This window comes from Arthrobacter sp. 135MFCol5.1, from assembly GCF_000374865.1.
GTDB lineage: Bacteria > Actinomycetota > Actinomycetes > Actinomycetales > Micrococcaceae > Arthrobacter.
In genome coordinates this window covers 57,312-518,684 of the sequence record NZ_KB895452.1, presented here as the reverse complement: position 1 = coordinate 518,684, position 461,373 = coordinate 57,312, and the positions used below count along the sequence as shown (strand labels likewise).

The 461,373-nt window shown below is 66.0% G+C and carries 404 protein-coding genes, 8 tRNA genes, 1 other RNA gene, 2 pseudogenes and 2 riboswitches (2 of these 417 running past the window's edge); of the genes and pseudogenes, 247 read left to right on the top strand and 168 right to left on the bottom strand.

All coding sequences use genetic code 11. The annotated features are described in order from the left end of the window. The 3 genes from C563_RS0102340 to C563_RS0102330 form a co-directional block, all read left to right on the top strand. Window positions 1-312, top strand: the 3' portion of a protein-coding gene (locus tag C563_RS0102340) for a DNA-directed RNA polymerase subunit alpha (RefSeq protein ID WP_013601812.1). Its footprint begins 699 nt before the window's first position; the window shows 312 of its 1,011 coding nt (coding positions 700-1,011); its start codon lies off the left edge, out of view; its stop codon occupies window positions 310-312. 67 nt (window positions 313-379) lie between these two features. Continuing rightward, entirely contained in the window at window positions 380-967 is a 588-nt protein-coding gene (gene rplQ / locus C563_RS0102335) for a 50S ribosomal protein L17 (RefSeq protein WP_026264297.1), read from the top strand. Between the two features lie 32 nt (window positions 968-999). Continuing rightward, the gene (locus C563_RS0102330; protein WP_026264296.1) at window positions 1,000-1,893 is read left to right on the top strand and encodes a tRNA pseudouridine synthase A; all 894 of its coding nucleotides are present in this window, start codon (window positions 1,000-1,002) and stop codon (window positions 1,891-1,893) included. Here the strand turns inward: C563_RS0102330 and C563_RS0102325 are convergent. Then, window positions 1,890-3,557: a sensor histidine kinase gene (locus tag C563_RS0102325; RefSeq protein WP_026264295.1), complete on the bottom strand. Its 1,668-nt coding sequence runs from the start codon at window positions 3,555-3,557 to the stop codon at window positions 1,890-1,892. The two genes, C563_RS0102330 and C563_RS0102325, sit on opposite strands and share 4 nt — an antisense overlap. A gap of 252 nt (window positions 3,558-3,809) precedes the next feature. Here C563_RS0102325 and C563_RS0102320 point away from each other — a divergent pair, with 252 nt between their 5' ends. Continuing rightward, window positions 3,810-4,622, top strand: coding sequence for a response regulator transcription factor (locus C563_RS0102320; RefSeq protein WP_018760431.1), 813 nt, complete (start codon window positions 3,810-3,812; stop codon window positions 4,620-4,622). Between the two features lie 8 nt (window positions 4,623-4,630). Here C563_RS0102320 and C563_RS0102315 read toward each other — a convergent pair whose 3' ends face one another. Beyond that, on the bottom strand, window positions 4,631-4,984 hold the full coding sequence (locus C563_RS0102315) for an Hpt domain-containing protein (protein WP_231369817.1): 354 nt from the start codon (window positions 4,982-4,984) through the stop codon (window positions 4,631-4,633). Between C563_RS0102315 and C563_RS22730 the strand changes: the two genes are divergently transcribed. Further along, window positions 4,974-5,141 (top strand): hypothetical protein, encoded by a 168-nt coding sequence (locus C563_RS22730; protein WP_231369816.1) that lies wholly within the window; start codon window positions 4,974-4,976, stop codon window positions 5,139-5,141. The two genes, C563_RS0102315 and C563_RS22730, sit on opposite strands and share 11 nt — an antisense overlap. Before the next feature lie 59 nt (window positions 5,142-5,200). Here C563_RS22730 and C563_RS0102310 read toward each other — a convergent pair whose 3' ends face one another. The 19 genes from C563_RS0102310 to C563_RS0102220 form a co-directional block, all read right to left on the bottom strand. After that, the gene (locus C563_RS0102310) at window positions 5,201-6,088 is read right to left on the bottom strand and encodes a type II secretion system F family protein (RefSeq protein ID WP_018760429.1); all 888 of its coding nucleotides are present in this window, start codon (window positions 6,086-6,088) and stop codon (window positions 5,201-5,203) included. 7 nt (window positions 6,089-6,095) lie between these two features. Continuing rightward, the gene (locus C563_RS0102305) at window positions 6,096-7,028 is read right to left on the bottom strand and encodes a type II secretion system F family protein (protein ID WP_018760428.1); all 933 of its coding nucleotides are present in this window, start codon (window positions 7,026-7,028) and stop codon (window positions 6,096-6,098) included. After that, window positions 7,025-8,527, bottom strand: a complete 1,503-nt coding sequence (locus C563_RS0102300) for a CpaF family protein (RefSeq protein ID WP_018760427.1) — start codon at window positions 8,525-8,527, stop codon at window positions 7,025-7,027. Before C563_RS0102300 ends, C563_RS0102305 begins: the two co-directional genes overlap by 4 nt. Continuing rightward, window positions 8,527-9,720 (bottom strand): AAA family ATPase, encoded by a 1,194-nt coding sequence (locus C563_RS0102295; RefSeq protein ID WP_018760426.1) that lies wholly within the window; start codon window positions 9,718-9,720, stop codon window positions 8,527-8,529. Before C563_RS0102295 ends, C563_RS0102300 begins: the two co-directional genes overlap by 1 nt. Beyond that, window positions 9,717-10,466 carry a Flp pilus assembly protein CpaB gene (gene cpaB, locus C563_RS0102290; RefSeq protein ID WP_026264294.1) on the bottom strand — a complete coding sequence of 250 codons (750 nt, stop codon included), beginning with the start codon at window positions 10,464-10,466 and terminating at the stop codon, window positions 9,717-9,719. The genes C563_RS0102295 and cpaB overlap by 4 nt, the downstream gene beginning before the upstream one ends. Window positions 10,467-10,508: 42 nt before the next feature. After that, window positions 10,509-11,540: a pilus assembly protein TadG-related protein gene (locus C563_RS0102285; RefSeq protein WP_018760424.1), complete on the bottom strand. Its 1,032-nt coding sequence runs from the start codon at window positions 11,538-11,540 to the stop codon at window positions 10,509-10,511. Next, complete coding sequence (locus C563_RS22015; protein WP_081624098.1) at window positions 11,528-11,917, bottom strand: TadE/TadG family type IV pilus assembly protein; 390 nt, start codon at window positions 11,915-11,917, stop codon at window positions 11,528-11,530. The genes C563_RS0102285 and C563_RS22015 overlap by 13 nt, the downstream gene beginning before the upstream one ends. A 101-nt stretch (window positions 11,918-12,018) precedes the next feature. Next, window positions 12,019-12,258, bottom strand: a complete 240-nt coding sequence (locus C563_RS0102275) for a Flp family type IVb pilin (protein WP_018760422.1) — start codon at window positions 12,256-12,258, stop codon at window positions 12,019-12,021. 260 nt (window positions 12,259-12,518) lie between these two features. After that, complete coding sequence (locus C563_RS22890) at window positions 12,519-12,674, bottom strand: Flp family type IVb pilin (protein WP_269208826.1); 156 nt, start codon at window positions 12,672-12,674, stop codon at window positions 12,519-12,521. A 69-nt stretch (window positions 12,675-12,743) separates the two neighbouring features. Next, window positions 12,744-13,619, bottom strand: coding sequence for a type II secretion system F family protein (locus C563_RS0102265; RefSeq protein WP_018760420.1), 876 nt, complete (start codon window positions 13,617-13,619; stop codon window positions 12,744-12,746). 9 nt (window positions 13,620-13,628) lie between these two features. Next, entirely contained in the window at window positions 13,629-14,579 is a 951-nt protein-coding gene (locus C563_RS0102260; protein ID WP_018760419.1) for a type II secretion system F family protein, read from the bottom strand. A 2-nt stretch (window positions 14,580-14,581) separates the two neighbouring features. Continuing rightward, window positions 14,582-16,063, bottom strand: a complete 1,482-nt coding sequence (locus C563_RS0102255) for a CpaF family protein (protein WP_018760418.1) — start codon at window positions 16,061-16,063, stop codon at window positions 14,582-14,584. Continuing rightward, window positions 16,060-17,265: an AAA family ATPase gene (locus C563_RS0102250; protein ID WP_018760417.1), complete on the bottom strand. Its 1,206-nt coding sequence runs from the start codon at window positions 17,263-17,265 to the stop codon at window positions 16,060-16,062. The genes C563_RS0102255 and C563_RS0102250 overlap by 4 nt, the downstream gene beginning before the upstream one ends. Next, the gene (locus C563_RS0102245) at window positions 17,262-17,813 is read right to left on the bottom strand and encodes an RcpC/CpaB family pilus assembly protein (RefSeq protein ID WP_231369813.1); all 552 of its coding nucleotides are present in this window, start codon (window positions 17,811-17,813) and stop codon (window positions 17,262-17,264) included. Before C563_RS0102245 ends, C563_RS0102250 begins: the two co-directional genes overlap by 4 nt. Window positions 17,814-18,063: 250 nt before the next feature. Next, the gene (locus C563_RS0102240) at window positions 18,064-19,080 is read right to left on the bottom strand and encodes a pilus assembly protein TadG-related protein (RefSeq protein WP_018760415.1); all 1,017 of its coding nucleotides are present in this window, start codon (window positions 19,078-19,080) and stop codon (window positions 18,064-18,066) included. Beyond that, window positions 19,068-19,406 (bottom strand): TadE family protein, encoded by a 339-nt coding sequence (locus tag C563_RS0102235; RefSeq protein WP_255414760.1) that lies wholly within the window; start codon window positions 19,404-19,406, stop codon window positions 19,068-19,070. Before C563_RS0102235 ends, C563_RS0102240 begins: the two co-directional genes overlap by 13 nt. Window positions 19,407-19,533: 127 nt before the next feature. Beyond that, window positions 19,534-19,734 carry a Flp family type IVb pilin gene (locus C563_RS0102230; protein ID WP_018760413.1) on the bottom strand — a complete coding sequence of 67 codons (201 nt, stop codon included), beginning with the start codon at window positions 19,732-19,734 and terminating at the stop codon, window positions 19,534-19,536. Between the two features lie 153 nt (window positions 19,735-19,887). Next, complete coding sequence (locus C563_RS0102225; RefSeq protein WP_026264290.1) at window positions 19,888-20,088, bottom strand: Flp family type IVb pilin; 201 nt, start codon at window positions 20,086-20,088, stop codon at window positions 19,888-19,890. A 278-nt stretch (window positions 20,089-20,366) separates the two neighbouring features. Then, complete coding sequence (locus C563_RS0102220) at window positions 20,367-21,032, bottom strand: prepilin peptidase (RefSeq protein WP_018760411.1); 666 nt, start codon at window positions 21,030-21,032, stop codon at window positions 20,367-20,369. A gap of 293 nt (window positions 21,033-21,325) precedes the next feature. Between C563_RS0102220 and rplM the strand changes: the two genes are divergently transcribed. Together rplM and rpsI are read left to right on the top strand one after the other, a co-directional pair. Next, the gene (gene rplM / locus C563_RS0102215) at window positions 21,326-21,769 is read left to right on the top strand and encodes a 50S ribosomal protein L13 (RefSeq protein ID WP_015937805.1); all 444 of its coding nucleotides are present in this window, start codon (window positions 21,326-21,328) and stop codon (window positions 21,767-21,769) included. Window positions 21,770-21,807: 38 nt separating this feature from the next. Then, window positions 21,808-22,311 (top strand): 30S ribosomal protein S9, encoded by a 504-nt coding sequence (gene rpsI, locus C563_RS0102210; protein WP_018760410.1) that lies wholly within the window; start codon window positions 21,808-21,810, stop codon window positions 22,309-22,311. Window positions 22,312-22,441: 130 nt separating this feature from the next. Here the strand turns inward: rpsI and C563_RS0102205 are convergent, their stop codons facing one another. The 3 genes from C563_RS0102205 to C563_RS0102195 form a co-directional block, all read right to left on the bottom strand. Further along, complete coding sequence (locus C563_RS0102205; protein ID WP_155845071.1) at window positions 22,442-24,367, bottom strand: glycosyltransferase family 39 protein; 1,926 nt, start codon at window positions 24,365-24,367, stop codon at window positions 22,442-22,444. A gap of 152 nt (window positions 24,368-24,519) precedes the next feature. Further along, window positions 24,520-25,758: a bifunctional glycosyltransferase family 2/GtrA family protein gene (locus tag C563_RS20785; protein WP_043423639.1), complete on the bottom strand. Its 1,239-nt coding sequence runs from the start codon at window positions 25,756-25,758 to the stop codon at window positions 24,520-24,522. Window positions 25,759-25,870: 112 nt separating this feature from the next. After that, window positions 25,871-26,974: an acyltransferase family protein gene (locus C563_RS0102195; protein WP_018760407.1), complete on the bottom strand. Its 1,104-nt coding sequence runs from the start codon at window positions 26,972-26,974 to the stop codon at window positions 25,871-25,873. 146 nt (window positions 26,975-27,120) lie between these two features. Between C563_RS0102195 and glmM the strand changes: the two genes are divergently transcribed. Beyond that, window positions 27,121-28,482 carry a phosphoglucosamine mutase gene (glmM, locus tag C563_RS0102190; protein WP_026264289.1) on the top strand — a complete coding sequence of 454 codons (1,362 nt, stop codon included), beginning with the start codon at window positions 27,121-27,123 and terminating at the stop codon, window positions 28,480-28,482. On the opposite strand, the gene C563_RS0102185 is transcribed toward glmM, so the two are convergent. From C563_RS0102185 to coaA, 4 genes are all read right to left on the bottom strand, one after another. Continuing rightward, window positions 28,472-29,641 carry a glycosyltransferase 87 family protein gene (locus C563_RS0102185; RefSeq protein ID WP_018760405.1) on the bottom strand — a complete coding sequence of 390 codons (1,170 nt, stop codon included), beginning with the start codon at window positions 29,639-29,641 and terminating at the stop codon, window positions 28,472-28,474. The genes glmM and C563_RS0102185 overlap by 11 nt on opposite strands. Window positions 29,642-29,750: 109 nt before the next feature. After that, window positions 29,751-30,155, bottom strand: coding sequence for a large conductance mechanosensitive channel protein MscL (mscL, locus tag C563_RS0102180; protein ID WP_018760404.1), 405 nt, complete (start codon window positions 30,153-30,155; stop codon window positions 29,751-29,753). A 93-nt stretch (window positions 30,156-30,248) separates the two neighbouring features. Further along, window positions 30,249-31,064, bottom strand: a complete 816-nt coding sequence (locus tag C563_RS0102175; protein WP_018760403.1) for a M15 family metallopeptidase — start codon at window positions 31,062-31,064, stop codon at window positions 30,249-30,251. 5 nt (window positions 31,065-31,069) lie between these two features. Next, complete coding sequence (coaA, locus tag C563_RS0102170) at window positions 31,070-32,065, bottom strand: type I pantothenate kinase (protein WP_196803302.1); 996 nt, start codon at window positions 32,063-32,065, stop codon at window positions 31,070-31,072. A 105-nt stretch (window positions 32,066-32,170) separates the two neighbouring features. On the opposite strand from coaA, the gene glmS reads away from it, so the two are divergent. The 8 genes from glmS to C563_RS0102130 all read left to right on the top strand — a co-directional run bounded on the left by glmS (window position 32,171) and on the right by C563_RS0102130 (window position 45,048). Next, on the top strand, window positions 32,171-34,063 hold the full coding sequence (gene glmS, locus C563_RS0102165) for a glutamine--fructose-6-phosphate transaminase (isomerizing) (RefSeq protein WP_026264287.1): 1,893 nt from the start codon (window positions 32,171-32,173) through the stop codon (window positions 34,061-34,063). Window positions 34,064-34,218: 155 nt separating this feature from the next. After that, window positions 34,219-34,566: a holo-ACP synthase gene (locus C563_RS0102160; protein WP_018760400.1), complete on the top strand. Its 348-nt coding sequence runs from the start codon at window positions 34,219-34,221 to the stop codon at window positions 34,564-34,566. 15 nt (window positions 34,567-34,581) lie between these two features. Continuing rightward, entirely contained in the window at window positions 34,582-36,177 is a 1,596-nt protein-coding gene (locus tag C563_RS0102155) for a bifunctional ADP-dependent NAD(P)H-hydrate dehydratase/NAD(P)H-hydrate epimerase (RefSeq protein ID WP_018760399.1), read from the top strand. A gap of 69 nt (window positions 36,178-36,246) precedes the next feature. Continuing rightward, window positions 36,247-38,553 (top strand): glycogen debranching protein GlgX, encoded by a 2,307-nt coding sequence (glgX, locus tag C563_RS0102150; RefSeq protein ID WP_018760398.1) that lies wholly within the window; start codon window positions 36,247-36,249, stop codon window positions 38,551-38,553. Then, window positions 38,550-40,877 carry a malto-oligosyltrehalose synthase gene (gene treY, locus C563_RS0102145; RefSeq protein WP_018760397.1) on the top strand — a complete coding sequence of 776 codons (2,328 nt, stop codon included), beginning with the start codon at window positions 38,550-38,552 and terminating at the stop codon, window positions 40,875-40,877. Before glgX ends, treY begins: the two co-directional genes overlap by 4 nt. Next, window positions 40,874-42,640, top strand: a complete 1,767-nt coding sequence (treZ, locus tag C563_RS0102140; RefSeq protein WP_018760396.1) for a malto-oligosyltrehalose trehalohydrolase — start codon at window positions 40,874-40,876, stop codon at window positions 42,638-42,640. Before treY ends, treZ begins: the two co-directional genes overlap by 4 nt. Window positions 42,641-42,737: 97 nt before the next feature. Next, window positions 42,738-43,778 carry an L-glyceraldehyde 3-phosphate reductase gene (mgrA, locus tag C563_RS0102135; protein WP_018760395.1) on the top strand — a complete coding sequence of 347 codons (1,041 nt, stop codon included), beginning with the start codon at window positions 42,738-42,740 and terminating at the stop codon, window positions 43,776-43,778. A 184-nt stretch (window positions 43,779-43,962) separates the two neighbouring features. Beyond that, window positions 43,963-45,048, top strand: a complete 1,086-nt coding sequence (locus C563_RS0102130; protein WP_018760394.1) for an inositol-3-phosphate synthase — start codon at window positions 43,963-43,965, stop codon at window positions 45,046-45,048. Window positions 45,049-45,232: 184 nt separating this feature from the next. Here C563_RS0102130 and C563_RS22950 read toward each other — a convergent pair whose 3' ends face one another. The 4 genes from C563_RS22950 to C563_RS0102110 all read right to left on the bottom strand — a co-directional run bounded on the left by C563_RS22950 (window position 45,233) and on the right by C563_RS0102110 (window position 50,983). Continuing rightward, entirely contained in the window at window positions 45,233-45,556 is a 324-nt protein-coding gene (locus C563_RS22950) for a hypothetical protein (RefSeq protein ID WP_331271246.1), read from the bottom strand. Between the two features lie 845 nt (window positions 45,557-46,401). Beyond that, window positions 46,402-48,078 carry a formate--tetrahydrofolate ligase gene (locus C563_RS0102120; protein WP_018760392.1) on the bottom strand — a complete coding sequence of 559 codons (1,677 nt, stop codon included), beginning with the start codon at window positions 48,076-48,078 and terminating at the stop codon, window positions 46,402-46,404. Window positions 48,079-48,198: 120 nt separating this feature from the next. After that, window positions 48,199-49,464 (bottom strand): D-inositol-3-phosphate glycosyltransferase, encoded by a 1,266-nt coding sequence (gene mshA, locus C563_RS0102115; RefSeq protein WP_018760391.1) that lies wholly within the window; start codon window positions 49,462-49,464, stop codon window positions 48,199-48,201. Window positions 49,465-49,540: 76 nt separating this feature from the next. Beyond that, complete coding sequence (locus C563_RS0102110; protein WP_026264286.1) at window positions 49,541-50,983, bottom strand: 6-phospho-beta-glucosidase; 1,443 nt, start codon at window positions 50,981-50,983, stop codon at window positions 49,541-49,543. 91 nt (window positions 50,984-51,074) lie between these two features. Between C563_RS0102110 and C563_RS0102105 the strand changes: the two genes are divergently transcribed. From C563_RS0102105 to tsaD, 6 genes are read left to right on the top strand one after another with little or no spacing between them, the layout of a single operon-like run. Next, a complete protein-coding gene (locus C563_RS0102105; protein ID WP_026264285.1) occupies window positions 51,075-52,166 on the top strand; it encodes a carbohydrate kinase family protein in 1,092 nt (363 codons plus the stop codon). A gap of 54 nt (window positions 52,167-52,220) precedes the next feature. Next, on the top strand, window positions 52,221-53,459 hold the full coding sequence (alr, locus tag C563_RS0102100) for an alanine racemase (protein WP_018760388.1): 1,239 nt from the start codon (window positions 52,221-52,223) through the stop codon (window positions 53,457-53,459). After that, window positions 53,456-54,064 carry a tRNA (adenosine(37)-N6)-threonylcarbamoyltransferase complex ATPase subunit type 1 TsaE gene (tsaE, locus tag C563_RS0102095; protein WP_018760387.1) on the top strand — a complete coding sequence of 203 codons (609 nt, stop codon included), beginning with the start codon at window positions 53,456-53,458 and terminating at the stop codon, window positions 54,062-54,064. The genes alr and tsaE overlap by 4 nt, the downstream gene beginning before the upstream one ends. After that, window positions 54,061-54,732 carry a tRNA (adenosine(37)-N6)-threonylcarbamoyltransferase complex dimerization subunit type 1 TsaB gene (gene tsaB / locus C563_RS0102090; RefSeq protein WP_018760386.1) on the top strand — a complete coding sequence of 224 codons (672 nt, stop codon included), beginning with the start codon at window positions 54,061-54,063 and terminating at the stop codon, window positions 54,730-54,732. The genes tsaE and tsaB overlap by 4 nt, the downstream gene beginning before the upstream one ends. A 5-nt stretch (window positions 54,733-54,737) precedes the next feature. Next, window positions 54,738-55,244 carry a ribosomal protein S18-alanine N-acetyltransferase gene (gene rimI / locus C563_RS0102085; protein ID WP_043423681.1) on the top strand — a complete coding sequence of 169 codons (507 nt, stop codon included), beginning with the start codon at window positions 54,738-54,740 and terminating at the stop codon, window positions 55,242-55,244. Beyond that, window positions 55,241-56,332 carry a tRNA (adenosine(37)-N6)-threonylcarbamoyltransferase complex transferase subunit TsaD gene (tsaD, locus tag C563_RS0102080; RefSeq protein WP_018760384.1) on the top strand — a complete coding sequence of 364 codons (1,092 nt, stop codon included), beginning with the start codon at window positions 55,241-55,243 and terminating at the stop codon, window positions 56,330-56,332. Before rimI ends, tsaD begins: the two co-directional genes overlap by 4 nt. Before the next feature lie 117 nt (window positions 56,333-56,449). On the opposite strand, the gene C563_RS0102075 is transcribed toward tsaD, so the two are convergent. Then, window positions 56,450-57,601, bottom strand: a complete 1,152-nt coding sequence (locus C563_RS0102075; RefSeq protein ID WP_018760383.1) for a glutamate--cysteine ligase — start codon at window positions 57,599-57,601, stop codon at window positions 56,450-56,452. A 368-nt stretch (window positions 57,602-57,969) separates the two neighbouring features. On the opposite strand from C563_RS0102075, the gene C563_RS0102065 reads away from it, so the two are divergent. Together C563_RS0102065 and C563_RS0102060 are read left to right on the top strand one after the other, a co-directional pair. Next, window positions 57,970-59,421 carry a glycoside hydrolase family 3 N-terminal domain-containing protein gene (locus C563_RS0102065; protein ID WP_018760381.1) on the top strand — a complete coding sequence of 484 codons (1,452 nt, stop codon included), beginning with the start codon at window positions 57,970-57,972 and terminating at the stop codon, window positions 59,419-59,421. Between the two features lie 40 nt (window positions 59,422-59,461). Next, on the top strand, window positions 59,462-60,292 hold the full coding sequence (locus C563_RS0102060) for a shikimate 5-dehydrogenase (protein ID WP_269208823.1): 831 nt from the start codon (window positions 59,462-59,464) through the stop codon (window positions 60,290-60,292). 26 nt (window positions 60,293-60,318) lie between these two features. Here C563_RS0102060 and C563_RS0102055 read toward each other — a convergent pair whose 3' ends face one another. Beyond that, entirely contained in the window at window positions 60,319-61,575 is a 1,257-nt protein-coding gene (locus tag C563_RS0102055) for a class I SAM-dependent methyltransferase (RefSeq protein WP_018760379.1), read from the bottom strand. A 53-nt stretch (window positions 61,576-61,628) separates the two neighbouring features. Between C563_RS0102055 and C563_RS0102050 the strand changes: the two genes are divergently transcribed. The 3 genes from C563_RS0102050 to groL all read left to right on the top strand — a co-directional run bounded on the left by C563_RS0102050 (window position 61,629) and on the right by groL (window position 64,238). Further along, window positions 61,629-62,009 carry a hypothetical protein gene (locus C563_RS0102050; RefSeq protein ID WP_026264283.1) on the top strand — a complete coding sequence of 127 codons (381 nt, stop codon included), beginning with the start codon at window positions 61,629-61,631 and terminating at the stop codon, window positions 62,007-62,009. Window positions 62,010-62,254: 245 nt separating this feature from the next. Continuing rightward, window positions 62,255-62,548 carry a co-chaperone GroES gene (groES, locus tag C563_RS0102045; protein ID WP_003805290.1) on the top strand — a complete coding sequence of 98 codons (294 nt, stop codon included), beginning with the start codon at window positions 62,255-62,257 and terminating at the stop codon, window positions 62,546-62,548. 79 nt (window positions 62,549-62,627) lie between these two features. Beyond that, window positions 62,628-64,238 (top strand): chaperonin GroEL, encoded by a 1,611-nt coding sequence (gene groL / locus C563_RS0102040; protein ID WP_018760377.1) that lies wholly within the window; start codon window positions 62,628-62,630, stop codon window positions 64,236-64,238. A gap of 74 nt (window positions 64,239-64,312) precedes the next feature. On the opposite strand, the gene C563_RS0102035 is transcribed toward groL, so the two are convergent. After that, the gene (locus tag C563_RS0102035; RefSeq protein WP_018760376.1) at window positions 64,313-64,915 is read right to left on the bottom strand and encodes a dihydrofolate reductase family protein; all 603 of its coding nucleotides are present in this window, start codon (window positions 64,913-64,915) and stop codon (window positions 64,313-64,315) included. Between the two features lie 68 nt (window positions 64,916-64,983). On the opposite strand from C563_RS0102035, the gene C563_RS0102030 reads away from it, so the two are divergent. Then, window positions 64,984-66,507 (top strand): ATP-dependent DNA ligase, encoded by a 1,524-nt coding sequence (locus C563_RS0102030; protein ID WP_018760375.1) that lies wholly within the window; start codon window positions 64,984-64,986, stop codon window positions 66,505-66,507. 38 nt (window positions 66,508-66,545) lie between these two features. Here the strand turns inward: C563_RS0102030 and C563_RS0102025 are convergent, their stop codons facing one another. Beyond that, a complete protein-coding gene (locus C563_RS0102025) occupies window positions 66,546-67,469 on the bottom strand; it encodes a DUF389 domain-containing protein (protein WP_018760374.1) in 924 nt (307 codons plus the stop codon). 170 nt (window positions 67,470-67,639) lie between these two features. Here C563_RS0102025 and C563_RS0102020 point away from each other — a divergent pair, with 170 nt between their 5' ends. From C563_RS0102020 to C563_RS0102005, 4 genes are all read left to right on the top strand, one after another. Then, entirely contained in the window at window positions 67,640-69,712 is a 2,073-nt protein-coding gene (locus C563_RS0102020) for an acyltransferase family protein (protein ID WP_026264281.1), read from the top strand. 202 nt (window positions 69,713-69,914) lie between these two features. Continuing rightward, window positions 69,915-71,426 carry an IMP dehydrogenase gene (gene guaB, locus C563_RS0102015; protein ID WP_018760372.1) on the top strand — a complete coding sequence of 504 codons (1,512 nt, stop codon included), beginning with the start codon at window positions 69,915-69,917 and terminating at the stop codon, window positions 71,424-71,426. Between the two features lie 107 nt (window positions 71,427-71,533). After that, the gene (locus tag C563_RS0102010; RefSeq protein WP_081624096.1) at window positions 71,534-73,165 is read left to right on the top strand and encodes an HNH endonuclease signature motif containing protein; all 1,632 of its coding nucleotides are present in this window, start codon (window positions 71,534-71,536) and stop codon (window positions 73,163-73,165) included. Between the two features lie 73 nt (window positions 73,166-73,238). Beyond that, window positions 73,239-75,098 (top strand): ABC transporter ATP-binding protein, encoded by a 1,860-nt coding sequence (locus C563_RS0102005; protein ID WP_018760370.1) that lies wholly within the window; start codon window positions 73,239-73,241, stop codon window positions 75,096-75,098. Here the strand turns inward: C563_RS0102005 and C563_RS0102000 are convergent. Genes C563_RS0102000 through C563_RS0101990 form a run of 3 tightly spaced genes read right to left on the bottom strand, consistent with a single transcriptional unit; the run spans window position 75,095 to window position 76,593 of the window. Continuing rightward, window positions 75,095-75,700 carry a hypothetical protein gene (locus C563_RS0102000; protein WP_018760369.1) on the bottom strand — a complete coding sequence of 202 codons (606 nt, stop codon included), beginning with the start codon at window positions 75,698-75,700 and terminating at the stop codon, window positions 75,095-75,097. The genes C563_RS0102005 and C563_RS0102000 overlap by 4 nt on opposite strands. A 24-nt stretch (window positions 75,701-75,724) precedes the next feature. Further along, complete coding sequence (locus tag C563_RS0101995) at window positions 75,725-76,372, bottom strand: hypothetical protein (protein ID WP_018760368.1); 648 nt, start codon at window positions 76,370-76,372, stop codon at window positions 75,725-75,727. Next, window positions 76,369-76,593, bottom strand: a complete 225-nt coding sequence (locus C563_RS0101990; RefSeq protein ID WP_133831036.1) for a hypothetical protein — start codon at window positions 76,591-76,593, stop codon at window positions 76,369-76,371. Before C563_RS0101990 ends, C563_RS0101995 begins: the two co-directional genes overlap by 4 nt. Window positions 76,594-76,747: 154 nt before the next feature. Between C563_RS0101990 and C563_RS0101985 the strand changes: the two genes are divergently transcribed. The 7 genes from C563_RS0101985 to C563_RS0101955 all read left to right on the top strand — a co-directional run bounded on the left by C563_RS0101985 (window position 76,748) and on the right by C563_RS0101955 (window position 87,824). Next, on the top strand, window positions 76,748-77,884 hold the full coding sequence (locus C563_RS0101985) for a GuaB3 family IMP dehydrogenase-related protein (protein WP_018760366.1): 1,137 nt from the start codon (window positions 76,748-76,750) through the stop codon (window positions 77,882-77,884). Between the two features lie 101 nt (window positions 77,885-77,985). Next, window positions 77,986-79,725 carry a glycerol-3-phosphate dehydrogenase/oxidase gene (locus C563_RS0101980; protein WP_018760365.1) on the top strand — a complete coding sequence of 580 codons (1,740 nt, stop codon included), beginning with the start codon at window positions 77,986-77,988 and terminating at the stop codon, window positions 79,723-79,725. 40 nt (window positions 79,726-79,765) lie between these two features. Next, window positions 79,766-80,254 (top strand): PTS sugar transporter subunit IIA, encoded by a 489-nt coding sequence (locus tag C563_RS0101975; RefSeq protein ID WP_018760364.1) that lies wholly within the window; start codon window positions 79,766-79,768, stop codon window positions 80,252-80,254. A 76-nt stretch (window positions 80,255-80,330) separates the two neighbouring features. Next, a complete protein-coding gene (locus tag C563_RS0101970) occupies window positions 80,331-81,194 on the top strand; it encodes an SURF1 family protein (protein WP_018760363.1) in 864 nt (287 codons plus the stop codon). Continuing rightward, on the top strand, window positions 81,191-81,700 hold the full coding sequence (locus tag C563_RS0101965) for a DUF3817 domain-containing protein (protein ID WP_018760362.1): 510 nt from the start codon (window positions 81,191-81,193) through the stop codon (window positions 81,698-81,700). Before C563_RS0101970 ends, C563_RS0101965 begins: the two co-directional genes overlap by 4 nt. An 86-nt stretch (window positions 81,701-81,786) precedes the next feature. Further along, window positions 81,787-83,376 (top strand): glutamine-hydrolyzing GMP synthase, encoded by a 1,590-nt coding sequence (gene guaA / locus C563_RS0101960; protein ID WP_026264280.1) that lies wholly within the window; start codon window positions 81,787-81,789, stop codon window positions 83,374-83,376. 128 nt (window positions 83,377-83,504) lie between these two features. Next, a complete protein-coding gene (locus tag C563_RS0101955) occupies window positions 83,505-87,824 on the top strand; it encodes a DUF4011 domain-containing protein (RefSeq protein WP_043423637.1) in 4,320 nt (1,439 codons plus the stop codon). Between the two features lie 77 nt (window positions 87,825-87,901). Here the strand turns inward: C563_RS0101955 and C563_RS0101950 are convergent, their stop codons facing one another. From C563_RS0101950 to C563_RS0101940, 3 genes are all read right to left on the bottom strand, one after another. Further along, window positions 87,902-88,633: an RcpC/CpaB family pilus assembly protein gene (locus C563_RS0101950; protein WP_018760359.1), complete on the bottom strand. Its 732-nt coding sequence runs from the start codon at window positions 88,631-88,633 to the stop codon at window positions 87,902-87,904. Between the two features lie 111 nt (window positions 88,634-88,744). Continuing rightward, a complete protein-coding gene (locus C563_RS0101945) occupies window positions 88,745-89,008 on the bottom strand; it encodes an FmdB family zinc ribbon protein (protein ID WP_018760358.1) in 264 nt (87 codons plus the stop codon). Between the two features lie 112 nt (window positions 89,009-89,120). Next, window positions 89,121-89,741 carry a 5-formyltetrahydrofolate cyclo-ligase gene (locus C563_RS0101940; RefSeq protein WP_018760357.1) on the bottom strand — a complete coding sequence of 207 codons (621 nt, stop codon included), beginning with the start codon at window positions 89,739-89,741 and terminating at the stop codon, window positions 89,121-89,123. 103 nt (window positions 89,742-89,844) lie between these two features. Between C563_RS0101940 and galU the strand changes: the two genes are divergently transcribed. The 5 genes from galU to C563_RS22530 all read left to right on the top strand — a co-directional run bounded on the left by galU (window position 89,845) and on the right by C563_RS22530 (window position 92,841). After that, a complete protein-coding gene (gene galU / locus C563_RS0101935) occupies window positions 89,845-90,750 on the top strand; it encodes a UTP--glucose-1-phosphate uridylyltransferase GalU (RefSeq protein ID WP_026264278.1) in 906 nt (301 codons plus the stop codon). A gap of 4 nt (window positions 90,751-90,754) precedes the next feature. Then, window positions 90,755-91,375: a GNAT family N-acetyltransferase gene (locus tag C563_RS0101930; protein ID WP_018760355.1), complete on the top strand. Its 621-nt coding sequence runs from the start codon at window positions 90,755-90,757 to the stop codon at window positions 91,373-91,375. 105 nt (window positions 91,376-91,480) lie between these two features. Continuing rightward, window positions 91,481-92,401 carry a hypothetical protein gene (locus C563_RS0101925; RefSeq protein WP_018760354.1) on the top strand — a complete coding sequence of 307 codons (921 nt, stop codon included), beginning with the start codon at window positions 91,481-91,483 and terminating at the stop codon, window positions 92,399-92,401. A gap of 132 nt (window positions 92,402-92,533) precedes the next feature. Next, window positions 92,534-92,606, top strand: a tRNA-Ala gene (locus C563_RS0101920). Between the two features lie 82 nt (window positions 92,607-92,688). Continuing rightward, complete coding sequence (locus C563_RS22530) at window positions 92,689-92,841, top strand: hypothetical protein (RefSeq protein WP_018760353.1); 153 nt, start codon at window positions 92,689-92,691, stop codon at window positions 92,839-92,841. Window positions 92,842-92,915: 74 nt separating this feature from the next. Here C563_RS22530 and corA read toward each other — a convergent pair whose 3' ends face one another. After that, a complete protein-coding gene (gene corA / locus C563_RS0101910; protein ID WP_018760352.1) occupies window positions 92,916-93,911 on the bottom strand; it encodes a magnesium/cobalt transporter CorA in 996 nt (331 codons plus the stop codon). Then, a complete protein-coding gene (locus tag C563_RS0101905) occupies window positions 93,912-94,406 on the bottom strand; it encodes an Lrp/AsnC family transcriptional regulator (RefSeq protein WP_196803301.1) in 495 nt (164 codons plus the stop codon). It lies immediately after the preceding gene. Window positions 94,407-94,575: 169 nt separating this feature from the next. Between C563_RS0101905 and C563_RS0101900 the strand changes: the two genes are divergently transcribed. Next, entirely contained in the window at window positions 94,576-95,820 is a 1,245-nt protein-coding gene (locus tag C563_RS0101900) for an MFS transporter (RefSeq protein WP_018760350.1), read from the top strand. Window positions 95,821-95,860: 40 nt separating this feature from the next. Here C563_RS0101900 and C563_RS0101895 read toward each other — a convergent pair whose 3' ends face one another. Together C563_RS0101895 and C563_RS0101890 are read right to left on the bottom strand one after the other, a co-directional pair. Continuing rightward, window positions 95,861-96,364, bottom strand: coding sequence for an Lrp/AsnC family transcriptional regulator (locus C563_RS0101895; protein WP_018760349.1), 504 nt, complete (start codon window positions 96,362-96,364; stop codon window positions 95,861-95,863). Between the two features lie 140 nt (window positions 96,365-96,504). After that, window positions 96,505-97,743, bottom strand: coding sequence for an MFS transporter (locus tag C563_RS0101890; RefSeq protein ID WP_018760348.1), 1,239 nt, complete (start codon window positions 97,741-97,743; stop codon window positions 96,505-96,507). 148 nt (window positions 97,744-97,891) lie between these two features. Here C563_RS0101890 and C563_RS0101885 point away from each other — a divergent pair, with 148 nt between their 5' ends. Continuing rightward, window positions 97,892-98,875 carry a LysR family transcriptional regulator gene (locus C563_RS0101885; RefSeq protein ID WP_018760347.1) on the top strand — a complete coding sequence of 328 codons (984 nt, stop codon included), beginning with the start codon at window positions 97,892-97,894 and terminating at the stop codon, window positions 98,873-98,875. Next, the gene (locus tag C563_RS0101880) at window positions 98,872-99,819 is read left to right on the top strand and encodes an N-acetylglucosamine kinase (RefSeq protein ID WP_018760346.1); all 948 of its coding nucleotides are present in this window, start codon (window positions 98,872-98,874) and stop codon (window positions 99,817-99,819) included. Before C563_RS0101885 ends, C563_RS0101880 begins: the two co-directional genes overlap by 4 nt. On the opposite strand, the gene C563_RS0101875 is transcribed toward C563_RS0101880, so the two are convergent. After that, entirely contained in the window at window positions 99,816-100,835 is a 1,020-nt protein-coding gene (locus C563_RS0101875; RefSeq protein ID WP_026264276.1) for a pirin family protein, read from the bottom strand. The two genes, C563_RS0101880 and C563_RS0101875, sit on opposite strands and share 4 nt — an antisense overlap. Window positions 100,836-101,063: 228 nt before the next feature. Here C563_RS0101875 and C563_RS0101870 point away from each other — a divergent pair, with 228 nt between their 5' ends. The 6 genes from C563_RS0101870 to C563_RS0101845 all read left to right on the top strand — a co-directional run bounded on the left by C563_RS0101870 (window position 101,064) and on the right by C563_RS0101845 (window position 106,860). Further along, window positions 101,064-102,164, top strand: coding sequence for an ABC transporter ATP-binding protein (locus C563_RS0101870; protein ID WP_018760344.1), 1,101 nt, complete (start codon window positions 101,064-101,066; stop codon window positions 102,162-102,164). Further along, a complete protein-coding gene (locus C563_RS0101865; protein ID WP_018760343.1) occupies window positions 102,164-102,889 on the top strand; it encodes an ABC transporter permease in 726 nt (241 codons plus the stop codon). The genes C563_RS0101870 and C563_RS0101865 overlap by 1 nt, the downstream gene beginning before the upstream one ends. Then, window positions 102,886-103,632 (top strand): ABC transporter permease, encoded by a 747-nt coding sequence (locus tag C563_RS0101860; RefSeq protein ID WP_018760342.1) that lies wholly within the window; start codon window positions 102,886-102,888, stop codon window positions 103,630-103,632. The genes C563_RS0101865 and C563_RS0101860 overlap by 4 nt, the downstream gene beginning before the upstream one ends. After that, the gene (locus C563_RS0101855) at window positions 103,629-104,591 is read left to right on the top strand and encodes an ABC transporter substrate-binding protein (protein WP_018760341.1); all 963 of its coding nucleotides are present in this window, start codon (window positions 103,629-103,631) and stop codon (window positions 104,589-104,591) included. Before C563_RS0101860 ends, C563_RS0101855 begins: the two co-directional genes overlap by 4 nt. A gap of 142 nt (window positions 104,592-104,733) precedes the next feature. Then, on the top strand, window positions 104,734-105,954 hold the full coding sequence (locus C563_RS0101850) for a pyridoxal phosphate-dependent aminotransferase (RefSeq protein ID WP_018760340.1): 1,221 nt from the start codon (window positions 104,734-104,736) through the stop codon (window positions 105,952-105,954). 51 nt (window positions 105,955-106,005) lie between these two features. After that, window positions 106,006-106,860: a polyphosphate kinase 2 family protein gene (locus C563_RS0101845; protein ID WP_018760339.1), complete on the top strand. Its 855-nt coding sequence runs from the start codon at window positions 106,006-106,008 to the stop codon at window positions 106,858-106,860. Between the two features lie 17 nt (window positions 106,861-106,877). Here the strand turns inward: C563_RS0101845 and C563_RS0101840 are convergent, their stop codons facing one another. Then, complete coding sequence (locus tag C563_RS0101840; protein WP_018760338.1) at window positions 106,878-107,096, bottom strand: exodeoxyribonuclease VII small subunit; 219 nt, start codon at window positions 107,094-107,096, stop codon at window positions 106,878-106,880. After that, window positions 107,093-108,427, bottom strand: coding sequence for an exodeoxyribonuclease VII large subunit (gene xseA, locus C563_RS0101835; protein WP_018760337.1), 1,335 nt, complete (start codon window positions 108,425-108,427; stop codon window positions 107,093-107,095). The genes C563_RS0101840 and xseA overlap by 4 nt, the downstream gene beginning before the upstream one ends. A 160-nt stretch (window positions 108,428-108,587) precedes the next feature. On the opposite strand from xseA, the gene C563_RS0101830 reads away from it, so the two are divergent. Further along, window positions 108,588-109,436 carry a hypothetical protein gene (locus C563_RS0101830; protein ID WP_018760336.1) on the top strand — a complete coding sequence of 283 codons (849 nt, stop codon included), beginning with the start codon at window positions 108,588-108,590 and terminating at the stop codon, window positions 109,434-109,436. 9 nt (window positions 109,437-109,445) lie between these two features. Further along, window positions 109,446-110,525, top strand: a complete 1,080-nt coding sequence (locus C563_RS0101825) for a 4-hydroxy-3-methylbut-2-enyl diphosphate reductase (RefSeq protein WP_026264275.1) — start codon at window positions 109,446-109,448, stop codon at window positions 110,523-110,525. Window positions 110,526-110,642: 117 nt separating this feature from the next. Here the strand turns inward: C563_RS0101825 and C563_RS0101820 are convergent, their stop codons facing one another. After that, window positions 110,643-111,869, bottom strand: coding sequence for a DNA recombination protein RmuC (locus C563_RS0101820; protein ID WP_026264274.1), 1,227 nt, complete (start codon window positions 111,867-111,869; stop codon window positions 110,643-110,645). Window positions 111,870-111,959: 90 nt separating this feature from the next. Between C563_RS0101820 and ychF the strand changes: the two genes are divergently transcribed. Next, a complete protein-coding gene (gene ychF / locus C563_RS0101815; RefSeq protein WP_026264273.1) occupies window positions 111,960-113,045 on the top strand; it encodes a redox-regulated ATPase YchF in 1,086 nt (361 codons plus the stop codon). A 138-nt stretch (window positions 113,046-113,183) separates the two neighbouring features. Here ychF and C563_RS0101810 read toward each other — a convergent pair whose 3' ends face one another. Genes C563_RS0101810 through C563_RS0101800 form a run of 3 tightly spaced genes read right to left on the bottom strand, consistent with a single transcriptional unit; the run spans window position 113,184 to window position 115,216 of the window. Further along, the gene (locus C563_RS0101810; protein ID WP_018760332.1) at window positions 113,184-113,951 is read right to left on the bottom strand and encodes an SCO1664 family protein; all 768 of its coding nucleotides are present in this window, start codon (window positions 113,949-113,951) and stop codon (window positions 113,184-113,186) included. Further along, window positions 113,951-114,499, bottom strand: a complete 549-nt coding sequence (locus tag C563_RS0101805; RefSeq protein ID WP_026264272.1) for a DUF3090 domain-containing protein — start codon at window positions 114,497-114,499, stop codon at window positions 113,951-113,953. Before C563_RS0101805 ends, C563_RS0101810 begins: the two co-directional genes overlap by 1 nt. A gap of 24 nt (window positions 114,500-114,523) precedes the next feature. Further along, window positions 114,524-115,216, bottom strand: coding sequence for a histidine phosphatase family protein (locus C563_RS0101800; protein WP_018760330.1), 693 nt, complete (start codon window positions 115,214-115,216; stop codon window positions 114,524-114,526). A 110-nt stretch (window positions 115,217-115,326) separates the two neighbouring features. On the opposite strand from C563_RS0101800, the gene C563_RS22005 reads away from it, so the two are divergent. Further along, window positions 115,327-115,578 carry a DUF1272 domain-containing protein gene (locus tag C563_RS22005; protein WP_081624095.1) on the top strand — a complete coding sequence of 84 codons (252 nt, stop codon included), beginning with the start codon at window positions 115,327-115,329 and terminating at the stop codon, window positions 115,576-115,578. 37 nt (window positions 115,579-115,615) lie between these two features. Here C563_RS22005 and C563_RS0101795 read toward each other — a convergent pair whose 3' ends face one another. Beyond that, window positions 115,616-116,083: a hypothetical protein gene (locus C563_RS0101795; protein ID WP_018760329.1), complete on the bottom strand. Its 468-nt coding sequence runs from the start codon at window positions 116,081-116,083 to the stop codon at window positions 115,616-115,618. Window positions 116,084-116,167: 84 nt separating this feature from the next. Here C563_RS0101795 and C563_RS0101790 point away from each other — a divergent pair, with 84 nt between their 5' ends. From C563_RS0101790 to C563_RS0101765, 6 genes are all read left to right on the top strand, one after another. Continuing rightward, entirely contained in the window at window positions 116,168-117,799 is a 1,632-nt protein-coding gene (locus C563_RS0101790; RefSeq protein WP_018760328.1) for a cryptochrome/photolyase family protein, read from the top strand. A 91-nt stretch (window positions 117,800-117,890) separates the two neighbouring features. Beyond that, complete coding sequence (locus C563_RS0101785) at window positions 117,891-119,651, top strand: ABC transporter family substrate-binding protein (RefSeq protein WP_018760327.1); 1,761 nt, start codon at window positions 117,891-117,893, stop codon at window positions 119,649-119,651. Between the two features lie 290 nt (window positions 119,652-119,941). Continuing rightward, entirely contained in the window at window positions 119,942-121,624 is a 1,683-nt protein-coding gene (locus C563_RS0101780; protein ID WP_018760326.1) for a peptide ABC transporter substrate-binding protein, read from the top strand. Between the two features lie 124 nt (window positions 121,625-121,748). Beyond that, the gene (locus C563_RS0101775) at window positions 121,749-122,678 is read left to right on the top strand and encodes an ABC transporter permease (RefSeq protein WP_018760325.1); all 930 of its coding nucleotides are present in this window, start codon (window positions 121,749-121,751) and stop codon (window positions 122,676-122,678) included. Then, window positions 122,668-123,612 carry an ABC transporter permease gene (locus C563_RS0101770; RefSeq protein ID WP_018760324.1) on the top strand — a complete coding sequence of 315 codons (945 nt, stop codon included), beginning with the start codon at window positions 122,668-122,670 and terminating at the stop codon, window positions 123,610-123,612. The genes C563_RS0101775 and C563_RS0101770 overlap by 11 nt, the downstream gene beginning before the upstream one ends. Window positions 123,613-123,623: 11 nt before the next feature. Next, a complete protein-coding gene (locus tag C563_RS0101765; RefSeq protein WP_018760323.1) occupies window positions 123,624-125,330 on the top strand; it encodes a dipeptide ABC transporter ATP-binding protein in 1,707 nt (568 codons plus the stop codon). Window positions 125,331-125,388: 58 nt separating this feature from the next. On the opposite strand, the gene C563_RS20780 is transcribed toward C563_RS0101765, so the two are convergent. Further along, a complete protein-coding gene (locus tag C563_RS20780) occupies window positions 125,389-126,270 on the bottom strand; it encodes an SGNH/GDSL hydrolase family protein (protein WP_018760322.1) in 882 nt (293 codons plus the stop codon). A gap of 273 nt (window positions 126,271-126,543) precedes the next feature. Between C563_RS20780 and typA the strand changes: the two genes are divergently transcribed. Continuing rightward, window positions 126,544-128,472, top strand: coding sequence for a translational GTPase TypA (gene typA, locus C563_RS0101755; protein WP_018760321.1), 1,929 nt, complete (start codon window positions 126,544-126,546; stop codon window positions 128,470-128,472). Window positions 128,473-128,607: 135 nt separating this feature from the next. On the opposite strand, the gene C563_RS0101750 is transcribed toward typA, so the two are convergent. Further along, a complete protein-coding gene (locus tag C563_RS0101750) occupies window positions 128,608-128,844 on the bottom strand; it encodes a putative acetyltransferase (protein ID WP_018760320.1) in 237 nt (78 codons plus the stop codon). A gap of 136 nt (window positions 128,845-128,980) precedes the next feature. Here C563_RS0101750 and fdxA point away from each other — a divergent pair, with 136 nt between their 5' ends. The 3 genes from fdxA to C563_RS0101735 all read left to right on the top strand — a co-directional run bounded on the left by fdxA (window position 128,981) and on the right by C563_RS0101735 (window position 131,998). Continuing rightward, window positions 128,981-129,307 (top strand): ferredoxin, encoded by a 327-nt coding sequence (gene fdxA, locus C563_RS0101745; protein WP_009356972.1) that lies wholly within the window; start codon window positions 128,981-128,983, stop codon window positions 129,305-129,307. A 14-nt stretch (window positions 129,308-129,321) separates the two neighbouring features. Continuing rightward, the gene (dapC, locus tag C563_RS0101740; protein WP_018760318.1) at window positions 129,322-130,461 is read left to right on the top strand and encodes a succinyldiaminopimelate transaminase; all 1,140 of its coding nucleotides are present in this window, start codon (window positions 129,322-129,324) and stop codon (window positions 130,459-130,461) included. A gap of 250 nt (window positions 130,462-130,711) precedes the next feature. Continuing rightward, complete coding sequence (locus C563_RS0101735) at window positions 130,712-131,998, top strand: citrate synthase (protein WP_018760317.1); 1,287 nt, start codon at window positions 130,712-130,714, stop codon at window positions 131,996-131,998. Between the two features lie 145 nt (window positions 131,999-132,143). Here C563_RS0101735 and galE read toward each other — a convergent pair whose 3' ends face one another. Next, window positions 132,144-133,157 (bottom strand): UDP-glucose 4-epimerase GalE, encoded by a 1,014-nt coding sequence (gene galE, locus C563_RS0101730; protein ID WP_026264269.1) that lies wholly within the window; start codon window positions 133,155-133,157, stop codon window positions 132,144-132,146. A 100-nt stretch (window positions 133,158-133,257) separates the two neighbouring features. Between galE and C563_RS0101725 the strand changes: the two genes are divergently transcribed. Both C563_RS0101725 and C563_RS0101720 read left to right on the top strand, forming a co-directional pair. Continuing rightward, complete coding sequence (locus C563_RS0101725; protein WP_018760315.1) at window positions 133,258-133,863, top strand: TetR/AcrR family transcriptional regulator; 606 nt, start codon at window positions 133,258-133,260, stop codon at window positions 133,861-133,863. Window positions 133,864-133,979: 116 nt separating this feature from the next. Then, window positions 133,980-134,591, top strand: coding sequence for a hypothetical protein (locus C563_RS0101720; RefSeq protein WP_018760314.1), 612 nt, complete (start codon window positions 133,980-133,982; stop codon window positions 134,589-134,591). Window positions 134,592-134,601: 10 nt separating this feature from the next. Here C563_RS0101720 and C563_RS0101715 read toward each other — a convergent pair whose 3' ends face one another. Beyond that, window positions 134,602-135,459, bottom strand: a complete 858-nt coding sequence (locus C563_RS0101715; RefSeq protein ID WP_018760313.1) for a hypothetical protein — start codon at window positions 135,457-135,459, stop codon at window positions 134,602-134,604. Between the two features lie 7 nt (window positions 135,460-135,466). After that, window positions 135,467-136,489 (bottom strand): 2,3,4,5-tetrahydropyridine-2,6-dicarboxylate N-succinyltransferase, encoded by a 1,023-nt coding sequence (dapD, locus tag C563_RS0101710; RefSeq protein ID WP_018760312.1) that lies wholly within the window; start codon window positions 136,487-136,489, stop codon window positions 135,467-135,469. A 51-nt stretch (window positions 136,490-136,540) separates the two neighbouring features. Between dapD and dapE the strand changes: the two genes are divergently transcribed. Continuing rightward, window positions 136,541-137,677, top strand: a complete 1,137-nt coding sequence (gene dapE, locus C563_RS0101705; RefSeq protein WP_018760311.1) for a succinyl-diaminopimelate desuccinylase — start codon at window positions 136,541-136,543, stop codon at window positions 137,675-137,677. A gap of 72 nt (window positions 137,678-137,749) precedes the next feature. Here dapE and C563_RS0101700 read toward each other — a convergent pair whose 3' ends face one another. From C563_RS0101700 to C563_RS0101685, 4 genes are all read right to left on the bottom strand, one after another. Continuing rightward, window positions 137,750-138,601: an amino acid ABC transporter permease gene (locus C563_RS0101700; RefSeq protein WP_018760310.1), complete on the bottom strand. Its 852-nt coding sequence runs from the start codon at window positions 138,599-138,601 to the stop codon at window positions 137,750-137,752. Next, a complete protein-coding gene (locus tag C563_RS0101695; protein WP_018760309.1) occupies window positions 138,598-139,248 on the bottom strand; it encodes an amino acid ABC transporter permease in 651 nt (216 codons plus the stop codon). The genes C563_RS0101700 and C563_RS0101695 overlap by 4 nt, the downstream gene beginning before the upstream one ends. Before the next feature lie 84 nt (window positions 139,249-139,332). Further along, window positions 139,333-140,220, bottom strand: coding sequence for a glutamate ABC transporter substrate-binding protein (locus C563_RS0101690; RefSeq protein ID WP_018760308.1), 888 nt, complete (start codon window positions 140,218-140,220; stop codon window positions 139,333-139,335). Window positions 140,221-140,288: 68 nt separating this feature from the next. Then, complete coding sequence (locus C563_RS0101685) at window positions 140,289-141,044, bottom strand: amino acid ABC transporter ATP-binding protein (RefSeq protein ID WP_026264268.1); 756 nt, start codon at window positions 141,042-141,044, stop codon at window positions 140,289-140,291. A gap of 104 nt (window positions 141,045-141,148) precedes the next feature. Between C563_RS0101685 and C563_RS0101680 the strand changes: the two genes are divergently transcribed. The 4 genes from C563_RS0101680 (at window position 141,149) to C563_RS22000 (ending at window position 144,118) form a co-directional block, all read left to right on the top strand. After that, the gene (locus tag C563_RS0101680) at window positions 141,149-141,931 is read left to right on the top strand and encodes a TIGR00730 family Rossman fold protein (protein ID WP_018760306.1); all 783 of its coding nucleotides are present in this window, start codon (window positions 141,149-141,151) and stop codon (window positions 141,929-141,931) included. A 75-nt stretch (window positions 141,932-142,006) separates the two neighbouring features. Continuing rightward, window positions 142,007-142,465, top strand: coding sequence for a DivIVA domain-containing protein (locus C563_RS0101675; protein ID WP_018760305.1), 459 nt, complete (start codon window positions 142,007-142,009; stop codon window positions 142,463-142,465). Then, window positions 142,462-143,718, top strand: coding sequence for a hypothetical protein (locus C563_RS0101670; protein ID WP_018760304.1), 1,257 nt, complete (start codon window positions 142,462-142,464; stop codon window positions 143,716-143,718). The genes C563_RS0101675 and C563_RS0101670 overlap by 4 nt, the downstream gene beginning before the upstream one ends. 232 nt (window positions 143,719-143,950) lie before the next feature. Continuing rightward, window positions 143,951-144,118 (top strand): DUF3117 domain-containing protein, encoded by a 168-nt coding sequence (locus C563_RS22000; RefSeq protein ID WP_009357720.1) that lies wholly within the window; start codon window positions 143,951-143,953, stop codon window positions 144,116-144,118. Window positions 144,119-144,172: 54 nt separating this feature from the next. Here C563_RS22000 and C563_RS0101660 read toward each other — a convergent pair whose 3' ends face one another. After that, window positions 144,173-144,805, bottom strand: coding sequence for an O-methyltransferase (locus tag C563_RS0101660; protein WP_018760302.1), 633 nt, complete (start codon window positions 144,803-144,805; stop codon window positions 144,173-144,175). 229 nt (window positions 144,806-145,034) lie between these two features. On the opposite strand from C563_RS0101660, the gene sigE reads away from it, so the two are divergent. The 3 genes from sigE (at window position 145,035) to C563_RS0101645 (ending at window position 146,967) form a co-directional block, all read left to right on the top strand. After that, the gene (gene sigE, locus C563_RS0101655; protein WP_018760301.1) at window positions 145,035-145,649 is read left to right on the top strand and encodes an RNA polymerase sigma factor SigE; all 615 of its coding nucleotides are present in this window, start codon (window positions 145,035-145,037) and stop codon (window positions 145,647-145,649) included. Window positions 145,650-145,656: 7 nt separating this feature from the next. Continuing rightward, complete coding sequence (locus C563_RS0101650; RefSeq protein WP_018760300.1) at window positions 145,657-146,493, top strand: hypothetical protein; 837 nt, start codon at window positions 145,657-145,659, stop codon at window positions 146,491-146,493. A 69-nt stretch (window positions 146,494-146,562) separates the two neighbouring features. Further along, on the top strand, window positions 146,563-146,967 hold the full coding sequence (locus C563_RS0101645; protein ID WP_018760299.1) for a twin-arginine translocation protein subunit TatB: 405 nt from the start codon (window positions 146,563-146,565) through the stop codon (window positions 146,965-146,967). 8 nt (window positions 146,968-146,975) lie between these two features. Here C563_RS0101645 and C563_RS0101640 read toward each other — a convergent pair whose 3' ends face one another. The 3 genes from C563_RS0101640 to C563_RS0101630 form a co-directional block, all read right to left on the bottom strand. Then, window positions 146,976-148,121 carry an Mrp/NBP35 family ATP-binding protein gene (locus C563_RS0101640; protein ID WP_018760298.1) on the bottom strand — a complete coding sequence of 382 codons (1,146 nt, stop codon included), beginning with the start codon at window positions 148,119-148,121 and terminating at the stop codon, window positions 146,976-146,978. A 67-nt stretch (window positions 148,122-148,188) separates the two neighbouring features. Next, window positions 148,189-148,887 (bottom strand): DUF1003 domain-containing protein, encoded by a 699-nt coding sequence (locus C563_RS0101635; RefSeq protein WP_018760297.1) that lies wholly within the window; start codon window positions 148,885-148,887, stop codon window positions 148,189-148,191. Continuing rightward, entirely contained in the window at window positions 148,871-150,154 is a 1,284-nt protein-coding gene (locus C563_RS0101630) for a magnesium transporter MgtE N-terminal domain-containing protein (protein ID WP_026264267.1), read from the bottom strand. Before C563_RS0101630 ends, C563_RS0101635 begins: the two co-directional genes overlap by 17 nt. A 77-nt stretch (window positions 150,155-150,231) precedes the next feature. On the opposite strand from C563_RS0101630, the gene C563_RS0101625 reads away from it, so the two are divergent. Beyond that, complete coding sequence (locus C563_RS0101625) at window positions 150,232-151,200, top strand: general stress protein (RefSeq protein WP_018760295.1); 969 nt, start codon at window positions 150,232-150,234, stop codon at window positions 151,198-151,200. Between the two features lie 121 nt (window positions 151,201-151,321). On the opposite strand, the gene C563_RS0101620 is transcribed toward C563_RS0101625, so the two are convergent. After that, window positions 151,322-152,896 carry an aminopeptidase P family protein gene (locus C563_RS0101620; protein WP_018760294.1) on the bottom strand — a complete coding sequence of 525 codons (1,575 nt, stop codon included), beginning with the start codon at window positions 152,894-152,896 and terminating at the stop codon, window positions 151,322-151,324. Between the two features lie 79 nt (window positions 152,897-152,975). Here C563_RS0101620 and C563_RS0101615 point away from each other — a divergent pair, with 79 nt between their 5' ends. Continuing rightward, entirely contained in the window at window positions 152,976-153,824 is an 849-nt protein-coding gene (locus tag C563_RS0101615; RefSeq protein ID WP_018760293.1) for a PHP domain-containing protein, read from the top strand. Window positions 153,825-153,837: 13 nt separating this feature from the next. Here C563_RS0101615 and C563_RS0101610 read toward each other — a convergent pair whose 3' ends face one another. The 4 genes from C563_RS0101610 to thiE all read right to left on the bottom strand — a co-directional run bounded on the left by C563_RS0101610 (window position 153,838) and on the right by thiE (window position 158,911). Further along, on the bottom strand, window positions 153,838-154,710 hold the full coding sequence (locus C563_RS0101610; protein WP_018760292.1) for a DNA-methyltransferase: 873 nt from the start codon (window positions 154,708-154,710) through the stop codon (window positions 153,838-153,840). A gap of 8 nt (window positions 154,711-154,718) precedes the next feature. Beyond that, window positions 154,719-156,386, bottom strand: a complete 1,668-nt coding sequence (locus C563_RS0101605; RefSeq protein WP_018760291.1) for a DEAD/DEAH box helicase — start codon at window positions 156,384-156,386, stop codon at window positions 154,719-154,721. Between the two features lie 291 nt (window positions 156,387-156,677). After that, on the bottom strand, window positions 156,678-158,189 hold the full coding sequence (locus tag C563_RS0101600) for an RNB domain-containing ribonuclease (protein ID WP_026264266.1): 1,512 nt from the start codon (window positions 158,187-158,189) through the stop codon (window positions 156,678-156,680). 29 nt (window positions 158,190-158,218) lie between these two features. Then, window positions 158,219-158,911 (bottom strand): thiamine phosphate synthase, encoded by a 693-nt coding sequence (gene thiE, locus C563_RS0101595; protein WP_155845070.1) that lies wholly within the window; start codon window positions 158,909-158,911, stop codon window positions 158,219-158,221. A gap of 27 nt (window positions 158,912-158,938) precedes the next feature. Then, window positions 158,939-159,057: riboswitch (TPP riboswitch) on the top strand. On the opposite strand from thiE, the gene thiO reads away from it, so the two are divergent. From thiO to C563_RS0101580, 3 genes are all read left to right on the top strand, one after another. Next, window positions 159,053-160,342, top strand: coding sequence for a glycine oxidase ThiO (gene thiO / locus C563_RS0101590; RefSeq protein WP_018760288.1), 1,290 nt, complete (start codon window positions 159,053-159,055; stop codon window positions 160,340-160,342). It overlaps the preceding riboswitch by 5 nt. Continuing rightward, entirely contained in the window at window positions 160,339-160,575 is a 237-nt protein-coding gene (gene thiS, locus C563_RS0101585) for a sulfur carrier protein ThiS (protein ID WP_018760287.1), read from the top strand. Before thiO ends, thiS begins: the two co-directional genes overlap by 4 nt. Window positions 160,576-160,579: 4 nt before the next feature. After that, window positions 160,580-161,392: a thiazole synthase gene (locus C563_RS0101580; RefSeq protein WP_018760286.1), complete on the top strand. Its 813-nt coding sequence runs from the start codon at window positions 160,580-160,582 to the stop codon at window positions 161,390-161,392. 64 nt (window positions 161,393-161,456) lie between these two features. Here the strand turns inward: C563_RS0101580 and C563_RS0101575 are convergent, their stop codons facing one another. Genes C563_RS0101575 through C563_RS0101565 form a run of 3 tightly spaced genes read right to left on the bottom strand, consistent with a single transcriptional unit; the run spans window position 161,457 to window position 162,720 of the window. Continuing rightward, window positions 161,457-161,759, bottom strand: a complete 303-nt coding sequence (locus C563_RS0101575; protein ID WP_018760285.1) for a hypothetical protein — start codon at window positions 161,757-161,759, stop codon at window positions 161,457-161,459. A 26-nt stretch (window positions 161,760-161,785) separates the two neighbouring features. Next, entirely contained in the window at window positions 161,786-162,010 is a 225-nt protein-coding gene (locus C563_RS0101570; RefSeq protein WP_018760284.1) for a DUF3107 domain-containing protein, read from the bottom strand. A gap of 44 nt (window positions 162,011-162,054) precedes the next feature. Next, the gene (locus C563_RS0101565; RefSeq protein WP_018760283.1) at window positions 162,055-162,720 is read right to left on the bottom strand and encodes a TetR/AcrR family transcriptional regulator; all 666 of its coding nucleotides are present in this window, start codon (window positions 162,718-162,720) and stop codon (window positions 162,055-162,057) included. A gap of 84 nt (window positions 162,721-162,804) precedes the next feature. Between C563_RS0101565 and moeB the strand changes: the two genes are divergently transcribed. Further along, a complete protein-coding gene (moeB, locus tag C563_RS0101560; RefSeq protein ID WP_018760282.1) occupies window positions 162,805-164,004 on the top strand; it encodes a molybdopterin-synthase adenylyltransferase MoeB in 1,200 nt (399 codons plus the stop codon). A gap of 184 nt (window positions 164,005-164,188) precedes the next feature. Here the strand turns inward: moeB and C563_RS0101555 are convergent, their stop codons facing one another. After that, a complete protein-coding gene (locus C563_RS0101555; RefSeq protein WP_018760281.1) occupies window positions 164,189-165,514 on the bottom strand; it encodes a glutamyl-tRNA reductase in 1,326 nt (441 codons plus the stop codon). A 159-nt stretch (window positions 165,515-165,673) separates the two neighbouring features. On the opposite strand from C563_RS0101555, the gene hemE reads away from it, so the two are divergent. The 10 genes from hemE to hemL all read left to right on the top strand — a co-directional run bounded on the left by hemE (window position 165,674) and on the right by hemL (window position 176,594). Then, window positions 165,674-166,768, top strand: a complete 1,095-nt coding sequence (hemE, locus tag C563_RS0101550; RefSeq protein WP_043423634.1) for a uroporphyrinogen decarboxylase — start codon at window positions 165,674-165,676, stop codon at window positions 166,766-166,768. A gap of 3 nt (window positions 166,769-166,771) precedes the next feature. Further along, complete coding sequence (hemG, locus tag C563_RS0101545) at window positions 166,772-168,220, top strand: protoporphyrinogen oxidase (RefSeq protein WP_018760279.1); 1,449 nt, start codon at window positions 166,772-166,774, stop codon at window positions 168,218-168,220. Between the two features lie 138 nt (window positions 168,221-168,358). Continuing rightward, complete coding sequence (locus C563_RS0101540) at window positions 168,359-169,162, top strand: hypothetical protein (RefSeq protein ID WP_026264264.1); 804 nt, start codon at window positions 168,359-168,361, stop codon at window positions 169,160-169,162. A gap of 111 nt (window positions 169,163-169,273) precedes the next feature. Beyond that, window positions 169,274-169,975 (top strand): hydrogen peroxide-dependent heme synthase, encoded by a 702-nt coding sequence (gene hemQ, locus C563_RS0101535; RefSeq protein ID WP_018760278.1) that lies wholly within the window; start codon window positions 169,274-169,276, stop codon window positions 169,973-169,975. Next, entirely contained in the window at window positions 169,972-171,213 is a 1,242-nt protein-coding gene (locus tag C563_RS0101530; protein ID WP_018760277.1) for a ferrochelatase, read from the top strand. Before hemQ ends, C563_RS0101530 begins: the two co-directional genes overlap by 4 nt. Further along, window positions 171,210-172,208 (top strand): hydroxymethylbilane synthase, encoded by a 999-nt coding sequence (gene hemC / locus C563_RS0101525; protein ID WP_018760276.1) that lies wholly within the window; start codon window positions 171,210-171,212, stop codon window positions 172,206-172,208. The genes C563_RS0101530 and hemC overlap by 4 nt, the downstream gene beginning before the upstream one ends. Before the next feature lie 7 nt (window positions 172,209-172,215). Beyond that, window positions 172,216-173,112, top strand: coding sequence for a uroporphyrinogen-III synthase (locus C563_RS0101520; protein WP_018760275.1), 897 nt, complete (start codon window positions 172,216-172,218; stop codon window positions 173,110-173,112). Between the two features lie 60 nt (window positions 173,113-173,172). Further along, on the top strand, window positions 173,173-174,156 hold the full coding sequence (gene hemB / locus C563_RS0101515) for a porphobilinogen synthase (RefSeq protein ID WP_018760274.1): 984 nt from the start codon (window positions 173,173-173,175) through the stop codon (window positions 174,154-174,156). Next, entirely contained in the window at window positions 174,153-175,229 is a 1,077-nt protein-coding gene (locus C563_RS0101510; RefSeq protein ID WP_018760273.1) for an LLM class flavin-dependent oxidoreductase, read from the top strand. The genes hemB and C563_RS0101510 overlap by 4 nt, the downstream gene beginning before the upstream one ends. 33 nt (window positions 175,230-175,262) lie before the next feature. Beyond that, a complete protein-coding gene (gene hemL, locus C563_RS0101505) occupies window positions 175,263-176,594 on the top strand; it encodes a glutamate-1-semialdehyde 2,1-aminomutase (protein WP_018760272.1) in 1,332 nt (443 codons plus the stop codon). 113 nt (window positions 176,595-176,707) lie between these two features. Here hemL and C563_RS0101500 read toward each other — a convergent pair whose 3' ends face one another. From C563_RS0101500 to C563_RS0101485, 4 genes are all read right to left on the bottom strand, one after another. Next, window positions 176,708-177,445 (bottom strand): amino acid ABC transporter ATP-binding protein, encoded by a 738-nt coding sequence (locus tag C563_RS0101500; RefSeq protein WP_018760271.1) that lies wholly within the window; start codon window positions 177,443-177,445, stop codon window positions 176,708-176,710. Beyond that, window positions 177,442-178,206 carry an amino acid ABC transporter permease gene (locus tag C563_RS0101495; protein WP_018760270.1) on the bottom strand — a complete coding sequence of 255 codons (765 nt, stop codon included), beginning with the start codon at window positions 178,204-178,206 and terminating at the stop codon, window positions 177,442-177,444. Before C563_RS0101495 ends, C563_RS0101500 begins: the two co-directional genes overlap by 4 nt. A gap of 12 nt (window positions 178,207-178,218) precedes the next feature. Continuing rightward, window positions 178,219-179,166 carry an ABC transporter substrate-binding protein gene (locus tag C563_RS0101490; RefSeq protein ID WP_018760269.1) on the bottom strand — a complete coding sequence of 316 codons (948 nt, stop codon included), beginning with the start codon at window positions 179,164-179,166 and terminating at the stop codon, window positions 178,219-178,221. A gap of 331 nt (window positions 179,167-179,497) precedes the next feature. Then, on the bottom strand, window positions 179,498-180,208 hold the full coding sequence (locus C563_RS0101485; RefSeq protein ID WP_018760268.1) for a 3'-5' exonuclease: 711 nt from the start codon (window positions 180,206-180,208) through the stop codon (window positions 179,498-179,500). 63 nt (window positions 180,209-180,271) lie between these two features. On the opposite strand from C563_RS0101485, the gene C563_RS0101480 reads away from it, so the two are divergent. The 3 genes from C563_RS0101480 to C563_RS0101470 are packed head-to-tail and all read left to right on the top strand — an operon-like array spanning window position 180,272 to window position 187,532. Next, window positions 180,272-180,688 carry an MGMT family protein gene (locus C563_RS0101480; RefSeq protein ID WP_018760267.1) on the top strand — a complete coding sequence of 139 codons (417 nt, stop codon included), beginning with the start codon at window positions 180,272-180,274 and terminating at the stop codon, window positions 180,686-180,688. A 26-nt stretch (window positions 180,689-180,714) separates the two neighbouring features. After that, window positions 180,715-184,014, top strand: a complete 3,300-nt coding sequence (locus C563_RS0101475; RefSeq protein WP_051083393.1) for an ATP-dependent helicase — start codon at window positions 180,715-180,717, stop codon at window positions 184,012-184,014. Continuing rightward, window positions 184,011-187,532 (top strand): UvrD-helicase domain-containing protein, encoded by a 3,522-nt coding sequence (locus C563_RS0101470; RefSeq protein WP_155845068.1) that lies wholly within the window; start codon window positions 184,011-184,013, stop codon window positions 187,530-187,532. The genes C563_RS0101475 and C563_RS0101470 overlap by 4 nt, the downstream gene beginning before the upstream one ends. A 46-nt stretch (window positions 187,533-187,578) precedes the next feature. On the opposite strand, the gene C563_RS0101465 is transcribed toward C563_RS0101470, so the two are convergent. Further along, window positions 187,579-188,811: a macrolide 2'-phosphotransferase gene (locus C563_RS0101465; RefSeq protein WP_018760264.1), complete on the bottom strand. Its 1,233-nt coding sequence runs from the start codon at window positions 188,809-188,811 to the stop codon at window positions 187,579-187,581. 143 nt (window positions 188,812-188,954) lie between these two features. Between C563_RS0101465 and nudC the strand changes: the two genes are divergently transcribed. The 3 genes from nudC to C563_RS0101450 are packed head-to-tail and all read left to right on the top strand — an operon-like array spanning window position 188,955 to window position 192,815. Beyond that, entirely contained in the window at window positions 188,955-189,977 is a 1,023-nt protein-coding gene (gene nudC / locus C563_RS0101460; RefSeq protein ID WP_018760263.1) for an NAD(+) diphosphatase, read from the top strand. 55 nt (window positions 189,978-190,032) lie between these two features. Continuing rightward, window positions 190,033-192,168 carry an ATP-dependent helicase gene (locus tag C563_RS0101455; protein WP_018760262.1) on the top strand — a complete coding sequence of 712 codons (2,136 nt, stop codon included), beginning with the start codon at window positions 190,033-190,035 and terminating at the stop codon, window positions 192,166-192,168. After that, a complete protein-coding gene (locus C563_RS0101450) occupies window positions 192,165-192,815 on the top strand; it encodes a M48 family metallopeptidase (protein ID WP_018760261.1) in 651 nt (216 codons plus the stop codon). The genes C563_RS0101455 and C563_RS0101450 overlap by 4 nt, the downstream gene beginning before the upstream one ends. A gap of 95 nt (window positions 192,816-192,910) precedes the next feature. On the opposite strand, the gene C563_RS0101445 is transcribed toward C563_RS0101450, so the two are convergent. Continuing rightward, window positions 192,911-194,353 carry a zinc-dependent metalloprotease gene (locus C563_RS0101445; protein WP_018760260.1) on the bottom strand — a complete coding sequence of 481 codons (1,443 nt, stop codon included), beginning with the start codon at window positions 194,351-194,353 and terminating at the stop codon, window positions 192,911-192,913. Window positions 194,354-194,489: 136 nt separating this feature from the next. Here C563_RS0101445 and C563_RS0101440 point away from each other — a divergent pair, with 136 nt between their 5' ends. The 5 genes from C563_RS0101440 (at window position 194,490) to C563_RS0101420 (ending at window position 200,318) form a co-directional block, all read left to right on the top strand. Further along, entirely contained in the window at window positions 194,490-195,692 is a 1,203-nt protein-coding gene (locus tag C563_RS0101440) for a YlbL family protein (protein ID WP_442852921.1), read from the top strand. A 165-nt stretch (window positions 195,693-195,857) separates the two neighbouring features. After that, window positions 195,858-198,836, top strand: a complete 2,979-nt coding sequence (locus tag C563_RS0101435) for a UPF0182 family membrane protein (protein WP_196803300.1) — start codon at window positions 195,858-195,860, stop codon at window positions 198,834-198,836. 120 nt (window positions 198,837-198,956) lie between these two features. Then, window positions 198,957-199,030: transfer RNA gene (locus C563_RS0101430), tRNA-Met, on the top strand. 145 nt (window positions 199,031-199,175) lie between these two features. Continuing rightward, window positions 199,176-199,249 (top strand) — tRNA-Met (locus C563_RS0101425). A gap of 136 nt (window positions 199,250-199,385) precedes the next feature. Continuing rightward, window positions 199,386-200,318, top strand: coding sequence for a cytochrome b/b6 domain-containing protein (locus C563_RS0101420; protein WP_018760257.1), 933 nt, complete (start codon window positions 199,386-199,388; stop codon window positions 200,316-200,318). Here the strand turns inward: C563_RS0101420 and C563_RS0101415 are convergent. The 3 genes from C563_RS0101415 to C563_RS0101405 all read right to left on the bottom strand — a co-directional run bounded on the left by C563_RS0101415 (window position 200,308) and on the right by C563_RS0101405 (window position 204,784). Continuing rightward, window positions 200,308-201,747, bottom strand: coding sequence for a cryptochrome/photolyase family protein (locus C563_RS0101415; protein ID WP_018760256.1), 1,440 nt, complete (start codon window positions 201,745-201,747; stop codon window positions 200,308-200,310). The two genes, C563_RS0101420 and C563_RS0101415, sit on opposite strands and share 11 nt — an antisense overlap. A gap of 88 nt (window positions 201,748-201,835) precedes the next feature. Then, complete coding sequence (locus C563_RS0101410; RefSeq protein WP_018760255.1) at window positions 201,836-202,624, bottom strand: PspA/IM30 family protein; 789 nt, start codon at window positions 202,622-202,624, stop codon at window positions 201,836-201,838. Window positions 202,625-202,732: 108 nt separating this feature from the next. Beyond that, window positions 202,733-204,784, bottom strand: coding sequence for a TPM domain-containing protein (locus C563_RS0101405; protein ID WP_018760254.1), 2,052 nt, complete (start codon window positions 204,782-204,784; stop codon window positions 202,733-202,735). 282 nt (window positions 204,785-205,066) lie between these two features. Between C563_RS0101405 and C563_RS0101400 the strand changes: the two genes are divergently transcribed. From C563_RS0101400 to C563_RS0101385, 4 genes are all read left to right on the top strand, one after another. After that, window positions 205,067-206,668: a S1C family serine protease gene (locus tag C563_RS0101400; protein WP_018760253.1), complete on the top strand. Its 1,602-nt coding sequence runs from the start codon at window positions 205,067-205,069 to the stop codon at window positions 206,666-206,668. A gap of 225 nt (window positions 206,669-206,893) precedes the next feature. Next, the gene (locus C563_RS0101395) at window positions 206,894-207,685 is read left to right on the top strand and encodes an electron transfer flavoprotein subunit beta/FixA family protein (protein WP_018760252.1); all 792 of its coding nucleotides are present in this window, start codon (window positions 206,894-206,896) and stop codon (window positions 207,683-207,685) included. A 12-nt stretch (window positions 207,686-207,697) separates the two neighbouring features. Then, on the top strand, window positions 207,698-208,645 hold the full coding sequence (locus C563_RS0101390) for an electron transfer flavoprotein subunit alpha/FixB family protein (RefSeq protein WP_018760251.1): 948 nt from the start codon (window positions 207,698-207,700) through the stop codon (window positions 208,643-208,645). Window positions 208,646-208,649: 4 nt separating this feature from the next. Beyond that, window positions 208,650-209,429 carry a PIG-L deacetylase family protein gene (locus C563_RS0101385; protein WP_026264262.1) on the top strand — a complete coding sequence of 260 codons (780 nt, stop codon included), beginning with the start codon at window positions 208,650-208,652 and terminating at the stop codon, window positions 209,427-209,429. A 67-nt stretch (window positions 209,430-209,496) separates the two neighbouring features. Here the strand turns inward: C563_RS0101385 and C563_RS0101380 are convergent, their stop codons facing one another. The 4 genes from C563_RS0101380 to C563_RS0101365 all read right to left on the bottom strand — a co-directional run bounded on the left by C563_RS0101380 (window position 209,497) and on the right by C563_RS0101365 (window position 212,590). Next, entirely contained in the window at window positions 209,497-210,336 is an 840-nt protein-coding gene (locus tag C563_RS0101380) for an anti-sigma factor (RefSeq protein WP_018760249.1), read from the bottom strand. 10 nt (window positions 210,337-210,346) lie between these two features. Further along, on the bottom strand, window positions 210,347-210,955 hold the full coding sequence (locus tag C563_RS0101375) for a sigma-70 family RNA polymerase sigma factor (RefSeq protein ID WP_018760248.1): 609 nt from the start codon (window positions 210,953-210,955) through the stop codon (window positions 210,347-210,349). A 208-nt stretch (window positions 210,956-211,163) separates the two neighbouring features. Then, window positions 211,164-211,631, bottom strand: coding sequence for a tRNA (cytidine(34)-2'-O)-methyltransferase (locus tag C563_RS0101370; protein ID WP_018760247.1), 468 nt, complete (start codon window positions 211,629-211,631; stop codon window positions 211,164-211,166). Window positions 211,632-211,654: 23 nt separating this feature from the next. Continuing rightward, window positions 211,655-212,590: a J domain-containing protein gene (locus tag C563_RS0101365; protein ID WP_018760246.1), complete on the bottom strand. Its 936-nt coding sequence runs from the start codon at window positions 212,588-212,590 to the stop codon at window positions 211,655-211,657. A gap of 177 nt (window positions 212,591-212,767) precedes the next feature. Between C563_RS0101365 and C563_RS0101360 the strand changes: the two genes are divergently transcribed. The 9 genes from C563_RS0101360 to C563_RS0101320 all read left to right on the top strand — a co-directional run bounded on the left by C563_RS0101360 (window position 212,768) and on the right by C563_RS0101320 (window position 223,512). Further along, a complete protein-coding gene (locus C563_RS0101360) occupies window positions 212,768-213,463 on the top strand; it encodes a hypothetical protein (RefSeq protein ID WP_018760245.1) in 696 nt (231 codons plus the stop codon). Between the two features lie 117 nt (window positions 213,464-213,580). After that, complete coding sequence (locus C563_RS0101355; RefSeq protein ID WP_018760244.1) at window positions 213,581-214,810, top strand: cysteine desulfurase family protein; 1,230 nt, start codon at window positions 213,581-213,583, stop codon at window positions 214,808-214,810. Between the two features lie 162 nt (window positions 214,811-214,972). Beyond that, a complete protein-coding gene (gene mnmA, locus C563_RS0101350) occupies window positions 214,973-216,106 on the top strand; it encodes a tRNA 2-thiouridine(34) synthase MnmA (RefSeq protein ID WP_051083382.1) in 1,134 nt (377 codons plus the stop codon). Window positions 216,107-216,358: 252 nt separating this feature from the next. Then, on the top strand, window positions 216,359-217,993 hold the full coding sequence (locus C563_RS0101345) for an ABC transporter substrate-binding protein (protein ID WP_018760242.1): 1,635 nt from the start codon (window positions 216,359-216,361) through the stop codon (window positions 217,991-217,993). 127 nt (window positions 217,994-218,120) lie between these two features. Further along, window positions 218,121-219,212, top strand: coding sequence for an ABC transporter permease (locus C563_RS0101340; protein WP_026264261.1), 1,092 nt, complete (start codon window positions 218,121-218,123; stop codon window positions 219,210-219,212). Between the two features lies 1 nt (window position 219,213). Then, window positions 219,214-220,227, top strand: coding sequence for an ABC transporter permease (locus C563_RS0101335; protein WP_018760240.1), 1,014 nt, complete (start codon window positions 219,214-219,216; stop codon window positions 220,225-220,227). Further along, window positions 220,224-221,939 carry an ABC transporter ATP-binding protein gene (locus tag C563_RS0101330; protein ID WP_018760239.1) on the top strand — a complete coding sequence of 572 codons (1,716 nt, stop codon included), beginning with the start codon at window positions 220,224-220,226 and terminating at the stop codon, window positions 221,937-221,939. Before C563_RS0101335 ends, C563_RS0101330 begins: the two co-directional genes overlap by 4 nt. A gap of 110 nt (window positions 221,940-222,049) precedes the next feature. Next, window positions 222,050-222,448 carry a chorismate mutase gene (locus C563_RS0101325; protein ID WP_018760238.1) on the top strand — a complete coding sequence of 133 codons (399 nt, stop codon included), beginning with the start codon at window positions 222,050-222,052 and terminating at the stop codon, window positions 222,446-222,448. Between the two features lie 44 nt (window positions 222,449-222,492). After that, on the top strand, window positions 222,493-223,512 hold the full coding sequence (locus C563_RS0101320; protein WP_043423675.1) for a hypothetical protein: 1,020 nt from the start codon (window positions 222,493-222,495) through the stop codon (window positions 223,510-223,512). A gap of 3 nt (window positions 223,513-223,515) precedes the next feature. On the opposite strand, the gene C563_RS0101315 is transcribed toward C563_RS0101320, so the two are convergent. Genes C563_RS0101315 through C563_RS0101290 form a run of 6 tightly spaced genes read right to left on the bottom strand, consistent with a single transcriptional unit; the run spans window position 223,516 to window position 229,506 of the window. Continuing rightward, window positions 223,516-224,229 (bottom strand): DUF4166 domain-containing protein, encoded by a 714-nt coding sequence (locus C563_RS0101315; RefSeq protein WP_018760236.1) that lies wholly within the window; start codon window positions 224,227-224,229, stop codon window positions 223,516-223,518. A 41-nt stretch (window positions 224,230-224,270) separates the two neighbouring features. Beyond that, window positions 224,271-225,563, bottom strand: a complete 1,293-nt coding sequence (locus tag C563_RS0101310) for a DUF58 domain-containing protein (RefSeq protein WP_018760235.1) — start codon at window positions 225,561-225,563, stop codon at window positions 224,271-224,273. Further along, window positions 225,563-226,576 carry an AAA family ATPase gene (locus C563_RS0101305; protein WP_018760234.1) on the bottom strand — a complete coding sequence of 338 codons (1,014 nt, stop codon included), beginning with the start codon at window positions 226,574-226,576 and terminating at the stop codon, window positions 225,563-225,565. The genes C563_RS0101310 and C563_RS0101305 overlap by 1 nt, the downstream gene beginning before the upstream one ends. Continuing rightward, window positions 226,573-227,784 (bottom strand): DUF4350 domain-containing protein, encoded by a 1,212-nt coding sequence (locus tag C563_RS0101300; protein WP_018760233.1) that lies wholly within the window; start codon window positions 227,782-227,784, stop codon window positions 226,573-226,575. The genes C563_RS0101305 and C563_RS0101300 overlap by 4 nt, the downstream gene beginning before the upstream one ends. Then, a complete protein-coding gene (locus C563_RS0101295) occupies window positions 227,781-228,425 on the bottom strand; it encodes a DUF4129 domain-containing protein (RefSeq protein WP_018760232.1) in 645 nt (214 codons plus the stop codon). The genes C563_RS0101300 and C563_RS0101295 overlap by 4 nt, the downstream gene beginning before the upstream one ends. Continuing rightward, window positions 228,415-229,506 carry a hypothetical protein gene (locus C563_RS0101290; protein WP_018760231.1) on the bottom strand — a complete coding sequence of 364 codons (1,092 nt, stop codon included), beginning with the start codon at window positions 229,504-229,506 and terminating at the stop codon, window positions 228,415-228,417. Before C563_RS0101290 ends, C563_RS0101295 begins: the two co-directional genes overlap by 11 nt. A 528-nt stretch (window positions 229,507-230,034) precedes the next feature. Between C563_RS0101290 and mtrA the strand changes: the two genes are divergently transcribed. The 7 genes from mtrA (at window position 230,035) to secA (ending at window position 240,320) form a co-directional block, all read left to right on the top strand. Then, window positions 230,035-230,709, top strand: coding sequence for an MtrAB system response regulator MtrA (mtrA, locus tag C563_RS0101285; protein ID WP_018760230.1), 675 nt, complete (start codon window positions 230,035-230,037; stop codon window positions 230,707-230,709). A gap of 139 nt (window positions 230,710-230,848) precedes the next feature. Then, entirely contained in the window at window positions 230,849-232,621 is a 1,773-nt protein-coding gene (gene mtrB / locus C563_RS0101280) for an MtrAB system histidine kinase MtrB (protein WP_196803307.1), read from the top strand. Further along, window positions 232,618-234,333: an LpqB family beta-propeller domain-containing protein gene (locus C563_RS0101275; protein WP_018760228.1), complete on the top strand. Its 1,716-nt coding sequence runs from the start codon at window positions 232,618-232,620 to the stop codon at window positions 234,331-234,333. The genes mtrB and C563_RS0101275 overlap by 4 nt, the downstream gene beginning before the upstream one ends. A 210-nt stretch (window positions 234,334-234,543) precedes the next feature. Then, window positions 234,544-235,335, top strand: a complete 792-nt coding sequence (locus tag C563_RS0101270; protein ID WP_018760227.1) for a ComF family protein — start codon at window positions 234,544-234,546, stop codon at window positions 235,333-235,335. 178 nt (window positions 235,336-235,513) lie between these two features. After that, window positions 235,514-236,239 carry a ribosome hibernation-promoting factor, HPF/YfiA family gene (hpf, locus tag C563_RS0101265; RefSeq protein ID WP_026264258.1) on the top strand — a complete coding sequence of 242 codons (726 nt, stop codon included), beginning with the start codon at window positions 235,514-235,516 and terminating at the stop codon, window positions 236,237-236,239. Between the two features lie 31 nt (window positions 236,240-236,270). After that, window positions 236,271-237,512: a winged helix-turn-helix domain-containing protein gene (locus C563_RS0101260; protein WP_018760225.1), complete on the top strand. Its 1,242-nt coding sequence runs from the start codon at window positions 236,271-236,273 to the stop codon at window positions 237,510-237,512. A 69-nt stretch (window positions 237,513-237,581) separates the two neighbouring features. Beyond that, window positions 237,582-240,320: a preprotein translocase subunit SecA gene (gene secA, locus C563_RS0101255; RefSeq protein ID WP_018760224.1), complete on the top strand. Its 2,739-nt coding sequence runs from the start codon at window positions 237,582-237,584 to the stop codon at window positions 240,318-240,320. Window positions 240,321-240,408: 88 nt separating this feature from the next. Here secA and C563_RS0101250 read toward each other — a convergent pair whose 3' ends face one another. Both C563_RS0101250 and C563_RS22335 read right to left on the bottom strand, forming a co-directional pair. After that, window positions 240,409-240,906, bottom strand: a complete 498-nt coding sequence (locus tag C563_RS0101250) for an Rv3235 family protein (RefSeq protein ID WP_018760223.1) — start codon at window positions 240,904-240,906, stop codon at window positions 240,409-240,411. Between the two features lie 54 nt (window positions 240,907-240,960). Further along, window positions 240,961-241,335 (bottom strand): LysM peptidoglycan-binding domain-containing protein, encoded by a 375-nt coding sequence (locus tag C563_RS22335; RefSeq protein ID WP_155845067.1) that lies wholly within the window; start codon window positions 241,333-241,335, stop codon window positions 240,961-240,963. Between the two features lie 598 nt (window positions 241,336-241,933). Here C563_RS22335 and C563_RS0101240 point away from each other — a divergent pair. Continuing rightward, the gene (locus C563_RS0101240; protein ID WP_018760221.1) at window positions 241,934-242,503 is read left to right on the top strand and encodes a hypothetical protein; all 570 of its coding nucleotides are present in this window, start codon (window positions 241,934-241,936) and stop codon (window positions 242,501-242,503) included. A 52-nt stretch (window positions 242,504-242,555) separates the two neighbouring features. Here the strand turns inward: C563_RS0101240 and C563_RS0101235 are convergent, their stop codons facing one another. Next, window positions 242,556-242,771: a helix-turn-helix domain-containing protein gene (locus C563_RS0101235; protein ID WP_018760220.1), complete on the bottom strand. Its 216-nt coding sequence runs from the start codon at window positions 242,769-242,771 to the stop codon at window positions 242,556-242,558. A gap of 153 nt (window positions 242,772-242,924) precedes the next feature. On the opposite strand from C563_RS0101235, the gene C563_RS0101230 reads away from it, so the two are divergent. From C563_RS0101230 to C563_RS0101215, 4 genes are read left to right on the top strand one after another with little or no spacing between them, the layout of a single operon-like run. After that, window positions 242,925-243,566, top strand: coding sequence for a hypothetical protein (locus C563_RS0101230; protein ID WP_026264256.1), 642 nt, complete (start codon window positions 242,925-242,927; stop codon window positions 243,564-243,566). Beyond that, a complete protein-coding gene (locus C563_RS0101225) occupies window positions 243,563-244,867 on the top strand; it encodes an AAA family ATPase (RefSeq protein WP_018760218.1) in 1,305 nt (434 codons plus the stop codon). Before C563_RS0101230 ends, C563_RS0101225 begins: the two co-directional genes overlap by 4 nt. A 55-nt stretch (window positions 244,868-244,922) precedes the next feature. Next, window positions 244,923-249,776: an NAD-glutamate dehydrogenase gene (locus C563_RS0101220; protein WP_026264255.1), complete on the top strand. Its 4,854-nt coding sequence runs from the start codon at window positions 244,923-244,925 to the stop codon at window positions 249,774-249,776. A gap of 27 nt (window positions 249,777-249,803) precedes the next feature. Then, the gene (locus C563_RS0101215) at window positions 249,804-251,270 is read left to right on the top strand and encodes a sensor histidine kinase (protein ID WP_018760216.1); all 1,467 of its coding nucleotides are present in this window, start codon (window positions 249,804-249,806) and stop codon (window positions 251,268-251,270) included. Between the two features lie 136 nt (window positions 251,271-251,406). Here the strand turns inward: C563_RS0101215 and C563_RS0101210 are convergent, their stop codons facing one another. Then, the gene (locus tag C563_RS0101210) at window positions 251,407-251,655 is read right to left on the bottom strand and encodes a WhiB family transcriptional regulator (protein ID WP_003804966.1); all 249 of its coding nucleotides are present in this window, start codon (window positions 251,653-251,655) and stop codon (window positions 251,407-251,409) included. A 230-nt stretch (window positions 251,656-251,885) separates the two neighbouring features. Between C563_RS0101210 and C563_RS0101205 the strand changes: the two genes are divergently transcribed. Then, window positions 251,886-252,374 carry a hypothetical protein gene (locus tag C563_RS0101205; RefSeq protein WP_018760214.1) on the top strand — a complete coding sequence of 163 codons (489 nt, stop codon included), beginning with the start codon at window positions 251,886-251,888 and terminating at the stop codon, window positions 252,372-252,374. A 98-nt stretch (window positions 252,375-252,472) separates the two neighbouring features. Here C563_RS0101205 and C563_RS0101200 read toward each other — a convergent pair whose 3' ends face one another. After that, window positions 252,473-256,540, bottom strand: a complete 4,068-nt coding sequence (locus C563_RS0101200; protein ID WP_026264254.1) for an FtsK/SpoIIIE domain-containing protein — start codon at window positions 256,538-256,540, stop codon at window positions 252,473-252,475. 181 nt (window positions 256,541-256,721) lie between these two features. Here C563_RS0101200 and C563_RS0101195 point away from each other — a divergent pair, with 181 nt between their 5' ends. From C563_RS0101195 to C563_RS21810, 6 genes and pseudogenes are all read left to right on the top strand, one after another. After that, entirely contained in the window at window positions 256,722-257,306 is a 585-nt protein-coding gene (locus C563_RS0101195; RefSeq protein WP_018760212.1) for an acyltransferase, read from the top strand. Window positions 257,307-257,429: 123 nt separating this feature from the next. Further along, complete coding sequence (glf, locus tag C563_RS0101190; protein ID WP_018760211.1) at window positions 257,430-258,617, top strand: UDP-galactopyranose mutase; 1,188 nt, start codon at window positions 257,430-257,432, stop codon at window positions 258,615-258,617. After that, the gene (locus C563_RS0101185) at window positions 258,614-260,635 is read left to right on the top strand and encodes a glycosyltransferase (protein WP_018760210.1); all 2,022 of its coding nucleotides are present in this window, start codon (window positions 258,614-258,616) and stop codon (window positions 260,633-260,635) included. The genes glf and C563_RS0101185 overlap by 4 nt, the downstream gene beginning before the upstream one ends. Continuing rightward, window positions 260,632-261,513 carry an ABC transporter permease gene (locus tag C563_RS0101180; RefSeq protein WP_018760209.1) on the top strand — a complete coding sequence of 294 codons (882 nt, stop codon included), beginning with the start codon at window positions 260,632-260,634 and terminating at the stop codon, window positions 261,511-261,513. The genes C563_RS0101185 and C563_RS0101180 overlap by 4 nt, the downstream gene beginning before the upstream one ends. Continuing rightward, window positions 261,514-262,239, top strand: a complete 726-nt coding sequence (locus C563_RS0101175) for an ABC transporter ATP-binding protein (protein ID WP_018760208.1) — start codon at window positions 261,514-261,516, stop codon at window positions 262,237-262,239. Window positions 262,240-262,569: 330 nt separating this feature from the next. Further along, window positions 262,570-264,402 (top strand): annotated as a pseudogene (locus tag C563_RS21810) (acyltransferase family protein). Window positions 264,403-264,510: 108 nt separating this feature from the next. On the opposite strand, the gene C563_RS0101165 reads toward C563_RS21810, so the two are convergent. The 6 genes from C563_RS0101165 to C563_RS0101140 form a co-directional block, all read right to left on the bottom strand. Continuing rightward, window positions 264,511-266,484: a DUF6541 family protein gene (locus C563_RS0101165; RefSeq protein WP_018760204.1), complete on the bottom strand. Its 1,974-nt coding sequence runs from the start codon at window positions 266,482-266,484 to the stop codon at window positions 264,511-264,513. A 62-nt stretch (window positions 266,485-266,546) separates the two neighbouring features. Further along, entirely contained in the window at window positions 266,547-267,410 is an 864-nt protein-coding gene (gene rfbA, locus C563_RS0101160; protein WP_018760203.1) for a glucose-1-phosphate thymidylyltransferase RfbA, read from the bottom strand. Between the two features lie 43 nt (window positions 267,411-267,453). Next, window positions 267,454-268,377 carry a glycosyltransferase gene (locus C563_RS0101155; RefSeq protein WP_018760202.1) on the bottom strand — a complete coding sequence of 308 codons (924 nt, stop codon included), beginning with the start codon at window positions 268,375-268,377 and terminating at the stop codon, window positions 267,454-267,456. Beyond that, on the bottom strand, window positions 268,377-269,273 hold the full coding sequence (locus tag C563_RS0101150; RefSeq protein ID WP_018760201.1) for a glycosyltransferase family 2 protein: 897 nt from the start codon (window positions 269,271-269,273) through the stop codon (window positions 268,377-268,379). Before C563_RS0101150 ends, C563_RS0101155 begins: the two co-directional genes overlap by 1 nt. Next, on the bottom strand, window positions 269,273-269,662 hold the full coding sequence (locus tag C563_RS0101145; protein WP_018760200.1) for a DUF2304 domain-containing protein: 390 nt from the start codon (window positions 269,660-269,662) through the stop codon (window positions 269,273-269,275). The genes C563_RS0101150 and C563_RS0101145 overlap by 1 nt, the downstream gene beginning before the upstream one ends. Continuing rightward, window positions 269,662-270,414 carry a glycosyltransferase family 2 protein gene (locus tag C563_RS0101140; protein ID WP_026264253.1) on the bottom strand — a complete coding sequence of 251 codons (753 nt, stop codon included), beginning with the start codon at window positions 270,412-270,414 and terminating at the stop codon, window positions 269,662-269,664. The genes C563_RS0101145 and C563_RS0101140 overlap by 1 nt, the downstream gene beginning before the upstream one ends. A gap of 210 nt (window positions 270,415-270,624) precedes the next feature. Here C563_RS0101140 and C563_RS0101135 point away from each other — a divergent pair, with 210 nt between their 5' ends. From C563_RS0101135 to C563_RS21995, 5 genes are read left to right on the top strand one after another with little or no spacing between them, the layout of a single operon-like run. Further along, complete coding sequence (locus C563_RS0101135; protein ID WP_018760198.1) at window positions 270,625-271,377, top strand: glycosyltransferase; 753 nt, start codon at window positions 270,625-270,627, stop codon at window positions 271,375-271,377. Between the two features lie 30 nt (window positions 271,378-271,407). Further along, window positions 271,408-272,406, top strand: coding sequence for a dTDP-glucose 4,6-dehydratase (gene rfbB / locus C563_RS0101130; protein ID WP_018760197.1), 999 nt, complete (start codon window positions 271,408-271,410; stop codon window positions 272,404-272,406). A gap of 3 nt (window positions 272,407-272,409) precedes the next feature. Continuing rightward, window positions 272,410-273,834 carry a sugar nucleotide-binding protein gene (locus C563_RS0101125; protein WP_018760196.1) on the top strand — a complete coding sequence of 475 codons (1,425 nt, stop codon included), beginning with the start codon at window positions 272,410-272,412 and terminating at the stop codon, window positions 273,832-273,834. A gap of 9 nt (window positions 273,835-273,843) precedes the next feature. Further along, window positions 273,844-276,024: a glycosyltransferase gene (locus C563_RS21800; protein ID WP_018760195.1), complete on the top strand. Its 2,181-nt coding sequence runs from the start codon at window positions 273,844-273,846 to the stop codon at window positions 276,022-276,024. Between the two features lie 14 nt (window positions 276,025-276,038). After that, window positions 276,039-277,283: an oligosaccharide flippase family protein gene (locus C563_RS21995; RefSeq protein ID WP_081624094.1), complete on the top strand. Its 1,245-nt coding sequence runs from the start codon at window positions 276,039-276,041 to the stop codon at window positions 277,281-277,283. A gap of 271 nt (window positions 277,284-277,554) precedes the next feature. Here the strand turns inward: C563_RS21995 and C563_RS0101110 are convergent, their stop codons facing one another. After that, window positions 277,555-279,738: a lysozyme gene (locus tag C563_RS0101110; protein ID WP_231369810.1), complete on the bottom strand. Its 2,184-nt coding sequence runs from the start codon at window positions 279,736-279,738 to the stop codon at window positions 277,555-277,557. 588 nt (window positions 279,739-280,326) lie between these two features. Here C563_RS0101110 and C563_RS0101105 point away from each other — a divergent pair. From C563_RS0101105 to ssrA, 15 genes are all read left to right on the top strand, one after another. Next, window positions 280,327-281,628: a hypothetical protein gene (locus C563_RS0101105; RefSeq protein WP_155845065.1), complete on the top strand. Its 1,302-nt coding sequence runs from the start codon at window positions 280,327-280,329 to the stop codon at window positions 281,626-281,628. 41 nt (window positions 281,629-281,669) lie between these two features. Then, the gene (locus C563_RS20760) at window positions 281,670-282,926 is read left to right on the top strand and encodes an acyltransferase family protein (protein ID WP_196803298.1); all 1,257 of its coding nucleotides are present in this window, start codon (window positions 281,670-281,672) and stop codon (window positions 282,924-282,926) included. 144 nt (window positions 282,927-283,070) lie between these two features. Then, window positions 283,071-284,294 carry a CpaF family protein gene (locus C563_RS0101095; RefSeq protein ID WP_018760190.1) on the top strand — a complete coding sequence of 408 codons (1,224 nt, stop codon included), beginning with the start codon at window positions 283,071-283,073 and terminating at the stop codon, window positions 284,292-284,294. Further along, the gene (locus C563_RS0101090; protein ID WP_018760189.1) at window positions 284,291-285,148 is read left to right on the top strand and encodes a type II secretion system F family protein; all 858 of its coding nucleotides are present in this window, start codon (window positions 284,291-284,293) and stop codon (window positions 285,146-285,148) included. Before C563_RS0101095 ends, C563_RS0101090 begins: the two co-directional genes overlap by 4 nt. Continuing rightward, on the top strand, window positions 285,145-286,086 hold the full coding sequence (locus C563_RS0101085; RefSeq protein ID WP_018760188.1) for a type II secretion system F family protein: 942 nt from the start codon (window positions 285,145-285,147) through the stop codon (window positions 286,084-286,086). The genes C563_RS0101090 and C563_RS0101085 overlap by 4 nt, the downstream gene beginning before the upstream one ends. A 70-nt stretch (window positions 286,087-286,156) precedes the next feature. Further along, complete coding sequence (locus C563_RS0101080) at window positions 286,157-286,405, top strand: hypothetical protein (protein ID WP_018760187.1); 249 nt, start codon at window positions 286,157-286,159, stop codon at window positions 286,403-286,405. A 75-nt stretch (window positions 286,406-286,480) separates the two neighbouring features. Then, window positions 286,481-286,825, top strand: a complete 345-nt coding sequence (locus C563_RS0101075) for a TadE family protein (protein ID WP_018760186.1) — start codon at window positions 286,481-286,483, stop codon at window positions 286,823-286,825. Further along, window positions 286,806-287,417, top strand: a complete 612-nt coding sequence (locus C563_RS20755; protein WP_018760185.1) for a hypothetical protein — start codon at window positions 286,806-286,808, stop codon at window positions 287,415-287,417. The genes C563_RS0101075 and C563_RS20755 overlap by 20 nt, the downstream gene beginning before the upstream one ends. A gap of 35 nt (window positions 287,418-287,452) precedes the next feature. Next, entirely contained in the window at window positions 287,453-287,863 is a 411-nt protein-coding gene (locus C563_RS0101065) for a pilus assembly protein TadG-related protein (protein ID WP_018760184.1), read from the top strand. 77 nt (window positions 287,864-287,940) lie between these two features. Then, a complete protein-coding gene (gene prfB / locus C563_RS0101060) occupies window positions 287,941-289,056 on the top strand; it encodes a peptide chain release factor 2 (RefSeq protein WP_018760183.1) in 1,116 nt (371 codons plus the stop codon). Between the two features lie 184 nt (window positions 289,057-289,240). After that, the gene (gene ftsE / locus C563_RS0101055) at window positions 289,241-290,029 is read left to right on the top strand and encodes a cell division ATP-binding protein FtsE (protein ID WP_018760182.1); all 789 of its coding nucleotides are present in this window, start codon (window positions 289,241-289,243) and stop codon (window positions 290,027-290,029) included. Next, window positions 290,026-290,940: a permease-like cell division protein FtsX gene (gene ftsX, locus C563_RS0101050; RefSeq protein ID WP_018760181.1), complete on the top strand. Its 915-nt coding sequence runs from the start codon at window positions 290,026-290,028 to the stop codon at window positions 290,938-290,940. Before ftsE ends, ftsX begins: the two co-directional genes overlap by 4 nt. A gap of 27 nt (window positions 290,941-290,967) precedes the next feature. Continuing rightward, window positions 290,968-292,398, top strand: a complete 1,431-nt coding sequence (locus C563_RS0101045) for a M23 family metallopeptidase (RefSeq protein ID WP_018760180.1) — start codon at window positions 290,968-290,970, stop codon at window positions 292,396-292,398. Window positions 292,399-292,480: 82 nt separating this feature from the next. Continuing rightward, window positions 292,481-292,954 carry an SsrA-binding protein SmpB gene (smpB, locus tag C563_RS0101040; RefSeq protein WP_026264249.1) on the top strand — a complete coding sequence of 158 codons (474 nt, stop codon included), beginning with the start codon at window positions 292,481-292,483 and terminating at the stop codon, window positions 292,952-292,954. Window positions 292,955-293,027: 73 nt separating this feature from the next. Continuing rightward, window positions 293,028-293,396, top strand: a transfer-messenger RNA (tmRNA) gene (gene ssrA / locus C563_RS21990). Between the two features lie 122 nt (window positions 293,397-293,518). On the opposite strand, the gene C563_RS0101035 is transcribed toward ssrA, so the two are convergent. Then, entirely contained in the window at window positions 293,519-295,669 is a 2,151-nt protein-coding gene (locus C563_RS0101035; protein WP_018760178.1) for an acyltransferase family protein, read from the bottom strand. A gap of 408 nt (window positions 295,670-296,077) precedes the next feature. Between C563_RS0101035 and C563_RS0101030 the strand changes: the two genes are divergently transcribed. The 3 genes from C563_RS0101030 to C563_RS0101020 all read left to right on the top strand — a co-directional run bounded on the left by C563_RS0101030 (window position 296,078) and on the right by C563_RS0101020 (window position 300,818). Beyond that, entirely contained in the window at window positions 296,078-296,542 is a 465-nt protein-coding gene (locus C563_RS0101030) for a pyridoxamine 5'-phosphate oxidase family protein (protein WP_043423625.1), read from the top strand. Window positions 296,543-296,610: 68 nt separating this feature from the next. Next, the gene (locus C563_RS0101025; RefSeq protein ID WP_018760176.1) at window positions 296,611-299,796 is read left to right on the top strand and encodes an HAD-IA family hydrolase; all 3,186 of its coding nucleotides are present in this window, start codon (window positions 296,611-296,613) and stop codon (window positions 299,794-299,796) included. Then, window positions 299,793-300,818: an ATP-dependent 6-phosphofructokinase gene (locus C563_RS0101020; RefSeq protein ID WP_018760175.1), complete on the top strand. Its 1,026-nt coding sequence runs from the start codon at window positions 299,793-299,795 to the stop codon at window positions 300,816-300,818. The genes C563_RS0101025 and C563_RS0101020 overlap by 4 nt, the downstream gene beginning before the upstream one ends. A 35-nt stretch (window positions 300,819-300,853) precedes the next feature. Here the strand turns inward: C563_RS0101020 and C563_RS0101015 are convergent, their stop codons facing one another. From C563_RS0101015 to C563_RS0101005, 3 genes are all read right to left on the bottom strand, one after another. Continuing rightward, the gene (locus C563_RS0101015) at window positions 300,854-301,870 is read right to left on the bottom strand and encodes a zinc-dependent alcohol dehydrogenase family protein (RefSeq protein ID WP_026264248.1); all 1,017 of its coding nucleotides are present in this window, start codon (window positions 301,868-301,870) and stop codon (window positions 300,854-300,856) included. A gap of 22 nt (window positions 301,871-301,892) precedes the next feature. Continuing rightward, window positions 301,893-302,363: a pyridoxamine 5'-phosphate oxidase family protein gene (locus C563_RS0101010; RefSeq protein ID WP_026264247.1), complete on the bottom strand. Its 471-nt coding sequence runs from the start codon at window positions 302,361-302,363 to the stop codon at window positions 301,893-301,895. Window positions 302,364-302,440: 77 nt separating this feature from the next. Next, complete coding sequence (locus C563_RS0101005) at window positions 302,441-302,905, bottom strand: pyridoxamine 5'-phosphate oxidase family protein (protein ID WP_018760172.1); 465 nt, start codon at window positions 302,903-302,905, stop codon at window positions 302,441-302,443. A 214-nt stretch (window positions 302,906-303,119) separates the two neighbouring features. Here C563_RS0101005 and C563_RS0101000 point away from each other — a divergent pair, with 214 nt between their 5' ends. Then, complete coding sequence (locus C563_RS0101000; protein WP_018760171.1) at window positions 303,120-304,103, top strand: S1C family serine protease; 984 nt, start codon at window positions 303,120-303,122, stop codon at window positions 304,101-304,103. A gap of 27 nt (window positions 304,104-304,130) precedes the next feature. Here C563_RS0101000 and C563_RS0100995 read toward each other — a convergent pair whose 3' ends face one another. The 8 genes from C563_RS0100995 to C563_RS0100960 form a co-directional block, all read right to left on the bottom strand. Continuing rightward, a complete protein-coding gene (locus tag C563_RS0100995; protein WP_018760170.1) occupies window positions 304,131-304,508 on the bottom strand; it encodes a hypothetical protein in 378 nt (125 codons plus the stop codon). 80 nt (window positions 304,509-304,588) lie between these two features. Further along, window positions 304,589-305,293: a metal-dependent transcriptional regulator gene (locus C563_RS0100990; RefSeq protein WP_018760169.1), complete on the bottom strand. Its 705-nt coding sequence runs from the start codon at window positions 305,291-305,293 to the stop codon at window positions 304,589-304,591. Between the two features lie 72 nt (window positions 305,294-305,365). Next, window positions 305,366-306,124 (bottom strand): class I SAM-dependent methyltransferase, encoded by a 759-nt coding sequence (locus C563_RS0100985; protein ID WP_018760168.1) that lies wholly within the window; start codon window positions 306,122-306,124, stop codon window positions 305,366-305,368. Window positions 306,125-306,216: 92 nt separating this feature from the next. Further along, window positions 306,217-307,635 carry an aminotransferase class V-fold PLP-dependent enzyme gene (locus C563_RS0100980; protein WP_018760167.1) on the bottom strand — a complete coding sequence of 473 codons (1,419 nt, stop codon included), beginning with the start codon at window positions 307,633-307,635 and terminating at the stop codon, window positions 306,217-306,219. Window positions 307,636-307,672: 37 nt separating this feature from the next. Beyond that, a riboswitch (SAM riboswitch) is annotated at window positions 307,673-307,786 on the bottom strand. Between the two features lie 141 nt (window positions 307,787-307,927). Continuing rightward, entirely contained in the window at window positions 307,928-308,752 is an 825-nt protein-coding gene (gene hisN / locus C563_RS0100975) for a histidinol-phosphatase (protein ID WP_018760166.1), read from the bottom strand. Window positions 308,753-308,796: 44 nt separating this feature from the next. Then, complete coding sequence (rsgA, locus tag C563_RS0100970) at window positions 308,797-309,912, bottom strand: ribosome small subunit-dependent GTPase A (RefSeq protein WP_018760165.1); 1,116 nt, start codon at window positions 309,910-309,912, stop codon at window positions 308,797-308,799. After that, the gene (gene aroA, locus C563_RS0100965; protein WP_018760164.1) at window positions 309,896-311,284 is read right to left on the bottom strand and encodes a 3-phosphoshikimate 1-carboxyvinyltransferase; all 1,389 of its coding nucleotides are present in this window, start codon (window positions 311,282-311,284) and stop codon (window positions 309,896-309,898) included. The genes rsgA and aroA overlap by 17 nt, the downstream gene beginning before the upstream one ends. A gap of 6 nt (window positions 311,285-311,290) precedes the next feature. Beyond that, window positions 311,291-311,839, bottom strand: coding sequence for a DoxX family protein (locus C563_RS0100960; RefSeq protein WP_018760163.1), 549 nt, complete (start codon window positions 311,837-311,839; stop codon window positions 311,291-311,293). 276 nt (window positions 311,840-312,115) lie between these two features. Here C563_RS0100960 and C563_RS0100955 point away from each other — a divergent pair, with 276 nt between their 5' ends. Beyond that, complete coding sequence (locus C563_RS0100955; protein ID WP_231369809.1) at window positions 312,116-312,889, top strand: sigma-70 family RNA polymerase sigma factor; 774 nt, start codon at window positions 312,116-312,118, stop codon at window positions 312,887-312,889. Then, window positions 312,886-313,146: a mycothiol system anti-sigma-R factor gene (gene rsrA, locus C563_RS0100950; protein WP_018760161.1), complete on the top strand. Its 261-nt coding sequence runs from the start codon at window positions 312,886-312,888 to the stop codon at window positions 313,144-313,146. The genes C563_RS0100955 and rsrA overlap by 4 nt, the downstream gene beginning before the upstream one ends. A 101-nt stretch (window positions 313,147-313,247) precedes the next feature. Here rsrA and C563_RS22975 read toward each other — a convergent pair whose 3' ends face one another. The 5 genes from C563_RS22975 to C563_RS0100930 form a co-directional block, all read right to left on the bottom strand. Then, a complete protein-coding gene (locus tag C563_RS22975) occupies window positions 313,248-313,322 on the bottom strand; it encodes a 50S ribosomal protein bL37 (RefSeq protein WP_369299106.1) in 75 nt (24 codons plus the stop codon). 118 nt (window positions 313,323-313,440) lie between these two features. Next, window positions 313,441-313,902 (bottom strand): PadR family transcriptional regulator, encoded by a 462-nt coding sequence (locus C563_RS0100945; RefSeq protein WP_018760160.1) that lies wholly within the window; start codon window positions 313,900-313,902, stop codon window positions 313,441-313,443. Next, window positions 313,902-314,729, bottom strand: coding sequence for a hypothetical protein (locus C563_RS0100940; RefSeq protein ID WP_018760159.1), 828 nt, complete (start codon window positions 314,727-314,729; stop codon window positions 313,902-313,904). The genes C563_RS0100945 and C563_RS0100940 overlap by 1 nt, the downstream gene beginning before the upstream one ends. Window positions 314,730-314,811: 82 nt before the next feature. Next, window positions 314,812-315,411, bottom strand: a complete 600-nt coding sequence (locus C563_RS0100935; RefSeq protein ID WP_026264245.1) for a GDSL-type esterase/lipase family protein — start codon at window positions 315,409-315,411, stop codon at window positions 314,812-314,814. Window positions 315,412-315,553: 142 nt separating this feature from the next. Next, window positions 315,554-319,366, bottom strand: a complete 3,813-nt coding sequence (locus tag C563_RS0100930) for a multifunctional oxoglutarate decarboxylase/oxoglutarate dehydrogenase thiamine pyrophosphate-binding subunit/dihydrolipoyllysine-residue succinyltransferase subunit (RefSeq protein ID WP_018760157.1) — start codon at window positions 319,364-319,366, stop codon at window positions 315,554-315,556. A gap of 550 nt (window positions 319,367-319,916) precedes the next feature. On the opposite strand from C563_RS0100930, the gene C563_RS0100925 reads away from it, so the two are divergent. The 5 genes from C563_RS0100925 to C563_RS0100905 all read left to right on the top strand — a co-directional run bounded on the left by C563_RS0100925 (window position 319,917) and on the right by C563_RS0100905 (window position 325,074). Next, window positions 319,917-321,251: a hemolysin family protein gene (locus C563_RS0100925; RefSeq protein WP_026264244.1), complete on the top strand. Its 1,335-nt coding sequence runs from the start codon at window positions 319,917-319,919 to the stop codon at window positions 321,249-321,251. Continuing rightward, a complete protein-coding gene (locus C563_RS0100920) occupies window positions 321,248-322,330 on the top strand; it encodes a hemolysin family protein (protein ID WP_026264243.1) in 1,083 nt (360 codons plus the stop codon). Before C563_RS0100925 ends, C563_RS0100920 begins: the two co-directional genes overlap by 4 nt. A gap of 67 nt (window positions 322,331-322,397) precedes the next feature. Continuing rightward, window positions 322,398-323,375 (top strand): metal ABC transporter solute-binding protein, Zn/Mn family, encoded by a 978-nt coding sequence (locus tag C563_RS0100915; protein WP_018760154.1) that lies wholly within the window; start codon window positions 322,398-322,400, stop codon window positions 323,373-323,375. Continuing rightward, window positions 323,372-324,190 (top strand): metal ABC transporter ATP-binding protein, encoded by an 819-nt coding sequence (locus tag C563_RS0100910; RefSeq protein WP_018760153.1) that lies wholly within the window; start codon window positions 323,372-323,374, stop codon window positions 324,188-324,190. The genes C563_RS0100915 and C563_RS0100910 overlap by 4 nt, the downstream gene beginning before the upstream one ends. Beyond that, on the top strand, window positions 324,190-325,074 hold the full coding sequence (locus C563_RS0100905) for a metal ABC transporter permease (protein WP_018760152.1): 885 nt from the start codon (window positions 324,190-324,192) through the stop codon (window positions 325,072-325,074). The genes C563_RS0100910 and C563_RS0100905 overlap by 1 nt, the downstream gene beginning before the upstream one ends. On the opposite strand, the gene C563_RS0100900 is transcribed toward C563_RS0100905, so the two are convergent. Continuing rightward, entirely contained in the window at window positions 325,052-325,513 is a 462-nt protein-coding gene (locus C563_RS0100900) for a Fur family transcriptional regulator (RefSeq protein ID WP_018760151.1), read from the bottom strand. The genes C563_RS0100905 and C563_RS0100900 overlap by 23 nt on opposite strands. Window positions 325,514-325,603: 90 nt before the next feature. Here C563_RS0100900 and C563_RS0100895 point away from each other — a divergent pair, with 90 nt between their 5' ends. Continuing rightward, window positions 325,604-326,260, top strand: coding sequence for an MBL fold metallo-hydrolase (locus tag C563_RS0100895; protein ID WP_018760150.1), 657 nt, complete (start codon window positions 325,604-325,606; stop codon window positions 326,258-326,260). Here C563_RS0100895 and C563_RS0100890 read toward each other — a convergent pair. Further along, window positions 326,257-327,372, bottom strand: a complete 1,116-nt coding sequence (locus tag C563_RS0100890) for a PLP-dependent cysteine synthase family protein (protein WP_018760149.1) — start codon at window positions 327,370-327,372, stop codon at window positions 326,257-326,259. The two genes, C563_RS0100895 and C563_RS0100890, sit on opposite strands and share 4 nt — an antisense overlap. A gap of 109 nt (window positions 327,373-327,481) precedes the next feature. Here C563_RS0100890 and C563_RS0100885 point away from each other — a divergent pair, with 109 nt between their 5' ends. From C563_RS0100885 to C563_RS0100875, 3 genes are read left to right on the top strand one after another with little or no spacing between them, the layout of a single operon-like run. Continuing rightward, window positions 327,482-328,375 (top strand): sulfurtransferase, encoded by an 894-nt coding sequence (locus C563_RS0100885; protein ID WP_018760148.1) that lies wholly within the window; start codon window positions 327,482-327,484, stop codon window positions 328,373-328,375. Beyond that, a complete protein-coding gene (locus tag C563_RS0100880; protein ID WP_026264242.1) occupies window positions 328,372-329,529 on the top strand; it encodes an NAD(P)-dependent alcohol dehydrogenase in 1,158 nt (385 codons plus the stop codon). The genes C563_RS0100885 and C563_RS0100880 overlap by 4 nt, the downstream gene beginning before the upstream one ends. Further along, window positions 329,526-329,954: an HIT family protein gene (locus tag C563_RS0100875; protein ID WP_018760146.1), complete on the top strand. Its 429-nt coding sequence runs from the start codon at window positions 329,526-329,528 to the stop codon at window positions 329,952-329,954. Before C563_RS0100880 ends, C563_RS0100875 begins: the two co-directional genes overlap by 4 nt. A 2-nt stretch (window positions 329,955-329,956) precedes the next feature. Here the strand turns inward: C563_RS0100875 and C563_RS0100870 are convergent, their stop codons facing one another. From C563_RS0100870 to C563_RS0100855, 4 genes are all read right to left on the bottom strand, one after another. Continuing rightward, window positions 329,957-330,940, bottom strand: a complete 984-nt coding sequence (locus C563_RS0100870) for a beta-ketoacyl-ACP synthase III (protein ID WP_018760145.1) — start codon at window positions 330,938-330,940, stop codon at window positions 329,957-329,959. Between the two features lie 28 nt (window positions 330,941-330,968). Next, window positions 330,969-334,955: an ATP-dependent RNA helicase HrpA gene (gene hrpA / locus C563_RS0100865; protein WP_018760144.1), complete on the bottom strand. Its 3,987-nt coding sequence runs from the start codon at window positions 334,953-334,955 to the stop codon at window positions 330,969-330,971. Between the two features lie 64 nt (window positions 334,956-335,019). After that, the gene (locus C563_RS0100860) at window positions 335,020-335,358 is read right to left on the bottom strand and encodes a protealysin inhibitor emfourin (RefSeq protein ID WP_018760143.1); all 339 of its coding nucleotides are present in this window, start codon (window positions 335,356-335,358) and stop codon (window positions 335,020-335,022) included. A gap of 60 nt (window positions 335,359-335,418) precedes the next feature. Next, window positions 335,419-336,471 (bottom strand): M4 family metallopeptidase, encoded by a 1,053-nt coding sequence (locus tag C563_RS0100855; RefSeq protein ID WP_018760142.1) that lies wholly within the window; start codon window positions 336,469-336,471, stop codon window positions 335,419-335,421. A 127-nt stretch (window positions 336,472-336,598) separates the two neighbouring features. On the opposite strand from C563_RS0100855, the gene C563_RS0100850 reads away from it, so the two are divergent. Continuing rightward, window positions 336,599-337,549 (top strand): cation diffusion facilitator family transporter, encoded by a 951-nt coding sequence (locus tag C563_RS0100850; protein ID WP_018760141.1) that lies wholly within the window; start codon window positions 336,599-336,601, stop codon window positions 337,547-337,549. Between the two features lie 53 nt (window positions 337,550-337,602). Here the strand turns inward: C563_RS0100850 and C563_RS0100845 are convergent. The 4 genes from C563_RS0100845 to C563_RS0100830 all read right to left on the bottom strand — a co-directional run bounded on the left by C563_RS0100845 (window position 337,603) and on the right by C563_RS0100830 (window position 340,770). After that, window positions 337,603-337,678 (bottom strand) — tRNA-Arg (locus tag C563_RS0100845). 111 nt (window positions 337,679-337,789) lie between these two features. Then, window positions 337,790-339,376, bottom strand: coding sequence for a ferredoxin--NADP reductase (locus C563_RS0100840; protein ID WP_018760140.1), 1,587 nt, complete (start codon window positions 339,374-339,376; stop codon window positions 337,790-337,792). Further along, a complete protein-coding gene (locus C563_RS0100835) occupies window positions 339,373-340,245 on the bottom strand; it encodes an FAD:protein FMN transferase (RefSeq protein WP_018760139.1) in 873 nt (290 codons plus the stop codon). Before C563_RS0100835 ends, C563_RS0100840 begins: the two co-directional genes overlap by 4 nt. Window positions 340,246-340,248: 3 nt before the next feature. Then, on the bottom strand, window positions 340,249-340,770 hold the full coding sequence (locus C563_RS0100830; RefSeq protein ID WP_231369808.1) for an FMN-binding protein: 522 nt from the start codon (window positions 340,768-340,770) through the stop codon (window positions 340,249-340,251). A gap of 143 nt (window positions 340,771-340,913) precedes the next feature. On the opposite strand from C563_RS0100830, the gene argS reads away from it, so the two are divergent. The 26 genes from argS (at window position 340,914) to C563_RS0100705 (ending at window position 370,210) form a co-directional block, all read left to right on the top strand. Further along, window positions 340,914-342,578: an arginine--tRNA ligase gene (gene argS / locus C563_RS0100825; protein ID WP_018760137.1), complete on the top strand. Its 1,665-nt coding sequence runs from the start codon at window positions 340,914-340,916 to the stop codon at window positions 342,576-342,578. Continuing rightward, window positions 342,575-344,053, top strand: a complete 1,479-nt coding sequence (gene lysA / locus C563_RS0100820; protein ID WP_018760136.1) for a diaminopimelate decarboxylase — start codon at window positions 342,575-342,577, stop codon at window positions 344,051-344,053. The genes argS and lysA overlap by 4 nt, the downstream gene beginning before the upstream one ends. Further along, window positions 344,054-345,370, top strand: a complete 1,317-nt coding sequence (locus C563_RS0100815) for a homoserine dehydrogenase (RefSeq protein ID WP_018760135.1) — start codon at window positions 344,054-344,056, stop codon at window positions 345,368-345,370. Continuing rightward, window positions 345,371-346,477 carry a threonine synthase gene (thrC, locus tag C563_RS0100810; RefSeq protein WP_018760134.1) on the top strand — a complete coding sequence of 369 codons (1,107 nt, stop codon included), beginning with the start codon at window positions 345,371-345,373 and terminating at the stop codon, window positions 346,475-346,477. A 2-nt stretch (window positions 346,478-346,479) separates the two neighbouring features. Further along, window positions 346,480-347,454, top strand: a complete 975-nt coding sequence (gene thrB, locus C563_RS0100805; RefSeq protein ID WP_018760133.1) for a homoserine kinase — start codon at window positions 346,480-346,482, stop codon at window positions 347,452-347,454. Window positions 347,455-347,751: 297 nt separating this feature from the next. Further along, window positions 347,752-349,890, top strand: a complete 2,139-nt coding sequence (gene rho, locus C563_RS0100800) for a transcription termination factor Rho (RefSeq protein ID WP_018760132.1) — start codon at window positions 347,752-347,754, stop codon at window positions 349,888-349,890. Between the two features lie 301 nt (window positions 349,891-350,191). Next, the gene (prfA, locus tag C563_RS0100795) at window positions 350,192-351,265 is read left to right on the top strand and encodes a peptide chain release factor 1 (protein ID WP_018760131.1); all 1,074 of its coding nucleotides are present in this window, start codon (window positions 350,192-350,194) and stop codon (window positions 351,263-351,265) included. A 13-nt stretch (window positions 351,266-351,278) separates the two neighbouring features. Continuing rightward, window positions 351,279-352,178, top strand: a complete 900-nt coding sequence (gene prmC, locus C563_RS0100790; RefSeq protein ID WP_018760130.1) for a peptide chain release factor N(5)-glutamine methyltransferase — start codon at window positions 351,279-351,281, stop codon at window positions 352,176-352,178. Further along, window positions 352,175-352,927: an L-threonylcarbamoyladenylate synthase gene (locus tag C563_RS0100785; RefSeq protein ID WP_018760129.1), complete on the top strand. Its 753-nt coding sequence runs from the start codon at window positions 352,175-352,177 to the stop codon at window positions 352,925-352,927. Before prmC ends, C563_RS0100785 begins: the two co-directional genes overlap by 4 nt. A 1-nt stretch (window position 352,928) precedes the next feature. Then, window positions 352,929-353,840, top strand: a complete 912-nt coding sequence (locus C563_RS0100780; RefSeq protein WP_018760128.1) for a glycosyltransferase — start codon at window positions 352,929-352,931, stop codon at window positions 353,838-353,840. Between the two features lie 6 nt (window positions 353,841-353,846). Then, window positions 353,847-354,809 (top strand): glycosyltransferase, encoded by a 963-nt coding sequence (locus C563_RS0100775; RefSeq protein WP_018760127.1) that lies wholly within the window; start codon window positions 353,847-353,849, stop codon window positions 354,807-354,809. A gap of 99 nt (window positions 354,810-354,908) precedes the next feature. Beyond that, the gene (locus tag C563_RS0100770; protein ID WP_018760126.1) at window positions 354,909-356,777 is read left to right on the top strand and encodes a nucleoside-diphosphate sugar epimerase/dehydratase; all 1,869 of its coding nucleotides are present in this window, start codon (window positions 354,909-354,911) and stop codon (window positions 356,775-356,777) included. Further along, complete coding sequence (locus C563_RS0100765; RefSeq protein ID WP_018760125.1) at window positions 356,774-357,799, top strand: MraY family glycosyltransferase; 1,026 nt, start codon at window positions 356,774-356,776, stop codon at window positions 357,797-357,799. Before C563_RS0100770 ends, C563_RS0100765 begins: the two co-directional genes overlap by 4 nt. 99 nt (window positions 357,800-357,898) lie before the next feature. After that, window positions 357,899-358,381, top strand: coding sequence for a hypothetical protein (locus tag C563_RS0100760; protein ID WP_018760124.1), 483 nt, complete (start codon window positions 357,899-357,901; stop codon window positions 358,379-358,381). Continuing rightward, a complete protein-coding gene (locus C563_RS21985) occupies window positions 358,374-358,712 on the top strand; it encodes an AtpZ/AtpI family protein (RefSeq protein WP_081624092.1) in 339 nt (112 codons plus the stop codon). Before C563_RS0100760 ends, C563_RS21985 begins: the two co-directional genes overlap by 8 nt. An 81-nt stretch (window positions 358,713-358,793) precedes the next feature. Further along, complete coding sequence (atpB, locus tag C563_RS0100755) at window positions 358,794-359,594, top strand: F0F1 ATP synthase subunit A (protein WP_026264239.1); 801 nt, start codon at window positions 358,794-358,796, stop codon at window positions 359,592-359,594. Between the two features lie 109 nt (window positions 359,595-359,703). After that, window positions 359,704-359,922 (top strand): ATP synthase F0 subunit C, encoded by a 219-nt coding sequence (gene atpE, locus C563_RS0100750; protein WP_003804776.1) that lies wholly within the window; start codon window positions 359,704-359,706, stop codon window positions 359,920-359,922. A 55-nt stretch (window positions 359,923-359,977) separates the two neighbouring features. Continuing rightward, window positions 359,978-360,529 (top strand): F0F1 ATP synthase subunit B, encoded by a 552-nt coding sequence (locus tag C563_RS0100745; RefSeq protein ID WP_018760122.1) that lies wholly within the window; start codon window positions 359,978-359,980, stop codon window positions 360,527-360,529. After that, a complete protein-coding gene (locus C563_RS0100740) occupies window positions 360,529-361,356 on the top strand; it encodes a F0F1 ATP synthase subunit delta (RefSeq protein ID WP_018760121.1) in 828 nt (275 codons plus the stop codon). Before C563_RS0100745 ends, C563_RS0100740 begins: the two co-directional genes overlap by 1 nt. A 78-nt stretch (window positions 361,357-361,434) precedes the next feature. Further along, on the top strand, window positions 361,435-363,072 hold the full coding sequence (gene atpA, locus C563_RS0100735; RefSeq protein WP_018760120.1) for a F0F1 ATP synthase subunit alpha: 1,638 nt from the start codon (window positions 361,435-361,437) through the stop codon (window positions 363,070-363,072). 73 nt (window positions 363,073-363,145) lie between these two features. Continuing rightward, the gene (locus tag C563_RS0100730) at window positions 363,146-364,036 is read left to right on the top strand and encodes a F0F1 ATP synthase subunit gamma (protein WP_018760119.1); all 891 of its coding nucleotides are present in this window, start codon (window positions 363,146-363,148) and stop codon (window positions 364,034-364,036) included. 82 nt (window positions 364,037-364,118) lie between these two features. Further along, window positions 364,119-365,573 (top strand): F0F1 ATP synthase subunit beta, encoded by a 1,455-nt coding sequence (atpD, locus tag C563_RS0100725; RefSeq protein ID WP_018760118.1) that lies wholly within the window; start codon window positions 364,119-364,121, stop codon window positions 365,571-365,573. Window position 365,574: 1 nt separating this feature from the next. Further along, window positions 365,575-365,859 carry a F0F1 ATP synthase subunit epsilon gene (locus tag C563_RS0100720; protein ID WP_018760117.1) on the top strand — a complete coding sequence of 95 codons (285 nt, stop codon included), beginning with the start codon at window positions 365,575-365,577 and terminating at the stop codon, window positions 365,857-365,859. Between the two features lie 10 nt (window positions 365,860-365,869). Continuing rightward, window positions 365,870-366,301, top strand: a complete 432-nt coding sequence (locus C563_RS0100715; RefSeq protein ID WP_018760116.1) for a DUF2550 domain-containing protein — start codon at window positions 365,870-365,872, stop codon at window positions 366,299-366,301. Window positions 366,302-366,305: 4 nt separating this feature from the next. Next, window positions 366,306-367,634: an alpha/beta hydrolase gene (locus tag C563_RS0100710; protein WP_018760115.1), complete on the top strand. Its 1,329-nt coding sequence runs from the start codon at window positions 366,306-366,308 to the stop codon at window positions 367,632-367,634. After that, the gene (locus tag C563_RS0100705) at window positions 367,616-370,210 is read left to right on the top strand and encodes a phosphatidylglycerol lysyltransferase domain-containing protein (protein WP_018760114.1); all 2,595 of its coding nucleotides are present in this window, start codon (window positions 367,616-367,618) and stop codon (window positions 370,208-370,210) included. Before C563_RS0100710 ends, C563_RS0100705 begins: the two co-directional genes overlap by 19 nt. Before the next feature lie 129 nt (window positions 370,211-370,339). On the opposite strand, the gene C563_RS0100700 is transcribed toward C563_RS0100705, so the two are convergent. Together C563_RS0100700 and nucS are read right to left on the bottom strand one after the other, a co-directional pair. Further along, a complete protein-coding gene (locus C563_RS0100700) occupies window positions 370,340-370,543 on the bottom strand; it encodes a cold-shock protein (RefSeq protein WP_011692441.1) in 204 nt (67 codons plus the stop codon). A 306-nt stretch (window positions 370,544-370,849) separates the two neighbouring features. Continuing rightward, window positions 370,850-371,545, bottom strand: a complete 696-nt coding sequence (gene nucS, locus C563_RS0100690; RefSeq protein ID WP_026264238.1) for an endonuclease NucS — start codon at window positions 371,543-371,545, stop codon at window positions 370,850-370,852. 103 nt (window positions 371,546-371,648) lie between these two features. Here nucS and C563_RS0100685 point away from each other — a divergent pair, with 103 nt between their 5' ends. Further along, window positions 371,649-371,996, top strand: coding sequence for a hypothetical protein (locus C563_RS0100685; RefSeq protein WP_018760111.1), 348 nt, complete (start codon window positions 371,649-371,651; stop codon window positions 371,994-371,996). A 73-nt stretch (window positions 371,997-372,069) separates the two neighbouring features. Further along, window positions 372,070-372,867, top strand: a complete 798-nt coding sequence (locus tag C563_RS0100680) for an alpha/beta hydrolase (RefSeq protein WP_018760110.1) — start codon at window positions 372,070-372,072, stop codon at window positions 372,865-372,867. A 44-nt stretch (window positions 372,868-372,911) separates the two neighbouring features. Here the strand turns inward: C563_RS0100680 and C563_RS0100675 are convergent, their stop codons facing one another. Then, window positions 372,912-374,219: an AI-2E family transporter gene (locus C563_RS0100675; RefSeq protein WP_018760109.1), complete on the bottom strand. Its 1,308-nt coding sequence runs from the start codon at window positions 374,217-374,219 to the stop codon at window positions 372,912-372,914. Between the two features lie 234 nt (window positions 374,220-374,453). On the opposite strand from C563_RS0100675, the gene C563_RS0100670 reads away from it, so the two are divergent. From C563_RS0100670 to C563_RS0100655, 4 genes are read left to right on the top strand one after another with little or no spacing between them, the layout of a single operon-like run. After that, window positions 374,454-376,112: a hypothetical protein gene (locus C563_RS0100670; RefSeq protein WP_018760108.1), complete on the top strand. Its 1,659-nt coding sequence runs from the start codon at window positions 374,454-374,456 to the stop codon at window positions 376,110-376,112. Between the two features lie 52 nt (window positions 376,113-376,164). Beyond that, window positions 376,165-377,151 carry a tetratricopeptide repeat protein gene (locus tag C563_RS0100665; RefSeq protein ID WP_026264236.1) on the top strand — a complete coding sequence of 329 codons (987 nt, stop codon included), beginning with the start codon at window positions 376,165-376,167 and terminating at the stop codon, window positions 377,149-377,151. Next, a complete protein-coding gene (locus C563_RS0100660; protein WP_018760106.1) occupies window positions 377,151-378,248 on the top strand; it encodes an NADH:flavin oxidoreductase/NADH oxidase in 1,098 nt (365 codons plus the stop codon). The genes C563_RS0100665 and C563_RS0100660 overlap by 1 nt, the downstream gene beginning before the upstream one ends. Window positions 378,249-378,263: 15 nt before the next feature. Then, entirely contained in the window at window positions 378,264-378,542 is a 279-nt protein-coding gene (locus C563_RS0100655; protein WP_018760105.1) for a DUF3253 domain-containing protein, read from the top strand. A 21-nt stretch (window positions 378,543-378,563) separates the two neighbouring features. Here C563_RS0100655 and C563_RS0100650 read toward each other — a convergent pair whose 3' ends face one another. Beyond that, window positions 378,564-380,441 (bottom strand): Na+/H+ antiporter, encoded by a 1,878-nt coding sequence (locus C563_RS0100650; protein ID WP_018760104.1) that lies wholly within the window; start codon window positions 380,439-380,441, stop codon window positions 378,564-378,566. A 52-nt stretch (window positions 380,442-380,493) separates the two neighbouring features. On the opposite strand from C563_RS0100650, the gene C563_RS0100645 reads away from it, so the two are divergent. From C563_RS0100645 to C563_RS0100625, 5 genes are all read left to right on the top strand, one after another. Continuing rightward, window positions 380,494-381,288, top strand: a complete 795-nt coding sequence (locus C563_RS0100645; RefSeq protein WP_018760103.1) for an ABC transporter ATP-binding protein — start codon at window positions 380,494-380,496, stop codon at window positions 381,286-381,288. Continuing rightward, window positions 381,270-382,841, top strand: coding sequence for a hypothetical protein (locus tag C563_RS0100640; RefSeq protein ID WP_018760102.1), 1,572 nt, complete (start codon window positions 381,270-381,272; stop codon window positions 382,839-382,841). The genes C563_RS0100645 and C563_RS0100640 overlap by 19 nt, the downstream gene beginning before the upstream one ends. Before the next feature lie 19 nt (window positions 382,842-382,860). Beyond that, window positions 382,861-383,640, top strand: a complete 780-nt coding sequence (gene nagB, locus C563_RS0100635; protein WP_018760101.1) for a glucosamine-6-phosphate deaminase — start codon at window positions 382,861-382,863, stop codon at window positions 383,638-383,640. Window positions 383,641-383,748: 108 nt separating this feature from the next. Continuing rightward, window positions 383,749-384,087 (top strand): DUF3039 domain-containing protein, encoded by a 339-nt coding sequence (locus tag C563_RS0100630; RefSeq protein ID WP_018760100.1) that lies wholly within the window; start codon window positions 383,749-383,751, stop codon window positions 384,085-384,087. After that, a complete protein-coding gene (locus C563_RS0100625; RefSeq protein WP_018760099.1) occupies window positions 384,087-385,865 on the top strand; it encodes a DEAD/DEAH box helicase in 1,779 nt (592 codons plus the stop codon). Before C563_RS0100630 ends, C563_RS0100625 begins: the two co-directional genes overlap by 1 nt. A 3-nt stretch (window positions 385,866-385,868) precedes the next feature. Here the strand turns inward: C563_RS0100625 and C563_RS0100620 are convergent, their stop codons facing one another. Together C563_RS0100620 and C563_RS0100615 are read right to left on the bottom strand one after the other, a co-directional pair. Then, window positions 385,869-386,501, bottom strand: coding sequence for an isochorismatase family protein (locus C563_RS0100620; protein WP_018760098.1), 633 nt, complete (start codon window positions 386,499-386,501; stop codon window positions 385,869-385,871). Between the two features lie 9 nt (window positions 386,502-386,510). Then, a complete protein-coding gene (locus tag C563_RS0100615; RefSeq protein WP_026264234.1) occupies window positions 386,511-387,839 on the bottom strand; it encodes a nicotinate phosphoribosyltransferase in 1,329 nt (442 codons plus the stop codon). Between the two features lie 209 nt (window positions 387,840-388,048). Between C563_RS0100615 and clpS the strand changes: the two genes are divergently transcribed. From clpS to rdgB, 6 genes are all read left to right on the top strand, one after another. Further along, a complete protein-coding gene (gene clpS / locus C563_RS0100610; RefSeq protein WP_018760096.1) occupies window positions 388,049-388,432 on the top strand; it encodes an ATP-dependent Clp protease adapter ClpS in 384 nt (127 codons plus the stop codon). Next, window positions 388,425-388,991, top strand: a complete 567-nt coding sequence (locus tag C563_RS0100605; RefSeq protein WP_018760095.1) for a DUF2017 domain-containing protein — start codon at window positions 388,425-388,427, stop codon at window positions 388,989-388,991. Before clpS ends, C563_RS0100605 begins: the two co-directional genes overlap by 8 nt. A 105-nt stretch (window positions 388,992-389,096) precedes the next feature. Continuing rightward, window positions 389,097-390,125 carry a glutamate racemase gene (gene murI / locus C563_RS0100600; RefSeq protein ID WP_442852920.1) on the top strand — a complete coding sequence of 343 codons (1,029 nt, stop codon included), beginning with the start codon at window positions 389,097-389,099 and terminating at the stop codon, window positions 390,123-390,125. Further along, a complete protein-coding gene (locus tag C563_RS0100595) occupies window positions 390,122-390,919 on the top strand; it encodes an MBL fold metallo-hydrolase (protein WP_018760093.1) in 798 nt (265 codons plus the stop codon). The genes murI and C563_RS0100595 overlap by 4 nt, the downstream gene beginning before the upstream one ends. 29 nt (window positions 390,920-390,948) lie before the next feature. Beyond that, complete coding sequence (gene rph / locus C563_RS0100590; protein WP_026264233.1) at window positions 390,949-391,707, top strand: ribonuclease PH; 759 nt, start codon at window positions 390,949-390,951, stop codon at window positions 391,705-391,707. Further along, the gene (gene rdgB, locus C563_RS0100585) at window positions 391,704-392,351 is read left to right on the top strand and encodes an RdgB/HAM1 family non-canonical purine NTP pyrophosphatase (RefSeq protein WP_018760091.1); all 648 of its coding nucleotides are present in this window, start codon (window positions 391,704-391,706) and stop codon (window positions 392,349-392,351) included. The genes rph and rdgB overlap by 4 nt, the downstream gene beginning before the upstream one ends. Before the next feature lie 77 nt (window positions 392,352-392,428). Here rdgB and C563_RS0100580 read toward each other — a convergent pair whose 3' ends face one another. After that, the gene (locus tag C563_RS0100580; RefSeq protein WP_043423662.1) at window positions 392,429-393,223 is read right to left on the bottom strand and encodes a VTT domain-containing protein; all 795 of its coding nucleotides are present in this window, start codon (window positions 393,221-393,223) and stop codon (window positions 392,429-392,431) included. Between the two features lie 98 nt (window positions 393,224-393,321). Between C563_RS0100580 and C563_RS0100575 the strand changes: the two genes are divergently transcribed. Continuing rightward, on the top strand, window positions 393,322-394,389 hold the full coding sequence (locus tag C563_RS0100575) for an exonuclease domain-containing protein (RefSeq protein ID WP_018760089.1): 1,068 nt from the start codon (window positions 393,322-393,324) through the stop codon (window positions 394,387-394,389). 80 nt (window positions 394,390-394,469) lie between these two features. Next, window positions 394,470-394,949, top strand: a complete 480-nt coding sequence (locus C563_RS0100570; protein WP_026264232.1) for a DUF4395 domain-containing protein — start codon at window positions 394,470-394,472, stop codon at window positions 394,947-394,949. Here the strand turns inward: C563_RS0100570 and C563_RS0100565 are convergent. Next, window positions 394,930-396,009 carry an ADP-ribosylglycohydrolase family protein gene (locus tag C563_RS0100565; RefSeq protein WP_018760087.1) on the bottom strand — a complete coding sequence of 360 codons (1,080 nt, stop codon included), beginning with the start codon at window positions 396,007-396,009 and terminating at the stop codon, window positions 394,930-394,932. The two genes, C563_RS0100570 and C563_RS0100565, sit on opposite strands and share 20 nt — an antisense overlap. Before the next feature lie 208 nt (window positions 396,010-396,217). On the opposite strand from C563_RS0100565, the gene C563_RS0100560 reads away from it, so the two are divergent. From C563_RS0100560 to C563_RS0100545, 4 genes are all read left to right on the top strand, one after another. After that, the gene (locus tag C563_RS0100560; protein ID WP_018760086.1) at window positions 396,218-397,237 is read left to right on the top strand and encodes an MIP/aquaporin family protein; all 1,020 of its coding nucleotides are present in this window, start codon (window positions 396,218-396,220) and stop codon (window positions 397,235-397,237) included. Between the two features lie 57 nt (window positions 397,238-397,294). Further along, entirely contained in the window at window positions 397,295-398,473 is a 1,179-nt protein-coding gene (locus C563_RS0100555; protein ID WP_026264231.1) for an exonuclease SbcCD subunit D, read from the top strand. Further along, the gene (locus C563_RS0100550) at window positions 398,470-401,571 is read left to right on the top strand and encodes an AAA family ATPase (protein ID WP_018760084.1); all 3,102 of its coding nucleotides are present in this window, start codon (window positions 398,470-398,472) and stop codon (window positions 401,569-401,571) included. The genes C563_RS0100555 and C563_RS0100550 overlap by 4 nt, the downstream gene beginning before the upstream one ends. Window positions 401,572-401,654: 83 nt before the next feature. Continuing rightward, complete coding sequence (locus C563_RS0100545) at window positions 401,655-402,995, top strand: MFS transporter (protein WP_018760083.1); 1,341 nt, start codon at window positions 401,655-401,657, stop codon at window positions 402,993-402,995. Window positions 402,996-403,026: 31 nt separating this feature from the next. Here C563_RS0100545 and C563_RS0100540 read toward each other — a convergent pair whose 3' ends face one another. Next, window positions 403,027-403,761, bottom strand: coding sequence for an IclR family transcriptional regulator (locus tag C563_RS0100540; RefSeq protein ID WP_018760082.1), 735 nt, complete (start codon window positions 403,759-403,761; stop codon window positions 403,027-403,029). A 250-nt stretch (window positions 403,762-404,011) separates the two neighbouring features. On the opposite strand from C563_RS0100540, the gene C563_RS0100535 reads away from it, so the two are divergent. After that, window positions 404,012-405,346, top strand: a complete 1,335-nt coding sequence (locus tag C563_RS0100535) for an MFS transporter (protein WP_018760081.1) — start codon at window positions 404,012-404,014, stop codon at window positions 405,344-405,346. 28 nt (window positions 405,347-405,374) lie between these two features. On the opposite strand, the gene C563_RS20750 is transcribed toward C563_RS0100535, so the two are convergent. The 3 genes from C563_RS20750 to C563_RS0100520 all read right to left on the bottom strand — a co-directional run bounded on the left by C563_RS20750 (window position 405,375) and on the right by C563_RS0100520 (window position 408,449). Beyond that, on the bottom strand, window positions 405,375-406,076 hold the full coding sequence (locus C563_RS20750; RefSeq protein ID WP_051083380.1) for a phosphoribosyltransferase: 702 nt from the start codon (window positions 406,074-406,076) through the stop codon (window positions 405,375-405,377). Between the two features lie 68 nt (window positions 406,077-406,144). Then, window positions 406,145-406,972 (bottom strand): alpha/beta fold hydrolase, encoded by an 828-nt coding sequence (locus tag C563_RS0100525; RefSeq protein WP_018760079.1) that lies wholly within the window; start codon window positions 406,970-406,972, stop codon window positions 406,145-406,147. A 79-nt stretch (window positions 406,973-407,051) separates the two neighbouring features. Beyond that, window positions 407,052-408,449, bottom strand: a complete 1,398-nt coding sequence (locus tag C563_RS0100520) for an amino acid permease (RefSeq protein ID WP_026264230.1) — start codon at window positions 408,447-408,449, stop codon at window positions 407,052-407,054. A gap of 277 nt (window positions 408,450-408,726) precedes the next feature. Here C563_RS0100520 and C563_RS0100515 point away from each other — a divergent pair, with 277 nt between their 5' ends. The 5 genes from C563_RS0100515 to C563_RS0100495 are packed head-to-tail and all read left to right on the top strand — an operon-like array spanning window position 408,727 to window position 414,596. Next, a complete protein-coding gene (locus C563_RS0100515; protein ID WP_026264229.1) occupies window positions 408,727-409,437 on the top strand; it encodes an NUDIX hydrolase in 711 nt (236 codons plus the stop codon). Continuing rightward, entirely contained in the window at window positions 409,434-410,738 is a 1,305-nt protein-coding gene (gene nadA / locus C563_RS0100510; RefSeq protein WP_018760075.1) for a quinolinate synthase NadA, read from the top strand. The genes C563_RS0100515 and nadA overlap by 4 nt, the downstream gene beginning before the upstream one ends. After that, on the top strand, window positions 410,738-412,519 hold the full coding sequence (gene nadB / locus C563_RS0100505; RefSeq protein WP_018760074.1) for an L-aspartate oxidase: 1,782 nt from the start codon (window positions 410,738-410,740) through the stop codon (window positions 412,517-412,519). The genes nadA and nadB overlap by 1 nt, the downstream gene beginning before the upstream one ends. After that, entirely contained in the window at window positions 412,512-413,426 is a 915-nt protein-coding gene (nadC, locus tag C563_RS0100500; protein ID WP_018760073.1) for a carboxylating nicotinate-nucleotide diphosphorylase, read from the top strand. The genes nadB and nadC overlap by 8 nt, the downstream gene beginning before the upstream one ends. 3 nt (window positions 413,427-413,429) lie before the next feature. Then, a complete protein-coding gene (locus C563_RS0100495) occupies window positions 413,430-414,596 on the top strand; it encodes a cysteine desulfurase family protein (RefSeq protein WP_018760072.1) in 1,167 nt (388 codons plus the stop codon). A gap of 18 nt (window positions 414,597-414,614) precedes the next feature. Here the strand turns inward: C563_RS0100495 and C563_RS0100490 are convergent, their stop codons facing one another. Together C563_RS0100490 and C563_RS0100485 are read right to left on the bottom strand one after the other, a co-directional pair. Next, window positions 414,615-415,103: a GtrA family protein gene (locus C563_RS0100490; RefSeq protein WP_018760071.1), complete on the bottom strand. Its 489-nt coding sequence runs from the start codon at window positions 415,101-415,103 to the stop codon at window positions 414,615-414,617. Window positions 415,104-415,203: 100 nt separating this feature from the next. After that, window positions 415,204-415,866, bottom strand: coding sequence for a DUF1684 domain-containing protein (locus tag C563_RS0100485; RefSeq protein WP_018760070.1), 663 nt, complete (start codon window positions 415,864-415,866; stop codon window positions 415,204-415,206). A gap of 147 nt (window positions 415,867-416,013) precedes the next feature. On the opposite strand from C563_RS0100485, the gene C563_RS0100480 reads away from it, so the two are divergent. Then, entirely contained in the window at window positions 416,014-416,820 is an 807-nt protein-coding gene (locus C563_RS0100480; RefSeq protein WP_026264228.1) for a hypothetical protein, read from the top strand. 72 nt (window positions 416,821-416,892) lie between these two features. After that, complete coding sequence (locus tag C563_RS0100475; RefSeq protein ID WP_018760068.1) at window positions 416,893-417,699, top strand: transglutaminase-like domain-containing protein; 807 nt, start codon at window positions 416,893-416,895, stop codon at window positions 417,697-417,699. Window positions 417,700-417,727: 28 nt separating this feature from the next. On the opposite strand, the gene C563_RS0100470 is transcribed toward C563_RS0100475, so the two are convergent. From C563_RS0100470 to bcp, 8 genes are all read right to left on the bottom strand, one after another. Then, window positions 417,728-418,195 carry a MarR family winged helix-turn-helix transcriptional regulator gene (locus tag C563_RS0100470; protein WP_018760067.1) on the bottom strand — a complete coding sequence of 156 codons (468 nt, stop codon included), beginning with the start codon at window positions 418,193-418,195 and terminating at the stop codon, window positions 417,728-417,730. Then, window positions 418,195-419,304, bottom strand: coding sequence for an LLM class flavin-dependent oxidoreductase (locus tag C563_RS0100465; protein WP_018760066.1), 1,110 nt, complete (start codon window positions 419,302-419,304; stop codon window positions 418,195-418,197). Before C563_RS0100465 ends, C563_RS0100470 begins: the two co-directional genes overlap by 1 nt. A gap of 187 nt (window positions 419,305-419,491) precedes the next feature. After that, window positions 419,492-422,725, bottom strand: coding sequence for an efflux RND transporter permease subunit (locus C563_RS0100460; RefSeq protein ID WP_018760065.1), 3,234 nt, complete (start codon window positions 422,723-422,725; stop codon window positions 419,492-419,494). 67 nt (window positions 422,726-422,792) lie between these two features. Further along, entirely contained in the window at window positions 422,793-424,295 is a 1,503-nt protein-coding gene (locus C563_RS0100455; RefSeq protein ID WP_018760064.1) for a malate:quinone oxidoreductase, read from the bottom strand. 79 nt (window positions 424,296-424,374) lie between these two features. Then, on the bottom strand, window positions 424,375-426,042 hold the full coding sequence (locus C563_RS0100450; RefSeq protein WP_018760063.1) for an ABC transporter substrate-binding protein: 1,668 nt from the start codon (window positions 426,040-426,042) through the stop codon (window positions 424,375-424,377). Between the two features lie 163 nt (window positions 426,043-426,205). After that, entirely contained in the window at window positions 426,206-426,898 is a 693-nt protein-coding gene (locus C563_RS0100445; RefSeq protein WP_018760062.1) for a fasciclin domain-containing protein, read from the bottom strand. Window positions 426,899-427,129: 231 nt separating this feature from the next. After that, window positions 427,130-427,211 (bottom strand) — tRNA-Leu (locus C563_RS0100440). Window positions 427,212-427,307: 96 nt separating this feature from the next. Then, window positions 427,308-427,781, bottom strand: a complete 474-nt coding sequence (gene bcp, locus C563_RS0100435) for a thioredoxin-dependent thiol peroxidase (RefSeq protein WP_018760061.1) — start codon at window positions 427,779-427,781, stop codon at window positions 427,308-427,310. Between the two features lie 96 nt (window positions 427,782-427,877). Here bcp and C563_RS0100430 point away from each other — a divergent pair, with 96 nt between their 5' ends. Next, window positions 427,878-428,333 (top strand): MarR family winged helix-turn-helix transcriptional regulator, encoded by a 456-nt coding sequence (locus C563_RS0100430; protein ID WP_018760060.1) that lies wholly within the window; start codon window positions 427,878-427,880, stop codon window positions 428,331-428,333. Window positions 428,334-428,468: 135 nt separating this feature from the next. Here C563_RS0100430 and C563_RS20745 read toward each other — a convergent pair whose 3' ends face one another. The 4 genes from C563_RS20745 to C563_RS0100410 form a co-directional block, all read right to left on the bottom strand. Beyond that, window positions 428,469-429,113, bottom strand: coding sequence for a hypothetical protein (locus C563_RS20745; RefSeq protein WP_018760059.1), 645 nt, complete (start codon window positions 429,111-429,113; stop codon window positions 428,469-428,471). 237 nt (window positions 429,114-429,350) lie between these two features. Continuing rightward, window positions 429,351-429,426, bottom strand: a tRNA-Lys gene (locus C563_RS0100420). 115 nt (window positions 429,427-429,541) lie between these two features. After that, window positions 429,542-430,615: a PQQ-dependent sugar dehydrogenase gene (locus C563_RS0100415; RefSeq protein ID WP_026264227.1), complete on the bottom strand. Its 1,074-nt coding sequence runs from the start codon at window positions 430,613-430,615 to the stop codon at window positions 429,542-429,544. A gap of 19 nt (window positions 430,616-430,634) precedes the next feature. Next, window positions 430,635-431,624, bottom strand: a complete 990-nt coding sequence (locus C563_RS0100410; RefSeq protein WP_020608496.1) for a sunset domain-containing protein — start codon at window positions 431,622-431,624, stop codon at window positions 430,635-430,637. A gap of 257 nt (window positions 431,625-431,881) precedes the next feature. Here C563_RS0100410 and ilvD point away from each other — a divergent pair, with 257 nt between their 5' ends. The 8 genes from ilvD (at window position 431,882) to metG (ending at window position 444,501) form a co-directional block, all read left to right on the top strand. Continuing rightward, a complete protein-coding gene (gene ilvD / locus C563_RS0100405; protein WP_018760057.1) occupies window positions 431,882-433,600 on the top strand; it encodes a dihydroxy-acid dehydratase in 1,719 nt (572 codons plus the stop codon). A 292-nt stretch (window positions 433,601-433,892) separates the two neighbouring features. Next, window positions 433,893-435,800: an acetolactate synthase large subunit gene (locus C563_RS0100400; RefSeq protein ID WP_018760056.1), complete on the top strand. Its 1,908-nt coding sequence runs from the start codon at window positions 433,893-433,895 to the stop codon at window positions 435,798-435,800. 2 nt (window positions 435,801-435,802) lie between these two features. Continuing rightward, window positions 435,803-436,315, top strand: a complete 513-nt coding sequence (gene ilvN, locus C563_RS0100395; protein WP_018760055.1) for an acetolactate synthase small subunit — start codon at window positions 435,803-435,805, stop codon at window positions 436,313-436,315. Window positions 436,316-436,398: 83 nt separating this feature from the next. Continuing rightward, window positions 436,399-437,424 carry a ketol-acid reductoisomerase gene (gene ilvC, locus C563_RS0100390; RefSeq protein WP_026264226.1) on the top strand — a complete coding sequence of 342 codons (1,026 nt, stop codon included), beginning with the start codon at window positions 436,399-436,401 and terminating at the stop codon, window positions 437,422-437,424. Between the two features lie 125 nt (window positions 437,425-437,549). Further along, window positions 437,550-439,139, top strand: coding sequence for a phosphoglycerate dehydrogenase (serA, locus tag C563_RS0100385; RefSeq protein WP_018760053.1), 1,590 nt, complete (start codon window positions 437,550-437,552; stop codon window positions 439,137-439,139). A gap of 216 nt (window positions 439,140-439,355) precedes the next feature. Next, the gene (locus C563_RS0100380) at window positions 439,356-442,154 is read left to right on the top strand and encodes an ABC transporter permease (RefSeq protein WP_018760052.1); all 2,799 of its coding nucleotides are present in this window, start codon (window positions 439,356-439,358) and stop codon (window positions 442,152-442,154) included. Then, the gene (locus C563_RS0100375) at window positions 442,151-442,906 is read left to right on the top strand and encodes an ABC transporter ATP-binding protein (protein WP_018760051.1); all 756 of its coding nucleotides are present in this window, start codon (window positions 442,151-442,153) and stop codon (window positions 442,904-442,906) included. The genes C563_RS0100380 and C563_RS0100375 overlap by 4 nt, the downstream gene beginning before the upstream one ends. Before the next feature lie 35 nt (window positions 442,907-442,941). Continuing rightward, window positions 442,942-444,501, top strand: coding sequence for a methionine--tRNA ligase (metG, locus tag C563_RS0100370; RefSeq protein ID WP_018760050.1), 1,560 nt, complete (start codon window positions 442,942-442,944; stop codon window positions 444,499-444,501). An 86-nt stretch (window positions 444,502-444,587) separates the two neighbouring features. On the opposite strand, the gene C563_RS0100365 is transcribed toward metG, so the two are convergent. From C563_RS0100365 to C563_RS0100350, 4 genes are all read right to left on the bottom strand, one after another. Further along, on the bottom strand, window positions 444,588-447,116 hold the full coding sequence (locus C563_RS0100365) for an FtsX-like permease family protein (protein WP_018760049.1): 2,529 nt from the start codon (window positions 447,114-447,116) through the stop codon (window positions 444,588-444,590). A 2-nt stretch (window positions 447,117-447,118) separates the two neighbouring features. After that, window positions 447,119-447,895 (bottom strand): ABC transporter ATP-binding protein, encoded by a 777-nt coding sequence (locus C563_RS0100360; protein ID WP_026264225.1) that lies wholly within the window; start codon window positions 447,893-447,895, stop codon window positions 447,119-447,121. A gap of 101 nt (window positions 447,896-447,996) precedes the next feature. Beyond that, window positions 447,997-448,725, bottom strand: a complete 729-nt coding sequence (locus C563_RS0100355) for a response regulator (RefSeq protein ID WP_196803297.1) — start codon at window positions 448,723-448,725, stop codon at window positions 447,997-447,999. 2 nt (window positions 448,726-448,727) lie between these two features. After that, window positions 448,728-449,921: a sensor histidine kinase gene (locus C563_RS0100350; RefSeq protein WP_018760046.1), complete on the bottom strand. Its 1,194-nt coding sequence runs from the start codon at window positions 449,919-449,921 to the stop codon at window positions 448,728-448,730. Between the two features lie 151 nt (window positions 449,922-450,072). On the opposite strand from C563_RS0100350, the gene C563_RS0100345 reads away from it, so the two are divergent. Next, entirely contained in the window at window positions 450,073-451,125 is a 1,053-nt protein-coding gene (locus C563_RS0100345) for a 3-isopropylmalate dehydrogenase (protein WP_018760045.1), read from the top strand. 104 nt (window positions 451,126-451,229) lie between these two features. Then, complete coding sequence (locus tag C563_RS0100340) at window positions 451,230-452,342, top strand: branched-chain amino acid aminotransferase (protein WP_018760044.1); 1,113 nt, start codon at window positions 451,230-451,232, stop codon at window positions 452,340-452,342. Between the two features lie 75 nt (window positions 452,343-452,417). Here the strand turns inward: C563_RS0100340 and C563_RS0100335 are convergent, their stop codons facing one another. Next, entirely contained in the window at window positions 452,418-453,011 is a 594-nt protein-coding gene (locus tag C563_RS0100335) for a hypothetical protein (RefSeq protein ID WP_018760043.1), read from the bottom strand. 138 nt (window positions 453,012-453,149) lie between these two features. Here C563_RS0100335 and C563_RS0100325 point away from each other — a divergent pair, with 138 nt between their 5' ends. Genes C563_RS0100325 through C563_RS0100310 form a run of 4 tightly spaced genes read left to right on the top strand, consistent with a single transcriptional unit; the run spans window position 453,150 to window position 457,077 of the window. Beyond that, window positions 453,150-453,977 carry an MBL fold metallo-hydrolase gene (locus C563_RS0100325; protein ID WP_018760041.1) on the top strand — a complete coding sequence of 276 codons (828 nt, stop codon included), beginning with the start codon at window positions 453,150-453,152 and terminating at the stop codon, window positions 453,975-453,977. A gap of 5 nt (window positions 453,978-453,982) precedes the next feature. Beyond that, on the top strand, window positions 453,983-454,759 hold the full coding sequence (locus C563_RS0100320; RefSeq protein ID WP_018760040.1) for a fumarylacetoacetate hydrolase family protein: 777 nt from the start codon (window positions 453,983-453,985) through the stop codon (window positions 454,757-454,759). Window positions 454,760-454,816: 57 nt separating this feature from the next. After that, window positions 454,817-456,331, top strand: coding sequence for a glutamate--tRNA ligase (gene gltX, locus C563_RS0100315; protein WP_018760039.1), 1,515 nt, complete (start codon window positions 454,817-454,819; stop codon window positions 456,329-456,331). Beyond that, window positions 456,331-457,077, top strand: coding sequence for an HAD family hydrolase (locus tag C563_RS0100310; protein WP_018760038.1), 747 nt, complete (start codon window positions 456,331-456,333; stop codon window positions 457,075-457,077). The genes gltX and C563_RS0100310 overlap by 1 nt, the downstream gene beginning before the upstream one ends. Window positions 457,078-457,099: 22 nt before the next feature. Here C563_RS0100310 and C563_RS0100305 read toward each other — a convergent pair whose 3' ends face one another. Further along, on the bottom strand, window positions 457,100-458,659 hold the full coding sequence (locus C563_RS0100305; protein ID WP_442852919.1) for a hypothetical protein: 1,560 nt from the start codon (window positions 458,657-458,659) through the stop codon (window positions 457,100-457,102). Between the two features lie 299 nt (window positions 458,660-458,958). Between C563_RS0100305 and C563_RS0100300 the strand changes: the two genes are divergently transcribed. Together C563_RS0100300 and C563_RS0100295 are read left to right on the top strand one after the other, a co-directional pair. After that, window positions 458,959-459,030, top strand: a tRNA-Gln gene (locus C563_RS0100300). Window positions 459,031-459,158: 128 nt separating this feature from the next. Beyond that, window positions 459,159-459,234: transfer RNA gene (locus tag C563_RS0100295), tRNA-Glu, on the top strand. Window positions 459,235-459,375: 141 nt separating this feature from the next. Here the strand turns inward: C563_RS0100295 and C563_RS21790 are convergent. Then, a pseudogene (locus tag C563_RS21790) lies at window positions 459,376-459,925 on the bottom strand (DUF1697 domain-containing protein). A gap of 55 nt (window positions 459,926-459,980) precedes the next feature. Then, the gene (locus C563_RS0100285; RefSeq protein WP_009356552.1) at window positions 459,981-460,700 is read right to left on the bottom strand and encodes an IclR family transcriptional regulator; all 720 of its coding nucleotides are present in this window, start codon (window positions 460,698-460,700) and stop codon (window positions 459,981-459,983) included. 113 nt (window positions 460,701-460,813) lie between these two features. Between C563_RS0100285 and leuC the strand changes: the two genes are divergently transcribed. Continuing rightward, window positions 460,814-461,373: the beginning of a 3-isopropylmalate dehydratase large subunit gene (gene leuC, locus C563_RS0100280; RefSeq protein WP_026264223.1), read on the top strand. It continues 913 nt past the right edge of the window; the window shows 560 of its 1,473 coding nt (coding positions 1-560); its start codon is at window positions 460,814-460,816; the stop codon falls past the right edge of the window.

Genomic DNA, 461,373 nt, shown 5'->3' with positions numbered 1-461,373 from the left:
ATCGGCCCGTCGCCCACCGACGCTGCCCTGGCAGCCGACATGGCACTGCCGATCGAGGATCTGGACCTCACCGTCCGTTCCTACAACTGCCTCAAGCGTGAGGGCATCCACACCGTGGGTGAACTCGTTGCCCGCTCCGAGGCCGACCTGATGGACATCCGCAACTTCGGTGCAAAGTCCATTGACGAGGTCAAGGCAAAGCTGGTTGAACTGGGCCTGTCCCTCAAGGACTCGCCTCCCGGTTTTGACCTCGCAGCACGCGCCGCAGCAATCGAAGAGGACGACGCCGCGTTCGGCGACGACGAACTCTAAACCAGACCTTGGCCGCGGGCAGCACCATGGTGTGCCGTCCACGGCTTCCACATGAGGAGAAACAATTATGCCTACCCCCACTAAGGGTCCGCGCCTCGGAGGCGGCCCGGCTCACGAGCGCCTCATGCTCGCGAACCTGGCAGCATCCCTGTTCGAGCACAAGCGGATCACCACCACGGTGACCAAGGCCAAGCGCCTGAAGCCGTACGCAGAGCGCCTGGTGACTTTCGCCAAGCGTGGCGACCTCGCCTCCCGCCGCCGGGTTCTCGGCCTGATCAGCAACAAGGGCGTCGTCCATGAGCTGTTCACCGACATCGCCCAGGCCGTGGAGAACCGCGACGGCGGCTACACCCGCATCACCAAGATCGGCAACCGCAAGGGCGACAACGCTCCCATGGCTGTCATCGAGCTGGTCCTGGAGCCGGTTTCCGCCAAGCAGGCCGTCGTAGCCGAGGCTACCTCTGCCGCCAAGCGCGACGCCGACAAGAAGGAAGCTGCTGCTGCTGCTGCTCCGGCTGCCGAAGAGGCTCCGGCCGCTGAGGAAGCTGCTGCAACCGAAGAGGCACCTGCTGCTGAAGAAGCTGCAACCGAAGAGGCTCCGGCCGCTGAGGAAGCCGCCGAAGCTCCCGCAGCCGAGGAGAAGGACGCGAAGTAATTCGCTGACCTGCTTCGCATAGACTTAGGTCTGTGAACCACCAAAAACCCGCGGCCCCCGTCTTAGGGGGCGGCGGGTTTTTGCGTCTCCGGCTTGATCTTTCGTACGACGGCGGCCCCTTCAGCGGGTGGGCGTTGCAGCCGGGCCTGCGGACCGTCCAGGGAGTCCTTGAGGAAGCGATCGAGCTGGTGGTGCGCCGCGCGGTCCGGGTCACCGTGGCCGGCCGCACCGATGCCGGCGTCCACGCCCGCGGCCAGGTGGTCCACCTGGACCTCACTGAAGCTGAATGGCTGGCATTGCCGCGCGGGCACGAACTTGATCCCGCCGTCGCCCTGCTGCGCCGGCTCCGAGGCGCACTGAACCGTGCCCTGGGCGACCTCCACGGCGCCGTCGAAGTCCATAACATCGCGTTGGCGCCTGTGGGCTTCGACGCCCGTTTTTCGGCCCTCTGGCGCCGCTACAGCTACCGGATCGCGGACGGACCAGCCCTCTGGGACCCGTTGGCACGGTACTTCACGCTGTGGCACAAGAATCCGCTGGATGTCGGCCTGCTCAACCAGGGTGCCTCGCAGCTGCTGGGCCTGCAAAACTTTCTCTCGTTCTGCAAGCCGCGCGAAGGGGCCACCACCATCCGGGAACTGCAGCGCTTTGAGTTCGCGCGCGGTGACGACGGCGTCATCGTGGCTACCGTCCAGGCCGATGCGTTCTGCCACAACATGGTCCGGGCCTTGGTGGGTTCGGCTCTTTACGTGGGGGAGGGCACCGTGGAACCTGGCTGGCTGCACGAGCGGCTGCTCCTGCAGAAACGGGACGCCAAGTCAGTCCTGGCCGCCCCGCACCCGCTGGTGCTGGAGGAAGTGGCTTACCCGTCCGACCACGAACTGCTGGCCCGCGCCGAACAGACACGGGCCCTGCGCCAACATTAGAACGCCGGCGGTGGGCCCTCGGCCGGCAACGTCACCGTGAAGGTGCTGCCTTGGCCCTCGCCGCTCTGGCACGTGATGGTGCCGCCATGCCGCTCCACGATCATCCTGGTGATGGACAGGCCCAGACCGGCGCCGGGTATGGCGGCAAGCCGCGCGGATTCGGCGCGGAAGAATCTGTTGAACACCCTGGTGGCGTCCTCCGCTGACATCCCCATGCCGGTGTCCTTGACGCTGAGTGAGACCCACTGGGCGTCCGCTTCGGCGCTGATGCTCACCGTGCCGCCGTCGGGCGAGTATTTGATGGCGTTGGACACCAGGTTGTCCAGTACCTGGCCGATCCGGAGCGGATCCGCGTAGGCCCAGAGCGGCGAGGGGACGTCGGCGGCGATTTCCACGTGTGACCGCTGCGCCGACGCCTGCGCGGAGCCGAGGCTGGTTTCAACCAGGCTGGCGAGGTCGGTCCGTTTCGGGTGGACGTTCATGGTGGTGGATGCCGAGGCCGTCAGGTCAGCCACGAGGTCGATCATCCGCTCCGCGTTGCGCTGCACCACCAGCAGGCGTTTGGCTGCATGCGGCGGCAGATCGGCGACGTCGTCGAGCACCAGGTCCACGTTGCCGATGATCGAGTTCAGCGGGTTCTTGAATTCATGCGACACGTTGGAGATCAGGTCCTGGTTCGCCGCCAGCGATTCCACCCAGCCCGTCACATCGCTGTACACCACCACGGCGCCGGTGAGCCTGCCGTCCTCGCTCACCAGCGGCCGGGCCGCGGTGGAGACGGCCCGCTGTTCCGGGCCCTCGCCCGCCCACACCAGGTAGTCGGCGAAGGATTCCCCGGCCATCGCCCGGCTGATGGGCCGCCGGTCCGGGGGAAGCAGGGTCCGCCGGTCCTGGCCGTAGATCAGCTGGTGACCCTGGCCGGGGACGTCGTCGTCGGCGCCGGTGACCCGGCGGAAGTTGCGCTGCCGGCTGTTGGAGACCAGGAAGTGGCCTGAGCGGTCGACGGCGGCAATGCCAACGTCGGTGGCGTCCAGCACCGTCTCCAGCAGCTTCTCCCGTTCCCGGCTTGCGGCCAGCAGGTCACGGAGTTCCCGGTCCTTTTCGGCGAGTTCGCGTTGCTGCAGCCGCAGGTTCACGCTTGCGAAGCGGATGGCCAGCGAAACCGCGAGCATCATGAGGGGGAAGAGGACCACGGTGGTGAGGTCCGAGGCCGTGACGGACGGGAGGTGGGCAGCGGTTGGAGGGACCATGACCAGGAAAGGGCCCACAAAGCTGAGCGCCAGGCTGGTCCGGGACAGCATTCCGGAGGCGGACAGCCAGATCACCGGGAAGACCACCAGCACGGCCAGGCCAGGCAGCAGCGGTGCGGCACCGTTGCGAAGGAACCCGATGGCCGCGAAGTCCAGTACCGGGATGATCAGGTAGGCCCGGTGCGCCAGGCGTTCCCAGGGGACCAGGAAACAGGCGAGGAACAGGATTCCGTGCAACGCAATGCCGGCCAGGTACAGGGGGCTGTGCGTGAGCGAGGGCCAGGCGAAGGGTGTGGCTACGGCAATGATGGCCACAATGACCGTGATGGGGAGTTGGCACAACGCCACTTGGGCGCGGGTTCCCAGCCTGCGGAAGATGCGGCCGGGTCCCCGGTGGAACAATGGCTCAGCCATGTTTCTGACTCGTACCCCTTTACCTGTGGAAAGCAAAGTGCCCGGGAGGCCTTCTTTACTGCTCCCATGCCGGGCAGGTACCCCTTTCCGCCCATATTGCACATATCTTGTCATAATAATTGACTTTTCAATTTTTAGGGCCGTTGCGGATGTCATCAGCAGGGCTTACTAGTAGCGTATAAATGGTTGGAGCGGGTATGGCATTGGCGCTGGGCCAATGGGGGGCCATCTCCGCCTGGCGCAGGGATAGCAATGGACGATCTTGGTGTAGCTGTTGTCATCGAAGATGACGCCGATGTGCGGAACCTCCTTGAAGGTGTTTTGACCCAAGCGGGCTTTGAGGTGCATACAGCTGATGATGGGCGGTCCGGGGTAGAGGTGGTCCGCAGCAAGCAGGCCAGTGTTGTGACTCTCGATATCGGCCTGCCGGACATTGACGGGTTCGAGGTCTTGCGGCGGATCCGGACGTTCAGCAACGCCTACGTGGTGATGTTGACGGGGAGGACTGAGGAACCGGACCTCTTGTCAGCCTTGAACACCGGGGCTGATGACTACATCGCCAAGCCGTTCAGGCCCAGGGAGCTCCGTGCCCGGGTGGCGGCGATGATGCGCAGGCCACGCCAGGAGGCCAACGGGCTGCGCCCGTCACCTGCCGCGTGGGGCCAAGCCGCGGCTCCTGCCGCATGGGGCCAAGCAGCGGCTCCTGCCGCCGCGCCCGCCGAGTCCGGAATCCTGCAGCACAACGGGCTTCGCCTGAACCACCGGACGCGCACCGTGGAAGTCAGGGGGGAGCCGCTGGGCCTGACGCGCAGCGAATTCGACCTGCTCCATGTGCTGCTGAAAGGTGGCGGCGCCGTGTGTACCAGGGCTGACCTGGTGCGGGCGGTCCGCGGGGAGTTCTACGACCATGACACCTACATCAGCGAAGCGGACGAGCGGGCCGTCGAAGTCCATGTGGGAAACCTGCGGCGCAAGCTCAAGGAGGACCAGCTCGCGCCCCGCTGGCTGCAGACGGTCCGCGGGGTGGGATACAGGCTTGCGCCCCGGCGGCCCGACGACGCCTGACCGGACAGCTACCCCTGCTCGAGGATGAAGGTTGACTGGAGTTCGGACACCGTCCGCGCGCCGTCGTGGGCAACGCCGGCCATCATGGCCTGCCCCTGGACGAAGTCGCCTTGCCGGATCAGGGCTTCGAGGACCTCGGCGAGCTTGGCCAGCCGAATACCGCCCACCATTGCGGAACTGATTTTGAGGCTGATTACCGCGTCCAGGGCTGAGGCCTCGTCCTGGCTGTCCACGGCTGTTCCCAGCCGGGCCAGGCGTGTGTCCCACATGGCGGCGTAATCCCGGGCGAAGCGCCGGGCCAGCCCGGACCCTGCGAGTTCGTCGTCGAGTTCATCCAGGACGGATGCATCAATGAGAGGCAAGAGAGCGGCCGCCTTCAACGAATGGTCCGCACCTGCGGCTGGAATGGGCGGCGGCGCGATCCCGGCCGGCGGAAAATCCGCAGCGGGGCTGTTTCCGCTGGAGCCGGGATCGGGATTGTGCATTGTCCAAGGCTACTTCCTGGAAATCCTTCGATGACCTGTTTCGGATGATTCTGTGTAAACCTTGAGGCAACCTTGCCGCCATGCTGAGGCACCCTACTGGCCAGTAAAGGTGGCGATGGTGTTAATGACCGCCGGTCCCAGAATGGCAATAAAGAGCACCGGAAATATAAAGAACAACAGCGGGAAAAGGATCATGACGGGCAGTTTCATGGCCTTTTCCTCGGCCCGCTGGCGCCGCTTGACGCGCATGACCTTGGCTTGGACGCGCAATACCCGGCTGATGGCGATTCCATACGTGTCGGCCTGGACCACGGCCTGCACGAAGCTGCGCAGTTCGGGAATGCTGGTCCGCTCCGCCAGGGCGATGTAGGACTCCCGGCGGCTGCGCCCCACCTGCATGTCCTGCAGGGTGCGCACCAGTTCCTCGGCAAGGGGGCCCTTGCCGTTCTCACCGGCCCGTGCCATGGCGCCCTCGAAGCCCAGCCCGGCTTCCACCGAAATGAGCATCTGGTCCAAGGTGTTGGCAAGTTCCAGCTGCATGGCCTTCTGCCGTTCCTGGCCTTTGCTGTACAGCAGGAGGTCCGGGATGAAGTAGCCAAGAACCAGGACGAAAAGGCCGGCAAGCTTCATTATCGGTGAGCTGCCGATCGAGGTCAGGTAAAGGCCAACGGCCGCGCCGGCCACGCCAAGTCCGAGCTTGGACCCCAGCACCTTTCCGAGCGGCATGGAGGCGGGCCGGCCGGCCAGGGCCAGGAGCCGGTCAAGGAAGGCGACGTAGGCGGGGGGAGTCAGGCGCCTGCCCAACGCCTCGAGAAGTCCCGGCCCTGTGCCGGCGGGGGCGGCCGCAGCGGGCGGTGCACCACGCGAGAGCAGTTCGGCGGCGGCGATCCGGCCTTGCTTGTCCACGGTCAGGACGGACCAGGCCAAGGCGGCCAGGGGCAGGCAGACCAACAGGATCGAGAGCACGACGGTCAGGTTCATGGCTTCCTCAGAACTTCAGGTCGATAATCTTGCGCATCCACAGCGCGCCGATGGTCATCAGGACGAACGAGGCACCGATCATCGCCCAGCCCAGGGGGTGGGTGAACATTGAATTCATGTAGTTGGGGCTGACGGCCAGCAGCATGGCCACGATGCCGAACGGCATGGCGATCAGGATGTAGGCCGAAAACTTGCCTTCGGCGGCCAGTGCCTTGATGTGGCCTTTGATCTCCGCGCGCTCGCGGATGGTCTCGTTAACCTGGTCCAGCACTTCGGCCAGGTTGCCGCCTACCTCGCGGTTGATCTGGATGGCTTGCGAGATCCACACGAAGTCCTCGTTCTTCATCCGTTCCGCGGTGTCGTTCAGGGCTGCCAGAAGGTCGCGGCCCAAGCTGGTTTCGGTGATCACGCGGCGCATCTCTTCCGAGGTGGGTTTTTGCGATTCCATGGCCGCGGCGTCGATGGCGCGCAGGATGCTGTGTCCGGCGCGCAGGCCGCCGGAGAGAAGTTGCAGGGTGTCGCCGAGCTGGCCGTCGAACGCGGCGCGGCGCTTTCCGGCCAGGAACCCGAGAACAAGCTTGCCGGCGAACGGTGCCAGGAACGCAAGGAGCAGCCCTGCCAGAGGTCCCACGGTGACAATGCCCACCAGCATTCCCACGCAGGCTCCGATCCCCACCAGCAGGAAGAACTCCGCCTGGCTCAGCCGCAGTCCCGCGTTCTCCAGTTCCGCCCGGGAGAAGAGTTTCACGTGCCGGCCGGCGAGCAGCCGTTCGAAGGACTTGACCCCCGAGAGGGCCAGGCGCGTCAGGGAGGACGGCGGCTGGGGTTCAAAGGGACGACGGCGGTCCAGCGGCACCGAGGGGGCGCCCGGCAGGAGGACTGCGACGCCGAGCAGGCAGATGGCCGCCAGCAGGATGACGGCTCCAATGCCGATGATCATGAGTGTTGCCCCTGCTTCGCGCCCGGTGACAGCGGGCCGGCGAAAACTCCCGGCGAGACATGGATGCCAAGGTCCTCGAACCGGTCGATGAACCGGGGACGGATGCCGGTGGCTACGGGCTTGCCCAGGAAGCGGCCCTGGGCGTCCACGCCTGCAGAGTAGTCGAACACGAACGCGTCCTGGAGGGTGACGATGTCGCCTTCCATCCCCTGCACCTCGGTGACATGGGTAATGCGGCGGGACCCGTCGCGGAGCCTGGAGATCTGCACGATCAGGTTCACCGCGGAGGCGATCTGTTCACGGATGGCGCGCAGCGGAAGGTCCATGCCTGCCATCAGCACCAGGGTTTCGAGGCGGGCCACGGCGTCGCGGGGCGAGTTGGAGTGCACGGTGGACAGGGAGCCGTCGTGACCGGTGTTCATGGCCTGCAGCATGTCCAGCGATTCGCCGCCACGGACCTCGCCCACCACGATCCGGTCCGGACGCATACGGAGGGAGTTGCGGAGGAGCTCACGGATGGTCACCTCGCCTTTGCCTTCGGTGTTGGGCGGCCGGCTTTCCAGCCGGACCACGTGATCCTGCTGGATCTGCAATTCCACCGCGTCTTCGATGGTGACGATCCGTTCATCGTGCGGCAGGAAGGAGGACAGCACGTTGAGGAGGGTGGTTTTGCCCGTACCCGTGCCGCCCGAAACGATGATGTTGAGCTTGGCTTTGACGCAGGCGTTGAGCAGCTCCGCCATTTCCGGGGTGAGCGTGCCGAAGTCAATGAGGTTGCGGACCGTCAACGGGGTCTTGGAGAACTTTCGGATGGTCAGCGAGGAGCCGCCCACGGCCAGCGGGGGGATCACGGCGTTGACACGGGAGCCATCCTCAAGGCGTGCGTCCACAAGGGGGGAAGACTCGTCGATGCGGCGGCCCACCTTGGACACGATCCGTTCGATGACTTTGCGGAGGTGTTCCTCGGAGCTGAAGCGGGACTCGGTGAGCGTCAGCTTGCCCTTCCGCTCGACGTAGATCTGGTCCATCCGGTTGACCATGATTTCGGTGACGGCGGGGTCGTCCAGCAGTCGTTGCAGGGGACCGTAGCCCAGCACGTCGTCGGCCACGTCGCGGACCAGGCGGGCGCGTTCCTCCGCGCTGAGCGGCACCTGCTCCGCATCGATGATCCGGGTGAGCTCATCCTTGGCGGTGCTCCGCAGTTCCTGCTCGGTGACGGCGGCGTCGTTGAAGCGCGTCCCCATGCGCTCGAACAGGGCGGTGGCCGCCCTGTCCTTCATGGCTGCGAAGACGTCAACGCCAGGTGCCTTGGGCACGAAGGAGGTGCCGGCGTCGTGCGTTGAATGCACGACGGCGGCGTGGGCGGGAAGGCGTTTTTCCGTACCGTCGGCGGGGGCCGGGACAGGCGCGGGGGCCGGGTGTGGAGGCTCCAGCAGCGCGGTGCCGGCCGGTGCCGGGGGACGGCCCTGGGCCGCGTTGATGCGTTCGGAGAGTTTCATCAGATAACCACCCTTCGGTGAAGCTTCCGCTGGGCCTGCGTGCGCCAGGCCGGGTTGAAGCGCTGGACCAGTTGGCGGAGGCTCTTGACGGCCGGGTCCTTCTTGGAGTCCTGGAGGACGGGGATGCCGCGGTTGGTGGACAGTGCCACGGCCCGGGAGCGGGGGACGCTGACGTCCACGGGGGCGCCGATGGTGGATTCGACGTCCCGGACGTTCAGGCCCGCTTTGGCGTCGGCCATGTTCAGGACCACGTGGCGGGACTCGGGCATGATGTCCAGTTGGCGGAGGACTTCCAGGCCGGAACGGAGGCCGCGAAGGCTGGGGATGTCCATGGCACTGACCCAGACCACGTCAGTGCATTTTTCCATGGCGGCCAGCCCGATTTCCGGCATGCCGGGGGCAGTGTCAAGCACCACGTACTGGAATTCCTGGGCCAGCTGGTCCAGCAGGTGGCTGACCTGCTCCGGGGTGATGTGGTCCGCATCCACCGGGTTGGGCGGGGCGCACAGCGCGTAGATGCCGGCCGGGTGAACGGTGAGGAAGGCCTTGAGGACCAGGGAGTCCTGGGCGGCGGCCGGGGTGACGGCATCGGTGACGGTGTGTTCGGGGTTGAGGTACAGGCCGGAGGCGACGTCGCCGAACTGCAGGTCAAGGTCCACGATGACTACGCTCATGGGCGCCACCTGGCCCAGGCCGATGGCAATGTTGGTGGCCAGGGTGGTCTTGCCGACTCCGCCCTTGGGGGAGAAGACACCGATGACCAGGCCCTTGCCGTCTCCCGGCTGCTGCGCCTCGGGGCCGCGGTGCCGGGTGGCGAACGACTGGCAGGCGCGTTCCAGCAGTACCCGGATTTCGGCGGCGTCCGCCTGGGGGCTGAGGATGTCGCGGATACCGGCCCGCATGGCGTGCAGCAAGCCGGCGGGGTCAACGTCGCTGACCAGGACCAGGCTGAGGCCGGGCAGCTGGACGTCGAAGACCTTGGCGAACCGGAGCGCTTCCTCGTACGGGACATCCGGGCCGATGATGAGCACCTCGGGCTGCTCCTGGTTCAGGAGGGCGAACAGTTCCGCCGGGCCTGCGGGGAGGATGTCGCTCGAGATGGTCTGGATGGTGCCGCGCAGGCCGTTGGCGACGGCGGCGCGCAGTTTCTGGTCGAAGTCGCCGTTGGGGGAGAGGAGGACGAAGCGGCTCACTTGTACACCGTGTCCTTCCTGGCGATGAAGCCGCCGTTGTCCTGGGCGTCGAGGGGTTCCTTGGTGAGCCAGAGATCGCCGTTGTTTGAGGAATAGATGATCTTGGTGGCGTCGATATCGCTGACGGCAACGGTGACCATGAACGACCCCTGCGGGAGGGTGGTGTCCTGCGGGTTGGTGCCGTCTGTGGGCTTTGCGCTTGGTTGCGGGGCACGCTGGACGGCGGTGACCAGGATTTTTCGGAGGGTGAGCTGGGTGGTGGCCTCTCCGGGCTTCGTCTTGTCCGCTCCTGCGCCGAAGCTGAACCCGATCCCTATGTGATCGCCCGCTTCAATCCTGCCGCCCACCACCCGCTTGGCTTCCAGTTCAAAGGTGACTTCCTGCATGCCCGCGGGCACTTTGACGGACCCGCTGGACTTGGCGTCTTGTGGGTCCACGAGCCGCTCGGCGAGAAGCTGCTCGCCGGGGACGAGGTCCACGGCGGCCACCTTGCCGGCCGAATCGTCGAGGTTCTTGAGGGCAGTCTTCGAAACGGCCGTTGCGGGCACCTGCTGCACCGCAACTGACGCCTTTACGATATCGAGGGAGGAGCCGGCCGGTACGGCCTTGGTCACCACGAGAACCCCGGTGGGATCCATGTCCTTCATGGCGCGGGTATCGGCGCCCTGCGCGTACGTGATCATGAGGACCGCTCCGATGATGGCCAGCACCACTGCTGATAAACCGGCTAACATACGTGACTTCACTGACTGCTCCTGTTGCTTTCACGAACCACTTGATGGTGGGGGCTAGCTGCTGAGGGCGACGATGGTAGCGCCGTCCGGATTCACCGGGCCCAGGGTGTAGCCGTTGGCCAGCGACACGTATTTGACGAACGTGCCGATGATTCCTTTGCATGGTTCGCGGCATTGCAGCGCAGCCGGTACGTCCGGCGTCCTGTTGTGGAAGGTGTAGGGCAGGCCGGTGGGCCCAAACTTCCAGCCCGCAACCTTGAAAGCGGCGAAGGTTGTGAGACCGAAAACGGCATTATTGCCGGTACCGGTGACTGCGTTGAAGATGGGGATCAGCACAATGACGTCCTTTCCAGCCGTTATGTCGGCCGCCCATGAATTCAGAAGACTGTCGCAGTAGGACGGGGGATTGTTGCCGGTGTCACCGCCAGCGGTGCTTTTCGAGATGTCGATGGTGGCGCCACATACAGAGGGGTCCTGCTTGAGACCGCCAAAGCCGCCTTCCACGGCGGCGCCGGACGGCCCATAGTTACACCCGGGGTTGGCTCCGCTTCCGTGCATCTGCAGGAGTTGCATGACCCCGTATTGTCCGCGGACCTGGCAGATTGAAATAGTGATCGGGAAGGCGGCCAAACCCTTGGTTGGACTGCCCCATTGGACGGCAGCCGGGGCATTGACCTCGGCGGTATTTATACCCAGGGCGCGGGCGAAGAAGAGGGACACTTGGTTTGCCGTGTGGCCTGCTTCCTGCGAACCCACAGTAACTGTCACCTTGCGGTTGGTCTTGTCCAGGACTACGGACTTGAGGTTGCTGAGGCTATCGTTGGCGTTGTTGTTCGCCAATGTTTTTGCCAGGGACGACGTGCTGGAACAGTCCGCGTCACTGGGATTTTTGGCGCACTTCTGGGCGATGGCAAGGGCCGCTGCATCCGCTCCGTTGCGAAGTTGGGTTCGTTCCGAGTACATCATCGCCACGTCCACGGCCATGGCGCCAAAGCCAAGAAAGACCACCAGCGTCAGCGCCACGATGACGGTCACGGCGCCGCGCTCGCCGTCGTTCTTTCCCATGGTCGGCTTCAGCCGCCGCATAGCATTGTTCCCTTGCCGGTCATCGTGAATGGTCCCGCTATTCCCGTCAAGGTGGACAAGGAGTAGGTGATCGTGACCGTGGCTTGGGGACTGGTTCCAGCGCTGACCGTTGAAGGGCATGGTGTGCCAAAGCTGATGTTGGTGTCTTTCAAGGCCGGCTTCAAGGAAACCGCGGTGTTCTTCGCTGCGGACCGCGCCGTTGTTTGATTGCCGGTCACTGCCAACACACGCACGCCCTCGCGCGCCGCTGCTGAAAGCTCAGCCTGGGCGTTGTAAACCCGGCTGAACTCCATAATCCCCAGCAGCAACATGACGAGGACAGGCACCACGATCGCGAACTCGACGGCAGCAGCGCCACGCTCGGATTCTCGGGACATGGTGGTGCCTTCCGGTTATTCGGGTGAGGGGAACGAAAGTGGCGGCGGCCCCTTGCCGCCGCCACAAGCACACCTTGGTCGTGAGCCCAGACGGACCCTGCTTATGGGGCGCAGGTTCCGCCAGCGGAAGTAGTTGCCGTCTGCGCAACCGCCGTCCAAGTACCGCCACCGACCTGGCACTTGACCTGTTCAAACATGGTGTTCAGGGACCCGCCAAGAAGTCCGACGGCGGCGATGATGACGACTGCAATAAGGGCGACCATGATGCCATATTCAACTGCGGTGGCGCCCTTCTCTTCGCTGCGAAGGCGGATCATGAGGTTGGTGTAGAGAGAAAGCATTTTGACTCCTGAGCGAGACGGATTGGCTGGCCCTGCACCAGCACTGAATTGAAGTTAGCAACGGGTTTTGCCGTCTTGACCGGATCTTGCAACATCCTGCGCAAAGCCTTTCCCTGTTGCCTGCGTCCTGCGCAAATGCTGGGCTTTTACTCGGTTGGCGGTGGGATTCAGGGACGTCAACACACAAAAACGGACCCCCTCGGTTCTGGGTGCCGAGGGGGTCCGGACTATGGGCGCAAGCTGCGCTGTTGGTGGAGGGATCAGGGGATTCCCAGAGCCGAGCTCAATGTTGTCGCGAGGTTCTGGTAGTGGAGGTTCAGGGCCTGGCCAAAAGCGGTGATGCCGATAACCAGAGCCATTGCAAGGAATGCGACCAATATCCCGTATTCGGTGGCTGTCGCTCCGCGCTGGTCCATCATCAACGTACGCAGAGCTTCGGCGCGTCGGGTTATAAAACCAAGGAACCAATTCAACATGGCTGCCCCCTAAGAGAAAACTGCCATGATCTGAAGGACAGCAGGCCCCAGCAAAATGATGAAGAGCGTCGGCAGGATGAAGAAGATCAGCGGGAAGAGCATCTTGACCGGCATCTTCATGGCGTGTTCTTCGGCCATCTGCCTGCGTTTAATGCGCATGTCTTTCGCCTGTGCCTTCAACACGCCGGCGATGGCAATGCCGTAGGTATCGGCCTGTACCACGGCCCGAACGAACGTCCGCACTGCGGGAACGTCAACTCGTTCCGAGAGAGCCAGGTACGCCTCCTTGCGGGAGCGTCCTACCTGAATGTCTTGAAGAGTCCTGATTAGTTCATCCGCAAGAGGCCCCCTGCCATTCTCACCGGCACGTCCCATGGCGGTTTCGAATCCGAGGCCCGCCTGAACCGAAATCAGCATTTGATCCAAGGCATTCGGGAGCTCCAACCTGATTGCTTCCCGGCGCTTTTGGGCAAAGTTCCGCAAGAGGATGTCTGGAAGGAAATAGGCCAGTGCGACAATCACAAAGGCAATGAAGAACCTCCCGGCCGAGGGTGCGCCCATGAAGACCAGAAGGCCCAGGAGGGCGCCGCCGAAAGCCAGCATTGGCTTGATCATAAGGATCCGGGACAGCGGCCATTGTTTTGGTCGACCCGCGCCCGACAATTGTTTGTCAAGCCAGCCCTCGTAGCCGCGGGGTGTAATCCGCTTGGACAGGCTCGAGAATTGTTGGCTGATGTTGAGTGACTGTGATGCCTGCGCGGAACGGCCGCCCAGGTTGGCCTTGATGCGACGCAGGGCAGCCCGGTCGCCTGTGAACGACAACCAAACCATGCCCGAAATCGGCACGACGATGGCCAATACTGCTGCTAATGCGATGGGTTGCATGTCATCCCCCTAGTACTTCGGTTTGATGATGCGGCTGAGCCAGAGCCCGCCAACGGACAAGAGGATGATCGCCGCACCCAACATCGCGAATCCGACGAATGTCGTGGTAAACACCCGCGAGTAGGTTGGGTTGAACAGCACGAGGCCGATGAACATCAGGATCGGCAGGGCCATGAGGACCAATGCCGAGATACGCCCTTCTGCGCTGAGTGCCCTGACCTGGCCTTTAACTTGGTTTCGGTCGCGGATGGTCTCACCCACGTGGTCCAGGACTTCTGCCAGGTCCCCACCAACTTCGCGGTGGATCTCAATGGCTTGTGCTATCCAGTAAAAGTCCTCGCTTGCTGTCCTCCGGGAGACATCCGCCATCGATTCACCCAAATCGCGCCCGATCCTGGTTTCGTTGACGATTCGGGTGAGCTCCGCCGCCATCGGTCCATCATTTTCCTGCGCTGCTGCGTCGATAGCCCTCAAGAGGCTGTGGCCCGCCCGGAGACCGCCGGAGAACATTTGCAGCGTGTCCGGAACCTGTGCGTCGAAGGCCTTTCTGCGCCGGGAGATAAGGAAGTTTAGGCCCAGATAAAGGAGGAAAGGCGTGACAACCAGGGCCAGGATGCTCATGCCGATGCCGCCGAGGAGGAATGCCGCCACCGTTGACACCAAAGTGACTGTTCCGGCGATCAGGAGGTAATCCCCAGGCTCTTTGTTAAGGCCTGCCTGCTCCAACTTTTCGCGGTTGAAGATCGACGTTGGGCGCTTCTTCAGGCCGCGGTTCAGGGCGCCGACGGCTTGATTGGTCAGGCGTGTCAGGTTGGAGGATTGTTGCGCGATCTCGGGGCGTCGCCTGGAAAGGGGGACGCCTGGGCGTCCCTTCCAAACGAATACGAAAAGCAGGGCGAGCGACGTGTAGACCAGGAACAGGCCCGTCATGAAGAGGGCAACTGGCACAGACGGCGTCATGGCTATCTACCTCGGCCCGTTTCAGCGCCAAAGATGTGCGGCGAAACGTGGATGCCAAGGTCCGCGAACCGGTCCGTGAACCGTGGCCGAACACCAGTTGGCACTGGCTTACCAAGGAACCTTCCGTTCGAGTCGACTCCCGCAGCAAAATCGAAGATAAACGCATCCTGGAGGGTGACGATATCGCCCTCCATGCCCTGAACCTCGGTGATGTGCGTCACGCGTCGGGTGCCGTCCCTCAGCCTGGAGATATGAACAATAAGGTTCACCGCGGAGGCCACCTGCTCGCGTACAGCGCGGAGCGGCAGATCCATCCCGGCCATCAATACCAGGGTCTCAAGGCGGGCTATGGCATCGCGGGGGGAATTGGCGTGGACGGTGGAGAGGGAGCCGTCGTGGCCGGTGTTCATGGCCTGCAACATGTCAAGACATTCGCCGCCGCGGACTTCGCCGACCACTATGCGATCGGGCCGCATGCGGAGCGAGTTTCGTACGAGGTCGCGAATGGCGATCTCGCCTTTTCCTTCAATGTTCGCCGGCCGGCTTTCCAGCCTCACCACATGGTCCTGCTGAAGCTGGAGTTCCACCGCGTCCTCAATCGTGACGATGCGGTCCGATGCGGGAATGAAGGAAGACAACGCATTGAGAAGCGTCGTCTTGCCGGTGCCTGTACCGCCGGAAACGATGATGTTCATCCTGGCCAGGACGCAGGCTTGAAGCAATTCGGCCATCTCCGGGGAGAGGCTGCCGAAGGCAATGAGCTTTTGTACCGTCAGGGCGTCACCGCCGAACTTTCGGATAGTCAGCGCGGGGCCGTTGACAGCAAGCGGCGGGATGATGGCGTTAACGCGCGATCCGTCCGCGAGACGTGCATCCACGAGAGGAGAGGACTCGTCGATGCGGCGTCCAACCTTCGACACAATGCGCTCGATCACCCTCCTCAGTGCGTCGTCGGAGGCGAACTTGGTGTCTGTCAACGTCAACTTGCCGGCCCGTTCCACATAAACCTGGTCGAAACGATTGACCATCACTTCGGTGACGGACGGATCGTCCAGGAACCGCTGGATCGGACCATGGCCAAGGACGTCATCAATGATTTCGCGGATAAGGCGTTGGCGCTCGGACGAAGTCAGCGGAACCTGTTCCTCGTCGACGACGAGCTTCAACTCGTCCTTGACGAATTGGTGGAGCTCGCTCTCTTCGAGGGAAGAGTCAGTGATGCGGGCACCAAGCCGCTCGTAGAGGGCCGTACTGGCGCGCTCTTTGAGTGCGCTCAGCGCGCCACTCGCCGCAGCCGCAGTGGGGCTCAGCTCGATGACTTCGGCCGCTTGCGCTGTTTCGGCGGTCTTGACGTCGTGGATGCGGCCCAACGTGGCTGGTTCAGCAGCGTCCTTGGCCAACACGAACGGATCATGCTTTTCTTCGACGACTGCCAAGCTCGGCTCGGTGCCGCGTGCCTTTTCAAGCCTGCGTGAGAGGTTCACTGGACTACCGCCCTTCTGTGCAACTTCTTGTGGGGTCTTGCTTCCCAGTTGGGTTCGAACCGCTTCACCAGTTGTCGGAGACCTTTTTGCGCGGGATCCCGGCTGCCATCCTGCAGGAGCGGGATCCCCTTATTGGTTGAGAACGGAAGCGTCCGCGAGCGGGGGAGCACCACATCCACCGGGGCCCCGATGGTGGCTTCAACATCCTGGAGCGTCAGCCCGCTGCGGCGGTCCGCCATGTTGAGGACCACGTGGCGGACTTCCGGCAAGAGGTTCAGTTCGGAGAGAATCTGGTTTCCGGAGCGAAGGCCCCGGATGCTCGGAACATCCATGCCGCAGATCCAAACGGCGTCCGAAGCCAGGTCAAGAGTCGCCAGTACATGTTCGCCGAGCCCCGGCGCCGTATCCACGACGACGTACTGGAACTCCTGCCGCAGCTGGCTAAGCAGGTGGCTGACGTTTTCTCCCGTGATCCGGTCCATTTCCACCGGGTTCTTTGGGGCGCACAAGGCATAGATGCCGGCAGGGTGCACGGTCAAATACGTCTTGAGGACCATGGAGTCCTGGCTCGCGGCACCAACAACGGCGTCCGTGATTGTGTGGTCAGGTTCCAGCATCAGCCCGCTGGCGACGTCTCCAAACTGCAGGTCCAGGTCCACGATGACCACCCCCATTGGGGCGATCTTTCCCAGCCCCACGGCCAGGTTCGTCGCCACGGTCGTTTTGCCTACTCCTCCCTTGGGTGAGATGACGGCGATGATCCGGCCCCCCGCGGCGTGCTCATGATGTTCGGAGCTGCTTGGGGACAGGCCGCGCCGCCGTCCGGCGGAGGCAAGGCTTGCCCGCTCGACGATGATTCGGATGTGGTCAACTTCTGCGGCCGGATCCAAGAGATCCCGGATACCCGCCCGCATGGCCTGGATTGCCACTTCGGAAGATTCATCGGTCACCAGGATCATGCTGATCTCCGGATACTGCAGATCCATGACTGCGGCGAACTTCAAGGTCTCGTCGGCCGGGAGACCGGGCCCGAGGACGAAAACTTCCGGCGGTTCGCCGAGGAGCTGCGTCAGGACTTCTTCGGGACCTTGGGGAAGATAGTCAGCCTGGAAGTATTGAAGGGTTCCCGGCATGGCTGCCGTGGCCAGACGTACTTTGCGCTCGAACTCCGTGTTTGGAGTGATCAGGACAAAGCGGCTCATCGGAATACCTTCGTCTTGTCCACGACACCGGTGGTGCCTTCCGTAGCCCCGGTGGGCTCTTTCGACATGTAGATCTTGCCGAATTCTGCTGCGTAAACGAGGCGTTCGGCGTCAACCGAGTTGCGGGCGACTGTGATCAGGTAGTTTCCGTCGCTTTGAGCATTGCTCCCGGAGTTGAGTGATCCTTCCGACTTTTGGGTCGAATCCTGCTGGGCCGGGCTGCCGTTGCTCAACTGGGTGGCAGTGACAAGTACTTTGTGGAAGGTCAGCTGGGTGCCCGCAGACTGCGTAGCCGCCTGCCCTGCCCCGTTGGTGGATGATTCGGTGAGGGAGATGAAGATGCCCACCGTGTCGCCGGCGGAGATCTTTCCGCCAACTACGCGTTCGATGGGGAGCTTGAGGGAGATCTCCTGCATTCCATCGGGAACGGCGACTCGTGACGGTCCAAGGAATGATTCTTTCTCTACCAGCCGGCTCGACAACAGTTGCTCACCGGGAACCAGGGCAACGGCTGTAACCTTCGAGCCCAAGGAGTTCAGATCAGTCACGCTGTCAGCAGTGAGCGCTGACTTGGGGAGCGGCTTCTTAGCCACCGACCCTCCCAAATCGCCGACTGCTGTCCCCGCTGGAACGGCGGACTGAACCACAAACACTTCAGATGTTTCGGTTCCGGCCATGGCACGGGCATCCGCGCTCTGTACGTATGTAATAAGAAGGACGGTGCCGGTTATCGCGATGACTAGCGCGGCGATGCCTCCCAGTAGGCGTGCTTTCACTTTCTTCCCCTTTAGGTGATTTTTATTTGATCAGCCCAAGGACAACGACGTTGCCTGTGGACGTTGTTGTGCCTCCGGTGAAGAGGCTGGGATCTGCGGAATAACCGACGAAGGTTCCGTACAGGCCCTTCTCGCTTGACGTGAACACGTTGGTTGGGTCGTATTTGGCCTGGCCGCCGAGGTTCCATGCCTGAATCTTGAAGCCGGCCCACTTTTCGATGAAGTACTGCACGGAACTGCCGCTGCATGAACCGAATTGTGCCGTTGACATCCCGGCGCACGTGTACTTGTAAACCGGAAGCGCCACCGTGGAATTCGGCAGTGATGGATTGAGTGTCGGGTTGAAGAGATCGATGCATCCCGTTGGGACTGAGGCACCTGTGCTCGTCATGCTCCACTGTCCAACTTCGGCTGTAACCTTGCAGCCAGTGTTTCCGTCTGGCTTGAGCCAGGCGAAGCCGCCGGGGATGATCTGATTTGAAGGATTCTGCCCATTGCAGTCCTGCGCGCCACCCTGGATGAGGATTTTGTGAGGCAGACCGTCATCCTTGAATTCACAGGGGGCAAAAGTCAGCGGGAGAACGGTAACTCCCTTCGTGGGGTACAACCACTTCGCCGTGGCCGTAGCACCCACTTTGGCCGGCGGTGCGTTCAAGGCGCTTGCGAACATCTTGGTCAGGAAACCGGCGTTGGTGACACCGTCCTTCGTGGACGTAGTCACAGACACTTGGCCCGGGACCGAGAGATCGACTGACTCAACCGTGGATTTGTTGTCGTTGGAGTTGTTGTTCGCCAGGGTCGAGGCAACGCTATTCACGGCGGCCTGGGTGCAGCCGCCGGTAGCGGAGCACATGTCCGCGCCTGCAAGCGCTCCCGCGTCTGCAGCATTCTGCAACTGGGCCCGCTCTGCGTAGATTTGTCCGGTATCGACAGCCAGGGCGCCTGCACCGATGAGCACCACCATCATGACGGCAACCATGACGCCAGCGGCCCCGCGCTCGCGGTCGCGGTCGGTGGTTCGCCGCGTCAGCCGTTGCATCGCATTGCTCCCACTCCGGTGACGGTTACGGAACTACCAAAAAGCCCTGTCAGAGTCGTCGCGGAATAGGTGATGGTTACCTTTTCCGTGGTGTCTGGCGCGCAAGCCGCGGGGCTGAAGGTGTAGGCGAAAGCTGCGGAGTTGACTCCGGGGGCACCGGCGACTGCTGCGGCTTTCGCATCGGTCTGGCTGTTCTTGACGGCCATGGTCCGAGCGGCCTCCCTGGCTGCCTGGGTCACGGAAATTTGGGCGTTGTAGGCGTTCGCGAACTCGACGATTCCTACGACTACGGACAGAAGGATGGGAGCCACCAGTGCAAACTCCACAGCTACTGCGCCGCGGCTCTTGTGTTCCGTGTTTGCTTTGCGGATCTTTTTCAACGGATCCCCCGAGGTTGATTGCGTTTTTCGGTTGTGCCGCGGTTAGTGCGCGGCACAACCGAAAGTGGGCTGGCTACCAGGTGCCGACTGTCGTGCCCAGGCTGGTAAACCAGGTGTTGAGCGCCGTGCCGAAGGCAGTGACGCCAATGATGATGATGAGTGCGATGAAGGCCACGAGGAGCGAGTATTCTGTCGCGGTTGCACCCTTTTCCGAGGAGATGCGCTCCTTGCAGCCCGCCACGAAGGCGAGTACGGAGACCATGAATGAAGTCATTTCTGTTCCTAACTTGATTTGGCTCGGTCGCTGATGCGCCGGCTGGTCGCCCCAGGCGATCACTGACTGGCAGCTTTGGAAGCTTTGCCGCTGCCACGAAGTGCGCCGCGCCTGCTGGACTGCAAGGACGCGGCGCACTCGGGAGGGTGCCACCTACCAGGTGCCGACCTTGGTGCCGAGGCTGGTGAACCAGGTGTTGAGGGCTCCGCCAAAGGCGGTGACGCCGACGATGATGATCAGAGCGATGAAGGCCACGAGCAGCGAGTACTCAGTGGCAGTCGCGCCCTTTTCGGAGGAGAAGCGATCCTTGACGCCGGCGACGAAAGCCATCATCGAGACCATAAGAGAAGTCATTGTATTTTCCTTAATTCGGTGAAATTGAAGTGATTTTGATTTCAACGAATTTCCAGCTGCCCCCATAAATCCTTAGCGGCTGGACTTCGCTAAGAAGAGATTGTCATTTACGCCGGTGGGCAACAATGCGTAGTGGTACTCGACTTTTAGGCGGCGCGCTGAAAGGACGTACTCGAATACTCGGAAAGGTACCTAGGGCGCGATCAGCCTGTTCCATTGACTACTTGGATGGGCGCGCTTCAACCCGAGCGCAAGGTGTCGCTCGGCTGCAGTCCGTGCTACTGGATGAGCAGGGCAGTGACGGCCAAGGCGCCAAGCATGGCGGGGCCGTGTGGCACTTCCTTGGCCATATTCCGGCGTTTTCCACCGAGGAGCATTGCTGTTGTGATTCCATTCACGATAAAGCCCAGGAGGCCACCGTAGAGCAGCTGGCTCCAACCTAGGTACCCCAGGTAAAGGCCGACGGGCGCGGCCAGCTTCACATCGCCCATTCCGATGCCGCCAGGCGAAATCAACGCCAAAATAAGGTAGGCAGCGAACAAAATGACCGCGCCAACGAGAGCTCTGATGAAATCGTCAGCTTGCTGACCAAATATCAGCGGAGCTGCCAACAGGACAATGCCGGCGACTAAGAGAATAAATACGAGCTGGTTGGGCAATAAATGCAGGGCGATGTCCACCCTTGAAAGTTGAACGCCTAGCACTGCCAGGAGGATTAGGGCCGGCAGGCCCGGTATATTGCCAAAGCGCAGGACGAAGGCGGCGCACGCGGCGCCGGTGACGGCCGCCGTCGTCATCCGAACCCGCGGCGCCGGCAGGGCACCCAGCCGCGGCAGCGTCCGCGCAATCAGGATCTCAGCCATGGGGGAGAGGAAACATCCCAGCAGGCCGATGACAACGACAAGGAGCCAACCGGCCGACCCTCCGCCCTCTGCTGATACCACTGCGCCCCCTGCATTGGTTGGGTTGGCGCATGACGAGCCAACCTCCGCTACCTCATTTTGACCCTGAACCACCTGACGCGCTAATCTAGGTAGTCGTTGTGCGTGTCCTATTCCGATGGTGCGTGCCCGCTTGAGAATCCGGTTGCAGGATAACTACTCAACGTGCACATTCGGAACTTCAGGATGACTGGTTACATGGAGCCCTCACCTCTGTTCCGGTAGCGCGCAGACAGTAGGTGCGCGAGCTAGCGACACCTAAACAAGAACGCCAGAACAAGAACGAGGCAAACACCGTGCGTACGTACACCCCGAAGCCCGGCGATATCAACCGCCAGTGGCACGTCATTGACGCCACCGACGTTGTCCTTGGTCGTCTTGCAAGCCAGACCGCAATCCTGCTGCGCGGCAAGCACAAGGCCACTTTCGCGTCCCACATGGACATGGGCGACTTCGTCATCATCATCAACGCTGAAAAGGTTGCCCTCACCGGCGCCAAGCTGGAGCAGAAGCGCGCATACCGCCACTCCGGCTACCCGGGCGGCCTGACCTCCGTCAACTACGCGGAACTGCTGGAATCCAACCCGGTCCGCGCCGTTGAGAAGGCCATCAAGGGCATGCTCCCCAAAAACTCCCTCGCTGCACAGCAGCTGGGCAAGCTGAAGGTGTACCGCGGTGCTGAGCACCCGCACGCCGCCCAGCAGCCCAAGACTTTCGAAATCACCCAGGTCGCCCAGTAGTCCTGGCCACCAAACAACTTATCTATACAAGGAGAATCGTGGCTCAGAACGAAGAGACCACCGAGGCCGTCGAGGCCGAGGAAAACCTGACCAGCTACACCTCTGAGAGCTCAGCTTCCGAAGCTGCTCCCAAGAAGGAACGCCCGGCCCTGACGGTTGCCGGCGCAGCTGTTGGCCGCCGCAAGGAAGCCGTTGCACGCGTGCGCGTTGTGCCCGGCTCCGGCAAGTGGACCATCAACGGCCGCGAGCTGGCGAACTACTTCCCGAACAAGCTGCACCAGCAGGACGTCAACGAGCCCTTCAAGATCCTTGATCTCGAAGGCGCCTACGACGTCATCGCCCGTATCCACGGTGGCGGCATCTCCGGCCAGGCAGGCGCCCTGCGTCTCGGCATCGCTCGTTCGCTGAACGAGATCGACGTCGAGAACAACCGCCCGACCCTGAAGAAGGCCGGTTACCTGTCCCGCGACGCCCGTGTCATCGAGCGTAAGAAGGCCGGTCTCAAGAAGGCCCGCAAGGCCCAGCAGTACTCCAAGCGCTAAATCCGCTTGCACAGAAGCCCGTCCCACCTTTTGGTGGGGCGGGCTTTTTGCGTGCGGTAATTCCCTCAGGGGAATCGTCGGACGCGCCTCTAATAGCCGCTACACGAGTGTCCGCAGAGGCCCCCTGGGCTCACGAAATCGGTTTTGATAAGTCGTAGATGCCTTGCCCGCCTACCATCTCAAGCTGAAAGTGGGTTTTTACCCAGTCGGTAATTTCAGCGACGGTGCTTGCCTTTGGCTGGGTTGCCAGAAACTCATCCTGGGGAAGAAAGTAGCAAATTTGTCCGCCAGCGACCTTGTCCTTGAAGGCTTGGAGGGTGGGGGACGGGTCGGATCCAGCGAACCCACCGAGCGGCATGATCGGCCGCTTGGCCTCAATTTGCAGCCGTGCAGCTGTCTGCGAGGCTGAAGTGGCAGCCGCCCACAGGCACGTTTCTGAGGCCGCCAGTTTGTCGAGGATGGAAGCGTTCGGGGTTTGGCCAAAGGCAACGTCGTAAGCCCAAGCAAGGTTCCCGTGTTTCATGTTGTCGAGGAAGCGATTGATGCTGGCAGGACTTTTGCTCAGTTGACCAGATACGGGGTTGGAACCGTTCTGGGGGAGTGTTGTATTGAGCGCAGACGTTAGGAGCGGCCCCGCCAGTAATGCTGCAACCGCCATGCTTGCGGCGCACACCTCCAGCCACCGCGTCGGGGGCCTAACCACAGACAGTGCTGCTCCAAGAGTCCCCAGCAGCAAGATCCCGCTGCCTATCCATTCCGGCCAGCCAACAACGCTGCTCAGAATAAGCCAAGAGCACACTGCCGTTGACAGGATGCCGAGCGCCGCCAGGACTCTCACAACCAGCAGCCGTCGGTGCCTGATGTAAAGTGCACTGGCCACGCCTACGGTGAGGGCCAGCGGTGCCGAGAGCGCCTCCGTGTAATAGGTATGAATTTGATTGCCCATGAAACTCAACACGAGGTAGGTTCCCAGGAACCAAGTGATGGCCACAAAGGCGAGGGCCCTTACACCCCGTGCGGGGGGTAACAGCTTCCATCCGAGACATATCAGTAGCGTGCCGACCACGGCCGCAGGCAGGATCCATCCGATTTCCTGGCCGTAGTTTGCATTCAGGAGCCGCAGAAGCCCTGCGTCCGAATCCACCTGCCTGAATTGTGCAGGTATGAGGTTAGCAACAGGATCTTCCTCGGTCCCAACTATGCGGTCCAAGCCGTTGTAGGCCAAGGTCAGTTCCAACACACTGTTGGAATGTGATCCTCCCACGAAGGGCCGCGCCTCTGCCGGTATCAAGTCCACCGCGGTCATCCAGGCGCCGCCGGTGACCGCCATCACGGAGCCTGAAATGCCGGCATGTTTCAGTTTCCTGGTCCATCCCGCGTTACTCCACAGCAGATACGCAACACTGACGCTCGGAAGCACCAGGAGTCCTTGAAGCTGCTTGGTCATGAATGCCAACCCAACTGCTGCCCCTAAGAGAATCAGGTATCTCACTCGATCGGATTCGATCGCATGCTGGACCGCATATACCGAGACGAGCATCAGTAGAAGCATGAGGGGGTCGGGGTTGTTGTACCTCGACATAAGAACCACGATCGGAGTCGTAAAGAATATGGTGGCGGCAAGAAGTGCAGGTACTGCTGCGAATTCATGGCGAATGATGAGGTAGATGAGAAGTGTTGATGCAACTCCCATAATTGCTTGAGGTGCCAATATTCCGATGGGAGTGAAGCCGAAGATTTTGGTGGAAATCTCCATGACCCACAAACTAAGTGGCGGCTTATCAACGGTAATGGAATTACCCCAATCGGAAGAGCCAAAAAAGGCGGAGACCAGGTTCTGCGTGCCGGACTGGACTGCGGCGCTGTAGAAATAGTTACCCCATCCGTTGATCCCGAGGTTCCAGAAGTAGAGAGTGGCATTGAGGGCGAGAATGAGCAACAGGATCGGCCGCTCCCACGCTGGATCCTGAGTGCGCCCCTTCAACAGGCCTTGGAGGGACCGTCCGGCTGCTGCTCCGTAGCCAGCACCGAAGGTCGTAGATGGTGACGCCGTCAATGGTCTCCCCCTTGAAATTCGACTGAACCCACCCTGGTGGTAATGGCTGGGTCCCGGCCGAGAGAAATTTCTTTAACTATCATTTGCTGCAGCCGAAATAGGCGATGCGCTTACTCGACAGGAGGCAGGGATGTGGTGCGCCCTGTCGATGCTCAACGAACTGGCTGTCCAACGGGCCGGAAGGCGAGAATGGCTGAACGCTCGTCAGCACGGCGAACCCTAAATACCCAGAGGCGAAGAAGGACGAACCGCAGCAATGTGGCGAAGACGTTGGCAGCGGTCAGGACCAAGAGTTCGGTGCTTGGAGCTGAGTCGAGATTAGCCGCGTGCAGGACCATCAGTGCCGAGGATGTGATGGCCCAAGCCAAAAGAAAGACGACGAGCCCTTGGAATTGCTGGGTAAACAGTTTCGCTGGGCCGCTAATGCCGAAAGTGAACCGCCTGTTCGCGGCAGTGTTGCCAACGGCCGTCAGCAGCAGGGCGAGGAAGTTGGCCTGTTGCGCGCCAAAGGGCCCTTGGAGAACCAAATACAACAATGCGAATGCAACGGTTGAAAATACGCCAACGAGCCCGAACCTGACCACTTGGCCGAAAAAGCTGGGACGGCCCGGTGGGGCTATCGGCCCGCGACCGAGCTCGGCATAAATTGCCTGGACGGGAATCGAACCTCTCACCAGGGAACCGGCGACGCGCACCATCCCGCGAAGATCGTCCACCGCTGTTTGCTTAATGTTGACCCGACTATCGGGGTCATCAATCCAGTCGACCGGGATTTCGTGGATCCGCAGCCCCGAGCGCTCTGCGATGATCAGCAACTCAGTATCAAAGAACCAGCCGTTGTCTTCCACATGCGGGAGCAAACGCTTGGCCACATCGGCCCGTATTGCCTTGAATCCGCATTGCGCATCGGAAAACCGGACCTGCATGGTCCGGCGGAGCAGGAAATTATAAGAGCGGGAGATAAATTCCCGTTTTGGACCGCGACTGACGCGTGAGCTCTGACCCAGCCTCGTGCCGATGGAAATGTCCGAATGCCCTGACAAAAGGGGCGCTACCAGCGGCGGGAGTGCGGCAAGATCTGTGGAAAGGTCCACGTCCAGGTAGGCCAGAACCTTTGCCTCCGAAGCGCTCCAAGCATCGCGAAGCGCGAAACCACGCCCTTTGACCTCGAGGCGGCGATACTCGACATTTGGCAGTTTCTCGCTGAGCCGGGCAGCAATAGCCGGAGTCCTGTCGGTGCTCGCATTGTCGGCAATGGTTATCTTCCATGTCGACGGCATTTCTTGTGAGAGATATTCGGAGAGTCTTGAGATGCTGTGTTCGAGTACGGCTTCCTCATTGAAAACCGGTACTACAATTTCGAGCGCCAAGCCCCCATAGCTAGGTGTCATGCATGGATCGTAGGAGCGCTCGTAGGGCCGGGGCGAGGCCTTTCAGGAAAGACAGGTACTCATCACTGAAATCCAAGTAGTCGTTAGCCCGGGCAGCTTGAAGGCGCGGTCACTACCTGCTCCCGTGAGTGGAGTACTTGTTGAACGACCCGAGACGTGCCGGCCACGACCGGATGTTCCTTTCGAGCGGCCTCTCCACAAACTCGTGAAGCACGCCGGCGGCGGCGACGGATATCACAATCACAGAGGCGGCCAGTCCAGATACTTCCAGGACGGACGCGGACTCAGTCCATGGCCTGATCACACGGAGCACCACCTCGTGAATCAAGTACAGTGCAAATGACCATTGTCCGAGTCTGGTCAAGGCTGGGGACCCTATTATTCCGGTTCTACCTTCGATGTCCTGCTTGGCACATGCTGCTATGACTGACAGAAATCCGGGGACCATGATCAAATTCGCGAGTGTCGCCGGTATCGGTCCTGCATTAGCATTCAGGACAAACGACGCGGCAAAAAGGCCAGCAGTCAGGACTACCTGCAGAGCGAACGCCGTCAGCAAAGAAAGTCTTGGCCGCCAGCCGGCCTGCATTAGTCGGGCAAGACAAACTCCAAGGACAAATTCTCCAAGTCGAAACAGCGGCATAGGCACCAGCAGATAATCCGCTGCCGGTACGGACGTGATTGACGCCAAGACCCCAAATAGAACAACGCCGCTGATCGGCACAATGAACAAGACCAGGAACTTGGGGCTACTGCGCCTGAGATTCTTGAACAACAGCGGAAACAGCAAGTAGAAGAATGCTTCGCAGGACAGCGACCAAGAGACCCCATTGAAGGCGTTAAGGGATGGACTCGCAGGAATCCAAGCTTGGGTGAGTGTGGCGACAGGCAGAGCACTCAGCACGGATGCGCCGGAGGAGGTGGGCAGTGCCGGGGCCCAGATGGCCAAAAGCATCGTCAATAAATGAAGCGGCCAAATCCTGGCGAATCGGTGGAGGTAGAAGCGACTGGCCTTCACGTCGCCTTTTTGGGACCACGTCAGCACGAAACCTGAAAGCACAAAGAAGAAGCTGACCGCCGTGAACCCATAGCCGAATACGGCAAGGCCGTCGCCGATTGGCGAGAAGTAAATCCTAAGGTGGTAGAGCACCACGGCCAGCGCCGCAAAGAAACGAAGCCCTGTCAGGCTGGGCAACTTCAGTTCAGATGCCGGCATCGTCCTGCCCCCAATTAAGCCGCGTGATGTAGCTTGCTGCGGTGAGCATATCCAAGAAGCCAGTCTTCCAGGCTCAAGATAGCGTCAACCTTCTCCGGCTGCCTCCCGGAATCCGGGCCCCACGCCCCATCCTCTACACTTGACCGGTGTCTAGATTATTTGGAACTGATGGTGTCCGGGGGTTGGCCAACGGCTTGCTGACAGCTGAGCTGGCCCTGCAGCTGGCCCAGGCGGCCGCCGTCGTGCTCGGCCATGACCGCAACTCCAACGGCTCCCGCCCGCGCGCGGTGCTGGCACGTGACCCGCGCGCCAGTGGCGAATTCATCGCCGCCGCAGTGGAGGCCGGACTCTCCAGCTCGGGCATCGACGTCTATGACGCCGGTGTGCTGCCCACCCCGGCGGCGGCCTACCTGGTGGCGGACCTCGATGCGGACTTTGGCGTCATGATTTCCGCGTCCCACAACCCGGCGCCGGACAACGGAATCAAGTTCTTCGCCCGCGGCGGGCAAAAGCTGCCGGACGAGGTCGAGGACGCCATTGAAGCCCAGATGGGCAAGGAAGCTGTCCGGCCCACCGGAGCCGACGTGGGCCGCATCCAGCGCTTCTCCGACGCGGAGGACCGCTACATCGTCCACCTCCTGCGTACGCTGCCGCACCGCCTGGACGGCCTCACGGTGGTCCTTGACTGCGCCAACGGCGCCGCCAGCGGATGCTCACCCCAGCTTTTCAAGGACGCCGGCGCGCGCCTCATCGTCATCGGCGCCGATCCAGACGGACTGAACATCAACGACGGCGTCGGCTCCACCCACTTGGGTCCCCTCAAGGAAGCCGTGATCAAGCACGGGGCAGACCTGGGAATCGCCCACGACGGCGACGCCGACCGCTGCCTGGCCGTTGACCACGAAGGCAACGAAGTGGACGGCGACCAGATCATGGCCATCCTCGCGGTGGCGCTCAAGAAGTCCGGGAAGCTCAAGGACGACGTCTTGGTGGCCACGGTGATGAGCAACCTGGGACTCAAGCTCGCACTCCGCGATGCCGGAATCACCATCATGGAAACGGCAGTGGGGGACCGCTACGTCCTCGAAGGCATGCGCGACGGCGGCTACAACCTCGGCGGCGAACAGTCCGGCCACGTGATCTTCTCCGACTACGCCACCACCGGTGACGGCCTCCTCACCGGCCTGCAGCTCGCCGCACAGGTGGCCCTCACCGGGAAGCCGCTCAAGGAGTTGGCCACCGTGATGACCAAGCTCCCGCAGGTCCTCATCAACGTCAAGGGTGTGGACCGCAGCAAGGTTGGCAGCAACGACGTGCTGGCCCAAGCGGTGGGGGCTGCGGAAGCGGCGCTCGGCGATACCGGCCGCGTCCTTCTCCGGCCCTCCGGAACCGAACCCGTTGTCCGGGTGATGGTCGAGGCCGCCGACGAGGAAACTGCCCAGTCAATCGCCGAGCACTTGGCGCAAGTTGTCCGGGCAGAACTCGCCCTGGAACTTATTAGTGAATGACTGAGCCCCTATATGCGTTCTCGCTGTGCCTCATGAGAGCCCGGTACAGGAGGATGACGGCTACGGTTTGGACGAGGAAGGCGATCGAAAGAGGCAACGCGTAGCTGTTCTTTGCAAAGTACAAGAAATAGACAAACGCTCCTGTGGTGGCCAGTAGGCAAGGAACCAAACGTAGCCGTGACCAGTTCAAGAGAAGCAACGACATAACCTCAGCCGCAAAGAAGTAACGGTCATGCATTTGGGGCAGCAGCAGGGGGCACACGGCGACCGTCGTGATGCATAAGAGAAGGCGACGCTCCGAAACGTCTTCACCACGCCAGTAGGCGAACACTGCGATCCCGATGGCGACGGCGCAGAGCATGATGCCCCACCATCTTCCTTCAGCGATGCCCAGGTTTGGGAACATAGCAAAAATGTTGGCTGCCCCGGATACCAATCGGTTGTCCTGTGTTTGTCTGACATAGATAGTGAGCGTACTTTCCCAAGACCGCCCAAAGATCACAGGCGGCAGGCTCAGCGCCAACCAAACGAAGGCAGCCATGAACACGCCTCGAATATTGAAGCGCCCGCGTAGCGAGATTGCCGCCAAGGCTGGAAGAAAGAATACAGACTGGAGTTTGAACGCGACAGCGACCCCCCAAAAGGACCAGGCACAGTTGTAGTTGTTCCGAAGCAGGCTCCGTGCCGACAACAAAAGGAACGCGGTATAGATGGAGTCGCACTGTCCCCACATCGCGCCGTTGACGAGCACCGTGGGTGCCAAAAGCGATATCACCGCTACTGTGCGCGGTGCCAGCCGTGATGGACCGAGCTCCTTTGCCAATGCCGCCACCGCCAAGGCGAGTGAAACATCGCCCGCGATGGACACAATTTTTATCGCGATGAGCGGGTCAATTGGAAGGAAGCTGACCAAGAACAGTAGGAACAAGTACGGGAAGTTGTAATTCGAGAAGTCCCCGCCGAGAGCCCAGACGCCGTGGTCTCGAAACTGTTCCATCCAAGGTAGGAGAAAAGTGGCGGCATCTTCACTTTCATACGGAACTAAGAGAACACGGGCAACCAGCGCCATGACGACGAGCAGGACCGTAACCGCCGGCGGAGTTGTCCGGCGCAGAGTTTTTGATGGCACTTCCGTTTGCTTGGTTATGGCGTCCCCCATTGCGCCATCATTTGGTGAGGAACGCCGATATGTCAACGCTATTAGGAAACCAACCAAATGTGGCCCGCCTCCCGGAAGGGAAGCGGGCCACTGGCTTTTAAGGAAGGACCTAGACGGTGCGGTCCTTCAGTGCGTCACGGATTTCGGTCAGGAGCGCAACCTGCGGATCCTCAGCAGCCTCCTCCTTGACGTTCTTGTCGATGCCCAGCCGGCGGTTGCGGCGCTCGATCATGTGGTTCATGGGCATGACCACCACAAAGTAGATGGCGCCCGCAATCAGCAGGAAGTTGACGATCGCGGTCAGCAGCACACCGAACTCGATCGCGTTGCCATTCAGTTCAACCCTCGCAAAGCTGTCAAAGTTCGGCGCACCCACCAGGCCGGAAATGAATGGCATGAGCACCTTGTTCACCATCGCCGTCACCACTGCACCGAAGGCAGTACCCATGACAACCGCGACGGCAAGGTCAACGACGTTGCCTTTCATGATGAAATTCTTGAATCCTGTCAGCATGGGAACCACGCTAGCCCACAGCCGCAGGCCTCCGGATGACGCCGAGGTAAATTCCCGCTGCGTGTCAGGCCCGGCAAGAGCCTGGTGCGTCCCTCACGGGTAGGCGGGCGCCGCTTCCAGGCCGAAGTATTCCTCCAAGGTGCCGATGCCGCGCTTCGCCATGTCAGTGGCAGCCTCAACCCCTACGAACCGAAGGTGCCAGGGCTCGTAGTAGTAGCCCGTGATGGGGTGTAGCATCCACGGATAGCGCACGACGAAGCCGTACCTGTAGGCGTTCGCTTTCGCCCAGGTGGCCGCCGGCTGGTCTGCGAAACATGGCTCGAAGCTGCAGGCCCCGCCGCCGTCCCCGATGTCGAAGGCCCATCCCGTCTGGTGCTCCGAGTGGCCGGGCCGCGCACTGGCGGTGTCGGCGTCGGCCTGTCCCCGCGCGGCGACGTACCCGTTGTAGGTGGTCACTTGCGTGCCGTACGAGCGGTAGCCGCTGGCCAGGACCATTGCCACGCCATCCCGCGCCGCAGCCGCGAACAACGCCTCGGCCGCTGCCGCCGTCGTGCTGTTCAGCAGGGCCGCTTCACCCGCGGCGGAAATGGCGACGGCGGGACGCACCAAGTCAGCCGGCGCATAGTCCGCGGGCGCCAGCGGCCGGTGCTTGTTGACGATGACCCACTGGCTCGCGGGGTCGTCCAGCGAGAACTGCCGCGCCAACGTGGCCGAGGGCGACGGTGTGGGGGACTGCGCTTCCGGCGACTGGCCCACCGTGGCGGTTTCCGCCGTCGGGCCCGCTGAAGCGGTGACCGCAGCAGGGGAGGGCGCCGCCGGCGTGCAGGCTGCCAGGACCGTCAGCCCTGCCCCCGCCGCGAGGAAGCGGGCAAAGCTGCGGCGCGTGGCCGGTCCGCATTCGTAGCACACGTGTGCTAGACCTTCCTCAGGAGCATGCGGCGGATGGAATGGTCAGCCTCTTTGGTCAGCACCAGTTGCGCCCGGCCCCTTGTGGGCAGGACGTTTTCCTCCAGGTTGGGCTCGTTGATCCGCTTCCAGATGTCCCGCGCGGTGTTCTCGGCTTCCTCATCGGAGAGGGTGGCGTAACGGTGGAAGTAGGACTCCGGCTGCGCGAACGCGGTGCTCCGCAGCTTCCGGAACCGGTCCACGTACCACTCCTCGATGTAGGAGGTCTTGGCATCGACATAGATGGAGAAGTCGAAGAAGTCGCTCAGCGCCAGCCCTTGGCGTCCGTCATGCCGGGGCCGGGCCGGGGCCAGCACGTTCAGGCCCTCCACGATCAGCACGTCCGGCCGGCGCACCACCACTTCCTTTTCCGGCACGATGTCGTAGGTGACGTGCGAGTACCAGGGTGCCCGCACTTCCTCGGCCCCGCCTTTGATTTCGCTCACGAAACGGAGGAGCGCCCGGCGGTCGTAGGACTCGGGGAACCCCTTCCGGTCCAGCAGTTGCCGGCGCTTCAGTTCAGCAAGCGGATACAGGAAACCGTCGGTGGTGATCAGTTCAACATTGGGGGTACCGGGCCAGCGGCGCAGCATCTCGCGCAGCACGCGGGCGATGGTGGACTTGCCTACCGCGACGGAACCGGCCACCCCGATCACGAACGGCGTGCGCTGGGTCTGCTCACCCAGGAAGGTGGTGGTGGCTGCATGCAGCTGCCCGGCCGCCTCCACATACAGGTGCAGGAGCCGCGAGAGGGGGAGGTAGACGTCGCGGACTTCGTTCATGTCCAAGGGGTCGCCGAGCCCGCGAAGGCGCAGCACATCCTCTTCGTTAAGGGGCTGTTCCATCTGGGCTGCGAGCCGGGACCAGGTATGCCGGTCCAGCTCCACGAACGGAGAGGCACCCTCCCCGTTCGCTTCATTGCGTTGCGAAGTCACGCTAAAGATTCTGCCCCCCGCCCGGCGCATCGCGAAATGACGCCCCTGCTCAGCGCGGCGAGCTGCGTCACGCGGGCCGTGCGCCGGCGCTTACCGGTTTAGAGCAACCGGCACGCTGCCGATAGTCTTGTGCCTATGTGTGGAATCGTGGGTTACGTAGGCCGTTCGACCGACGGTGCAATTAATGGTCACAGCGCGCTCGACGTTGTCCTTGAGGGGCTCCGCCGCCTGGAGTACCGCGGCTATGACTCTGCCGGTGTGGCAGTGGTGTCCGAGGGCGCCATCGAGTCGCGGAAGAAGTCCGGAAAGCTGAGCAACCTGATCGCCGAGCTGGAGGCGCGCCCGCTGCCCGAGACGGTGACCGGGATCGGGCACACCCGCTGGGCGACGCACGGCGGTCCCACGGACCGCAACGCGCACCCGCACCTGGCGGACGGCGGCAAGCTGGCCGTGATCCACAACGGCATCATCGAGAACTTCGCTGAGCTCAAGCTCGAGCTGCTGGAAAAGGGCGTCACCTTCCTCTCCGAAACGGACACCGAGGTGGCCGCTGCACTCCTGGCCGACATTCTCCGGAACAAGCTGGGCGGGCACACCGCGAACGACGGACTGACCCACGCCATGGAGCTGGCCTGCCAGCGCCTCGAAGGCGCCTTCACCCTGCTGGCCGTGCACGCGGACCAGCCCGACGTCGTCGTGGCCGCCCGCCGCAACTCACCGCTGGTGGTGGGCCTGGGCGACGGCGAGAACTTCCTGGGCTCGGACGTGTCCGGGTTCATCGACTACACCCGCCGGGCCGTAGAGCTGGGCCAGGACCAGATCGTCACCATCACGGCGGACTCGGTGGACATCACCGACTTCTACGGCAACCCGGCCTCCGGCAAGGAATACCACGTCGACTGGGACCCGGCCTCGGCGGAAAAGGGCGGCTTCTCCTCCTTCATGGAGAAAGAGATCAACGACCAGCCCGACGCCGTGGCACAGACCCTGCTGGGACGCTCGGACATCAAGGGCAAACTGACGCTGGACGAGGTGCGGATCGATCCGGAGCTGCTCAAGCAGGTCAACAAGATCATTGTCCTGGCCTGCGGCACCGCCGCCTATGCGGGGATGGTGGCCAAGTACGCCATCGAGAACTGGTGCCGGATTCCCACCGAGGTGGAACTGGCACACGAGTTCCGCTACCGCGATCCCATCCTGGACGAGAACACCCTGGTGGTGTCCATCAGCCAGTCCGGCGAGACCATGGACACCCTGATGGCGGTCCGTTACGCCCGCGAACAGGGCGCCAAGACCATCTCCATCTGCAACACCAACGGCTCCACCATCCCGCGTGAATCCGACGCCGTCCTGTACACGCACGCCGGGCCGGAAATCGCCGTCGCCTCCACCAAGGCCTTCCTGGCGCAGATCACCGCCGCCTACCTGCTGGGCCTGTACCTCGCACAGCTGCGCGGCAACATCTTCTCCGGCCAAATCAAGGACGTCCTGGCGGACCTGAACAAGATCCCCGCCAAGATCCAAAAGATCCTGGACAACGCCGGGCCGCTGCGCGAACTGGCCCGCAGCATGGCCAACGAGAAGTCCGTGCTGTTCCTGGGCCGCCACGTGGGTTACCCGGTGGCCCTTGAAGGTGCGCTGAAGCTCAAGGAGATCGCCTACATCCACGCCGAGGGCTTCGCCGCCGGTGAGCTCAAGCACGGCCCCATCGCCCTGATCGACGAAGGCCAGCCGGTGTTCGTCGTGGTTCCGTCCCCGCGCGGACGCGATTCGCTGCACGCCAAGGTGGTCTCCAACATCCAGGAAGTCCGTGCCCGCGGCGCCCGCACCCTGGTCATCGCCGAGGAAGGCGACGAAACCGTCAAGGCCTACGCCGAGTATGTCTTCTACGTACCGGAGACCCCCACCCTGCTCATGCCGCTGCTGACCACCGTTCCGCTGCAGATCTTCGCCGCGGAGCTGGCCGCAGCGAAGGGGTACGACGTGGACCAGCCCCGCAACCTGGCCAAGAGCGTCACCGTCGAGTAGCGGTGACTCCCCAACGCGGGAAGCCCCGGGCCCACAAGCCCGGGGCTTCCCGCGTTAACCCACGCAATTGCGCTATCGGCGGACAACGGAAAGAACCCGCGCCAACGGCGGTGCACCCGGGCGTGCGGGGGAGGGTCCCACCGTAGAATGAGCCCATGATCGTTGGCATTGGGGTAGACGTAGTAGACATCGAGCGGTTCGGCCGCCAGCTGGAGCGCACACCCGGGCTGAGGGACCGCCTGTTCGTCCCCGCGGAGCGGGAACTGAACACCCGGTCCCTGGCTGCCCGGTTCGCGGCCAAGGAAGCCGTGGCCAAGGTCCTCGGCGCGCCTGCCGGAATGAACTGGCAGGACTGCTGGATCGGCCTGGACCAGAACGGGCCCACCGTCCAGGTCAAGGGCACCGTCCTGGCGGTTGCCGAGGCCAAGGGCGTCAAACGCTGGCACCTGTCCATCAGCCACGACGGCGGCATCGCCACCGCAACGGTACTGGCCGAAGGCTGACCCGGCGGCCGCCGCATGATCACCGCCTATACCGGAACCCAGGTCCGCGCAGCCGAAGAACCCCTCCTCGCCGCCGGGCGCGGAGAGGAACTCATGCTCCGCGCCGCGCACGGCCTGGCCACCGGCGTCGTCCATGAGCTTCGTTCACGCGGTGCCCGCCTGTACGGCGCCAACGTGGTGGTGCTGGCGGGAAAGGGCAACAACGGTGGAGACGGGCTCTACGCTGCTGCCTTCCTCGCCGCCCGGGGAATGCGTACGACGGCGGTACTCACCGGGGACACCGCCCATTCCGGCGGCCTCGACGCATTCGAGCGCGCCGGCGGCCGGGTGAACCGCCTCACCGAAGAGGCACTTCCGGAGCTGGCGGCGGAAGCCGCGCGCGCCGACGTCGTCATAGACGCCGTTCTGGGAACCGGCGCCAAGGGCGGCCTTCGGGGACTCGCCGCAGACTTCGTCCAGGCCCTTGCGGGCGCGCGGACAGCCGGCGGCGCCCACGGCCTGGTGGTGGCCTGCGACCTCCCCAGCGGCGTCGACGCGGACAGCGGAGAGACCGCCGGCGAGGTGCTCATGGCGGACCTGACGGTGACGTTCGGGGGAGCGAAGTCCGGGCTGCTGGCCGATCCCGGAGCCGACTATGCCGGCCGCGTCCTGGTGGTACCGATCGGGATTGAAGAGCACTTTCCGCAGCCGTCCCTGCACAGGCTTGAAGGCGCCGAGATGGCAGGCCTGCTGCCGCACCCCGCCCGGCGCGCCCACAAGTACTCCCGGGGTGTGCTGGGAGTGGTGGCCGGCTCTGAAGACTATCCCGGTGCCGCCGTCCTCGCCTGCCGTGGGGCGCTGGCCGCAGGCTCGGGCATGGTCCGCTACCTTGGCCCGCCTTCAGTGGCCCACCTGGTCCGCCAATCCTGCCCCGAGGTCGTGTGCAGCACGGGGAGCGTCGCGGAAAACCGCGTGCAGGCCTGGCTGGTGGGCTCCGGCATGGGCCCAAAGGACCATGGCCAACTGGCCCGCGCCGGCGATGCCGTCACGTCCGGCCTGCCGGTCGTGGCTGACGCCGGCGCCTTGCCTGCCCTCCCGGACACGCTGGCGCCGCATGTGGTGCTGACCCCGCATGCCGGGGAGCTTGCCTCACTGTTCCAGCGGCTCGGTGGCGGCGAAGACCGGGAGGCCGTGGAAGCGGGTACCCTCGACGCCGTCCGCCGCGCTGCCGACCGTACCGGTGCCACCGTCCTGCTCAAGGGCGCCACCACGCTGGTGGCTTCGCCATCCGGCCAGACCTTCAGCCAGGCGGACGGCACCCCTTGGCTGGCCACGGCCGGGAGCGGTGACGTCCTGGCCGGTGTCATCGGCGCGCTGCTCGCCCAGGCGGGGTCCGCCGTCGAACCTTTCCGCCAGCTGGGCCTGGACGACGACGACCGCTGGGCAGCCCTGGCCGCACTCGGAGCCGCGCTGCATGGGCGCGCCGGGACGGCCGCGTCGGAGTCCGTGGCGGGCGGACCCGTCACGGCGGCCCGCATCGCGGAGGGTATACCTGAAATTTGGGGTAAAGTCAGCATGCTTAGTAAATATGGAGCCTGGAAACGTAATAGTCACAGCCAACCACTACGGTAGGCATTAGTTCGCACCAGCAGCAGGGGCGTTCCGATGCCCTCTGCTGCTGACCACAAAATGAGGAGCACGATGGAAGTCTGGCCTGGAACTGCCTATCCGCTGGGAGCGACCTTTGATGGCACCGGCACCAATTTCGCCCTGTTCAGCGAGCGGGCCGAGCGGGTCGAACTCTGCCTCCTGGCTGATGACCTGACCGAGACCCGGATCGAACTGACCGAGGTGGACGGCTATGTTTGGCACTGCTACCTGCCGCACATCCAGCCCGGCCAGAAGTACGGCTACCGCGTCCATGGTCCGTACGACCCCGCCAGCGGAAACCGTTTCAACCCGAACAAACTGCTGATGGATCCTTACGCCAAGGCCATCCAGGGCCAGATCGACTGGGACCCGGCCCTGTTCTCCTACGAGTTTGGCGACCCGGACTCCCGCAACGACGCCGACTCCGCCCCGCACACCATGCACGGCGTGGTCATCAACCCGTTCTTCGAATGGGACGGCGACCGCCAGCTGCGGATTCCCTACCACCAGTCCGTGATCTACGAAGCCCACGTCAAGGGCCTGACCGAACTCCACCCGGAGATTCCCGAAGAGCAGCGCGGCACCTACGCCGGCGTGGCGCATCCGGCCGTGATTGAGCACCTGAAGAAGCTTGGCGTCACCGCCATTGAGCTCATGCCGGTCCACCAGTTCGTCAATGACGGAACCCTGGTGGAGAAGGGGCTCAACAACTACTGGGGCTACAACACCATCGGGTTCTTCGCCCCGCAGAACACCTACAGCGCCACCGGCGACGTCGGGCACCAGGTCCAGGAGTTCAAGGCCATGGTCCGCGACCTGCACCGGGCCGGCATCGAAGTGATCCTCGACGTCGTCTACAACCACACCGCCGAAGGCAACCACCTTGGCCCCACGCTGTCCTTCAAGGGAATCGACAACCAGGCCTACTACCGCCTGGTGGACAACGACCTCAAGCACTACATGGACTACACCGGCACGGGCAACTCGCTGAACGTACGCCACCCGCACTCCCTCCAGCTGCTGATGGACTCCCTTCGCTACTGGGTCACCGAGATGCACGTGGACGGCTTCCGGTTCGACCTCGCCTCCACCCTGGCCCGCGAGTTCTACGACGTGGACAAGCTCTCAACGTTCTTCGAACTCATCCAGCAGGATCCGATCGTTTCCCAGGTCAAGCTCATCGCCGAGCCGTGGGACGTTGGCCCCGGCGGCTACCAGGTGGGCAACTTCCCGCCGCAGTGGACGGAGTGGAACGGTAAGTACCGCGACACCGTCCGCGACTTCTGGCGCGGCGAACCGGCCACCCTGGGCGAATTCGCATCCCGCCTGACCGGTTCCGCAGACCTCTACGAAAGCTCCGCCCGCCGCCCGGTGGCGTCGATCAACTTCGTCACCGCCCACGACGGCTTCACCATGCGCGACCTCGTTTCCTACAACGAGAAGCACAACGAGGCCAACGGCGAAGGCAACAACGACGGCGAATCGCACAACAGGTCCTGGAACTGCGGCGTTGAAGGCGACACTGACGACGACAAGGTCCTGACCCTGCGGGCCCGGCAGCAGCGGAACTTCATCGCCACCCTGATGCTCTCGCAGGGCGTGCCCATGCTGCTGCACGGCGACGAACTGGGCCGCACGCAGCAGGGCAACAACAACACCTACTGCCAGGACTCCGAGCTCAGCTGGATCCACTGGGAAGCCATGGACCAGCCGCTGGTGGAATTCACCGCGTTCGTCAACAAGCTCCGGCACGACCACCCCACGTTCCGGCGCAGCCGCTTCTTCGACGGCCGCCCGGTAGTCCGTGGTGAGGGCGAAAAGCTCCCGGACATCGTCTGGCTGAAGACCGACGGCACCGAGATGCGGCCCGAAGACTGGGGAAGCGGCTTCGGCCGGACCATCGGCGTGTTCTACAACGGCGACGGCATCCAGGAGCAGGATTCACGCGGCCGCCGCATCACCGACGACAGCTTCATCATGGCGTTCAACGCCCACGACGACGTCGTGGACTTCTGCCTGCCCTCGGACGAATACTCCCAGTACTGGGAAGTCCTGATCGATACGGCAGCGCAGGCCGAAGCCTACGAACCGCTCAAAGCCGGCGCAACCCTGGCACTGGATGCCAAGTCGATGGTGGTACTGCGCGCCTACTCAGGCCCCGAGACTGAAGTGGATACCTCGGCAGCCGCGTCCCTGGCCTCCATGGCAGAACACGAAGAGGCCCAGGGGGAGATGGTGGAGGCCCAGACCAAGGCAGCGGAGGCGAGCGAGGCGCGGGCAACCGAAGCCACCGAAGCCGCCGACGCAGCTGACGAAAAGGCAACCGAAACGGGTGCCACAAAGGCAACCGACAAATGAGGACGCCGACTTCCACCTACCGGCTCCAAATCCGGAGCAGCTTCACCCTCTTCGACGCCGCAGAGAAGGTCCCGTACCTGAAGGACCTCGGCGTGGACTGGGTGTACCTGTCTCCCATCCTTACGGCGGAGGAGGGCTCGGACCACGGTTACGACGTAACCGACCCCTCTGCCGTCGACCCTGAACGCGGCGGCCCCGAAGGCCTCCTAGCCCTCTCCAAGGCGGCCCGCGAGCACGGCATGGGCGTCCTGGTGGACATTGTGCCGAACCACGTGGGCGTGGCCTCACCGCCACAGAACCCGTGGTGGTGGTCGCTGCTGAAGGAGGGCCGCGAGTCCCCTTACGCCGAAGCCTTCGACGTCGACTGGGAACTGGGCGGCGGAAAAGTCCGGCTTCCCATGCTGGGATCGGACGCCGACCTGGACAAACTTGAGGTCAAAGACGGCGAACTCCGCTACTACGACCACCGGTTTCCGCTGGCCGAGGGCACGTACACCGAAGGGGACTCCCCGCAGGACGTCCACGCCCGCCAGCACTACCAACTGATGGACTGGCGCCGTGCCGATGCCGAGCTGAACTATCGGCGCTTCTTCGCGGTGACCACCCTCGCCGGGATCCGGGTCGAGGTACCTTCCGTCTTCGAACAGGCGCATGCGGAGGTAGGCCGCTGGTTCACCGAGGGCCTGGTGGACGGGCTCCGTGTGGACCATCCGGACGGCCTCGCGGATCCCGCCGGCTACCTCCGGTGGCTCAAGGACCTCAGCGGCGGTGCCTACGTCCTGGTGGAAAAGATCCTGGAACCGGGTGAAGTCCTGCCCCAGGAGTTCGCCTGCGAGGGCACCACCGGTTATGACGCGCTGGCCGACGTGGACAGGGTCTTCGTGGACCCGGCAGGCCAACAGGCCCTCGACGCCCTGGATTCCGGTCTGCGTGGGACCGCGGAACCGGCGGACTATGCAGCCATGATCCGCGGTACCAAGCGCATGATTGCCGATGGCATCCTGCGTTCGGAGGTGCTGCGGCTGGCCCGGCTGGTTCCCGGGTCGTACGGGCTCAGCGTGGACCAGGCAGCCGACGCCATCGCCGAGATCATCGCATCCTTCCCGGTGTACCGGTCCTACCTGCCGGTAGGCGCCGACGTCCTCAAGGAAGCCTGCGAATCCGCCGCAGCGCACCGGCCGGACCTGGACGTCGCGGTGGGCACCCTCCTCCCGCTGCTCCTGGACCCTGCCAACCCCATCGCCATCCGGTTCCAGCAGACCTCCGGCATGGTTATGGCCAAGGGCGTGGAGGATACCGCGTTCTACCGCTACACCCGGCTGGGCACCCTGACCGAGGTGGGCGCCGAACCCACCGAATTCGCCGTGGCCCCGGAGGAATTCCACCGGCGGATGCAGCGGCGCCAGCAGGACCTGCCGCTGTCCATGACCACCCTGTCCACCCACGACACCAAGCGCAGCGAGGACGCCAGGGCCCGGATCTCGGTCATCGCCGAACTGCCGCGGGAGTGGGCGGAAACGCTGGACACGCTACGTGGCCTGGCGCCGATCCCCGACGGCCCGTACGAGAACCTGCTGTGGCAGGCAATCATCGGCGCCTGGCCCGCCAGCCGTGAGCGGTTGCAGGGGTATGCGGAAAAGGCCGCCCGGGAGGCGGGCAACTCCACCACGTGGACCGATCCCAACGAGGACTTCGAGTCCAAGGTGAAGGCCGCCGTGGATGCGGTGTTCGACGACGCGAAGGTTGCCAAGGTGGTCGCGGACTTCGTGGCCCGCATCGACGCCTTTTCCGCAGCCAATTCGGTGTCGGCAAAGCTGGTCCAGCTGACCATGCCGGGTGTGCCGGATGTATACCAGGGCAGCGAGTTCTGGGAACGGTCACTCACGGACCCGGACAACCGCCGGCCGGTGGACTTTGCTGTCCGGCAGGCGGAGCTGGCAAAGCTCGACGCCGGACAGTTGCCGGCCGCGGGCACGGAAGCCAGCAAGCTTCTGGTCACCTCGCGGGCGTTGCGCCTGCGGCGGGACCGGCCCGAGCTGTTCCAGGGCTACGCTCCCGTGGCCGCCACCGGGGCCGCAGCAGATCACCTGCTCGCGTTCTCCCGCGGAACCGAGGCCTCCACCGGTGTGCTGGCACTTGCTACCCGGCTCCCGGCCGGACTGGAAGCCGGCGGCGGCTGGCGGGACACCGCCGTCGACCTTTCCACCGCCATGCGCGACGAACTGACGGGCGCCGGCTACGGACCGGGCCCGATTGCCGTGGCCGAGCTGCTGGGCACCTACCCGGTGGCCCTGCTGGTCCCCGTGGATGGAGGGAACGAATGACGCTCGTCAACGCTGGCCCCGGGCGGTTCGATGTGTGGGCGCCGGACGCTTCATCGGTGGTCCTGCAGGCCGATGGCCGTGCATACCCCATGCAGAAAATGGACACGGCTCCCGGATCCGAGGGATGGTGGACCGCACCTGACGCCCCGGCCGGCGGCGATGTGGACTACGGCTACCTGCTGGACGGGGACTCCACTCCTGTCCCGGATCCAAGGTCGCGCCGCCTGCCCGCCGGTGTGCACAAGCTGTCCCGCACCTACGATCCTGCCTCCTTCGCGTGGCAGGACACGGGGTGGCGCGGCAAGGATCTGCAGGGTTCCGTGATCTACGAACTCCACGTGGGCACCTTTACTCCCGAAGGAACCCTGGATGCCGCGGTGGACAAGCTGGGCTACCTGGTGGACCTGGGCATCGACTTCGTGGAGCTGTTGCCGGTCAACGGGTTCAACGGAACGCACAACTGGGGCTACGACGGCGTCCAGTGGTACGCGGTGCACGAGGGCTACGGCGGGCCGGCCGCGTACCAGCGGTTCGTGGATGCCGCCCATGCCGCCGGGCTCGGCGTCATCCAGGACGTGGTGTACAACCACCTGGGACCCAGCGGCAACTACCTGCCCAAGTTCGGCCCGTACCTGAAGCAGGGCGATGCCAACACGTGGGGCGACTCGGTGAACCTGGACGGGCCAGGTTCGGATGTGGTGCGCGAATACATCCTGGACAACGCGGCCCTCTGGCTGCGCGACTACCACGTGGACGGACTCCGCCTCGATGCCGTGCACGCGCTGCGGGATGAGCGCGCAGTCCACATCCTTGAGGAATTGGGCGCTTTGGGCGACGCTGTCTCGGCTGAAACCGGGCTGCCCAAGACCCTCATTGCCGAATCGGACCTGAACAATCCTCGCCTGATCTACCCCCGGGACGCCAACGGGTACGGCCTGGCCGGCCAGTGGAGCGACGACTTCCACCACGCGGTACACGTCAATGTCAGTGGCGAGACCACCGGCTACTACTCCGACTTCGAGTCCTTGGCCGTGCTGGCCAAGGTGCTGAAGGACGGGTTCCTGCACGACGGCAGCTACTCCAGCTTCCGAGGCCGGCACCACGGGCGGCCTATCAACGGTGCCCTGGTGCACCCGGAGGCACTGGTGGTCTGCAACCAGAACCACGACCAGATCGGCAACCGGGCCACGGGGGACAGGCTCTCGCAGTCCCTGTCGTACGGACAACTGGCCGTGGCCGCGGTGCTCACCCTGACCTCGCCGTTCACGCCCATGCTGTTCATGGGCGAGGAATACGGTGCCACCACGCCGTGGCAGTTCTTCACCTCCCACCCGGAACCCGAGCTTGGGAAAGCCACCGCGGAAGGGCGCATCAGGGAGTTCGAGCGCATGGGGTGGGATCCCGCCGTCGTGCCGGATCCGCAGGACCCGGAAACCTTCCGCCGGTCCACGCTGGACTGGGCCGAGGCCACCACGGGCGAGCACGCCCGGTTGCTGGAGCTGTACCGGTCGCTGACGGCGCTGCGCCGCTCCCATCCGGAGCTGGCAGGCCTTGGCTTTGACGGCACGCAGGTGAAGTTTGACGACGACGCCGGCTGGCTGCGGTTCCGCCGCGGTTCCGTTGAGGTGCTGGTGAATTTCACCGACGCGAAGGTACGCCTCGACGCTTCGGGGAACGTCCTGCTGGCCACGGATGACGGGACCGGCCTGGACGGCGGCTACCTGGCCTTGGCTCCGTGGAGCGCGGCCATCCTCGCGTCCTAGGAAGGGAGAAGTTACGCCGCGGGCATCCGCGGCGTAACTTTTCTGCTGAGCGCTAACACATGATGTGCAGCGCGTCACAACTGGCAGGATGGAACCCATGACTTATTCAGCAGCGGACAACCGCTACGACTCCATGCCCTACCGCCGTGTCGGCCGCAGCGGACTCAAACTCCCTGCCATCTCCCTGGGCCTCTGGCACAACTTCGGCGACGACAAGCGCTTTGAAGAGCAACGGAACATCCTGCGCCGGGCCTTCGACCTCGGCGTGAACCACTTCGACCTCGCCAACAACTACGGGCCCCCTGACGGCTCCGCCGAAACCAACTTCGGCCGCCACCTCAAGGACGACTTCAAGCCCTACCGGGACGAACTGGTGATCTCCACCAAGGCCGGCTATTACATGTGGCCCGGCCCGTACGGCGAGTGGGGATCCCGCAAGTACCTGATCTCCAGCCTCGACCAGTCGCTGCAACGCATGGGCCTTGATTACGTGGACATCTTTTACAGCCACCGGCCCGATCCCGAGACGCCGCTGGAAGAGACCATGGGCGCCCTGGACTACGCGGTCCGGTCCGGCAAGGCACTCTATGCCGGCATCTCCTCCTACACTCCTGAGCAGACGCTTGAGGCAGCCCGGATCCTGAAAGAGATGGGAACGCCGCTGCTCATCCACCAGCCCAGCTACTCCATGCTGAACCGCTGGACCGAGGACGGATCGCCCAACCTGTACGAGGCGCTGGACCAGGTGGGCGCCGGATCCATCGCATTCTCGCCCCTCGCCCAGGGGATGCTCACCGACCGCTACCTCCATGGCATCCCGGAAGATTCCCGTGCCGCCAAGGCCCGGTTCCTTTCCGAGGACTCCATCACTGAAGAGAAGCTGGACCGGGTCCGCGGGCTGCGGCGCATTGCCGAGGGCCGCGGGCAGTCACTGGCCCAAATGGCCATCGCCTGGATCCTGCGCGACCAGCCGAAGGGCTCACCGGTCACCTCTGCCCTGGTGGGCGCCTCCAGCGTCAGCCAACTCGAGGACACACTCTCCGCCATCAACAACCTCGAGTTTTCCGCCGACGAACTCACCGCCATCGACGAGTTCGCCGTGGAGTCCGATATCAACCTCTGGAAGCAGGAGTCGTAACGTCCGCTTCAACGGACAGCGCTGACGAAGCTTTCTTACGCAGCGGGACCCGGCGCAGCAGCGCCGGGTCCCGCTGCGTTGGGTAGTATGAAAAGGCGCCGTGCGGCGCCGTGCCAGCCGGCCGCCGTCGGACTTCCTGCGGAGCCATACCCGGCCGGCTGACGTTTGTTCCCAAAGGAGTTTTGTGTCTTCACATCCGATCCGTGTTGCAATCGTTGGCGTGGGCAACTGCGCCGCTTCGCTGGTGCAGGGCGTCCAGTACTACAAGGATGCCGATCCCGCGGAGACCATTCCGGGCCTGATGCACGTTGAGTTTGGCCAGTACCACGTGGGCGACGTTGAATTTGTTGCCGCGTTTGACGTCGACGGCAAGAAGGTCGGCGTTGACCTCTCCGACGCCATCCTGGCCAGCGAGAACAACACCATCAAAATCGCTGACGTTCCGCCCACGGGTGTGACGGTCCAGCGCGGCCACACCCTGGACGGGCTGGGCAAGTACTACCTCGAGACCATCGAGGAATCCACCGAAGAACCCGTGGACGTTGTCCAGGCGCTCAAGGACGCCAAGGTGGATGTCCTGGTCTGCTACCTGCCCGTGGGTTCGCAGAAGGCGGCAGAGTTCTACGCGCAGGCCGCCATTGACGCCGGCGTGGCCTTCGTCAATGCGCTGCCGGTCTTCATCGCCGGCACCAAGGCGTGGGCCGACAAGTTCACCGCCGCGGGCGTGCCGATCGTGGGCGACGACATCAAGAGCCAGATCGGTGCGACCATCACGCACCGCGTCATGGCCAAGCTGTTCGAGGACCGCGGCGTGACCCTGGACCGGACGTACCAGCTGAACGTCGGCGGGAACATGGACTTCAAGAACATGCTCGAGCGCGACCGGCTTGAGTCGAAGAAGATCTCCAAGACCCAGGCGGTGACCTCGAACGTTGAGGCGGAACTGGCTGCCAAGGACGTGCACATCGGCCCGTCGGACTACGTGCAGTGGCTCGATGACCGCAAGTGGGCGTTCGTGCGCCTGGAGGGCCGGAACTTCGGTGACGCCCCCGTCTCGCTGGAGTACAAGCTCGAGGTCTGGGACTCGCCGAACTCGGCCGGTGTGATCATCGACGCGATCCGTGCGGCGAAGATCGGCCTGGACCGTGGCATCGGCGGCCCGCTGCTGTCGGCGTCGAGCTACTTCATGAAGTCCCCGCCGGAGCAGTTCAACGATGACCTCGCCCGCGAAAAGGTCGAAGCCTTCATCCGCGGCGACCTCGAACGCTAGCACCCCTCGAACGCTCCCTCACCCATACAGGTGGGGGAGCGTTCCTGCTTAACCACGCCCGCTCACCTTTGACGTGTTTTCCTGAAACGCCCGCTCACGTGTGACGTGTTTCGCCGGAACGCCCGCTCACGTGTGACGTGTTTCCCGCGATTAGCTGAGGGTGCGATCCTCTATCCAGCGGGGTTCACTCGTTGGCGAAGCCCGAGGCGGCCACAGGATTGGCGGCGGAATTCCTTAGGGCATGCCTGATTCTCTTGAGCGCTCCCGCAAAACCGTCCTCCTGATCGGCCTTTACGACGATGATGACGGTCCAGCCGGCTCGTTCGAAGGCCTTGTTCCTGCGCCGATCGATCTGTTGCTGCGGTTCGAAAAGGTGATGGCCGCCGTCGTACTGAATAGCAACTCTGGGCAGACGAAAGCCGAGGTCGGCCGATGGCGAGCGGGGGTCCCCCGGACGAAGTTCTATCTGCAGCTCCGGTTCACGAAGACCGGCGTCCAGCATGGACAATCGAAGGAATGTCTCCGGCGCAGAGTCCGCCCCTACCCGCATAAGGTCCAGTGCTTGCCGGGCGCGGACAACGCCTTGAAGATTTGGATGTCGGCCGACCAAAGCCCGTAGTTCCTCAAGTGTTGAGTACGCGCCCTCTCTGCCTTCGAGGTCAGGCCGTGGTATCCGGATGAGCTGGTCTCCCGCAGCCACCAAATCGTTCAATGGGAGTAGCCGTGCCAAATCCAGCCACGTCCGGGCACGGGTGCTGAGCCACATCCCTTCAACGCACTCAATCTCGCCAGGCTTCACAATGACCCGATGGCCGTGGATTCCCCTCCTGCGTGCGCCGGGAAGGGCACTGGGTTTACTGAGGTGCAGCTCGTTGGAGTCTGACAGCCAAGGCGGAAGGAGGAAACTCCGGAGTCGAGCCGCGGTGACATGGGAAATCCACGCGCCAGGCGAAGCCTCCGACAGGCTGCGGGCGGCCTCCTCCAGACAGAAATCCCAACCGGCCGGACGGTAAAGCCCACGGCTTACATGCTCAACATCTGCGCGCCGTAAGCGGCTGTAGTGCAGCCCTGCGCGCCTGGAACTTTCGAGGGTGAACGGACTGCTTGCCAAGTGGGAGGGCAGGGGCGGCTGGGATCGCATACTGCATTCTTATTCAAGCAGCCGGAGCCCGTCGGAAGTTATCCACAGGCGCCCATTCGGTTTGGTCGAAAATGAGCGGGGGTTCGTTGGAAAGGGGTAAGAAGTGAGCGGGGGTTTGTTGGAGAGGGGTAAGAAGTGAGCGGGGGTTTGTTGGAGAGGGGCAAGAAGTGAGCGGGGGTTCGGTGGAGAGGGGCAAGAAGTGAGCGGGGGTTTCAGGTGAGGCCCACAGGGTTGCCGTCGGCGTCCACGTCCATGCGGAGCGCAGCCGGGACGGGCGGCAGGCCGGGCATAGTCATCACGGCACCCGTCAACGCAACGATGAAGCCGGCGCCCGTCTTGGGCAGCAAATCCCGGACGTGGATGGTGAAGCCCTTCGGGGCGCCGAGGCGGGAGGCGTCGTCCGTGAAGGAATACTGCGTTTTGGCCATGCACACGGGCAACCCGCTCCAGCCGTTCCGTTCGATATCTGCCAAGCGCTTCAAGGCCGGCACGGAGAAGTCCACCCCGTCCGCCCCGTAGATCTCCTGGGCGATGGTCCGGATCTTGTCCTCCACAGACAAATCCAACGGGTACAAGTGCCGGAATTTGCCGGGAGCGTCCACCGCCTTCGCCACCAGCGCCGCGAGCTCGTCACCGCCGTCGCCTCCTCCGCCGCGGCCCCATACGTCCGCGACGGCGGCCTGCACGCCCTCCGCATGGCACCAAGCCAGAAGCCAGTCCAGTTCTTCCTGCGCATCGGAGGAGAACTTGTTGATGGCCACTACCGGGGTGACCCCGAACTTCTCCACGTTGTGCACATGCCGGCGCAGGTTCTCCACGCCGGCCTCAAGTGCGGCCAGGTCCGGGCGCGTCAATGCGTCCTTGGCCACGCCGCCCTGCATTTTGAGCGCCCGCACGGTGGCCACCACCACGACGGCGGACGGGGCCAGGCCGCCGTACCGGGCCTTGATGTCCATGAACTTCTCTGCCCCCAGGTCGGCACCGAAACCGGCTTCCGTCACCACCAGGTCCGCGAGCCGCCGCGCGGTTTGGGTGGCGATGAGCGAATTGCAGCCATGCGCAATATTGGCGAACGGCCCGCCGTGCACCAAAGCGGGAGTGCCCGCGATTGTCTGCACCAGGTTGGGCTTGACCGCCTCCTTCAGGAGCAGGGTCAAGGCACCCTCCACGCCCAGGTCCGCCACCGTCACCGGCGTCCGGTCGTAGGTGTAGCCGAACGTGATCCGGCCCAACCGCGTCCGCAAATCCGACAGGTCCGTTGCCAGGCAGAAGACGGCCATGATTTCGGACGCCACCGTGATGTCGAACCCGTCCTGCCGCGGCACCCCCTGTGTTGGACCGCCCAGCCCGATGACAACCTCGCGCAGGGACCGGTCGTTCATGTCCAGGACGCGCTTGAACGTCATCCGGCGCGGATCGATGTTCAAGGCGTTGCCCTGGTAGATGTGGTTGTCCACCAACGCCATGAGCGCGTTGTTGGCCGAGGTGATGGCATGGAAGTCGCCGGTGAAGTGCAGGTTGATCTCGTCCATGGGCAGCACCTGCGAGTAACCTCCGCCGGTAGCGCCGCCCTTCATCCCGAGCACGGGTCCCAGGGACGGCTCCCGCAGCGCGATCATCACCTTGTGGCCGGCGCGGGCGAGCGAATCGGCCAGTCCCACCGTGGTGGTGGATTTGCCTTCTCCAGCCGGGGTGGGGGACATGGCGGACACGAGCACCACCTTGCCGTATGGTGCCGGTGCCTCGAGCCTGGCCGGATCGATCTTCGCCTTGTACCGCCCGTAGAGCTCCAGGGCGTCGGCGTTGATCCCGGCCGCTGCAGCGATTTCCCCGATGGGCCGGATCCGGGCGGCCCGGGCTATCTCAAGATCAGAAGGAAGACCAGACATCGTTGTCCTTTCCTGTACCGGCCGGCGCCGGACACCTGCCCCTAAGCTAACAGCACCCGGGCCGGCTCCGAGGGAACAGCCGTCAACGGGAATCGCCTCCGAAGCAAGGGCGGAGGGTTGTCAGGAGGCCGGCACGGCCGGGGCGAGGCGGTGCCCCGAGTAATGGTCGACGGCGGCGTGGTAGCTTTCGAGCGTGATGGCGGCCGTGCGCTGCCAGCCGGAGCTCTGGGCACGGATGGCGGCCGCCCGGCCCAGGTCCTCGCGCGTGGCGGGATCGTCGTACAGGGCTTCGAGCGCATCCGCCCAGTCCGCCGCATGGTGTCCGTCCACCAGGAGCCCGGTCCGGCCGTGGAAGATTGCGCGGGACAGGCCGCCCACCCGGGTGGCCACCACGGGCGTCCCGCAGGCTTGGGCCTCAAGGGCCACCAGTCCGAAGGACTCGCTGAAGGAAGGCATCACCACCACGTCCGCCGCGCGGAACCAGGATGCAAGCTCAGGTGCCTTCACCGGCGGAAGCTGCGTGACGACGTCGTCCATTCCCGCCTCCGCCACCAGGCAGCGGAGGTTGAATTCCTTGTTGCCGCTCAAGGCGCCCAGGATGGTGACCCGAAGGTCGATGTCCGGGCGGCGTTTGCGCAGCAGTGCCGCTGCCTTGACCAGGACCTGGGGACCCTTGAGCCGCTGGATCCGGCCGGCAAACACCAGATGGAAGGTGTTGGGGCCAACGCCGTGCTCTGCCCTGGCCCGCGCCCGGAAAGCCGGGGTGAAGGTGCTCAGGTCCACGCCGGGCGGCGCGATGTCGATCCGGTCGTAGGTGGCGCCGTAGTGGGACACGAGTTCGGCGGCCTCGGAACTGGTGTTAGCGATGAGCCTGGCCGCGCCCTCCACGATGCGGTGCTCGCCCAGCTCGCGCCGGCGGGGTTCGGGTTGTTCGCCGGACTCCAGCAGCAGGTTCTTGACCTTTGCCATGGTGTGCATTGTGTGGACCAGCGGCACGTCCCAGAGCCGTGACAGCTCAAGCCCAGCGATCCCGGACACCCAGTAGTGCGAATGGATGACGTCATACCGGCCGTGCGGCTGGCGGCGGCGGATCTGCTCGATTTCCGCCACCATGGCGTGCAGCAGTCCCGGAAGCTCCTCCTTGGGGACCTTGGTGGGCGGTCCGGCCAGGACGTTGTGGACGCAGACGCCGGGATCCGGGTGTTCGACGGCGGGCTGGTCGGGGGAGGTGGCGCGGGTGAAGATTTCGACCTCAACACCGGCTTCCGCCAGCGCCGAAGCCAGCTCACGGATGTAGACGTTCATTCCGCCGGCATCGCCGGAACCGGGCTGTTCCATGGGGGAGGTGTGGAGGGAGAGCAAAGCGACCCTGCGGATCAGCGCCACGGGACCTCCTTCCGGCCGCCGGCGCGCGTGAGCGGAGCCGGTCGAGTGCACATTCGATAAAACATTACTCCTTCACTCAACGCCCGCCGCCCGCCCAGATCTTCCCCAGTGCCGGAAACGCCTGCTCGTATCCGTCCAGCAGCCTGGCGGCCAGGTCCGTCGAAGCCACGAGCGGGTGCCGGGCAAAGGCCTGCACGGCGGCGTCGCGGCTGCCCTCGGCAGCGGCCAGGACGGTGAGCCGTTCGACGTCCTTGACCTGCCGGATCAGTTCGAGCTGCGGTCCGGCAGGCGCTTGCTGGGGCAGCGGGGCGGCGCCGGCGGGGGTGACGGTGCAGGGAACTTCGACGACGGCGTCCGCCGGCAGGCCGGGGATGGCCGGTTGGGGAATAGCCGAATCTGCCGTGGCGGCCTGGGGAGCGGGACGTTCCGGGGCCGTTTCGGCTGCTTCGCCGGCGGCCGGGAGGACGTTGCGGGTGTTGAGGATCAGCTGCGTGTCCCCGCCGCCGGCGAGGGCGCGCATGGCGGCCAGGGCAACGCGTTCATAGCCGCCGCCGGCCAAATCCTCCTCGTTCCGGCGCTCGCCGGCTCCCCTGGCCTCGGCCAGGTATCCCTCTTCCCGGGACCTGCGGGCCTCTTCCCACAGCCGGTAGGCGTCCGGGCCGGCCGCGGCAAGCCGGGGATACAACTCCTGCTGCTGGCTGTGGATGGCCTCGCCGCGGGTCTGCGCCATGGCGTCCATGGCCTGCCGGGCGGCGTCGCGCCGGTAGTAGTAGTACAGGTATTCGTTGGGGAGCATGCCCAGGCTGGCCAGGAACCGCTGTGGGAAAAGCCTGCCTTCTTCGAACGACTGGAGGGCCGGCGCGTTGGCGAGCAGGTCCGGGAGCACGTCCCGGCCGCCGGCTTCAAGGCGGTACAGCCAGCCAAGATGGTTCAGCCCGTAGTAGCCGACGCCGCCCAATCGCCCCTCCGGCAGGGGGACGCCGGCGGCCGACGCAGCCCGCTGCACCAGGCCGGCCGCTGAATCGCAGATTCCGATGACCCGGTGCCCCAGCACGGGGAGCAGCGCCTCCGTCACCATGCCCGCGGGGTTGGTGAAATTGATCAGCCACGCGTCCGGACAGTGTTCCCGCATCAGCCGGGCCAGCTCCAGCATGGGGGGAATGGTCCGCAGGGCGTAGGAAATCCCGCCGGCTCCTGTCGTTTCCTGGCCGAGCAACCCCAGGCCCAGCGGCACCTTTTCATCGGTGATCCGGCCCGCGGTGCCGCCGGGCCGGATCGCGGCGAACACCATGGAAGTGCCTTCGAGGGCCCCGGCGGGATCCGTAGTGGCGTGCACGGCGGGCCCGGCACCCGAGCCGCCGGGCATGCTGGCCAGGACTGCGGTAACGGCTTCGAGCCGGGCAGGATCGACGTCGTAAAGCACCACCTCGGTGACCAGCCCGGTATAGCGGCCGGACGTCAGGGCCCGGTATATCAGGGGCACGCGAAAACCCCCGCCGCCCGCAATCATAAGCCGCATACCATGCAGTCTAGGACCCGTGCCGGCCAGCTTGTCCACAGCGTTCCTGCGCCCCTACCGCCGCATGGCGCCACGGCGTATTGTGCCGAACATGGACGCGATTCCCGCACGCCCGTTCGATCCCTTGGCCGCCGTCCGTTCACCCGTCGAGCCGGGATTCGATCTGTTGCTGGCCGGGACCGTTTTCCAGGACATCATCTTCACCGGACTGCCGCACGGGCCGGAGCCCGGGACGGAAGTCTGGAGCGACGGCATGGGCAGCTGTCCGGGCGGGGTGGCAAACCAGGCCATCGCCGCCGCAAGGCTGGGCCTGCGGACCGGACTGGCGGCAGCCTTCGGCGATGACGGGTACGGCGACTTCAACTGGAAGATCCTGTCCAGCCAGGAACACGTGGACCTCAGCCTCTCCCGCCGCGTCCCGGGCTGGCATTCCCCGGTGACGGTATCCCTGTGCGTGGACCAGGACCGCTCAATGGTCACCCACGGGCATTCGGCACCGGTGACCAACTCCGAGCTGATCGGGGACCCGCCCCGGGCACTGGCTGGCATCGCGGAACTGGGTGTGGAAGTGGAACCGTGGGCGAAAGCGGCCCACGCGGCGGGAGTTCGGCTCTTCGGCGACGTCGGCTGGGATCCCAGCGGGGAGTGGGCGCCGGTGCGGCTCGAGAACCTGCAGCACTTTTACGCCTTCCTGCCCAACCAGCGCGAGGCCATGGCGCTCACCGGCAAGGACAACCCTTGGAGCGCCCTTTACGCGCTGGCGGACCGGGTTCCGGTGGCTGTGGTGACGCTCGGGGCCCAGGGCGCCATGGCGGTTGATTCCCAAACCGGGGAGGAGGAATGGGTGCCGTCCCTTCCGGTCAAGGCGCATGACCCCACCGGCGCCGGCGACTGCTTCGACGCCGCGTTCATCGTGGGTACCTTGGCCGGCTGGCCGCTCGGGGACCGGCTGCGGTTCGCCAACCTGTGCGCATCGCTGGCGGTGCAGGAGGTGGGCGGATCGCTGGCAGCCCCGGGCTGGGGCGACATCGCCGACTGGTGGAAACGCGCCAACGCCCGCCCCGAACGGCAGACGAGCCAGTGGTTGCGGCGCTTCGGTTTCCTCGCGGACATCGTCCAGGACGTACCGCTCGCTGCCCAGCGCCGGGCGGCCGCCACCATCGCCCACCTGTCGGACGCCTGAGGCCAGGCCGTCGCCGATTATTCGGCGCGAAGTGCCCGCACTAGAATCACTTAGGTGACTTACCCCGCAACAACCGGTGATTTCAGTGCTGCCTCCGGGCCGGACCCCCGCCACGAACGGTCCGCGGTGATCGACCTGGATGCCATCCGGCACAATGTCCGCCGGCTGGCCGACGCCGCGTCCCCCGCGAAGGTCATGGCCGTGGTCAAGGCCGATGCCTACGGGCACGGCGCCGTTCCCGTGGCCCGTGCGGCCCTGCAGTCGGGTGCGGCCTGGCTGGGGGTGGCCCACATTTCCGAGGCCCTTGCGCTGCGCGCCGCCGGTATCGACGCACCACTGCTGGCCTGGCTGCACACCACCGACAGCAACTTTGGCGCCGCCGTTGCCGCCGGCGTCGACATTGGCTGCTCGGGGTGGGAACTGGAACGGATCGTTGCCGCGGCCCGCGAACAGGAGCGTCCGGCCCGCGTGCACCTCAAGGTGGACACGGGCCTGGGGCGCAACGGTGCCACCCCCGAAGCCTGGGACCGCCTGGTGGGCGAAGCCGTGGAATACCAGGACCAGGGACTGCTGCGCGTGGTGGGAATCTTCTCCCACCTGGCCGTGGCCGATGAACCGGACCGCCCTGAAACTGATGACCAGTTGGCGGCGTTCAGGGAAGCCCTCGCCATTGCCGAGGACGCCGGCGTGGACCCGGAAGTGCGGCACCTGGCCAACACCCCCGCCACCTTGTCCCGGCCGGATACCCACTTCGACCTGGTACGGGTTGGCCTGGGCATCTATGGGCTCTCGCCGTTCGAAGGCCAGACGTCCGCGGAACTTGGCCTGCGCCCTGCCATGACGCTGCGCACACTGGTGTCCCAGTGCAAAGGGGTTCCGGCCGGGCAGGGCGTTTCCTACGGCCTGCACTACCGGACCAGGGAGGCCAGCACACTGGCGCTGATTCCGCTGGGCTATGCCGACGGTGTCCCGCGCGTGGCCACCGGCGGCCCCGTCCGCGTGGCCGGGAAGACCTACCCGGTGGTGGGGCGGATCGCGATGGACCAGATGGTCATCGACCTTGGGCCGGAGGCCCGGGATTCCGGCCTGCTCGGTGCCGAAGCGGTGCTGTTCGGGACCGGTGCCGACGGCGGTCCCACGGCTGACGACTGGGCACAGGCGGCAGGAACCATCAATTACGAGGTGGTCACCCGCATCAGCCCGCGGGTTCCGCGCCGCTTCATCAACGAGGACCAGCCGGCCGGCAGCAGCCCCGGCCTGGCGGGCGTACCCGGTAACGCGGGAGCGGCATGAGCGGGACAGGGCGGCCGGCCGCCAACTGGGAAGTGACGCTGGCTGCGACGACGGCGGAGCAGACGCAGGCGCTCGGCCGGCATATTGCGGAGGTGCTCCAGGCCGGAGACCTGCTGGTCCTCTCCGGTGAACTTGGCGCCGGAAAGACAACCTTTACCCAAGGCCTGGGGGAGGGGCTGGGTGTCCGCGCTGGCATTATCTCGCCCACCTTTGTCCTGGTCCGCATCCACCCGAACCTGCCGGACGGTCCGCGGCCCGGCGGCCCGGACCTGGTGCACGTGGATGCCTACCGCCTGGGATCTGCGGCGGAGATCGATGACATCGACCTCGAGAACACGATGGACTCTTCGGTGACCGTGGTGGAGTGGGGCCACGACCGGGTGGAGCACCTGAGCGAGAGCCGCCTGGAGATCGACCTGCACCGTGCCATCGGTCTTGGCACCGCCGCGGAAGCCGCAGGTGACGCCGGCACCACGGGCGGCCCGTCCGCAACCCTCGACTTTGACGACGACACCGACGAACCGCGCACCATCGTGGTGCGCGGATACGGGCCCCGCTGGGCGACGCCACCGGCGCTGGGCGGTTTTGAAGGGGGACTACCATGATGATCCTCGCCATTGACACCTCGGCGGTGGCCAGCGCCGCGCTGGTGTCCGACGACGCCCCTGAAAGCGTGCTCGCGAGCTTCGCGACGGCGGACACCCGCAGCCACGCCGAGGTGCTCGCGCCCGGCATCCACGCCATGCTGTCCGAGGCCGGGGTCAGCGGCGCTGACCTCGACGCCCTGGTGGTGGGCGTCGGCCCGGGACCGTTCACGGGGCTGCGTTCGGGCATTGCCACGGCCCGCACGCTGTCGTTCGTCTGGGGCAAGCCCCTGCATGGGCTGATGAGCCTCGACGCCGTGGCCTTGGAAGTGGCCGAATCCACCGCTGCCGTCCCGGAATTCCTGGTGGTCACCGATGCCCGGCGCAAGGAGGTCTACTGGGCCCGCTACAGCTTGGCCGACGGCCAGTTGCCGCTGCTCCAGGACGGTCCGCACGTCAGTGTCGCCGCGGACCTTCCCGAACTGCCCGCGTTCGGTGCCGGTGCCGGGCTCTACGGCGACATCCTGGATGCCCACCCGGAATTCGCGGCCGAGCAGCCGGACGCGCTCTACCTTGGCCAGTTCGCCCTCGCCAGGCTGGCCTCCGGAGAAGCCCTGTTGGACTCCACCCCCCTGTACCTCCGCGAATCCGACGCCCAGGTCCCCGGACCACGGAAGAGGGCACTGTGAACACCATGCAGGATCCGCGGTCGGCGGGAATCACGGTCCGGGACATGACTTTGGACGATGTTCCCGCCGTCGGACTCCTCGAACACCGGCTGTTCCCGATCGATGCCTGGCCAGTGCAGATGTTCCTGGATGAGCTGTCCCAGCCGGAAACACGCCGCTACCTGGTGGCGGAGGGCAGTGACGGCATCGTGGGCTACGCCGGCCTGATGTGCATCGAGCCGATCGCAGACGTGCAGACCATCGCCGTCGTCCCGGAGTACGAAGGGCGCGGCATCGGCAGCGACCTGCTCACCCGGCTCATCGGGGAGGCACGACGGCGGGGCGCGGCCGACGTCCTGCTCGAAGTCCGGGCGGACAATCCTCGGGCCCAGCAGCTGTACCTGCGGTTCGGATTCGAGCAGATCCATATCCGTCCCCGCTACTACCGCGACGGCGTGGACGCCCTGATCATGCGGCTCCCCTTGGCCGCTCAAACCGCCGGTGACGACGCAACGGAAGCAGGCAGGCAATGAACCGTACGCAGCCCCTGGTCCTGGGGATCGAATCTTCCTGCGATGAGACAGGCGTGGGGGTGGTCCGCGGCACCACCCTCCTGGCAAACACCGTTTCCTCCTCCATGGACGAGCATGTCCGGTTCGGCGGGGTTATCCCGGAGATTGCCTCCCGTGCACACCTGGACGCCTTCGTTCCCACCCTGGAGAAGGCGCTGGCGGACGCGGACGTGCGCCTTGCCGACGTGGACGCCATCGCGGTGACATCAGGCCCCGGACTCGCGGGCGCACTCATGGTGGGAGTCTGCGCCGCCAAGGCGCTCGCCGTCGCCACCGGGAAGCCGCTGTACGCGATCAACCACCTGGTGGCCCACGTTGGTGTCGGCCTCCTGGATGACCGGGCAACCGGCAGGACGCAGGACCTGCCGGCCAACCTGGGCGCCTTGCTGGTGTCCGGCGGCCACACGGAGATCCTGCGCATCAACGGCATCACCAGCGATGTGGAGCTCCTGGGCGCCACCATCGACGACGCCGCCGGTGAGGCGTACGACAAGGTGGCCCGCATCCTGGGCCTGGGCTACCCCGGTGGGCCGGCCATCGACAAGGTGGCCCGCAACGGCAATCCCAAAGCCATCCGCTTCCCCCGCGGACTGAGCCAGCCCAAGTACATGGGCACGGCGGACCAGCCGGGGCCGCACCGGTATGACTGGTCCTTCAGCGGCCTCAAAACCGCCGTGGCCCGCTGCGTGGAGCAGTTCGAGGCCCGCGGGGAGGAGATCCCGGTGGCTGACATCGCTGCCGCCTTCCAGGAAGCGGTGGTGGACGTGATTTCGTCCAAGGCGGTGCTGGCCTGCCGCGAGCACGGAATCAAGGACGTCCTGCTGGGCGGCGGGGTGGCGGCCAATTCACGCCTGCGGGAACTGACCGGGCAACGCTGCGCGTCGGCCGGGATCCGGCTGCACGTTCCCCCGCTGGATCTCTGCACCGACAACGGCGCCATGGTGGCGGCCCTCGGTGCGCAACTGGTGATGGCCGGCGTGGAACCCAGCGGAATCGGCTTCGCCCCGGACTCGTCGCTGCCGGTCACCTCGGTGTCGCTGCCGGCCTGACGGCAGGGGGCCCGGCGAAAGCGAACTGCCGCCGGCCGCTTTGGCGGCCCCGCCGTCGTACATCACGACGGCGGCCGGCGTGTCCGTGCCGAAGTTCCCCGCCTCGGCAGAAGCAGACTAGGCGGTGGGGCCGTTGCGCATCTGCTTGACCAGGTCCAGCACCACAGCCTGCAGGTTTCCGCCGTTTTCGGCTGCCACCCGGCGCTGGCGCTGGTATCCGGCGCCGCGGCGGATGATCTTCTCGACGTCGGCGAGCTCGTCGGAGCAGCGCAGCTTGGCTGCCACGGGCTCCAGCCGGTTCAGCGTCTCCAGAAGGTGGTCCGTGACCAGCTGTTCCTTGCCTGCGGCGTCCAGGATGATGATGGCATCCATGCCGTAGCGGGCGGCGCGCCACTTGTTTTCCTGGACATGCCACGGCGGCATGGTGGGGATGGTGCCGCCGTTGTCCAGGGTGGTGGAGAACTCATCCACCAGGCACTGGGTGAGGGCGGCGATGGCACCCACTTCCTCCAGCGTGGCCAGGCCGTCGCAGATGCGCATTTCGATGGTGCCCAGGGCCGGCACTGGCCGGATGTCCCACCGGATCTCGGAAATGGTGTCGATGACACCGGTGGTGAACATGTCCTGGACGTAGGACTCGTACTCCGCCCAGGATCTGAACTGGAAGGGCAGCCCCGCGGTGGGGAGCTGCTGGAACATCAAGGCCCGCTGGGACGCGTAGCCCGTGTCCTCACCGCCCCAGAAGGGACTGGAGGCAGAGAGCGCCTGGAAATGCGGGAAGTAGTTGACCAGTCCGTCCAGGACGGGCAGCGCCTTGTCCCGGCGGTCCAGTCCCACATGGACGTGGACGCCGTAAATGACCATCTGCCGTCCCCACCACTGGGTCCGGTCGATCAGCTTGGCATAGCGTGCCTTGTCCGTGACCGGTTGCAGCTGCGGCGGGCTGAACGGGTGGCTGCCCGCGCAGAACAACTCCACGCCCATGGGATCGGTGATTTCGCGGACCGCGGCCACGGACCGGCTGAGGTCCGCCTTGGCTTCGGCGGCCGTTTCGCAGATCCCGGTGACGAGTTCCACGGTGTTGAGCAGGAGTTCCTGCTTGATGTGCGGGTGCTCGTCGTCTTCGTTGAGTTCCGGGTGCCGGGAGGACACCCCGCGGAGCACCTGGTTGGCGACGGAGGCGAGCTCGCCCGTCTTTCCGTCCACCAAAGCGAGCTCCCACTCAACACCGAGGGTTGACTGCCTCGATGACGCGAAGTCGATCTTCACACAATTCCTTACTGTCCGGTTTGCCGCTGGCTGGTGCCGCTCACAGGCTGCAGCCGGCAGGCGAACGGATGGTCCAAGTCTAGTCCAGGGGTAGCATCGTACTGATGGCCTCGTTCCCGCTGCGTCACAGTCCCGCCAAATCCTTTCCCCTCATCCTCGCGTTGTCAGCCGTTGCCCTGGGCTCCTGCACCGCCTCGCCCAGCGCCGCGCCGCCGTCGTCCACGGCACCTGCGCCCAGCGCGTCCGCCGCGGAAAGTACGACGCCGGCGCCCCCTTTGGCTTCCCCGTCACCTGATCCGGGTTCCCGGCCCCTGGGGTGGGGCCCCGAGCAGCGGGACCAGGACGCCGCCGCGGCGGCTGTGGCGGCCATGACGCCGGAGGAAAAAGCCGGCCAGGTCCTGCTCCCGTTCTTCAAGGGCAACCAGGTGGAAGCCCACGCGGCGCTCATCCAGCGCCTCCACCTGGCCGGGTCCATCATCATGGGCGACAACGTCCCGCGCGACCCGCAGGGGAAGGTGGACGTGGCCGCGATGGGGGCCGTGAACCAGCGGCTGCGTCAGGCCGCTACCGCGGACGGCCGGCCATGGCCCGGGATCATCGGCGTGGACCAGGAAGGCGGCGCAGTGGCCCGCCTGGGCGCCCCGCTCACCGAATGGCCGGTGCCCATGAGCTACGGCGCCGCGGGCAGCGAAGACCTGACCCGCCAGGCCGGCAAGGCGTTGGCCGCCGAGCTGCTGCCGTTGGGGTTCGACCTCGATTTCGCGCCCGACACGGACGTGACCATCGGCCCCAAGGACCCCACCATCGGCGCCCGCTCGATGTCCGCCGATCCGGCAGTGGCGGCAGCGCAGGGCGTGGCGTTCTCCCGGGGCATGCTGGACGCAGGCATCCTCCCCACCGTCAAGCACTTCCCCGGGCACGGCTCGGTGACGACCGATTCCCACCTCAACCTTCCCGTCCAGCCGGCCTCCATCGACGAGCTCCGGGGCAGGGACTGGAAACCGTTCCAGGCCGCCGTGGCCGCTGGCTTGCCGGTCGTCATGACCGGGCACATCGCCGTGCCCGCGCTGGAACCCGGCGTGCCGGCGTCGCTCTCCGCGCCCAGCTACGCGGCACTGCGGAACCTGGGATTCCAGGGCGTAGCGGTGACGGACGCCCTCAACATGGGAGCCGTGGAAAAGCAGTATCCGGCCGGCGCGGCCGCCGTGAAGGCCCTGGCCGCCGGCGCCGACCTGCTGCTGATGCCCGAGGACGTGGAACAGGCGCATGCCGCCATCCTGCAAGCCCTCGCAGCTGGCAGCCTCCCGGCCGCACGGCTCGATGACGCCGCGAGGCGGGTTGCCACCATGATGATGTGGCATGCGCGCACAGCGGCCCTTGCGGGGACCCCCGGTGCGGGTGCTCCGGCCGGCAGCGGCGCAGCCCTGTCAGCCAAGGTCTCGGCATCCGCCGTGACAGTCCTCTCCGGCCCCTGCCACGGACCGCTGGTGCCGGGTTCGGTACGCGTCCAAGGAGGTGGCCCGGGGGACCGCGAACGCTTCGAAGCCGCTGCCGCCCGTGCCGGCCTGGCCGTCGGCTCCGGCCCCGTGGTCAACCTCATCGGCTTCGGCGGCACACCGGGAGCGGGCGACATCGCGGTAGCCCTGGACGCGCCCTGGCCGCTGCAGGACTCCAACGCACCGATCAAGCTGGCGCTCTACGGCCGCAACGACACCGCCTTCGACGCCCTCGCCGCCGTCCTGGCAGGGAAGGCAACGGCGCCCGGAAAGCTGCCTGCCGCCGTCGGGCCCTATCCTGCCGGAACCGGCTGCACTCCGTGACTTGCGAGCGGGAGCGGCGGTGAGCGCGTTTAATGGTCGGGTGCCCATTCTGAATAAAGACATGACCCTCTGCATCTCGCTCTCCGCCCGCCCCAGCAACAACGGGACCCGGTTCCACAACCACCTTTACGGGCAACTGGACCTGAACTGGATCTACAAGGCGTTCGCGCCCACCAACCTTGAACAGGCCATCGCCGGCGTGCGGGGCCTGGGCATCCGGGGCTGTGCCATCTCCATGCCCTACAAGGAAGACGTCATAGCCCTGGTGGACGAGATGGACCCCTCCGCCAAGGCCATCGACTCCGTGAACACGATCGTGAACACCGATGGCCACCTCAAGGCGTACAACACCGACTACACGGCCATTGAGCAGCTCCTGGCCTCCAACGAGGTCCCCACCAGCTACTCCGTGGTGGTGCAGGGATCCGGCGGCATGGCCAAGGCCACGGTGGCGGCCTTGCGGGACGCCGGCTTCACCAACGTCACGGTCGTGTCCCGGAACGAAGCCTCCGGCCGGGCGCTCGCGGACCAGTACGGCTTCCAGTGGCGGGCAGCGCTCGACGGCAGGACGGCTGACCTCATCATCAACGTCACGCCCATCGGAATGGCAGGGAGTATGGCCGGCGGGGCGGACGCAGAGACCGTGTCGTTCCCGGCGGAGGCAATCGAAGCGGCCCGCCTGGTCTTCGACGTGGTGGCCTTGCCCGCCGAGACGCCGCTGATCCGGGCCGCCCGTGCAGCCGGCAAGCCGGTCATCACCGGCGCCGAAGTGGCCACCATCCAGGCCCTCGAACAGTTTGTCCTGTACACCGGGGTACGGCCCACGGCTGAGCAGGTGCGGGCCGCCGAGGAGTTCATGCGCGCCCAGTAGCGGACGGGCGGCCCGCCCGGCCGGCCCTAGGGCATGCCGGTCGGGACGGGTTCCACCACGACGGCCACCCGGTCCTCGCCAATCCGGGTCAGGACCAAGGTGGCGGCCTTGCCGGCGGCCTTCTTGCCGGAACCCTTGCCGGCCGCCTTTCCGCCCGGCAGCAGTTGCTTCCGCAGTTCTTCGGGGGTGACGGCAGTGCCCCGCTTCTTGATGTCCAGCACGGTGATGCCCTCCTGCTTCACCCAGGCTTTGAGCGCCTTGACGTTGTAGGGCATCACTTCCCGCACTTTGTAGGCGCGGGCGAACGGCGTGGCCACCAGTTCCGGCGCACAGATGTAGGCGATGTGCTCATCCACCAGGTGGCCGCCGAGTTCCAGCGCGACATCCGCCACCAGCCCGGCCCGGATCACGGCGCCGTCGGGTTCGTACAGGTAGCCCTCCACCGGTCCCACCGGTGCGGTGGGGCCTGCACCGAAATCGTTGCCGCTGGTCAGTTCGGCCGCACCTTCCGGGCCAAGGACAAGGGCGGCGCGGCGCACCCCGGGCCTGCTGACGGCGTTGAACCACAAGGTCACTTCGGTGACGTCTCCGGCTACCGACACCCACTGGGCTTCGCAGCCGGCGGGCACGGATTCGTGCGGCATGCCGGGCCCCATCTTGACGCCCACCGCCTTCCCTGACGCCGCGAGCGATTCAACGAAGGACAACGGCGGTGAGAACGCTTCCGGGTCCCAGATCCGCTTGGTGCCGGACGTGGAGGTGACCCGGCGTGCTGGATCCAGCCACACGCCGTCGACCCCCTCCAGCGGCACCGCTGCCGCGTCCGCGTGCACCACGGTGGCGTTGGGGAAGGGGATCAGGTTCACCGTGGCGCAGGCCGCCGTGGTCTCGTCCATTTCGACGGCGGTCACTGTGAGGTCAAGGGATGCCAGGGCCAGGGAATCGGCGCCCAGGCCACAGCCCAGGTCCGCCACATGGCTGATCCCGGCGGCGGCGAACCGCTGTGCGTGGCGCGCCGCGACGTTCAGGCGGGTGGCCTGCTCCAGGCCTGCCTGGGTGAAGAGCATCTGGCGGGCGAACTCACCGAACTTCGCCTCGGCCTTGGTGCGCAGCCGCGACTGGGTCAGGACGGCGGAGACCAGCCCGGCAGGATGGCCGGCCTTCCGGAGCGCGGAGTTGAGTTCGAAGGAATCCTCGTCCCGGTAGGGGCCCAGGGAGGCTAACAGCTCCCAGCCTTCGGGGGTCAGCAGCGGTGCGATCTGGTCCTGGGGAGCGTGAGCCATGGGTTCCAGCCTAGTGGAGGAGCGCATGCGGGGTTGCCGATAGTGTGGACACCATGGATGAAACCGCAGCCCCCGGGGACACCGGCGAACACGACCCCAAGGAACGGGGTCCTGCCCGGTTTGCCCGCCCGGTCCTGATCGCCGCGGCCGTGGTGGCACTGGTGTGCATCGCGCTTCTGGTGATCATCTTTGTCCTGGACACATTCAACGCCACTGTCTACTCGGTGGGCGGCAACGACATCTCGGACAACACGCAGGAAGCCCGCGACATCCGCGGACTGTACGACGGCGCGCGGGCCGGGAGCATCTTCTTCCTGGTGGCGGCACTGCTCGCCGCGGCCGCTGCGGGCTGGGTGCTGTTCCGTAGCCGGAAGCAGGGTGGCAGTGATGCCGACGGCGGCGAAGACGTGGACTTCGACGATCTGGGCCGCTGAAGCTGCCTGGGCCCCCGCTGCTTCCCAAACCGCGCTCAACGGAATACGCCGATGACGAAAAACTGGCACTCGCCTTGACCGAGTGCTAACCCTTACATAGAGTTTCAATTAGCACTCTCCCCCGGAGGGTGCTAACACATGAAGAGCTGCCAGCCAGGCTGCTGCCGGCACCGCGACGACGGTTTGCCAGCCACGGCGGAAAGCTTTCCAGTCCACGAATTTGCTGACGAAAAGGAGAGGTCCGAGTGTCGGTCTCTATTAAGCCTCTTGAGGATCGTATTGTTGTCCGCCCGCTCGAAGCCGAGCAGACCACGGCTTCCGGCCTGGTCATCCCGGACTCCGCACAGGAGAAGCCGCAGGAAGGCGAAGTTGTTGCAGTAGGCCCCGGCCGCTTCGAAGACGGCAACCGCGTTCCTGTCGACGTAGCCGTTGGCGACGTCGTCATCTACTCCAAGTACGGCGGAACCGAAGTCAAGACCGGCGGCACCGAGTACCTCGTGCTGTCCGCCCGCGACGTCCTGGCGATCGTCGTTAAGTAACTCTTTCGGATCCCCGTGCCGCCGGCCACGCTTATGCTGGCCGGCAGTGCGGGGTTTCTGTCTTTGAAAGGACAAAACCATGGCAAAGCAGCTTGCGTTTGACGACGCTGCACGCCGGGCCCTCGAGGCCGGCATCGATAAGCTCGCCAACACCGTCAAGGTGACGCTCGGCCCCCGCGGCCGCAACGTCGTCCTGGACAAGAAGTGGGGCGCCCCCACCATTACGAACGACGGCGTCACCATCGCCCGCGAAGTCGAACTGGACGACCCCTACGAGAACCTTGGCGCCCAGCTGGCCAAGGAAGTCGCCACCAAGACCAACGACGTTGCCGGTGACGGCACCACCACCGCCACCGTCCTGGCACAGGCCCTGGTCAAGGAAGGCCTGCGCAACGTTGCCGCCGGTGCTGCCCCCGGCCAGATCAAGCGCGGCATCGAGGTTTCGGTTGAAGCCGTCGCCGCCCGCCTGCTGGAGAACGCACGCCCCGTCGAGGGCACCCAGGTTGCCAACGTTGCCGCCATCTCGGCGCAGAGCGACGAAATCGGCGAACTCCTCGCCGAGGCCTTCGGCAAGGTGGGCAAGGATGGCGTCATCACCATCGAAGAGTCCTCCACCACCCAGACCGAACTGGTCCTCACCGAGGGCATGCAGTTCGACAAGGGCTACCTGTCCCCGTACTTCGTCACCGACGCAGAACGCCAGGAAGCCGTCCTCGAGGACGCCCTGATCCTGATCAACCAGGGCAAGATCTCCTCCATCCAGGAATTCCTGCCGCTGCTGGAAAAGGCGCTGCAGAGCTCCAAGCCGCTGTTCATCATCGCCGAGGACGTCGACGGCGAGGCCCTGTCCACGCTGATCGTCAACCGCATCCGCGGCACCCTTAACGTCGTGGCCGTCAAGGCACCGGGCTTCGGTGACCGCCGCAAGGCCATGCTCCAGGACATCGCCACCCTCACCGGCGCACAGGTTGTGTCCCCGGAATTGGGCCTGAGCCTGGACACCGTGGGCCTGGAGGTGCTCGGCACCGCCCGCCGCATCACCGTCACCAAGGACAACACCACCATCGTCGACGGTGCAGGCTCGGCCGAAGACGTTGCGGCCCGCGTCGCGCAGCTGCGCGCCGAGCTGACCCGCACCGACTCCGATTGGGACCGTGAAAAGCTCCAGGAGCGCCTGGCCAAGCTGGCCGGCGGCATCGGCGTCATCAAGGTGGGTGCTGCCACCGAGGTTGAGCTGAAGGAAAAGAAGCACCGTATCGAGGACGCCGTTTCCTCCACCCGCGCTGCCCTCGAAGAAGGCATCGTGGCTGGTGGCGGCTCAGCCCTGATCCACGCCCTGAAGGCACTGGATGAGGACCCGTCCGTCAAGGCACTCGAAGGCGACGCTGCTGCTGCCGTGGGCATCGTCCGCCGCGCCCTGGTCCAGCCGCTGCGCTGGATCGCCCAGAATGCCGGCTTCGACGGCTACGTCATCACCTCCAAGGTGGCCGACCTCGAAACCAACAACGGTTTCAACGCCAAGTCCGGCGAGTACGAGGACCTGATCGCTGCCGGTGTCATCGACCCCGTCAAGGTCACCCGTGCTGCCCTCCGCAACGCGGCCTCCATCGCCGCCCTGGTTCTCACCACCGAGACCCTGGTCGTGGAGAAGCCGGCCGAAGAGGACGAGCACGCAGGCCACAGCCACTGATCCTGCCCGTCTTCACCTGCAGAAAACCGGTCCAGCATCTGCTGGGCCGGTTTTTTGTGCACCAGGGGCTCGGATCAGGTTGCGGCCATCTCGGACGTTTCAACCCCGCCCGCGCGTTCGTACACCAGCGAGACAGCCCCTTTCGGGAAGCTGCGTACCGGCTCGGCGAGGCGGTACGACGCCGGGACAGTGCCGGCGTCGAACAGGCGTTTGCCCTGGCCCAGCGTGACCGGATAGAGCCAGAGGTGCAGCCGGTCCAGGACATCCGCAGCCAGCAGCGAGCGGATCAGGACGCCGCTGCCGAACATGTGCACCTCCCCGAACTCGTCACGGAGGCGTCCTGCAGCCCGTTCATCCGGCAGGACTGTGGTGCCTGCCCAGCCTGGCCCGGACAGCGTGCGCGAGACCACGAACTTCGGTACCCGGTTGAGTGCATCAGCAATGTCCCCTGCCTGGTGCGGCCAGTAGGCCGAAAAGATGTCGTAGGTCCGCCGGCCGAGAAGCAGGGCATCCATGCGGCCAATCTCTGCGGCAATGGCGGCGCCGCCCTCGTCGTCGGACACCGGTGCCTGCCAACCGCCGAAGGCGAACTCTCCGTAGGTGTCTTCCTCCCGGCCGCCGGGAGCCTGGTAGACGCCGTCGAGGGTGATGAACAGGTTTGCCACGATGAATCCCATGCGTCCAGTGTGGGAGGGGCCTTGGACGCTGTCCAGAGCAGGGAGCCGGCGCGTGGCAGGATGGTGCCATGCTGCTCCTCGAGCTCGTCAAAACCTCGGACGCCGTGGCGTCCACCCGCTCCCGCCTGGCGAAGGTTGATGCACTGGCGGACCTGCTGCGCCGGCTTGAACCGGCGGAGATTCCGACGGCGGTGGGCTTGCTGGCGGCGAAGCCCCGGCAGGGCCGTGTTGGTGTCGGATGGCGCAGCGTCGCGGCTTCGAAGGCCGAACCGGCCCTGGAAGCAAGCCTCACTGTGGCCGACCTCGACGCGGCCCTGGACACGCTGCTCGCCACCGCGGGGGCAGGTTCGGCGGCCGGTCGCGCCGCGACGCTCGGGAACCTGATGCGGGCTGCGACGGCGGGGGAGCAGGGTTTCATCTCCGGCGTCCTGCTGGGTGAGCTGCGCACCGGCGCCCTCGACGGCGTCCTGACCGATGCCGTGGCCCGCGCTGCGGACAGGCCCGTTGCCGCCGTACGGCGTGCCGCGATGCTCTCCGGGGATCTCGGCGGGACCGCCCTGCTCGCCATGACCGGGACCGCAGCCGAGCTGGAGGCGGTGGGCCTCGTCGTCGGCCGCCCCGTGCAGCCCATGCTTGCCGCCACGGCGGCCAGTCCAGGCGAAGCCCTGGAAACCACGGGAGAAGCCTCGGTGGAATACAAGCTCGACGGCGCCCGGATCCAGGTCCACCGGTCCGGCGCCGAGGTCAGCATCTACACCCGCAACCTCGCCGATGTCACGCACCGCCTCCCGGAGGTGGTTGACCTGGTCCGCGGGCTGCCGGTGCAGGATGTGATCCTCGACGGCGAGACCCTGGCCCTCGATGAAGACGGCGGCCCGCGGCCGTTCCAGGAAACCATGGCCCGGTTCGGCGCGGATGCCGTGCGGGAAACGGTTCTGCACCCCTGGTTCTTCGATGTTCTGCACATCGACGGGCGGGACCTGCTGGACGAACCGTTGTCGGTGCGCATCGACGCGTTGGAACGGATTGCCCCGGAGCATCGGATCCCGGGCGAAATTACGGCGGACCCGGAGATTGCTGAACGGGTGTCCCGCGAGGCGCTGGCTGCGGGTCACGAGGGTGTGGTGGTGAAGTCCATCGGGTCCGCCTACGCCGCCGGGCGGCGGGGATCCAACTGGGTGAAAGTCAAGCCGGTGCTCACCTACGACCTGGTGGTGCTTGCCTGTGAATGGGGGTCTGGCCGCCGGAGCGGGCTGCTCTCGAACCTGCACCTCGGCGCACTGGACCCGGACGGGGACTTCGGCGAACCAGGCGGCTATGTCATGGTGGGCAAGACCTTCAAGGGGCTCACCGATGAGCTGCTCCGCTGGCAGACGGAGAAATTCCAGGAGCTCGAGGTGCGCCGCACCGCCGGCACCGTGTGGGTTGAGCCGGTCACCGTCGTCGAAATCGCCATCGACGGCGTCCAGCAGTCACCGCGCTACCCGGGCGGGATCGCCCTGAGGTTCGCCAGGGTGAAGCGCTACCGGGACGACAAATCGCCGGCCGAAGCCGACACAATCCGGACCCTGCGGGCCTTGCTGCGTCCTTAGCGGACTGTGCCTTGTCGGTTGTGCGGGTGCTGGGGCGGTCAGTGGCGCAGGCCGCTCCGTTGGCCCCGCACGCTGTGCGCCGCTGCCGCGGGCCGCCGCCTGGCCACCAACCGGTAGAAGAGAAGGACCGCGACCGCGGCCACGACAATGCCGACGAGGTTCAGCAACAGCTGCAGGGCCGAGCCGGCCGCCTTCGGGTATTCACCCAGCACCAAGGCAACTGCAACGTACCCTGCGGCCGGGACCGTGGTCACCGAGATGAATACGCCGATGAGTGCCGCCGAGCGCCTGCCGATAATCGACAGCATGCCCGCGATACCCGCCAGCACGGCAACGATCAGTGAATAAGGGCCCGGATGGTAGATGAATTCGACGGCCGAACCCGTATCCAGGGCATTGCGCGGGAAGAGGCCGAGCGGGATGGACAGCCATGCAGTCAATGCCGCCAGCAGCATGGCCACGGGGAACCCGACCCCCAAGGCAATGGCGGCGCGGCGGCCAAGCTTCCACTGCCGGGTGGCCAGCGAAACGGCGAGTGCGGCCAGCGGCCCAAACTCCGGTCCCACCGCCATGGCACCCACAATTGCGATCGGCGAATCGGTCACGATGCCGATTCCGGCGAGCTGGGTTGCCAGCACCAGGAAGGCCAGGAAGTTCCAGGTCAGCCTGGAGTCCTCACCGGTTTGGCGCGTGACGTCGTCCCAGATCACCGCGTCCGCGCCGTCCCCGGGCGCGGCATGCTCCGCCCGGTCAGCACTGCTGGAGAGCACGAATTCCGGCGTCGTCATGGCAACGGATCCCACGTCGCGGATCTTCAGGACCTGGAGCTTCTCCAGGAGTTCCTCCACGGATTCCCTGGCGACCTGGACCTCGATGACGTCGCCCGCCGGCACCACGGACGCGCCGGGAACCACCGCCACGCCCGCCGTTCCCACCTGGTCCCGGCAAGTCTGCACCGTCACCTCGGACAATTCTTTGGGCACGCAAATCCGCAATTGGACAATCACGCCGGCTCCCTTCCACACCTCGGCCCAGCTTAGTTCGCGCCGGACCCCGGATTGGCCCTTCCAAACGCCGGTGCGTAGGCTTAATGTTTTGGCTGGCCGGCGGCGTGAGGGGTTTTGGAGTGTCGATGACAGGAACCCGGACAGCGCCGCAACCAGCGGGACAAGCCCCCGGCCGCGACCGTAAACCGACCTTCCGGCCAGAGGTCCAGGGACTGCGTGCACTGGCGGTCCTCATGGTCGTGGCCTATCACGTCTGGTTGGGACGCGTGTCCGGCGGGGTGGACGTCTTCCTGCTGATCTCGGCCTTCCTGCTCACGCTCTCCTTCGTCCGCAAGGCAGAGTCCGGCCAGCCCTTCCGGCTGATGGCCCATTGGCTGCACCTCTTCAAGCGCCTCCTGCCGGCCGCCGTCGTGGTGATCCTCGGGGTGCTGGCCGGCACATGGCTGATCCTGCCCCAAAGCCGCTGGCCGCAGATCCTGGACCAAGCCTGGGCCTCGCTGTTGTACAGCCAAAACTGGGTACTGGCTGACGCCGCGGTGGACTACTACGCCCAGGACCACGCAGGAGCCAGCCCGCTGCAGCACTTCTGGTCCTTGTCCATCCAGGGGCAAGTCTTCATCCTGTGGCCGCTGATCTTCGCCGCAACCGCCGCGATCCTGCCCGCCGCCCGCCGGATCCCCCTGTTGCGCCGCATGGCCTACCGGGGCCTGCTGGCCGTGGTTTTTGGCGTGGTGTTCGCCGCGTCCCTGGCCTACTCGATTGACCAGACGGCCACCAACCAGGCCTACGCATACTTCGATACCGGCGCCAGGCTCTGGGAGTTCGCCCTCGGGTCGCTGCTGGCGCTGGCGTTGCCGTACCTGCGGCCCGGCCGCGCGCTGAGGGTGGTCCTGGGCTGGGCAGGGCTCGCCGGCATGGTCTCGTGCGGATTGCTCCTCACGGTCGACAGGTCCTTTCCCGGCTTTGTGGCCCTCTGGCCCACACTGGCCGCCGCCGCCATCATCGTCGCCGGGCAGTCCGGCAGCCGCTTCGGCGTGGACAGGCTCCTGAGCAGCCGCCCGGCGGTCGCCTTGGGCGACAACTCCTACGCCCTTTACCTCTGGCACTGGCCCCTGCTGGTGCTGGCCCTGGCGGCCACGGGGGTGGAGGCGCCCAACCTCAAGCAGGGTCTCGGGATCGTTGCAGCCGCCGTCGTACTTGCCTTCCTGACCACCCGCTTCGTTGAAAAACCGTTGCGCGACTGGCACTGGCCCAAGCTCCGGGCGTGGCGCACCGCCGTCGTCATTGTTGCCTGCGGTGCGCTGCTGGCCGGTCCCGTCGCCGTCTGGCAGACATCGCTCACCGCGGAGGAAAGCGCGACGGCGGCACAGCCCCGGGAGCTGACGCCGGGTGCGTTGGCGCTCACCCCGGAGAACGAAAACGTGCCGGCTCCCCGGGCAAGGACCATTCCCGGCCCGACTGCACTGGACAACGACTGGGCCGGAATCGACTCGCCCTGCACGGGTTCAAACGCCACGGACGACCCCATCCTGGAGGGGTGCCGCCAGGAGCTGCCGGAAGAACCGGCCACCAAACGCATCGTGGTGCTGGGGGATTCGCACGCCCAGCAGTACCTTGCCGCCCTGGCTCCGGTGGCCGCTGCACGCGGTTGGGAACTGGTGACATTACTCATGCCCGCGTGCCGGTTCGGCGCGGAATCGGAAACCCGCAACGCGGAATGCAACGCCTACAACAGGGCCAGTTCCGCCTACGTCCTGGAACATCGCCCGGATGCTGTTTTCACAGTGGCGTCGCTGACGCATGAGGACGCGCCCTTCGAAACGGAGGTGCCCGGCTACCTTGCAGGAGTCGCTCCGTTCGCCGAGGCGGGCATCGAGATCGTGGGCATCCGGGACAACCCCAGGTTCACGTTCAACATGCCCGAGTGTGCGCAACGCAACGGCGCCGACGCGCCGGAGTGCAACCCGTCGCTGGCCGAGTCCCTCGTGGAGCCCTCGCCGCTGGAGAACTACCGCGGCAAGGTACCGGGCCTTCACCTGATGGATATGAGCGACTTCATCTGCGCCCGCGGCGTCTGCCCTGCCGTCGTCGGGAACGTCTACGTCTACAAGGACGACAACCACCTGACCCGGACCTATGTGGAGACCATGATCCCCATGTTCGAGCAACGCCTGCTGGCCGCAACCGGATGGAGCTGAGTGCGGTTGCTCACATTGCGGGCCTGGAATAGGGGGATCGGGCCGGAGGTTCTAATATTTAGTCAACACTTTCTGCGCCCGGAACGCCGTATCCCACGGTGGTCCCGCAAGAACGTCTGCACAGGCCAGTTCCGTAATAACGGGCTGGTCATCGGCTGCAACCCCTACCCGTGACCCAGCAACCAAGGTAAGAGGCGCACTCATGACCGAGCCCGAACACAATCCTTTTGGCTTCATTGGCCTGACCTACGACGACGTCCTGCTCCTGCCGGGCCACACCGACGTCATCCCCTCCGAGGCCGATACCTCATCGCGGATCTCCAAGCGGATCAGCGTGCAGACCCCCCTGCTCTCGGCAGCCATGGACACCGTCACCGAGTCCCGCATGGCCATCGCCATGGCCCGCCAGGGTGGCTTGGGCGTGGTGCACCGCAACCTCTCCATCGCCGACCAGGCGGACCAGGTGGACCGGGTCAAGCGGAGTGAATCGGGCATGATCACCAACCCGCTGACCATCCGCCCCGAGGCCACGCTCCGGGAACTGGATGATCTCTGCGCCCACTACCGCGTGTCAGGCCTTCCCGTGGTGGACGAGGACAACCGCCTGCTGGGCATAGTCACCAACCGCGACACCCGCTTCGTACCGGAGTCCGACTTCCCGCTGCGGCTGGTCAGCGACGTCATGACCAAGATGCCCCTGGTCACCGGCCACGTGGGCATCAGCCGCGACGAAGCCTCCCACAAGCTGGCCACCAATAAGATCGAAAAGCTCCCGCTCGTGGACGAGCAGGGCCGGCTCAAGGGCCTGATCACCACCAAGGACTTCACCAAGGCCGAACAGTACCCGCTGGCCACCAAGGACGACGAAGGCCGCCTCCGCGTAGGTGCAGCCATCGGCTTCTTTGGTGACGGCTGGGAGCGCGCCATGACCTTGGTGGACGCCGGGGTGGACGCCCTGTTCGTGGACACCGCCAACGGCCACTCCCAGGGTGTGCTGGATATGATCCGCAGGCTGAAGTCCGATCCTGTTGCCGCGCACGTGGACATCATCGGCGGCCAGGCCGCCACCCGCGAGGGCGCCCAGGCACTGATCGACGCCGGCGCCGACGGCATCAAGGTGGGCGTCGGGCCCGGCTCGATCTGCACCACCCGCGTGGTGGCCGGTGTGGGTGTTCCGCAGATCACCGCCATCTACGAGTCCGCCAAGGCGGCCATCCCGGCCGGCGTTCCACTGATCGCCGACGGCGGCCTGCAGTACTCCGGCGACATCGGCAAGGCCCTGGTGGCCGGTGCCGACACCGTCATGCTCGGTTCCCTGCTCGCCGGCTGCGACGAGTCCCCGGGTGAGCTGATCTTCGTCAACGGCAAGCAGTTCAAGTCCTACCGTGGCATGGGGTCGTTGGGTGCCATGCAGTCGCGCGGCAAGAACACGTCCTACTCCAAGGACCGCTACTTCCAGGCGGACGTTTCCGGCGACGACAAGCTGATCCCGGAAGGCATCGAAGGCCGCGTGGCGTACCGCGGCCCGCTGTCCTCGGTGGCTTATCAGCTGGTGGGCGGCCTGCGCCAGACCATGTTCTACACCGGCGCGCCGACCATCCCCGAGCTGAAGGCCCGTGGCAAGTTCGTCCGGATCACCTCCGCCGGGCTGAAGGAATCGCACCCGCACGATATCCAGATGACGGTGGAAGCACCGAACTACGGTTCGCGGTAAGGCACAGGAGTCAACAAAGGAGGCAGGGTTTCGGCCCTGCCTCCTTTTGTTTTCCGCGGCAGGCCTTGACGTCTTTGAATGTCGGACCCTGGTTGGATGATGTTTCCATGGGAATCGGTTCTGATTTGGCGGTGGTGATGGGGGGTGTTTCTGCCTCTGTTGCTGCGCTCGATCTACTCACCCGCGAAGATGATTTCCTGGCTGCCGGTATCGGCACTGGCGCTGATGTGGATGTGTTGCAGCGGCGGTATGAGTTATGTCTGGGGCGGCTGGAGGTGGTGGCCCGGTTGGAGGCGCAGCTGGCGGCGGTGAAGGCGCGGGACGTGGCGGATGCCATTGGGTTCCAGCGTGCTTTGCTTCCGCCGGACGCCCCGGTGGATGAGCGCACGTTCGCGGAGATGTCGGTGGTGGAGGAGATCGCCGGGATCCTGACCATCAGCTCCGCCGCCGCCGGGGCACTGGTGGAGCAGTCCCGCCGGGTCTGCTCGCTGCCGCCTGTGGTCGAGGCCCTGTCCACGGGTGCGGTGTCGTGGCAGCACGCCCGGATCGTGGCCGACGAAACCGAAGGCCTGACCCCTGAAGGGGCGGCCGGGTTGGTGGCGCATTTCTTCGACCCCGACGCACCCAACCCCGCCCGCGGCGCGGCCCCCGGTGACCTTGTCCCGTCCCGGTTCCGGGCGAAGGTCCGGGCCTGGCGGGAACGCCACCACCCCGAAACCCTGGAGAAACGCCATGCCAAGGGGGTGGCGGACCGGCGGATGGATTACGCCCCGGACCGCGACGGGATGGCCTGGCTCTCGCTCTACCTGCCCGGGGACACCGCATGCGCGATCTGGAACCGCAGCACCGCCACCGCCCGCGGCCTCCAAACCCCCGACGAGCCCCGCACCCTCACCCAGCTCCGCGCCGACGTCGCCGCGTCACTGCTCCTCGGCGCCGGGCTGCAGCCCACCACCAAGCACACCGCCGCGGCCGCCGACACCGAACCCGCCGCCGCGGCTGCGGGTTCCGGTAATGACGCAAGTCCGGGATGTGCTTCCACTGACATCGGCAAGATCCCCACGCCGCGGGCGGATGTCCTGGTCACGGTCCCGGTGTTCTCGCTGCTGGGCCTCACCGATGAGCCGGCCGTGCTGGACGGGTTCGGGCCGGTCCCGGCATCCATGGCGCGGAAGCTCGTCGCCGGCGGCGCGGAATCGTTCTACCGGGTCCTGGTCGACCCCCGCGACGGGGCACCCCTGGACATCGGCCGTACCCGCTACCGGCTCCCGGCGACCATCAAACAATGGCTCCGGCTGCGGGACGGCACATGCACCTTCCCCGGCTGCACCAACCACACCCCCGACAACGACACCGACCACCTCAACCCCTGGCACCACGGCGGCACCACCGGTGCCCGGAACCTGGCCCAACTCTGCCCCCGACACCACCGCCTCAAACACCACAGCCCCTGGACCCCCGACCCAGCCACCAAAAATGAACCACCCGGCTGGACCTCACCCACCGGCCGACACTACAAACCCGAACAACACGACCCCCAACCAACCCACTGGCCACCAGGAACCCTGCCGGCCAGAGCACATGCAATACCCATCCAATTCCACGGCGAACAGGCAGGCATTGAAGGCCTCCCGCCATGGGAACCGGACGACGCCAACCTCATAGACCTCAACGACCTCCCGGAAGAGGACCCCGTCCGGGCCGGATACTTCGCAAAACCGTTCGTGCTGTCGGTCTAGGTCGTGTCTGACGTCGTTCAGCAGATCGTCCGGTGTTGACCGTTTCAACCGGTGCCAGCACTAGGCTGATTCCATGTCCCAACCGCGCCATCCGGCGGAACTCACCCCAAAACGCGATCCGCAAAAACGGCTTGCCATCAGGCCGTACGCGCGCGCCGTAGCCCAGGTCCTCAGGGTCAGTTTCCGGGCGTCCCCGGGCGCGGTGATCATGAAGGTGCTCGGCTCGCTGATTTCGGCCGTCCTTCCCCTGGTCACCACCTACTTTGCGTCACGGACGACCACGGCGCTTGCTGCTGCATATGCGGGCGACGCCGGAGCCGGACGCCTTGCGATCGTCTACGTCGTGGTCACCGCGGCGCTGGGCCTCTTTTGGGGCGCCTTCAGCAGCGTCGACCGCTACATCCAGCAGTTGATGAGCTTCAAGGTTGGCGCCATCGTGGGCGACCAAATGTACGAACGATTCCTTGCGCTGGAATTCTGGCGCTACGACGACAAGGAGACGGTGGACCTCTACGACCGCGCCAAGCGGTTCTCGGACTCGTACGCCCGCGTCCTGGACCGGATCGCCGCCATTTTCACTCAGCTGGTCTCGGTCATCCTGGCCATCGGTGCCCTGCTGCTGGTGAGCTGGTGGATCGCCGTCATCGTGCTGGTGGCCATCGTTCCCAGCGTGTACCTGCAGTTCAAGCTCTCCCGGGAGCAGATTGCGCACTGGAACACCCAGATAGACTCACGCCGCCAGCGCCGAATGATCGAAACCAACCTGCTCCGCCCGCAGCACATCGCAGAGATGCGGCTCTACGGGATCGTCCGCTTCCTCATGGACCTCCGCTCCCGCCTCCGCGACGCGGACGAACGGCGCCGTCTTGATTACCAGCGGCGCTACATCCCCAGGCAGCTGGCTGCGGACGCCCTGCAGTACGGCGCCGAGGTGGTCTCGCTGATCTGGGTGGTGGGCCAAGTCATCACCCGGGCCCAGCCCGTAGGCCAATTCCTGTACGTCCAGCAGATCGTCAGCCGCGCCTTGTCCACCGCGAACAACCTGGTGTCCTCACTAAGTTCCATTGACGAAGACCTGGCCAACCTGACGGACTACGAGACCTTCATGGGGATGCCCGTTCACGCCGAACATGCACCGCCCCTGTTGGAGGCTCCACAGGAAGTGGAACTGAAGGACATCCGCTTCACCTACACGGGCAGCGATATCGAGGTGATTCGGGGAATCAGCTTCACCATCAGGCGCGGCCAGCACATCGCCATCGTAGGGGAGAACGGCGCCGGAAAGTCGACGCTGATCCGCATCCTCGCCGGCCTCTACCGCCCGGACTCCGGACAGGTGCTGCTCGACGGCGTGGACCTCGCCGCCGTCGACGTCACCTCCTGGCACCGGCACCTGGCAGTCCTTAGCCAGGAGTTCCTGAAGTACGAGTTCGCCACGGCCGCGGAGAACATCTATTTCGGCGACGTCGACAGCCGGCGCGATGACGGCCGCATCCGGCGGGCGGCAGCAGACGCCGAAGCTTTGGAGTTCATCAACAAACTGCCCAACGGCCTGGACAACCACGTCAGCAACTGGATGGAGGATCCGCGGGGCCGTAAAGGCAGCGGCCTCTCCGGCGGCCAATGGCAGCGCCTGGCCATGGCCAGGAACTTCTACCGGGACGCCTCGTTCATGGTGATGGACGAACCGACGTCCGCCATCGACGCCCTCGCCGAGCACAGGATATTCACCCGCCTTTTCGCTGACCGCGACAGCACCATCATTGCCATCAGCCACCGGCTGGCCACCATCGAAAAGGCCGACGTCGTCTACATGCTGGAAGACGGCAGGATCGTCGAGCAGGGCACGCACAAAGAACTGGTGGCCCTCCGCGGCAGGTACTTCAGGATGTTCGAATCCCAGTTGACCGTCGAGGAACCGACCGGAACCTAGGACTGCACCACGGTGGTGCGGACCCGTGCCACGCTCGGCCGGGGCGGGACGCTGCTGACCCCGAACGTCACGGCGGGCCGGATGGGAGCCAGGGTCCCGGCGTCGGCGCCTTCCCAGCGGACGACGGCGGAGGTGACGTGGTGCAGGTCGCTCACCCCGTAATACTCCGCCCTGCCGCTGCCCGCCGTGCCGTAGGTGCGGGCTCCCGGGGCCGCCAACGCGGCAAGCGGACTGACGGCGGAAAGCCAGCGCGGGTGCACCGCAAGGCGCCGCGGTACGGCCCGCAAAGCCGTACCCAGGAAGGTCCTCGCCCCGGTCACGGCCCGGATTGCCAAGGGGCCGGCGTCGACCCTTAGCGCCCGTTCACCCAACACGGCGGAGACGTCAACCAAACGCACCTCATCGAACGTGTAGGTGGCCGAGATGAACTCTGCCACATCCGGCCGGGGTGCCAACAGCAGCCGGTGCCCCGAGGGTTGCTGCACCATAACGTCGGCAAACGAACCGAAGGGGGAGTCTTGCCAGATGCCCACCACGGCGCGGAGCCCGGATGCCGTGCCGATACCTGCAATATGCCCGTCGAAGATCCAGCGTTTGCCCATCACAATCCTGCCGCTGACCGATTATCAGAGCGGTCCGTAGGCGGCATTGCCATGAGGATCGCGCCAGAGGGCCAAATCTTCTTCAACTGCCCGCCGAAGCTCTGGGTTGGATTGCACCCTTTCCCGGAACGACTGCCGGGCGCGGCCCATGACCGTTGACGGGACCACGATGCATGCGACCAGGAGAAGCAGGATGAGTACGAAGGCTCCCACGAGTGTTATTGCCGCACCATTGCCCTTCGCCGTGGCCGAGGGCAGGTAGAGGACCATGATGGCGCCCAGCGCGACTGCCAGTACGGACATCATGGCGACGCCACCACGGGCGGATCCCGGGCCACGGCTGATCAGGACCCTGTCGGGGGTGGGCAGGGCGGCCCGGGCACGCTTCCATCCAAAGAGGCCCGAAAGCATCAGGCCAACCCCCAGAGGGACCAGTACGAGCGCTGCGGCAGGGTTCCCCGACGTGACGGCAAAAAACATGCCCGCGAGGGCCAGGACGGGACCGCCGGCGATTGCGCTGCTCCAGCCGGCGGCTCCGGTACCTTGGGCGTCAGCCAGTTGACGCAGCCGGGACGGAGCGTTTGGCGGGCTGATCCGAGCCAGTTCCGGAGCCAGCCAGTGCTCGAGGGAGTGGACGGGCGCATCTGCGGGGAAGGGATTGTGATGTGTCATGCCGGAAGCAAGCCCAGTCCATGGCGCAGCCGGTCCGCCAGGCCCGGGGCCGCGGTCGCAGGCTGCGTTTCGTCACCGGCGGCGATTTCCACGCCGGCCGCACCTGTACCGGCGTGTGCGTGCTGGTCAGCCTGCGGGAGGGGTGTCGTTGAGCCAGCTGGCAGGGACGGCGAGGTCTGCTTCATCATCGGCTGCCAGCGACGGATAGACCAGGTGGCCATGGTTGGTTCTCCTCGGAAGGTGGGCGCGGGGAGCGTTCACCGAATCCCCCTGCCCAAGGCTACGCGGTAGCCAGGCAGTTCTTCCATGGGCAGGGCTGCACCCTTGCACGCAGTCCGGACCCGGCCAGCGGAGCTGCTGGGATAACCTAGAGCAGTGACTTATGAGATCGAGATCGGCCGTGGCAAGCGTGGGCGTCGTGCCTACTCCCTGGATGACATTGCAATCGTCCCCAACCGTCGCACCCGCGACCCCAAGGACGTCTCCGTCTCCTGGCAGATCGACGCCTACCAGTTCAGCATGCCTGTGATCGCCGCCCCGATGGACTCGGCCATGTCCCCGCAGACCGCCATCGCCCTCGGCAAGCTTGGCGGCCTGGGCGTCCTTGACCTGGAAGGCCTGTGGACCCGGTACGAGGATCCGCAGTCCGTGCTGGACGAGATTGCGGCCCTTCAGGACGAGGTCAACAGCCCCGCCGTGACAGGCCGGATGCAGGAGCTGTACCGTGCGCCCATCCAGCCGGAACTCATCACCTCCCGTCTGGCCGAGATCCGCGAGGCCGGCGTCACCGTGGCCGGATCGCTCACCCCGCAGCGCACCCAGGAGCACTACAAGACCGTCGTCGCCGCCGGCGTCGATATCTTCGTCATCCGCGGAACCACGGTGTCCGCCGAGCATGTCTCCAAGAACCACGAACCGCTGAACCTGAAGCAGTTCATCTACGAACTCGACGTCCCCGTCATCGTGGGCGGGGCGGCGGGCTACACCCCGGCACTGCACCTGATGCGTACCGGCGCGGCAGGTGTGCTGGTGGGCTTCGGCGGCGGCGCAACCACCACCACGCGTCGCGCCCTGGGCATCCACTCGCCCATGGCTTCAGCCATTTCCGACGTCGCGGCCGCCCGCCGTGACTACATGGACGAGTCCGGCGGCCGCTACGTCCACGTGATTGCCGACGGCGGCATGGGCACCTCGGGTGACATCGTCAAAGCCATTGCCATGGGCGCCGACGCCGTCATGCTGGGCAGCGCCCTGGCCAGGGCAGAGGAGGCGCCGGGCAAAGGCTGGCACTGGGGCCAGGAAGCCCACCACACGGAGCTCCCGCGCGGGGACCGCGCCAACGTGGGCACCGTGGGACCCCTGGAGGAAGTCCTGTTCGGACCCGGCCACCACACCAACGGCACGTCCAACCTCATCGGCGCGCTGCGCCGCTCCATGGCGACCACCGGCTATTCGGACCTGAAGGAATTCCAGCGGGTCGACGTCGTGGTCTCGCCCTACGCGGGGAACTGACCCGATTGGGCGGGGCGGCAGTCACCGCCGCCCTGCCCAAAGCGCGCTTCCAGCAAGTAGTGTGGGTTTACTACCGGCACTAGCGGCACTGGAGGCGTTCAATGAAGAGTGTTCCTGCAAACGGCGGAGTTCTCGGCCCGGAAGCCAGGGAAGCATCCATAGGGCGGTTGCGCGCCACCGCGGAACCTGGCCAGGAACTGGACATCCTGATCGTGGGCGGCGGCATCGTCGGTGCGGGAGCCGCACTGGACGCCGTGACCCGCGGGCTGAGCGTTGGCATCGTCGAGGCAAGCGACTGGGCCGCCGGAACGTCGTCGCGGTCCTCGAAACTCATCCACGGCGGCCTGCGCTACCTGGAAATGCTTGACTTCGCCCTGGTCAAGGAGGCCCTCCAGGAACGCGGACTGCTGCTTTCGGAAATTGCCCCGCACCTGGCCCGGCCGGTGCCATTCCTCTATCCGCTGACCAAGCCGTTCATTGAACGGCCCTACGTCGGCGCCGGCATTGCGCTGTACGACGTCATGTCGATCTCCAGCGGGCACAGCCGCGGCGTGCCGTTCCACAAACACCTGAGCAGGCGTGGAACCCTCCGTGCCGCCCCCAGCCTGAAGGACGACGCCTTCGTGGGCTCGATCCGCTACTACGACGGCCAGGTGGACGACGCGAAGTACGTGGCCAACCTCATCCGTACCGCCGCCTACTACGGAGCCCACGCCGTCAACCAGATGGCCGTGGTGGACTTCCTTCGCGAAGGGGAGCGGGTGGTGGGAGCCAAAGTGTCCAACCGCGAGGACGGCACGGAGTTCAAGGTCCGCGCGAGGCAGGTCATCAACGCCACAGGCGTCTGGACCGACGAAACCCAGGCCATGGTCACCGACCGGGGCCAGCTCAAGGTCCGCGCCTCCAAGGGCATCCACCTGGTGGTTCCGCGGGACCGGTTCCAGTCAACGGTGGGGCTGATCCTTCGCACGGAGAAGTCCGTCCTGTTCGTCATCCCCTGGGGGCGGCACTGGATCATCGGCACGACCGATACTGACTGGCACCTGGACAAAGCCCACCCGGCCGCGTCCAGCAAGGACATTGACTACATCCTCGAGCACGTCAACAAGGTGCTGAAGCGGCCATTGACCAGGGAGGACGTTGAAGGGGTCTATGCCGGACTGCGGCCGCTGCTCGCCGGTGAAAACGACTCCACGGCCAAGCTCTCCCGCGAACACGTGGTGGCGCACCCCGTCCCGGGCCTGGTGGTGGTGGCCGGCGGAAAGTGGACCACGTACCGGGTCATGGCCAAGGACGCCGTCGACGAAGCCACCCGCACCATGGACGAACGGGTTCCGCCCAGCTGCACCGAAACCATCCCGCTTCTCGGTGCCAGCGGCTTCCGGGCCGCCTGGAACCGAAGGAACCGCACCGCCGAGGAATCCGGCGTGCACGTGGCCCGGATTGAACACCTCCTCAACCGGTACGGATCAATGACGCCCGAGGTCCTGGCCATCATCGAGCAGGACAAGGAGCTGGCCGAACCCATCCCCGGGGCCGATGACTACCTGCAGGCCGAGGCCGTCTACGCCGCCACCCATGAGGGGGCCCGCCACGTGCAGGACGTCCTGACCCGCCGTACGCGGATTTCGATCGAGGCGTGGGACCGGGGCGTGTCTGCTGCCCCCGTTGTCGCTAAACTGATGGGTGACGTTCTTGGCTGGAGTGACGCGCAGCGCGAAAACGAAGTCCGCCACTACATTGCCAGGGTGGAGGCCGAGCGCCTCAGCCAGCAACAGCCGGACGACGAATCCGCGGACGCTGCCCGCCTGGGCGTGGAAGACATCGTGCCCTTGCGCTGAGGGGCCGCTCGCCCCGCACTGCTGACTGAAGGGATACGCCTTGGCGGAACCACTTGACCCGTATGACGCCGAACTCACCACCCCCGAGATGGTGATTCTGGAACTGGAAGCGACGGACAAAACCGACGCCACCAACCAGCTGGCGGAACGGCTCCATGCCGCCGGGCGAATTTCCGACCTTGACGGATTCCTCAAGAACGTCAACGCGCGCGAGCACCAGCTGGCGACCGGCCTCCCCGGCGGGGTCGGTCTCCCGCACGCCCGCAGCGAGTTCGTCTCCCGGACGTCGATCGCCGTCGGCATCACCAAGTACGGCCATGCCCTGGACTTCGGCGCCACGGACGGCCCGGCCACCGTCATCCTGCTGATCGCCACGCCCGCCAGTTCGTTCTCGGACCACCTGGAAGTGCTGGCCACGCTGGCCCGGTCGCTGTCCAAGGAATCCTTCCGGGAATCCCTGCGGCGGGCCTACGATGCCGAAGTCATCGCCGAGCTCATCAATTCCAGCCTGGTGTTCTTCGACCACTAAGCAGCCGGGTCCCTGCGCCGCATCCGAACGCACAGGCGTTTAGTTGTTCTACAGAAGTACGAAGTACGGTTAAGACGTGTGGAAAACAGCCCTCAAACCCCGATGGATCGCAGGCTTCATCTTTGCGATCGCGCTTTCCGGGGTCTTCGTGCTGCTCAGCCAGTGGCAGTTCGGGCGGTCCACCCAGCCCGAAGCGCCGGTCAACCCCGCCACCGAACAGGTCCAGCCGCTCACCAGCACCCTCCAGCCCGGCGAATTCTTCCACGGCAGCGTCTCAGACCAGATGGTCACCGCGGAGGGAACCTACAGTCCCGACAAGCAGGTGCTGGTCCCCGGCAGGCTGCACGATGGAAAGACCGGCTATTGGGTAGTTTCCGCTTTCGCCGTTAACGGCGCCCCCACCCTTAAAGGTGCGGCTGCCTCCCCACAAACCTGGATTCCGGTGGCGCGGGGCTGGGTGGCGGACCCTTCCGACGCGCCAGCCCCTCCGTCGGGCCTGGTGCAACTGACGGGGCGCTTGATTCCTTCTGAAGCGCCGGTTCCCGGGAAGGCCCCCAAAACGGGGGAGGCCTCGGCCGTGTCTGTTGCCGAACTCATCAACTACTGGGGAGTCAGCAGCTACCCGGGATTCGTCTCGGCCACCGCGGAGGTGGCGGGCGGCAAAGATGTCAGCGCCGCGTCCGTGCCTGGCAGCCTGCTTCCGCTGAACATCGGCCCCCAGCCACCGTCGCAGCAGATCAACTGGCTGAACCTCTTCTACTCCATCGAATGGGTGGTTTTTGCCGGCTTCGCCCTCTTCATCTGGTGGCGGCTGGTCAAGGACGACTACCACCGGGACCTTGAAGAGGCCCTCGACGAAGCCGAGGAGTCCGATGGCCCGGAACAGCACCAGAACGAACAGCAGCAACCTGATCAGCACCAGCAGAAGGTACAGCCATGATTGATCCAAAACCGGCCACCCCCTCGTCCCAAGCCTCCGGCGCCAAAGGATCCGGCAAGAAGCGCCGCTTCGGCGGCACCGAAGCGCAGATCCGGTCGGCCCTGAAGTTCTACAAGGTCATGGCCTACCTGACCGGCACCATGCTGCTCCTGCTGTGCGCGGAACTGGTGGCCCGGTACGGCTTCGGGCAGTACCTGTTTGCCGGTGGCACCAGCGCACTCACCGGCCAGCCCTTCGGTTTTGGCTTCGCCGACGCCGAACCGCCGGCGGTGCTGAACGGTGTGAACGTCTCCGTCACGGTCCTGATCGTCCACGGCTGGATGTACGTGGTGTACCTGATCTCCAACTTCCGGCTCTGGTCCCTCCTGCGCTGGCCGTTCCTGAAGCTGGTCCTGCTGGCCCTCGGCGGCGTGGTGCCGTTCCTGTCCTTCATCGTCGAAAAGAAGTTCCACGCCGAGGTTGAGGCCGAGCTCGCCGCCAACCCGCAGGCGCCGCAGCGCTACTGAGCGTTTCCGCCTTCACTGACGTCTGCTCCGTCACAGGGAGGTCTCTCAAGGTGCGTCGGTGCAACGGCGCAAAGTAGGCTATTACGGTGACTACTCCCACTGCATCCCAGACTTCCCAGAAGCCGGTGCTGGTTGTTGATTACGGTGCCCAGTACGCGCAGCTCATTGCCCGCCGCGTCCGGGAAGCGAATGTGTATTCGGAAGTGGTTCCGCATACCTACACCACCGAGCAGCTACTGGCCAAGAATCCCGCCGCCATCATCCTCTCCGGCGGCCCCTCCAGCGTTTATGCCGACGGCGCCCCGAGCGTCGGTGCAGACCTCTTCGAAGCCGGCGTCCCCGTCTTCGGCATCTGCTACGGCTTCCAGGCCATGGCCAACGCCCTGGGCGGCAAGGTGGACAAGACCGGGCTGCGGGAGTACGGATCCACCGAAACCACCATCCTGGGTGACGGGCGCTCCGTTCTGGAAGGCATGCCCCAGCACCAGAAGACGTGGATGAGCCACGGCGACTCCGTCCACGAGGCGCCCGAAGGCTTCGATGTCCTGGCCACCACCGCCGGCGCTGAAGTCGCGGCCTTCGCCAATGAGGAGAAGTGCCTGTACGGCGTGCAGTGGCACCCGGAGGTCAAGCACTCCGCCTACGGCCAGCAGGTCCTGGAGAACTTCCTCTTCAAGGGCGCCAAGCTGGAACCCAACTGGACTACCGGCAACATCCTCGAGGAGCAGGTGGAGCGCATCCGCCAGCAGGTGGGAGACGCCCGGGTCATTTGCGGGCTCTCCGGCGGTGTCGATTCTGCCGTGGCCGCCGCCTTGGTACAGCGCGCAGTGGGCGACCAGCTCACCTGTGTCTTCGTTGACCACGGCTTGCTGCGTGAAGGCGAGGCAGAACAGGTGGAGCGCGACTTTGTCGCCGCCACCGGCGTCAAGCTCTACGTCGCCAACGAGCAGGAGCGCTTCCTTTCGGCACTGGCAGGCGTCAGCGATCCGGAAACCAAGCGCAAAATCATCGGCCGTGAATTCATCCGTGCTTTCGAGGAAGCGGAACTGGCCATCATCGCCGATGCTGCTGCCCACGGCGAGAAGATCAAATTCCTGGTCCAGGGCACCCTGTACCCGGACGTCGTCGAATCCGGCGGCGGCGAAGGTGCTGCCAACATCAAGAGCCACCACAATGTGGGCGGCCTCCCCGAGGACCTGCAGTTCGAGCTCGTCGAACCCCTGCGCGCCCTGTTCAAGGACGAGGTCCGTGCCGTGGGCGCACAGCTCGGCCTGCCGCAGGAAATCGTCGGCCGCCAGCCCTTCCCCGGCCCCGGCCTGGGCATCCGGATCGTCGGCGACATCACCAAAGAACGGCTGGACCTGCTCCGCAAGGCGGATGCCATCGCTCGTGCCGAACTGACTGCCGCCGGCCTGGACGACGAAGTCTGGCAGATGCCCGTTGTGCTTCTCGCCGACGTCCGCAGCGTCGGCGTCATGGGGGACGGCCGCACTTACGGCCACCCGATCGTGCTCCGTCCCGTGTCCTCCGAGGACGCCATGACCGCCGACTGGTCGCGCCTGCCCTACGATCTTTTGGCACGGATCTCCAACCGGATCACCAACGAGGTGGACGGCGTCAACCGGGTGGTGCTGGACGTCACCAGCAAGCCGCCGGGAACCATCGAATGGGAATAGTCCCCTGAGTGGCCGGCCTCCGCCAGCGGAGGCCGGCCACTGTTTTTCCCGGGAGAATCCCAGCAATTTCCTGTGCTCCAGTGTTGCGGTCGCCAAAGTCCGGCACCGGAGCGGCTACTCTCGAATCTATGCCGGTATGGTCCAGGGCGTCACGTGCAAACGCAGAAAAGAAGGCAGAAGTGTCAGTTGGTCAAGGCCACCCGGAAGGCTCGGAAGAGCTTCGCAAATGGCTGTCCGGGCTTAAACCCGTCACTGGCGCGGACACGATGCTGCGCTTCACCAAGACCCCCGAAGGCTCCATCGACCTCACCTCGGCGCATCCCTCGGGGCTCGCCCAGCTCATGGCAGGGCGCCGCACACGCCTGTCCACGCTGATCCGGGACCGCCAGCAGTACGTCGTGGCAGCCAGGGCATCGCGCAACATCCGGTCAAAGATCTTTGAGCTCTCCAACGACCGCGGCATCGACGCCGGGTACCTGTCCGCCGGCACTGTGGTGTGGACTTCCGCCGTCGGAGGCAAACCCCAGCGCGTGTCCGCCCCCGTCATGCTGACCGCCGTATCCCTCACCGTCCGTCCGGGGGAGGACGACTTCGAGCTGCAGCTCACCGAGCAGGCGCACATCAACCCCGCCCTGGTGCGCCACCTGAAGAACATCCACGGGATCGTCTTCGACGTCAACGCCGTGACCCGCCTCGCCTACAGCACCGCACGGTTCGACCCGCAGCCCGTCCTTGACCGGTTGGCCACGCTGATCCGGCCCATCCATGGCGCAGAAACCCAGCACAACCTGCTCGTTTCGACCTTCGCCGATCTCTCCGGAAACCTGGATGACCCTTGGATCAACGACTCCCACCCCATTGTGTCCGCGCTGGCGACCGCCGCCGGGGGCGAAGTTGTGGATGTCGAAGACCCGGACCCCTCGCGTTTCCCGCACCTGGACAACAGGCATCCCAAGGACGAGCTGTTGCTGCTGGACGCGGACACGGACCAGCAGTATGTGATTGATGCGGCCCGAGCCGGTGACTCCCTCGTTGTCAGCGCCCCGCCGGGTACCGGGCAGACGCAGACCGCGATCAACACCATCGGTGCCCTGGTGGACGCCGGGAAGACGGTGCTGGTGGTTGGTGACCGCCGGGCCAGCCTGAATGAAGTCTCCGGCCAGCTCGAATCCCTGGGACTGGAATCCATCCTGTTCCAGCTTTCCGGGAACGTCACGGCGCAGCAGCTGAAGGGCCAGCTGGTGCGGGCGATTGTCCGCAACGAAAAGTCCTTGGAACCGCAGTTGGGCAACCTGCACACCACCCTGACTGAGCACCGGCACGCGCTCATGGACCACGTGGCGTCGCTGCACAACGTCCGGGACCGGTGGGGCTGCTCGCCCTACCAGGCCATGCAGTCTCTCGCGGAGCTCACCTCTATCCATCCGGCGCCGGCCACCACCGTCCGGTTGAAGCGCAGTGTCCTGGACAGCATCCGCGACCGCGAGGAGCTGGCCGGAAGGCTTCGCCGTGCTGCCGAACTGGGCAGCTTCAGCAAGGCCGCCACCACCAGCCCCTGGCACGGGGCGCGGTTGCTGACCCGGAAGGAAACCGAGGAAGCGCAGGATCTGGTCCGCTCCGTGGCCAAGAGCCTCCCGGTGCTGCGCGACCGCATGGACGCCGTCGCCGAGCACGCTGAAATCCGGCTGGGGGAGTCCTTTGCGGAATGGGGCGAGCAGCTCGAGCTGCTGGTTGCCGTCCGCGGCAGCCTGGACAAATTCACGCCGGACATCTTTGACCGGCCCGTGACGGACCTGATTTCCGCCACGGCACCGTCAGCGTGGCGCCGTGAGCGCGGCATCGAAATGACGTCCATGCAGCGTTCCAGGCTTCGGCGGGTGGCCAAGGAATACGTCCGCCCCGGCGTGCACATCGCCGACCTGCACACATCCTTGGTCCTGGTCCAGGAGCAGCGCGCCCTCTGGGCCGGGTATGCCACCACCCAACGCCATCCGGCGGTTCCGTCCGGCCTTGCCGAAATGAACGCCATGTACCGGTCGCTGGACGCGGAGCTGGAACAGCTGGGCCAGGCGCTCCGGCACACGGATGCCGGCGGGTCGCTCGCCACTGCGCCCTACGGCCAGCTGATGGAGCGGCTGGAACGCCTCGTGGCGGACACCGATACCCTCAAGACCTTGCCCGAACGCACACTACTGATCGAAAACATGCGTGAGCACGGTTTGGGCGAACTCCTTGCCGACCTCGCGGAGCGGGAAGTCCCGGAACGGTCCGTTGCAGCCGAGCTGGAATTGGCGTGGTGGCAGTCGGCCCTTGAGGCCATGATCAGCGGCGATGACTACTTGGCCATGTCCGACGGCGACGCGTTGCGCCGGCTCGAGGCCGAGTATCGGTTGGCGGACAACGCGCACATCGCCAGCGGCGCCGCACGCCTTCGCTGGGACTTGGCGGAACGCTGGCGCGGGGCGATCGCCGAGCAGCCGCGCCAGGCGGGCCTGCTGCGGAGCCTGCTCAAGGACGGCCGGGTATCGCTCCCGTCCTTGACCGCCCAGGCTCCTGACCTGATCGGCACGCTGGTGCCGGTGTGGTCTGTCAGCCCGTACCTGATGACCGGCCTGCTCCCGGCAGAGCAACACTTCGACGCCGTCGTGATCCTGGATGCCGAGGCCACGTCCCTGCAGGCCGTCCTGCCGTCGATCGCCCGTGCACGCCAGGTGATTGCGTTCGGCGACCCGCGCATCGCGTCGCCCCGGACCTTTACCGTGGGCGTGGAACGCCTCGCCGCCGGTGAGTCCGCCCACCACAGGGTGGAGAGTGCCTTCACGGCCCTCTCTGCGGTGCTTCCGGTTTGGCGGCTGAACGTGGTGTACCGGGCCGTGGACGAGGACCTCGTCCTGCAGCTGAGCAAGAACTTTTACGACGGCGGGTTGCGCCGGCTGCCCGAGGGCCAGTCGGCGACGGGCTTGGACCGGTCGCTGCTGGTGGAGTACCTGCCTGACGGAACCGGCTTGCCGAGCGCAGACCACGAGGGGGTGGAGTCGGTGGTGGCCGAGGTCAACCGGGTGGTCGAGCTCGTGTTCGAGCACGCCCGCCTGCGTCCGCGCACTTCGCTCGCCGTGGTCACCGCCAGCCTGCGGCATGCCGCCAGGATTGGCGAGTCCATCCGCCTCCAGCTGGCCAACCAGCCCGGAATGGCCGGTTTCTTCGGTGCCGGTGCTGAGTCCTTCAGGGTGGTGGACCTGGAGAGGGCCCAGGGGCTGGTTCGCGACCATGTTATTTTCTCCCCAGGTTTTGGCCGCACCCCGCACGGCCGGGCGCTGCACAACTTCGGACCATTGTCCGCGGAAGGTGGCAGGGAGAAGTTCGCCCTGGCCATGACGCGGGCGCGCCGGTCCATGCATGTGCTCACCTGCTTCCGGCCCGAGGACCTGGACCACACCAGGCTCACGCACGGGGCGGTGGACCTGTACACGCTGTTGAACCGCGAAATTTCGGGTAATACCGACCTCGGAACTCCCGCCTCCCGGGCTGCCGCCAGCGAACAGGCACTCGGTGCGGACCCGCTGGTCGCCGACTTGGGTGACCGTTTGCGCGCCCGCGGCGCCCGGGTTTGGCACCAGTACGACGGCGCCATCGACGTTGTGGCCGCGGCTGACCCGCTGAATACCATGGGCAAGGATGATGCCGACCTGCCACGACCGGTGGCGATCGAGTCTGACGGCACCGGGCAGTACCGCACCATGAGCGTCCGGGAACGCAGCAGGCTCCGCCCGGAGCTGCTGGAGCGCCTGGGATGGCGTTACATGCCGTTGTGGACCATCGAGGTATTTACCGACCCGTCGTCCTGTGCCGACCGCATTGCCGGGTACCTCGGCCTGGAAAACCTGGTGCTGCCGGGCAGGACCGGGCACTCGGCTGGATTCCTTGACGACGACGTGGACCAGGCGCTCAATGGTATCGATGCAGCACCGTCCGCCGGTGTTGCCTATCTGCCGCGGAACGCCAATGGCGGGAACCGGAGTGACTCCGGAGACCCCGCCGCGGGCATCCGCCCAAGCCAGGGCCGGCGGGCCGGTGGCCTGGACACCAAGGAGGCCAACGGCATGGTCGCGGAAGACAGTGTCTCCGACGTCAGTGTTTCCGACGTCAGTGTTTCCGACGTCAGCGTTTCCGACGACAATGGTTCCGGCAGCGATATTTCCGACAACAATGGGCCCGCGGAAGATCGGGCCGGAGAAGATATGAGCGAGAACGAGAAGACGGAAGCGGTACCTGACGGCGGAAATCCGGCAGGTGCGCCTCACTCCACTCCAGCGCCAGGGCGGGCCACCTCAGGTACCGACGCTGTGCTGCCCAGCAAGGCTGCGGAGGACGACGCCCGCAGCTGGGGCGACCGGGAGGATGACCACGACGCGTGGCTGAAGGAACAGAAACCGCCGCACTGGGGCTGACCAGCAGCGGGGCTGACGAGCAGCCAAGCCTTTGGGCCCGGGCAACCCGGAAGTTGTTGAGGAATCGTACCGTGGTGTCACGGCGGACCAACCAGGACGAAGAAGAGCCGGCCCTGCGTTGACGCTCCAGCCAGCCGGGATGACTGTTCCGCGTTTGCTGCCACCACTATCAACCCGTCGGTCTCCGTTGTACCAAGCCATTGGCCACCCTGGCCGCCCTTGTTCGAAGTCCACAGCACGGGAACCGCAGACGCCAGCACCTCGGAGGGGCCTTGCTGGTCAAACCCGTTGGCAGATGTGAGCACCACATTGACCAACTGGCCCGGGGCCACCAGCTGAATGGAGGACGGGTCCGCCATGCGGAGCGGAACCGCGGCCGAGCCCGGAGGCGTCCCAACGAGAAGGCCCGGTCCCAGGAGTTGGGCGTCGGTAACGAGCTGGCCCTTTCGTAACGGACCGGCGAGCTGCTTGCCGGCGGCTGCGGCAGTGTCTTGGAGGAAGCCCTCCGCCACCATCCCGGGCGGCACATGAACGCTGGCCAAATCTGCCGCCGTCACAGCGGTACCTGCCGGAAGATCCCGCGCAGCAGCAAGTGCTGTCACGGTCGAGAGCGGAGCCGGCGTCAGTTGATTGACAGTGATGGCCGCCGCTGCACACAGGACCAGGGCGGCGGCCAGGCGGCGGTTGCGGCCCAGCCAGGACGCAACCCGCGCCGGGATGGGGTGGTTGGCCTTGGCGGGACGGCCGGTGGTGCGGGACGTCGTGGGAATCCGGAGGCTGTCGCGGCCGCGGCGTGGATATGCAGGCATGCGCCCACGCTATGGGCAGCCGAAGCGGCAGGACAGTGGTGGCTGCGGCTATGTGGACAAAGGCGGCCGGCGCCCGAAGGTGCCGGCCGTCGTCGTCATCAGTGCTTGGGGCTAGCTGGCCGCTGCAGCCGGGGCTGGCGATGCCGCCGGCGTCGCCGGCGTCGCTGCCGGGGCGGGGGAGACCGAGCTGCCCTTGGAGTCGCGGGAGTCGGTACGGTAGAAACCTGAGCCCTTGAAAACCACACCCACGCTGTTGAACTTCTTGCGCAACGTGCCCTCGCATTCGGGGCAGGATGTCAGGCTGCTGTCCGAGAACGACTGGACGATATCGAAGGCGTGGCCGCAATCCTTGCAGGCGTAAGCATATGTTGGCACTGGTGCTCCTCCTCTTGGGCAAACGAGAGGTCCCGTGCTGCCACCCGGTAATCCGTTAGCAGTCGCAGGGCCTGAGTGCTAATTCTATCACTGCGCCCGGAAGGGACCGGGCTCAGCCGCCACCCGCCAGGCCCCGGTACCCGGAAGGCATCAGGACACCCGGGACCGGGCGGTCGAATTCCTCGGCAGGAATCCGCCCCGCGGGAAGCAATTCACTGTCGTAGATAACAGCGGCCAGCGGTATTTCCTTCCCGGCAGTGGCGAGATGCCCCAGGAAGGTGTCGTAGTAGCCGCCCCCCTGGCCGATCCTGTTGCCTGACAGGTCCACGGCAGTGGCGGGAATGATGAGCGCCGCTGCGCTTCCGGCCGCGTCGGGCCCGTGCCGTCTCCCGGCGGGTTCCAGGATGGGCGCGTACCGGCTGCGTTCGAAGCTGGTGTCCGGGGTCCAGAACACCCAGCTCAGCTCCCGGCCCGGCTCGCATACCGGAAGCAGGACCTCGTGGCCGCTGCCGTGCAGCGCCTTGACCAGCGGCATGGTGGGCGGTTCCTTGCCGACACCCAGGTAGACGCATACGGTGCCTGGGCGCCCCGCGGTGACGGATGCTGCCCAGGCTTCCCCGTGGCGAGCCAATGCCGAACCGGCGGCGTCCAGCTCCGCCTCCGTCAGCGCGGCGCGCCGGCGCCGGTGGGCCGCCCGGATATCGTCCTTCGCGGGATTCGTCTGCTCCTGCATGGTGTCCTTCCTTGGTACCGGCGTTCCGCGGCGTCACGGGCGGATGACGGCCCGCTGTGCCGGTGGTTACTGAAATGCTTGACGCTGACGTTAGATTAGTCCGGTGACTACCAGTAACCCCAGAGTCCGCAAAGCCGTCATCCCAGCAGCGGGCCTGGGCACCAGGTTCTTGCCGGCCACCAAGGCAATGCCGAAGGAAATGCTCCCCGTCGTGGACAAACCTGCCATCCAGTACGTGGTGGAGGAAGCCGTCCATGTGGGCCTGAACGACATCCTGATGATTACGGGCCGAAACAAGCGTGCACTGGAAGACCACTTCGACCGCGTGCCCTCGCTCGAATCGACGCTTGCCGACAAGGGCGACACGGAGAAGCTCGCCTCCATCCAGGCAGCCAGCCAGTTGGGCGACATCCACTACGTCCGGCAAGGCGACCCGCACGGCCTGGGCCACGCCGTGCTCCGCGCCAAACAACACGTCGGCGACGAAGCCTTCGCTGTCCTGCTGGGTGATGACCTCATCGATGCCCGTGACGAACTGCTGAGCACAATGATCGACGTGCAGGCGAAGACCGGCGGGTCCGTCGTCGCCCTCATCGAGGTGGAGCCGGCACAGATCAGTGCCTACGGCTGCGCCGACGTCCAGGAACTGGACGGCGAAGGCTATGTCCGCGTCAACCGGCTCGTGGAGAAGCCCTCACCCGAGGAAGCACCGTCCAACCTGGCGCTGATCGGCCGCTACGTCCTGCACCCCGCGGTATTTGATGTCCTCGAGCACACCGCACCCGGCCGCGGCGGCGAGATCCAGCTGACCGATGCCCTGCAGGAACTCGCGTCCGGAGACGGGGAGGGCTACGGGGTCTTCGGTGTGGTGTTCCGCGGCCGCCGCTATGACACCGGGGACAAACTCAGCTACCTGAAGGCCTGCGTCCAGCTGGCCGTCGACAGCGATGACCTGGGCCCCGGCCTGCGGGAATGGCTGCCCGGTTTCACCGCCGGCCTTTCCAGCTGACGCCGTGCGTACCGGTCCCATCTGGCCGGTCACCCTCGAATGCGGTGACCTGGTCCTGCGGCCCATCCGCTACCGCGACAAAAGGGAATGGACCGAGGTGCGGTCCAGGAACAGCGAGTGGCTGGCGCCCTGGGAGGCCTCCAACCCCGAACCGGGAGGCGGGCTGCCCGACTACCGTCATATGGTGCGCTCATTGAACGCGCAGGCGGCCCAGGCCACGGCGCTTCCATTCGTCATCACCGAGCGGACGCCGGGACTTCGGAATCCGGCCATCGTGGGCCAGCTGACGGTGTCCTCGATTGTGTGGGGTTCGGCCATGATGGCCACGCTGGGGTACTGGGTGGATCAAGCCCGGGCCGGCCGGGGGATCGCGCCCACATCCGTGGCCCTGGTGACAGACCACTGCTTCCGGACCCTTGGCCTGCACCGGATGGAAATCAACATCCGGCCGGAGAACGCGCCCAGCCTGAGGGTGGTGGAGAAGCTGGGATTTCGGGATGAGGGATACCGGCCCCGTTTCCTGCACATTAATGGCCGGTGGGCGGATCACCGTTCGTTTGCCTTGACCTCCGAAGAAGTCCCGGCGGGCCTGCTGGCGCCGTGGCTGGCGTCCCGCCCGTCATAAATCCATCGGTTTGTGGACAGGGGTACGACACACCGGGGCTAATGCGGCCTGAGCAGGCATGATGCTCATACGGTTTTGAGTGTGGACTTCCCCCTAAGCAGCTCAGTGATCCTCGTGGTTGCCGTCGCGCTCTGGATCCTTTGGGTCGCCCCGTACGTCCTCCGGAACCGAAGGCGCCAGGTCCAGGCCGCCGGCGACTTCCTGGCAGACGTCCCCGCCGATGAAAGGCCGGACCAGACCGCCGGCAAAGTGTTGAACGTCGTCGCCCAGCAGGAGAAAGCCATGGAACCCAACAAGAGCGCCGCAGCCGCTGCCGGCGCTGCCAGCACCCCGCCCCCGGCCCGGTTCCGCATCCGGTACGGCCGGACGGCAGTGGCCTTGGCGGGTCTGCTGTGCTTGGTGACCGCGTTCATCTCAGGTGTGCTCCTTCCCTTCGGTGTGGGATCGCCCGCGCTTCCCCTCACCGCCTTTGCGCTGGCTTTCGGCGCGGTGGCCCTGCTCCGCTGGCTGGCCCTCCGGGACCGCAAAGCGAAGGTCAACGCGGCCTTCCGCTCCGCCATGAATGCGCCTTCCCGGCGCCAGGAGCCGGACCCCGTCACCGTGCCCGAAACCGATACAGCTCCGGCCCGGCCGGAAAGCCCGTTGTTTGACGCCGAAGCGGGTGAGGCCAAGGCCAAACCGCTCACGGCAATGGAACTGCGTGAGGCGGCCCTCGCCGTCGCCGTTGCCGCCGGTGACACCAGTGCGGCCGCCGCGTCGGCAGTCGCTCCCGTGGGCAGTCCGTGGGAGCCTGTTGACGTTCCGAGGCCAACCTACGTTGAGGCAGCCAAAGCTGAGCGCCCCGAGCCGCTGCCACTTGAACTGCCGGAGGCTCCGAAAGCGGTTGGCAAACCGTCGCTGAAGCAGGGGGCCGCCGGTGCCGACGCCCCGGAAGCCGCGTCCCAGCCTGCGGGTTCACCTCAATTGACCAAGGCACAGAGTGCCTTGAGCAACCTCGACGACGTCCTCCAGCGCCGTCGGGCATAGGCGGCCGGCAAGCATTCCCATCCGCTGTGCCGCACCGGGCGCGTCAATTTGGTGTTGGACACGGATTATTTGTAGCCTAGGGACACCGGTTCCGCACCGGCCTGGAGTACCACGCAGGCCGCGGTCAATTCCGGGGCTATAGCTCAGTTGGTAGAGCGCTTCGTTCGCATCGAAGAGGTCAGGAGTTCGAATCTCCTTAGCTCCACCCTGCCCCCAGCGCAATGTTTATGGGCGAAACGCAGTCGAATGCCCGGGCCGTTACTGCATGGCGGGCCTAGAGTGGCCCCATGGGAATAATCATCGGACTTCTTGTCATTTGGCTCATTCTGTCCATCGTCGGCTTTGTCGTGAAGGGCCTGCTCTGGCTCGCCATCATCGGCCTGGTCCTGTTCGTCGCAACAGGTGTTTGGGGTTGGCTCAAGCGCAGGACCAACGCCTGACCTGATCCTGACGCAACGCGCCAAACGCCCAAGGAACCACCCTCCACAATGGGGTGGCGCCTTGGGCGTTTGGTTTAAATCCAGCCCTTCTTCTTGAAGATTCCGTACATGAGTGCCGCTGCGGCCACCATCAGGCCCAGCGCCATGGGATAGCCCCAGGGCCAGTGCAACTCAGGCATGTTGTCGAAGTTCATGCCGTAGATGCCGGCAACGAACGACGGTGCGAACAGGATGGCCGCCCAGGACGAGATCTTCTTGACCTGCTCGTTCTGCTCGGCGCTGACCTCGTTCTGCCGGTTTGCCGTCAGTGTCCCATCCAGGGTCAGCGCGTTCTGCAAAATGTCGCGGAAGGAGTCTGCGCGGGAGATCACCCGTTCCACGTGGTCCTCAACGTCCCGCAGGTTGTGCCGCAAATCGGTCTCCACCCCGTATTTTTCGAAACCACGCTTCAGCTGGTCCATCATTTCCGGGAGGGGATGGATGGCGCGCTGGAACTGGATGACTTCCCGGGCCAATTCGTAAATCCGCCGGGACACCGAAGAATCGCCGCTGAAGAGCTGGTCCTCGATTTCGTCGATGTCGTTCTCGAGCCCGGCCACCACCGGGGCGTAGTCGTCCACCACCCGGTCCAAAAGGGCGTACAGGACGGCTTCGGGCCCATGCTGGAGGAGGTCGGGCCGGGCCTCCAGGCGCTGCCGCACCCTGGCTACGCCGGCCGTTTCGGCGTGGCGTACCGTGACCACAAAGTTCTTGCCCGTGAAGACGTGGAGCTCGCCGAATTCCACCGTTTCGTCTGAGTCCACATACCGGGCCGGGCGCAGGACGGTAAAGAGATTGTCGTCGTACCGCTCCAGCTTGGGCCGCTGGTGGGCTGAGACCGCATCCTCCACCGCCAGGCCGTGCAGCCCGAATTCCGCCGCCACCGCCGCCATTTCGTCCGCCGTGGGCCGGTAAAGCCCGATCCACGCCATGCCACCATGCCGGGCAAGGGTTTCGAAGGTCTGCTCCAGGCTTTCGGGCTCCGCGTGGCGGACACCGTTGACGTAGACGGCGTTATCGATGATGGTCATTCAGGAAATCCTAGCGGCCGCGGACGCGGCATTGCTGAGGCCGCTGATGAGGGGCTCTGTCCGGTAGGGGATATGGGTGTGCAGGGCCAGCACCGTCTCAGTCCGGATGACCCCTTTGATCCTCAGGACCTGGCGCAGCGATGCCTGGAGATTGTGCGTGTCCGTGGCCACCACCCGGCACCAGACATCCCCGCGGCCGGAGATTTCGTGGACCTCCAGGACCTGCGGGATAAGCCGCAGCGCCGCCACCACCCCGTCCAGTTCCCGGTGGGAGACCTCGATGGTCACGAAGGCCACGACGTCATAGCCCACCGCATCCAGGTCAACCTCGCGGCCGCCCGGACGCAGGACACCTGCGCGGAGCATTCGGCGCACCCGGGACTGCGCGGTGTTCCGGGCAATACCCAGCGACTCGCTGAGTTCCCCGATCTGTATCCGCGGATCCTTGATCAGGGCCAGGAGGATCTTCAGGTCAGTGGGGTCCAACTTGTTCACGATCGTCACTCTCAACCACATTGGAATCCGATATTTGATGATTGTGCTCAATTATCCATCCAATAACTGTTGGATCGCGCAACCCTGCCGCACCCTTGAAGCATCACAGTTGTATCCGCGCCGGCGTCCCACAAGGACTGTCCGCTGCGGCGATCCCTAAGGCGGCACGATGACGGTCTTCAGTGAGCTGCGCATGCGCCCGGCAGCGGCCACCCACGCCGGGTGGAATGCCTCCACCACGGCCCGGCTGGTTATTTCGGGTGCGGTCATTTTCATGCTCCTCGTAGGCGCCAACCTGGCCACACCGCTGTATCCCCTCCTGCAGTCCAGCCTTGGGCTCTCGAGCCTGGACGTCACGGCAGCGTTTGCCAGCTACGTCCTGGCGCTGGTGGGAACCCTGCTGGTGGCCGGCCACTGGTCGGACCACATCGGACGGCGGGCAGCCCTCCTGGTTGCTGTGCTGACGGGTCTGGCCGGCGGCTGGATCTTTGCGGAAGCGCAGTCGCTCGCTGCCCTCTGTGCCGGCCGGGCACTGCAGGGAACCGCCGTGGCACTTGCCACCGGAGCCAGTGCCGCCGCCCTGCGGGAGCTGCTTCCATCCCGGCCGGAGTGGGCATCGCGCTTTACGCTCCTGGCCTCCTCAGGAGGCGTCGCCGCAGGCCCGGTCATCGGCGGCCTGCTGTCGCTGCTTCCCGGCGCCACCACGGCCCCTTACGTCGTCCACTCCCTGCTGCTCGCCGGGCTCCTGGTTCCGCTGTACCTGATCCGTGCGCGACCTGCCATCGTGGCCCCGGCACCGACGCGGCCGCTCCACGCCCTGGCGCCCCGGCGCCCTTCCGTGTCACGCCAGGCGCGCGGAGCCTTCTGGCTGGCATCCGGCGTCGGCTTCCTCAGCTTTGCAGTCTTTGGCTTCAGCCTTTCGCTGGCTCCCGGCTATTTCGCCCAGGTCCTGGCCACGGATTCCCGGCCGTTGATCGGCATCCTGGCAGGCCTGCCGCTGGGGGCTTCAGCCCTGAGCCAGCTGGTCACAGTTCGAGGCCGGTTCACGGTGCCGGCGGGCCTTGCTGTCCTTGGCGTTTCGGTGGTGATGCTGGGAGCCGCCGGTGCCTGGCACAACCCGGCGCTGCTGGTGGCAGCTGCGGTCGCCGCCGGCGTGGGGCAGGGACTGGCGTTCCGGACCGTCTTCAACGATGTCGCGGCCAGGGTGGAGCCCGCCCGGCACGCGCAGATCATCAGCACCGTCTATGTCATTACGTATCTGGGAAGCGCGGTTCCGGTCCTTGGCCTGGGGTGGGCCAGCGCTGCGGTGGGGATGGGCGCGGCGGTCCAGGGCTTCGTCCTGGTGTGCGGCGCGGCGGCGCTGGTCCTCTCCGCCGCGACGCTCGTTCAGTCCGCCAGGCGCAGCGCCGCCTGACGGCATTACCGGGCAACCCCGGTCACAGCCAGGCGCCCCGCTACTCCGGGAGCGGGCCGTGGTTGCCCTGGATGTGTTCGAAGACCAGGGTGGTTTCGGTATGGCCCACGACGGGGTCGGTAGCCAGGTTGTCCAGCACCCAGTCCCGAAGGTCTTCGGTGCTGCCGACGGCGATGTGCAGCAGGTAGTCCACCGACCCGGACGTATGGAAGGTGGAGAGGACAGCCGGCAGGTGCGGTACCCGTGCCGTGAAGCGGTCGATCTGGTCGCGGTCGTGGGCGCGGAGCCGCACGGCCACCAGTGCCTGCACAGACCTGCCGATCGCCGACAGGCTCAACTTTGCCTCGTAGCCCTGCACAATGCCCCGCTCAGACAAAGCGCGGGTGCGCATCAGGGCGGTCGACGGGGCTATTCCCACCATCTCGGCGAGTTGCTTGTTGGAGATCCGGGCATCGGCCACCAAGGCTGCCAGGAGCCGTTCGTCAATGGCATCCAGGGGTTCCAGGTGCGCCCCGGGCCTGATGTTCCTGGCATTCGTGCTCACAGCGTTTCCTTCCAACGGGTCCTCTGTTCATCCTAGACCGCAGAAACGCCGTCATCCGCGGTACAGGAGCACGCCCCGCCGAACATTCAGGCTGCCCGGCGGTGCCTTGAAGCCTGTTAATTCGAGTCGGTCCAAGGCCGTCAGGCGGCGGCGGGGTCCGTTCCAGGGTGGACGACGGCGACAGTTGCGGCCGTCAGGCACGCCAGGGCGATCACGGCTCCCGCCAGGGCGTTCCAGCCCCAGGCCTGGAAAACCAGGCCGCCGGCCCAGCCGAGCAGGCTGGAGCCAAGGTAGTACGCCAGGTTGTACAGCGACGCCGCCTGGGCCCGGCCGGTGCTGGCTATGGCGCCCGTCCAGCCGGAACCGATGCTGTGGGCCGCAAAGAAGCCCCCGGTGAACACCACCAGGCCGGCCAGGATGAGCACCAGGCTCGAGGCCAGGGTCAGGGCGAGTCCGGCCATGGCAAGGGCAAGCCCTGCCAGGAGGACGTTGCGACGCCCGAACCGGGTGGCCATGGTGGCTGCCCAGCGGGAGGAGAACGTCCCGGACAGGTACGCCAGGAAGATCAGGCTGATAACGGTGGCCGGGAGTCCAAAGGGGGCGCCCGACAACCGGAAACCGAGATAGTTGTAGACGGCCACGAAACCACCCATCATCAGGAAGGCCTGCGCATAGATGGCCAGCAAGCGGACATTGCGCAGATGGCCGCCGAGCATCCGCAGGGCTCCGCGGAGTCCGGCCACCTTCGCGGGCACGAAGCCCTGCGCCCTGGGAACGAGGACCAGGAACGCGACGGCGGCGGCTGTCGCGAGCAGGGAAACGGCCAGGGCCGCGGTCCGCCATCCCCACAGTTCGCCGACCGGGCCCGCCACCAGCCGGCCGGACAAGCCGCCCAGGGTGGTCCCGGCTACATAGCTTCCTGCCGCGAGCGCCGCGTGGGCTTTGCTGACCTCCTCGTTGAGATAGGCGATGGCAATCGCGGGGATGCCGCCCAAGGCCATTCCTTCCAGCAGTCGCAGGGCCAGAAGCATCGCGAACCCGGATGACAACGGCACCAGCAGTCCCAGGACGGTGGCCGTGGAAATGCCCCACATCATGGCTTTGACCCGGCCGATCCTGTCCGCCAGGAAAGACCAGGGAATGACGGTGGCTGCCAGGCCAACGGTGGCCAGCGAGATGGTGAGCGCGGCTTCGGCGGCGGTGACCTGCAGGTCGGATGCCAGCAGCGGGAGGACGGCCTGCGTGGAGTAGAGCTGCGCGAACGTCGCCACACCCGCGCAGGACAGTCCGGCGAGGATGCGCCCGTAGGCCTTGGATCCCTTGGCGTGGCCGGTCCAGCGTGGGGGAGCGGCAACGCCGCCGCGCTGAGTCTTTGGCATCCCGCCAGCGTAGTCCCGCCCCAACTGATGCATCCAATGCATGTTTTATGTCAAACTCATAGCAAAACCGAATTTGCCGACCAGATGCGCCGCCCCGCTGGCCGCTCGGAAGACAGGCGTTCCCCGGCGGGCAAGGAAGGAAGCGGAAGTGGAACCGGACCGCAAGCAACTGGCGCAGCTCCTGCCGCTTCTTCCGGTCCTGGCTGAACTCGGCCGGACCGAGCACGTCACGGAAACCGCCGAGCTTCTGGGCGTACCCCAGTCAACGGTGAGCCGAGCGCTGGCCCGGGCAAGTGCCGCCGTCGGCACCGAGCTCCTGGTGAGGGACGGACGCGGCGTCCGCCTTACCCCTGCCGCGCGCACGCTCCTGCCCTACATCGAGCAGGCGCTCGCGGAGTTCCAGGCCGGATTGGATCTGGTGCGCAATGAGTCCGAGGTGGTCCGCGGGACGGTTTCCGTGTCCTTCCAGCACACCTTCGGCGAGGCCACGCTGCCCCTGCTGATCAGCACCTTCCGCGCCCGGCATCCCGGGACCGGGTTCCGGCTGAGCCAGGGCGCAAGGGACTCCTGCATTGAGGAACTGGCAGCAGGGGAAGCCGACCTTGCCCTCACGGCTCCGGTTGCCGCCCCTGGACGCACCCTTGATTCGGCGGCGCTGTACCGTGAGCCGCTCCGGCTGGTGGTCCACCATGCCCACCCGCTGGCGCGGCAGCGGACGGCCCGGCTGGCTGACATCAGGACCGAGCCATTCGTAGCGCTCGGCCCAGGCTATGGTCTGCGCTCCCTGACGGACGCCCTGTTCCGGGACGCCGGGTTCCGGCCGCGCATCGCCTTCGAAAGCCAGGACTCCCACACAGTCCGCGGGATCGTCTCAGCCGGGCTCGGCGTCGGCATCCTGCCACCCGCCGCAGGGGCACCGGGCTGGACCGGCCGCCCCAAAACCGGAGACCTCGGTTGGGTGGAAGTACCGCTGGATTCCCGGCTGGCCTTCCGGGAGGTCGGCGTCAGCTGGCGGCGCAGGAAACCCGGCGCCGAGCCTGCGCCGGCACGCTTGTTCCGCGAACTGGTGGTGGCCGAAGGCCCGGGCCTGGTGGCCGGCCTGGCCACCCGGGCAAGTACCCTTGTGACGTGACGAACACCCAGAACACCCCCACCACCCACGCCGGGCCCGCTGACAATCCCGCCAATCCACTGCACGGCATCACGATCGGGCTGGACATCGGCGGCACCAAGACGCATGGCGTCCGCTTCGAGGACGGCATCCCCGTCGCCGACGAGTCCGCCGGAAGCTCCAACGTCCAGAACGTCACCCGGGATGAGGCAGCCCGCAACCTGGCGGACCTCTTCGCCCGGATCGGAGCCGGCCCCGTGGCACGGGTATACGCCGGATCCGGTGGCATCGACACCGACCAGGACGCCGCCGCCCTTGCCGGCCTGATCCAGCCCCTCGTCCCGGGGGCCACCGTCACCGTTGTGCACGACTCGCGCCTCCTGCTCGCCGCCGGGCGGGCCGGAACAGGAGTGGCGGTCATTGCGGGCACCGGCTCGGCCGCCTGGGGACGCAATGCCGACGGCGGCGAGGCCAGGGCAGGCGGTTGGGGCTACCTTCTCGGGGACGAAGGCAGCGGCTATTGGCTGGGCAGGGAAGCGGTGCGGCACAGCCTGCGCCGGATGAACCAAGGACTGCCGATCGATCAACTCACTTCCGCCCTGCTCAAGAGCTGCGGACTGGACCACCCGAACAAGCTCATAGCGCTGTTCCACTCACCCGAAACCGGGAGGCGGTTCTGGGCGCAGCAGGCCAGGCACGTCGTGGAGGCAGCAGCAGAAGGACACGGGGACAGCGCAGCCCTGCTGGAACAGGCCGGCAAGGACCTTGCCGCGCTGGCCGGCCAGGTGCTGACACAGTTGGGACTCCACGGTCCGGTGATCCTTGGCGGCGGCCTGGGCATGAACGTGGTGCCCCTGCAGGACTCCTTCCGCCGGAATTTGGCCGACGCCGGAGTCACGGACGTCAGGGTCCTGGACCAGGAACCTGTCTTCGGTGTGCTGGAGCTGGTGGCCCGGCCCGCCTAGTCCACGGTGCGTTTCCGGGGCGTCAGCCGGACCCCCGGAAGGGGCGGGGCCGGGATGCGGCCGGCTTCGGCCCCGGCATCCGGCCCGTGTCCGTGCACCAGGCCGTAGCGGGCGCCGGCGGCCATGGCGTCCGGAAGTGTTGCCTGGGCCTCCCAGTCCCCGCGGGCCTGTTCCACTTCCTCGTGCGTGCGGCCCACGAAGTTCCACCACATCAACAGTTCCTCGCCGAAAGGCTCACCGCCGATCAGCAGGAATCGGGTGCCCGGGCGTGCCTGGACCTCCAGTTCGCTCCGCCCGGCGCCCAGGTAGCCCAGCGGCCCCGCAGGCAGATCCTGCCCGTCCACCGCCAGGCCGCCGTCGAGCACCAGGACACCGTGCTCAAAGTCCGGGTTCAGCGGCAGAACCGCGTCCCCTTCACAGGCGACGTCTGCGCCCACAATTGGCGAGTACATCGTGGCGGAAGACACCACGCCGCCAAACTCACCCACCATGACCGTGGCTGAGAACCCGCGGCCATCCGCCACCGGCAACTCCCGGTGTTGTTCGAAGGCAGGCGCCCGGTGCCGGTGGGCATCGGGAAGCGCAACCCAAAGCTGCAGGCCCCGCTGCAGCGGCAACCCGCCGCCGTCGGCAGGAAGCACTGCGAACTCGGAGTGCGACACCCCGTGCCCGGCAGTCATGATGTTCAGCTCTCCAGGCCGAACAACCACGTCACTGCCCACGCTGTCCCGGTGCCGGATATGTCCTGCCAAGGGCCACGTCACGGTCTGCAGCCCGATGTGGGGATGGGGAAGGACCGACATCGCTGTCCGGTCCGGACCAAAACTGTCCAGGAAGCACCATGCCCCGATCGTCGGCAACCCGCGCTGCGGCAATGTGCGTTTGACGTTCATGGCGCGCACCCCGCCCAGCGGCACCTCGCGCTCCGGCCACAACTGCAGGCAGGGTCCGGATCTCCCTTCCGCCGGGGCCGGGGGACAGATTTCCTGCTGGGGTGAAACTTCCAAATTGGTCACGCCTCCACTTTAGGCGGGCCCCGGCCGGCCGGACATGCTCTTTCCCGCCCGGATACCCATCCGCCCCCGCCGCGGCACCGAATGGTCACAGTAGGGATTCCTTTGTGGGGTTTGGGGCCAGATCTGGTGAACCCGGCCCCTGATTGGGTTACCGTAACTATCAGCGTGCTGATGGCAAAGTCGCGGTGCTGGGATCAGCCCGTCCGAGAGAACAGGTAAGTCCGCACCATGGACCAGGCGATGATCGAGTTCCAGAGCGTCACCAAGCAGTACCCCGGCGGCCAGCCTGCCGTGGACGGGTTGTCCATGTCCATCGCCAAGGGCACCATTACCGTCTTTGTCGGTCCTTCCGGTTGCGGCAAAACGACGTCGCTCCGGATGATCAACCGCATGGTGGAACCAACGTCGGGAACCATCACGGTGGACGGCAAGGACGTCACCTCCGTCCCGGCCGCGGAACTGCGCCGCTCCATGGGCTACGTCATGCAGTCGGCGGGGCTGCTGCCGCACCGGTCGGTCCTGGACAACATCGCCACCGTCCCCCGGCTGAACGGTGTCTCAAAGGCTGACGCCCGCAAACGCGCCTCGGAACTCCTGGACGTTGTGGGCCTTGCGTCGTCCCTTGGCAAGCGCTACCCCTCCCAGCTCTCCGGCGGGCAGCAGCAGCGCGTCGGCGTTGCCCGCGCCCTCGCAGCAGACCCACCGGTGCTCCTTATGGACGAGCCGTTCAGTGCCGTGGACCCCGTGGTGCGTGACGAACTCCAGCAGGAACTGCTGCGCCTGCAGAAAGACCTCGCCAAGACCATCGTCTTCGTCACCCACGATATTGACGAGGCCACCATCCTCGGGGACAGGGTGGCCGTCTTCGCTACCGGCGGCAAACTGGCCCAATACGCTACTCCGGAGGAGATCCTGCGGGCGCCCGCCAACAATTTCGTCGCCTCCTTCGTGGGGCGCGACCGCGGCTTCCGCCACCTTGGGTTCACCCCGTCCGACGGCGTGGTCCTGCACCCCGTGCCGACAATTATCCGGGGCGCCCAGGGAAACGTGTCGGACCACGGCGCGGCCGGGGGCTGGCAGCTGGTGGTGGATGCGGACAAGCGGCCCCTGGGATGGTCGGCACCCGGCACCGAAACTGAACTTGTTCCCGGCGGGTCGCTGTTCCGCCCCGGCGAGAGCCTGCGGCGGGCCTTGGACGCGGCCCTGTCATCGCCGTCGGGCCTTGGTGTTGCCGTGGACCCCGACGGCCGGGTGCTGGGGGTAGTCCGCGGCGGCGAGGTCCTGGCACTGATCGAGGAAGCGCGGCAGCTGCGGCAGGCGGCACTCTGATGGAGTGGTTCCTGGCCAACAGCGGCATGGTCTTCGAGCGCGGCGGCCAGCACCTGGTCCTGGCGCTTGTTCCCATGGTCCTGGGCCTGGTGATCTCCGTTCCGCTCGCCCAGCTGGCCAGGCAGAGTGGTGCGCTGCGCTCTGTGGTACTGACGGCGTCGTCGCTGCTGTACACCATTCCCTCGCTGGCACTGTTCATCATCCTCCCCACCATCCTGGGCACCCGCATCCTGGACCCCGTCAATGTCGTGGTGGCGCTCACCATCTACGCTGTGGCGCTGCTGGTTCGCGCGGCGCTGGACGCCTTCGACTCGGTGGACGCCGAGGTCAGCCAGGCCGCCCAGGCCATGGGATTCAAGCCGCTGGCACGCTTCCTGAAGGTCGACCTGCCGCTCTCCCTTCCGGTGATGTTCGCCGGGTTGCGCGTCGTGTCCGTCAGCAACATCTCCCTGGTCAGCGTTGCCGCCCTGCTGGGGGTCGGCAACCTGGGCATGCTCTTCACTGACGGGCTCCAGCGCGACTTCGTCACCGAGGTGGTGGTGGGGATCGTCGCCATCCTGGTCCTGGCGCTGGTCATGGACGCCCTCCTCGTCCTGCTGGAACGTGTCCTCACACCGTGGGAACGGACGGGCAAACGGCGCGGACGCGGGGACGGCGGCAGCCACACCGAGGCATCAACCGCCGCAGGCCCCCTCGCCGCAAGCGGGACGGGAGGGGGAGCATGAGCAACGTCATCTCGGACACCGTTGCCTGGCTCGCCGACCCGATGCACTGGTCCGGAAGCATGGGCATCCCCACCCGCGTGGTCGAGCACCTTCAGTACACCGGGCTGGTCATGCTGATCGCCACCGCCATCGCGGTCCCGGTTGGATTGTTCGTTGGCCATACCGGGAGGGGGAGGGTGGCTGTGGTGGCCCTGGCAGGTGCGCTGCGGGCCCTGCCCACCCTGGGCCTGCTGATCCTGTTCGTGCTGCTGGCCGGCATTGGGCTGATGCCCCCGATCTGGGCCCTGGTGATCCTCACCGTCCCACCGCTCCTGGCCGGGACGTACGCCGGTATCTCCAGCGTGGACCGCAACGTGGTGGACGCCGCAAGGGCCATGGGCATGACCGAACTGCAGGTCCTGTTCCGGGCCGAGTTGCCCAATGCCCTCACGGTCATGTTCGGCGGCTTCCGGACCGGCGTGCTGCAGGTGATCGCCACGGTTTCCGTGGTTGCCTACATCAACCTGGGTGGCCTGGGCCGCTATCTCTTCGACGGCCTGGTCCTGAGCGACTTTCCCCAGATGCTGGGCGGGTCCCTGCTTATCGCTGTCCTGGCCATCGCCGTGGACCTGGTCCTGTCCCTATTCCAGAGGCTGTTCCTGGCAACAGGCACCTCGAAGCAGTCCCACCGCAGCCAGGAGGCTGCGGTTGATCTCACAGACCCCGTGGTTGCGGAGACTGTTGTACAAGGAGGTAAGTCATGAAAGATAGCCGTCCCCCACGCCTCGGCAGGCGGGCCTTCGGCGGCCTGGCCGCCGGGCTTGGCTTGGCAATGGCGTTGTCCGCCTGCGGTGGTTCGTCCAATCCGCTGAGCAACGCGCCGGCATCCAGCGGCGGCGCCTCCGGCGGGGCAACGTCCCTGGTGGTTGGTTCCGCTGATTTCCCGGAGAGCCAAATCATCGCCGAACTGTATGCCGGCGCCCTGAACGCCAACGGAATCACCGCCACCACCAAGCCGAACATCGGCTCCCGCGAGGTCTACTTCAAGGCCGTCCAGGATGGTTCCGTGGACGTGGTACCGGACTACAGCGGCAACCTGCTGCTCTACGTCAACAAGGAAGCCACCGAGGTTTCCGCCGGCGACATCGCCAAGGCACTGCCGGGCAAGCTCCCGGACGGCCTGGCCGTGCTCGACGCGTCCAAGGCCGAGGACAAGGACGCCATGGTTGTCACCAAGGCAACGGCGGAGAAATACCAGCTGAAGTCCATCGAAGACCTTGCCAAGGTCTGCAGCGACATCGTGGTGGGTGCTCCGGCCACGTTCGGTGAGCGCGCATACGGCCTGCCGGGCCTGAAGAAGAACTACAACTGCGTGCCCAAGAAGCTGGAGCCCTTCAGCGACGGCGGCGGCCCGGTGACGCTCAAGGCGCTCCTTGAGAACCAGGTTCAGGTGGCCGATATCTACACCACCACGCCTTCGATCGCCGACAACGACCTGGTGGTGCTTGAGGATCCGAAGAACAACTTCATCGCCCAGCAGGTCCTGCCGCTGTACAACAAGGCGAAGATGACGGACAAGGCAAAGCAGGCCCTGAACTCCGTGTCCAGCATCCTCACCACCGATGACCTCATCAACCTGAACCGGGCTGTCAGCGGCAGCCAGAAGCAGGATGCCAAGACGGCAGCAGCCGCCTGGCTCAAGGACAAGGGCATCGTCAAGTAACAGCCCGCCCTTCCCCTCCCGGCCGGGGAGGAGCAGGTGATCACGACGGCGGCTGCCGGACTTCCAAAGGTCCGGCAGCCGCCGTCGTGCGTGTGGCGGAGGTCTCAACGGTGATGCATCCTTCCTGTGGCATATTTGAGGGATGGCAGAATTCAGGCAGTCCACGAAGCTCAACAACGTCCTCTATGACATCCGTGGACCGATCCTGCAGGCCGCCCAGCAGATGGAAGCGGAGGGCCACAGGATCCTCAAGCTGAACATCGGCAACCCTGCGCCGTTCGGATTCGAGGCCCCGGACGCCATCCTCGTGGACATGATCCGCCACCTGCCCCACGCCCAGGGCTACAGTGACTCCCGCGGCATCTTTTCCGCACGCACCGCCGTGTCGCAGTACTACCAGACCCGCGGTATCCAGAACATCCACGTTGATGACATCTACCTTGGCAACGGCGTCAGCGAGCTCATCACCATGTCCCTGATGGCGTTGCTGGATTCCGGTGACGAGGTCCTCATTCCCACGCCGGACTACCCGCTCTGGACCGCCTCCGTGGCGCTCGCCGGCGGCAAACCGGTCCACTACCTGTGCGATGAGGAGTCCGGCTGGCAGCCGGACCTTGAGGACATGGAAGCGAAGATCACGCCCCGCACCAAGGGAATCGTGGTGATCAACCCCAACAACCCCACCGGCGCCGTCTACCCCGAAGCCACGCTGAAGCGCATCGTGGAGCTGGCCGAGAAGCACGGGCTGGTGATCTTTGGCGACGAGATCTACGAGAAGATCCTCTACGAGGACGCCGTCCACGTGAACCTCGCCAAGCTCACTGGCGACGACGTCCTTTGCCTGACCTTCAGCGGCCTGTCCAAGGCGTACCGGGTGTGCGGCTACCGGGCCGGGTGGATGGCCATCTCCGGGCCCAAGAAGGAAGCCGCCGACTACCTGGAAGGCATCAACCTGCTGGCCAACATGCGGCTCTGCGCCAACGTCCCGGCCCAGCACGCCATCCAGACCGCACTCGGCGGCTACCAGAGCATCAACGACCTCATCCTTCCGGGCGGCCGCCTGCTGGAACAGCGCAACAAGGCCTACGACATGCTGAACGCGATTCCGGGTGTCAGCACGCAGCAGGCAAGGGGCGCGCTGTACCTGTTTCCGCGCCTTGACCCGGAGGTCTACCACATCAGGGATGACGAGAAGTTTGTCCTTGACCTCCTGAGGGAACAGAAGATCCTGGTGTCGCATGGCCGTGCATTCAACTGGGTGCGGCCGGACCACTTCCGCATGGTCACGCTGCCGAATGTGAAGGACATTGAGGAAGCCATCGGCCGGATGGGGGACTTCCTAAGCCGGTACCAGGGGAACTAGCCTGTGGTCACGGGCGCACCGCGTCCGTGAACCTCCCAGGGAAGGACCCCCGTGGCCAGCATTGTCGGTTTCGACCAGCACCCCTCTGACACCCTGCGCGTTGGCAAGGGATTTTCCCTGGCCGCGGTGGACCCTGACGCCACTCCGGGCTACGGCGGCAACAAAGCTGACGGCGAAGCGCTGCTGGCTGACCTGGACGGGAAGCTCACGGAGCTGCAGGAGAAGCTGTTCGCGGAGTCACGGTTCGGCGGGAAGAAGCGGATCCTGCTGGTCCTGCAGGCGATGGACACCGCAGGCAAGGGCGGCATCGTCAACCACGTCATGGCCACCATGGACCCCCAAGGCGTCCAGTTCAAGGCGTTCAAGGCCCCCTCCGAGCAGGAGAAGTCCTACGATTTCCTCTGGCGCATCGAGAAGGAGGTGCCGGCGGCCGGTATGGTGGGGATCTTCGACCGCTCCCATTACGAGGACGTCCTCATCCACCGGGTCCACAATTGGGCCACGCCGGAAGAGATCACCCGGCGATACCGGGCCATCAACGAATTCGAGGGACGCCAGGCCGACGCCGGCACCAGGATCGTCAAAGTGATGCTCAACATCAGCAGGGATGAGCAGAAATCCCGGCTGTTGGCCCGCCTGGACAATCCTGCCAAGCACTGGAAGTACAGCAGCGGTGACTTGAAGGAGCGGGCCTTCTGGGACGACTACATGGCGGCCTACCAGGCCGCCTTTGACGCAACCAGCACGGCGGCGGCCCCTTGGTATGTGGTTCCGGCCAACAAGAAGTGGTATGCCCGGATCGCCGTGCAGCAATTGGTGATGTCGGCACTGTCCGATCTTCGCCTGGAGTGGCCCAAAGCAGAGTTCGACGTGGACATTGAACGGGAGCTCGTGGCCCGGTCCTGACGGGCGGCTGCGGCGGCTTAGAGCGGCTGGTCGCGCGCGGCTGCCAACCTCTTCCGTGCGCCCTCCAGCCACTCCTCGCAGCGTGCGGCCAGCGCCTCTCCGCGCTCCCATAATGCCAGGGATTCTTCGAGGCTTGCCCCTCCTGCTTCCAGCCTGCCCACCACCGCGATGAGCTGTTCCCGGGCGTCCTCGTAGCTCAGCCCCGCGACGTCCGGCTCCGGTTTTTGTTCGGTCATGCCTTCTCTTCCAATCCTTGCTGGTGGTTTGGTTTGCCTGGTTGCAGCAGCCCGGTGGAGGTGGCGCCAAACCGGCCCTCCGCCACCCGGATGGACAAAGCGGAGCCCGCCGGCGCCTCAGCAGGGCGGCGGACGACGGCGTGCCCGGACGCTGCGATCCGGGCGCTCTGGTCACCTGCCAGTTCGACGACGGCGTACCCCCGGTCGAGCGTCTTCTGCGGTGACAGTGCGCGCACTTGGGCCTTCAGGTGCTCCAGCTGGTCCGCCGCCCGCACCACCGTGGAATTCACGGCCGCCGAGGAGCGCCGCAGCAGCCGCTCCATTTCCTCGGCGCGGACGGAAACCATGCCCTCGGGTGCTGCCATCACGGGCCGCGAGTGGAGTGCGGCCAGGCGGTCCGACTCCCGGTCCACCAGCCGTTCCATGCAGCGCCGCAGCTGTTCCCGCGCCTGGCGGACGCCTGCCAGTTCTTCGGAGACTTCCGGAACGATCCGCTTGGCAGCGTCCGTAGGCGTGGAGGCCCGAAGATCGGCAACGTAGTCCAGCAGCGGGCGGTCCGCCTCATGCCCGATGGCACTGACCACGGGAGTTGCCGCAGCGGCCACCGCCCGGACCAGGTCCTCGCTGTTGAACGGCAGGAGGTCCTCCAGGGCGCCACCGCCCCGGGCAATGACAATGACGTCAACCTCCGGCAGCCCGTCCAGTTCACGAAGTGCCCTGACAACCTGGGACACGGCGGTGTTGCCCTGCACCGCCACTTCGCGGATCTCGAACTCCACAGCCGGCCACCGCAATGCCGCGTTGCGCAGGATGTCTTTCTTCGCGTCCGAGTCGCGGCCGGTGATCAGGCCGATGCGGTGCGGCAGCAACGGCAGGGGCTTCTTCCGCGAATCGGCGAACAAGCCTTCCGCGGCCAGGGCCTGGCGCAGCCGTTCGATCCTGGCCAGAAGGTCGCCCAGGCCGACTGGACGGATGTCCCGGACCAGCATGTTCAACCGTCCGGTCTTCATCCAGAACTCGGGCTTCAGCAGTGCAACCACCCGTGAGCCCCGCTCGAGCGGAAGGTTCTGCCGCTCCAGCACTTTCGTCCAGACGGACGCCGGCAGCGATACTTCCGCGTCAACGTCGCGAAGGGTGATGTACGCGTTGGTGCCCCGGCGGTTCAGTTCGATGACCTGGCCTTCCACCCACGCCGACGGGGTCCGGTCGATGTGCGCCTTCAGCTTCTGCGACAACAGTTGCAGAGGCCAGGGATTGTCCGGGCTGGTTTCCGCTGCGGTGGCCGGCAATGTGGTGGGCGCGGCACCCGGAAGGGACGCCTCGTCAGACATGCGGACGCCGGTGCGGGGCTGGTGCTGCGGGCATGGGGTCCTTCAACTGTTGTGGGCGGTCAATCAACCTTATCCAAAAGGTCTAGCACCCGGGGCTGACAGGGACGGCCAGCGGGCCTGCCTAGGATGGAGTGAGGCCCCCAACCCCGAAGGACCTGCCGTGCGCACTTTCATTTCCGCCCTCGCCGCCGTGCTGGGCATCCTCCTGGCATCCGTCGCCGTCCCCGCCATGTGGGTGGACCGGAACATCATCCAGGAAGACGGATTTGTCCGGCTTGCGGCGCCCCTTGGCAAGAACGCGGACTTCCAGAAGAAACTCGCTGCCGCGGCCGTGGGAACGATCGATACCGGTTCGGTTCCCGGCGCCCTGTCCGGGCTGGTCGACTCGGTCCTGGAGAAGGCCGCGGAGTCCCTGACCCAGCTTCCCGGCTACCCCGCAGCGTGGGAGGAGACCCTTCGCAGGAGCCACCGCCTGAATTTCGCCAGCCCGGCCGGGGAGGCCGGCAACGTTCCGGCGTCGTCGCTCACCCTTGACGTGGCCCCGTTGGTTGCCCTCGGTTCGGAGGAAATCTCCCGCACCACCCGGCTTCCCCTCTCCCCGCCGGACCAAACGTTGATCAACGTCGGCCAACCCGCACAACGCGAGTGGGCGGAGCGGCTGGCCACCTACGCTCCCATGGGCTACATCGCCGCCATCGGCGCCGGCATTGCGTTCCTGTTGGCACTCGTCGCAGCCCGCCGCCGCTGGACCGTGCTGTTCGCTGCGGGCCTTGGCAGCCTGGCCCTCGCCGGGCTCTGGTCGCTCGGAACGCAACTGGGATCGGCCCGTGCCGCGGCCACAGACACGGGCAGTTCGGTGGCCAACATGTTCCGCGACGAATTCGTGGGCGTGGCAGCGGCTGACTTCCAGGCCTGGATCGGTGCCACGGCGGTGACCGGCGCGGTCCTGCTGGCAGCGGGGATTGTGACGTTGTTCGCCTCCCGGAAACGGGTGCGGGCCAGCCGGTAGCATGGAGGGATGACCACCTCGGCTGTACCCCTTTCGATGCCAACCGTTCCGCGCCGGCGCCGCTCGCCCCAGGAAGTGGCGGCCGCGGCCCCCGTGAACGGAACCAAGAAGGTGCTGCTGGCCGCCCCGCGCGGCTATTGCGCCGGTGTTGACCGGGCAGTGATCGCCGTCGAGAAGGCGCTGGAGCACTACGGCCCGCCCGTGTATGTCCGCAAGCAGATCGTCCACAACGTCCACGTGGTCAGCTCGCTCGAGGAAAAAGGCGCCATCTTCGTGGACGAGACTGACGAAGTCCCGGAGGGCGCGCTGGTGATCTTCTCCGCCCACGGCGTTTCCCCGGCCGTCGTCGAATCGGCGGAGAGCCGCGGACTGCGCACCATCGATGCCACCTGCCCCCTGGTCACCAAGGTGCACAAGGAAGCCGTCCGCTTCGCCAAGGACGACTTCGACATCCTCCTGATCGGCCACGACGGCCACGAGGAAGTGGAAGGCACCTCCGGTGAAGCGCCGGACCACATCCAGATCATCAATGGACCCCACGAAGTGGACAAAGTGACCGTCCGCGATCCGGAAAAGGTCATCTGGCTGTCCCAGACCACCCTCAGCGTCGACGAGACCATGGAAACCGTCCGGTTGCTCAAGGACAGGTTCCCCACCCTGCAGGATCCGCCCAGCGATGACATCTGCTACGCCACCACAAACCGGCAGGTGGCCATCAAGAAGATCGCACCCAAGGCGGACCTGGTGATCGTGGTCGGTTCCGCCAACTCCTCCAACTCCGTCCGGCTGGTGGAGGTGGCGCTGGAATACGGCGCCAAGGCCTCGTACCGGGTGGACTTCGCGAACGAGGTTGACGAAACCTGGTTCGAAGGCGTCGCCACCGTGGGCGTCACGTCCGGGGCCTCAGTTCCGGAGGTCCTGGTGCAGGACGTCCTGCGGCTGCTGGCCGACTACGGCTACGGTGCGGTGGAAGAAGTGGTCACCGCCGAGGAGGACCTGCTGTTCTCGCTGCCCAAGGAGCTCCGTGCAACCCTCAAGGAAGCCGGCGACGTCAGCCGCGCCCTGGGCGGCCGCCGTACCCGCAGCTGACCACCCCCGCGGGCGAGGACCCATCACAGCAGGCGGACGGCAGCAGGCAACAGCGTGAAGGAAGGGCCGGGCAGTTTCAATGAAGCTGCCCGGCCCTTCCAGCATCTCCGACGGTCCTCAGGCCGCTTCGTCATCACCCTGGAGTTCGGGTGCCACCAGCGCGCGCGGGGTTGCCTCCACCAGGGCCGGGGTGACGAGGCCTGAATCTTCCAAGGTGTTGAGCTTCCGGGCCGTGGGCAGGATCCGCGCTTCCAGGGTCCCCACCATGGCGTTGTAGCGATCCACCGACGACTTCAGGGACGAGCCGAGCTTCCCGACGTTCTCACCCAGCGTTCCCATCCGGTCGTACAGCTGCCGCGCGAGCTCGAACAGTTCGCGTGCGCTGTCCGTCAGGACGTCCTGGCGCCAGGTGAACGCCACGGACTTCAGTACCGCAAGCAGCGTACTCGGCGAGGCGAGGACCACGTTCCGCGACAACGCGTAGTCCAGGAGTCCGGCGTCTGCCGTCAGTGCCGCGGCAAGAATCGATTCCGCGGGAATAAAGCAGACCACCAGCTCCGGCGAATTCCCCGGGATGTCCCAGTACTTCTTGGTGCCCAGAGCGTCCACATGCGCCCTCAACGCCTTGGCGTGCGCCGCCAGCAGCGCCTGGCTGCGGGCGTCATTCCCGGACCGCGCCACGGACGGCTGGACCGTGCGGGGATCCACCACACCGAGATCCTGGGCCTCCAGGTAGGACGACAACGGCACCTTGGCGTCCACCACCAGTTGTTTCCCGCCCGGCAACTGCACCACCAGGTCGGGGCGGACGGACGAATCGTGCCCCGCACTGTGGGCCTGCTCCACGAAGTCCACGTGGCGGAGCATCCCCGCAGCCTCCACGACCCGCCGAAGCTGTACCTCGCCCCATTGGCCCCTGGCGCTGTTTGACCGCAAGGCCGATTCCAGCGCGTGCGTGGAGCGGATCAGCTGCTCGTCGGACAGCCGGGCTTCCTGCAATTGCTGTGCCAGCTGGCCGTACTGTTCCACCCGGTCCCGTTCCAGGAGCGCCACCTGCTGCTGGACCGCGGACAGCTTTTCCGCCACCGGGGCCAGGGCGCGCAGCACGCTGCCGTCCTGCGTCCGTGCCTCACCGAGGTCACGGTTCTGGGCAGCCAAAAGCCGCCGCTCGGCGTCGGCCGCTGCCAGCTGGGCCGTCACCTCCGAAAGCCGGGACGAGACCGCGTCAAAGTCCGCCTCCAGCCCGCGGGAGTTCCTGCGCAGCAGGACATACATGGCCGCGGCACCGGCAAGTGCACCCAGCAGCAACATCAGAAGGGCCAGAATCAAGGCAAAAGCATCCATGGCTTCACTGTTGCACGGGCCTCCGACAATCACGGCCAGTGACATCCCCGGGTACTGGCCGGAGGGACCCGGCGGGTAGAATCAATGCTCGTGGCTCTTACTATTGGCATCGTCGGACTGCCCAACGTCGGCAAATCAACCCTTTTCAACGCACTGACCCGCAACCAGGTGCTCGCGGCGAACTATCCGTTCGCCACGATCGAGCCCAACGTCGGAGTCGTAAACCTGCCGGACCCGCGGCTGGAGAAGCTGGCTGCCATCTTCGGCTCCCAGCGCGTGCTTCCCGCCGCCGTGTCCTTCGTCGACATCGCCGGCATCGTCAAGGGCGCCTCGGAGGGCGAAGGGCTGGGAAACCAGTTCCTGGCCAACATCCGCGAGGCTGAGGCGATCGCCCAGGTGGTCCGCGTGTTCGACGATCCCGACGTCATCCACGTCGACGGCAAGGTGGACCCCCGGTCCGACATGGAGACGATCAACACCGAGCTGATCCTCGCCGACCTGCAGACCATTGAAAAGGCCGTCCCGCGGATCGAAAAAGAAGTCAAGATCAAGAAGCGCGAAGCCGCCGAACTGGCCGCCGTGAAGGCTGCCCAGGCGGTGCTGGAACGTGGCGACACGATCTTCTCCTCGATCAAGAGCGACAAGCTGGAGATGGAGCACCTGAAGGAACTCGGCCTGCTGACCGCCAAGCCCTTCATCTACGTCTTCAACGCCGACGAGGGAATCCTCGGAAGCCCCGAGAAGCAAGCCGAGCTGCGCGCCTTGGTGGCCCCGGCCGACTGCATCTTCCTTGACGCAAAGCTGGAATCTGACCTCGTCGAACTGGATGAGGCAGAAGCCCGCGAGATGCTCGAAATGAACGGCCAGGACGAATCCGGCCTCGACCAGCTCGCCCGTGTTGGCTTCCACACCCTGGGGCTCCAGACCTACCTCACCGCCGGGCCGAAAGAAACCCGCGCCTGGACCATCCGGCAGGGCGATACGGCACCTCAGGCCGCCGGTGTCATCCACTCCGATTTCCAGCGCGGGTTCATCAAGGCCGAGGTGGTGTCCTTCAACGACCTCGTTGAAGCAGGCTCCATGGCCGAGGCAAAATCCCGCGGCAAGGTCCGGATCGAGGGCAAGGAATACGTCATGGCCGACGGCGACGTGGTGGAGTTCCGCTTCAACGTCTAGTCCCAAGGCGCCGGAGGGCACCTGCGATGGCCGCTAAGAACCACGGTTCTTGGCGGCCATCCTTCTTTAGTCGCCTGTTGCCCGGCATCATGCGTCCACCCTCATGCCCACTGGGTGCGAAGCGGCAGCCGCGTTTTACTAGAACAGCGGCCAAGGCACCGCCGACATCTCGCCGCTCGGAGCCGGAAACCGTCCCGTCCGTCGCAACCGGGCACAACGCGCGGCGAGCGATGCGATTTCTTCGGCGCTGACCAGGGCCGCCAGGTCCCGGCCCAATTCGCCGGCAAGTCCCTCGCTGACACGGTCGACGCCCGCGATTTCCTCGACGGTCAATTCCTCTCCCAGCCATCCCCACAGCACCGTGCGGAGCTTGTGTTCGCTGTGAAAGGTGAGCCCATGGTCAACACCGTGCCGGTGTCCGCGGGGCATGGCAAGGATGTGGTCGCCCTTGCGGTCGGCGTTATTGACGATGATGTCGAACACTGCCATGCGCCTGAGCGCCGGCGAGTCTTCGTGGACCAGCGCGACCATCCGTCCGCGCTCATCCTGTCCCTCGAGGATTTGTTTCCAGCCAGTCTCCGGCACCTGCTTCGTCGCGACCAGGTCCACGGGGCTTTGGGCGGAGTCCCGCTCCTGCCAGAGCTGAACCATACCCTCGCCCATCGGACCATCGCGCAGCCAGGTGCGGGGCACGATGTCCCAGCCCAGGACCTGTGAGACGCGGTACGCGGCCACCTCCCTGCGGGCCAGGGATCCCGCCGGAAAATCCCACAACGGCCGCTCGCCTGCAATCGGCTTGTAAACGACGGCCACGTCGCCGATGCTGCCCAGGAACGTAGCATTTGATGCCGTCGTGATGCGGCCGGTGAGAGTCAGCTCTGCGGCCATCAGGTCCGGCGCCGGCATCAGGCCTCGGGAAGGGTGCAGGTGTGCCCGTCGGCGTCTATGGGATAGCCGCAGATCGGGCAGGCTGGACGTCCGGCGCCCACGATCTCGCGGGTCCGCTTGGCGAAGGCACGGGCGGTGCCGACAGGCATCCGCACCACCAGCATTTCCGACTCGTCGGAGTGCTCGTCGAACGATTCGTCGTTGTCGTCATCGTCATCGGTAATGGGATGCGCCTCAATCACCACCTGGGCCGTGGTGGGGTCCCACCCCAAGCTCATGGCCCCGGTACGGAACTGCTCCTGGACGGCCTCAAGCTGGTCGTTATCGACAAGTTCAGGGGGCGTTCCCGTGGGAATGCTGAAGGGGTTGCCCTCGACGGTGATGAGCTGGTCGAGGATTTCGTCGATCTTCTCCGCGAGCAGGGCAGACTGCTGCTTCTCCATGGCGATACTCACCAGCTGCGCCCCGGCCCGTACCTGAAGGTAGAACGTACGCGCCCCCGGCAGGCCAATGGTGCCAACAACCACCCGATCAGGCCAGTCAAACTCGTGAACACGTGTAGGCATGTCAGTATTCTAGGCACATGGGGTTCACGGCGCCTTGTGCCCCGCGCCGCCGCCCACCGGCGCATCGACGGAGTCCATGCCATTCGACAACCACGACAGGTCACCGGCATCGGTGTTGGTGGCGTACACGCTTGGCCGGTTGGCACCGTAGCGCACGATCGATACGGACGCGGGACCGACGTTGATCCGCTGGAAAAGATCAAGGTGCATGCCGAGCGCGTCTGCGAGGATTGACTTGATGATGTCACCGTGGCTCACCGCTGCCCAGACCGCCCCCGGCCCGTACTCGGCTTCGAAGGCTGCGTCATGGCGTCGGACAGCTGCCACCGACCGGGCCTGCATCGCGGCCATGGATTCACCGCCAGGAAAGACGACGGCGGACGGTTGCGACTGTACGACCGGCCACAGAGCTTCTGCGGAGAGCTCGGTGAGCAAGCGGCCCTGCCACTGGCCGTAGTCGCACTCGGTGAGATCCGGATCGGTCGGCGCATGCGGCGCACCGGCCTGGCGATCCAGGATGAACCGGGCAGTCTGCAGGCACCGCTCAAGCGGGCTGGACACCACCCCGACCAACGGCACGGGCGCGAGCCGTTCCGCGGTCAGTGCGGCCTGGTCACGTCCCAGCTGGTCCAGGCCGACGCCGGCTGCCCGGCCGGCAAGCAGCCCCGTGGCATTGGCAGTGGTGCGGCCGTGCCGCACGAGAATAACGGTCGCCATGCACCCAGCCTAACCACCCTGAACATTATTCATGGGCAGCGGCCGTCCGGGAGTTCGGCCTTAAGGTGTGACCGGGCGTTCGTGCGGGTCCCGTTGGCTAGAGTGGTCGGATGCTTGAGATCCGTCCCAATTGCGAATGTTGCGACCGCGACATTGCGCCTTCCGACCCCGCCTACATCTGCACCTTTGAATGCACGTGGTGCCCGGACTGCGTCGAGCGCTTTCCCAACAGGTCATGTCCCAACTGCGGTGGCGACCTGCAGCGGCGGCCTGTCCGCCCCGCGGCAGCCCTGGTCAACAATCCGGCGAGTACGGTCAGGGTGGTGTCGCCCAGTTGCCTCCAGCAAACCGCCCGTACCTGAGGCCGGCCGGGAGCAGAACGGGTGCAGGCCTTGGCGGTCAGCCTTCCTTGACGTCCCTGGCAAGCAGGCCCAGGGCAGGTATTCCGGCGAACACTGCCGGAATCACCAGAAGCACGCCGTACTCGGGCACCAGGGCAGACGCGGCGCCGGCAGCGATACTTGCCGTCAGGGCAGCAGAAAGGGACAACCGCAGTGGCTTGCGCTCATCCCTCGGGTTGAAGAAACGGAACCCCCCGAGGCCGGCGGTGACAACAGCGCAGGCAACGACGACGACGGACAGCACCCCCGCCGTCGTTCCTGGAGAATCCTTGAGCCGGTCAATGAGGACAACCGGGACTGCGAGCATCCAGCCGCCGAGGAGCAATGCCAGGACGCAACCGGCCAGCCGTCCTTTCGGCACCGGTTCCAGGGCGGACAACTGTTCTGCCGGCAGGTCCGCCTGCCGGACGCGGCGATGGGCTGCAGGTGGTGGCGGCTGTGACGGCCGTGCGGTGTTTTCAAGCATTCTTCCCCCAATGCCATGGCCTGACGTCCGTCCACCCTACCGCCCGCGGCCCTGGCCGAAACCGAGGCACCATAGGGTTTCCCTATGACTGATGGACCACGCCTGCGCCTTGTCCTGCCCCATCAACTCTTCGAGAAGCACTGGGAGGAGACGGGCACGGACACCGTCTTCGTGCTCATCGAGCATGACCTCTACTTCCGCCAGTACGCCTTCCACTCCCACAAACTGGTGCTGCACCGCGCATCCATGGCCAGGTTCGCCCGCCGGCTTCGCGGGCTCGGCTACGACGTGGTGGTCCTCGCCAGCGACCGGACCCGGACGTCACGCGTCCAGCTTGCCGAGCTGGTCAGGCAACGGCGTCCGCTGTCCGTCACCTGGTTCGACGTCGTCGATGACTGGCTTGAGCAGGACTTGGCTGCGGGACTGGCCGACGGCGGGTACCGGCTGCGCAGCGAAGACGTGCTCGAGACGCCGAACTTCCTGACGGCCCGCACGCAGATCGACGACTGGTTCTCCCATAACCGGCCACGGATGCAGGACTTCTATATCTGGCAACGCCGGCGGCTGGACATCCTGGTCGATAACGGCGAACCGGCCGGCGGAAAATGGTCCTTCGACGCGGAGAACCGCAAGAAGCTTCCCCGGGGGCATGTTCCACCCACCGTCAGCCGCTTCAGGGACCACCCCGCTCTCCAGCAGCAAGGCGCGTTCGACCTTGATGCGCTGGCTGAGCCCTCCCTGGCGGCCCGAAGCCGGCACAGCGACGAGGCATCCCGCGAGGTTGGCCTTGCGATTGAATGGGTGGCGCACGAATTCCCGGATGCCCCGGGCGACCCGCGCCTGTTCGCCTGGCCTACCACGACCCGGGAGGCCCGCGAACATCTGCAGGAATTTGTTTCAGAGCGCCTGGGCGGCTTCGGACCCTACGAAGACGCGATCTCAGCCGAGCATCCGTTCATCAACCACGGCCTCCTTACTCCGGTCCTGAACATCGGCCTGCTGGATCCGCGCGAAGTCCTGAACGCTGCCTTGGACGGCGCCGGCGCCGCCACATCACTGGCCTCGCTTGAAGGTTTCGCGCGGCAGGTGATCGGCTGGCGCGAATACATGCGTGCCACCTACCGGGTGCGGGGCCGCCGGATGCGAACAGCCAACCTGCTCAACCACCGGAACCGGCCCGGTGCGGGCTGGTGGGATGCCAGGACAGGGCTGGCACCCGTGGACCTGGTCATATCGCGCGTGCTGGCCACCGGTTATGCCCACCACATCGAACGGCTGATGGTGCTGGGCAACGCCATGTCCCTGCTGCGGATCCACCCTGACGATGTCTATGCGTGGTTCATGGAGATGTTCATCGACGCCTACGACTGGGTGATGGTGCCCAACGTCTACGCCATGAGCCAGTTCGCCGCGGGGGCCGACATCACCACCAAACCCTACGTCTCGGGCAGCAACTACCTGCGGAAGATGTCGGACCTGCCGGCGGGGGAGTGGATGGCTGACTGGGACGGGTTGTACTGGTCGTTCATCGATGACCACCGTCCGGTCTTCGAACGGAATCCGCGCTCGCGGATGGTCGTGTCCTTGTGGGACCGGATGGATCCGGCGGTCAAGGACAACCACCGGGCCCGTGCCCACGCCCTGCTGGATAACCCCGGCCGTGACCGGCTGGTCCGGAAGCCCCCGTTTACGGGAGAGGGGGACAGGATTCGATAACTGGGCAGGGGCACCGCGTATCCTGATTTCACCGGGCGTATTCGTGGCGGCCCGTTGCCCTCCGGAGAGGGAAAAACACAAAGGAGGCGGCATGCCGGCCAGGCAGCTGATGCGACTGCTCACTGCTGCGGTGGCGGCCGCCCTGATTCTGTCCGGTTGCTCCGGCGGGGGTGCCCCTTCGGTGGTGGTGGGGGAGGCCAAGCGCGGCGGCAGCGTGACCGTCGCGGAAGTAAACGCCTTCTCCTCCTTCAACCCGTACAGCGCAAACGGCAACACCGACATCAACACGAAGATCGGCGCCATTACGCACTCCGGCTTCTTCTTCCTCGATGACAGCTCCAAGGTGGTCCGCAACGACAAGTTCGGGCACTACGAAAAGGTGTCGGACCAGCCCCTCAAGGTGAAATACACGGTCAACGAGGGAGTCAAGTGGTCCGACGGTGCTCCGGTAGGCGCCGCCGACCTGCTCCTGAGCTGGGCTGCCGGATCCGGCTACTTCGACGACGTCGACCCCGGCACCGGGAAAGGCACCAAATACTTCGCAACAGCCTCCAACGCCACCGGCCTGGCAGGGACGGTCTTTCCGGAACTCGGCTCGGACGGCAGATCCATCACCCTCGAGTACGCCGCACCGTACGCCGACTGGGAAGTGGCATTCGACGTCGGGCTCCCGGCCCATGTGGTCGCGGCCAAGAGCGGGCTAACCGACGAAGGAGACCTGGTCGACCTCCTGAAGGACACGCCGCGCGGCAATCCTGAGAAGCCTGTAACCATCGCGGCCCTCAAGAAGGTCAGCGACTTCTGGAACACCGGTTTCGACACGAAGAAAATCCCGGATGATCCGGCGTTGTACCTTTCCAACGGCCCCTACATCGTCCGGGACATCGTCCCGGAGGTTTCCATGAAACTGGTTCGGAACCGGGACTACACGTGGGGCCAGGAACCCTGGCTTGACGAGATCAACGTTCGATTCACCGGTGCCGTGCCTGCCGCCGTCGACGCCCTGCGCAACGGGCAGGCGGACATCATCTCGCCACAGCCATCCGCTGCCACCGATGCGCTGCTCACGGGCCTGTCCGGGCAGGGCATCACTGTGCAACGCTACAAGCAGGCGGGCTACGACCACCTGGACCTGAACTTTGCCGGGCCGTTCAAGGACAAGGACGTTCGCGAGGCCTTCCTCAAAACGGTTCCCCGGCAGGACATCGTGGATGCCGTGCTGGGCGGCCAGGCGCCGGACAACAAGCCACTGGATTCGCAGGTCTTCCTTCCGGACCAGCCCAAATACGCCGACACCGTGAAGAAGAACGGTTCCTCGGATTACGCCGCAGTGGACATCGACGGCGCCCGGAGCCTCCTGAAGGGGGCCACTCCCACCGTCCGGATCCTGTACAACCGGGACAACCCGAACCGCGCCAAGGCCTTCACCCTGATCCGGGACTCGGCCCAACGTGCGGGCTTCCGCGTCGAAGACGGCGGCCAGGCCAGCGCAGACTGGGCCGCAGCGCTCAGCCGCGGCGGCTATGACGCGGCGTTGTCCGGGTGGATCGGCACCGAGGCGGGAGTCAGTCGGGTGCCGCAGATCTTCCGCACCGGGGGCGGCAGCAACTTCACGGGCTATTCCGACGCCGATGCGGACAAGGTGATGGCGCAACTGGCCGTCACCACCGACCTTGGGAAACAGGACGAGCTCCTCGCCGACATCGACAGGCACGTCTGGGAGGACGCCTACGGCCTGCCCCTCTACCAGACCCTGGGCACCACCGCATTCAACTCCCGGGTGGCCGGCGTGAAAACCAGCCCCGGTCCTGTGGGTGTCTGGTGGAACGTCTGGGACTGGCGGCTGGCCTAGGCCGGGCAGCCCCTTCGCTGCGGGCGGACCCGCCGGAACGTGAACGATCACGGCCCCGATTCGCCGTCTGGCGTACCGACGAGTAGCATGTGACGTGCGTAACTGCCCACCACTCGCGGGGTATTTGACTGCTCCGATCACGGTTTGGCAACGGAGTACCAGTATCCGGACTTCGTGCGGTTAGGCTAACCCGTATATGTAGGTTTCGTCACAGCACTCAGCTGTGTCCAGCCTGCGGGGAAGCACAAGATTTCCCCAATATCTCTCTCCCACAACTCATAGGAGGCGGAATGCGTTTTACGCGCACTTCCAAAGCACTGGGCATCGTGGCAATCGCCGCGCTTGCCCTGACCGGGTGCGGCGGCGGCGGCAGCACTGGCGGGTCCAGCACTGCTGCCGGCGATCCGAACAAGGTCATCACCGCTTACAGCAACGAGCCACAAAACCCGTTGCTGCCGGCGAACACCAATGAGGTCTACGGCGGCCGCGTCGTAAACCTGCTTTTCGAAGGCCTTCGCAGCTACGACGCCAACGGCAAGGCCGTGAACGCACTGGCCGATTCCATCGAGTCGTCCGACGCGCAGAACTGGACCATCAAGGTCAAGCAGGGCACGAAGTTCACCAACGGGGAAGCCATCACGGCCAAGACCTTCGTTGACTCCTGGAACTTCGCCGCGAACTCCAAGAACCTGCAGAACAACGGCTTCTTCTTCGAGTCCATCGCCGGCTACGACGACGTCTCGGCCGTGAACTCAGTGAAGGGTGCCGACGGCAAGACCACCACCACCCCGGCTCCCAAGGCCGACACCATGTCCGGACTGCAGGCAACCGATGATTCCACCATCACGGTCAAGCTCGCCCAGCCTGAGGCCGACTGGTCCCTGCGCCTTGGCTACTCCGCTTTCTACCCGCTTCCTTCCGCTGCTCTCACCGACCCCAAGACCTTCGGTGAAAACCCGGTTGGCAACGGTCCCTATAAGTTCGAAAAGCAGGGTTCCTGGGTCCACGACCAGTCCATCACCCTGGTGAAGAACGCCGACTACAAGGGCACCCGCGAGGCCAAGAACGGCGGCGTGACCTTCAAGTTCTACACCGATCCGGGCCCCGCGTACACGGACCTGCAGTCGGACAACCTGGACATCACTGACGTCCTGCCGTCCAACGCGCTGAAGACCTACGTCAACGACTTCCCGGACCGCAACGCCACCAAGGCTGTTGCAACCGACTCCACCCTGAACATCCCGGGCTACAACCCGAACTTCCAGGGTGAAGCCGGCAAGCTGCGCCGCCAGGCTCTGTCCTACGCCATCAACCGCGAGGAAATCGCCAAGGTTGTCTTCAACGGCACCCGCACCCCGGCCAAGGCTTTCGCTCCGCCGGTCATCGACGGCTTCAAGGAAGGCCTCAAGGGCAGCGAAGTCCTGAACTTCGATCCCGCCAAGGCCAAGGACCTGTGGGCCCAGGCCGACAAGATCCAGCCCTACGACGCTTCCAAGCCGCTCCAGATTGCCTCCAACACTGACGGTGGCAACAAGGAATGGATCGACGCTGTTGCCAACGGCTTCAAGAACAACCTCGGCATCCAGGCTGAAATCCAGCCGTTCGCCAAGTTCGCCGAGGTCCTCAACCTGCGCAAGTCCCAGCAGCTGCCGGGCCTGACCCGCGCCGGCTGGCAGGGTGACTACCCGTCGCTCTACAACTTCCTGGGACCCGTATGGGCCACGGGCGCTTCCTCCAACTACGAAAAGTACTCCAACCCGGAGTTCGACAAGCTGCTGAAGGAAGGCCTGGCAGCCAAGAGCACGGACGAGGCCAACGCCAAGTTCAACCAGGCCCAGGAGATCCTGTTCCAGGACCTGCCCGGCCTGCCGCTCTGGGACCAGGCACGCCCGATCGTGTGGAGCAACAACATTGTGAAGGCCGAGACCGGCTGGAACGGTGAAATCCTCTACTACGGCATCACCGCCAAGTAGGCCCAGATCTAACTTGCCGAAGGCTGATGGGGGTTCCGGTTACGTCCGGGCCCCCATTGGCTTGCAAGCGGCAGGAAGGCATTCATGAACGCGTTTTCCCCCCTACCGGAAGGCAGGTGATCCTGTGATCCGGTTTATCCTGCGCCGACTCCTGCAGGTGATCCCTGTGTTCCTCGGCACGACCCTCCTGGTGTACTACATGGTGTTCGCCCTGCCCGGCGACCCCATCGCCGCGCTCTTCGGCGACCGCCAGCCCCCGCAGGCAGTTATTGACACCCTGCGCAGCCAGTACCACTTGGACCAGCCTTTCTGGGTCCAGTACGGCTTGTTCCTCAAGAACCTCTTCACCTTCAACCTGGGCAACGACTTCACCGGCCAGCCGATCGCGGCCAGCCTTGCCAGGGTCTTCCCCGTGACGGCAATGCTGGCCGTCGAAGCGTTGGCAATCCAAGCAATCTTTGGCGTTGCTTTCGGCGTCTTCGCAGGCCTGCGCCGCGGCGGCTGGTTCGATTCCACGGTCCTGGTCGCTTCGCTGGTGGTCATCGCCGTTCCCACGTTTGTGTTGGGCTTCGTCTTCCAGCTCGTTTTCGGCGTAAAGCTCGGCTGGGCAAAACCCACTGTGGGCGCCAACGCCGACTGGGTCACCCTGCTGCTGCCGGCCGTGGTCCTGGGGCTCGTCTCCTTTGCCTACGTCCTCCGCCTGACGCGCGCGTCCGTGAGCGAGAACATGAACGCCGATTATGTGCGGACCGCCACCGCCAAGGGCCTCTCGCGGCCCCGGGTGGTGTTGGCGCACATCCTGCGCAACTCGCTCATCCCGGTGGTCACCTACCTCGGCGCCAACCTTGGCGGCCTGATGGGCGGTGCCATCGTCACCGAGGGCATCTTCAACGTTCCCGGCGTAGGCAACAAGCTCTACCAGGCAGTCCTCCGCAGTGAAGGCCCCACCATCGTCTCCATCGTCAGCGTGCTGGTGCTGGTCTTCGTGGTGGCCAACCTGCTTGTTGATCTCCTGTACGCCTGGCTTGACCCGAGGATCCGCTATGACCAGTAATAAAAACCACTTTGTGGCACCCATCGACGAGACCCCGCTGCAGGCAACGGATGCCGTCAAGACTGACCAGGCCCCGCTCAGCCTGTGGGCAGACGCCTGGCGCAAGCTCCGCCGTCGTCCGCTCTTCATCATCTCGGCACTGTTGATCCTTGCCCTGGTGGTGATTGCGCTGTTCCCCGGACTGTTCACGTCCACGCCCCCCAACGAGGGCTGCGAACTGGCCAACTCCGAAGGCGGCCCCACCGCCGGGCACCCGTTCGGCTTCACCTTCCAGGGCTGCGACGTCTACTCCAGGGTTATCCACGGCACGCAAGCTTCGCTGTCCGTGGGCCTGCTCTCGGTCCTTTGCGTCCTGGTCATCGGCGTGACGCTCGGTGCCCTCGCCGGATACTACGGCGGCTGGATCGATGCCGTGCTGGCACGCCTGGGCGACATCTTCTTCGCCCTGCCGCTGGTCCTCGGTGCGCTGGTCATTACGCAGCTTCCCTTGTTCCGCGAGAACAAGAGCGTATGGACCGTAGTCTTCGTCATATCGCTCCTCGCGTGGCCGCAAATGGCCCGTATAACCCGCGGGGCGGTCATTGAAGTACGTAACTCGGACTTCGTTACGGCGGCGCGGGCGTTGGGTGTTTCCAAGTTCGGGGCACTGATCCGCCACGTCCTGCCGAATGCCCTCGCACCGATCATCGTCCTTGCGACGCTTGAACTGGGCGTGTTCATCGTGGCGGAAGCCACCCTGTCCTTCCTGGGCATCGGCCTGCCGCAGAGCATCATGTCCTGGGGCAATGACATTGCCGGTGCGCAGGCATCGATCAGGACCCGGCCGGAAATCATGCTTTACCCGGCCGCGGCGCTGTCCATCACGGTGCTCAGCTTCATCATGCTGGGCGACGCCGTGCGCGACGCCCTCGACCCGAAGAGCCGTCAGCGATGAGAGATAAAGAGATGACAACTCCAGACGTCCGCATTGATGAGGCCGGCACCACCGGGATCAGGCCGCTGCTCGAAATCCGCGACCTCGCCATCACGTTCAAGACCGGTGGCGGTGAAGTCAAGGCCGTAAGGGACGCCCACCTGACCATCATGCCCGGCGAAACCGTGGCCATCGTGGGGGAGTCCGGCTCCGGCAAGTCCACCACCGCGTTGGCGGCCATCGGCCTCCTGCCCAACAACGGCAAGGTATCCGGCGGCCAGATCCTGCTCGACGGGGAGGACATCGCCCACGCCAGCGAGCAGCGCATGATTGAACTGCGCGGCAACACCATCGGCATGGTCCCGCAGGACCCCATGTCCAACCTGAACCCGGTTTGGAAGATCGGCTACCAGGTCCGGGAAACACTGCGCGCGAACGGACGGCCCAGCGGGCCGGACGACATCGCCAAGGTGCTTTCCCAGGCCGGGCTGCCGGACGCCAAGCGCCGGGCCAACCAGTACCCGCACGAGTTCTCCGGCGGCATGCGCCAGCGCGCCCTGATCGCTATCGGCCTGTCCTGCCAACCGCGGCTGCTGATTGCCGATGAGCCGACGTCGGCCCTTGACGTGACGGTCCAGCGGCAGATCCTGGACCACCTGGAAACCATGACCAACGAACTGGGCACCTCCGTCCTGTTGATCACCCACGACCTCGGCCTGGCAGCCGAGCGCGCGGACAAGGTCGTCGTTATGTACCAGGGCCGCGTCGTTGAAGCCGGACCGTCGCTGGAACTGCTCCGCAACCCGCAGCACCCGTACACCAAGCGGCTCGTGGAGTCGGCTCCGTCCCTGGCCAGCCGCCGTATCCAGGTGGCGAAGGAACAGGGTGTGGAGACGACAGACCTGCTGGCGCCTGCCGCCGAGACGGCGAAGTCCGATACCTTCCTGCAGATCCAGGACCTGCGGAAGGTGTACAAGCTCCGCCAGGGGCTGGGCAAGGCGGCGGATTTCGCGGCCGTCGACGGCGTGAGCTTCGACGTCCGGCGCGGAACCACGACGGCGATCGTGGGGGAGTCGGGGTCTGGTAAGTCCACGGTGGCCAAGATGGTGCTCCAGCTTGAGAAGCCGACGGACGGCAGGATCCTTTTCGACGGCGTCGACACCTCGGCGCTGAAGCCGGCCGAACTGTTCAAGTTCCGCAGGCGGGTCCAGCCGATCTTCCAGGACCCGTATGGCTCGCTCGATCCGATGTACAACATCTACCGCACGATCGAAGAACCGTTGCGGGTCCACAAGATCGGCGACCAGGCCAGCCGGGAAAAGAAAGTCCGGACTCTGCTGGACCAGGTGGCGCTGCCCCAGTCCGCCATGCAGCGGTACCCGAACGAACTCTCCGGCGGTCAGCGTCAACGTGTTGCCATCGCCCGCGCCTTGGCGCTGGATCCCGAGGTGATCATCTGTGATGAGGCCGTGTCCGCCCTCGACGTCCTGGTGCAGGCGCAGGTCCTGAACCTGCTCGCCGACCTTCAGGCCAACCTTGGGCTGACCTACTTGTTCATCACCCACGACCTCGCCGTGGTGCGGCAGATCGCCGACCACGTTTGCGTGATGGAAAAGGGCAGGCTGGTGGAAACGGGCTCGACGGACGATGTCTTCGAGTCGCCCCAGCAGGACTACACGAAGGCGCTGCTCAACGCCATCCCCGGTGCGAAGTTGATGCTTCCGCCTGAGGTGGCGTAGGGCGCAGCCCATACAGGTGGAGCCGGGACCGTGGGTCCCGGCTCCACCTGTTTAAGTCTTAGTCCTGCAGTCCGCTGATGCCGCCGGGGACCGCCGCCAGGGAACCCTGGTCAGCGGCCGATGTCCGGTCCAGTTTCAACTCCCTGAGCCGTCGCTCAAGGATCCCGCCCAGGGCCACGCGACCGGCGGCGTTCATGTGGACGGAATCAGCCAGGTCCTTGGCGAGTCCGTAGCGGGTCAGCCAATCCCCGGTGGAAACAAAGGGCAGGCCGTGGGCGGCAGCCACGGACCCCACCAGCGCGTCCACTTCGCTGCGACGTCCGCCGCCGTCGTCCGCGCCGCGTGCCAACGTGCCGATCATTGCTATCCGAGTGCCGGGGTAGCGGGTTTTGAGATCGGCGATCAGCCGCCCGGCGTTGCGGACAATCTGGGTGTTGCTTGCCCCGGTGGCCGCGTCATTGCCGCCACCCTCGATGACGATCAGCGCCGGGCTGCCTGACGGGAGCAGCCAGTCCCCGCGCTCCAGGGCGTCAACGTAGTTGCCGGTGGCACCGTTTGCCGCGACGTACCCCGTGCCGCCCCGGCCGCAAAAATACACGTCGTACCCGGCAGCGGCGAGGCCCAGGCGCGGCCAGCCGTCCAGGGGTTCAGACTGGGAATCCCCGATCAGCAGGACAGTCCTGCTGATGTCCGGTACCACCGCCTCGAGCCGTCCGTTCCCGGCATTGAGCAGCCGGGACGTGGCTGCCACGTTGGTCTTCACGGCGGCGGGGGCCTGTCCACCGGACGCTGCGGCCCGCGACAGGGAACTGACCCCATCGCCGGCAGGCGCCCCGCACCCGGCGAGCCCCAAGACGGCGGAGGTTGCCAGGAGCCCGGACGCCACGATGGTGGCGGCACGGGTGGCGCCGTTGGGCGTGATGGCCGTGGCACGGGGCATCGTGGTCTCCGACTTGCTCTGAAGGTGGGGCTCTGCGTCAGAGCAATCATGCCACGCTCCCGGAAGTACCAGTGAATTTCGTCACACTTTTGCCGCTCCTGCCCTGCCACAGTGCACCCCGCGGACCCGTGGTCCCGCCGGATTTTAGGCCAACAAATGGCTCACCGGCTAGAATAGATGCAGGCGCCCTGTGCCAAGGGCCTTGTCCGTCGTGCGTTCCAGTTGGAAATGTCGCGATACAACAGCTGACTCCACTGAATCGAGCAATTACGCATGTCTGAAACCACCACCAACACCGCGGTGGCCACTGCATCCCGCAGTGACCTCCGCAATGTCGCGATTGTGGCCCACGTTGACCACGGCAAGACCACCCTGGTCGACGCCATGCTCAAGCAGACCAACTCCTTTGCCGAGCACAACCACCTCGAAGACCGCGTGATGGACTCCGGTGACCTTGAGCGTGAAAAGGGCATCACCATCCTGGCCAAGAACACCACGGTGGCCTACAACGGTCCGTCCTCCAACGGCGAGACCATCACCATCAATGTCATCGACACCCCCGGCCACGCCGACTTCGGCGGTGAGGTCGAGCGCGGCCTGTCCATGGTCGACGGCGTCGTGCTGCTCGTGGACGCCTCCGAAGGCCCGCTGCCGCAGACCCGCTTCGTGCTGCGCAAGGCCCTCGCCGCACACCTGCCGGTGATCCTGCTGGTCAACAAGACCGACCGTCCCGACGCCCGCATCGAAGAGGTCGTGCACGAGTCCATGGACCTGCTCCTGGGCCTCGCCTCCGACCTCGCGGACGAAGTTCCGGACCTGGACCTGGATAAGATCCTCGAAGTGCCGGTCGTTTATGCCGCAGCCAAGGTTGGCCGCGCCTCGCTCGAGCAGCCCGCCGACGGCACCGCTCCGGAGAACGAGGACCTGGAGCCGCTCTTCAAGACCATCATCGAGCACATCCCGGCCCCGACCTACAACCCGGAGGGTGTGCTGCAGGCACACGTCACCAACCTGGACGCCTCCCCGTTCCTCGGCCGCCTCGCACTGCTGCGCATCTACAACGGCACCCTGCGCAAGGGCCAGACCGTTGCCTGGGCCCGTGCCAACGGTGAGCTCAAAAATGTCAAGATCACCGAACTGCTGGCCACCAAGGCACTGGACCGCGTGCCGGCCGAATCCGCCGGCCCCGGTGAAATTGTGGCGGTTGCCGGTATCGAGGAAATCACCATCGGTGAGACCCTGACCGACGCCGAGAACCCGCAGCCGCTGCCGCTGATCACGGTGGATGATCCCGCGATCTCCATGACGATCGGTATCAACACCTCGCCGCTGGCCGGCAAGGTCAAGGGTGCCAAGGTCACCGCCCGCCAGGTCAAGGACCGCCTGGATAAGGAACTGATCGGTAACGTCTCCATCAAGGTACTCCCCACCGAGCGTCCCGACGCCTGGGAAGTCCAGGGCCGTGGCGAGCTGGCGCTGGCCATCCTGGTGGAGCAGATGCGCCGCGAAGGCTTCGAGCTGACCGTCGGCAAGCCGCAGGTTGTGACCAAGCTGGTGGACGGCAAGATTCACGAGCCGATGGAGCACATGACCATCGACGTGCCCGAAGAATACCTCGGTGCCGTGACGCAGCTCATGGCCGCCCGCAAGGGCCGGATGACCAACATGGCCAACCACGGCACCGGCTGGTGCCGCATGGAATTCATCGTCCCGGCCCGTGGCCTGATCGGTTTCCGCACCCGGTTCCTGACCGACACCCGCGGTGCAGGCATCGCCGCCTCCATCTCCGAAGGCTACGAGCCTTGGGCCGGTCCCATCGAGTACCGCACCAACGGCTCGATGGTTGCCGACCGCGCCGGTGTTGTGACCCCGTTCGCCATGATCAACCTGCAGGAACGCGGCTCCTTCTTCGTCAAGCCCACCTCCGAGGTGTACGAGGGCATGATCGTGGGCGAGAACTCCCGCGCCGACGACATGGATGTCAACATCACCAAGGAAAAGAAGCTCACCAACATGCGTGCGGCGTCCTCGGACACCTTCGAGAACCTGACCCCGCCGCGCGAGCTGACCCTCGAAGAGTCCCTCGAGTTCGCCCGTGAAGACGAGTGCGTCGAGGTCACCCCGGAGTCCATCCGCATCCGCAAGGTGATCCTTGACACCAACGAGCGTGCCAAGGCCAACCGCGCCCGCGCCAAGGCATAACAACGCCTGAACGCCAAGAATGCCACCGGTACTGCACCGGTGGCATTCTGCTTTAACAACTGTGCTGCGCGTTTCACGGCCGTGCTGCGCGGCAATCCCGCGCCTGTTGCCCTGGGGCCGGCGCGGGAGTGGCCGTTACAGCGCGGAGCGCCGCGGGGGAGCGGGCGGGACCTCCTTGGCCGCCACCACGCGTTCCAGCGGGATGACGACGTCTGCCCGGCGGGTGCGGATGGTACAGGAACCGGCGTCGCATGCCAGCAAATGGCCCAAGGCGTCGGTCAGGCCTCCGTCAATCCGGTAACGGACCACGACGCGGGTACCAGGGGCCGCCGCGGTCAGGAACCGGGCGGGCGCGGCAACAGGCAGACTCACCAGTTCATACTAGGGTGCCGGCTAGGTTGGCGGGAACGGGCTGGGGGATAATAGGCTCAGATGTCAAGAGTCCGGCCGTGCTGCCGGACGCAAGAACCGGCGGGTCGCCGGAACCCAACGTGGAGAGGCCAGGGACGTGACGTACGTAATCGCGCAGCCGTGTGTGGATGTTAAGGACAAGGCATGCATCGAAGAATGCCCCGTGGACTGCATCTATGAGGGCGAGCGTTCGCTGTACATCCATCCGGACGAATGCGTCGACTGTGGCGCCTGCGAACCCGTCTGCCCGGTGGAAGCCATCTACTACGAAGATGACACCCCGGATGAGTGGGCTGACTACTACAAGGCGAACGTCGAGTTCTTCGATGACCTCGGATCCCCGGGCGGCGCGGCCAAGATCGGCAACACGGGCAAGGACCACCCGATGATCGCCGCCCTGCCGCCGCAGAACCAAGACCACTGACCCGGACGCGAGCCGTGACCGCAGCAGTGAATTCGTTTGGCCTGAACCTGCCCGACTACCCGTGGGAGGCTATGGCCCCCTACGTGGCCAAGGCCTCGGAACACCCGGGCGGGGCAGTAAACCTCTCCATCGGCACGCCCGTGGATCCCACCCCGCAGTTGGTTCAGGACGCACTGAAGGCCGCCGCCAACGCCCCGGGATATCCCACTGTCCATGGCACGCCGGCGCTGCGGGAAGCCATCGCGGGATGGTTCGAGCGCCGGCGCGGAGTGGCGGGCCTGGACCCCAAAAACATCATGCCTACAGTGGGTTCCAAGGAGCTCGTTGCCTGGCTCCCGCTGCTGCTCGGCCTGAAGCCCGGAGACGTCGTCGTATGCCCCAAGGTGGCCTACCCCACGTACGATATCGGTGCCACCCTGGCCGGAGTCACTTCGGTGGCCACGGACAACCTGGACGAGCTCGACGACGCCACGCGTGAACGCGTGCGCCTCATTTGGGTCAATTCCCCGGGCAACCCCACGGGCAGCGTCCGCGATGTGGAGTCCCTGAAGGCCCTGGTGATCCAGGCTCGTGAAATTGGTGCCGTGGTGGCATCGGATGAATGTTACGCAGAGCTCGGCTGGGGCGACTGGGACGTCCAGCGCGGCGGCCGGCGCGTCCCCAGCATCCTTGATCCCCACGTTGCCGGCGGCTCGCACCAGGGCCTGCTCGCCGTGTACTCGCTGAGCAAGCAGTCCAACCTGGCGGGCTACCGCGCAGCCTTCGTGGCCGGCGATCCGGACCTGATGCCCAACCTGGTCAACAGCCGCAAGCACGCGGGGATGATCGTTCCCTACCCCGTCCAGGAGGCCATGCGGGTGGCGCTGGGGGATGACACCCACGTCGAGGCCCAGAAGGACCTGTACCGGGGCCGGCGCGAACGACTGGTACCCGCGCTGCTGGACTTCGGCCTGGAGATCAAGGAGTCCGATGCCGGCCTGTACCTGTGGTCGACTGCGGGAGAGGACACGTGGGCCACGGTAGCCCGCCTGGCCGAACGAGGCATCGTGGTTGGCCCGGGCGTCTTCTACGGTGACGCCGGCAACGGCCATGTTCGGGTGGCCCTGACCGGATCCGACGAGCGGATCGATGCCGCTGTTGCACGGCTGGCCTGATCCGGCTCCAGGGACCCGTAATAATCGTGTGACTCGCCCCACATTCGGTGCATTTTAGGCCGGATGGAAAGCCTGCGGATTAGTGACACCCGCCAAGGAGCGGTACTTTTTAAGTTGACGATCAATGGTGGCTTTCTACAAGAAGGCAGCCCGGGTGTTGGAACCTGTCTTCTCAGGCTCAGTGCGCGGCTCACCTGATGTTGGATCAAGCTTTCGACAGAGGCCGAAGACGCCTCATGAAGGGGACTCCATGACTGAGACCAACAATGCTGCGACCCTGCTCCACGCAGGTGGCGAGCTGAAGCTCCCGCGCATCCAGGTTGTTGAAGGGAACGAAGGTTACGACGTCTCCAAACTGCTCAAGCAGACCGGTGCCGTGACCTTTGACCCCGGCTTCATGAACACCGCAGCAACCACCTCCGCCATCACCTACATCGACGGCGATGCGGGCATCCTGCGCTACCGCGGATACCCCATCGAGCAGCTGGCACAGCACTCCAGCTTCCTCGAGGTGTCCTACCTGCTGATCTACGGCAACCTTCCCACGCCCACCGAGCTGGATGAGTTCGACCAGAAGATCCGGCGCCACACCCTGCTGCACGAGGAGCTCAAGGGCTTCTTCGGCGGCTTCCCCCGCGACGCGCACCCCATGCCGGTGCTTTCTTCCGCGGTATCCGCGCTGTCCACGTTCTACCAGGACTCGCTGGATCCGTTCAACGCCGAGCAGGTGGAGGTTTCCACCATCCGCCTGATGGCCAAGCTGCCGGTCATCGCCGCCTACGCGCACAAGAAGTCCATCGGCCAGCCCATGCTGTACCCGGACAACTCAATGAACCTCGTGGAGAACTTCCTGCGCCTCAGCTTCGGCCTGCCGGCCGAGCAGTACGAGCTGGACCCGGTCATCGTCAAGGCGCTGGACCTGCTCCTGATCCTGCACGCGGACCACGAGCAGAACTGCTCCACCTCCACGGTGCGCCTGGTGGGCTCTTCCAACGCGAACCTTTTCGCCTCTGTTTCTGCAGGCATCAACGCCCTCTTCGGCCCCGCCCACGGCGGCGCCAACGAGGCCGTCCTGAAGATGCTCCGCCAGATCCAGGCCGAGGGCCTCAAGCCCGAGGACTACATGGAAAAGGTCAAGAACAAGGAAGACGGCGTCCGCCTCATGGGCTTCGGGCACCGGGTGTACAAGAACTACGATCCGCGCGCCAAGATCGTCAAGGCCACGGCCCACGAGATCCTCACCAAGCTCGGCGGCAACGACGAGCTGCTCGAGATCGCACTCCGCCTGGAGGAGAAAGCGCTCAACGACGACTACTTCATCCAGCGCAAGCTCTACCCGAACGTGGACTTCTACACCGGCCTGATCTACAAGGCCATGGGTTTCCCGGAGAAGATGTTCACGGTCCTGTTCGCGATCGGCCGCCTGCCGGGCTGGATCGCGCAGTGGCGTGAAATGATCAGCGACCCCAACACCAAGATCGGCCGCCCGCGCCAGCTGTACATCGGTGAGCCGGAGCGTGACTACCCGGCACGCTGACCTGCTGCCGGCAACGGTTGAAGGACGACGAAACGGCCGCCCACCTTTCACAGGTGGGCGGCCGTTTCGCGTTCTGCCTCGATCGACTGCTCCGTCCTTGTCGTTTTGAGAAGTCAGAACGACAAGTACGGAGCAATCGCCGGGTTCAGCTGGCGTAGCCCTGGGGGTTGTTCTTCTGCCACCGCCAGTGGTCCTCGCACATCTGGTCCACCGTCTTGGTGGTGGACCAGCTCAAATCCGCCAGCGCGGACGTGGCGTCGGCCCAGAACGCCGGCAGGTCTCCTGCGCGGCGGCCGGTGATCTCATAGGGGATGGGCTTGCCGACGGCCTTTTCGAAGGAGCGCAGGACCTCCAGGACGGAGGAGCCCTTGCCGGAGCCCAGGTTCCAGCGGAAGACTCCAGTGCGGGCGGCAATGTGGTTCAGCGCAGCCACGTGCCCTTCGGCCAGGTCGACAACGTGGATGTAGTCCCGCAGGCAGGTACCATCCGGGGTGTCGTAGTCGCCGCCGAACACCATGAGTTTCTCGCGCCGGCCCACGGCCACTTGGGCGATGAACGGAACCAGGTTGTTGGGGATTCCCTGGGGGTCTTCGCCGATCCGGCCGGACGGGTGGGCGCCCACCGGGTTGAAGTAGCGCAGGAGTGCTATGTGCCAGCGGGTGTCCGCTGCGCCAAGGTCCGAGAGGATGTCCTCGATCTGCTCCTTGGTGCGCCCGTAGGGGTTGTTGGCACCGATCTCCATCTTTTCCACGTACGGAATGGGGTTGTGCTCACCGTAGACGGTGGCGGAGGAGCTGAACACGATGGACCGGACGTCGTGCCGGTCCATGACGCGGATCAGGTTCAGGGTGCCCACCAGGTTGTTGTAGTAGTAGTTCAGCGGCTCCCGGACCGACTCCCCGACGGCCTTGAGGCCGGCGAAGTGGATCACGGCGTCGATGGCGGCGCCCGCAAACACTTTTTCGACGGCAGCTTCGTCCACCAGGTCGACGTGGTGGAACTCGGCGGCCTTGCCGCTGAGCTCGGCAACCCGCCGCAGCGACTCTTCGCTCGAGTTGACCAGGTTGTCGATGACAACCACGTCGTGGCCGGCTTCCTGCAGGGAAAGAACAGTGTGGGAACCGATGTAGCCGGTGCCACCTGTAACCAAGATTCTCATGCCTCAACGCTATCCCACGGCAGGCGCCGGCCGCCCCTGCTTTTCGGATGGCGGCCCGATGTGACACTCCGAAAGAAGCACAAGTGTGCTAATAAGGAGGGTGCCCAAAATTGTTGATGCAGATGCCAGGCGGCAGGACGTGGTCCAGGCGGTTCTCCGGATCATCGCCGTTGACGGGCTGGAACGCGCCTCGCTGCGTGAAGTGGCTGACGAGGCCGGCCTGGCGGTGGGCTCCGTGCGGCACTACTTTGCGGGAAGTGAAGAACTCCTCGCTTTCTCGTTCGGCGCGGTGGTGGACCGCATCGTCGGACGGCTCCAGCGACTGCTGCCCGCCGTGGACGGGGCCGTCCCGGGCAGCCCGGAACACCGCGAGGCTGTTTTAACCCTGCTGGGCGGATTGCTGCCGCTGGACCAGGAGAGCGCGGTGGAGGCCTGCGCCTGGCTGGCCTTCAAGAACGCGGCACGGATCAGGCCGTTCCTTGCAGCCGTTGCGGACCGCAGCCACCGGGAGGTCGCCGCCGTTGTCGGGACGGTGGTTGCTGCGCTGCTGCCGGATGATCCGCAGGACAACCTGGTGCTGGAGGCGGAGCGGTTGTTGGCTACCTTGGACGGCCTGTGCATGCACGCTTTGCTGCAGCCGGGTTGGATGACTGCGCAAATGTGCCGCGATGTCCTTGACCGGCACCTGGACAGTCTTGCCCGGTGACGCGTACCCGGAGCATGTCCGGCACTACCGCGGATGGCCTGCGGGAATAGACTGAAAGCCGGTACGCCGGACGGCACCATGACGTCCGGCCGAAGGCGGCCAGGGAAGGACTTTGAATGCACCACGCAAGCGGTTCAGGATGGCAAATCACCACGGACACGTCCGGACCGATGATGATTGCGCTCTATGTCCGGGATGCGGCGGCCCTCAACGGCGTAGGCCGTCCAGTGCTGTCCCACGCGGCTCCCAAGATCAGGTCCGCCGACCACACCCACCTGACCGCGGAGGTTGGTGGACTCAGCGCCCTGAAGACCGAATGGGAGGCCTGGTGGGAACAACTGCTCAAGGCACACCCGCAGACGGCGCCCGAACTTTCTCCACCGGATTTTGAGGCCTTCGGCAATTCCCCGGCCCTGCAACGTGTCCTGCAGGCGCACTTCGGCTCAGCCCTCACCTGGGCCAGGGAACGCAGGAGCGAATATGCCGAGCTCGAGGGGGAACGGGTCGCCAGCGGCACCGACCAGCTGCTTGCGGAGATGGTGGATGACAGGCTGATGGAAATCGGCCGAGATTCGCGGGACTTCCGCCTGACCATCATCGAATTGCCGCTGGACGAGCAGCGGGCGTGGTACCTGGAACCGGACAAGATCATCATGAGCCAGGAACTGATGGGCCAGCCGGAGCTCTTCCGCAGCTACGTCCAGCCGGTGCTGGAAATCCTGGTCTGACCCCGCAGGCTCACCCGCCGCCGTCGCCCTGCCGCAGCGTGATGCGTACCTGCCCGGCCGCCGTGGTGGAATCCTGCCAGCCCTCGCCGCCTGAACGCTGCCACGCCCGCCCGGCAACATCTACGCGGGTCACTGCCAGGTCCTTGGCGTTGGCCACGGCCCACTGGGCAATGGACCACGCCATCGGTCCGTCGGCTTCCACCACCAGGGTGGCGCCGTCTGCCCGCGAATCCACGCCGCCGTAGGCCTGCTCCAGTTCGCCCGCCGCCGCGGCCGCATCCCCCGGGGCGGTGGCCGAGCGCAGCGTGCACTTGACCCCCTCCGGTGTCTGGCCGGTCAAGGCGGAGGCAAACGCCCGCCCCATTTCCTCGTGCTGGGCGTAGGCCTCGGGATGGGCGGAGCGCTGGACACGCTGGGCGGCGTCGGTGATGTCGAGCGTCTCGTACCCTGGAATTTTCACCAGAGCGTCGTAGAAAGCGTTCACGGCGTAGTACGGGTCCATGATTTGCGCTTCACTGCCCCAGCCCTGGGAAGGCCGCTGTTGGAAGAGCCCCCGCGAATCCGGCCCGGCTTGGTCCCCGTGGCCGATGTTGCGCAGCTTTGACTCCTGCATGGCAGTGGCGAGGGCGATGGTGGCAGCGCGGGGCGGCAATCCACGCCGCACCGCCACGGCGGTGATGAGGGCGGCGTTGGCCGCCTGGTCCGGCGCCAGCTCACCGGTGCGGTTGCCCGCAGAAGCGGTGCAGCGTTCCGAAACGAGGGTTTCAGAACGCTGCACGAAGTACACCGCGGTATAGATGCCGCCCGCTGCCAGCGCGAGGGCAAGCAGCAGCACCGCCAGGCGGCGCAGGCCGCGTTTTCGTCCCACCCGCGGATCAGTTGGCGTGCAGGGCGTCGTTCAACTCAACGGTCTGGCCGGCGCGGGGGAGCGCCTCGACGGCGCCGGTGGTGGAGTTGCGGCGGAACAGCAGGTTGGGCACGCCCGAGAGTTCAGCGGCCTTGACGATCTTGGTGGTGTCTTCGCCGACCTCGTCCTTGGGACCGGGGATGCGCACCCGGGTGCCCGCCGTGACGTAGAGGCCGGCTTCGACGACGGAGTCATCGCCGATGCTGATACCCACGCCGGAGTTGGCACCGAGCAGCACACGCTCACCGATGGTGATCTTTTCCTTGCCGCCTCCGGACAAGGTGCCCATGATGGATGCGCCGCCGCCGACATCGCTGCCGTCGCCGGTCACGACGCCGGCCGATATGCGGCCTTCCACCATGGAGGTCCCCAGGGTTCCGGCGTTGAAATTGACGAAGCCCTCGTGCATGACGGTGGTGCCGGCGGCCAGGTGTGCACCAAGGCGGACCCTGTCGGCGTCGGCAATCCGCACACCGGTGGGCACCACGTAGTCCACCATCCGCGGGAACTTGTCGATGCCGTAGACGGTGACGGCGCCGCGCCGGCGGAGCCTGGCGCGGGTCAGTTCGAAGCCGTCGACGGCGGCGGGGCCGAAGTTGGTCCACACGACGTTGGGGAGCTTGCCGAAGATGCCGTCGAGGTTGATGGTGTTGGGCTTGACCAGACGGTGCGAAAGGAGGTGCAGGCGGAGGTAGGCGTCGGCGGTGTCCGCGGGGGCTTCATCGAGGTTGATCTGGACGAACACGACCTTCTGCTCGGTACCGCGGTCCTCGTCTGCGCCGTTCTCGGCAATGCGGGTCAGGGTTTCGTCGGCGTGCTCCACCGAGCGGAGGTTCTCGGCGGCGACACCAAGCGCCGGTGCCGGGAACCAGACGTCCAGGACGCTTGCATCGCCGGTGGCGATGGTGGCAACACCAAAGCCGTGGGCGGAACGGTCATCGGTGTCAGGGGTGAGGGTTTCGGGCACGGCAGAGGAAGCGGTCTCAGTCATGTGCTCCAGTCTATCGAGGGGCGGGCAGGCGGTTCGAACTAGACTGGCTTCGTGACTGCTGAAACCGCCCCTGACTCGTCCCTGTCCATCCTTGACCTGCACCAGGACGTGGCGTTGCTGACTGCAGCGGTGATGGACATCAACAGCGTGTCCGGCAATGAGAAGCAACTGGCGGACGCTGTGGAGGCCGCACTGGCCGGGATTCCCCAGCTGCGGGTGGTGCGTGATGGGGACGCCATCATCGCCCGCACCGAACTCGGCCTGGGCGAGCGCGTGATCCTGGCCGGCCACCTGGACACCGTCCCGCTGCCCCTGACCGAGGGCTCCCGCGGTACGGTCCCCTCGACGTGGGACTCCGGAGTTCCGGGTGAGGGTGTCCTCTACGGCCGTGGCGCCACCGACATGAAGGGCGGCGTGGCGGTCCAGCTGGCCCTGGCGGCAGGCTTGTTCGACGGCGGCCGGCAGCCCCGGCGGGACGTCACCTTTGTCTTCTACGACCATGAAGAAGTGGAAGCGGTGAAGAGCGGCCTGGGACGCCTGGTCCGGAACCACGGCGACTTGTTGGAGGGCGACTTCGCCATCCTGCTGGAACCGACGGACGGCACGGTGGAAGGCGGCTGCAACGGAACCAGCCGGTTCGAAGCCAGCACTGTGGGGGAGGCCGCCCACTCGGCCCGCGCCTGGATGGGCAGCAACGCCATCCATGCCGCGGCGCCAATCCTGGCCCGCCTCGCCGCCTATGAGCCACGCACCGTCAACGTTGACGGCCTGGATTACCGCGAGAGCCTTAACGCGGTGAAGATCAACGGCGGTACGGCCGGCAACGTCATCCCCGACCGCTGCGTGGTGGAGATCAACTACCGGTTCGCCCCGGACAAGACCCCGGACCAGGCGGAAGCCCACGTCCGTGAGCTGCTTGCCGGCTTCGACGTGGTCCGCACCGATGCGGCTGCCGGCGCCAGGCCCGGACTTCAGCACCCGGCGGCCGCCTCTTTCGTCGCCGCCGTGGGAGCTGAACCCAAACCCAAATACGGGTGGACCGACGTCGCCCGCTTCAGCGAGCTGGGTATCCCGGCGGTGAACTTCGGCCCGGGCGATCCGTTGCTCGCACACAAGGACAACGAACACGTATACGCCGACGCAATCCGCGCCTGCCTCCGGGCGCTGCAGGATTGGCTCGCCGGATAATACTGTTCGTATTAAAAAAGAGCAGGTCCGCAACTCCCGGTAGTTGCGGACCTGCTCTTTGTTCAGGGTGTGCTAAACGGGTCCGGCGTGTCCGACCTGAAGGTCCGCCGTCGTGTTTGCAGTTGCCACGCCGCCAGCTGCCTTCCGGGAGCCGCGGCGTTCGATCCACACCGCAATCCTGGACACGGAGATGTTGATGGCAATGTAGATCGCTGCCGCCACAAAGAAGATCGGGAACAGGTACTGCGTTCCCAGGAAGTCCGCCATGACCTGCACCGCCCGCAGCAGCTCGCCGTAGGCCACGATGTAACCCAGCGAGGTGTCCTTCAGGAGGACCACCATCTGCGCTACAAGGGACGGCATCATGCGCCGGATCGCCTGCGGCAGTTCGATCAGCATCCGGGATTTGAAGCTCGTCAGGCCAATGGCCAGGCCGGCTTCGCGCTGTCCTTTGGGGAGGGACTGGATACCGGCACGGATGATTTCAGCGAACACCGCTGCGTTGTAGAGGACCAGGCCGGCAACGACAGCGATGAATGCGGACGTACCGAATCCGAGGAGGATAAAGAGCATCATCAGGACAACGGGCATACCGCGAAGGAATTCGAGGATGATGCGCATGGGTATCCGGATGACCGCCGCGTCTGAAATCCGCAGGAGGCATAGCAGCAGGCCAAGCGGAAATGCGATGACTGCTGCCAGGGCGGCTGCGGACAGGGTCGAACCAAGGCCGTTGCCGAGAAGCCGCCAAACATCGGCGCGGGTGAAAATCTGCCAGCGGCGGCCCTCGAAGATGCCTTGCTGGGCCAAGGTCATGACCACCCAGGCCAGCAGGCCAAGGATCAGGAGACCGCCGATGATTGAAGCAATGAGTGAAACCCGGCGTGCTTTGGGGCCGGGGACGTCATACAGAACGGAGCTCATCGGGCAATCGCCACCTTTCGTTCCACCGTGTTGGCGAGGATTCCCAGCGGAACGGTGAGGAGCAGATAGAAGAAAGCTGTGCCCAACAGGACTGTGATGACCGCGTCACCGTTGGCGTTGGCCAGTTGCCGGCCATAGCCGAACAGCTCCAGGACAAAGAAGGCGCCGGCAACGGATGAGTTCTTCACCAGCGCGATCAGGATGTTGATCAGCGGCGGGATCACCGTCCGCAGTGCTTGCGGAAGAATGATGAGCGAGAGTACTTGGCTGAACTTCATGCCAATGCTGCGGGCTGCTTCGGCCTGGCCCACGGGCACGCTGTTGACGCCCGACCGGACAGCTTCGGCGATGAACGCGGCCGTGTACGTGCTGAGGGCGATAATTGCGGCGACCTCGAACTGCTCAAACTTGACCCCGAGGCGGGGGAGCACGACCGCCGCGAAGAAGAACGCGATGGTCAGCGGTGTGTTGCGGAGTACTTCCACGTAGACGGTGCTGAAACCGCGCAACGCCGCCACCGGGGATACCCGCGCTGCGGCCAGCAACGTTCCGAGGATCAGCGCGAAGATACCCGATACGACGGAAAGGAAAAGAGTGCGGAGAAAACCCTCCCAATACAAGGGCAGGTTTTCAATGATGACGTCCATAAGATCCTTCGGCTGTATGCGTGGACGGAGTGAAGGCGGTGGTGCCGGGGCTGCTTGGCGGCCCCGGCACCTATGGAACGCTGCTCAGTAGCGGTTGATGGCCGGCAGGCTCGGTGCAGTCTTGATGACTGAACCTGCGGTGGCTTCCCAGGCCTTCTTGTAAGAACCGTCCTTCTCGAAGGACTCAAGCTGGTCGTTGATCCAGTTACGGAACTCAGTGTCGCCCTTCTTCAGGCCGATGCCGTAAGGCTCCTTGGTAAAGGTTTCTTCTGATGCAAGCTTGAAAGCGTCCGGCTCCTTGTCAACGAACCCGGCGAGGATCACGTTGTCAGTGGTAACGGCTTCAACCTGCTTGTTGCGCAGCGGCTCCAGGCAGGCGGAGTAGGTAGCGGCAGGCACCAGTTCGGCGCCGTACTTGTCCACGATGGTCGCAGCGGGGGTGGAGCCGGTTACGGAGCAGACCTTCTTGCCCTTGACGTCCTCGGGCTTCTTGATGGAGTCGTTGTCCTTGTTCACCATCAAGGCCTGGCCTGCTTCGTAGTACGGGCCGGCGAAATCAACGACCTGCTTGCGCTTGTCGCTGATGGTGTAAGTCGCGATGACGATGTCCACCTTGCCCTGTTCGATGAAGGGCTCGCGGTTTGCGGAGACAGTTTCGGACCATTCGATCTTGTCAGCGGCGATGCCCAGCTTGGCGGCGATCAGTTTGCCGATTTCAACGTCGAAACCGACGGGCTTGCCATCCAGGCCGACCTGGCCGAACAGCGGCTGATCGAACTTGGTGCCGATCTTGATGGTGCCGGCGGAGGACAGCTTCTCCATGGTGGTACCGGCTGCGAACGACGGCTTCTCGACGGGGCTCGGGTTGCTTGAGCCTCCGGAGTCTCCGCCACCGCAAGCGCTAAGGGACAGGGCGAGGGCGGCTGTAGCCGCCACGACGAAGGACTTTCGTCGGGACATAAATGCCTTCATGACATTCCTTTCATTGATGGCCGTTGGGTTCTCGGCCTGGATGCGAACTGAGTGTGGTTGCTTGGGGATCAGTGCGTGAGGAGCTTCGAGAGGAAGTCCTTGGCACGGTCGCTCTTCGGGTTGTTGAAGAATTCCTCCGGGGTGGCGTCCTCCACGATCTGGCCGTCTGCCATGAAGACCACGCGGTCTGCAGCCTTTCGGGCGAAGCCCATCTCGTGGGTGACCACGATCATGGTCATGCCTTCCTTGGCCAGCTGGACCATGACGTCCAGGACCTCGTTGATCATTTCGGGGTCGAGCGCGGACGTGGGTTCATCGAACAACATGACCTTCGGCTTCATTGCCAAGGCGCGCGCGATGGCGACGCGCTGCTGTTGTCCGCCGGAAAGCTGGGCGGGAAGCTTGGGCGCCTGGTGCCCTACGCCTACCCGTTCCAGGAGTGCCATGGCATCTTTCTCCGCGGCCGTCTTGGAAACGCCTTTGACCTTGATGGGCCCGAGCGTCACGTTTTCAAGGATGGTCTTGTGTGCGAAAAGGTTGAAAGACTGGAAGACCATGCCAACATCGGCGCGGAGCTGGGCCAGTTCCTTGCCTTCCTCGGGCAGGACTTTCCCGTCGATGGTGATGGTTCCACCCTCAATGGTTTCCAGGCGGTTGATGGCGCGGCAGAGGGTGGACTTACCGGAGCCCGAAGGTCCGATGACCACAACAACCTCGCCCTTGCGGACCTGCAGGTTGATGTCCTTCAGAACGTGCAGCTGGCCGTAATGCTTGTTAACGGCGTTCAGGGAGACGAGGGCATCGCCGGGCACATGAGTAGTCATAGGAAAGAATCTAGCGAACAACGGTGGGTTATGACGCCAATCACCCCAAGTTCATGCCGATCGTGATTCAAGAGATACCTGGAGTCGGAGGTTAGCCTAGGGGAATGAGTACCAACGCTGATCCGGCCAAGACAACCCAGCCACGCCGCAAAGGGCCCCTTGAACTGCGCCGCAAGCAGGCCGCCGTGGAAATGTCCGACCAGCATCTGCTCGATACCAAAGGCCCCGGCCAGTTCGTCCACACCGACCCCTGGCGGGTCCTGCGGATCCAGAGCGAATTCGTCGAAGGATTCGGTGCGCTGGCGGACATTGGAAAGGCCGTCAGCGTTTTTGGTTCCGCCCGCACCAAGCCCGGCAGCAAGTACTACGAAATGGGCGTCGAGGTGGGGCGCAAGCTCGCCGAGGCCGGGGTGGCGGTCATCACCGGCGGCGGCCCCGGATCCATGGAGGCGGCCAACCGGGGGACGGTGGAAGGCAACGGCGTATCCGTGGGCCTGGGCATTGAGCTGCCCTTCGAGCAGGGCCTGAACCAGTGGGTGGACCTGGGTATCAACTTCCGCTATTTCTTCGCCCGCAAGACCATGTTCGTCAAGTACGCGCAGGGCTTTATCGTGCTGCCGGGCGGCCTGGGCACCTTGGATGAGCTGTTCGAGGCCATGGTCCTGGTCCAGACACGGAAGGTGACGTCGTTCCCGATCGTGCTCCTTGGCGTCGAATTCTGGGGGCCGATGATCGAATGGATCCGGGGCACCCTGGTGGCCGAGGGAATGGTCTCGGAGAAGGACCTGGACCTGATCCAGCTCGTTGACGATCCCGCCGAAGCGGTGGACCGTGTGCTTCACGTTGCCGTGACCCCGTCCATGAATGGTGAGCAGCGGCCGGAGTAGTACAGGGGCCACGGCCTGGCCCGGTTCCGTGCCGTGGGCCGCGGACCGGCGGGATGGATCTGGCACGATGGGACAGTGAGTTTCTTTCTGGTATTCCTCGCCGTGGTCCTGGTGGCGGCGGTCCTGTGGGCCGGCCTGGGCCGGCGCTCCCGCGGTACCGGCGGTGCCGGGCTGCCTGCACTGCTGGGTGCCGGCCTCGAGGACCCGCCCGCAAACCTCCCACCGGTCTTGCTGCCGGCACACGCCGGACCTGAGGACGTGGACCAACTACGGTTCTCGCTCGGGCTGCGCGGCTACCGGATGGACCAGGTGGACCAGGTCCTGGAGGACCTGCGGGACCAACTCGCCGCCAGGAACCGGGAAGTGGCGGAGCTCCGCAGCCGGCTGGCTGCGATGGAAGGCGACGTACCGGAACCGGATTCCGACGCCGGCCCGGCCGCCCCCGCGAACCCGGCACCGGCTGACCCGGGCACCTCCGCGGACGCGGACGAGGCCGCCCGCGGGACCGCCGTGCCGGGGACGGGCGGCCCGTGAGCACGGTGGACCGCCGCAGCCCCCTGGCATCTGCCCACACTGCCGCACTCCGGGCTGCTTCCGCCGTCCGCGGCTGGCCGTGGTGGATCCAAACCACTGTCCTGTATGCCGCCGCCCGCCTGGTCTCGGCGTGCATCTTCATGGCCGCCGCGCTCCACCAGGGCGTCAACCCCTGGTTCCCGCCGAAGCCGGACTACTGGAATTTCATCAACATCTGGGATGCCCGCTGGTACGCCACGGTCATCGCCGATGGCTACCCTTCCGTGCTCCCCACGGACGCCGCCGGAAACGTGCAGGAAAACACGTGGGCCTTCTACCCGCTTTTTCCCGCGCTGGCCGGCGGGCTCAGCCGCCTCACCGGCATGAATTCCGCCGCATCGCTGACCGTGATCGCCATGCTGGCCGGCTGGGGCGCCGCGTTGCTGGCCTACGTCCTGTTCCGGCAGCGGGCGGACCATGGCCAGGCGATGTGGGGCGTCGCGTTCTTCTCGACCTTTCCCGTTTCGGCCGTGCTGCAGGTGCCGTACGCCGAACCATTGTCCCTCCTGCTGCTTGCGTGGGCCCTCCTGCTGGTGCTGCGCCGCCAATACCTGTGGGCCATGCCGGTGGTGTTCGTGCTGTGCCTGTCGCGGCCCGTGGGCGTGCCCTTCGCGGCCATGGTGGGCCTGCTGCTGGTCTGGCGCGCCGTGGACCGTCTCCGGGGCGGCGCCGCGCCGGGAACGGAAGAAGAATCCCACTCGGTGCGGGACCTCGCCGCGCTGACTGGACTCACCGCCGTCGCAGGTGTGTCCGCACTGGTCTGGCCTGCTGCCGCGTGGGCCGCCACGGGTGACCCACAGGCCTACACCAAGACCGAAACTGTGTGGCGGGGGCAGGACCTGGTGCCGTTCAAGCCCTGGTTCGATACCGGCGTCGAACTTTTCGGCCCCGTCCTTGGCCTGCTGGCGCCGTTGGTCTTTGTGGCACTGTTCGGCGTGATGCTGTTCCTTCCCCCGGTAGTGCGGCTCGGTGCCGAACTCCGGCTGTGGTGTGCCTGCTACATGGGCTACCTGCTGATGTTCCTCCACCCGCAGACCAGCACGTTCAGGATGCTGCTGCCCCTGTTTCCGCTGGCCTTGGGCGCTGCCTTCCTTTCCCGGTCCCGGGCTTACCGCGGAACCGTGGTGGCCATGTTCGTGCTGTTGCAGATCGTGTGGATCGTGTGGCTGTGGGCCTGGGCCCAGCTGCCTGGCGGCGGCGATTATCCGCCCTAGCGGGAGGGGCTTCCGTGCAGGTCAGGCCGGGAATGCCCGGCGCACGGAAATGTCCATCGATTAGCTACGTGCGGGTAAATCCGCGATAATAGTAAGTAAGCAAGGACACAAGCATCCAGAAAACGCGCAGCCTCGGCGGGGGAGCACCACCCCGCCACAGCCGCTTGATCGACATGCGGACCCAGCCCGCCCGGGCTGATCAGTCCTGGAACAAAATGGAGGGGAATTCCTCATGGCGGCTATGAAACCACGTACCGGCGACGGCCCAATGGAAGTCACCAAGGAGGGCCGCAGCCTGATCATGCGCGTCCCGCTCGAAGGCGGCGGGCGCCTCGTGGTCGAGCTGAACGCTGCCGAAGCAGCCAACCTCAAGGAATGCCTGGTGGGCGTTACCGAATAGTCGTGCCGGACAGGGTCCGTGGCCTCGTGCCGCGGACCCTGTCATGTTTCCGGCCTACTTCTTGACGGCGACCAGCAGGCCGTCGCCGGTGGGGAGCATCGCCGACGCAAGCCGGTCGTCGTCGCGGATGGCCCTTCCCACCTGGCGCAGCACTACCGTAGTGGCCTCGCGGCCGGCCGGGTTGGCCACCTTGTCCTTGTCCAGGGCGTCATTGATAATCAACAGGCCCGACCTCTTGAGGAGCCGGATGGCCTGCTCGACGTAGCCGGGCAGGCCGGGCTTGTCGGCGTCGATGAAGACCAGGTCATACGCGCCGTCAGTGAGGCGCGGCAGGACATCGCCGGCCCGGCCGGAAATGGTGCGCGTGCGGTTTGCCGGACTGCCGGACTCGGTGAACGCCTCGCGGGCCGCGCGCAGGTGTTCGACGTCCACGTCAATGGTGGTCAGGACAGCGTGCGGGCCAAGGCCCCGCAGCAGGCAGACGCCGGAGACACCGGCGCCGGTGCCGATCTCGACGGCGGTCTGCGCCTTCGACGCGGCAGCCAGGACCGTCAGGACCGCGCCGACACCGGGGCTGATGGCACTCACGCCCAATTCAAAGGAACGTTCCCGGGCCCGAAGCATGACCTCATCCTCAGCGGGCAGATCTTCTGCATAGGACCAGCTGCTGGACTTGTCGGCGCTCATGAATTATCGCTTTCTGGGCGTGAAGGGGGAATGTCCCCTTTAGCCTACTGTGTCCGGCCCCGCCGGCCCGGGAAGAGGCTGTTGCGCCGAAGGCTGAAGTTACCCTGCGGTCAGGAAATTCCCAGCCAAGTTTGACATGATTGGAATCCGCTCATCCAAAAGGTGACCGGCGCCGAATCAGAGATGTCAACAGTATCCGGGCGTTAGCATTCCACGAGGGGAGTGGACGATGTCATCTTCAGTTGTGGCACCTGTCCCTGCAGTCAACAATCCCGATGATGAGTGGGTCCGTCCCACCTGGGAAGAAGTGGTCACCAATCACTCCGCGAAGGTCTACCGGCTGGCCTACCGCCTGACCGGGAACAAGTTCGACGCCGAGGACCTCACCCAGGAGGTGTTCGTCCGCGTCTTCCGTTCACTGGAAAACTTCAAGCCGGGCACCCTGGACGGCTGGCTGCACCGCATCACCACCAACCTGTTCCTCGACCAGGCGCGCCGGAAGACGCGCATCCGGTTCGACGCCCTGGCGGAGGACGCCGAGTCCCGGCTGCCCGGCCGCGAACCGGGCCCCGAGCAGAGCTTCGAGCTGAACAACCTGGACCTCGATGTCCAGGCAGCGCTGGAGGAACTCCCGCCGGACTTCCGTGCCGCCGTCGTCCTCTGCGACCTCGAAGGCCTGTCCTATGACGCAGTGGCCGAGGCGCTCGGCGTCAAACTCGGCACCGTCCGTTCCCGTATCCACCGCGGCAGGACCATGCTGCGGGAAAAGCTGGCACACCGTGACCCGCGCCCGCACCAGGGACGCCGCAAGCTCTCCATGCCGCGCATAGCGGGCATCCTCTGATCGGCGCATGAGGTCCCAGTTTCCTTTCGGCGGCAAGCACCAGCGCTCCGGCAGCCACCTCGAGGCGTGCCAGGAGTGTGCCGCCACTGTCCGCCGGGAACGGCAGTACCTTGAGCGCCTCCGCCAAGCGCCGGTCCCGCCCGCCAGCGAGGACCTGACGGCACGGCTTCTGGCGCGCACCCACGAACTCGCGGCGCAGCCTGAAGCACCCGCGGGCCCCACCGGAAGCCGGATGGCCGCCCGGGCCCTGGCGTTCACCGCGGGAGGGACCATGGCCGCGGCCGGCGTGCTCGCCGTGGGGGCGTTCACCGCAGCGGGGGATCCGGTGGCGGGGGAACCGTCAGGAACGGAGGCGGCGTTTTCCCACGTTTCCTCGCAGAGCCCAACGGATGGGCGCCCGCTGGATCCCGCCCAACTGGCCTCGCTGCGTTCTGAAGGCTGGGCCTGCCCGGAACTGCAGGCCATGGGATTCCACCTCGAAGCCGCACGGGCGGTGCTGGTGGAAGGACAACCGGCGGTGGAGCTGCGCCTTACCGACGGTGCCCATCACGCCACGGTCACCGAGCAGCACCCGTCCAAACCGGGTGCCGGGACGTCGCAGGCGTGGTCCTTGACCCCGGCGTCCGCGACCTACCGGACCGCCGGCCTCACCATCACCTACCGCTCGGACCTTCCTGCGGCGCGGGCCGACGACGCCCTTCCGATCCTCAAGAACGTCGCTGATGCTGCCACCGAGGGTGTTGCGGCCTCCGTTCCAGAAGCGTCCGCAGGAAAGTCCGGGGAGCCGCTGGAGTCACGGCTGGAGCGCGGCATCAGCAAGATCGCAGCCCTGTTCACCCCGTGACGCGGACTGTTTCCACGTCAGCCGGACGGGAATCGTCACTGGCAGCCCGGAGAGGGTAATCTTCCTAAAGTGTTTGGTATCAACGGCCCGGAATTCATAATTCTGCTGATCATCGGCGTTCTCGTGATCGGCCCCCAACGGCTGCCCGAATATACCCAGAAGCTGGCAAACCTGGTCAAGGAAGTCCGCCGGATGGCCTCCGGTGCCCGTGAGCAAATCAAGGAAGAAGTAGGCATCGACATCGACGATGTCGATTGGAAGAAATACGATCCCCGCCAGTACGACCCCCGCCGCATCATCAAGGAAGCACTGTTCGACGACGACACCAAACCCGTCAGTGCGGGAGCCCCGGCCGCGGTGGCGGCGGTTTCCGGCGCGGCTGCAGTGGCCGACGCCGCACCTTCCCGTCCTGAGCGGGTTGTGGAGCGGCTCGCCCCGGGCGAAACCGCTCCCTTCGATACCGAAGCCACCTAGGGCGCTGGTCAGCGGGGCTGGAGGCCCAGCTTCATCCCGGCAAGGCCCCGCGGTGTGGCGGCAAGCTGCGCCGCGATACCTGCCAACGCCACGCCTGCCGCGGAATCGGGCCGGCCAAGCACGATCGGAACCCCGGCGTCACCGCCCTCGCGAAGTTGGATATCCAGCGGAATCTGGCCCAGCAGGGGCACCGGAACGCCGAGCGTGGTGCTGAGCCGCCCGGTAAGGACTGTCCCGCCGCCGCTTCCGAAGAGTTCCATCCTGCCGCCGCCGGGCGTGTCCAGGTACGACATGTTCTCAATGACACCGGCGATCTTCTGGCCGGTCTGGGCTGCGATCGCACCCGCGCGTTCGGCCACGTCCGCTGCCGCAGCCTGGGGCGTGGTGACCACCAGGATCTCGGCCTTGGGCAGCAACTGCGCCACCGAAATGGCGATGTCCCCGGTCCCCGGGGGAAGGTCCAGGAACAGAGCGTCCAGGTCGCCGAAGTAGACGTCCGTGAGGAATTGCTCCAGGGCCCGGTGCAGCATGGGTCCCCGCCAGGCGACAGGCTGGTTCCCGGTGACGAACATCCCGATGGAGATGACCTTCACACCATAGGCAACCGGGGGAAGGATCATGTCATCCACCTGGGTGGGAGCCTGGGTGATGCCCATCAAGGCGGGGACGGAGAAACCGTAGACATCCGCGTCCACGATGCCCACGCGCAGGCCCCGGGCAGCCAAGGCGGTGGCAAGGTTTACGGTCACCGAGGATTTCCCCACCCCGCCCTTGCCGCTGGCCACCGCATAGACCTTGGTCAGCGACTCGGGCTGGTTGAACGGGATGGTGCGTGCGCCGCCGGGGCCGCGCAGCTTCTCCTTGAGCGCATCCCGCTGGGCCTGGTCCATGACCTTCAGGTCGACGTCGACGGCGGTGACGCCGGGGACCGCGGACAGGGCCTTGCGGGCATCGGCTGTGATCGTGTCCCGCAGCGGGCAACCCGCAATGGTGAGCAGGACTGCGACGGTGACCCGGCCGTCGTCGGACACCTGGACGGAGTCCACCATCCCCAGTTCGGTGATCGGGCGGCGGAGCTCAGGGTCAATAACGGTTGCCAGGGCGTGGGTGACGGCCTGGAGCAGCGGGGAGTTGCTGGATGGTGCCGGATCCATGGGGACGCTCACGTGAGGGGCCTCGGCTTTCGTGCTGGTGCGGCGAAGTGCAGCCGGATGATCCGGCCTAGCGTTCGTTGGTGGAATGGCCGGGCTTGACCCGGGGGATCTGCTGGGTCCGCGGGCCACGCTGCCGGTCCCTCTGCTCACGCAGTTTGTCCTTGACCTTGTCCCGCGGTGACTCATGGGAACCGGGGCCGGAGTCGTCGTGGGTCCGGAGTTCCTCCTGGGCTTCCAACATGTCCTCCAGGAGTGAGCGCAACTCCGCCCTGACGTAGTCACGGGTGGCTACTTCACGCAGCGCGATCCGCAGGGAGGCCAACTCCCGGGTGAGGTACTCGGTGTCGGACAGGTTGCGTTCGGCGCGCTGCCGGTCCTGCTGCAGCGAGACGCGGTCGCGGTCGTCCTGGCGGTTCTGCGCGAGCAGCAGCAGGGGTGCCGCGTAGGAAGCCTGCAGCGACAGCATCAGGGTCAGCAGGGTGAAGCCGAGGTCCCTCGAGTCGAACTGCCACTCGACGGGCGCCCAGGTGTTCCAGCCCAACCAGAAGATGCAGAACACCGTCATGTACACCAGGAACTGCGGCGTGCCCATAAACCGGGCAAAACCCTCGGTGGCGTGCCCGAATGCGTCCGGATCCGGCTTGAACTTGGGCAGGATCCGCTGACGGGCGCTTAGGGGTGTGTCGAGGCTGCCTTTTGCTTCCGCGTTGGCCAGGCTCCGCTGGTTGGGGTTCTTCGGGGCGCTGTTATCAGCCAATGCGGCCACCGAGCTTTCTTATCGGGGCTTCGCCATCGTGGGCGCGCCAGTCGTCCGGCAACAAGTGATCCAATACGTCATCAACAGTCACCGCCCCCACAAGCCGGCCGGCGTCGTTGACCACCGGGAGGGAGTTGAGGTTGTAGGTGGCCAGGGTCCGGGCCACCTCACTGATGTGGGCCTGGTCGGACAAAGGCTCGAGGTTCTTGTCCACCAGGTTGCCCAGTGCCTCGAACGGCGGGAAACGGAGCAGTTGCTGGATGTGCACCACGCCCAGGAAGCGGCCGGTGGGGGTCTCGAGCGGCGGCCGGGCGATGAAGATCGACGACGCCAGCGCAGGGGAGAGCTCCTCCCGCCGCACATGGGCCAGGGCTTCGGCCACCGTGGCTTCCGGCGGCAGGATCACGGGCACGGGCGTCATCAGGCCGCCGGCCGTGTCCTCGTCGTATTCGAGCAGGCGGCGGACGTCCTCGGCGCCTTCGGGCTCCATCAGCTGGAGGAGTTCCTCGGCCTGGGCGGAAGGGAGTTCGCCCAGGAGGTCGGCGGCGTCGTCGGGGTCCATTTCCTCAAGGACGTCGGCGGCGCGCTGGACATCCAGCGCGGAGAGGATTTCCACCTGATCGTCCTCGGGAAGCTCCTGGAGGACGTCGGCCAGCCGCTCGTCCTGCAGTTCGCTGGCAACTTCGAAACGGCGCTTGTCGCTCATCTCCTGCAATGCCTCGGCAAAGTCTGCGGGCTTGAGGTCTTCGTGGTTGGCCACGAACTGCGTGGCTGCCTGCGGCTCGGTGCGTGCTCCCTGCTGGGCGTCCGCCCAGTCAATGATCAGGGTTTCATTGCGGCGCAAGCGGCTCAAAGGGGACAGCGAGTGGCCGCGCCGGACAAAGAGCTTGCTGACGAACCAGTCCCGGGACCGGTGCTGGTCGATCGCGATGTCCTCGATGGTGGCGTCGCCGCTGCCGTCGCGGAGGGTGACCCGCCGGTCGAACATCTCCGCCACCACCAGGGTTTCGGCTCCACGCTGTTCGAACCGGCGCAGGTTGACCAGGCCGGTGCAGATAATCTGCGTCTGATCGATCGAGGTGATCCGCGTCATGGGCACGAAGACGCGCTTCTTCCCCGGAACTTCCACCACGATACCCACCACATGCGGCGCACCCTGGGTCCCCCTGGACAGCACAACAACATCGCGCAGCCGGCCCAGGCGGTCACCCAAGGGGTCGAAGACATCCAGGCCCAGGAGGCGTGCCACGAAGACACGGGTAGGTGTTGTGCTCACCACTACAGGCTACCGAGTCTGCTCTCTTTTAGCTGAATTTACAGGCAGCACCCATCTTGATGGGCAAGAATGGGTGTATGTCCAACATTTTTGGTGCTCCCAAGACCGGCGGCCCCACCGGACCGGATGACGCCCGGGCCGTACCCACCGGTGACACCGTCGGGTCCTACAACTCCTACCTCGACGCCCAGAAGGCGGTTGACTACCTCGCGGACCAGCAGTTCCCGGTCCAGATGGTTTCCATCGTGGGCAACGAACTGAAGATGGTGGAGCGGGTGACGGGACGCCTGAGCTACCCCCGGGTGGCCCTTTCCGGAGCACTGAGCGGCATGTGGTTCGGCCTCTTCGTAGGCGTCATGTTGTCCTTCTTCGCGCCCTCGCCCGGCTACTTCTCGATCATGACGTCGGTGTTGATGGGTGCGGCCTTCTTCATGCTCTTCGGCATCGTCACCTACGCCATGCAGCGCGGCAAGCGGGACTTCACCTCCACCAGCCAGGTAGTGGCCACGAACTATGATGTCATCGTGGCTCCCGAGGCAGCCCATGAGGCCCGGCGCCTGCTGCAGCAGCTGCCGATGTCCCGCTCCGACGCGGCGTCCGGGCACGGCCCGTACACGCAGCATGACTATTACAACCAGCCGAACCAGCAGCAGCCGGGGCAGGAACAGCAGCCTGGCCAAGGACCGGCCAGGCCCGCCGGGTGGAACGACCCCTACGGCCAGCGGCCCACTGCAGCTCCGCCGCAGGAAGGCCACGGCTCCCCGGGCGCCGGAAGCCAGCAACAGGCCGGACAACAGTATGACGACGGGCAGCCGCCGGCACAGCCGGTCCGCACCGTGCGGTACCCCGACCTGCCGGACGGCCGGCCCCAGTACGGAGTCCGGCTTCCGCAGGGCCCCACGGCTGACGCCGCGCAGCACGGCGCAGCCGCCCCGGAACACACCAACGAACCGGCCACCCAATCCGCAGCGGGCCACAACCAGGAGCACAACGCAGGGCAGTACGGCCAGGACGAGGACACGCACCGGGGCGGCAGCGGACAATAGGGCTGCCGGCTCCGCAGACACCCCTGCCTTCCTGACGGCGCGCGCAGGATGACGGCGAAACGAAAAGAGCGTGGCCACCGGACCCAGTCCGGTGGCCACGCTTTTCCCGTGTGTGCCCGTGTCAGGCCTCTTCGGTCCGGTAAATGCCGGCCATCCAGGTCTCGACGTCTTCAACCGTGCGGGGCAGGGCCGCGCTGAGGTTGACGGGGCCGTCGGCGGTCATGAGGATATCGTCCTCGATCCTGACGCCGATGCCGCGGTATTCCTCGGGAATCGCCAGGTCCTCCGCCTTGAAGTAGAGGCCCGGTTCAATCGTGAAGACCATGCCTTCGGTGAGGATGCCGTCCAGGTAAAGTTCCCGCTTGGCCTGGGCGCAGTCGTGCACATCCAGGCCGAGGTGGTGGCTCGTTCCGTGCGGCATCCAGCGGCGGTGCTGCTGGCCCTCGGGGCTGACCGCCTCCTCCACGCTGACCGGCAGCAGGCCCCACTCGGCGAGGCGCTCGGCCAGGACCGTGGTTGCCGCGGTGTGGATGTCGCGGAATTTTGTCCCCGGCTGCGCTGCGGCGAAGCCGGCGTCCGCGGCGTCGAGCACCGCCTCGTAGACCTTGCGCTGGACCGCGGTGAAAGTGCCATCAGCCGGAATGGTACGGGTGATGTCCGCCGTGTAGAGCGAGTCCGCCTCGACACCGGCGTCCAGGAGCAGGAGGTCGCCTGCGTGGACCCGGCCGGTGTTGCGGGTCCAGTGCAGCACGGTGGCGTTGTTGCCGGAGGCCGCGATGGTGTCGTAGCCCAGTTCGTTGCCCACCTCGCGGGCGCGGGCAAAGAACGCCCCCTCCACTACCCGTTCGCCGCGGGCATGCGTCAGCGCACGGGGGAGGGCCTTGACGACCTCCTCGAATCCCTCAACCGTTGCGGACACGGCGATCTTCATCTGCTCGATCTCCCACTCGTCCTTGAGCAGGCGGAGCTCGGAGAGTGCTTCGCTGAGCTTCTCGTCCAAGGCGTCCAGGACCTCAAGGTCCAGGTTCTCCGGGTCCTTCGCCGTGTTGTACCGGGCCGTATCCACCAGGGCGTCGATGTTTTCGTCCACCTTGCGGACCAGGCGGATGGAGATGCCGCCGATCTCGGGAGCGCCGACATCCTTGGTGATGGCCGTTTCGAGCTGGTCGATGTGGGCGGTGGGCAGCCCCAGGCGGGCCTGGAACTCTTCGAGGGTGGGGCGCGCCCCGATCCAGAACTCGCCGGAGCGGGAATCGGCGTAGAACTGTTCGGTGTCCCTGCCCGCCAACGGCCGGAAGTACAACGTGGCGCGGTGGTTGCCGCCGTCGTCGCCGGTTCCTTCCTCCACCGGGTCCAGGATCAGGACAGCGTCCGGCTCGTGGTCCAGGCCGAGGCCCGTCAGGTGGGCGAAGCCGGAGTGCGGCCGGAAGCGGTAGTCGCAGTCGTTGGAGCGGACCTTGGGCGGTCCGGCGGGGATGACCAGCCGTTCGCCCTCGAACAGGGCGGAGATTGCCTTGCGCCGGGTTGCGGCGTAGCCGGCGACGGCGTCGCGCTGGGGGAGTTCCTGGCTGGACGGCGCCCAGTTGCTGGCCATGAAGGCCTTGAAAGCGTTGGAACTGGGCCGCTGAGAGCGGTTGTTGACGCGCTCCTCCAGCGGCTGGGAAGCAGAGTTCTGGGTGTTATCGGCATCGTTCACGGCACCATCGTCTCACCAGCGTCGCGGCTATGCGAACAGGCTCCGGTGCCGGAGGGGCGGGGTCCACTAGTCTGGACAAGTGAGGATTGACCTGCATGCCCACTCCAACGTCTCCGATGGGACAGAGCCCCCCGCCGACGTCATGGCCTCTGCCGCGCGTGCGGGCCTGGACGTGGTGGCCTTGACCGACCATGATTCCACCGCGGGCTGGGCCGAGGCGGCCGCGGCCGCCGTCACGCACGGCGTGGCCCTGGTTCCCGGCATGGAAGTCTCCTGCCGGACCGCGGAAGGCATCAGCGTCCACCTCCTGAGCTACCTGCACGACCCCACCCATCCAGGCCTGCTGGAGGAGATCACCAAAGCCAAGGACTCGCGCCTGACGCGGGCCGAACGGATGGTCACCATCCTGGCCGAGGACTACCCCCTGACATGGGACGACGTGATCCACCACGTGGCTCCGGGCGCCACCCTGGGCCGGCCGCACATCGCTGATGCCCTGGTGGCAGCGGGGGTGGTGGAAGACCGTTCCGAGGCGTTCGCTTCGATCCTCACCTCCCGGTCCCGCTATTTCATCCCGCACTATGCACCGGACCCGGCCACCGCCGTCGAACTTGTCCGTGCCGCGGGAGGCGTGCCGGTGTTTGCCCACCCGGTAGCGTCGGCCCGGGGCCGGATCGTGGGGGAGCGGACCTACCAAGAGATGATCGACGCCGGACTGGCGGGACTGGAGATCGACCACCGGGACAATCCGGAAGAGGGACGGGCGTTTTTGCGCAAGCTCGCCGCCAAGCATGGCTTGCTGGTCACCGGCTCCTCCGACTACCACGGTACGGGCAAGCCGAATCTGCTCGGCGAGAACGTCACTGCCCCCGGAATGCTGGCGCGGATCGAAGAACTGGGTACCGGAGCCGCGGTCATCCGCCCCTGATCATGGGGGCGCGTCAGGTGGGCTGGTACACGGCCAGGGTGGCGTGCGCACCGAGCCTTTTGGCCATGATGTCGATCGCGGGCTGGTTCTGGTCCACGCACACGAACTTCCTGCCAAGCTTGGCCGCCACGGCGCCCAGGGTGCCGGAGCCTGCGAAAAAGTCCAGGCACCAGTCGCCGGGGCGGGACGAGGCGGCCACAATCCGGCGGACCAGCCCTTCCGGCTTCTGGGTGGGGTACCCGGTCTTTTCCTTGCCGGTGGGGGAGACGATGGTGTGCCACCAGACGTCCGTAGGCAGCTTGCCCAGTTCGCGCTTGGCCGGCGTCACCAGCCCGGGGGCCATGTACGGTTCACGATCCACCTCGGCGTTGTCGAAGTGGTATTTGGCCGGGTTTTTCACGTACACCAGGATGTTGTCGTGCTTGGTGGGCCACCGGTTCTTCGCCCGGGCGCCGTAGTCGTACGCCCAGATGATCTCGTTCAGGAAGCATGCCCGGCCGAAAATGGCGTCCAGCATCACCTTGGCGTAATGCACTTCGCGGTAGTCCAGGTGCAGGTAAAGGGTGCCGTCATCAGCCAGCAGGCGCCACGCCTCCACCAGCCGCGGTTCCAGGAAGGACCAATAGTCGCTGAACGCGTCGTCGTAGCGGTGCAGTGCGCCCTTGATGGTGTCGTAGGAACGGCCCTTGAAACCCACCCGGTCCCCGCTGCCTTCAGCGTTGGCTACCATCCGGGTTTCCTGCCGCTGCTGCGGCCTGCCCGTGTTGAAGGGCGGATCCACATAGATCAGCGTGAAGGCGCCGTCCGGCAGTGTTGGGAGGTACTCCGCGTTGTCCGCGTGAACCACCAGGCTGCCGCCGTCCGGCGCCCAAACAGTGTCTGTCATCGACGCAGTTAGCCCTCGGAGCTGCCGGGCTGTCCGCCCTTGTCCGCGGCGGCAACCACTTCGCCGTTGCGGCGGCGGGTGCGGGTCCGGGGACGGCGGGTGCGCGAGGGCTGGTCGCCGTCGGCCGCGGGGGCGGCTGCGTCCGCGGCAGGGGCGGAGTCGGAGGTACGACGACGGCGCTCACCGGAGCGGGCGGAGTCCCGGCCGCCGGCCTTTCCGCCGTCGTCCTTTCCGCGTCCCCGGCCGTCGCGCTCGCGGGAACGGGAGGCGTCCCGGCCGCCGCGGCTGTTCTTCTTGCCGGTTTCGCCCAAGTCCTCAAGCACCTCGGCGTCAACGCCGGCCAAGGTCCGCTTGTCGCGCGGGAGACGTCCCTTGGTGCCCTCGGGGATGTCGAGGTCACTGTAGAGGTGCGGTGAGGAGGAGTAGGTTTCCACGGGCTCGGGGACGCTCAGGCCCAAGGCCTTGTTGATCAGCGCCCAGCGCGGCATGTCATCCCAGTCGACGAATGTGACTGCAGTGCCCTTGTTGCCGGCGCGGCCGGTGCGGCCCACCCGGTGCAGGTAGATTTTTTCGTCCTCGACGCACTGGTAGTTGATCACGTGGGTGACATCGTCCACGTCGATGCCGCGGGCGGCGACGTCCGTTGCCACCAGCACATCCACTTTGTTGTTCCGGAACGCGCGGAGCGCCTGTTCGCGTGCGCCCTGGCCCAGGTCGCCGTGGATGGCTGCGGCGGCGAAACCGCGGTCCACCAGTTCCTCGGCCACCTTGGCGGCGGTGCGCTTGGTCTTGGTGAAGATGATGGTCCGGCCACGGCCCCGGGCCTGCAGGATGCGTGCCACCACCTCGGTCTTGTCCATGCTGTGCGCACGGTAGATGAGCTGGCGGATGTCGCGCTTGGTGAGGCCTTCATCATCCGGATCGGCTGCCCTGATGTGGGTGGGCTGGGTCATGTAGCGGCGCGCCATCGCGATGACGGGGCCGGGCATGGTTGCCGAGAACAGGAGCGTCTGGCGGACAGCCGGGGTTCCGGCGATCAGGGTCTCAACGTCCGGCAGGAAGCCCAGGTCCAGCATTTCGTCGGCTTCGTCGAGGACCACGAGCTTGACGTTCTTCAGGCTCAGGTGCTTCTGCTTGTACAGGTCGATCAGGCGCCCCGGGGTACCCACTACTACTTCGACGCCCTGCTGGAGTGCTTCAACCTGGGGCTCGTAGGCGCGGCCACCGTAAATGGTGGTGATCCTGGCGTTGCGCTTGCGGGAGGCCGTTTGGAGGTCGTTGGCCACCTGCACTGCCAACTCGCGGGTGGGGACGATGACCAGGGCCTGCGGGGCGCCCGGGACGGCCAATTTGGCGTAGCCGGGGTCGTCCTGTCCGATGACCCGCTGCAGCGCCGGGATGCCGAAGCCCAGGGTCTTGCCGGTACCGGTCTTGGCCTGGCCGATGATGTCGTGGCCCGCCAAGGCCACCGGCAGGGTCATGGCCTGGATGGGGAAGGGGTGCGTGATCCCGGCGTCGGCGAGGGACTCGACAATATCCGCGCGGACGTTGTAGTCGGCAAAGGACTTCTCCGCGATCTCGTGCGGGGTCTCGTCCGAGATGATGGTCTCTTCCGGCTCGATGGTCTCGGTGCCGGACGCATCGGTCAGGAGCTGGTGGGTATGCAATTCACTCACGGGGAGTTTCCTTATTCATTTGGGCAATGGCGCTGCCTGCTCAACGGGCCGGCCAGTCCTGGCCGTTCCGGAGCACGCTCGGGCGCGCAAGCTAATCCAGTGGAAGCCGATCGCGGGCTATCTAATGCTGGCACTGGTGACCAACGGGCAAATCTCAAGATCGCGTAGGGGCGGGCTTGTTGGTTTCAAATCAAGGAAATCAACGACCGGGCATCCAGTTCTACCTTCCCAGTCTAGCCGTACAGGGGCGAAATCCCCGTGTTGCCCCTTCCTGCCGCGTCCATAGGGCCCTTATGGAACCAGTTCGAAGTGGATCTGCCGGGTGGTGATGTCGGAGGACAGCAGCCGGACGCGCACCTTGGTACCGGACGTCAGCTCGCCGGCGCAGCGGGCCGTCACCGCCGGTTCGGCGATCTGGATGATCCCGGAACTGCCGTTCCCGTTGCCGTTCCGGGTGGCTCCGTTGCCGTTTCCATTGCCGTTCTTGGCGGATCCATTGCCGTTTCCGTTCTGGGGCTTGGACCCGGAAATCACGATCGCGTCGAATTCCTGGCCGATGTGGTTCAGCAGCAATGCCGCCTCCACCGTGTCCAGCGCCATCCGCTCCATCCGCGACGCCAGCTGGTCGGAACCGGCCATGATTCCCGGCAGCAGCGGCAGCGCCTCCCGTGCCCAGCCCGGAACATCACCGCCGTTGCTGAGGGCTTCGCAGATCACCAGCACGAAGCGGTCCACCAGCCGGCGCAGCGGGGCGGTGGTGTGGGCGTAGGCGGCGCCGATGGCGGACTGGATGCCGTCGTCCGGGACCGTTCCGTCAAACGCCGTATAGGACGCGCCCCGGAACAGCATCCCGGCCGAATGCATGATGGCCAGCTGGCGGGGATCGGTGGGGTCAAGCGACCGCAGGTACTCGCCGTAGCTGACTTCGCCGTCCCACGGCCTGCCCAGCACTTCGGTCTGCAGCCGGAAATGCCTCAGCGACCGCTCATCCGGGGCCGGCATGGTGCGCAGGATGCCCACCTTGCCTTCCAGCATGAGCTGGGCTGCCGCCATCCCCGTCATCAGCGAAATCTGCGCGTTCCAGTCCTCCACGGGAAGCTGCGGGGCGGCGTCGATCCGGTAGCCGCCGTCGGGCAGCTGAACGATCTCCTGCTCCGGCATGTTGAGGCTGGCGCCCCCGCGCTCCCTCTCAAGCGCCACCCGTTTCAGCCCCACTTCCCGGAGCAGTTTCAGCACGGGGGGAGCGGTGCCGGCGTCGAGGGCTGCTTGTGCACCTTTGTAGCTGAGCTTGTCGCGGCTGCGGATCCGCGCCCGCCTGACGCCCACGGACATCACTGCTGCGTCGGTGTCGAGCGTGAATTCCCAGACGAAAGCCGGACACTCCTGGCCCGGCAGCAGGCTCCCGGCCCCTTCGCTGATGACCTCCGGGTGCAGCGGGATCCGGCCGTCGGGAGCGTAGAACGTCTGCCCGCGGCGCCTGGTTTCAGCATCCAGCGGACCACCCGGCGCAACAAATGCAGGAACATCGGCGATCGCGTACAGCACCCGGTAGCCGCCCCCGTCCGGCTCGATGAACACGGCTTGGTCCAGATCCGTGGACGAGGCGGGGTCGATGGTCACGAATGCGACGGCGGTCAGGTCATAGGACGGCAGTTTCAGGGCCGCCACGGCGGCGCGGGCGTCGTCCACTGCCGCGGCCGGGTAAGGCCCCGGCAGTTCGAGTTCGGTCCGCAACGCGCCCAGTGCCTCTTCCAAGGCGTTCCGGTGGTCGCGGACATTGGGAGCCAACCGATGATGTGACACAAAAGTCAGCGTAACTCCAAGTCCTGGGTTTACGCAGGCCCGGGGCCGGCAGCGTCCAGCGCGTCGAGCAGGGAGGCCGCAGCGGCCGCGGGATCCGACGCCTCCGTGATGGCACGCACCACCACGATCCTCCGTGCTCCTGCCTCCGCCACCTGGTGCACGTTCCCGTGGTCGATGCCCCCGATGGCAAACCACGGCACCGGGTTGGGTGCTTCCGCGGCGGCCTTGGCGGCGTACTTCACCAGGTCCAGCCCGACGGCGGTCCGGCCGGGTTTGGTGGGCGTGGCCCAGACAGGCCCCACGCAGAAGTAGTCCAGGTGGGAAGGCCCGGCAGCGGCGGAGAGGGCGGCATCCACCTGCTCCGGGCTGTGGCTGGACATCCCGATGGCCGCATTGCCGTTGACCAGCGTCCGGGCCGCAGCCAACGGGAGGTCTTTTTGGCCGATGTGGAACACCGGTGCTCCGGACAGCACCGCGATGTCGGCCCGGTCGTTAACGGCCCAAAGCCGCCCGTGGCGAACCGCGGCCTCCTTCAAGACCGCCAGCAGGTCCAGTTCTTCGGCTGCCTCGATGCTCTTGTCGCGCAACTGGATGATGTCCACGCCCCCGGCGAACGCGGCATCCACGAACCGGGCAAAGTCGCCGCGGTCCCGGCGCGCATCCGTGCAGAGGTACAGTCGGGCCGCCCCAAGGGCAGGAAAGGAGGAGGGGGACATATTCATGCCTGCCAGCCTAGTTCCTCTAAACTGGGCTGGTACTGCGGGAGCCCGCGGCAGCTGTCACAAAGCGCCGGGCTGAGAGGGCGTCGGAGCCGACCGCTTGACCTGATCCGGCTAATACCGGCGTAGGGAAGGAACCACACCATGACCAGCACCAGGAACTGCCTGCCCGGACCTGGCGATGACGCCATCCGGGCCGACGTCGCCGTCATCGGCGCCGGAGTGGTGGGACACGGAATCGCCTGGGAGATCCAGCGCTCCGGCCGGTCCGTTGCGCTCATCGATGACGCGCCCGGCGCCGGCGCCAGTTGGGCCGCTGCCGGCATGCTGGCCCCCGTCAGCGAGCTGCACTACCAGGAAGAGGACCTCCTGGAGCTCATGCTCGACGCATCATCCCGCTGGCCAGGCTTCGCTGCCGGCGTCGCCGCAGCAGCCGGAGCCGGGACCGGCTACCTGATGACACCCACCCTCGCTGTCGGTGTCGACGCTGCCGACCGGCGGGCGCTGATGGACCTGCGCGCAGTGCAGCAGGCCAGCGGCCTGGAGGTGGCACCGTTGACCGTGCGTGAAGCCCGCAGCCGCGAACCCCTGCTGAGCCCGGGGATCTCCTGTGCGCTGGACACCCCGGCCGACCACCAGGTGGACCCGAGGAGGCTGATAGCGTCCGTGCGCCTGGCGCTCGCCGCAACGGTACGGGAAACCCCGACGGTGGCGGTTGCCGGTGCAACGGAAGGTTTTGCCGTCCCGGAGCGGGCGGCCGGACTGCTGTGGAAGGACGGGACGGTGGCCGGCGTCCGCCTTGGGAGCGGCAGCACAGTCCTGGCGGGGGAAACTGTCGTGGCCAACGGCCTGCACGCGGCGTCCCTTGACGGCTTGCCCCACGGCCTTGACCTGCCGCTGCGGCCGGTGCACGGGGACATCCTCCGGCTTTCCGTGCCGCAGCACCTCCGCCCGTTGGTGACAGCCACGGTGCGTGGGCTGGTCCACGGGATCCCGGTGTACATCGTGCCCCGGGAGGATGGCACGGCAGTCATCGGCGCGTCCCAACGGGAGGACGCCCTCTCCGACGCCGTGAGCGCCGGGAGCGTCTACCAGCTTCTCCGGGACGCCCAGGCGCTGGTTCCCGCCGTCGCCGAACTTGAACTCCTGGAATGCACCGCCCGGGCGCGCCCCGGAACCCCCGACAATGCACCCTTGCTGGGCCGGGTTGCGGCGTCCTTGGGATCCGGGGGCCCAGCGGACGGGCACGTGCCGGGGCTGATCATCGCGACCGGTTTCTTCCGGCACGGGGTGCTGCTCACGCCCGCCGCCGCCGCGATCTGCACGGCACTCCTGGACGGAGCCGCCGATCCCCGCTGGGCACCGTTCACCCCGGACCGTTTTTCCGGGTCGGCCGTGGCCGTCCCCAGCCCCCATCTGAAGGAGACAGCGTGAACATCACCCTCAACGGAAACCCGCACACGGTGGCCGACGGCGCCTCCATCACCACGCTCGTCAGCCAGGTCACCGGGCGGCCGCTGGCCCCCAACGGCCAGGCGACGGACGGCAGGAAACTGGGCGTCGCCGTCGCCCACAACGCCCAGGTGGTGCCGCGCAGCCAATGGTTCGGTACCGCGCTCGCCGACGGCGACGACATCGAACTCGTCACTGCAGTCCAAGGAGGCTGACCCCATGACCGAAACCGGCACCATCAACACCGCAAGCCAAGCCGCAGATGACACCCTGGTGATCGACGGCGTCGCCCTCGGATCCCGGCTCATCATGGGCACCGGCGGTGCGCCCAGCCTGGACGGCCTGGGCGCTGCGCTCCTGGCCTCCGGGACGGCACTGACCACGGTGGCCATGCGGCGCTACTCAACCGCGGAAACCGGCTCTCTGTTCCAGTTGCTGGTGGACCACGGGATCAAAGTCCTGCCCAACACCGCTGGCTGCTTCACGGCCCGGGACGCTGTCCTCACCGCGGAACTGGCCCGGGAGGCCCTCGAAACCGACTGGGTGAAGCTGGAAGTCATCGCCGACGAGCAGACCCTGCTGCCGGACGCCGTGGAACTCGTTGACGCCACCGAGCAGCTGGTCAACCGCGGCTTCAAGGTCTTTGCCTACACCAACGACGATCCCGTGCTGGCGCTGCGGCTGGAAAATCTTGGTGCCACCGCCGTGATGCCGCTCGGCGCACCGATCGGCACCGGCCTGGGCATCCTGAACCCGCACAACATCGAACTCATCGTCTCCCGGGCCTCGGTTCCCGTGGTCCTGGACGCGGGCATCGGTACGGCCTCCGACGCCGCCCTGGCCATGGAACTGGGCTGCGACGCCGTCCTGCTGGCCACAGCCGTGACGCGGGCGCAGAACCCGGCGCTGATGGGGGAAGCGTTCAAGCACGCCGTGGTTTCCGGAAGGTTGGCGAGGGCAGCCGGACGCATCCCGCGCCGGGAACACGCCCTGGCCTCATCGGCGATGGAGGGCCGGGCCGAGTTCCTCTAGCCCATAAAAAGCCTGTGGCCACCACCCGTCCGGGTGGTGGCCACAGCTTTACTCAGGGTCCGGTTCAGCCCCGCAGGACCGCGTTCAGCCGTTCCGTGTCATGGCGTGTCCGGGTGCGGCCCAGGTAGGCGACGGCGGCAATGGCCGCGGCGGTGCCGAGGACAATGGGCAGGACCCAGGGGAGCCACGTCAAACCCGGAAGGTAGCCGAAACCTGCCGTCATGAGGATGATCCACGCCATCGCCGCGACGCCCACGGCGATCCCGGCGGGCACGCCCGCGCCGTATCGGGAATGGCGTTTGTCATTGGCCCAGACGATAAACCCGGCGGCGAGCGTGGCAAGCACCACGATGGTCAGCGACAGCATGGATCTCCTTGGAACGTGCGGTCAGCCTAGAACTGGCCGAAACCTACGCGGCGGACCTCTTCAGCGCCAATTTCCACATAGGCAAGTGCGTTGCCGGGCACAATGATCAGGCGTCCCTTGTCATCCTTCAGGCGCAACTGGGTGCCGTCATTGATGGCTTCACCAACAGTCTTGGCCACCGTCTCAGCATCCTGGTCTGATTCGAGCACGATTTCGCGGCCAACGTTTTGAACGCCGATCTTAATTTCCAAGGGGGCCTCCCAGCCTGGTTCGTCGATGATGTCTTATTTGTAGTCTAGGACTCTTTGGGGAAGCGAGAGATTCCGCGCCAAGCTAAACGGTAGATGAGGTCGCTGGCCACGTTGAGGTCCAGGTTGCCGTCCGTTTCCAGCCAATACCGGGCGCTGACCTGCGCCATCCCGGCAAGGCCCCGGCCCAGAAGCTCCGCCTCCAGGTGGGGGAGCTTGGTGTCCTCGGCAATGACCCGGGCGATGGCGTCTGCGAAGGTCCGATTAAAGGTCTCCAGCCTGGAGCTGACATCGGGATCGTTGATCAGGTCCGATTCGAACACCAGGCGGTGTGCCTGGTCGTCGTTGGCGATGAAGTGGAAGTAGGCGCGCATGACGGCCTGAACGCGCTCGTCGTTGTCCGTGGTGGAGTTCAACGCCCCCAGCATCAGCTCGGTCAGTGACGTCAGGTGGCTTTCCAGCAGGGCCAGGTACAGCTCACGCTTGGACGGGAAGTGCTGGTACAGGACAGGCTTGCTCACGTGGGCAGTCTCTGCAATTTCGTCCATCGCGGCCCCGTGGTAGCCGTTCGCAACGAAAACTTCCTGGGCGGCGGCAAGCAACTGCGCGCGGCGTTCGTCCCGGGGCAGCCGGGCGGACCGTTGGCCTGCGGGGCGGGAGGGAGTTTGCGGTTCGGCCGCGGGCGGGCGGTCAGCCCGTGCTTCAGGGACCACAGTTGTCCTTCTTTCCATTGCAGTTACATTCACTTTACTGCGGGGTAATATGACCCGGCGGTATCCCGGGGCATACATTGAAGTATGGCTTCGACGTTCACCGCAAATGTTTCAACCCATTCGCTGGATCCGCTGGTGGAACCGGCAGCTGCCCTGACGTCCGCCGAGGTGGAACGCTACTCCCGGCACCTGATCATTCCCGAGATCGGCGCGCTGGGGCAGCGGCGGCTCAAGAACGCCAAAGTGCTGGTCATCGGAGCCGGCGGCCTCGGTTCACCAGCACTGCTGTACCTCGCCGCGGCAGGGGTGGGGACGCTGGGCATCATCGACGACGACGTGGTGGACCTGAGCAACCTGCAGCGCCAGGTCATCCATGGCGTGCAGGATGTGGGACGGCCCAAGATCGAGTCGGCCCGCGATGCCATCGCCGCCCTGAACCCACTGGTGGATGTCCGGCTCCACAACGTGCGCCTGGATTCGGGCAATGCGCTTGAACTGTTCGCGGAGTACGACCTGATCCTGGACGGCGCTGACAACTTCGCCACCAGGTATCTGGTGAACGATGCCGCCGCGATCCTGGGCAAGCCTTATGTGTGGGGCTCCATCTTCCGCTTCGACGGACAGGTGAGTGTCTTCTGGGAGAAGCACGGCCCCACGTACCGGGACCTCTACCCCGAGGCCCCTCCCGCCGGTTCCGTGCCTTCCTGCGGCGAGGGCGGCGTCTTCGGTATGTTGTGCGCCGCCGTGGGCTCGCTGATGGTCACCGAGGCGGTGAAGCTGATTACCGGCGTCGGGCGCTCCCTGCTGGGCCGCGTGGCGCTGTTCGATGCCCTGGGCGGCAGCTGGCGGGAGATCCGGGTCGCCAAGGACCCGGCGGCGGAGCCCATCACTGAACTCACGGACTATGAGGCGTTTTGCGGGATTGCCCCGGCGTCCACCACGGACACGGAACACACCATCACCGCCACCCAGCTGGCCACCATGCTGGCATCGCGGAAAGCCGGGCTCAAGGACTTCGAACTGGTGGACGTCCGGGAGGCCGGCGAGTACGACATCGTCCGGATCGACGGAGCCAAGCTCATCCCGCAGGGACGGATCCTGGCGGGCGAGGCGTGGGGCGAACTCCCGCAGGACCGGGACATCGTGTTCCACTGCAAGGCCGGGACGCGCTCGGCGAACGTCCTCGCGGCGGCCCGCCAGGCAGGCTACCAGCGGGTCAGCCACCTCGACGGCGGGATCCTGGCCTGGGTGCGCGAGGTGGAGCCTGACAAGCCCGTCTACTGACGGAAACGCCCGCTCACCTTCGACACCAATTTCCCCAACGCCCGCTCACTTTCGACAGCTTCCAAATCAACGCCCGCTCACTTTCTTGAAGGAAGTGAGCGGGCGTTGGCTCAATGGGGGGTAGGAAGTGAGCGGGCGTTGGCTCAATAGGGGCAGGAAGTGAGCGGGCGTTGCTGCCGGGATGTCAGGCGGTTTCGCGGCCTGTGTGGTCCACCGGGCATTCGGCCTCCGCGGTTGCGGCCGGAGCGGCTCCGGGCTGCTCGACGGTGATGCCGTAGAGGGCTTCCAAAGCGGCCACGTAGTCATCCTGCTGCCCGTTGGCGGCAAGTTCGCGGGCGCGTACGGTGGGCACGTGCAGCAGCTGCTTGACCATCCGTCGGAGCGCGAATTCGACTTCTTCCGCGGCGGCGGTGCAGCCGTGGCGGGCCCGGACCTTTTCCATCTCCGCGTCCAGCACGTTCATGGTGTGGCGGCGCAGGGCAACGATGGCGGAGTCCACCGAGCGGGCTTCGCGTTCCTGTTCGAACGCCCTGGCGGCGCCGTTGACGATGCCGCTTGCGTGCGTCAGCGATTCGGCCTGCTCCTGTGGGGCAGCGAGGCGCACCGATTCCAGGGTGAGCAGCTCGACGCCGTCCAGTTCGCCGACGGCGGGGTCGAAATCGTGGGTGAGGGCAAGGTCGATGGCGATCAACGGCTGCGTGGAATCCGCACGGACCTCGGCCAGTTCACCGGCTTCCACCCGGGTGTCCGAACCGCTGCAGCCAATCATGACGTCAGCCGCAGCAACCGCCGGTCGCAGGGACTCGGCGTCCAGCGCCGTGCCGCCGCGTGTTGCCACGAATCCTTCGGCCCGCCCTGAAGACGAGTAGACACTGATGTCCGTGCAGCCGCGTTCGCGGAGGAGGGCCATGGTGGCGCCTGCGTAGGCGCCGGTTCCGAAAAGCACTACCTTCTTTGCGGACCAGTCGGGGCTTTCGGAAAGGTCGGTGGCAAGATCCAGCGCCACCGAGACAATGGAGAGGCCGCGGGAACCCAGGGCAGTCTGGGCGCCGACGTCCTTGGCGGTCTTGGACGCGGCCTGGAAGAGCCGGACCAGTCCGGCGCTGGCGGTGCCGTCGTGCTGTGCGGTAATCAGTGCCCGCCGTACCTGCCCGGCAATTTCGCGTTCACCGACGACGGCGGAGTCAAGCCCGGCGCTCACGGCGAACAGGTGCTGGGTCACCTCGGGCCCGGTACGGGTATTGAACGAACGCGAGACCAAGGGTTCAGCCAAGCCGCTGGCCTCGCTGATGCGGGCGACGAGGGCGGCGCGGGCAGCCTCGACATCGGCAGCGTTGGGGGCTTCACCGTAGATCTCGAAGCGGTTGCAGGTGGCCAGGACCACGGCGCCGGCCACGGCGGGGGATTCGATGAGGGTGGACGCGGCAATCCCTGAGGAACCGTTGCTCAGCTGAGCGACGGTTTCAAGATCGATGTCGGCGTGTGTAGCCACCAATGAGAAAAGAACCACAGCAGACCAATCATAGCTTTTTCGTTGCCCGGTAGAACAACCGCCGGAAAGGATAGTCGCCACACCCTGCGGTGATCCCGGACACCTTCCCGTCGCGAGGGCCGCACGGCGACAGGTTGTCGTTATCTTTTGCGGCTCTTTTTGGGCACAATCAAAAGCATGACTCCTAGCCCTGCCGTCTCCGCTGCCGGCGCCCTCGCCGCAGACCATCCACTGATGGACGGCCGCACAGCGGACTCACCGCTGATCACGGCCTACCGCGGAGGCAAACCCTCCCGCCGTCCCGTCTGGTTCATGCGGCAGGCGGGCCGGTCGTTGCCGGAGTACCTCAAGGTCCGCGAGGGCATCGCCATGCTGGACTCCTGCCTCCGGCCCGAACTGGCCTCGGAGATCACGCTGCAGCCCGTACGACGCCACGACGTCGACGCCGGCATCTTCTTCTCCGACATCGTGATTCCGCTGAAGCTGGCCGGCGTCGGCGTCGACATCGTGCCGGGGGTGGGGCCCGTCCTGGACAAGCCCGTGCGCACGGCCGCCGACGTTGCCGCCCTCCCGCAGCTGACCTGGGAAGCGCTTGAGCCCATCCGCGAGGCCGTCCGCCTGACGGTGGCTGAACTGGGCAAGACGCCGCTCATCGGTTTCGCCGGCGCCCCCTTCACGCTGGCCGCGTACATGGTCGAAGGAAAGCCGTCGCGCGACCACCTCGGCCCGCGCACCATTATGCACGCCGACCCCGAAACCTGGCACGCCCTGGCAAATTGGGCCGCAGACGCCTCCGGCATGTTCCTCCAGGCGCAGCTGGAGGCGGGTGCCTCGGCGGCCCAGCTCTTCGACTCATGGGCCGGCTCGCTGGGCCTGGCCGACTACACCCGCTATGTCGCACCGGCCTCGGCCCGGGCCCTTGACCACGTCCGCCACCTCGGTGCTCCGCTCATCCACTTCGGCACCGGAACCTCCGAACTCCTGGTGGCCATGCGTGACGTTGGCGTGGACGTGGTGGGGGTGGACTACCGGCTCCCCCTTGATGAGGCGAACCGCCGGCTGGGCGGAACGGTTCCGCTGCAGGGCAACATCGACCCCGCGCTGCTCCCAGCTCCTTGGAACATCCTCGAAGCCCACGTCCGGGAGGTCATCGCGGCCGGTTCCGCCGCCCCCGGCCATGTCCTGAACCTGGGGCACGGCGTGCCGCCCGAAACGGATCCGGCCGTCCTGACCCGGGTGGTGGAGCTCATCCACTCCATCCCGCCGGCGTAACCCGTGGGCAGTTCTCCGGCGAAGCCCGGCACGGCGCTGGTGGTGGGCGGCGGGATTTCCGGGCTCCTGTCCGCCCGGGAGCTCGCCACAGCCGGCCTTGACGTCACCGTGCTCGAGGCCGGTGACGCTTGGGGAGGCTGCGTTGGCAGCCACACCGTGTCCGGCCTCACGCTGGACAGCGGTGCGGAATCCTTCGCCACAAGGTCCGACGCCGTAGCCCGCCTTGCCACCGAACTGGGACTGGGCGGAAGGATCGTTTCCCCACGCCCGGGCGGTGCCTGGGTCCAGCTTCCCGACGGGCCCCGCGAACTGCCCAAGACCGGCGTGCTGGGCATTCCGGCCAACCCCTGGGACCCGGAGGTCCGGCGGACCCTGGGCATCATGGGCTCGCTGCGTGCCTCGCTGGACCGGCTCCTGCCTGCCTCGGTGGGTGCCGGTACCGGCGTAACCAGCGTTGCCGCCCTCGTCCGGGCACGGATGGGCGCGCGGGTGCTGGACCGGCTGGTTTCCCCCGTCGTGGGCGGTGTCCACTCCGCGGATCCCGGCCTGCTCGACGTCGACATGGTGGCGCCGGGCCTTCGAACCGGGCTGCGGAATCACGGTTCCCTCGCTGCCGCGGTGTCTGCGCAGCGTCGGCCCGCAATCGGTGCGGGAGCCACCGATCCGGGCCGTCCCGCCAAGGCCGGGTCCGCCGTCGCCGGTCTTGACGGTGGCATGCACACGCTGGTGGATGCCCTGGTGGCCGATCTGCGGTCGCGGGGGGTGACCCTGCTGGCGGGCACGGCGGCGACAGCCGTCAGCCGCACCATTACAGGGTGGCGGGTGGACGCCGCCGGCGCGCCGTTCACCGGCGACCTGCTGGTCATGGCAGTCGACGGTCCGGCCGCCGTCGGGCTCCTGGAAGCTGCGGTCCCTGCGATCGCAGGGAAGCAGCCGGCCTCCGGGCCTGACGTCAAACTTGTCACCCTGGTGCTGGACCAGCCGGACCTGGACCGGCGGCCACGCGGAACCGGGATTCTGGTGGCCCCGCAAACCCCAGGCGTCGAGGCGAAGGCACTCACCCATGCCACCGGCAAATGGGACTGGCTCGCCGCCGCTGCAGGCCCCGGCCGCCACGTGCTGCGGCTGTCTTACGGCCGGGTGGACGGCGCCTCCGCCCAGCCGGGCGGCCCGGACTCCGATGAGGAGCTCTTCGCGGCGTCGCTTCGCGACGCATCAGCACTGCTGGGCGTTCCCGTCGCGGCCGGCGACATCCGGGACTGGGACGTAGTGCGGTGGCGCGGGTCCCTCCCCTTCGCCGCGGTGGGACACCGGGCGCGGGCGGCAGCCATCCGGGAGGCGTGCACGGCTGCCGGCGGCCTGGCCGTCGTCGGCGGCTGGATGGCCGGGAACGGCCTGGCTGCCGTTGTTGCCGATACCCGGGAACAAATTGGCCGGATGACCGGCGCCTGACCATCACTGCTGGTCAGCGCGTCGGGGCGCCTTGACGCCCCCGTCCAGAACCTGCGGCCGGGCAGTTCCCGGTTTTCAATCGGGCCGGCGTTCTGGTTAGGGTCGATGACTATGGTTCAACACAGGTCCGAGCTTCCAATGTCCCGGACCGGTATCCATGGGGGACTCCGGCGAGGCACCGCAGCAGCGGCCGTCGGAGCGGTACTGGTTCTTTCCACCGGCGTCCAGGCGTCCTTGGCCGAGGACGCAGTCCCGCCGCAGGATCCCACGGCGGAAGCGTCGCTGAGTGCCGGCACAACAGCGTCCGCCGCCGTTTCGGCGGGAGGCCCGCTGTCCGCGCTGCTTCCCGATCTTCCGCTCCCGACCACCTCCGGGACTCCTTTGTCCCCGGCCGCGCGGACCCCCATGCCGACCACCCCTGCGCCGTCGTCGACTCCTTCGCCATCCTCTTCGCCGTCGTCCGCCAGGACCGCCCCCGCCACCGCCCCGCCACCTGCCGCGTCCACGGGTGCCGGCGCGGCGTCCGGCTCCGCGCCGGCGGCGTCCCCATCAGCGCCGGCGGCTGCCCAGGCGGCGGTCCCTCCCGCGCCCGGAGCTGTCGATCCGGGCACGGGATCCAGCGTCGCAGCAGCAACGCCCGGCACGGCCGCCGGTGACGCTGCAGCAGGCCAGGAGAGTACGGCGCCGGTTGCTGCCGGTCCGGAAACCGGCGGGGCTCCGTCAACTGGCTCGCCGTCCAGCACTGCCCTGCAGCCGGGCGCCCAGCCGTCCCCGGCAGCCCGCACCGCGCAGGCGGCCGGAGTCCCGGCAAGTCCGGGCCGCCCGGTTTCGTCCATCGAGGCCCTGCCGGGTGTCCCCGATGCCATGGTGTGGCTGGGAGTCGGGCTCGTCGGCGTGGGGACCGCCGCCGGCCTCGTGTTCCTGCGCATGCGCCGGTTGTAAACGCCGTACAGCCTGACCCGCGGGGCGGGATAATGTGACATTAATCACTTCTACGAGTTGTAGAACTGTTCGGTTTCCACTTGGTGGCGGTGAAGGGGCAAACTGGTAACCATGAGCCACACTTCTGCCGAATCTGTCACTAAAACCGAAGAATCAGCCGAGCAGTTCTTCACCCTCTGGACGGTCTTCAAGCGGTCGGCGTCGGTGGTCCGCAGCGCAGACGCTGCCGCCGACTTCGAAGCCCTGCTGGAGCGGCTCGCCGAGGCGGGCGTGACGCACCGGGGCAGCTACGACGTCTCCGCCATGCGTGCCGACGCCGACGTGATGGTGTGGCTCCACGGGCCCAAGCCCGAGGCGCTGCAGCAGGCCATCCGCGACATCCGCCGCAGCACCCTGTTTGCCGGGACCGAGATTGTCTGGTCCGCCATGGGTGTCCACCGCGAGGCCGAATTCGCCAAGAACCACACGCCCGCCTACTCGCGCGGCGTCGCGCCGGCTGAATGGCTCTGTGTCTACCCGTTCGTCCGCTCCTACGAGTGGTACATCCTGCCGGAGGAGGAGCGCGGCGCGATGCTCCGGGAGCACGGACTCCTGGGCCGGGAGTTCCCCCAGGTAATCTCCAACACCGTTTCCTCGTTCGCGCTGGGGGACTGGGAATGGATCCTTGGACTGGAAGCGCCCGAACTCGTGGACCTGGTGGACCTGATGCGCCACCTGCGCGCCACCGAGGCACGCAACCACGTCCGTGAAGAAGTGCCCTTCTACACCGGCCGCCGGATCACCGCCGATGAGGTTGCCGAGGTCCTCGCATGAGCCCGCTGGATCCGCAGGCAGCGGTCAACCCCGTTACGGAAGCCGGACGCATGGCGCCAAAGAATTACGACGCCGTCCTGCTCGCCTCGTTCGGCGGACCGGAAGGCCAAGACGATGTCATTCCGTTCCTCCGCAACGTCACCCGCGGCCGCGGAATTCCGGACGAACGGCTTGAAGAGGTCTCCCACCATTACCGGGCCAACGGCGGCATCAGCCCCATCAACCAGCAAAACCGCGAGCTCAAGGCAGCCCTGGAGGCCGAGCTGGCGTCCCGGGGGATCGACCTTCCCGTCCTGTGGGGCAACCGCAACTGGGCGCCCTACCTCCCGCAGACACTCCAGGAAGCGTACGACGCCGGCCACCGCCGCGTGCTGATGCTCACCACGAGTGCCTACTCCTGCTACTCCAGCTGCCGCCAGTACCGCGAGGACATCGGCATGGCCCTGACCGAAACCGGCCTGGACGGCAGGCTGGAAGTGGACAAGGTCCGCCAGTACTTCGACCACCCCGGTTTCGTGGAGCCGTTCGTCGAGGGCACCTCCGCAGGCCTGGCGGACGTCCTGGCCAAACTGGCGGCCGCAGGCACCCCGGAGGCTCCCGTCCACGTCCTGTTCGCCACCCACTCCATCCCCACCCGCGACGCCGAGGCTGCCGGCCGTTCCGAGGGCGAGCCGCGCGAGTTCGAGGAAGGCTCGGCGTACGTGGCCCAGCACCTGGCCAACGCCGCCGCGGTCATGGACCGGGTCAAGGCGGAGTCCGGCCTGGCCGCTCCGTGGTCCCTGGTGTACCAGTCCCGTTCCGGCGCCCCGCATGTTCCGTGGCTGGAACCGGACATCAATGACGCCATCGAGGAACTGGCAGGCCAAGGGGTCAAGGGAATCGTCATCGTGCCGCTGGGCTTCGTCAGCGACCACATGGAAGTCGTTTGGGACCTGGACACCGAAGCCATGGAAACCTGCGCCAACCTCGGACTGGCCGCCACCCGCGTCCCCACTCCCGGCACGCACCGCGCGTTCGTCGACGGCCTCGTGGACCTCATCTGCGAGCGGACCGTGGCGAACAACATCAGCGACCGCCCGGCCGTGACGGATCTCGGGCCCTGGTACGACGTGTGCCGGCCCGGCTGCTGCGCCAACTTCCGTGGCGAAAAGCCCACCATCTCCGGCGCTGACACCACAGTGGGAACCGGGCACGACCCCTATCCCGCGGGGACGGCCGGGGAAACGGCACAGCAGTGACTGTCCGGATCGGAACCCGCGCCAGCAAGCTCGCGCTGACCCAGACCCGGCAGACCGCGGACCAGCTGGCCGCCGTCGGGGGTTTCCCGGTGGAACTGGTGCACATCAGGACCGACGGCGACGTCCTCACCGGATCGTTGTCGCAAATGGGCGGCACCGGCGTCTTCGTCGCAGCATTGCGTGATGCGCTGCTGCGCGATGAGTGCGACGTCGCCGTCCACTCGCTCAAGGACCTGCCCACAGGCGCAGCCGTGGGCCTGAGCCTGGCGGCGACGCCGCGGCGGGTGGATGTGCGGGACGTCCTGTGCGCCCGCGACGGACTCAAGCTGGCCGACCTGCCGGCGGAAGCCAAGGTGGGCACCGGTTCGCCGCGGCGGGCAGCGCAGTTGCGTGCTGCCCGGCCCGACCTGGAGATCATCGATATCCGCGGCAATGTGGACACCCGGCTGGGCCGCGTGCCCGGACTGCCCGGCAACTCCACTGACCAGGTGGTGCCCGGAAAATCCTGTGACCTCGACGCGGTGGTCCTCGCCGCCGCCGGACTGGAACGCATCGGCAGGCTGGACAGCGTCAGCGAATACCTCGAAACGGACGTGATGCTCCCCGCCGCCGGGCAGGGCTCACTGGCCATCGAGTGCCGCACGGCCGATGCCCCGCCGAAACCGGGTGCCACCGAAGGATCCCGCGAGGTGCTGGCCCAGGCGCTTGCAGCCTTGGATGACCCGGACACCCGCCTGGCGGTCACCGCCGAACGGGCCCTGCTGGCCCGGCTCGAAGCGGGCTGCGCCGCACCGGTCGGTGCGTACGCCTACCGAAAAGGCAGCATGCTCCACCTCGAAGCAGTTGTGTGCGCCGTGGACGGCACCGCCACCGTACGGGACAAACGGGCCACGGACGGGCTGACGGAAGTCGGCGCCACGTTGCTGGGCATTGAGCTGGCTGAGGTCCTCCTCGCCGCCGGAGCCGCCGACATCGCAGACCTGCAGGCGTCCTGACCTGGCGATGACGCAGCCTTCGCCGAGCCCCGGACCGGACACGCCGCGCAGCGGTGAACCGTCCGGCGGCGGACCCCTGGCCTGTGCCAGGGTGCTGGTCACCCGGAGCCCGGAACGCGCCGCCGCCCTGGTGGACGCCCTTGAAAGGGCAGGCGCCGAGACGGTTCTGCTGCCGCTGATCGACTTCGAACGGGCACCGGACCAGCACGCGGTGGACGTCGCCTGCGATGCCCTGGCCGCCGGCGCCTTTGACTGGCTGGTGCTCAGCAGCGCGACCACCGTGCACGTCCTGCTGGAAAAAGCCGCAGACCGGGGCTTCGGCCTGGCCGGACTGGTCCCTGAAGGCACGCGCATCGCGGCCATCGGTCCGGCGACGCGCAGGCTCCTGGAATCCGGTGGCCTCACCGTTTCCCTTGTTCCGGCCGGAGAGCAGTCGGCAACGGGCCTGCTGGGCGTCTGGCCGGGAGGCGGCAGGATCCTGTTGCCGCAGGCCGACATCGCCGCTGCCACACTGGCCGATGGCCTGCGGGCGGCAGGGGGCGATGTCTCGACGGTCACTGCCTACCGCACCGTGGACTACCCGGCGGCAGCAGAGCGCCGGCTCGCCGTCCAAGCGGACGACGGCGGCGCACGCCACCAGCCGCCGTCGTACTCCCTCCTCACCCCGGAAGGCGCCGCGGCGGAGATCGCCGCGGGGCGCATCGATGCGGCGATAGCCGCCTCGCCCAGCGCTGTGCGACGCCTCTCAGCCCTCACGGGCCGCCCGGGCTGCCGGCTGGTCGTCATCGGCCGGTCGACGGCGGAGCAGGCCGTGGCGCTCGGCCTGGACGTGGCTGCGGTGGCGGACGAGCCCACCCCTGACGGGCTGGTTGCCGCCGTCGCGAAGGCCCTCAACCCGCCCTGACCGGCCCGCCCGCCTCCCCGCTCCCCAAAAGCCTGATGAACCACGCGAAGGACAGGACCCATGACTTTCCCCAACCAACGCCCCCGCCGCCTGCGCACCACCCCCGCCATGCGCCGGTTGACCGCCGAAACCCGGCTCGCGCCCGCCGAACTCATCCTCCCGGCCTTCATCCGGGAAGGCCTCACCGAACCCAACCCCATCACGTCCATGCCGGGCGTGGTCCAGCACACCACCGACACGCTCAAACGGGCCGCGGCGGAAGCGGTGGAACTCGGCCTGGGCGGCATCATGCTCTTCGGCATCCCGGAAACCCGGGACGCCGAAGGCTCGGCGTCCCTGGATCCGGACGGTGTGCTGAACAAGGCCATCCGGGACGTCCGCGCGGAAGTGGGCGACGACCTGGTGATCATGAGCGACGTCTGCCTGGACGAATTCACTGACCACGGACACTGCGGGGTGCTCGACGCCGACGGGTACGTAGACAACGACCGCACCGTGGAAATCTACGCCCGGATGGCCGTGGCGCAAGCTGAGGCCGGCGCCCACATGCTGGGCCCCTCCGGTATGATGGACGGCCAGATCGCCGCCATCCGCTCAGCCCTTGACGACGCCGGCCACCTCAACACGTCGGTGATCGCCTACTCCGCCAAGTACGCGTCGGCGTTCTACGGACCATTCCGGGAAGCCGTGGACTCCCAGCTCAAGGGAGACCGGCGGACCTACCAGATGGATGCAGGCAACCGCACCGAAGCCCTCCGCGAAGTGGAGTTGGACCTGGCTGAAGGCGCGGACATCATCATGGTCAAACCGGCCATGAGCTACCTCGACATCGTGGCCGACGTCGCCGCGATGAGCCCCGTGCCCGTGTCCGCCTACCAGATCTCCGGCGAGTACGCGATGATCGAGGCCGCAGCCGCCAACGGCTGGATCGACCGCCGCGCCGCCATCACCGAGTCCGTCCTCGGCATCCGCCGGGCCGGCGCCCACATGGTCCTCACGTACTGGGCCACCGAACTGGCCGGCTGGCTCAAGGAATCCCGGTGACTGCCGCCCAGGCGGCGGGACCCACCGCGCCGGTGGGGGACGACCGCATCCTGTTGGGCCTGAACACCTTCGGCGACGTGGGTGAGGCCCCCGACGGCAGCCCGCAGCCGCATGCCCAGGTCCTGCGCCAACTGCTGGAACAGGCTGAACTGGCGGACGCCGTCGGACTCCACGCCTTCGGTGTGGGGGAGCACCACCGCAAGGACTACGCCGTGTCCGCGCCTGAAGTCTTCCTCGCCGCCGCTGCGGCACGCACCACCCGCATCCGCCTGGGCTCTGCCGTGACCGTCCTGAGCTCGGACGATCCCATCAGGGTGTTCCAGCGCTTCTCCACCGTGGACGCAATCTCCAACGGCCGGGCGGAAGTCATGCTGGGGCGCGGATCCTTCATCGAATCCTTCCCGCTGTTCGGGCTGGACCTGGCCGACTACGAGGTCCTGTTCGAAGAGAAACTCGAGCTGTTCGACAAGGTCCGCGCACAGAAACCTGTGCACTGGGAAGGCCGCACCCGCCCGGCCCTCGCCGGCCTGAGCGTCTACCCGCCGCTGGAACACCACCTCCTGCCCACCTGGATCGGCGTGGGAGGTACCCCCGAATCCGTCCTCCGGTGCGCCCAGTACGGCTACCCCATCATCTTCGCCATCATCGGCGGCCAGCCGCGCGGTTTCCGGCCCCTCGCCGACCTCTACCGCGAGGCCATGGCCAAGTACGGCCACCCGATGCAGCAGATGGCCACGCACTCGCCCGGCCATGTGGCCGACACCGATGAGCAGGCCCGCGAAGAGCTGTTCCCGCACTGGTTGAAGCTGCGCAACAAGCTCGGTGCCGAGCGCGGCTGGGGGCCGGCCGGCCGCGGCGAGTTCGATGCCCTCTGCTCGGCCGAGGGCGCCCTCTACGTCGGCTCGCCGGAGACGGTGGCCCAAAAGATCGTGCGGCTCAAACGCAACCTGGGCGTGGACCGCTTCGACCTGAAATACAGCAACGGGCCTTTGCCGCATGCGGCCATGATGCGCTCGATCGAATTGATGGGTACGGCGGTGGCGCCCCGGGTGGCCGAGCTGCTCGCCGGCTAACCGTGCTTACGGCTAACTGAGAGAATAGGAACCATGACTTCCAGCAATCCTCGCAACGAGGCACTCTTCGACCGCGCCCGCCAGTTGATGCCGGGCGGCGTCAACTCGCCGGTCCGCGCCTTCGGCTCCGTCGGCGGCACGCCTCGGTTCATGGTCTCAGCCAAAGGCCCCTACCTGACCGACGCCGACGGCAAGGAATACGTGGACCTCGTCTGCTCGTGGGGACCGGCCCTGCTGGGCCACGCCCACCCGGCCGTGCTGGATGCCGTCCACGCCGCCGTCGACCGTGGCCTTTCCTTCGGTGCGTCCACGCCTGATGAGGCAAACCTGGCGGCCATCGTCCAGGAACGCGTGCCCGCGGTCGAACGCCTGCGGATGGTGTCCACCGGCACCGAGGCCACCATGACGGCGGTCCGGCTGGCCCGCGGCTTCACCGGCCGCAACCTGATCATCAAGTTCGCTGGCTGCTACCACGGCCACCTTGACGGACTGCTGGCCGCCGCCGGCTCCGGCGTGGCGACGCTCGCCCTGCCCGGGTCCGCCGGCGTCACGGAAGCCACCGCAGCCGAAACCCTGGTGCTGCCCTATAACGACCTCCAGGCCGTCGCGGAAGCCTTCGCCGCGCACGGACAGAACATCGCAGCTGTCATCACCGAGGCCGCGCCGGCCAACATGGGCGTTGTCACACCCGCCGAGGGCTTCAACCTGGGCCTTTCCCGGATCACCCGGGAGCACGGCGCGCTCCTCATTGTCGATGAGGTCCTGACCGGCTTCCGCACCGGCTACTCCGGCTACTGGGGCCTCACCGGCGGCGCCCCCGACGCCGAGCAACCCTGGACCCCGGACCTGCTCACCTTCGGCAAGGTCATCGGCGGCGGAATGCCGACGGCGGCCCTGGGCGGCCGTGCCGATGTCATGGACTACCTAGCGCCCACCGGCCCCGTGTACCAGGCCGGTACGCTGTCCGGAAACCCGGTGGCGATGGCCGCCGGCGTCGCCACCCTGACCCACGCCACGCGGGATGTCTACTCCTTCATCGACGTCCGCTCGCTGGAACTGTCGTCTGCGGTTTCCACCGCCCTGGATGCGGCCGGGGTGGACCACTCCATCCAGTTCGCCGGGAACCTCTTCTCGGTGGCCTTCGGAACCTCCGCCCATGGTGTCCATAACTATGCCGACGCCCAGGCGCAGGAAACATTCCGCTACGCCCCGTTCTTCCACTCCATGCTGGAATCCGGGGTCTACCTGCCGCCCTCGGTCTTCGAGGCATGGTTCCTCTCGGCCGCGCACGACGACGACGCCATGAACCGGATCTACGACGCCCTCCCAGCCGCAGCCAAGGCGGCCGCAGCCGCCCAGGCCTAGGACCGCCGTCGGCCGTTAAACGGACAATCCCCGCCTCCCGGACTTTTCCCCCCTGCGTACAAGGGGGAAAAGTCCGGAAGGCGGGGTTTTTTGGTCCGTGCCTGCCGGGCTGCCTACAGGACGTCGGCGAGGAACCCCTTCAGCCGGTCCGTCCGTGGTTCGGTGAAAACCTGCTCAGGAGGGCCGGACTCCACCACCACGCCGGCGTCCATGAACGTCACGGCGTCGGACACGTTGCGGGAGAAACCCATCTCGTGGGTGACAACCACCATGGTCATACCGCCCTTGGCGAGGTCCGCCATCAGTGCCAGCACGCCCTTGACCAGCTCAGGGTCCAGCGCGGAGGTCGCCTCGTCAAAGAACATCACCTCCGGCTTCATGGCCAGCGCGCGGGCAATGGCGACGCGCTGCTGCTGCCCGCCGGACAGGTTGGCGGGCCGGGAATCAGCCTTGTGCTTCAACCCGACAAGGTCCAACTGCTCCAGGGCCTCGGCGCGCGCTTCCTCCTTGGAGAGCTTGCGCAGCTTCCGCAGGGCAAGCGAGACGTTCTCCACCACCGTCTTGTGCGGGAACAGGTTGAACTGCTGGAACACCATCCCGATCCGGCGCCGGAGTTCATCAGGGTTGTCCTTCAGGACCGAACGGCCGTCCAGCAGGATGTCCCCCTGGTCCGGTTCAATCAGCCGGTTCATGACCCGCAACAGGGTGGACTTGCCCGACCCCGAAGGGCCAATGACGGAAGCCGTGGTGCCCTGCGGAACGTGCAGGTCAATGCCCCGCAGCACGTGGTTGCTGCCGAAGGACAGGTGGATATTCTTTGCGCTCAGTGTTCCGGACGTGAACTCGCTCATGCCTGGGCTCCCTTCCCGACGACCGCTGCAGCTTCGTCCGGTTCTTTCTTTTCCGGCCGTCCGGTGCGGAGGCGCCTGTCGATCCAGTTCACAAAGTGCGTCAACGGAACGGTGAGCACCAGGTAAAAGACAGCCGCAGCGACGTAGGGCGACAGGTTGCCGCTGGTGGACGCCGCGTCCTTGCCGATCTGGAAGATTTCCCGCTCGCTGGCCAGCAGCCCGAGCATAAAGACCAGGGAGGACTCCTTGATCAGCGCGATGAACTGGTTGACCAGGGCCGGAAGCACCCGCCGTACACCCTGGGGCACGACCACCAGGCGCATGGCCGGGCCGTAGCCGAACCCCAGGGCACGGGTGGCTTCGAGCTGTCCCTTGTCCACGCTCTGGATGCCGGAGCGGAAGATCTCGCCGATGTAGGCGGCCGACATCAGGGACAGCGCGGCGATTGCCATCGGGTAGGGGCTGGTGGACCCGGTCCACTGCCGGACGATCGGCCCGAAGCCCAGCCCGATTACCAGGATGGTGAGGATGGGCGGCAGCCCGCGGAGCACGTCCGTGTAGATACGCGCGACCCAGCGGGCCCCGGCGTTCCGGGAGATCCCCATCAGGGCAAGCAGCATGCCGAGCACTGTTCCGATGACGCCGGAAGAGACGGCCAAAACGAGCGTATTCGGAAGCCCGACGGCGAACATTTTGGGCAGGACGGCGCCGATGGCATTCCAGTCAAGGAAGGTATCGGAGAGTAGTTTGAGGATATCCATGGAACGCCCGGGTTACTTCGCGGGAACCTGGACGGCTTTGCTGCCCGGCTTCCAGCCTTGCGGGGTCTGCTCGGCGGCCGTGGGACGGTCCGTGTACCACTGGGCCGTGAGCTTGGTCCACGTGCCGTCAGCGATAACGGCGTCGAGTCCCGCGTTGAGGGCGTCAATCAGTGGCTTGTTGTCCTTGTTCACTGCGTACGCGGTGAAGTTCTGGGTGTTGACCACCTTCTCGGCAATCTTGGTGTTGTCGCCATCCTTGACCTGCCCGGTGGCCTGCTGCGAGGGTGCCACCCAGGCGTCGACCTGGCCGGACTTCACATTGGCGTAGACAGTGTTGTAGTCCGGGAACCGGACCGGCTCGAGACCCAGGGTGTTCGTGACGTAGTCGTCCTGCACCGTGCCCTGGACCACGCCGATGCGCACGCCGTCCTTGAGGTCGGCGAAGCCCTTGACCGTGGAGTCGTTCTTGGTCACGACAGCCATGTAGCCGAAGTCGTAGCCGTTGGTGAAACCGACCGTCTCACGGCGCTTGTCCGTGGTGGAAATCGAGGAGGATCCGACGTCGAACTGCTTGTTGGCCACCTGGGACAACAGGGCCGAGAAATCGGTGGAGGCGAACTCCACCTTCAGGCCCAGCTTGTCACCGATGGCGCGCAGGAGTTCGTTGTCGTAGCCGGTGAACTTGCCGGAAGGGTCAATGAAGATGTTCGGCGGGGCATCGGAGAGGGTGCCGACGCGCAGGGTGCCCTCGGTGATGAGGCCGAGCTTGGTCTTGTCGATCTTGTCGATCGGCGTGACGTCCGCGGTGGTGTACTTGTCCAGCGTCTGCTGGTCGCTGCCCTTCAGGGCGTCGGTGGGGGTGCCGCTCGGCTGGGAGGAGCCACCGCACGCCGCGAGCGAAACCGCAAGGGCGAGGGCAACAGGAGCGGTTGTGAGCCACTTCATCGCTTTGATTTTCATCAGGTTGTCACTTTCATTGAGTCCTAAGTCGACCGGGCCGCAGGGCTGCGCTATGGCGCCTGGTACCTGCTCCCGGCGCTGGTCCAGCCGGGCTGGGCAGGCGGTGACCGCAAAACTTTATTGTCTCACCAGCGCGATTAGGGGCAGTGAGATGAAGAAAGTGCTGCTCCATGACTTTTTGGCCGAATAATGATCAGCCGTGGAAGGATTCATGGAGTGATCAAAGCGCCAGGCGGCCACGCGAACGAAGGATCAGCCGACCTGAGGGGGAACTTTCATTAAGCAACGTGACTGTGACATGCCTCCCAATCCGGCAGGCGGCAGGAGCGGCCTAGAAGCCTCCGGCCGTAGCATCCTGTGGCGGCAGGACAGGCCAGTCTCCCTCGATCACGGCCGCAGGCTTGGTCTTGCGGAGGTAGTTCTGGAAGTCCGCGGCCTGGGCCGTAGCCCATTCGATCTGGAGCTGGTGCAGGTTGCCCGCCGGCATCTGAAGTTTGGGGAACTTCCCGGCCATCGCATCGAGCACGCGAACGGTGGCGAGAGCGTCGGCGGCGGAAGTGTGAGCATTGTCCAGGTTCACGCCGTATTCCTCGCAGAGGGCGGTGAGCGTCCGCTTGCCCTTGCGGTACCGGTCCACCTGCTTGTTCATGATGTACGGGTCCAGGATGGGGAAACGGTGGAGTTGCGGCACCCCGTACCGCGCCGACTCCGCAGCGAGGACCGTGAAGTCGTAGCTGGCATTGAACGCGATGACCGGGATTTCCGAGTCAAAGAGTTCCTGCAGGACGGCGGCGACCTCCCGCGTCACCTCATGGGCCGGCCGGCCGTCCCGCCTCGCCTGCTCGGTGGTGATGCCGTGGACATCACTGGCCTCCGTGGGAATCTCCACACCCGGGTCCGCCAGCCACTCGTGCTCCTTGATGACCCCGCCTTCATGGTCCACCACGGTGATCGACGCCGTGACGATCCTGGCCGCACGCGAATTACGGCCGGTGGTTTCAAGGTCAAATGCTGCGCGGGGGAGGGTATGCCAGGAGCTCATGGTTCAACGCTAAGGGGACCCGCCGACAATTTAGTGGAACGCCACTGCCGCTACATTGGATCAATGCGGAAAGAGTATGTCCAGGCGGTCCTTGCCGTTGTCAGGCTGGTTTCGCCGGGATCCGCAGTGTCGTACGGGGATGTCGCCGAGCTCCTGGGCTCCGGTGGGCCCCGGCAGGTGGGCTCGGTGATGAGCCACTTCGGAAGCGGTGTGCCCTGGTGGCGCGTCCTGAAAGCGAGCGGGCATGCCCCCGAAGGCCACGAAGCCGAGGCTTTGTACCGCTACCTCGAGGAGGGAACCCCGCTGAAGGGAGACCATGCGGCGTACCTCCGGACAGGGGAAGGACGGTGGCACGTGGATTTGGCTGCGGCACGTTGGGCCCCCACCGACGAGGATTTTGAGCGGATCGATGCCGCCGCCGGGGAGTTGGAGCGCAGGCTCCGGAGATTGTCGGTGGCTGATGATGGAATGAGTTTGTGACAGTAACTATCCCCTTGAACGGCCCCTTGGCCCCGCGGCAGGAAAGGCAGGAGGCCCACGAGGGTGCATTTTCCGGTACCCCTGCTCTTCGGCTGCTCCCGCCCCGCCGGGCGCATGCGGAAGCAATCCAGCTCACGCCGGACCAGCAGGCAGCGGTGGATGTTGCGCAGGGTTCAGGGCCAGTCCTGGTACCCGGTGCACCGGGCACGGGAAAGACCACCGTCCTGGTGGAGGCAGCCGTCCAGCGCGTCTTCCGCGACGGGGTGGATCCGGAGCGCATGCTGATACTGGCGCCCACCCGCCTTGCCGCAGACTTCCTGCGGGACCGCTTCACTGCCCGCCTGGACCGTAGCCTCAGCACCACTCCCGCCAGGACCTGGGCGTCCTATGCATTCGACCTCATCCGGCGAGCCAAGGCCGAGGGCGTCATCCAGCTCTCGAGGCCACCCCGGCTCCTGTCAGGTCCGGAGCAGGACCTGATTATCAAGGAGCTCCTGGAAGGACACAGGATCCCCGGCCTTGAGCTGCCGTGGCCGGCCGATCTCGACCGTGCACTGGAAACCCGCGGTTTCCGCCAGGAGGTGCGGCAACTCTTTGACCGCGTCATTGAATCCGGCCGCACGGCCGAGGACCTCTCCCGGTTGGCGGACCAGTGTGGACGTCCGGACTGGAAAGCGGCTGCAGCGCTCTACGCGGAGTACCGGGACGTCCTGGACCTGCGAATGCCGGAAGCGTTCGACCCCGCCGGTATCATCACAGCCGCCCGCCAGATCTTCCAGGACGCCCCCGATTTCCTCGCGGCCGAGCGTGACCGCCTGCAGGTGGTCCTGGTGGACGATATCCAGGAGGCCAACCCCGCAATCTTTGAACTGTTGGCCGATATCGGGGCCGGCAGCGACTGCTACGTGACGTCGTCTCCGGACACCGTAGTCCAGGGATTCCGTGGCGCCAGGCCGGACCTCGTTGCTGAACTGCCGCGGCTCCTGGCCGCCCAGGATCCCGTCCTGGAACGTCCGCTCCGTTACGCGCACGGCCTGGCCCCCGCCGTCGCCGAGTCGTGGCTCAGTGTTGCCGGCCGCATCTCGCAACGTGCCGGCGGCCAGTTGGCGCGGCGGCTGGAGCCAGTCGGCCGGACGGCCCGGAACGATGGCCCGGCGCACGACGAAGACAACGTCCCGGCCGGCCGTGTCGAGGCCCACCTGGTCCCCACACCAGTCCATGAACTGCGCTATGTTGCCCAGAGAATCCTTGACCAGCACATCAACCACAACCGCGGACTTGGCGACATGGCGGTGATTGTCCGCAACGGCGGCCAGGTCAGCGAGCTGCAGCGGTACCTGTCCGGGCAGGGCATCCCGGTCCGGGTCCCCGTGGCTGAATCCGCGGTCCGGGACGAGGTAGCGGTCCGGCCGCTCCTGGATGCCTTCGCCATTGCCTTGGATCCGGACCTCCTGACGCCGGAAGCCGCCGTGGCCCTCCTGACGTCGCGGATCGGAGGGGCCACATCCATCGAGCTCCGCCGGCTCCGGCAATCGCTCCGCCGGGAGGAACTCCTCGGTGGCGGCGGGCGAGCCAGCGATGTCCTCCTGGTCGAGGCACTGCTCGAGCCCGGGGCGCTCGGCGCCTTGGGCCTTGAAGGCCGGGCAGCGCGGCGAACCGCGAGGATGATCCAGGCCGGCCGCGCGGCAGCCGCCCTGCCCGGCGCCAATGCCGAATCAGTGTTGTGGGCTCTGTGGAACTCCACCGGCCTCGCCCCCGCTTGGACGTCAACTGCCTTGTCGGGCGGTCCGCACGGGGCCCGGGCGGACCGCGACCTCGACGCGATGATGGCCCTCTTCCACACCGCTGAGCGGTATGTGGACCAGATGCCCGGCGCGGGCCCTGAGCAGTTCCTGGAATACCTGCTGAACCAGGAGCTTCCCATGGACACCCTCGCTGCCCGCGCCCAGCTGGATGACGCCGTTGAACTGATGACGCCGGCCAGCGCCGCGGGCCGCGAATGGCCGGTCGTCATCATTGCGGGGCTGCAGGAGGGTGTGTGGCCCAATACCAGGCTCCGCGGCGAACTGCTCGGCAGCACCCTTTACGCCGACGCCGTGGAACACGGACCGGAGTATGCGCTCCAACGGGATCCGTTGAGCCGGTTGAGGGATATCCGCTATGACGAACTGCGCAGTTTCTCCACGGCGGTATCGCGGGCACGCGAACTCCTGGTGTGCACCGCCGTCTCATCGGAAGACGACCAACCGTCATCCTTCCTGGACTTCGTCGCACCACTGGAACCGGGGCAGGAGGGGCGCGTTTTCACCCAGGTCGAGCGGCCCATGACCCTGCGTGCCCTGGTCGCCGAACTCCGGCAATATGCCCAATCCGATGCTGCGGATCCCGCGCACAGGGAGGAGGCGGCCAAAGTGCTGGCACGCCTGGCCGCCGCCGAACCTGCGGTCGCCGGTGCCCACCCGGACACCTGGTGGGGGCTGGCTCCGCTGAGCTCCTCCGAGGCCGTGGTGCCGCCGGGGTTCACCGTGTTCGTGTCCCCGTCCAAGGTGGAGACCGTGCAGAAGTCGCCCCTGGACTGGTTCGTCCAGGCGGCGGGCGGCGAGGCGGCCACCGACTTTGCCCGCAGCCTTGGCACCCTTGTGCACGCGATCGCCCAGGACATGCCGGAAGCGTCCGGCTCCGAGTACGTTGCGGAGCTGGTGCGCCGTTGGCCGGCGCTGGGGATGAAGGATAACTGGGAAGGGCGGCTGGATTTTCAGCGCGCCGAGTCCATGGTGCGGAAGTTGGCGCAGTATGTGGTGGCCATGAGGGCTGAAGGCCGCAGCCTGCTGGGCGTGGAAAAGGACTTCGATGTCGCCCTTGGGGACGTGGTGGTGGACGCAGCGGCGCCGCGCGATGCAGTGCTCCGCGGGCAGGTTGACCGGCTGGAGGTCGACGGCGAGGGCCGCCTGGTGGTGGTGGACCTCAAGACCGGCAAGAGGCAGCCCGGCAAGGGTGAGCTCTCCAGCCATCCACAGCTTGGTGCATACCAGGCAGCGGTGGTCGCCGGCGGTTTCGAGGCCGGCCCACAGGGGAGCGGCTTGTCCGGCGGTGCCATCCTGGCGCAGCTCGGCACGGGGGCCAAGAACCCGTCCATCCAGCAGCAGGAGCCTCTGGACCCGCAGGAAAACTGGGCGTTGGACATGGTCAAGGATGCGGCCGCCGTGATGGGTGGCAGCGAATTCGTCGCACGGCACGATCCGGCCAAGGGCAGCCACGGCGGCCATGGCTGCCGGCTTCCCGAAGTATGTCCGCTGTGTGCCCGTGGAAGGCAGGTCACCGAATGAGCCACCCGATGGAGGTCCTGACTGCAGGGGAGGCCGCCACACCCCGTTTCAGTCCCGAAGAGCTGTCCGTGCTGCTCGGCGAAAAGAACATCCCGACGCCGGAGCAGTCGGCCATCATCTCTTCCCCCCTGTCGCCCCGGCTGGTGATCGCGGGGGCGGGTTCGGGAAAGACCGCCACCATGGCGGACAGGGTGGTATGGCTGGTGGCCAACGGCTGGGTGACGCCCGAGGAAGTCCTGGGGGTGACGTTCACCCGGAAGGCTGCCGGCGAGCTCGCCAGCCGGATCCGGTCGAAGCTGCTGGCCATGCAGCGGCTTGCCGCAAAGGACGCCGGCGGCGGGATGTTTCCGGAGGGCCTGCTCAGCAGCGACGCACTGGAACCCAAGGTGTCCACGTACCATTCCTTCGCCAGCGGCATCGTCTCGGACTACGGCCTCCGGCTGGGTGTGGAACGCGACGTGGTATTGCTTGGCGGCGCGCAGGCATGGCAGTTGGCAAGTGAGGTGGTTGAGGCCTACGACGGCGAATACGCCCACTTCCGGGCGGCGAAGTCCACCCTGGTGAAGGCCGTGATCCAACTGGCGGGGGAGTGCGCCGAACACCTCCAGGAACCCGAGGACGTCGAAGCCTGGTTGATGGCGCGCCTCTCGGAATTCGAGTCCCTGCCGTATCTGGCAGACAAGAAGAAGAACCCGCCGCAGGCAGCGGCGGAGCTTGCGGGAATGCTGCGGACCAGGGCGAGCGTCGCTGATATGGTGGGCCGCTACGCTGCGGCGAAACGTGCCCGCGGCGCCCTCGATTTCGGGGACCTCGTGGCTCTCGCCGCGAAAGTGGCGCAGGAGGTTCCCCTGGCGGCCGCGATGGAGCGGCAGCGGTACAAGGTTGTCCTGCTCGACGAGTTCCAGGACACGTCGTACGCGCAACTGGTACTTTTTTCCCGCCTTTTCGGCGGCGGCCATGCGGTCACGGCAGTCGGCGACCCCAACCAGTCGATTTACGGGTTCCGCGGCGCTTCCGCCGGGCAGTTGTTCCACTTCGTCCGTGAATTTCCCGTCCGGACCGCTGAAACCGGCACGGGGTCGGGCTGGGCGCCCGCCCCAACCTCCTACTTGACCACAGCCTGGCGGAACGGACGCTCCATCCTCGCTGCCGCAAACGTCATGTCCCAGTCCCTTGGCCTGTCGGCCGCCAGGCGCGGGCCGGCAGGAGCGACGGCGGCCGAGGCCGAAGTGCCCCCGCTGCAACCCAGCCCCCACGCTGTCGATGGAGCAGTGGTGCTGGGACGCTTCGCCAGCGACGTCGAGGAGGCCGCCGCGCTGGCCGAGGACGTCCTGAGGTACAAGGTCACAGACTTCGAAGCCAAGGCGGACGGAACCGCCGTTGCCCCTGCCTTGGCCGTGCTGTGCCGCAGGCGCGCCCAGATGGAGACCATCCGCCGGCAATTCGAGGCCCGTGGCATCGCCTACGAAATCGTGGGCCTTGGCGGGCTCCTGGACACCCCCGAGATCGTAGACCTCGTCGCCACCTTGCGAGTCCTTGCGGACCCGGGCCGTTCCGATGCCCTCATGCGGCTCCTGGCCGGTGCACGGTGGCGCATAGGTCCCGCGGACCTGATGGCGCTGCGGGACTGGTCCAGCCAACTGGCGCGAAACCGGGGCAAAGCCTCCGCCGGGCTCAACCTCGAGGACACCGACACCGACACCGGCACCGAAGGCGATGCCGGTGACAGGCCGGTCCTGGAAAGTGACCTCACGGACGGCGCCAGCCTCGTGGAGGCCCTGGACTTCCTGCCGCGCGACGGATGGACGTCGTCGAACGGACGGACCCTTGGTGCGCCGGCCCGCACGCGTCTTGCCCGGTTGTCGGCGGAACTGCGCCAATTGCGCGGTTACCTTGGCGATGACCTCACCACCCTCCTGGGTGAAGTGGAACGGGCCATGCTCCTGGATATCGAGGTGGCGGCACGGCCCGGGATCAGCATCCATCAGGCGCGGCGTAACCTCGACGCCTTCCAGGACGCCGCGGCGGGATTCCTCCGAACCTCCCAACGGGTGGATATCCTCGCCTTCCTGTCATGGCTGGAGGCTGCCTCCGCTGAGGAGAACGGCCTGGAAGCACCTGCCAGCGACGTGAACCGGGAAGCAGTCCAGCTGTTGACCGTCCATGCGTCCAAGGGCCTGGAATGGGACGTTGTCTTCGTGCCCGGGCTGAACGCGGGAGCCTTCCCGAGCGACAGGGATTCCCGCTGGAGCAGCGGGTCGGCAGCCCTTCCCTGGCCTTTGCGCGGAGACCGGGCCGACCTTCCCCAGTGGGACGTGGAACAACCGGACCAAAAGGGGTGGCTGGATGCTGAGAAAGATTTCAAGGCGGCGGTGCAGGCCCACGGGGAAGAAGAAGAACGACGGCTTGCCTACGTTGCCTACACAAGGGCCAAGCATGTGCTGTGGGTATCGAGCGCCGCCTGGGTGGGTTCTCGCGCCGGCCGGGCCGAGATGTCCCCCTTCCTGGCGGAGCTTGCACCACTGACCCAGCCGGCCGGCAACGAACTTCAGGCTGCCGCTGTGATCCATCGGTTGTCCTTGGAAGAGGCTGCCCTCCCGGAAGAAAGCCCGCTGACGCTGGAGACAGAAGAAGCGGTGTGGCCCTATGACCCGCTGGAGGGTCCGACGGACGCGCGGACCGGTGCGCGGCTCCGCATGTCACGTGGCCGCAGGGCAGCCATGGAAGCTGCGGCCGGGCGGGTGTTGGGCCTGCTGGAGGCCGGCGTGGAGCTGCCGGAGGCGTCCGGGAAATCCAGCGGAGCGGGCGTGCCCCGGAACGGCGGGGGGCCGCTGCTCACGGGAGCGGCCGCCGGCTGGGCGAGGGAAGCTGCGCTGTTGCTGGAACGCAGGGCCAGAAGGTCAGGCGGCCAGGAGGTTCACCTGCCTACCCACATCTCCGCCTCCACCCTCGTGGACCTCGGGGAGGACCCTGAAGCAGTGGTAGGGCGGCTGCGCAGGCCGGTTCCCCGCGAACCGGGCATGTCGGCGCGAAAGGGCACGGCCTTCCATGCCTGGGTGGAGGAGTACTTCGGAACCGCGGGGATGCTTGACCTCGGCGAGGCGCCGGGGTCGGACGATCACATCGATGCTGCGTACGACCTTGACGACATGGTGGCCACGTTCAAGGCATCCCCATGGGCCGACAGGTCCCCGGCCTTCGTTGAGGTGCCGGTCGAAACAAGGGTGGGTGACGTAGTTGTCCGGGGACGGGTCGACGCCGTCTTCCAGGACGCCGACGGCCGCTGGGACCTGGTGGACTGGAAGACCGGCCGCCGCCCGTCAGCCGGGCAGCTGAAGACCCGTTCGATCCAGCTTGCCGTGTACCGGCTTGCCTGGGCACGCCTGAAAGGCGTTCCGCTGGAAGACGTGCGGGCTGCGTTCTTCTATGTGGCGGACAACGCCGTGGTGCGGCCGCACGACCTCGGGTCGGCCGCCGAGCTGGAAGGAATAGTGTCGCGCGCCCTCGCCCGGACGTGAGGCGCGGGTTTACTTTGCGCGCAGCCGGCGTGCGTCCCGGTGCGGCTCAGCCCTGTTTGACGTTTATGACCGAGATGGCGGCGGTGGAGGTGTCATCAGGTCCTTGGGTCGTCGACGCCCCGTCCTCGGCGTCGGGTGCCTCCTCCACCGGGATGGGAGTCACATGCACGGCGGCCTGTGCGGGCGCTGCCGGTTTTGCCGGTTCTGCCGGGACCGGAACAACCGTGACGGCGGGGGAGGACCCGGAATGTGCCGGGGTGGGCACGGCGGTCGACGCGGTACTCTCCGAGGACGCCGGTGCAGCCGCTTCCGCATTGTCCCGGCTTGCGGGGTCCGGAAGGGGTTCGACGCTGATGGGCTGCCCACCAAACTCGGCGATGTCGCCGGCCAGGCTCTCCAGCATGCCTTCTGCCTCGCTGACCATGGCCTCATCACCAGCTGCAAGCCCCTTGACCAGGTATTGTGCCAGCGCGAACTCCGCTGACAATGCAGCCCGGCGAAGGAGGTGCTGGTCCGGGGCGTCGCGGCGGCCGGAGGTGTAGGACTTCAGAACTGCATCAACGAAGTCCTGCTCATTCGAAGCCACCAGCCAGGCGAAGTCGTCCGCGGGGTCACCGATCCTCAGGTCTGTCCAGCCGGTGACCGCCGTGACCCGCCCTGACTCGATAAGCAGGTTGTCTTCGTGCAGGTCGCCGTGGACCACGCAGGGGTTGAACCGCCACAGGGACACGTCCTCCATTGCGTGTTCCCAGCGGCGCAGGAGCGCGGCCGGAATCTTACCCGTGGTTGCTGCTTGGTCCAGCTCGTTCAGCCTCCGTTGGCGGAACTCGTTGGGGGTGTAGCTGGGGAGATCGGCGTTGCTCACCAAAGACCGGGGCAGGTCGTGGATGGCAGCCAGGGCGGTACCGATTTCGCGGGCGACGCTGCCCGGACCGGACGTCAATTCCTCAACGCTGCGCGTGGTGCCCGACAGGTGCGAGTACACGAAGGTGCTTAAGGTTCCCAGCCGTACGCTGCCGGCTACCGTGGGCATGAGGAAGGGCAGTTCGGCCCGCACGGCCGGAGCGAAGGCCCGCAGCACCAGGAACTCCGTTTCCAGCCGGGCGCTGGCCTCCGCGTGCCGCGGCGACCTGACCCGCCAGCGCTTGCCTTCTGAATCCAGGAGCAGGGCCGAGTCGAAGTCCGCGGGATCATCCGGTGCAGAACTAACGGCCGTCGGCGTCAGTCCGGGGACTGCCGCGGTTGCAATGGCCGCCAGCGCAATCGGTTTTCTTCTCACCGTTCCACGGTAGATTGCCAGCTGTCCCAGACTGAGGTCTGCCGGCGGCGAGTCTTGAGATTGCTTGAATTCAGGGGGCGTTACCTACCGGCAAACCGCACCATGAAATGTGAAATGTCCTGGGCAGTCAGTACGGTGGACTCATGAGCTATACGGAGTCTGTCCTGCCCGTTCACCAGGCTGCGCCGGCAGGGTTGCCCGCGAACCACCTGGCGGACACCCTGCTCCCGGTGCGGCCGGCCCTGGTGGACCGGGGATCTGCTGCCCGCATCAGGCCCGGCATGATCGATGACCTGCTGGCCGGTCCGGATGCGCTGGCCGTCGTCCTGTCGGGCCGGCAGGGCCTGGTGCAGGAAAGCACCATGGTGCTCGCCCCCGCCAGGGAACTTTTGGCGGAGCTTGAAAGGGCCGGGGCAACCCCGCACCTCGTGGTGTACCTTGGCTCCGCACTGCCAGGTTCGGACCTCCCGGAGGGCACGGAGCTGTTGCTGTTCGTCCTGCCTGAACCGCCCGAACCCGGTACGGCCGGCATCCCCGCGGATGCGGCCTGGGCGGGGTTCAGGGACGTCGCGGCAGGCCTGACCGCCACCTCCACGGCGTTGTTTGTGGAGTCCAGCGCCATCGCCAACTGGCACGCCGGCCACACACACTGCCCGCGCTGCGGCACGCCTACAGTCGTGGAAGCCGGCGGCTGGGTCCGCCGTTGCCCGGCGGACAACTCGGAACACTATCCCCGGACCGATCCTGCGATCATCGTCACTGTCGTCGGCGCGGACGGGCGGCTGCTGCTCGGTGGCGGGGGTCCCGTGGATGCCATTAATTACTCCACCCTTGCCGGCTTTGTTGAGCCGGGCGAATCGCTGGAGCAGGCCGTCGTCCGCGAGATCCAGGAGGAAGTCGGGGTCCGGGTTTCGGCCTGCCAGTATCTGGGCTCCCAGTCGTGGCCGTTCCCTGCCTCCCTTATGCTTGGATTTACCGCCGTCACCGAAGACACCCAGGCAACGCCCGACGGCGTCGAGGTCACCAGGGCCCGCTGGTTCAGCCGCGAGGAACTCCAGGAAGCCGTGCTCAGTGGCGAAATCACCATTTCCAGCAGGCTCTCGATTGCCCGCTCACTGATTGAGCACTGGTACGGCGGCCGGATCCGGGACCTGGCCGGAGCCTAAGTAATTCCATCCACCAGACTCCAGCACGCGGTAGTCGAGAAACAAAGCAGCAGAAGTGACTACAGAGAATTTTGACGGAGCAGCCTCCCTGGAGGACCGGATCCTCGGGGGGCTGGACGCCGAACAGCGTGAAGTGGCCAGCACCCTCAACGGTCCGCTGTGCGTCCTGGCGGGAGCGGGTACGGGCAAGACCCGCGCCATCACGCACCGCATCGCCTACGGCGTCCATTCGGGGGTCTACACGCCCCAGCGACTGCTGGCGGTGACCTTCACCGCCCGGGCCGCGGCCGAGATGCGCAGCCGCCTGCGGGACCTGGGAGCGGGCAATGTCCAGGCAAGGACCTTCCACGCCGCCGCGCTGCGCCAACTGCAGTTTTTTTGGCCGCAAGCGGTGGGCGGCACCCTGCCGAACCTGCTGGATCACAAGGCCCAGATCCTCGCCGAGGCCGCCCGGCGGCTGAGGCTGAGCACCGACCGCGCGTCCATCCGCGACCTCGCCTCGGAGATTGAATGGGCCAAGGTGTCCATGCTGACGCCTGCCAATTACCTGGAGAACGCGCAGGGACGCGGTGCACCCGGGGGATTCGACCTCACGGCGGTGGCCCGCGTTTTCCAGTCCTACGAGGACGTCAAGACGGACCGCAACGTGATCGACTTCGAAGATGTGCTGCTGATTACGGTGGGCATCCTGCAGGAGGACGAGAAGGTGGCGGCCACGGTCCGGGAGCAGTACCGGCACTTCGTGGTGGACGAATACCAGGACGTTTCCCCGCTGCAGCAGCGGCTCCTCGAACTCTGGCTTGGCGGCCGCGACGAACTCTGCGTGGTGGGCGACGCCAGCCAGACCATCTACTCCTTTACCGGAGCATCCCCCCGTCACCTGCTGGACTTCAAGACCCGCTACCCGCAGGCCAACGTGGTCAAGCTCATCCGGGACTACCGTTCCACACCCCAGGTTGTGAAGCTGGCCAACGACCTGCTGGCGGGCCGGCGCAGCGGCGGCCCTGCCGCAGACGCCGCCTGGGCCACGCCCCTGCAACTCGTGGCCCAGCGTCCCGCCGGCCCCGTGCCCCAGTTCACCGAATGCACGGACGACGAAGCCGAAGCCGCCACCGTGGCGCTGAAGATCAAGGCACTGCTCGACGCCGGGACACCGGCGAGCGAGGTCGCGGTCCTTTTCCGCACCAACGGCCAGTCCGAGGCCTACGAACAGGCGCTGGCGGCTGCGGGAATCGGCTACCAGCTGCGGGGCGGCGAACGCTTCTTCGCGCGCAAGGAGGTGCGGGACGCCATTCTCCAGCTTCGCGCCGCCACCAGGGCCGTCAGCGAAGCGGATTCCCCGGAACCACTGGGCCAAGTGGTCCGGGACATTGTTTCCTCCCTCGGCTACACGGATTCCGCCCCGCACAGTGGTGGCGCCCTCCGCGAGCGGTGGGAGTCATTGGCGGCGCTGGTGGCACTGGCCGATGAACTGGCGCAGAACCGCGGTCCGGAATTCGGGCTCGGCGACTTCGTCAACGAACTCCAGGAGCGGTCCCTCGCCCAGCATGCCCCCACCGTGCAAGGCGTGACGCTCGCCTCCCTGCACGCAGCCAAGGGATTGGAATGGGATGCCGTGTTCCTGGTGGGGCTCAGCGAAGGCCTGATGCCCATTTCCTTCGCAGATTCGCCTGAATCGGTCGATGAGGAGCGCCGGTTGCTCTACGTCGGGATCACCCGCGCCCGTGAACACCTCTCGCTGTCGTGGAGCACGGCGCGGACTCCCGGCGGCCGGGCCAACCGCAAGCCGTCCCGTTTCCTCGACGGGCTGCGGCCCGACTCCGTTGCCAGCTCCAGCGCCCGCGGCAAGGGACCGGTTCCGCGCCGCAAGGCGGCCGCTCCGGCAGTCTGCCGGGTTTGTGGCAGCATGCTGTCCACCGGGGCGGAGCGCAAGGTGGGACGCTGCAACGCGTGTCCGCCCAGCTACGAGGAACAGACCTTTGACGCCCTCCGGAACTGGCGGCGCGACGTCGCCCAGTCCGCTGACGTTCCCGCGTTCGTCGTCTTCACCGACGCCACCCTCACTGCGATAGCTGAGGCGCGGCCTGCGTCCCTCGAAGAACTTGCCGGGCTTGCCGGCATCGGTCCATCCAAGCTTGAACGCTATGGGGAGGATGTCCTGAAGGTCCTTGCCGAAAGCAGCGTGCTGTGAGGCGCGGCAGCCCGCCAGGCAGCCACGGGCAGCCCGCCGCCGTCCTGACCACCACCGGTGGATCCCCCGTGGAGGTGCGGCGGTCGGCGCGCCGCACCCGGACCGTCGCGGCATTCTGGGAAGACGGTACCGCCGTGGTCGCCATTCCGGCCCGGTTCACCGCGGCCCAGGAACGTGAGTGGGTCCACCGGATGCTGGCAAAGCTGCACAAGCAGGGGGAGCGGCGCGCCGCTTCCGGCCGGCGGCGTCCCGCCACCGACGAAGCCCTGGCCGCCCATGCCGCCCAGTTGTCTGAAACATACCTTGGCGGCCGGGCAACGCCCACATCGGTACGCTGGGTCGGAAACCAAAACTCGCGGTGGGGTTCCGCGACCCCCGCCGACGGGACCATCCGCTTGTCGGACAAACTGCGCCCGATGCCCCAATGGGTGATCGACTACGTCCTGCTGCACGAATTGGCGCACCTGCTGGTGGCCCCGCATAACGCGGCGTTCTGGCGGTTGCTCGAGGCCTATCCCGAAACCGGGCGCGCGAAGGCGTTCCTCGAAGGTGTCTCGTACGCCACCGCGCGTGGCCTGGACAAAGACGCCGCCCCGGACCGCGTGCCCAACACCGCCGGGAACCCCTGGCCGGGCGACGCCGACTAGGACCTGCCGACGCGCAACATCCGGCTCAGGCGGGCTTAACGCGCGGGCTTAACGAACCGGCGCGGCCGGGAAACCCCCGGCCGCGCCAACCAATCTCAGCTCTTCGGCTGGTCCGTACTGTCGTCGTCCGTGTCCTGGCCGCCGTCATTTGTGTTCGTGCCGGCGGCGGTGTCACCGTCAGCGGCGGGCGCCTCGTCAAAACCGCCGCTGAGCAACTTCTGCAGGGCGTCGTCGACCTCGCTGTCGCTCGCTTCGGCGAGCTTCCGGCGGGAGCTGAAACCCTTCGGGTCATCGAGGTCCTCGGCGGTGGGCAGCAGGTCGGGGTGGTGCCAGATGGCGTCGCGGCCTTCAATGCCGCGCTCATCTTTCAGCGTTGCCCACAGCGTCGCGGCGTCGCGCAGGCGCCGGGGCCGCAGCTCCAGCCCCACCAGGGAGGCAAATGCGTGTTCGGCCGGACCGCCGGTGGCCCTGCGGCGCCGCACCGTTTCCCGGAGGGCGCCGGCGGAGGGCAGCAGGTTCTCGGTGGCGGCGGCGGTGAGTTCGTCCACCCAGCCCTCCACCAGGGCCAACGCTGTCTCGAGCTTCTCCAGTGCCTGCTCCTGGGCGGGGGTCCGCTGCGGCATGAACACGCCCTGGGAGAGGGCCTCCTGGATGCCTTCCGGGTTGCTCGGGTCGATGTCCCGGGCGAGCTCCTCGATGCGGGAGGTGTCGATATGGATGCCACGGGCGTAGGCCTCGATGGCGCCCAGCAGGTGGCCACGCAACCACGGCACCTGCACGAACAGGCGCGCGTGTGCGGCCTCCCGCACGGCAAGGAACAGCCGGATGTCGTTCTCGGGCAGCGACAGGCCTTCGCCGAATGCCGCGACGTTGGCAGGCAGGAGCGCCATTTCAAGGTCGGCGAGCGGGACGCCAATGTCGGTGGAGCTGACAACATCCTTGGACAGGGCCCCGATGGCCTGGCCCAGCTGCATGCCGAAGATGGCCCCGCCCATGTTCTGCAGCATCGAGGAGGCGCCGCCCATCATGGACTTCATCTCCTCGGGCATCTGCTCCGTCATGGCCGAGGACAGGGCGTTGGCGATGCTGTTGGCCACCGGTTCGGTCAGCCGCTTCCAGGTGCCAAGGGTTGCTTCCACCCACTCGGCACGGGACCAGGCTTTGCCGATCAGCCCGGTGGCGGGCAGGTCCGTTACCGGGTCCAACCACAGTTCGGCCAGGCGGAGTGCTTCGTCGACGTCCCGGGACTGCTGCGCGGTGACGGAGGGATCTGAACTGCCGGCGGCGACGCGCCGGGCGTTGTCGTGCGCCAGAGTCCAGTTGACGGGTCCTTCGGACGGCGCACTCATCATCGCCTGCACCTGGGAGAACATCTGGGCCAGCAGGTTGGGGTCGTCAGGCAGGCCGGCAGCCTTGGCGAGCTCGGCGGGGTCGAAGTTTTCCATCCCCTTGCCGCCCATCAGGTTCTGCAGCATCTCGGTCAACGGATCCTTGGGATTGTCGTCGCCGTTGGACGGATTGAGTGGGTTGGAGGTCATGGTCCCGCCGATCGATGGTGTGACTGTTGATCAGTCTTCACGGTACCCCGGTGGGGCGTGGCTGTCTGCCGGCCGCCGCCGTCGTTCGCTCTAGGCAAAGCGCCCCGGGACATCTTCACCGCGTACTGTTGGTGGGGTGACTACAACCCGTGGCGGCCATTCCTCCGAGGACCACGTTCCCGAGCTTCGCCCCTTCTCCGGTCCGGAACCAACGGGAGGCAACGGCCCCCTTGACGGCGAGGACGGCAGCGGCTCAGCAGGGGGCATGGTTGCGGACGACGGCGGGCGGCCGGGCAGGCGCCTGTCCACCATGATGGTTGCCGGGCTGGCGGCGCTGGGGCTGGGCATTGCTGTTGGGACCCTGCCGGTGCCGTATGTCATCGAGTCCCCCGGGCCCACCTACAACACGCTGGGGGAGAGCCAAGGGCATCCGGTCATCAGTGTCAGCGGCCATGAAACCTATCCTGCGGCCGGAAGCCTGGACCTGACCACGGTCTACGTTGACGGCGGGCCCACCGGCTCCGTCAGCATCCTCAGCGCTTTCTCCGCGTGGCTGGACAGTTCCAAAGCCGTGTACCCGGAAGAATTGATCTACCCCACGGGTACCACCAAGGAAGAGGCCCAGGAGCAAAGCGCCGTGGCCATGACCACGTCGCAGGAAAACGCCGTCGCGTCGGCTCTGAATGAACTCAAGATTCCTTTCAGCCAGCAGCTCCAGGCCGCGGACCTGTCAAAGGATTCCGCTTCCGCCGGGAAGATCCAGCAAGGCGACGTCCTGAAGACCATCAACGGCAAGGACATCACGTCCCTGTCCGTCATCCAGGATGAGCTGGCGGCAGGCAAGGGTGCACCGGCCACGGTAACGGTGGAGCGCGGAGGCCAGCCCGTTACCTTGGACATCACGCCCAAGGACAACGGCCAAGGCCGCTACATTCTTGGCGTCATGCTCAAGTACCTGTTCAATTTCCCCTTCCAAGTCCAGATTTCCCTGGACAAGGTGGGCGGACCGAGCGCAGGACTCATGTTTTCGCTGGGCATTATCGATACCGTGACGCCGGGTGACCTCACGGGCGGCAAGCACATCGCGGGCACGGGCACCATCGCCCCGGACGGCACGGTGGGCCCGATCGGAGGGATCGCACAGAAGATGCGCGGTGCCCGCGCATCCGGCGCCACGCTCTTCCTGGCGCCGGCCGGAAACTGCGACGAGGTGGCCGGCCATGTTCCGGACGGACTCCAGGTGGTCCGGGTGGAAAACTTGTCCCAGGCCCGGCACGCGGTGGAAGCCGCAGGCAGCGGACAGGACACGTCCGGCCTGCCGACCTGCGCAAACAACTAGACTGGGCGCATCTAGAACCGACAGGAACTAAGCTCCACCGCCACTCGTGGCACAGATGACGGACCATACCAGCCGTTTTTGGCCGGTAGGGTACGTCGCTCGCACGCTTCGAATATTCTGACGACCAGCTATGAGGTACCCAGTTTGTCCCGTCCCGCCAGCACCATGCCCACAGGCAGACCCCCTTCACGTCGCGGCGCCTTGACGCCCACCCTGATCGTTGTCGCCCTGGTGGTTGTGGGCTTCATTTTCTTCGCCAACGTTTGGACCGACGTCCTCTGGTACCGGCAGCTGGGCTTCATCGAGGTCTTCATCACGGAGAACCTGGCCAAGATTGCCACGTTCGTGGCCGGCTTCGCCCTCATGTTCGCGGCTGTGTTCTTCGCGATCCGGATCGCCTATAACGCCCGGCCGGTCTACGCGCCGGATTCGGAGGTGCGGGACAACCTCAACAGGTACCAGGCCCAGCTTGAGCCGGTCCGCCGGATTGTCATGGTGGGGCTTCCCATCCTGTTCGGCCTGTTTGCGGGCAGCGCCGCGGCGAGCCAGTGGCAGAAGGTGCTGCTCTTCTTCAACCAGGTGGGCTTCGGGCAAAACGACCCGCAGTTCAACATGGACATCAGCTTCTACCTGATGACCCTGCCCTTCCTGGGGTTCGTGACCGGGTTCCTCATCAGCGTGGTGGTCATTGCCGGCATCGCGGGGATCCTCACCCACTACCTGTACGGCAGCATCCGGCTCATGGAGCGCGGCGTCTTCACCAGCCGCGCAGCACAAATCCATATAGCGGTCACGGGTGCGGCCTTCCTGGTGCTCCTGGGAGTCAACTTCTGGCTGGACCGCTTCTCGTCCGTGCAGAACAACGGCGGCCGCTGGGCCGGTGCCCTGTACACCGATGTCAACGCCGTCATCCCCACCAAGGCCATCCTCGCCGTCGCGGCCGCCCTGGTGGCAGTCCTGTTCATCGTCGCTGCCGTCATCGGCCGCTGGCGACTGCCGGTGATCGGCACGGCAATGCTGATTATTACGTCCATCCTGGCCGGCGGCGTCTACCCGTGGGTGATCCAGCAGTTCCAGGTGCGTCCGTCCGAACAGACGCTGGAAAGCCAGTACATCCAGCGCAATATCGACAACACCCGCAGGGCGTACGGCCTGGACGGCATCCAGGAAACCCGCTACGACGCCACGAACACGGCCAGCACCGGTGCGCTGGCACCTGATGCGCAGACCACGGCCAATATCCGGCTCCTGGACCCCAACCTGATCTCGGACGCCTTCGCGCAGCTGGAACAGTACCGCCCGTACTACCAGTTCCCCAAGGCCCTGAACGTGGACCGCTACGAGGTGGACGGCAAGATCCAGGACACCGTGATCGCGGTGCGCGAGCTGAACCCCACCAACGTGCAGACCAACCAGCAGGGCTGGCTCAACCAGCACGTGGTGTACACGCACGGCTATGGCGTCGTGGCCGCCAAGGGCAACAAGTTCACGGTGGACGGCAAACCTGAGTTCCTGCAGTCCGGCATCCCTTCCACCGGCGTCCTCGGCAGTGATTCCACCTACGAGCCGCGGATCTACTTCGGCGAGTCCTCGCCGGAATACTCGATCGTGGGAGCTCCGGACGGCGCCACCCCGCGCGAACAGGACCGCCCGTCCGGCAAGGAAGGCGAAGGCGAAACCCAGTACACCTTCAAGGGCAACGGCGGCCCGAACGTCGGCTCTTTCTTCAACAAGATCCTGTACGCCATCAAATTTCAGTCCTCGGACCTGCTGCTCTCGGACGGGGTGAACTCCGAATCGCAAATCCTGTACGACCGGAACCCCCGCGAACGCGTCCAGAAGGTGGCCCCGTACCTGACGGTGGACGGCGGATCCTACCCCGCCCTGGTGGACGGCCGGGTCAAGTGGATCGTGGATGCCTACACCACCAGCCAGTACTACCCCTACTCGCAGCAGAAGCAGCTCTCCGATGCGACGGCTGATTCCCAGACCAGTTCCGGCCGCGCCGTGGCGCTGCCCAACAGCACGGTGAACTACATCCGGAACTCGGTCAAGGCCACGGTGGACGCCTACGACGGCTCGGTCACCCTGTACGCCTGGGACGATACCGACCCCGTCCTCAAGGCCTGGCAGAAGGTCTTCCCGTCCTCGCTGAAGCCGTACTCCGAGATGTCCGGTGCGCTCATGAGCCACGTGCGCTACCCGGAGGATCTCTTCAAGGTCCAGCGGGAGCTCCTGGGGCAGTACCACGTGACGGATCCCATCAGCTTCTACAAGAACAACGACGTGTGGAGCACTCCGGCTGATCCCACTGTGGACACGGACGTCAAGCAGCCGCCGTTCTACATGTCCTTGCAGATGCCCGACCAGCAGAAGCCGGCGTTCCAGCTGACGTCGTCGTTCATTCCGCAAATTGTCAACGGAAACGCACGGAACGTCCTGTATGGCTTTCTGGCCGCCGACTCGGACGCCGGCAACCAGGCGGGGGTGAAGGCTGACGGCTACGGCAAGCTGCGGCTGCTGCAGATTCCGCCGGAGACCCAGGTCCCCGGCCCCGGGCAGGCGCAGAATAAGTTCAACTCGGACCCCACCGTATCGCAGGCCCTTAACCTCTTGCGGCAGGGCGCATCGGATGTGCTGAACGGCAACCTGCTCACCCTGCCCGTGGGCGGCGGCATCCTCTATGTCCAGCCCGTCTACCTCAAGTCGACGGGCGAGACCTCCTACCCGACCCTGCAGCGGGTGCTGGTGGCATTCGGTGACAAGGTGGGCTTCGCGCCCACCCTGGACGCAGCCCTGAAGCAGCTCTTCGGAGGCGATTCGGGGGCAGCAGCCGGAGACTCGGCCAATAACGGGCAAACGCCCGCCGGGCCGGCAGCGCCTTCGACGCCTGCGGCAGCCGACGCCAAGGCCCAGCTGAAGGCGGCTTTGGATGACGCCAACTCGGCCATCCAGGCCGGCCAGACAGCCCTTGCGGCGGGCGACTTCGCCGCCTACGGCGAGGCCCAGAAGAAGGTCGCGGCGGCACTGCAGAAGGCCATGGAGGCCGAAGCCAAGATTCCGGTCACGGCTCCGGAGGCGACGCCGGCACCGGCCGCCTCCGGTTCACCTTCGGCGACGCCGTCCCCGTCAGCGAGCCGCTAGTCCGACGACGGCGGCCCGGCATCCCAGCCTCCACGGGCGCGGGTGCCGGGCCGGCGTAACGGACGTCACGCCCCGCCGATTTGGCCTCCGGTTCACCTCCCGGTAAAGTAGTTCTTGCGACGCGGGGTGGAGCAGTTCGGTAGCTCGCTGGGCTCATAACCCAGAGGTCACAGGTTCAAATCCTGTCCCCGCAACTGGAAGAAGGCCCGAACATTGGGAACAATGTTCGGGCCTTTTGCTTTGCCCGCGCGACAGCGCAGAGCCTTTCGGGAGGCGTGCCGCGGTGGTGCTCAGGGTGGTCGGGACCGCCGCAAAAGTAGGGTAGTGTTGATCAAGCGACGCGGGGTGGAGCAGTTCGGTAGCTCGCTGGGCTCATAACCCAGAGGTCACAGGTTCAAATCCTGTCCCCGCAACTTATGAAGGTCCCGCCGGCAGTTACGCCGGCGGGGCCTTCTTTTTGCCTGGATGCGCATAGTTCCTAGTATTCTCTTTCGAGGACCCCACGATCCGTGGGCAGCCATACGCCATTCTTGAGAGGTATGTTGTTCGATGGCCACACCCACGAAGAAGCCCGGCGCCGCGACGGGTAAGCGGTCCCGGCTCTATTGGGCGGTTCCCGCCGTCCTCGTGGCACTGGTCCTGGCAGTGCTGGCCGCCAGGCTGCTGATGGGACTGCCGGCCGTTGCATCGTTCGTGGCCGATTACCCGGGCCAATCTGAACTGCCGGCCTCCGCCCCTGTTGGGTTCCCGGCGTGGCTCGCCTGGCAGCATTTCCTGAACGGTTTCTTCCTGCTCCTGATCATCCGCACCGGATGGCAGGTGCGGACCACCACCCGTCCCAGCGGGCATTGGACCCGCAACAACAAGGGCTTGATCCGTACCAGGAATGCGCCCACCAAGATCAGCCTGGAGCTCTGGTTCCACCTGACCCTTGATGCCTTGTGGATCCTGAACGGGCTGGTCTTCGCTGTCCTGCTGTTTGCCACCGGCCAGTGGATGCGCATTGTCCCCACGAGCTGGGATGTCGTTCCCAATGCCCTCTCTGCCGCGCTGCAATACGCGTCGCTGGACTGGCCCACGGAGGATGGCTGGATCAACTACAACGCGCTGCAGCTCCTGGCCTACTTCGTCACTGTTTTCATTGCGGCGCCGCTGGCATTCATCACCGGCCTGCGGATGTCCTCCGCGTGGCCAAAGAAGGCAGCCAGGCTCAACAAGGCCTACCCGATTGAATGGGCGCGTGCCGTCCACTTCCCTGTGATGATCTACTTCGTCGCCTTCATCGTGGTCCACGTCTTCCTGGTGCTCACCACCGGCGCGCTGCGGAACCTGAACCACATGTACGGTGTCAGCGACGACGACGGCTGGTTCGGCTTCTGGGTCTTCCTTGCCTCGGTCGCGGTCATGGCGGCCGCCTGGTTCCTGGCGCGTCCGATCTTCCTGCGCCCCATCGCGTCCCTTATGGGCAAGGTCAGCCGCTAGCCTCAGAGTCCTTGAGCTGCTGGTAAGTGTTCAGCGCCCGCTCCCGTGATTCCGGCAAGTCCACGAGCGGTTCCGGGTAGCCTTGGACCCCTGACTTCCAGGGTTCATGGATGGCTTTGCCGTCCAGCTCCGAAAGTTCGGGGATGAACTCGCGCAGGTACCTTCCGTTGGCGTCGAATTTCTTGCTCTGCGTGACGGGATTAAAGATCCGGTAGTACGGTGAGGCATCGGCGCCGGAACCCGCCACCCACTGCCAGTTGGCCGGGTTGTTCGCGGCGTCCGCGTCCACCAGGGTGTCCCAGAACCATTCCTCGCCGATCCGCCAATCTGTCAGGAGGTTCTTGACCAGGAAGGATGCGGCCGCCATCCGGACGCGGTTGTGCATCCAGCCCGTCTGCCAGAGCTGCCGCATGCCGGCGTCCACCAGGGGATAGCCCGTGTTTCCGTGCTTCCACGCCGCAAGTTCCCGTTTGCCTGGCGACCCCCACTGAAACTTGTCGAACGCCGGCCGGAAGTTTTGGGTGGCCAGGTCCGGATTGTGGTACAGCAGATGCCAGTTGAACTCGCGCCAGCCCAGTTCCGAGCGGAATGTTCCGACGTCGGCAGGGATTTTGCGGGGGTGGCGGCGGCGGATCTCGCGCCACACGCGGAACGGGCTGATCTCGCCGAACCGCAGGTATGGTGACAGCCTGCTGGTGCCATCGGTGCCGGGAAGGTTCCTGCCCGTGCCGTACTCCTCGATGGGGCCGTCCAGGAACTCCTCCAGGCGGTGTGCTGCGCCCTTTTCGCCCGGCTCCCAGGCCTCGGCCAGGCCGCCGCTCCAGTCGGGGGAAGTGGGCAGGAGGGCCCAGCTGCTGAGCGTGTCTGAGGCGGGCAGTCCGCGGCCGGACGGAGCAGGCCCCGGCAATGTCCCAGGTGCCTCCAGGGGGTCGCGGATGTCCGCCGCGGCCAGGCAGGCCCGCCAGAAGGGGGAGTAGACCTTGTACGGGCCGCCCGCGCCCGTGGTAATGGTCCAAGGCTCGAAGAGGAGGTTGGCCTGGAAGCTGGCGGCTTCGATGCCGTTGCTTCCGGCCCAGTCCTTGAGCCCGGCATCAATGGTCCGCTCGGGCTGGCCGTACCGCCGGTTCCACAAAAGATGCGTCGCCTTGGTCCGGGCAGCCAGGTCCTGGATGATGCCCGCCGCGGAACCGCGGCGCAGTACCAGCCGGGAACCTTTGCCTTCCAGGTCCGCTGCCAGGGCCACCAGGGAATGGTGCAGCCACCAGCGGGCAGCACCACCCAGCGGGCGTATTCCTTCGGACTCCTCGTCGAGGATATAGACCACCGTCATGGGACCGCCCAGGCGGGCCGCGGCGTCCAGCGCCGGGTTGTCGTCCAGGCGCAGGTCGTCGCGCAGCCATACCAGGGACGTTTGTTCAGTGGATGCCATACCACCACGCTACACACTGGAGGCAAGACAATGGCCGGGACACCGGTCCCGGCCATTGTCTTGTTCCATGCAGCGGATATCCCGCAGGTCAGAGCTTGTCGAAGTCGGCTTCGTCCACCGTGGATCCGGACGTTGACGCCTGGCTCCCAGCGCCGAGGGCAGGCTTGCCCCCGGCCTTCAGCGCTGCCAGCCTGGCTTCGATCTCCGTCTGCTCTCCCAGGTCTTCCAGCTGGTTGAACTGTGCATCGAGGCTGGACGCGGCAAGTTCCTCCTGTCCGCGGACCTTGGCCTCCTCGCGGCGGATCTTCTCTTCGAAGCGGCCGACTTCGCTGGTGGGGTCCATGATGTCGATGCTCTTAATGGCGTCATGCACCTGCGACTGGGCAGCGGCGGTCTTGGACCTGGCGACGAGTTCGTTGCGCTTGCTGGTCAGCTGGTTGAGCTTGTTCTTCATCTGGTCCAAGCCCACCTTGAGCTTGTCCACGATTTCGCGCTGGGAGGCGATGCTCGGCTCAGCGCCCTTGGCTTCACTCTCGGCCGCCATCTGGCGCTGCAGGGCAACCTTGGCCAGGTTGTCGAATTTCTCGGCGTCGGCCACATCGCCGGCGGCGCGGAATTCGTCAGCCTTGCGGGAGGCGGCGAGGGCTTTGTTGCCCCAGTCCTGGGCGTTCTTGATGTCCTCGTTGTAGTCGTCCTCGAGCATCCGGAGGTTGCCGATGGTCTGGGCCACGGCGGATTCGGCCTCTGCGATGTTGTTCGTGTAGTCGCGGACCATCTGGTCCAGCATCTTCTGCGGATCTTCGGCGTTGTCCAGCAAAGAGTTGATATTCGCCTTTGCCAGCTGTGCGATCCGGCCGAAAATGGACTGCTTAACCATGGTGTTTGCCTTTCGTCCTGCTCTGTGTTGACCCACTGGAACCGGTGCACAGTGGTGTACTGCTGTTGTCCGCCGGCCGGATTGCTCCGGTCTGGGCCGGCGGAGGGTCTAGAAACTGCCGGAGTCGCCGCCGCCGAAGTCTCCGCCGCCGAAGCCGCCGGAGTCTCCGCCCCAGCCGCCACCTCCGCCGGAGTCCCCGCCCCAGCCGCCACCGCCGCCCCAGCCGCCGTGGCCGCCGTTCAGGATGGAGTTGATCAGGATGCCACCAAGGATGGCACCGCCCAGGCCGCCGCCACCGCCGCCGCCGAACATGCCGCCACGGCCGAAACCCTGGTTGGCGTAGCCGTCAAAGTGGTCAACGTCTGCCTGGGCCAGTTGTGCTGCCTGCGCCGCCAGGGCGTGGGCCTGCTGTGCATAGGTCAGGGCCGTGACCGGATCTGTCCGTGCGATGGAGAGGGCGTAGTCGAGGTTGCGCTGGGATTCGGCCAGTCGGGTCCGCGCCTCGGTGCCAACGCCGCCGCGCCGCGCTGTGATGTAGTCGGAGGTTGCGCTGATTTGGGCTTGCGCGGACATGATGGTTTGCTGCAGGGATGCCTGGGCGCGCCGCGCCTGCTCCTGCTGGTCCCGGATGCCGGTCAAGGCCTGGTCCAGGGTCTGGTGCGCGCTTTCGACACGTTGCAGGGTGGCGACAGGATCGATCTTCCCGCCCTGGATTTCGCTCTTTACCTGGGCAAGGGCCGCTTCCACCGCAGCCACGGGGCCCGCCAGTTCGGCGTGGGTTCCGGACTGGATCATGGCCTTTGCCTGCGCCAGGTCCTGCGCCGTGTCCACCACCGCCGTTTCGACGCTGTTCCGGGCTTCATCGAGGCTCGCGGACAGCTTGGAGATAGCGTCCAGCAGGACGTTGGTTTGGTGCAGGCTCTCCTCGGCTGCGCGGACTGCCACGGCGGCGAGGCTTTGCTCGCCCCCGTCCAGTTTCTGCTGCGCGGTTGCCGAGGCGTTCTGCACGAAGGCCAGCCGCTCCTTGGCCTGGACGATGTTGTCAGAAACCTGTGTCAGCGCGCTGTCCGCGTACTTGGACCGCATTTCGGCAAGCGACTGCTCGGCCGTGGAAATCTTGGCGTCCGCTTCCCGGGCTCCGGCATTGACGGCCGCGAGGGCCTGGGGCGCGTTCTTTTCCAGTTCACGCAGTGAGTCGAAGTCCGCTTTCTGCTCCTGCAGGGAGGCCAGGGCGGCCTCGGACCGGCGGATAATCTCGCCCAGCCAGGTGCGTTGCTGTTCTTCGGTGTCCGGAATGTGGTCATCCAGCTGCTGCTGCAATTTGAAGGACTCGCCCATGTGGGCTTTGGCTTCCTCCAGCGCTTTGGTGAAGTTCCCCACGGCGGAGTCGCCATACTGCGCCTGGGCGAAGCCGAGTTCCTGTTCGCTGGACTTGATGGCGTCATCAGCTTCGATCAGGAGGGAGCCACTCTTGCGGCGGAGTTCGTCCACGCTCAACGAAGCCAATGGGTCCAGCTCGGCACCTTGGGGGCCGTAGCTGCCCGTGGAGGCCTGGGCTGCGGCCTTCTTCCGGCGGTTCCGGTAGTACAGGTAGGCGCCGCCGCCTGCCACGACGACGCCGGCTCCAACCAGGACCGCGGCGCCCGCACCGTCGCCGGAGGACACACTGCCGCTGCCGCCAGTGGCGGCGTCGCCGATTGCTGAGGCGGTGTCGATGGCAGCCTGCGCATAGTCCTTCTTGCCCCCGGCCAGGTTGGCGGTGACTGCGTTTTGGCTGATGTTGGCCTGCTTGGACCGGATGGGGCTGCTCGAATTCGTGACGAAGTTGAACTTGCCGTCATCAACAGCAATTGCCAGGACGGCGTCAGCCCTGCCCATGGTCCTCAGCTCAGCTACTTTCTGGGTCCACTGGGCCGGATCGGTCGGGTTGGTGAAGGTCTTCACCGTGACCACGTACAGGTTGTACTTGTGGTCTTTCAGGAGCTTCTGGATGGCGTCCTGGACTTCGCCCTTCCGGCTGCCCAGGACGTTGGCATTATCAACAATGTTCGTTCCGGAGGGAATGGTCACCGGGTCTTCGGCCCAGGCCGCGCCGGCGGGAATCGTGAGCAGCCCGGCAAGGCCGATCACGGCGAGGAAACGTTTGAACTTTGACCGCATGTGCAACCCTTCAGCACGCCTGACACCGACTCGGGACGAATCAGTCGTCGAATCCAGCAGCGCCCCCACGCTTGGTGTGAAGCCGCAGGTCGCTGTGGCAATTCATCTTGATTCTATGGTGCACCCCACAGCCAGTCCATGCGGCCGAATATGCCGCCAGCGAAACACATTGCGGGGTTCTATGGGAACACCACGACGTTCAGGAAGCTTTCAGCAAACATCCGAGCTTGTTCCAGCGGGACGGGTCATAGTTAATGGCAGACAAGGATGAAAGGAAGTCCCATGACTGAGAATCACACGCCAGGACCGGTCCCGGAGGGCAGCGCGGGCAGCCGGAACCCCTGGCAGCAGCAGGACCCGCAGCAGCCCGGAGCCGGCCCGGCGGACACTCAGTCCGGGGGCGGGGGCAATGCCGGCCACGAGCAGGGACAGTACGGTGCCGCTGACCAGCAGCACAACCCCACGGAACGGCTGGACCAGCCGCAGGCAGCAGGCCAGGACCACACACAGGAGCTCCCCGGCGCTCCCAGGCCCGTTTACCCGCAGCGCCAGCCTTTCTACGGCCAGTCCGGATACTACGGCCAGCAGCAGAACGGCCAGCCAGGCCAAGGCGCGGGGCCCGGTATGCAGCACGGAAGTGTCGGCCTGGCGCCCAATCCCAAGGATGCTCCGCGCCGGAAGGCGACCTTCGGCATCGGCACCCTCATCGCCAGCATCCTCGCCGCTGGGCTTGTGGGCGGCGGCGTGGCAACGGTGGGCGCAGGTGAACTGTTTGGAAACGCCGGCTCCAGCACCTCGGCGGTGGGTGGCAGCAACCAGCCGGGAACGGTCATCGTGAATAACAAGGATGACGTCAACGCCATTACAGCCGCCGCCGTGAAGGCTTCCCCCAGTGTGGTTACCATCAGTGCCACCAGCGGCAGCTCCGGTGGCACCGGTTCGGGCATCGTCCTTGACGACCAGGGACACATTCTCACCAACACCCACGTGGTCACGCTGGACGGCCAGACGGCCAACGCCACCCTTGAAATCCGCACCAGCGACGGCAAGGTCCTTCCCGCGAAGCTCGTAGGCACGGACCCCTTGTCCGACCTCGCGGTGATCAAGGTGGACGACACCTCAAGCCTCACTCCTGCAACCCTGGGGGATTCCTCCAAACTCAACGTGGGTGACACCGCAATCGCCATCGGTTCACCGCTTGGGCTGACCGGGACGGTGACGGATGGCATCGTGTCCACGCTGAACCGGACCATCAGCGTGGCATCGTCGGCAGCCCCGCAGGGCGGTGACAACAGCCAGGGCGGTGACCAGGGCTTCCAGTTTGCGCCTCCGGGCGGCGGACAAAGCCAGCAAAGCTCGAGCCAGGGATCCATCGCCATCAACGTCATCCAGACCGATGCAGCGATCAATCCCGGCAACTCCGGCGGCGCCCTCGTCAACAGCAAGGGTGAGATCATCGGCGTGAACGTGGCCATCGCGTCCGCAGGCTCCGGCACCTCGACGTCCCAGAGCGGCAACATCGGCGTCGGGTTCAGCATCCCGATCAACAACGCCAAGCGCGTGGCGCAGGAGATCATCGACAACGGCAAGGCCTCCCATGGCCAGCTCGGTGTCAGCGTCAAGGCGAAGAGTACCTCCGGTGCGTCCTCGGAATTCTCGGTAGGCGCCGACGTAGCCACGGTTGACGCCAGTTCGCCGGCAGGGAAGGCCGGGATCAAGGTCGGCGACGTCATCACCAAGTTCAACGACCTCAGCATCGGTGAACCGAACCAGCTGACCGCGGCGGTCCGCGAGCAGCCGGCAGGTTCCACGGTCAAGATCACGGTCCAGCGCGGCGGCAAGGAGCAGACGTTCGACGTCACGCTCGGCGCGGCAGCCAGCTGACACGCCCAAGCCATCACGACGGCGGCGTCCCCACCCAGGGGGCGCCGCCGTCGGCATGTCCGGCGCAACGGAAAACCTGACACAGGCGTTAACGGAAGAGGGCGCCCGGACGCGCCGATATGGTTAGCTAGGAGCTACCCGCCTGCCGGGCATTCCGCGGCCATGACCCACCCGGCTGGCTGTCCACAAGCATGGAAGGCTGCTGTAAACACAGTGGAAGAGACATTGAAGATCGTAGTCCTGGTCAAACATGTACCGGACGCCCAGTTCGACCGACACCTGGGTGGCGAGGGCAACACCGCGGACCGCGACGAGAGCATCCTGTCCGAGCTCGACGAATACGCCCTGGAAGCTGCCCTGCAGCTTGCCGAGGCCCGAGGCGGAAGCAAAGCCGGCAACCAGGTCATTGCCCTGAGCATGGGCCCTGCCGGGGCCGTCAACGCCGTAAAGAAATCGCTGCAGATGGGCGCCACCGAAGGCGTCCACCTCACGGACGACGCGCTCGCCGGCTCGGACGCGGCTGCCACCTCGCTGGCACTCGCGGCGGCGGTCCGGCACCTGGGCGGCGTGGACCTGGTCCTGACCGGGATGGCGTCCACCGATGGTGAGACCTCGCTGGTCCCGGCCCAGCTGGCGGAGCGGCTCGGGCTGCCGCAGGTGACCTTCGCATCCTCGCTGGAGGTCGACGGCGGCCGGCTCACTGCCCGGCGCGACGCCGACACGTCATCGGAGACCGTGGAAGCAGCACTGCCCGCGGTCGTGTCCGTCACGGACCAGATCAACGAACCCCGGTACCCCAACTTCAAGGGCATCATCGCGGCCAAGCGCAAGAGCATCACCACGCTCTCCCTCGCAGACATCGGCGTGGACCCTGCCCAGGTTGGCTTTGCAGGGTCGTGGACCACCGTCACCAGCGCCGAACAGCGGCCGCCGAGGACTGCCGGTACCATCATCACCGACGAGGGCGACGCCGGCATCAAGCTGGTTGACTTCCTGGCCGCCCAGAAGCTGCTCTAAGGGGACAACGACATGGCAAAAGTACTGGTATTCATCGACAGCCCCGGAGCTTCGCTCAAGAAGAGCAGCCTGGAGCTGCTGACCCTGGCTCGTTCCCTGGGGGAGAGCGCCGTCGCGGTCAACGGAGACCTTTCCGACGACGTCGCCGCCACCTTGGCGGAATACGGTGTGGGCACCGTCCTGCACCCGTCGGCCGAGGAACTGGGTGACTTCCTCGTAGCGCCCAAGGCAGCCTACCTGGCCGCAGCGGCAGAGGCAGCCGGAGCCGGGATCGTGCTGCTGGACAACTCTCCGGAAGGCAAAGAGATCGCGGCGCGGCTGGGCATCCGGCTCAACGCCGGCGTCATCACCGACGTCGTCGCCGTGGACCCGGACGGTACCGCGCACAAGTCGGTCCTGGCCGGCTCGTACAACACCTCCTGCAAGGCCACGACGGCCGTTTCCGTGCTCACGCTCAAGGCCAACAACGTGGTTCCGGAACCCGCGCCCGCACCCACCACGCCCGAAACGGCAACCGTGGAGGTGCCCGCCGTCGCCAACGCTGCCCGCATCACTGCCCGCGAGCAGAAGGTGGCCAGCGGCCGCCCGGACCTCACCGACGCCCGGATCGTCGTTGCCGGCGGCCGCGGCATGGACGGCGACTTCGGTCCCGTCGAGGAGCTGGCCGATGCCCTCGGTGCCGCCGTAGGAGCTTCCCGCGCAGCCACCGACGCCGGATGGATCAGCCACGACGCACAGGTGGGGCAGACCGGCAAGACCGTTTCCCCGCAGCTGTATATCTCGGCAGGCATCTCCGGTGCCATCCAGCAAAAAGCCGGCATGCAGACGTCCAAGGTCATCGTCGCCGTGAACAAGGATGCCGAATCGCCGGTCTTCGAGATCGCCGACTTCGGCATCATCGGGGACGTCTTCGATGTCCTGCCCCAGGCCGCAGCCGAGATCAAGAAGCGCAAAGGCTGATCCGTTGACTGCTTCCAGCGAGCAGGCAGGGAGCCCGTTCAACCCGGAATTACACCGGGTTGGGCGGGTGCTCTGTTTTGCGGCCCACCCCGACGACATCGACTTCGGCGCAGCGGGCACCATCGCCGCGTGGACGGCTGCGGGGGTGGAGGTGAGCTACTGCATCATGACCGACGGCGATGCCGGCGGCTTCGATCCTGCCCACCGCGCGGACATCATCGCCATGCGGGACGCCGAACAGCGCCGGGCAGCGGAGCTGGTGGGCGTCACTGACATCCACTACCTCCATCAGCGTGACGGCTACCTTGAGGCCTCCCACGAGGTGATGAAAGGCGTGGTGCGGCTGATCCGCGAAGTCCGCCCCGACGTCGTGCTCGCCATGCACCCTGAACGGAACTGGCAGCGGATCCAGAAGAGCCACCCGGACCACCTGGCAGTGGGGGAGGCGGTGACCCGGGCCGTGTACCCGGCACTGGAGAACCCCTTCGCCTATCCCGAGCTGGCGGAGGCCGGGCTGGAAGCCTACAAGCTGCCGTGGCTCTGGCTTTATGCGGGACCGGGTGAACGGGAAAACCACTTCGTCGATGTCACCGACCAGGTTGACGCGAAACTCGCCGCCATCCATGTCCACGTCAGCCAGCACCCCGACGTGGAGGCCATGGAAGCCACCGTGCGCCAGGGCATGCGCACCAACGCCGCGCGGGCAGGAATGCCGCGCGGGCGCAGTGCCGAGGCCTTCCACGTGGTGGCGGTCAACGGGCCGGACACCATCGCCGGCTTCTAGGACGCAAGAAGCCCCCCGTTCCGATCATGGGAACGGGGGGCTTTTGGCGTTGGTCGCCGGTGCCGGGTCAGGCGCCGAGCGGTGCCGCCGCAACCGTCGGCAGCGTGGGCGCTTTCGAACCGCCGGACGGCTCAACGGTGATGCCCAGCGAAGCAGCCGAATGGATGCCTTGGACCACGGCAGGCTTGGAGAGTGCCTGTTCGTCCATCAGGCCCTGCGACACCGGGGCGGAGCCGTCCTTGGGAATGAGCCACATCTGGTAGACCTTGCCCGCCGGTGGAGCGGGCACGCCGCTCATTTTCACCACGGCGGCATCCTCGGACGCGGAGATCAGCACCGTCGCCTTGCCGCCGCCTTGAACGTTGACGGACGCCTCGCGCAGGTCCCCGGCACGCACGACCTGGTTGACGGGATCATTCTGGTCGGCCAGGTAGGCGCCCACTCCCACGCCGCCCAGCGCAATCGCTGCCGCGGCTGCCACGCCCACCAGCCAGCGCCTGGTGCCGGACGGACGGCGCTCCGCCCTGCGCTTGCGGGCCTCGGCGAGTTCGTCGGTTGGTTCTGGCGGTTTTACCGCGCCTACGGCCGGGGGCGCGGCGTCAGCACTGGTACGGCCGCTGCCCGCGGGAAGCTGGGCCACAATCCGTTCGAACAGGTCCGACGGCGGCTCCTCCTCCGCGCGGAAGGTGCGGGCCAGCGTCTCCCGGGACTGGCGGACACGCTCCAGGAAGACGAGGCGCTCCGTTTCCGGTGCGGTGGACATGTAGTGGTCAATCGCGTCGCGTTCGTGCTCCGTGACCGCGTCAAGGGCGTAGAGTTCGGCGAGGTCGATGGCACGGCCTGCGGCAAGGTCCATGGCGACGGTGTCGCCAAAGGCACGCGAACGGTCGTTGCGGCTGTTGTCCATTTCGTTCAATTCAACTCACCCCCAGACAGGTCTTCAATCGGATCAGTCCATCGCGGATGCGGGACTTGATGGTGGGAACAGCGGCATTCAGCCGTTCGGCGACTTCCCGATAGGTCAGGCCGCCGTAGTAGGCCAGGCGCACGGATTCCTGTTGTGTTTCGGTCAGCGTCTCCAGGCAGCGGACCACCGCCTCGGCCTCAAGCCGGCTTCCGACTTCGTCGGAGACGCTGTCGTGGTCGATGTCCTGGGTGCTGGCGCCGTATTTCGCTTCACGGTCCGTGGAGGATTGCGAGGACCGGACCTTGTCCACCGCCCGCCGGTGGGAGATGGTCATGAGCCACGACAGCGGGCTCCCGACCTGCGGATCGAACTTGGCCGCGTTCTGCCAGACCTGCAGGAAGACTTCCTGCGTTGTGTCTTCACTGAGTTCGGGGTCGATCAGGACCCGGCGTGCCATGCCAAAAACCCGGCGGGACGTGAGTTGGTAGAACTCGGCAAACGCGGCCTGGTCCCCGCGGGCGACAGCGGCAAGCAGCGTCGACAGCCGCTGGCTGATGTCGGCTGGGGGATCGGTCACCGCGGCGGAGCCTTCGGGATTCGGCGCGTTGGGAGTTTCCATCACTTCCAAGCATAAGTCTCCGGCGGGAGATTCCCGGGCAGTGCCGCGGCTGTTGCGGTGTTCGCGCCTGGAATGCGCCTCGAGTAATGTCACCTGCCGCTCCTTGCTCCGCTTGAATGTGTTTCAAAAGGCATTCGGAGCCGTGCGGCAGCCGGATGGGATCGCCGAAAAAAGAGTTCAGTCCCGGTTGTCCCCGCCGGGCGGGGTGCTAGAGCTTGGCCCCGGCGAAGCCCTGCTGGCGCCACGCTTCGTAGACGGCAATGGAGGCGGCGTTGGCGAGGTTGAGGGAGCGGAGCGCCGGGAGCATGGGCAGGCGCACTGTTGCGGTCACGTGGGGGTCGGTCTTCAGCTCCGCAGGCAGGCCCACGGATTCGCGGCCGAACATCAGGACGTCCCCTGGCTGGTACGGGATGTCGGTGTAACTGGTTGTACCGTCCGAGGTGAAGGCGTAGACCCGCTCCGGCTTGAGCTGTTCCCAGGCGTCTTCGATGCTCCGGTGGACTGTCACCACCGCGAGGTCGTGGTAGTCCAGGCCTGCACGGCGCAGTTTGGCATCGGAGAAGTCGAAGCCCAGGGGTTCCACGAGGTGCAGTTCGGCGCCGGTGATGGCGGCAAGGCGGATGGCATTGCCGGTATTTCCGGGTATTTCTGGGGCATGGAAGAGGATGCGGAACACGTCCCCATCCTAGCCAACCGCCGTCAGTGCATGCCGCGCAGCAGCCGGGCCAGGACCGGCACGTTCACGGTGTTGGGTGCCGGTCCTGCGGCAAGGAACTCCTTCAGGCCGCGCACCAGGCCGGCCGCGTTGACGATTTGGACCGTTTCCATGGGCCCTGCCGGGCGGCGGTGATGGTCGATCACCGGCTCATGGAGGTTGCCATCCGGGCTGAACACCACGGTCCACCCCGTGACGTTCAGTTCCGGAAAGATGTCCTGCATCGCCCACACCACCCGGGCAAGCTGCGGGGGCGCCACGGCACGTCCCCCGTGATTGAGGGTGCGGCCGTCCCAGGCATAGGCGCCCTTGGGCAGGAGCATCGAGTTGACCAAGGCGAGGCGGTAGCCGGACAGGACGGCGTGGTCGATGTGGCTGTTGTCCGCCGGCGACTGCAGGCCGTTGATGAGCCGGGCCGCGGGGATGGCCGTCAGCACCTGGCGGGAGAGGAGCTGCACCGTGCGCATTTCACGCTGGATCCGGGCCTCGGCGCCGAAGATTCCCCTCTTCCGGGGCATCCCGTGGACCTGCTGGCCGGCCTGCTCCAACGGAATCAGCGGGATCTCGCCGCTCCCATCGTAAGGCGGAACGTAAACCGGAGGGTCCCCGGCCGTGTTCCGCCCGCCGCCCGGTCTGCGGACTGTGGCGGACGCCCGGCTGCCTGCCGCGGGGGCATCGAAGTGGGTGCCGGCGTCGGCCGGCGCGGCGCCCGCCCCGTAGGACCGGTCGTAGGCCTTGCGGCGCTGCGGATCGATCAGCGTCTCGTACGCAGCGGTGACCCGGCGGAACGTTGCGGCATCACCCCCGTGGTCCGGGTGGGCAGACCTGGCTGCGCGCCGGTACGCCACTTTGATCTCTTTTTCAGTGGCTGTGACGGCCACACGGAGGACCTGGTAGTGGGAGCTGCTGCTCTCGGTCAAGCAATCGTCCTGTTCTTCAAGCGCCACGGGGAAAGCGAAGTGCCCGCCCAGTCTAGCCAGCCCGGATGGTCGGCCTGCGTTGTCAACGAGCGCCCGGGGTGCCGGGGTTCCCCGCGGCCGGAGTTTAGACTCGTGGATGCACAGCCGAACACCGGCTGCAGGGGATGCGGGGTGGAAATGGGTTTTCCGACGACGGCCGTGCCGGCGGGCCGGGGATGGCGCCTGGGGGTGCCGCTGGCAATGGCAGCGCTCGGGGCAGCGCTGCTGGCCGGCTGCAGCGTGGGTGTCCGCGACCCTGCTGCCCCGGAAACGCCGCCAAGCACGCCGGCCCTGTCCACCCCAACGATCACCCCCGGCCACGACGCCGCGGCAGTGGCAGCCCGGGACCTGCCCTTTGCGGCCGGGGGCACCCTGGCGCCGGGCGTTCCGGTGGGCATCTCTGACGAGCTGCAGCGTGCACCGGGGTGGAAGCCGGTCACGAAGGACGTATCCGGTGCAAGCCAATACGCCAAGGCTGACGGTTGCGTGGTCGCGGCCCGGGTCAGCACGGGGCAGGGCCCGCTGGTCCGTGGGGACGACCGGGAGTCCACCGTGGCCCTGTTCCAGTACCTGGACGCCACCATCCAGCCCTCGTATTTGACGACGGAAACGTTGCAGTGGGGCGGCAGCGTCGAAGAGCCCGGCAAGAGCGTCGAGGTCCTCGTGCTGGAACCTGCCGCGCACGGCGGAAAGCCGACTGCGGTTCTTGCCAGGGTCTTCGGCACTGCGGGCTCGTCGGCCTACATCTCCGTTTCCTGCCCGGATCCGGGGTCGCTCGCCGCCGCCCGCAAGGATGTGGCGCGCTACATGCCCCTGGTGCCGCCGTCGGCCTGAGCCGAAGCGGGGGCGGACCGCAATTATGACCTGGCCGGTGAACTGACGGCTGCCGCCATCGGGGCGGCCGAGGTTGGTGCCCGGGGCTGCCGCGGCAGCGGGCGCTAGAATTGGACGGTGCCCGCCTACCTCGACCACGCCGCCACCACGCCGCTCAACGGTGCGGCCCTTACCGCACTGACGCGTGAGCTGGCACGTACCGGAAACCCGTCATCGCTGCACGGTTCCGGCCGCCGGGCCCGCCGCGCCGTGGAAGACGCGCGCGAGACCATTGCCGCGGCCGTCGGGGCACACCCGTCAGAAGTGATCTTCACCTCCGGCGGCACCGAATCGGACAACCTCGCCGTGAAGGGCTTGTACTGGTCCCGCGTGGCACAAGACCCCAGGCGGCGCCGCATCCTCTGCTCCGCCGTCGAGCATCACGCGGTGCTGGACACCGTCGAATGGCTTGAGCGCCACGAGGGCGCGGCTGTTACCTGGCTGCCCGTGGACCGCGAGGGTGTGGTGGATCTGGTTACCTTGGAGGCGGAGCTGGCACGCGACCCCGGCAGTGTCGCCCTGGTGACCGTGATGTGGGCCAACAACGAAGTAGGCACCATCCAGCCCGTCCGCCGCATCGTGGAGCTGGCCCACGCGGCCGGCGTGCCCGTCCACTCCGACGCCGTCCAGGCATTCGGTTCCCTGTCCGTGGATTTCAAGGAATCCGGCCTCGACGCAATGTCAGTTTCCGGCCACAAGATCGGCGGCCCTGTCGGAGTGGGTGCGCTCCTGCTGGGCCGCTCGGTCACATTGACGCCGGTGCAGCACGGCGGCGGCCAGGAACGCGACGTCCGCTCCGGGACGCTGGACACTGCGTCCATCGCGGCCTTCGCCGCCGCTGCGGAATCCGTTGCAGCTGCGTTGCCCGCCGAGGCGGCGCGGATCGCTGCCCTGCGTGACCGCCTCGTGGACGGCATCCGCGAACGGGTTCCCGAAGCCGTACTCCGTGGTGCGCCCGGTGACGGCCGGCTGCCCGGCAACGCGCATTTCACTTTCCCTGGCTGCGAAGGGGATTCGCTGCTGTTCCTCCTGGACTTGGCGGGCATCGAATCGTCCACCGGCTCTGCCTGCACCGCGGGCGTCCCGCGGCCCTCCCACGTGCTGCTGGCCATGGGCCTGGACGAGGACACCGCGCGGGGAGCCCAGCGGTTCAGCCTGGGACACACCTCCACCGAGGCCGACGTCGATGCCCTGCTTGCGGCACTGCCCGAGGCTTATGCACGTGCACGCCAAGCCGGAATGGCCGGCCACGAGTCCACCATCCAAACCGCAGGTACCGTGGCACGGCAGGCACTGCACGGCAGCTGATTCCGCAGGGCGCTGGTGCCCTGGGCGGGTTTGCCGGGTCAGGTCCCGGCGGCCAGGGGCGATTTGCGCGGGTCCGTAGAATGGATAGGCGAAGATCGTTTCGCCCGCCCGGCCTTGCCGCCCGGGCCCCGGTGAGCAAGCATCCCCCACCAGAAAGCCAGCATGCGAGTACTAGCAGCCATGAGCGGCGGAGTTGATTCCGCCGTTGCCGCCGCCCGCGCGGTCGAGGCCGGGCACGACGTCGTCGGCGTCCACCTTGCCCTGTCCCGCATGCCCGGAACCCTCCGCACCGGCAGCCGGGGCTGTTGCACCATCGAAGACTCCCGGGACGCTTGGCGTGCCTGCGACGTCCTCGGCATTCCCTACTACGTCTGGGATTTCTCCGAGCGCTTCAAGGAAGACGTCGTCCAGGACTTTATCGACGAATACGCCGCCGGCCGCACCCCCAACCCGTGCATGCGGTGCAACGAACGGATCAAGTTCGCCGCCCTGCTGGAGAAAGCCATTGCCCTGGGCTTCGACGCCGTCTGTACCGGCCACTACGCCAAAGTGATCGAGGACGCCGACGGCAACCGGGAACTCCACCGCGCAGCCGACTGGGCGAAGGACCAGAGCTACGTCCTTGGGGTCCTGACCCACGAACAGCTCAAGCACTCGATGTTCCCCCTGGCCGACACCCCGTCCAAGGCCGAGGTCCGTGCCGAAGCGGAGCGGCGGGGCCTCTCCGTCGCCAACAAGCCGGACAGTCACGACATCTGCTTCATTCCGGACGGCGACACCGCCGGCTGGCTCGCCGAGAAAATCGAGATGACCACAGGCGACATCGTGGACGAGTCCGGCGCCAAGGTGGGGGAGCACCCGGGAGCCAACGCCTTCACGGTGGGCCAGCGGCGCGGACTCAAACTGGGTACCCCCGCCGCCGACGGCAAGCCCCGCTTCGTCCTGGAAATCCGGCCCAAGGAGAACAAAGTGGTCGTGGGTCCCGAAGCCCTGCTGGCCATCGACGAGATCCGCGGCATCAAGGTCTCCTGGGCGGGCCTTCCCATTTCCGAGGTGGACTCGGGGGCGGAATTCAACTGCCACGCCCAGGTCCGTGCGCACGGGGATCCCGTACCCGCCACAGCCTGGGTGGAGCCGGCCCGGGACGGCGCTGCCGGCAGCCAGCTGATGGTCCGGCTGGAGGCTCCGTTGCGCGGTGTGGCCCCGGGCCAAACCGTGGTGCTGTACCAGGGCAGCCGCGTGCTGGGCCAGGCCACCATCGACGCCGCACGGTCCCTCCAGCGGGCCGCGCTGTAACCCTGCCGTTCCCTGGACCGCCGCGGTTCCACCGTGGCGGTCCTTTGCTGTGCCCAGGGCCGGCCGCCTGCACGATTCCGCATCGCACTGCCGGGTAACTATTGAGAAAATATTGTGTTTCAACTCACAGAAATGGCCGTCCCGAGGGCTGACTCTCTGATTGAATCAAGGGATCAGCACTGCACGCCGGCGTCTGGGGCTATCAACCTGTGACCGCGGGCGTGCGCGTACTCATCGGAAAGAAGTTCACAGATGATCAAGAGCACAACGGCCCTGCACCGCGCCATCGCGCTGGCAGGCATCTCCGCCCTGGCCCTGACAGCATGCACGGGGCCCTCTGGCGGCGGGGGAACGTCCACCGGCAGTGCCGGCGGCGGTGCCATTACCTTTGGAACCACGGACAAGGTCGTAACCCTCGATCCCGCCGGTTCCTACGACGCAGGCTCATTCCTGGTGATGAACCAGGTCTACCCCTTCCTGATGAACTCGAAGCCCGGTTCGGCCGAGGTCAGCCCGGACATCGCGGAGTCCGCGTCCTTCACGTCACCCACCGAGTTCACCGTGAAGCTCAAGCCCAACCTGAAGTTCGCCAACGGCCACGCGCTGACGGCCTCGGACGTGAAGTTCTCCTACGACCGCGTCCTCAAGATCAATGATCCCAACGGCCCGGCGTCGCTGCTGTCCAACCTCAAGTCCGTCGACGTCAAGGACGACACCACCGTTGTGTTCACCCTGAACGCCGCCAACGACCAAGTCTTCCCGAGCGTCCTTGGCACCAACACCGGTCCGATCGTGGATGAGGAAGTTTTCCCCGCCGATAAGGTGATGAGCGACGAAGACATCGTGGCGGCCAAGCCGTTCGCCGGCCAGTACACCATCGATTCCTACAAGAAGAACGAACTCGTCAGCCTCAAGAGCAACCCCGACTACAACGGACTGCTCGGCAAGCCGGCCAACGACAGCGCCGTGATCAAGTACTACGCCGACTCCAACAACCTGAAGCTAGACGTCCAGGGCGGCAACATCGACGTTGCCGGCCGAAGCCTCACCGCCACGGACGCTGCCGACCTCGGCAAGGACTCCAAGGTCAAGGTCTACAAGGGCCCGGGTGGCGAGCTGCGCTACATCGTCTTCAACTTCGACACCATGCCGTTCGGCGCCAAGACGCCTGAAGCCAACCCTGCCAAGGCACTGGCCGTGCGCCAGGCCATGGCGGACATTGTTGACCGGCAAGCCATCTCGGACCAGGTGTACAAGGGAACCTACGTTCCCGCCTACTCCGTGGTGGCGGATGGGCTGCCCGGCGCAATCCAGCCCATGAAGGACCTGTACGGGGACGGCAGCGGCAAGCCGAGCCTGGACAAAGCCAAGAAGGTCCTCAGCGACGCAGGGATCACCGGTCCGGTGACCGTGAAGCTGCAGTACAACCCGGACCACTACGGCAAGTCTTCGGGCGATGAATACGCCATGGTCAAGGAACAGTTGGAGAAGTCCGGCCTCTTCACCGTGGACCTGCAGTCCACCGAATGGGTGACGTACTCCAAGGCACGCACCTCTGACGCGTACCCCGTATACCAGCTCGGCTGGTTCCCGGACTACTCGGATGCGGACAACTACCTCACGCCCTTCTTCATCCCGGGCAACTTCCTCAAGAACCACTACGAGAACCCGACCGTCACGGACCTGATCCAGAAGCAGCTGGTCACTCCGGACAAGACCGAACGCCAGAAGCTGATCGGCGATGCCCAGACGGCAGTGGCGAAGGACCTCTCCACCCTGCCGCTCCTGCAGGGCTCGCAGCTCCTGGTGGCGGGAGCTGACGTCAAGGGTGTCGAGAAGACCCTCGACCCCTCGTTCAAGACACGCCTTGGCGTGCTGTCCAAGTAAGCAGTCAACCCCCATCGGGCTCTGACGGGCCGGAGGCGGGACGCCGCAATGGTGTCCCGCCTTTTGCCGGTCATCAGTCAGCAACGAGGGGAATGCTGGCTCCCGGTCACCACGAATCCAGGTACCGATGACATCTTTGATTGACGCGCCGCCAAGTGATGCGGACGCGCTCCTTCCGACCAAGAAAAAAGCGGCAGGGGGAGGGCTCGCCCAGTACATCCTGGTCCGCTTCCTGCTGATCTTCCCTACCATCCTCATCCTCGTCACGTTGGTGTTCTTCCTCATGCGGATCACCGGCGACCCCATTACCGCCGCCATGGGCGGCCGGCTCCCGCCGGAACAGCTGCAAGAACGCATCCACACCGCCGGCTACGACCGGCCACTGCTTCTGCAGTACTTCGAATACCTGGGGCAGCTGGTCACGGGCAACTTCGGCACCACCCTCTCGGACAACCGCAAGGTCACCGAGATGCTGACCACTTATGGCTCCGCCACCCTGGAGCTCGCCATCAACGCCATCATCGTCGCGCTGGTGGTGGGCATACCGCTCGGGATGATTGCCGCGCACCGTCGTGATCACCTGCCGGACGCCGTGCTCCGGATCCTGGCCATCCTGTTCTACGCAACCCCGGTGTTCTTCGCCGGCATGCTGCTCAAGTTGGTGTTCTCCGTGTGGCTGGGCTGGCTGCCGGTCGCCGGCCGCGCCGGGACGAGGACCGAACTGTCCCTCACAGCCCTGGAAGCCCCCACCGGCATCTACTGGCTGGATGCCCTGCGCAGCGGAAACATGGCTGCCCTCAGCGACGTGATGTCCCACGCCGTCCTTCCGGCTCTGGCCCTTGGCCTCCTGACGGCCGGGGTCTTCCTGCGCCTGGTTCGGACCAATGTCATCGGCACGCTCGGCAAGGACTACATTGAGGCGGGCCGCTCACGTGGCGTCAGCGAATACCGGCTGGTCACCAAACACGCCTACAAGCCGGCGCTGATCCCCATCATCACGGTCATGGGCCTGCAGATCGCAGTGCTGCTCGGCGGGGCCGTGCTCACCGAAACAACCTTTGAGTGGAAAGGCCTCGGATTCCAGCTGGCCAACTACCTCACGGCGCGCGACTTCGTCGCCGTCCAGGGCATCGTGGTGCTGCTGGCCGTCATCGTCGCCGTCACCAACTTCATCGTGGACATCATCGCCGCGCTGATCGACCCCCGCGTGAGGTACTGACATGACTGCCGAGACCACCCTGGAACCCGTGGCCAACCCGCGGGCATCCTTCTTCCGGCGGCTGCCGGTTGTTTCCCACTTCAATAAGAGCGTCGGGCTGCAACGCTTCATGCTGGTCGTGGGGCTCGTCCTCACAGGCATCTTCCTGCTCACAGCCTTGGCAGCTCCGCTGCTGGCGCCCTACGGCTTCGCGCAGCTTTCGGATGCCGACGGCAACTTCCCCACCCAGCAGGCCCCCGGCGGCAAGCACCTCCTGGGCACCACCGTTGGCGGTTATGACGTCCTGTCACGGGTGATCTGGGGCACCCAGACAGCCCTGCTGGTCATCATCGTCGCCGTCATCCTCTCCATCTTCGCCGGCGTCATCCTCGGCCTGGTGAGCGGCTACATCGGCGGCTGGCTGGACCGCATCCTGGTGGTCGTCGCCGATGCGATCTACGCCTTTCCGTCCCTGCTGGTGGCGATCGTCATGGCCATTGTCATCAGCGGGGGCCAGTCCAGCCTGCTGGGCGGAATCCTGGCTGCCGCCATCTCCATCACGGTCGTGTTCATCCCGCAGTACTTCAGGGTGATCCGGGCCGAAACGATCAGGCTCAAGGCAGAGCCTTTCGTCGAATCGGCCAAGGTGGTGGGCGCCTCGAACATCCGGATCATGACCCGGCACATCTACCGCAATGCCACCCGCACCCTGCCGCTGATCTTCACCCTCAACGCCTCCGAATCAATCCTGACCCTCGCAGGGTTGGGCTTCCTGGGCTTTGGCATCGAACCGAGCTCAGCCGCGGAATGGGGCTTCGACCTGAACAAGGCGCTCGCCGACACCACGTCCGGCATTTGGTGGACGGGGCTGTTCCCCGGCCTGGCCATCGTCTGGACCGTGCTGGGGCTGACGCTCGTGGGCGAAAGCATCAACGACCTCAACGATCCGCGCCTGCGCGGGCGGAAGCGGATCAGCCGCAAAGCACCTGCCGCATCAGCTGGACCCGGCACCGAAACAGAATTGAGCAACCCGTGAGCGAAAACCTTGGGTCCGTTTCGGACCACACGGAACAGGACCGTAAAACGGTGCTGGAGATCGACCACTTGCAGGTCACCTTCGCCACCGACGGCGGCGACGTCCATGCCGTCAAGGACGTCAACCTTGAAGTCAGGGCCGGAGAAGTGCTGGCCATCGTGGGCGAATCCGGCTCCGGCAAGACTGTCACCGCCAAAACCATCCTGGGGCTGCTGCCTGAAACAGCGATGAGTTCCGGCGCCGTGCTGATCAACGGCACCAATGTCATCAGCCTGAGTCCCGGCCGGCTCCGCCAGATCCGTGGACGCGACGTGGCCATGGTGTTCCAGGAACCCTCCACCGCCCTCAACCCGGTATTCACGGTGGGATGGCAGATCGCCGAAGGGATCCGGGCCCATGCCGGGGCAGACGGCAGCGGGCGCGTATCAGCGAAGGAAGCCAAGGAACGGGCCATCGAAGCCCTGCGCAAAGTGGGAATCCCGGACCCCGAGCACCGCGTCAACTACTACCCGCACCAATTCTCCGGCGGCCAGAAACAGCGTGTGGTGATCGCGGCAGCCCTGGCCCTGAATCCCGGCCTCATTGTCGCCGACGAACCCACCACGGCCCTGGATGTCACGGTACAGGCGGAAATCCTCGAACTCCTCCGGGACCTGAGGGACAAGTACGGCACCTCGATCGTCCTGATCACCCACAACATGGGAGTGGTGGCCGACCTCGCCGACCGGGTAGTGGTGATGTACCGGGGCGACATCGTCGAGGAGGCCACCTCGAAGACGTTGTTCGCTGAACCCCGCCAGGACTACACCCGCAAGCTCCTCGCTGCCGTGCCGCACCTGGGCCGCAACTCGGCGTCGGCCGGCCTCACCGAACGTCCGCACCAGGACGGGGAAGTGCTGGTGTCCGCCGACAACCTGGTGATCGAATACCCGGGACGACTGGGGACACCCGCCTTCAAGGCAGTGGACGGCGTCAGCTTCACCTTGTCCAGGGGCGAGGTGTTCGGCCTCGTGGGGGAATCTGGATCCGGCAAGACGACCATCGGACGGGCCATCGCCGGGCTGAACCGGACCACCGGAGGCAGCCTGAAGGTCCTGGGCTACGAAATGCTGAACTTGCGCGAACGCACGTTCAAACCACTCCGCAAGGACATCGGCTTCGTCTTCCAGGATCCGGCCGCCTCGTTCAACCCGCAGCTCACCATCGGTGATTGCATCGCGGAGCCCATGCTGATCCATACCCGGCCAAGCGAGGCCCAGGCGCGCAAGCGCGTCGGCGAGCTGTTGGAATCGGTGCAGCTGCCGGCGTCGTATGCGGGAAGGTACCCGCACGAGCTCTCCGGGGGCCAGCGGCAGCGGGCATCGCTGGCGCGGGCACTTAGCCTGAATCCGCGGCTGCTGATTGCGGATGAGCCGACGTCGGCCCTGGACGTTTCGGTCCAGGCGAAGGTCCTGGAACTGTTCAAGGACATCCAGGAGGAGTTTGGCTTCGGCTGCCTGTTCATCAGCCACGACCTTGCCGTTGTGGACATCCTGTCCTCCTGGGTGGGCGTGCTGTACAAGGGCAAGCTGGTGGAGCAGGGGATCGGCAGCCAGGTCATGGGCAACCCGCGCCATGACTACACACGCCGCCTGATCGCCTCGCTGCCAGTGCCGGACCCGGCCGAACAGGCTAAACGCCGGGAGGAACACCGGGCACTCCTGGGCATCTGAGCCTGGCTGTGGCTCCCGCAGGCAGGAGCCAGTGGCGCCGGTGCCGGCCGTCAGCCGGCACCGGCGCTTCATACCCGCGTCGATTTCATCGGCTCCCATAGACTGGAAACATGACGCAGCACAACCCGGGCCCAGACGATTTTGATCCATCCGCCAGTTCACTGGCAGGCCACGTGGATAATTCGGTGATGGCTGAACTGCTGTCCATCCGTTCCAGCATCGACAATATCGACGCCACACTGGTGTACCTGCTCGCCGAGCGTTTCAAGGCCACGCAAAAGGTGGGCTTCCTGAAGGCCGCACACCGGTTGCCCGCCGGCGACCCCGGGCGCGAAGCTGCCCAGATCGCACGGCTGCGGCGACTCGCCGAGGACGCCCACCTCGATCCCGCGTTCGCGGAAAAGTTCCTGAACTTCATCATCGGCGAGGTTATCCGCCACCATGAGGCCATCGCCGAGGACCATCAGGCGTCCGCCGAAGCCAACCCCCACAGCTCAGCACTGGCGTGAGCCGGGAACAGCACCAACCCGGACCCGGCCAGCAGCCGGCCGTTATTGCTGCGCAGGAAGTGACGGCCACTGGCCTGGGCCCGTGGCCCGGTGAGGATCCGCTCGAAGCCGCCCGGATCATCCGCGGTGAACTTGGCAGCCCGCATTTACCTTTCCTTGCCGAACTGCCGGAACGTGGCGTTGGATCCGATGCCTTGGGCCGCACCGCATCGTTCCTTGAGGAACTGGCCGTTGATGTCCAGCCCCACGGGTGGCGGCTTGTTGACCGCCCCGGCAAGGACATGCGGCGGGCAGCTTCGGCCCTGTCCACCGACCTGAATGTCCTCGCGGACGTCGCCGGCGCCGAGGACGTCTCAGCCCGGGAACTGAAGGTCCAGCTGGTGGGGCCGCTCACCCTCGCTGCCGGCCTGTACCTGCACAACGGTGAACGCGCCTTGCTGGACCACGGCGCCCGCCGGGACCTCGCAGCCTCCCTGGCCGCCGGGGTGGGCGGCTACCTTGGCCGGGTTGCCGCAGCAGTACCAGGGACCCGCCTGGTGGTCCAGGTGGACGAGCCGGCCATCACAGCAGTGCTGGCAGGCACCATACCCACGGCCAGCGGGTATCGGACCCTGCGGGCGATCGCCGTCTCCGAAGCGCGGGAGGCCTGGCGCCTGGTCCTGGACGCCCTCCGCGCAGCCGGAGCCGCCGAGGTGGTCGTGTCCCTCCCGGACATCGAAGCGCCGATCGAGCTGGCCCTGTCCGCGGGGGCCGACGGCGTTGCGTTGCCGTTGAAGGCCCTGACCAACCGGCAATGGGAACAGCTCGCCGGGGCAGTCGAGGCAGGCAAGCATTTCTGGGCCGGTGCATTGGAAGTCTCCGGGGGGACACTCCCGCAGGTGGCCGAGGGCGTGGAATCGCTATGGCGTCCTTGGCGGCAGCTGGGCCTGCCCGCCCAACTGCTCAGCGCGGTGCGGGTGACGCCCTCCGCAGGACTGGCGGGACTCACTCCTGCACAGGCCACGGCGGTCCTCGGCAGGCTGACCCAGGTGGCGGACGGGCTCAACCAGCGGGTGCTGGGATAAGACTCAAACCCTGTTCTCCCAGCGGTCCGGCTGGGCGTAACGGGGGAGGTAGCTCTGGGCGGAGCTGCCGCCGGAGTAGGGGCGGAGCCGGTAGTCGAAGGCCCCCGCGTACACCAGGACCAGGCCAATCTGGGGCTGGATCACTTTCACCTGGATACGGTGCCGCCCGTGCGGGCCTTCGGAGGGGTCCCACCACTGTTCCGCGTAGGCTTTCGCATCCAGTGCCCGAGGGAGGGGCAACCGGAGCGGTCCGAGGAAAAGCCGCGAAACTTCGGATACGCCGCGCAGCCTTCCTTCCGGGGTGACGCCCAGGTTCAGGTCCGTGACGAGGCGCCGGTACCGGCCGACGTAATCCACCAGCTGCGTGCCGCCGCCGCGCGTGGTGGCGCTGGTGGTGTCCTGGAAAAGCCGGGTGCGCCCGGGGAAACGGATTTCCCGGCGTGCGGTCAGGCTGGATCGGCCAAACGGATCCTGATGCGCATGGTTCTCGATCCGGAACGGGACGTTTTCGCCGTACTCCGGGAAAAATGCTTCTTCGCCGCTGGTGAGCCGCAGTAATGGGCGCAGCCACCGCTGGCGGCAGCCCACGACGTCGAACGTTCCTTCACCCACGCCGTACTGCCCTGATCCAGGGGCGAGTGAGAAGTACTCCTGCAATTCGGGCTGCAGGCGGGAAAACTCTGCGCCCAAGGCCTGCTGGTAGATCGGGACGCTCATGGTGACCTCCTGTTGCCGGTGACGGACAGCTGCCGCCGGTTTTACAATCTACCGGCAGCCTTGAGCCGGATGTACATGTCCGCGAGCCGGGGCGGCAACTCATGGGGTTCGGCGTCCACCACTTCCACACCATAGCGCCGCAACTCCGCGGTCAGGGCTGCCCGCTGCAGAAGGGCGCGTTCCGCGGCTGCCGCCCGGAACACTCCGGTGGCATCGCTGCGATCGCGGAGCATCGTGCCCAGTTGCGGGTCGCGGACGGCGGCCACCACCACGACGTGCTGGCTGGCCAAGCGTTCGGCGGCCGGGAGCAGGCCTTCTTCCGGTGCACCACCGTCCAGCGACGTCAGCAGGACCACCAGGGAACGATGCGCGGAGAGGGCCCTGACCTGCGCCGGGACCGCCGGCCAGTCCATCTCGATCAGCTCCGCCTCCAGCGGGGCCATGGCCTGCACCAGCCTCCCCAGGATGTTTCCCTGCCCGGCGGACGCGGCACGGGCCCTGGTCCGCCGGTCAAACGCAACGAAGTCCACCCGGTCGCCGCCGCGCTCCGCCAATACGCCCAACAGGAGCGCCGCCTCCATCCCGGTGTCCAGGCGGGTTTCGTCGCCGATCCTTGCGGCGGAGGTCCGGGAAGTATCAAGGACCATCACCACGCGCCGGTCCCGCTCCGGGCGCCAGGTTCGGACCACCACGGCGGAACGGCGGGCGGTGGCGCGCCAGTCGATCGAGCGCACGTCATCGCCCCTGACGTAATCGCGCAGGGAGTCGAATTCTGTGCCGGCACCACGGATCTGCACGGCAGCCTTGCCGTCGAGTTCGCGCAGCTTCCTCAACTTTGAGGGCAAGTGCCGCCGGGAATGGAAGGGCGGCAGGACCCGCACCGAGCCCGGGCACCCGATGGTGCGCTGGCGGGCGGCGAGGCGAAGCGGGCCGAAGGAACGGATGGTCACATGCTGCGTTGTGAGGTCCCCGCGCCGGACCGGTTGAAGCCGTACGGTGTAGCGGCGGCTTTCGCCCGCCGGCACGTCGATGTCCTGCACCGGGTTCCGGGCGCCGGCCGAAGGTTGCCAACCGTCCCTGGCCGTGCCCCGCAGCGCCCGGTTGCCGTCGTTGCGGACCGTGAACACCGCGTCCGTTTGGCCGTTCAGCGTCACATTTTCCGGCGCCGGGCGCACCACGCTGATCTGCCGCAGCGACCCGGCGAACACCAGTTCGGCACACGCCAGGGCCGTCAGCACTGACACGGTGGCCAGGACGGTCAGCCAGCCGGGGAGGAGCAGTACCGGGACAACGCCAAGCAGCACCAGTGCAACGAAGCGACCCGAGATGGCCATCAGCGGGGAACGGGAACGGACGCCAGGATGCTGCCCAGGACATCGTCCGCCCGTACGCCGTCCATCTGCGCCTCAGGTTGCAGGGCCACGCGGTGGCGCAGGCAGGGCAGCGCCAGCGCCTTGACGTCGTCAGGGGTGACGAAGGGGCGGCCGGAGAGCCAGGCCCAGGACCGTGAGGTGTTGAGGAGGGCGGTGGCACCGCGCGGGGAGACCCCGAGCTGGAATGAGGGGGCGCTCCGTGTGGCCCTAACCAGGTCCACGATGTAGCCGATGATTTCCGGTTCGACAGCCACTCTTGTTACTGCCTCACGCGCCCGTTCCAGATCCGCCGCACCGGCTACTGCCTGCACTCCCGCGGCAGCAAGGTCGCGGGGATCAAACCCGGCGGCATGGCGCCGGATGACCTCGATTTCGTCCTGGCGCTGCGGCAGCGGCATGCTGAGCTTGAGCAGGAACCGGTCCAGCTGTGCCTCGGGAAGCGGGTAGGTCCCTTCGTACTCCACCGGATTCTGCGTGGCGGCCACCAAGAACGGTGAAGGCAGCCTCCGGGCCCGGCCGTCCACGGACACCTGCCGCTCCTCCATTGCCTCCAGGAGTGAGGCCTGCGTCTTCGGCGGGGTCCTGTTGATCTCGTCTGCGAGCAGGAGGTTGGTGAACACCGGTCCCTCCCGGAAGCTGAATTCGGAGGTATGGGCGTCGTAGACCAGCGAGCCGGTGACGTCGCCCGGCATCAGGTCCGGGGTGAACTGCACCCGCTTGGTGTCCAGGCTCAAGGCCGAGGACAGCGCCCTGACCAGCAGGGTCTTGGCCACGCCCGGGACGCCCTCCAGCAGGACATGCCCCTGCGCAAGCAGGGCGATCAGGAGGCCCGTAACCGTTGCGTCCTGGCCCACCACCGCTTTTGCCACTTCGCGGCGGACGGCAAGGAGCGACTGCCTCGCAGCGTCGTCGTCTGCTGTATTGCCGCCGCCCACCGAATTAAGGACCTGCGGGCCGCTGCTGTGTTCGCTCATTGGGTCATGACCTCTTTCTCGAGTTTGTCCATGGCCTGTGACCAGGCCACCAGGCGGGCTTCGGTTGCCGGTCGTTCATTCACCAGCGCGCGCACGGCAGCCGGATCCCTGCCCAGGAGCCGGGCCGCTGCGGCAATGATGTCCTCGGCCCCCGCGCCGGGGCCAAGCCGGACCTTCCCGGAAATGCGCGCCAGCATGCCGGCCCGCAGGTTGTCCCGGGCCTGGTCCAGGGCACGTGAGTCCTGGTACAGCCTGGCGCGTCCTTCCGCGGTTTCAACCGCCTTGACCACCACGGGCAGGGGCTCGAAGACCAAGGGCCCGTGCCGCCGGCCCCGCCACACGATTGCCGCCACCGCCACCAGGAGCAGCCAAGGCCCCAGGAAGCGTGCCCAACCCGGTGCCAGGTCATCGAGGGTCTTCCCGTGGCCGGTCACCGTCACGTCTTCCAGCGAGGGCAGGTACCAGACAAGGTCAGGCGATGCTCCGAGCAGCCTGACCGCCAGGGCTGCGTTGCCCAGGTCGTCGAGCTTGTCGTTCCCCAGGACGGCCGTGCTTCCCAGCACTGCCGTGCGCCGGTCGGCGCTGGTGGCGAGCATCCCGGCGGTTCCCGCCGTCCGGTAACAGGTGGTGCCGCCGTCGTACACGAATCCTCCCTGGCCCGTGACCTGGCCTGCGGCGTTGGCGTCCGCCTGGCTGCACCTCGGGTCCAGGACCGGGACGGCGTCAGGCACGACGCCGGCCTGGTGGATGCCGACGTCGAGGGCGGTGAGGGTGTCCAGCCTGGGGGAGATGACCACCACGCGGTCCGCCGCCGCGGCCAGGGCCGCAAGCTGGGGTTTGCCAAGGATGCCGTTCCGGTCGTAGAGCAGCAGCGTGGGTGAGGAGCTGGACCGGAGGTCGGCCAGCGCTGCATCGAAGCGGTTCGGGGTGTGGACGTCCACGCCGTGGCGGCCGAGGATCTGCGCAAGCGCCCTGGCGCCGTTGGGTCCGGCATTGTGGACGGACAGGGGAACGGTGTCGCCCTTGGGGGCCAATTGCGTTCCGATGACGAGTGCCAGCGCCGCAACGGCAAGCACAACCGAGGCCGCCAGGCCACGGTGGTTGCGGATCCACCCGATCGGCCCGCGGCCTCGCGGCGCCTGCCCGGCGGCCGCCCCGGAGCTTGGTGTGTTGCTGTAGCCGGTGTTCGCTGGTGGAAGCCCGGTCATGGCACCGGCACCGTGCCTGCGGAGCCGGCGGATGCGGGCTTCATGGCCTCCAGCCTGGTATCGAGTCCCACCATTTCACGGTATTGCCCGCTGCCCGCAGGCCTGTGTCCGTAGCGGATTCCATCAAAGGTTTCCGCCGCCCACCGCAAGGGCCCGGCTTCGGCAGCGAACTGGACGGACAACGCTTGTGCCACTTCGTCTGCGGTCCTGCCGGGCTGGGGGTCCAGTATCGTCCGGTGTTCGGCGGTGCGGACCATGGCGCGGAAGCGGTCGACGACGGCGTCCCCCCAGTTCTCTTCCGCGGCGGCGGCTTCCGCACAGGCGCGGTAGTCCGCGGCCGCCAGGGAGTTGCCGACCTCAAAAACGTCCTTGGGCTGCCGGGTTCGGGCATTGAGGCGGGGCCGCGCCAGGATGATGGCGGCCGCGATGATCCCGGCAATGACAAGGGCGATGGCAACGCCGGGGACCGATGGCGCATCCCCCCGGGAGCCGTCCAGGGATTGCAGCCAATCCAGGAAGTTCCGCCACAGTGTGTCAAGCCAGGATGGGGCGGCCTCCCGGTACTCCGGTTTGGCCAGTTCCTCCGCCGCCCAGCGCCGTGCCTCCTCGGCGCCCGGAAGCACCGGAGGCTCAGTGGCCATAGGGCCAGGCTCCCGGCGCCGCACCCTGCCCTGGGTACGGAGTGTTGGTGCCCGGGCGGGGGCCCCGGCCCGGGATGCCGTCCGGATCCGCCCCGGTCTCCGCCTGGCGCAGCAAGGTGATGTCAAGGCCGTCCTTGCGCATCCGCAAGTCCATGTAGAGCAGGGCCATGACGGAGGTCTGAAAGGCGAACCCCACCCCGCCGACCAAGGCGCCGACCAGGGCGGTGACGATGCCCAGGACCACTGCCAGGGTGGCGTCCTGTCCGCTGCCGCCGTGCGGCGAGACGACGCCGGCCAGGACCACGGGCAGGAAGCTCACCGGGATCAGGACCACCTGGCTGATCACGCCCACCAGGATGGATACCACCAACGTGATGCCCAGGATCCGCCACCAGTTGGCCCGGGTCAGCTCCCACGACCGCCGAAGCCCGGCGAAGGCACCAAGTTCTTCGATAACGACGGCGGCCGGCGCCACCATGAGCTTGATGCCCACCCAGGCGAAGAGGGCAACGACGCCCAGGACCAGGGGGAAAGCGAAGAGGGACGCGGCGCCCCGGACGTTGGTGAAGAAGAGCGCCAGGATGACGGCGAGCAGCCCCATGGCCGCAATTCCCGCCGCGACCAGCAGCGCAGCCAATCCGACGAGGGCGCCGATCCGGGGCCGCGCCAGGGACATCATCCGCCGGAAGCCGGTGGGGCGGTTGAGGACCGACCGGGCCACGGGCACCACCATGGCGCCCTGGAGGACGGCGGAGAGGAACACGGACAGGACAGTCACCGCGGCGGCGCCTGCCATCAGTCCGATGGCCATGGACGCCATATCGCCCCGGGTGGCAGTGCGCGCCCACCCTTCGAGCGATACAGCCGAGGATGCACTCACGGCCGTGACTACCGCGGTGATGACGGCGGCCAGGGCCTGGGTCAGCAGGCCCGCGCCCACCATGGCCTTTGCGTTGCGGCGCATCGCTTGGAAAGAACCATCCAGGATCTCGCCGAACATCAGCGGCCGCAAGGGAATGATGCCGGGTTTGGGGGGCGCGACGTAGCGCGGCTGACCGTAGGGCGGGGTGCCGTAGGGCATGCCGGGGTAGGGGGACCCGTTATTCGGCTGGCCGCCGTATCCGGGGGGCCCATACGGTTGGCCGGCGTACGGTGGTTGGCCCGGGTAAGGGCTGCTGGGGTTCGGCGGTCCCGGCTGTTGCCACTGGGGTTGCTGCCACTGGGGCGGCTGGTGCCATGACGGCTCTTGCTCCCAGCCGGGCGGCTGTTGCCCTGCTGGCGGTTGCGCGCCCGCAGGTGATTCCCACGGCTGCTGCCAACCCGGCGGTACGGGGCCGCTGGCGCTCCCGGCGCCCGATCCGCCGTCGTCTGCTCCGTTGCCCGGCCGCCCCTGCCGGGGCTCGCCGGGTTCCGACTCCTGTGGTGACACTGATTTCCTCCCCCAATACCACTGCGCCTGATACCCGCGCGCTGCCCTCTCCAAAGGTGCCCGCCGGCAGCGCAGGGCTTGACCCCAAGACTATAGTTCCGGCGTCGGACCGCCTAGTGTCCCGCCATGCCGGAAGGCGCTGAACAGGACAAAGCCATCCCGATAAGGGAATATATAACTATGAAGGCACGCATTCTGGTTGTAGATGATGACGAAGCGCTGGCCGAGATGATTGGAATTGTCCTCCGTAATGACGGCTTCGAGCCCGTCTTTTGCGCCGACGGCGCCCAGGCGCTGGACGTCTTCCGGTCTTCGCGGCCGGATCTGGTCCTGCTTGACCTCATGCTTCCCGGCATGGACGGTATTGAAGTCTGCCGCCAGGTCCGTGCCGAATCGGATGTGCCCATCGTCATGCTGACCGCCAAGTCTGATACCTCCGACGTCGTCCGAGGGCTCGAATCCGGTGCTGACGACTATGTGCCCAAACCCTTCAAACCGGCCGAACTGGTGGCGCGCGTGCGCGCCCGGCTCCGCCCCGGAGACCAAAAGGCGCCCGAGACGCTCCGGATCGCGGACATCACCATCGACGTCGCGGGCCACACTGTCAGCAGGGGCAGCGACCGGATCTCCCTGACGCCGCTGGAATTCGACCTCCTCGTGGCACTGGCCCGCAAGCCGTGGCAGGTCTTCACCCGGGAACTCCTCCTGGAGCAGGTTTGGGGCTACCGGCACGCCGCCGATACCCGCCTGGTCAACGTCCATGTCCAGCGGCTGCGGTCCAAGATCGAGCAGGACCCGGAAGCCCCGGAAGTTGTATTGACGGTGCGTGGTGTCGGCTACAAAGCAGGGGTCTGACCCCGCCGCGCAGGACGGGGGACCTGACCGGAGCCTCGCGGCTTCCGGGGAGGCGCCGGAAGCCGGCGCCCCGCTGAACGGCAGCGACAAAGAGCGCCAGCCGGGGCTTGCCGAATCCACACCCCCGGGCATGCCGCACATGGTGTTCCGCGCAAGGATCTGGCAGCGGCGCGCCCTGATCGTCGCCTTGCGCGTCGTCCGGTTGGTGCGGACGGGTGTGGTGCGGTTCCTTCCCGGCCTGCGTTACCTCGGCAGGGCCCTGCAAAAACGTTGGCGCCGCTCCTTGCAGTTCCGGACGGTCCTGACCACACTGATGCTGGCCATGACCTCCTTTGCGGTGGTTGGCGCCTACCTGTCCAACCAGATTGCCAACAACCTCTTCCAGGAGCGCTTGACCCAGGCGGAGTCGGAGACCCGCTACAACGTCAAGCAGGTTCAGGACACGTTCGACGGCGCCCAGGTCACCGACCAGTCCAGCGTCATCACCTTGGTTTCGGACACGCTCAGCGCGGTCGAGGGCAGGGGATCGGTCATCCAGCGACGCTACGTTTTTGAAGCGATGCCCAACCAGACCAAACCCCGCAACCGCTGGGTGGAGTCCCGCGCCTCTGACCAGCTCACTGTCAGCGTCATCCCGCCGGACCTGCGCAAGGCTGTACAGGAATCGGGCAAGGAACAGTTCTGGGCGTCCACCGTTATTCCGGTGGGCACCGAAGACCGGCCGGGAATCGCCGTCGGAAACAAAGTGACCTTTAACGGCACCGTCTATGAGCTCTACCTTATTTACGACCTGAACACGGCACAGCAGACGCTTAATGAGATCCAAAGCGTCCTGTGGGCAGGCGGCGCCGTCCTGGTGCTCCTGATCGGCGCGGTCGCCTGGTACGTCACCCGCAACGTGGTCAGCCCGGTCAGCCACGCCGCGATGGTGTCGGAAAAGCTGGCCGCCGGGCAACTGCAGGAACGCATGGTGGTCCGGGGCGAGGACGAGGTGGCCCGCCTGGGCGCCTCCTTCAACCACATGGCCGCCAGCCTGCAGGAACAGATCACCCAGCTAGCCACCCTTTCACAGATGCAGCAGCGCTTTGTTTCGGACGTCTCGCACGAACTGCGGACGCCCCTGACCACCGTGCGCATGGCGGCCGAAGTCCTGTACGACGCGCGCGACGACTTCGACCCCATCAACAAGCGCTCGGCCGAGCTGCTCTACAACCAGGTGGAGCGTTTCCAGTCCCTTCTCTCGGACCTGCTTGAGATCAGCCGCTTCGATGCAGGCGTCGCGGTGCTGGACGCTGAACCCGAGGACCTGCTCCATGTGATTTCGCACGTCATCGAAGGTGCGGCCCCCGTGGCTGCCGAGTACGGCTCGGACATCGTTTTCGCGGCCCCGGAAGGCTCGATGGTGGTGGAAATGGATGCCCGCCGGATCGACAGGATCCTGCGGAACCTGATCCTGAACGCCGTGGAGCATGGCGAAGGAAAACCGGTGACGGTGACGGTCGCGGCCAACGAGACGGCTGTTGGCGTTTCCGTGCGGGACCACGGTATCGGGATGGACCCGGCTGAAGCTGCCCGCGTCTTCGACAGGTTCTGGCGGGCGGACCCCGCCCGCGCCCGGACGACGGGAGGCAGCGGACTGGGCCTGTCCATCGCCATGGAGGACACCAAGCTGCACCACGGCTGGCTGCAGGCCTGGGGCCGGAAAGGCAGCGGGGCGAACTTCCGCCTGACCCTGCCGTTGCGCCAGGATGGCGCGATCACCGAGTCACCCGTGCAGCTCGAACCCAGGGACGTCACCATCCCGGGCGCGCCAGGGAACATCCCCGCAGAACAGGACAACAAGAACATGCTGGTGCTGCAGACAGATGCCGCCAAGCCCGCTCCGTCCCGGGGCCCCGAGGAGACACCATGACCCGGCACGGACGGCACGCACAGTACGCTGCGGCCTTCCTGGTTCTGCTGATCGTCCTCCTGTCCGGGTGTGCCCGGATCCCGACGTCCGGGCCGGTGGGAAAAAGCAGCGAAAGCAGCGCCGGCAATGTCAGTGCCCCGGTGTTCCTTCCTGCAGCGCCGCAACCGGGCGCCACACCGGAGACGATCATCGACTACTTCTACCGGGCGGGCAGCGGCTACGAGGACGACTACGCCGTGGCCCGGCAGTACCTCACCCAGGCATCGGCGGTGTCCTGGAAACCCGACAAGCGGGCGCTGGTTTACCGGGAAGCGCGGGTGGTACCGACCGGCACGGAGAACGTCTATAGCTATGAGCTCGATGTCGCCTACACCGTGGACGCCGACGGTATTGCCACCCAGTCACCGCCGGGAACGGTGGAACGGATTCCCGTCACCGTGACACAGGTTGACGGCGAGTGGCGGATTTCCGCGATACCGGATGGGACCGCCATCGCCGAGGAAACCTTCAAGGTGATCTACGGCGCCTACCCGATCTACTTCTACGACCCCACGTTCACCTATGCGGTCCCGGACGTCCGGTGGTTCCTGAAGAACAAGACGGTCAAAGCCATGACCAGTGCCCTGCTGGCCGGGCCCGCGCCCTACCTTCGCGGCGCCGTCGTCAGTGCCTTTCCTTCCGGGATCAAACTGGCCCGTGAATCGGTGCCGGTGGTGTCCGGAGCAGCCCAGGTTGATTTGACGGCAAAAGAGCTCACGGAAACATCAGCCGAAGACCGGCTCCGCATGCAAATGCAGTTGACGTTGACGTTCCGGACCCAGCCTGATGTGGTCAACGTGGAGCTTCGTGCCAACCAGGACCTGGTGCGCGTGGAGGACAATGGTTCGGTTCTTCCCCCGGTGCTGGATAAGACGGTGCCGTCCCGCCAGATTGCCATCAGCGGCGGCGAACTGGTGCGGTACGAAAACAACCGGGTTTCCCCGTTGCCCGACATGCAGTCCGTCTCGGCCCTCAACCCGCGGTTCCCCGCGGAATCACCCGTGTCCCAGGCTGCCGCGTTCCTGAACGAAGGACGCACCACGCTGTACAGCATCAGCCCGGGCCAGCCCGCCCGCGCCCTGACCACACGGAGCACCCTCAGCCGTCCGTCCTTCAGCCTCAATGACTGGGTGTGGACGGCGGGCCCCGGCGCCACCGGGGCAACCGAGGTGGTGGCGTTCCGTCCCGGTGGAGTGGCTGAAGGTGCACCTGTCCCCTCCGTGACGTTGGCGCCGTCGTGGCTTGCCGGCCGTACGGTGAAGGAATTCCGGATCTCGCGTGACGGTGTCCGTGCCCTGGTGATCTCCGAACAGAACGGAAAATCCAAAGTGCAAGTGACGGGCGTGATCCGCGGCGGCGACGGCACCCCGCGCGAACTGACGGCGCCCATCACGCTGGTCACCGCCACCGATCCTGACCAGGGGGTCTGGGTCAACAGCACCTCGGTCGCCGTGATGAAAGCGGCAGCTGGCTCCAACGTTACGCCGGAGCTGCTGTCCCTGACCTCGGGCCAGCCGCAGCAGCTTGCCCCCTGGCCAGGGGTGGTGTCCATCAGCGCAGGCAACGGTGCCGATGACATTTACGTGCAGTCCGGCGAAGGGATTTTCCAGCGCCTGGGCAATGGCTGGTCACCGCAAATCAAGGGCCCGGTGGATCCCTCGTTCCCCGGCTGAGGGCGGGCGGACCTGGCCCACCTGGTATCCACATAGGTGGGCCCGGTCCTTCCCCATGCGGAACCGACCGGTGATGGTGGAAAGGTGAACGGCACCAGACGACCCGCAGGAACATCGAGGTCCCCTGACAGGGAACCTGCGCGTGACCCGGACCTTCATCCGCCGCCGCGGTGGGCTGCAAAGCACCGCGCGGATCAAGCGAGTGCCCTTTTGCGGCTTGTCGACTGGGTGGCGGGGGCCGGAGGCGAACTCCTGGCCTTGGCCGTCCCGGTGGACTGTGTGTGCTGCGGTGCGGAGGACAGTGCCCTCTGCCCAGCCTGCACCAGCCGTATCCGGCACCTGGCCAGGGAGCCGTTCCGGGCTGAGGGCGGCGCCCCCGCGCTGATGGATGTATCCGGGACCATCCTGCTCCCCGTCGTGGCGGCCGCTGTTTACCGGGACGAGCTGGCGCAGGGCCTGCTCTCGTTCAAACGGCACGGCCAGCACCAGCTTGGTGCAAGCCTGGCCCGGGCTTTGGCCGGGGCCGTCCGGGCGGCAACAGCGGACGCTGACGGGTTCGTGCTGGTGCCCGTCCCCACCAGCACGGCGGCCTACATCAACCGGGGCTTCAGCCCGGTCCACCTGCTCCTCAAGAAGGCGGCCGGGCACCTGCCGGACGTTGCCGTCGTCGATGCCCTGCGAAAGGTCCGGCCGTCGGGGGCCCAAGCGCTCAGGTGGACAGGACTGTCCGGCGGCCAGAAGGGGCTGGGCAGGGGCGCCCGCTCCCAGCGGGTCAGGGGGTCCATGCGGGTCGTCGTCCGGTCCCGTCCAGCGGTTGCGGGGAGGCCGTGCATCATCGTCGACGACGTCCTGACGACGGGTGCCACGATCGGGGAAGCAGCCCGTGCCTTGCACCAGGCAGGGGCCAAGGTGAGGGGCGCCGTCGTGCTTGCCGCGACACGCCCGCCCGATGCTGCGGACCCCGCGCCCGGCGCCCGCACGGAACCGCCGAAGCGACCATGACTTAGAAAAAAATAAACCGGGAAAGGATGAATAACAGGTGGCTATGAACTAACGTCGAAGGTGGGTACCAAGAACAGAATGTACCTTTCGATGGCGGCTCGGAGAGGGGCTCGACTGTCAGACAGCTGGGCCCAGGGAAGTGCCGCCGTCGTGTCACCGAAGTCATTTGGAGGGCACCATGGAGTTTATGATCAGCGGACGAAATCTGACCGTTTCAGACCGGTTCCGCGAATATGCCGGGGAAAAGATCGCAAAAATCGAATCGCTGGGTGACAAGGTCCAGCGTGTCGACGCGAAAGTCTCCAAGGAGACCAATGCCCGGCAAACCGGCGACCAGCTGACCGTAGAGGTGACAGTGCTGGGCCGCGGACCCGTGATCCGTGCCGAAGCGAGCGCCGCAGACAAATTTGCTGCCTTTGACCTCGCCTACAACAAACTTCTTGAGCGGCTCCGCCGGGCCAAGGACCGCAAGAAGGTCCACCACGGGCGCCACACCCCCAAGGCCGTTCGCGAGGCCACCGCATCGCTTGAACCCGCCAGCGCGCACGAGCCGCTGTACCTTGAGGCAAACCACCGGGATGAAACCGTACAGGCCGCCGACAACAAGTCTCCCTATGATGTCGACAACGACATCCCGGCGGGAAGCTCACCGGTGCTGATCCGGCGCAAGGTCTTCCCCGCGGCCTCGCTCTCCCTCGATGACGCCGTGGACAACATGGAACTGGTGGGACACGACTTCTACCTCTTCGTGGACAAAGCCACCAACACGCCCTCCGTCGTGTACCGCCGTCGTGGCTGGACCTACGGGGTCATCACCCTGGACCACGAGTGCGAGCCCGGCGACACCGTCGTGGAGGAAAAGATCCTCGCGTACCGCTCCGACGACGCACCCGCCAACGCGTAAGGTGGACTACACCACCACGTGAGAGGACTGAATGTCAGCATCGCTGAGCCTTGACCAGGCACGGCGCATCGCATTGGCAGCACAGGGACTCCACAAAGGACGGCCCGCCGGCCCCGTGACAGCACGGGCGGTGGGCCGTACCTTTGCCCGTCTCCAGCTCGTCCAAATCGATTCCGTCAACGTCTTGGTCCGCAGTCACTACTTGCCCTTCTTTTCGCGCCTTGGCAATTACGACCGCGAAATCCTGCACCGCATGTCCGCGCAGCGGCCACGCCGCATGGTGGAGTACTGGGCGCACGAGGCCAGTTATATCCGGCCCGAGCACTACCGTGACCTCCTGCAATGGCAGAAGCGATCATGGGTGGGTGCCTCACGCATGGACCCGGAACTCCGCAGCGACCTCGCCGGCAGGATCCTTTCCGTCCTCGCCACGTCCCGGCCCATGACGGCCTCGGAACTTACAGCCAGGATCGGCCACGTCGAGGAACGGCAGACCGAGAACTGGGGGTGGAACTGGAACGCTGTGAAACGGGTCCTGGAACACCTTTTCGAAGAAGGGGCAGTGTCAGCTGCTGCCAGGACCGGGCAGTTCGAGCGCAAGTACACCCTGACGGCCAAGGTCCTGCCATTTTCTTCTGACGAAGCCACGGCGTCCGATCCGGCCGCCGCGCTCCAGCGGCTGACAGAGGCGGCGGCCATGGCACACGGGATCGGAAGCGTCCGTTGCTTCGCCGACTACTTCCGGACACCTGTAAAGGCGACCGCGCTGGCCGTCGAGAACCTGGTGTCGGAAGGCAGGCTGGAACGCGTCAACGTGAACGGCTGGAACCGCGAAGTCTTCCGGCACGTGGAAGCCGCCATGCCAAGGCGCGCCAACGGCCGGGCCCTGCTGAGCCCGTTCGACTCCCTGGTCTTCGAGCGGCGGCGCCTGTTGGAACTGTTCGGCTTCCACTACCGGATTGAGATCTACACCCCGGAGCCCAAACGGCGTTACGGGTACTACGTGCTGCCTTTCCTGCTGCGGGACAGAATTGTGGCCCGGGTGGACGTGAAAGCGGACCGCGCCGGGGGCAGGCTGCTGGTGAGGTCCGCTTTTGCCGAGCCGGACGCCCCCGGGGACACCGCCGCCGAACTGGCTGCAGAGCTGAAGCTCATGGGCCAATGGCTTGGCCTGCCCGACGTGGAAGCCGGCCCGGCGGGAGATCTCGCCGCACGCCTGACACAGGAGCTTGGGCGGCTGCAGGACTATCCGCTCTCAGGGAAAAGGGAGTAACGGCCGGGTGTCTCTCCCGTAGACTGAACACGCCAGAATTCGGCGGCATGAGACTGGGAGCATCTTCACGTGGCATCACTTATCGAAAAAATCCTCCGCACGGGTGACAAAAAGACACTCCGGCAGTTGCGGAACTATGCCGACTCCATCAACGCCCTCGAAGACTCGTTCAAGACGTTCACCGACGCGGAACTGCGGGAGGAGACCGACCGCCTCCGCGAGCGGCACCAGGATGGCGAGAAGCTCGACGACCTGCTTCCGGAAGCCTTCGCCGCCGTACGCGAAGCCTCCTCGCGGACACTCGGAATGCGCCACTTCGACGTCCAGCTCATGGGCGGCGCCGCCCTGCACCTGGGCAACATCGCGGAAATGAAGACCGGTGAAGGCAAGACCTTGGTGGCGACCGCTCCCGCCTACCTGAACGCGCTTTCCGGCAAGGGTGTCCACGTGGTTACCGTGAACGACTACCTCGCCGAATACCAGTCCGAACTCATGGGCCGCGTGTACCGCTTCCTGGGCCTGACCAGCGGCGTCATCCTGGCCAACCAGGATCCGGCCGTACGCCGCCAGCAGTACGCCGCGGACATCACCTACGGCACCAACAATGAATTCGGCTTCGACTACCTGCGCGACAACATGGCGTGGGACAGGAGCGAACTGGTCCAGCGCGGCCACCACTTCGCCATCGTCGACGAAGTGGACTCCATCCTTATCGACGAAGCCCGTACGCCGCTGATCATCTCCGGCCCGGCGCAGGGTGACACCAACCGCTGGTACAGCGAATTCGCCAAGGTAGTGCTCCGGCTGCAGCCCGAGAAGGACTACGAAGTGGACGAGAAGAAGCGTACGGTGGGCGTCCTGGAGAGCGGCATCGAAAAAGTCGAGGACTACCTCGGCATCTCAAATCTGTACGAGTCCGCGAACACCCCGCTGATCGGGTTCCTGAACAATGCCATCAAGGCCAAGGAACTCTTCAAGCGGGACAAGGACTACGTCATCCTGGACGGCGAGGTGCTGATCGTCGACGAGCACACCGGACGCATCCTGGCCGGGCGGCGCTACAACGAAGGCATGCACCAGGCAATCGAGGCCAAGGAAGGCGTCGAGATCAAGGCGGAAAACCAGACCCTGGCTACCGTCACGCTCCAGAACTACTTCCGCATGTACGGCAAGCTGTCCGGCATGACCGGCACCGCCGAAACGGAAGCTGCCGAGTTCATGAGCACCTACAAGCTCGGTGTCGTGGCGATTCCCACCAACCGGGACATGCAGCGGATCGACCAGCCTGACCTTGTGTTCAAGAATGAGGTCGTCAAGTTCGACGCCGTCGTGAAGGACATCGCCGAGCGGCACGAAAAAGGCCAGCCCGTCCTGGTGGGCACCACCAGCGTGGAGAAGAGCGAGTACCTCTCCAAGCTGCTCGCCAAGGAAGGGATCCGCCACGAGGTCCTGAACGCCAAGAACCACGCCCGTGAAGCGGCCATCGTTGCCCAGGCCGGCCGCAAGGGCGCCGTCACGGTGGCCACCAACATGGCCGGCCGCGGTACTGACATCATGCTGGGCGGCAATGCCGAATTCACCGCAGTGGCCGAGCTCGCCAAGCGCGGCCTGGACCCGGAGGAGAACTCCGAAGAGTACGAAGCCGCGTGGCCGGCAGCCCTTGAGGCAGCCAAGCAGTCCGTAAAGGACGAACACGAGGAAGTGCTGGATCTGGGAGGCCTGTACGTCCTGGGCACCGAACGCCACGAGTCCCGGCGCATCGACAACCAGCTTCGCGGCCGGTCCGGCCGCCAGGGTGACCCCGGAGAATCCCGTTTCTACCTTTCCCTGACGGACGACCTGATGCGGCTTTTCAACTCTGGGGCGGCCGAACGACTGATGAACAGCTCGGTTCCGGACGACGTCGCGCTGGAATCCAAGCTGGTGTCGCGGGCCATCGCCTCGGCCCAGGGCCAGGTGGAAGGCCGCAACGCCGAACAGCGCAAGAACGTCCTCAAGTACGACGACGTCCTGAACCGCCAGCGCGAAGCCATTTACAGCGACCGCCGCCGCATCCTTGAGGGCGATGACCTGCACGAGAAGGTGCAGTTCTTCGTCGAGGACACCATTGTGGCCCTGATTGATGCCGCCACGGCGGAGGGCAACGGTGACGACTGGGACTTCCACCAGCTGTGGACCAACCTCAAGACGCTCTACCCCGTCAGTGTCACGGCGGAAGACATCATCGAAGAAGCCGGCGGCAAGGCACGGGTTACCGTGGAGCTCCTGAAGGAGGAGATCCTCTCTGACGCCCGCCTGGTCTACCAGGCGCGGGAGGAAGCGATTGGCTCCGAGAGCATGCGCGAACTCGAGCGCCGTGTGGTCCTGTCGGTCATCGGACGCAAGTGGCAGGAACACCTCTACGAGATGGACTACCTCAAGGAGGGCATCGGCCTGCGGGCCATGGCCCAGCGCGATCCACTCGTGGAATACCAGCGTGAAGGCTTCGCCATGTTCCAGGCCATGATGGAAGCCATCCGGGAGGAAAGCGTCGGCTTCCTCTTCAACCTCGAGGTGGAAGTCACTCCCGCCCAGGACGTCGTGGTCCAGGATGCTTCCGGCGGCCACACCGAGCACGTGGATCCGCAACTGCGGGCGGCCGGTCTCGAAGCACCCGAGAAGCCTGCCCAGCTCCAGTACACGGCACCCAGCGAAGGCGGCGGAACCGAGACCCGCGTGGAAACCCGCTCAGGCGGACGTTCCGGCAATCCGGCCAAGGCAGCCGCCCAGGACGCAGCAAAGCGCCCCGCAAAGAAGAAGAAGCGTTAGCCCGCAGGGGTTACCAAGGGCGCTGGCATCCGCCGACAGGGCAGGGAACCTCTTGTTCCCTGCCCTGTCGGCGTCTCCGGGCGCTCTCTCACCCGATGACAAGTTCGACCACCCGCCACACCTGTTTGCTCCGTTCGATGCGCACAGCAACGGCGCGGGCGCGCACGTCATCCACAACGACGGCGCTGGCCTCGTAGATTCCATCGGACACCTCACAGACGCGTACCGAGCGGACCACTGAATTCCGGTGAAGCCGGGCCAGTGCCGGATTGCCAGTCCGGGTCAGTTCACGCCTGATCAATGCTGCCCGGTGTTGAAGGGCCGACAGGCACCGTGGATCCAGCCGGCGTGCAAGCTGGTGGACGGGCCGGATTCCGGCCAGGACCTCCATGGAGGCCTGGATGGTCCCGCGGGTGATAGCCCGCACTTCCGCGGCCTCGTCGACTGGTCGCAGCGGTGCCGGACGTGCTCCCCGGAAACGCCCTGCGGACGAGGTCCCGCTGGCGGCAATCCCGGGCCCACCGGTCTTGTTCCCGGGAAGCGCCGTCAAGTCCTGCTTGGCGCGAATTGGTGTCACAGCAATCATTGGATTCCCCTTCATTTAGTTGGCTGGTTCCACTGCCAGGTAGCAAAAAGGCAGTTACGACGGCTGTGGCGCCCGGAGGATTTGGCCTGGCAGCAGGACATCCGGGTTCCCGCCGATTTGCCCGCGGTTCACCGAGTACCAGCGCGGCCATTCGAGGGCTATGTCCACATCCGAGGCACCGGGGCCAAGCTGGTTGGCTACGATGGCCCATAGGGTGTCCCCGGACAGTACGGTCACGGTTGCAGCCCCGGTCCCGGGAGCAGCTCCACTTGCTGCCCTGCTCCCTGGCGCGGCGAGCAGGCCGGGTTCCACTACCTGAGGAGCGGGACGCCATCCGGGTGCCGGCATGGCGGCGGGCGGTTGGGGCCCAGGTTGTCCTTCCGTTGCGGCGATGCTCCATGGCGGTTCCACTGCGGACTGTTCCTTCACGGTTCCTCCTCCCGTGTCTGGAATGCTGCTCGTGGGTGGTGGGCTGAAGGGGGCCGACGACGAGTGGCTGGGTGTGGGGCCCCATGCGGGCCCCGGATCGGTTGCGGCGGCTTGCGCGGCCGCTCCTGCGAGGAGCTGGATCGAAAGGGCGGCAACCAAGGCCCGTTGCATGAATGCAGGAGAGAACCTGCGCACGGCTGCCGCGGACCGACGCCGGCCAAGGCGCTCGAGTAGGACTCCTGAACCGGCGCATACGATCGCAAACGTCCACCACAGCAAAATGCCGGCACCGGCCGCTGATGCGGCGGCCGCCAACAGGACTTCCACGGATGGTTCCTGGTTGCGCGCTGCGGAAGCCTGCCATTGGGCGACAAGTCCGGAGCCCAGGAACCAAAGTGCGACGCCGAGCACGAGCAAGGCAAATGCCGACACGATGTCCGACCACCGTGCTTCTTCCCTGCAATCCATTATCGTCCCTTTAGATATCATTTGATGTTGTTTGATTCAGTTTGGACCGATGTACGATCTTTTGTCTAGACGTTGGAGAGAAAATCCTGGCTGCGTTGACCGGGGCGGAAGGGCAACTTACGCTGGCGGAATGCGCTGGGATGCACTCTTCAATGACATCGAAAGCCAACTTGCTGAAATTGACCGGTTGTCGTTGGACGCCGAAATCAATGAGCGGGCCCGCGCCGAGTTGGTAAGCCTGCCGGTTGAGGACAGGCTGCGGGCATCGGTGGGCTACCGGATTGGCGTCCATCTTCTCTGCGGGGAATCCGTACACGGTGAGCTCACACATGCCGGGGCCGATGCGCTGGTCCTGGACGATGAGCAGAGCCAAGTGCTTGTTCCCTACGCGGCCGTGGCGCGTTATGTCGGACTGGGGCGGCACGCGCAAGCAGAAAATTCCGCGGTTCGCCGATCGATTGGGCTCGCGCATTCCTTGCGTGGCCTTGCACGCGACAGGGCGGAGCTGGCGGTGACCGTTGGCGGTGCTGCAGGTCTCGTCCGCCTGGCAGGAGTGATCGACCGCGTGGGCAGTGACTACATCGACCTGGCCGTGGTCACGCCCGGCGAGGTCCGCAGGAGCCAGGGCGTGAGCCAGGTCTCTGCCATACCCTTCGCCGGGCTTGCCATGATCAGGTCACGCAAGATGGGCGGTCTGTAGCGGCGGCGCAGTCGGTCCTGCTGCTTTTGCGGCTGGAAGGTGCGCTAGCCGGTCACATCGACTTGGCGCGGGACTCCTGGATCATGCGGCTGGCCTCGGCATAGCGTTCCTGGATGTACTGCTCCAGCATCTTTTCTTCGACCCGCCACTGGCCCCTGCCACCCACCTGGATGGCCTTCAGCTCGCCGCTGCGCACCAAGGCATACGCGGCTGGAGAATTAATCTGAAGCTGCTCAGCGACGTCTGCGAGCGTGAGAAACCTTGGCATGGACTCATTTTGCCATCAAGTGGCGCAGTTTGTTCCCGTTATCCACATATTGGCAGGTTTTAGCCAAATGACTTTTGTTCCATCGGCCTTCCGGTAACAATGAGGAGTCCGGCCCCCGTGGGGAGGGTCCGGGATGCCAAGGGGGAGGACGGTATGGTTCCTGATTCAAGCGTCGGTGCTGCACGGCTCAAGCGTCCCTCGTGGAGAGACCCCCGGCTGTTGGTTGGCGTACTCCTGGTCCTGGTATCCATAGCGGGTGTCGTCTTTCTCGTAGGCAGCGCAGACCGGACAACCGAGGTCTACGCCGCCAGGGACGGCATTGCGGTGGGCGAACGCCTCACTCCCGAGAACGTGGTGCGCGCCAAGGTCAGGCTGGGAGATACCGAGCAGCATTACATCGCCGTGGCGGACGGGTTGCCGCAGGACGTGGTTGCCATGCAGCGCATTGGGAAAGACCAGCTCGTTCCGCGGTCAATACTCGGCGAAGTGGACCGGCTGGACCGGAAGCCTGTAGCTCTCACCATTGATCAGACGTTGCCGGCACAAGCCGTTGCCGGCGCCCGCGTCGATGTTTGGGTGGCGCAGCCGGATGCCAAGAACGGTTTCAGTGAGCCGAAGCTCCTCCTGCACGGTGCGGAGATCACCGAAGTGGCCACGGGGTCCACGGCCCTTGGATCGTCGAAGACGACGGTTCTGATGGTATTGGTGGAGGACAAGCAGATGCCGGCGTTGCTGGGCGCGCAGGCAAATGAAGCAAAGATCTCGGTCGTCTGGAACCCCGGTGGAGCCCGATGAGCATTCCGGTGGTCACTGTGGGCCAAAGCCGGGAGGATGTGGTGGGCGGCCTGGAACGGCTGCACGGCCCCGTCACTGTGGTTCGGCGATGCGCTGAACTTCCGGAATTGCTGGCAGCCTGCCAGAGCGGCCTCGCCAGGGCTGCCGTCGTGGCCGAAGGTTCAGAAGGGCTGACTGCGTCCCTGGTTGACCGCCTTGGCGCTGTGGGGGTGGCAATCATTGCCCTGACGGACAACGCCGATGAGGCGGACAGGCTCCGCAAGATCGGGGTGGCCTCGGCACTGACCGGGGTTCATTCCGCGGAGCTTTCGGACAGGATAGCGGACGCTGTTGCCCGCCTGACCGGTCTGGGTCGTCCTCCGGCGTTGAGCGCGGAAGCTGATACTGGAGCGGCGCTCGCCATCACACCGGTTGAACCCAAGCCCGGCCCGGAGAATGCCGGGACGGGGAAGATCATCGCCGTATGGGGTCCGGCGGGGTCGCCCGGAAGGACCACGGTTGCAGCCAACATCGCCGGAGAAATGGCGGCTGACGGCCGGGAGGTCCTCCTTGTCGATGCCGACACCTACGGCGCAAGCGTAGCGGCAGTCCTGGGATTGCTGGATGAGTCGGCCGGGCTTGCCCAGGCGTGCAGGCTCGCCGACCAGGGGGCGCTGGACGCTGATGCGCTTCGGAAAGTGGCCTCAACCGTTGCCACCGCGTCAGGGACGTTCAAGGTCCTGACGGGGATAACCCGCGCTGACCGGTGGACCGAACTCAGGGCCACAGCTCTGGCCTTGGTCCTCGAGCGGGCCAGGCACATGGCGGACGTGGTGGTGGTCGATACCGGCTTCTGTCTTGAGGCTGATGAAGAACTCAGCTTCGACACCATGGCGCCGCGGCGGAATGCGGCGACGCTTTGCCCCCTTGAAGTGGCTGACACGGTCTATGCGGTCGGGGCAGCGGATCCGGTAGGGGTGCCCAGGCTGGTGCGGGCGCTCGCCGAACTGGAAACAGCGGTCCCACAGGCCGCGCCCATCGTGGTCATGAACAAAGTGCGGGCCTCCTCCGTTGGCAGAAGTCCCGAGCGCCAGCTGAGGGATGCCTGGGAACGATACGGCCCGGCTTCCGGGCTCACCGCGTTTCTGCCGTACGACCCCGCTGCAGCCGACGCAGCGCTCTTGGCTGGATCCCTGTTGCACGAAGCTGCGCCGGAGTCGACGCTCCGCAGGGCGATCGGGGAACTGGTTTGTGCACCCGTCCAGCAAAAGTCCAAATCCTCTGTATTTTCTTCCACACCACGGCGCAAGGCAAAGGACTAGGCTCGCCATAAGAGCTGCAAAGGTGCGGCGAATTTCTCTAGTGGAGGCGTTGTCGATGTCGTCTGGATCTGGTGTGGAGGATCAGCCCCTCTCCATTGAAGGCCTTGAAGGTTTCATGGGGGACTACTACCAGCACTTGGCGGAGGAGGACGCCCGGAGCTACCCTCGCGAGGTACTGGAGTCCCGGGCACGGGAGCACCACACGACGGCGTCGGTCCGGCTGCCCGGGCAGGCAAAGATCTCAATCGCCGACGAGGAGGACAGCACCGTCATCTTCGTCGTTACTGACGACATGCCCTTCCTCGTCGATTCCGTGAACGCGGAACTGGTCCGGCAGCACGCAGCCATCAAACTGGTGGTCCACCCGCTGTTTGTCGCCACCAGGAATCGGGAAACCGGCGAGTTGGTAGAGGTTAACAGGGTCCCGGCCCACCTGGGCATTTCAAGTGGGGACACGGCCGCCATGCCGAACCTGTCGCACCTCATCGCCCAAGGTGAAAACGCCTCCCACATGGAGTCGTGGATCGCCGTCGAAATCCAGCGTATTCCGGACGACGCGAAGTCGTCCCTGCTTGCCGGGCTGACCAGGGTACTCAAGGACGTCCGGGCCGCTGTCGAGGACTGGCCGAAGATGCGCCAAAAGGCGCTGGAAATCGCCAGAAGCCTGGACCAGGTGGCCAACCCCGCACAGATCGCCGAATTGCGCCAGGCCAAGGACCTGCTCCGCTGGCTCGACGACGGTAACTTCACGTTCCTCGGCTACCGCGAATACGACCTCTTGAACGTCGACGGGGAAGATGTCCTCGAGCTGCGCGAAGACAGCGGGCTTGGACTGTTGCGGGCGTCCGCCGATTCCCCCCACATCCAGCACCTCACCGATACCGGCCGGAAGAAGGCGCGGGAAAAACGCGCCCTGGTCATTACGAAAGCCAATTCCCGCTCGACCGTGCACCGCTCGGCTTACCTCGACTACATCGGAATCAAGAGTTTCGATGCCGCAGGCAACGTCAACGGCGAGCGCCGCTTCATCGGACTTTTCGCCACGAGCGCTTACGCCGGCTCCGTCCGGGATATTCCGATCGTCCGCGAAAAGGTCGACGCTGTGCTGCAAACCGCGGGCTTCCCGCCGGACTCGCATTCCGGGAAGGATTTGCTGGGGATCCTCGAGACTTATCCGCGCGATGAGCTGTTCCAGATCGAAATTCCCGACCTCGCCGCAACGGCTTTGGGTATCCAGAAGCTTCAGGAACGTCGCCGTACCCGGTTGTTCCTCAGGCCCGACATCTACGGCCGCTTCATGTCCGCCGTCGTCTACCTGCCCCGTGACCGGTACACCACCAATGTCAGGCTGCGCATTGAGCAGGAACTGCGGGAAACGTTCCAGGCGGTCTCGATCGACTACGAAGCACGCATGACGGAGTCGGCCCTTGCCCGCCTGTTCTTCCGCATCCGCTTGCCCAAGAACGCCGATGTCAGCCACGTCAACAGCGAGGAGCTGGAAACGCGGCTGGTCCGGGCCGCGAGGTCCTGGAGTGAGGGCATCACCGAGGTCCTGCGCGAAGGGCGGGACCCGGCCGAGGCCAAGGAACTCGCCGCCATCTGGGCCGAGGCGTTTCCCGCCAGCTACCGGGTGGACTACGAGGTAGAGGACGCGCTTGAGGATATTGCGCGCTTCGAGAAGTACGGAGCAGCCGCCGAACGGAGTGCGGACGCGCGGCAGGACCGTCCCGGTGTCCACGTCTACCTGCCCGAGGGGGCAGGCGCGACCTTGGAAGAGGACGCCCGGGTCAAGCTCTACATGCTGGAGCCCAAGAGCCTGAGCCAGATCCTTCCCTACTTCCACAACTTGGGTCTGGAAGTCCTGGACGAACGCCCGTTCGAGATCGAAACCGCCGACCACAGGGACTTCTTCCTTTACGACCTTGGGTTGAAATACCCTGCCGGCGTGGATCCGGTCAGCACGGGGGAACTCCTGGCCGAATCCTTTGGCGCCGCCGTCACAGGAGCGGCGGAGTCTGACAGCTTCGACCGCCTGGTGCTGCGGGAGGGCCTGCACTGGCGGCAGATCACGGTGCTGCGGGCTTACGCCCGCTACATGCGCCAGATGGGCAGCAGCAGTTCCTTCGGGTTCATGGCGGACACGCTCCTGGCCAACGCCGACGTGACCAAGGCCCTGATCGCGCTCTTCGCTGCCCGCTTTGACCCGGCCATGGACGACGACGGCCGCGCCGCCGCCCAGGCGTCCGTACGCCAGGACCTGGCAGCTGCCATTGAGAAGGTTGCCACACTGGACGCAGACCGCGTGCTGCGCACATTCGGCAACCTCATTGAGGCCACCCTGCGCACCAACTTCTTCCAGGACAAGCCGCATCTGAGCTTCAAGCTGGACCCGGCGCAGATCGAGGGGCTGCCGTTCCCGCGGCCGATGTTCGAAATCTGGGTCTATTCGCCCCGGGTGGAGGGCGTGCACCTGCGGTTCGGCAAGGTCGCCCGCGGTGGCCTTCGCTGGTCTGACCGGCGGGAGGACTTCCGTACCGAAGTCCTGGGCCTGGTGAAAGCGCAGACGGTCAAGAACGCCGTCATCGTTCCCACCGGAGCCAAGGGCGGCTTCTTCGCCAAGCAGCTCCCGGATCCGGCCGCCGACCGCGCGGCCTGGATGGCGGAAGGCGTCGAAAGCTACAAGACCTTCATCCGCGGCCTGCTGGACCTCACCGACAACCTGCTCACGGAAGGTAGCGGCGAGCGGCTTGTGCCGCCGTCGAACGTTGTCAGGCATGACGACGACGACTCCTACCTTGTCGTGGCGGCGGACAAGGGGACGGCTACTTTCTCGGACATCGCCAACGGGCTGTCGGCAGAATACGGATTCTGGCTGGGGGACGCGTTCGCTTCCGGCGGCTCCGTAGGCTACGACCACAAGGCCATGGGGATCACGGCCCGGGGCGCCTGGGAGTCGGTCAAGCGGCACTTCAGTGAGCTCGACCTCGACACCCAGACCGAGCCGTTCACGGTGGTGGGTGTTGGGGACATGTCCGGTGACGTGTTCGGAAACGGGATGCTGCTGTCCCGCCACATCAGGTTGCTTGCGGCATTCGACCACCGGCACATCTTCCTCGATCCCGCGCCGGACGAGGCATCCTCGTTCGCTGAGCGGCAGAGGCTGTTCGAGCTGCCCAGGTCCTCCTGGGACGACTACGACAAGTCGCTGATCAGTGAAGGCGGCGGCGTCTTCGCCCGGCAGGCCAAGTCCATTCCCGTATCCCCGCAAGTGCGCGCTGCACTCGGGCTGTCGGCCGAAACCACCGAACTCAGCCCGCCGGAGCTGCTGAGGGCCATCCTGCTGGCCCCGGCCGACCTGCTGTACAACGGCGGTATCGGCACCTACGTCAAGGCCAGTTCAGAATCCAACGCAACGGTGGGGGACAAGGCCAACGACGCCATCCGCGTCAACGGCCGGGATCTGCGCGTGAAAGTGGTGGGCGAAGGCGGAAACCTCGGCATGACCCAGCGCGGCCGCATCGAGGCGGCGTTGCAGGGGGTCATCCTCAACACTGATGCTATCGACAACTCTGCCGGCGTGGACTGCTCCGACCACGAAGTCAACATCAAGATCTTTGTTGACCGCATGGTCGCCGCAGGCAAGCTGCCGGCGGCCGAACGCGCGGACTTCCTGGCCTCCATGACCGACGAGGTGGGCCGGCTGGTCCTGGAAGACAACATCGACCAGAACATCCTGCTCCTGAACGACCGCAGCCGGGTGGCCGAGTGGAGCCCGAGCTACGAGCGGCTCATGGACTGGCTGGAGAAGAGCGCGGACCTGAAACGCGACCTGGAAGCATTGCCGACGACCGAAACCCTGCGTGACCGGCTGCAGCAGGGGCAGGGCCTGACTTCCCCTGAACTGTCGGTGCTGGCCGCCTATGCAAAGATCGAGCTGGCCTCGGCGCTTCGGGACAGCGACCTTGCCGACGATCCCTGGTTCCGGGACACGCTGCGCTCCTATTTCCCGCACCAGCTGCGCGAACGCTTCGATGCGGAGCTGGACACGCATCCGCTGCGACGCGAAATCATCGCCACCGTGGTGGCCAACGACATGATCAACCTTGGCGGGATCACCTTCGCCTTCCGGGTCATGGAAGAAACGTCGGCCAGCGAAGTGGCCGTCGCCAAGGCGTTCGTGGCACTGCGGGAGGTGTACGAACTGGATGCGATGGTGGCCGAGTTGAACAGCCTGCCGGCTTCGTTCCCGACGGAGCACTGGAGCACCGTACACCTGGACATCCGCCGGCTCCTGGACCGTGCGGTCCGGTGGCTGCTGGGCCAGGAAAGCGTCTCCCGCCCGATCGCAGAGGTAGTGGCGGAGTTCAAGCCGCTCATGGATCCGATGCGGGCCCGCCTGCTGGACTACCTGCGCGGGGATGACCGCGAACGGGTGGCCGAATGGCTGGCGAAGGGTCGCGAATGGGAACTCCCGGAAAGCCTGGCGTTGCGTTGGGCCGAGCTGTTCGAGAGCTTCGTGCTGCTGGATATTGCCAAGATCGCCCGATCCCGCAAGGACCCGGTAGAGGACATTGCGGCCACGTATTACACCGTGTTCAACCGGTTCCACGCGGATTCCTTGCTGGAACGGATCAGCAGCCTGCCCCGCCAGGACAGGTGGCAGGCGCTGGCGCGGGCCGCCTTGCGCGACGATCTGTACTCGACCGTGTCGGACATGACGACGGCGGTGCTGGACGCAACGTCCACGGCCGACTCACCGGAGGCGCGGCTCAAGGACTGGGAGGCGCAGAATGCCGAACAGCTGGGCAGGGCAAAGAGCATGTTCGACGAAGTGAACGCCCTGGAGGCCGACGACATGGCCTCACTGTCGGTAGCATTGAGGCTCTTGAGGTCAATCGTCCGACGCTAGCCTTGCGGCGTCGCAACTGGAGGTGCAGTGGCAATCTTTACGGACCCCATCAGGGAACACGCTGATTTCGGGCCGGGCGATGCCGAATGGCTGCACCTCCTGGTGGGGGACTGGCAGATGGTCGCGGACTTGGCGTTCGCCGACCTGGCACTGTGGTTCCCCCACCCGGAGCTTGGCTATGTCGCCCTGGCCCACGTGCGCCCTTCCACCACGCATACCGCGTTCCACAGCGACTTCGTGGGGGAAGGGATCCGCTCCGACCTGCAGCCGCTGGTGGACAAAGCCTGGAACAGCCGCTCCATTGAGCGGTCCAGCGAGACCAACTGGAACAGTGAGATGGCGCTTCGGGTGGAGGCGGTCCCGATGGTCCGGAACGGGCGGACGCTTGCGGTGGTCACCACGCATATGGACTTGTCCAGTTCGCGGATGCCGTCGCGGCTGGAGCTGACCTACCGGCAGTGCGCGTATGACCTGTTGCGAATGGGCACCCTGGGATTATGGCCGGACTTTGCCTCGCCTACCGGGTCGCGCCGGGGTGCACCCCGCGTGGGGGACGGCCTGATCCGGCTTGATGCCGATGGCGTGGTGCAGTATGCCAGCCCGAACGGTGTCTCCGCGTTCCGCCGCCTTGGCGACGGTGAATCCCTTGAAGGGCGTTCCCTTGCCGAGGTCACGGCCGGCCTCCTCAAGGACCGGCGGATGGTTGACGAGACCCTGCCGCTGGTGGTTACCGGGCGGATGCCGTGGCGCAGCGAGATCGAATCCCGCGGTGTCAGCCTGTCCCTGCGTGCCATCCCCCTGCGCGATGAACAGCAGCGCTTCGGTGCGTTGGTGCTCTGCCGGGACGTCTCGGAGCTGCGGCGGCGGGAAATGGAGTTGGTGACCAAAGATGCCACCATCCGAGAGATCCACCACAGGGTCAAGAACAATCTCCAGACGGTGGCTGCGCTGCTGCGGATGCAATCCAGGCGGATGGTGAGTGATGAGGCCAAACAGGGACTGGAACAAGCGATGCGCCGTGTGGCCACCATCGCCCTTGTGCATGAGACCCTGTCGCAGGGCTTGACCCAGAGCGTTGATTTTGACGAGCTGATCGGGCGCCAGTTCAGGCTGTCCGCCGAGGTCGCGTCCCCGTCACAGCAGGTACGGACCGAACGCTCCGGCACGTTCGGCGAGCTGCCCAGCGACCTGGCCACCCCGCTTGCCCTGGTGATCAACGAACTGGTGACCAATGCCGTGGAGCACGGTCTTGAGGGGAGGGCCGGGACAGTGTGGCTCCTGGCCGACAGGTCCGAGGGGGAGGATGGCGAGGAACTGACGGTAACCATCGCAGACGACGGCGTGGGGCTCCCGGAGACCCCGCATGTCGAGGGGCTTGGATTGCAGATCGTGCGGACCTTGGTCACCAGTGAACTGGGCGGCACCATCACGTGGGAACGCCGGGAGGGCGGCGGAACCGAGGTCAAGATCAGGCTCAGCCTGCACGGGAAGTAGGCCACGGACCGTACGCGCCGATATGGCGCCCGGTGGTGGGTAAAACCAAACGACAGAGGCCCCGGACCGATCCTTGGGATCGATCCGGGGCCTCTGGCTGTAAGGTCCGTTTTTAACGGTGCCGGCTGCCCGCCTTCTAGGACGCCCGGCGGGCGCGGGCGGCACGCCGCTTCAGGGCGCGGCGCTCATCTTCGCTCATGCCGCCCCAGACACCGGCATCCTGGCCGGATTCCAGAGCCCACTGGAGGCACGTGTCCACTACGGGGCACCGGCGGCAGACGCTCTTGGCTTCCTCGATCTGCAGGAGGGCCGGGCCTGTGTTTCCGACGGGGAAGAACAGTTCCGGGTCCTTGTCGAGGCACGCTGCGCGGTTACGCCAATCCATGCTGATCAGTTGCTCCATTTCTGGGAAGTGCCCTTTGTGAAATTATTCACTAGTGGCTACAAAGGAAAGGGGCCCTCTGGGCCCCCTTGGTCATCTGCATCAAGCCTGTCATGTTAACGCTGTGTAAACAAGGGGTAATAACGCCTGATATCAGTGGAAAGCTGAGCGATGCATCACAGTGGCGGCTCCTGCCCTCACCAGTGTCCGACTATGTCCGGTAGGGTGCCAGTGTGTCAAGACCCCCGGTAAACCCAGCAGGCGTCCCAGCGATTCCGGACGAGCCCGGCAACGGACCCGGCCGCCCGGCCGACCAGCGTTCCACTCCCGCACCCGTTGCTGCCACCGTGGTGGCGTTGATTGCCGGTGCCGAAGCCCTTGCCCTGCTGGTTGCTGCAGGCTGGTACGGGTACGAGCTGTTCACCGGCAGCCCCGTGCTCTCTTTCTGGGGAGCTGTCTTCACTCTGGGCCTCCTGCTGGCCTTTTCGGCCTGGCTCTTTGCGGTATCCCTCTTCCTCTACCGCGGGTACCGGTGGACCCGGGCAGCGGCGCTGGTGGCCCAACTGTTCGTCCTGACGATTGGTGTCCCAACCTTGACCAGCGGACTCGTCCTTGCGGGTGCGGCAATGGTGGTACCAGCGGCGGCCGCCATAGTTCTGCTGTTCTCCAACAGGGTGATCGGCCACGCGTCCCGAACGGGCAGTCCGCCCCCTGCTCTCTGACGCCCCTGCACCAGGCGCCGCTGGTTCGTTCCCTGTAAACGTCCGGACTGGGTAACGAACTCCCGGATCTGGGGCAACGGCAGAGAACACCCGGCAGATCAGGGTGCGGCCCCTGCCCATCCCACCTGCAGGGCACACGACCGTCCCTCAGAAATCAGGATGCCACGGCCGGGCGGCGGATTCGCCTCCACCTCAAACCGGACCCCGAACAGGTCACCCTCGGCCATCGTCCGCGGGCACATCAGAAGACCGAGGCCGGCCGCCCGGGCGTTCATGATCAAAGGAACGCGTTGTGGCAGCAACGGGCTGTATCTTGCGGTGACCACCATCGAATAGCCCAAACCGCACAGGTGGCCCAGGTCCTTCACTGCCGCGGGGTCCAGAAGGTCTACATCGTCGACGAGCAGCAGCGTGTCGGGCGAAATCTCTCCGGCAGTGGCCTGCTCCAGCACGCCCCGCCAAAGGTTTCCGGCTTTCATGTGCGGCACGGGGCTTGACAAAACTCCCTTGCTGGCATTGAGCGTTTTTATAGCGTGCAGCACGTTGCTCTTGCCACTTTCGGGAACGCCGAGGACTGCCATCACGGCGCCGGCTGGAATCCGGACGGCGATCGCATCGAGCTCGTCGCCTGCCACGCCCAGCAGGACGGCCCCGGCTTGCCCGGTTCCTGCAGAGGCGTCTGCAGTGCCAGTTTGCCCGTTCTCGGCACCAGTCCGGAACGCTGTGCTGCGCCCGGCACGTGCCGTGACCTCGCCGGCGGTGATCATAGCCGGGAGGGGTTCGACCCTGAACGGCGGCGATGCCGCAGGCAGGCCGTCCCTGCAGGGAGATGGATGCCCGTGGCCAGCGAGGGATTCTCGGTAAAACTGGCAGACCGTCGGGCCGCCGGCGGCTGCAGGCCCAAATGCGACAGCCCTTCCCGCCACCGGGGGAACGGAGGGCATCCGGGGCCATGCGGCACGGCTCTCTTCGGTGGAGCCGGACGGAAAATAGAAGCGGTTGGGGATGGATGCGTAGAACCTCGCTGCGACCAGTTCGCGTTCACCGGAAAGCAACAGAGTTATTCCAGCCTTGCTCCCGTCGCGGGCGAGGTCCTGGACCAGGTCTTCGGCCCAGGCCAATGGGCCGGACCGGAACGCTGAAACCCAGGAGCCCCAGCCAGACACAATGAGAACCAGGGGTACCTCCCCGACGGCCGGCCGGCTAAGTCGCCTCCCTAGTTCGCGGGTAAGACGTTTCAGGATCCGGACTCCCCGGCGCAACTCGTGGATACCGGCGTGGGCCCCGGTCCGGCCGGCGTGCGCAAAGGGCAAAAAGCTTCCAGTACTGTCCAGGAAATAGAAGTGGGCTTCGGACGGGCTGGCCATCAATCTTCCGGCCGTCAGTCCAAGGGCTTCCGGCGCGCCGGAGGTGGAACTGCCAAGGAAGGCGGCATGCCCATCGGTGGCGCGGCTCCAGGCCAGAGTCACCACCTTCTGCTTCTGGGGCAGATCCATCAGTCCCAGGCGCACACAGCCTTCGTCGTCGCCAGGTCCAGCGGGCATCGACCGTGCTGCCTGGTATCCGTCGGGTGAAAAATCCTGCCCCGGTTCTTCCAGGTCTGCCGGCAAGGGAGGAGCCACCGGTCTCCGGGGGACCTGTTTGCCATACGCGGTGCACAGGGATTCCACGAGTGCCACCAGGGGAGCCGCCGCCGTGGCAGTGGTTGGCGCAGGGGACGGCGGGGACGGGGCCGCCGCTTCCCGGGGAGCCAGGTACGTGGTTGTCGGCTGGATGACGACCGGACCGTGCAGCTGATCCTCGGAAATGGGTGGCAGGGACGCGGCCTGGAAGGCTTCAGCAGGTTCCGCACCGCGGGCGAGGAACGCACGGCCCGGAGTATCCACTCCGATGGCCGCCGCGGCCTTCGAATTGATGATGTCCACTGACTCCATGTCCGACTGCACGCGGAGGGCAATGCTGGAGGTGACATTCGCCCGGATGTCGGCCGTCAATGCACCCTGTGGCCGTTGCGTGGCCATCACGAGATGGATACCCAGCGACCGCCCTATGGAAGCGATCCGCAGCAGCTCACGCAGCACTTCCGGAGCATCGTCAACAAGCATCCTGAACTCGTCGATGATGACAACAAGGTGGGGGAGGTTGAAATCCTTGGCCGCGTGCGAGGACCTGTACGCTGCGAGGTCCGGTACGGCGGCTGCCGAGAGGTGCTCCTCACGGAGCCTGACTTCTGCCCGCAGCGACATCAGGGTGCGTTCCATTTCGGCGCCGGTCAGGTCGGTTTGAAGTCCGACACAGTGGACCAAGCCGTGGAGTGGACCCAAGCCGGAGCCACCTTTGAAATCGACGAAGAAGAAGTTGACGCGCTCAGGCGGGTAGCTCAGGGCGAGCGCCAGGGTAAGGGTCCGGAGCAATTCCGATTTTCCTGAGCCCGTGGTGCCTGCTATGAGCACATGGGGACCGTCGGCCTGCAGGTCCAGGGTCCTCGGGCCGGCCGCGCCCAGGCCCAGTGGCACCGCGAGCCCCGGGCTTTCCGCTGCGGCTTCCCAGCGTCTCGCGGTCTCAGCCGCCGTCATGGGCAGGATCTCGCTGAGGGCGACGGTGGCCGGAACGGAGCGCACGTGCCCGTCCTCCCGTTTGGGCGCCTTCGCCAGGCGTCGGCAGAGCGTGGTGAACACTGCCTCAGGTAGAAGGTCCGGGACAAAGACCGGCTTGTCGTGGTCAAGGAGCATGACCGACCTGCCCTCGGACAAAAACACGTCAGCTAAAGGGGATTCGGTGTGCTCCGGAAGAAAATGAAGAACCTGCCAACCCCGTTCCACAGCGGCTTCACGGACTTTGACGTCGCCCTCGTCCGCCGGGTCCGTACTGCGGATCAACAGGACACTTCGCTCTGAACCTGATGGGCCACCTCCTTCGATGACCCGGAGGGCGGCATCAGTTGTTCCGGTGAGGATTGCCCTGGGAAGATACCGGGCGGCCAACGGCAGATCCTTCGGCCGGCCGTGGACGACGACCCCCGTCGTGTCAGCCAAGGGGTAGCCCGCAAGTTGCATGACGAGGGACCTGATGGCGCCGTCTATGACCGCCGAAGAGCCCGCAATGATGGTGAGCGGCCGGCGCGGGTCAAGGACGATGGGGACCCGCCCAACCGGGTGGATGGACTGGACGGCGCGTGCCGGCTCAATTCGGACATTGGCGTACTGCTCCATTTCGCCCAACCTCAGCCACACGCCGTCGGACGCCAAATGGGGCACCGGCGTCTGGGTGCTCCGGTGCGCTGCCAGGGCAACGAGGGCAAGGGACGGGGCGCACCGGCGCCGGCGTTCCCCGTCTTCCCGCACTGCCGCTTGAACAGCAGCCGCCAATTCCTGCCTCTGCCGCCGGCCGCTGATGACGGGCACGAGGACAGAAAACGCGGACGCCGCCGAGAAGGCAAGGAACATCCACATCCCGGTAACCACCGCAAGCCCCACGCCAATCGCCAGCGGGAGAACTGCGGCCAGCAGCAGCAGTGCGCGGTTGCCGGCCTCAGCCCCGCCGGAGACCACGATGGGTTCGGCCACGGATTTTCCGGCATCGGCCAGGGCCCTCTCCGACTGGTCAGAAAACATCAGCGACATGGTGGACTGCCCGCACCTGATACCGGAATCCGTGGAGATGGCTGTATTCCGGATCCTCTCACCGTCGACGTAGGTGCCATTTGCACTGTCCAGGTCGATCAGGATGATATCCGTGTCGGTGACGACAAGGCGTGCGTGCTCGCGCGACAACTCCGGATCCGGTATGACAACGCGCGTACCGCTGCGACCTATGGTGTAGCTGCCTCGCCGGATCGGAATGACTGTTCCCGCAGCAGCGCCGCTGTGAATGGCGAGTGCCAGCGGGGCCGCGGTATCAGCGGCCCGGAGACGACGCGGCCGTTGCCCTGACTGCGGGGTGCCGCCGTCGACAAGAATTGCCGCGCTTACCAACGGCGGAATTCCGGAGACCAACGAACGGAGATCACGTCCGTCCACAGTGACCGGCCCGGTGCCGAATTTTGTCGACAACTGTTCGTTGATATCCGCTCCCGGCGTGCCGGGCGGGGCCTCGATGGAAAGTTCGAGAGGAGCCCGGAGATGTGGGGAGCCCGGACCACCAACCAAGGTGCAATGCAGGGTCATGGGTGCCAATCCTTCGTGCGTATTGCGTCACGCTATCCATGAAGGGAAAGCCTGGGGAGCCGTTTCGGGCTCTATGTGGAAAACCCTGCCAGGGAGTCCTGCTTGCACGGCGGGAGCTCGGCTAGGATCGCTACACCCGGTCCCCTCAAAAAGCGGGCCATGAGCAGCAAGGGAGAATCCTTTGGGCACCATCGCGGACAGTGCTGACGTTGATGCAGGCGCGAGTATCGGAGCGGGCACCAAAGTGTGGCATCTGGCGCAGGTCCGGGAGGCGGCGCGCTTGGGGGAGAACTGTGTCGTGGGCCGCGGCGCCTACATCGGCCCCGGCGTGGTTTTGGGGGATAACTGCAAGGTGCAGAATTACGCCTTGGTATACGAACCGGCGGTTCTTGGGGCGGGGGTCTTTATTGGTCCAGCAGTGGTCCTGACCAATGATGTCTTTCCCCGCGCTGTTACTCCGGAAGGGACCCTCAAGACAGCGGAGGACTGGGAAAAAGTGGGCGTGACCATACTCGAGGGAGCTGCTGTTGGTGCCCGCGCAGTCTGCATAGCGCCCATAACCATTGGGGCGTGGGCGATGGTGGCGGCCGGCGCTGTGGTCACAAAGGACGTGCCGGACTTCGCTCTCGTGGCGGGAGTCCCCGCCCGGCGCATCGGCTGGGTGGGCAAGGCCGGCCAACCATTGGTCAGCGAAGGTAGCCAATGGCTCTGCCCCGAAACACGGGAAGCGTATATCGAGCGCGGCGGGGTCCTGCGGCCCGCCTGAGGTCGGATGTGCGACGGACCACAGGGGCCCGGCGGATTCGACGGACGTTATGGTCCCTCGGGTAGGCTAGAACAGCAGACGATGCACTCCATTGTGCTGCCCGTATTCAAACCAGGAGATTTTGTGACCGCTGACCTCGTCATTGTAGGGTCCGGCTTTTTTGGCCTGACAATCGCAGAACAGGCCGCTAGCGAGCTCGGCCTGAAGGTCGTCGTCCTCGACCGCCGCCACCATATCGGCGGCAACGCCTACAGCGAAAAGGAAGAGCAGACCGGTATCGAAATCCACCGGTATGGCGCCCACCTTTTCCACACGTCCAACGATCGTGTGTGGGAATACGTCAACAGGTTCACCACCTTCACGAATTACGTGCACAAGGTCTATGGCGTCCACAAGGGAGAGGTGTACTCCCTCCCCATCAACCTGGCGACCATCAACCAGTTCTTCCGGGCCAACCTCACCCCCGGCCAAGCGCGGGACCTCATCCAGGAACAAGCCGGGGAACTTGCAGGGACCGATCCCCAGAACCTTAATGACAAGGGCATCCAACTGATTGGCCGTCCCCTGTACGAGGCCTTTATCAAGCACTACACCGGGAAGCAGTGGCAGACGGACCCCAAGGACCTGCCGGCGGGCATCATTTCGAGGCTGCCCGTGCGCTACAACTACGACAACCGGTACTTCAACGACAAGTACGAGGGCCTGCCCACCAACGGTTACACCGCGTGGATCGAGAAAATGGCCGAACACCCGAACATCGAGGTGCGCCTTAACACAGACTTCTTCGACGAGTCGCACGAATACAGCAAGAACAAGGTGGTCGGAAAGATTCCCGTGGTTTACACCGGCCCGGTGGACCGCTACTTCGACTACGCCGAGGGCGACCTCTCCTGGCGCACCATCGACTTCGAAGAAGAGGTCCTGGATGTCGGCGATTTCCAAGGCACCTCCGTCGTCAACTACAACGACGACGACGTTGCCTACACCCGCGTCATCGAACCCCGCCATTTCCATCCCGAACGCGACTACCAGACCGAAAAAACGGTCATCATGCGGGAGTTCTCGCGATTTGCCGAAAAAGGCGACGAACCGTACTACCCCGTCAACACCTCCGCCGACAGGGAGCGACTGCTCAAGTACCGCGACCTCGCAGCCGCCGAAACCGACGTCTTGTTTGGCGGCCGGCTGGGCACCTACAAATACCTGGACATGCACATGGCTATTGGATCCGCGCTAAGCATGTTCGATAACAAGATCCGGCCGCACTTCGAAAGCGGCGTGAAGCTGGAAAGTGGAGGCGTAGACGCATGAGCGTGTCAACTGCGAACCAGAAAAAAGCCGCCGTTGGGGCAGCTTACGAGTCGTCGGCGAACTGGAATACCCTTCAGCGGGTCATCCTGCCCAGCGCAAGCCAGATGGACACGGCCCCCCTGTATATGGACATGGGCACGGCAACCGGCATCCAACTCCCCACCATCGGCGACGGGGACGGAAAAGACACCAAGCCCCGGACCATCAGCAGCCCCTCGAAGGAGGCGCACGTCGAGGACTTCCTCTCGCGGCACTCCACTTCCGTGAGGTCGGGGGAGCGGGTCTCCTTCGGCACCTACTTCAACGCATTCCCCGCCAGCTACTGGCGTCGGTGGACAACCGTGGACAAAATCCGGTTGCAGGTCCGCACCCAAGGCGCCGGTTCAGTCATCGTCTACAAGTCGAACGCCCGCGGATCACTGCAGCGGGTGGATACCCGCCGTGTCGAGGGAATCTCGGAAAGCCATTTTGAACTGTCGCTTGCTCCGTTTGGGGACGGTGGATGGTACTGGTTCGACCTGTTGGCCGGAACCGAGCCTCTGATCATGCTCGACGCCGAATGGCAAGGGCCCGCAGTCGAGAGTACGCCGGGGTCGGTTACTCTCCAGATCACCACACTCAACAAGACGGACTTCTGCCTGAACAACCTCCGTCTCCTGGCCGACAGCGTTGAAGCCTTGGCGCATGTGCAAGAAATCCTCATCGTTGACCAGGGCACACAGAAACTCTCCGACGCACCCGGATTCGATGAGGTCAAAGAGGCCCTTAACGGCAAACTCAGGATCATCAACCAGTCCAACCTGGGCGGCTCCGGGGGATTCGCACGCGGAATGTTCGAGGCCGTCGAAAACGGCAGCGACTACGTCCTGCTGATGGACGACGACATCGTCGTTGAGCCGGAAAGCATCATCCGCCTGCTCACCTTCGCGGACCGGTGCAAGACGCCGACCTTGGTTGGCGGACACATGTTCGACCTGTACAACCGGACAGTCCTGCATACATTTGGCGAAGTCGTCAACCCTTACCGGTTCCAGCCCGCACTCCCCAGCGAGGACATGATCCTTGGGCACGACTTTCTGTCGTCCAACCTGCGTCAGACGTCGTGGCTGCACCGGCGCTGCGACGTCGACTACAACGGCTGGTGGATGTGCCTGATCCCCACCAAGGTCATCCGGGACATCGGGCTTTCGCTTCCCCTGTTCATCAAGTGGGACGACGCTGAATACGGTCTGCGCGCAAAGGAACACGGTTACCCCACGGTCTCGCTGCCGGGGTCCGCGGTCTGGCACGTCTCCTGGATTGATAAGGATGACCTGGTCGGTTGGCAGGCCTACTTCCACTCCCGGAACCGCGTCGTGGCCGCACTGCTTCACAGCCCATATGAGTTTGGCGGCGAAATTGTGAGGTCGTCTCAGTCCGGCGACGTCAAGCACATGGTGTCCATGCAGTATGCCACCGCACAAGGACGGCAATGGGCATTGGAAGATGTGCTGAAGGGCCCAGAGGCACTGCCCGGCCTGCTGGCTACCAAGCTACCGGAAATTCGGGAAATGATGTCGGGGCACTCCGACGCTGTGTTCCGGCCCGATCCGGAAGACTTTCCTGCCCCAAAGATGGACAAGCCTCCCCGCCGCGGCCACGGCCCGTCCCAGCCTTCGAGGATCACCCTCCTGCCCTGGGCAGCCAAGACCATCGCCCGGCAGTTGGTCAAGCCGGTCACGGGCACCAGTGCCGAACGGCCGCAGACGACAGTGGCGCATCAGGACAACCGCTGGTGGCGGATGGCGCAGTACGACAGTGTGGTGGTCTCGAATGCCGAAGGAACAGGTGCCTCGTGGTACCGGCGTGATCCCAAGCGGCTGAGGAAAATGCTGGCCGAAAGCGGCCGCCTCCACGCGGCTCTGCTAAAGGAATGGCCTGCACTCAGCAAGAAATACAAATCAGCCATGAACGATCTGACATCGATCGAGTCGTGGAGGAAGACGTTCGAGCAGCATACGCAGAATGAGATCAAGTGAGCGTAATTTCCACCGGTGATCTGACCACGCCAGGGCTGGGCGGGGGACTGCGGGACATCAAGCAGTCGAGTTTCCTGCTCAAGCTGCTGGTGCGGAAAGAACTCAAAGTCCGCTATCGGGGCTCCGTTCTTGGACTTCTCTGGTCCTATGTCAAACCGGGCGTTCAATTCATCGTCTTTTATGTGGCGTTGGGAATCTTCCTCGGATTGGAGCGAAGTCCCAGGAATCCAGACGGATTGGCAAATTATGCCGTCTACTTGTTTTCCGGCATTGTCCTGATTAATTTCTTTTCCGAGGCATTGGGCAATGCGGCACGGTCCATCGTCATGAACGGAAACCTGATCAAGAAGATCTACCTTCCGCGCGAATTGTTCCCCGTGGCCTCCGTCTGGGTGTCTGCGGTTCACTTCTTCCCCCAGCTCGTGGTTCTCGTCGTCGGCTGCATCTTCGCGGGATGGCATCCGAACCTGGTGCAACTGTTGGCTGCCGTTGCCGGCTTTATTATCGTGGGACTACTTGCGACCGGCTTGGGCTTGCTCTTCGGTGCAGCCAACGTATACTTCCGCGATTCGGAAAACCTCGTGGACATGCTGTTGATGGTTGCCACCTGGGCTTCCCCCGTCATGTACGCGTGGTCCATGGTTGAGCAGAAGCTTGGAAGCACCGCGTTTGCCATCTACCAGGCAAACCCGATCACCATCGGGGTGGAGCTGTTCCACTACGCGTTTTGGTATCCGACGACGGACGGTTCAGCAGCCATGCCACCGAACCTCTTTGGTCTGTGGCTGCCCGTCGGGCTCGTGGTTGCGGTGGTCATTGTTGTTTTGGGTCAGTACACCTTTCGGCGCCTCGAGGGCCGTTTCGCACAGGAGCTCTAAGTGGTCACGGCGATAGAAGTTTCGAATATCAGCAAGCAGTTCGTGTTGCGCCACACCAGGTCCCTGAAAGAGGCTGTGGTGTGGTTGGCCAAGGGCCGAAAGGGTGATCTGTCCGAAAAGTTCCATGCTTTGAAGAACGTTTCCGTTGAGGTCCAAGCGGGCGAAACGGTAGCGCTGCTGGGACTGAACGGCTCGGGTAAATCAACGCTGCTGAAACACATTTCGGGAGTGATGCTGCCCGACACCGGCACGGTCAAGACGAGGGGGCGGGTAGCCGGGCTGATTGAGGTTGGCGCCGGTTTCCACCCTGACCTGTCGGGGAGGGATAACGTCTACCTCAACGGGGCGATCCTCGGTATGACTGAACAGCAGGTCAATGACCGGTTCGACGAGATCGTGGAGTTCTCGGAGATCGGCCAGTTCATCGACACCGAAGTTAAGTTCTACTCCTCCGGGATGTATTTGCGGCTCGCGTTTTCCGTAGCGGTCCACACCGACCCCGAAGTGTTCCTCATTGACGAGATCCTTGCCGTAGGCGACGAGCCCTTCCAGCGAAAATGCATCGACAAGATTCAAGAACTGGCTCGTGACGGGAAGACCCTGGTAGTCGTGAGCCACGACCTCGACCTTGTGTCCAGGATTTGCGAACGGGGCATACTGCTGGAGCACGGCAACGTGAAGTTCGACGGCTCCATCCACGACGCGGTTGCGCTCCTGCGGTCCTGATCCTTCGCACCCGAAAGGCCCTGCAATGACTACGCGCGTGAGATTGCGGCGCTGATGCCCCGAACAGTAGAGATGCTGGTTGGCCGCCATGTCCGGACAACTCCAGTCGGTCGAAAATTTGGATCGGACCGTTCTGACATTCAGGGCCTCCGTGCGGTCGCTGTGGGCCTGGTCATCGTTTACCACGTCTGGCCGACTATTCTCCCCGGGGGCTTTGTCGGCGTTGACGTCTTCTTTGTGATCTCCGGATTCCTGATCGTAGGCTCACTCGTTCGGGAGATTTCTAAATCCAACAGCCTTGACCTGTTGTCCTTTTACGAATGAAGGATTGTGCGGCTGCTTCCGGCAGCGACCCTCGTGCTTCTGGTCATCGTCCTGGGGACGGTGATGCTCCTTCCGCAAAGCCGATGGCAGTCGGTCAGCCTGGACGTGATTGCTTCAGGGCTCCAGGTCCAGAACTGGAACCAGGCGTTTAGTGCCAACAGCTACGCGCACGCCACAGCCTCGGTTTCGCCGGTCCAGCACTACTGGTCCCTGGCCGTTGAGGAGCAGTTCTACATCTTCGTGCCCATTTTCCTGCTCGGCGGCGTCTTCCTCGCCCGGAAGTTCAAGTGGGCTGCTGCATCCGTTTGCGTCGCTGTCATCGGCGGCCTCACGGTCTGCTCGTTCGTCCACAGCATCTTCCTGTCCAGTTCCGATCACGACGTTGCCTACTTCGCCACGAGCACCCGTATCTGGGAGCTGGGGGCAGGAGGCTTGGTCGCCGTGCTCCTCAAGGGCGGCCTGCCGGGACGCACACCCAAGCTGGTGGCCGGGTGGGCCGGCCTGGCAGGTATTGTTTTCGCGGCCCTGACGTTCTCCACGTCCTTGGCCTTTCCGGGGTATGTGGCCTTGATCCCGGTCGCAGCCACGATATTGATTCTGTGTGCGGGAGGCCAGGATCCGGCCCCGGGTTTCCTCTCCGTGCCCGCACTACTAAGTTGGCGGCCCGTAACCTTTATTGGCGACATCTCGTATTCGCTGTACCTGTGGCACTGGCCGATTGTCGTCTTTTGCGTGTACTTCCTCGGCCGCGGACCCGGGATCCTGCATGGTGCCGCGATCCTGGTACTCAGCATGCTCTGCGCAACGCTTTCTTACTATTTTGTCGAGCAGCGTTTCAGGCATGTCCGTCACAGTCCCAAGACGAACCAGGCCAGGACCATGAGGGTCCGTTTTCGTTCCGCTGCCACCTTCCTCGTGGCAGCCGGTGTAGTGGTCGCAACCTCGGGGTCCGCATTGGTTCCGTGGGGCATCGTGGAAGCCAAAGCCCAAGAGCTCCAAAGCTTGCTCAACATCCGTGAATACCCGGGTGCCATGGCCTTTGACCCCGGCCATGAGAAGCCGGTCCCCTCCGGACTCCCGATTCGGCCGGACGCCTCCCTGGCATTGAAAGACGTTCCAACGACTGCGGGAGATGGCTGCGGGGTATACGATCCGGCGGCTATGGGGCCCGAAAAGTGCGTCTACGGGTCCGCGTACCCATCCAAGCACATGGTGATCGTGGGTGACTCCCACGCTGCCCAGTTCGTGGACCCTATGGTGCTCGCCGGGAAACCGGCTGGCTGGCAGATCCATGCAATGGTCCGTAACGGGTGTCCGTTCAGTGCCGTGCCACCCGCCGATAATTCAACGGTCTAATCAAACTGTTCGGCGCAGAATCAAGTGTCTTTGCAAAGGATCCTGGACCTCCGGCCGGACCTGGTGGTGATTGCCGGGATGGTGCCCCGTGGTTACGAGGAAGCCCTCCACTGGAGGTGGGACACGCCGGATGCCTTGGTGAAGGGCTACGTCGACCTCATTAGGCCGCTCAGGAACGAGGGCCTGAGGGTGGCTGTCATCCTCGACAATCCGTACCCGACCTTCTCAGTCCCCGACTGCGTGCAGCGCAGAAGCCCGGCGTCTCCGGAGTGCCAGGTGGCCAGGACCGCAGTGGACGATCCGCTGCAACGTGCAGCCGACCAGGTGCCCGGCGTTGAGGTGATGGACATATCCGACTACCTTTGCCGCCAGGAAATCTGCCCGGCCGTCATTGGAAACGTGCTCGTGTACCGCGACAACCACCTGACAAACACGTTTGCCAAGTCCTTGGCGCCGGTCCTTTCGCGGAAGCTGAGGCTCTAGGCAGGGACCAGCGTTCCCGGTCCGCGACTCTGTGGGAACCACAGCAGCGATCCCGAACGCCCAGTACCACTGGTTGCAGTGGGGCTACCGACCGGGGCTACCCGGATGTCACTGGCAAGCAGTGACTTGGAACAGCTTCGCCTCGCCCTTTTGGTCCAGGAGCTTGAATCCCGGAGTCGCGTCGGGGATTTGAAGTCCCTGGAAGCCGTGATTCCCACCGTGGACTTCACGCGTGCCGAAGTCGAGGACATACCGGACATTGCCGTCCCGCGCAGCCGCGCACACTGAGGGGTCGGTGGCTGCTTCGCGGAACTTGTCGTTCAGCAGCTCGGTGGCCTTGGTGTAGGTCGTGAGGGTGTGCTTCGACGTGGTGTTGCGGTCCGCAATGGCAAAGGCCATGGCCCCACCGGTCCAGGGGTTGACCGCGACGGTTGCATCCGTCGGGACATAGTTGTCGAGTTCCTGGATGATGGCCATCTCGTCGGAACTGACCAATGGGGAATCCGGCGTCGTCGAGTAGTTCGCCTGCGCCGACAACACGGGCGTAACCATAGGCGGTGCCTGCAGCAGGCCCACGACCACTAGCGCAATGATTGGTCCCGTGCTGTCCAGGAGTCCCGGGGCGGCCCCGGGGGCCGCTTTGCTCCGAAGCCGGAGGGTGCGTTCCTGCAGGCGTTCGATCAGCCAGGCGGCACCGATCGCTGCCAGCGGCACTCCGACGACGGGCAGCAGGGCTGCGAGTCGGAAGCTGTCGTTGTACCAGACGCCGGTCAGCAAATCCCTGTACCGGCCCGCCGGGCCGGCTGACACGACGACGAAGAGCAGTGCGACGACGATGAATGATCCCGCGAACCAGGCTGTGGCGCGCCGCCGGAACACAATTGCCAGTCCCACTATCGCAAGGGCGCTCACTGCCCATGCGACGGGACGTTGCATGGCTGAGTTGGTTAGGACTTCCCCGAGGGCCTGGCCCTGAGTCTGGATTGGTGGCCAGAACGCCGCTACAGCGGGAGGCCTGATGATCTGCCACAGGACAGCCATGACGCCGAACGTGGCGAGCAGGCCTGCCCCGGCAGCCAAGGTGAGCCTAATGGGACGTCCGGCCCTGCGCCGGTCGATGGCAAAGAAGGCCCAGGCCGCAAGCAGGACGGGTACGGAGAGCGCGAGAAGTGACATGACCCCGTTGGGGTGTGCTATCGCCACGCCGAGGGCCGTCATGGGAGCCAGGAGGAACCGGGCTCCGGGACCGATGTTTACGAACTGGCGGCTGCCGAAGAAGATGCTCACGCAAGCCAAAGCTGCAGGCAGCATGCTGACGGCAAGGAAATTAGGGTAGAGGACACCAAAATCCAGCAGCAGTATGGGGAAGGAGCCAAACCCGGCTGCCAAGACGCCTGCTGCCCCCACGGCATAGGGGTTCGGCCCGACCAAGGTACGCACCAGAAACATGCAGCCCAAGGTCCAGACGCCGGCGGCGATACAAAGGTTCAGGACATTGACGGAGGCCGGCAGCGGGGCGCCCGTCAGCTGGATAAGGAGCGAGGCCAGCCCATGCCATGCCGCCGGGTAGAAGTACGGCGGATTGTCGCCGTTGGTCATCCCCGTCAGCGTCATTGACGACGCATTACCGGTATCCAGAACATACCGGATGGCGTTGAGGTGGAAGACGTTGTCAAACGTCTGGGAGATGTTGTCCGGCCTGCCGAAGGCGGTGCGGAGTTGGATTGCTATGGAAAGGGCACCAATGCCAAAGCCAACACCGCCAAGGAGCAGCATCCGCTGCGATCCTGCCAGCGCAGTACGCCAGGGAAGTACGGGTTGGCGGAGTGCCGGGATTCTTCGGATGGCGAAGAGAACCGCCGCGAGGAGCACCGTTGCCGCCCCCACGGGCAGGAGCGACCATCCGATGCCGAGGTACGGGGCAACGATGGCGCTTACCGAGACGACGCTTACCGTAAGCAGCGGAGCAACTGCCAGGAATGCTGGATTCCGCAACCCCAGTGCCACGATCAGGAGCGTGCCGGGCGCAAATAACAGCAGCAGGCACGCCAGGGCAGTCGGCAGGACGGAAAACCAGCTCATTAATACTCCAGGGACGACGACGAGAAAAGGGCCAGGCGCATCGCGATGGCCATCACGATGTGCTAGTCCTCCAGAAGTCCAAGAAGGTAGCTGCCGTAGCCGCTCTTCACCAGGGGCTCGGCACGCTGGCGGAGGTCGTCGTCGGTCAGGAAGCCCTGGCGCCATGCGATCTCCTCAGGGGCACCGATCTTCAGCCCCTGACGGTTCTCGACCGTGCGGATGAAGTTGGAAGCATCGCTGAGGTCATTGAAAGTTCCGGTGTCCAGCCAGGCAGTCCCGCGGGGGAGTATCTCGACCTGCAGCTTGCCCCGCTCAAGGTAGGTCCGGTTAACATCTGTGATCTCAAGTTCGCCGCGGGGGGAAGGCTTGAGGTCCCGCGCAATTTCCACGACATCGTTGTCGTAGAAATAGAGGCCGGGCACCGCATAGTGGCTGCGGGGCTTCTCCGGCTTTTCCTCCAGGGACAGTGCCTTGCCGTCGCCGTCGAACTCAACAACGCCGTAGGCTTTGGGATCCTTCACCCAGTAGCCAAACACGGCGCCGCCGTCGATGTCCGCATGCTTCCGAAGCTGGGTTCCCATGCCCTGTCCGTAGAAGATGTTGTCGCCGAGGACAAGCGCTACTGTTTCGTCGCCGATGTGGTCAGCACCAAGGATGAAAGCTTGTGCGAGTCCATCAGGCGAGGGCTGCTGGACGTAGGAAAGGTTGATGCCGAACTGCGATCCGTCGCCCAGCAGGCGCTGGAACTGCTCGGCGTCGTGCGGAGTGGTGATGATCAGGATGTCCCTGATCCCAGCAAGGATCAACGTGGAGAGAGGGTAGTAGATCATTGGCTTGTCGTACACCGGGACGAGCTGCTTGCTGATGCCAAGGGTAATGGGGTGCAGCCGCGATCCAGTTCCGCCGGCCAGAATAATTCCACGCATGGGATCAATCATTCCCCACGACGCAGCCACGGCCAAAACGGGATCAGGTGCCGGGCTGCCGTTCGGGTCCCGGGCCCGACTTCCGCCGGAGCCCGTCGGCGAGGCCTTTTCGGGCCGCTACGAGGCGCTGGCGCCTGCCGGGGGCAAGGACACTGACGACAGTCAGGTGCCGGAGGTCCGTGAGCAGTCCCCGCACGGTCCAATAGGGTTCCTTGAGCGCAAACCTGGCCGCCAACAGGACGCGGTTGCGGACAATGAAGTAGTAGCGCCAGGTGGAGGCGGTCCTCACCATCAGTGGCTTTCCGCGCCATGTGACAGGCCACGGACCCAGGCGCGCCGGAACCATGGTGCCGAGGGAATGGTTCAGTGAGCAGTCAAGGGCAATGACGCAGTGCAGTTGCCGGGCCTTGGCGCGCAGGTAGAACTCGCTGTCCACCCCGTCGATGAACAGCTGTTCGTTGAAGGGCCCCACGGCGTCGAGGCTGGCCGTTGGAATCAGGAGACCCGACTGGACCGGCTCGTCCCCGATGGTCACTCCGTGGTGAGTCCGCAGCACCCGCCGCGGCAGTCCGCTGACTTCCCCTGGCGCCACCATGCCCACCCCGAGCCCGGCGCCGGTTGCCGCACCAGCAGCGCCCTCAAGGCCTTGGACAAATCCGGGCTGGACCAGCGAGTCCTGGTCCATGGTGAGAATGAATGCAAGCGACGGGTTACGGGACCGTGCAAGTGCGATGCCGCTGTTCAGGGCCGCCGCAATTCCGGAGTTTTGCGGGAGGCGCAAAACCGTACAGCCGAGCGCCTCCAGTTCGGAATAGACGGACTCGTCGGCGGCAGTGCTGCCGTCGTCAACGACAACGACGTCGACGCACTGGTCCAACAGTGCCGCGCAGTTTTCCAGAACATTGTGGTGAGGATTGAAGGTGCTGACGACGGCGGCTGTCCGGGTGCTTTGGGACGTCTCGGCCATCAGGCACCCAGCCCGTGCTTGGCCATGGTGCGGATTGCTCCGAAGTTACGGGATTTCACCAGGCCGGGCATCAGCGACAAGGCATGAAGCCTCGACGTCAGCCGAAGACGGGCGGCCCGTTCCGCTCGGCGCCAGCCCCGTGACCGGGTAAGCGTGGCGGCGAGGCTGAAGTATTCCCGTTCGCCGTCGAAGCGGGAGCCGTCCTGGAGCAGGAGCGAAGAGGCGCTTTCGGTATGCCGCCGGTAAGCGAAGGCGACGGTGGGCACCACCAGCAGCGAGCGGTCCTGGAGGATCATGTCGATGATGAGGGCGAGGTCCTGGATGATGCGGAACTCATTGCGGAAATCGACGGTCCGGACGGACGAGGTCTTGAAGGTGAGAGACGGCCAGTACAGCCAGTCGCCGTGCAGGAGGCTCGTGGCAAGCGTCTCGCCGGACAGGAGCAGGGGAGACTCGGCCGATGGCCTGAGGAGCCGCTGTTTGACGGTGTCCACGAGCGTGCGTGCCGGGTTGCCTGCAGCATCGATGACCTGCACCCCGGGCTGGATGATGTCCGCCTCCGGGTTGTCGCGGTAGGCCTTCAGCACGGTCTCCACATAATTGGGCAGGAGGATGTCGTCGCAGCCAACCACGGCCACCAGATCCTGCCTGGCCATCTGGATGGAGGTCCTGAAACTCTCGGTGATGCCTTCGTTCGCGGCTTTCTTGACGTACGTGATTCTCGGGTCATCAATCTTCCGCACGTAATTCTCCACCGTGGGATCCGGGTAGGCGTCATCCACCACCGTCAGGAACCAGCGCGGATCAGTTTGCGCAAGGACGCTGTCCACCGTGATTTTCATGTAGTCGGGATCGCCCCAGTACGGCACGAAGATGTCCAGCGAGGGTTCCACCACTAGGGCTCAACCTCCGGGTCGTTGCTGCCTGCGGGCCTGCCGGCGACCATCACCTCGTTGATCCGTTCAATCTGGATCCGCAGGATGGCCACCTCTTCGGCCAAGGCCCGGGTCTCCTCTTCAACGACCGAAATCTCCCAGGACAGGTGGAGGCAGACGCCCAGGAGCATGAGGATGCTGAGGATGAACAGCAGGTTGGAGGGCAGTTGGACGCCGACGGCCTGGGCCACATAGTCCAGGAGTTGCGGGAAGGCGGCAAGGATCAGGGTCGCAATTCCGACGACGAGCCACCAGATGGCGTACTTTTCGCGCAGCTTCTTGCGTCGGAGCATCTCCCCGACCAGCCCGACGATGGCCAGGGCCAGGAAGAATGCGGCAATATTCGGCATCAGTTCGTTCCTGACATCAAGGGGAGGGGCAAAACGACGTTGGACCGCTTGCGCGTGAGGGCGAAGGCGAGTGCGAAAAAGGAGCGGCCGAGGTAGACGGCGGCTTTGATCGGGTGATGGCTTGGCGTTCCGCCCTGGCGGGGCCGCATCTCGACGGGAACCTGCGTGACCTTAAGGCCGGACCGGATGGCAACCACCAGCGAATCGATCGTGTCTCCAAGGTATTCAGCCGGATAGTGGTCCAAGTACTGCGCAATCGCACGGCTGTTTCCGGCGCGGAACCCGGAGGTCACGTCCGTAAGTGGCGTCCTGGCAAGTTTGGTCAGGACAGTTGCCAGGAGCTTCATGGCCCACTTACGGGGCCCCTTCACCGTGTAGTCGCCGCGGTCGGCAAACCGGGCGCCGATGGAGATGTCTGCTGAGTCCAGGCCGTTGAGCACCTCACGGATATTCCGCGGGTCATGCTGTCCGTCTGCGTCAACCTGGATGACCTGGCGGTAGCCCAGGCGCTGGGCATACTTGAATCCAGCCCGCATGGCGCCCCCGACACCGAGGTTGAAAGGCAGGTTCAGGACTGTCGCGCCCGCCGCCGCTGCGAGGTCCGGTGTGCCGTCGGTCGAGCCGTCATTCACTACCAGGACGTCGTAGGGCTCGTCGAGGCTCAGTACTTCGGCCACGGTTGCCCCTACGCAATCAGCCTCATTCCACGCCGGCATGATGACCAGCACACGGTTGTTTTCCAAATTGCGCATAATGTCCCAACTATATCAACGCGGCGATTGCGCACTGTCCGGAGCCTGCACGGACAGTCGGCAGGCCGCGGCTGCCCCGCCAGCCAGTTGGCCAGTGGTTCGCATCCTAGCGCGTGCCGGCCGGCGCGGCCGAGTCACCGGCGGACTTGGCAGGGGCGCACATCGCCAGCCACCACCAGAGGCAGGGGTGAATCAGTTAGTGTCGGTTGCATGACCAGCATCCCACCCAGCGTTCCTTCCGCCACCCGTGTCAGCGTTTGCATGGCGAGCTACCGGGGTGCGTCCTTCATCGCGGACCAAATCCGTTCGATACTCGACCAGCTGGATGCCGCGGACGAGCTAGTCATCTACGACGACGCATCCCCCGACGACACCGTTGACGTCATCAACGGGTTCAAGGACCCGAGAATCCGGCTAATTCGGGGAGCCAGCAACGTGGGGTACGTCCGCGCCTTCGAAGCCGCTATCGGCGCGAGCAGGGGCAGCTTCATCTTCCTGTCCGACCAGGATGACGTCTGGGTTCCCGGCCGGGTCGCCCTGATGCTGGACGGCCTCCGGAACGCCGCCGTGGTAGCCACGAACTTTGCAATGCTCGGCGGCGGCCCGCGGCCATGGATCCCGCCACTGACGGGGAAAATGGACGGCCGGCGCATGGCGAACCTCGTGGGAATCATGGTCGGTTACCGCGCCTATTACGGTTGCGGAATGGCGTTCCGGCGCGACTTCGTTGACGTCGTCACCCCCATCCCGTCCTACGTCCGGGAGTCGCACGATCTTTGGATCGCCATCTGCGGCAACCTTGCACAGTCAATTGCCCACCTCGAAGCGCCGAGCTTGCTCCGGCGCCTTCATGAACAAAACGAGACGCCGGCCGGCTTCCGTTCGCTCCGGCGCATAGCGGCCGCACGGTTCATGCTTGCCCGGCTGGTCCTTGAGGCGTCGCGCAGAGTCCGCGGTCGGTGAGGGGGAGGGCCGAGACGCTAAGCTGGGCTCATGCAGAATCTCCTTGTCACCGGCGGCGCCGGCTTCATTGGTTCCAACTTCGTCCACTACGTTCTTGAGAACACGGATGACCGTGTAACCGTCCTGGACAAGCTGACATACGCAGGCAACATGGAATCGTTGAAGGGGCTGCCCGAGGGCAGGTTCGAATTTGTCCAGGGCGACATTGCCGACGCAGAGCTGGTGGACCGGCTGGTGGCTGCCGCCGACGTCGTGGTCCACTACGCGGCCGAGTCGCACAACGACAACTCACTGCACGACCCCCGTCCTTTCCTGGACACGAACATCATTGGCACGTACACGCTCATCGAGGCTGCGCGAAAGCACAACAAGCGCTTCCACCACATCTCCACGGACGAGGTCTACGGAGACCTTGAGCTGGATGACCCCGAGCGGTTTACCGAGCAGACGCCGTATAACCCGTCCAGTCCCTACTCGTCCACGAAGGCAGGTTCGGACTTGCTGGTGCGGGCATGGGTGCGGTCCTTTGGCCTTCAGGCGACCATCAGCAACTGCTCGAACAACTACGGCCCCTACCAGCACGTGGAGAAGTTCATTCCGCGCCAGATCACGAACGTCATCGATGGCATTCGTCCCAAGCTCTACGGCAAGGGCGAGAACGTCCGCGACTGGATCCACGCCAACGACCACTCTTCTGCTGTCCTGGCGATCATTGCCAAGGGCAGGATCGGAGAGACTTACCTCATCGGTGCTGACGGTGAGAAGAACAACAAGGACGTTGTCGAGCTGATTCTCAAGCACATGGGTGAATCGCCGGATGCTTATGACCACGTGGTGGACCGCCCGGGTCATGACCTGCGCTACGCCATCGATTCCACCAAACTGCGCGATGAGCTCGGCTGGTCACCCCAGTTCTCCAACTTTGACGCGGGCATCGAGGACACCATTGCCTGGTACCGGGCCAACGAGGACTGGTGGCGTCCGCAGAAGGCCCAGACGGAAGCGAAGTACAAGGAACAGGGCCAGTAACCGATGACCATCGAGTTCTCCAAAAAGCTTGCTGCCCACCGGACTCCAATTCCCGGCGTCGTCGTCTATGACCTGCCGGTCCACGGGGACAACAGGGGATGGTTCAAGGAAAACTGGCAGCGCGAGAAGATGCTCGCCCTTGGGCTACCCGACTTCCGGCCGGTGCAGAACAACATCTCGTTCAACGAAAAGGCCGGTACCACGCGTGGTATCCACGCGGAGCCCTGGGACAAGTTCATCTCCGTTGCCACCGGGCGCATCTTCGGTGCCTGGGTCGATCTTCGCGAAGGCCCGTCGTTTGGCAGCGTGTTCACGGCCGAACTCGACCCCAGCCAAGCGATCTTCATTCCACGCGGCGTCGGGAACGCCTTCCAGACTCTGGAAGACAATACGGCGTACACCTATCTGGTCAATGACCACTGGTCAGCCGATGCGCAGGGACAGTACACGTTCCTGAACCTGGCCGACGAGTCCGCAGCCATCCAATGGCCGATTTCGCTTGAACAGGCAGAACTGTCCGACAAGGACAAAGCCCATCCGCGGCTGGCCGACGTCGTGCCCATGCCGGCGAAGAAGACGCTGGTGGTGGGGGCGAACGGTCAGTTGGGGAAGGCCCTGCGGACGCTTTACGCCGAGGATCCGTCCGTCGAGTTCGTCGGCCGGGCGGAGTTTGACGTCACCGATCCTGAAGCGTTTGCAGCCAGGAACTGGAAGAACTATTCGACCATCATCAATGCGGCGGCGTACACGGCCGTCGATGCGGCCGAGACCCTGGAAGGCCGGATCGCCGCCTGGGCCAACAATGTGACCGCCGTCGCGCACCTGGCAAAGACCGCCGTCGAGCATGGCCTGACCCTGGTCCACGTTTCGTCCGATTACGTCTTCGACGGTTCCCAGTCCATCCATTCGGAGGACGAGCCTCTCAGTCCGCTGGGGGTGTACGGGCAGACCAAGGCGGCAGGGGACGCGATTGTCAGCACGGTGGCTCGCCACTACATCCTTCGCACGAGTTGGGTTATCGGCGATGGCAACAACTTCGTCAGGACGATGGCGTCGCTCGCCGCCCGGAGGATTGAGCCGTCAGTGGTCAACGACCAGATCGGCCGCCTGACATTCACGGAGGACATTGCGGCGGGCATCCGGCACCTTCTCGAGAGCGCAGCCGACTACGGGACGTACAACCTGACAAACGACGGTGAGCCGCAGTCGTGGGCCGACATCGCAAAGGACGTCTACGCGCTGTCCGGTGGATCCCGTGATGCTGTTTCCGGTGTGAGTACGGCAGAGTATTTCAAGGGCAAGGATGCTGCGCCGCGACCGCTCAGCAGCGTGCTAGACCTTTCGAAAATCAAGGCATCAGGTTTCGCTCCCAGGGCTGCGCGTGAGGGTCTTGAAGCGTACCTTACGCAGCAGTCGGCGACTGTCTAGACGTTCACCATGCCCTTTGACTCCTCTTCCTTTGGAATCATCGCCCTGGCGGCGTACAAACCTGACTGGGACCTTTTCAGGGCTCAGTTGCTCTCGATACAGGCGCAGACGCATGCCAACTTCGAGTGCCTTATTTCCGCCGACGGCGGCCACGCTGAGGTCCAGGAATTTGTCTCCCGGGAGACGAACGGGGACCAGCGCTTCAAGGTCCTCGGTTTTCCGGACCGCCTAGGGTTCTACGGAAATTTCGAACGGGTTCTCGAGCATGTCCCAGGGAACGCCGAGTGGGTTGCGTTGTCGGACCAAGACGACTCGTGGTATCCGTCGAAGATCGAAACGCTTCTTCCACACCTAAATGACGTCAGCCTCGTAGCTGGGCAAGCCCGCGTGGTCAGGCGTCCCGGGAACCACATTGTGGCCGACTCAACGTATCGAAAAGACGTCAGTCTCGGATCGTTGATCGCTCAGAACCAAGTGACGGGAAGTCTCTGCCTTTTCCGTCGTGACCTCTTGGACCTGGCACTGCCGTTTCCCCGGTTCGCGGCGATTACCCAGGTCCACGACCACTGGCTCGCCGTGTGTGCGAAGGCCACAGGGGGAGCGCTGGTTGTCGACGACATCCTCCAGGATTACGTGCAGCATGCCGCCAACGTCCTGGGCGAGGCCGAGGCGCGGAAGAGTCTATTCAAATCCTTTGAGCATCTAATAGCGCTTTCTCGCAAATATCAGGGAAGCGCCAGCCCGTTAGCGGTCCTGAAGACAGCCAATGGCATGAGCTTTGGATGGCGTCGGGTAATGGCAGACTCTCTCCGTCAGCGCGTCAAGGTTACCTCTCCAGAATTTGAGGCAGGGATATCGCCGTTCCAAAGTTCTCACGGGTGGGTCCAGGCGTCGAAGGCCCTGATACTGGGCTTGAGACGCGGAGATATCGCCTTTTCTTGTTTTTTGGAATTCTTGGCCGGTTTTCCAATGGAACTTGTCCGATGCGGCAGGAGCCCTTGGCCTTCAACCTGGAAATCTGAAAGCACGCTGTTGAACAAGTTCCGTCTGAAGTTCTCAGGGAAAACCGTGTCAAACGATAGGAAACAGGGGCTGTCCGTGGACACATCGTCGAAAGCGCCGGCGGGTGGCAGTATTACGATTGTTCTGCCCGGGTTTAGCAAGTACCCCATTGGTGGTTACAAGGTCGTTTATACCTATGCGAATCATCTCGCAGAGCGCGGCTATCAAGTTACGCTTATACATGCTCTCCTTCTTTGGGGTGCCAAGCGTCGCGACGTCGACGTCAGGAGACCAATAGCTTCACTTGTATCCAGTTTTCGACCTCGTCAAAAACCCAATTGGTTCCAGCTGGACGGAAGGATTAGCGTCTACACCTTGCCGTACCTGATGCCGATGATGTTGCCCAAGACGGATTTCTTGGTAGCCACTGAAGTTCAGACCGCGCACGTTGTGAATTCTGCAGCCCGGCGCCGGAAGATTCCGGCATCATATTTCATACAGCACTACGAGGACTGGTCAGCTGCGCCCGAATTTATTGATAAGACATGGAAGCTTCCCCTGCGAAAGGTCGTAATCGCCCCATGGTTACAGGAACACATGCATTCCTTGGGCGAGGAATGTGACTTGGTTCCCAACGGTATTGACCCTGAAGAGTTTCCTGCAGGTCCGCCTTTAAGTGAACGTCGCTTCGATATTTGTGCAATGATTTCTGATGTTCCTTGGAAAAGGGCGGACCTGGTCGTTGAAGTAATAAATTCGTTCGTGGAGCGAGATTCTCGAGTTCGAGCCATCACTTTCGGGACAGGTACAAGGCCCAGTGGTCTGCACCCAGACGTGGTGTTTATAAAAAATCCCTCCAAAGAGGATATTCGGTATGCTTACCAATCCTCGAAGTTGTATCTATGCGCCAGTGACGGCGAAGGCTGGCACCTGCCTCCCGCTGAGGCCATGTCAAGCGGATGTGCTGTCGTGTCAACCGATATCGGCGGCGTAAGGGCCTATGCCGAAAACGGGGCTCTGTTTTCGGCAGTAGGGGATGCCGAGGGATTACGGAATAATGTAGATCGGCTTTTGAATGATCTTCATTTTGCTCAAACATTAGCTTCCAGAGGGCTGGCTGACATGCGCGAAAATAGCCCATCGAAAGCAGCTCAAAAATTTGAGGCAGTGATAACGAATGTGCGATAGGGCACTTCTGCCAAATGAATAGGATGCTGCTCGCTAGGAGATTTGCGGGTTTCACGTTTGTGCCCCTTATTGGAACACTTGCGCCTCTACTGCTTCTCCCTGTCGCGGCGCGTGTCGGCGGATTGGACGGCTGGTACAGCTTGGCGGTGGGGCAATCTGTAGGCACTTTCGGTAGCATAGCGATTACTTATGGCTGGAATGTTTTGGGGCCTGCGCTGATTGCAAAATCGAAAGATGAGTGCGTCCGCCGCAGCCTGTGGGTTGAATCGCTTGGTGAGCGCCTCCTGATCTCCTGTGCCGTTGTGCCGGTTGCCACATGTCTGTCCTGGTCGCTTGGTGCCGAAGAATACAGGCTCTTCACTGTGGCCATGGCAGTGGCGTTCTGCCTCAACGGGCTGACACCTAATTGGTATTTCATCGGGGCCGGTGAGCCTAGGGGTATGGCTGTCTACGATATGATTCCACGTCTAGTCGCAACCTTACTTGCCGCATTACTCGTTTTCCTTACGCAGTCTCTCTGGTCCTACCCGCTTTTGTGGATCCTTTCGTCTATAGCTGGGCCACTTGCGATTCAGTACAAATTTGGATGGCCCCCACTTTTTAGGGGGCGGAGTATTTCTGATATTCGTGAAGGACTACGAAAAAGGCTTGGCGTTGCCAGCATTGATGCTTTGGGCGGAGTGTATGTATCTGCGCCCGTTCCTCTGGCAGGGGCCACCGGAAGTACATCGGTCGCCGGAAGCATAGCCTCGTCCGACAAGCTGTACAGGTTCGGGCTCATAGCTGTTACTACTCTTGGCAATACTTTGCAGGCTTGGACTCTAGATCCCCACGCAGATAGTCCCCGGCGGCGTCAGGTTGCCGCAATCTTCGCTCACTGCGCTCTTGGACTGCTCGGACTACTGGCGTTAGGCCTTGTCGGTGAATTTGGGACCGCCTTGCTTTTTGGTGATGAGGTTAAGGCCGCTAGTTCTACCATGTGGTTCTACGGCGTCGCCTTCTTCGCGGTCTCTGTGTCCACCCCCTTGATCCGCAACCTGCTCATACCTTCGCTGAAGACTCGTTTCGTCCTTGCCGGAACGGCAATTGGAGCGCTGGTAGGCGTGATAGCTATGTTTACGCTGGGACGAACCTTTGGTGCCAACGGTGTGGCCGCCGGTTTCATGCTGAGCGAGGTAATGCTCGTCGTCGTTATACTGCCCCCGGCCCTGCAGCACCTATCCCGCATTCCACGTTTTTCGGCCGGTGTGAAACAGTAGTCTTGGCCTGTCCAGCAGGTAAGTTCGACTTCCTCACCGAATGTCCGTTGTCGTCTGGGTAATTTTGGGATCAAAACAGACTTCGCGACTTTCTTGGAGTCCCATATAGCCCCAGCGTCTCTCGAATCTATGGGAAGTGCGCGGCATGCCGCATATGCAATGAGCCCTTTTGATCAGCGACCATGCTGTGGACCTTCGGGCCGCATAGAACGCTCCTTTTTATCCAATGAGTCGTGTTTTGCCATACCTTTGAATGACAACTTGTTCGGTCCTAGTAGGTCAAGCTTCGGCATCCAAGCTGGGAATTGTTAGTGCTGAATGGGGATACTGCGACGCCATATGTGCAAACGCTGTATTTGCCTCGCGCCGTGATGGCTACGGTAGTTGAATACCCGTGGTCTCCGATGGTCTGCAGAACGGCGTTGACGTCTGACCGCTTGAGGTTGGCGGTGAACGGATACCCCTTCGTGGTGCCGTCAGGATACGTGATGTAGACGTGTACGGGGTTTGAGAAGCCAGGCATGGCCGGATCCAAGGTCCACCCCTGGGTTGTCAGCAAGGCCTGGCCGTTGGAGACCTGGATGCCTGCCGTGTCGAGGCTTCCCATCGTGGGCGGAGTCGGCCGCACGGTGATGTCGCGGCAGCCCAGCGCGGTAGGTCCCGCTGCGAGGGGGGCAACCCCTACGGCCTTGGCACACACGGTGTAGTTGCCAGGGGCGCTGATCGCGATCTGGGCTTGGTAGCCGTGGTTGCCGATCGTGTTCAAGGCGGCATTCACATCAGGCCTGGCAAGGTTCGCCGTTGCCGTTGCCATTACTGGATTGGCTACGGGTGTGCCGTCTTTAGCGGACACGTAGACGCTTACTGTGTTGATCTTTCCCGGGTAGCTGGGATCCAGGGTCCAGCCGGTCAATTGGAGGTTTGCGGTGTTGGGTGCCTGCACGAGGGAAAGAGCATCATACGAACCGATGGGTGCCGGGCTGGCACCGATACTGATGTTCTTGCATCCAAGCGATAGATTCGAGTTTTGGCCTATGGCGTATGTGCACGCTTGGTAATTTCCGGGCGCTGTTAGGGTCACCTGGTAGTCAAAGCCGTGGTTGGATCCCAGGCCGGTAACAGTCTGAACATCCGGCCGGGAAGTATTTGCGGTCATCCGGTAGCCGGTGGTTGTCCCGTCTGGGCCGGTTACGTAGGTGTCCGCGTACGTGCTGGCGGCAGGGTTTGCCAGATCTACAGCCCACCCTTTGAGCTGGAGACTGACTTTGTCAGCAGTTCTTACTTCGCTGAGGCTCTCAAAATTTCCAATCGGGGCTTCGACGCCGGAAGCGGTGATGGACTTGCAGCCAAGAGAGGTGTTATCGAAGGTACCGATGGAGTAGGCGCAGGCCTTGTAATTTCCCGACTTGGTGATAGGTATCGTCCCGTCAAAGCCATGGGACGAACCGTAGCCGAAGACATTGTTGACGTCGGGTCGGTAGGCATCCGCTGTCCAGGGATAGCCTGTAGTGGTTCCGTCCGGGCCGGTGACGTAGACATGCGTTTGGTTCGACGCCGGAATGTTGGCCAGATCTACCGACCATCCACGGGCTCTAAGGCTGACGTCGCTCCCGTTCTTGACCACGGAGAGGTCGTCGAAGCTGCCGGTGGGCAGGGCGACTCCGGCGAACCGTTGCAGCGATGCGTAATCGCCGTTCCACACGTTGGAGTCTCCGGCCATCGGCCCCGTGCTGCTGTACTGCCAGACGCTGTAGGTTGCCCAGCTTGCTGGAACTGCGCCGGCGTCGTTCGTCGGTGAACCGGGGTAAGCGGCAACCCACAGCGGGTAGTCACCGAAGCCTGTCTGATTGCCGAGGCATTGATTCCACCAACTCGTGTTGGTGTAGATCATGGGCAGCCTGCCGGTCATCGACCTGACCGTGTTTCCAAAGTCCTGAACCCAGGCAGCCAGCTGTCCCGGGGACATGTTGTAGCAGGTGTTGCCGAAGTAGAAGCCGTTGATGGTCCTGCCCTCGTACGGGTTAAATTCAAAGTCGAGGACTGGTGGCAACGTATATCCGTCCGGGGACCACCCCCCGCCGTTGTTGACGAAGTATGTGGCTTGGTCCGCTCCAGACGACCAGTTCGGAATTGCGAAGTGGTACGCCCCGCGGATCATCCCAACGTTCCGGGATCCCTGGTACTGGGAGCTGTAGGCAGGGTTTGTGTAGTAGTTGCCCTCAGATGCTTTCACATAGGCAAAGCGCGCTCCCATGTTCCATTGCTGCTGCCAGTCAACGGATGATTGGTAATAGCTGACGTCCAGCCCCTGGACACCGAAGGTGGGCATCCACGAGCCCTGCGCGGACAGAGTTTCGATGCTGTTGGGCTTGGTAGCAGTCGCAGAAGCGGCGGACGTTACCCGAGCTGAACGCTGGCCCATTTGTGCGCCGCCGGGTCCGATGGCCTCGGCCATTGACTGGGGCTGTGGTGACGGTTTGGCCACGGGGCCCTGGGTCGGACCGGGGGAGGGCTGTGCCGTGCTAGGCGCAGCCGTTGCCGTGGGCGCGGCCGACGGTGCGGCCTGTGCGGTGGGAGACGACGGGGAGGGGGTTGGGGTAGGGCTCGATTCGAGCCCTACGGCGGGGCTGCTGAGGCCCGGGCCTACTACGAGTGCAAGCGCAAGCGGAACCACCCCTAGGTACTTCAGGAATGGGGTACGGGACTGAGACAGGTTCCGCTTCATATTGGCTCCGGACGGCAATGCGCGCTCCCCCGAACGCCCATCTGGTTTACTGTGCCGTGGTCCCCCCAGGGACCAGCCGAACACAGTTACTGACACTTAACGCGCTCACCATAGCATCGTGTTGCGTGGGGGACCAGTGGTAGGCGTGTTTCTGCTGGGGCTCGTGTGAGGTTTCGGCGTCGGGTCCGCCCTTGGGCTTTGATTGAATCGCCGGCGTATCCGGTAGCATTCATGAGGCGCGTCCCGAGAGAGCATTCGTTGACCGCGCATCCATTACTAGCCGGCTTAGTACGCTCAACGCCGGGGTCATAAGGGACGATGAACAGCAATCAGGGCTCTAACGCTTCCATGACGCTCGGCTGGAGGATGTCAGCGGCTCCTGTCGCTGTTTTAGGGGCCAGTCTGATTGCTTTTGCCCGCCTTAGCCCAACAGCTCAAGGCACCATCTGGGCAGAGGATGGAGCGGTATTCCTCCAGGATGCACTGGCCCGTCCTGGAATTCTCGGAGTTTTTGCCCCATACCAAGGCTATCTGCACGTGGTGCCGCGATTTGCAGCCGCGTTCGTCGTCCGCCTGTTCCCCGTCGATGCTTATGCCGTGGCCATCTCACTTCTGAGCAGCCTGATCACTGGTCTCGTCGCCTTGATGGTCTTCCATTGTGCAAGCGCCATATCGACACGCCTTGTACCTAGACTGGCGTGGGCCTCGATCACCATCATGGTGGCACCAGCAGCGTTGGAGACGCAGGGAAATTTTGCCAACCTGCATTGGTATCTGCTCTGGCTCGCTCCTTGGCTGCTTATCAAACAGGCGCGGAACAAACCTGAGGGCATTCTCCTGTTCGCTGCGGCCGCGCTCTCATCATTGACCGAAATACTGACGCTGATGTTTGTTCCGATCTTCCTTTACCGGTTTCGAGACCAGTGGTTGTGGCCTGCCAGGGCCGGGTTGTTGCTGGGTATCGCTTGCCAGGTCTTCACGACCGTGAGTTATCCCCGTTCCGCTCCGTTTGAGCCGGCAAACATACTGTCCGTGGTGGTTGGGTGGTTCCTCAACAGCAGCTCGGCCGTAGTGTTCGGTACGTCCAACCAAATTGCGCTTATCACTTTGAACTTTGGTGCGGTCCCGATCGTGTTGGCGGCGCTCCCTTTTTTCGCGGCTTTTCTCTTTCTCCTGTTTCGAGGCACAGCTGCCCATCGCGGCGTTGCCGTCGTCGCGGTTGTCGCTTCGGTGGGCGTTTGGGCTGCGGCCGTTCTTTTCAATTTCTCGAAAGAGTTCAACTACGCGGAATTCACGGCCGCCCAGTGGCATGAATTCCTTCTGGGCAGATACAGCGTAGTGCCGTCCATGTTTCTTCTTGTGCTCTTTCCCCTCCTGGCAGTTGCTTTGGAAAGAACATCCGCCAAGGCCGCAACTTCGGTGCTGACGGTCTTCGCCCTTTTGCAGTGCTTGTATTTCTTCCCCTCTTTTTCATTCCGCCAAGACGGTCCCGTCTGGGCTGTGGGAGTGGCGGACGCCCGCGCGGCCTGCGCGGCGAACCAGGCGATGGTTGCGCACGTGGTCGCAACGGCGCCGGGAAACTGGAAGGTCGATGTGCCGTGCGCCATTCTGCGAAGGTGAAACGCCTGTCACTCATGCCGTCCGCGAGGAAAGGACACACCTTGGACAACAATGTCGCACCTGCCCCGAGCTGGGGCCGGCGGCTCGCCGGCATTGAAGGCCTCCGGGCCGCCGCGGCTTTATCTGTGCTGGCCTACCATGTTGGCTTGATGGCCTCCGATGAAGTGCACGCCGGACCTGTCGGCCAAGTCATCCTCCCAGTCCTGGGGCAGGGGTTGCCCTTGTTCTTTGTCCTCTCAGGGTTCCTGCTGTTCAGGCCGTTTGCTTCGTCGCTTCTCCGCGGCAGCGAGCTGCCGTCATTCCGGCGATATGCAAGAAACAGGGTCCTCCGCATCTATCCGGCCTACCTGCTCATCTTCTGTGTGGCGTCGCTCGCCATGGGATGCGTCTACCTGGTGGGCAGTACGCACGGTTTTGGTCCGGAGAACGTCGGGCGCTTAACAGATCCGGCGAAATTCGTCGCCAATGCACTGCTGGTACACATGTTCATTCCCCAGTTCGTGATGAGTGGTCTGCCGGTGGCGTGGTCGTTGACGGCTGAAATCACTTTCTACGTGGCCGTCCCCGTCATGGCTTTGCTCGCCGCTGGGCTCATCAGGCGGGGGATGCCCAAGGCGACGGCGCTGGCGGTCCCGGCGGCCGCGCTGATTGTCATTGGCCTGGGCGTTTCCTTCTGGGGTCACCTAGTAGCTGACAACCTTGGTTATGCACAGCTCATTGACTTCGCATTTGGTCAGACGTGGACCGCCGTCCTGCTGCGAAGCTTTCTTGGGCAGGCTGACCTGTTTGGGTACGGAATGGCCGCCGCACTCATTGTTGTCCTGTTGAACGAGCGCGGCGTCCGGAGCGTGGGCATCCCTGCCAAGCTGTTCCTTGTGGCCGGAGCCGCCGCATCTCTGGTGGCCGGCGCGGGCGGAACAATGCCGTTTCTGTCCAACTTCGCGGGCGTGGCTTCGGCGTTGCTTCTCCTTGCGGTTGTTCTTCCCTCGTCCAGGAACGACGGGCCGAACCGGCTCGCGGCCGTGCTGGAGTGGTCTCCGATCCGGTTTGTCGGCCTCATTAGCTACAGCATCTACCTGTGGCATCTGCCGATCATCTTCTGGCTCATGCGACGGCAATTGACTGTCGGGTCGTCTGCCCTTGCGCTGCCGTTCAATGTGGTCTTGGTGCTTGGCATCGTTTTGCCGTTGTCGGCAGTAACCTACTTTGCCGTCGAACGCCCCGCGATGAGGTTGAAGAAGCGGCCTGCCAAGCGATCCGACCCGGCAATTGAAGACCGTGTTCCCAGCGCCAGCTAGCCCATACACCGGCACTTTCCGCTGAAGCACGGGCGACTTTGTCCACAGGGGCCGCCCATATGACTTGGCAGCGTGGTGTACTCTCCCTAGGCTGTAAGCCAATCGCAGTGCCTCCGACGGAGGCGGCATTTGTATGGGGGACATATGGACGCGCTGGGAATAGTCGAGGACGAGGTCCGTGAACTGATCCGCCGCCGTGGGTTGGATCCGCTCAAGCAAGCGGGTGAGGTCCGGCGCCTGGTGGAGGCTGCGGTCACGGATTACGACGAACGGGCACTGATGGGCCCGCTTCCGCCCATCGGCCCCCTGGACGCAGCGCGCAGATTCCTGTTCGACGCTGTGGCAGGGTTCGGTGTACTCCAGCCGCTGCTCGACGATCCTTCGATAGAAGAGATTTGGCTCAACGCGCCAAACGAGATCTTTGTAGCGCGCAACGGCGAGTCCGAACTGACGTCACTGAGCCTGACGGAGCAGCAGGTGCGTGATCTCGTCGAGCGCATGCTGAAAAGCTCCGGCAGACGGCTGGACATGTCCTCGCCTTTCGTTGACGCCGCCCTGCCTGACGGGTCTAGGCTCCACGTGGTCATCCCGGACGTCACCCGTCGCCACTGGGCGGTCAACATTCGAAAATTCGTGGTGAAGGCGAGCCGGCTCGAGCACCTTGTTGAGCTCGGAACACTGACACGGCAATCTGCGCGGTTCCTCGGGGCGGCAGTTGCCAGCGGCCTGAACATCTTGGTCTCCGGCGCAACACAGGCCGGCAAGACGACCATGCTGAACTGCCTGGCGGCCAGTATTGGAAGCCGGGAACGCGTGATCACGGTTGAAGAAATCTTCGAACTCCAGTTCCCGCTGCGTGACGTCGTGGGCCTCCAGTGCCGGCAACCCAACCTGGAGGGCGAAGGCGCGATCCCGCTCCGCCGCCTGGTCAAGGAAGCGCTGCGGATGAGGCCAGACCGGCTGGTTGTGGGCGAGGTCCGGGAAGCCGAAAGCCTGGACATGCTGATTGCACTCAACAGCGGGCTTCCCGGGATGTGTACCGTCCACGCAAACTCTGCCCACGACGCCGTCACGAAGATTTGCACGCTGCCGTTGCTCGCCGGGGAGAACATCTCCAGTGCGTTTGTAGTGCCCACAGTCGCTTCCTGCATCGATCTTGTGGTGCACTGCAGCAGACAGGCAGACGGGCGGCGGCAGGTCACCCAGATCCTCTCTCTGGGGCGCCGGGTGGAGAACGGAATCATTGAATCGTCCTTCGTCTTCACCCTGGAGGGCGGCGTCCTTCAGCCCAGGGCAAATGCAATGCCGGCCGCGGAAAAATTCTCCCGGGCGGGATACGACGTCGCCGCCCTGTTGGACGCACGATGATTTCCGCGATGGTGGGAGCTGTGGCCGGGGTGGGTTTCTTCCTCATCTGGTGGTCCTGCTGGGAGACTCCTGATGCCGGACGCCGGGAGCGAAAGCCAGGACGTATCAGCGACCTGCTCGTTGCCGCGGGCGTGGAGAAAGTATCGGCCCGTGGCCTGGTCGGGACCTGCCTTGGTCTGGGGCTGTTCATTGCCCTTGTCTTCTTCGCGCTCAGTCGTTCATGGCCGATTGCCGGCTGCTTCGGCCTCTTCGGATCGTGGCTGCCTGTCACTCTGCTTCGCTGGCGTGCACGAAAAAGGTCAGCGTTGCTCCGCCAGCTCTGGCCAGACGTCGTTGATCACCTTCGCTCGGCGATCCGTGCCGGCCTCCCGCTGCCTGAGGCCCTCATTCAACTCGGCGACAAAGGGCCCGAGGAACTCCGGCCCCTGTTCCGCGAGTTCGGAGCCGATTACCGGGCCGGCGGCCAATTCGACGGCTCCCTGAACAAACTGAAACACCGGCTTGCCGATCCTGTCGCAGACCGCATCGTCGAAGCCCTGCGCCTCACCCGTGAAGTGGGCGGCTCGGATCTGGGGCGGTTGCTCGGCACCCTGGGAGAGTTCCTCCGTGAAAGCGCCCGCACGCGCAGTGAGCTGGAAGCGCGGCAATCCTGGACGATCAACGCGGCCCGGCTTGCTGTTGCCGCACCGTGGATCGTGCTGGTGCTGCTGGCAACCAGACCGGAAGCAATCCAGGCGTACAACACACCAATGGGTGCTGCAGTCCTGCTTGGGGGACTGGTGGTTTCGCTCATTTGCTACACCGTCATGGTGAAGATCGGCGCGCTGCCCCAGGATGAAAGGGTGCTCCGATGATGGCCGTCCCGGCCGCCGCCATTGTCTGCGGAATCGGCCTTGGCCTCGGCTTGTGGCTGGTGATTTTCAGGTCCCCGCCGATGCGTGCCATGACGCTCTCTGAGCGGATCGAGCCCCAGCTTAAGTCGCAGAACCTGGAGTCGCGGCTCCTGAGCACGGGCGATCCGAATCTGACACCATTCGGCCCGCTGGAGCGGATTTTCCGTCCGGTCATCCGCGACTGGCTTTCCGCATTGGCCCGGCTAAACCCATCACCGGGAGCAATGGAGCGGCGGCTGGCCCAAGCGGGAATCGGCAAGTCACCCATTGACTTCCGTGCGGAACAGCTCCTTTGGGCAGCGGCCGGTTTTGCCATCGCCGTGACGGTCGTACTTTTGGGAGCCGCCGCAGGAAGGTTCAGTCCGATCTTTGCAGTGGCCGCAATCATTGGCAGCGCGGCGGCAGGTTTTGTTTTGCGGGACTACTGGCTGGGCGCCCAGGTGCGACGCCGGGAGGCGCGCATGATGGCCGAATTCCCCAGCCTGGCGGAGCTGATGGCCTTGGCTGTCAGCGCGGGGGAAAGCGCGACGGGTGCACTGGACCGGGTGTGCAGGAGCGCCCACGGGGAACTGTCAAAGGAGTTTGCGAAGATCCTCGCGGAGACGCGGGCAGGGAAGCCGCTCATCCGTGCCTTGGAGGAGTTTTCCGGACGTACTGACCTGGCGCCCTTGGTCAGGTTCGTTGACGGAATCATCGTTGCGGTGGACAGGGGAACACCCCTTGCGGAAGTGCTCCGGGCCCAAGCCCAGGATGTTCGTGATTCGGCCAAGCGGGACCTTATGGAGGCAGCGGGCAGGAAAGAAATAGCAATGATGGTGCCGTTGGTCTTCGGGATACTCCCGCTGACCGTGGTCTTCGCCGTATTCCCGGGCATAGCAGCGATCAATTTGGGCTTCTGAAGCTGTGGGCGGCCACTTGTCGTAAAGCAGCTCGTGCAAGGACACCGTATTCATCAGGAAAGGACGCAACATGAAAACAATGGGAAACCGTCTCGTGATGCTGTTTATCGGCATGGCCGCCGTCGTGCAGTGTGAACTGCACCACCCGGCGGACGGGCGCCGATCCACAGAACCGGGAGACAACCCGGAACGTGGGGACGTGCCGGGTTGGGTAATGATCACACTGATGTCCGCCGTCCTGGTAGCGGCTCTCCTGGCGCTCGCCGGCCCTGCACTGGAAGCCATGTTCAACCAGGCCATGGACAAAGTAGGGAACTGACCCTTGGCACGCTCCGCTCCAGGGCCTGAGGCGCGTCCCGGGCTTCGGTCTGAGGGGGAGCGGGGCTCGGCCGTCGTGGATTTTGTTCTGGTCGGCGGGCTGCTCACGATGTTCTTCCTCGCGATCATCCAGCTGACCTTGGTCCTGCACGTTCGGAACACGCTCATCGATGCTGCCGCGTCCGGCGCCCGCTACGGGACCCTGGCAGACCGCAACTCCGCCGACGCCGAGGAACGGACCCGCAGCCTCATCGAAACTGCCCTGAATCCCGGATTTGCCGAGCAGGTCAGCACCCGGGAAGTAGATCTTCAAGGAATGCGCACGCTGGAGGTGACAGTCCGGTCCCCGTTGCCGGTCATCGGCCTGATCGGTCCCCGGGAGATGCTGGAGGTGAAAGGGCATGCGGCCATCCAGCCGTGATCCGCTAGCGACAGACAAGCCGCCCCGCACCGCCAACAGGTTCCGTATCAGGACAAGGCTCACGGAAGCACTCTGCCGGGAACGGGCACCGTACGCCGGACAACATCCGGGAAATGCAAACGCCTCCGGCCTGGCGGTGAACCCGCCGCGTCCCAACCGGGAGGACGTGCAGCGGCACGTGAGCGAGCACGAACGGGGGAGTGCAGTCGTCGAATTCACCTTCCTGGCACTCCTGCTGATGGTCCCGCTGGTGTATTTCGTCATCACCGTGTCCCAGATCCAGGGCGGCTCCTTCGCCGTGGTGGGCGCCGCCGACCAGGCAGCAAAGGTGTACGTTGCCCAGTCCGACCCCGTCACCGCGCAAGCGGCCGCAGAGCGGGCGGTAACCCTGGCTCTTTCCGATTTCGGCCATGAACCGGGGCGGGCAACCATGACGACAAGCTGCCAACCAGCAGACTGCACTGCTGCGGGAAGTGCCGTCACGGTGACCGTCAGCCTCAGCGTGCCGCTGCCCTTCCTCCCTTTTGCGGAAGGACTGTCGGCCACGGATGTCCAGGCCTCCGCCACCCAATTGGTGGGGCGGTACCGGTGACACCCCGTGCGCAAAATAGCGAGGAGGGCCAACTGATGGTGATGATCGTCGGCTACGTGGCCCTCGCCTTGCTGGTGGCAACGGTCGTCATCGGAATATCCAGTGTTTACGTCGAACACAAGCGGCTGCTCTCCTTGGCTGACGGAGCATCGCTGGCGGCTGCCGACAGCTACATGCTCGGCGACGTCTCATCGCAGGGCGGAACTCCATCGGCTGTCCTCAACCCCGCCCGCGTGCGCAACGTAGCATCCGACTTCGTCGGCAGGAGCCCGGCCGCCCAACGGTTCGCCGGCCTCGCCGTCGCCCCCGGAACGGGATCGCCCGACGGTTCCACCGCCGTCGTAGTCCTCACCGCTGCGGTGCACCCGCCGGTGGTGAACTTCCTGATTCCCGACGGAATCCGCATCGAGGCCACCTCCACGGCACGTTCCCGGTTGACCCGTTGATGCCTGGCCCGGCGGTCCAATCCCCGGTGGCGGCCGGCGCCGGGCCGTAAGCCCCAATAGCGTAGGGTTAAACCACCATGGCCAATATTGATTTTTCCGCTGAAATCCGCGCCCTCCGCGCCACCTACGAGTCCATCGAACGCGTCTCCGACGTGGATGCACTTCGTGAAGACATCGCCGAGCTCAGCGAGCGGGCAGGGGAGCCGGACCTGTGGGACGACCCTGCAGCGGCGCAGAAGATCACCTCCCGTCTCTCCCACCGACAGTCCGAGTTGGAACGCCTTACCAACCTGGCCTCGCGTATCGACGATCTCGAAGTGCTGGTGGAACTGGGCCAGGACGAGGACGACGCCGCCTCGATGGGGGAGGCCGCGGCCGAACTCGAATCCATCAAGAAGGCCCTCAAGGACCTGGAAGTGGTCACCCTGTTGTCCGGAGAATATGACGAGCGCGAAGCCGTGGTGTCCATCCGTGCGGGAGCGGGCGGTGTCGACGCGGCAGATTTCGCCGAGATGCTGATGCGCATGTACCTCCGCTGGGCCGAGCGGCACGGCTACCCCACGACGGTCATGGACACCTCGTACGCGGAGGAAGCCGGCCTGAAATCGGCCACCTTCGAGGTCAAGGCGCCCTACGCTTACGGCACCCTCAGTGTCGAAGCAGGGACGCACCGCCTGGTCCGGATCAGCCCGTTCGACAATCAGGGCCGGCGCCAGACATCCTTCGCGGCCGTGGAAGTCATCCCGCTGATCGAACAGACTGATTCCATCGACATCCCGGACAACGAAATCAGGGTTGACGTATTCCGCTCGTCCGGGCCCGGCGGCCAGTCGGTGAACACCACCGACTCCGCGGTGCGCCTTACCCACATTCCCACCGGCACCGTCGTCTCGATGCAGAACGAGAAGTCACAGCTCCAAAACCGGGCCGCCGCCATGCGCGTGCTGCAATCCCGGCTCCTCCTGCTTAAGAAGGAACAGGAAGACGCGGAGAAGAAGGCCCTGGCGGGAGACGTCAAAGCCTCCTGGGGCGACCAGATGCGTTCCTATGTTCTCAACCCCTACCAGATGGTGAAGGACCTGCGCACTGAACACGAGGTGGGCAATACATCAGCTGTATTCGACGGCGAGATCGACGACTTTATCGACGCCGGCATCCGCTGGCGTACTGACAACCGCAACGCCGAAAAGTAGCCGGGCGGCTGCCGGGCGCGATCGGATCCGGCGACACGCCCCCGAAAGCCCGCCCTAGCGCCGGGCATCCTGCGTATAGTCGAGGGGCCGGGGCCCTACTTCCCCCAAACGAAAACCCGTGCACCGGCTGCAGAACTGGGCTGCATCAGAACAATCAGCCATGCCCTGCAGGGTACTTAGGGCCATGATCCGATTCGAAAATGTCACCAAGGTTTACGACCAAAAAGCCCGGCCTGCGCTGGACTCCGTCAACCTTGAGATTGATCGCGGCGAATTCGCCTTCCTGGTGGGAGCCTCGGGCTCCGGGAAGTCCACCTTCCTCCGGCTGGTGCTGAAGGAGGACCGCGCAACTTCGGGCGCCGTCTACGTCGCCGGCCAAAACGTTGCCAGGATTTCGAGCTGGCGCGTGCCGCGCCTCCGCCGTGGCATCGGCGTCGTCTTCCAGGACTTCCGCCTCCTGCCCCAAAAGAACGTCTTCGCCAACGTGGCGTTCGCCATGCAGGTCATCGGAAAGAGCCGCAGCGTCATCCGCGATACCGTCCCCGAGGTCCTCAAGACGGTTGGCCTCGAAGGCAAGGAACACCGCATGCCGCACGAACTGTCCGGCGGCGAGCAGCAGCGGGTGGCCATCGCCCGGGCCGTGGTCAACCGGCCCGGGATCCTCCTGGCCGACGAACCCACAGGAAACCTGGACCCCACAACGTCCATGGGCATCATGGGTGTGCTGGACAAGATCAACCAAAACGGAACCACGGTAGTGATGGCCACCCACGACGACGACATCGTCAACGAAATGCGCAAGCGGGTGGTCGAGCTCAAGAACGGCGTGGTGATCCGGGACGAAGCCAAGGCCCTGTACACCTCGATGATCCCCGTCGTCGGCCAGTCCAGGCGGCTCAAGGACGCCAGCGGCAGGGAAACGCCCGACGACGGCCTGCCGGGCAACGGTGCCGAAGGTGAGGCACGGCAATGAGGCTTGCATTCATCCTTTCCGAGATCGGCAGCGGCCTGCGCCGCAACCTTTCCATGGTGGTTTCGGTCATCCTGGTGACCTTCGTGTCCCTCACCTTCGTGGGCGCCGCCGGGATGCTCCAAATGCAGATCAACCAGATGAAGGGGTACTGGTACGACAAGGTCCAAGTAGCCATCTTCCTGTGCAGCGACGGTTCGACCGCGCCCGGGTGCGCGTCCGGGCCGGTCACCCCTGAGCAGCAGCAAGGCCTCAACGCTCTCCTGGAATCACCCGCCGTGGCGCAGTACATCAACGACTTCCAGTTCGAGTCCCGGGATGAGGCGTACAAGCACTTCAAGGACCAGTTCTCCAACTCGCCCATCGTCGATTCGGTTACCCCGGACCAGCTGCCGGCATCATTCCGGATCAACATGAAGGACCCCGAAAAATACCAGATCATCAGCGAGACCTTCTCATCGCAGCCGGGCGTGGAGACCGTGATCGACCAGCGACAGCTCCTCGAACGCCTCTTCTCGGTGATGAACGGCGCCTCCCTGGTCGCAGTGGGCATCGCCGGCGTGATGATCGTCTGCGCGATCCTGCTGATCGCCACTACAATCCGGCTATCCGCCTTCAGCAGGCGCCGGGAAACCGGCATTATGCGGCTTGTGGGCGCGTCAAAGACCGTGATCCAGTTGCCCTTCATCCTTGAAGGGGTCATCGCCGCAGTCATCGGTGCTGCGCTGGCCTCCGGCACGCTGTGGGCCGTGGCGCAGTTCTTCCTGGGTGACTACATGTCCCGCCAGTACCCGGACACCGCTTTCATTTCCTCGGGCCAGACACTGATCCTCGCGCCGGCGCTGTTGATCCTTGGCGGATCCTTGGCAGGAATTTCGTCTCTCTTGACCCTTCGCAGATACCTGCGCGTTTAGGCTATGCAAACCGACCAAGGAATGCTCATGAACGTAACCGATCAAACCTCTCCGCGCCGCCGGTTCCGCCGGGGGCGGGCCGCTGCCCGCCGCATGGGGATCGTCAGCGGTGTACTGGCCGTCATCCTTTCCGCCGGGATGGCCGTGGCAACTCCCGTGGCCTTCGCCGACGACCTCGAGGACCGCAAGGCCGCGCTCGAGGCCGAAGCGGCCCGTGTCCAGGCCTCCCTTGAGTTCGTCGATTCCAGGATCGCCAAGGCCGCCGGTGACCTGGTGATTTACCAGGGCCAGCTCCCCGGTGCGCAGCAGGCCCTCCTCGACGCGCAAGGCCGCGTGGCCAGTGCTGTGAAAGAATCGGAAGCCCTGGCGGCCCGGGTGGACATGGCCCAGCAGAACAAGGCCAAGATCACCCAGCAGCTCGAAACTGACAAGCAAAAGATCGCCGGTACCAAGAAGCTGATCGGCCAAATCGCCACCCAGGCCTACAAGTCCGGCGGCGTACCCTCCAATCTCTCCCTGTTCTTTGGGTCCAGCGGCGGCGGCAGCCTAACCGACACCATGGACCTCGCCGACCAGGCCATGCGCAGCCAGAACGCGGCGATGGACAAGCTCAACCAGCAGAACGCCACCAACGTCAACTCCGAAGCCCGGCTGCAGGCTGTGGAAGGTGAGATCAAGGACCTCAAGGCCAAAGCCGATGCGGCACTGGAACGTGAGAAGGCCGCCCGGGACGAAGCCGCGGCGAAGAAAGCCCAGGTTGACCAGCTGATCGCCGATACCACCCGCCTTGATGCGGAGCTCCAGGCGGCCAAACCCGGCATTCAGGCCCAGCTTGCGGGCGTCCAGGCCAACCAGAACCAGGTTGCCAATGAAATTGCCGAGCGCGACCGGAAGGCCCGTGAGGCCTGGGAAGCCGAACAGCGCAGGCAGGCTGCGGCTGCGGCAGCCGCAGCTGCCGCCGCAGCGGCGGCAGCGAACCGCCCGGCCCCGCCTGTCCAGCCGTATGTTCCGCCCGCAGCAGGGTCGCCGTCGGCCTTTGGCCTCCGCCACCCCTTCGACGGCAGTATCCCCATCACCTCCGGCTTTGGCTACCGCACCACCCCGCCGGGCACCATCGACTTCTATGGCACCGGCGGATACATGCACACCGGTATCGACTTCGGTGCGGCCTGCGGCACTCCTGTGTACGCTGCGGCAGCCGGTGAAGTCTTCAGCTCAGGCTGGAATTCCGCCGACGGCGGCGGCTGGCGCGTCAAGATCGACCACGGCGTGGTGCAGGGCAACACCCTGACGACCATTTACTACCACAACTCCAGCATCGTGGTTTCGAACGGACAAAGGGTCTCGCAAGGCCAGCTGATTGCCTACTCCGGCAGCACGGGCAACTCCACAGGCTGCCACGCCCACTTTGAAACCTGGCTCAACGGCGTCGCGGTTGACCCCATGGGACTGCTCTAGGGGCATGCTGCCCCTGCCGTAGACTGGTATAGCTCCGCGCCGCGGGCACGGAGCAGCCAACCTGAACCTGAGGAGTTTCCCCGTGCCTAAAGAAAGTGGCCGTAAGGTGGTGGCCACCAATCGCAAGGCCCGGCATGACTATCACGTGCTGGACACCTACGAGGCCGGCATCGCCCTGATGGGCACCGAAGTAAAGTCGCTCCGGGAGGGCCACGCCTCCATGGTGGATGGATTCTGCACGTTCTACAACGACGAACTGTGGATGGAAGCGATCCACATTCCCGAATACAACCAGGGCAGCTGGACCAACCACGCTGCCCGCCGCCGGCGAAAGCTGCTGCTGCACCGCGAGGAGCTCATCAAGATCGCCCACAAGGTCCGGGAATCCGGCTACACCATTGTCCCGTTGCAGTTGTACTTTGTGGACGGACGGGCCAAAGTGGAAATCGGCGTGGCCCGAGGCAAGCGCGAATACGACAAGCGGCAAACGCTGCGTGAGCAGCAGGACAACCGCGAGGCCCAGCGCGAGATGCGCGAACGCAACCGGCGCCGGTAGGAATTATTTCCGCATGGCATGCGTTAGTATTGATAGTCCGGCAGGCTTGCCAGCCGGTTTGGTAACAAAATACGGGGATGATCGGTTTCGACGATGTTAGTCGCGACAGGTGAAGCGGGCCGAGGATGCAGAATTATCTCGTAAACGCTGTCTGCAAACCAATAAGTGCCGAATCTAAGCGCACTGACTTCGCTCTCGCTGCCTAAGCAGTAAGACAGTCCGTCAGCCCGGGGTTGCTATCGCCCCGGATCCTGGCGTCATTTAGATAGCCACTGCTGTTTGCTCCCGTCACCGGAGTAAACGGGACTCTTAGGTGACTGGGCCCGGATCAGCCAGCTGTTTGCAGCATGGCTGGGGCCGAGAAAATCCGACGCAAACTGCGCCCGGAGAAGCCCTGACAACACGACATCGGACGGGGGTTCAATTCCCCCCATCTCCACCCACGGCAAGGGCCGGGACATCCCACGGATGTCCCGGCCTTTGCCGTAACGCCCCGGTCCCAGGACCGGGGCGTTTTCGTTTGTTCGGCGAGGGCACCAGCAGCACCCCTCAGGACGCCGGGAACTACTGCCGGGCCTCGTTGAACCGCTGGGACAGGACCGGGACCAAGGACCGGATATAGCTGCGGGCGGCATGGTCATTGTCGAAATAGACCTGCAGTCCGCCAATGACCGCGTAGCAGCGCTGGCCGTCGCAGAACTGATCCGAGAGGTCGAGGACCTTTACATTGGGCTTGCCCATGCTTTTGGCGGCCTCCGCAACCGGGTCCGGCGCCAGCGCCTCCTCACGTGCGTTGGTGCAAGTGACGGGTTGCTGCGGGTTCAGCGACACGCAGTCGGGGCTGGTGCGGTGAAGGGTCAGTGGCGGATCCCGGAAGACGAAGACCCGGCTGCCTGCCGCTGTCCAGTCACCGAACCTTTTCGTCACGGAGTCCTTGTATTGATCCATTTGCGGCCGGCCTGTGCCGTCGTCGATGGTTTCACCTGCCCCGAAAGAGGAAACGAAGATCATGTCTGGCTTTTCCTTGACGATCCGGTCGGAGACCTGGGTGCTCCAGCCGAGGCACCGCTGCTGTGCATGCGGGTCCGTGGCGGGCGCGCCCGCCACGGCCACCCGCTTTACGTCGACGAACGGACAACCGCCCAGCAGGGATTCCTTCAGCTTCCACTTGTGCAGCCGTGCGAGCTCGTACAGCCCGGCCTTCCACTGCTCGGCATGCGAGTCTCCTACCAGCCAGACATTCGCCTCCGGCTGCACCCCTCCGGTGAAGTCGCACTCGGCGAGGACCTGCAGGTCCTCGTAGACAACCGGATCCGCGGACGGGTGGCATTCGGGCGCGCTGAACCAAGGCGCTTCGTTCTGCCCCACATTGGCGACTTTGGCTGCACCAAAGGGGTCGCTGCAGTTGTTTCGCGGGTCGAGGCTGCGCGCCCCGTGGCAGGGTTCGCCGATGAGGCTCTCCAGCTTCGCCGCTTCAGCAGCCTGGGCTTTCCCAAAGTTCAGCAGGAGCCCGCCGCAGAGTGCGGCGACCACTGCTGCAGCGACTGCCATTGCCGCAAAGACACGGATGGGTTTGGCTCCGCGGAGCAGCTTCATGCGGCCCGGATCTTCAATGAATTTCTTGGAAAGGTACGCCAGCGCAACGGCCGCCACCAGGAGGACCGCCTTGTCCCGTGTCCCCAGCGAGTGGCCCACGAGCGCGGGTGCCAGGACGATCAGCGGCCAATGCCACAGGTAGAGGGAGTAGGACACGTCACCCAGAAGCTGGATGGGCCTTGCGGACAGGAGCTGGTTGGGGGACCAGAACGGACTGTTGGGCCCGGACGCGATCACAAGGACCGTGCCCGCAACTGGGACCACCGCGGCGAAGCCTGGGAAGAAAGTCTGCTCGTTGTAGGCCAAGGCCGAATACGCGATCAACCCGTATCCGAGATATTGGGCGGTGCCGGAGATGGCCAGGTGGTGGTCGGGCAGCCGCAGTCGCAAGGCTGCCATTGCGTGGGGGCCTCCGAGGGCTATCAGTGCGCCTGCGCCGAACTCCCAGGCACGTGCGGGCGTGACAAAATAGGCCGGGCTCCGGTTGGAATAGGTAAACCAGATGCAGAATGCCAATGCAAGGGCACAGACCAGAACGACACCCAGTGCCAGTAACGCCCGCCTGCGGAGGCGGAAGCGGATCGCGGCCAGGGACAGCCCCAGGAACAGCAGGGGCCAGACCAGGTAGAACTGTTCCTCCACCGAGAGGGACCAATAGTGCTGCACCGTCGAAGCGGCTTCGTTGTGGGCCGAGTAGTCAACCGACTTCGCCGCCAAAACCCAGTTTTCCACGTACAGAACCGACGCAATGGTTTCCTGCGCAATGGCGAGCCAGCGCGAAAATGGCAGCAGTGCCCATGCAGCCAGCAGGGAAACCGAGGCAACGAGGGTTGCGGCAGGAAGCAACCGCCTGATGCGCCGGGAATAGAACTGTCCGAGATTGATGCGGTTTGACCGCTCCAGTTCGCCGAGCAGGTGCTTGGAGATCAAATAGCCTGAGATCACGAAGAACACATCGACGCCGACGTACCCGCCGGGAAGCCGTGCCGGCCACAAATGGTTCAGGACCACAAGCCCCACCGCCAGTGCGCGAAGTGCCTGGATATCCTTGCGGGTTGCGTTGACGGCCTCTGTCCGCCGCATTTCCGCGCGGGTTCGCAGGACAACGTGTCCGGTCACAGGTACTCCTTGTCGATCTTCGTTTAAGCGCAGCGCGCCTGCCGTGCCGCTGGCGGCATGCGTGGAGGGCCTCCAGGCTGTGCACACAGTGCTTGGCGTGTTCAGGCGACATCCGGAGATGGAATGGCGCCGGCAGCTTCTCGATGCCCGCGTGCGGTGTCCTGCGCGCGGAAAAGCCTGGACGAATACCGGCCGCCTGGCGGCGGCGGAGTCGGTGAGGTCATGAATCAAGCGAGCCCTGCGTCTGGGCCGCTGTTGCAACCCCCCGGGGTACTCTAGCACCGCGGCATGCCTGCGCCGGTGCCCACCGGCTTCCAAGGGGTTCCCACCCGCTACCCCGCCACCGGGACAGCGCCCGGGCCTAAATGCTCTAGTGGCATGTTCCGGCACACGGCTACTGTCGACTTTATGCACAACGATCCGCCGCAAACGCCCACTGAGCTCCTGGACCCAGGCAGCTGCTGGGACCTCCTGCGCGGTGTCTCGGTTGGGCACCTTGCCGTGTTCGTCAACGGCTACCCGGAAGTCTTCCCCGTCAACTACAAAGTGGATCAGCAGTCGCTGGTCTTCCGCACGGGCGAGGGAACCAAGCTGCGCGCCGCCGGCGGCCCACTCGCGGTCGCGCTTGAAGCCGACGGGAACGACGACGCCAAAGCCTGGAGCGTGCTGGTCAAGGGAAAAGCCGTCGTCCTGGAGCCCTCCGATGAACTCCTCGCCGGAGCAGGCCTTACCCTGTTCCCTTGGCAGGCCGGGCAGAAGGATCACTTCGTCCGGATCGTCCCCACTTCGATAACCGGCAGGCGCTTCACCATCACGTCGCCGCTGACCTGGTGGAACCACGTGGGGCACGGCACCCGGCACGAACCCGTATAGGCTCTGGAAACGAGGGGCGGGCCCAACGGCCCTGTCCGGATTCCCGTGCGTGCTGGTACGACTGACCTATGATTGGGTCGCCAACCGCCGCTGCCGCCAAGCCCCCTTTTGACGCCGTCATTTTCGACCTGGACGGGGTGGTAACCAACACGGCGCTGGTCCACCAGGCTGCGTGGAAAGATGCCTTCGACCGCATCTTCCAGGACCCGCGGATGCCCGCCGGCGCCAACCGTGCTCCGCTGACCCGGGCGGAGTACCTCTCTTTCATCGATGGCATGCCGCGTGAGGACGGCGTGGTCCGGTTCCTCGCAGCGAGGGGGGTAGAGATCGCCAGGGGAGCCGAGACTGACGAGCCGGGAGCCTGGACCGGGTTTGGCCTGGGCGCTTGGAAGAACGAACTGTTCCACCAGCGGCTGCGCCGGGACGGGGTGCAAAGCTACCCGGGAACGCTGCAATTGCTGCAGCGGCTTGCCGGCGCTGCAGTCCCCACCGCGGTGGTCACCGCCAGCCGGAACGCCGCACTGGTCCTGGAAGCCGCCGGCATCGAGCACCTGTTCACTGTGGTCATGGACGGCGCGACGGCGGCTGGCCTGGGTTTGCGGGGGAAACCGGCACCGGACGTCTTCCTCGCCGCCGCCGTCCAGCTGCGCGTCGCACCGGCACACGCCGTGGTCATAGAGGACTCAGCGGCGGGAGTGGAAGCAGGGCGCCGGGGCGGCTTCGGCCTGGTGGTCGGAATCGACCGCAGCGGCAGCCGCCGCCAATTGGAGGCCGCCGGCGCAAGTACTGTGCTGAACGATGTGGGTGAGCTGGACCTGGGACTGGTCATCGGCAACGCCTGGCACCTCGTGTATGAAGGCATCGACGCCGGCCACGAGGGGCACCGTGAAGCCCTGACCACGTTGGGCAACGGCTACATGGGCGTCCGGGGGGCGGCCCCTGAAGGGAGCCCCTTCAGCTACGCGGGCATGTACCTTGCCGGCGTGTACAACAGGGTTACCGTGAAGGCCGCAGACGAGACGCTGGTCGAGGAGCACATGGTCAATGCGCCGGACTGCCTCCCGCTGGACCTCCGGATCGCCGGGCTGCCGTGGTGGTCGGACGGCGGCCTGGCCGTGGTGCGTGAGCGCCGTGTCCTGGACCTCCGACGGGCCGTGCTGGAAAGGCGCCTGCTGCTCGAAGGCGCGGACCGCCGTCGCATGGAGGTGGTCCAGGTCCGCTTCGTTTCCATGGCCGAACCCCACCTCCTGGCGCTTGAGACCACCATCACCGCCTTGGGGTGGAGCGGCGCCGTGGAAGTTCGCAGCGGCATCAACGCCGGCGTCCGCAACGCGAACCTGCCGGAGCGTGCCCAGGGCTCGGACATCCACCTGGCCGATCTGACGCCGTCGGGCGGCACCGCCGTCGAACTGCCCCTGCACGCTCCATCCGTCGTCGAAGTCCAAACCACCCAAAGCCTCATCCGTATCGCTGCGGCGTACCGTACGCACGTGTCCGTGGCGGCAGAGTCGTTAGGGGAGGGCGGAGAAGGGGCCTTCCACTACAGGACGTTCCAGATTTCCCTCACGCCGGGTATCCCTGTCAGGCTGACCAAGACGGTGGCGGTTGTGACGTCCCGTGACCGGGCCATTTCCTCCCCGGAAACCGGCGCCCGCGCGGTGCTGGAACGCGCCGGCGATTCCTTTCCCCGGCTCTTGGCATCCCACGAGGAAGCATGGCGGAGGGAACTCCGCCCGTTCCTCGTGGAAATCGACGCCCCGGTCCAGGTACGCCTGGTCCTCAACCTGCACATCTTCCACCTGTTGCAGACGCTGACGCGCCACACGGCCGAACTGGATGCCGGTGTCACTGCGCGTGGACTGCACGGCGAGGGCTACCGCGGGCACGTTTTCTGGGATGAATTGTTCGTTCTCCCGGTGCTCACCTCCCGGACCCCGGTGGTGGCCCGCTCCGTCATTGAGTACCGGTGGCGGCGGCTGCCCGCCGCCAGGCACGCTGCCGCCGCGGCCGGCCTGGCAGGGGCGAAGTTCCCGTGGCAGAGCGGCAGCGACGGGACCGAGGAAACCCCGAAGTGGTTGTACAACGAGCGTTCCGGACGGTGGGTCAGGGACTACTCCCATCTTCAGGTGCACTCGGGCCTCGCGGTGGCCTTCAACGCATGGCAGTATTTCCAGGCCACCGGTGACAAGATCTGGCTCCTGCAAAAAGGTGCGGAGCTGGTGATCGAAGTGGCCCGGTTCTTCCAGTCCCTGGCCTCCCTCGACCGGCGCGATGGCAGATATCACCTGCGCGGTGTCGTGGGCCCGGATGAATACCACACGGGATATCCGGGCCGGGCCGGCCCCGGCCTGGATGACAACGCGTACACCAACGTCATGGCGGCGTGGGTGTGCCTGCAGGCGGCGGAAATCCTTCGCTACCTGCACGGAAGCGAGCGTGCCGGGCTGATGGAATCACTCGGCGTTGACGACGAGGAGGCCGCAGGCTGGGAAGCCACGGGCGCTGCCATGTATGTCCCTTTCCACAGCGACGGCGTCATCAGCCAGTTCGAGCGGTACGAGCAGCTCAAGGAACTGGACTGGGAGCACTACCGCGACGCCTATGGCGACATTGAGCGGCTGGACCTGATCCTGGAAGCGGAGGGGGACGGAACCAACGGCTACAAGCTGGCTAAGCAGGCGGACGTTCTGATGCTCCCGTATCTACTGGGACACGAAGGCCTGGTGGGTATCCTCGAGCGGCTGGGCTACGGTTTCACGAGGGAGCAGCTGAACCGGACCATCGAGTACTACCTGTCCAGGACGGCCCATGGCTCCACGCTGAGCCGGGTGGCCCACGCCTCCGTCCTGGCCGGGGTGGATGCCGACCGTGCCTGGGACAGTTTCCGGGAAGCGCTCGACGCCGACCTTGACGACACCCAGCACGGCACCACCCGGGCGGGTATCCATTTGGGGGCCATGGGAGGAACCATCGACGTGGTGCAGCGCAGCTTTGCCGGCCTGCGCTTCAGCGGGGACAGCATCCTGTTCGCCCCCAACCTGCCAACACGGCTGCGTGCCGTGGCCTTCGAGGTCCTCTACCGGGGACACCGGCTGCGGGTCCACCTCAAGGACGGGCAGATGAGCATCGCGTCGGCCCCCGGTGACGCCGGCCCCATCACCGTGCACGTTAATGGCACCGATGTGGTCCTGCCGCCAGGCCAAACCCGGCAGTTCCCGCTACCCGCCCGCACCGCCGGAGGGGCGGCATCGTGAGGCGGCTGGGGATCCTGACCAGCGGCGGCGACTGCCCCGGCGTGAATGCGGTCATCCGTGGAGCGGTGCTGGGCGGCGACGTCGTCCATGGGTACGAGTTCGTAGGATTCCGCGATGGATGGCGGGGCGTCCTGGAGGACGACGTCGTTCCCCTGCCCAGGACGGGTGTCCGCGGGATCGCGCGCCTTGGCGGGACTATCCTGGGGACGTCGCGGACCAATCCGCTGGCCGCGGGCGGCATCGACGCAGTACGTGCCGGCTTCCAGCGCAGCGGGCTGGACGGCCTGATTGCCATCGGGGGAGAAGGCACCCTGGCGGCGGCCCGGGAGCTGTGCGGACAGGGGCTCAACGTCCTGGGTGTCCCAAAAACCATCGATAACGACTTGGGCGCGACGGATTACACTTTTGGTTTCGACACCGCAGTCCAGACTGCCACCGAGGCAATTGACCGGTTGCGGACCACGGGGGAATCACACCACCGGTGCATGATTGCCGAGGTCATGGGCAGGAACGCCGGCTGGATAGCGCTGCACTCAGGCATGGCGTCCGGTGCGCACGCCATCCTGATCCCGGAACATCCCCTCCCGATCGAGCAGATCTCCGCCTGGGTGCTGTCGGCGCGGGACCGTGGCAGGGCTCCGCTGGTGGTGGTGGCTGAAGCTTTCGCGCCGGAGGGGCGGCAGGCACCTTACGCGCCGCGCGGCCTGGACACCTTCGGCCGGCCACGCCTCGGCGGGATCGGGCTGCTGCTTGAGGAACAACTGCAGGAACGGACCGGCATCGAAACCAGGGCCACCGTGCTGGGCCATATCCAGCGCGGCGGCGAGCCCACCGCCTTTGACCGTGTCCTTGCCACCCGGCTTGGCCTGGCTGCCGTTGAATCAGCCGCCGCCGGACGGTGGGGCACGATGGTTTCGCTCCGGGGCACGGACATCGTGAATGTGGGCCTGGATGAGGCCCTGGGCGAACTCAAGAGGGTTCCCGAGGCCCGCTACAGGGAAGCCGCCGTGCTGTTCGGGTAACTCGACCGCCAGAAGGGGCCGGAATAGGGCTGGGCTTAACCAGGCTGCTCCGGGCGGACGCGCAGGACGGCGGACCCGGTGATCCTGTCGGCTGCCAGGTCTTCCAGCGCCTCATCGGCAAAGTCGAAGGGGTATGCGGTTGTTTTCAAGGTCAGCGACAGCCTCGCCGCCAGGGCCAGGAATTCACGGCCGTCCGCCCGGGTATTGGCGGTGACGCTACGCAGCTGGCGCTCGTAGAAAAGCTCCCTGCCATAATTCAGGGACGGAATATCGCTCAGGTGGATGCCCGCGACGGCAAGGGTCCCGCCGCGGTCGAGGGCCGCCAGCGCCACCGGGACAAGATCGCCCACCGGGGCGAAGAGGATGGCCGAATCCAGGGGGACGGGCGGCCGCCCGTAGGCGTCGCCGGCGTACTCCGCCCCCAGTTCCAGTGCCAGTGACCGGGCCTCCTCCGACCGGGTCATGACGAACACGGAGGCGCCCTGCCTGATGGCCAGCTGAGCGGTGATGTGGGCGGAACTGCCAAAGCCATAGATGCCAAGGCGGCCGCCAACCGGCAATGCGGCGCGTTTCAGGGCGCGGTACCCGATGATCCCGGAGCACAGCAACGGTGCGGCCTGCTCGTCGGAAAAGGCCGCCGGGACCGGGTAGGCGAAGTCTTCGGCGATTGCCAGCCGTTCGGCAAATCCTCCGTCCTTGTCCCACCCGGTGAACACTGGCGATGAGCACAGGTTTTCGTCGCCGCGCCGGCAGTAATCGCACCGGCCGCACACGCTGCCGAGCCAGGCGATGCCTACCCTGTCGCCGGCGTGGAACCGTGTGCAGTCCGCGCCCGTTTCGATGACGACGCCGACCGCCTCGTGCCCGGGGACCACGTGCGGATGGCGTGGTGCCAGGTCTCCTTCAGCGAGATGGAGGTCCGTGCGGCACACGCCGCAGACACTGACCTGCACCAGGAGCTCATGCGGCCGCGGCTTCGGCGTGGCCCTGTGCCCCTGGACCAGGGGATGCGTGGATATGGGGCCCGGGGCGCCCACCCACCATGCACGCATGATGCGTCCGGTTCGGTGGCGGCTACTCGAAGCCCGCGCGGGTCGCGTCGTCCAACGGCGTCTGCCACAGCAGCGGTGCGGTCATGGTGAAACGCCGGCCCGTGATGGATTCCGGCGTGATGCGGATGAAATATTCCTTGCCCACGCCCTGCCAAGGGAAGAGCGCCCGCCGGATATTGTCCAAGTCAGGGCCTGTGGGGGTCGTCTCTGCGGCTTTGCCCTTGACCACGACGCTCCATGCCAGGCCGAACTGGGAACTGACTGCATCTGCCTCCAAAGCGACCACAGCGTCCGCCTCAATGGCCTGCTGTTTGGTGCCCCCGCCCGTGCGGAAGACCAGGGTATGGCCGTCCACCTTGTAATTGACCGGAAAGACGTCCGGATGGCCATCCGCGATGACGGCCAGGCGTCCCACCCCGGTCTGCGCGAGAAGCGACCAGCACTCTTCCGCATCGAGGATTTCAGCTGCAGGTACGTTTGGGTTCTCTGTCATAGGGCACAGCGTAGGGAAGTCCACCGCCCCCGGAAAGGGCACAAAGGCCCGGCCTTGGGCGGACGCATGTGCTGCGGCTAGAGCCAATCGGCGGCGAAGTCCACAGGCGGCCACCACCGGGTGGGCGGCGTGACCGCGAACCGGCGGCCGGTGAGTTCGGTGGGGGAGATGGCGATCAGGTGGTCCTTGATCCCGGCCTCCCATGGTTCACGGTCGGCGTCGATGGCCGGCAGGCTCATGCGCGTTTCGTCGAACGGTTCCGGCCTGCCCTTTGCAACCACGCTCCACACCTCCGTGGCGTATGGATTGAGTCCATCAACCTCCAGCGCTGCCACCGCCCCGCGCAGCAAGGCACGAAGCTTGGTTCCCGGCGCCGTCCGGAAGAACAGTGTGTCGCCGGAGACAGAGAAATTCACCGGAAAGATTTCCGGAATCTCGCCGTTGATGACCGCCAGCCGGCCGATATAGGAAGACCTCAGGTACTGCCAGCACGCATCAGCGTCCAAAATTTCCGTGGGAGAGCCCGCCGGGGAACCAGTCATGCTACCGATCCTAAAGCCTGGGCAGCGCCAGCGCACCGGTGGGAAGGGGAATGCCGGACGCCGCGGTGCTGTTCACCGACGGCGTAGCAGCACCGGGACTGGAATCTGCCACTGCGTCGTTGACTAGCGTAAGGATCCCGATGGAAACCTGCCACGGCCGGCAACGGACCGGGGACCGCACCGGGTGAACCGGCACGAGGGCTGGAGGTGCCCCATGGAGCAGGCGCGGAAAATCATGCCGCCGGATGACGACGACATCCTGGACTCGTACTCGCAGACGGTCATGCGGGTGGCGGCGACGGTTACGCCGCACGTGGCGGCAATCGAGATGACCGCTAACCGGAGGAACAGCAGGGTCAGGGTGGGCGCCGGCTCGGCAGTGCTCTTCACCGAGGACGGATACCTCCTCACCAACTCACACGTCGTGGCAGGCACCCGGCACGGATTTGCGGTCTTCGGCGACGGCAGCAGGATGGAACTGGAACTGGTGGGAGCCGACCCCCTGTCTGATCTTGCAGTGGTCCACGGTTCGCGGCCCAAGGTGCCGCCGGCTGAATTCGGCGCGGCTGAAAGTCTGCGCGTGGGCCAGCTTGTGGTGGCCGTCGGAAACCCACTGGGACTCGCGGGATCAGTCACCGCGGGCGTGGTCAGTGGTTTGGGCCGGGCCATTCCGGTCTGGGCCGGGGGTAACCGGAGGGTGATCGAGGACGTTATCCAGACGGACGCCGCACTGAACCCCGGTAACTCCGGTGGAGCGCTGGCAGACACGCACTCCAGGATCGTCGGCATCAACACGGCAGTGGCGGGCGCCGGCCTGGGGCTCGCCATACCGATCAACGCCACCACCCGCAGGATCATCGCCGCGCTGCTGTCGGACGGCAGGGTACGCCGTGCCTACCTTGGCCTTGTCAGCACACCGATCCAGCTCAACCCCAGCGCTGTGATCCGCAGCGGGCTCCGCGAAGGGCTGCGCGTCGTGGAGGTGCTGCCCGGTTCTCCGGCGGACAAGGCAGGGCTGGCGGCTGGGGACATCCTGCTGACGGCGGGAGGCCGTCCCGTCAGCAACGCCGAAAGCCTGCAGCGGCTCCTGTTTTCCGATGCCATCGGCGAGCCGCTTGACCTGAAGGTCCTGCGGGACGGCACCGAAGTGCACCTCACCGCCGTTCCGGAGGAAATGACGGGCAACGGGACGCCGTAGGCTCCGGGGGCGGTGCGTCCGGAAGCGCTATGCCCCCGCTGCCGGCGCTTCCACGTCCGCGATGCCTGTGAAACGCGTCCCGACGCCGTCGTACTCGCCACGGACGCAACCGGGCTGTACCGGTGGGATCTCTTCCGGTGCGTGGTGCCCGCACACCACATAGGTGAATTCCGGCCACCACTTCTTTGGGCGGGCCGCTTCCTCGTACCCGCACACGGCGCACTCGAGATGGACCCACACGGGCCGCTTGCCTGTCCGGTTGGCCCGTGACTGCACCAGCCACGGGGGAGGATTGTCCAGGATGCCGCGGAGCTCAGCTTCGGGCATCCATTTCGGCAGGCCATGGCGCTGCGCCATTTCGAGGGGTACGTCCAGGGCTATTGCGGCGTCACGTCTGCTGATCATCACCATCCACCATACGGGAGCCCGCCAAATCGGGACGCTGCCCCGGAGCCCCTCAGCCGGCTGTCCCGGCAATCCGCTGGTCAGGACAGATCAAGGCTGCAGCCGGGATGCGGGGCGTCGCTGGAAACCCACAACGCCGTGGCGATCTCATCGGCGAGGTCGTATTCCCGGGCACCGCCGATCCGCACCACCAGCGCGCCGCCAAACGGCCGCCGCCCCAGCACTTCCACGCGGGCGTCAAGCTCGATGTCCTGCGAGGCAAGGTAACGGAGCAACTCAGGGTTGTCGTCGCTGATCCGGGTGATCCTGCCGGCGTGGCCTTCGTCCAGTTCGGCGAGGAGGTGGGCGCGCGGCATCAGCACCTGGCCGTCCGCCGTGGGAATGGGATCGCCGTGCGGATCCCGGCTGGGGTCCCCGAGCTTGGCGGCAACGCGCTCGATGAAGGTGTCCGACACCGCATGCTCCAGCTGTTCGGCTTCATCGTGCACTTCATCCCAGCTGTAGCCCAGGCGCTCCACGAGATAGGTTTCGATCAGCCGGTGGCGCCGCACCATGGCCAGCGCGAGCCGCAGTCCCGCCTCGGTCAGGGTCACGGCGCTGTACGGTTTGTGGTCCACCAGGCCCTGGTCCTTGAGCTTGCGGACCATCTCCGATACTGACGAGTTCGCAACCCCGAGCCGCTGCGCCAGTTGGGAGGACGTGATGGGCTTGTCCTGCCATTCAGTGAATGAATAGATGACCTTGACGTAGTCCTCGATGGAGGAGGATGGCGCGCTGGTCTTCACAGGCTCAAGCCTACCGGGTTCCCTGCCGTGGCCGGGTCCGCGGGGCCTGCGGCGTCGGGCAAACCCATCCCGTTACGCCTTCACGGCGCGCCACGCCAAGGTGAGGTAGGGAAGATCGAGTTCTTGGTCGGGCGGGTAGGCCAGATGGTCGTGGAGGTACCAGTCCAGGTTCGCCAGGACCTTGGCCCTGGTTGACTCGCCGGCGCGCAGGTAATAGCTCCGGGACTTGGTGAGTTCCATCAGGTCCGTGGTGGTCACCTTGTCCTGCCAGTGCGTGACATGCCCTTCGAGCCCGGTGAATTCGGGCCCCACCACCGGCTTGTGGCCCGGGCGGTACACATCGCCGGCGTGCATGATCCTGGAGAGCCTGTGCACCCACGGCACCGAGGTATCCAGTTGGTTCCAGATGAGTCCCAGCGTTCCGTGCGGGCGCAGGACGCGGGCAAGTTCGGTGCTCGCCGGCAGCGCGTCGCACCAGTGCCAGGCCTGCGCCACGGTGACGACGTCGAAGGAGGCTTCGGCCAGCCCCGTCGCCTCCGCGGTCCCCGCCACGGCCGTGGCAGCAGGGCAGTGTGCCGCGAGTTGGGCGAGCATGTCCGTGGAAGGGTCGACGGCGGTTACCTCCAGGCCAAGCTCCAGCAGCAGGGCCGTAAACTTCCCGGTACCGGCCCCGACATCGAGTGCGTCACGGGCCTGCGCCGGGACCAGCCACCGGGCTGACTCCGCGGGGTAGCCCGGCCTGACGCGCTGGTAGTGCCGTCCGCCGTCGCGGAAACTGCCGCCAAGTTCCCGCCGGCGCCCGTGATCAAGCTTGGGGCCACCCCGAACCACGCGTGGACTCCTTCAATTCCGACTATTGATGCCCCTCGAATTTACCGCACCCCCTTTGGACATGTGCTGGGGGAGCAGGAGCGGGAGGTGCCCTAGTCGTCGATACAGGGGGCCGCACCGGCCGTGCCCGGGGTGTTGGGTGCCCAGTGCGGGTAGGTGCGGGAGTCGTTGGCGGGCACCCAACGGCCTGCGTCAACCACGTAGTCCCAGCCCAGCCCGTTGCTGCGCAGTGCGCGGATGCCGGCAAGAAGGCGTTCGGCATCCTCCAGCCGGGATCCGACGCCGAAGCTCGCCCGGAGTGATCCGTTGGGCAGGCCCAGGCGTTTCAGCAGTGGGTGGGCGCAGAAGCGTCCGTCCCGCAGGCCCACGCCGTGCTCCGCCGAGAGGTAGGCGGCCACCAGCCCGGCGTCGTAGCCTGCAACCGAGAAATTGACCACGCCGATGGTGTCCGTTTCCGGATTGGTGTCCTTGAAGATCTGGTGGACGGTGACGCCGTCGATGCCCTGGAGGCCCTCCACCAGGAAGGAGCGGATGGCGGACTCGTGGGCGTGCCAGCGTTCCTGGTCCAGTTCCGCGATCACCTGGGTGGCGCGGGCCAGCGTGGCGGCTCCCAGGACGTTGGGCGATCCCCCCTCATGGCGGGCCGGGCCGGTGGCCCAGCTGACGCCGTCGAGCCTTGCTTCCTTGACGGCACCGCCCCCGGCCAGGTGCGGGACACCGGCGTCCAGCCAGTCAGCACGTCCCACCAGGACGCCTGCGCCGAAGGGCGCGTAGAGCTTGTGCCCGGAGAACGCAAGGTAGTCGACGTCGTCCGTGCTGATGTCCACCCGGCGATGCGGCGCAAGCTGGGCGGCGTCCACCACGATCCGTGCGCCGTACTGGTGCGCCAGCGCGGCCAAGGCCCGGATGGGGAGGATCTCGCCGGTGACGTTGGAAGCGCCGGTGACGGCCAGCAGGCTGACCCCGCCCTGCTCAAGTTCGGTGCGGACTGCCTCCAAAGTGCCGCTGATGGTGTCCGCGGCGACAATGCTGCGGTGCGGGACGCCCTGCCAGGGCAGGAGGTTGGCGTGGTGTTCGATGTCCAGGTAAAGGACGTCTCCGGCGGGGCGGCCGTCCGCCAGCGGCAGGCAGCCGGCCAGCAGGTTCAGGGAGTCGGTGGTGTTGCGGGTGAAGATGACCGAATCGCCGGGGCGCCCTCCCACGAAGTCGCGGACAATGTTGCGTGCGTTTTCGTACACTGAGGTGCTGATCTGGGATGCGTAGCCGGCGCCCCGGTGGACACTCGCGTAGTACGGGAGGATCTCGTTCAGGTACGCGGACACCACTGACAGCGCCGGTGCGGAGGCGCCGTAGTCGAGGTTTGCGTAGCGGACGTGGCCGCCGGAGATCAGCGGCGCCTGGATCTCGGCGCCGGTGACCGCGGCGAGGGGCCGGCCGGCGACGGCCTGTCGCGGATCCGCCGCGGCGGCGTTGGCGGTGGCGGAAAGGGGGGAGACGGTGGCAGTTGTCACAGAGACCTCACTTGGATACAGGACTCCGGCACAGTGGAATCCGCGCTTGCCGTATCCGCTCCGGACCGGCCTGGTCGTCACCCGGGGCACCCCACCGCGAATGGAGGGTTGCCGGCCAGCAAACCGGGGTTTTGCGCTGGCACTCGTGACCTGGATAAAAGCGTAGAACATGGAATGGGCAGGACTAAAGCCGCGGCAATTGTTAAGGCTTTTGTTACGCCCTGCCGAAGAAACGGCCGCGAACGCCCCCTCAAGGAGGCGTCCGGCGTCGTATTGTTCGAATATTGTGCCGCTAGGGCGACTGCTGGAGCAGGTCGTCGAGGTCCGGGTTCAGCCGGTGCAGCACCTCTGAATGCAGGATCGAGTTCGTGGCCAGGGCATTGCCGCCGAACGGGCCATCCTCGCCTTCGAGGGACGTGAAGCGGCCGCCGGCCTCCACCACGATCGGTACCAGGGCAGCCATGTCGTACAGGTTCAGTTCGGGTTCGCAGGCGATATCCACCGAGCCTTCCGCCACCATGCAGTAGGACCAGAAGTCCCCGTACGCCCGGGTCCGCCACACGTCTTCCGTCAGGCCGAGGAAGTCGTCAAGGTTTCCGCGTTCCTTCCAGCCGCCCAGGCTGGAATAGGAGAGGGAGGCGTCGGCCAGGTTTGAGACGTTGGAAACCCGAAGCCGGGTGGCGGCGGCCAGGGACCTGCCCATGTACGCGCCCATGCCTTTGGCAGCCCACCAGCGCTTGCCCAGTGCCGGAGCGCTGACGACGCCCACCACCGGCTCGCCCTCGTCCACCAGGGCGATCAGCGTGGCCCAGACCGGGACGCCGCGGACGAAGTTCTTGGTCCCGTCGATGGGATCGATGATCCAGCGCCGCGAGCCGTGGCCGGTGCTGCCGAATTCCTCACCCAGAACGGCATCGCGGGGCCGGGAGCGGGAGAGTTGGCCTCGGATGGCCTCCTCGGCCGCCTTGTCGGCGTCGGTGACCGGCGTCAGGTCCGGCTTGGTCTCGACGTGGAGGTCCAGGGCCTTGAACCGGCTCATCGTCTGGTCGTCCACGGAGTCGGCCAGGACGTGGGCCAGGCGCAGGTCATCGTTGTAACTCGAAGCGGGTTGGATCATGGTTCCAAACTACCGTCTGCGGGCGTTTCTGCCGGGAGAACGCGTCAGTTGACGCTGCCAAGCTCCTTCGTTTCCTGTGCTTCCATCCTTGGATCGGCGCCGAGCAGCCGCCGCAGGGACGCCAGGCGGGCGGCGCCGGTAGGGCCGGCGTGTCCGCCGTCCACCCACTCGTCCAGCCCGCAGTTGACCGCCGTTGCCGTGTGCTTGCAGCCCCGCTCGCAGTTTTCGACGCCCGGGGAGAGATCCGGGAACGAGCGCAGGATCCTGTCCGGGTCCACGTGCGCCAGGCCAAAGGACCGGATCCCCGGGGTGTCGATGATCCAGCTGCCGGGCGGCGCGTCCGCGAGCCGAAGTGCCAGTGCCGACGACGACGTGTGCCGGCCGCGCCCGGTGACGGCGTTGACGCCGCCGGTGGCGCGCTCGGCGCCCGTGAGTGCGTTCACCATAGTGGATTTGCCCACCCCGGAATGCCCCAGCATCACGGTGACGGTGCCGTCGAGGTGTGCGCGGAGGGCGGCCACCGCAGCGCTGTCCAGCCGGGCGGAGAGGCCGTCGTCGGACCGCGCGTCGATCCCGGAGGCCTGTGCGTCGGCGGTCTTGCTGATGATGACGGGGAAGTCCAGGTGCGTGTAATTGGAGAGGAGCTCGGCGGGATCCTTGACGTCGGCCTTGGTCACCAGCAGGATCGGCGCGATCCCGGCGTCGTAGGCCGCCACCAGGGCGCGGTCAATGAAGCCTGTGCGGGGCTCGGGGTTGGCGGCCGCCACGACGATGACCAGCTGGTCCGCGTTGGCCACCACGGCGCGCTCCACGGGGTCGGTATCGTCGGCACTGCGGCGAAGCAGGGTGCGGCGGTCCTGAATTCTCACCAGCCGGGCCAGCGTGTCCGGGGCTCCGGAGACATCCCCCACCAGGGAGACGAAGTCGCCGGCCACCACGGGATTGCGGCGAAGCTCGCGGGCCCGCGCAGCGATGACCACCCGCTCATTGTCCGAGTCCTCACCCACCACCGCGGTGTACCGCCCACGGTCCACCGTGATGATCCGGCCGGTTACGGCGTCATCGTGGCTGGGGCGGTCTTTGGTGCGTGGCCTGGAGCCTTTCTTGCTCGGGCGGATCCTGACGTCCGATTCGTCCCAGGAATCAGTGCTCCGCGCCACTGCCGCGCCCTTCCGGTCCGGCAGCGGACGTGCCCTCCTGGGCCAGCATGCCTGCCCACAGCTGTGGGAAGTCGGGCATGGTCTTGGCTGTGGTGGCAATATCCTCCACCTGGACGCCCGGTACCGCCAGTCCCAGGATCGCCCCGGCCGTGGCCATCCGGTGGTCCGCGTAGCTGTGCACGACGCCGGCGTGCAGCCGGGCGGGGCGGATGAGCAGTCCGTCCGGAGTTTCCTCGGCGTCTCCGCCGAGCCGGTTGATCTCTGCCACCAGGGCAGCCAGCCTGTCGGTTTCGTGTCCTCGCAGGTGCGCGATCCCGGTGAGCCGGGATGGCTCCGAGGCCAAGGCGCACAGCGCGGCGACGGTGGGGGCGAGTTCGCTGGTGTCCGCGAAGTCCCCACCCTTGATTTCCGGACCGCCGGTGACGGTCAGGACGCCGCTGTCCAACGTGACCGTGGCACCCATGCTGGTGAGGATGTTGCGCCACAGGTCGCCCACCTGCTGGGTCTCCGCCGGCCAGTTGGGGATCCGGACCGTTCCCCGAGAGGCGAGGGCCGCCGCCAGGAACGGGCCCGCGTTGGAAAGGTCCTGTTCGATCCGCTGGTCGAAGGCACGGATCGGTCCGGGCGCCACCACCCAGTGGTTGGGCACGGAATCGTCCACGGACACGCCTGCGCCGCGAAGGACCGAGACCGTCATGTTGATGTGGTCCAAGCTTGGTACCGGTTTGCCCACGTGCTCAAGATGCAGGCCGTCGTCGAACCGTGCCCCCACGAGCAGGAGCGCGGAGACAAACTGGGACGAAGCGCTGGCATCAATCACCAGGTGGCCGCCGCGGACGGAGCCCTTGCCCGCCACGGCGAACGGGAGGGACGACGGGGCGTTGCCGTCTTCGGCTGAGACAGCCACACCCAGGGCCTTGAGGGCCTCGATGATGGTCCCCATGGGGCGCTTGCGTGCGTGCGGGTCGCCGTCGAACACGCTTACCCCGTTGCGGAGCGCAGCGAGCGGCGGAACGAACCGCATCACCGTACCGGCCAGCCCGCAGTCGATCCGGGCCTCCGTCACGGGCGCGGACGCAGGCAACGGAACCACTTCGAGGTCGGGACCAAAGGTTCCGTCGCCTGGGACCTCCGTGATCGTGGCGCCAAGCTGCCGCAGCGCATCGATCATCAGCACGGAATCCCTGGAATGCAGGGGCGCCCGCAACCGGGACGGCCCATCCGCCAATGCCGCCAGAACGAGGTACCTGTTGGTCAGGGACTTCGAGCCAGGCACCGTAACGGTGGCGTTGACGGGCCGGGAAGCGAAAGGGGCGTCCCAGTGCTGGACAGGTGTTCCGGAAGCGTCCCGGGCGGCAGTTGCTGCGGTCATTCGTGCTTAGGCTCCCGTGGCGTGGTCGACGGCGCGGCGGACAGCCTTGTCCGCCTTGTGCAGCTTCTTGTTCGTGGTCTTGCGAGCGTCGGCGGCCAGGTGCGAGGCGTTCCGCCGGGCACCTGCGGCAAGGTGCTCGGCGCGCCAGGCCAGTCCCGGCTTTCCTGCGGTGTCCACCGAGGCGAGCAGCGCACCGCCGCTGAGGGACAGGTTCTTGAGCAGCTGGTTCCGGCGGGTCTCGCGCCCTTCCTTGCTGCTGATGTCCGCGCTGCGCCACTCAACGAACGTGTTGAGCAGGGAAACCACCGTCAGCAGCGACGCGGAGAGCCTGGAGAACTTTCCAAGGCCGAACAGGACGCCGGCGCCCACCTGGGTACCGCCGATAACACGCGCGAGGGTCTTCTCGCTGGCCTGGAACGGAAGCGAGGCCGCGGCCTTGCGGAGCAGGGGTGAGAGTTGCTGCGCAGTGTCGTCGGAGTTCTTGAGCTTATCCAGTCCGGCAATGACAAAACTGGAGGCGAGCATGGGCCGTGCGAGCGTGCGGACAAAGGACATGGATTTCCTCCTGGATGGACGAACCGCGGAACGCGGCGGAGTCGGTCCTAGTCTTGCACTTTTGGGGAATATTTGCCTGCGGGAAGGGGTTATGGTTGACGGGTCACCGACATGCGGCCCGATGATCATTCACCCGATACAGAGCGGAGTTGGCCCTTGGGGAAGGTGTTGGACGGAACGAGGCCCGCGGGTCCGGTGGCAGTGGAAGCACTGGCTGCCGATCCCTTGGAGTACGGCACGCCCCGGGCAGGGCGCCTGACAGTAGACTTGAAGGCAATGAGCACCCTGGATCCGGCCGTCGCGGCCATGTATGAGGCTTCACCTGGCGCAGCGAACGGCTCGGCACCGGCCCCGCCGGCTTCTGCCGCACCGGCGGGGGAGGTTGGTCCGGCCGCAGGGCCGGACACCGAGGACGCCGCCCTGGACGTTGCGGCGGAGACCGTTGAGGACCGCCGTCTGCGCTTCGAGCGGGACGCCATGCAGTACGTCGACCAGCTGTACTCGGCGGCGATGCGCATGGCACGGAACCCCTCAGATGCCGAGGACCTGGTCCAGGAGGCCTACACCAAGGCATTTTCGGCGTTCCACCAATACAAGCCGGGCACGAACCTCAAAGCGTGGCTGTACCGGATCCTGACCAACACCTACATCAACCTCTACCGCAAGAGGCAGCGCGAGCCGCTTCAGTCCAATTCGGACACGATCGAGGATTGGCAGCTTGCCCGCGCGGAGTCCCATACTTCAAGCGGACTTCGGTCGGCCGAGGCCGAGGCGTTGGACCACCTCCCGGATTCAGACGTCAAGCGGGCGCTCCAGGACATTCCGGAGGAATTCCGGCTGGCAGTGTACTTCGCCGACGTCGAGGGCTACGCCTACAAGGAAATCTCAGACATCATGAACACGCCCATCGGCACCGTGATGTCCCGGCTCCACCGCGGCCGGAGAATGTTGCGGGACATGCTCGCGGAATACGCCGCCGAGCGCGGATTCAAAACGGCCGCAGATGCATCGGAAGCGGCAGGAAGCAAACCACAGGAGAACAGGAAATGAGCGACTGCCAGGGATTGGGCGATTGCGACGACACCCGGATGCAACGCATCTACGAGTACCTTGATGGGGCGTTGACCCGCGAGGACCTTACCGAAATCAAGAACCACCTTGACGACTGCCCCGAGTGCGCGCAGCAGTATGACCTTGAGTGCGTGATCCGCAACATGGTCAAGCGCTCCTGCACAGAGTCCGCTCCGGACAACCTGAAGAACGCCATCCTGGACCGTATCCACGCCATCCGGCCGGTGGAGGCGTAGGAACGCCCCACGCCGGCGGACAATGGCCGCAGACAGCAAAGGACCCCGAAAGCCGAATGGCTTCGGGGTCCTTTGCTTGAACCGTAGTCCCTGGCATTTGCCTAGGTGTTGGGGCGCTTCCCGTGGTTCGCGCCGCCACGCTTACGGTCACGACGCTTGCGTGCACGCTTGCTCATAGCTGGCCTCCTTACTGTTGGTACTCAAAAGAGCTGCCCTCCAGTCTCCCACATGATGTGGCGGCCCGCGAACCGGAGCGGGCCGGTGACCTGCGGCGGTGCCGCTGGTTGCCTGCGCCTACCCGTGGAGCGCAGCGCCGATTGCGGCGCGGGCATCTTCCAGGACAAGCCGGACATGATCCAGTGCCACCGCGTTGAGGGGCGCGGGCGGGCCCTGGCGTTGCAGGTCGGCGCGGATGCCATCCCGAAATTGTTGCAGCATCCGGTCTATGGCGAGCTGCTGTACGGAGGCGGTGATCCCGCGTTCCACTGCTGCCAGGTCCACCTGGCGGTGGTTCAGCTCGGCAAGGCCTTCTGCCGTGATGCGGTACGTCGTGCGTCGTCCGGACGGCTCAGTGGCCACCAGGCCGTCCGCTTGAAGCTTGCCCAGCCGTGGATAGATCGTTCCCGCGCTGGGGGAGTAGGCGCCGCCAAAGCGGTCCTTGAGGGCCTTGATGAGCTCGTACCCGTGCTTGGGACCGCCTTCGAGCAATGAAAGCAGGTACAAGCGCAACGCACCGTGTGCGAAGACGGCAGGCATCAGCCGTGCGCTTCCCCGCTGCCGGGTTTCGGGGCGTGGACAATGGACGTCCGGCCGGACACCGAGTTGGTCCTGACCAGCATGAGCTGTTCATCCGGGCCGGCAATCGTTTCCACTCTTCCGTTGGCCAGGAAGCACTGCTGGCCGTCAAGGACCACCGCCCCGCCGGCCGACTTGGCCACGATATCGACGCCGACATCGTGCGGAAGTTGAATGGTCAGGTCCCCGGAGACGGAGTTGGAGCCGAAATCATGGGTAAAGCCAAGCAGTTCGAAAGCGAGGTGGCCGCTGACGGTGTTCGTGCGTACGTTGGTGAAGTGCCCGTCCGCGGTGACTGCCCCGGAGACGGTCTTGACCGTGAGGACGCCACGGTGGTTCCTGACGGCGGCCGTGCCGCTCACGGTGTTGACCTGCAGCTCACCGGAGGTGCCGTCGGCGACGACGGAGCCTGACACGGTGTTGAGGCGGACGTGGGCGGCGACGCCGGAGACCAGTCCTTCGCCACTGACGGTGCCGGCCTCCACCTCGACGCCGGGTGGAACGGAAATGCTGATCACGGCCGAGTTGTCGCTGGTGTGGTTGACGGACTCCATCAAATTCTTGAACCATCCCTGCGGACCATTCAGTTGATGCCGGACTTCCACCCTGCCGCCGCTTGCTGATACCGCCACGGGGTCGCCGTGGACTTCCGAGATCTCAACCCGGACATCCGGCCCGGCATGGGCCGCCACGGTGAACTTGCCGCGCACCATGCCCAGCTTCAGGGCGGTGGCGTCCCCGATTTCAATGGTTTGCGGGCCTTGCACAGTCCAGTTTCCGTCAGCCATGGTCCCCTCCAGAGGCGATATATCGCGTTGGGCTTCAACCTAGCCGCGCCGGCTTGCGCCGGTCAAGGCGTCCTGTCAGGGCCTACTGTGGCGCGTCCACGCCAAGCCATTGGAACCAGCCGCGGTGGAGCACCAGCCAGGCCATGAGGCCATAGCCTGCCTGGCCCGGCGTCCCCCCGTTCGCAGCCAGGTCCTGGCGCCACTGTTCATGGTTCAGCAGGGGCGAGAAGGTATCGACGTACAGATGCTTACGCCGGGTGGTGACGTCGGCGAAGGCGGTGTTCAGCTCATCCAGCCTCCGGTTTTGGGTCGGATCGAGCGTGGGCGGTGGTCCAACGACGAACACCTCGATGCGGTTCTGCGACGCCGAGTCCAGGATGTTGGCAAGGTTCAGCCTGCTCCGCGCGGTGGAAAGGCCGAATTCGATGTCGCGCCCGGACAGGCCGATGACCAGCCTGTTCTCGGCCTGGTCGCTGAAGCGCCGGCCGGCTTCGTCCAGCCACCGGGCTGCAAGCCCTTCGGTACCTTCCTGCGGACAGGGGAGGGCATAGCTTTCCAGCAGCATGCCGTCCTGGGGAGTGCGGGCCAGGACGCGGCCGAGCCAGCCCAGCGCCCGGGGATCGCCCAGTCCGGCCAGCAGTTCGTCTCCTACAGCTGCGATCCGCAGCTTCCTGTCTTCCACGCGTTCCTCTTCACTTCCGAACCGGCCGCAGCCTCCGTCGCCGCCGCGGCTGCGGAGGTACGGGGCGGCGCTGTCCAACCATTAAACAGAACTGCCCGGCCGGAGTCTGGTATTTCGACGTCCGGCCGGGCAGCCTTACGGTTTACTTCTTTGCAAATGCCTGCTTCAGCAGCAGGTCCTGTTCAGCGGCGTGCCGCTTCATGGAACCTGCAGCCGTTGAGGCGGATGCCGGCCGGGACACCAGGCGGACGCGGCGGTCCAGTGCCTCCGGCAGGTTCAGGCCGATGAACGGCCACGGACCCTGGTTGGCGGGCTCGTCCTGCGCCCACACGACCTCGGCGTTCGGGTACTTGGCAAGCTCCGCGGCGATCTCCGCGTGCGGCAGCGGGTAGAGCTGCTCGACGCGCACGATCGCGGTGGTCTTGTCTCCGGTCTTCTGGCGGGTGGACAGGAGATCGTAGTACAGGCGGCCGGATACCAGGATGACGCGTTCGACGGCGGTGGCCGGCAGCTGCTCGTGCTCGCTGATCACCGGGCGGAAGGCGCCGGTGGTGAAGTCCTCCACGGACGAAGCGGCAGCCTTCAGGCGCAGCAGCTGCTTGGGCGTGAAGATGATCAGCGGCTTGCGCGGGCGGCTGTACGCCTGGCGGCGCAGCAGGTGGAAGTGCGAGGCCGCCGTGGTGGGGTTGGCCACGATCATGTTGTCTTCGGCGCACAGCTGCAGGAAGCGCTCAATCCGTGCCGAAGAGTGGTCCGGGCCCTGGCCTTCGTAGCCGTGCGGGAGCATCAGGACAAGCGAGGAGCGCTGGCCCCACTTCTGCTCGGCGGAGGAGATGAATTCGTCGATGATGGTCTGCGCACCGTTGACGAAGTCACCGAACTGGGCTTCCCAAAGGACCAGCGCGTCAGGGCGCTCCACGGAGTAGCCGTACTCGAAGCCCATGGCAGCGTATTCGGACAGCAGGGAGTCGTAGATCCACAGCTTGGCCTGGTCATCGGAGAGGTTGCCCAGGGGCAGCCATTCCTTGCCGTTGGCGCGGTCGTGGAAGACGGCGTGGCGCTGCACGAACGTGCCGCGGCGCGAGTCCTGGCCGGCGAGGCGGACGGGCACGCCTTCCATGATGAGGGAGCCGAACGCTGCGATCTCGCCGAAGCCCCAGTCGATGCCGCCTTCGCGGGACATCTGCTCGCGTTTCTCCAGCAGCTGCTTGAGCTTGGCATGGACGGTGAAGCCCTCGGGAACCTCGACGTGGGCTTTGCCGATCCGGGCCAGGGTCTCGGCGCTGATGGCGGTGGCGACCGGTGCACTGACGTTGGAATCGGACTGCTGGGCCATGGGGCGCTCGATATCGGATACGGCGGCGGAGTCGGCGGTCACGATCGGGATCGGCGAGGTCTGCGCGGCGTGGGTCTCCGCGAAGACCCGCTCCAGCCGTTCCTGGTAGTCGCGGAGCAACTGCTCGGCTTCTTCCTCGGTGATGTCCCCGCGTCCGATCAGCGATTCGGTGTACAGCTTTCGGACGGAGCGCTTGGCTTCGATCAGGTTGTACATCAGGGGCTGGGTCATCGAGGGGTCATCGCCCTCGTTGTGGCCGCGGCGGCGGTAGCACACCATGTCGATGACGACGTCCTTGTGGAAGCGCTGCCGGAACTCGTAGGCGAGTTGGCCGATGCGCACCACTGCCTCCGGGTCGTCGCCGTTCACGTGGAAGACGGGCGCCTGGATCATCTTGGCGACGTCGGTTGAGTACGTGGACGAACGCGAGGACGACGGGGCGGTGGTGAAGCCCACCTGGTTGTTGACCACCACGTGGATGGTGCCACCGGTGCGGTAGCCGCGCAGCTGGGACAGGTTGAGCGTCTCCGCCACGACGCCCTGGCCTGCGAAGGCGGCGTCGCCGTGCACCATGATGGGCAGCACTGGGAAGGATTCGCCCTGGTCCAGGCGGTCCTGCTTGGCGCGGACAATGCCCTCGAGGACGGAATCGACGGCTTCAAGGTGCGACGGGTTGGCGGCGAGGTAGACCTTGGTCTCCTTGCCGTTGTCGGAGGTGAAGGTACCCTCGGTGCCCAGGTGGTACTTGACGTCGCCAGAGCCCTGGACGGAACGCGGATCCTGGGTGCCTTCGAATTCGCGGAACACCTGGGCGTAGGTCTTGCCGGCGATGTTCGTGAGCACGTTGAGGCGGCCGCGGTGGGCCATTCCGATGGCAACTTCGTCCAGGCCGTCGTCGGCAGCGTTGGACATGATGGCGTCCAGCAGCGGGATCAGCGATTCGCCGCCCTCGAGCGAGAATCGCTTCTGGCCTACGAACTTGGTCTGCAGGAACGTTTCGAAGGCCTCCGCGGCGTTCAGCTTGGAAACGATCCGGATCTGTTCTTCGCGGCTGGGCTTGGAGTAGGGGTGTTCCAGCTGGTCCTGGAACCACTTGCGCTCGGCCGGCTCCTGGATGTGCATGTACTCGATGCCGGTGGTGCGGCAGTAGGCATCGCGCAGGACGCCCAGGATGTCGCGGAACTTCAGCATCGGCTTGCCGCCGAAGCCGCCGGTGGGCCACTCGCGGTCCAGGTCCCACAGGGTCAGGCCATAGGTGAGGACGTCGAGGTCGGGGTGCTTGCGCTGGACGTATTCGAGCGGGTCCGTGTCCGCCATGAGGTGGCCGCGGACGCGGTATGAGTGGATCAGCTGCTGGATCCGGGCCACCTTGTTGATCTCGTCGGCGGGATCCACCTGGAGGTCGGGGCTCCAGCGGACGGGCTCGTACGGGATGCGCAGTGCTTCGAAGATCTCGTCGTAGAAGTTCTGGGCCCCGAGCAGGAGCTGGTGGACCAGCTTGAGGAACTCGCCGCTGCCTGCGCCCTGGATCACGCGGTGATCGTAGGTGGAGGTCAGGGTGAGGACCTTGCTGATGGCGTTCTGCGCAATGATCTTTTCGCTGGCGCCCTGGAACTCGGCGGGGTAGTCGAGGGCACCGACGCCGATGATGGCGGCCTGGCCCTTGGAGAGGCGGGGTACCGAGTGGACGGTGCCGATGCCGCCCGGGTTGGTCAGGGATACCGTGGTGCCCTGGTGGTCCTCAGCGGTCAGCTTGCCGTTGCGGGCGCGCTTGATGAGGTCCTCGTAGGTGTGCCAGAACTCGGCAAAGTTGAGGGTTTCGGCCTTCTTGATGTTCGGGACCATCAGCAGGCGGGTGCCGTCCGGCTTGGGCATGTCGATGGCTATGCCGAAGTTGACGTGAGCGGGCTGGACGGCGACGGGCTTGCCGTCCACTTCGTCGTAGTACACGTTCATGGACGGGAACTGGGAGAGCGCGCGGATGACGGCGTAGCCGATCAGGTGCGTGAAGGAAACCTTGCCGCCACGGGCGCGGGCAAGGTTGGAGTTGATGACCACGCGGTTGTCGATCAGCAGCTTGGCGGGGATGGCGCGGACGCTGGTTGCGGTGGGCACCTCGAGGCTGGTCACCATGTTGGTGGCGATGGCCTTGGCAGGGCCGCGCAGGATCGAGACGACGTCCTCTTCGGGAGCCGTGGGGGCCTTGACGTTCTTGGGCAGCTGGGCCGGGATGGGCTGGGCGCCGGTGCCTGCACCGGTCTTCGTGCCGCCGTCGCGGGCCTCGGTTGCAGGAGCCTTTTTGACCGGCGCAGGGGCCGGGGCGGCGGGTGCGGCAGCAGCGGGTGCTGCCGGGGGAGCGGCGGGGGCTGCTGCCGGCGACGGTGCCGGCGCGGCGGGAGCTGCCTTCACGACGGGGAGTTCCCGGGTGGCGGGGTGGGCTGCGTGTGCGGAATTTCCATTGGAAGAAGAACCGTTGCCCGAGTCGAAGGATTCAAACAGCGGCCACCACTTGGCATCCACAGCGTTCTTGTCCTGTTGGTACTGCTCGTACAGTTCGTCAACGAGCCACTCGTTTCCGCCAAATTCCTCTGGTAGACGGTGGCTTGGCTGCTCTGGCACTTGAAATACGCCTCTTCCATGAGTTTGATTTCTCTCCGGCCCCCCGGTGCTTCAGCACTGCGATCGAACCAGTCTCTGCGTCCTCTGAACCCAGACCTTTGCAAGTCTAGTGAGCATCGTGTGTTAACTGCCAATAAGGGTGACCCAAATCATGAAGTGACGATCGCCGGCCCTATCGAGGGCATTCCGGGAGGCACAGCAAGGCCTGCCGGATCACCGGGAGAGGCATGCCTGTGACCGTGTTTCAGGGGCCGGCGACGGACTGGTGCCGCGTGGTTGCGCGGGGCCGCTCCTGTAGACTGAAATTCTTATGGACAGTAAATCTAGGTGCCGGCCTGGGCGCTGTCAGCGGAGCTCGAAGAGAAGCGCCGCGCAGTCCGCCCCCAGAGCCGGCAAACCCCGACAACGCGCCCATCACCAGAAGACGGCCCAGCTTGCCGCAACCCGCACGGACCAGGCGTCGGTTTCGGCCGATCATCCTCCGCCGGGACGACACATCCTCTCCGTTCCAGGTTTGACTGCCCATCCCGCGCACCGGGCGGGGTGCTGAATGGAATGGCTCCTCCTCGCAGCAGGTTTGCTGCTGATCGCCGGCACGGGCTTTTTCGTGGCCGTCGAGTTTTCCCTCATCGCGTTGGACCAGCCCACGGTCCAACGCGCCATTGACGACGGCGATGCCGGCGCGGTACCGCTGCTCACCTGCCTGAAGTCGCTGTCCACCCAGCTCTCGAGCTGCCAGCTGGGCATTACCCTGACCACCCTCCTGACCGGTTACGTCATGGAACCCTCCGTGGGACATATCCTCAAAGGCCCGCTGGCCGCCGCCGGACTGCCCCCCGTGGTGGTCGAATCGGCCTCGCTGGTCCTGGCCATGGTGGTGGCCACCCTGCTCTCCATGCTCCTGGGGGAGCTGGTGCCCAAGAACATGGCGATCGCCCTGGCATTCCCTGTGGGCCGTGCCCTGGCCGGCCCGCAGCTGGTCTTCACCACCATCTTCAAGCCTGCCATCCTGGTCCTCAACGGATTCTCCAACCGGGTCCTGAACGTGTTCGGACTGGAAGCCAAAGAGGAAATTTCCGGCGCCCGCACCCCGGCGGAGCTGGCCTCGCTGGTCCGCCGTTCCGCCGCGATGGGAACGCTCGACGCCGGAACCGCCAACTTCATTGCGCGCACCCTGGACTTTTCCACCCGGACGGCGGCGGATGTGATGACGCCACGCATCCGGGTGGAGACGATCGACGCCGACCAGCCGGTGTCCGACGTCGTGGATGCCGCGCGCCGGACCGGGTACTCCCGGTTCCCCGTGATCGGTGATTCGGCCGATGACATCCGCGGGCTGGTCCACGTCAAGAAGGCCGTCGCCGTCCCGTGGGAACGCCGGCGGAACCTTGAGGCGGGCGCCATCATGACCGAGGTCCTGCGCGTGCCCGAGACCATCCACCTCGATGCCCTGCTGGCCGAGCTGCGGGAGGGCAACCTCCAGCTGGCAGTGGTGCTGGACGAGTACGGCGGGACCGCAGGCATCGCCACGCTGGAGGACCTCGTGGAGGAGATCGTCGGCGAAGTGGCGGACGAGCATGACAAGGTCCGCCCCGGGCTGCTGCAAAGCGCCTCCGGCGACTGGTACTTCCCGGGCCTCCTGCGTCCGGACGAGTTGTCCGAACAGATTCCCGGTCTCAGTGTGCCCGATGAGGCTGCGTACGAGACCGTGGGGGGATACGTGATGAGCAAGCTGGGCAGGATCGCTGCCGTGGGGGACGCCGTTCCTGTCGGCGGCGGAACACTCAGCGTGACCAGGATGGACGGCCGCAGGATCGACCGCATCTGCTTCCGGCCCGACAAGGAAACCGGAACGCCGGACGCCAGTGACGGGAGCAACCCATGAGCGACTGGGCCGGAATAATGTGGCTGGGCGTACTCCTGCTTGGCAATGCCTTCTTCGTGGCGGCGGAGTTCGCCATCATGTCGGCGCGCCGCAGCCAGATCGAACCATTGGCCGACGCCGGGTCCAAGCGGGCCCAGACCACCCTGCGGGCCATGGAGAACGTCTCGTTGATGCTCGCGTGCGCGCAGTTGGGCATCACTGTCTGCTCCCTGCTGATCCTGCTGGTGGCCGAACCCGCCATCCACCACCTGCTGGCTGTTCCCATCGAGACGGTTGGCCTGCCGGCCGAGGCTGCGGGCGTGGCTGCCTTCGCGGTGGCCCTGCTGCTGGTGACGTTCCTCCATGTCACCTTCGGCGAGATGGTGCCGAAGAACATTTCCGTCTCCGTGGCGGACAAAGCCGCGCTGCTGCTGGCGCCGCCGCTGCTCTTCGTAGCCCGGCTGGTCCACCCGGTGATTTCGGTCCTCAACTGGTCGGCCAACCACATCCTCAAACTCCTGAGGATCGAGCCCAAGGACGAGGTAACTTCCTCGTTCACGCTTGAGGAAGTCCAGTCGATCGTCCAGGAGTCCACCCGTCACGGCCTGGTGGACGACGACGCCGGGCTGATCAACGGCGCCCTTGAGTTTTCCGAGCACACCGCCGAGGACATCATGGTGCCGCTGGAGAACCTGGTCATGCTTGGTGCGGCCACCACCCCCGTGGAGTTCGAGAAGGCGGTCAGCAGGACGGGGTTCTCCCGGTTCCCCATGCTGGATGACGAGGACATGCTGTACGGCTACCTCCACGTCAAGGATGTGTTGTCCATCCCGGAGTCCGGCTATGAGTTGCCGATCGCCGAGGGCCGTGTCCGGTCGCTGGCCAACCTTGCCTTGGATGACGAGATTGAAAAGGCCATGTCCGTCATGCAGCGCACGGGCTCCCACCTTGCTCGGGTGATCGGCCCGGATGGCAGGACGCGCGGGGTGTTGTTCCTCGAAGACGTGATCGAACAGCTTGTTGGTGAAATCAGGGACGCCACGCAGGCAACCGGGATCCGCCGGCTGGGCCAGCCCAACGGAAGCCAGAAGGCTAAATAGGAATCATTCGCATTTAGGTATAGGCTGGCACTGTTGACGTCCCCTCCTGTGAACTGAGGTATCCCCCGTGCGCCGTAATGCCGCTGCCCGCTCCTTCGTTGCCGCCCTCGCGGGGCTTGGCCTCCTGCTGAGTGCATGCAGCACGCAGTCCGCATCGACGCCCGACACCGGGGCGGGCGTCAATGTCGTAGCGTCGACGAACGTCTACGGGGACATCGCCAGGGCGATCGGTGGGGACAAGGTGAAGGTCACCGCCATCATCAACAACACGGCCCAGGATCCGCACTCCTATGAGGCAACCGCGCAGGACCGGCTCGCCGTTTCAAAGGCGCAACTGGTCATCGAAAACGGCGGCGGCTATGACGATTTCCTCCACACCCTGGTGGAGGGGAGCAAGCTGGACAGCGCGGCCGTCCTCACCGCCGTCGAGGTCTCGGGCCTCGCCCACCCGGAGGACGCCACGGCCCATGCCACGGCGTCCGCAACTGCCGCCGCCGACACGCATGACCACGGCGATTTCAACGAACACGTCTGGTACAGCCTGGCGGCCATGGAGCGGATGGCCGACAGCATCGCTGGCAAGCTCGGCACGCTGGACCCGGCCTCCGCCGCCACGTTCACGGCCAACGCAGCCTCGTTCAAATCCGGGTTGTCGGCCCTGCACAGCCGGCTGGACGCTGTGAAGGCCTCCGCGACAGGAGGCAAAGTGGCCGTCACGGAGCCCGTTCCGCTGTACCTGCTGGAGGACGCGGGCTTGGAGAACGCCACGCCGGAGCAATACACTGCTGCGATTGAAGAGGGAAGTGATGTTCCGCCTGCCGTCCTGAAGGAAGCCACTGACCTGGTGGCGTCCAAGAGCGTGCGGCTGCTGGCTTACAACGCCCAGACCGAAGGGCCGCAGACCGAGGCGCTGAAGAAGGCGGCGGAGGCTGCCGGCGTTCCGGTGGTGGATTTCAACGAAACCCTGCCCGAAGGCAAGACCTACCTGCAGTGGATGACGGACAACGTGAACAACATCAGCAATGTCGTGGAGGCCAACCGGTGAATTCCGTTGTCAGCCTCAAGGGTGCCGGGCTTGCGTTCGGCCAGCGGACGCTTTGGTCCGGCCTTGACCTGGACATCCGGCCGGGCGAGTTCTTCGCCGTGCTGGGCCCGAACGGCAGCGGCAAGACCAGCTTCCTGAAAGTCCTCCTGGGCCTGCAAAAGCTGCACGCGGGACAAGCCACGCTGGGTGGCCGTCCCGTGGAACGCGGCAGCAGCCTGATCGGCTACATCCCGCAGCAAAAATCGTTCCCGGTGGACACGCCCATGCGCGCCCGCGACCTGGTGGGCCTGGGGGTGGACGGCCACCGCTGGGGCGTCCGGCTGTCAGCGGCGAAAATAAACCGGCGCGTGGATCAACTCCTGGAACTGGTAGGGGCCACCGACTACGCCAAGGTGCCGGTAGGCCAGCTCTCCGGCGGCGAGCAGCAGCGGCTCCGGGTGGCCCAGGCGCTGGCCACCGATCCCCAGGTTCTGCTCTGCGACGAGCCGCTGCTGTCCCTGGACCTGCACCACCAGCAGGCGGTCAGTGCGCTGATCAACAAGCAAAGCCATGAGAAGAACAGCGCGGTCGTCTTCGTCACCCATGAGATCAACCCGATCATCGATTACGTGGACCGGGTGCTGTACCTGGCCGGCGGTCGTTTCCGGGTGGGAACGCCGGAAGAGGTCATGACCACGGAAGTGCTCTCGGACCTGTACGGCAGCCATGTGGAGGTGATTCACGCCAACGGCAGGATCGTCGTCGTCGGCCTGCCGGATGCCACCACGCACCATCATCATGCCGGGGCGGACGCACTGGCCGGGGAGGTGGCGTGATGGACGCCAACAGCATCTTGGGGGCCATCTTCAACTTCGACAACTACGGCGAGCTCCTCGTCCTGGTCCAGAATTCGATCTGGGCCGGCGCCGTCCTCGGACTCCTCGGCGGGCTGGTGGGGACGTTCGTCATGAAGCGCGACCTTGCCTTCGCGGTCCACGGCATTTCCGAGCTCTCCTTCGCAGGTGCGGCCTTTGCCCTGCTCATCGGCGCCGACGTGGTCTTCGGCTCGCTGATCGGATCCGTGGCGGCAGCACTGTTGCTGGGCCTGATGGGCGTCCGGGCCAGGGACAAGAACTCGATCATCGGCGTGATCATGCCGTTCGGGCTGGGCCTGGGAATCCTGTTCCTGTCCCTCTACCAAGGCCGCGCAGCGAACAAGTTCGGGCTGCTCACCGGGCAAATCGTCTCGGTGGACACCGTCCAGCTCCAGGCACTGGCCGGGGCGGCCCTCGTAGTGATGCTCGCACTGGTGGCCATCTGGCGGCCGCTGAACTTTGCCAGCATCGACCCGGAACTTGCGGAGGCGCGGGGAGTTCCCGTGCGCAGCCTGGCCATCGTGTTCATGATCCTGCTGGGCGTCAGCGTGGCACTGTCCATCCAGGTGGTGGGGGCCCTCCTGGTACTCGCACTGCTGATCACACCTGCCGCTGCTGCCCTGCGGGTCACCTCATCGCCGGTATGGGTGGTTATCCTGAGTGTCCTTTTCGCCGTTACGGCGACCGTGGGCGGAATCCTGCTGGCCTTGGGCGGCCGGATCCCGATCAGCCCTTACGTCACCACGTTGTCATTCCTGATCTATGTTGTGTGCCGCGTCATCGGTTCCGTGCGGGCGGCCCGCGGAATCAACGGCAGGGTCCTCACAGCTGCCCGGCAGCCTTAAGGGCAGTGCAGTCCGGGCACAGCCCGAAGATCTCCACCGTGTGGTCGACCTCGGTGAAACCATGTTCGGCCGCTGTCCGCGCTGCCCAGGTTTCGACGGCGGGTGCCTCCACCTCCACGGCCTTGCCGCAGTTCCTGCACAGCAGGTGGTGGTGGTGCACGGTCACGTTGCAGCGCCGGTACACGGCCTCGCCGTCGCCATTGCGCAGTACATCCACCAAGCCCTCATCCGCGAGGGACTGGAGGATCCGGTAGGCCGTGGCGAGGGATACGGACACGCCCTGGTTGTGCAGGATCCGGTAGAGCTCCTGCGTACTGACGAAGTCATCAAGGTCGTCCAGGGCTGCGCTGACGGCCTTGCGCTGCTTGGTGACGCGCTGCTCCTTGCCGCCTCCTGCCGGGGATGGGGCGGCGGAATCAGCCTTGACGCCGATCGGCATGGACAAACTCGCTTCCGTGGGGGGCAAACACCAAGATTACCAGCCGGCGCCTCGTGGACACGGTTCCGGGACGCGCCCTAGGCTGGCGCCATGAAGCTGACCAAATACACCCACGCCTGTGTCCGGCTTGAGAAGGAGTCCGGGGTCCTGGTCCTTGATCCGGGCACCTTCTCCGAATCAGCCGAGGCCCTTGCCGGGGCTGACGCCGTCCTGGTGACCCATGAGCACCAGGACCACCTGGACACCAAAGCCGTGGTGGAGGCCCTCGCCAGCAACCAGGACCTGGCGCTGTACGCGCCCGGGTCCGTGTCCGACCAGCTGCGCGGGGAAGCTGCCGGCGCCGCCGGGAGGATCCACACGGTTGACCCGGGGTCCTCGTTCCAGGTTGCAGGGTTCGAAATCCGCAGCTTCGGCGGACAGCATGCCCTGATCCACCCCCAGATCCCGATGGTGGCGAACATTGGCTACCTGGTGGACCGCAATGTCTACCACCCGGGAGATTCATTCATCATCCCTGACGGCCTCAGCGTGAAAACCCTGCTGGTGCCGCTGCACGCACCGTGGAGCAAGTCCGCCGAGGTGGTGGACTTCGTCATCGGAGTGCGGGCACCGCAGGCGTTCCAGATCCACGACGGCCTGCTCAATGAGATCGGACTGGGCATCATTGAGGGCCATGTGCAGCGGATCGGTGCGAAGTATGGCACCGAGTACAGGCACCTGGCTGCCCGCGAGTCCGTGGAGGTCTAGTCCGCCGTCCACTCGCCGGTGTCGAGGAAGCGTGAGATCACGGCCTCGTAGGGCGCCGGATCCAGCCCCTGCGACGCCAGCCACTCCGGGTTGTAGTAGTTGCCCGCATAGCGCTCTCCGCCGTCGCACATCAATGACACAATGCTGCCTCGCCGGCCATCGGACAGCATCCGTGCCACCGTTTGCCAGACACCCCAAAGGTTGGTGCCGGTGGAGGGTCCGGCGTGCAGGCCGGCGTAGGAGTCCAGGTGGCGCATGGCGCCGACGGACGCCGCGTCCGGCACCTGGACCATCCGGTCGATGACGGTGGGGACGAAGCTTGGCTCCATCCGCGCCCGGCCGATGCCTTCGATGCGTGACGGCAGGCCGGTGGGCTGTTCAGCCGTGTCCGCCAGCCAGCCGGGGTAGAAGGCCGAGTTTTCAGGGTCCACCACCAGGAGCCGGGTGGGATGGCTGTGGTAGCGCAGGTAGCGGCCGATCGTGGCACTGGTCCCGCCGGTCCCCGCGCCCACCACGATCCAGTCCGGAACCGGATGCTGTTCCAGGCTGAGCTGGCCAAAGATCGACTCGGCAATGTTGTTGTTGCCGCGCCAGTCGGTGGCCCGCTCCGCATAGGTGAACTGGTCCATGTAGTGTCCGTTGCAGGTGGCCGCCACGTCTTCGGCCACGGCGTAGACATCCGAGGCGTTCTCCACCAGGAGGCACGTGCCGCCGAACTGTTCGATCAACGCGATTTTTTCCGGGCTGGTGGTACGGGCCATCACCGCGATGAAGGGCAGCCCCAGCAACCGGGCGAAGTAGGCCTCGGATACTGCGGTGCTGCCGCTGGAGGCTTCCACGATGGTGGTGTCCTCGCGGATCCAGCCGTTCACCAGCCCGAACAGGAAAAGGGACCGCGCCAGCCGGTGCTTGAGGCTGCCGGAACGGTGGGTGGATTCGTCCTTGAGGTAGAGCTGGATGCCCCACTGCTCCGGCAGCGGCACCGCGTAGAGATGGGTGTCTGCCGACCGGTTGTTTTCCGCCCTGATGGTCCGGATGGCGTTGTCTGCCCATTCCCGGTCTGCCCCGCCGCGGCGGCTGCCGTCCCCGTCTGCGCTGCCCTCGATCTTCACCGGACCAGCCTACCCGCGCGGGCGGCCGCGGCGCGCTTAGAGTGGGATCCGTTGGCAAGATCCACACACCAAGCCTGAGCCGCGGCCCGGATCCGCAGAAGGAGTGCACATGAACCCGCTGATGGATGTCTCCCGCCTTGAGTCGCGGCGGGCCGCCGGCCACCGAACAGTCCTGCTGGATGTCCGCTGGGTGCTCGGCGACCCCCGCGGGCACGAGCATTACCTGCGGGAGCACCTGCCGGGAGCTGTCTTCGTTGACCTGGCCACCGAACTTGCGGACCCGGCCATCCCGGACCGCGGGAGGCACCCGCTGCCTGGCGCCGGGCAGTTCCAGGAGGCGGCGCGGCGGTGGGGGATCCGGAACGGCGACGTCGTGGTCGCCTACGATGACAGCGCCAACATGGCGGCCGCCAGGCTCTGGTGGATGCTGCGCAACGCAGGGTTTGCCGAAGCATACCTGCTCGACGGCGGCCTGGCCGCCTGGCGAAAGGCCGGCCTGCCCCTTGAATCCGGCCCCGTCCAGACCGTCCGCGGCGACGTAGACCTGGGCGGCGGCGGGATGCCGGTGCTCGACGCCGGCGCTGCCGCCACCTGGTCCGGCCACGGGTTGTTGCTCGATGCGCGGGCGGGGGAGAGGTACCGGGGCGAGGTCGAACCCGTTGATCCGCGGGCCGGGCACATTCCGGGAGCGGTCAGCGCGCCCACGGCGGACAACGTGGACGATTCCGGGTACTTCCTGCCACCGGCAGAGCTGCGCCGGAGGTTCGAGTCCCTCGGGGCCGGCGGTGACCTGCCCATCGCCGTCTACTGCGGGTCCGGCGTCACAGCGGCCCACCAGGTGGCCGCGCTGGAACTGGCCGGCTTCACGGCTGCGCTCTATCCGGGGTCGTTCTCGGAATGGTCCAACCGCCCCGGCCTGCCGGTGGCGACCGGTCCGGAACCGGGAGGCACCGGCGCCCCGGCTGGAAACTTCGCCGACGGCAAGGGTAGCGTCGGACCATGACACCTGGACGCCCCGTGCCGCCACCCCTCGCCCAACCTATTGCGGCCGCCGCCGACCCGCGGCCGGCGGAGGACGGCGGACGGCTGGCCGGCGCCTACGGCGCAACCTCCGGGGACAGCGGGCTCGTGCCCCTGACCGTGGCCCGGCGCACTCCCAAACCGGACGACGTCGAGATCGCCATTGAATTCTGCGGGCTCTGCCATTCGGATGTGCACGCCACCCGCGGAGAGTGGGGCACGCAGGCCTATCCACTGGTTCCCGGGCACGAGATCGTGGGAACGGTCAGCCGGACTGGTGCCGGCGTCACCGACTTCGCCATCGGCGATCGCGTGGGCGTGGGCTGCATGGTGGACTCCTGCCGCGAATGCGGGAGCTGCCTGGACGGCCTGGAACAGTACTGCGAAAACGGGATGACCGGAACCTACGGCGCCAAGGACCGGAGGAACGGCGACGCCATCACCCAGGGCGGATACTCCTCCTCCATCGTGGTGGACAAGCGGTACGTCCTTCATGTCCCCGCTTCCCTGGACCCGGCCGGGGCCGCGCCACTGCTCTGCGCAGGCGTCACCACGTTCTCCCCGCTGCGGCATTTCGGTGTGGAGGAAGGCGACGTCGTGGGCGTGGTGGGCCTCGGCGGACTGGGCCACATGGCCGTCAAGCTCGCCAAAGCCATGGGTGCCACCGTGGTGGTATTCACCACGTCCGAGGCGAAAACTGCTGCCGCCCTGGAACTGGGTGCGGACCGGGTTGTCCTGTCCCGGGACGACGCGGCCATGGCTGGTGCCGACCGGAGCATCGACCTCATTATCGATACCGTTGCCGCCCCGCACGACCTGAACCCGTACTTCCGGACCCTGCGGGTCGACGGGGCGCTGTTCCAACTGGGCCTGCCGTCCGAGGCCATGCCCCCGGTCAATCCGGGCTCACTGATCCGGCGCCGGATAGCCTACGCCGGATCGCTGATCGGCGGCATCGCCGAAACCCAGGAGATGCTGGACTTCTGCGCCGAGCACGGCGTGGTGGCCGACATCGAGCTGGTGGCCGCCGGAGAACTCAATGACGCCTACGACCGAATGGTTGCGGGAGACGTAAAATACCGGTTCGTGCTGGATACCGGCACGTTGCAGCCAGCCGCCGAGGAGGCAGACGCATGAGCACCCTTTTCACCCGGATCCTGAATGGTGAGATCCCCGGCAGGTTCGTTTGGCGTGAAGACGACGTGTCCGCATTCCTCACGACCGGACCGCTCGCCGATGGGCACACGCTGGTGGTTCCCACCGAGGAAGTGGACCGCTGGACCGACGCATCGCCGGAGACCCTGGCCCGTGTCATGGAGGTTGCCCGGTGCATCGGGGCCGTGCAAGTGGACATTTTCAACGCCCGGCGGGCCGGCTTGATCGTGGCCGGGTACGAGGTCAACCACCTGCACGTCCACGTATGGCCCTCCCGGAGCATGGCCGACTTTGACTTCGGTTCTGCAGACCAGAACCCGGACCCCGCTGTCCTGGACGCCAACGCGGAAAAACTCCGTGAAGGCCTCCGCGCGGCCGGCTACGGGGAGTTCGTACCCGAAGGGTAGGTTCAGCTCCTGCGGGGAGTCATCGCCACCATCCCCGCGTAGGTGAAGCCGCCGCCGAACCCGAACAGCAGTGCGGGGACATCCTCCGGGATCCGCCCGGCATGCCACCATTTGCTCAACCCGAGGGGCACACTGGCCGCGGAGGTGTTCCCGGACTCGGTGACGTCGGTGATGACGATCCGGTCCGTCAGGCCGAGGGCTTCAGCGAGCGGCTCGATGATGCGCAGGTTGGCCTGGTGTGCTGCCAGGACCTGGATGTCGTCCATGGCCAGGCCGGCGCGGGCCACCACTTTGCGGGCGCGCTCCGGGGCCCTGGTCAACGCCCACCGGAGGACCTCCCTGCCGTTCTGCGAGAACCTGCCCGCCGGCGGGGAGATCCGGACGGCGTCCGCCATGCCCGCCTCAGAACCCCAGACCACCGGCCCCACCCGCGGTGTGGCGGACGGACGGACGACGGCGGCGCCTGCACCGTCGGCGGTGAGCACCGCCGTCGCGCGGTCCGTCCAGTCCGTGACCGCGGAAAGGGTTTCCGCCCCGACCACGATTGCGTGCGTGGCGCTTCCGGTACGGATGGCCTGGTCAGCCACGCCGAGGGCGTATTCGAAGCCGGAGCACGCGGTGTTGATGTCCATGATTCCCGGGCCGCGGCCGTCCCTGCCGAGGCCCAGTGCCTCCGCGATGCGGCCCGCGGTGTTGGGGGACCGCTCCGCCGCCGTGGTGGTGGCGACCACCACCAGGTCGATGTCGGAAGCGTCGACCCCGGAATCAGCGAGGGCCATGCGCGCAGCGGGAACCGCGAGGTCCACCACCGTTTCTCCCTCGGCCACAATGTGCCGGGTCACGATGCCCGTACGCTGCCGGATCCACTCGTCGCTCGTGTCCATCATGCCTTCCAGTTCATGGTTGTCCATGACATGCGCCGGCTGGGCGTGGCCCAAGCCGGCGAGCTCTGTCCCGGCAGGACCCTGGGCAAGCGTGATCTTCATTGAGTTCCTCTTCTCTGGACGGGCGTCGTCAGGCCGGTGCGAGCGCCTTGTTGAGCACCACGCGGATGCGTTTCTCGGACACCGAATACGCGGTTCCCAGCTCGACGGCGAACAGGCTCACCCGAAGCTCCTCGAGCATCCAGCGCACCTGGGTTAACTCCCGGCCGGCGCGGCGGCCGGGCAGCAGCGCCGAGACGGCGTCGTCGTAGTCGTCTTCGAGCCGCTGGATCACGGCCATATTGACGGCGTCGCGCTGGACGTTCCCCGGCAGCCGCTCCAGCCGCTTTTCGATTGCGGCCAGGTACCGCGGCAGCTGGCTCAGCTGGGCGTAACCCGTGCGTGCTACAAAACCCGGGTAGACCAGCTGTTCCAGCTGGCTCCTGACGTCGTTCAACGCGCTGATCAAGGCCAGGCTGGTAGTGCCTTTGAGCTGTTTTTCAATCCGGCGGGTGCTCGCCAGGATGCGTTCGACCACCGCGGTCACGGTAAACACCGTATCGATCAGTTCGGCGCGGACCACCTCATACAGTGAATCGAAGGCCGTGCGGTCCCATGGCAGGTCCACCGGCGTGAGCTTGTCGATGGCCGCCAGCGCGCAGTCAGCGATCAGGGCCGAGACCGAACCGTGCGGGTTCTGGCTGAAGGTGAGCTTCTCCGTGTTGCTCAGGTGCTCCAGGACGTAGCGGTCCGGGGCTGGAACGCGCAGAGCCAGCAGCCTGATGACGCCGCCGCGCATCGCCTCGAGCTGTTCCTCCGGGGTTTGGAAGACGCGGAGGGAAACAGACTGGCCCTGGTCCACGAGCGCCGGATAGCCGGTGACGGTGTGGCCTTTGACCATGCTGCTGACCTGGCGCTCGATCGCGCCGAAACTCCACTCCGTCAAGCCGTCCTGCTCCACGAACCCGGCCGCGGCGTGCTGCCCCGGCACTCCTGGGGCCTGCTGCCGGGCCGCCGGGCCGTCGTCGGACGCCTTGCCGCCCCGGCGCTGCGCAGGGCCTGTACCGCCTGGCGCTGTGGTCGCGGGAGTGGCGCCGAGCGATTCGGCAATGGCACGCCGCGTTGCCGGTGCCAGCTGCTCCTGCAAGGCGGCAAGGTCCTTGCCCTCGCCGAGGACCTTGCCCTTGCTGTCCACCACCTTGAAGCTGACGCGCAGGTGCGTTGGCACGGAATCCCAGTTCCAGGAGCCGGGCGGGATGACCGCGCCGCGGAGGCGCCGCAGTGCCAGCTCCAGCGACGGCTCCAGCTCATCCGTGGCGGGGTCGAAGTCCGCTTCGAGGAGCGCCACCGCCTGGCGGGCAACGTCAGGGGCCGGAACAAAATTCTTCCGGACCTGCTTGGGCAGCGACTTGATCAGGGCAGTCACCAGCTCCACCCGCTGGCCTGGGATGAGCCAGCGGAAGGGAGCATCGTCGAGCTGGTTCAAGAACAGGACAGGCACCTCGGCCGTGACACCGTCGGAGGGGTCGGGCAATCCGCCCGGGGCCACCGGATGGAACTCGTACGTCAACGGGAGTTCGAAGCCCTTGTGCAGCCAGGTCTTCGGATAGGCGGACTCGTCCAGGTCCTCGGCATCGTCGCTGAGCAGCAGCGACTTGTCGTAGTCCAAGAGGTCCGGGTTATCGCGCCGGGCGTCCTTCCACCATTTGTCGAAATGGCGCTCGGACACCACGTCGGCGCCGATCCGGGCGTCATAGAAATCGAACAGCGTCTCATCGTCCACCATCAGGTCCCGGCGCCGCATGCGCGCCTCGAGTTCCTCGACCTCATGCAGCAGTGCCCGGTTGCGGTGGAAGAACTTGTGGTGGGTGCGCCAGTCGCCCTCCACCAGTGCGTGCCGGATGAACAGCTCCCTGGCCACCACCGGGTCAACGCGGCCGTAGTTGATCCGCCGCTGGGCGATGATGGGCACGCCGTAAAGGGTGACCTTTTCGTACGCCATGACGGCACCCTGCTTGGTGGACCAATGCGGTTCGCTGTAGCTGCGCTTCACCAGGTCCGGCGCCACCTGCTCTGCCCAGACCGGATCGAACTTCGCTGCCACCCTGGCCCACAGCCGGCTGGTCTCCACCAGCTCCGCCGCCATCACGAACGTGGGGGACTTCTTGAACAGCGCTGAGCCCGGGAAAATGGCGAACCGGCTGCCGCGGGCGCCGGCGTACTCGCGTTTGCGTTCGTCCAGGATTCCGATGTGGCTCAGGAGCCCGGAGAGCAGGCTGATGTGGATGCCGTCATGGTTGCCCACCGGATCCGTGAGGCGCTTGTTGTCCAGGGTGATGCCCAGCGGCCGGGCGAGCTGGCGCAGCTGGGCAAAGAGGTCCTGCCATTCACGGACCCGAAGGTAGTTGATGAACTCGGCGCGGCACAGGCGGCGGAACGCCGACGAGGACAGCTCCTGCTGCTTCTCCTGCAGGTAGTTCCAGAGGTTCAGGAAGCCGGTGAAGTCGGAATTCTCATCGCGGAAGCGGTTGTGCTTTTCCGCTGCCAGCTGCTGTTTGTCCGTGGGCCGCTCCCGCGGGTCCTGGATGGTGAGGGCGGCGGCCAGGACCATGACTTCGCGGACACAGCCGCGTTTCCCGGCTTCCACGATCATCCGGCCGAGGCGGGGGTCCACCGGCAGCTGGGCGAGTTTTTGCCCGACGGCGGTGAGGCCGCTGCCCCTGGCCCCGCCCTTGGTGCCGGCCTCCGGGGTGCCGGATGCGTGCTGCGGCCTGGCCGGGGCCAGTGCGCCGAGTTCGCGCAGGAGGGTGACGCCGTCGTTGATGGCCCGCGTCTCCGGGGGCTCGACGAACGGGAAGTCCTCAACGTCCTTGGGGCTCTTGGCCACGCCCATGGCCGTCATTTGCAGGATCACGGCGGCGAGGTTGGTCCGCAGGATCTCCGGATCCGTGAACTTCGGCCGGGACTCGAAGTCTTCCTCGGAGTAGAGGCGGATGGCGATGCCGTCGGACACGCGTCCGCACCGGCCGGAGCGCTGGTTCGCTGACGCTTGCGAGACACGCTCGATGGGGAGGCGCTGGACCTTGGTGCGGTGCGAATAGCGGGAGATACGGGCAGTTCCCGTATCCACCACGTACTTGATGCCTGGAACCGTCAGCGATGTTTCGGCCACGTTGGTGGCCAGGATGATCCGGCGCTTGCTGCCCGGGTGGAACACTTTGTGCTGCTCCTGCAGGCTCAGGCGGGCAAACAGGGGGAGGATCTCGGTGTTGGCCAGCCTGCGGTTGGCCTGGATGCGTGGCTGCAGCGCCTCCGCTGCGTCACGGATTTCACGCTCCCCGGAAAAGAACACCAGGATGTCCCCGGGAGCCTCCGCCGCGAGTTCGTCGACGGCGTCGCAGACAGCATCCAGGGGATCGCGGTCTTCCTCAAGTTCGTCGTCCGAGGCGTCGTCCTCATCGGATTTCGGCTGCGACAACGGACGGTATCGGACTTCCACGGGGTACGTGCGGCCGGAGACTTCGATGATGGGAGCCGGTGCGTCCGCACTGCCGAAGTGGTTGGCAAACCGTTCAGGATCGATGGTGGCCGAGGTGATGATGACCTTCAGGTCCGGCCGCTGCGGGAGGACCCGCTTGAGGTAGCCCAGGATGAAGTCGATGTTCAGGCTTCGCTCGTGGGCCTCATCAATGATGATGGTGCTGTACTTGCGCAGCAGCCTGTCCCGCTGGATCTCGGCGAGGAGGATGCCGTCGGTCATCAGCTTGACCTTGGTGTCCTTGCTGACTTCGCCGGTGAACCGCACCTGGAAGCCGACCTCCTGGCCGATCTCCACGCCCAGTTCCTCTGCGATGCGCTCGGCCACGGTGCGCGCGGCCAGCCGGCGGGGCTGCGTGTGCCCGATCAGGCCCTTCTCGCCCAATCCCAGTTCCAGGCACATCTTGGGGATCTGGGTGGTTTTTCCGGAGCCGGTCTCGCCGGCGATGATGGTCACCTGGTTGGCGGCGATCGCTGCCATCAGGTCCTCGCGGCGCTCGGAAACCGGCAGCTCGGCGGGATAGGAAATATGAAAAGTCATGGCTGCAGACAGTCTACTGCTGCGTGGCGGAGCGATCGGCAGGGGCCGGCCCGCAGCCCGGCGGTCAGGCGGGCTCTTCCGGACTGTCCGCGGCACGTGCGCCGCCATCGGACTCCTCCGCCGCAGCCCGTGCTGTGTCCACCAGGACCCGCCAGGGACCGGTGAGGGCCTGTTCCGGAAGGGCCGCCCTGCGCCGGCCGGCAGTGATGGCGTAGATGAAGCGGTCCGGCTGCGGCGACTCGATGGCGGCGGCCGCCGCCCGCCTGGTGCTGGGAACGGTATCCCACGGGCAAGCCTCAAGAATGGGCTGCCATTGGCTGAGGTCGCTGTCCGTCCGGGCATCGACGGTCCACACCCTGGTGGCAGCCGCGAGCCCGCCGCTGCGCTCCACCTTGATCTTCATTGCAGGCCCCCGGGCTTTCGGACGTTCCGGCGGCCGGAGGACGGCGCGCCGGAACAGTGGCTAAACCTTGACCCTCACAGTTTCCCACGCGCCGCGGACGGCGTCATGTTCCTTGGTTCCGGCGCCGAACAGGTCCACGGCCGCGCGCACCGTGGCACGGGCAAAGACGGTGAACGTGGCCGCAGCCGGCAGCGCGCCGTTGGTCAGTGTCTCGTACCAGATCCGGCCCGGCGCCTCCCAAGCGTTGCCTCCGAGTGCGCTGGCCACCAGGTAGAAGGCGCGGTTGGGGATGCCGGAGTTGATGTGGAGACCACCGTTGTCCGCGCTGGTCCGGACGTAGGAATCCATCGAGTCCGGCTGCGGATCCTTGCCGAGCACGTCGTCGTCGTACGCTGTTCCGGGCGCTTTCATGGAGCGGAGCGCTGCCCCCTGCACCTGGGGCGTAAAGAGGCCTTCGCCGATCAGCCAGCTTGCCTCGGCAGCCGACTGTTTCCTGACGAACTGCTCAACGAGCGCGCCGAAGACGTCGGACAGCGATTCGTTCAAGGCGCCCGCCTGGTTCCGGTAGGCGAGCCCGGCAGAGTACTGGGTGACACCGTGGGCAAGTTCGTGCCCGATGACACTGACGGATTTGGTGAAGCGTTCGAATACCTCGCCGTCCCCGTCACCAAAGACCATCTGGCTGCCGTTCCAAAAAGCGTTGTCGTAGAGCTTGCCAAAGTGCACCGTGGCATCGAGCTTCATTCCGCGGCCGTCCACTGAGTCCCGTCCAAAGGCCTCGGCATACAAGCGGTGCGTATGTCCCAGCCCGTCATAGGCCTCGTCCGCTGCGGCGTCGCCGGACAGAGCGGCAGCTTCCGCGCGGACCAAGGCGCCAGGCAGTGTTTCGGTACCTCCGGCGTCGTAAATGCTGCGGGCCACCGGTTCCGGCGGTGCCTGGCGCAACCCGGCCGTTGGGGTGGCCACCCCCTGGGCGCGGGCTGCCTGGAACGATTCGACGTGTCCCAGGGCTTTCCTGGCGGCGCTCGCCGCGGCGGAGTATTGCGGTGCGGCCTCCCGGGCCAGCCGCCGCAACAGGTAGGGCGGAACGATGGAACAGAACGGAACATGCATGGCGTACCCCCTCAGTTAGGTCTTTTCAGACTACGAGCGGGCACTGACAATCGGCCGTAGGCACGGTACCCGGACTTGATGGGCCGTGCCGGCGCCCGGAAGCCCTGCGGTTGGGTACGGTAAGCCCATGGCGCAAACCGAAGAGCGATCCAAGTCCAGTTCAACGCTGCTGACTGTCATCATCGCGTTCGCGGCCAATATCCTCGTGGCGGCGGCCAAATCGGTGGCGGCCGTCCTCTCCGGATCGGCCTCGATGGCTGCGGAGGCAGCGCATTCCTGGGCGGACACCGGAAACCAGGTATTCCTGTTCTTCGCGGAGCGGCGGTCCGCCCGGCCCCGCGACAAGGGCCATCCCATGGGCTACGGGCGGGAAGCCTACGTGTGGTCGATGTTCGCAGCGTTTGGGCTTTTCACCGCCGGCGCGGTGGTTTCCATCATGCACGGCATCCAGGAGATTATTCAGCCCGAGCCTGCCGCAGACTTCATGGTCGCGTACGTGGTCCTGGCCGTCGCCCTTGTATTTGAGGGGATTTCGTTCATCCAGGCCTTCCGGGAAACCCGCAAGGCGGCCCACGAGCTGGAACGGCACACCCTGGAGCAGGTCCTCATCAGCTCCGACCCCACCCTGCGGGCCGTGTTCGCGGAGGATGCGGCTGCGCTGATCGGACTCGTCGTGGCCTTCGTCGGCGTGTTCCTGCACCAAGTCACCGGCTCGCCGCTGCCCGATGCCGTCGGTTCGATCGTCGTGGGGGTGCTGCTCGCCGTCGTCGCCGTCCTGCTGATCGACCGCAACCGGCGCTTCCTCGTGGGCCAAGGCGTCACCCCGGACATCGAACGGTCCATGGCACGGCGGATGCTGGAGCACCAGGACATCGCCAGGCTCACGTACCTGCACCTCGAGTTCGTCGGGCCCCGGAAGCTGTACCTTGTTGCCGCCGTGGACTTGCAGGGCGACCACCCTGAGCACGAAGTGGCGGTGGCCCTGCGCCGGATCGAGCGCGAACTGGAGGACCACGAAACGGTCGAGGAAGCCGTGCTGACGCTGGCCACACCGGATGAGGCCGCACTGAGTTTCTAATGCGGCGAAAACCAAAAACCCCGCCGCTTCAGTGAAGCGGCGGGGTTTTCCTGTGGTGCCCTCGATAGGATTCGAACCTACGACCTTCTGCTCCGGAGGCAGACGCTCTATCCCCTGAGCTACGAGGGCAATCCGGATTTCCTGCCGTTGCCGGCGGGACGTCCTAGAGCTTAGCAGGAAGGTGGCCCGCAAGGGAAAACCGTCCTTGGCGGCACGCTTGGGGCCGGCCGCGGTGCCTGTTCAGTAGCCCGAAAAGGAGTCGGTGTGGACGCGGCGCGCCCCCGCCCGGCGGGCTTCGCGGCGCAGCGCGGCAACGCTCGCCGGGGACCCGGACACATAGACCTCCCGGCCCGCGATATCCGGGACCAGCGCGGTCAGCATCCCTGCGTCCAGCCTGTGGCCCGGTGTGTGGGCGCCGGCACCGTCCGAAGCGGCACCTTCAGGCCCGGGGAACGCCGGAGCCAGTCCCGACGGCGGCCCGGAACCATCGGCCACCCGCACCAGGACCCTGACGCCCGAGTTGCGGAGTTCGTCCGCATACGCCACCTCGTCCGCGCTCCGGGCCAGCAGCAGGAGCACGGCATCCCGGTCCCGCAGTCCTCCGGCGGACAGATGCGATACGAACGGGGTGATACCGATGCCCGCCGCGACCAGGAGCACGGGCCTGTGGGGGTCGCGGGGAAGGACGAAATCGCCGCCCACGGACGTAGCCGTGACTTCATCGCCCGGGCGCAGGTCCAACAACGCCTTCTTGGCCCCGGACAGCGGCCCGGCGGTCCGCACCCCGAACCGGACTAACCGGTCGCGCGGAGAACCCGTCAGGCTGAACACCCGGCGCCGCCCCTTGCTGTCACGCTTCCCATGCGGAAGATCCAGTTCCATGTATTGCCCGGGCACGAACCGGACCGGCCGGGACGGAACAAATGAGAACTCCGTAGTGCTGGGAGTTAGCGGCCGGGTGCCGGCGAGCCGCAGCTTCACCGCGCCGCGCTGGCCCGCCAGGAAGGCCAGGAGGTTGCCGGTCAGGAGGGCCGCTTCCGGCGAATTCGCAAAAGTTCCCAGGTTGTAGGGGACGGCAAACAGGATCCCCACCACGGCGGCCAGGGACAGTTGCTGCCAACGCCGCGGAGGCAGGGTCAAGGGTTCGGTGAGCATGAATCCCACGAAGAACAGCACAGGCCGCTGGGCCAGGGCCTGGTAAATGCCCATGCCGGCGGTCATGCCCGCACGGAGCAGTTCACCGGTGATGATGGCGGTGGCCACCACGGTGAACACCGATGCCATCAGCACCTTGCGGGTCCGGTACAGGACCAGCAGCACGCCGGGAACCACCAGCCACAGCATGGCGGGGGTGGCGGCCCACCAGGTGGCGATGTTCATCCCGGTGAGCCCGGTGACGAAGGCACCTGCCGCGGCGGGATTGAAGATGTGCCGCCCCCGCCATGCCAAGGCATATTTCGACGCCGACGCCAGCACGCACGCCAGCGCCACCCCTGCGAGATCCATCGGTTGCAGGGACGGCCAGAACAGGAAGTACAAGAGGAGCCCCGTGATCAGCGAAGACTCCGAATGGGGGTTCACCCGGAAGACCGCTGCCAGTCCACGGTTGGTGGCGTAGGTCAGTCCCAGGCACAGGGCCAGGTGCGCCAGCATCTCCGGAATGCCGAACGTCAACCAGCCCAGCACGTCGAGCAGCAGGCTGTAGGCCGCAAGGGCGGCCAGGACCAGCAGGATCAGCCGGTACATGGTGAGCTTGCCCACGGCAGAACCCACCCGGCCGGCCAGGGAGGGAAGCGGGCCTGCTTGCGGTGTTTCCACGGGCTTCATGCGAACAGTGTCCCTTCGAAGGCGGCTGAATAGGCTGCGCTGCCGTCGGAAAAAACGGTCAGCCAGGAAAACTCGAACTCATCCTCAAGCGTGCCGCCCGGAACGAAGAAAAGCGCCGTCGCCAGAGCATCGGCCAGCACCGCGGTGTCCGCCAGTGCCCAGGTGGCGACGGCGGTCCGGACCGGCTGTCCGGTTGTTCCGTCGAGCACGTGGTGCAGTCCGTCGCCCCAGGCACGCCGGTTGGCCGCGGAAGCACACAGGGCCCGCCCGGCCAGCTCCACGACGCCGATGGCCTGGGCCGGGTTGTAGGGGTGTTCGAGGGCAACACTGACGGGGTCCGGGCCGCGGACCAGCAGGTCGCCGCTGGCATCAATGATGAAGGATCCGGCGCCGGCGCCTTCCAGTTCGGCGGCCAGCAGGTCCACCAACAAACCCTTGCCGGCGGCGCCGATGTCCAGCACCACCGGCTCGCTGGCCGTCAGGCTGGTCCCGGACCAGCTGAGGACCGACTCCCAGGCGGGCGCGGGGAGTGGCGGACCTGCCGGCCGGAGCGAGTAGGCGGGATCGTAACCCAGCCGTTCCAGGCTGCCGCCGATCAGCGGCGTCATGGCGCCACCGGTCAAACCGTACAGTGTGGAATACAGCGGGCCGAGCGCTGCGGCCTCCTCGGGAAACCGATAGCGCCCCGGTGCGCGTGCCATCGCCGCCACCAGCGAGTCGGCCCTGAACCTGGACCACGCGGCGTCGAACCCTTCAATGCGGTCCAGGAGGCTCTCCCGCAGCGCCGCCGTCAAGGGCAGGGGAGTGGAGATCTCCCAGTCGGTGCCGATCCCCTGGAACGCAAAGCCCTCCCAGTCCGTTCCGGACACCGCCTACTGCGCCTCCGACTTGATCTTGCCCACGGCCTGGTTGAAGCCTCCGCTGGTCAGGGACGAGCCGGCGACCTTGGACACATTGAGTTCGTCGAGGTTCTTGCCCACCACCTGCGCCGCGATGCCGCCGGCGAACTCGCCCTGGAACTTGCGGGTATTCGGGTTGGACGGGTGCTGGGTGATCTGCACGTCGGTGACTTTTCCCGCGGCCAGGGTCAACTGCACGCCGACCGTTTCCGTGCCGTTGGGGGAAACGTAGTTGCCGTCCGCGCTGTAGGTGCCGTCCTTGTAGCTGCCACCGCTGCCGGCCAATGCGGTGGAGCCGCCCGATGCCGCGGCGGAGCTGTTTCCGGCGGCGCCGTTGGTTGCCGGCGGGGCTTCGGCCGCCGAGGGTGCGCAGCCCGCCACGGTTCCGGCCAGTGACAAGCCGGCGATTCCGGCGTAGAGGGTCCGGCGGAGGGCGCCGCCCGCTGCCGGCGGGCTTGCGGGTACGGACGGGCTTGTGCGGGTGGAGGGTCTCATGAAGGCTCTCGTTTCACTCGGAGGTCATGCCGTGCGGCAGTGGCTACGCTCTGGACAACGCCGGATCTGCCCGAAAGGTTCACGCGGGGGCTCCGGCCGGCGTTAAATTCTTTGCTGTCACTGGCCCCCGGTAGGCTAGGGGGGTGACTCCCGAAGAACTTTCCCTCGCCATATCCGCCTGCCTCAAGGACGCCGTCGCCGCCGGCGAAATCGCCCTTGCGGAATCAGCAATTCCTGCTGAGGTGCGCGTGGAGCGACCCAAGAACAGGGACCACGGCGACTGGGCCACCAACATCGCCCTCCAGCTCGCCAAGCCGGCGGGGACCAACCCGCGTGAATTCGCTGCCATCCTCAGTACCCGGCTGAAGTCCATCAATGGTGTTTCCGCGGTGGACATCGCTGGCCCGGGCTTCCTGAACATCACCGTTGACGCCGCGGCAGCCGGTGCCCTGGCCAAGGCCATTGTCGAAGCAGGCCGGAGCTACGGCACCAACACCGCGCTCGCCGGGCACACCGTCAACATGGAGTTCGTCTCCGCGAATCCCACCGGGCCGCTGCACATCGGCCACACCCGCTGGGCAGCGCTCGGGGATGCCATCGCGCGCGTGCTGCGGGCTTCCGGGGCCGATGTCACGGCCGAGTACTACATCAACGATGCCGGGTCGCAGATGAACACCTTTGCGCACTCCGTCTACAACCGGCTGCATGGCCTCCCGGTGCCCGACGGTGGCTACCCCGGGCAGTACATCGCCGATCTCGGCCACGAGGTCCTCACCGCGCACCCGGACATCCGCGAGCTCACCGAGGTCGCCGCGCTGCCCGTCATCCGCGCCGCGGCCTACGAAGCCCAGATGAAGGACATCAAAGCCACGCTGGCGGACTTCGGCGTCGAGTTCGACGTCTTCTTCTCCGAGCAGGAGCTGCACGACGCCGGAGCGATCGAGAGTGCCGTGGCACGCCTGCGCGAACAGGGACATGTGTTCGACGACGGCGGTGCGGTCTGGCTGCGGACCACGGACTTTGGCGACGACAAGGACCGGGTGATGGTCCGCGCCAACGGCGAGCCCACCTACTTCGCCGCCGACGCCGCCTACTACCTGTCCAAGAAGGACCGCGGCTTCACCGAGAAGATCTACCTGCTCGGCGCCGACCACCACGGTTACATCAACCGGCTGAAGGCCATCGCCGCCGCTGCCGGTGATGACCCCGAGGTGAACATCGAGGTCCTGATCGGCCAGCTGGTCTCCGTCAACGGAGCCAAGCTGTCCAAGCGCGCGGGCAACATCATCGAACTCAAGGACCTGATCGAGTGGCTGGGCAAGGACGCGGTCCGCTACTCGCTGGCCCGGTTCCCGGCCGATTCCCCGCTGACCCTGGACCCCGAGCTGCTCAAGAAGCACAGCAACGAGAACCCGGTGTTCTACGTCCAGTACGCCCACGCCCGTTCCCGCGGCGCCGCGCGCAATGCGGTGGCCGCCGGCGTGGAACGCCAAGTGGACGGCCGCGACAGCTTCGAGGCCTCGCTGCTGGACCACGCCACGGAAAACGAACTGCTCTCCTACCTGGGCAGCTACCCGTCCATCGTGGCCAAGGCCGCGGAACTGCGTGAACCGCACCGCGTGGCACGGCACCTCGAAGCCATCGCCGGGGCCTACCACCGGTGGTATGACGCGTGCCGGATTGCGCCCATGGGTGACGAACCGGTCACCGACCTCAACCGCACGCGGCTGTGGCTCAACGACGCCACCAGCCAGGTGCTTGCCAACGGACTTGACCTGTTGGGCGTTTCGGCGCCCGAACGGATGTGAGCACCGTGACGGTATCCTCAAGCACCGCATCCCCGCTGGCCCCCGATTGGCTGCAGGTCCCGGCCGACCTGAACGCGCTCCACCAGCCCATGTGGGCCGGCAGCGTGGTCCGGAACGGCGCCGGCGCCCTCACCGTGGGCGGAGTGGACGTCCACGCCCTGAAGGAGCAGTTCGGGACGCCGCTGTTCGTCATGGACGAGGCCGATTTCCGTTCCCGCGCCCGGGCCTTCAAGGACTCTTTCGACGCCGCCTTTGCCGATATTTGCGGCGGCGTGGACGTCTACTACGCAGGGAAGTCCTTCCTGTGCACCGCAGTGGTGAAGTGGGTCGAGGAGGAAGGGCTGCGCCTGGATACCGCATCGGGCGGAGAACTGGCGGTCGCGGCACGCGCCGGTATTCCCGGCGAACGGGTGGCACTGCACGGCAACAATAAATCCGATGCCGAGATCCACCGCGCGCTGGACATGAAGCTCGGCCGCATCGTGGTGGACAGCCTTGACGAGCTGGTCCGCGTCGGGGCCATCGCGCAGGCCCGCGGCGAACAGGCCAAGGTCATGCTTCGGCTGACGCCCGGCGTGCACGCCCACACGCACGAGTTCATCGCCACCGCGCACGAGGACCAGAAGTTCGGCCTCTCGATGGCAGCGGACACCACCGCGGAAGCAGGCGTCTCCGCAGCCGAAGAAGCAGTTGCCGCGGCGTCAGCCCACCCCGGCATCGAGTTGCTGGGCCTGCACTGCCACATCGGGTCGCAGATCTTCGAACCCGATGGCTTCGCGCTGGCTGCCGAAAAACTGCTGCGCTTCCTGGCGGCCATGCAGGGGAAATACTCCATCACCATGCCGGAACTCGACCTCGGGGGCGGTTACGGGATCGCCTACACGCCGGTGGACACCCCCCGCCCCGCAGCGGAGATCGCGACGGCGATGGCCGCCGTCGTGCGTTCAACCTGCGCCGAGCTGGGCATCGACGCGCCGCGGATCTCGATCGAACCCGGACGCGCCATCGTGGGCAGCACCACCTTCACCCTGTACGAGGTGGGTACGCTCAAGACCGTTCGCGTGGACGCTCCCTCCGGGGCCCGCGGTGACGCCGGCAACAACGTTACGTATCCGCGCCGGTATGTTTCGGTGGACGGCGGCATGAGCGATAACGCCCGTCCGGTGCTGTACGACGCGGATTATTCGGCTGTCCTGGCCTCCCGCACCTCCGGCGCGGCCCCGCAGTTGTCCCGCGTGGTGGGCAAACATTGCGAGAGCGGCGACATAGTTGTTAGAGATGTATATCTGCCCGGGGACGTGGCAGCCGGTGATCTGCTTGCCGTACCGGGGACCGGCGCCTACTGCTGGGCCCTCTCGAGCAACTACAACTATCTGGCCCGGCCGGGCGTTGTCGCGGTGCGCGACGGATCTGCCCGGCTGATTGTCCGCGGGGAAACCGAAGAAGATCTTTTGAACCGCGACATGGGAGCCTGAATGACGGAAATGCGAACCCTGAAAGTGGCCCTGCTGGGCTGTGGCAACGTTGGGGCCCAGGTTGCGCGGATCCTGCTTGAGGACGCCGATGCCCTTGCCGCCCGTGCCGGGGCCCGACTCCAGCTCAGCGGGATCGCCGTGCGCAACGTCAACGGCCACCGCGACGTCGAACTGCCCCAGGAACTCTTCACCACCGACGCCGGGACCCTGGTCAAGGACGCGGACCTGGTGATTGAACTGATGGGCGGCATCGAACCGGCGCGTACGCTGATCCTGTCCGCGCTGCAGAACGGTGCCTGCGTGGTGACCGGCAACAAGGCACTCCTGGCGCAGGATGGTCCCACGCTCTACGAAGAGGCAGACAAAGCCGGCGTCCAGCTCTCCTACGAAGCCGCCGTCGCCGGAGCCATCCCGATCCTCCGACCCATCCGCGACAGCCTCTCCGGCGACCGGATCACCCGGGTGCTGGGTATCGTCAACGGCACCACAAACTTCATCCTCGACCAGATGGACAGCACCGGCGCCCAGTTCGCGGACGCCCTCGCCGAAGCCCAGCGCCTCGGCTACGCCGAAGCGGACCCCACCGCCGACGTCGAAGGGCACGACGCCGCGGCGAAGGCCGCCATCCTGGCGTCCCTGTCGTTCCACACCCGGTTTGCCCTGGAGAACGTCCACTGTGAAGGCATTTCCGCCGTCACAGCCTCGGATATCGCCGCGGCCAAAGACGCCGGCTTCGTCATCAAGCTCCTGGCCATCGCGGAGAAACTGACCGGTGCGGACGGCAAGGAAGGCGTGTCCGTCCGCGTCCACCCCACCCTGTTGCCGCGCGAGCATCCGCTGGCGGCCGTCCGCGGCGCCTTCAACGCCGTCTTCATCGAGGCCGAAAACGCCGGCGAGCTGATGTTCTACGGCCAGGGCGCCGGCGGTACGCCCACCGCGTCCGCCGTGATGGGAGACCTCGTTTCCGCTGCACGGCGACTGGTCCTGGGCGGACCGCAGCGCACCGAGACCACCACCGGCCACGTCCCGGCGCTGCCCATCGAGGCAGCGACCACCAGCTACTACATCGGGCTGGACGTCGCGGACCAGCCAGGCGTGCTGGCCCGGATCGCCCAGCTCTTTGCCGAGCACGGCGTATCCATCGAAATCATGCGGCAAACCATCCACCGCGACGCCGAATCCAACGTGGAGTCGGCCGAGCTGCGGATCGTCACCCACCGCGCGTCAGAGGCTGCCCTCGCAGCCACCGTCGAGGCTGTGAAGGGCCTGGACGTCATCAATTCAGTTACATCCGTTCTGCGGGTAGAAGGAGTCTAAGTGGCTCACCAATGGCGCGGCGTCATCCGCGAATACGCTGACCGTCTGCCCGTGACGGAGTCCACCAGGGTCATCACCCTGGGCGAGGGCGGCACCCCGCTGGTGCACGCGCAGAAGCTCTCCGAACTCACCGGCTCCCAGGTCTACCTGAAGGTGGAGGGGATGAACCCCACCGGATCCTTCAAGGACCGCGGCATGACCATGGCCATGACGGCCGCAGTGGCTTCCGGCGCCAAGGCCGTGGTGTGCGCCTCCACCGGCAACACTTCGGCTTCCGCTGCCGCCTACGCCACCGCCGCCGGGCTTAAGTGCGCCGTCCTGGTGCCCGAAGGCAAGATCTCCATGGGCAAGCTCAGCCAGGCCATCGCGCACGGCGCCACCTTGCTGCAGGTAGACGGCAACTTCGACAACTGCCTGGACATCGCCCGCAAGCTGGGGGAGTCCTACCCTGTCTTCCTGGTCAACTCCGTCAACCCTGCCCGCATCCAGGGCCAGAAGACCGGCGCCTTCGAAGTGGTGGACGCCCTGGGCGACGCCCCGGACATCCACGTCCTGCCAGTGGGCAACGCCGGCAACATCACCGCCTACTGGAAGGGCTACAAGGAGTACTCCGCACCGTTTGAGTCGGAGACCGCCGGGACGCTGCCCGCCGTCTCCACCAAGACGCCTGCCATGTGGGGCTTCCAGGCCGCCGGAGCCGCACCCTTCGTCGCCGGACACCCGATCACCGAGCCGGACACCATCGCCACTGCCATCCGCATCGGCAACCCCGCATCCTGGGACGGTGCCGTCGGCGCACGCGACGAGTCCGGCGGCCTCATCGACGCCGTGACGGACGAGGAAATCCTGCACGCCCACCGCTGGCTGTCCGCCAAGGAAGGCGTCTTCGTCGAGCCCGGCTCCGCAGCCGGCGTGGCGGGCCTGCTCAAGAAGCACGCCGCAGGCGAAGTCCCCGGCGGGAAGACCATCGTCATCACCGTCACCGGGCACGGCCTCAAGGACCCGCAGTGGGCCCTCCGCACCGAGGACGGCAGCGACGTGCAGCCGGTCAAGGTGCCCAACGACGTCGTCACCGTAGCCGCTGAGCTGGGACTGGAAGAAAAGTAGCCTTGGACGCCACCTCGCAGGCCGCCGTCGGGCTGCACCTCATTGAGCCCGGCCAGAGGGTCACCGTGCGCGTCCCCGCGACGTCGGCCAACCTGGGCCCCGGGTACGACAGCCTGGGGCTTGCCCTGGCCCTGCACGACACCCTCACCGTGGAAAGCCTGGACACCGACGAACTCCTGTTCGAGCTCCGCGGCGAGGGCGCCGACACGCTGCCCCGCGATGCCAGCCACCTGGTCATCCGCGCCATGGATGCGGCGTTCGAGCGGCTGGGTTACCGCCACGGCGGCCTGAAGGTAACCGCCGAGAACGTCAACCCGCACGGCCGCGGGCTCGGGTCCTCCGCCTCTGCCGTGGTGGCCGCCGTCACTGCCGCCAACGCCATGGTGCCTGCCGGCAGCCGGCGCGGAAAGGACTGGATCCTCCAGCTCACCAGCGAACTGGAAGGCCATCCGGACAACGTCGCACCCGCCATATTCGGCGGACTGGCGCTGTCATGGCAGGACAGTGAGCAGTACAGCAGCACCAGTGCCACCGTGGCCGGGGACGTCATTCCCATCGTCGCCGTACCGGACTTCGAACTCTCCACGGAGGCCGCGCGGGCCCTGCTCCCGGCGTCCGTGGGACACCACGCCGCCGCGATGAATTCCGGCCGTGCAGCACTGCTGATCCACGCGCTCACCCAAAAACCCGAATTCCTGTTGCCGGGCACCGAAGACTACCTGCACCAGAGCTACCGCGCAGAGGCCATGCGGCCCAGTGCGGCGCTGATCGGCGCCCTGCGCAAAGCCGGCTACGCCGCGGTTGTCTCCGGCGCCGGTCCCACCGTCCTGGTGCTGGCAAACGGCGGGGCCCAGGCAGGGGATGCCCTGGCCTTCATCGAGTCCTTCACCGCAAACAACACGCCGGATATTGGCTGGCGCGTACTGAAGCTCGCAGTGGACGTTGAAGGTGCTAAGGTGGACATGCACCGGCGGTAATTCCGCCTATCTGATCTGCTCGTGCATTCAGTTGCTGTTTTGATCTACCGACTGTGAATGTATTCCGGTGCCGCCTGCTTGGTCTGTCGCAGGAAAGTGCAGCATCCAACTGCCCCTGAACCGTCAGCCCGGCGTTGCTCCAAGAGTGCAGCGCAAGGTGAATCAGTATCCGGCCCTGCTGGCCGAAATCCAACCGGCAAGGCCGAAAAATCCCGGCTGCAGATCTGAACTGCGGCCCAGATCAAATCATCGCGTCCAGCTCCTCGTCTGGACGCCGTCGAGGGGGAAGGATCCTTCGTGACCGAAACCACTGAGCTGTCACCAGCTGTGGACCACACATCTTCTGCTGCCGAATCATCGGCTGCGCCCGCCAAGAGCAGCGGCCTTGCAGGCCTCAAGCTCGCCCAGCTGCAGGCCCTGGCCAGCCAGCTCGGCATCTCCGGCGGCTCCCGCATGCGCAAGGGGGACCTGGTCTCGGCCATTTCCGCCCACCGTGCCGGAACCCTCACCGCCAAGGCTCCTGCCAAGGCAACCGTCAAGGCACCGGAGAGCGTCGAGGCCCCGGCCGCAGCAGCCGCCCCGGCGGCTACGGAAGCCCACGCCGCCGAGGCCCCCGCCGCAGAAGGCAGCCGCGCCCGTGGCCGCGGCCGCAGCCGCCGCGCGGTCAGTGACGGTGTGGTTGCCCCGGCAGCCGCGGCTCCCGTCGTCGAGACCGCTGCTGCACCGGCCGCCGAAGCGCCGTCTGCGGTGTCCGCAGAAGCCACCGAGGGCACGGAAGGTGCCTCGGAGCGCCGCCAGCCCCGCACCCGCAACCGCCGCCGCAGCGAGGCCGCTGCAGCCTCCGTCCAGGAGGCTCCGGTGGAAGCCCCGGCAGAGCAGCCGGCCACGGAACAGCGCGCAGGCGAGCAGCGCACCGAAACCCCCGCAGCCGAGTCCGGCGACGCCGGCCAGCGCACCGAGCGCCGTGACGGCGGCCGCACCCGCGGCGGCCGCGACACCACCGCCCGGGATTCCGACGGCGGCCGGGACAACGCAGGCAGCCGCGACGCCGGCCAGCGTGACGGCAACCGCGACAACAACCGCGACAACGACGACACCGACGGCGGCAGCCGCCGGAACCGCCGGAACCGCCGGGACCGGAATGACCGCAACGACCGCTCCGGCGGCCAGGACCGCGACAACTCGCGCAACGACCGCTTCCGTGACCGCAACGACCGCCGCCGCGGGCGCAACCAGGGACCCGACGTCGACGACGTCGAGGTCACCGAGGACGACGTCCTGCTTCCGGTCGCCGGCATCCTGGACGTCCTGGAGAACTACGCGTTCATCCGCACGTCCGGCTACCTGCCCGGCCCCAACGACGTCTACGTCTCACTCGCCCAGGTCAAGAAGTACAACCTGCGCAAGGGTGACGCCGTCGTCGGCGCAATCCGCGCCCCCCGCGAAGGCGAAGACCGCAACCAGCAGTCCAACCGCCAGAAGTTCAACGCCCTGGTCCGCGTCACCTCCGTCAACGGCAAGACCGCCGAAGAACTCAAGGACCGCGTCGAGTTCGCCAAGCTGGTGCCGCTCTACCCGTCCGAGCGACTGCGCCTCGAGACCGACCCCAAGAAGATCGGTCCCCGCGTCATCGACCTCGTGGCCCCGATCGGTAAGGGCCAGCGCGGCCTGATCGTCTCCCCGCCCAAGGCCGGAAAGACGCTCATCCTGCAGTCCATCGCCAACGCCATCACCACCAACAACCCTGAGGTCCACCTCATGATGGTGCTCGTTGACGAACGTCCTGAAGAAGTGACGGACATGCAGCGCACCGTCAAGGGCGAGGTTATCGCCTCCACCTTCGACCGTCCCGCCGACGACCACACCACCGTGGCCGAACTCTCCATCGAACGCGCCAAGCGCCTCGTAGAAATGGGCATGGACGTGGTGGTCCTCCTGGACTCCATGACCCGCCTGGGCCGCGCCTACAACCTGGCAGCACCGGCCTCCGGCCGCATCCTGTCCGGTGGCGTCGACTCTGCCGCCCTCTACCCGCCCAAGCGCTTCTTCGGTGCCGCCCGCAACATCGAAAACGGCGGCTCGCTCACCATCCTGGCCACCGCGCTCGTCGAGACCGGCTCCAAGATGGACGAGGTCATCTTCGAAGAGTTCAAGGGCACCGGCAACATGGAACTGCGCCTGTCCCGCCAGCTGGCCGACAAGCGCATCTTCCCCGCCGTTGACGTGAACGCCTCCGGCACGCGGCGCGAGGAGAACCTGCTCTCGCCCGAAGAAGTCAAGATCATGTGGAAGCTGCGCCGCGTCCTCTCCGGACTCGAAACCCAGCAGAGCCTTGAACTGCTCACCAACAAGATCCGGGAAACCCAGAGCAACGTTGAGTTCCTCATGCAGGTCCAGAAAACGACGCTTGGTGCGAAGTCCGATAACGACAAGTAGCTGAGTTTAGGGGCGGGCGCTGGTGCGTTCGTGCGGTGGGTGCCGCGCGGATGTTCCGCCCCCGCCCCTTCGCGTTGCAGTTGACGTACTGCGTACGTCAACTGCAACGCTCCGACAGCGGGCAGGGGCCTTCCCAACGCTCGCAAGCTCGCGTCGGGTCCCTCGGCCCGGCCCTTACGGGCCACTCCCGGGGCGGAAAACCCGCGCGTCGGGTGCACGGCTCACCATTTGCCCGGGCTGCTGTTGGGACCGGATCCCTGCACCTGATTAAACTGGGTCGCAGAACGAAAGGTTTTGAAATATGTTTGAGTCCGTACAGGGCCTGCTTGATGAGCATGACGCTATCCAGGCGCAGCTGGGGGATCCGGCTGTTTATGCTGACCAGCGGCTTGCCCGGAAGCTGGGGCGGCGGTCGGCTCAGCTTAATGGCATCGTGGAGGCCTACCACCGGTGGGAGGGGCTCAGGGACGATCTCGCCGCTGCCAAGGAAATGGCTGCCGAGGACCCCGAATTCGCTGCCGAGGTGCCGGAACTGGAAGCCTCGCTCGAGACCGCTGCCGCCAAGCTGCGGCGCCTCCTCATTCCGCGCGATCCCGACGACGCCCGCAACGTGATCCTTGAAGTCAAGGGCGGCGAAGGCGGCGATGAGGCCGCCCTGTTCGCCGGCGACCTGCTGCGCATGTACACCCGGTACGCCGAATCCCGCGGCTGGAAGACCGAAATCATCTCCGCCACGGAATCCGACCTTGGCGGCTACAAGGACGTCCAGGTAGCGGTCAAGGGGAACTCCAACGACCCCGCCGAAGGCGTCTACGCCCGGCTCAAATTCGAAGGCGGCGTGCACCGCGTCCAACGCGTGCCCGTGACCGAATCCCAGGGCCGCATCCACACCTCCGCTGCCGGCGTCCTGGTCCTGCCTGAGGTCGATGAGCCCGAAGAGCTCGAGATCAACCAGAACGACCTCAAGATCGACGTCTACCGTTCCTCCGGTCCCGGCGGCCAGTCCGTCAACACCACGGACTCGGCCGTCCGCATTACGCACCTTCCCACCGGCATCGTGGTGGCCATGCAGAACGAGAAGTCCCAGCTGCAGAACCGCGAAGCCGGCATGCGCGTGCTCCGGGCGCGCATCCTGGCGCACCAGCAGGAGCAGATCGACGCCGAGAACTCGGCCCAGCGCAAGTCGCAGATCCGCACCATGGACCGCTCCGAGCGCATCCGCACCTACAACTACCCGGAAAACCGGATCGCGGATCACCGCACCGGCTACAAGGCGTACAACCTGGACCAGGTGATGAACGGCGACCTCGAACCGGTCATCCAGTCCGCCATCGAGATGGACGAGCAGGCGCGGCTGGACGCCATCGGTGACTGACCGGAAGCCAACCATGAGTGAGCCCACCGAGACGGCCCCTGCCCAGTCCCTGGCCGCAGCCGTACGAGAGGCCGCGGAACGCCTGGCCGAGGCCGGTGTCCCCAGCCCCCGGGCCGACGCGGAGTTGCTGGCGGACCACCTCCTCAATGTCGGGCTGGGACGCCTCCGCGCCCTGATGCTCGGCGATACGGCTGCGCCCGCGGGCTATGCCGAGCTGGTGGCTGAACGCGTCCGCCGCATTCCGTTGCAGCACATCACCGGGGTGGCGCACTTCCGCTACCTTGAGCTGGCGGTCGGTCCCGGCGTGTTCATTCCCCGGCCGGAAACCGAATCCGTGGTCCAGCTGGCCATCGACCACGTCAAGGGCATGCAGGCGCCCCGGATCGTGGACCTGGGCACCGGCTCGGGCGCCATCGCCGGCTCCGTCGCGCACGAGGTGCCCGGTGCCGACGTGCACGCGGTAGAGTTCAGCCCGTTTGCGCACGCCTGGGCGGCGAAGAACCTGGCGCCCCTCGGCGTCAACCTCGTCCTGGGGGACCTGCGCAACGCGCTGCCGGAACTCAACGGAACAGTCGACGTCGTGATCTCCAACCCGCCGTACATCCCGGCCGCCGCCACCCCCAATGAACCCGAAGTGGCCTTGCATGACCCGCCCGAGGCGTTGTACGGCGGGGGAGCGGACGGCATGGAACTCCCGACGGCGGCAGCGGCCTCGGCTGCCCGGCTCCTGCGTCCCGGGGGCTACTTCGTCATGGAACACGCTGAAGTCCAGGCAGGCTGGATTGCCGCCATGCTCGACCGGACCGGCGCCTGGACAAGCATCAGTACGCACCTGGACCTCAACGGCAAGGAGCGCGCCACCAGCGCCGTGCTCGCGGACCAGGCCACACGGAATGAAAGAATGGGCCAGTGACCACAACCTACAACTGCACCATCGACGACGAGCGGGCACAGGGCCTGGAACACGCCCAGCGTGCCATCAGCGAAAAGAAGTGCGTGGTTCTGCCCACGGACACCGTCTACGGGATCGGCGCGGACGCATTCTCGCCGCATGCTGTCACCATGCTGCTGGTATCAAAGGGCCGGAGCAGGACCATGCCGCCGCCGGTCCTGATTCCGCGTATCAACGCACTGGACGGCTTGGCCACGGACGTGTCAGCTGACGCGCGCAAGCTCGCCGAAGCCTTTTGGCCCGGCGGCCTCACCCTGATCCTGCACGCCCAGCCCTCGCTCGACTGGGACCTCGGCGAGACCAAGGGAACCGTGGCGCTGCGCATGCCTGCTGACGAGGTAGCCCTGGAGCTGCTGACCCTGACGGGCCCGCTCGCCGTCTCCTCTGCCAACCGCACCGGCCAGGCACCGGCGCAAACGGCGGCAGCGGCGCGCGAACAGCTGGCCGACTCCGTCGAGGTGTACCTGGAAGGCGGCCCGCGTCCACTGGAAGGTGACGCCGGCGTCCCGTCAACCATCGTGGACGCCACCGGCCCCGTCCTCCGCGTGGTCCGCAACGGGGCGGTCAGCCTCGACCGGTTGCGCGAGCACGTCCCCGGTGTCCTGGGGCTCGGAGAAATCCCGATGGCAGAGGAAGAACCGCACGCCGACAACGCCGGTGCACCGGACGCCAGTGTTGCGGGCAACCCCGACGCCGCTCCGGAAGACTGACATGCAGCCCAAAGTCGCCGTAGCCGCCGTCACCTTCGACCGCCACGAGGAGCTGGCCCTGCTCCTGCAAGGCCTGGCCGCCCAAACCGCTCCCATCCATTCCATCGCCCTGGTGGACTCCGGTACCGTCCCGGCCACCGACGTCGTCAACGCCATGGGCGCTGACAACATCAACTACCTGCGCTCCGAAGCCAACCTCGGCGGCGCCGGCGGGTTCGCCTACGCCATCCTTGCCGCCATGGCCAGCGGCGCGGACTGGATCTGGATGATGGACGACGACGGCCACCCGGAGGACGCCAGCTGCCTGGCCGAACTGCTCCGCAGCGCCGACGAGCATCAGCTGGACATCATCAGCCCGCTGGTTGCCGCCACCGCAGACCCCAACCGGCTCTCCTTCAATTTCCGCATCAACGGCCTGCTGACCAACGACAGGTCCCGGCTCGCTCCCATGGGCTACCTCCCGGACATGGTGCACTTCTTCAACGGCGCGCTGGTCCGGACCGAGGTCTTCTACAAGATCGGCATTCCCGATGTGAAATTCTTCATCCGCGGGGATGAGGTGGACTTCCTGTCCCGGGTGAAAAAGGCAGGCCTGAAATACGGCACCCTGGCCACCGTGGCCGTGCAGCACCCCGCCACCTGGACCGAGATGAAGCCGGTGTTCGGCGGCTTCATCACCCCCGTCATCCCGGAGGGCGACTTCAAGCGCTACTGCTACTTCCGCAACCGCGGCTACCTGACCCGGAAATACCGCAACCTGCGCTGGTTCAGCGCCGACATCGTCGGTTTCCCGTACTACTTCCTGAAGACCGGTGACTTCAAGGGCCTCGCGCACTGGTTCGGCGCCTACTCCACCGGCTTCCGCGGCAAGGGCTTCGGTTCGCCCGCGGAACTGATGTCCGCCGGGAGCTAGGCCGCCGTGGACAAGCTGTACGCCGTCGTCGTCACGTTCAACCGTGCCGAGTTCCTGCGCAACCTGCTCCGCTCCTTCACCGGTCCGGGCAGCGCTCCCGCACAGGTCCTGGTGGTGGATAACGCGAGCACCGACCACACCGCCGACGTCGTGGCGCAGGCGATGTCTGCCGGTGGGCCGCCGATCCGGTACGAGAAGCTGGACCGGAACGTGGGCGGCGCCGGCGGGTTTTCCCACGGCGTCCAACTCGCGCTCGAGTCGGGTGCCGAGTGGCTGTGGCTGATGGACGACGACGTCGAGGTCCTTCCCGGCGCCGTGGACGCCCTGGAGAAATTCACGCCGGAGTATTCATGCATGATCGGCCGCCGGTACGACGCCAACGGCAATCCCTTCTTCTGGCAGCACCATTTCGTGGAATCGCTGGGCGTTTTCCTGCCGGTGTCCCGGGACGTGTTCAAGCATTCGGACGTGTTCCGCACCAACGTGGGGAATTTTGAGGGCATGCTGGTCAAGGCCTCCGTGGCCCGTGAGATTGGCCTTCCGGACCCGCGGTTCTTCATCACCTGGGACGACCTCATCTACGGCTGGCTCGCGGCACAGCGGACGCCGGTGGTGTACGTCAACGCCTTCGTCATCAAGAAGGTCCGTGCCCAGCGGCAGGTGGACTTGGGACTGCGCCACCTTAACGATTCCTCCGACCTTAGCCGGCGCTACGTGATGCGCAACCGGGGACACGTGGCGCACTACCTGAAGGCGTACGGCAAGTACAACAGGGCCGGTTTCGCTGCCGGGACGGCGCTGACTTTCCTCAAGGAAATAGCCCGCCTGGTCCTGGTGGAACGCACCCTCAAGGGCTCCGGCGCACTGTGGCGCGGATGGCGCGAATCACGCACGATCCTCTCGGACACCGGATGGAAACCCATGCCTCCACTGCCCGCGCATCCGGGAAGTGGAAGCCGAAGAGATTAGTATCGTTCTAGGTCCCGACGCCGTCCGACGGTTTTTGCGGCGGGGCATTGTGAAAAAGGCGCTGGCCGCCGTGGTAGTGGAAGTCGGTTGCATCTTCTGTTGAGTACAAAATCTGAAACGCGCGCATCCGCCGCCGTACGGGACGAGAAACCCGCCATCTGGATCTGGATCCAGATGTTCCTCGACTCCATGTCGTGGGTCGTGGCCATCGTCCTGGCGCTGCTGCTGCGCTATGAGATGGGTATCCGGGTGGAGCAGTTCGCCGGTGCCTTCGCCATCGCTGCCATCGCCGTCGTCGTCCAGATGCTGGCAGGATACTCCCTCGCCTTGTACCGGGGCCGCTATCCATTCGGCAGCTTCCAGGAAGCCCGGGCACTGGTGTTCGTCACGGTCATCGTGGCCGCCTCCATCACCGCCAGCCTGCTGGTCCTCTATGAGGCCATCAACATCGGCCGCAGCGTCGGCCTCATCGCTTTCCCTTTCGCTTGCCTGTTCATGGGCGCCGCCCGCTATGCCAAGCGCCTCTACGCCGAAAGCAAGACCAGGCCCGGGGACGGGGCCCAAAACACGCTGGTCTACGGCGCGGGGTTCCTCGGCAACTCCCTGGTAACCCGGATGCTGCAGGACCCGGACTCGCCCTACTTCCCGGTAGGCCTGGTGGATGACGATCCCGCCAAGAAGCACCTGCGCCTTTCCGGTGTCCAGGTCCAGGGCCGCGGGGATGACCTCCCCGCCATCATCCGGCGCACGCGGGCAACCGTCCTGGTGGTGGCCTTCGCCAACGTCGAAGCGGGACTGGTGCGCCGCATCTCCGACGCCGTGGCCGGGCTCAACGTCCGCGTCCTGGTCCTGCCGCCGCTGAGGGACATGCTTGGCAGCGGAGCGCCCGCGGGGTTCTCCGATTTCCGCGACGTGGCGGTCGAAGACCTGATAGGCCGGCGGCCCGTGGACATCAAGGTCGACGAGATTGCCGGCTACATCAAGGGCAAGCGGGTGCTGGTAACCGGCGCCGGCGGATCCATCGGCTCGGAACTCTGCCGCCAGATCGTGCAGTTCGACCCCGCGGAACTGATCATGCTGGACCACGACGAAACCGGGCTGCAGCAGACCCAGATTTCCATCACCGGCCGCGGCCTGCTGGCCGGCCGCGACACCGTCCTGGCCAACATCCGCGACGGCGAAGCCCTCCAGGAGATCTTCGCTGACCGGCAGCCCGAAGTGGTGTTCCACGCGGCAGCTCTCAAGCACGCTCCACTGCTCCAGCAGTACCCTGTGGAGGCCTGGAAGACGAACGTGTGCGGCACGTTGAACGTGCTGCGCGCCGCCCGCCGGGCAGGCGTTTCGAACTTCGTCAACATTTCCACCGACAAAGCCGCCAACCCCACCACCGCCCTCGGCCACTCCAAGCGGGTTGCCGAAAAGCTGACTGCGTGGATGGCAGGGCAGACGCAAAAGAAGTTCGTCTCCGTCCGCTTCGGCAACGTCATGGGCAGTCGCGGCTCCATGCTGCCGCTCTTCACCGAACAGATCCGCGTCGGCGGTCCGGTCACGGTCACCGACCCCGATGTCACGCGCTTCTTCATGACCATTCCCGAAGCCTGCCAGCTGGTGATCCAGGCCGGTGCGATCGGTGCCGGCGGCGACGTCCTCATCCTTGACATGGGCGAACCGGTCCGGATCCTCGACGTGGCGCAACGCATGATCGCCATGTCCGGCAAGGACGTGGAGATTATCTACACCGGACTGCGGCCGGGGGAGAAGCTGCACGAGGAACTGGTGGGCGCCGGGGAACTGGACAAACGCCCGCTGCACCCCAAGATTTCACACACCCGGGCCACCGAGCAGGATCCGGACAAGCTCGACCTCAACGTCTGGCTGGCCCGTTGTGAAGCGGAACAGGGCGTCAGCATCAGCGACATTCCCGACGATGAGGCCGATGACACGGGCGCCATCAGGGTTGCCTCATGATGCCGCTGCTGCTGGTGGCACTGGCAACCCTGCTGGCGAGCCTCCTCCTCCCGTTCGCAGTGAAGCCCTGGTTGGTCCGGATGGGGGTGGTGGACGTTCCCTCTGCCCGCTCGTCGCACGCCAAGGCAACCATCCGCGGCATGGGGGTCGCCGCCGCCCTCGCCACCGTCATCGGCTACGCGGCAGCCGTCCTCCTCGGCGTGGTCACCGTTGACCGGTCCGTGTCCGCCGTCGTCCTGGCGATCATTGTGGCCTGCGCCGTTGTCGGCTGGGTCGAGGACCTGCGCGGCCTGTCCATCCGCGGCCGTGCAGCTGCCCAGCTCGGCATCGGGGCCGCCGGATCGGTGGTCCTGATCGTGCTGACCGGCCAGTCGTTCTGGTGGCTGCCCCTCGCGGCGCTGGCGATCGCGGCGTATGTCAACATTGCCAACTTCATGGACGGCGTCAATGGTATTTCCGGCCTGCACGGGGTCACCGCCGGCGGGGCCTACGCGCTGGCCGGAACGCTGGCCGAACAACCCTGGCTCACGGCTGGCGGAGCCGTGCTCGCGATGTCCTTCCTCGGTTTCCTGCCGTGGAACCTGGGCCGGGGTTCAGTCTTCCTGGGCGACGTCGGAAGTTACCTGCTCGGCGCATCCGTAGCCGCCCTCGCCGTCGCCGGCTTCCTTGGCGGTGTCTACGTGGAATACGTCCTCTCACCCATCCTGGTGTATGCCGCGGACACCGGCTACACACTGCTTCGGCGGATCAAGGCGGGGGAGCGCTGGTACGCATCGCACCGTGAGCACGTCTACCAGCGGCTCACGGATGTCGGCTTCTCGCACCTGCAGTCGGCTGCCGCCGTTACAGCCTGCACGGTCGCTGTGATCATCCTCGGCTTCGTCGCCGCCACCGCGTCGTTGCCGGTGGTGGCCTTGTGCGTGGCCGGCACCGTCCTGGTCCTCGTCGTGTACCTGGCCAGCCCGGACCTGATTGGACGCCGCCGCCGCAGGTCCAAAGTCACACGGCTGCCGGTGACCTAGCCATGTTCTATCTCGTGTAGAATTTAGGGGCAGCCCAAGCTGCTCCTCCACCCTTTACCTCCTGGCGCTGAGCCACGAGGTGCCGACGATTGGGATCGAATGACCTCCAACGCCGAGTCCGGACCTGTGTCCGGCCATGGACACGTTGGCTCTTCGGGTCCCACACGCTCGCTCTGGCTAAACCTGCTCAAGCGCAGTTTGATTGCCGCCACGGCCGGACTGGCGCTGTGCGCCATCCCTGCCGCGCTCCTCAATGGAGCAAGCGGGGCAGTTTCCAGTTTCCTCGGGGGCCTGCTGGTGATGCTGTTCTTCGGAATCAGCCTGCTGGTTGGCCACTTCGTGGGACGCCGGAATCCGTCCGGCGCGATTGGGGTGTTCGTAGCCACCTACTTCATCAAGGTGGTTGGCTTCGCGGTCGTCCTGTTCGTTGTCGGGGCTCCGGCGTGGCTGCACGGACGCTGGTTCGTCATAGGTGCCGTGGTCGCCGTCGTCCTCTGGCAGGCTGCGGAGATCCATGGCTTCAGCAAAGCCCGCCTCCAGATCTACAACGATCCGGAAGAGAAGGGACCCACCAATGCGTAACCCGAAGAAATCCGACGTTGCAGCGAAAGCCAAGCGCCGATCCAACGGCTCCGCACCCGGTGTTTCCGACGCGTCGAACGACGGCGGCTACAACGCTGGAATGGCGGTATTCAGCTACATCATTGGCGGAATCATCGTCTGGAGTTTGATAGGGTGGGGACTGGATTACGTGTGGGGAACGCGCTGGATCGTGCTCGCAGGCGCTCTGCTTGGAGCCGTCGGAGGTTTTTACCTTTCCCATATGCATGGCCTTACCAGTTCTCGCACAAACGCTGGTGATCGCCATGCTGCCAGCGGGCCGTCCCAGGACGGCAACACTAATGCCAAATAATTTCACAGGGGGAACAGCAGGCTGTCAGGCTGCCGGACCCCGCCCAACGCCCAATGATGGACACTGCAGAGAGGAAACGCGTTGATCGCGCTTGCGCTCCCGGCCCAAGATTCAGGAGAGTTCACTCCTCCTGGAATTAACGAAATGCATTTGCCGGCAATCCTGCCGTGGGGTGCCGCAGAAGGATTCTCCAAGCAGATGCTGCTGGTCCTCCTCTCTGTCGTCTTTATCGCCGTCTTCTTCGTGCTCGCCGCACGCAAGCAGCAGCTGGTACCCGGCAAGCTCCAGTTCGCCGGCGAAGCCGCCTACGGCTTCGTCCGCAACGGAATCGCCAAGGACATCATCGGCGGCAGGGACTTCATCAAGTACGTCCCGCTGCTGTTCAGCCTGTTCTTCTTCATCCTGGTCAACAACATCTACGGCGCCATTCCGGTGTTCCAGCTCCCCACGTTCTCGCACGTGGGTGGAGCGTATGTGCTGGCCGGCCTGGTCTACGTGACCTGGATCGCCATCGGCATCAAGAAGAACGGCCTGCGCTACTTCAAGCTGGCCACCGTACCTTCCGGCGTTCCGTGGTACATCCTCCCGATCGTCATCCCGATCGAGATCATCTCCAACTTCGTTGTCCGGCCCGTCACGCACAGCCTTCGTCTGTTCGCGACCATGCTCGCCGGCCACCTCATCGTGATGATCGCAGGCTCCGGCATCGAGTACCTGATCATGCAGGAGAACTTCCTGCTCAAGGGCACGTCGGTCCTGGTCCTGGCCGGTGCGATCGCCATGTACATGCTTGAAGCCCTGATCATGGTCCTGCAGGCCTACGTCTTCACGCTGCTGACCGCGATCTACATCGAAGGCGCACTGCACGCCGACAGCCACTAGGCACGCCGGCGGGGCGCCATGTCCCTCACGGCACACACAGAATTCCCCTCGCGGGGATGAAGCAACCCAAACAACCTGCCACACAAGTGGCATCTTGAAAGGAAAAAAAATGGAAGGCTCCATCAACGGCTCCCTCAACCTCATCGGCTATGGCCTCTCGGCTATCGGCGGTGGTATCGGCGTGGGTCTCGTGTTCGCTGCCTACATCAACGGCGTTGCGCGCCAGCCGGAAGCCCAGCGCGTCCTGCAGCCCATCGCATTCCTTGGCCTGGCGCTGACCGAAGCACTCGCCATCCTGGGCCTGGTCTTCGCTTTCGTTCTCAAGTAAACCCAGAGAACTTCAGCGAACATTCAGAACCGAGTAGATAAAGGACGGGTGAAATATGCATCAGCTGAACATCTCAGCCGCCGCTGAGGGCGACGTCAACCCCCTTGTTCCCAATGGCTGGGAAATGCTGGTTGTCTTCGTTGGCTTCGCCATCCTCTTTTTCATCGTGGTCAAGTACGTTGTCCCGATGTTCGAGAAGACCTTCGCCGAGCGTGCCGAGGCCATTGAAGGCGGCATCGCCAAGGCTGAAAAGGCCCAGGCTGAGGCGTCTGCTGCACTCGAAGAGTACAAGCAGCAGCTGACCGACGCCCGCACCGAAGCAAACCGCATCCGTGAGGAAGCCCGCGCCGAAGGTGCCCAGATCCTCGCGGATCTCAAGGAGAAGGCGGCAGCAGAGTCTGCCCGCATCACTGCGCAGGCCCACGCACAGATCGAATCAGAGCGCCAGGCGGCCGTTGTGTCCCTGCGTGCCGAGGTCGGCACCCTGGCCACCACCCTGGCAGGCCGCATCGTGGGCGAGTCCCTCGATGACGACGCCCGTGCAGCACGGGTCGTGGACCGTTTCCTGGCAGATCTGGAGTCCCAGAACGCAGGTGCAGCTAAATAATGGCAGGCGTATCGAGCGAATCGCTGGCAACAGCCCTGGCCGCCTTGGAAGCGAAGCTTCCGACCGCGTCGCTGCAGCTGGCAAAGGAACTCTTCGGAATTCTGGGAATGGTGGACAGCTCGGCTGGTTTGCGCCGTGCCCTGACTGACCCCTCCCGCAGCGGCGACGAGAAATCGGCGCTGGTCAGGCAGCTGGTTGGCGGAAAAGTCTCCGCTGATGCGGCTGAAATCGCGGGCGGACTGGCCAGCTCACGCTGGGCATCGGCGCGCGACATCGGCGATGCACTCGAGACTCTTGCCGCAACGGTGGTCATTTCCGTTGCTGAAAACAAGTCGGCCGTTTCTGCCTCCGGAATCACTGGCCTGGAAGAGCTGGAAAACGACCTGTTTTCCTTCAACCAGGCTGTTGCCTCCAGCCACGAGGTACAACGTGCTCTGTCCGAACCGCAGGCCAGCGCGGCAGCCAAAGCTACCCTCGCGGAGCGGCTGGCGCCCGGCGCCAGCGAAGAAGCCCGGGTGCTCATCACCCAGGCCGTCACCCAGCCCCGCGGCATCAAGCCCACCCGGCTGGTGGAACGGTTTGCCGAACTGGCGGCCAAGCGGCAGCAGCGCTGGATTGCAACAGTCAGCGTGACCCGGCCCTTGTCGGAGACGCAGCTGGCACGCCTCCAGGCGGGCATGAACGCACTGTACGGGCGGGAATTGAAGGTCAACGTCATTGTTGACCCGTCGCTCATTGGCGGAATCCGCGTCCAGGTGGGCGACGAGGTACTCGATGCCTCGGTCCTTACCCGGCTGGGAGAACTGCAACGCCAGCTGGCCGGCTAGCCGGACAAGCACAACCAAACTGATAGAAACCCCGGTCACCGTTTGCGGTGATCACAAACAGGAGAGCAGGGACTGCAGATGGCCGAATTGACCATCAACGCCGACGACGTCCGTAATGCGCTGAACGAGTTCGCGGCGTCCTACGAACCCGGGAACGCAGAGCGCGTAGAGGTCGGCCGCGTAACCACCGCAAGTGACGGCATCGCCCGTGTTGAGGGCCTTCCCTCGGTCATGGCGAACGAGCTGCTGCGCTTCGAGGACGGCACCCTGGGCCTGGCCCAGAACCTTGACGTCCGCGAGATCGGCGTCATCATCCTCGGTGACTTCACCGGCATCGAAGAAGGCCAGGAAGTCCACCGGACCGGACAGGTTCTGTCCGTTCCCGTTGGCGACGCCTTCCTCGGCCGCGTTGTCGACCCGCTGGGCGTGCCCATCGACGACCTCGGCGAGATCAAGGCCGAGACCACCCGCGCGCTGGAGCTCCAGGCTCCCGGCGTGACCCAGCGTAAGTCGGTCCACGAACCGATGCAGACCGGCCTGAAGGCCATCGACGCGATGATCCCGATCGGCCGCGGCCAGCGCCAGCTGATCATTGGCGACCGCCAGACCGGCAAGTCCGCGATCGCGATCGACACCATCATCAACCAGAAGGCCAACTGGGCTTCCGGCGATGTCACCAAGCAGGTCCGCTGCATCTACGTCGCCATCGGCCAGAAGGCGTCCACGATTGCCGCCATCCGCCAGACCCTTGAGGACAACGGCGCGCTGGAGTACACCACCATCGTGGCTTCTCCCGCGTCCGACCCCGCAGGCTTCAAGTACCTGGCACCGTACGCCGGTTCGGCCATCGGCCAGCACTGGATGTACGGCGGCAAGCACGTCCTCATCGTGTTCGATGACCTGTCCAAGCAGGCTGAGGCCTACCGTGCAGTGTCCCTGTTGCTCCGCCGCCCGCCGGGACGCGAAGCCTACCCGGGTGACGTCTTCTACCTGCACTCCCGTCTGCTGGAGCGTTGTGCCAAGCTCTCCGACGAGCTCGGTGCCGGCTCCATGACGGGCCTGCCGCTGATCGAGACCAAGGCGAACGACGTCTCCGCCTACATCCCGACCAACGTCATCTCCATCACCGACGGCCAGATCTTCCTGCAGTCGGACCTCTTCAACGCCAACCAGCGGCCCGCTGTGGACGTTGGCGTCTCGGTGTCCCGCGTTGGCGGTGCCGCCCAGGTGAAGTCCATGAAGAAGGTCTCCGGTACTTTGAAGCTGGACCTGGCCCAGTACCGCGACATGCAGGCGTTCGCCATGTTCGCATCCGACCTGGATGCTGCGTCACGCCAGCAGCTCACCCGTGGCGCCCGCCTGATGGAACTGCTGAAGCAGGGCCAGTACTCACCGTTCCCGGTCGAGGACCAGGTTGTTTCCATCTGGGCCGGCACCAACGGCTACCTGGACGACGTTCCGGTCGAGGACATCAGCCGGTTCGAGGCTGAGTTCCTTGAGCACCTTCGCCACAAGTCCTCGATCCTGACCACGCTGGCACAGACCAACGTCCTGGACGATGACACCGTTGCAGCTCTGAAGTCCTCGATCGTGGACTTCAAGAAGGGCTTCTTCGGCGAGGGTGACAACCACCTGGTAGGCGCCGGCCACGAGGAGCACGACGCTATCTCCGAGGGCGAAGTCGACCAGGAAAAGATCGTCAAGCAGAAGCGCTAGTTCCGCACCGCCGGGTGTGCCGGGCCGCAAAGGCCCGGCACACCCGGCGACGGAATGTTAGGAAAGGATAAGTATGGGAGCCCAGATCCGGGTCTACCGCCAGAAGATCAGCTCGACCACGTCGATGCGCAAGATCTTCAAGGCGATGGAACTGATCGCTACCTCGCGCATCGGGAAGGCCCGTGCGCGCGTAGCAGCTTCACTGCCTTACGCGAACGCGATCACGCGCGCCGTTTCTGCTGTCGCCAGCCAAAGCGAAATCGACCACCCGCTGATCACTGAGCCGGAGCAGATCCGCCGCGCCGCAGTCCTGGTAATCACCTCGGACCGCGGCCTGGCAGGTTCATACTCGGCGAGCGTCCTCAAGCAGGCGGAAGGTCTCAACGAGCTGCTCCGCGCCGAAGGCAAGGAAGTCAAGACCTATGTCGTGGGCCGCAAGGCCCAGGCCTACTTCGATTTCCGGAACCGCGAGTATGCGCGGGTCTGGACCGGAGGAACCGACGCACCCGAGTTCGCTACTGCCCGTGAAGTCGGCGCAGCGTTGCTGGCAGAATTCGCGACCGACTTCGAAGACGGCGGCGTGGACGAGATCCACGTTGTCTACACCCGCTTCAAGTCCATGGTCACCCAGGAGCCGACGGTCATCCGCCTGCTCCCGCTTGAAGTAGTGGAAGAGCAGGCCCAATCCGAATCGGATCTCCTGCCGCTGTACGAGTTCGAACCGGAAGCGGAGCGTGTCCTTGACGCCCTGCTGCCGCGCTACATCGAATCCCGTATCTTCGCAGCCATGTTGCAGGCAGCAGCTTCCGAGCTCGCCGCCCGCCAGCGGGCGATGAAGTCCGCAGGCGACAACGCAACGGACCTGATCAAGAAGTACACGCGCCTGCGCAACACGGCCCGCCAGGCCGAGATTACGCAGGAACTCTCCGAGATTGTTGCCGGCGCGGACGCCCTCGCGTCCTAGCCTGCACCTCCCCGGTTCCGCGTAACCAGCACCACCACAGATAAACTTAACCCCACGCCATCTACTGAATGAAGTGAGAGAGATGACTGCCACTGCTACCGAACACGTAGCCGCAACGTCCGGTGCAACCGGCCGTATTGCGCGCGTAATCGGCCCGGTTGTCGACGTCGAATTCCCGGCTGACGCAATCCCGTCGATCTACAACGCCCTCACCACCGAGATCACTCTCAACGGTGAGACCAAGACCATCACGTTCGAGACCTCCCAGCACCTGGGCGACAACCTCGTGCGCGCCATCTCCCTGCAGGCAACCGACGGCCTGGTCCGCGGCACCTCCGTGGTGGACAGCGGTGCCCCGATCTCCGTGCCTGTCGGCGACGGAGTCAAGGGCCACATCTTCAACGTGCTGGGCCAGCCCCTGGACGTTGCCGAGTCGGAACTGGACATCAGCGAACGCTGGCCGATCCACCGCAAGGCCCCGAGCTTTGCTTCGCTCGAAGGCTCCACCGAGATGCTGGAGACCGGCATCAAGGTCATCGACCTCCTCACCCCGTACATCAAGGGTGGAAAGATCGGCCTCTTCGGCGGCGCCGGCGTGGGCAAGACCGTCCTGATCCAGGAAATGATCACCCGTGTTGCCCGCAACTTCGGTGGTACTTCCGTGTTCGCCGGTGTTGGCGAGCGTACCCGTGAGGGTAACGACCTCTGGGTGGAAATGGAAGAGGCAGGCGTCCTCAAGGACACCGCCCTTGTGTTCGGCCAGATGGATGAGCCGCCGGGAACGCGCCTGCGCGTAGCCCTGTCCGCCCTGACCATGGCGGAGTACTTCCGCGATGTCCAGAACCAGGACGTGCTGCTGTTCATCGACAACATCTTCCGGTTCACCCAGGCCGGTTCCGAGGTATCGACCCTGCTGGGCCGCATGCCCTCCGCCGTGGGCTACCAGCCCAACCTTGCCGACGAGATGGGCCTCCTGCAGGAGCGCATCACCTCCACCAAGGGCCACTCCATCACCTCGATGCAGGCCATCTACGTTCCCGCTGATGACTACACCGACCCGGCTCCGGCGACGACCTTCGCGCACCTGGATGCGACCACGGAACTTTCCCGTGAAATCGCATCCCGTGGCCTGTACCCGGCTGTTGATCCGCTGACGTCCACGTCCCGAATCCTGGATCCCCAGTACATCGGCAAGGACCACTACAACACGGCTGTCCGCGTGAAGCAGATCCTGCAGAAGAACAAGGAACTCCAGGACATCATCGCCATCCTCGGTGTCGATGAGCTCTCCGAAGAAGACAAGATCGTGGTGTCGCGTGCGCGCCGCATCCAGCAGTTCCTCTCGCAGAACACCTACACCGCCAAGCAGTTCACGGGTGTTGAGGGCTCCACGGTTTCCATCAAGGACACCGTTGAAGGCTTCTCGGCGATCTGCGACGGCGAACTCGACCACATCGCGGAGCAGGCGTTCTTCAACGTCGGTGGCCTCGATGATGTTGAGCGCCAGTGGGCCAAGATCCAGGAACAGACCAAGTAATATGGCTGAGCTTGAGGTTGAGATTGTCGCAGCGGACCACTTTGTGTGGTCCGGAGCGGCCAAGATGGTCAAGGCCCGCACCAGTGATGGTGAAATCGGAATCCTGCCCGGCCACTCGCCCCTGCTGGCGATCCTGGCCGAAGGTGAACTGGCCATCCAGCCAGTGTCAGGGGACCGGATCGCGGTAGATGTTGACGGCGGGTTCTTCTCCGTGGACAACAACCGCGTGGTCATCGTTGCTGACAACGCCCAGCTGGGCGGCTCGGCTACCGCTGGGATCCGCTAGCACGACCTTGATGGACGCACCGGGTATTTCGTTCATCGCACTGGCAATCGTGTTCGGATTGCTGATTTTTGCACTGTGCCTTTCGGGGGTGCGCCGTTTCAATTTGCGGCGCGCCCTCGGCACCGTGGACGCCTCCATTTGCGTTGCTGGTAACAGCTGGCAAATGGGGGTTTGTCGTTATCAGGACAATGACCTTGAGTGGTTCCGGTTGATCTCACTGAGCGTCCGCCCGAAATACACCTTCAAGCGCAGTTCGCTGGAGCTCCTGGGCAGGCGAAAGCCGACCGAGGCCGAGGCCATCAAGGTCCAACCGGATGTGGTTATCGTCGAACTCCGCTACGAGGGACAGGACCTGCACCTGGCCATGAAGTTCGACGCGTACACGGGCCTTTCCTCATGGCTCGAAGCGGGCCCCGTCATCGGCGTAGGGACCTGGCGCTAGCCACGTGGACTGGCTGTCAGACATTCGGCTTACGGACGGGCCCCTGTTTGGGACTGTCCTGGTATTGGGATTAGGCGGGGCGGCCTACCTCCTGGTACCACCTCCGCGTGCCTGGGAAACAGCGGACCTACGGATCCGCGCCTGGGCAATCCGTGTTTTTGTTGCCATCGCCTCAGCCTTCGTCCTGGTGGCAACCGTCCACTGGATCATGATCAACGTCCTTACCGTCTTTCCGGAGGACATCCCGGAGCCCGTTCTGCTGTGGTTCGTGCCGGGTGTTTCGGCCGTCATCCTTGGCATCATGAGGCTGCCGCGGACCTCCTGGACCCATTACGGGAGCGGATTCCTCGCGGCGCTCCTGGTGGTGGCCCTCTCTACCCTCCAAATCAATGCCTACTTCGGACTGAACCGGACTGTCAGCGACTTGCTGGGAACCGCTTTGGCCCGGATACCCGCGCTGGAACAGGAGCTCATGCGCCACCCCGGTGAATCCGATGGCGTGTCCCTCCAGGGCTGGAAGCCCGCCGGCGACCTGCCTGCCGGCGGTGTCCTGCGTAAGGCAGCCATCCCGGGAACGCTGTCCGGGATGAGCAACCGCGATGCCTATCTCTACCTTCCGCCGGCCTACTTCGCTGCCAACCGTCCCGCCCTGCCGGTGCTTGTCCTGGTGGCGGGCCAGCCCGGCGGCCCCGCGGACTGGCTGACGGGCGGCGCCATCCGTGGCCACATGGATTCGTTTGCCGCGGCGCACGGGGGAGTGGCCCCGGTGGTGGTCATCCCCGATCCCAACGGATCACAGTCCGCCAACACCATGTGCATGGACAGCAAGATCGCGAAAGCGGACACCTACCTCTCGCAGGACGTGCCGCGATGGATCAGTTCCACCCTGGCCGTTGACACCAACCACAGCCACTGGGCCGTGGGTGGATTCTCTTTCGGCGGCACCTGTGCCATCCAAATGGGAACCAGGCACCCGGATGTCTACGCGGACGTGCTCGGATTTTCCAGCGAAGCCGAGCCCGCCATCGCCAAGGAGCGGCAAAAGACCATTGACGCAGCCTTTCCGGGGAACCCGGACGAATTCATCAAGCAGACTCCACTGGAGATCATGAAACACCAACGGTTTGAGACCAGCGGCATGTACCTGACCGCAGGCCAGAACGATCCGGAGTTCGTGGGGAACCTCCACACGCTCGCGGCGGCGGCCAAGGACGCCGGCTTTACCGTGCAGGCCTACGAGGTGGAACACACCGGACATTCCTGGGACACGTCCTCAAAGCGCTTCGGTGACGCCTTGGCATTCCTCGGCAGCCAATGGGGGCTGAAGTGGTAAGCACCACGAAACCGGACCGCACGGTGGCGTTGATGTGGGCCACTGTGGGCCGTCCGGCAATGCACCAAACCCTTGAAACCCTCAAATCCATGCCGTTCACCTTGGGCGTCGTGGCTGTGTTCCTGGCGGCAGCCGCCGTGACGGGAAGCTTCCTGGACGGCCCGCCGGAACAACTCCTGGGACTTGCCTCGGTCAGCGGTCCCGGCCTTCGTGGCGGGCAATGGTGGTCCCTCTTCACCAGCATGTTCTTTGCCACCAACCCGCTGGCTTACCTCACGGCGTCGTTGATGATGATCCTGCTGCTGGGCCTGGCCGAACGCAAGCTGGGACGCCGCGCCGCCGTCGGCCTCTATTTCGGCGGCCAGTTCGCGGCAGTGACCGTCTTCCTCCTGGTCACCCAGGTGGCCGTATATGTTGGCGACGGCTGGCTGGACCAGATGGCGGACGATATCTTGATCGGCCCCTACGCCCCGATCCTGACCGCCGGGCTGGCGGCCAGTGCCCGGATCACTCTGCTGTGGCAGCGCCGGCTCCGGACCGCGGTGTTGTCCGTGTCGATCCTGCTGGTGCTCTACGTTGGCCACGCGGAGACGGTGATCGGCCTCATCGGGGCCCTCCTTGGCCTCCTGGCGGGCTGGTGGATCCAGGGCGACCAGGGGCGGCTCCACCGGCACCGTTCCACCGGCCGCGAAACCAGGAACCTCCTGGCCCTGACCGTCGCGGTCTTTGCCGTGGGGCCGATCCTGACCGGGATCACACGGGCTCCCACCGGCCCGCTGGCATTGCTGCGCGACGTCGTCCTCAGCCCGATGCCCACGCTCAGCCAGTTGGTGTTCAACTGCGGGGCAACGGTGGATGCCTCCTGCCTGGAAACCGGCAGGGCAGGGTTTGCCGGGCCGTTCGGCCTGGCGCTGGCGGTGGTGCCGGTCATCCTGCTGCTGATCTGCGCGGACGGCATGCGCCGCGGCCGCCGGCTGGCCCTCAACATTGCCCTTGCCATCCAGCTGGCCGTGACGGCCTTGGCAGCTGTCTACCTGGCCCTTTTCGCCCTGGTTCCGTCACGCCTTCAGGGCACCCACTCGACGCCCCTGTCATCGGCCTTTGCCCACGTGCTTCCCCTCGTCATCGTGCCGCTGCTGCTCGCAATCATCCTGTGGCTTAACCGCCGCCAGTTCCGCGTGCAGACGCGGCCCGGCGCCCGGCGGACGCTCGCTGCAGTGGTCTGCGGCACCTGGCTCGCCCTGGCAAGCTCCTACACCGTGGCGTGGTTCCTCTCGGGTGGCCTTGCCCGTGACGGGGGTTTGCTGGGACTCTTCGCCGAATTGGCGCGGCAGTACGTGCCGGTTCCCATTCCGCAGCATTTCCGCCGCGTTTTCGCGGAGCGCGACAGCGCCGAGACGCTGCTCTTCGCTTACTCCGGACCGGTGTTCTGGATTGTCGCCCTGGTGGCTGTGTGGTGGGTCCTCATTGGGCGGCACCACGGCCTCGGCTTTGGCCGGCAGGACCGGGACCGTGCCCGCGAGCTGCTTCACCAGGGCGGCGGACCCCTGTCCTGGATGGCCCTGTGGGAGCCCAACACATATTGGTTCAGTCCGGACGGCGCCGGCGCCATGGCCTTCCAGCAGCACGGGACCGTGGCATTGACCCTGGGCGGAGCCATCGGCGACCGCAGGGCCGAGCAAAGGGTGACCGAAGGGTTCCTGGATTACTGCCGCACCCAGGCGCTGATCCCTGCGCTCTATTCATGTGACGACACCCTGTGGCCGGCGCTGCGGGAGCGGGGCTTCTCGCGGGTGGCAGTGGCGCAGGAAACGCGGCTGCGGCTCAATGAGCTCGAGTTCAAGGGCAAGGAGTGGCAGAACGTTCGGACCGCGCTCAACCGGGCCTCGAAGCTCGGCGTCCACGCCGTGTGGGGCTCCTACCATTCACTGCCTGCCGCACTGCGTTCGCGGCTCAATGAGGTGTCGGAAGAGTGGGCGGCCGGGAAATCCGTGCCGGAAATGGGCTTCACGCTGGGGGGAGTGGACGAGCTCGACGACGAGGAGGTCCTGTGCTGCCTGGCGGTGGACGGCAATGGTACCGTCCACGGCGTTACCAGTTGGCTTCCCGTGTACGACGACGGCCGGCTGGTCAGCAGGACGCTTGATGTCATGCGCCGCGGCAGCGAGGGTTTCCCGGGCGTGATGGAGTTCCTGATTGCATCCGCGGTCCTGGAGCTGAAGGATTCGGTGGACGTCATTTCCCTGTCCGGCTCGCCACTGGCCAGCCGGCCGGAGGAGCACGGAGGGCAGGCCGATGCGGGGGAGGACGCCGAAGCAGACGCCGGCGCCACCGATGAGGGGGCACAGAACCTGGTGCGCATCCTGGACCTGGTGGGCCACGCGCTGGAGCCGGTCTACGGGTTCCGGTCGCTGGCAGCGTTCAAGTCCCGGTTCAAGCCGGAGTACCGCGCGCTCTACTTGTATTACCAGGACCCCCTCCACCTGCCGGCCATTGGCAGGGCGCTGACCCGGGCCTACCTTCCCGGCCTCTCGCTGGCGCAAGGTGCACGCCTGGTCCGCAAACTGGTCACCTGAGCGCGAATACGGCGGGCGGCCGCCGGGCACCTCGACGCTCCCCACGTACGCAAATGCAGATGATCCCCGGCATTCCTGCCGGGGATCATCTGCATTGCTGGACGGCCGCCATGCGGCCGCGCCGGGTGACTAGACGAGCGTTACGCCGGTAGCCTGGGGACCCTTGGCGCCCTGGCCGATCTCGAACTGAACGCGCTGGTTCTCGTCGAGGGTCTTGAAGCCGCCGGTCTGGATCTCGGAGTAGTGAACGAAGACATCGCCGTCGGAGTCATCCGGGGTGATGAAGCCGAAGCCCTTTTCAGCGTTGAACCACTTCACAGTTCCCTGTGCCATTTATTTCTCCTCATTGTGGAACTTTTTAAGAACGGCACACCTCGCGCCGACCTTGGTCACTCCGCGAGAAGAATCCTGGATTGCCTTGCCACAAAAGGTCCGGCGCTGCAGGAGCTTCGCGCTCGCAACATGTCTTGCGAGCATGAAAAACACCTACACAAAGACTGAGACCAGAATTTCATGCCCGTTCCCGCAGGTCAACGGCCCGAACACGAAAATGCATAAAATTTAGGTAAAAACCAGGTGACAATGATGCTCCGGGATTTCAGACCGAGTATTAGGTGCCCAAAGCAACGGGCCGTCGGGTCAGAAAAGCCGGGATTCGCTGTCGTCCACCCCGCGCATGGCGTCATAATCCAGCGTCACGCAGGCGATGCCGCGGTCATTGGCGAGCACCTTGGCCTGTGGCTTGATCTGCTGGGCCGCAAAGATGCCGCGGACCGGCGCCAGCAGGGGATCGCGGTTGAGCAGCTCCAGGTACCTCGTCAGCTGCTCCACACCGTCGATGTCGCCGCGCCGCTTCAGTTCCACGGCCACGGTGGCGCCATCGGCGTCCCGGGCCAGGATGTCCACCGGTCCGATCGCGGTGAAGTACTCGCGCCGGATCAGGGAATACCCCTCACCGAGCGTCTCTATCTGCTCGGCCAGGAGCCGCTGCAGGTCTGCTTCGACGCCGTCCTTGATCAGTCCCGGATCAACCCCGAGGTCGTGGGAGGACTCTGTGATCTTCTCGTGGATATTGATGATGAGCCGGTCGTCCGTCTTGGCCGACTGCACGGTCCATTGCTCCACCACGCCAAGTTCCAGGTCCACCTCATCGGGGGAGGAAACCCGCAGCGTGGCCGGCGGGCTCATCCAGTTCAGCGGCTTGTAGGAGCCGCCGTCCGAATGCACCAGCACCGAGCCGTCGGCCTTGACCAGCAGGAGCCTGGTGGCCAGGGGAAGGTGGGCTTTGAGCCGGCCAACGTAATCAACGGAGCAATGGGCTATGACGAGTCGCACGCCGTACAGACTACCGCGTGGAACCGTACGGGCCATGCCGACGACGGACGGCCGGGAGTGCGTGGAGGCGCGGGCCGGCGGGCGGCTGGGGCAGAATGGATGCATGCCGCGTTCGAACCGTCCCCGCCGTCCTGTATCCGGTAAGGGCGCTTCGGCCAGGGGAGCAGGGCGCAAGGGACAGGAGGTCCCGGAACTTGACCTGGAACGGGCCCGGGCCGGCATCGCACGCCGGGAGAGCGCCCCGGACGGCGAATGGATGGTCCGCACCATGACCGCCAAAAACGCGGAGAAAACCTACATTTGCCCGGAGTGCTCCACGGCCGTCCTGCCCGGCGTTGCGCACCTGGTGGTCTGGAAAGACGACCACCTCTTCGGGGCGGCGGCCGGCCTTGCCGAACGGCGGCACTGGCACACCAACTGCTGGATGTCCCGCAGCTACCGGTACCGCTGACCGCGCGGGCGGCGCCGCCTGCGCACCCCGCCGTCCGGGCTTCGGCCACCCGTTGGTCGCTAAGCTGGAAACCATGACTTTTGATCCGGCGTCGTTCCGCTTCACCCAAGCCCAGGGTCCCGCACCCATCCGTGCTTCCACGGTCCTGCCCGCCCGGCGGGAGAACATCGAGCTGCAGACCGCGGACGGCCACACCCTGGTGGGCGAACTGGCACTGCCCGAGAGCGGCCCGGTCATCGCCACGCTGATTACCCTCCACCCGCTGCCCACGCACGGCGGATTCATGGATTCCCACGTCTACCGCAAGGCCTCCTACCGCCTCCCGGCGCTGGCCGGCATCGCCGTCCTTCGGTTCAACACCCGCGGCACGGCCTCACCCCGCGGCACCAGCAGCGGCGGATTCGAGGAAGGCATCGGGGAACGGTACGACGTCGAGGCGGCCGTACGTTTCGCCGTCGACCGCGGGCTGCCCAACCGGTGGCTGGTGGGCTGGTCCTTTGGAACGGAACTGGCGCTGATGTACGGCGCCGTGGAGCCGGTGGCCAGCCAGATTGAAGGTGCGGTCCTGCTCTCGCCTCCGCTGCACCGGGCCACGGACAAGCACCTGCAGCAATGGGCCGAATCCGGCAAGCCCCTCACCGTCCTGGTGCCGGAGCACGATGACTTCCTCCAGCCGGCCGAGGCCGCCGGGCGCTTCAGCCTGGTGCCCCAGGCGGACGTCGTGGGCGTGGCCGGCGCCAAGCACCTGTGGGTGGGCGAGAAGTACGCCGCACGTGTCTTGAACGACATCGTCGCCCGGGTCAGTCCCGAGGGATCAGCAACGCCGCTTCCGCAGGAATGGGATGGCCCGACGGCGACCGCCGCGTCCTGAGGTCGCATCCAGGCGGTCCCGCCCCCGGATTGCGTCGGGGTCCGCTAGTGCTGGTCCTGGCGCGCGATGTAGATTTCGCGGAGCAGGAGCAGCACGGCGGCCGCCGTGGGGATCGCAATCAGGGCGCCCAGGACTCCCAGCAGACTGCCGCCGGCGATGACCGAGATCACCGCCACGGCCCCCGGGACCGCCACTGCCTTCTGCATGATGCGCGGCGAGATGAAGTAGGCCTCGAACTGCAGGTAGGCGAAGTAGCAGATCGCATAGACCGCGGCTGTCTGCCAGCCCTGCGTGAGTGACACCAGGGTGACCACGATGCCCGCGATCATGCCGCCCACCAGTGGAATGAAGGCGAGCAGCACCACCACAAACGCCAGCAGCAAGGCGAACGGTACACCGACAATCGACATCACGATGAAGGCGAATGTGGCGTTGAGCAAGGCGACGCAGGCCTGGCCGATGACGTAGTTGCCCACCGAACGGGTGATTTCCTCCGACAGGGCGGCCACCCGCTTCCGGCGGGATCGCGGTGCCAGGCGGTAGCCCCACTTTTTCATGGCCGGCAGCGCCGCCAGGAAATACAGGCTCAGCACCAGCACGATGAGGGTGCCGAAAAGGCTGTTGGCAAGGGTCGAACCAAATCCGACGACGCCGCCGAAGATGCCACCCATGGCTGCCGGATCGTTCACGAATTTGTTCAGTTCCTCGGTGATGCGGTCCCTGACCCCGAACTGGTCATCGACGCTGCGGAAGAAATCCGAATCCATGAAGCTGCGCACCCAGTCCGGTGCTTGGCGCACGATTTCGGAGACCTGCTCAACGATCGTGGGGATCAGGGTGGCGAAAAACCCGACGACGGCGCCCATCAGCACGGCCACCGAAACGAGGATTCCGGCGGGCCGGGGAATCTTCCGGTTCTCAAGCCAACCCACCACCGGTTCCAGGCCCAGGGCGATGAACAGCGCGGCAACAATCCAGAGCAGCAGCTGCGTGGTGTGGGATCCGATCCAATACACCAGCAGGGCCAGGCCCACACCGACTGTTCCCATGAATCCCATGTACAGCGGATGCTGGGGAGACATCCGCGGCCCGGGATGCCCGAACTGCGGCTCGTCCTCGTCGTCGTACTCCCGCTCGGGAGCCTGGCCGCCGAACTCCGGCGGCATCTCGAACCGAAGCCGGGGCTGGGCGCCGGGCAGCGGCTGGCGGAGCCGGCGGACCACCTGGCCGAGGGCCGCTGCGGCGCCGCCCCGCCGTCGGGCCGCTGCCATGGCATGGGGAGCCGGGACAGCCCTGCCCGGATCCCCGGAATTTTCGGCTGCCGGGGAGGACGGGTCCGTCTTGTCAGTCACTGGTTTTTGGGGCCTGTTCCGTGTGTGGCGCCGTCTTCGCGGGCCGCTGTGATGATCATCGCAAACACTATCAGCAGGCTTGTCAGCACCAGCCGACGGCGCCGCCGGAGCACCTCCGGACTGCCCGCTTGAACCCAGGATTCGGGGTCCCTGGTAACAAAAAGGTTACTATTGAAGGTAAACCCCCGCTGATGATAGGTGTTTCCCTTGCGTTTAAAGACTGCAGCCGCACTTGTGCTGCTCGGCCTCCTGACACTTTTGGCCGGCATTGGCCAGAGAACCATCTGGGCTCCATCCGAGACTTTCACCGCGTCCCTGCCGGCCAACGCCGCCGCGGCCCCGCTGACTGTCATTGACCAGAAGCTGCGCACCTTGCACGGCGGAACCGTCAAGATCTCGGTCCAGGGCGACGGCAACTTCATGCTGGCAACGGGCCGGCCCGACGACGTCAGCGCGTGGGTCGGCAAGACCGCCCACAACACCATCAACGGGGTCTCCGAGGACGGAAAGTCCCTGCAGGTTGAGCATGCCGACGGCGACGCCACGGCGCCCAACCCGGCGGGCTCGGACCTCTGGGCGTCCACCGAGAATGCCAGCGGTCAACTGGACTACACCTGGACTCCGCCGGCTGACGGCGACTGGAGCCTCCTGCTTGCCTCCGACGGCACCAAGGCGGCCCCGGCATCGGTGTCCATGACCTTCCCGAACGACACATCCACCCCGTGGGCCGTTCCGCTGATGGTCATCGGCGGATTGCTGATGGTGGGCGGCATTGTGCTGGCTTTGGTGTCTGCGCGGACCAAGGACGGCGAAGGCCGCGACGGCGGCAGCGGCTACGCCCGGCGGGCCCGCGCCCGTTCGCAGGCGCAGTCCACCACCAAGGCCACCATGGTCGCCGCAGGTGTGGCAGCTGTGGTCCTGGCGGGATCCGGCACCGCCGCACAGGCGGCAAGCCCCAGCCCGCAGCCGTCGGGCAGTGCGTCGTCACCGGCGGCCAAGGACGGCACCGGCTCTCCGGTCCTCCTCGAAGCCCAGTTCCGGCGCATCCTGGAGCAGGTCTCGAGCGCGACCGACGCAGGGGACGCCGCCAAGGATGCGGCGAAGCTTGCCGACCGCGTGGCCGGACCCGAGCTGGAGATCCGGACCCAGAACTACAAGATCCGTTCCCAGGTGGGCTCCTACGAGCCCCGCATGCCTGTCCGCTCCACCAAGCTGCTGACCACCGTGATCACCAGCGACCGGGACTGGCCGCGGCAAGTGCTGGCCGTGACCCAGGGCGACGGCAACGTCGTGCCGCAAATCCTGACGCTGGTCCAGCAGTCCCCGCGGGAGAACTACAAGCTGATGGAGACCACCCCCCTCCAGCCGGGCACCACGTTCCCTAACATCAGCCGCGGAGGGACCGAGACGCTGGCCGCCTCGGACAAGACCGGACTGCTCTACAGCGGTGAGGAAGCTATGTCCGGCCTGGCGGACAGGCTCACGTCAGCGGACTCCCCGTTCAAGGACAAGCTGGTCGAGGGCCAGTCCTCGCCGTACATCGCCGACACCCTGTCCTACCAGGCAGAGGTGGTGAAGGCCGGCGAGAACGGCAACTTCTCCTTCACCCACAAGGTGGTGCCGGAAAGCACGGTGGTGTTCCGTACCTCCGACGGCGGGGCCCTCGTCCTGGGCCGCATCAACTTCGGCTTCGAGGGCACCCCCAAGGCTGCCGGTGACAAGCTCAGCATCGGCGACGATGCGGCAGCCCTGGCCGGCGGCAAGGAAACCAGTACCGGCATGGTCTTGAGCTTCGCCGAATCCATGGCCGTCTACGTGCCGCCGGCAGGATCCTCGGACCCGATGAAGCTCGTCGCCGCAACCCGCGGCCTGGTAGGCGCCAGCTTCAAGTAGGCCCTCGACCGTATTACCACCGGCAGCGGCCGGAGTGGCTAGAGTGGGAAACATGAGTTCGCCAGCTTCCCGCCCAGTCCCTCCTGCCGCTGCCAGCCTGCTTAACCTGCGCGGCGCCGTCGACCTTTCCTCGCTGAAGCGGCCCGCAGCTCCCGCGGCGCCGTCCGGCCCGGCAGCCGGCTCGGGCCCGGCGCCTGGCCAGGAGGCGCCCGCAGGCGGAGCGGAGCTCACGGTCAACGTCACCGAAGCGAACTTCCAGCAACTCGTTGAACTCTCCGCCCAGGTTCCGGTCGTATTTGCCCTGTGGGCTTCCTACTCACCGGAATCCGGCAGGATGCTGGAGACCCTCGAACGCGTGGTTGCCTCCTTCGGCGGCCGCCTGGTCCTGGGCGCCGCGGACATCGAAGCCTTCCCGCAGCTTGCCCAGGCCTTCCAAGTGCAGGCCGTCCCCACCGCTGTCGCCGTCCTCAAGGGGCAGCCGGTGCCGCTCTTCCAGGGCGCCGCTGACGAACAGCAGGTGCGCAGCCTGTTCGACGAGCTCCTCAAGGTGGCGGCCGCCAACGGTGTGACCGGAAGTCTCGACGGCGGTCCGGCGGGAGAGCAGGAGCCCGCGCCGCTTCCGCCGCTGCACCAGGCCGCTTTCGATGCCATCGAAGCCGGCGACTACGCCGCCGCCGCGGAGGCTTACCGCCAGGCCTTGCGGGAAATGCCCTCGGACCACGAGGCCAAAGCCGGGCTGGCACAGGTGGAACTGATGGACCGGCTGCAGCCGCTGTCCGCCCAGGACAGCGAGGCCCTCCGCGCCCGGGCGGCGAACGAGCCGGATAACCTTGATGCGCAGCTGGCGGTGGCGGACCTGGACGTGGCGGGCGGCCATGTGGACGATGCCCTGAACCGCCTCGTTGCGTTCATCGGCAGGAACTTCGGCCCGGAACGGGAAACAGTCCGCGTCCGGCTGCTGGAACTGTTCGACGTCGTGGGCGCCGGAGACGAGCGCGTCGCCAAGGCGCGCCAGGCGCTCGCACGAGTGCTGTTCTAGTGCCTGCCCTGTTCCAGCCCCTGGCCTTGAGGTCGCTCGAGCTGCAGCACCGGGGCTGGGTATCGCCCATGTGCCAGTACAGCTGCGATCCCGACGACGGCCCGGGGGTTCCGAACGACTGGCACCTGGTGCACCTGGGGGCTTTTGCGACGGGCGGCGCGGCGCTGATCCTCACCGAAGCGGCAGCCGTGAACGCCGAGGGCCGGATCAGCCCCCGCGACGCCGGGCTGTACAACGACGAGCAGGCCGGAGCCTGGCAGCGGATCACCTCGTTCGTCCACCGGAACGGCGCCGCCGATGCCAAGATCGGCGTCCAGTTGGCCCACGCCGGACGGAAGGCGTCCACGTATTGGCCGTTCTCCGGCAAGCAGGGCAGTGTCCCGGCCTCGGATGGCGGCTGGCAGACCTTGGGCCCCTCCGAAACCGCCTTCGAAGGGTACGCCGCCCCTGCGGCCATGACCGTGGAGCACATCCGCGGTGTCATTTCCGACTTCGCCGCCGCGGCGGTCCGCGCCGTGGACGCTGGCTTTGACACCGTAGAGATCCACGCCGCGCACGGCTACCTCCTGCACCAGTTCCAGAGCCCGCTGATCAACAAACGCGACGACGAGTGGGGCGGTGACGAAGCCGGCCGGAACCGGCTGACCCTGGCGGTGATCGACTCCGTCCGTGCCGTCATTCCGGATTCCATGCCCTTGCTGCTCCGGATCTCGGCCACCGACTGGGCTCCCGGCGGGGTGGACCTGGCCGCTTCGGTCCGGTTGGCCCGAGAGGCCGCGGCCCGTGGCGTGGACCTGGTGGACGTCTCCAGCGGCGGGGCGGTCGCGCACCAGCAGATCAAACCGGGCCTGGGCTACCAGACAGGATTCTCCGCAGCCATCCGGCAGGAGGCGCACGTGGCCACGGGGGCGGTGGGACTCCTGACCACCCCTGGCCAGGCCGAGCATGCCATTGCCACCGGACAGGCAGACGGGGTCTTTATCGCCCGGGCGGCCCTCCGGGACCCGCACTGGTGGCTGCGCGCGGCCTTCGAACTCGGCTACGACATTACGTGGCCGCCGCAGTACGAGCGCGCCGTGCCGCGGCGTTCCTTCTGACGGCCGCCTGAGCCCATGGACAACCGGCAGCCGGACCACAGCCTGTCTTCCGCTGACCGCGCGCTTGAAGCCGGCATCCTTGAGCTGCTGGCGTCACGCGCCGCGACGTCCAGCATCTGCCCGTCCGACGCCGCCCGCGCGGTGGGCGGGGCCGACTGGCGGGGACTGATGGAGGCCGCGCGCCAGGCCGCGCGCCGGCTGGTGGAAGCGGGAGAGGTGGAGGTCACCCAAGGCGGTGCCGTCGTGGATCCGGCGTCAGCCAAGGGCCCTATCCGCATCCGCAGGGCCCGGTAAGCGCAACGCACCGGTACGGGGTCAGCCCAGCAGGTCATCCACATAGCACCAGCGCCACTGTTCGCCGGGTTCGATGCTCCGCATGACGGGGTGCCCGGTTTCCTTGAAGTGGCGGCTGGCGTGCCGTCCGGCGGACGAGTCGCAGCAGCCCACCTGGCCGCATGCCAGGCACATGCGCAGATGCACCGGTGTGGTCCCCTCCCGTTCACAACCCGCACAGGCAGGGTTGTCGGGGACCGGGGACAGCATGGCCGCCGTCAGGTGGTCGCAAACGCCCCCGGGTTGGGCCAATCCCTCGCCGCCGCCGGCGTCAGTGGCGGAATCGAGCTCGTTGAGGGACGCGTCCAGCATGGACTCTTCGATGTCCAGCCGCTCGAGGACCTCGCTGAGGACTTCGTGGGCGAAGTCCCCGCCGCGGCGCAGTTCCAGGACCTTGTCCCGTTCGGCTTCCAGCATGGCCATCCGCAGCTGGGCGTAGCGCTGGCTGGGCGTGGTGGACTCCGCCCCCGGCCGGCCCAGGCGTTCCCAGGCGGCCAGGCCCCGCTCCTGCGTCCGGCGCCGCAACATGTCCATGACCTCCGGGGGATCGCTCTCGCGCCGCAGCTGGTCCAGGCGTTCCATTCCCGCGGCGGTGGCTAGCTGCATCAGTGAGGCCTGGTTCAAGGCATCCTCACGCCTGTCCGGTCCGGGCAGGCCCAGGGCCCGGACCAAGGCAGGCAGCGTGAATCCCTGCAGCACCAGGGTGCCGGCCACTACCACCATGGCGGCCAGGACCAGCACGTTGCGGTGCTCCAGGTCATCGGGCAGCGTCAGGACGGCGGCCAGCGTGACCACACCGCGCATGCCCGCCCAGGACACGATGGCCGGAAATTGCCAGGGCGGCGCTGGGTCCGCCCGCCGTACAGAGGGGATCAGGCGCGGCAGGTAGGTAGCGGGGAAGACCCAGACCGGGCGCAGCACCAGGACGGCCAGCAGGATCACGGCGCAGCCGAGCCACACGCGGCCGGCGCCCAGGGAGTCGTCCTGGACGCTGTCGATAATGGTCCGGACCTGCAACCCGATCAGCAGGAACACCGCGTTCTCCAGGAGGAACTGCACGGTGTCCCAGTTGCTCCGGGCACTTTGCCGGGCTGCACCGTTGGGCATCGAGGGTGCTTTGGTGCCCATGACCAGGCCGGTGACGACGACGGCGAGCACCCCTGATGCGTGGATGGCTTCGGCGGGGAGGAACGCAACAAACGGAGCCATCAGCGACGCCGAGGTGTTGATGGCGACGTTGCTGATCCGTTTCCGGATTTCGGTGAGGACGTACGCGGCGGCGAGGCCCACCACCAGCCCGCCGCCGGCGGCCAGCACGAACCCTCCGGCCACGTCCAGGGCTGAGACGGAGCCGGCGATGGCCGCGACGGCGGCCCGGAGGCAGACCAGCGCGGTGGCGTCGTTGAGCAGCGATTCGCCTTCGAGGATGTTGACGATCCGCCGGGGCATGCCCACCTTCCGGGCGATGGCGGTGGCGGCCACCGCGTCCGGGGGTGCCACCACCGCGCCCAGCGCAATGGCGGCGGCCATCGGGATCTCCGGGAACAGCAACCACACCACCAGCCCGACGGCCAGGGTGCCGAAGATGACATACCCGACGGACAGGAGGCCAATGGACCGGCGGTTCGATGTGAAGTCGAACAGTGATGTCCGGAACGCCGCCGCATACAGCAGTGGAGGCAGCAGGCCCACCAGCACCAGTTCGGGATTCAGCTCAACGGGGGGAATGAAAGGCAGGAACGAGCCCGCCACGCCGGCCAGGACCAGCAGCAGCGGCACGGGGATATTGAATCTGCGGCCGATGGCGCTGGCGGCGCACACCACAGCAACGATGACCAGCAGGCCCAGCGCAATGTCCATGACGATAGTCTCCCACCCCGCACAGCGCGCTTCCGCGGGCTAGGCTGGCACCATGACTGCTCCGCTCCCTGACCAGGCGTCGAATTCCGGGCCCATCCCGGCCCTGTCCATCCGCGGGCTGGCCAAGAGGTTCGGCGGAAAGATCGCGGTGGACGGCATCAGCCTGGAGGTTCCGGCCGGCTCATTCTTTGGCATCGTGGGTCCCAACGGTGCGGGCAAAACCACAACCTTGTCCATGGCCACGGGGCTGTTGCGCCCTGACTTTGGCACCGTCGTGGTCCATGGGGTGGATGTCTGGCAGCATCCGCTGGAGGCAAAGCGCTTGATGGGAATCCTGCCCGACGGTGTCCGCCTTTTCGACCGGCTCACCGGCGAACAACTCATTACCTACGCCGGGTTGCTGCGCGGCATGGACAAGGCCGTGGTGGCGGCCCGGGTGGCGGATCTCCTCGCGGCAATGGACCTGGCCCAGGACGCCGGGACGTTGGTGGTGGACTATTCCGCCGGCATGACCAAGAAGATCGCCCTTGCCTCCGCCATGATCCATGCCCCGCGGCTCCTGGTCCTGGACGAACCATTCGAAGCAGTGGACCCGGTCTCCGCCGCTAACATCCGCTCCATCCTGGACCGGTACGTCGCTTCCGGGGGCACCGTCATCGTGTCCAGCCATGTGATGGACCTGGTGCAGCGCATGTGCGACCACGTGGCCGTCGTGGCCCGCGGCCGGGTCCTGGCCGCGGGGACGGTTGACGAGGTCCGGGCCGGTGCTTCCCTGGAGGACCGGTTCGTGCAGCTCGTGGGCGGCCACAGCCACACGGAAGGGCTCGAATGGTTGCGCACCTTCTGAGGCTCAAGCTCACGCTGCTGCGAAACGGACTGCGCCGCAGCCCCTGGCAGCTGGTGGGTATGGCCATCGCCGGGCTCTATGCGCTGGGCCTGGTGGCCATGCTCGTCATCGCCCTGGTCCTGCTGCGGAACGCCGGCACCGGAACCGCCCACACGGCCGTGGTGCTGGGCGGTTCTGCCGCCGTGCTCGGCTGGGGCGTCATCCCGGTGGTGGCCTCCGCCACGGACATGACCTTGGATCCGGCACGCTTCACGACCTTCGCCATTCCCATGAGGCAGCTACTGGCAGGCCTTGCCCTTGGTGGCTTGATCGGTATTCCGGGCCTTGCCACCACCCTGGTCGCCCTGGCCACGGTAGCCACCTGGTCCCGCGGTGTCCTGCCCGCGCTCGCGGCCCTCGTGGGCGCGTGCCTGGGAGTCATGACGTGCGTCGTGCTGGCAAAGGTTGTCACCACCGCCACGGCGGGCCTCGCCGCGTCCAGGCGGTTCAAGGACATCAGCATCATCGCCTTCATGGTTCCCCTGGTGCTGCTCGGTCCCATCGTGGCGGCCGTCGGCCGCGGGGTGTCGGCCTCCACGGGTTTCCTGCCGGATGTCGCCGGGACCCTGTCCTGGACCCCGCTGGGCGCGCCGTGGGCGCTCGGCGGTGACGTCGCTGCCGGCCGGCCGGCTGCGGCTGCCGTGAAACTGCTGGTGTCGGTGGCGGTCCTGGCCGGCCTGGCCTGGTGCTGGAAGCTGCTGCTGGAAAGGGCCCTCGTCACGCCGCCGTACACCGGTGCCGGCAAACGGAAAGGCGGCCGCCTTGGGCTGCTCGGGGTCCTTCCGCCCACCCCGGCAGGCGCCGTGATGGCGAGGTCACTGACCTACTGGCTCCGGGACCCGCGGTATTCCGGTTCGCTCGTGGTGATCCCTCTGCTTCCCGTGATCATGCTGTTCCAGGGTGCGCAGACAGGCCACTACGGGGGCGTGGCCTTCCTTGCCCCGGTCTCGGCGTTCATCCTTGCCTGGTCCATCTCCGCCGACGTGTCCTACGACAACACCGCGTTCGCCCTGCACGTGGCCACCGGGGTCCGCGGTGTGGCGGACCGGCTGGGCCGGTCCCTCGCGTGCCTTGCCTTCGCCCTGCCGGTGGTCCTGGTGTTCGCGGTGGGGGCTGCGGCGCTGACCCGCGACTGGGCTGCGTTGCCCGGCCAGCTGGGGCTTAGTTTGGGGATCCTGTTCAGCGGCCTTGGCTTGTCTTCGGTGGTGTCTGCCCGGTACACAGTCACGGTTCCGCGGCCCGGCGACAGCCCGTTCAAGAAGCCGCCCGGGAACGTCGGCCAGACCCTCGCCGTGCAGTTTGTGGGGATGCTGGTCCTGCTGGTCCTGGTACTCCCCGAGGCAGCCCTGCTGGTGGCACAGGCCGTGACGGGCAGCGCTTTGTTCGGGTGGATCAACCTGGCCGTCGGCCTCCTCCTGGGCCTGGTCCTTTTCGCGGCCGGTGTCCGCCTGGGCGGCAAATGGCTTGACGCCAGGGGCCCGGAACTCCTGGCGCAGGTTTCCGTCAACCGCTGACAACCCCGGAGGGAAGAGCATGGAAGTCGTCATCCTCGGCAGCGGCAGGCAAGCCGGAAGGCTCGCGGCCGATGCCATCGAGAAACTGGTCCGGCGCAAACCCGATGCGGTGCTTGGCCTTGCCACCGGGTCCTCACCGCTGCCGGTCTATGACGAACTCGCTGCCCGGCACCAGCAGGGCCTGGACTTCAGCAGGACCTCCGGGTTCGCGCTGGACGAATACGTGGGCCTGCCCGCCGGCCACGCTGAGTCCTACCGGGAGGTGATCCGCCGGGAATTCACCAACCGGGTGAACATCGCGCCGGAGAACGTCCACGGACCGGACGGAACCGCCGAGGATATCCCGGCAGCCTGCGCCGCGTATGAGCGAGCCATCGCCGCGGCCGGTGGTGTGGACCTGCAGCTGCTGGGCGTGGGCACCGACGGCCACATCGGTTTCAACGAACCGGGCTCGTCCTTTGCCTCACGGACCAGGATCAAAAGCCTGATCGAACAGACACGCCGGGACAACGCCAGGTTCTTCAACAGCCTCGCCGAGGTCCCGCACCACGTACTCACCCAGGGCCTGGGCACCATCATGGCAGCACGGCATGTGATCCTCCTCGCCACCGGCGCGCAAAAGGCCAAAGCCGTCCGCGACTTCGTGGAAGGCCCGGTGGCGGCCATCTGCCCGGCCTCGATCCTGCAGTTCCACCCCCATGCCACGGTCCTGCTGGACGAGGCCGCGGCATCCGCCCTGAAACTCGCGGATTTCTATCGCCACACACATGAGAACAAGCCCGGCTGGCAAGGCTTGTAGGCGATGTACCGGCCGTCGCGTGCGTCCCTGAACGCGACGACGGCGGCCCCTGCCGCACCCCGGCGCGGGCGTGCCGCCGTCGAACGCCCGGCCACCGGAAAGGCTAAGATGGATGCCATGACTAGCATGACGGACCCTCTCGAAAACGACCCGATGCGCGAGCTTTCCGGGGCTGGAACGTCCACGGCCACCATCGAGCGCGAGGAGCTGCGCCAAGAGGTGGAACCGGGCGACCGGGAGCGCTTTGCCCACTATGTGCGCAAGGAAAAGATCATGGAGTCGGCTTTGACGGGCGAGCCCGTCATCGCGCTGTGCGGCAAAGTCTGGACGCCGGGCCGGGACCCGCAGAAATTCCCGGTGTGCCCCGAGTGCAAGGAAGTCTATGAGGGCCTCCGGCCGGGCAACGACGGCGGGAAGGGTCCGGGCGACTCGGGCAACAATAAGTAGTGACGGAGACGCTCTTTGGCGGCCCCACCCTGCCTCCGGCTTATCCGGAACGTGCAGCCTGGGGAACCGCGCCCAAACTCCGTGCCTGGCAGCAGGAAGCACTCGACCTCTACCTGGCGAAAAGTCCCCGCGACTTCCTTGCGGTGGCAACCCCCGGCGCCGGTAAGACCACCTTCGCGCTCCGGATTGCCTCGACGCTGATCGATTCCGGTGCCGTGAACCGGGTGACCATCGTGGCGCCCACCGACCACCTGAAGCGGCAGTGGGCTGACGCCGCCGCCAAGGTGGGCATCGCCATCGATCCCAACTTCAAGAACTCCGACGGCCAGCACGGCCGCGGATTCATCGGTGTTGCGGTTACGTATGCGCAGGTGGCCAGCAAGCCCTTGCTGCACCGCGCCAAGACCGAGGCCGCCCGGACGCTGGTGATCCTCGACGAGATCCACCACGGCGGCGAAGCCCTGTCCTGGGGCGATGGCCTCCGCGAGGCCTTCGATCCGGCGGTGCGGCGGCTGTCCCTGACCGGAACCCCCTTCCGTTCGGACACCTCGCCCATCCCGTTCGTGGAGTATGCGGAGGACCGGGAAGGCATCCGCCGCTCCAAGGCGGACTACACCTACGGTTACGGCAACGCCCTGCGCGACCACGTGGTCCGGCCGGTGATGTTCATGGCTTACTCCGGCCAGATGCGCTGGCGCACCAGCGCGGGCGAAGAGATGGCCGCCTCGCTCGGTGAGGCGGCCGTCACCAAGGACATCACCAGCCACGCCTGGCGAACCGCGCTGAATCCGGCGGGGGAGTGGATCCCCGCTGTCCTGGCCGGCGCGGACAAGCGGCTCAGCGAAGTCCGGCGCACCGTACCGGACGCCGGCGGCCTGGTCATCGCCACGGACCATGAAGATGCGCGTGCCTACGCCGGGCAGCTGAAGAGGATCACCGGTGAATCGCCCACCGTCATCCTGTCGGACGATGCCAAGGCCTCCAGCAAGATCGAGGAATTCTCTGCCGGCGAGAAGCGCTGGATGGTTGCGGTCCGCATGGTGTCCGAAGGCGTGGACGTGCCCCGGCTCTCCGTGGGCGTCTACGCAACGTCCACCTCCACACCGTTGTTCTTCGCCCAGGCCGTGGGACGTTTCGTGCGTGCCCGCAAGAGGGGCGAAACGGCGTCGGTCTTCCTGCCGTCCGTGCCGCAGCTGATGGCGCTGGCCAACTCCATGGAAATGGAGCGCGACCACGCGCTGGACCGGCCGGAAAAAGAGGACGGCGACGGACTCTTCAACCCCGAAGACTCGCTGATGGAAGAGGCCAACCGGGAAGAAAAGGCCTCCGACAGCCTCACCAAGGGCAAGTTCGAGGCACTCGACTCGCAGGCCTCCTTCGACCGGGTCCTCTTTGACGGCGGCGAGTTCGGCACCGGCGGCGAGGTAGGGTCCGACGACGAAATGGACTTCCTGGGAATTCCGGGCCTGCTGGACGCAGAGCAGGTGGGGACGCTCCTGCGCCAGCGCCAGCACGAACAACTGAACCGGAAGAACCGGAAGGCCCCAACCGTCGAAAGCCAGGTTCCCGCCGTCCCTGACCACCGGATGCTGATGGACCTGCGCAACGAGCTGGCCAAGAACGTGGCGGCGTGGGCCGCCCGGACGGGCACCCCGCACGGCGTGGTCCATACCAAGCTGCGCACCGTGTGCGGCGGCCCCCCGGTGGCACAGGCCAACGAGGAACAGCTGCAGTCCAGGCTCCGGAAGCTCCAGGACTGGTTCATCGGCCGTAAATAGGCCTCAGGCGATATCCACGCCGCCCAGTTCCATTTCGGCTATGGCGTCTTCGAGGTCGGCGGCAATCCCTGCCGTCAGGGACCGCACCACGGTGACGCCGTAGCCCGCCTGGACCGCGTCCAGCGAGGTGGCCTTCACGCAGTAGTCGGTGGCGATGCCCACCACCACCACGTCTTCGACGTCATGGCTCTGCAGCCAGTCATCGAGCCCGATCGCGTCCTCGTCCACTCCCGACGCGTCCAGGGACCCGGCCATTGCGCCGGCCTGGCGCTCGCCGGTGGGAACGGCGTCCTCGGGAGCCAACAGGCCCTCGAACCCTGAATACGCGGCCGCGAACTGGCCCTTCCGGAAGTACGCGTCGATGTACTCGGTGTCCAGGTCCGGGTGCAGTTCGGCGCCACGGGTTCCGGCCACGCAGTGCCGGGGCCAGCTGTCAACAAAATCGGGCGGGTCGGAGAAATGGCTGCCCGGATCGATGTGCCAGTCCTGGGTGGCCACCACGAAGTCGAATTCGTTGTGGTGGGCGTCCAGGTACTCGCTGATGGCGCCGGCCACGGCCGCACCACCGTCCACGGCGAGCGAGCCGCCCTCGCAGAAATCGTTCTGGACATCGACGATGATCAGTGCGCGGGACATCAGTCCTCCTCAGTGGTCTTCATAGAACGTGGGAATGGCGGGCTCGCCCCGCTGAAGGCGGTTCACCACTGGGGGGAGCTCCGCCATGGAATCGGCGTGCCGCTGCCGTGCGCGGACCACGCCTTCGTGCCCGGTCCATCCCGGTAGCAGTTCGCCGTTCTTCATGAACTGCTGCAGCAGCGGCCGGTCGTTGCCGTCATCCTCCGGCCGGTGGCCCACCCCCACAACCTCGGCCGTGGCGGTGCCGCGCTCGTCCAGTTTCCGCAACGCATACTTCCGGCCGCCCACGCTGGCCTTGTTCTTGGCCGCCTTGGCCACGGAGACGAAGTTTCCGGCGTCGTCCGTCCTGCTGACCAGCTTGTAGACCATGCTGGCCGTGGGAGCCCCGGAGCCGGTGACCAGTGAGGTCCCCACGCCGTAGGAATCAACGGGAGCGGACTGCAGCGCAGCGATGGCGTACTCATCAAGGTCCGACGTGACCACGATCTTCGTGTGCTCGTTACCGAGGTCGTCGAGCAGCCGGCGTACCCACTGTGCCTGGGCGACGAGGTCGCCGGAGTCCAGCCGGACCGCGCCCAGCCGTGGCCCTGCCAGGTCCACTGCCGTGCGGACTGCCTTCTCGACGTCGTATGTGTCCACCAACAGGGACGTGCCTTCGCCCAGCGACGCGATCTGGGCCTCGAAAGCCGCCCGCTCGTTATCGTGCAGCAGCGTGAACGAGTGCGCGGCCGTACCCACCGTGCGGATGCCGTAGCGTGCGCCCGCTTCCAGGTTGGAGGTGCTGTCAAAGCCGGCGATCACGGCAGCCCGCGCGGCGGACGCCGCAGCCTCCTCGTGCGTCCGGCGCGAACCCATTTCGATGCACGGCCGGCCGCCGGCCGCGCTGACCATCCGGGACGCTGCGGAGGCAATGGCGCTGTCGTGGTTCAGGACGGAGAGCAGGTATGTCTCAAGCATGCACGCCTCGGCGAAGGAGGCCTCGACGATCAGGATGGGGGAGTTCGGGAAGTAGGCTTCGCCCTCCGCGTAGCCCCAGATGTCCCCGGAGAACCTGTAGTTGGCCAGGTACTCCAGGGTTTCCCGGTTGACCACCCTGGTACGTTCCAGGAAGTCCAGCTCAGCCTCGCCGAAGCGGAAGCTTGCGATGCCCTCCAGCAGGCGGCCGGTACCCGCCACAATTCCGTAGCGCCGGCCGTCCGGCAGCCGCCGGGCGAAGGCCTCGAACACCGATTTGCGGTGCGCCGCCCCCGAATGGAGGGACGCCTGCAGCATGGTCAGCTCGTAATGGTCGGTGTAAAAGGACGTGCGGGGATGGTCCCAGCCGGCGGAGGTGCTCACGAAAGTCACTCTAGTCCCCACCGGCTCCCTCGTCTCGCTTCGCTTCGCCGTGGGGCCCTCGCCGGTGTGGGCCCACCCACCGGCTCCCTCGTCTCGCTTCGCTTCGCCGTGGGGCCCTCGCCTGTGTGGGCCCACCCACCGGCTCCCTCGTCTCGCTTCGCTTCGCCGTGGGGCCCTCGCCTGTGTGGGCCCACCCATAGAATGGACAGATGACCATAAGCGTTGCGCCCGGCCCCGATACACGGGAGGGCGTCCGGACCGGCACAGCGGAGTCCACCGACTCCCTCACCGCTCCGGACATCCCCTGGAACCTGGTGATCTGGAACGATCCCGTCAATCTCATGAGCTACGTGAGCTACGTCTTCCAAAGCTACTTCGGCTACTCCGAGACCAAAGCCAACAAGCTCATGATGGAGGTCCACAAGAAGGGCCGCTCGATCGTGGCCGCAGGCAGCAAGGAACAGGTGGAACGCCACGCGGTGGCGATGCACGGGTTCGGGTTGTGGGCCACGGTGGAAAAGGCCAGCGGCGGCCACGGCGGCAAAACCGGGAAGTCCGGCGGTCCGGGCCAGGGTAAGGGGAAGCGTGGCTAAGGCATTCAAATACGGCCTCAAGGGCATCACCGGGTTCCTGGAACCTGCCGAACGGGACCTGCTGCGCAGCCTGATCGATGACGTTATCTCCATGCTCCAGCCGGAGGAACGCGACGGACAGGACCCGCTGGCTGCCCTCATTGGCCTGGACATGGACGTTGCCGAACCTACGGACCGCGCGGTCAAGCGGCTCCTTCCCAACATCTCGAAGAACGACGACGCCGCGTCCCTGGAGTTCCGCCAGCTCACCGAGCGCTCGCTGCGGGAAACAAAAATCGGGGCGCTCCGTGCGGCGGCGCTGGACCTGGACAAGGATGAGATCGTCCTGACGCCGGAGGGGGCAAAGCACTGGTCCATGGCGCTCAATGACGTCCGGCTCGTCCTGGCAGAGCGGCTGGACATCCGCGACGAGGCCGACGCCGAACACGTCCACCGCATGCAGGACTGGTCCCAGGCCGAGGATGTGGAAAGCTACCTGGCCCTGGTTTACAACTTCACCACGTGGCTTCAAGAGTCCGTGGTCCAGGCCATGCTGCAGTCCCTGGAAACCCGCCGGTGAGCTGCGGCGGCCAGGGGGAGGCCGTTGGTTGTGACACATTCGACATGAGTCGCTGGACACAAGATGATGGCTGAGCCTTCCGGGAAGACCTATCCTCGAATAATCATGACAACAGCCTCGAGCACGGACCCGACGTTGGATGCGCAGCCTGCCGGCGACGGCGACCTCCCGGCCGCCGCACCGGAAACCCGGCCCATCGGCGTCTTCGACTCCGGTGTTGGCGGGCTCACCGTGGCCCGCTCCATCATTGACCAGCTGCCCAACGAATCGATCCTCTACGTCGGCGATACCGCCCACGGACCGTACGGCCCGCTGCCCATCGCCGAGGTGCGCGCCAACGCCCTGGGCGTGATGGACGAACTGGTGGACTCCGGTGTCAAGCTGCTCACCATCGCCTGCAACTCGGCGTCGGCCGCGGTCCTTCGGGACGCCCGCGAGCGGTACACCGCCAAATACGGCATCCCCGTCATCGAGGTCATCCAGCCCGCCGTGCGCCGCGCCGTCGCCGCCACCCGCAGCGGGAAAATCGGCGTGATCGGCACCTCCGCCACGGTGGGCTCGCGCGCGTACGAGGACACTTTCGCCGCCGCGCCGGACCTGGACATCACGTCCGTGGCATGCCCCGAATTCGTCAGCTATGTCGAGGCCGGCATCACCACCGGGCCGGCGCTCTTGGCCGTCGCAGAGGAATACCTGGCGCCCCTCAAGGCCGCCGGGGTGGACACGGTGGTCCTGGGCTGCACGCACTACCCGCTGCTGACCGGCGTCATCTCCTACGTGATGGGCGCGGACGTCACCTTGGTTTCCAGCGCCGAGGAGACAGCCAAAGACGTCTACCGCGCGCTGGCCACCCACAACCTGCAACGCCCGTCCGGCACCCCGCCCGAGCACCACTTCGTGGCCACCGGCGACGCCGGCCAGTTCGAGGCGCTCGCCCGGAGGTTCCTGGGCCCCGAGGTCCTCTCCGTCCGGCACGTGGACCACGTCGCCGCGCAATACCCCACCGGCAGCCTCGCCCGCATCACGCCGGAAATGATTGCCGCCGCACAGGCCGCGCGCGGACGCCCCCGGATCTCCAATTTCGTAGGCGGCGGACTCGCCGACGCAGGCCGAGCCGGAGGACCCCGCCCGTGAAGCTGACCATCGTGGGGTGCACTGGCTCCTTCCCCGGGCCCGGCTCCCCGGCGTCGTGCTACCTGCTGACCGCCACCGACGGCGAGCGGACCTGGAAGGTGGTGATGGACCTCGGCAGCGGTGCGCTGGGCGCCATCCAGCGGTACACCGACCTGGAGGACATCGACGCCATCTTCCTCACCCACCTGCACCCGGACCACTGCATGGACTTGTGCGGCCTGCACGTCGCCATCCGCTGGAAGCCCGGCGGCTGGGGCCGCGGCCGCATCCCGGTGTGGGGCCCTGCCGCGACGGCCAACCGGATGGCCACCGCCTACGGCCTGGACCCGGATCCCGGCATGCACGAGGAATTCGATTTCAGCAACTGGACCGAACGTGAACCCGTGACCGTGGGGCCGTTTACCGTCACGCCCTTCGCCGTCAACCACCCCATCGAGGAGGCCTACGCCCTGCGGGTGGAGGTGGTGGAACCCGGCAAGGACGGCGTCCCCGTCACCCGGACGCTCACGTACTCCGGCGACACCGACTCCTGCGCCGGGCTTGAGGAAGCCGCCAAGGACGCGGACCTGTTCCTGTGCGAGGCAGCCTTCGAAGAGGGCCGTGACGACGGCATCAAGGACGTGCACCTGACCGGAAAGCGGGCGGGGGAGACCGCAGCCGTGGCCGGGGCCCGCCGGCTCCTGCTGACCCACATTCCGGTGTGGACATCGCCCACCACCGTCATGGCCGAGGCCCGGCCGGTTTTTCCCGGCGACGTGGCCGTGGCAGTGGCCGGTGTCCACTACGCCATCTAGCGGCGGGCCGCACTCGATAAGCTAAGGGCATGACATCTGAAGCAACTGCAGTGCCCATCGTGCGCGCCGACGGCCGTGCCCCCGACCAGCTCAGGCCCATCAGCATCACCCGCGGATGGTCCAACCAGGCTGAGGGATCGGCACTGATCGAGTTCGGCAACACCCGGGTGCTGTGCACGGCCTCCCTGACTGCCGGCGTTCCCCGCTGGCTCAAAGGCGAAGGCCGCGGCTGGGTCACCGCCGAGTATGCCATGCTGCCCCGGGCCACCAATACGCGCTCGGACCGGGAATCGGTCAAGGGCAAGATTGGCGGCCGCACCCACGAGATCTCGCGCCTGATCGGGCGTTCGCTGCGCTCCATCATCGACACCAAGGCGCTGGGCGAAAACACCATCGTGCTGGACTGCGACGTGCTGCAGGCCGACGGCGGCACACGCACCGCCGCTATCACCGGGGCCTACGTGGCGCTGGCGGACGCCATCCGGTTCGCCCGCGACACCAAGCTCATCGCCAAGAACGCCCAGCCACTCCTCGACACCATTGCCGCCGTCTCGGTCGGTATCATCGACGGCGTTCCCATGCTGGACCTGCCGTACGTGGAGGACGTCCGGGCCGAAACAGACATGAATGTCGTGGTCACCGGCTCCGGCAAATTCGTCGAGGTCCAGGGCACAGCGGAAGGCGCCCCGTTTGACCGGGAGGAGCTGAACCAGCTCCTGGACCTGGCCCTGCTGGGCACCACGCAGCTGGCCGCCATCCAGCGCGAAACCTTGGCGGACGCCCTGTGAGTGCACCCTCACCCAAGCTCGTGCTCGCCACGCACAACGCCGGGAAACTGCGCGAACTCCGTGAACTGCTGCGCGGGCAGGTGCCCGGGCTCGACGTCGACACCCAGGTGGTGGACGCTGCGGCGGCAGGTGCGCCGGACGTCGTCGAAACCGGGGTGACCTTTGCCGAGAATTCGCTGCTGAAGGCCCGGGCGGTGGCCGGGGCCACCGGCCTGGTGGCCATCGCCGACGACTCCGGGCTTGCCGTGGATGTCATGGGCGGGGCGCCGGGCATCTTCTCCGCCCGCTGGGCGGGACGGCACGGTGACGACGCCGCCAATCTTGAACTGCTGCTGAACCAGCTGTCGGACGTTCCCGATGAGCATCGCGGCGCGGCGTTCGTCTGCGCGGCAGCCCTGGCAGTGCCCGCCGGCACCGCAGGGCCGGGCCGCGAGGTGGTGGAGTACGGCCAGCTGGAGGGCGTCCTCCTGCGCGAACCCCGGGGTGCCGGCGGCTTCGGCTACGATCCGGTGCTGCAGCCGGCCGGTGAGAACCGGAGCTGCGCCGAGCTCTCCGCCGACGAGAAGAACGCCATCAGCCACCGCGGCAAGGCCTTCCGTGCCCTGCTGCCCGCCATCGTGGCAGCCCTGGAAGCAACGGGCTGAAGGTAGCGGCACGCCGCACAACAGAAAAGGTGCGCATCCCGCCGGGGTGCGCACCTTTTTCCGGATGTGGGGCCGGACTATTCCTGCCGGCCGCCGGGGAGCTTGCGCGGAGTCTTCTGCTCCGCTTCGGGTCCGTGCTCCTCGATAAATTCGTCGACGGCGTCGGTGCCGTAGGCCTGCGCCTGGCGCCTGGCTGACATGCCGCGCAGGAGTTCAATGCCGATGGGCACGACGGAGACCAGCACGATGGCGATGAAGATGATGTCCAGGTTGTCCCGGACCCACGGAACGGTGTCGCCCAGCAGGAACCCGAGCAGTGTCACGCCGCCACCCCAGAGCACCGCACCGATGACGTTGTAGATGAAGAATTTGCGCTTGCTCATCTGCGCCACGCCGACGATCACGGGGACAAAGGTCCGGATGATGGGAACGAAACGGGCCAGGATAAGCGCCTTGCCGCCATGCTTTTCAAAGAACGCGTGCGCGCTCTCGACGTTCTCGCGCTTGAAGAGTTTGGAGTCGGGCTTGTTGAAGAGGGCAGGGCCCGCTTTGGAACCGATCAGGTATCCCGCCTGGTTGCCGATGATGGCGGAGACCACGATCAGCAGGGCCAGGATCCAGATGTTGAACTTGATGGTGCCCGTGGCAACCAGCAGGCCGGCAGTGAACAGCATGGAGTCGCCGGGAAGGAAGAACCCCACCAGCAGGCCGGTCTCGGCGAAGACGATGCCGCATACCAGCAGGACCACCCACGGGGCGAGCGCCGGATCGGCCAGGAAGACCTGGGGGTTCAGCCAGTCGGGCAGGAAGGAGGCCATTGGCGGCTGCACCGGACCCGCGCCGCCCAGCATGGACACAGCGAGGTGGTTCATCACAGGAAAGTTCACCCCTCAAGCGTACTTGACCGGCCTGCGCCTCCCGGGCCTGTCCCTCCCGGCCCGGGGCCGCCGTCGGCGGTAAGGTGGGGGCCGTGGGTTTGGACTTTACGGCGATCGACTTCGAAACAGCCAACGGCTTCCGGGGCTCCCCCTGCTCGGTGGGCCTGACAAAGGTACGGGGCGGCAAGATTGTCGACGAGGCCTCCTGGCTGATGCGGCCGCCGGCCGGCTACGACCACTTTGACCACCACAATGTCCGGATCCACGGAATCACCCCTGCCGACGTTGCGGTGCAGCCGCGGTTCGGGGAGCTGTTCCCTGAAATCGGGGCGTTCATCGGCGAGGACGTACTGGCCGCGCACAACGCAGCCTTCGACCTGGGCGTCATCCGCTCTGCGCTGGAAGTGTCAGGGCTGCCGGGCCCGGCCTACGACTACGTCTGCACGGTCATGTTGTCGCGCCGTTGCTATTCGCTGGTCTCCAATTCGCTTCCCTTTGCCGCAGAGGAAGCGGGCGTGCCGCTGGTGAACCACCACGATGCTGCGGAGGATGCCCGGGCCTGCGCCGGCATCCTGATCGACATTGCAGCCCGCAACGGTGCCAACAGCATCGCCGAACTGTACCTGTCCCTGGGTTTGGCCATGCCGCGCCAGCAGGCGTTTGATCCCGCCACCGGCGAAGTGTCGAAGCCCAGCCTGGCGGCAATGTCCGGCGCCTCAGGCAACGGCGCGGCGCTGGTGCGGCGGTTCCAGTCCGGTTGGCCCGAAGAAGGGCTCAATCCCGAACCAAACGCCGACGCCGAGCCCGGCCACCCGCTGTACGGCCAGACCGTCGTATTCACCGGGCAGCTTTCCATCGGCCGCCCGGACGCCAAACTCCGCTCGGCCCACCACGGTGCCCGTACCGAGAGCCGGGTGACCGGCCGCACCACCGTCCTGGTGGTGGGGGACGGGTTTGTGGCCTCGGACCTTCGCTCCGGACGGTTGACCGGGAAGGCGCGGCGTGTCCTGGAGCTCCATGACCGCGGGCAGGCCATCGAGGTGTTGTCCGAGGGCGAGTTCCTGCAGATGGTGGGCAGTGCAGCCGTCCCCGGGGCCCGCTTGAACGCCCCCACCGCACCCGCCGGAGCGGATGCCTTCGCGCCGGCCCTCAACGCCTGAGGCGGCCTCGCGGTATCCTCCCGGGTTCATCGGGCGCAACAAATCTTGGCCGCCGGGCGCTACCCTCCTAGCCTTGCCTGATGAGCTCCTTGTTCGCTTTCCCCAACCCGGTCAACGAGTATGCGGCCCGCACCACAGCCGCCCTGGTGGTACTGCTCTCGGTGGTCACGGCAGTGACTGGTTCCGTGTGGGGCCTGCTGGCCATCGCCGTCGGGTTCTGGCTGCGGCTGCTCTTCGGCCCGCGGATCTCACCGTTGGCCGTCCTCTCCGTGAAGGTCATCACTCCGCGGCTGGGAAAGGTGAAGCTCGTTCCCGGGCCGCCAAAGCGCTTTGCCCAGGGCATCGGCGCGGCCGTCTCCACGGCCGCCCTGCTGCTGTTCGCGTCCGGCCTGGGCCTGGCAGCGTGGTTGCTGCTGGGGATCCTGGTAGTGGCGGCATCGCTTGAAGCGTTTGCCGGATTCTGCCTGGGTTGCACGATTTTCGGCTTCCTGCAGCGCCGCGGAGTGATCCCCGAGGATGTCTGCGAGGCCTGCAGCAACATCAGCCTTCGCCGGTCGTGACCCGCACCAGCTGATCCGCCATCCCACGGACCACCTCCGGGCCTTCCAAGGCGCCGAGCCATGGGGCGGGCAGGCAGTCCTCGCCGTACCAGGCGCCCAGGATGTTGCCCGCCAGGGAGCCGGCGGTGTCGCTGCCGCCGCTGTGGTTCACCGCCACGGCCATGGCGTCCCGGAAGTGCTGTTCCGGCAGCACCGGGGCGCCCCCGGCCGGAAGCGTGGCGAGGACGGCGTAGAGTGCGACGGCGAGAGCCTCCTCCGCGAACCAGCCCTCTCCCAGTGCCTGGATCAATCCCTCGGGCGGAAGAACTGCCGTGTCTGCGAGCCGCAGGGCCGCTTCAAGCCGGTGGGGCAGCTCCGGTGCCACGTGCGGGATGGCGGCCGCGTGCGCGGTCACGGCGGCGGCGGCTTCCCGGAGCTCCTCTCCGGCGACCAGGCGGTGGATCAGGAGGCTGAAGACACCGGAACTTTGGCGTGCTGCCGGGTGGCCGTGGGTCAGTGACGCGGCATCGGAACTCAACTTATAGGCCGCCTCGGGCGAGATGTGCGGGATCAACCCGAACGGCGCCGAGCGCATCACCGTGCCGGCACCTTTCGAGTCCGGATTAACGGGCCGCACCGACGTTCCCATCTCACCGGTGGCCAGGCCGCTGATGCAGTCCTGCTCCGGGTGGCGCCGCTGCCGCAGCACGTCGTTGCCGTCGATCCAGCGCGGCTGGGGAGCCGGTGCGGACGGCCCGGCGTCTATGCCCTGGGTGGCCAGCCAGCGCAGGTAGGCCAGCCAGACGCACGCATTCACGTCCGCGCCCACACCGGAGTTGGCCCACTCCAGCGCCTCCACCAGGCCGTCCACGGTGTAGAGGGTCAATTGCGTGTCGTCGGAGAAATGGCAGGGGCCGGAGAGGTCTTCAAAGTCTGTCAGGCCGTGGGCGCCGAACCGCCGGCGGATCTCGTCGATGGAATCGAACTCCACGGCGTAGCCCAGCGCGTCGCCCAGGGCCCCGCCCAAGAGGGAGCCGTGGATCCGGGACTGGGGAGTGCGCGTGCCGTGGTCGATGCTCATGGAGACAAATTTACCGTCCGGACGCACACCGGACGGTTGGGGGCGCGTCCGGCAGTGGGGAACCGGGAAGCGGGTGTGGACAGCAGGTGTCCAGCAAACGCCCAGACTGGGCTGGAATACTGCTCGGGTTGCCTGCGCTGCCCGCCGCCCCTGCCGGCCGGGGCGGCTCCGCAACCCCAGAAAGCACCCGACGAGCAAAGGTCCAGCCATGAGCACCCCTGTCCCAGCCCGCGACGCACTGCAGCCCGGCGGCACGGATCCCGCCAGCCGGGCACTGCTGCCCCGCCTGGCAGCCGAGGCTTTCGGCAGCCTCTTCCTGGCGGTGGCCGGGCTGGGCGTACCGCTGTTCAGCATTCCGCAGTCCAGCCCGGTACCCGCGGCCCTGGCTGCCGGCCTCGCCATCACGGCCGCCATGCTCGCTTTCGGGCATATCTCCGGTGGCCACTTCAACCCGGCCATCACCTTGGGCCATCTCCTGGCCGGCCGGATCCGGGCCGGGGCGGCCGCAGCGTACGCCGCCGCCCAGCTCGTGGGCGCCCTGGTGGGTGCCCTTGCCTTGTTCGGCATCCTGCGTACCCTGCCCGGCATTCCCGACAGCCGGACCGCCTTCGATACGGTGGCCGCCGGCTTCGGCGACCATTCCATCATCCAGGCACCCCTTGCCGCGGTTGTGCTGCTGGAATTGCTGGGAGCCGCAATCATCGTGGCAATCTTCCTGGGCGCTGCCGGCCGGGACAACGGCGGCCTGCGCGATAACGCCGGCGTGGAGGGCAGCAGCCGGACGGTTGCCGCCGTTGCCGTCGGCCTGTCCTTCGCGTCGCTGCTCCAGGTGGGCCAGTCCGTCGGCAACCTGCCTTTCAACCCCGCCCGGGCCCTCGCCTCTGCCGTTTTCAGCTCCGGTGCGGCGCTGGGCCAGGTGTGGGTATTCCTGGTGGCCCCGCTGGCCGGCGCCGCCATCGCAGGCCTGGTGTTCCGGATTTCAGGCACGGCTGACGCCACGCACAGCGCCGCAGCGGCGGACGCTGCCGACCACGACGACGACGCGAGTGTGGAAGCAGATGGCGGGGACGCCGGGGCCGGGTCTTCGCCGGTCCAGTCCCGGATCGACGATGACGCCGACGCTCCGGGTGCGGAGCCGAACCCTTCGGCGGCACGCACTGCCGCACCGGAGGGGCAGGCACGCAACGTCAGCGAGGCCCAGGAGTTCTTCGAGGGCAAGCGATCCTGATCACTCCGGGCCGCGGCGGTTTCCGCCACTGTCAGTGGCTGCCGATAGCGTAGTTATATGCGGTTACTTCATACCTCGGACTGGCACCTGGGCCGGTCCTTCCACGGCGTTGGCATGCTGGACGCCCAGCGGGCCTTCATCGACCAGATGGTGGCAACGGTGGAACGGGAGCGCATCGACGTCGTCCTGATTGCCGGCGATGTCTACGACCGGGCACTGCCAGGGGTGGACGTGGTCCACTTGCTCGATGACGCCTTGGTCAGGCTCACCTCCGCCGGAGCCAAGGTGGTGATCACCAGTGGCAACCACGACTCCGCAATCCGGCTGGGTTTTGCCTCGCGGCTGCTGGAACGCGGGGGAGTTTACCTTCGAACCAAGGTGGCTGAGCTTGACCATCCACTGCTGTTGCCGCTCGGCCAGGACGCCGCAGGCCGGGACGCCGTCCTGGCCCTGTACGGCATTCCTTGGCTTGAACCCCGGCTCGTTGCCGACCAGCTGGGCGTGGAAACGGCAAGCCACTTCGAGGTGACCCGGGCGGCCACCGCCCTTATCCGGGCCGACATCGCACGGCGTACAAACGCCGCCACCGTCCATTCGGTGGTCCTGGCCCACACCTTCGCCAGCGGCGGCATCAGCTCGGACAGCGAGCGGGACCTCAGCATCGGCGGCGTGGGTGCCGTTCCCCTGGACCTGTTCGACGGATTCGGCTACACCGCACTCGGCCATCTCCACGGACGCCAGGCGCTGTCTGAGCGCGTGCGCTATTCGGGCTCCCCGCTGGCCTATTCCTTTTCCGAGTCCACGCAGCGGAAAGGTGCCTGGCTCGTGGACCTGGAGCCGGATGGAGTCACCTCGGTGCAGGAGATCGAGTGGGATGCCCCGCGAACCCTCGCTGTGCTGCGCGGCACCCTGGCCGAGCTCCTTGATGAGCCCGGGCATGCCTGGGCCGAGACCGCCTACTGCCAGGTCACCCTCACTGATGCCCAACGTCCCGTGCGGGCGATGGAGCGGCTCCGTGCGCGGTTCCCTGAGACCCTGGTCCTGGCTTTCGACCCGCAAGGCGGGAACAACCCGGACCAGGCAAGCTACAGCAGCAGGCTTGCCCACGCCCCGGACGACCTCGCCGTGTGCTGCGGCTTCCTGGACCACGTGCGCGGGCGCAGCGCGGACCAGGATGAACAAGAGGCGCTCGCCGCCGCGTTGGAGAACGTCCGCCTGCTGGAGGCCTCGCGGTGAGGATCCACCATCTGCGCATCTCAGGCTTCGGCCCGTTCGCCGGAACAGAAGACGTCGATTTCGACCGGCTCAGCGCCCACGGCCTGTTCCTGCTGAACGGGCCTACCGGTGCGGGCAAGACCAGCGTCCTCGACGCCATCTGTTTTGCCCTGTACGGATCCGTTCCGGGTGCCCGGCAGGACGGCAAGCGGCTCCGCAGCGACCATGCGGAGCCCGGCCAGGAGCCGGCCGTAACCTGCGAATTCTCCGCCCAGGGGCGCCGCTTCGAGGTCACCCGCTCGCCCGCATGGGACAAGCCCAGTGCACGGGGCAGGAACGGTTTCACCACCCAGCAGGCCAAAACCCTGCTCCGTGAACGCGTCGGCGGAACCTGGGTGGAAAAATCTGCCCGCAATGACGAGGCCGGAACAGAGATCATGGCGTTGCTGGGCATGGACCGTGAACAGTTCACCCGGGTCATCATGCTGCCGCAGGGGGAATTCGCCGCGTTCCTCAGGTCCAAAGCTGCGGACCGCCTTGACCTGCTGCAGAAACTCTTCGGGACGCAGCGGTTTGAAGCCCTGGAACAGGAACTGTCCCGCCAGGCCGCCGCGGCCAGGGATGACGTTGCCGCCCTGGTCGGCCAGCTGGGTATGCTGGCGGCCCGTGCCGAAACCGAGGCCGCGCCGCTCCAGCTCCCGCAGGACGGGGCACCGGCGCCAGAGGATACCGCCGGCAGGCTTGGCTGGTTGCAGGCCGCTGTTGCTGCGCGACTGGCAGAGCTCACGGAGCACGCAGCGGGCGCGACATCCCTCAGCCAGGAACGCCGCAGTGACGTGGAACGGGAAACCGCACGGCACGAGCGGGCCCGCAAACTCCAAGCGGCCACCGTGCGGCAGCAGGCCGTGAAGGACGGGGCAGCACGGCAGGAAGAACTCGCTGCCCGGCTGGGCCGGCACCGCGAGGCGGAAGTCCTCCAGGGACAGCTGCGCGCGGTGGATGCGGCGGCCGGCAAAGTGCAAAGCGCCGGGGGCGCCGCTGAGGCCGCCATGACCCTCCTCAGGATGGCTGCCGCGGACAGTACCGAACTCGCCCAGCTCAACTTGGGCGCGGATGAAGCCGCCGTGCCGCCGGTCCAAACCCACTCGGGCTCCGTAGGCCACAATACGGCGGAAATCGTGCCGGGGGCCGCCCAGGAGCTGGCCCGGCTTCGGTCGCTGCTGGCTGTCGTCGAAGCACGGCTGCCGGATGAGCAGAGGCTGCAGGAGCTGTATGGGCGCCACCGCAGCCTGGCCGGCCGGCAGGACGAACTCAGGCTGGACGTGGAGACGCTGGGAAGCCGGGTTGCGCAGTTGCTGGCGGACCGGGAGCTGCTGGCCGGAACCATGGGCCAGCTGGAGCCCCGTGCCGCCGACGCCGCGCTCCGCCGCAAGGAGGCGGCCGCTGCCACGGAACTTCTCGACGTCGTCCGGCGGTACGGGACGGCCATGAAGGGCCGGGACCTCGTGAACGCCCGATACGACGACTCACGGGAAAGCCTGCTGGAGGCGAAAGGCCGGTGGCTGGACCTGCGGGAGGTCCGGCTCGCCAACGCCGCATCCGAGCTTGCCGCCAAACTGGTGGCCGGTGAGCCCTGCCCGGTCTGTGGAAGCGGAGAACATCCGGCGCCGGCGGGATCCGGCACGGAAGGACCGTCGCTGGCCCAGGCCGAGGAAGAGGCCCACGCCGCCTATGAAGCGGCCGAGGCAGCCCACAGCGCTGTCAGCACCGAACGCGCCGAAGCCGAGCAAACGGTGGCCGTCCTCGCCGGACAAGGCGGGACCATCCCCGTGGCCGAGGCCCGCACAGGGGCCGAGGAGGCGTTGGCTGCGGCAGAGGCCGCCGAACAGGCCGCGGAAGAGCTCCAGGAACAGCGGCAACGGCTGGAGGCACTCGATGCAGGTATCGAACAGGCCCGCTCCGCGCTGTCAGACGCGGAGGCTGAGCTGTCCCACACCGCTGTCCTGCTCGCCGACCTCGCCGAACAGGCTGCCGCACTGGACGGGGCCCTTGCCGGCCTGCGCGGAAACCACCGCACCTTGAACCGGCGGCTGCGGGTCCTTGAAGACGCCGTGGCGGTCCTGGATAAGGCTGTTGAAGCGCAATCACGGCTGGACACCGCCAGGGCGCAGGCCGCCGAAGCGGAGGAGAACCTCGAGCTTGCCCTGCCGGGGGCGGGTTTCGCCTCTGCCGCCGAGGTTCGCAGCCAACTGCTGGGAGCTGCGGAAGTGGCAGCACTCGAAGCTGAGGTCCGCACGGCCGGGGAGGAAGCTGCCCGGGTAGCCGGGCTGTTCGAGTCGGAGGACCTGGTGCTGGCCATGGCCGAAGCAGGAGACGGCTTCCTACCCGACGATGAACGGCTCGAGGTACTCCGCAGCCAGGCTGCTGCCGCGCACCATGACGCCCGGGAGGCTGATCTCGCCGCAGGACTGGCCCGCCGGTGCCTGGCGGCCCTTACCTCGATAGCGGCGGAATATGAGGACCTGGCGTCCTCGTCCCGGGAACCGGCCGAGCGGGCACAGATGCTCGCCGGGCTGGCCGAAGCGGCCGCGGGCAGGGGGGAGAACACCTACCGGATGAGCCTGAACAGCTACGTCCTGGCCGCGCGGCTGGAACAGGTCGCCCATGCCGCATCGGAGCGCCTGGTGGCCATGAGCGATGGCCGCTACCTGTTGCAGCACACCGATGCCAAGGCGGCCCGCGGTGCCAAATCGGGATTGGGCCTTGAAGTGGTGGACCAGTGGACGGGCTTCCGCCGCGACACGTCCACACTGTCCGGCGGCGAATCCTTTATGGCGTCGCTGTCGCTGGCCCTGGGCCTGGCGGATGTGGTCCAGCAGGAGTCAGGCGGCGTTGAAATTGAGACCCTGTTCGTTGACGAAGGCTTCGGCAGCCTGGATGAACAGTCCCTTGAACAAGTCATGGACGCCCTCGAAGGCCTCCGCGACGGCGGCCGCGTGGTGGGGCTGGTCAGCCATGTGGCCGAGATGAAACAGCGGATTGGCACCCAACTGCAGGTGCTCAAGAGCCGGAACGGCTCCACGCTGCGGATATCTGAAAGCGTGGACGCACTTTCCTGACCCCGGCGGATATACTGGACCGCGTTACCGGGTTGCGCGCATCGGGAGGAGGGACGATGCGCATGGATTGAACGAGCCCGGAATTGACACCTCATACCACCCCTTCAACCACCCGCGACGCTCCGGCCCGAAGCACGGGCCCTTCCGCCAGGGACGACTCTGCCCGGGATTCCGGTGGAACGGCAGCAGGCCGCTTCGCGCGCCTCCCCGAACTCGCCGGCAAGACTTTTCTTCCGCTGGGACTTTTCGCGCGGCTGCCGCTGGCCATGCTGACCGTGGGCACCCTGACCTTGGTGACCTCCGTCAGCGGCTCCTTTGCCGTCGGAGGGACGGCCGCCGGCGCAGTAGGCATTGGCTCGGCACTGGGCGCTCCCTTCCTTGGGGCACTGGCCGACAGGCGTGGACAACGCCCCGTGCTGCTGGTATCGGCAGTGCTCAACACAGTGGCCGTGCTGGTGCTGGTCCTGGCCGCCTTTGCCGCCGGAAAAACCGGCGGATTCCCGCTGGGAGTCCTGGCAGCGGCCTTTGCTGCCGGAGCAACGTGCCCGCAGGTGGGTCCGCTGGCCAGGGTCCGGTGGATGTCACTGACAAGAGCCGCGGCCGGTGCCGGCGCCGACGTCCGCGGCCAACGCGACCTGGACACCGCGCTCTCCTACGAAAGTACTGCTGACGAAGTGACCTTTGTCCTGGGGCCCGCGCTCGTGGGGGCGCTTGCCAGCCTGGTGGCGCCCTGGCTGCCGCTGGCCCTGGCCGCTGCCCTGACCATCACGCTTGTCCCGGCGTTTGCCGTTCACCCCACCCATCGGGCCGTGCCGGTCACCCGGCACGCCCGGGGCAGGAAAGGCGCGGGCGCTGAGACATCCCGAAGGCTGCCCTTGGCCGTGGCACTGCCCGTGGTGGCGATGGTCTGCATGGGCACGTTCTTTGGGTCCACCCAAGCGGCCCTCAGTGCTTTCTCCGCCGGCCTGGCGGGTGCGGAGATCGCGGGATTGCTGTACGCGGTCATGGGCCTAAGCTCTGCGGCCGCTGCGCTCTCGGTTGCCTACTGGCCGCGCAAGGCAGGCCTGGCCCTGCGCTGGGTGGTGTGCGCAGTCATCATGGCCGCGCTTGCCGTCCTGCTGCTGTTGCCATCGTCCCTGCCCATGATGGCGGCAGTCCTGCTGGTCCTTGGGCTTCCGGTGGGGCCGGTCATGGTCACGGTGTTTGCCGTCGGCGGCACTTTGGCTCCCGCCGGCCGCCTGGGCACCGTGATGACCGGCCTGGCCAGCGGCATTGTCGCCGGTACGGCGGTGGGCTCAGCCATTGGCGGGCAGCTGGCCCAGATCCATGGGGCAGGCGCGGCGTTCCTGGTCCCGGTGTGCGCGGCCGCAGCGTTGGCACTGCTTGGTGCGGGGACCGCCGTCGCACTCCGCCGGCGGCGCTGACGGCCGAACCCGTGGCCGGCGGTCCACCGGCTCAGGCCAGCTGGCTCTCGATCCGGGCCGCGCTCTCGGCAATGGCGGTACCCACGGCCTCGGGGTCGTGGGCCGACCGGATGTAGACGACGGCGAGGGCGGCCGGCCGGCCGCCGGGCACCCGGACAGGCGCCGCCAGGGAGGAAACTCCGGCGATGACCTCGTCATGGCTGGCGGAGTATCCCTTCCGGCGCGCCTCGGTGGCCTCCGGACGGTAGGGAATCCCGGTCCCCAGCCTGTTCCACTCGGCCTCCGTCAGGGCGGACTGGATGGCGATCCCGGGTGCCCCGGCGTTGATGGGATGCCGGGTTCCCGGGTGCTGGGCCACAGTGGCTCCGGAGTGCCGCGGTTCCACCGTGACCAGGGTGATGCAGTCATGGTGGTCCCACACGGCCACGAAGGCCGTCATGTTCAGCGAGTTTGCCAGCTGGGTCAGCTCAGGAAGCGCGGCGCTCTGCAGGTTGCGGGAGACGCCGCGGGCCAGGACCGCGAGGCCCGGGCCGGGCTGCACCCGGCCCGCATCGTCGCGCACCAGGAGCGAATGGTCCTCCAGGGTACGCAGGATCCGGTAGGCGACCGAGCGGTGGACACCCATGGCGTCCGCAAGCTCGGCGATGGTCAACGGTCCCGGAGCGGCCGCCAGGATCTCGAGGGCACGGATACCGCGCGACAGGGTCTGGGACGGGGAAGCCTGCGGCAGGGCCGCTCCGGCCTGCGCTGCGGCGGGAGGAGTCATGTGTCCATCCTAGGTTGCCGAAACTGCGGGCACAGGACCCTTGTCCTCGCCGCGTCGTGACTGTATTGTCCTCTATACGAACAGTGAGTTCCATTATCGAACACGCAGTTGGTGGCGGGCCCCACCCAGGCCGGTCCTTCCGTGTCCCGCATCACGTTTTCGTAGTACCCTGCTAACTAACTGACCGTTCTGTCGGTAATCCTGAGGCGTCCGGGCGGCACCGCTGCCCAATAAAAACAATGGAGTTTAAATGACCACACCTTCCAAGGTGGACACACCCGCCGGCCCCAGCAGCCGGACTGAAGAGCGCAAAGTCCTCGCGGGCACCCTCGTAGGCACCACCATCGAGTGGTACGACTTCTTCATTTTTGCCCAGCTGACCGCGACGCTGCTGTCGCCGCTGTTCCTTGCACCGCTGAACGAGTCCAACCCGGGCTTGGCGCAGATCCTGTCCTTCGCCCTCATCGGCATCAGCTTCCTGTTCCGACCCCTGGGCGCCGTCATTGCCGGGCACCTCGGCGACCGCCTGGGACGCAAGGCCATGCTGGTCTTCACCCTGGTGATGATGGGTGCGGCCACCGCACTGATCGGCGTGCTCCCCACCTACGCGCAGATCGGGGCTTGGGCCCCAGTCCTGTTGATCGTGCTGCGGATCATTCAGGGCTTCTCGGCAGGCGGTGAATGGGGCGGGGCCGCGCTGATGGCCGTTGAGCACGCACCATTGAACCGCCGCGGCCTGTTCGGCGCCTACCCGCAGATCGGTGTCCCGGTGGGCATGATCCTGGCCACCGGCCTCTTGTTCTTCCTCAACACCGGCATGTCCAAGGAAGACTTCGCAGCCTGGGGCTGGCGGGTGCCGTTCCTGCTGTCCATCGTGCTGATCGTGGTGGGCTACCTGATCCGCCGCGCCGTGGCCGAGAGCCCGGTCTTCCAGGAAATGGCACTGCGGAAGAAGGAAAGCAAGGCGCCCCTGGGTGAACTGGTCCGCAACCACAAGAAGCCCGTCCTTTACTCGACCATGATCTTCATCGGCAACAACGCAGCCGGCTACCTGCTCATCGCCTTCTTCATCTCCTACGCCACCAAGACCCTGAAGATGCCGACCCCGCAGATCCTGCTCGCCACCACCCTGGCCTCCTTCGGCTGGCTGATCTTCACGCTGGTGGGCGGCTGGTTGTCCGACCGGATCGGCCGCGTCAAGACGTTCCTGATCGGCTACGCCATCGTGTTCGCCTGGATGATCCCCATGTTCGCGCTGATCGACACCAAGGACATCGTCCTGTACGGGGTGGCCCTGTTCGTCCTGACCGTTGGCCTGGGCCTTTCCTACGGCCCCATGTCCGCCATGTACGCCGAGATGTTCCCGGCCGAAGTGCGGTACTCCGGCATCTCCATTGGATACGCCTTTGGCGCCATCCTGGGCGGGGCCTTTGCCGCCACCATCGCCGAATCCCTGCTGCAGTCCACCAAGTGGGCCGGTTCGATCGGCATCTACATCATGGTCCTGTGCGTCATCTCCGCCCTCGGCGTGGTGCTGGCCAAGGAAACCAAGGGGCGGCCGCTGGGCGTCAGCAGCCACCACTAACACCGTTGCGTGGCCGGCTCGCCGGTCCTCAGCTCCGCAGGCCCGGACTTTGCTCCGGGCCTGCGGCGTGCGGCAGCGGCGGTCCCTGCCGCAGCGCGGTGATGGCGTCGTCGTCGGTCAGCTGCCCGAAGTGCCGGTAGAAGCTGCCCACGGCCCGGAACTTTCCCGGCAGGTGCAGGCATACGACGGCGTCGCACACGCGCTCCAGCGAGGCCTCGGCGTCAACGGAACCCACCGGAGCTGCGGCCACCACGGTTGCCGCACCGCCGGCGCGCACGGCTTCGACGGCGGCCCGCATGGTGGCGCCGGTGGCCAGGCCGTCATCCACGAGCAGGACGGCCTTGCCGGCCAGGTCCAGGCCGGTTCCCGGATACAGGGCGGCCCGGCGCAGGATTTCGCTGCGTTCGCGGTCCTCCACGCCATCCAGCCACTCCCGGCGAACGCCGTGCTGGAGGACCCGCTCCCGCAGGGGCTTGTTGATCAGCCGGACGATCCTTCCAGATGTCCAGGCCAGGGCACCGTAGGCGGTTTCTTCATAGCCGGGGATCCCCAGCTTCCGCACCAGGACAGCACCCAAGGGAAGGTGGAGGGCACGTGCTGTGGCCGCCGCTACCGGGATGCCGCCGCGGGCAAGGCCAAGGACCACGGTGCCGGGCCGCTCCTGGAACGCTGAAAGCGCGGCAGCCAGGCGCACCCCCGCTTCCGTGCGGTCTTCAAAACGCGTCGGCATCTGTCCCTCCCCGCGGGCCGGGCCCGGTGTGAACGAAAGCCCGTGGGGCGGCCGGGTGCCGCCGGTGGCTACACACCCAGGAAGGAAATGGCGGCCTGCTTGAAGGCCCTGCTGGTGATGGCGTTGGTGTGGTTCCGGCCCGGCAGGAGCAGCTGCTCGGCCATAGACCCGGCTCCGCGCGCCAGTTCTGCGAGGTGGGGCAGCGTGCCGGCCCGTTCGTCCTTGTCCCCGGCAACCAGGAGCATGGGTACGTGGGGCACCGCTTCGGCGGGGTCGTAGGGCTCCGCCTTGATGGCTTCCACGAGCGACAACAACGCGAAGATGTTGTTGCTCGGCAGCAGCAGCGCCATCTTCAGCAGCTGGGCCGTCGATTCGTCAGCGATCGGCGTGCCGTCCGCCAGGTAATCCTGGGCGGCCCGCAGATCGAAGGCTGCCAGCGGGTCGGTATTGTTGGGTCCGCCCAGCACCAGCCTGTGGACGAGTTCCGGCTGGGTTGCGGCAAACTCCCAGGCGAGCCGGGAACCCAGGGAATATCCCACCACGTCCAGGCCGCTGGAAGGATCGCCGTCGTGCAGCGGCCGCGCACCGGCGTCGAACGCTGCCTGAAGCAGGTCCGCCCTGATCCTGCTGGGGGAGTATGAGTCCCGGTCTTCCGGGGCGCCGCTGCGGCCATGGCCGGGAAGGTCCACGGTGACGACCCGGCGCCCGGCCTCCAGCAGGGCGGCCACCCAGCCTGTGTCCTCCCAGTTGAGTTTGGACGAGGAGGAGAACCCGTGCAGCAGGAGCACCGGCCGGAGCCCGGCGTCCTCCGCCGGCTCATGCACCGCCACGAAGAGTTGCGGGTCGGTGCCCTCGACCGTGTGCGCCTGCTGCTGTCCGGTGTGCCTGCCGCTCATGCTGTCAGTTCCTCATCAGGTACGGCGCCCAGGCGGACCCGGCGCGTCGGTGCGTCTTCCTTGGAAAGGTAGTTTCACTCTACCTGCTGGCAGCACCGTTCCGGCTGGTGAGCCGGGCGGCTGCAGCGCAGGCCAGCGCGATGCCGGTGATCAGGGCCAAGGTGCCCAGGAGCTGGGCCCGGCTGGCCTCGGCGCTGAAGCCGACGGCGAAGATCAGGCCCAGCAGGACCAGTCCCAGGATGGTCAAGCCCGGGAATCCCTTCATCCGCAGCGGCAGCGCTGCCCCGTCCCGGTCGGCGCGGCGCCGCAGGATCAGCTGGGACACGAGCGCGCTGCCCCACACCACCAGGCAGGTGGAGCCCACCAGCTGGAACAGCGCGGGCAGGACCCGTTCCGGGAACAGCAGCTCCAGCACAGTGGCGATGAAGCCGAAGGCCACGGAGACCGTAACGGCAAGCATGGGGACGCCGGCGGCGTTGAGGCGGGCAAGAAGGTGCGGCGCCTCGCCCCGCCGCGCCAGGGAGTACGCCATGCGGGAAGCGCCATAGAGGTTCGCGTTCAGTGCCGAGAGGAGCGCGACGACGGCCACCAGGGTGATGGCGGTGGACGCGCCGGGGATCCGGGCGGCGTCGAGCACTCCGGCGAAAGGCGAGGCAAGGCCCGCGGACGTGGCCGGAAGGACCGCGGCGATGACGAAGACCGAGCCGATGTAGAACACCAGGATCCGCCACACCACGGTCCGGATGGCTTTGCCGACGCTGCGCTGGGGATCCTCGGTTTCGGCCGCGGCGACGGAGACTATTTCCGTGCCTCCGAACGCGAAGATCACCACGAAGAGGGCCGACGCCACCCCGCCCAGTCCCTGCGGGGCAAAGTTGGTGGTGAGGTTTGACGCGCCGGGGGACTCGACGCCTGGCAGCAGGCCCAGGAGCAAGGCGGCGCCGACCGCCAGGAACAGGACGATGACGGCCACCTTGAGGATGGCGAACCAGAACTCGAACTCGCCGAAGTTCCGGACGCCGGCCAGGTTGATTCCGGTGAAGACCACCATGAACAGCAGTGCCAGCGCCCAGACCGGCACCACGGGCCAGACGGAGAACAGCAGGCCGGCCGCGCCCAGGGCTTCGGCCGCGATCACCACAACCAGCTGCAGCCACCAAAGCCACCCGATGGTGGCTCCCGCGGTGCGGCCCAGGGCGCGTGCGGCGTAGACCGAGAACGCTCCGCTGTTCGGGTTCGCGGCTGCCATCTCACCCAGGGCCCACATCACCAGGATGATGAGGGTCCCCGCCACCAGGTAGGAGATGAGGACCGCCGGGCCGGCCGCCTGCACGCCGGCGCCCGATCCCAGGAACAATCCGGCACCGATGGCGCTGCCCAGCCCCATCATGGTGAGCTGGCGCGGCTTCATGCTGTGGCCTGCCGGAGCCTTGGGTGGCGCTGTGGTGGATGTGGTCGGGGCGGACTTCATCGTCATGGGGCGGTAAACCTTCTTGGGGTTGGTTCGGGGTCCGGTCCCGTGGGCCGGAGGTCCTTGTGGGACCACTTGAATTTACCGCTTCCGGCAGCCGGCCAAAAACGCGCGCCCCGTCCCTGCACCAGGTTGCGGCTTCCCGGGGACGCGGCGGCGCCTGGGCTGCCGGCGCGGAAACATTTCCTTTTCCGTCGGACTGGCCGTAAAATTAGTTTTGGTCAAAGTGACTATAACTAGGATTTCGGGCCCCGAGGGCGGGGTGGTGGAAGGGGGTGTGACGGTGTACTACAGCTCAGCCAACGTGTCCGAGCGGCAGGCCGCGCCGCCGTCGCTCGCCATTTCCACGGTGATCTTCGCCCTGCGCCCGAGCGCCACCTCGGGCCGTCCCACCTTGTGGCTGCCGCTGGTCCGCCGGATCAGGGAACCCTTCAAAGGCCTGTGGGCGCTGCCGGGCGGGCCCCTGAGCCACGACGAGTCGCTGCAGGACGCCGCATCCAGGAACCTCCGGGAAACCACGGGACTGAGCCCCAGCTACCTCGAGCAGTTGTATGCGTTCGGCGGCCTGCACCGCTCACCCACCCAGCGCGTGGTTTCGATCGTCTACTGGGCCCTGGTCCAGCCCACGGAAGCGGCGCTCGCGGACGAGTCCGAGAACGTCAGGTGGTTCCGGGCCGACCGCCTGGGGGACTTGGCCTTCGACCACAACGCGATCGTCGACTACGCCCTCTGGCGCCTGCGCAACAAGCTCGCCTACGGCTCCATTGCCTACCACCTGCTGGGGGAGTACTTCACCCTGGCCCAGGTCCGCGAAGTCTACGAAGCCGTCCTGGACCGCCAGCTGGATCCCGCCAACTTCCGCCGCCAACTCAAGTCCACCCCGGAAATCGAAGAAACCGGGGAATACCTCCAGGGCGGCAAGCACCGTCCGCCACGCCTCTACCGCTACACCGGCCGGCCAGGCCTTGACCCAGACAACAGGAGCACACCATGAGCAGCGTCAATACGGCAATCCAGCTGATCACGCGCGAACAAGCCGAAAAGGGCGCCGCCGCGGACCGCAGCACTTGCAGCCCGGCACTGGCGAAAGGTCCCTGGGACTACGACCTCGCCGAGGCGCTTGCAGGCATCCCGGCATACGGCCCGGGCGCATCAAGCGCCGACCCCGCTCCCGCTTCCACGCCACGCCAAGGCCAGCTGCCGGAGGAATACAAGCTGGCCGGCGATGCCGAACTGGGTGAACGGATCAGGGCGGCCAAAGCCACCTTGGGTGAGCGTGCCGTCATCCTGGGCCACTTCTACCAGCGCGACGAGGTGGTCCAGTACGCCGATTTCGTCGGTGACTCGTTCCAGCTCGCCAACGCAGCCCTGACCCGGCCGGAGGCGGAAGCGATCATCTTCTGCGGGGTCCACTTCATGGCCGAGACGGCGGACATCCTGTCCACCCCGGAACAGGCCGTCATCCTGCCCAACCTCGCGGCCGGCTGCTCCATGGCGGACATGGCGGACGAAGACTCCGTGGAGGAATGCTGGGAGCAGCTGGCAGAAATCTTCGGCACCGAGCCCGACGCCGAGGGCCGGGTTCCGGTCATCCCCGTCACCTATATGAATTCCTCCGCAGCCCTGAAAGCGTTCTGCGGCGAACACGGCGGCATCGTCTGCACCTCCTCCAACGCCAGGACCGTCCTGGAGTGGGCGTTCCAGCGCGGGCAGCGGGTGCTGTTCTTCCCCGACCAGCACCTGGGCCGCAACACCGCCAAGGCGCTCGGCGTTCCCCTGGACCAGATGCCCATGTGGAACCCGCGCAAGGACCTCGGCGGCAACGACGAACAGGCACTGCTCGATTCCCGGGTGATCCTCTGGCACGGCTTCTGCTCCGTGCACAAGCGGTTCAACGTGGCGCAGATCGAAAAGGCCCGGGCCGACTTCCCGGGCGTGCAGGTCATCGTGCACCCCGAATGCCCCATGGAGGTGGTGGACGCCGCCGATTCAGCCGGCTCCACCGACTTCATCAAGAAAGCCATCGCGGCCGCCACCGAGCCCACCACGTTCGCCATTGGCACCGAAATCAACATGGTGAACCGTCTCGCCGCCGAATACCCGCAGCACACCATCTTCTGCCTGGACCCGGTGATCTGCCCCTGCTCCACCATGTACCGCATCCACCCCGGCTACCTAGCCTGGGTCCTGGAGGAACTGGTCGCCGGCCGAATCGTCAACCGCATCACCGTGGACGAGGATGTGCAGGCCAACGCCAGGACGGCACTCGAGCGCATGCTCGCTGCGAGGCCGTAATGACCCGCGAGCCCGGCACGCCTGCGGGTCGCCTCGCCGTCGTGGGAAGCGGCATCGCCGGCCTCTACGCTGCGCTGCTCGCCGCCGACGCCGGTACGGACGTGGTGCTGCTGACCAAAGGCGCCCTGGAAGACAGCAACACCTGGTACGCCCAGGGCGGTATCTCGGCGGTGCTCGCCGAACCGTCGCCCGGGGACACCGTTGCCGCGCATATCGCCGACACCCTCCGCGCCGGGGCAGGGCACTGCAACGAGGCCGCCGTCCGGCTGATGTGCACCCAGGCGCGCGGGGACATCGCCGGGCTCCAGCGGTACGGTGTCCGCTTTGACGCCGCGCACGACGACGGCCCGGCGCTTGGGCTCGAAGCCGCACACAGTGCCCCGCGCATCCTGCATGCGGGCGGGGACGCCACGGGTGCGCGGGTGGCCGCTGCGCTCATCCAGGCGGTCCGGGACCGGCGTGACCGGGGCACGCTCCGCATTCTTTCCCAAGCCCAGGCAACCGCCCTGGTCATCTCAAGCGGCAGCGTCAGCGGAGTCGAATACCTCCAGGCGGGCCGGCCGGCCGTCCTGGCGGCCGATGCCGTGCTGCTGGCCAGCGGGGGAGCAGGCCAGCTGTTCGCCCAAACCACCAACCCGGCCGTGGCCACGGCGGACGGGCTGGCGCTCGCCGTCCGCGCCGGCGCAGCCGTGAAAGACCTCGAATTCTTCCAGTTCCACCCCACCTGCCTCGTCAGTTCCGCCACCGCCCACCCCGGCCGGCTGGACGGTCCGCTGCTGATCTCCGAGGCGGTCCGCGGCGAAGGGGCCACCCTGCTGGACGCCGGAGGCAGGCGCTTCATGCAGGCCTACCATCCCGACGCCGAGCTCGCGCCCCGCGACGTCGTCTCCCGCAGCATCGCCCTGCACCTGGCCAAGCTCGGCGACGCCAACGGCCACGTCTACCTTGACGCCCGCGCCATCGAGCAGGCCAAGGGCGAGGGCTTCCTCCGCCGGCGGTTCCCCACCCTCACCAGGAAAACCCTTGAGGCCGGCATCGATTGGACCCGCGAACTGGTCCCCGTCGCCCCCGCCGCCCACTACTGGATGGGCGGGGTGGCCACCGACCTCAACGCCCGCACCAGTGTCCCCGGCCTCTACGCCGCCGGCGAGGTTGCGTGCACGGGCGTCCAAGGTGCTAACCGGCTGGCGTCCAACTCGCTCCTTGAGGGACTCGTCTTCGGCCGCCGCGCTGTTGAAGACTTCCTCTTCGGTAACCACGACGACGGGGCTTGGGTGGCGCCTGACGGCGCTCCTCCGCTCGCTGTCTCGGCCGCGGGCGGCCTCCCCTTGACGCTCGCTTCCGGAGCACCCCCAGGCGCCGAGCTTCGGTCCGGTATGGGTGCCACTTTGGAAGGGCCAACGGCGGATCGCTCAGGTGGGCCAGGCGGAAATTGGCCGTCCGGCTTCGGCGGGGATGGAGAAGTGGGGGAGCCCTTTTCGCGGGGCGCTCTTCGCCGCCTCATGACGTCCCATGCCGGCGTGCTGCGCTCCGGGCATCTGTTGCGGGAGGCTGCCGCCACGCTCGAGTCCTGGGCCGCCGTCGTCCGTCCTGATGCCGGCTCCTCCTCTGCTGACCCCGTGGTGCCTGAGGACCGGAACCTTCTGCTGGCCGCACGGCTGCTGGTGGCCGCCGCGCTGGACCGCACCGAATCGCTGGGCGCCCACTACCGCAGCGATGAAGCCGCCGAACCTGAGAACACCTGCCCTCCGCGCCCGAAAGCGAGCCTGCTCCATGACTGAACCCGCCGTAATCGACCACGCCCCTGCCGTGCGTCCCCTCGACCTGACCCTTCCGGCGGCCCCCGTACGGGAGATCCTGGAACGGGCCTTCGCCGAGGACGCACCCTCCGGGGACATCACCTCCCAACTCCTGATCCCCGCCGGAGCGCGCGCCACCGCCGTCCTCAACGCCCGCGTCCCCGGCATCCTCAGCGGAGCCACCGTCTTCCGGGACGCCATGGAGCTCGTGGACCCTGCCACCCGGGTGGAACTGCTCCTGGCGGACGGCCAGGCGTTCGACGCCGGCACCCACCTGGCCCGGGTCAGCGGATCAGCGCGTTCGGTGCTGCTGGCCGAACGCGTGGCGCTCAACCTGGTCCAGCGGATGTCCGCGATCGCCACCAAGACCGCCGGGTTCGTCCGGCTCACGGAAGGCACCCGCGCCCGCATCACCGACACCCGCAAGACCACCCCCGGCCTGCGCGTCCTGGAACGATTCGCCGTCCGGTGCGGCGGCGGCTCCAACCACCGGTACAGCCTCTCGGACGCCGTCCTGGCCAAGGACAACCACCTGGCCGTGATGACGGGCGGAGACCCTGCCAAACTCACCGGGCTCCTGCTGGCAGCCAAGGCACAGCTGGGACACACCACCCACTTCGAAGTGGAAGTCGACCGGATGGACCAGATCGAGCCCGTCCTCGCGGCAGGGGTGGACACCATCATGCTGGACAACTTCACGGTGCCGGAACTGCAGGCCGGAGTGGCCCTGGTTGCCGGACGTGCCCTGGTGGAGGCCAGCGGCAACGTCAACCTCGAGACTGTCGCGGCGATCGCCGCCACCGGCGTGGACGTCATCTCGGTAGGGGCCCTCACGCACACCGTGGCCGCCCTGGACCTGGGCCTGGACGTCGAACTGACTGCCGGGTGACCCGTGATCTTCCTTGATGCCGCCGCCACCACGCCCGTCCGCCGCGAGGTGCTGGACGCCATGTGGCCGTACCTCACCGGCGGGTTTGGGAACCCCTCCAGCCACCACACGCTCGGCGAGGCTGCGGCGGCGGCACTGGCCGGGGCACGGTCCGCCGCGGCCGCCGTCCTGGGCTGCCGTCCGGGGGAAGTGGTCTTCACCTCCGGCGGGACGGAAGCGGACAACCTTGCCGTCAAAGGAATCGCGCTCGCCCGGCAGGCCGCAAACCCGCGACTGGACCGGGTGGTGATCAGCGCCGTCGAGCACCCCGCCGTGGAGGAATCCGCCCGTTACCTTGAGCGGTTCCACGGGTTTACGGTGGACGTGGTGCCGGTGGACACGTCCGGCCGGGTCAGCCCGGATGCCCTCGCCGCGCTGCTCGGACCGCGAACAGCCCTGGTCAGCGTCATGTACGCCAACAACGAGGTCGGTACCGTGCAGCCCATCAAGGCCTTGGCGGAACTGGCCCGCAGCCACGGCATCCCGTTCCACACCGATGCCGTCCAGGCAGCCGGCTGGCTGCCGCTGGACACCAAGGCCCTGGGTGTGGACGCAATGAGCATCTCGGGGCACAAGCTGGGTGCTCCCAAGGGGTGCGGGATGCTCTACGTCCGCAGCCGCACCAGGCTCGAACCGGTGGTCCACGGCGGGGGCCAAGAGCGCGGACGCCGTTCAGGCACGGAGAACGTGGCCGGTGCGGTGGGCCTGGCCACAGCGCTCGCCCTGGCCCAAGCGGGACAACAACAGCAACGGGAGAGGGTGGCTGCCCTGCGCGACCGGTTCATCGCAGCGGTGCTGGACGCCGTGCCGGACGCCGTCCTCACCGGCCATCCCACCGAACGGCTGCCGTCGGTGGCATCATTCTGCTTCCCGCGCACCAGCGGCGAATCCGTCCTCCTGGAGCTGGAACGCCGAGGCGTGGTGTGCTCCAGCGGTTCGGCCTGCGCCGCCGGCTCCGATGCTCCCTCGCCGGTCCTCACTGCCCTGGGACTCTCCGCAGAGCTTGCCCAGACCGCCGTCCGCTTCAGTTTCGACGCATCGGTAACCCCGCAGGAACTGGACCAGGCCGCCGCAGCCGTCAGGGGCGCCGTCGCCAGTGTCAAAAACCTCGGCGCGGGCCAGGGACGCTAGCGGATTCGTGCCATCGGGTCAGCGGTGCCGTGCGCGGCGGAAGATCCAGTGCCGCAGCATGCTGAACCGGACGGCGGTGGCCAGGAAGCCGGACAGGGTGGTTGCCACCAGTTCGTCCCCCACGGTGGCGTCCGGGTTGAACCAGTGCAGCACGCCCAGGCTGCTGCCCGTGATTACCAGTGCCACGACGATCACCACCAGGCCGTTGAGGTGGTCGCGGGTGCGCCGCTGTCCACCGGCAATCTTGAACGTCAGCCGCCGGTTCAAGGCCGTGTTCAACAGCGACGTGAGGACCAGGGCCACCGCATTGGCCAACTGCGCGCCCAGCCACGGACGCAGCAGAGCGTACAGCCCAAGTGAGGCGGCGGTGCAGATGATGCCGACCCCGGTGAAGCGGAGCAGTTGCCGGATGACCGGGAAGCGCAGGACTCCGCGGTAGTGCCTGGTGGCGGGAAGACGGCGGGTTGGCGTCTCCTGGACGGCGGGTGCGGATGTACCGTCCCTCACGCGGTCCCACCGGGGGCGCTGTTGGCGCCGGGTTCCGGGGATCGCGGGCTGTCCAGCGGGAACAGGGCATGCCGCATGTACGTGGGGGAGCAAACCATGGTCAGTACAGCTCTCCTACGGGAATTTCCACTGCCAGCCGGTTGGACGGCCCGGGCAGCGGGCAGGCCCAGGCCTCGTTGTAGGCGCAGGAGGGGTTATAGGCGAAGTTGAAGTCGATAACGAACATGGCGTCCGGGCCGGTGCCCTGCACACCATGGAACGCGCCCTTGATGGTGTCCAGCAGGTAGCGGCCGGCCCCGTACGTTCCACCGGGCTGGCCGGCAGTCGCATCCCGGAACGGGACGAAGATGCCGCCGCCGTAGCCGTGGATCTTCCAGACCCCAAGCTGGCCCATCTCGGGCAGGTCGAACGTGCCCAGGCGCACGAAATTGACCACGCCGTCGGTTCCGGTGTCCATGCTCATCTGCCGGCCGGCGCCTTCCTTGGTCAGCGGAACGTGGAACCGGTAGATCGGATCGTAGTCCGCTGTCTTCAGCCCGGAGAAGCGTGCCTTGTCCGCTGCCGTGAGCGCGGACGCAGGGTGGGTGGCAAACATGAGGTCGCGTTGGTGGCGCCAGTACGAGTGCGCCTCGGCCGGGTCCTCCGCAGAGATTTTGCGGACGTTGTCGTAGAGGGCAAAGGTCCTCAGCCGCCAGTCGGCGATGTCGAGGGCGGACATTTCCGCAGGATTCTCTTCGGCTGTGCCGTGCTGCTCTTCCGCCATAGCCTCCAGCCTAGTCCCCGGCCAAGGCAGGTAACGTCCGACGGCGACACGCAGGCCGGGTGCCCGGGTGGTGGAACCGGTCGGTGGCCCGGAAACACCTGCCGCGCCAGCCACGGAAGGCGGCACGGCACGGTTAGGCTGGCTGCCATGACAGGCAAGGCACCATTGACCGTTCTTTCCCGGATGTCCCTGCTGGCAGCCGCGCTCCTGCTGGCGGGCTGCTCGGGACCCCAGGCCGGCAGTGGACCGGGCTGGACGGCGCAGCCGGACGCCTCGGGAACCACCGGATCTGGGGCGGCAACGGCATCGCCGGGCGCGTCAGGCAGCGCCTCCGCTCCTTCGTCCGCCACCCCCTCCGAACCCCAGGGCGCCGCCACGGCGTCCTCCTGGAAGACCTTCTCGGACCCGGCGAAGACCGTGAGCTTCGACCTGCCGCAGGACTGGATCGCCCAGTCGGTGGCGCCGGAGGAAGGCGTGCTCCCCGGCGGCCTGAAAATCGATGTCAAGAAGCCCGACGGGACGTATGTCGCCGCACTGCGGACGGGACTGCCGCCGTCTTCCGGCGCTTGCCCGGACAGCGCCAGGCACCCCTACACGGTGATCAGCAGCGTGCCCTTCGACCTCGCCGTCCAGGGCGGGGAAGGAACCATCCCGCCCCGGATGGTCTACCGGGTGATCCAGGGCTACCGCTACTTTGGCTCCTACGGCATCACCAACCTGGTGGGCGGAAGCGACGGGCAGGCGTGCGAGCTGCGCAACGTGGTGCGCGGACCGGCTGGGAAAGGCGACTACTCGTTTGGCGACGTGGTGTCGTTGAAGGCCTTCGCACCGGACGAGAAAGTGGCCCCGGCGATGCCGTTCGACACCCTCGCCCAGGCCGCCCAGTATGTCAATGACAGTTCCGACTTCGCCAACGTACAGCGGATGCTAATGTCGCTGAAGGTCAAAAACTAGTCCCGCTGCCCGCACTCACCCGGTGCCGGGGACCGCGACTTGCCGTCCACCCCCCAACACCCCCGGAGAGACATGGAACGCTCTGTTTCCGCACGCCTGGCCTTCAGGACCACCGCCCATACCAAAGTGGCCATGGCCATTGCCGCGGCGAGGAACAGCGGCTATTCGTCCTTTGCGGAATCCTTGTCCGTCACGGCCGGCGGTGCGGACGTGCCGCTCACGGAGGTGTCCGACCACCACGGCGGCCGGTTCCACTACATGGAGTTCGACGAACCCACCGAGGTTGCCGTGGAATATACCGCCACGGTGTCCGGACGCGCCGTTCCCGAAGAAGCGGGGCTGGCCGACCGGATCCGTTACGTCCGCCCCAGCCGCTACGCGGAATCCGACCGGCTGCTGCCCACCGCCTACGCCGAATTCGGCGGGATCCATGGGGCCGCCCTGCTGCATGCGGTCCGGAACTGGGTCAACGGCGAGCTGCGCTACATCAGCGGTTCCTCCCGGGGCACGGACGGGGCAGTGGAGACCCTGCTGAGCCGCCGCGGCGTGTGCCGGGACTTCGCGCACCTGGCCATCGCCCTGCTCCGTTCCAAGGACATCCCCGCCCGCCTTGCGGCGGTCTACGCCCCAGGCCTCAGCCCCATGGATTTCCATGCGGTGGCGGAAGCCTACGTGGAGGGTGCCTGGCACGTCATCGACCCCACGGGGCTTGCCCCGCGGGAATCAATGCTCCGGATCACCGCGGGCCGGGACTCGTCGGACACGGCGTTCCTGTCCACCGTGGGCGGCAGCCTGACCCTGACCCAGCTGCGCATCACGGCCGTGGTCAACGGCGAGCTGCCGGTTGAAGACCCCACCCGGCTGGTGGCGCTGGGCTGACGCCGGACCCGGCTGCCCGGCGTCGGGATTACCGGGGAAGGGTACCCAAGGAGGCCCGCAGCTTGTCGGTGAGCCGCCTGAGTTCCTTTTGCTCTGCCGCCGTCAGCGCGGGAGCCACCAGTGCCGAGATGTCGCGGACGTGCTCGCGGCCGATCTCCTTCTGCAGCTCCCGCCCTTCGTCCGTGAGCTTGAGCAGCACTCCGCGGCCGTCCTCGGGCGCCGGCATCCGGGCCACCAGGCCGCGCTTCTCGAGCCGCTCCACCAGCCTGCTGAGGCTGGACTGGCTCAACAGGACGTTGTCGTTGAGCTCGTTGAGCCGCAGCCAGCCGGAGGGACAGCGGGAGAGCGTGAACAGCACGTCATATTCGTTCAGTGCCAGTTTCCGGAACGCCGGCCCGGACTGGAGCTTGCGCATCACCGCAACCTGCGCCCGGAACAGTGACTCCCAGGTTTCGGCCGCCAGCCGGACCGGCGAGTCGGATCCTTGCCCGGCCATCATGCCTCCGAGGTGGCTTTTTCGGCGTCCTGGGCGGCCAGCAGTGCGGCGACCCGCCCGGCGTGGGTGGGCGGCCCGGGAACCTGTGCGGGCTTGCGTGCTGCATACTCCTTACGCAGCGTAGGCAGGACTTCCTCGCCGAACAGGTCCAGCTGCTCCAGCACGGTCTTCAGCGGCAAGCCGGCGTGGTCGATCAGGAACAGCTGGCGCTGGTAGTCGCCGAAGTACTCGCGGAAGGTCAGGGTCTTCTCGATGACTTCCTGCGGGCTGCCCACGGTCAGCGGAGTCTGCGAGGTGAAGTCCTCCAGCGAAGGTCCGTGGCCATACACCGGAGCGTTGTCGAAGTATGGGCGGAACTCCTTTACGGCGTCCTGGGAGTTCTTCCGCATGAAGAACTGGCCGCCCAGGCCAACGATCGCCTGGTCTGCCGTGCCGTGGCCGTAGTGCTCGTAACGCTCGCGGTAGAGGCCGATCAGCTGCTGGTAGTGCTCCTTGGGCCAGAAGATGTTGTTGGCGAAGAAACCGTCACCGAAGTAGGCGGCCACCTCTGCGATCTGCGGCGTCCGGATGGAGCCGTGCCACACGAAGGGCGCCACACCGTCCAGCGGCCGGGGCGTGGACGTGAAGTTCTGCAAAGGGGTACGGAACTTGCCGGACCAGTTCACGGTGTCCTCGTCCCAGAGTTTACGCAGGAGGCTGTAGTTCTCGATGGCCAGCTCCACGCCGTCCTGGATGTTCTTGCCGAACCAGGGATAGACGGGAGCGGTGTTGCCCCGGCCCAGGACGAGGTCCACGCGTCCATCGGACAGGTGCTGGAGCATGGCGAAGTCTTCGGCGATTTTTACGGGATCGTTCGTGGTGATCAGCGTGGTGGCCGTCGAGAGGATGATGCGGTTGGTCTGCGCTGCGATGTAGGCCAGCGTTGTGGTGGGTGAGGAGGAGAAGAAGGGCCGGTTGTGGTGCTCGCCCAGGGCGTAGACATCCATGCCGATCTCCTCGACCTTCTTGGCGATGGCCACCGAGGCCTTGATGCGTTCGTGCTCGGTGGGGGTGCGGCCTGTTGTGGGGTCCGTGGTGATGTCGCTGACGCTGAAAACACCGATCTGCATGATGTGCCCTTCCGTTGCTGGACTTTCCGGCTTAGTTTAAGTGTAAACCAATTTAGATGCATTTGCATCTATCGCCTGCTGTAACGCCCCGACGCGGAGAATATTCCCGCGTGCGTTCGCAGAAGGGCATTCAAAAGCTGATGCCCGCACCGCTGGGCGGTACGGGCATCAGGGAGGGGCGCTGTTGCTACTCGGCGCCCCCGGGGGCGGCGCGGCGGCCGCTGAGTTTGGGCATCTGCCCGGTGGTCCAGTCCTTGAACCCGGCGTCGACGTCGGACCCCGGGCCGCGTTCAGGCCGGGCCTGAAGATCCTTAAGCAACGCCTTCTTTTCTCGGCGACCCTCCACCAGCCGGTACAGCACGGGGACCAGGATGAGGGTCAGTGCAGTCGAGGACACCAGGCCGCCGATGACCACAACGGCAAGCGGCTGCGAGATGAAACCGCCCCCGCCCGTGAGGCCCAGGGCCATGGGAGTCAGGGCAAAGACTGTGGCGAGTGCCGTCATCAGGATGGGGCGCAGGCGCTGCCGGGCACCGTTGGTAATGGCATCCGCCACGTTCATGCCCGGCCGGCCGTCACGCGGCTGGCGGTACTGGTTGATCAGGTCGATCAGCACAATGGCATTGGTCACCACGATGCCCACCAGCATGAGCATGCCGATCAGCGACGGCAGGCCCAGCGGAACTCCCGTGACCAGCAGCAGGGCCACGGCACCGGTGGCCGCGAAGGGAACCGATACCAGCAGGATCAGCGGCTGGATGAGGGATTTGAACGTGGCCACCATGATCACATACACGATGGCAATGGCAGCCAGCAGGGCCAGGCCCAACTGCCGGAAGGAGTCCGCCTGCTGGGTGGTGGCCCCGCCGATCGTCGCGGTGACGCCGGCAGGCAGCTGGACGTCCGCCAGGCGCTTTTGGACCTCGGTGTTCACGGCACCCAGGTTGGAGCCCGACGGCGTGATGGACACCTTGGCGGTGCGCTCACCGTTGCTGGCGGTGATGGAGACGGGGACGTCCACCTGCTCCACGGAGGCAATGCTTCCCAGCGTTACCGGCTTGCCGCCAGCCGGCAGCGGGATGTTGCGGACGGCGTCAATGCTGGTGAATTTTGTGCCCTGGCCGATCCGCACCGGGAAATCATTGGTGTCGATGCGGACCGTCCCCGCGGGAATGGGGCTGATGGTGGAAGCCAGGACCCCGGCAACCTGTTGCTCGTTCAGTCCTGCGGCCACCGCCTTTGCCCTGTCCACCTTCACCTGCACCACGGGGTTGCTGGCCGCCAGGTTGCTGGCCACCTCGCTGGTGCCGGGAACGCCGGACATGGCGGCAACCATGGTGTCGCTGGCGGACTGCAGGTCGGCGCTGGTGGCGGCCTTCAGCGTGATGTCCACGGTGGACGAGGTACCGAAGCCGCCCTGCTGGGTGCCAACGGAGATCTTGCCGGAATCAGGCACCTTGGCCAGCTCGGTCCGGACGGTGTCCTGGAGCCGTTCCTGGTTGGCCTTCTCGTCAGTGACCACGGTGAAAGTGGAGTTCGAGGACCCGGTGGAGGTCAGTGCGGCGAACCCGGCCTGCGCATTGCCCGACGTCACCTGGACGTCTTTGATGCCGTCGATGCCGCGCAGGACCTCCTCGAGCCGGATGGCGGCGGCGCTGGTGTCCGCGAGGCTGGTTCCGGCAGGCAGCACCTGGCGCACGGTCAGGCTGTTCTGTCCCGAGTTCCCCAGCAGGTTGGTAGCCAGCAGTGGCGTCATGGCGCCCGTGGCGACGAGAACCAGGACGGCGGCCACCAGGGTGATGACCGGGTGTTTCTGGGTGGACCGGAGGATGGGCAGGTAGCCGCGCTGCAGGCGGCTGCGCTGCTCGGCGTCGTGCGCCTTGGCTGTGGCTTCCGCGGCAATCCGGCGGGCCTCGGCGGAACCGGCCGGTGCTCCGTCCGGGGCGCCCTTGGGGTTTTTGAGGAACCAGTAGGCGAGCACCGGAACGATGGTCAGGGACACCAGCAGCGACGCCAGCAGCGCCATGGTGACGGTCAGGGCAAACGGCCGGAACAGTTCGCCGGCCAGATCGCCGACGAAGGCAATCGGCAGGAACACGGCCACCGTCGTCAGCGTGGAGGCTGTGATGGCACCGGCCACCTCCCTGATGGCGGTGAGGATCGCCGTCGACTTTTCTTCGCCGTAGCTGAGGTGCCTCTTGATGTTCTCGATGACCACGATCGAGTCGTCCACCACGCGTCCGATCGCGATGGTGAGTGCGCCGAGGGTCAGGATGTTCAGCGAATAGCCCGTGCTCGAAAGACCGATGAACGTGATGAGCAGCGACAGCGGGATGGAGACGGCGGTGACCAGCGTGGAACGCGCCGACATCAGGAACAGCAGGATGACCGCCACCGCGAATCCCAGCCCCAGCAGGCCTTCCGTGGTGAGGTCCTTGATGGACTTTTCGATGAACGGTGCCTGGTCAAAGACAGGTGTGAACTTTGCGTTCGAGCCCAGCTCCGCCTGGAGATCCTGCAGGGAGTCCCGCACCGCATGGGAAATCCCCACCGTGTCACCCTCGGGTTTCTTGGTGACGGAAACGGCCAGGGTCTCGGCCCCATTGGTGCGGGTGATGGAGGTGCGTTCGTCGTCCTTGAGCGAGACGTCGGCCACCGAGCCGACGGTCGCTGCGTTCTTCGCCCCGGCCAGCGGAAGGGCCTTGATGGCGTCAAGGGAATCCACCGGGCTGCCGATCTGCAGGGAGAGGGTCTTTCCCTGGTCCTCGAGGGTTCCGGCCGGGACCAGGGCTCCGTTGTTGGAAAGGGCGTCCTTTATCGCGGTCACGCCCACGCCCGCGGCGGCGAGGGCATCGGTGCGTGGCAGGATCTCGATGTGCTGGGACGCACCACCGGTCACGTCGGCGCTGCGGACGCCGTCGATCTTCTGCAGCCGGGGCACGGTCAGGCGCTGCAGGTCAGCGTTCAGGTCACTCAGGGACTTGTCCGAGGACACCGCGAGGAACACGATGGGGAAATCGCTGATGCTCCCGGCGATAGCCTGCGGCTGGACATCGCTTGGAAGGGTCCGTTTGGCGTTGGAGATCGCCCGGTCGATCTGGTTCCGGGCCCGGTCAAGATTGGAACCATAGGTGAACACCAGGGTGATCTGCGAGACGCCCGTGCGTGACGTGGAGGAGGTGGATTCCAGCCCCTCCACGCCGTTCAGTGCCTTCTCCAGCGGGCCGCTGACCTGCTTGTCCACGACCTCGGGCGACGCGCCCGGCATGGAGCTGAGGACGGTGATCTGCGGGAACTCAATGGACGGGATGAGCTCCTGCTTCAACGAGGACATGGTGATCACGCCGAAGACCGAGGCAAAGACGGTGATCAGCGCGATCAGGGCCCTGTTGGCAAGGGAAAGGTGCGCCAGCCGGAACATGGATGCTCTCCTGGGGGGTTTAGTGACTGGTACATGCCCTGGGTGCCAGCCGCTGGCCCCGGCAGGGTCAATGACTGGCGGAAACGCTCTCCAGCTGGAGGGACTTGGCCGTGGCCCGTTCCAGCTCCGCGGCCAGGTCCGGATTTTCATCCAGCTTGACCCCGTAACCGGGCATCATGTCCTTGAGCTTGGACTGCCAGCCCTTGAAATTCCGGGGGAACGTCTTCTGCAGCAGTTCAATCATGATGGGGACAGCGGTCGAAGCCCCGGGCGACGCGCCCAGGAGCGCGCCGATGGAGCCGTCGCGGCCGGCGATCACTTCGGTTCCGAACTGAAGGATGCCGCCCTTTTGCGGATCTTTCTTGATGATCTGCACACGCTGGCCGGCGGTGATAAGTTCCCAGTCGCCGCCCTTTGCCTCGGGGTAGTACTCGCGCAGGGCCTCGACCTTCTGGTCGTGCCGCTTTGCAACCTCCTTGATGAGGTACGCGGTGAGGTCCATGTTGTCCTTGGCCACGGCGAGCATCGGGATGATGTTGCCCGGGCGGATGGACAGCGGCAGGTCCAGGTAGGAGCCGTTCTTGAGGAAGTTCGTGGAGAAGCCGGCGTAGGGTCCGAACAGGAGCGAGCGCTTGCCGTTGACGTAGCGGGTATCCAGGTGCGGTACGGACATGGGCGGGGCGCCAACCGAGGCCTGGCCATAGACCTTTGCGCTGTGCTGGGCGGCGATGGTCTCGTCCGTGCAGCGGAAGAACTGCCCGGAGACGGGGAAGCCGCCGTAACCCTTGCTTTCGGGGATGCCCGAGGCCTGGAGGAGGTGCAGCGCGCCGCCGCCGGCGCCGACGAAGACGAACTTGGCGTGGATCTTGCCGTGCTCTCCGGAACGCGGGTGCTTCAGCGTCAGGTCCCAGCCGCCGTCGGACGCCCGGGAGATGCCGGTGACGTCATGGCCATAGTTGATTTCGACGCCGTTGTTCCCCAGGTAGCCTGTGAGCTCACGGGTCAGCGCGCCGAAGTCGACGTCGGTCCCTTCAGCTGCCCGGGTAGCGGCGACACGCTGCTTGGGGTCGCGGCCCTTGACGATCAGTGGCGCCCACTTGGCAATCTGTGCGTGGTCCTCGGAGTACTCCATGGACCGGAAAAGGGTGTGCGGTTTCAGGGCCTCGTAGCGCGTCTTCAGGAACCGGGTGTGGTCCTCGCCAATCACAAAGCTCATGTGCGGGACGGTGTTGATGAAACCCTTGGGGGAGCCAATCAGGTTGTTGTCCACCAAGTGGGACCAGAACTGGCGGGAAAGCTGGAACTGTTCATTGATGAGCAGCGCCTTGTTGGGGCTTACCGAGCCGTCCTTGGCTGCGGGGGAGTAGTTCAGTTCGCAGAGGGCCGCATGGCCCGTCCCCGCGTTGTTCCAGGGATCTGAGCTCTCGAGCCCCGGCTGGTCCAGCCGTTCGAACAGCGAGATGGTCCAGTCCGGCTCCAGCTGCTTGAGGAATGCCCCCAGCGTCGCGCTCATGATGCCGCCGCCTATCAGGACAACGTCGGCATGTGGGGTCTTGGAAATGAAAGTCACGATCAGTCTCCGATTGCAGCGGCTCTGGCTGTCACAGAATATCCCCGGGCAGCCGACATACTGAAATTGGACCGGCCCGTCAAGGCTTTAGTTGGACCTTCGTAAAAACTTCATTTAAGACCGGGGACGCCGGGTAGCTCAGGACCCGGTCCGAAAGGGCAAGGGCGGAGATGGGAAAGGCGATGGGAACGGCCGGCACCGTCGCCGCAATCTGGGTGTTGATGGTGTGATACAAGTCATCGCGCTCCTTGCCGTCCGGCAGGCCGCGGGCCCTGTTGATTTTCGAGAACACCTGCGGATCCTGGTACCCGAATTCGCCGTTCTTCTCGCCGAACAGCGGGCCGACAAAGTTGTCGGGATCCGAGTACGAGCCGTTCCAGCCGAGGATGTGCAGGGCGTGGTCGCCGGGGGACTGGACTTTCTGGAGATAGCCATCGGCCCAGTCCACCGGGACGGGCCGGATGTTGAAGCCGACGGCGGTGAGCTGGCGGCTGAGCTCGGCGTAGACCTTTTCGGGGGTCGGGAGGTAGGGCCGGGTGACGTTCAGGGGGTAGTAGAACTTGAGTTCCTCGCCGGCGTAGCCGGCGTCCTTGAGGTAGCTCTTGGCCTTTTCCGGGTCATGGCCCAGTGCCGGGGCATCGTTGTTGAATCCGCTGATCTTGGGCGGGACGAACTGCGTCGCTTTGGCGGTGTTGTCGATGAAGAACTTCCGGATCAGCGTTTCCTTGTCGATCGCAAGCTCCACCGCCTGCCGGATCTTTTGGTTTTGCAGCACCGGGATGTCCTGGTTCATGCCCACGTACATCACGGAGAACGGGTCGCGCTGGACGATCTGCTTGCCTCGCTTGACCAGCTGGTCGAAGTTCCCCACGGTCACGGCGTCGTAGCCGTCGATCTTGCCGTCCAGGAGGGCCTGGAGGCGGGTTTGCGGGTAGTTGTAGGCGAGGAAGTTGATGGTGGCGATCTGCCCGCGGTCGCCCCAGTAGGTCTTGTTGCTGGACAGGGTCACGTTGTCGCTGCCCCAGGCAGCGAGTGTGAAGGGGCCGGTGCCGACCGGGTTGGTGGCGAAAACGGACAAGGCCTGGCCGCCACGGTTTTGGTCCAGCACGTCGGCTTTGCCGGCAGCGAGGGCGGCAGGGGAGGCCATCGCAAAGGCGGGCAATGTCAATGCCTGCAGGAACGCCGTGAAGCGCTGCGTGAGGTCGATCTGCACGGTGTCCGCGGCCACGGCGGTGCAACTCTTGAAGATTGAGAGGCCGGCTTCGTCCGAGTGGGCCTTGAAGACCCCCTTGAAGGAACTGCCCGGTGCCTGCTTCCGCAGTTCGGCGGAGAAGGCGAACCAGCGGTTGAAGTTGGTGCAGACGGCGTCGGCATTAAACGGGGTCCCGTCCTGGAAGGTAACGCCGGTACGAAGCTTGAAGGTGTAGGTGCGGCCCTCGTTGGATTCGTTCCATTCGGTGGCCAGCAGGGGCGTGGGCTTTCCCGTGGTCTGGTCAACTCCCACGAGGCCTTCCATGATTTGCCGCGTGATGCGCTGGGACTCGACGTCGTTGGACAATGCCGGGTCAAGGCCCAGTGGCTGGGCGGCGGTTCCGAAGCTGAAGGTGGCTGCCGGTTCCGCGGGCGTGGAGTTGTCCTGGCCGGGCGTGGGAGAGGGAGCCGGTGTGCCTGTGCATGATGTCACGCCCAGCGCCATGAGGACGGCGCCGGCCTTGAGGGCAGTCCGCCGCGATGTACTGCTGGGCACTCGTTTATCACCTCTGGATCCTGCCGGCTCCGCCGGTTGCGGGCCGGGATCCAGTCTAATGGACACGACCCGGGCACTGCCCGGATCCGGACACGCCAATGCCGGGCCCCTGGATAACCAGTGGAACCCGGCTTGGTCGAAGAACGCCTGTTGCCTGTGAGGGCTACTTGGGCATCAGCACCGAGTCGATCAGGTAGACCGTGGCGTTCTTGGTCTTGACGCCGCCGCAGATGACGTTGGCGTTGTCCACCTTGAGGTTGTTGCCGCTGCCGGTGACGGTGACGGAGCCGCCCTCGACGGTGGCGTGGGTGCCGGCGATCTTGTCAGGGGTGATCTGGCCGGGAACAACGTGGTAGGTCAGGATCTTGCTCAGCAGGGCATCGTCCGTCTTCAGGGTGTCGATGGTGGCGGAGTCAATCTTCTTGAAGGCGTCATCCACCGGTGCGAAGACAGTGAATTCGCCGCCGTTGAGGGTGTCTACCAGGTTGACCTTGGGGTTGAGCTTGCCGGATACCGACGCGGTCAGCGTGGTGAGGATGGGGTTGTTGGAGGCGGCGACGGCCACCGGATCCAGGGCCATGCCGGCTACGGAGCCTGCGCCGGTGGGAACCTGCTGGGCGTAAGCGGCGCAGCCGGGGCCGACCAGGTTTGCTGCCGGGTCCATGCTGCCGGCCGAGGAGCTGGCCATGGCGCTGGATGACGGTGAGGCCATGCTGGAGCTGGGGGCGGAGGACATCGGCGCCGAAGATGCCGAGGACCCGGAGGTGCTGCCCGAACCGCCACACGCGGTGAGGCTGAGCAGAGCGGCCGCTGCAACGCCTGCGACGGTGAAAGTGGTGCGCTTGAAGGTCTGCATTTCAGTACTCCTTGGATCGTTGAGCCTGCTGCCCGTGGAGCGGTGTCCGTGGCGTGCAGTCTGACTTGGGGGTAAGCACCTGCCCTTGGCTGGTGTCTCAATGGCTATTCGGCCGGTGGGCGGAAGTGGATGGGTGGATCCGTGGAGTTTTTCTATTCGGGGCACGAACCGGCATGGGGGAGACGGCTTAAAACAAAGGATCCCCCGGCCAAAGCCGGGGGATCCGCGGTGTGCGCAAGGGGGGACTTGAACCCCCACGCCCGAAGGCACAGGAACCTAAATCCTGCGTGTCTGCCAATTTCACCACTCGCGCGCAGGCTTCCCCCAGGAACGCAGGGCGTTCGACGGCGGGATGCCAGTGTCCATTGTAGCGTCGCGCCGGCGGGGTGGTCCGGCAGGTGCGCCGTGGTCAGGCGTCCAGGTTGAGGTCCCGCCGCAACTTGGCCACATGTCCGGTCGCCCGGACGTTGTACTGTGCGAGGGAAACCTTGCCGTCGCGATCCACCACGATGGTGGAGCGGATCAGGCCTTGGTACGTCTTGCCGTAGTTCTTCTTTTCGCCCCAGGCGCCGTATGCCTCGGCCACTGCGTGGTCCTCATCGGAGAGCAGGGGGAACGTCAGGGCTTCATTCGCCGCAAATTTTGCCAGTTTTTCGACGGGGTCGGGCGAGATGCCCAGGACGTCGTATCCGGAGGCCTGCAGGGAGGAAAGGCTGTCGCGGAAGTCGCAGGCTTCTTTGGTACACCCGGGCGTGGACGCTGCCGGATAGAAGTAGACAATGGTGGAGCGACCGGAGGCCGGGTCCAGGCTGACCTCCTTCCCGCGTGAGTCCTGCAGGGTAAATGCGGGTGCTTTGTCGCCGGTAACGAGTCTTTCAGCCATTGTTTTTCTCCTTGTTGCGGGCGGGACACAACAGCCTAGTAAGCGGGTGGGGCGAGTGCTAATCGGCACTTGGTTATACTGGCTGCTATGCCTGATATGGATCACTGGCCCACAGGGCGCCTCCTGTCCACTGCTGCGCGCCTCGTTGAACACTCCTGGAACGAAAAACTTGGCGCCATCGGACTCACGCACGCCGGTGTTATCGCCATAGAGGTGCTGGCTGCGCAAGGCCCCATGACCCAGGCCCAGCTCGCCCAGTATGTCCGCGTCCAGGCCCAGACCATGGGCAAGACGCTCAGCCGGCTTGAGTCCCACGGCCATATCGCCCGGGTGCGGAGCACCTCGGACCGCAGGAGCCATGTGGTCTCGCTGACTGAGCGCGGCAAGGAAGCGGTAGCCCAGGCCGTGGAGATGGAGCGTTCGGTGTTGGCTTCCTCTTCGATCGACCCCGAGGTCCTGCGCCAGGAGCTCAAGGCTGTGGTCCGTGAACTCGCCAGCCAGTTCGCCACGACGCCGAGCAACGCCTCTGCGCTGGTGGACTCCGCCAAGTAACCGGCTTTTCATAACGCCTTCGAAGCGTGGCCCCGGCAACGACTGCCGGGGCCACGCTTTTTTGTGTCCGGCGGCCACACTGTTATGTGCGCGCGGAGCACATGGGGGTCTTAGCGGCGGCCGCCGGTGAGGGGCCTACAGCCCTGCCGGAAAGGTGAACGTGGCGGGGACCGGGACTGGCGCCGCGCCGTGGAACAGGACGACCTCGTCGTGGGCTTTTAGGACCACATCGGAGATCTGCCCGTCGTGCGGAACTCCGTTGACGGCCACACTCCAGCCGTCCTGGGCGGAGTGTGGCGTTCCTGGCGTTGGGTCGGTGCCGTCCAGGACACCCCATTCGGTGAGGAACTGCCCGAGCGTGTAGGTGGCGCCGGCGGTTGGTGCTTCGATGTGGATAATCCCGGATTTGTCATGGCTGTGCAGCGCGGAGATCCCGTTGGGCTGGCCGGCCGGGGTGAAGCTGAAGCCGATGTCCGCCGGAACGGCGACCGGCTTGCCGTCCACGAGGACGTCCAGGTGCGCATGGAAATGCTCTGCAGCGCCTTCGGCGTTGAGGACCTGCAGCCCGGCGGCCTTGATCCGGTCACCGCCCCCCTGTGGCTTCAGTTCCCATCCGGTGGATGTCGCGGAGGAGGCTGCCGGGGAGGACGCGGTGGGCGGAGCCGTCATGCCGGGCGTGGACACGGCGGTGCCAGGGCCGGGGGTGGCGGTCGCGGAGCATCCTGCGACTGCCAGGGTGATACCGGCGAGGGCAGCGGTGACGGCGAGCTGTTTTTTCAACTGGGACTACTTTCAATGAGGAAACGGGTACCCCGGTCATATGTGCGGAACCCCGGGTCCCGGCTTAACCCGGTTGCAGCCCGGGCAGCATACCGACTACCTTCGGGAAGCCACCAGGCAGATTCGGAGGCATTGGATGTGAACCTCTGGGTCGCCGTGCGGCACACCATCCATTGCAAGCGCAAAACGAAACCCCGCCTCTACGTGGCCTCTCGGCCAGTAAAGACGGGGTTTCTTTGGTGCACCCCCCGGGACTTGAACCCGGAACCCATTGATTAAGAGTCAATTGCTCTGCCAATTGAGCTAGAGGTGCATCTTCTTTGCTTCAATCTTTCGGGCTTTTTCTTTCCCGTTGATCTCCGCAACGACATGAAACTCTACACGAACTTCCGGTGCAAGTGAAATCGGCGCCCGCGGAGGAGGTGCCGTCACCGCCGGAGCCCCAAAACCAGCACGAAATCAGGGTTTTCGTTGTTCGTCATCAGCCACAATCCACCGTTCGGGGTCCGGACCACGTCCCTGATCCGCCCGTACATTCCTGTGAAATAGGCCACAGGATTACCTGCCTCGGTGCCTTGAAGGGGGACGGCCCACAGCCGCTCCCCGCGAAGCGCGCCCAAGTACGCGGTGCCGCCGTCTATTTCCAGGCCGCTGGGCGATGATTCGCTGGTGGAGGGCCACACGACCTTTGCATCCTGGAATTCCGGCCGGTGGGGTGCGCCCGTCACTTCGGGCCATCCGTAGTTGGCGCCCGGAAGGATCAGATTGAGCTCGTCATTGACGTCGGGGCCGAATTCACTGGCCCACAGCCTGCCCTCGGCGTCCCAGGCCAGTCCCTGGACGTTCCGGTGACCCAGGCTGTAGACGGCATTGCCGAACGGGTTCCCGGGTGCCGGACTGCCGTCCGGGGCGAGCCGGAGGATCTTGCCGCCCAGGGCGTCCGGATCCTGGGGCTGTTCCCGGCGCTGGGCGTCGCCGGTGCCAACGTAGAGGAAGCCGTCCGGGCCGAACCGGATCCTCCCGCCGTTGTGCGTCGTTGCTTTCGGTATGCCGGCAAAGACGGTCTGCGGTGGACCGGGGGAGAGTGCGCCGTCGGCGTCCCTTTGCAGCGTCAGCCGGACCACCCGGTTGTCCTCCTGCCCTGTCACGTAGGCATAGAGGTAGCGGTCAACGTCGAAATGCGGTGACAGCGCCAGGCCCAGCAGGCCCCCTTCACCGGCGGGCACCACCCCCGGGACCTTGCCCACGGTAGTGGCCTGTCCATCGTGGACCGCCTTCAACAACGCCGTTCCCCGCTCGGAGATGATTGCCGTGCCGTCCGGAAGGAAGACGGCCGCCCAGGGGACGGCCAGCTTCAGTTCCAGCTTTTCCTGCACCTCGGGTACGGAGACGGGCGGCTCGGCCGTGGTGCCGGAGCCCGTGCCATGTGTTGGGCCGGGCGAGCCGGTGCACGCTGCCAGCAGGAAGAGCAGGCAGGCCATCCAATAGGGGCGTAGCGTCATAAGGAGGCCCCGCCTCCGGCTAGGGCCGTTTGCGGCGCGGAGCGCGGAAGCCGGCAGCCTCGGCGTGCGCGGCAGACTCAAACCAGACATCCGCCCGGATGTGCTCATGGTCGGGATGTCCTTCTTCGTAGTAGACCATCGCAGTGGCGTCTCCCTTGACGCTGTAGTCCGCCGGACCGCTTCCATCGGCGGCCGGCGATGCCGAGCCTGCCCCGTACGGTTCCTTTGCCGCAAGGTGCCCGGCTGGTTCTCCCGCCGCTTCGCTGTGCCCCGGGGCGGCGTCGTGGTGGCCTGATGCTTCTTCCGTCGGGGCGGAGGCCTCCGCATGCTCCGTCGCCTCGGATGCTGCCGTCTCCTCCCCGGCGGCCGTCTCGGCGCCGGGCAGCGTCGGGGCGTGGGCTGCGGTGTATTCGTCGTGATGGACAGGATGGGCAGGTGCGGGGGAGCTGTGCGCCCGGGATTCCTGCCGCCCGGCGCCGTCGTCCGCCGCGTCGGCCTCGGCCCCTGCGGCGGGCGGGGCTGCCTGTGACGCTGCGGCCGTTGCCGCTGCATCGTTGGTGGCGGACGGGGCGGGACGTGGCCCGGACGGCCCGGCCTCCGACCACTGGGTTTCCCACTCGGCTTCATCCTGCAGCCTGCGCTCATCTTCCCGGGCGCCGACGGAGCCGGGTGCAGCCATGCCGTCATCGGCGCCGGAAGGGCCCTGGACCGGGTTGTCGGTGGCCTCGGCAGCCGCGGGTGTCGCCGTCCGTGGCATCGCCGATGAATCCGCCGGTTCCTCAGCCGTTGGCGGGGCTGCCGGTTCGGCGGCGCGGCCGAAGCCCGCTGCCGTGGGTATCCCGGTGGTCGCGGCAGCCTCGGCCGAGGCAGCGGCGCTGCCTCCCTCCAGGGCGCCGTCCGATCTGGTGCCGGAGGCGCCAGGGGTACTGGTTGACCTGTTGCGCTTCAGCAGCCACCAAACGACTGCCGCGAGAACAACGATGAGAATGATCCAGAAAAGAATGTCCATGGCAGGCCTCTCGATCCGGGCGGCGGGGGTGTCGTGTCCCCGACGCTACGTCGGGCAGGCACTGCTGTCCAGAGAAGCCGCGGGCCGCAGGCTGGCGTCCTCCCCGGTCGTGCGGGTGGCCGGACGGAGCCTCGAACATCATCGACGTCTCATTATGTGAGACATGAGTCCACTATTTGGCGAATTTTTCCCGTTATTTCAACGGGAAGCTGATCTTACGGTCGTCCGGCCGCGGTGCGCGCCCTAGACTTTCCCCTATGAGTGACGCCCAGACCGCAACCGCAAACACGCCTGATATCAAGCCCCGCAGCCGCATCGTCACCGATGGGATCCATGCGGCGCCCGCGCGCGGCATGTTCCGGGCTGTCGGCATGGGCGATGACGACTTCGCCAAGCCCCAGATTGGCGTGGCGAGCTCATGGAACGAGATCACTCCCTGCAACCTCTCCCTGAACCGCCTCGCGCAGGGCGCCAAGGAAGGCGTCCACGCAGGCGGCGGATTCCCCATGCAATTCGGCACCATTTCGGTTTCGGACGGCATCTCCATGGGCCACGAGGGAATGCACTTCTCCCTGGTCTCCCGTGAAGTCATCGCCGACTCCGTGGAGACCGTCATGCAGGCGGAGCGGATCGACGGCTCGGTCCTGCTGGCCGGCTGCGACAAGTCCCTGCCCGGCATGCTGATGGCGGCCGCCCGCCTGGACTTGGCCAGCGTCTTCCTTTACGCCGGGTCCATCATGCCCGGCTGGGTGAAGCTCGAGGACGGCTCCGAAAAGGAAGTCACGCTCATCGACGCCTTTGAAGCGGTGGGTGCCTGCGCCGCGGGCAAGATGAGCATGGAAGACCTCACCCGGATCGAAAAGGCCATCTGCCCCGGCGAAGGCGCCTGCGGCGGCATGTACACGGCCAACACGATGGCCTGCATCGGCGAGGCGCTGGGCATGTCCCTCCCCGGCTCGGCCGCCCCGCCCTCGGCAGATCGCCGTCGTGATGAATTCGCCCGCAAGTCCGGCGAAGCGGTGGTCAATCTCCTGCGCAAGGGCATCACCGCCCGGGACATCATGACCAAGAAAGCGTTCGAGAATGCCATCGCCGTCACCATGGCCTTCGGCGGCTCCACCAACGCCGTGCTGCACCTGCTGGCCATCGCCCGGGAAGCCGAGGTTGAGCTCACCCTCGACGACTTCAACCGCATCGGCGACAGGATCCCGCACCTGGGCGACCTCAAGCCCTTCGGCCGCTACGTCATGACCGACGTCGACAGGATCGGCGGCGTTCCCGTCATCATGAAGGCCCTGCTCGACGCCGGCCTGCTGCACGGCGACTGCCTCACCGTCACGGGCAAGACCGTCGCCGAAAACCTCGACGCGATCAACCCGCCGGACGTTGACGGCAAGATTCTTCGCGCACTGGACAATCCGATCCACAAAACCGGCGGCATCACCATCCTGCACGGCTCAATGGCTCCGGAAGGCGCCGTCGTCAAGAGCGCCGGCTTCGACGCCGACGTCTTCGAGGGCTCTGCCCGGGTCTTCGAGCGCGAGAAGGGGGCGCTGGACGCACTCGACAACGGCGAGATCAAGGCCGGCGACGTCGTGGTCATCCGGTATGAAGGTCCCAAGGGCGGCCCCGGCATGCGGGAAATGCTGGCGATCACCGGCGCCATCAAGGGTGCCGGGCTGGGCAAGGACGTCCTCCTGCTGACGGACGGCCGCTTCTCCGGCGGAACCACCGGCTTGTGCATCGGCCACGTTGCGCCGGAAGCGGTCGACGGCGGCCCGATCGCCTTCGTCAAGGACGGCGACCGGATCAGGGTGGACATCGCCGCCCGCACGTTCGACCTGCTGGTGGACGACGCGGAACTTGAGGCCCGCAAAGTGGACTGGCAGCCGCTTCCGGCCCGCTACACCAAGGGAGTGCTTGCCAAGTACGCCAAGCTGGTACACAGCGCCAGCCAGGGTGCCTACACCGGCTGACGTCCGGTTTCAGGCTGGTCCTTCCGAGATAGGATCAAAGAGTGGACAGTGTTGTCCACATGGTGAGATAGGGTTGTTGCTCGTTGACACCCATCACACCAGAGGGAAAACTGAACGCATGACTTTCGTTACCGGCATCGTCGTCGTCCTTACCAAGCGCGTGGCACATTAGCCCTGGTAACGAACCGTCACGCGCGAACCCCTCACAGAGCCACCAGGCTGAGGGGTTTTTTTATTTCCCGCCTTTCCAGCCACATACCAACGCCAGAGAAGATCCACAAGGAAGAGTCCGATGAGCAAAGGATCGCCCATCAGCCCCTCGCTGATGGCCACCAAGTCCGCTGGAGCCGCCAAGGCTCCGGAACGCGCCGACCGGACGGCTGACCATGCCGCCGTCGTCGCAGACCTTGCTGCCGTCTCTCCTGTCCTTGGGCCGAACAACGTCGTACCCCCGACGGTGATGACCGGCTCGCAAGCAATCGTCCGTTCGCTCGAAGAACTCGGCGTCGACGACATTTTCGGTTTGCCTGGTGGCGCGATCCTGCCCACCTACGACCCCTTGATGGCCTCCACCATGAACCACGTGCTGGTCCGTCACGAACAGGGAGCCGGCCACGCCGCGCAAGGCTACGCCATGGTTACCGGGCGGGTTGGCGTCTGCATCGCCACCTCGGGTCCCGGCGCCACCAACCTCGTTACCGCCATCATGGACGCCCACATGGACTCCGTGCCCCTGGTGGCCATCACCGGCCAGGTCGCCAGCGGCGTCATTGGTACCGATGCGTTCCAGGAAGCCGACATCGTGGGCATCACCATGCCGATCACCAAGCACTCGTTCCTGGTGACCGACCCCAACGACATCCCCCACGTCATGGCCGAGGCCTTCCACCTGGCCTCCACCGGCCGTCCCGGCCCCGTCCTGGTGGACGTTGCCAAGGATGCCCAGGTGGGACAGATGACGTTCTCGTGGCCGCCGCGGATCGACCTGCCCGGGTACCGGCCGGTCACCCGGGGCCACAACAAGCAGGTGCGCGAGGCGGCGAAACTCATCGCCGCCGCCTCCAAGCCGGTCCTGTACGTCGGTGGCGGCGTGGTGAAGGCGCACGCCTCCGCTGAACTGCGCGCCCTCGCCGAGGCCACGGGAGCACCCGTGGTGACCACCCTGATGGCGAAGGGCGCCTTCCCGGATTCCCACCCGCAGCACGTGGGCATGCCGGGCATGCACGGCAGCGTTTCCGCCGTCACGGCCCTTCAGCAGTCGGACCTCCTGATCACCCTCGGCGCCCGTTTCGATGACCGCGTGACCGGCGTGCTGCGCACCTTCGCACCGCATGCCAAGGTCATCCATGCGGACATCGACCCCGCCGAGATTTCCAAGAACCGCACCGCCGATGTCCCCATAGTGGGCTCGGTCAAGGAGATCATTCCGGAACTGACAGAGGCCGTCCGCAGCCAGTTCGAGGCTTCCGGCACGCCTGACCTGACCACCTGGTGGGCCTTCCTGAACAACCTCAAGGAAACCTACCCGCTGGGCTGGACGGAACCGGACGACGGCCTGATCGCCCCGCAGAAGGTCATCGAGCGGATCGGCCAGCTGACCGGCCCCGAAGGCGTGTACGTGGCGGGTGTTGGGCAGCACCAGATGTGGGCTGCCCAGTTCATCAAGTACGAGCGCCCGCACGCCTGGCTGAACTCCGGCGGCGCCGGCACCATGGGCTATGCCGTTCCCGCGGCCATGGGCGCCAAAGTGGGCGAGCCTGACCGGGTGGTCTGGGCCATCGACGGCGACGGCTGCTTCCAGATGACCAACCAGGAGCTGGCCACCTGCGCCATCAACAACATTCCCATCAAGGTTGCCGTCATCAACAACTCCTCGCTGGGCATGGTGCGGCAGTGGCAGACCCTCTTCTACGAGGGCCGCTACTCCAACACGGACCTCAACACCGGCCATGACACCGTCCGCATCCCGGACTTCGTCAAGCTGGGCGAGGCCTACGGCTGCGCCTCGTTCCGCTGCGAACGCGAAGAGGACATCGACGCCACCATCCAGAAGGCACTCGAAATCAATGACCGCCCCGTGGTCATCGACTTCGTGGTGAGCCCCAACTCCATGGTGTGGCCGATGGTGCCCTCCGGAGTGAGCAACGACCAGATCCAGGTTGCCCGAAACATGACCCCGGAATGGGAAGAGGAAGACTGAGCATGAGCCGCCACACACTTTCCGTCCTGGTCGAGGACAAGCCCGGCGTCCTGACCCGCGTGGCGAGCCTGTTCGCCCGCCGCGCCTTCAACATCAACTCCTTGGCCGTCGGCCCCACCGAAGTGCCGGGCGTGTCCCGCATGACTGTGGTGGTCGACGCCGACGGCGACCTCATCGAGCAGGTCACCAAACAGCTCAACAAGCTGGTCAACGTGATCAAGATCGTTGAGCTGACCCCAGAAACTTCCGTACAGCGCGACCACATCCTGGTCAAGGTACGGGCGGATGCCGCAACACGCCTGCAGGTAACCCAGGCCGCAGACCTGTTCCGCGCCTCAGTGGTGGACGTGTCCACCGACTCGGTCGTCATTGAGGCCACCGGCCATCCGGAAAAGCTCACAGCCCTGCTTTCAGTGCTGGAGCCCTTCGGCATCCGCGAAATCGTGCAGTCCGGCACCCTGGCCGTTGGACGGGGATCCCGCTCCATGAGTGACCGGGCCCTCCGTTCCGCCTAGGCACCAGCCCCGGCGGGAATTGGCGCCCGTAACCGCAGCACCGCAAGACCACTATCTACAACCACTCAAGAGGAGTTACGCAAGTGACTGAAATGTTCTACGACGACGACGCCGACCTTTCCATCATCCAGGGCCGCAAGGTTGCCATTGTTGGCTACGGCTCGCAGGGCCACGCCCACGCGCTGAACCTGCGCGATTCCGGCGTCGAGGTCGTTATCGCCTTGAAGGAAGGCTCCAAGTCGACCGCCAAGGCCGAGGACGCCGGCTTCACGGTCAAGAACGTTGCCGACGCCGCCGAATGGGCCGACGTCATCATGATCCTGGCGCCGGACCAGCACCAGCGCGCGATCTACAACGACTCCATCAAGGACAAGCTGACCCCCGGCAAGGCCCTCGCCTTCGCCCACGGCTTCAACATCCGCTTCGGTTACATCCAGGCCCCCGAGGGCGTTGACGTCATCCTGATCGCCCCGAAGGCGCCGGGCCACACCGTCCGCCGCGAGTTCGAAGCCGGCCGCGGCATCCCGGACATCATCGCCGTCGAGCAGGACGCCTCCGGGTCCGCCTGGGAGCTGGCAAAGTCCTACGCCAAGGCCATCGGCGGCACCCGCGCCGGCGTCATCAAGACCACCTTCACCGAGGAAACCGAAACCGACCTCTTCGGCGAGCAGTCCGTGCTCTGCGGCGGGGTGTCCCAGCTGATCCAGTACGGTTTCGAAACCCTCACCGAAGCCGGTTACCAGCCGCAGATTGCCTACTTCGAGGTGCTGCACGAGCTCAAGCTCATCGTTGACCTCATGTGGGAGGGCGGCATCGCCAAGCAGCGCTGGAGCGTCTCCGACACCGCCGAGTACGGCGACTACGTCTCCGGCCCCCGCGTCATCACCCCCGAGGTGAAGGAAAACATGAAGGCCGTCCTGGCCGACATCCAGTCCGGCGCCTTTGCCAAGCGCTTCATTGAAGACCAGGACAACGGCGGCGTCGAGTTCAAGGAACTGCGCGCCAAGGCTGAACAGCACCCCATCGAGGCCGTGGGCCGCGAACTGCGTTCCCTGTTCTCCTGGCAGCAGCAGGACGTGGACTACGTGGAAGGCTCCGCAGCCCGCTAAGGCCGCCAGCCCAACCACGCAGACCGCAGCGGTGAGGCCGGGTTCACACTTAACAATGTGAGCCCGGCCTTTCCGTCGGCCTAGACTTGTTTCCATCCCCAGGACTGCAACGCAGAGGATCAGCCGTGTCAAAACCCGTAGTACTGCTCGCCGAAGAACTTTCCCCCGCCACCGTCGAGGCCCTCGGCCCGGACTTTGAAATCCGCCAGACTGACGGCGCAGACCGTTCCCGGCTGCTCTCGGCAATCAGTGACGTAGACGCCATCCTGGTCCGCTCCGCCACCCAGGTGGACGCCGAAGCCATCGCCGCCGCCAAGAACCTGAAGGTTATCGCCCGTGCCGGCGTGGGCCTGGACAACGTGGACATCAAGGCGGCCACGCAGGCCGGCGTCATGGTGGTCAACGCCCCCACGTCCAACATCGTCTCTGCCGCCGAGCTGACCGTGGGCCACATCCTCAGCCTGGCCCGCCACATCCCGCAGGCCAGCGCCGCCCTCAAGGATGGCGAGTGGAAGCGTTCCAAGTACACCGGCATCGAGCTGTTCGAGAAAAAGATCGGCATCATCGGACTCGGCCGGATCGGCGCCCTCGTGGCAGCCCGCCTCAAGGGCTTTGACACCAAGATCCTGGCCTACGACCCCTACATCACGTCCGCCCGCGCGGCGCAGCTGGGCGTGCAGCTGGTCACCCTGGATGAGCTCCTGGCCCAGTCCGACTTCATCACCATCCACATGCCCAAGACGCCGGAGACCGTGGGCATGCTCGGCGCTGACGCCTTCAAGAAGATGAAGAGCACCGCCTACGTGGTGAACGTCGCCCGCGGTGGCCTCGTGGACGAGGAAGCCCTCTTCACGGCCCTGCAGGACGGCGAGATCGCCGGAGCCGGCGTCGACGTCTTCGCCAAGGAGCCCAGCACCGACCTGCCGTTCTTCAAGCTCGACAACGTGGTGGTTACCCCGCACCTGGGTGCCTCGACCGATGAAGCCCAGGAAAAGGCCGGCGTCTCCGTGGCCAAGTCCGTCCGCCTGGCCCTGGCCGGCGAACTGGTGCCGGACGCCGTCAACGTGGCTGGCGGCGTCATCGCCCCCGACGTCCGCCCGGGCATCCCGCTGATCGAGAAGCTGGGCCGCATCTTCACTGCGCTGACCCACGCTTCCCTGACCCAGTTCGACGTCGAAGTTGCCGGCGAAATCTCCTCCCTCGACGTCAAGGTCCTGGAGCTGGCTGCGCTGAAGGGCATCTTCGCCGACATCGTGACCGAACAGGTGTCCTATGTCAATGCACCCGTCATCGCCGAGCAGCGCGGCATCAACGTCCGCCTGATCACCACCCCCGACACCGAGTCTTACCGCAACGTCCTGACGCTCCGCGGCGCCCTGAGCGACGGCAGCCAGATCTCCGTGGCCGGGACCCTGACCGGCCCCAAGCAGGTGGAGAAGCTGGTGGGCATCAACGGCTTCGAAGTCGAAATCCCCATCAGCGAGCACCTGGTGGTGGTGGCCTACACCGACCGCCCCGGCGTCATCGGCACCATCGGCCACATCCTCGGCATGAACAACATCAACATCGCCGGCATGCAGGTGGCCCGCTCCGACGAAGGCGGCCAGGTCCTGGCCCTGCTGACCATCGACAGCTCCGTGCCCCAGCAGGTGCTGGACGCCATCAAGGCCGGCATCGGCGCTGAAATGGTCCGGGAAGTGGACCTGGAAGACTAACGCGACACACCGGCCGAAACGCCGAAGCCGCTCCTCCGCGCAGGCACGCCCGGGCGGAGCCACGTATGATTGGCCGGTCTGCTTAAAATGGCTTGGTCCTGGTTCAGGACCATAGCCGGCAGGCCGGCCAATACCTTTTGCACATCCGTCCGCCATCGCCCACGTCTGCCCGGCGGTTGGAAGTGCGCGCACGCAATCCAGGTTTCAGGGAGTTCCATGAACGCCGTCCAGAGGTTCATCAGAAGCAGGGTGCTGCTGTTGACCGCGGCCATCTTGATCGCAGCAATGTGCTTGTCGGTCGTCGTCCAGAGCCAGTCACAGGCCGCGCTCAACCGGACAATCGACGAAAATTCGAGGGGGCTCTACGACATCCTGGTCCAGGCCAAGGCGCCCTCCGGAGCACTCCTGCAGCCCGAGATCGCCAATGGCGCCGGCGGCATTGGGTTCGACCAGCTGGACTCCATCCGGAAACTCTCCGGCACGTCCGTGGCCGCACCCATCAGCCTGGTCTCACGGGTAACGCAGAACCTTGAGACGCCCCGGCTCGACGCCATGGACTACCTCGGCTACAACGCCGGGCTCGCCGGCACCGCCACCGCCGACCAGGCCGCAGGGGCCACCGCCCCGAACCAGTGGCCGGCAGCCGAATCCGTCCTCAGCGACACTGCAAAGAAGTACCGGCTGACTGCCAGCGCCGTGAGCTCCGACGGAAACTCCGAGCAGACCCTCTTCAAGACCACCGCCGAAGGCACCCTGGGCAAGGCGCGGCTCGTCGAAGAGAAGGCCCAGGGCGGCAGCAGCATCCGCATCGCGGCACCGGCGGGGGAGACCGGGATAAAATTCCCCAACCCTGCCGGCGGGTCCGAGCACAACCTCTTCAACCTCTCCGTGGCGCTGCCGCTCGCCCCCGAGGTCACCGAATCCGTCGTGGCAGTGGACCCGGCGGCCGAGCGCGCCCTCCTGGGCTCCGCAGGCGACTTCCTGGCCCCGCTGGAAAAGGCTCCCCCCGCCGACGCCCGTGACGCCGGCGCCGTGGGACGGTACCTGGAAGGCCTCTTCACCAACGGCATCAGCATGGACCAGCTCAAGGAAGGACCCGACTTCCTCGGCGTCAAGCTCAAGTACTGGGCACCCCTGATGACCCAGTACCAGCAGGCCAAGCGCACCGGCCAGCTCAGCGGCGGCTCACAGGCCGTGCCGCTGATCGTCCGGTCGGGCACGTCGCTGGACCTGAAGTACAACGTGAAGATCGAGGAAATCGACGACTCCGGCAAGGTGGTCAAGGACGTCGGCACGGTGTCCAAGTCGCTGGGCAAGGATTACCTGCCATTCGTGTCCAAGGACCCCTTCGTGCTCTCCTGGCCCGGTTCCACCGACCACTCGTCCCTGCTGGGGAACAACGGCAACTTCAACCAGGGCCTTTACACCCCCGCCAAGTGGAGCACCAACTTTGCCGGCGCCCCCAAGTACACCGACGGCGACACCGCCGCAAACGGTGCCGTGGACAAGACAGCAGTTCCCGGTGACTGGGTAACGGTGAACCGGCTGCCGGACAAGGCCGCCAGCGGCGCCCCCGTGGACCAGACCCAGCGCGACCCGGTAGACGAGCGCTCGTACCGGGAGAACCTGTCCACCGGCCAGCAGCAGCCGGCCCAGCCGCTGCCCATGGTCTACGGCACGTTCGACCCCGCTGCCGTTGCCGCCGCCTCGGGTGACGTCAACAAGCTTCCGTTGGGCGGCTACGACCCCACGCCGTTCACCTTGGTCAAGGACGCCGCAGGCAAGGATGTCCCCGCCGCGGAACTGAAGCCTTCCCTCAGCGCCACCGGACTGGCGAGCCAGTCCGCCGGTGCGATCACCGACTACTACGGCCTGGCGGCTGCCCGCGGCTACAAGCAGAACGCCGCGGTCATCGACGCCGTCCGCGTCCGGGCCAAGGCTCCGGGCAGCTGGAAGGAAGCCCAGCCCGAGGTGGAGAAGCTTGCCGCCGAAATCCGGGACATGGGCCTGGACGCCACCATCGTGGCCGGTTCGGCCCGCGAGGACACCAGCATCGCCGTCCCCGGCTACTCAAAGGACGGGGCGGGCAAGGAATCCGCGCTGGGCACGGTCCAGCAGTCCTGGGTCCGGCAGAACGCCGCCGACGCCGTGGCAGGATCCCTGTCCGGAACAAACGTCACCCTGCTGTTCCTTACCCTCTGCGGCGCGGCCCTGCTGACCGGCGCGTCAACCGTCAGCTACATCCGGAAACGCCGGAGCGAGGCCGGAACACTGCGGGCCATGGGCTGGACCCAACGGCGGATCCGCACCTGGGTCCTCGAGGAGTTCGGCGTCGGCGCCGCCCTTCTCGCTGCCGCGGGGATCCTGCTGAGCCTCCTGAGCTGGAGCCTGCCGACCGCCCTGGTGTGCGCCGCCGTCGTGGTCCTCTACTGCGGCGCGGCACTGTTCGCCGCGCAACAACTCCGCCACCGCGACGTGATCGACCAGGAACCGCAGCATGACGAGCGGCTCATCCCCGTCGATTCGCCGTTGACCTTCGCCAACCGGCAGCTGGGCACCAACAAGTTCAACACCCTGTCCCTGGCCGTGGCGGTAGGTGTCTTCGGCGCCGCCGTCGGCGGCCTGATCGCCCTGCTGATCGACATTCCGCGGGCCGCAGGTGCCAGCGCCCTGAGCGGACTTGCAGCGGCCAGCGTGACGCTGCCCAGCATCCTGCTGGCAGTGGCCGGCGTGGCCGTGGGGCTGGTGCTCACCCTGGTGACCGGACGCTTCGAGCTCAACTCCAAGCGCCAATACCTGGGCATCCTCCAGGCCATGGGCTGGAACCCGGACATGCTTCGCCAGGTACGTTTGTTCGAGAACGCGCTGGTGGGAACCGTGGCCTTGCCGCTGGGCGTGCTGGGCGCCCTGGGCATCGGCCTGCTGCTGGCACCCTACGCGGCCATCTGGGCCGCCGTGGCCGGGCTGGTGGCCGTACTTTGCTGGATACCGATTGCAACGAAAGTGGTCCAATGACAAACCCGACGAATGTCCAGCGCAGCCGCCGGAGCGGCTCCACTGAGGTCCCCCTGCAGACCCGGGCCAACACCATCGTCAAGTCTGCCGATCACGCCACCCCGCTGGAGATGCGCGACATCACCATCCGTTACGGTGGCGGAAAGGGCGGCGCCGAGGCGGTCAGCGTGGTGGAGGGCTTCGACCTGACCCTGCACGCGGGGGAGATGCACTGCGTCGCCGGCCGAAGCGGTTCGGGCAAGACCAGCATCCTGACCGTTGGCGCGGGGCTGACCCTGCCGACGTCGGGCCGCGTCTTCTGGGAAGGCGACTCGCTCGAAAGCATGGGCGACGACGAAATCGCCGACCGCCGCCGTGCGCTCATCGGCTACGTGGACCAGGGCGGTGCACTGATCGACGGCATGAGTGCCCTCGAAAACGTGCTGCTGCCCGCCGTGCCCGACGGCGAAGTGGAGCAGCGGCGCGACATGGCCAAGGACCTGCTGGACCTGGTGGGACTTGGCCGCCGCATGCGCCACCGCCCGGCCCAGCTCTCCGGTGGTGAACGCCAGCGCGTGGCCATCGCCAGGGCCCTGATCCTGGGCACCCGCGTCCTGGTGGTGGACGAACCCACCGCCAGCCTGGACCGCGCCTCCGCCAACCGCATCATCAGCATCCTGAAGGACACCACCTCCGACGGCATCGCCGTCCTGGTGGCTTCGCACGACCACGAACTGGTCCGGCTCAGCGATACCCTGACAGAACTGATCTAGCCCACCCACTCACGCACCGAAGGTAACGTCCGACCGTGACTGCTTCAGAGAAAACGCCGTTCTACATCACCACGGCCATCACCTACCCCAACGGCGTGCCGCACATCGGCCACGCCTACGAGTACATAGCCACCGACGCCATGGCGCGCTTCAAGCGGCTGGACGGCTACGACGTGATGTTCCTGACCGGCACGGACGAGCACGGCATGAAGATCGCCCAGGCCGCGGAGAAGGAAGGCATTACGCCCAAGGAACTGGTGACCCGGAACGCCGAGATCTACAAGGCGGCACACGCTGCCTTGGGCGTCAGCTACGACCGGTTTATCCGGACCACGGACGAGGACCACTACGCCGCATCCCAGGCCATCTGGAAGAAGATGGAAGCCAACGGCGACATCTACCTCTCCAAGTACGAAGGCTGGTACTCCGTCCGGGACGAGGCCTTCTACGGCGAAGATGACACGGTGGTGAAGGACGACGGCGTGCGCTACTCGAAAGAGACGGACACCGAGGTGACGTGGACGGCGGAGGAGAGCTACTTCTTCCGGCTGTCCGCCTACCAGGACAAACTGCTGGCGCTCTACGAGGCGCACCCCGAATTTGGCGCCCCGCAGTACCGGTTCAACGAGGTCATCAGCTTCGTCAAGCGCGGCCTGGAGGACCTCTCCATCAGCCGGACCACGTTCGACTGGGGTGTCCCCGTCCCCGGCAACGACAAGCACGTCATGTACGTGTGGGTGGATGCGCTGACCAACTACCTCACCGGCGTGGGCTACCCGGATGTCGAGTCCGAAAAGTTCCGGAAGTACTGGCCCGCCGACGTGCACGTCATCGGCAAGGACATTTCACGCTTCCACGCGATCTACTGGCCGGCGTTCCTGATGAGCGCCGGGCTGGAACTGCCCAAGCGCGTCATGATCCACGGCTTCCTGAACAACAACGGGGTCAAGATGTCCAAGTCACTGGGCAACGTGGTGGCTCCCGCCGACTTCGTGGCCCGCTACGGCCTGGACCAGGTGCGCTTCTTCTTCCTGCGCGAAGTCCCGTTCGGGGCCGACGGCAGCTACAACCATGAGGCCATCGTGGGCCGGATGAACTCGGACCTGGCGAACAACTTCGGCAACCTCGCCCAGCGCTCCCTGTCCATGGTGGCCAAGAACTGCGGCGCCGCCGTACCCGCCCCCGGCGAGCTCACAGCCGCCGACACCGCCATCCTTGCCCAGGCCAACGGCCTGCTCGACGCCGCTCGGGCCGCGTTCGACAAGCAGGAGTTCAGCCGCGCCCTGGAGGCCATCTGGGCCGTGCTGGGGGACACCAACGCCTACTTCGCCGAGCAGGCGCCCTGGGTGCTCCGGAAGACCGACGTCGAGCGCATGAACACGGTGCTGTACGTGACGCTGGAGGTGCTCCGGATAGTGGCGATCCTCGCCCAGCCGGTCATGCCCGGCGCCACCGCGAAGCTCCTGGACGCCCTGGGCCAGCCTGGGGGGGACGCACGCCAGTTCACCGCGATCGCGACCCCGATCGTTCCCGGTACGGCGCTGCCCGCCCCGGTTCCCGTCTTCCCCAAATTCGAGGAACCGGCCGAAGCCTGAGGTTCCGGTGCGGATGAGGGCAGGTGGCGCGGACTTCCGCGCCACCTGCCCTTTCCCATTGCAGGCGCACTGGCCCGCCGTCACGGCTATGCGGTGGCAAGTCCCTCGACGGGTGACAGCCGTGCCGCGCGCCGGGCAGGAATGACCGACGCCAGCAGGCCGGCGACGACGGCCACCCCCAGCACGCCCAGCAACTGCAGCCAGGGGACGGAGGGGGTGACCTCGGCCAGGCTGCCGAGGGCCGACCGCGCGCCCAGCCAGCCGTAGATGCTGCCCAGGGCAGCACCAATCAATGCGGCGACGCCGGCCACCAGGGCTGCCTCGAGGGCCAGCATGCCCCGCAGCTGGCCCTTGGTAAGACCCAGCGCCCGGAGCAGGGAGTTTTCCCTGGTCCGTTCGAGGACGGACAGCGACAGTGTATTGGCCACGCCGATCAGCGCGATCAGCACCGCCACCCCCAACAGGCCCGTGACCACCAAGAGCAGTACGTCGATGACCTCATTGAAGGTGACCCGCTCGATGGCGGCGCCGCTGACCGCACCCGCGGACACGCCTGCTGCCGCAGCAACAGCGGACTGGATGTCCTTGATCCGGTCCGCGGACAGGGAGCCGCCGGGAGCGTCGGCCAGGCGCAGCCACACGGCACTGGCCGCAGGACCGGTGCCATCTGTCCGCGCACTGTCTGTTGGGGCAACGCCACCGCCCGTCAGGCCCGACTGGCGGGCGGTGTCGGTGGAGACCAGTGCCGGGATGTTGCGGGTCCGCAAGACCACCGCTTCCAGGGAGGCCGGCCCGGCCGGCCCGGTGACCTCAACCGGTCCGGCCGTGGAGCCTTCCGGAAGGTAGATCCTGCCCGGCTCAAGGGTGAGCGCGGTGTCGCGGAGCAGCCGGCCGGCCTCTGCCGCGTCGAGGGCATAGACGGGTCTGCCCATCCCTTCGCCGGCCAAGGTGCCCGCTGCCGGCAGCAAAGCCGCCGTTGCGACGCCGTCCACCCGTGTCACTGCGTCACGCTCGGCGGCTGTCAGAGCATCCCCGGTGATCACCATATCCACGGGGTAGGTGCCGGCGAGGGCGTCATCGAAGGCCTGCCGGGCAGTAGCAGCCCCGGTCATCATCAGGGACACCAGCGTGACGCCGATCAAGAGGGCGGCAGCAGTGACGGAGGTCCGGGCCGGGTTGCGGACGGCATTGAGGGCGGCCAGCTTCCCGGGGACGCCGGCAGGAGAGGCCAACCGTCCCGCCAGGCCCACCAGCCGCGGCACGAACAGGGTGGCGCAGAGCAGGACGCCCACGAAGGAGAGCACGCCGCCGGCGAAGGCCACAACCAGCATCACGCCCGCGGCGCCGAGGGCCAGCAACGGAACCCCGAGGGCAAGGGCGGCAAGGCCCAGCACCAGCCGCACGCGGCCCCGCCGGTTCCCGATTTCGGCATCGTCAACCGGCCGCAGGGCAGCAAGCGGAGCCACGGCCGTGGCAGCTTTCGCGGGAACCAGGGCGGCACCCAGGGTCAGGAGTGTGCCTGCCGCCAGCCCCGCAATGACGGACGACGGCGGGACGGCCATGGTGGCAAACGCCATGTCCGGCTGCGTCCCGGCCCAGCCGATGAGGGCAGCCATCAGGGCGACGGCGGCGAGCACACCGGCGGCGGAGGAGACCAGGCCCACCACCAGGGCTTCGGCCAGGACCGAGTTGCGCACCTGGTTCCGGCCCGCCCCCAGGCACCTGAGCAGCGCCAGTTCCCTGGTGCGTTGGGCCACCAGCACCGCGAAGGTGTTGGTCACCACCAGTCCGGAGACAATCAGGGCGACCCCGGCGAATGCCAGCAGGATGATCGTCAGTTCATCCTGGCCCCCGGTCATCATCGCCACCTGGGCGGTGACTTGTTCGTCTGCTGTCTTCACCTGCACCCCGGCGCCGGCACCGGTGAGCGCCGCCGCCACGTTCTTGCTGGTTGCGGCGGCGTCGGAGCCCAAAGCCAGGGCCAGCTGGATGCTTCCGTAGCCAGCGGCGCCGGTACCACCTTGAGCGTCCCGGGCGCCGGCAGCCAGGGCACTGACGGCCGGTGTCCCGGCGAGGATCTGCGGGAGGGCAGAGGCGAAGGGGTCGTTGCTGCCGCGCAGGATCCCGGTGACGGTCATGGCCACTGTTGTGGCGGCGTCGGGGGCCTTGAGGGTCAGGGAGTCGCCGACGCGCAGCCCGTAGCGGGCGGCGGTAGCCCCGTCCACGGCGACGCCGTCAGCCCTCTCCGGGAGGGCGCCGTCGGTCACGGTCGCGGTTTCCAAGGCCATCGGCGCCAGGTTCCGGGCTTGCGCCAACACCTCCTGGCCGCCTGCGGTGAACTCTGCGTACGCCTGCATCCGGCCATAGGCCTCGGTCACGCCGGGCACCGCACGGGCTGCTGCCAGCGCGGCATCGTTGAAGGTTCCCGTGTCCGGGGTGGCGATGAGGCCGGCCTTGCTGTAGGCCTCCCCGAGGCTGGCACCCAGCGAAGCACGGGTACTCGCCCCGACCATCAGGGTGGTGGACAGGAACGCCACGGAGAGCATGACTGCCAGGCCGACGGCTATGAAGCGGCGGCTGTGGGACTGGAATTGCGAGAAGGCAACGCGCAGCACGCTCAGCCTCCCAGCTTGCCGAGGGCGGCCAGGACGGACCCGGCGGTGGGCTCGGCGATCTCGCCCACCAGGCCGCCGTCGTTCATCAGGACCACCCGGTCGGCGTAGCTGGCCGCCACCGGATCGTGGGTGACCATGATGATGGTCTGGCCCATTTCCCGGCTGCTGCGGCGCAGCAGTGCGAGGACTTCGCCGCCGGCGGTCGAATCAAGGTTGCCGGTGGGTTCGTCCCCGAACACCACGTCGGGACGGGTCAGCAGGGCCCGGGCTACGGCGACCCGCTGCTGCTGGCCGCCGGAGAGCTCATGCGGCCGGTGCCGGAGCCTGTCCTTGAGGCCGAGCGTGGCCACCACCGTGTCGAACCAGGCCGCGTCCGTGGCTTTGTTCGCCAGCGCCAGCGGCAATGTGATGTTCTGTTCGGCGGTCAGTGTGGGCACCAGGTTGAAGGCCTGGAACACGAATCCGATCCGGTCGCGGCGAAGCGCTGTCAGCTGTTTGTCATTGAGGGCCGTAATGTCTGTTCCGCCAACCAGGATCTGGCCGGAGTCGGCACTGTCGAGTCCAGCGAGGCAGTGCATCAGGGTGGACTTTCCGGAGCCGGAAGGGCCCATTATTGCGGTGAAGCGGCCGGCATCGAACGTGACGCTGACCTCGCGCAGGGCGCTGACGCGGGTGGCGCCGCGGCCGTACGTCTTGGCCAGGGAGAGGGCCTGCACGGCGGGAGCGGATGGGATATTTTGCCTGTTCAAAGCAGTATGGGCATGCGCGGAAGTTGTCATGTTTCCACGCTATGGCCGGGCCCGGCGCCCGGGAATCGGCCGGTGGTCTGGTCCTGCCGGGGCCGGACTCATACCCAGGTCTGACACCACCGTGCCGGGTGTCAGCCTCCGGGAGTGACCACCCCGGTCTCGTAGGCGATCACGACTGCCTGGACCCGGTCGCGTGCCCCAAGCTTGGCCAGGATGTGCCCTACGTGCGTTTTGACGGTTGCTTCGGAGACAAACAGGTCTGCCCCGATCTCAGGGTTGGACCGACCTTGGGCCATGAGGGTGAAGACTTCGCGCTCGCGGGCTGTGAGCCGTTCGACGGCCTCCTGGTCCTCGGGCCGTTCGTTGCCCTGTGCGCGCAGCAGCGGGGCTACATGGTCCAGGAGCCGGCGGGTGGTGGAGGGGGCGATGACGGCGTCCCCGCGGTGCACTGTGCGGATGGCGTCCAGCAGTTCCTCCGGTGGTGCGTCCTTCAGGAGGAAACCGCTGGCTCCGGCTTCGATGGCCGCCAATGCGTACTCGTCCAGGTCGAAGGTCGTGAGCACCACGACGCGAAGTTCAGCCCTGGCAGACCCGGCCGGGGCGGAAGCGGCGCGTTCGATGAGCCTGCGGGTGGCCTCGATGCCGTCCATTCCCGGCATGCGCACGTCCATCAGGACGACGTCCGCGGCTGCTGCTCCGAGGGCCTGGAGTGCCTCGAGCCCGTTCCCGGCCTCGACCACGACGTCAAGGTCCGGCTGGGAGTTGATCAGCATGCTGAATCCCGAGCGCACCAGTTGCTGGTCATCGACCAGCGCCACGCGGATAGGAGCGGTGCTGTCGCGGTCTAGTGGCAAAGTCATGCTCAAGCCTCGGTGTAGGGAAGGAAGGCCGAAACCTGGAAGCCCCCGCCCGCGGCCGGGCCGGCCGCCAACGAACCATCGTAAAGGCTGATCCGCTCCCTCATGCCCCGCAGCCCGTTACCGCCGCCTTCCCCGGCTCCGACTGCCGGATGGGCAGAAGCGCCCCGGCCGTCGTCGTGCACCTCAAGCTGCAGCCCGCGCGGCTGCCACCGCACCAAGACCCGGGCCCGGGCTTGCGGACCTGCATGCTTGAGGACGTTCGTCAGGGATTCCTGGAAGACCCGGTATGCGGTGAGTTCGGCGCCCGGAGGCAGGGTGCGCCGCGGAGACCCCAGCTGTTCGACGTCCAGCGGAAGGCCTGCCGCACGGAACCCCAGGAACAGTTCATCGAGGTCCGCAAGTCCGGGCAACGGGCGGGTGGTGGACTCATCGCCGTGCCGCAGCACACCCAGGAGGCGGCGCATTTCGGCCAGTGACGTCCGTGCCGCGGCGGCAACCGTGGCCAGCGTCTCCGTGGCCACGGCGGGGTCGGCAGCCGCGGCGTACCGCGCACCGTCAGATTGCGTGATGATCACGGACAGGGAATGCGCCACGATGTCATGCATCTCACGGGCAATGTGCGCCCGTTCATCGGCTGCCGCCAAGGAGCGTTCCTGCTGCTGTTCGATTTCGAGCCGGCGGGCACGGTCCGCCAGTGTCTGCAGTTGCTGCCGGCGCACGCGCGTCAGGTCTCCGAGGGTCCAGCTGAACAGCACCAGCATCCAGATCAGGACCGTGTAGACAGCGCTGATGGTCAGGCCCAGCACGCCTGTCTCAGCCGTGCTGCTGAGATTGCGGGTTGTCAGCAGCACGCCGCCCAGCAGTCCCAGTCCCAGGACCGTACGGCTGGCCCGGGCAGGACCGTACGCGGCAACGGCATAGATAATCAGCGGAACAGCCAGCAGCCCGGCCAGCGGCTCCAGCCCTGTTGCCCACAAGACCAGGCACGCCAGTACGGTGGCGCCGGCCGCGTGCACCGGCCTGGTGCGCCGCCACGCCAGCGGCACCACCAGGGCGCAGGACAGCAGGAAGTGCCAGGGACGGTCCGCCATGAGGTAAACGGGACCGCACATCAGCAGGACCGCCAGCATGAGGACCAGGTCAACCCGGAAAGTGTTGACCCGGATCCAGTGATAAACCTTGTGCCGTAATTCCACCCCGGAACTCTATGCTGTCGTGGTGGCGAGTGCCTCATCCCTGGGGCTGATCCTTCTCCGGCCGCCGCGCCCGCCACGCCGCCCACAGACGCCGTGTCCGAAATGTGGGACGGCTTGCCCACCATATGGATGACTTGGCTACCCTGAAAATATGAGCGCATCCTCCATCGATCTTGCAGTTATTCCCGGCGACGGCATCGGCCCCGAAGTCATTGCCGAGGCCCTCAAAGTCCTCGAGAAGGCCGTGGCCGCGGAGGGCGTGCAGCTCAAGCCGACACATTACGAACTCGGCGCCGAGCACTGGCTCGCCACCGGCGAAACCCTGCCGGACCACGTCCTGGCGGACCTGAAGACGCGCGACGCGATCCTCTTCGGTGCCGTCGGCGCCGCCCCGGGCGACACCCGCATCCCCTCCGGAATCATCGAACGCGAACTGCTCCTCAAGCTCCGCTTCAGCCTGGACCACTTCGTCAACCTGCGGCCGTCGCGGCTTTACGGGACGGTCGGCAGCCCACTGGCCAACCCCGGGACCATCGACTTCATCGTGGTGCGTGAGGGAACCGAGGGGCCGTACGTGGGAAACGGCGGCACGCTGCGTGCCGGAACCCCGCACGAGGTCGCCACGGAAGTCTCCCTGAACACCGCACACGGTGTGGAGCGCGTGGTCCGCGACGCCTTCCGCCGCGCCAGCCTCCGCGAACGCAAGCACGTCACCCTGGTCCACAAGCACAACGTCCTGGTCTTCGCCGGGCATCTCTGGAAGCGCACCGTCGAGGCTGTCGCCCAGGAATTCCCGGGCGTCACCCACGACTACCTGCACGTTGATGCCGCCACCATCTTCATGGTCACGGACCCGTCCCGCTTCGACGTCATCGTCACCGACAACCTGTTCGGCGATATCATCACCGACCTCGCTGCCGCCGTCACCGGCGGCATCGGCCTGGCGGCGTCCGGCAACATCAACATGGACCGCACGGCGCCTTCCATGTTCGAGCCGGTCCACGGTTCGGCGCCGGACATCGCCGGCCAAGGCAAGGCCGACCCCACCGCGGCCATCCTCTCCGCGGCACTCCTGCTGGACCACCTGGGGTACGCGGAAGCCGCACGCCGGATCGAAGCCGCTGTGGTTGCCGACGTCGAACAGCGCGACGGAACCGCCCGCAGCACCAGCGCCGTCGGCGACGCCATCGCCGCCGGACTCTAGCCCACGCCGGGGGCTCCGGCTTCGGGCGTAAGCTTGACTCGAATCACCAAATGCCGCCTCGCTGTTCAGCGCTGAACCCCGGGGCGGCCGATCGTGGAGGAACCATGACTCAGACCGCCCATGGCGTCGAATTCACCCGGCAGCTTTCGGAGAACCCGAAGTCCGCCGAAGAGCGTGCAGCCATCCTGGCAAACCCGGGATTCGGCAACTACTTCACCGACCACACCGCCATCGTCGACTACAGCGTTGACGCAGACGGCAGCGGCGGCTGGCACGATGCCCGGATCGAGCCCTACGGCCCGATCGTCCTTGACCCGTCCGCCGCCGTGTTCCACTACGGCCAGGAAATCTTCGAGGGACTCAAGGCGTACCGGCACGCTGACGGCTCCGTCTGGACGTTCCGGCCCGAGGCGAACGCGGCCCGGCTGAACAAGTCGGCCCGCCGGCTGGCCTTGCCCGAACTGCCGGCCGAATACTTCCTCGGCGCCATCCGCGAACTGGTGGCTGCCGACAAGGAATGGGTTCCTTCCGGCGACGGCGAAGCCCTCTACCTGCGCCCCTTCATGATCGCCACCGAGGCCTTCCTGGGTGTCCGCGCCGCCCGCGAGGTGTCCTTCCGGGTGATCGCCTCTCCGGCGGGCAACTACTTCGGCGGCGAACTCAAGCCGGTCTCCATCTGGATCTCGCGCCAGTACGCCCGCGCCGGCCGCGGCGGCACCGGCGACGCCAAGTGCGGCGGGAACTACGCCGCCTCGCTCATCGCGCAGCAGGAGGCCGAGGCCAACGGCTGCAAGCAGGTCCTGTTCCTCGACCAGGCCAATGACAACGCCGTGGAAGAGCTGGGCGGCATGAACGTCTTCTTCGTCATGAAGGACGGCTCCCTGGTCACGCCCGCCCTCACCGGCACCATCCTGGAAGGCGTCACCCGGATGTCCGTGATCCAGGTGGCCAAGGACATGGGCCGTGACGTGGCGGAGCGGAAGATCACCCTTGACGAGTGGCGCGACGGCGTGGCCTCGGGCGATATTGCCGAAGTGTTCGCCTGCGGCACAGCTGCCGTGATCACCCCCATCGGGGTGCTGAAGGACGCCACCGAGTTCATTGGTTCCGAGGACGCCAAAGCCGGCGAAACCACCATGGCCATCCGCGAAAAGCTCCTGGGCATCCAGACCGGCGCCGAACCGGACACGCACGGCTGGCTGACACGCCTGGCCTAGGTTCTGCCCTGACGACGGCGCCTTCCGGACTTTTGTCCGGAAGGCGCCGTTTTACGTTGCCGCAGGGGTGCCGGGTCAGCGGCGCGCGGCTTTCCGGGCAGCGTTCCTCATCGCTTTGCGGGACACGGGCTTGAGTGCCTTGCGGGCAGCTTCTTCCGCCAGGGCGCGGTTGCGCCGGGCGTCGATCAGGTCGTTCCAGAGCGTGGTGGCAAAGACGCCGCCGTCCTGGGCGTAGACGTCGTAGGGATAGCCGGCGAAGACGGCGGGGGTGGGGCCGCTGGTGAACAGGTCCTTGCCGCCTGCCTGGGCCACTGCGTCGCCGACAGCCCAGGTCCGGGTCAGGTGGCGGATGAGGTTTTCCTGGACGAAGACGGCGGCGTCAGCGGAGCGGGAGGCCTGGTCCAGCAGCGCTTCCAGGTCCGCGGCGATCAGGGCGGCGCCGGCCTGGTCAGCGGGCGCGGAGGCGGCGGACAGTTCCGCCGTGATGCCGGTGACGGCGTCCGTCCAGTCGGTTGTCTCGCGGAACTTCCTCCAGGTGGGAAACCAGATGATGCTGCCGGTCGCGTGGTTGTGGATGTGCAGGAGGCCGGTGGCCTTTTCGGTCGCCGAATGGTCGTGGCCGTCCGCGTCCGCGCGGGCGAGAAGGTCGGCGAGTGAAGGTGTGCTCATGGGGCGGTGTCCGGCTTCCTGGTGGAGATCGTTGTGCTGTCACAGGTTGCCAACCCCCGCGGGCGGCCGATCTATTCCGCCGCTGCCTTCCGGGACAAGGGGGTGGGGGAGTGCGGGGCTTGATGCAAGGATGGATCAGTGACCCCACTTACCGGCCCCGGCCTGCAGCGCAGCTCCGGCCTTACCCAGTTCCTCCTGGCACCAAACCCGGGCCCCATGAGCCTGGACGGCACCAACTCCTACCTCCTGCGCGTCCCCGGCCGGTCCGCCGTCGTGGTGGTTGACCCGGGACCCAACGATGAACCGCACCTGGAGGCACTGTCGGGCGCCGGCGTCGTCGAACTGATCCTGGTCACGCACCGGCATGCGGACCATACTGCCGGTTCGGCCCGCCTGCACGAACTCACCGGAGCGCCGGTACGGGCAGCGGACCCAGGCCACTGCCATGGCGGCGGAGCGCCGCTGGCCGGCGGCGAACTGATCCAGGCAGCGGGACTGGATATCACGGTGCTGGCTGCCCCCGGCCACACTTCGGATTCCGTGTGCTTCCACCTGCCGGCCGACGGGCAGCACGGCTCGGTGCTGACCGGGGACACGGTCCTGGGCCGGGGCACCACCGTCCTGGACTTCCCTGACGGCACGCTGGGAGACTACCTCGCCACCCTGGACCGGTTGGAGGCCCTGGGGAACGCGACCGTGCTGCCGGCCCACGGCCCGGTATTGCCGTCCCTGCGGGACATCGTCCGGGAGTACCGCCGGCACCGCGAGGAGCGGCTGGCCCAGATCCGTGCCGCGCTCCGCGGCCTCGGCGGGGACGCATCCGTACCTGAGGTGGCGGACGCCGTCTATGCCGGCGTCGACCCTTCCGTCCGGCGCGCCGCCGAATTGTCCGTGGCCGCACAGCTTTCCTACCTTCGCGGGCACGAAGGCGGCAGGCAGGACGGCGCCGTCGAAACGGTAGGGTAGGAGCCATGCGTATTGCGAGGTTTGTTGTCGATTCCGATCCCCTGTACGGCGTTGTGGAAGGTGATAGCGGCAGTGAGGAAATCACTGTCATCCACGGCGACCCTTTCTTCAACGGTGTGGAGCGCACTTCCGTGCGCCACAAGCTGGAGGATGTCCGGCTGCTGGCGCCCATCATCCCGCGGAGCAAGGTCATCGGGGTGGGCAGGAACTTCGTGGAGCACGCACATGAGCTGGGCAACGAGGTGCCCGCCCAGCCGCTGCTGTTCCTGAAGCCCAACACCGCGGTGGTAGGTCCGAACGACCCCGTGGTCCTGCCGGAGTTTTCCGAAGAAGTCTCCTTTGAAGCCGAACTGTGCGTGGTGATCGGCCGGATCTGCAAGGACGTCCCCGAAGACCGCGTTGACGATGTCATCTTTGGCTACACGTGCGGCAACGACCTCACTGCCCGCGATGTCCAGAAGACGGACCTGCAGTGGACCCGCGCCAAGGGCTTCGACACCTCCGCTCCGCTGGGCCCGTGGATCGAGACGGACCTGGACACCGAGGACCTGCAGATCCAGGGCCGGCTCAACGGGGAAATCCGCCAGGACGGCAGCACCAGCCAGATGATCCGCGGCGTCCGGGAGCTCGTGTCCGTCGTCTCGCACGCGTTCACCCTGCTGCCCGGCGACGTGATCATGACCGGAACACCGGCCGGCGTGGGACTGGTCAAGGAAGGCGACCGCTTCGAGGTGGAAATCGAAGGCATCGGCCGGCTCTCCAACCCGATCGTCCGCCGCTGACCCCGGCTGCCGCGCGGAAGGCCGGAGGGCGGCCAGGCGGGTAAAGTTGAAGCCACTATGACTATCGCTTCTTCGTCGCTTGCCGCCTCCATTCCGCCCGTCACCGCCGAGACCCCCGTTCGCGTCCGGTTTTGCCCCTCGCCCACGGGGACCCCGCACGTCGGACTGATCCGGACCGCGCTCTTCAACTGGGCCTACGCCCGCCACACCAAGGGCACCCTGGTGTTCCGGATCGAGGACACGGACGCGGCCCGGGACAGCGAGGAAAGCTACCACCAGCTGCTGGACGCACTGAAGTGGCTGGGCATCGACTGGGACGAGGGAGTCGAGGTTGGCGGCCCGCACGAACCGTACCGGCAGTCCCAGCGCGGCGACATCTACCAGGACGTCATCAAGCGCCTGCACGACGCCGGATTCATTTACGAGTCCTTTTCCACCCCTGAGGAGATCGAGGCACGCCACCGCGCCGCCGGCCGGGACCCGAAGCTGGGCTACGACGGCTTCGACCGTCACCTGACCGAGGAACAGCTGGCACAGTACCGGGCCGAGGGCCGGCAGGCCGTCCTGCGCCTGCGCATGCCGGACGAGGACATCACGTTCACCGACCTGGTCCGCGGCGAAATTACGTTCAAGGCCGGATCGGTGCCCGACTTCGCCGTGGTGCGTGCCAACGGTGCCCCGTTGTACACCTTGGTCAACCCCGTGGACGACGCCCTGATGGGGATCACGCACGTGCTCCGCGGCGAAGACCTGCTCAGCTCCACGCCGCGCCAGGTCGCCCTCTACCGGGCCCTCTACGCCATCGGCGTCGCCGAGTACATGCCGGAGTTCGGCCACCTGCCGTACGTCATGGGCCAGGGCAACAAGAAGCTCTCCAAGCGGGACCCCGAGTCCAGCCTCTTCCTGCACCGCGAGCGGGGCTTCATCCCGGAAGGGCTGCTGAACTACCTTTCCCTGCTTGGCTGGTCGCTGAGCGCCGACGAAGACATCTTTACCGTCGAGCAGCTCGTTGAGCACTTCGACATCCACGACGTCCTGGGCAACCCCGCGCGTTTCGACCTGAAGAAGGCCGAGGCCATCAACGGCACGCACGTCCGGATGCTTGAGCCCAAGGTCTTCCGCGACCGGGTGGCGCACTACCTGCGCGACGCAGGCCTGGTGGGGGAGATCCTCACTGACCGCGAGGAAGAAATCCTCACCGAAGCCGCGCCGCTGATCCAGGAGCGCATCACGCTGCTGGGCGAGGCGCCGGACATGCTGGCTTTCCTGTTCAAGGCGGACGACGCCGTCGACGTCGCAGATGACGCCCGCAAGGGCCTTCCCGAGAACCTTTCCGAGGTGCTGGATGCCGCGCTTGCCGCGCTGGAACCGGTGGCAGACTGGACAGCGGAGAGCATCCAGGCAGCCCTGAAGCAGGCCCTGGTGGAGGACCTTGGCATCAAACCGCGGCTCGCTTTCGGGCCGGTACGGACGGCTGTTTCCGGCCGGCGGATCTCCCCGCCCCTGTTCGAATCGATGGTCATCCTGGGCAAGGAGTCCTCCCTGCGCAGGCTCCGCGCCTTCCGCGGCTGATGACGGCACCGAGCGAAGCCCGGTCGGGTGCCCGGCATACGCCCTGGGGAGTGGTCAGGGGCGTCCTGTTCGACATCGACGACACCCTGGTGGACCTTGAGTACTCGATGACCACCGCCTTGCGCGAGGTCAGTGAACACCTCCTGCCCGGCCTGGACCAGGCCGGCTGGGAGCGGTTCGGCCGGATCTTCACCCATGAGACCACGCACTACTACGACCGCTACCTGGCCGGCGAGCTGACGTTCAACGAACAGCGCCTCCTCCGGGGCCGCGCCGCACTGGGCCACTTTGGCGTGGAACTGGGCGACGGCGATGAATCGCACCGCTGGCTGGCCGCGTACGTGGAAAAGCAGCCGTCCTACGTGAAGCCGTTCCCGGATGTTTCGCCGCTTCTTGACGTCTTGGACGCTGCCGGGATCCCGTACGGCGCCGTCAGCAACAACGTCCACGATTACCAGCGCGCCAAGCTGGACGGCGCCGGCCTTGAACGCGTGAAGCACCTCGTCGGAACTGACACCCTGGGCGTGGCCAAGCCGGATCCCGCCATCTACCTGGAAGGCGTCCGGCTCTTGGGCACCGTCCCGGCCGAGACGATGTACGTGGGCGATAACCGGCTGCTGGACGCGGAAGGCTCGACGGCGGCCGGACTGGTTGGCGTCTGGCTCAACCGGAACGCCGAGACCGCGGCCCACTTTGGTGGAACCGCGGTCACCACGTTGGCGGATCTCCTCCCGCTCTTCGCCTAAGTCCTGTCCGGGCGGTCGTCCATCAGGCGGCCCTAATCCGGGCGGCGCGGCGAAGGAGGAGATATCCGCCAACGGCGGCTCCCACCAGCAGGGCGATCAGCAGCAATGCCGTGACGGGGCTGTCCAGCCAGGACGACGGCGACACGGCGGCCACCTTCGTGTGCAGTTCCTGCGTTCCGGCCGCGATCCTGGCATTGCCCTCGGCAAGCGTGCCGGCACCGTCCGCCAACTGGCCCGAACCGTCATCAAGCTTGCCGTTGCCGTCGGCGAGTTTCCCGGTTCCATCCGCCAGCTGGGCGGATCCCGACTGCAATTGTCCCGTGCCTTGGCTCAGCGCGGTGGTGCCCTCCGACAACGCCTCGGTCCCGGCCAGGAGTCCCGGGTTGGCAGGATCGCCGCCGCCGTTGACGCCGGCACTGAGCTTGGTGGTGCCGTCCTGGAGGTTGTTGGCGGCGTAGATCAGGCCGGGGCTGTCCGGATCGCCGGGGACGCCATCCATGCCGGTCCGGATCTTCGCCGTGCCATCCGCCAGCATCGAGGTACCCAGCACCACGCCGGGGTTTTGGGGGTCGGTGGCGTTGAGCTTCTCCGCCAGGGTGGCGAAGCCCGCCTTCAGCCGGCCCGCCCCGTCATCCAGCTGGGCGGCTCCCGCGGTCAGACTGCCGGTTCCGGCTTTGAGCTGCCCGGCTCCGTCGTTCAGCTTTGCTGCTCCCGCATCGAGCTGCCCCGCTCCCGCGTAGGCGCGCCGGCCGCCGTCGGCCAACTTGGCGATCTGGTCCTTGATGACGGCCAGGGGAACCAGGCCCTGGGGCCCGTTCGCCGCTGCTTCCAGCTGGTCCAGCCCCTGGCTGAGCGCGGCCAGCCCGTCTCCCTTGGTTGGATCGTTCCCCGCGCCGGGGTAGCCCGTCAGCTGCGCTGTTCCGTTCTTCAACGCCGCTGTCCCTGCGCTCAGGCTGGTGGCGCCGGCGTCGAGCTGACCTGCGCCGGCCGCGAGCCGGCCCGTACCCGCCGCCAGCTGTCCGGCGCCGTCGGCAAGGTTGTTGGGGGCGTTGCCGCCCGCGGTGGGGGTGAGCGCGGCGGACAGCGCGACGGCGCCGGCCTGGAGCTTCCGGGCTCCGTCATCCACCTGGTAGACGCCGGGGACGAGTTTGTTCAGGACGTCATTCTGCAGCTTGGTGGTGCCGGCATGAAGCTTGTCCACGCCGGGGGCGAGCTGGTCCCTGACACCTGAGTAGATCTTGCCCGCACCCGATTGCAGGGCGAGGGCTCCGTTGTTGAGTCGGGTGGTCCCGTCCTTGACCTTGAGCGATCCGTCCTGCACTTGCGCTGCGCCCTTGTTCGCTGCGCCTGCGCCCGCTGCCAGCCGGCCCGAGCCGTCCTTGAGCTGGGCGGCGCCTGCTGCGGCTTGTTCCGCCCCGTCCATCAGCTGGGCAGAGCCGTTGGCGATCTGGCCCGTGAGGTAGGTATAGAAGGCGAGGAAGAGGACGAGCAGGAGGGAGAGGGCCATGATGGCGATGAATTGTGGCCGGGGTTTGCGGGTTGCGGCTGCAATGGCTGCTGTACGGGTTGTCAACGCTGACACTTCCTAACTTCCGCCGGACAGCGGTGTCCGGTGGCGAAACCGTGGTTGGCAGGGCGGTCCCTTGACCTCGTGGGTGCCCGTGGAAACAGGGCAGGGGGCTTGTTACTGATCGGTAACTTACTCGAGGGTAACCATAACGTTGGATGCCGGGCAAGGGTTTGGACGGTTCGCTTTCGCGAAGCCCGGAGGCGCAGGCCGCGCCGGATTTGTGCGAGCCCCAAGTCTCGGGTAAAGTAATTTCTCGTGCTGAGGCGCACGGAGCAGGGAAAACGCCCTGGAATCCGGCCCGAAAGTGCCATTGGGATATGGTGTAATTGGCAACACTACGGTTTCTGGTACCGTCATTCTAGGTTCGAGTCCTGGTATCCCAGCTCTGGTTTGAAGCCCATTCGGGCAGGCAAAACAGAAGGTTTCCACTCGGTTCGCCGATTTGAAACCACGGCAAAGTGTGTGAAATACTCACTGAGCCGAGCAGCGGAAACGCTGCCGGAAAGTACGCGGCCCCATCGTATAGCGGCCTAGTACGCCGCCCTCTCACGGCGGTAACGCGGGTTCGAATCCCGCTGGGGTCACCATGGAATGGTCCCGGGCATCAGCCCGGGACCATTTTTTATTTGCCCGAAATTCGCTGGCGGACAATCCCCGCTCAATGGACTGAACCCCGCGCCGCCCGGCGGGGAGTGGTCCTCCGTGCGGGGAGTCTTCCGCGGAGCCGCTTAGGAGTCCGCCTCCAATGCGGCCGCTGCATCCCGGACCTTGACCAGGGTGCGCAGGTTGCGGGTGGTGGTAGCGGCCTTGAACCTGGACTTCGAGCTGACCTTGCTGAAGGGGGCTGTCCAGGGTGCCCCCCACCGGGGCCAGCCACGCCAGCGCTTCAGGTCCAAGGCGCTTCTGGTCCTGGCCCTCTATGGCTGCGCCGGCCGCTTCCAGTTCGTCCAGGACGGCGGTATCCGACGAGAAGGTGATGTAGGTGTGGGTGGATTTGTCATCCTCCGGATAAGGGCAGGCATCCACCAGTTCGGCCACTCGTCCGCCGTCCACGACGACCACCCAGGCTTCATAGCCGAACGCTGCCCGGAGGCATTCTTCGGCTTCGCGTTTGACGCCGGTTGCATCCAGGCTGCTGGTCAGCACCACGTTCCCGCTGGCCAGCAGAGTCCTGGCATCGGCGAAGCCCGAAGCTTTCAGTGCGTCCCGGAGGTCCGCCATTTTGATGTTGATTCCGCCAACATTGATTCCACGGAGGAAGACTGCGTAGCTGCCCATGGCCACAGCCTAGTGGCGGCGCCGTCCGCAGGAGCGGACAACGCGGCGGATCCCCTTAGTCGTTGTTCTTGCGCAGGGCTTCGGTGAGGATGCGGCCGGCGTTGCAGACCACCTCTGCGTGCAGGCGCCCCGGCTGGCGGGTCAGCCGCTCGATCGGGCCGGAAATTGAGACGGCGGCGATCACCCGGCCGGACGGTCCCCGCACCGGCGCGGAGACGGAGGCGACACCGGGCTCACGTTCGCCGAGGCTCTGTCCCCAGCCGCGTCGTCGTACGCCTGCCAGGACGGTGGGCGTGAAGCGAGCTGACTGCAGGCCCTCGAGCAGCCGGTCGTGGTCCTCCCAGGCGAGAAGCACCTGGGCGGCGGAGCCGGCCTTCATGGACAGCTGCGTGCCCACCGGGATGGTGTCGCGCAGGCCGATGGGGCGCTCGGCGGAGGCAACGCACACGCGCCAGTCGCCCTGCCGGCGGAAGATCTGGGCGCTTTCGCCCGTGGCGTCCCGCAGCTGCATGAGGACGGGACCGGCGGAGGCGATCAGGCGGTCCTCGCCCGCGGCCGAGGCCAGTTCCACCAGCCGGCTGCCAAGGACGAACCGGCCCTGGATATCGCGGCTCACCAGCCGGTGGTGGACGAGTGCCAGCGCGAGCCGGTGAACCGTAGGCCGGGCCAGCCCGGTGGCGGCCACAAGCTGTGCCAGCGTGGTGGGGCCGGCCTCGAGTGCATCGAGCACCTGGGCTGCTTTATCAATGACGCCGACTCCACTAGAATTGTCCATGTAATGATATTGCCGTCTCAATATCTGAGATGCAAATCTTTCGGCTGGCGCAGTGCGGAGCCGTCCTGATTCAGTTGGACTCAACAGCCAAACAGCAGTGAAGGGAGATGGCCATGGCAAAGACATTGGCCGAGAAAGTCTGGGACGCGCACGTGGTGCGCAAAGGCGACGGCGAAGGAGCCAACGCCCAGCCCGACCTCCTCTTTATCGATCTCCACCTGGTCCACGAAGTTACCTCCCCGCAGGCCTTCGAAGGGCTGCGGCTCGCCGGCCGCCCGCTGCGCCGGCCGGACCTGACCATTGCCACCGAGGACCACAACACCCCCACGCTGGACATCGACAAGCCGATTGCCGACCTCACCAGCCGGACCCAGATCCAGACCCTGCGCAACAACTGCGCCGAGTTCGGCGTCCGCCTGCACAGCCTCGGCGACGCCGAACAGGGCATCGTCCACGTGGTCGGCCCGCAGCTCGGCCTGACCCAACCCGGCATGACGGTGGTCTGCGGCGACTCGCACACCTCCACCCACGGCGCCTTCGGCGCGCTGGCCATGGGTATCGGCACCTCCGAGGTGGAGCACGTCATGGCCACCCAGACCCTGTCCCTTAAGCCCTTCAAGACCATGGCCATCAACGTCGAGGGCACGTTGCGCCCGGGCGTCACGGCCAAGGA

Excerpts from the sequence above, each read along its gene's own strand:
- rplQ (WP_026264297.1), top strand. The coding sequence starts at position 380 with ATGCCTACCCCCACTAAGGGTCCGCGCCTCGGAGGCGGCCCGGCTCAC.
- C563_RS0102325 (WP_026264295.1), bottom strand. The coding sequence starts at position 3,557 with ATGGCTGAGCCATTGTTCCACCGGGGACCCGGCCGCATCTTCCGCAGG.
- C563_RS0102320 (WP_018760431.1), top strand. The coding sequence starts at position 3,810 with ATGGACGATCTTGGTGTAGCTGTTGTCATCGAAGATGACGCCGATGTG.
- C563_RS22730 (WP_231369816.1), top strand. The coding sequence starts at position 4,974 with ATGAGAGGCAAGAGAGCGGCCGCCTTCAACGAATGGTCCGCACCTGCG.
- C563_RS0102310 (WP_018760429.1), bottom strand. The coding sequence starts at position 6,088 with ATGAACCTGACCGTCGTGCTCTCGATCCTGTTGGTCTGCCTGCCCCTG.
- C563_RS0102305 (WP_018760428.1), bottom strand. The coding sequence starts at position 7,028 with ATGATCATCGGCATTGGAGCCGTCATCCTGCTGGCGGCCATCTGCCTG.
- C563_RS0102300 (WP_018760427.1), bottom strand. The coding sequence starts at position 8,527 with ATGAAACTCTCCGAACGCATCAACGCGGCCCAGGGCCGTCCCCCGGCA.
- C563_RS0102285 (WP_018760424.1), bottom strand. The coding sequence starts at position 11,540 with ATGCGGCGGCTGAAGCCGACCATGGGAAAGAACGACGGCGAGCGCGGC.
- C563_RS22015 (WP_081624098.1), bottom strand. The coding sequence starts at position 11,917 with ATGTCCCGAGAATCCGAGCGTGGCGCTGCTGCCGTCGAGTTCGCGATC.
- C563_RS0102275 (WP_018760422.1), bottom strand. The coding sequence starts at position 12,258 with ATGCTTTCTCTCTACACCAACCTCATGATCCGCCTTCGCAGCGAAGAG.
- C563_RS22890 (WP_269208826.1), bottom strand. The coding sequence starts at position 12,674 with ATGGACCAGCGCGGAGCGACAGCCACCGAATACGGGATATTGGTCGCA.
- C563_RS0102265 (WP_018760420.1), bottom strand. The coding sequence starts at position 13,619 with ATGCAACCCATCGCATTAGCAGCAGTATTGGCCATCGTCGTGCCGATT.
- C563_RS0102260 (WP_018760419.1), bottom strand. The coding sequence starts at position 14,579 with ATGACGCCGTCTGTGCCAGTTGCCCTCTTCATGACGGGCCTGTTCCTG.
- C563_RS0102250 (WP_018760417.1), bottom strand. The coding sequence starts at position 17,265 with ATGAGCCGCTTTGTCCTGATCACTCCAAACACGGAGTTCGAGCGCAAA.
- C563_RS0102240 (WP_018760415.1), bottom strand. The coding sequence starts at position 19,080 with ATGCAACGGCTGACGCGGCGAACCACCGACCGCGACCGCGAGCGCGGG.
- C563_RS0102230 (WP_018760413.1), bottom strand. The coding sequence starts at position 19,734 with ATGACTTCATTCATGGTCTCCGTACTCGCCTTCGTGGCGGGCTGCAAG.
- C563_RS0102225 (WP_026264290.1), bottom strand. The coding sequence starts at position 20,088 with ATGACTTCTCTTATGGTCTCGATGATGGCTTTCGTCGCCGGCGTCAAG.
- C563_RS20785 (WP_043423639.1), bottom strand. The coding sequence starts at position 25,758 with ATGACACCTAGCTATGGGGGCTTGGCGCTCGAAATTGTAGTACCGGTT.
- C563_RS0102195 (WP_018760407.1), bottom strand. The coding sequence starts at position 26,974 with ATGCCGGCATCTGAACTGAAGTTGCCCAGCCTGACAGGGCTTCGTTTC.
- C563_RS0102185 (WP_018760405.1), bottom strand. The coding sequence starts at position 29,641 with ATGGGGGACGCCATAACCAAGCAAACGGAAGTGCCATCAAAAACTCTG.
- mscL (WP_018760404.1), bottom strand. The coding sequence starts at position 30,155 with ATGCTGACAGGATTCAAGAATTTCATCATGAAAGGCAACGTCGTTGAC.
- coaA (WP_196803302.1), bottom strand. The coding sequence starts at position 32,065 with ATGCGCCGGGCGGGGGGCAGAATCTTTAGCGTGACTTCGCAACGCAAT.
- glmS (WP_026264287.1), top strand. The coding sequence starts at position 32,171 with ATGTGTGGAATCGTGGGTTACGTAGGCCGTTCGACCGACGGTGCAATT.
- C563_RS0102160 (WP_018760400.1), top strand. The coding sequence starts at position 34,219 with ATGATCGTTGGCATTGGGGTAGACGTAGTAGACATCGAGCGGTTCGGC.
- C563_RS0102155 (WP_018760399.1), top strand. The coding sequence starts at position 34,582 with ATGATCACCGCCTATACCGGAACCCAGGTCCGCGCAGCCGAAGAACCC.
- glgX (WP_018760398.1), top strand. The coding sequence starts at position 36,247 with ATGGAAGTCTGGCCTGGAACTGCCTATCCGCTGGGAGCGACCTTTGAT.
- treY (WP_018760397.1), top strand. The coding sequence starts at position 38,550 with ATGAGGACGCCGACTTCCACCTACCGGCTCCAAATCCGGAGCAGCTTC.
- treZ (WP_018760396.1), top strand. The coding sequence starts at position 40,874 with ATGACGCTCGTCAACGCTGGCCCCGGGCGGTTCGATGTGTGGGCGCCG.
- mgrA (WP_018760395.1), top strand. The coding sequence starts at position 42,738 with ATGACTTATTCAGCAGCGGACAACCGCTACGACTCCATGCCCTACCGC.
- C563_RS0102120 (WP_018760392.1), bottom strand. The coding sequence starts at position 48,078 with ATGTCTGGTCTTCCTTCTGATCTTGAGATAGCCCGGGCCGCCCGGATC.
- C563_RS0102110 (WP_026264286.1), bottom strand. The coding sequence starts at position 50,983 with ATGCGGCTTATGATTGCGGGCGGCGGGGGTTTTCGCGTGCCCCTGATA.
- C563_RS0102105 (WP_026264285.1), top strand. The coding sequence starts at position 51,075 with ATGGACGCGATTCCCGCACGCCCGTTCGATCCCTTGGCCGCCGTCCGT.
- tsaE (WP_018760387.1), top strand. The coding sequence starts at position 53,456 with ATGAGCGGGACAGGGCGGCCGGCCGCCAACTGGGAAGTGACGCTGGCT.
- tsaB (WP_018760386.1), top strand. The coding sequence starts at position 54,061 with ATGATGATCCTCGCCATTGACACCTCGGCGGTGGCCAGCGCCGCGCTG.
- rimI (WP_043423681.1), top strand. The coding sequence starts at position 54,738 with ATGCAGGATCCGCGGTCGGCGGGAATCACGGTCCGGGACATGACTTTG.
- tsaD (WP_018760384.1), top strand. The coding sequence starts at position 55,241 with ATGAACCGTACGCAGCCCCTGGTCCTGGGGATCGAATCTTCCTGCGAT.
- C563_RS0102065 (WP_018760381.1), top strand. The coding sequence starts at position 57,970 with ATGACGCCGGAGGAAAAAGCCGGCCAGGTCCTGCTCCCGTTCTTCAAG.
- C563_RS0102055 (WP_018760379.1), bottom strand. The coding sequence starts at position 61,575 with ATGGCTCACGCTCCCCAGGACCAGATCGCACCGCTGCTGACCCCCGAA.
- C563_RS0102050 (WP_026264283.1), top strand. The coding sequence starts at position 61,629 with ATGGATGAAACCGCAGCCCCCGGGGACACCGGCGAACACGACCCCAAG.
- groL (WP_018760377.1), top strand. The coding sequence starts at position 62,628 with ATGGCAAAGCAGCTTGCGTTTGACGACGCTGCACGCCGGGCCCTCGAG.
- C563_RS0102035 (WP_018760376.1), bottom strand. The coding sequence starts at position 64,915 with ATGGGATTCATCGTGGCAAACCTGTTCATCACCCTCGACGGCGTCTAC.
- C563_RS0102030 (WP_018760375.1), top strand. The coding sequence starts at position 64,984 with ATGCTGCTCCTCGAGCTCGTCAAAACCTCGGACGCCGTGGCGTCCACC.
- C563_RS0102020 (WP_026264281.1), top strand. The coding sequence starts at position 67,640 with ATGACAGGAACCCGGACAGCGCCGCAACCAGCGGGACAAGCCCCCGGC.
- guaB (WP_018760372.1), top strand. The coding sequence starts at position 69,915 with ATGACCGAGCCCGAACACAATCCTTTTGGCTTCATTGGCCTGACCTAC.
- C563_RS0102010 (WP_081624096.1), top strand. The coding sequence starts at position 71,534 with ATGGGAATCGGTTCTGATTTGGCGGTGGTGATGGGGGGTGTTTCTGCC.
- C563_RS0102005 (WP_018760370.1), top strand. The coding sequence starts at position 73,239 with ATGTCCCAACCGCGCCATCCGGCGGAACTCACCCCAAAACGCGATCCG.
- C563_RS0102000 (WP_018760369.1), bottom strand. The coding sequence starts at position 75,700 with ATGGGCAAACGCTGGATCTTCGACGGGCATATTGCAGGTATCGGCACG.
- C563_RS0101995 (WP_018760368.1), bottom strand. The coding sequence starts at position 76,372 with ATGACACATCACAATCCCTTCCCCGCAGATGCGCCCGTCCACTCCCTC.
- C563_RS0101990 (WP_133831036.1), bottom strand. The coding sequence starts at position 76,593 with ATGGCCACCTGGTCTATCCGTCGCTGGCAGCCGATGATGAAGCAGACC.
- C563_RS0101980 (WP_018760365.1), top strand. The coding sequence starts at position 77,986 with ATGAAGAGTGTTCCTGCAAACGGCGGAGTTCTCGGCCCGGAAGCCAGG.
- C563_RS0101965 (WP_018760362.1), top strand. The coding sequence starts at position 81,191 with ATGATTGATCCAAAACCGGCCACCCCCTCGTCCCAAGCCTCCGGCGCC.
- C563_RS0101955 (WP_043423637.1), top strand. The coding sequence starts at position 83,505 with ATGCCGGTATGGTCCAGGGCGTCACGTGCAAACGCAGAAAAGAAGGCA.
- C563_RS0101950 (WP_018760359.1), bottom strand. The coding sequence starts at position 88,633 with ATGCCTGCATATCCACGCCGCGGCCGCGACAGCCTCCGGATTCCCACG.
- C563_RS0101940 (WP_018760357.1), bottom strand. The coding sequence starts at position 89,741 with ATGCAGGAGCAGACGAATCCCGCGAAGGACGATATCCGGGCGGCCCAC.
- C563_RS22530 (WP_018760353.1), top strand. The coding sequence starts at position 92,689 with ATGGGAATAATCATCGGACTTCTTGTCATTTGGCTCATTCTGTCCATC.
- corA (WP_018760352.1), bottom strand. The coding sequence starts at position 93,911 with ATGACCATCATCGATAACGCCGTCTACGTCAACGGTGTCCGCCACGCG.
- C563_RS0101900 (WP_018760350.1), top strand. The coding sequence starts at position 94,576 with ATGACGGTCTTCAGTGAGCTGCGCATGCGCCCGGCAGCGGCCACCCAC.
- C563_RS0101890 (WP_018760348.1), bottom strand. The coding sequence starts at position 97,743 with ATGCCAAAGACTCAGCGCGGCGGCGTTGCCGCTCCCCCACGCTGGACC.
- C563_RS0101870 (WP_018760344.1), top strand. The coding sequence starts at position 101,064 with ATGGACCAGGCGATGATCGAGTTCCAGAGCGTCACCAAGCAGTACCCC.
- C563_RS0101865 (WP_018760343.1), top strand. The coding sequence starts at position 102,164 with ATGGAGTGGTTCCTGGCCAACAGCGGCATGGTCTTCGAGCGCGGCGGC.
- C563_RS0101860 (WP_018760342.1), top strand. The coding sequence starts at position 102,886 with ATGAGCAACGTCATCTCGGACACCGTTGCCTGGCTCGCCGACCCGATG.
- C563_RS0101855 (WP_018760341.1), top strand. The coding sequence starts at position 103,629 with ATGAAAGATAGCCGTCCCCCACGCCTCGGCAGGCGGGCCTTCGGCGGC.
- C563_RS0101850 (WP_018760340.1), top strand. The coding sequence starts at position 104,734 with ATGGCAGAATTCAGGCAGTCCACGAAGCTCAACAACGTCCTCTATGAC.
- C563_RS0101840 (WP_018760338.1), bottom strand. The coding sequence starts at position 107,096 with ATGACCGAACAAAAACCGGAGCCGGACGTCGCGGGGCTGAGCTACGAG.
- xseA (WP_018760337.1), bottom strand. The coding sequence starts at position 108,427 with ATGTCTGACGAGGCGTCCCTTCCGGGTGCCGCGCCCACCACATTGCCG.
- C563_RS0101825 (WP_026264275.1), top strand. The coding sequence starts at position 109,446 with ATGACCACCTCGGCTGTACCCCTTTCGATGCCAACCGTTCCGCGCCGG.
- C563_RS0101820 (WP_026264274.1), bottom strand. The coding sequence starts at position 111,869 with ATGGATGCTTTTGCCTTGATTCTGGCCCTTCTGATGTTGCTGCTGGGT.
- C563_RS0101810 (WP_018760332.1), bottom strand. The coding sequence starts at position 113,951 with ATGCCGGCGCCGGACCTGATGGCCGCAGAGCTGACTCTCACCGGCCGC.
- C563_RS0101805 (WP_026264272.1), bottom strand. The coding sequence starts at position 114,499 with ATGCCTACACGTGTTCACGAGTTTGACTGGCCTGATCGGGTGGTTGTT.
- C563_RS0101800 (WP_018760330.1), bottom strand. The coding sequence starts at position 115,216 with ATGGCGACCGTTATTCTCGTGCGGCACGGCCGCACCACTGCCAATGCC.
- C563_RS22005 (WP_081624095.1), top strand. The coding sequence starts at position 115,327 with ATGCTTGAGATCCGTCCCAATTGCGAATGTTGCGACCGCGACATTGCG.
- C563_RS0101795 (WP_018760329.1), bottom strand. The coding sequence starts at position 116,083 with ATGCTTGAAAACACCGCACGGCCGTCACAGCCGCCACCACCTGCAGCC.
- C563_RS0101790 (WP_018760328.1), top strand. The coding sequence starts at position 116,168 with ATGACTGATGGACCACGCCTGCGCCTTGTCCTGCCCCATCAACTCTTC.
- C563_RS0101785 (WP_018760327.1), top strand. The coding sequence starts at position 117,891 with ATGCCGGCCAGGCAGCTGATGCGACTGCTCACTGCTGCGGTGGCGGCC.
- C563_RS0101780 (WP_018760326.1), top strand. The coding sequence starts at position 119,942 with ATGCGTTTTACGCGCACTTCCAAAGCACTGGGCATCGTGGCAATCGCC.
- C563_RS0101770 (WP_018760324.1), top strand. The coding sequence starts at position 122,668 with ATGACCAGTAATAAAAACCACTTTGTGGCACCCATCGACGAGACCCCG.
- C563_RS0101765 (WP_018760323.1), top strand. The coding sequence starts at position 123,624 with ATGACAACTCCAGACGTCCGCATTGATGAGGCCGGCACCACCGGGATC.
- C563_RS20780 (WP_018760322.1), bottom strand. The coding sequence starts at position 126,270 with ATGCCCCGTGCCACGGCCATCACGCCCAACGGCGCCACCCGTGCCGCC.
- typA (WP_018760321.1), top strand. The coding sequence starts at position 126,544 with ATGTCTGAAACCACCACCAACACCGCGGTGGCCACTGCATCCCGCAGT.
- C563_RS0101735 (WP_018760317.1), top strand. The coding sequence starts at position 130,712 with ATGACTGAGACCAACAATGCTGCGACCCTGCTCCACGCAGGTGGCGAG.
- galE (WP_026264269.1), bottom strand. The coding sequence starts at position 133,157 with ATGAGAATCTTGGTTACAGGTGGCACCGGCTACATCGGTTCCCACACT.
- C563_RS0101720 (WP_018760314.1), top strand. The coding sequence starts at position 133,980 with ATGCACCACGCAAGCGGTTCAGGATGGCAAATCACCACGGACACGTCC.
- dapD (WP_018760312.1), bottom strand. The coding sequence starts at position 136,489 with ATGACTGAGACCGCTTCCTCTGCCGTGCCCGAAACCCTCACCCCTGAC.
- C563_RS0101700 (WP_018760310.1), bottom strand. The coding sequence starts at position 138,601 with ATGAGCTCCGTTCTGTATGACGTCCCCGGCCCCAAAGCACGCCGGGTT.
- C563_RS0101695 (WP_018760309.1), bottom strand. The coding sequence starts at position 139,248 with ATGGACGTCATCATTGAAAACCTGCCCTTGTATTGGGAGGGTTTTCTC.
- C563_RS0101690 (WP_018760308.1), bottom strand. The coding sequence starts at position 140,220 with ATGAAGGCATTTATGTCCCGACGAAAGTCCTTCGTCGTGGCGGCTACA.
- C563_RS0101685 (WP_026264268.1), bottom strand. The coding sequence starts at position 141,044 with ATGACTACTCATGTGCCCGGCGATGCCCTCGTCTCCCTGAACGCCGTT.
- C563_RS0101680 (WP_018760306.1), top strand. The coding sequence starts at position 141,149 with ATGAGTACCAACGCTGATCCGGCCAAGACAACCCAGCCACGCCGCAAA.
- C563_RS22000 (WP_009357720.1), top strand. The coding sequence starts at position 143,951 with ATGGCGGCTATGAAACCACGTACCGGCGACGGCCCAATGGAAGTCACC.
- C563_RS0101660 (WP_018760302.1), bottom strand. The coding sequence starts at position 144,805 with ATGAGCGCCGACAAGTCCAGCAGCTGGTCCTATGCAGAAGATCTGCCC.
- sigE (WP_018760301.1), top strand. The coding sequence starts at position 145,035 with ATGTCATCTTCAGTTGTGGCACCTGTCCCTGCAGTCAACAATCCCGAT.
- C563_RS0101650 (WP_018760300.1), top strand. The coding sequence starts at position 145,657 with ATGAGGTCCCAGTTTCCTTTCGGCGGCAAGCACCAGCGCTCCGGCAGC.
- C563_RS0101640 (WP_018760298.1), bottom strand. The coding sequence starts at position 148,121 with ATGGATCCGGCACCATCCAGCAACTCCCCGCTGCTCCAGGCCGTCACC.
- C563_RS0101625 (WP_018760295.1), top strand. The coding sequence starts at position 150,232 with ATGTCCAACATTTTTGGTGCTCCCAAGACCGGCGGCCCCACCGGACCG.
- C563_RS0101610 (WP_018760292.1), bottom strand. The coding sequence starts at position 154,710 with ATGACAGACACTGTTTGGGCGCCGGACGGCGGCAGCCTGGTGGTTCAC.
- thiE (WP_155845070.1), bottom strand. The coding sequence starts at position 158,911 with ATGAATATGTCCCCCTCCTCCTTTCCTGCCCTTGGGGCGGCCCGACTG.
- thiO (WP_018760288.1), top strand. The coding sequence starts at position 159,053 with ATGACCAGCACCAGGAACTGCCTGCCCGGACCTGGCGATGACGCCATC.
- C563_RS0101580 (WP_018760286.1), top strand. The coding sequence starts at position 160,580 with ATGACCGAAACCGGCACCATCAACACCGCAAGCCAAGCCGCAGATGAC.
- C563_RS0101575 (WP_018760285.1), bottom strand. The coding sequence starts at position 161,759 with ATGCTGTCGCTGACCATCGTGGTGCTTGCCACGCTCGCCGCCGGGTTT.
- moeB (WP_018760282.1), top strand. The coding sequence starts at position 162,805 with ATGGCTTCGACGTTCACCGCAAATGTTTCAACCCATTCGCTGGATCCG.
- hemE (WP_043423634.1), top strand. The coding sequence starts at position 165,674 with ATGACTCCTAGCCCTGCCGTCTCCGCTGCCGGCGCCCTCGCCGCAGAC.
- C563_RS0101540 (WP_026264264.1), top strand. The coding sequence starts at position 168,359 with ATGTCCCGGACCGGTATCCATGGGGGACTCCGGCGAGGCACCGCAGCA.
- hemQ (WP_018760278.1), top strand. The coding sequence starts at position 169,274 with ATGAGCCACACTTCTGCCGAATCTGTCACTAAAACCGAAGAATCAGCC.
- C563_RS0101530 (WP_018760277.1), top strand. The coding sequence starts at position 169,972 with ATGAGCCCGCTGGATCCGCAGGCAGCGGTCAACCCCGTTACGGAAGCC.
- C563_RS0101520 (WP_018760275.1), top strand. The coding sequence starts at position 172,216 with ATGACGCAGCCTTCGCCGAGCCCCGGACCGGACACGCCGCGCAGCGGT.
- hemB (WP_018760274.1), top strand. The coding sequence starts at position 173,173 with ATGACTTTCCCCAACCAACGCCCCCGCCGCCTGCGCACCACCCCCGCC.
- hemL (WP_018760272.1), top strand. The coding sequence starts at position 175,263 with ATGACTTCCAGCAATCCTCGCAACGAGGCACTCTTCGACCGCGCCCGC.
- C563_RS0101500 (WP_018760271.1), bottom strand. The coding sequence starts at position 177,445 with ATGAGCGAGTTCACGTCCGGAACACTGAGCGCAAAGAATATCCACCTG.
- C563_RS0101495 (WP_018760270.1), bottom strand. The coding sequence starts at position 178,206 with ATGGATATCCTCAAACTACTCTCCGATACCTTCCTTGACTGGAATGCC.
- C563_RS0101490 (WP_018760269.1), bottom strand. The coding sequence starts at position 179,166 with ATGAAAATCAAAGCGATGAAGTGGCTCACAACCGCTCCTGTTGCCCTC.
- C563_RS0101485 (WP_018760268.1), bottom strand. The coding sequence starts at position 180,208 with ATGAGCTCCTGGCATACCCTCCCCCGCGCAGCATTTGACCTTGAAACC.
- C563_RS0101480 (WP_018760267.1), top strand. The coding sequence starts at position 180,272 with ATGCGGAAAGAGTATGTCCAGGCGGTCCTTGCCGTTGTCAGGCTGGTT.
- C563_RS0101470 (WP_155845068.1), top strand. The coding sequence starts at position 184,011 with ATGAGCCACCCGATGGAGGTCCTGACTGCAGGGGAGGCCGCCACACCC.
- nudC (WP_018760263.1), top strand. The coding sequence starts at position 188,955 with ATGAGCTATACGGAGTCTGTCCTGCCCGTTCACCAGGCTGCGCCGGCA.
- C563_RS0101445 (WP_018760260.1), bottom strand. The coding sequence starts at position 194,353 with ATGACCTCCAACCCACTCAATCCGTCCAACGGCGACGACAATCCCAAG.
- C563_RS0101435 (WP_196803300.1), top strand. The coding sequence starts at position 195,858 with ATGCCCACAGGCAGACCCCCTTCACGTCGCGGCGCCTTGACGCCCACC.
- C563_RS0101420 (WP_018760257.1), top strand. The coding sequence starts at position 199,386 with ATGGCCACACCCACGAAGAAGCCCGGCGCCGCGACGGGTAAGCGGTCC.
- C563_RS0101415 (WP_018760256.1), bottom strand. The coding sequence starts at position 201,747 with ATGGCATCCACTGAACAAACGTCCCTGGTATGGCTGCGCGACGACCTG.
- C563_RS0101410 (WP_018760255.1), bottom strand. The coding sequence starts at position 202,624 with ATGGTTAAGCAGTCCATTTTCGGCCGGATCGCACAGCTGGCAAAGGCG.
- C563_RS0101405 (WP_018760254.1), bottom strand. The coding sequence starts at position 204,784 with ATGCGGTCAAAGTTCAAACGTTTCCTCGCCGTGATCGGCCTTGCCGGG.
- C563_RS0101400 (WP_018760253.1), top strand. The coding sequence starts at position 205,067 with ATGACTGAGAATCACACGCCAGGACCGGTCCCGGAGGGCAGCGCGGGC.
- C563_RS0101390 (WP_018760251.1), top strand. The coding sequence starts at position 207,698 with ATGGCAAAAGTACTGGTATTCATCGACAGCCCCGGAGCTTCGCTCAAG.
- C563_RS0101380 (WP_018760249.1), bottom strand. The coding sequence starts at position 210,336 with ATGGACAACAGCCGCAACGACCGTTCGCGTGCCTTTGGCGACACCGTC.
- C563_RS0101375 (WP_018760248.1), bottom strand. The coding sequence starts at position 210,955 with ATGGAAACTCCCAACGCGCCGAATCCCGAAGGCTCCGCCGCGGTGACC.
- C563_RS0101360 (WP_018760245.1), top strand. The coding sequence starts at position 212,768 with ATGGGTTTTCCGACGACGGCCGTGCCGGCGGGCCGGGGATGGCGCCTG.
- mnmA (WP_051083382.1), top strand. The coding sequence starts at position 214,973 with ATGCGAGTACTAGCAGCCATGAGCGGCGGAGTTGATTCCGCCGTTGCC.
- C563_RS0101345 (WP_018760242.1), top strand. The coding sequence starts at position 216,359 with ATGATCAAGAGCACAACGGCCCTGCACCGCGCCATCGCGCTGGCAGGC.
- C563_RS0101340 (WP_026264261.1), top strand. The coding sequence starts at position 218,121 with ATGACATCTTTGATTGACGCGCCGCCAAGTGATGCGGACGCGCTCCTT.
- C563_RS0101335 (WP_018760240.1), top strand. The coding sequence starts at position 219,214 with ATGACTGCCGAGACCACCCTGGAACCCGTGGCCAACCCGCGGGCATCC.
- C563_RS0101325 (WP_018760238.1), top strand. The coding sequence starts at position 222,050 with ATGACGCAGCACAACCCGGGCCCAGACGATTTTGATCCATCCGCCAGT.
- C563_RS0101315 (WP_018760236.1), bottom strand. The coding sequence starts at position 224,229 with ATGAGCGTCCCGATCTACCAGCAGGCCTTGGGCGCAGAGTTTTCCCGC.
- C563_RS0101310 (WP_018760235.1), bottom strand. The coding sequence starts at position 225,563 with ATGGCCATCTCGGGTCGCTTCGTTGCACTGGTGCTGCTTGGCGTTGTC.
- C563_RS0101305 (WP_018760234.1), bottom strand. The coding sequence starts at position 226,576 with ATGAGCGAACACAGCAGCGGCCCGCAGGTCCTTAATTCGGTGGGCGGC.
- C563_RS0101300 (WP_018760233.1), bottom strand. The coding sequence starts at position 227,784 with ATGACCGGGCTTCCACCAGCGAACACCGGCTACAGCAACACACCAAGC.
- C563_RS0101295 (WP_018760232.1), bottom strand. The coding sequence starts at position 228,425 with ATGGCCACTGAGCCTCCGGTGCTTCCGGGCGCCGAGGAGGCACGGCGC.
- C563_RS0101290 (WP_018760231.1), bottom strand. The coding sequence starts at position 229,506 with ATGCCCTACGGCACCCCGCCCTACGGTCAGCCGCGCTACGTCGCGCCC.
- mtrA (WP_018760230.1), top strand. The coding sequence starts at position 230,035 with ATGAAGGCACGCATTCTGGTTGTAGATGATGACGAAGCGCTGGCCGAG.
- mtrB (WP_196803307.1), top strand. The coding sequence starts at position 230,849 with ATGGTGTTCCGCGCAAGGATCTGGCAGCGGCGCGCCCTGATCGTCGCC.
- C563_RS0101275 (WP_018760228.1), top strand. The coding sequence starts at position 232,618 with ATGACCCGGCACGGACGGCACGCACAGTACGCTGCGGCCTTCCTGGTT.
- hpf (WP_026264258.1), top strand. The coding sequence starts at position 235,514 with ATGGAGTTTATGATCAGCGGACGAAATCTGACCGTTTCAGACCGGTTC.
- C563_RS0101260 (WP_018760225.1), top strand. The coding sequence starts at position 236,271 with ATGTCAGCATCGCTGAGCCTTGACCAGGCACGGCGCATCGCATTGGCA.
- C563_RS0101250 (WP_018760223.1), bottom strand. The coding sequence starts at position 240,906 with ATGATTGCTGTGACACCAATTCGCGCCAAGCAGGACTTGACGGCGCTT.
- C563_RS0101240 (WP_018760221.1), top strand. The coding sequence starts at position 241,934 with ATGCGCTGGGATGCACTCTTCAATGACATCGAAAGCCAACTTGCTGAA.
- C563_RS0101235 (WP_018760220.1), bottom strand. The coding sequence starts at position 242,771 with ATGCCAAGGTTTCTCACGCTCGCAGACGTCGCTGAGCAGCTTCAGATT.
- C563_RS0101230 (WP_026264256.1), top strand. The coding sequence starts at position 242,925 with ATGGTTCCTGATTCAAGCGTCGGTGCTGCACGGCTCAAGCGTCCCTCG.
- C563_RS0101225 (WP_018760218.1), top strand. The coding sequence starts at position 243,563 with ATGAGCATTCCGGTGGTCACTGTGGGCCAAAGCCGGGAGGATGTGGTG.
- C563_RS0101220 (WP_026264255.1), top strand. The coding sequence starts at position 244,923 with ATGTCGTCTGGATCTGGTGTGGAGGATCAGCCCCTCTCCATTGAAGGC.
- C563_RS0101210 (WP_003804966.1), bottom strand. The coding sequence starts at position 251,655 with ATGGATTGGCGTAACCGCGCAGCGTGCCTCGACAAGGACCCGGAACTG.
- C563_RS0101200 (WP_026264254.1), bottom strand. The coding sequence starts at position 256,540 with ATGACCCTGCATTGCACCTTGGTTGGTGGTCCGGGCTCCCCACATCTC.
- C563_RS0101185 (WP_018760210.1), top strand. The coding sequence starts at position 258,614 with ATGAGCGTGTCAACTGCGAACCAGAAAAAAGCCGCCGTTGGGGCAGCT.
- C563_RS0101165 (WP_018760204.1), bottom strand. The coding sequence starts at position 266,484 with ATGAGCTGGTTTTCCGTCCTGCCGACTGCCCTGGCGTGCCTGCTGCTG.
- rfbA (WP_018760203.1), bottom strand. The coding sequence starts at position 267,410 with ATGCGTGGAATTATTCTGGCCGGCGGAACTGGATCGCGGCTGCACCCC.
- C563_RS0101155 (WP_018760202.1), bottom strand. The coding sequence starts at position 268,377 with ATGGCCGAGACGTCCCAAAGCACCCGGACAGCCGCCGTCGTCAGCACC.
- C563_RS0101145 (WP_018760200.1), bottom strand. The coding sequence starts at position 269,662 with ATGCCGAATATTGCCGCATTCTTCCTGGCCCTGGCCATCGTCGGGCTG.
- C563_RS0101140 (WP_026264253.1), bottom strand. The coding sequence starts at position 270,414 with ATGCGCAATTTGGAAAACAACCGTGTGCTGGTCATCATGCCGGCGTGG.
- C563_RS0101135 (WP_018760198.1), top strand. The coding sequence starts at position 270,625 with ATGACCAGCATCCCACCCAGCGTTCCTTCCGCCACCCGTGTCAGCGTT.
- rfbB (WP_018760197.1), top strand. The coding sequence starts at position 271,408 with ATGCAGAATCTCCTTGTCACCGGCGGCGCCGGCTTCATTGGTTCCAAC.
- C563_RS0101125 (WP_018760196.1), top strand. The coding sequence starts at position 272,410 with ATGACCATCGAGTTCTCCAAAAAGCTTGCTGCCCACCGGACTCCAATT.
- C563_RS21800 (WP_018760195.1), top strand. The coding sequence starts at position 273,844 with ATGCCCTTTGACTCCTCTTCCTTTGGAATCATCGCCCTGGCGGCGTAC.
- C563_RS21995 (WP_081624094.1), top strand. The coding sequence starts at position 276,039 with ATGAATAGGATGCTGCTCGCTAGGAGATTTGCGGGTTTCACGTTTGTG.
- C563_RS0101110 (WP_231369810.1), bottom strand. The coding sequence starts at position 279,738 with ATGGCCGAGGCCATCGGACCCGGCGGCGCACAAATGGGCCAGCGTTCA.
- C563_RS0101105 (WP_155845065.1), top strand. The coding sequence starts at position 280,327 with ATGAACAGCAATCAGGGCTCTAACGCTTCCATGACGCTCGGCTGGAGG.
- C563_RS0101095 (WP_018760190.1), top strand. The coding sequence starts at position 283,071 with ATGGACGCGCTGGGAATAGTCGAGGACGAGGTCCGTGAACTGATCCGC.
- C563_RS0101090 (WP_018760189.1), top strand. The coding sequence starts at position 284,291 with ATGATTTCCGCGATGGTGGGAGCTGTGGCCGGGGTGGGTTTCTTCCTC.
- C563_RS0101085 (WP_018760188.1), top strand. The coding sequence starts at position 285,145 with ATGATGGCCGTCCCGGCCGCCGCCATTGTCTGCGGAATCGGCCTTGGC.
- C563_RS0101080 (WP_018760187.1), top strand. The coding sequence starts at position 286,157 with ATGAAAACAATGGGAAACCGTCTCGTGATGCTGTTTATCGGCATGGCC.
- C563_RS20755 (WP_018760185.1), top strand. The coding sequence starts at position 286,806 with ATGCGGCCATCCAGCCGTGATCCGCTAGCGACAGACAAGCCGCCCCGC.
- C563_RS0101065 (WP_018760184.1), top strand. The coding sequence starts at position 287,453 with ATGGTGATGATCGTCGGCTACGTGGCCCTCGCCTTGCTGGTGGCAACG.
- prfB (WP_018760183.1), top strand. The coding sequence starts at position 287,941 with ATGGCCAATATTGATTTTTCCGCTGAAATCCGCGCCCTCCGCGCCACC.
- ftsE (WP_018760182.1), top strand. The coding sequence starts at position 289,241 with ATGATCCGATTCGAAAATGTCACCAAGGTTTACGACCAAAAAGCCCGG.
- ftsX (WP_018760181.1), top strand. The coding sequence starts at position 290,026 with ATGAGGCTTGCATTCATCCTTTCCGAGATCGGCAGCGGCCTGCGCCGC.
- C563_RS0101045 (WP_018760180.1), top strand. The coding sequence starts at position 290,968 with ATGAACGTAACCGATCAAACCTCTCCGCGCCGCCGGTTCCGCCGGGGG.
- C563_RS0101030 (WP_043423625.1), top strand. The coding sequence starts at position 296,078 with ATGCACAACGATCCGCCGCAAACGCCCACTGAGCTCCTGGACCCAGGC.
- C563_RS0101025 (WP_018760176.1), top strand. The coding sequence starts at position 296,611 with ATGATTGGGTCGCCAACCGCCGCTGCCGCCAAGCCCCCTTTTGACGCC.
- C563_RS0101015 (WP_026264248.1), bottom strand. The coding sequence starts at position 301,870 with ATGCGTGCATGGTGGGTGGGCGCCCCGGGCCCCATATCCACGCATCCC.
- C563_RS0101010 (WP_026264247.1), bottom strand. The coding sequence starts at position 302,363 with ATGACAGAGAACCCAAACGTACCTGCAGCTGAAATCCTCGATGCGGAA.
- C563_RS0101005 (WP_018760172.1), bottom strand. The coding sequence starts at position 302,905 with ATGACTGGTTCCCCGGCGGGCTCTCCCACGGAAATTTTGGACGCTGAT.
- C563_RS0101000 (WP_018760171.1), top strand. The coding sequence starts at position 303,120 with ATGGAGCAGGCGCGGAAAATCATGCCGCCGGATGACGACGACATCCTG.
- C563_RS0100995 (WP_018760170.1), bottom strand. The coding sequence starts at position 304,508 with ATGATCAGCAGACGTGACGCCGCAATAGCCCTGGACGTACCCCTCGAA.
- hisN (WP_018760166.1), bottom strand. The coding sequence starts at position 308,752 with ATGATCCAACCCGCTTCGAGTTACAACGATGACCTGCGCCTGGCCCAC.
- aroA (WP_018760164.1), bottom strand. The coding sequence starts at position 311,284 with ATGACCGCAGCAACTGCCGCCCGGGACGCTTCCGGAACACCTGTCCAG.
- C563_RS0100960 (WP_018760163.1), bottom strand. The coding sequence starts at position 311,839 with ATGTCCTTTGTCCGCACGCTCGCACGGCCCATGCTCGCCTCCAGTTTT.
- C563_RS0100955 (WP_231369809.1), top strand. The coding sequence starts at position 312,116 with ATGAGCACCCTGGATCCGGCCGTCGCGGCCATGTATGAGGCTTCACCT.
- rsrA (WP_018760161.1), top strand. The coding sequence starts at position 312,886 with ATGAGCGACTGCCAGGGATTGGGCGATTGCGACGACACCCGGATGCAA.
- C563_RS0100945 (WP_018760160.1), bottom strand. The coding sequence starts at position 313,902 with ATGCCTGCCGTCTTCGCACACGGTGCGTTGCGCTTGTACCTGCTTTCA.
- C563_RS0100940 (WP_018760159.1), bottom strand. The coding sequence starts at position 314,729 with ATGGCTGACGGAAACTGGACTGTGCAAGGCCCGCAAACCATTGAAATC.
- C563_RS0100925 (WP_026264244.1), top strand. The coding sequence starts at position 319,917 with ATGGAATGGCTCCTCCTCGCAGCAGGTTTGCTGCTGATCGCCGGCACG.
- C563_RS0100920 (WP_026264243.1), top strand. The coding sequence starts at position 321,248 with ATGAGCGACTGGGCCGGAATAATGTGGCTGGGCGTACTCCTGCTTGGC.
- C563_RS0100905 (WP_018760152.1), top strand. The coding sequence starts at position 324,190 with ATGGACGCCAACAGCATCTTGGGGGCCATCTTCAACTTCGACAACTAC.
- C563_RS0100900 (WP_018760151.1), bottom strand. The coding sequence starts at position 325,513 with ATGCCGATCGGCGTCAAGGCTGATTCCGCCGCCCCATCCCCGGCAGGA.
- C563_RS0100895 (WP_018760150.1), top strand. The coding sequence starts at position 325,604 with ATGAAGCTGACCAAATACACCCACGCCTGTGTCCGGCTTGAGAAGGAG.
- C563_RS0100885 (WP_018760148.1), top strand. The coding sequence starts at position 327,482 with ATGAACCCGCTGATGGATGTCTCCCGCCTTGAGTCGCGGCGGGCCGCC.
- C563_RS0100880 (WP_026264242.1), top strand. The coding sequence starts at position 328,372 with ATGACACCTGGACGCCCCGTGCCGCCACCCCTCGCCCAACCTATTGCG.
- C563_RS0100875 (WP_018760146.1), top strand. The coding sequence starts at position 329,526 with ATGAGCACCCTTTTCACCCGGATCCTGAATGGTGAGATCCCCGGCAGG.
- C563_RS0100870 (WP_018760145.1), bottom strand. The coding sequence starts at position 330,940 with ATGAAGATCACGCTTGCCCAGGGTCCTGCCGGGACAGAGCTCGCCGGC.
- hrpA (WP_018760144.1), bottom strand. The coding sequence starts at position 334,955 with ATGACTTTTCATATTTCCTATCCCGCCGAGCTGCCGGTTTCCGAGCGC.
- C563_RS0100860 (WP_018760143.1), bottom strand. The coding sequence starts at position 335,358 with ATGAAGATCAAGGTGGAGCGCAGCGGCGGGCTCGCGGCTGCCACCAGG.
- C563_RS0100855 (WP_018760142.1), bottom strand. The coding sequence starts at position 336,471 with ATGCATGTTCCGTTCTGTTCCATCGTTCCGCCCTACCTGTTGCGGCGG.
- C563_RS0100850 (WP_018760141.1), top strand. The coding sequence starts at position 336,599 with ATGGCGCAAACCGAAGAGCGATCCAAGTCCAGTTCAACGCTGCTGACT.
- C563_RS0100840 (WP_018760140.1), bottom strand. The coding sequence starts at position 339,376 with ATGAAGCCCGTGGAAACACCGCAAGCAGGCCCGCTTCCCTCCCTGGCC.
- C563_RS0100830 (WP_231369808.1), bottom strand. The coding sequence starts at position 340,770 with ATGAGACCCTCCACCCGCACAAGCCCGTCCGTACCCGCAAGCCCGCCG.
- C563_RS0100815 (WP_018760135.1), top strand. The coding sequence starts at position 344,054 with ATGACGGAAATGCGAACCCTGAAAGTGGCCCTGCTGGGCTGTGGCAAC.
- prfA (WP_018760131.1), top strand. The coding sequence starts at position 350,192 with ATGTTTGAGTCCGTACAGGGCCTGCTTGATGAGCATGACGCTATCCAG.
- prmC (WP_018760130.1), top strand. The coding sequence starts at position 351,279 with ATGAGTGAGCCCACCGAGACGGCCCCTGCCCAGTCCCTGGCCGCAGCC.
- C563_RS0100780 (WP_018760128.1), top strand. The coding sequence starts at position 352,929 with ATGCAGCCCAAAGTCGCCGTAGCCGCCGTCACCTTCGACCGCCACGAG.
- C563_RS0100765 (WP_018760125.1), top strand. The coding sequence starts at position 356,774 with ATGATGCCGCTGCTGCTGGTGGCACTGGCAACCCTGCTGGCGAGCCTC.
- C563_RS0100760 (WP_018760124.1), top strand. The coding sequence starts at position 357,899 with ATGACCTCCAACGCCGAGTCCGGACCTGTGTCCGGCCATGGACACGTT.
- C563_RS21985 (WP_081624092.1), top strand. The coding sequence starts at position 358,374 with ATGCGTAACCCGAAGAAATCCGACGTTGCAGCGAAAGCCAAGCGCCGA.
- atpE (WP_003804776.1), top strand. The coding sequence starts at position 359,704 with ATGGAAGGCTCCATCAACGGCTCCCTCAACCTCATCGGCTATGGCCTC.
- C563_RS0100745 (WP_018760122.1), top strand. The coding sequence starts at position 359,978 with ATGCATCAGCTGAACATCTCAGCCGCCGCTGAGGGCGACGTCAACCCC.
- C563_RS0100740 (WP_018760121.1), top strand. The coding sequence starts at position 360,529 with ATGGCAGGCGTATCGAGCGAATCGCTGGCAACAGCCCTGGCCGCCTTG.
- atpA (WP_018760120.1), top strand. The coding sequence starts at position 361,435 with ATGGCCGAATTGACCATCAACGCCGACGACGTCCGTAATGCGCTGAAC.
- C563_RS0100730 (WP_018760119.1), top strand. The coding sequence starts at position 363,146 with ATGGGAGCCCAGATCCGGGTCTACCGCCAGAAGATCAGCTCGACCACG.
- atpD (WP_018760118.1), top strand. The coding sequence starts at position 364,119 with ATGACTGCCACTGCTACCGAACACGTAGCCGCAACGTCCGGTGCAACC.
- C563_RS0100720 (WP_018760117.1), top strand. The coding sequence starts at position 365,575 with ATGGCTGAGCTTGAGGTTGAGATTGTCGCAGCGGACCACTTTGTGTGG.
- C563_RS0100715 (WP_018760116.1), top strand. The coding sequence starts at position 365,870 with ATGGACGCACCGGGTATTTCGTTCATCGCACTGGCAATCGTGTTCGGA.
- C563_RS0100705 (WP_018760114.1), top strand. The coding sequence starts at position 367,616 with ATGGGGGCTGAAGTGGTAAGCACCACGAAACCGGACCGCACGGTGGCG.
- C563_RS0100700 (WP_011692441.1), bottom strand. The coding sequence starts at position 370,543 with ATGGCACAGGGAACTGTGAAGTGGTTCAACGCTGAAAAGGGCTTCGGC.
- C563_RS0100685 (WP_018760111.1), top strand. The coding sequence starts at position 371,649 with ATGCCGCGTTCGAACCGTCCCCGCCGTCCTGTATCCGGTAAGGGCGCT.
- C563_RS0100680 (WP_018760110.1), top strand. The coding sequence starts at position 372,070 with ATGACTTTTGATCCGGCGTCGTTCCGCTTCACCCAAGCCCAGGGTCCC.
- C563_RS0100665 (WP_026264236.1), top strand. The coding sequence starts at position 376,165 with ATGAGTTCGCCAGCTTCCCGCCCAGTCCCTCCTGCCGCTGCCAGCCTG.
- C563_RS0100655 (WP_018760105.1), top strand. The coding sequence starts at position 378,264 with ATGGACAACCGGCAGCCGGACCACAGCCTGTCTTCCGCTGACCGCGCG.
- C563_RS0100650 (WP_018760104.1), bottom strand. The coding sequence starts at position 380,441 with ATGGACATTGCGCTGGGCCTGCTGGTCATCGTTGCTGTGGTGTGCGCC.
- C563_RS0100645 (WP_018760103.1), top strand. The coding sequence starts at position 380,494 with ATGACTGCTCCGCTCCCTGACCAGGCGTCGAATTCCGGGCCCATCCCG.
- C563_RS0100640 (WP_018760102.1), top strand. The coding sequence starts at position 381,270 with ATGGTTGCGCACCTTCTGAGGCTCAAGCTCACGCTGCTGCGAAACGGA.
- nagB (WP_018760101.1), top strand. The coding sequence starts at position 382,861 with ATGGAAGTCGTCATCCTCGGCAGCGGCAGGCAAGCCGGAAGGCTCGCG.
- C563_RS0100630 (WP_018760100.1), top strand. The coding sequence starts at position 383,749 with ATGGATGCCATGACTAGCATGACGGACCCTCTCGAAAACGACCCGATG.
- C563_RS0100620 (WP_018760098.1), bottom strand. The coding sequence starts at position 386,501 with ATGTCCCGCGCACTGATCATCGTCGATGTCCAGAACGATTTCTGCGAG.
- clpS (WP_018760096.1), top strand. The coding sequence starts at position 388,049 with ATGACCATAAGCGTTGCGCCCGGCCCCGATACACGGGAGGGCGTCCGG.
- murI (WP_442852920.1), top strand. The coding sequence starts at position 389,097 with ATGACAACAGCCTCGAGCACGGACCCGACGTTGGATGCGCAGCCTGCC.
- rph (WP_026264233.1), top strand. The coding sequence starts at position 390,949 with ATGACATCTGAAGCAACTGCAGTGCCCATCGTGCGCGCCGACGGCCGT.
- C563_RS0100580 (WP_043423662.1), bottom strand. The coding sequence starts at position 393,223 with ATGAACCACCTCGCTGTGTCCATGCTGGGCGGCGCGGGTCCGGTGCAG.
- C563_RS0100570 (WP_026264232.1), top strand. The coding sequence starts at position 394,470 with ATGAGCTCCTTGTTCGCTTTCCCCAACCCGGTCAACGAGTATGCGGCC.
- C563_RS0100565 (WP_018760087.1), bottom strand. The coding sequence starts at position 396,009 with ATGAGCATCGACCACGGCACGCGCACTCCCCAGTCCCGGATCCACGGC.
- C563_RS0100560 (WP_018760086.1), top strand. The coding sequence starts at position 396,218 with ATGAGCACCCCTGTCCCAGCCCGCGACGCACTGCAGCCCGGCGGCACG.
- C563_RS0100555 (WP_026264231.1), top strand. The coding sequence starts at position 397,295 with ATGCGGTTACTTCATACCTCGGACTGGCACCTGGGCCGGTCCTTCCAC.
- C563_RS0100540 (WP_018760082.1), bottom strand. The coding sequence starts at position 403,761 with ATGACTCCTCCCGCCGCAGCGCAGGCCGGAGCGGCCCTGCCGCAGGCT.
- C563_RS0100535 (WP_018760081.1), top strand. The coding sequence starts at position 404,012 with ATGACCACACCTTCCAAGGTGGACACACCCGCCGGCCCCAGCAGCCGG.
- C563_RS20750 (WP_051083380.1), bottom strand. The coding sequence starts at position 406,076 with ATGCCGACGCGTTTTGAAGACCGCACGGAAGCGGGGGTGCGCCTGGCT.
- C563_RS0100525 (WP_018760079.1), bottom strand. The coding sequence starts at position 406,972 with ATGAGCGGCAGGCACACCGGACAGCAGCAGGCGCACACGGTCGAGGGC.
- C563_RS0100520 (WP_026264230.1), bottom strand. The coding sequence starts at position 408,449 with ATGACGATGAAGTCCGCCCCGACCACATCCACCACAGCGCCACCCAAG.
- nadA (WP_018760075.1), top strand. The coding sequence starts at position 409,434 with ATGAGCAGCGTCAATACGGCAATCCAGCTGATCACGCGCGAACAAGCC.
- nadB (WP_018760074.1), top strand. The coding sequence starts at position 410,738 with ATGACCCGCGAGCCCGGCACGCCTGCGGGTCGCCTCGCCGTCGTGGGA.
- nadC (WP_018760073.1), top strand. The coding sequence starts at position 412,512 with ATGACTGAACCCGCCGTAATCGACCACGCCCCTGCCGTGCGTCCCCTC.
- C563_RS0100485 (WP_018760070.1), bottom strand. The coding sequence starts at position 415,866 with ATGGCGGAAGAGCAGCACGGCACAGCCGAAGAGAATCCTGCGGAAATG.
- C563_RS0100480 (WP_026264228.1), top strand. The coding sequence starts at position 416,014 with ATGACAGGCAAGGCACCATTGACCGTTCTTTCCCGGATGTCCCTGCTG.
- C563_RS0100475 (WP_018760068.1), top strand. The coding sequence starts at position 416,893 with ATGGAACGCTCTGTTTCCGCACGCCTGGCCTTCAGGACCACCGCCCAT.
- C563_RS0100470 (WP_018760067.1), bottom strand. The coding sequence starts at position 418,195 with ATGGCCGGGCAAGGATCCGACTCGCCGGTCCGGCTGGCGGCCGAAACC.
- C563_RS0100465 (WP_018760066.1), bottom strand. The coding sequence starts at position 419,304 with ATGCAGATCGGTGTTTTCAGCGTCAGCGACATCACCACGGACCCCACA.
- C563_RS0100460 (WP_018760065.1), bottom strand. The coding sequence starts at position 422,725 with ATGTTCCGGCTGGCGCACCTTTCCCTTGCCAACAGGGCCCTGATCGCG.
- C563_RS0100445 (WP_018760062.1), bottom strand. The coding sequence starts at position 426,898 with ATGCAGACCTTCAAGCGCACCACTTTCACCGTCGCAGGCGTTGCAGCG.
- bcp (WP_018760061.1), bottom strand. The coding sequence starts at position 427,781 with ATGGCTGAAAGACTCGTTACCGGCGACAAAGCACCCGCATTTACCCTG.
- C563_RS0100430 (WP_018760060.1), top strand. The coding sequence starts at position 427,878 with ATGGATCACTGGCCCACAGGGCGCCTCCTGTCCACTGCTGCGCGCCTC.
- C563_RS0100415 (WP_026264227.1), bottom strand. The coding sequence starts at position 430,615 with ATGACGCTACGCCCCTATTGGATGGCCTGCCTGCTCTTCCTGCTGGCA.
- C563_RS0100410 (WP_020608496.1), bottom strand. The coding sequence starts at position 431,624 with ATGGACATTCTTTTCTGGATCATTCTCATCGTTGTTCTCGCGGCAGTC.
- ilvD (WP_018760057.1), top strand. The coding sequence starts at position 431,882 with ATGAGTGACGCCCAGACCGCAACCGCAAACACGCCTGATATCAAGCCC.
- C563_RS0100400 (WP_018760056.1), top strand. The coding sequence starts at position 433,893 with ATGAGCAAAGGATCGCCCATCAGCCCCTCGCTGATGGCCACCAAGTCC.
- ilvN (WP_018760055.1), top strand. The coding sequence starts at position 435,803 with ATGAGCCGCCACACACTTTCCGTCCTGGTCGAGGACAAGCCCGGCGTC.
- C563_RS0100380 (WP_018760052.1), top strand. The coding sequence starts at position 439,356 with ATGAACGCCGTCCAGAGGTTCATCAGAAGCAGGGTGCTGCTGTTGACC.
- C563_RS0100375 (WP_018760051.1), top strand. The coding sequence starts at position 442,151 with ATGACAAACCCGACGAATGTCCAGCGCAGCCGCCGGAGCGGCTCCACT.
- C563_RS0100360 (WP_026264225.1), bottom strand. The coding sequence starts at position 447,895 with ATGACAACTTCCGCGCATGCCCATACTGCTTTGAACAGGCAAAATATC.
- C563_RS0100355 (WP_196803297.1), bottom strand. The coding sequence starts at position 448,725 with ATGACTTTGCCACTAGACCGCGACAGCACCGCTCCTATCCGCGTGGCG.
- C563_RS0100345 (WP_018760045.1), top strand. The coding sequence starts at position 450,073 with ATGAGCGCATCCTCCATCGATCTTGCAGTTATTCCCGGCGACGGCATC.
- C563_RS0100340 (WP_018760044.1), top strand. The coding sequence starts at position 451,230 with ATGACTCAGACCGCCCATGGCGTCGAATTCACCCGGCAGCTTTCGGAG.
- C563_RS0100335 (WP_018760043.1), bottom strand. The coding sequence starts at position 453,011 with ATGAGCACACCTTCACTCGCCGACCTTCTCGCCCGCGCGGACGCGGAC.
- C563_RS0100320 (WP_018760040.1), top strand. The coding sequence starts at position 453,983 with ATGCGTATTGCGAGGTTTGTTGTCGATTCCGATCCCCTGTACGGCGTT.
- gltX (WP_018760039.1), top strand. The coding sequence starts at position 454,817 with ATGACTATCGCTTCTTCGTCGCTTGCCGCCTCCATTCCGCCCGTCACC.
- C563_RS0100310 (WP_018760038.1), top strand. The coding sequence starts at position 456,331 with ATGACGGCACCGAGCGAAGCCCGGTCGGGTGCCCGGCATACGCCCTGG.
- C563_RS0100285 (WP_009356552.1), bottom strand. The coding sequence starts at position 460,700 with ATGGACAATTCTAGTGGAGTCGGCGTCATTGATAAAGCAGCCCAGGTG.